This is a genomic window from Saccharophagus sp. K07, from assembly GCF_014336955.1.
Classification (GTDB): Bacteria; Pseudomonadota; Gammaproteobacteria; order Pseudomonadales; family Cellvibrionaceae; genus UBA5868.
Map to the genome: position 1 here is coordinate 1 of NZ_QRAI01000001.1, position 461,373 is coordinate 461,373.

Consider the following 461,373-nt stretch of genomic DNA (forward strand, 5'->3'; position numbering starts at 1 on the left):
TGCAGTTGGGGAAAAGAACACCTACATCCTTCACATCTTCTTCTCCTTGCATCCCTTCCTAACACACCAATCCGTGTTTGGTCTTGACCTCAGTTCCTGCTTCAATCCCAGCTTTACCAATCTTCTCCCATGCCTTCTCGTGAAAGTAGTAAGCAACCGTGTTCACCGCAGGCTCCACTAAAGCAATCAGGCCACCCACAACAAAATTACCGGTTAACAACCACGCAACCGTAAATGCCACTGTGAAGTGGGTGATAGCAAAAGTCATTGTCTTCAACATGGCTAATTCTCCCGAACGCCTTTTCTTTAATGATAATCGTTATCATTCATTAGAAAAGTATATTGTTCATATCGAGACAATAGCCTAGGCCTATTTTAGCCGTGATGCGGAGGGCTAGTGATTAAGTGCTTCCGCTATTGCGCCCTTGCCAATGCCCTCGAATGCTTTGACCCGGATGCGATCTCCCGGGTAGTGTCGGGCAGTTTCATTTGCGAGATGTTGGGCGATAAATTCGACGGTTGAGTCGGTTTTGATCATGTAGCAAGAGGTTTTGGGGAGCTTCAGACGGAAAAAGCCCTGTGAGGATGTGTATTCAAAGGTGTAGCTCTTGCCGTCATTGGCAATCAGATCTTCTTCGGTAGCTATATAGATGTCTTTCCAGGAAGAAGCCCAACGTTGGATCGCATCCATGCATAAAGCATCGTTGCGCCAAATCAGAAGTTTGGAACGATGGCCGTGAGCAATTCGCTGACAGTCGCCACCGTGTTTCTTTAAGCCGTGGCTGTAGTGATAGTAGGGAGACTCAATATGTTCCGTAGTAAAGGAGAGTTTTACCTGCGCTACGGTTGAGCCGAATTCCTTTTTCATTTGCGCCGCACACCAGTCAGCGACGCTCTCTGGGGTTACCTCCGCTACATCTATAAGAGTGATGGCTTCAGTCGGTGCAGAGACTTCTATGCTGGAATTATCAAACTGGAGGGACGCGAGTTGCTGGTTTCCTTGCGTATCTGTTTTGACCTCTGGGCTGTTTGCAGGAACCAGCAGGCAGTGATCGATACGGTGTTCAAGCCAATTTCTGAGGATCTTTTTTACGATCCCAAAATCGCAAATCATGCCTTGCTCGTCCAATTCTCCCGCGAGCTCCACATTCGCGAGCCAGGTTTCACCCACAAGTCCACGTTTTGGGCACAGATAACTGAAATCAATGTTGGTCAGATTGTCGACAAATAAACGCATAATTGTGGTGATTGCTCGATGGGATAAATGAGATGCCTATTTTACGGTTAAACCGGTCATGTGAGGTTTAAATGATAAAAATAGCTGTTTATGTTCCGGAGGATGCCCTTGAGACCGTTAAGTCAGCCATGTTTGAGGCGGGAGCGGGGCGAACGGAACGCTATGAGCAATGCGCTTGGCAGACGTTGGGGCAGGGGCAGTTTAAACCGCTGCCACACAGCAATCCTACTTTAGGTGAAATCAATCAGCTCACCTATGTCCGCGAATACAAGCTGGAAATGATTTGCGAAGAGGCGGTGCTGCGGGATGTCGTCGCGGCTATGAAGCGTGCACATCCGTACGAGGAACCGGCTTATGGCGCGTGGCCGCTCATAGACATTTGACTTCGAGATGCGCCCATTGGAATTACCTGCGCTCGCGCTGGTTTAAGCGGACTAATCCCTTCTCCAGTTATAGAAAGTCGGAGATTGAGCAGCGAATCCATCATCATTTGGCTGATGGCAATGCAGGCCCCCATGGGAGTGGGGTGAAGGCGTCGCTTGCAATCGATCTGAAACTGTAGGCCGCGAAGCCTGTGGCGTAAGGTCTCGGGGGCGCTGTTGATCAATTTCTCAATTTCGCGCAAGCGCCAGCTTTCCAACTCTTCAGGATCGCGTTTGGCAAGTTCAAATAAATATTCAATATCTAAACCGCTCATGGTATTGGCTCGTGTACTGGTTAAAACGTGAACGAGCCTAACATAGCGATTTAAGGGTGTAACCCAAAAAACCTATAGCGATTGGTTATATGAGAGCAATTTGTGAGCTGTTTTGAAAGCTTTTGAAAGGAATGTGAGAGAGTCGGCATTAACCAAGTGGTCAGCTAATACCGAGAATGACTTCTAAAACGAATTTGCTGCCCAGGTAAGCCAGTACTAAGCTTGCAAACCCCGAAAGACTCCAGCGTATCGCCGAGTTTCCTCTCCAGCCGAGATGGTGTCTTCCCCACAGCAAAATCGCGTAAATCAGCCAAGCGAGAACGGTGAAGACGATTTTGTGATGAAGATGTTGTGCGGCAATATTTTCGATTTGAAAAACACCGGTGATGATCACCAGAGTCAACAAAATCTCACCCACCCACAGCAGCTCGAATAACAGCTTTTCCATGGTTTGCAGAGGCGGGAATAGGCGGATCAAGCCAGTTGGATGTTTGTGTTTGAGTTTGTAGTTCTGAAATGCCAGCAATAACGTTTGTCCAGTGGCGACGATCATAGTGCTGTATGCGAGGATCGACAAAAGTATGTGTATTGCCGAGCTGGTGCTCAGCTTTAAATACACACTAGCGGCATCCGGTTCAGTATAGAGACTGCTGAGCAGCGCAAAAATCGAAATCGGGAGAGTGACAAGAAACAGATTGTGCAGCGGTTTGCGTAGGCTACTGAGCAACACCAAGAAGTTGGCCGTCCAGAAAAACAGGGAGGATATCTTGAAAAACGCAAAGTGATAGCCGTCTGGCATCACCATTTGCTTATAGATCCCAAATCCGTGCGCCAGTAAAGCGAGCGCCAATATGCCATTGAAAAGCGCCGGGAAATGCGTGCGGCGACGGCTAATGGCTCGGACTAGCAGTAACCAAGCAATGCTATAGAGAGTTATCGCGATTGTTATGGGCATGGCTCAGATTCTTGGTGGACAGGCTGCAAAAGAGCAAGGGTAGAGGGGCGCCAGATGCTTGGCAAGGGCTTGGTAGCAGGTCGTCTTTACCAATCTTTGGCGATATACTGCCCGCCAATTTATCCGGACCACTGAAGAGATACTCATACGCCTATGTTTGAAAGCCTTTCGGATCGCCTCAGTCGTAGCTTGCGGAGCATTACCGGCAAAGCTCGGCTCAACCACGACAATATTCAGGATACTTTGCGAGAAGTGCGCAAAGCGCTACTCGAGGCTGACGTAGCGCTTCCGGTTGTCAAAGCGTTTGTCAATCAAGTGCGCAAGCGTGCTTTGGGTCAAGAGGTATCGAGAGCGCTTAACCCGGGCCAGCAGTTCTTAAAGATCGTCGAAAGTGAGCTGACCCAGGTCATGGGTGAGGCGAATGAGCGCTTGAATCTGGCGGTGCAGCCGCCAGCAGTTATTCTGATGGCCGGCTTGCAGGGTGCCGGTAAGACGACCACTGTGGCCAAGTTGGCGCGCTTTCTCAAAGACAAAGAAAAGAAGAAGGTTCTGGTTGCGAGCGCTGACGTTTATCGTCCAGCTGCTATTAAGCAGCTCGAGACGCTGGCTACAGAAGTGTCGGCCGAGTTCTTTCCTTCCAGCCCTGATCAACAGCCAATCGACATAGGCAAGAACGCCGTTGCCCATGCAAGAAAGATTCACGCGGATGTGGTGATCATCGATACCGCTGGTCGTCTGCATATTGATGAAGAGTTGATGAAAGAGATCCAGGATCTGCATAAGGCTCTGAATCCTATCGAGACTTTGTTTGTCGTTGATGCCATGATCGGTCAGGACGCGGTCAATACCGCCAAGGCGTTTAACGATGCGCTGCCATTGACCGGTGTCATCCTGTCGAAGGCCGATGGCGATGCCCGTGGTGGTGCGGCTTTGTCGGTCCGATTCGTCACTGGCAAACCGATCAAGTTTCTGGGGATGGGTGAAAAGGTTGATGCGTTGGAGCCGTTTCACCCCGACCGTTTGGCGTCCCGAATCCTGGGGATGGGCGACATACTGTCGCTGATCGAACAGGCCGAGCAGAAGCTGGATAAGGAAAAAGCCGAGAAGCTGGTTCAGAAAGTCAAAAAGGGTAAAGGCTTCGATCTCGAAGATTTGCGCGACCAGTTGCAGCAAATGCAAAATCTCGGCGGCATCGGGTCAGTGTTGGATAAGCTGCCTGGCATGGGCAATATCGCGCAAATTGCCGAACAGGCTGATGTCACCAAACAATTTAAAAGAATGGAAGCTCTTATCAACTCCATGACGCCTGCTGAGCGCCGTGACCCGGAGATACTGAATGGTTCGCGCAAGCGCCGCATCGTTCAGGGTGCCGGTGCGGATATCCAGGACTTGAATCGTTTGCTCAAACAGCACAAGCAAATGGGCAAGATGATGAAAAAGCTCAAGGGCGGCGGCATGTCGAAAATGATGCGCGGCCTGTCCGGAATGATGGGTGGTGGCGGTGGATTGCCGCCAGGATTCGGTCGTTGAGTTCCAGTTTGTGACCTAAGGCAGGCAAATTTCGCCTGCCTCTGTGCTTAAACTCTATACACACATTTTTCTTTCGATTAGAATACGCGGCCTTCTGCGGACCCCCTATATCTGGCGGTCCGCACAGCGTGTTTATTATTCAACGTTGCGGTGAGTGCTGCGGCGTTAGGTCAATCTTTTAATAGGAATTGAACATTCATGGTAACCATTCGACTGGCTCGTGGAGGCTCCAAAAAGCGTCCTTTCTACCACTTGACCGTCACTGATAGCCGCAGTGCACGTAATGGCCGTTTTATTGAGCGTATTGGTTTCTTTAACCCTATTGCTCGCGGTCAAGAAGTCAAACTGCGTGTGGATTCTGAGCGTTTGAACTACTGGCTGGGCACTGGTGCTCAAGTGTCAGAACGAGTTGGCAAGCTGATCAAAGAATCCAAAACTGCTTAATTTATGGCAGATGTTCCGTCGACAAGCATTGTCGTTGGGCAGTTGGCGGGCGTATTCGGAGTAAAAGGCTGGGTTAAGGTGCGATCCTTCACTCAGCCGGAAAAAAATATCCTAGAGTACAATCCCTGGCGAATCAAAACGGCGACAGGAATTAAGACCCTAGAGGTGGATGCGTACAACCTTCGCCCACAAGGCTTGGTTGTGCACTTTAAAGGCATTGATGACCGCGATATCGCAGCCCAATTTGGGCGCGCCGAAATCGAGGTCGACGCTGCTGAGTTGCCTGAGCTACCCGCTGGTGATTATTACTGGCATCAATTGATCGGTTTAAAGGTGATCACGGAAGAAGGAGCCCCCCAGATATTGGGAGTGGTTTCCGAGATGCTGGAAACAGGGGCGAACGACGTATTAGTGGTTCGGCCAAGCCCTGACAGCATTGATGCCCGTGAACGCTTGGTGCCTTATGTGCCCGATCTTTATGTCCGGAAAGTGGACCTGGATGCCAGAGCAATATATGTAATGTGGGATCCGGAGTTTTAACCCGGCAAACAAACGGCGCGGGTTATGCGAATTGTGGTAGTGACATTATTTCCGGAGATGTTTGAGGCGGTCACGCATTACGGCATCACCGGGCGGGCGGTAGCGAAGGGGTTGTTGAGCCTTCATTGCATTAACCCGCGGCAGCTCACGACAGATCGCCATCAAACTGTGGATGACCGGCCTTATGGCGGCGGTCCGGGAATGGTGATGATGATTGAACCGTTGCGTCAGGCAACGGCAGCGGCTCGAAAGCACCTGATTGATCAAGGTGCTCGTGCTGGTGAGATCAAAGTGATTTATTTATCTCCGCAGGGCAAAAGGTTTTGTCATGCGGGTGTTGCCGAGCTGGCGACGCAGGAAAATATTGTATTTATAGCGGGACGCTACGAAGGGGTTGATGAGAGATTCATCCAATCCGAAGTCGATGAGGAATGGTCCATCGGCGATTATGTGTTGAGTGGTGGCGAGTTGCCGGCCATGGTCATGATCGACGCGCTGACCCGAATGATTCCCGGGGCTTTAGGAGATGCCGATTCTGCAGTGCAGGACTCTTTCGTAAAAGGTCTACTTGATTGTCCCCATTACACGCGCCCTGAGGATTACCAGGGGCAGAAGGTCCCCGCCATTTTGTTGAGCGGTGATCACAAGCGAATAGAGCGCTGGCGACTACAGCAATCCCTGGGGCGAACCTGGGAGCGTAGGCCGGATTTGCTGGAAAGAATTCAGTTAGGCCCTGCCGAGCACGAGCTGTTAGAGGCGTATAAGGCAGCGAAAGATACTGAAGTATAAATTGGCGGATTACCGTTTTTGCAAAGTTGATTGGTAGCTGAGAAGCTACATATTGTGTGGAGCATGCTATGAGTTCTAAGAACAAGATCATTCAAGAGCTGGAAAACGAGCAGCTCAAACAAAACGTGCCAGAGTTTTCTCCTGGTGACACTGTCGTTGTTCGGGTGCGCGTAATCGAAGGTGATCGCGAGCGTCTGCAGGCTTATGAAGGTGTTGTTATCGCGATTCGCAATCGCGGTTTGAACTCTTCTTTCACTGTGCGCAAGATCTCTCACGGTGTAGGCGTTGAGCGAACCTTCCAAACTCACAGCCCGCAAGTTGCTGATATCCAAGTGAAGCGTCGTGGTGACGTACGTCAAGCCAAGCTTTATTACCTGCGTGAATTGGCTGGTAAAGCGGCTCGTATCAAAGAGAAGCTCAACTAATTCCCTTTCAAATGAAGCGGCCCTCTGGGCCGCTTTTCATTTCTAGGGCGGTAATTCACAAAAATCTTATCGCCACTTGCCTCTTGCAATCACCCTTGCCATATTACGGAACCGGCCGCTGGATCTAGTGTCTTCGGTAGATCGTCGCGCTTGCGCACGGGTGTCCATAACGATTGAGAAGTAATCTCCTATGAAAAAAAATCCTTTCAGCATTGCTCTTCGCTCTATTTTTGGCCTGAGTATGGTTGTGGCCGCCAGTGCGTACGCCGCCGAAGCGAAAAAAGAACCCAATTTGGAGCAAGTGAAGCAGACTATCTCTGCTGGAATCCAGGCCGCTAAGCCAGGTCTGACCGTGACTTCCGTTGAAACCTCTGTGATTCCAGGTCTTTATAAGACTCAGGTAGGAGATGGTCCAGTCGTATATGCCACTGCAGATGGCAAGTATTTTATTGCGGGTGAAGTCTATGAACTGTCGCCCGGCAAGATCGTGAATCTCACCGATCAGGAGCGCAACGTAGAGCGCGCCAAGTTGATCGCAGGGGTTAACAAAAAAGATGCGATCGTTTTCTCCCCTAAAGGGAATGTTAAGAAGGTTATGTATGTGTTCACCGACGTGGATTGCGGCTACTGCCGTATGCTCCATTCCAAGGTGGCGGAATATAACGACCTCGGCATCGAGATCCGCTATCTGGCCTATCCCCGCGCCGGTATCCCTTCCAAGTCCTACAATAAAATCGCCTCTGCCTGGTGCTCCAAAAACCGCAACGAAGCGATTACCAAGCTGAAAAACCTGGAAGAGATTCCAGAAAACGTGTGTGCGGAAAACCCTGTTGCCGCGCAATTCGATCTGGGCCGAAAAATTGGCCTGAGCGGTACCCCGGCATTGGTATTTGAAGATGGTCAGTTGATCGGCGGCTATGTCGAGCCTGCCCGCTTGGCCGAAATGGTCGGTATCTAATCCCCCGTTGATCCTGCGCTCTTCACCAAGGCACCTCCTCCGGTGCCTTGGTATCCATCCTCCCTCTGCCTCCAATTGACAGCCCTAGATCGCGCCAGTATGGTTGCGTATCTTTTTGGGCCCCGATTTTCAGGGGCTGTGATCAATGAGGTGTCAGTTTGAAACTTGTCAACGTCGGTATATGCGGTCTGGGTACCGTCGGTAGCGGTACGGTGAATGTCATAGTGCGCAACCACGAAGAAATCACGGCGCGCACGGGATGTGATATTCGGATCGCTCAGATCGGTGCCCGACGGAATCGTCAAAATTGTGATCTCGACGGTATCCCTGTTACGAAAGATGTTTTTGAGGTTGCGGACAATCCAGATGTCCACATTTTGGTGGAGTTGATTGGCGGGACCTCGGTCGCCAAAGAGCTGGTAGAGCGCGCGATCGCCAACGGCAAACACGTTGTTACAGCCAATAAAGCCTTGATTGCCCAGCACGGCAATGAGTTGTTCCGCAAGGCGAATGAAAAGGGAGTGAGCATTGGTTTTGAGGCGGCGGTAGCAGGTGGTATCCCGATTATTCGCACCCTGCGCGAGGGTTTGTCGGCCAACCGGATTGAGTGGCTGGCGGGCATTATCAACGGTACCGGCAACTTCATCCTGACGGAAATGCGCGATAAAGGGCGCGCTTTCGAGGACGTATTGAAAGAAGCTCAAGCATTAGGCTATGCCGAAGCGGATCCGACCTTTGATGTGGAAGGCATAGACGCTGCGCATAAGCTGGTGATTCTGGCAGCTTTGGCGTTTGGTATGCCGCTGCAGTTCGACAAGGTCTTCACCGAAGGCATTCGCAATATATCGCCAGTGGATGTCTCTTATGCCGGTGAACTGGGCTATCGCATCAAGCATCTGGGCATTGCCCGCAAGCATGACAATGGGGTGGAACTGCGAGTTCATCCGACACTGATTCCTGAGCGCCGCCTGATCGCCAACGTCGACGGTGTTTCCAACGCGGTGGTCATTAAAGGGGATGCGGTTGGGCCGACTTTGTATTACGGTCCGGGCGCAGGCTCCGAGCCGACGGCATCGGCGGTGATTTCAGACATCATGGACATTAGCCGAACATTGAATGTGGACCAGGATGTGCGTGCTCCTTATCTCGGGACACGGTTTGAGCAGTTGAAAGAATTTCCCATTCTGCCGATCGACGACGTGAAAACCAGCTATTACCTGCGCATGTCCGTGGTTGATAAGCCGGGCGTTCTTTCCAAGATCACGCAAATCCTCAGCGATGCGGGCATCAGTATAGAAGCGCTTATCCAGAAGCAGCCTTGGCAGGGAGAAACCGAAGTGCCGGTTATTCTGCTGACCAATCGCGTGCGGGAGAGCCATATGAATGAAGCTATTCAGCAGATCGAGCAGTTGGACAGCATCCACCACAAAGTGGTGAAGATCCGGGTGGAATCTCTCTCTTAATTTTTCCAAGGTTATTCGTTGTGAAATATATCAGTACACGAGGTGCGGCCCTCGCACTTGGTTTTGAAGATGTGGTATTGACCGGCCTTGCTACCGACGGCGGGTTGTACGTTCCTGAAACTCTGCCCGAGTTTTCCCATGCGGAAATCGCTTCCTGGGCGGGCTTGGGCTATAGAGATCTCGCGTTCAAAGTGATTTCTCCGTTTGTCGCCGGCGCGATTCCGGATGCGGATCTGAAGCGCATTATCGATTCTTCCTACGACACCTTCCGCCACCAGGCCATTGCGCCGCTGGTGCAGACGGGCCACAACGAGTGGGTGCTCGAACTCTTCCAAGGCCCGACTTTGGCGTTCAAAGATTTCGCGTTGCAGTTCCTCGGTAATCTGTTGGATTACATCTTGGCCAAACGCCAACAGAAAGTGGTGGTGCTCGGTGCTACTTCAGGGGATACAGGTTCCGCAGCAATTGAAGGCTGCCGTCGCTGCGAAAACGTCGATATTTTTATTTTGCATCCGTATCAGCGAGTGTCAGAGGTGCAGCGCCGGCAGATGACGAGCGTGCTGGAGCCGAATGTCCACAATATCGCGCTGCAAGGCAATTTCGACGACTGCCAGAATTTGGTCAAAGCCAGCTTTTCCGATCAGTCGTTCTTGCCTGCTGGAAGACAGTTGGTTGCGGTCAACTCGATCAACTGGGCGCGCATCATGGCGCAAATCGTTTATTACTTTTATGCGGGCCTGGCTTTGGGTGCGCCGCATCGTCCAGTGGCTTTCTCCGTGCCCACGGGAAATTTCGGCGATATTTTTGCGGGTTATCTGGCCAAGCGCATGGGCTTGCCGATCGACCAGTTGGTGATCGCCACCAATAGCAACGACATTCTGCACCGTTGCATCAGCAGCAACGACCACACGAAAAAACCGCTGCAACATTCGCTCTCGCCCAGTATGGATATCATGGTATCCAGCAACTTCGAGCGCATGTTGTTTGATTTGTACGACCGCGATGGTGCGCAGATCAATTCCTTGATGAACGAGTTCAAAAACTCCGGAGCTCTGCATTTGGCTCCCGCCGCACTGGATAAAGCGCGCGCCTTGTTCAGCAGTTATCGCCTGAGCGATGAAGAAACGGTTGCGGTGATCAAAGACGTGTACGAAAACACCGAATACCTGTTGGATCCGCACACGGCGATCGGTGTTCAGGCTGCGCGTAAAACCCGTCGCGATACTTCCACTCCGATGATTTGCCTTGCGACTGCGCATCCGGCGAAATTCCCGGAAGCGGTTAAGCAAGCCGTCGCAGAGGGTGACCCTGCGCTGCCACACCATATGCGCGATCTGTTAGCGCGCGATGAGCGTTATCAGGTGCTGGCCAACGATCTCTCCAGCCTGAAAAGCTTTATCAGCTCCAATATTCGCGCGTGATTTTTAAGCGCGCGCTGCGTTAAATAAACGGTCAGATCGAATATTCGGTCTGATCATTTTCCTAACATTCCCTGCATTCTTAACACTTTTCTCTGATTGCTCTGAGCCCTTCAGGAGCATTACCTCGTACGTCTGCACCAAATTGTGTCGTTTAAATTTTCTGATGGCGCATTTTTATTCCTTTAATTGCGCCCAAATCATCATTTTGGGGCTGGAATATTAATTGCTCCGTTGGTTGCGTAGTGAGCAATTGTGTCCAGATAGAAACAAGAGGCGTTCGATGGGTGAATTAGCCCCGATAACCAAAATTATCCCGGTATTGGTGGTGACGGCATTTATGGTGATCGGCATGATGCTGCACCAGACTGCGCGTCAAAAACAGATACTGGGTGTTTTGTGGTTGCAAGCCATGCGTCGCCTGATTACGCACCTGCAACGGCATAGAGGTTTGTCCGCAGGGGTGTTGGGGGGCGAGCAGGCACTGGAAGAAAACCTGAGCGAAGTCCGCAAACAGGTTTTTAAGGACATAGACGCAATCAACGGCGTGGGCGAATGGATGAACCAGCACGCCGATTGGTTATCCATTGTTGAACATTGGACTCGCTTGATCGGAAGCATGCATCGGCTCTCGGTATCTGACGCAATCCATCAACACACGCTGCTGATTAAAAATGTATTGGCGCTGGTGGATGAAATTGCGGTGGAACATCACCTGCACGATGTGCCCGGTGGCAGCCAATGGCGCGACCTTTTGACTCTGGCGGAATATGTGGGACAGATGCGCGCGCTGGGTACCGCAATCGCGACAGTTGCAAATCACCAGGATGAAATCGCGGTAAATAAAACGCGCGAGGATTTACAGGAACTCAGCCAGGAAATCCTGACCAGTCTGGACTCGCCCAACTATAGGGCCGGTATCGACGGCGATAATTTGCAGCGCATTCTGGATTTTCTCAGTTATGTCGATGCGCAGTTGTTGAAGGACGCGCCGGGAGTTGAGGCGAGCGGTTTCTATGCCGAGGCCACCAAAACCTTGGATCAACTGTTTAAGCGGTTTGATCAGCAGTTGTCGCAAGTGCATCAGCGATTGGCGCACTGAATTTGAACACTTAAAAACTGAGGATTTGCAGACTTAAGACGCTCAGGTTTGAAGACATAAGAAAAGCACGGCAAATCGCGCTAAACTTCCGAGCAATTTTGTTGCTCGGCCAGACTATGCGCAAATTGATCAAACGCCGCCAGGCGACAGCAGACCTTCAAGCCTTCCCCAATACGCCGGCCATTTTAAGCCGGCTTTACGCCGCCCGCGGCGTCACTCACGAAGAACAGCTGCAATACGAACTCAAACGCCTGCTCAAACCTTCCCTTAAAGGCTTGGAAGCGGCCTTGTCGCTGCTGGTGACGGCGCTACAGGAAAACCAGCGCATTATGATCGTCGGCGACTTCGACGCGGATGGGGCGACCAGCACGGCGCTGGCGATGCGCTGTCTGCGCGCCTTCGGCCATCGCAATACCGAATTTCTGGTGCCGAACCGGTTTGAATACGGCTATGGCCTGACACCGGAAATTGTCGAGGTGGCGGCACAGCGCAAACCCGATCTGATTATTACGGTGGACAATGGCATCGCCAGTATTCAGGGGGTGGAGCGCGCTCATGCTCTCGGAATACGCGTCCTGGTGACCGATCACCATTTACCCGGTGCGCAATTGCCGGATGCCGATGCCATAGTCAATCCGAATCAGCCCGGCTGTGATTTTCTCAGTAAATCCGCCGCCGGCGTGGGTGTGGTGTTTTACGTGATGACGGCGTTGCGGACGCGCCTGCGGGAGATTGGCTGGTTCAACGCCGAGCGCCCTGAGCCGAATCTCGCGTCCTTTTTGGATTTGGTGGCTTTGGGAACCGTCGCCGATGTGGTGCCGCTCGACTTCAACAACCGCATCTTGGTCGCCCAAGGGTTGCAGCGTATGCGAGCCGGGCTGGCGTGTCCTGGTATACGGGCGATCTTGAGTGTGGGCGGGCGCGATTGGCGCAAAATTTCCGCCACGGACCTGGGCTTTGTGGTCGGACCTCGCCTTAACGCCGCCGGGCGACTGGACGATATGAGTCTCGGGATACGCTGCCTGTTGGCTGACAATGAGGGAGAAGCTCAAGCGTTGGCGCAGGAGCTGGATATGCTCAACCGTGACCGCCGCGCTATCGAAGCGGTGATGCAAAAAGAGGCAGCGGCGAATCTCGAAGCCATGCTGGTTTCCATGCAGGGAGAACTGCCCTCTGGCATCTGTTTATATCGCGAGGACTGGCACCAGGGCGTCATCGGCATATTGGCGTCGCGCATCAAGGATCGCTGGCATAGACCGGTGATTGTGTTTGCCGACGATGAACACGGCGCGCTCAAAGGCTCAGGGCGCAGTATTCCAGGTCTGCATCTGCGCGATATTCTCGACGAAGTCGCGACGCAACATCCCGGCCTCTTAACCAAATTCGGTGGTCATGCCATGGCGGCCGGGTTGAGTCTGGAAAAACACCATCTCGAACTCTTTTCCCAGGCCTTCGCATCTGTGGTCGCGCGCCATCTCGGTGATCGAGGGTTGGAGCCGGTTATTGAAAGCGATGGTGAGCTTCAGGCGGATGATTTCACTTTGGCGCTGGCGCAACAGTTGGAGGAGGGTGGTCCTTGGGGGCAGGCCTTTCCTGAGCCGGTGTTCGATGGCCAATTCCACGTGGTCAATCAGAAGGTAGTGGGTGAGAAGCACTTGAAGCTGGTGTTGGCGCCAGCTTCCAGGCCGGACATGGTGGTGGATGCCATTGTGTTCAATATCGACCGTGCCCAATGGCCGAACCCCAACTGCCAGAAGGTCATTGCGGCCTATAAACTCGCCGTCAACGAATTCCGCGGTACACGCTCGGTGCAGCTGATGGTGGATTATCTGGAATCGTGTTAAGCGCGTCAGTTAAACGCGACCTTCATTCCCAGCTGCGCCATTATGTGGCTGTATTGGGATTGGATTTCCAGACACTGGTCGTAAATCGCCAAGCGGGTTTTCATACAGTCATCCAGCAGCATTCGTAGCGCCTGTTGCTCTTGCGGACTTTTGTCGGGTTGAAGTGAAAGCTCTTGCAGGCGCTGGCAGACTTTCGCAAGACTCTGCTCGCTGCTGTTCTCCAAATCCTCCAATGCGCACTCCAGTTTATAGCCGTGCAATTGAATGCCGGCGTAGTCCACGGATGGCGGGTTTTGGCGTTGCGGGGTGAGCTTGGTAACGGTCGGTCGCGCCAGTTCCACAATCTTTTGATTGGTAGCGCTAAATAGTGTGGTCAGGATTTGCACCAACGGTTGGTATTGCTCGTGCCGCGCCAAGGGCATGTTCTGGATGATTGCGCCGAGATTGTCGGAGCCCCACAGGTAGCGGGCGGAATATTCGGACGGGTAGGGCCGTGTCGCTTGTTGCAGGAGCATGCTTTCCAGATCGGTCAGTGGACCGATGGAAGAAAAAATGTCGCCGCTGGCGTGGAGATAAACCGCGCCCTTCAGACCCAATTTATCCAATGCATCCAGCACTAATTGCCCTAACTCCTGTTGTGTTCCCCGAAAAGAAATCAGACTGAGCAAAAAGTCGTGCAGGCTTTGAGTGTTCTGGTCTAGCGCCAGGGAATCATTGGAGGCAGAGGACTGACGATCCAAAAGAAGTGCGCGCTGCAGATTGAAATTCAGCTTTTGGCGGAGGAGTTCCACATCAATGGGCTTGCTGATGTAGTCATCTCCGCCCGCCTGAAAGCCGCGCGCCTGGTCTTCCTGGCTGTCGAGGCCAGAGACAAACAGAATCGGGGTGGAGGCGAATAAAGGCTCGGAGCGGATCATGCGACACAGGCGTAATCCATCGATCGTTGGCATATCAACGTCGAGCAAAATGGCATCTGGCTTGAAGGTCACCGCCGCTTCAATGCCGGAAAGGCCCGACATGGCGGTTTTAACGTCGTAATCGCCGCCCAGCGCCCGCTCCACCAGCTTTTGGTTTGCGTCGTTGTCGTCAATGGACAAAATCTTCGGCCGATTTTCCATGGTGTACCTCTCTCTAAACAGAGTCCGGCAGATGTATGACGTCCACAAGCGGGTCGCATAACTCTGCCGCGTGTGCACAGTAGACAACAAAACAGAGCGCCGATTCGTTCGGTAAGTCTCAACTCAAAGCAGCGAACAACAATAAAGCTGTGGGAGAAGTGGCGGGGCATCTGCAGGTCGGCGCGGGCCAGATCGATGCCGCGTCCCTCGGCTGACTGCCGGATATTGATGCAAAAAACGATGCAGTCCGCGGGGGAAAAGAAGCTTAGTGTAACGGTTTTCAGTAAAACCGAACAATCGAACCGGTCGCGCTCTTGTTAAGGGCAAGACCAATTGATGTACAATTCGCCTCTTTTTTAGCGCCACCCTTCTTTATTCAGCTTGAGACACATCCATGGAAATCAACCCGCTTCTTAACGCCTTGGCCGATATGAAAAAACGCACCGACGTGCTTCGGGGGTATCTTTGACTACGAAGTCAAAAAAGAGCGTTTAGCGGAAGTTGAAGCCGAGCTGAGTGAGCCCAATGTTTGGAATGATCCAGAGCGCGCCCAAGCACTGGGCAAAGAGCGCGCATCTTTAGAGCAGGTGGTAAAAACCATCGATACCCTGGATCAAGGACTGTCGGACTGCGGCGAGCTGATTGATCTTGCCGTGGAAGAAAAGGATGAAGCCAGTCTTGCCGATGTAGAGAAAGAAATTCAAAGTCTGGAAGAACAATTGGCGCAACTGGAATTCCGGCGCATGTTTTCCGGCGAGACCGATCCCAATAATGCCTACCTCGATATTCAGGCGGGCTCCGGTGGTACGGAAGCCCAGGATTGGGCAGAAATCCTGCTGCGTATGTATTTGCGCTGGGGCGATCACAAAGGCTTTAAGGCGACATTGGAAGAAGTGTCCGCCGGTGAAGTGGCGGGAATCAAAAGTGCCACTGTGCATTTTGAAGGCGAATATGCTTTCGGTTGGTTGCGCACGGAAACTGGCGTACACCGCTTGGTGCGTAAATCGCCGTTTGACTCCGGTAACCGCCGCCATACATCCTTCGCCTCCGTGTTCGTGTCGCCGGAGATCGATGACAACATCGAAATCAATATCAACCCGGCGGATTTGCGCGTCGATACCTATCGCGCCAGTGGTGCCGGTGGTCAGCACGTTAACAAAACCGATTCGGCCATTCGTATTACCCACGAGCCGACCGGCATAGTGGTGCAGTGTCAGAGCGAACGATCGCAGCACGCCAACCGTGATAAAGCCATGAAAATGCTGCGCGCCAAGTTGTACGAGCAGGAAATGCTTAAGCGCAATGCGGAAAAACAAGCCATGGAAGACAGCAAGGCCGATATCGGCTGGGGTAGCCAGATTCGCTCCTATGTGTTGGATGATTCGCGGATTAAAGATTTGCGTACGAGTGTGCAAACGTCCAACTGCCAGGCAGTGTTGGATGGCGACCTTGATATGTTTATTGAAGCCAGTTTGAAAGCCGGTCTGTAAGATCGGCAAACCTTTCATTTATTTGACAGCAAGTATTCCCATGACCGAGCCAGTCCTTGACGAAAACAAACTCATCGCCGAACGCCGCGCCAAATTGGCGCAGTTGCGTACTCAGGGCAATCCGTTTCCCAACAATTTCCGCCCTCAGCATCAAGCCCAGGCGTTGCAGAACGAGTTTGGTGAAAAGACCAAGGAAGAACTCGAAGCTCTCAACACGCAAGTCAGTGTTGCCGGTCGCATCATTCGCAATCGCGGCGCGTTTATGGTGTTGCAGGACGGCAGCGGCAATATTCAGTTGTACGTCACCAAGGAAGCGCGCGAATTCGCCAAAACCATCGACCTCGGCGATATTGTCGGCGTCGCTGGTGTGCTGCATAAATCCGGTAAGGGCGATTTGTATGTGAATATGGAGCAGTTCCAGTTGCTCACCAAAGCGCTGCGTCCGCTACCGGATAAATTCCACGGTCTCGCCGATCAGGAAATTCGTTATCGTCAACGCTATGTGGATTTGATTGCCAATCCGGAAGTGCGTAACACGTTTGTTATTCGCTCTCGTGTTGTGCAATTTATTCGCAACTATCTCAACGGGCGCGATTTCCTCGAAGTGGAAACGCCTATGTTGCAAACTATTCCCGGTGGTGCAACGGCGCGTCCGTTTATCACCCATCACAACGCGCTCTCCATGGATATGTATTTGCGGATTGCGCCGGAGTTGTATCTCAAGCGTTTGGTGGTCGGCGGATTTGAGCGGGTTTATGAAATCAACCGCAACTTCCGCAATGAAGGTCTGAGTACGCGTCACAATCCTGAATTCACTATGCTCGAGTTTTATCAGGCATACGCGGATTATCACGATTTGATGGATCTGACCGAAGACATGCTGCGCCAGTTGACTGCGCAAGTATTGGGAACAAACCAAGTGGTTAATACGCGCACGCAAGGCGAAGACGAAATTACGGTTACTTACGATTTTTCTCAGCCATTTACGCGCTTGACCGTGTTTGATTCGATTTTGAAATTCAACCCGGAAATTTCCGCGGATGAACTCAATAATCTGGAAGGAGCGAAAGCCATTGCTGGCCGCCTCGGAATTCCGCTGAAAGATTCCTGGGGTCTCGGAAAAATCCAGATCGAAATATTCGAAAAAACCGTTGAGCATCGCCTCGAACAGCCAACTTTTATTACCGAATATCCGACTGAAGTATCACCGCTCGCGCGCCGTAACGATGACAACCCATTTGTGACCGACCGATTTGAATTTTTCGTCGGCGGGCGCGAAATCGCCAATGGCTTTTCGGAGTTGAACGATGCAGAAGATCAGGCAGCGCGTTTCCGTCAGCAAGTTGCGGAAAAAGATGCGGGTGATCTGGAAGCTATGCATTACGACGCAGATTACATTCGCGCCTTGGAATATGGCTTGCCGCCAACTGCAGGCGAGGGAATCGGCATCGACCGTTTGGTAATGTTGCTGACCAATTCTCCAAGTATTCGCGATGTGCTTTTGTTCCCGCATATGCGTCCGGAAACCTGATGTAATGCCTTAGGTAATAACATCTCAATAAAGGAGGCCAAAAGCCTCCTTTTTTACGAGTATTAGGGGATCAATGCTGTGGCAACTGAACGAAATATTCAGATAGAACCATCCTGGTTTGAGGTTCTGCACGATGAATTCGACAAGCCTTATATGCAGTCGCTGAGGCAATTTCTGCAGCAGGAAAAACAGCAGGGTAAAGTGATCTATCCGCCCGGAAAAAATATTTTCAACGCATTTAATTCCACGCCGTTTCACAAGGTGAAAGTCGTTATTTTGGGGCAGGATCCCTACCACGGCCCTGGTCAGGCCCACGGGCTTTGTTTTTCGGTTCTCCCCGGTGTGCCGTTTCCGCCATCACTGCTCAATATTTTTAAAGAGATTCAGCAGGATCTCGGCATTCCTGTGCCGCAGCAGGGTTGTCTGCAATCCTGGGCCGATCAAGGGGTTTTGCTGCTTAACGCGACTTTGACGGTTGAGCAGGGCAGAGCGGGTTCCCATCAAGGCAAAGGCTGGGAGACCTTTACCGATCAGGCTATTTCCGCATTGAACCTGGGACGCGAAGGGCTGGTGTTTTTATTGTGGGGTTCTTACGCCCAGCAAAAAGGTGCATTGATCGACGGCCGCCGTCATCTGATTTTGAAATCACCACACCCTTCGCCGCTGTCGGCGCATCGCGGATTTTTCGGCAATCGCCATTTTTCCAAGGCAAATGAATGGCTGCAGCAGCGCGGACAAACGCCGATCGACTGGCGGGTGTGACCCAAAGGGAAAAATCAGCAATTGTCAGTGAACGGTTGCCGCCGCAGCTACGGCCCTCTAAGCTGTATATGAATACAGCCCTCGGCGGGACCGCTGCTTTATGACTTGTTTGTTTTCTAGCCAATTTGCGCGATGCTTTGATATTGCCGAAGTCGTGGTGGATCGGTCGTGAGCATTATTTTGGGAATCGACCCGGGTTCGCGTAAAACCGGCTACGGAATTGTGGAGCGCAATGGAACCAAAATGCGCTATGTCGCCAGCGGTGTCATCCGCATTCAGGCGGAGTTGACGCTGCCCGAGCGTTTGAAAGTGATCTTTGCGTCAGTGAGCGAGATCATTGCGCAATACCGGCCGCAGGAAATGGCGGTCGAGCAGGTGTTTATGGCAAAGAGTGCCGGCTCGGCGCTGAAATTGGGGCAGGCGCGCGGCGCGGCGATTGTCGCGGGCGTCAGCCATAATCTCACGGTATTCGAATACGAAACCCGCAAAGTCAAACAAGCCGTGGTTGGCACTGGCGCGGCGGACAAGCTGCAGGTCCAGCATATGGTGAAAACGCTTCTGCATTTGCCGTGTGCTCCCCAGGAGGATGCGGCTGACGCTCTGGCGGTAGCGCTATGCCACGCCAACACGCAACACAATTTGATTCATCAGACGCAAGCGCGTCATTTTCGACGGGGTAGATTGGTGTGATCGGGCGATTAAAAGGTGTTCTGCTAGAAAAACAACCGCCGCATCTTTTGCTGGATGTGCAGGGTGTCGGCTACGAGTTGCTTGCACCTATGACCACCTTTTACGGCTTGCCGGAAGTTGGTGCCGAAGTCGTTTTGCATACGCATTTCTCCGTCAGTGAAAACGCCCAGCAGTTGTTTGCTTTTATCAACAAAGAGGATCGTGCGCTGTTTCGTCAGCTGATCAAGGTCAGTAACGTCGGCCCGAAAATGGCGCTCGGCATTTTATCTGGTATGGATAGCAGCGAATTTGTCCGCTGTGTGATGAGCAATAACTTGAATGCGCTGGTGCAGGTTCCTGGGGTCGGCAAAAAAACGGCGGAGCGTTTGGTAGTAGAAATGCGCGATCGCTTGCGCGACTGGTCCGGCGCCGCGGATGGTCCTGTGCCTGCACCGGTAAAAGCGGCTGTTTCCTCCAGCAATCAAATGTTTGCCGACGCCGAAAGCGCTTTGATTACGCTGGGCTATAAACCGGTCGAAGCCGCCAAAGCGCTGAATGCGGTATTGGCGGAGCAGGCAGTGGAGCGCAGTGAGGATTTGATTCGCCTTGCATTGCGCAGCATGATGCCGAAGTAATTCAGCGAGGGCAGTGAGATGATCGAACCGGACGAATTCACCAGTGGCCGCCTGATCGATGGTGTGGCCAAGCCGCGCGAGGATATGCAGGATCGCGCCATACGTCCAAAGACACTGCGCGATTATATCGGCCAGCCCGTGGTGCGCGAGCAGATGGAAATTTTTATCGGTGCGGCGAAAAAGCGCGGCGAACCGCTCGACCACACGCTGGTCTTCGGCCCGCCCGGTCTCGGCAAAACCACCCTCGCCAATATCATCGCCACGGAAATGAATGCGGATCTGAAAACCACCTCGGGTCCTGTTTTGGAAAAAGCCGGTGATCTCGCTGCATTAATGACCAATCTGGAGCCGGGCGATGTTTTGTTTATCGACGAAATTCATCGCTTGAGCCCGATGGTCGAAGAAATTCTCTATCCGGCGATGGAGGATTATCAGCTCGATATCATGATCGGCGAGGGGCCTGCAGCTCGCTCAATCAAGCTCGATCTGCCACCTTTCACCCTCGTCGGCGCCACCACGCGTGCCGGTCTGTTGACGTCACCGCTACGCGATCGTTTCGGGATTGTTCAGCGGCTCGAGTTCTACAATGTCGCCGACCTCACCCAGATCGTGATGCGTTCGGCCAATCTGCTGGGGGTGAAATTGGATCTGGGCGGCGCGGAAGAGGTGGCAAAACGTTCGCGTGGCACGCCGCGAATTGCCAACCGCCTACTACGCCGAGTGCGCGATTACGCTGAAATAAAAGGCGATGGTGTGATCAGTGCCGAGATTGCCGATGCCGCATTGAATATGCTGAATGTCGACGCCAAAGGGTTCGATCATATGGATCGCCGCTTGCTGCTCGCCCTGATGGAAAAGTTTGGCGGCGGACCCGTCGGGGTGGAAAGTCTCGCGGCTGCCATCAGCGAAGAGCGGGATACTATCGAAGACGTGCTCGAACCCTATTTGATCCAACAGGGTTATATGATGCGCACGGCGCGTGGACGCATTGCGACTCAATATGCCTATGAGCACTTTGGGCTCAATCCCCCCAAAACTTTGCAGCCCGATTTACCGGGGATGTAAAAATATTTCTGTGACAGATATGGCGGATGAATAACGGAATCTATAAAATTGCGCGCCTCAAATGACCCACCTCCTGCGGGTAATTCTGCCGCAATTTTACGGAACTCCCTTTCCCAATCACGCTCAAAACTGCGTTTTGTCATCGCTGTTATCCTGCATGCAGGTTAAGCGTTGCACCTTTGCGCAACTGAGTGTGTTCAGGAGTGTGGCGAACCCATGGCCAGGTGGATGAAACACTCAATGTGCGTTAGGTGCCCGGCTTGTTTCTCTCGGCCCCGCCACCTATGCTTCAGCGCATTCACGATGTTTCGCTAAAAAACGCATAAGGACCCGATCTTCATGAATCAACCTGAACCTCTATCTATTTGGCATTTAGTCTCCGAGGCCAGTTTGCTGGTGCAACTGGTTATGGCGCTGTTGCTGCTCGCATCGGTAGTTTCCTGGTTCATGATTGTGCAAAGGGGTATATATCAAGCGCGCGCGAAGCAGGCGTTGGTTAATTTTGAGAAGCAATTTTGGTCCGGTATAGATCTGTCGCAGCTTTATCGCCAAGGGAATAGCAATGCAGGGCGCGGCAAAGTAGAGGGCGTGGAAAATATTTTCCGCGCCGGTTTTAAAGAATTTTCCCGTTTGCGCCAGCAGCCCGGTACTGACAAAGATGCCATTATGGAGGGCACTCAGCGCGCGATGCGTGTGGCACTGGCGCGCGAAGAAGAAAAACTCGAAGAAAATTTGCCGTTTTTGGCGAGTGTCGCATCCGTCAGCCCCTATATCGGATTGTTTGGTACTGTGTGGGGTATCATGAATTCCTTCCGCGGCTTGGCCAATGTGCATCAAGCCACTCTAGCTACTGTAGCTCCCGGTATTTCTGAAGCATTGGTCGCAACCGCGATGGGATTATTTGCGGCTATACCAGCGGTGCTTGCTTATAACCGCTTTTCTGCCCGAGCTGAGCAGTTGAAGGCGAATTACCAGACGTTTTCTGAAGAATTTTCCGCCGTTCTGCACCGTCAGATTCACGCTGCTTAGGCCCGATTATGGCGACACCCAATAAACGTAAACCTATGGCTGAGATCAACGTCGTTCCATATATCGACGTGATGTTGGTGCTGCTCGTGGTTTTTATGGTGACCGCGCCGCTGTTGATGCAGGGAGTAAAAGTGGATTTGCCCCAGGCACCATCCGCACCTATCGACAACAAAGAAGATGAACCTTTGATCGTCTCGGTCAAAACAGACGGCACTTATTATTTGAATCTCGGTCAGGATCAGCAGGCGGCAAAGCCGCTCAAGGAAATTACCGATACCGTCAGCAAAGTATTGCGCCAAAAGCCTTCCACTCCGGTGTTAGTGTGGGGTGATACGGCAGTGCCCTATGGCACTGTGGTTGCGCTGATGACAGAGCTGCAGGCGGCGGGCGCAGCATCGGTCGGACTTGTGACAGATCCGCCGAAGATGCGATAGGCGGCTGATGAAAGCCACACTGGAAAAATACATCGCTCCCGCAATTGTCAGCGTTGGTCTTCACGGTGCTGTATTGGCGTTTTTGTTTTTTGGTTTCAGTCCCGAACCGGTGAAAACCGAAATCAAAACCCCCAATTTTGTGCGGGCGCAGTTAGTCACGCTAGAAGATAAGAGCAAAACGCAAAAGCCAGCGGACAAGCCGCAGGTGGTGGATTTGACGCAGAAGCGCAAGGAGCAGGAGCGCCAGAAACAGCTGGCGGAGCAGAAAAAACAGCAAGAGTTGAAACGCCAGGAAGAGGCGAAAAAGAAAGCTGAAGCTGAACAGAAAAAGAAAGCTGAAGCAGAGCAGAAAAAGAAGGAGCAGGAGAAAAAAGCGCGCGAGGCGGAAGCCCAGCGTAAAAAAGAAGAGGCTGATCGCAAGGCCAAAGCGGAAGCGGAAAAACAGCGGCAAGAGCAGCAGCGCAAGCGTGAGCAGCAGGCATTTGAAGAAGCCCTGGCTCGAGAAGAAGCGCTTCTGGCGGAACAGTCCTACGCTGTCACCGCGCAAAGTTATATGAGCGTTATAGCGCAACGCGTTATTCAAAATTGGAGCCGACCGCCGTCTGCGCGCAATGGCATGCAATGTATTTTATTGATTCGCCTGGTGCCAACCGGTCGGGTAGTGAGTGTTGACGTACTGAAAAGCAGTGGCAATGCAGCGTTTGATTTGTCGGCTGTGCAGGCGGTCAAGAAAGTAGAGCAATTTGACGAAGTCAAAGAAATGCCGTCACAGGTATTCGAGCGACACTATCGTGAATTTGAATTGAATTTTAATCCGCAGGATTTGAGACAGTGAGATTTGTTTGGATTGTTGGCTTGTTAATCAGCGTGTTGGCCAGTCCGGCGATGGCCCGATTGACCATCGAAATCACCTCCGGAATGGATAATCCCACTCCCATTGCCATAGTGCCCTTTGGCGGGGCGCAGGGCTTGTCGGAAGATATTCAGGACATCGTCTCTGCCGATCTGTTGCGCAGCGGCTTTTTCCGTCCGATCCCCAAAACCGATATGTTGGCCATGCCGAAAACCCAGGCGGAAGTGTTTTACCGCGATTGGCGTATGCTCGGCGCTTCCTACCTGGTGATAGGACAAATGACCAACACGGCGGGTCGATACCAACTGCAATTTGAACTCTATGATGTACTGTCGCAGCGCAAGGTATTTCAAAAACAAGTGGCAGGGAATGACAGCCAATTGCGCGATATTGCGCACGCGGTAAGCGATGCTGTTTATGAAGCTATTACCGGTATTCGCGGCGCATTCAGCACCAAGATTCTCTATGTGGAAGATTTGAAACGCCCGGGACCGGGTCGTTATAGATTGATTTACGCCGATGCTGACGGCGCTCGCGACCGAGTGCTTTTTTCTTCCAGCGAGCCGTTGCTGTCACCCGCTTGGTCTAACGATCTTTCCAAAGTTGCCTATGTTTCCTTTGAAACATCTCGACCGGCGATTTTTATTCAGGAGTTGGCCACCGGTAAGCGCACCCAAATGACCAATTTCACTGGCTTGAACGGCGCGCCGGCCTGGTCGCCGGATGATCGGTCATTGGCGCTGGTTTTGTCGAAAGATGGCAATCCGGAGCTCTATACTTTGGAAATCGCTACTCGCCAGTTGCGTCGTGTCACTGATCATTTTGCCATCGACACAGAACCGAATTGGACGCAGGACGGCCGCTCCCTGATCTTTACTTCCAATAGGGGAGGCAGCCCGCAGATTTATCAGGTGAGCCTGGCTACCGGTCGGGTTGAGAGACTGACGTTTGAAGGGGATTACAACGCGCGTCCGCGTTTGTCACCCGATGGCAAAACTTTGATCATGGTTCATCGTAGAGATGGCATTTTCCACATCGCTTCCCAGGATTTGAAAACTGGTAACATGCGCATTCTTACGGAAACATGGTTAGATGAATCACCGAGCATCGCGCCAAACGGGGCTATGTTACTATATGCTACGCAGCACCAGAATAAGGGTGTATTGGCCGCGGTCTCCATGGATGCAGGTGTGAAGTTTCGCCTACCGTCGAAACAGGGGGATGTACGGGAACCGGCTTGGTCTCCGTTTGCTAAATAATTTATCGAGTTGTTTCTTATTTATTTCATGCTCACTTGGGAGTTACAAAAAATGTTGAAGTCAATTAAGTCTTTCGCTGTGTTGGCCGTGGTAATGGGGTTGATGGTAGGCTGCTCAAGCAACAAACCAGTTGAACAAGATCCAAATGCTGGTTCTGTTAGCACTGATACTTCTGGTGTTGGCGTTCAGTCCAGCGGTGTGGACGTCGATGGCGGTGAAGATTCCATTGCTGATCTGGCGACTGTGTTCTACTTCGAATTCGATTCAGCAGTGTTGCTGCCTGAAGCTCGCGCAGCTTTGATCGCTCACGCTGAATATGCTCGCAACTCAAGCCGCTCTGTTCGTCTGGAAGGTCACGCTGACGAGCGCGGTTCACGCGAATACAACATGGCTCTGGGTGAGCGTCGTGCTAATGCCGTGCGCGACTTCCTGGTACTCCAAGGTGTCAGCAGCTCCAGCATTGAAACTGTCAGCTACGGTGAAGAGCGTCCTGCAGTTTCTGGCAGCGGCGAGTCTTCCTGGTCTAAAAACCGTCGTGTAGAACTGTTCTATCGATAAGCTTTAAATGCTGAAACATATGCTAACCGCCATCCTCGTGATGGCGGTTCCTTTCGCGAACGCACAAGTTCAAATCATCGACTCCCAACCTATTGGGGGACGAGTTTCATCCCCACAACCGCGTTCCGCACCAGCACCCGCCGATGCTGCCGCTCAGGCAGAGATCTTTTTCCAAATCCAAGCGTTGCAGCAGGAAGTACTCGAATTGCGCGGATTGGTTGAGCAGCAGTCGTTCGAACTGCGTCAATTGAAACAGCAGCGAATGGATGATTATCTGGATTTGGATCGCCGTTTGAGTCAGTTGTCGGGAAGTGCGCCGTCTCAGCCCGTCGTACCGTCAGCATCGACCTCCCGGTCGCTGGATGTTGCGCGAGAGACCGCTGCAGAGCTTCCGGTAGCGGATGGCGCCCAGGCCAATGAATTAGCCGCGTATCGCACTGCCATAGACCTGGTGTTGAAGCAGCGGGATTTCGACGGTGGTTCTGCCGCGCTTCAGCAATATCTCAAGGATTTTCCGGCTGGTCATTACGCGGGGAATTCGCTTTACTGGTTGGGTCAGATCAGTTTGCAAAAAAATGATTCGCAGCAGTCAAAACGCTGGTTTCAGCAGTTGATTGATCAACACCCCAATCATCAAAAGACGCCTGAGGCCAAATTCAAATTGGCAAAGCTCTATTTCGAAGAAGGGCAGCTGGAGCGAGCCAAAAAAATGCTGCAAGAGGTTGCTAGTACCAATTCAGCCGCAGCAGGTTTGGCAAAAGATTTTCTGCAGCAAAACTTTTAAGCACGCCGGTTGTTCGCAATTCGCGCATTTGATTTTATGGGCGCGAATTGCGCGTTCTCTTTTTTTCTTTTCACTCTGCAACTCAAAATTGGCTTAGCATTGCGCGCGAGTGAGAGCTCGCAAATTTCCAGCGTTAAACGTAATTTTTTCTCTGGCTGTGAAAAAAATACCTAGCCAAAAATCAGTATTGCCTTTGGCAAAAAATTGGCATTGTTTTGGATTCAGTTGCTCTCGCGAAACGAAGGGATAAATTGGCCGAGATCAAACCCTAGAAGTTGGCATGAGATAAGCTAGACTTGTTCCTTTAGGAATTCTCTCAATAATTAAAACCGACCATTGGTGGTGAATCTATGAACAACTTAGATAAGTTGTTTTATTGGCGTGGAATAGCTGACGAATATTACAACTATCGAGGGGAGAGAGTTTTTGTTTCGCTGGAAAATCGTCAACGTTTGCTGCAGGCAATGGGAGTTAACGTTGACTCCCCCGAAGCCATAGCAGAGCAGGCATATGCTCTTGATATAGAGCCGTGGCGCACGTGGTTTCCACCAATGTTAATGACTGAGGTCGGGGGCAACGCGCACTTCACGATCAATTTACCGCCATCTCATTTACCCCATAAATTTCACTACGAAATCTTTTTAGAGTCCGGTGGCACCCGAAGTGGTGAGTTTGTCGCAGCGGATTGCCCAGAGGTCGGTGATTACCTTTATGAGGGCACGCGATATTCTCGACGCGCCATTGGAGTGCACGAGGTGCCAATCGGCTATCACCGTCTGCGCGTCATCATGGTGTCGGATTCCGGTGCGTCCATGGAAACGCAGTTCGTAGTGGTGCCGTCTCAGGCTTATACCCCGGAATGGGTGACTGAGGAAAAGCATCCCTGGGGAATCATCGTCCAGTTGTACACATTGCGCTCTGCCCGCAACTGGGGAATCGGCGATTTTACCGATCTGAAATTATTGATTACTGAAGCCGCTGCGGCGGGCGCCGATATGATCGGGCTGAATCCTCTGCATGCGCTGCGGATTCCGGTGGAAAATCACTGCAGTCCTTACAGCCCGTCTGATCGACGCTTTCTCAATCCGCTCTATATAGATCCGGAAGTCGAACCCGAATACCAAAAGAAACCCGGTGATATGCTGCCAATCTTGGTTCGTCTGCGCGCCCAGGACAAGGTGCCTTACGCCGCCGTCTACAGCACCAAAATGTCGGTATTTCGGGAAATGTACGCGGTGTTTGTCGCCAATGAGCTGGACAAAAAATCGCCCAGAGCGCAGAAATTTCTCGAGTTTGTCGCGAAGGCAGGACCTACCCTGCAGGACTTTTGTCTCTACCAGGTTCTGGCCGAAGCAACCGGTCAGCAGATCGATCAACTGAGTGCTGAAGAAAAAGAAAGCGCCCGCAGCCGTTACGCGGAGCAGATTCAATTCCATGCTTATCTGCAGTGGCTGGCGGACGCGCAACTCGAAGCCTGCCAGCGCCTTGCCCACGACAAAGGTATGAAAGTCGGTTTGATGCGCGATCTGGCGGTGGGCGCGGATGGCGGCGGCGCTGAAGTAACGACTAATCTGCATTTATTTTGCCGCTCGGCGGCGGTGGGTGCTCCGCCGGATCCGCTGGCGGAAAAAGGGCAAAATTGGGGGCTGCCGCCAATGGACCCAGCGACCTTGCGGGCTACGGGGTTTGCGCATTTTATTAACTTGTTGCGGACCAATATGGCCCATTGCGGCGCCTTGCGAATTGACCACGCCATGGCGCTGATGCGGTTGTGGTGGTGTCCACCGGGGCAAACTGCGGACTACGGTGCGTATATTTATTACCCGTTCAAAGAAATGCTCGGCCTCCTTAAGTTAGAGAGCGTACGCAATCAATGCGTCGTAATCGGTGAGGATATGGGGGTGGTGCCGCAAGAGTTTCGCGAAGCTTTGATCAACGCGAATATTTTCACTAACAAGTTGTTTTATTTTGAAAAACTGCACGACGGTCAATTCCGTCCGCCAGAGCAATACGAACCGCATTCACTGGCGATGCTGACAAATCACGACGTGCCCACCATCGCGAGTTGGTGGATCGGTTCCGATCTGCAGTTGCGCGCGAAGCTGAATTTGTTAGAGGACGGTGTTGGTTACGAGGAAGTGTCGGTGCAGCGGGATATGGAAAAACTGCGCCTGTTGGAGTGGCTGGCCAACTTGGGATTGGTGAAACGCGAGGAATTCGCGGAATTGCTCGCCGGACCCATGACGCAGGCTTTTGCCGCGACGCTCTTGCACGGCGTCAGCAAATGCAGCTCGCAGCTGTTTGTCGTGCAACTGGAGGACCTGGAGTTGCTGGAAGATCCGGTCAATGTGCCAGGCACCAGTTATCAATACCCCAATTGGCAGCGCAAGCTGGCGGTGCCGTTGGAAATGTTATTTTCCGAAGAGCGTGTGCAATCTCTGTTGCGCGCGATTGCCATGGAGCGAAGTTAAACGCTCCTTTCAGATTAACCAACACCCGGATAGCTGAAATACTGAACGCGTTCCGGCGCGATGCTGGGAAGGTGTCCTGGATCCTTTCCGGGTGATAAGAACGATAAGGAAAACACATTGTGATAAACGACTTGGCTTTGCTTTCTCCTGCACAAGTTGATTCCCTGATTTATTCCGATTGCGAGGATATTTTTGGCCTGTTGGGCCTGCACGAGTGGGGACCAGGCCAATATGTGTTGCGGGTGTTTTTGCCCGGCGCCAATGCAGTGGATGTGATTGAAGCTTCTGGCGATGGCGTGCTCGGCACCTTACACGAAGTCCGCGACGGTATTTTTGTTGGTTTGATCGAGGCGGAATCGCGTTTCCCCTATCGCTTACGTGTGACCTATGGTGAACATGTGGTGGTGCGCGAAGATCCTTATCGATTCGGCAGCACTATTGGTGAATTGGATATCTATCTTTTCGGCGAAGGCCGTCATGAGCGTCTGTACGATTGGTTGGGTGCGCATGTAATGGAAGTGGATGGCGTGCCCGGCGTGCGCTTTTGCGTTTGGGCCCCCAACGCCCGCCGAGTGTCAGTGGTGGGCGATTTCAATTTCTGGGATGGCCGCCAGCACATGATGCGCAAGCATATCCCCAGTGGCGTGTGGGAGATTTTTATTCCCCATCTCACTGCCGGTACGCTCTACAAATACGAAATCAAAAATCGTGACGGCCATTTGTTACCGCACAAGTCCGACCCCGTGGGATTCGCCGCGGAGCGCCCGCCGCGCACCGCATCCAAAGTGGTGGATACCCGCGATTATCGCTGGGGCGACGAGCAGTGGATGACCAATCGCCGTCATCAATCGGCCTTGGATCGCCCGATTTCCATTTACGAAGTGCACTTGGGGTCGTGGCGCCGCAATCCGGAAAATCCGGAGGAATATCTCACCTACCGTGAATTGGTGGAGCAACTGATTCCTTACGTGCAGAGCATGGGATTTACCCATGTGCAGCTGATGCCGGTCAGTGAATATCCCTTTGACGGCTCCTGGGGTTATCAGCCCGTCGGCTTGTACGCGCCGACTTCCCGTTTTGGTGATCCGCAGGATTTCATGTATTTCGTCGACCGCTGCCACCAAGCGGGTCTCGGCGTGTTGATCGATTGGGTGCCCGGGCATTTCCCCTCTGATGGCCACGGGTTGGCGCGGTTTGACGGCACACCTTTGTATGAGCACGCCGACGACCGTCAGGGGTTCCATCCGGACTGGAACACTTACATCTACAACTACGGTCGCCACGAAGTCGCAAATTTCCTGTATTCCAACGCGCTCTACTGGCTGGATCGTTTCCATGTGGACGGCCTGCGCGTCGATGCGGTGGCCTCCATGTTGTATCTGGATTACAGCCGCAAACAGGGCGAGTGGATTCCCAATGCCTACGGCGGCCGGGAGAATCTGGAAGCCATTGATCTGCTCAGACGTGTGAACCAGAAAGTCTACGAGCGTTTTCCAGACATCATGATGATCGCCGAAGAATCCACTGCCTGGCCGGGGGTGTCGCATCCGGTGCACGTGGGCGGGCTTGGTTTTGGTTACAAGTGGAATATGGGCTGGATGAACGACAGCCTGCGCTATATGTCCTACGACCCCATTTACCGCCAGTATCACCACCACGATCTGACGTTCAGCCTGCTGTACGCTTTCAACGAAAACTTTATTCTCCCGCTCAGCCACGACGAAGTGGTGCACGGCAAGCGTTCGCTGCTCGATAAGATGCCAGGAACGGGAGAGCAAAAATTCGCCAATCTGCGCGCGTATTTCACCTATATGTGGACGCACCCTGGGAAAAAACTGCTCTTTATGGGCGGCGAGTTTGCGCAGGGCAAAGAGTGGAATCACAATGTCAGCCTGGATTGGCATTTGCTGGACATCCACCTGCATCAAGGTGTGCAGCGTTTAGTTCAGGATCTCAATCGGCTCTATCGTGAATACCCAGCATTGCATTATCACGACTGCGATCCGAAGGGCTTTGAGTGGATCGACGCGGACGATAGCCACAACTCCGTGTTTGCTTATATGCGCAAGGCCGAAGGCTCCGCTCCCGTCGTGATCGTTACCAATATGACGCCGGTTCTACGCAGCGGCTATCGCATGGGAGTACCGGCGCCCGGTTACTATCGCGAACTGCTCAATACCGACGCAAAAATTTACGGCGGCGAAGATCGTGGCAATGCCGGTGGCTGTTTAGCCGAAGCAGTGGAAAGCCACGGCCGGCAGTGGTCGATAAGCCTCACCTTACCGCCGCTGGCAACGCTGGTGTTCGTGCTCGAGTAGAATTTCCAGTCAACTTATTCCGTCTTGTGTATGCGAGACAACGCGCCCGCGTCGCGGGCGCGCTAAATGCGAGGTGATTTAGCGACACTATGTCGTCTACCGTAACTACTTATAACGTCAGAGAAGGGGTGGCATATCCGCTCGGCGCCACGCCTATGGAAGGTGGCGTCAACTTCGCGCTCTTTTCCCGACACGCGCAAAAAGTCGAGCTTTGTCTATTTGATGAAACTGGACAGCGGGAGATTGCCCGTTTGACGCTTCCCGGCTCGACCGACCACGTCTGGCATGGTTGGGTCGAGGGGTTGGAGCCAGGTGCTTTGTACGGCTACAGAGTCCACGGATTGTTCCAACCACAAAACGGCCACCGCTTTAATCCCCACAAACTTTTATTAGATCCCTACGCCAAAGCCATACACGGCAAATTTGTCTGGTGCGATGAGCACTACGGCTACAACCTCAAAGATCCCAGTTTAGATTTTTCCTTCGATCGCTCCGACAACGCCGCACAAATGCCCAAGGCAGTGGTGGTCGCCCCGGGGCAGCCGCCAGAGCCCTTGGCCAAGCCGGTGCCCTGGACAGATACACTGATTTACGAGTTGCACGTCAAAGGTTTTACCAAGCTCAACGAGCTCTTGCCAGAGAATCTGCGCGGGACTTACGCGGGTTTGGGCAGCGAACCTGTTGTGCGCTATTTGCAAGAGCTGGGAATTACCAGCGTTGAACTGTTACCCGTCCACTTTTTTGTCGACGAGCATTTTCTGATCAAACGTAACCTGGTGAATTACTGGGGTTATAACACGCTCAATTTTTTCACGCCCCATCCGGCTTATGCGGCTACAGACGATCCGGTTGCCGAGTTCAAGCAGATGGTGACGAACCTGCACGCCGCAGGAATCGAGGTATTGCTGGATGTGGTTTACAACCACACGGCGGAAGGCAATCACTTGGGGCCGACCTTAAGTTTTCGCGGCATTGATAATTGCAGCTATTACTGCCTGCTGAGCCAGGACCCGCGCTTTTATGTGAACGACACCGGTTGCGGCAATACCTTCAACGTCAAACATCCGCGCGTGCTGCAAATGGTGATGGACAGCTTGCGTTACTGGGCGACGGAAATGGGAGTGGACGGTTTTCGTTTCGACTTGGCGTCGGTACTTGGACGCGAGGCTCACGGCTTTGATTCACAAGGCGGTTTTTTTGATGTGATCCGCCAGGATCCGGTGCTGAATACGAAAAAACTGATCGCCGAACCTTGGGATATAGGGCCAGGCGGTTATCAGCTTGGCCACTTTCCTCCCGGCTGGGCCGAGTGGAATGACCGCTACCGCGACACGGTGCGGCGCTACTGGCGCGGCGATCAGGGCATGCTGCCGGAATTCGCGCGGCGAATTCACGGCTCCAGTGACCTGTTTGAATACTCTGGTCGCAAGCCTTACAGCACCATTAATTTTGTCACCAGTCACGACGGTTTTACGCTGCGGGATTTGGTGAGCTACAGTCAACGTCATAACCACGCGAATAAAGAACAGAATAACGACGGTCACCACGCGAATTTCAGTCACAATTTTGGTGTAGAAGGTCCGACGCAAAATGAGCGCATCGATGCTCTGCGCATGCGTCAGCAGCGCAATTTTTTAGCGACTCTGTTATTGAGCCAAGGCACTCCCATGTTACTGGCAGGAGACGAACTGAGCCGGACTCAGCAGGGCAATAACAACGCCTACTGCCAGGATAACGACATCAACTGGCTCAACTGGTCCGCGCTGCAACAGCAGCAGTGGAATTTGCGCGAATTCGTGCGCAACGTCATTCGTGTGCGCCGGGAATTTCATCTGTTGCGCAGCCCGTTTTTTATTCACAAACCGGAAGAGCAGGTGACCAAGGCGGGGTACAACATTCACTGGTTGAACCGCGATGGCGTTCCCATGAAAGACGAAGAATGGTCGCGCCCAGATGAGGTGTGCCTGGGCTGGATGCTGGAGTCGGTAGTCAATTCCCGCTGTGTGCACTGTTTATTGAGCTTGTTCAATGCTGGCGATAAAGCATCGAGCTTCCGTTTGCCACCCGGTTGGTATTGGGTTGCGTTGTTGGATACCGCGGCCACCGATGGTTTGCCAGTGGAGCGATACGTAGAACTGGAAAACGAACTGGTGGTGGAAGAAAAATCCATGATGGTGTTGTATGGCTTATCCAGCCAGTGCGATTGGCAGACAGACCCTCTGTTGGTCGGCAATCCCGATACGTCCAAACCTTAAAGGAATCGCCCTGACCTGAAGCCTCAAGTCGGGCAAAGACAAGAACCGTCTTGCAAAATAATTCGGCAAATAAAAAGAAAAACAGTAGATAAAAAGAAAAACAAAAGTCGCGCTGATGTTTGTGCGTGGCATATCCGCGAATCTTTGTGCATCTAGAGGAACTATGGCGATGATTTCGGTAAAAACCCCCGTCCCGGCAGGCACAGATTCTGCGCAGCTGGTGACGGAGCTGCAAAAGCACTACAACATTACGCTCGGCCGCTTTGAATGCGAGCAAATCCCCAGTTATTTGTTGCTGGCGCTGTCGCTGACGGTGCGCGATCGCTTGATCGAGCGCTGGCGCGAGACGCGGTTGCAGGAAATTCAGAATAATCCGAAGCGGGTGTTTTATTTATCGCTGGAATTTTTGTTGGGACGCACGCTCAGCAATGCAGTGATGAATCTGCAGACGGAAAATGAAGTCGCCGAAGCTCTGCGCTATTACGGCACCAGCCTGGAAGAATTGCGCCAGAACGAACTCGATGCCGGATTGGGCAACGGCGGTTTGGGGCGCTTGGCGGCCTGTTTCCTCGACAGTTGTGCAACGCTCGGTCTGCCGGTTACCGGCTACGGCATCCGCTACGAATACGGCATGTTTCATCAGCGGATTGAGCAGGGCCGCCAAGTGGAATATCCGGACCACTGGTTGCGCGAAGGCAATCCCTGGGAACTGGAACGACCTGAACTGACCAAGCGGGTGAAGTTTTACGGTCACACCGAGTTTTACATCAACGATCGCGGGCGCAAATGCGCGCGTTGGTCCGGTACCAACGATGTGCTCGCGGTGCCCTACGATGTGCCGATTCCCGGCTACGGCAATGGCGTAGTAAATACTCTGCGTTTGTGGCGGGCGGCGGCGACGGACGAGTTTGATCTGGAAGAATTTAACGCGGGTGATTACACCGAGGCAGTGGCGGCGAAAAACCGAGCCGAGCAGATCACCATGGTGCTCTATCCCAATGACGCCAGCGAAAACGGTAAAGAGCTGCGTCTGCGCCAACAATATTTTCTCGCTTCCGCGAGTTTGCAGGATGTATTGGCAGACTGGGTACATTTCCACGGGGAAAATTTTGGTGAGTTCGCCAATAAACATGTTTTTCAATTAAATGACACGCACCCGACGCTGGCAGTCGCGGAATTGATGCGCCTGTTGCTGGATGATTATTTGTTGGAGTGGGACGTCGCTTGGCGCATTACCACGTCCACAATGGCGTACACCAACCACACCTTATTGCCGGAAGCTTTGGAAAAATGGCCGGTGCGTCTGATGCGCGAATTATTGCCGCGCCTGCTCGATATCATCTACGAAATCAACGCGCGCTTCCTCGCTGAAGTTGCTTTGCGCTGGCCGGGCGATACCCAACGGCAACAGCGTATGTCGCTGATCGAAGAAGGCAATGATCCCCATGTGCGTATGGCGTATTTGGGTATTGTCGGCAGCTTCTCCGTTAATGGAGTGGCAGCGCTGCATTCCAATTTGTTGAAGCGCGGATTATTCAAAGATTTCTTTGAACTCTGGCCGGAAAAATTCAATAACAAAACCAATGGTGTAACACCGCGGCGTTGGTTGGCGCACAGCAATCGCAAACTGGCTGAACTTATAACAGAGGCCGTGGGCGATGGTTGGCAGACCGATCTGGAAAAAATCAGTCATTTAAAAGATTTTGTAAATGACAGCGCCTTCTGCGAGCGTTGGTTCCAGATCAAACAACACAATAAAGCGGCACTTGCTGAATTGGTCCACAGAGAATGTGGCGTGTGTTTTGATACTGGCCACATGTTCGATGTGCAGGTAAAACGTATCCACGAATATAAACGCCAGTTGCTGAATGTTCTGCATATTATTCATTTGTATGACCGTATTAAACGCGGTGATGCGGTGAAAATGAAACCTCGCTGCGTGCTGATCGGAGGCAAAGCGGCTCCGGGTTATGCAATGGCGAAACTCATCATTAAACTGATCAACAATGTGGCGGCGGTGATCAACGCAGACACTTCCGTAAAACATTTATTGCAGGTGGTATTTCTGCCGAATTATCGTGTGTCCAGCATGGAAATTATTTGCCCGGGGACGGATCTTTCCGAACAGATTTCCACCGCGGGGAAAGAGGCATCCGGCACTGGCAATATGAAATTCATGATGAACGGTGCTGTGACCATTGGCACATACGACGGCGCCAATATTGAAATATTGGAGGCTGCAGGCGGAGAGAATTTCTTTTTATTTGGTTTGCGGGTGGAAGATATTCCGGCCTATCGCGCGGCTCACAAGCCCAATCAAATCATCGAACACGATGAAGATTTAAAACGGGTGATGCAGTTGCTGGAGTGCGGTCACTTCAGTTTGTTTGAACCCGGTATTTTTGACCCTATAGTTGCAGCCATACGCCGGGATGACGACCCGTGGATGGTGGCAGCGGATTTTCGCAGTTATGTGGAAGCACAGAGAAAAGCCGCGGAAATGTATCAGGATCGTGCAGCTTGGACGCGCATGAGTATTTTAAACGCGGCGGCGAGTGGACGGTTTTCCAGTGACCGTACCATCCGGGAATATGCCCGTGATATTTGGCAGATAATTTGAATCACCCATAACGTTAATTTTTGAAATTGAGTAGGTCTGCAATGGATAAACCCCTGGAACACCCAAATCCGCGATTTGTCAGCCGCCTCACCAGAGACACGCTTGCGTTGATTCTGGCCGGCGGGCGCGGTAGCCGTCTTTACGAACTCACCGACTGGCGCGCCAAACCCGCGCTCTATTTCGGTGGAAAATTCCGCATTATCGATTTCCCGCTTTCCAACTGCATTAATTCGGGCATTCGCCGCGTCGGTGTTTTGACCCAATATAAAGCGCACTCCTTGATCCGCCATATCCAAGTGGGCTGGAGTCATTTCAAACGTGAACTGGGTGAATATGTTGAAGTATTGCCGGCGAGCCAGCGCAATTCTCCCAACTGGTATCAAGGCACTGCAGACGCGCTGTATCAGAACGTCGATATTATTCGAGCAGCCAATCCGAAATATGTGATGGTGCTTTCCGGAGACCACGTTTATCAAATGGATTACGGCAATATTCTCGCCTATCACGTCGAGAGCAAAGCCAAGCTGACCGTTTCCTGTATCGAAGTTCCGGTGGAAGAAGCGGCGGGTGCATTTGGTGTAATGACGGTGGACGACAACAACCGGGTTCTGCGTTTCGACGAAAAACCGGCCAACCCGACGCCTGTTCCGGGTAATCCGAACTTGTGTCTTGCCTCCATGGGCAACTATATTTTCGACACCGAATTTCTGTTGGATCTCTTGGAAAAAGATGCAACGAAAGAAGGTTCGGATCACGATTTTGGTAAAGACATTATTCCGTCAATTATCGACAGCGGCGACGTATACGCTTTCCGTTTTCGCGATCAGCGCGGCAATCAGGCCTACTGGCGCGATGTGGGAACGCTGGATGCGTTTTGGGAAGCCAATATGGAATTGGTATCGCCCACACCTTCATTGAACCTGTACGACCACCAGTGGCCGATCTGGACTTATCAAACTCAATTGCCACCGGCGAAATTCGTGTTCGATGACGATGGCCGACGCGGTTATGCGGTGGACTCCATGGTATCCGGCGGCTGCATTATTTCCGGCGGTACAGTGCGTAAATCGCTGCTGTTCTCCGACGTGCGCGTGCACTCCTACACCTTGATTGAAGAATCCGTGTTGTTGCCGGAAGTGCAGGTGCACCGTTACGCCAAGGTGAAACGAGCCATTATCGATCGCGCCTGTGAAATTCCGCGCGGCATGGAAATTGGTGTCGATCACGAGCAGGACAAAGCCCGCGGCTTCCGCGTCACCAAGAAGGGCATTACCCTGGTGACTCGCGAAATGCTCGGTCAACGCGGCGGCGCCCGTTATTGATCAAATCGGCTTAAACTGTATAGCGATGGGAACCTCTATAGGTTCCCTTTTTTGTGCTCCGCCACAGCCAAACGGCTCATAAAAAAGGCGGCACAGCGAAACAGAAGCAAATAGTAAGGTGCGATAGTGACAAAAAGAATTCTGATGGTGGCAGCGGAAAATGATGCGCTGCCCAACGCCAAAGTTGGCGGCATCGGCGATGTGGTGCGAGATTTACCCAAAGCTTTGGCTGAGCAGGGTTGTGTCGTTCATGTGGTCGTCCCTTCATATGGTTTTTTACATCGCGGCGCGGCGCAGCAAGTCGCATCCTTTCCGGTTTTGTTCGGCAATGCCATTGAACAGGTTACCTTGTTCCGTTGGAGCCAATTGCAAGAGGGGCAGGATGTTGATGCGCCGGGCGTGCATCAGTGGGTGCTCGACCATCCGGGTTTTTATCCCTGCGGTCCAGGACAGATTTATTGCAATGATCCCAATAACCGGCCATTTGCCTCGGACGCTGGTAAATTCGCGTTATTTTGTGCGGCTGTCGGCCAGGCGATTTTGAACGAGTCTTTTGGCCCTCTGGATATTCTCCATTTGCACGATTGGCACGCGGCTGTGCTGGCGGTGTTGCGGGAATACGATCCGCACTATGCGCGTCTGAAATCCTCCCGCGTGGTCTATTCCATCCACAATTTATCGCTGCAAGGCATTCGTCCCTTGGCGGGCGACCCGTCCTCACTGGAAAGCTGGTTTCCGCGGTTGGAGTACGATCAGGCAGTGATTTGCGATCCACGGGTGACTCACTGCTTTAACCCTATGCGCGCCGCCATCGCCTTGAGCGACAAGGTTCACGCGGTATCGCCCACCTATGCGGAAGAAATTCAGCGTCCGAGCCAAGTGGCGCAGCATATTTACGGTGGAGAAGGGCTGGAAACTGATTTGGTCGCAGCGGCCAAGCAGCAGCGTCTCCTGGGCATTCTCAACGGTTGTGAATATCCCAAGGATGCCGAGTACCCGCGGTTTAACAAAGCCCGTTTGTCCGCGCTTATCGACGAAACTCTGTTGCATTGGGTGATCAAAAGCCCGGCCGTATTAAGCGTGCATTGGGTGGCGCGGGAGCGTTTGCAGCAGTGGACCAACAGGCGTGAGCGCGGTTTGCTGTTGACGTCCGTGGGACGGGTGACCGAACAGAAGGTGCGTTTGTTGCGTCACAAGGTGCAATATCAGGGACGCGAACTGCCGGTTTTGCGCCATTTGCTGAATCAGCTCGGTGATAAAGGCGTGTTTATTCTGCTCGGCAGTGGCGATGCGGATTACGAAAAATTCCTGCTGGAAACCAGCGCCTATTGCCCGAATTTTATTTTCCTGCGCGGCTATTCCAACGAGCTTGCCCAGGCACTCTATGCCTCCGGCGATCTGTTCCTGATGCCCAGCTCGTTTGAGCCCTGCGGAATCAGCCAGATGCTGGCCATGCGCGCCGGTCAACCCTGTCTGGTGCACGGGGTCGGCGGTCTCAACGATACGGTGATCGACGGGGTGAGCGGCTTTGTTTTTCGCGGTAATGACGGCGATGAGCAAGGTCAACAGTTGCTCGACCGTTTTGCGGAAATACTCGCGCTCCACGACGAGAATCCCAAAAAGCTGCAATCCATCGCCAAGGGTGCTGCCAAAGCGCGTTTTACCTGGGAGGCAGTAGCCAAGGAGTACTTGGAAAAACTCTATTAAGGAAAAACGCCAGTGGGAGAAAAAGGGACGCTACTGCAACAACTGTCCGGCGGCGATCGGCGCTCCATAGGCGCGGCCAAAGAGGCGGCGCAGCAGGTGTTGCAGAAACCGGAGCTATTGGCGGAATTATTCGAAGGAATGACCTCCGCAGATCCGGTACTGCGTATGTGCTGTGCGGATGTGGCAGAAAAGGTGACGGCACACCATCCCGAGTGGTTGGCACCGTACAAAAAGATTCTGCTGGGGGAATTGAGTCACAGCGAGCAGCAAGAAGTACGCTGGCATGTGGCGCCAATGCTGATTCGCCTGCCGCTGAGCAAACGCGAAGAAGGTGAGGTGCTGCATATTTTGCTGGACTACACCCAGGATAAAAGCAGCATAGTGAAAACCATGGCCATGCAGGCCATGGCCGATCTCGGACTGGGTAGTGATCAGGCGGAATTACGGCAGAAAGTGGTTCACCACATAGAGGATCTGACCGCTGTAGGAACGCCCGCTATGCGGGCGCGCGGTAAAAAAACTGCTGGCGAAACTCGCTAAGTACTACCCTTAAAAGCGTTGCCTGCTGAATTAAGCAGGTTTAGAAGGCGATGCAGGTTTGGCGGCTGCGGCATTTTCCTTGCGGCGTGCAGCAGCGCAGAGCAGCCAGAGCGTGAACAGGGGAATCAACAACGGGAAAAGGTAGGGATGCAACACGCTGACGACGATCAAACTCATCAACGCCAGTGCGCCCAAAAGTATCAGTCCCCATCCCGATGTAATCATGTAAGTAATAACCAGTGCGGCGCCAAAAATAATTGTAGCCGCTGCCAGCGTGTTCATTCCGGTCGCCAGGGATTTTAAGGGTGCGCCGATTTGCGCAGTGTTGATGCTCATCGCCGGGGCCAGCATAAACCAAGCGAATATGAGAATAGCGACATAAATAATAAAGCGAATGGGCTTTTTCACCTTGATTCTCCTCGATGCATTGGCGCCTGAGGCGCTCGATTTCTGATTTAAAAAACGCAACCAGCAATCAATTAACTGCTTTACTGCGCGTTTGTTACAAACTGCTAAACCCTTGCTGAAAACCTTGCCGCAAAAAGACCAGATTTATGTCGCACATCAGGCGCCATACAGCAAATAAGTGGCCGCAAACAAACAATCAGTGATAAGTGAAAAACCAGACATCGGGCCAGTCGTACTGCGATATCACGCCGGCGATTTTTATTATTAGTTAACAAGTATAGCTATGTCTGGAAATTTGGCTGCACTAGAGAAACTGCATTTTGTCCCGGGGCAACCAGAGCCTCGGCATTTAACCACCGACACACAACGGAAGCAAGCCGGGCTGCGCCTTGATGATTTTTTGATCATCTTGCGTTGCTTATTCAAGCGACTTTTTCACGCGACCTGATCATATTTCAGGAAAGAGAAGGGGAATACTGTGGGGAAGGACACAGACCGGGTGAATAATTTTTACGCGGTCGATGGCGTCAACCGCAAATCTATGGCGTTTTATTGGGCTCGTCTAAAGGGATCGTGGAAAAAATTAAATGCGACCTTTTTGCAGAACGCTCACCGCCAAGGTCGCAGCCGATGTTCGATTTTCAACACCGATTTTTTTAAACAGTTGTTCCAAATGTTTATTGACGGTGCGGGGGCTGAGTTCGAGGATCTGGGCAATTTCCCGATTGGTCTTGCCCCGCGCTACCCATAAAAGCACTTCGGCTTCACGCTGAGTAACGCCGAAATGATTTTTCAGCAAACCACTTTCTTCGGGCTGCTCATCGCTGATCAAGCGCAAAAGAAATTCGTTGTTGCTGGCAGTACCGACTAGCACCCATTTCAATGTTGTGCCGGCGGCATCCACTTGTAATTGTCCGCCCTCGGGTGGATTGTGTTTTAGCCATTGTGCAAAATGACTCTCCAGGTGCAGTGTTTCCCAACCACCTGGAGATATTTTGTCGAGGTAGTGATTAACCTGTGGTGTTGCCCAGCATAATTCGCCGCGTTTATTGACGGCGCATAAATTCTGCCCGGTGCTGTCCAACGCCGCCTGTGCGCTGCGTGTGGCGCGCGCATTATTTAAATGCACACGAATACGTGCAATTAATTCCAGCGGATTAATGGGCTTGGTTACATAATCCACCCCGCCTGCAGAAAATCCTTTAACAATATTGTCGGTATCAGCAAGGCCGGTCATAAAAATCACGGGAATATTTTTTAATTCCAAATCGCGTTTGAGGTTTTCGCAGGTTTCAAAACCGTCCATATTCGGCATGACAGCGTCGAGCAAAATAACGTCGGGGGTCATTTTGCGGGCGATATTCAAAGCCTGGCGGCCTTCCAGCGCGACCAGAGTGGTCATGCCCGCCTGTTCCAAGGCGTCATTAAGCATGCCCAGGGTTTCCGGAGAATCATCCACGACCAGAACCAGATCATGGGAATTTGAAGTGTTCATAAGGTACATCTCAGTAAACCACGATCCAACATTACAGTGATTGAGAAAAAGTCGGTGTTCCTTGTACGGAACGAACCGTGTCGATCAAATCATCGAGATTGACTTGGTCCAAACAATTGCGAAAACGCTGAATCATCTGCGCGCTCGCGCCGTTTTCTTCTTCCAGTCGGTTGACCAGATCGCGTATTTTCCCTAAGGCGCCGACCTCGGCCCAGCCGATCATTTCTTCCAGAATTTCATCCGAGGGAAGTTTTTCGCCACCATAGGAGGAAAAAGAAAACATATCCGTCATGCGCTGCTGATGATCCCAGGTCAAATTCAAATGCTGGCCCAATTTTTCCAACAGACTGTCCAAGCGAATGGGTTTAATCAAATAATCGTCATACGCCGGTTTTGATTCTGCTGGCGGTGCGTCTTCGTTGGCGTTGGCCGAAACCATAATAATTGGCTGGCGATAATTCAGACTGCGCAGTTTTCGCGCCAATTCCGGCCCGTTTATGCCGGGCATACGCCGGTCGATCAAAAAGGCATCCGGCGAAAATATTTTCAAAACGCTTAAGCACGATTCTGCATCCGGTGCTTCCACCACGGTAAATCCGAGTGGGGCCAAGAGATCGTGCATCAAACCGCGATGGGCCGGGTCGTCATCCACAATCAACAGCGAACGCTTCTGTCCCATATAGCCGTAGATTTTTTCCTTCACCACTTCCGACGGCATCTGATAAACATGGGCGAGCATCAGCCACACAGAAAAGGTAACGCCGCCGTTGGGATTGGCGGTGACCACTAGATCGCCGCCCATAATATCGACCAGCAATTTGGTAATGGTGAGGCCGAGACCGGTGCCGCTGACCACCGGCGCGCCGGGCAGGCGAATGCGCTCGAAGGGTTTAAAAATCCGCTCCAGTTCATTTTCTGGAATGCCGACGCCGGTATCGCGCACACGAATTTCCGCTACCTGATTGCGATAACGAATGCTCAATTCCACTTCGCCCTTGGGGGTGAATTTCACCGCGTTGGACAAAAGATTGATCAGAATCTGGCGCACGCGTTTTTCATCGCCCTGAACCAAGTCCGGCAGCGGGGTGGTGCGCAGATAGCGGAAATTCAGACCTTTACCTTCCGCCTGCAGGCGAAACATGTCGACGATCTGGTTCATCATCGCATTGAGATTAAAAATGTCCTTTTGAATTTCCAGACGACCGGCTTCGATTTTGGAAATATCCAACAAGCCCTCGATCAAATCCGTCAGGTGTTCCGCGCTGCGCTGAATCACCTTGATTTGATGCTTTTTGTGTTTGGGAATCTGATCGTCGTGATCGAGCAATTGTGCATAACCGAGAATCGCATTGAGCGGCGTGCGTAGTTCGTGGCTAAGACCCGTGAGGTAACGGCTTTTGGCATTGTTGGCCGCTTCAGCGGTTTCTTTGGCTTGTTGCAAGGCGAGGTCGGTTTTTTTGTGCGCCTCGATTTCCTCTGCCAGCAGGCGATTCTGTCGCTGCGATTCTTCTTCCGCGACCAAGCGGCTTTCATGGGCGAGTACAAACAGCCAGGAAATAACCCCTGCGACAATCATCAGAATAAAAAACACTTTCCACAGAGTGCGCGACAGAAATTCATTCGCGCCCGGAATATCCGTAATCGAATTGGTGTAAATCAACGAGAGCAGAATGCCGGTGACGCCGGTGACCAGAATCAGCAGCGTTAAAAAATTCACCAGACGGATATTGATATAGTCGCCCAATTTCTCCGGGAACACTCGCTGCAAACTGCGGGTAAAAATTTCGCTGAAACTATCGTGCGTTTTGCAAGCGTCGCGACAGCGTGAATCCAGCGAACAACACAGCGAACAGATCGACCCGTTATACGCCGGGCAAAATGCCATATCCTGGCGTTCGTAGGTATTTTCACAAATGGAACAGCGAATGGTTGCATCGCTGCTGATAATGGATGCCGGGCGCGCTATATAAAAACGCCCGCGCGTAATCAATGCAATCGTCGGCGCAAGAATGCAGGCGCAAGCCAAAGCAATAAAGTGTGCAAGGGCTTGGGCGTAAGCGCCGAACATGCCGAGGTAAGCGAGAATTCCCACCAGCGACGCCGCCAACATGGCTCCCACGCCGACTGGATTAATATCGTAGAGATGCGCGCGTTTGAATTCGATGTAATTCGGGCTGAGTCCAAGAGGTTTGTTGATAACCAGATCCGCAACCAATGTTCCCACCCAAGCAACGGCCACTATGGCGTAAACGCTCAGAGTTTTCTCAAACGCGTGATAGACCCCTAACTCCATCAACAATAAGGCAATGCACACATTGAAGATCAACCAGACAACACGGCCGGGATGACTGTGGGTAAGGCGGGAGAAAAAATTCGACCAAGCAATAGAGCCCGCGTAAGCATTAGTCACATTAATTTTTAGTTGCGACAAAATGACAAACACCCCGGCCAATAAAAGTGCAGCGTTAGGAGATTGGGTGAGATAGGAAAACGCAATGGTGTACATGGCAGTGGGATCCGCCGCATCCATCATGGACATGCCATGGGACAAGGCGAGAAATGCCAGAAAGGAGCCCGCGAGCAATTTCAGCATGCCGATCACAATCCAGCCCGGTCCTCCGGCCAGCATGGCAAGCCACCAGCGATAGCGATTGTCTGAATTTTTTTCCGGCAGAAAACGCAGAAAGTCGACTTGCTCGCCAATCTGTGCCACCAGTGCAAACATCACCGACGCTGCTGCACCAAACAGCAAAAGGCTAAATCCTGTCTCACTGTTTTGGTGCGCGGGTGGAAGGGCAGCCCAATCTTCGAGCATGGAAAAATCGGAAATAAAAATCACCAGCAGCGGCAGGATTTGCAGCGTCAACCACAGCGGCTGGCTCCACAATTGAAAGCGGCTGATAAAGGTAATGCCGTGAAATACCATGGGAATCACAATCACCGAAGAGATGACATAGCCCCAAGCCAGTGGCAAACCGGTGAGCAATTCCAACGCTTTGGCCATAATGGCCGCTTCCAGCGCGAAAAAAATAAACGTAAAAGAGGCGTAAATCAGCGAGGTTGCAGTAGAGCCTATATAACCAAAGCCTGCCCCACGGGTGAGCAGATCAATATCCACGCCGTAACGACTGGCGTAATAACAGATGGGCACGCTGGCAAGAAAAATCAGCGCACTGACCACCACTATAGCGCTGACGGCATTCAGAGTGCCGTAGTTCAGCGTAATAGCCCCGCCAATGGCTTCCAACGCCAAAAAAGAAATCGCTCCCAACGCCGTATTGGCGACTTTGGTCAAGGACCATTTGCGCGAACCGTTGGCGGTAAAGCGCAAGGCGTAGTCTTCCAGGGTTTGGTTGTTCACCCACTGGTTATAACTTCTGCGGATACGAAAAATATGCTGAATGGCCGCCATAAAATTTCTCAAAAAATGACACATTGCTGACACGAAAGTGTGTCGCTAAGCGGCTAAGTCGAATCATGAGTAACATCCGATTGCACAGTCCGTGCCGCTCCGAAAACGCGAGCGTTTTTCTGTGATGAAATTCGCGTGAACAATCCTCCTGCATGCGTCCTATAACATCAGCAAAAGTCGGCCGCCTATACGTCATTTGACGTAGGTGGGGTGAGCATTCCTCGCATAGGCTCCGATTCGGTTATTGCCCAACAATGGCTCCGACGAATGTTGTCCATTGCGAGAGGGTAAACCTATGACGATGCAGTTGAAGTTGAAGAATCTCCATATGACCGGGATCCGCGGAATATCGCGGCGCTGGTTGGGTAAAGCAGCGTTGGCGATTTGCAGCGGATGGATTTTTTCCGCAGCTGCCGCGGACGTGAATACCACCGGTCTAGCGGTGACGGATAAAGAGGTCACTGTGGGGATCCTCCACTCGGTGACTGGCACCATGGCCATTAGTGAAACCGGTTCGGTGCAAGCAGAAAAATTGGCCATCAAACAAATCAATGCTATGGGCGGTGTGCTCGGACGGCAAATCAAATTTATTCAGGAAGACGGCGCGAGCGACTGGCCGACTTTCGCGGAAAAATCCAAAAAATTATTGGTGAACGATAAGGTCGCTGCAGTGTTTGGTTGCTGGACATCAGCATCGCGCAAAGCGGTATTGCCAATTTTTGAGCAGTACAACGGTATGCTGTATTACCCGACCTTCTACGAAGGTTTGGAGCAATCTCCCAACGTCATTTACACCGGTCAGGAAGCAACTCAGCAAATTCTTGCTGGTATTGACTGGGTAGTAAAAGAAAAAGGTGCAAAAACATTTTACCTGCTCGGTTCGGACTACATCTGGCCTCGCACCTCCAACAAAATCGCCCGCAAACATATTGAAAAACTCGGTTTGAAAGTGGTTGGTGAAGAGTATTACCCACTCGGTCACACCCAGTTCAACAGTGTGATCAACAAAATCAAACTCACCAAGCCTGATGTGATTTACGCGATTGTGGTCGGTGGTTCCAACGTTGCCTTCTACAAACAGTTGAAAGCGGCTGGTATCAGTTTGCCGAAAGAAAAACCGCTGTTGCTCACCATTTCCGTAACTGAAGACGAAATTCTCGGTATCGGTGGCGAAAATATCGAAGGCGCTTATGCCGCCATGAAATATTTCCAAAGCCTCGACAACCCCAACAACAAAGCTTTCGTTGAAGCCTTTAAAGCAGAGTACGGCGATAACATCGTAATCGGTGACGTAACTCAGGCGGCTTATCTCGGCCCCTGGTTGTGGAAAGCGGCGGTGGAAAAAGCTGGCTCCTTTGATATCGATAAAGTGCGCGCAGCATCGCCCGGCATTGAGTTGACCACGGCTCCTGAAGGCTACGTCAAAGTTCACGAAAACCATCACCTCTGGTCCAAAACCCGCATAGGTCTGGCTCTGAAAAACGGTCAGTACAAAGTGGTACACGAAACCGAAGAGTTGATGGAGCCAGATCCATTCCCGAAAGGTTATCAATAAAACCATCTGTCTTGACGCAAGTGATCGGAAGGGCGCACGCCGCCCTTCCTGTAAACCAGCAGTACCGGATAAAGACGTGGGGTTCCAATGTTTGCCGACTACACCAGTGCTGAGCTTCTATCCATATTTGCCATGCAAGGTTTTGCAGGGCTAATTCTGTTTTCCGTATTTGTTTTAATGGCGTTGGGCCTTGCCATTATTTTCGGCCAGATGGGTGTAATTAATATGGCCCACGGCGAATTTATGATTCTCGGCGCTTACGTCACCTATTTAATTTCCAATTTATTTTCGACCTATCTACCGTCTCTTTTCGGAATTTATTTCTTTGTTGCCATGATCATTTCCTTTTTTGCCGCTGGTGCTCTAGGGGCTTTGGTGGAGTGGTCGTTTATTCGCTTTTTGTATCAACGCCCGCTGGACACCCTTTTGGCAACCTGGGGGTTAAGCCTGATTTTGCAACAAATTTATCGCAGCGTATTCGGTGCGCGCGAAGTGGGTGTGACTCTGCCGGATTGGTTGATGGGTTCCGTACCTCTGACAGAAACCATCGAAGTCCCAATTAATGGTTTATTTGTCATGGGCTTGACCATTGCGATCGCCATTGCCGTTTATTTATTGATGTACAAATCCCGCTGGGGCTGCCAGGTGCGCGCCGTCGTGCAGAACCGACCTATGGCTGCAGCTGTGGGAATCAATACGGCAAAAATCGACCGCATTACCTTTGCGCTCGGATGTGGAATTGCAGGTGTCGCTGGCAGTGCATTTACCATGATTGGTTCAACAGGCCCAACTGCTGGACAACTTTATATTGTCGATACCTTCTTGGTTGTTGTATTCGGTGGTGCAGCCAGTTTGCTTGGCACTATCGCTTCAGCCTTCACCATTTCTCAAGCTCAATCCACCATGGAATTCTTTTTGAGCGGTTCTATGGCAAAAGTATTAACGCTCCTGACGGTCGTCATCATCTTGATGATTCGCCCGCAAGGACTCTTCGCCATGAAAGTGCGCAAATGAGGTGATGACCATGTCGATGCCTAATCAATCATCAATGGAAAATTCTGCGCTGGTTGAAAATCCACTGTCGCAGCACGGATTAAAAGCCTTATTTCCCAAGCATGACATTATTTATCTCGCCATACTGGCTGTATTTCTCGGGATTTTACTGCCTATGACGCTGGATATTTTCCGCCTGAATCTGGTGGGGAAATATCTCACTTACGCTTTCGTCGCTGTAGGTTTGGTGTTGTGCTGGGGATACGGTGGGATTTTGAGTTTGGGCCAGGGGGTGTTTTTTGGGCTGGGCGGATATTGCATGGCAATGTTTCTCAAACTGGAAGCTTCCGATCCGGAAAGCACCAAAATTCAATCCACACCGGGAATTCCGGATTTTATGGATTGGAACCAGATTACCGAATTGCCCTGGTTTTGGGAGCCCTTCTACAGCTTGCCTTTTGCCTTGATTGCCATTCTTGTGGTGCCGACCATTTTCGCTTACATCATCGCCGTTGCCATGTTTAAACGGCGTGTGGGCGGAGTGTATTTCGCCATTATCACTCAGGCGATTGCCTCCATTCTGACGATTTTGATTATTGGCCAACAGGGATATACCGGCGGCGTCAACGGCATTACCGATTTGCGCACCTTATTAGGCTGGGATATCCGCACCGATTCCGCCAAATACATTCTGTATTACGTGAATTTCATCCTGCTGATGCTGTGTTTGCTGGCCGCGCAATTCGTGCGTAAAAGCAAGCTGGGTCGTCTACTGGTGGCCATGCGCGGTAGAGAAGACCGGGTGCGATTTTCCGGTTACGACGTATCGAGCTTCAAAATCTTTGTGTTCTGCCTGGGTGCAGCATTTTCCGCGATCGGCGGCGCCATGTTTACCCTGCAAGTTGGTTTTATGTCGCCTTCCTTTGTCGGCATAGTGCCTTCAATCGAAATGGTAATTTTCTGCGCAGTCGGCGGCAGATTATCAATCTTCGGGGCGGTGTACGGCACTCTGCTGGTCAACTGGGCGAAAACCACTTTTTCCGAATCCTTCCCTGAACTCTGGTTGTTTGCCATGGGCGCGCTGTTTATCGGAGTTGTAATGGCATTCCCGAATGGTCTTGCCGGTATCTACAAATCCCATATCGAACCGCTGTTTTCGCGCAAACCGAAAATGTTTGAGAAAAAGCCCAGTACACCAAAACCTGCGTCTGCACCAGAACCTGTATCAGCAGAGCCGCCATCAATTCCGGGTTCTATCAGCGCCATGGGGAAATAGGAGACATTTATGAGCGAGAAAAAAGCAGCTAAAGATTTTGTCCTCGCAGTTGAAGGATTGACTGTCTCCTTCGATGGATTCAAAGCGGTAAACGATTTGTCGTTCTACGTGGACGAAGGGGAGATCCGCGTAATTATCGGCCCTAACGGCGCAGGTAAAACCACGGTGCTGGATTTGATCTGCGGAAAAACGAAATCCACCGCCGGGTCGATTAAATTCCGTGGTATGGAACTGACCAAAATGACTGAGCACGCCATAGTCCACAATGGCGTCGGCCGAAAATTTCAAAACCCGTCGATCTACGAAGATCTCACTGTTTTTGAAAATCTGGAGTTGTCATTTCCGCGCGGCAGAAGCGTTCTAGGCGCGCTGTTTTTCCGCCGCGATGCCGAAGTGGTCGAAGCGGTGGAAGAAGTCGCGGAAACCATTTTTCTCAAAGACCAATTGCACACCACCGCCGGTTTATTGAGTCACGGACAAAAACAATGGCTGGAAATTGGCATGTTGCTGATTCAAAAACCCGATCTGCTGATGCTCGACGAGCCGGTTGCGGGCATGTCCGTTGCCGAACGCAAACGCACGGCGGAATTGCTCAACCGTATTACCAAAGGTCGCTCGGTGATTGTGATTGAGCACGATATGCAATTTGTTGAAGACATTGCGCATCGCGTTACCGTGATGCACCAGGGAAAAACTCTGTCGGAAGGCTCCATGGAGCGTGTGAAAAACGATCCTAAAGTCGTTGAAGTTTATCTCGGGCATTAAGAGGAACACCGCTATGTTAGCCATTCAAGATTATTCGGTCGCCTACGGTCAGAGCGAAGTCATCCACAACATGAACGTGACGGTGGAGCCCAACCAAATTGTTGCCATTCTCGGTCGCAACGGCATGGGTAAAACCACTTTGATGAAATCCCTGATCGGCATGATTCCCACCGCCGGGGGTTCACTCAAACTGGACGGCAAAGAATTGTCGCAACAAAAAAGTTATGAGCGGGTAAAAAGTGGTATGGCATTTGTGCCGCAAGGGCGCATGATTTTTTCCACCATGACCGTGAAGGAAAATATCGAAACTGGTTTAACCACCACTTCGCAAAAAAACATACCGGAAAATATCTACGAGCTTTTCCCGGTTTTAAAAGAAATGAAAAGTCGCCGCGGCGGCAATTTATCCGGCGGTCAGCAGCAACAATTGGCCATTGCGCGAGCGCTTGCCAGCAATCCCAAAGTTTTGTTGCTCGACGAGCCCACCGAAGGTATTCAGCCCTCGATTATTCGTGAAATGGCGCGCACGCTGCGGCGCATTCGCGACGAACGCGGGCTTTCCATAGTGGTATCTGAGCAGGTTTTAAGTTTTGCGCTGGATGTGGCCGATCGCATTCTTGTAATTGAGAAAGGCCACATAGTTCAGGATCAGAAGCGCGAGGATGTGGACCACGACAAGGTCGCGTCCTATCTCTCTGTTTAATGCATTTTTCACGACGTTATTTTTAACAACCGCAAGAGGAAAATCCCAATGGCTGAAACGATTATCAAAATCGACCTCAAGCAATCTCCTTATGAAAATGAAAAAGTCCACAACCGCTGGCATCCGGATATCCCCATGGCGGTTATGGTAAAACCGGGAGATGATTTTATTATCGAGTGCTACGACTGGACCGGCGGGCAAATCAAAAACGACGACGACGCATCCGACGTACGCGATGTGGACCTCACCCAAGTACACTTTTTATCTGGCCCGGTCGGCATCGAAGGCGCAGAGCCCGGCGACCTGTTGGAAGTGGATATTCTGGATATAGGCACTTTCGCAGAAAGTCTCTGGGGTTTTAACGGCTTTTTCTCCAAGAAAAACGGCGGCGGCTTTTTGACCGAACATTTCCCGGAAGCGCAAAAATCCATCTGGGATTTCAACGGCATGTTCACCAAATCCCGCCACGTACCACAAGTGGAATTTGCCGGCTTGATTCACCCCGGATTGATCGGTTGCTTGCCGTCAAAAGAATTGCTGGAAGAGTGGAACAAGCGCGAAAAAGCCTTGTATGACACAGATCCCGACGCTGTACCTGCACTTGCCACTCTGCCTTATGCAGAAACTGCGCATATGGGGCAATTAAAAGGCGAAGATAAAGCCAAAGCTGCCGCAGAAGGTGCGCGTACCGTGCCGCCGCGCGAGCATGGCGGTAACTGCGACATTAAAGACTTATCCCGCGGTTCCAAAGTGTATTTCCCGGTTTATGTAAAAAATGCCGGTTTGTCCATGGGTGACTTGCACTTCAGCCAGGGCGATGGAGAAATTACTTTCTGCGGTGCCATCGAAATGGCCGGTTGGATTCACCTGCGCGTCAATTTGATCAAAGACGGGATGAAAAAATACGGTATTAAAAACCCGATTTTCAAACCGAGCCCAATCACACCGAAATACGACGACTATTTGATTTTCGAAGGTATTTCCGTAGACGAAAAAGGCAAACAGCATTATCTGGATGTGCATATTGCTTATCGTCAGGCCTGTTTGAACGCCATCGAATATATGACCAAGTTCGGTTATAGCAGGGCGCAAGCCTACGCCATTTTGGGCGTGGCGCCGGTACAAGGGCATATCAGTGGTGTGGTGGATATTCCGAACGCGTGTGCAACCTTGTGGCTGCCGACGGATATCTTTGAATTTGATATCAAGCCGAATGCATCGGGTCCGACCAAAGCGGTTGATGGCTCCGTCGACGTTCCATTAGCCCCCGATCTTTAATTTGTAGCGTTGTAATTTGATACCCACGGACGGGTAATTTGCTGGAGATTAATAATATGCCTGTGTACGACTACCGCTGCCGCGAACATGGTGTTTTTTATCAACTGCAAACCATGGAAAATCACGATAAACCGGTCGAATGTCCCACGTGTGCACAATTGTGCCCGCGCATCATTATGCTGCCGCCGGAATTATTGTTGATGGATCCAGACAAACGCCTCGCGCACGCCACCAACGAAAAATCCCGCCACGAACCCATCATCTCTTCCCAAGACCGTCGCCAACACGACCACAGGCACCGCCAGCAGTGCGGTTGCGACCACGGGCTGAAAAAATCCAAACTTTTCTACACCGCCCGCGGCGAAAAAATGTTTCCCTCCATGCGGCCTTGGATGATCAGCCACTAATCAAACCCCTCCTGTCTGGACCCCGCCAAGCGCGGGGTTTTTTATTTTGGTGAAATGGATAATCTATGCTTAACCAAAAAGCACCCAATAAAAGGGCATAACCATGATCTTCAACCCAGACGACTACCACCCCCAATTACCACTGCCCGCAACCGAAAAATGGAAAGAGGGCGTCTGGGATATAGAAGCCTTTAAACATGGCACCATGACCTTACTCTACTTCGCCCCCGAAGGGGCAGATTACCAAACGCCGCATGATCAGGATGAGCTGTATTTTGTATTGGAAGGCAGCGGCATTATCGAAATCGAAGGCAAAGAATTTCCCTTCACCCCCGGCTCCGCCATCTTCGTCAAAGCCGGCCAACAGCATCAATTTAAGGGCAATCTCAGTGGGATCAAAATGTGGGCGGTGTTTTATGGGGAGAAGGGTGGTGAGAGCTAAGTGATGGATGAAAAATGCCGATATTCGGGATATGCTGATCCGAAAATCAAAGGTTTTCGATGAAATGATCGGTGACCAGCTGCTGCAGTTGTTCCATAGTCGAGAGCTTTTGAGACTTGGCCTTTTTGAGCAAATTTTCCAACATCAAATAAAGTCCATCTCCACCTTCGCGATCGCAAAACGGTTTTAATTTCGTGCGGTTGGTTGGATATTTGAGAAGTATGGCGAGTGCTTGAACAAGAGATTGCCTATCTCGCCAGTGGATGTAAGCCGCTAGGCGATCCTTAATCACGTGGCTCACCTCCAAAATTGGAATTTTTCCCATTGCCACTTTCGCCATTGTTGTTTTGACAACGGACTCGTCCCCGACCGACAAAGGCTCAGAAGGGAACTCAATTGTTATATCGGTGGTTGGGTTCACAAATACCCGGCCTTTTTTTTGAAAGCCCAGCTTTGACATGGCATTCCGCAGCTCCTGCGGATTTTTATAGTTGGTGTTGACCATGTCGATGTCCTTGGTTAAGTACAAATTTTCCGTATAAATCTCCACCGCAAGTCCACCTACCAACACCACATCGATGCCGTGTTGTTGTAGATGGTCAGCGACTATTGTGGCTAGCTCGACAATCGAAGTTTTGCTGAAATCCATTTGCCCCTCACCAAAATTGAGTCAATTGTCATTATTGGTTGCCTGCTTGGATTTGCGCAGGCGGTTTGATGGTTTGCCCGGCTGACGTGGGCGGGTTCGTTGTACCGTCAGGTTTATTTGGACATCTGATGGGTAAGCCGCGACCGCCTTTTTTAGTAGCTCTTTTAGTGGCTCTATGAACGCATAACGCGGATTGAATTTGTATTGCCGGACGTTCCCAACGTAGCTGCCAACGACAACACCGTCTTCCTCAAGACGAGCCAGTTGTTTTTGCACGGGGTTAGTTGGCACACCATAAAATTCCGCGATACTTCTGGCATAGCCGGTTTCGCGGACCAGTAGATAGATCAAAACCTTTTCCTGGCTTTCAGCTCTCAAGATACCCTTTAAGACAAACATATCCGCCCTCACCGCTATACGTCTCAATATTATATACCAACTAGTGGTTCAAATTTACCAACTAGTGGTTCAAATATACCAACTATTGGTAAGTGAGGGTGCCGCAGTGTGGTCTTCGGAATTTTGAAGCGGCGGATGTCGAATGAGCGGAAAACGGGCGGAGCTTTAGTAAAGTTGGTGAAGGGTTTCTGATCCTAATTTTAAATTTGCCTAAAAAATAAAATAAGGATTTTGCTTATTTTAAGTTGGATTCCCGAAAAGCTGAAAATTACTGGGTCAAGCAACGCCAAATCAAGCGTCCGCTACGCGGCGTCAATCTTCGGCGGTTGCGTTGTTGGTTAACAATGCAATCAACCCTTCAATCGCCTGCTCAAAAGGCGCCGGCGAATTGGCCGCTCGTGCCAACACATATCCTCCCTGGATTACCGCAAGCACCGTTGCCGCAAGGGATTGCGCGTCCCACTCTTGGGGCAGACGGCCGCAGTCCTGAGCTTCACGTAGCAGTGCCGCCAATCGTTCGGTGATCCACCCAAAGGCGTGTTCCAGTGGTTTGCGCAAAGCCGGATCAGCCACGACTTCAGGGTCGGCAGCCAAGCGGCCGATGCGACAGCCTTTAAGGACGTCGCGTTCTCGCCGCAGGTAGGTCAGCACACGGTCCAGAGGATCTCCGGGGGCATCCAGGAGGGCGCGAACTTCTTCAATCAATTCAGCAGCAGACCGCTCCTCCGCGGCCTGAGCGAGTTCGGCTTTGGTGCGGAAGTGGTGATACATGCTGCCTTGGCCAACGCCTGCGCGATCTTGGATGGCGCGCGGACTAGTGCCGACGTAGCCGCGTTCCCAAAGCAGGGCTTGGGTTGTCGTGATTAATTTTTCGATGGATTTATTCATGGGGCATGATTGTACCAACTAGTATGTTTTCGTGCTACAGTAAAAACATACTAGTAGGTACAATCTGGAGAATTTCAATGTCACTTTCATTTCCTTCTCGCGATGTAAGAGAAGAGAGCTATTCCGGAAGCAATCCTTGGGGGCTGGCTGCCATTTGCTCCGGCGTGTTTATGGTCACGCTTGATGGCGCCGCGTTGAACTTGGCGCTGCCGACTATTCAGCAGGAGTTTCAAAGCACGGTTTCGCAATTGGAATGGATCGTCACGGCTTATACCTTGCCGTTGGCGGGGTTGCTGCTGACGGCGGGCGCTCTGGGTGATCGATGGGGTGCGCGGAGATTGTTTATCGCAGCAATGTTGGCATTTTCGTTTGCATCGCTGCTGTGTTCTGATCGCCTCGCGCCTATTGCAAGGTGTGGCTGCGGCAGGGTTGCTTCCCATGGTGTTATCACTCGTTGCCAAAAGCTGGCAGGACAAAGTCGAGCGCGCCCGCGCCGTTAATATGCTGGCGACTATCGGTGGTGTGGCTATGGTGGTTGGGCCGATCGGCGGGGGGTGGATGACGGAGTATTGGGGTTGGCGGTCGATCTTCCTGATTAATCTGCCCATGGGTTTGTTGGGCGCTTGGCTGACCTATCAATACTTGCGAGAGACCTCATTGCGCCGAGTCCCGCTGGATTTTGTCGGCGTCAGCCTGGGAACCTTGGCTCTGACATCTTTGGTTGCCGGCCTTATCGAAAGCAACACCCTGGGAGGCACACACCCATTGGTGATCGGTTTGATTGCCGGCGGTATGATGGGAATCATGGCGTTCATTTGGGCCGAATTGCATGTGCCTCATCCCATGCTGCCACTAAGAATTTTCCGCAATCGGCCTTTCAGTGCGGCGGTTGCAGGCGGCTTTGCCTTCCAATTCAGCTGCTATGGTCTGCTGTTTATGCTGGCTCTATTCGTCCAGCATGCCTGGCAAGTAACGCCGCTTAGAGCCGGAACATTGCTGCTGCCCTTTGCAATTGCAGTGATTCTGACCACGGCGGTGCTCAATCCAGGTCTGCGGAAAAACGGCGCGCGCTGGATGTTGTGGGTGGGCGGTTCTGGGCCTTGTTAGGCGGCGTAGTTGCCCTGTGGATTACAACTCCCGCGACTTGGCCCATCTTCGTGCTCGGAACTGTGCTGATCGGCATAGGTACAGGCATCTACTCCCCAGCATTAAACTTGGTCGCAACAACCACGGTCGATCCTGCTTGTTCTGGATTAGCTTCCGGCATTTACAACACTTCGCGGCAGGTTGGTATGGCGCTGGGCATCGCGATTCTGGGATCACTGGTCGGCGGTGCAATACCTGCGTTGATCGGCTTGCGAATTGGACTGCTGCTGATCATCGCCTGCTTGGCAGGAGTTGTGGTGTTGGCTTTGCGTTATATAAAAGTGTGATGAGCGCTAAGCATTATGGAGTGGCCCTCCGCGGAGGGCCTGAAAATGAGCAATAATTTTAATGTGGTAGATTGCTGCCGAAAAATTCTGTAATAGGCAGGAAACATTAGTCCCAATTTTTATAGCAGTCCCTCATAAAGCGAATCATTCCATCAGCGTTTCGAGTGTTATAAAAGTCGACCATTCCTGAGTTGAATTCTTCTTTCTTTTCCGCAGGGACTGTCAGGTAGTAGTAGCCATTGTTCATCAAGAGGTAATTCATGACCAGTCGACCAGTACGTTTATTTCCGTCATAAAAAAATTGGTTCAGGGATGCCCAGAGAAAATAAATAACGGCTTTCTCAACAGGATTCGTGATTTTTTTTATTTCATTAATACCACTTTCATAAATGGTATCGAGAAGTTCTGGGGGCGGTGGTTGATAAGAGGTGCCGCTGATGCCGACAGCGCCTTTGCGGAATTCGCCCCATGCTAAAGCTTCTTCACGCGCGACAAATGAATGCAGGTGGGTTGCCAGTTTTTTGGATAAGCTCCACTCCGGATTTCCGACCAAGTTAGATAATTCGCGAAGAGCTTTTGCTTGATTCAAGGCTTGATTGAAATCCTCAGTTTTATAACCACCAACCGTAATGCCGTCCAAAACAGTTTGGACGTCTAAAAAAGACATGGGGTTGTCTTCTAATTGCGTGATATCCCAAACATATTGCGCAAGCAATTTTTTCAAAATGAATTTTGGTTTGCGAGGGTCGGTAGCCGGGATCAGCTGAAAACCACCATCCGACCATTCAATACCTAAGCGCGTTTTATCTGGAGTTTGCATGGTTTACTCGCAGTGTCTGGAATCTTGAAAACGATAGCATTGAATCAAAAATTTGATTGCGCTGTCGGCATTTCTTGCATTGTAAAGCTCTAGCATCGTACGGTTATATTCGCCACGTTTATTGGCATCAATGACGAGCGCGTCCCACCCATTTGCAAAGCAAAACTCCGTTCATCATAAGGCGAGATGTGCGTTTGTTGCCGTCGTAGAAAAATTGATGGTAAGCCCCGAATAAAAAGAAAATTATCGCTTGTTCTAATGAATTGTCGATTTTCTTTATTGCCTGGATTCCTTTTTCGAAAATGGAATTCAGGAGATGAGCTGGAGGCGGGGAATAGTTTGTGCCTGCGACACCTACGCTGCCAGATCGAAATATGCCCCATTCAAGGGCTTCTTCCTTTGCTGCCACATCGTGCAGAGAGCAAAATGCATTTTTAGAGATGTCGAACTCCCCACGTTTGACCAAGTCAATCAATTTTTCGAGGCTCTTTTTCTGATTCAAGATGTCCTGTTGGTGGGTTAGTTTGCTGCCGCCGGTCGTGATCCCGTCAATCACAGTCTTAACCATCGGGTAAGTATAAGCCTTGCCTTCGGTTAAGGAGTCATTCCAGATGTATGCAGGGAAACGTTGCTGAAGCCTAAATATTGCTCTTTCCTTTCCGATTTTGGTTTTTACGTTTTTGAATAGTGAAGGTGTATAGGTAAACCCCAAAATATCCTTCATGCTGGACTCCTTCTCTTACAGGTGGCGGATGGGTGGGATCGGATAGTAACAGCTCAGTAAGCGGATTGAGCGTGAAAATGCGACATAACAATTTACAGATTTGCGCACCCACCAGGACTTAACGCCCAGCTCTGGGACCTGCCGCATAAAAAGCGGTCCCAGGTTCACAGATCAGCAACGAAGAAATAACAAAATTATATCTTGAGATGGTGGGCCCACCAGGACTTAACGGGGCGCCTTAGCTCTGGGGCCTGCCGAAGAAAAGCGGTCCCAGGTTCACTGAGCTGACTACGAAGGAAATAAAACGAATGCTTAAGATGGTGGGCCCACCAGGACTTGAACCTGGGACCTGCCGATTATGAGTCGGATGCTCTAACCAACTGAGCTATAGGCCCTGAAAGAAAGGTCCGGTGCTCGTGGCACCGGTGGCGGGTAGGAGTGAGTGGCTTCAATCGAACCCGCCTAACTTTAAAGAGTCCCGAACCTTGCGCTTTTGACGTCGTGGTCGGTTGTTTGACTGGCCCTATGTCCGGGGCTGTCAAGGCCGGGCATTATAGTGCCCGGCGGCGAGCTTGGCCAGCCTCTTGCGAGGCAATTGATTAATCGTCGAGGAAGCCGCGCAGATGGTCGGAGCGGCTTGGGTGGCGCAGTTTGCGCAGAGCTTTGGCTTCGATCTGACGGATACGCTCACGGGTAACGTCAAATTGTTTGCCCACTTCTTCCAATGTGTGGTCGGTATTCATATCGATACCGAAGCGCATGCGCAGAACCTTGGCTTCGCGCGCAGTGAGACCAGCCAGAACTTCGCGGGTCGCTTCCATCAAGCCTTGTGCGGTTGCTGCGTCCACTGGAGAGGTGATCGAGGTGTCCTCGATAAAGTCCCCCAGATGCGAATCTTCGTCGTCGCCAATCGGGGTTTCCATGGAGATTGGCTCTTTGGCGATTTTCAGCACCTTGCGAATCTTGTCTTCCGGCATATCCATGCGCTTGCCCAGTTCTTCCGGCGTCGGCTCGCGTCCCATCTCTTGCAGCATTTGGCGCGAGATGCGGTTGAGCTTGTTGATCGTTTCGATCATATGCACCGGAATACGGATGGTGCGTGCTTGGTCGGCGATGGAGCGTGTAATGGCCTGACGAATCCACCAGGTGGCGTAAGTAGAGAACTTGTAGCCGCGGCGGTATTCGAACTTGTCCACTGCTTTCATCAAACCGATGTTGCCTTCCTGGATCAGGTCGAGGAACTGCAAACCGCGGTTGGTGTACTTCTTCGCAATGGAGATTACGAGACGCAGGTTGGCTTCCACCATTTCTTTCTTGGCGCGGCGGGCCTGGGCTTCACCGATGGACATGCGGCGGTTGATTTCTTTCACCATCGCCAGGCTGATGCCCACTTCATTTTCGATGTCGGCCAGACGGCGTTGCACGGCGACTATGTCGTCTGCCACGGCGCGCAGCGCGTCGGAGTAGTCGCGCTTCTTCTTAACAATACTTGGGATCCAATCTTCGTTGGTCTCGTTGCCTGGAAACTCTTTGATAAAGGTTTTGCGCGGCATATTGGCTTTGCGTATGCATAGAGCCATGATTTCCTTTTCGCATTCGCGGATGCGCGCCAGTACGTCGCGAGCCTGTTTGTAGATAGGGTCGAACTGACGGGGTGGCAGTTTGAAGAAGCGGAAGATTTCGCCCAACGCTTCCAGCTCTTTGTTGCCCTGTTTGCTGTCGCGGCCGTGTTTCTCCAGGGCTGCCAGGGTTTTCTTCAGTTGGACGCGCAGCTCTTCGAAGCGCTGTTTAGCCACTTCGGGGTCGATACCAGTGGCGGCGTCGTCTTCTTCGGTGTCGCTGCTGGCTTCTTCGCTCTCGTCGTCGTTAATAACGGCGGCGGCAGGAGCTTTGTCATCGTCAACGGGCAGGTCGATGTCCGCTTCTTGAACTTCTGCTTCAAATGGGTCGAGCCAGCCAGCGATAACATCGGAAATGCGGCGCTCGCCTTTTTCGATCAGGTCGAATTCGTCGACAACCGTTTGCACTGCGCCGGGCCAGAAGGCGATGGCGTGCATCAGTTCGCGCAGGCCTTCTTCAATACGCTTGGCGATGGCGATTTCGCCCTCGCGGGTGAGCAGTTCGACGGTGCCCATTTCGCGCATGTACATGCGCACGGGGTCGGTGGTGCGGCCTGCTTCTGTTTCAACCGCAGCCAGGGCGGCAGCGGCTTCCGCAGCGGCGATTTCGTCGGTGTTGTCGCTGTCGTTCATCAACAGCTCATCGGCATCCGGGGCGACCTCGTATACACGGATGCCCATGTCGTTGATCATCTGAATGATGTCTTCGACCTGATCGGGATCGGAAATATCGTCCGGCAGGTGGTCATTGACTTCGTCGTAGGTCAGGTAGCCTTGTTCTCGGCCACGGTTGATCAAGTCTTTGATACGAGACTGTTGTTGATCGCTCATTCAGTATCCTGCGAAACGGTGAGGGCTAACGAAAAAGGCGGCGATTATAGCGTTTTATGGAGGGGGCATCCATAAAATCCAGCGCAGAAAAAGGCCGGCAGTCTGGTTCTCTCTGCATATTAGGCGTGGGGACTATGACAATTTGGTCGAACACCCAAGGAAAACCCGGCTCAAACATTCACTGCTTGGTGAGTCTAGTTTGCTGTTTGAGGATCAGCAATTCACGGTGACGTTGTTTTTGCTGCTCGTTCATTTGACCGACTTCGATGCTGGCGAGCTCAAACAGTTCCCTTTCATGTGCAAGTAGCAAATGTTCCTGGCGGATGCGGCCTAAGGCGTCCTTCAGCTCCTGGCAAGCGTCGTAGCGGGTGCCGCGTTTTGCTTCATCCACCAGGTCGTGCATCACCAGGCTCATCAGTTGACGTTGGGCATCCAGGCCATAAGCTCCGCCCCAATATCCCAGAATGCTGTGGAAGCTGGCGTTCGGACGATCGCGCAAAAAAGTCAGCAAGGTTTTGAGCTGCTGCAATTCGGGATCATCACTTTCCGGCAGTTCGCAGTTAATGCTGTGATGATGAATCAGCTCGGGGTTTTGCAAGGCGATGGTCAGAGCTAGGCGAGCGGGCGATAGTTTGACGCGGCCTTTGGCATCTTTGGTTTGCGGCTGGCTGCTGATCATCGGCCGCACGGGTTCCGGCGCACGCGGTGGCGCGACGGGTGGGCGAGGTGGTTTTGGAGTTTCGGCAGCCGGTTGAGTTTGTGGTGCAGGCTCTGCCAGGCTGACCGGTTCGTGAATCAACTCCAGCAATACATCCAGGCTCAAACCCGTGCGCTGCGCCAATTGTGCAAACATCAATTCGCGAAACACGCCGGGAGGCAGGCGGCCGAGCAGGGGAGAGGCCAGCTTGCTCATGCGGGCGCGGCCTTCCATAGTGCGGGTATCGATATTTTCGGAAACGGCAGAAAAGAAGAATTCTTCCAGTGGCTGAGCAGCGTTCAATTGCTGGTTGAAGCGCTCGGGTCCAATTTGGCGCACCAGCGAATCCGGATCTTGGCCTTCGGGCAAAAACAAAAACTGAATTTTGCGACCGTCGTCCATTACGGGCAGGGCATTTTCCAGTGCTCGTTTGGCGGCTTTGCGCCCGGCGTTGTCGCCGTCAAAGCAGAAAATAATCGAGCTGGTATGGCGGAAGGCGAGTTTAAGGTGCTCTTCGCCGCAGGCTGTGCCCAGGGTGGCTACGGCGTTGCGAATGCCAAACTGGGCCAGGGCAATCACATCCATATAGCCTTCAACGATGATCAGGCTGTCCGGTCGTCGCTGATGTTGCAGGGCTTGGTATAGGCCGTAAAGCTCGCAGCCTTTGTGAAAAATCGGGGTTTCGGGCGAGTTGAGATATTTCGGTCCGGCACCGCGCTTTTTGCCTGCCTGGGATTGCGGTTCTTTATCGGATGCGAGAATGCGACCGCCGAAGCCGATGGTTCTGCCGCGCAAGTCCAGAATGGGAAACATGATGCGATGGCGGAAGCGGTCGTAGAGGCGACCTGTCTCTTCATTAATAATGGCCATGCCGCTTTCGGACAGAAGCTGGCGGTCCTCTTCATTCAGGCCGAGTTTGACCAACAGATTGTCCCAGCCAGGAGGTGCATAGCCGAGGCCGAATTCCTTGGCGATAACCCCGGTCAAGCCGCGGTTTTTCAGATAGGTAATGGCTTCCCGGCGCTGTGGATGTTCCATCAGCTGCTGTTCGTAATACTTCTGCGCGCGCGCCAATATGCTGTAGAGATTCTGCTGGGATTTTTGCGGCGCTTCGCGGGTTTCTTCGCGCGGGACGGCAAGGCCGACGCTACCCGCCAAGTTCTCAACTGCATCCACAAAGCCGAGGTTTTCGTACTCCATCAAGAAGCCAACGGCTGTGCCGGAGGCGCCGCAGCCAAAGCAGTAGTAGAACTGCTTGTCCGGGCTGACGGTAAAGGATGGCGTTTTTTCTTTGTGGAAGGGGCAGCAGGCGCTGTAATTTTTGCCGGTTTTGCGCAATTTCACGCGGCTGTCGATCACTTCGACTATGTCGATGCGATTCAGCAGGTCGTCAATGAAATGCTGGGGAATCCGGCTCATAGGTGAAATCTGAGTGCAAGGCGCAACAAGCTTAAGCCAAACTGCGTCAAAGTGCTCTTGCAAGTCTCACTAAAATTTTAGATAGCAAATAAAACAAAGCGCCGACACTTGCGTGCGGCGCTTTGATTCGAATAGACGAGAGATTACTGCAGCTGAGCTTTAACGATCTGGCTGACCAGACCCATATCGGCGCGACCCTGCACTTTGGGCTTAACAGCGGCCATCAATTTGCCCATATCGGCCATGCCGCTGACGCCAAGACCGGTGGCGGCCTCTTGAACCAGTGCGCGAATTTCTTCTTCGCTCAACTGTTGCGGGAGGTATTCCTGAATAACGCTGATCTCGAAAAGCTCTTGCTCGGCCAGTTCGGGGCGTCCATTGTCGTTGTACTGCTTGGCGGACTCGCGGCGCTGCTTGACCATTTTGTCGAGCACGGCCAGTACGCGGGCATCGTCCAGCTCAATACGCTCATCCACTTCAATGCGCTTGAATTCCGCAGTGATCAGGCGCAAGGTGCTCAGGCGCTCTTTGGCCTTGGCGCGCATGGCGTCTTTAACGGCTTCATTGATGGCTTGTTGGATGGCGCTACTCATGGATCGATGCACTCGAGATGAGCTACGCCGTTAAACAACTATCGGCGTAGACAGGCAGTGGAATGAAGCGGATCTGGCGTGCCAAAAGCATCAGCTGAGGGGATAGCCCCTCAGAGATCAATACATGCGCTGGAATTTACGGTTTTCGCGCAGCAATTTCTTAGCGTGACGCTTAACGGCAGCAGCAGCTTTACGCTTGCGAACAGAAGTGGGCTTTTCGTAGAACTCGCGACGACGAACTTCAGCCAGAACGCCAGCTTTCTCGCAAGAACGCTTAAAGCGACGCAGGGCAACATCAAATGGTTCGTTTTCTTTCAGTTTTACTGAAGGCATAAGTCTACTCTGTTGAATTTCTTTCAGTTGGTTTCAGCTCAACCCTCAAAAACGGGGAGGGCGCTTTTAGGGGCGAGAATTCTATACCCATCGTTTACGACTGACAAGGGTCAAGTTAGTTTAGCGGAGCTTGGGCTTGGTAGCCGAAGCGCCGGAGGAATTGTAGAAGATTGTTGGAAGCCCGATGGCCAGTGGGTAAGATGGCTGGGTTTTGCGCCAGCTGACGCGCATTTTCATTTGTATCTGCAGAACCAACGAGAGTCATTATGCGCGTTTTGGGCATAGAAACTTCATGCGATGAGACTGGGGTGGCGATCTACGACACCGATCAGGGCTTGCTCGCGCACCGCTTGTACAGTCAGGTCGCCCTGCATTCGGAATACGGTGGCGTGGTACCGGAACTCGCCTCGCGCGACCATGTGCGCAAATTGCTGCCTTTGATAGAAGAAGTCTTATCAGCAGCCAATACGTCACCCAAACAAATTGATGCCGTGGCCTATACCGCCGGTCCCGGATTGATCGGGGCGCTGTTGGTCGGCGCCTGTTTTGGCCGCAGTCTGGCTTACGGTTGGGGAGTGCCTGCCGTCGGCGTGCATCATATGGAAGGCCACCTATTGGCACCGCTGCTGGAACCCAATCCACCTTCATTTCCTTTTGTTGCCTTATTGGTGTCTGGTGGCCATACCCAACTTGTCGATGTTGCCGGTATTGGCCAGTACAAATTGTTGGGTGAGTCGGTCGATGATGCCGCGGGTGAAGCCTTCGACAAAGCGGCTAAGATGCTGGACCTGGATTATCCGGGTGGGCCATTAGTGGCGCGACTGGCGGAGAAGGGTACGCCAGGCCGTTTTGAGTTTCCCCGACCTATGACGGATCGCCCTGGCCTTGATTTTAGTTTCAGTGGTTTAAAGACCTTCACTCTGACGACTATCGCCGCCCATGCGGGCGCCGATGGCTTGCCTGATGACCAGACCTGTGCCGATATCGCCTGGGCCTTTCAGGAGGCGGTCGTCGATACTCTGGTCATTAAATGTCGCCGTGCCCTGGAGCAGACGGGCAAGCGCACTCTGGTTATTGCCGGAGGCGTATCAGCCAATCGCCGCTTGCGTGAAAAACTGACCGAGTCCTTGGCCAAAATTGGTGGTGAAGTGTTTTATGCGCGTCACGAATTTTGTACTGACAACGGCGCCATGATCGCATTTGCCGGCGCGCAGCGATTACTCGCTGGTCAAACGGCAGAGTTGGGGGTGAATGTATTTCCGCGTTGGAATATGGAAACCCTGCCGCCGCTGGCATTCTGATTTCGTTTTTGGAATTTTGCATGGATAAAGTGTTTATCAATAATCTTCGCGTCGACACCATCATCGGTATTTACGATTGGGAACGGCAGGTGCGGCAAACCGTGAGTTTTGACATCGAAATGGCTCACGATATTCGCAAAGCCGCAGAGACCGACGATATTCAATACGCGCTGAATTACAAAGCGGTGAGCAAACGCCTGATTACCTTGGTGGAAAACAGCCAGTATTTGTTAATTGAAACCCTCGCAGAAGAAGCCGCGCGCGTCATAATGACGGAATTTTCTGTGCCGTGGCTCCGCTTGACCTTGTATAAACCCGGCGCCGTGCGCGGAGCGGAAAATGTCGGCGTCATTATTGAGCGGGGGCGTTTGGCATGAAGGTATTCCTGGGACTAGGCAGTAATCGGAATGCGCCGTATCACATTTCTCAAGCGCTGCTCGCGCTGAGAAAGTGTTTTGGCGCTGTGAATATCTCGCCTGTTTATGAAAGCAAATCGGTCGGCTTTGTCGGCAATAATTTTTTGAATTTGGTAGTGCAGATCGAAACCGATTTGTCGGTCGGGGATTTATTGCAGGAATTACGCTGCATCGAAAATGACAACGGACGAGATCGCACAGCGCCGCGCTTTAGTGCACGCACCTTGGATATCGATATTCTGTTGTACGGCGATGCAGTGGGAGATATCGACGGCGTGAAATTGCCGCGCGAGGAAATTCTCGAAAACGCGTTTGTATTGCAGCCATTATTCGATCTGGCTCCCGATCTTGTCCATCCGCAGGAAAACAAAACCATAGCGGAGCTTTGGGAAAACTACGATAAAACTCGCCAGAGTTTGTGGCGGGTGGAGTTGGATTTATCTGCTGCAGCAGACGCCTAAAAATTCCTTTTTCTATTGCATCAATGAGCGCCCGCCGTCCACGGTGATAATTTCTCCGGTGATATAGGGCGCATCTTCAATTAAAAATCTTACCGTATCGGCAATGGTTTGCGCTCCGCCGAGGGCGCCGAGCGGAATTTGCTGCAATTTAAATTCCGATGCCATTTCTTTTCCATGTGCATCCTCTGGCCAAAGAATAGCGCCGGGCGCAACACCGTTGACGCGCACATCCGGTGAAAGCTCCAAAGCCAAACTTTTGGTGAGCATGGCATTGCCGGCCTTGGCAATGGAATAAATTGAATGGCCCGGCATAGGACGAACAGAAAAAATATCCGTGATATTGATAATGCAACCACGGGTTTGGCGCAGCGCTTCAATAACGGCCTGACTGAGAAAAAAGGGCGCTTTGAGATTGCTGTTGATCAGATTGTTCCATTGATCTTCGGACGCGCTTTCGACCGGGGTGGGAAAAAACGATGAGGCGTTATTGATCAATGCATCCAGCCTTCCCCAAGTCGAAGCGGCGTTAACTGCCAGAGATCGAATATCCGCGAGCAGATTTAAATCCGCTTGAATGACTCGTGCGCTGTTCGCGCGCAGAGAATTTAGCTCATCTGCCAGTTCATTCGCCTGTGCATAGGATTTATGGCAATGAATAACGACATTCCATCCTGTTTTATGCAGTGTGCGGCAAATGCACGCACCTATGCGTCGGCCAGCGCCGGTCACCAAGGCCACTTTATTTTGCGATGAGGTCATGATGGATTTCTCTGTTGCCACTCGGCCTGAAATTGCGTCACCGCCTGGATGCGATTTTTATGCAATGCCTCACCTAATTGTGCACCCGTTAAGCCCTGATCGAGCAGGTCGCGCACTTTGACTTGCACGCAGGCGTTAAATGCGCCGGAAAAATAGACCGCTTGCGGGTAGGGACGATCTTCAAATCCGGTTCGGCCACGCGCGTCGGCTTCACAGCACAGTAAAAATTCGGCGAATCTTTCTGGTCGGCGAAAAGCGTCGAGTTTTTCCAGGGTTTTTACCAAGGTCGACGGATTCAGTTCCAAGGCGCGATGGCAATGGGTATGAAATTCCGCAACCGCCAGTGCCAGATCGCGCATATGTTTGGGTACCGCCAAACGCTGGCAAAATTCGCGTACCAAAGGCAGACTTCTTTCCTCATGGCCGTGGTGGCGTGGCCATTCTTCTTTTGGGGTTGTCGCTTTGCCGAGGTCGTGCAGCAGTGTGGCAAGTCGCACTTGCACCTCCGAACTTAATCGACAGGCTTGCTGCAGGGCGAGCATGGTATGCACGCCGGTGTCGACTTCTGGATGATATTCCGGTCGCTGTGGCACGCCAAAAAGCGCGTCTATTTCCGGCATGATGCGCGCGAGCGCACCACATTCTTTCAATGTAAGAAAAAAAACTTCCGGATTTTTTTCTTCCAGCGCGCGGCTCATTTCTTTCCAAACGCGTTCGGCGACCAGATGATCCACTTCGCCGCTGTCGACCATTGCGCGCATCAAGTCGAGCGTTTCCGCTGCGATGGAAAAATTCAGGTGATGATAGCGCGCGGCAAAACGCGCAACGCGCAATATGCGCACCGGGTCTTCCGCAAATGCGGGTGACACATGACGTAGGATGCGTTTTTCGAGATCGCCTCTGCCATTAAATGGATCAATTAATTCGCCGTTGGAATTTTCCGCTATGGCATTGATGGTGAGATCGCGACGGATCAGGTCCTGTTCGAGAGTGACATCTTCGGCGGCATAAAATTGAAATCCGCTATAACCAGGAGCGGTTTTGCGCTCGGTGCGCGCCAGCGCATATTCCTCTTTGCTCTGCGGGTGCAGAAAGACCGGGAAGTCGCGGCCGACCGGCTGGTAGCCTTGAGCGATCATGGCCTCGGGTGTTGCGCCGACCACGACCCAGTCTTTTTCGACAACCGGTCGACCGAGCAGCTTGTCGCGCACCGCGCCGCCTACCAAAAAAATTTCCATAATTTGTGTTGACGCTTTTGAGATGTTTCGACACACTCTAGCCAACTTTCGGCTGTAAGATCAAATGATCTCAGTCGCATTTTTTCATGAGAACTCGCTTTTTATGTCATGCCTGCATTCCAGCATTCAACTACATTCTGCCGCCGCTCTGGCGAAGCATGTCGTGCGTGCGTGGCTGCGTGCTGTGCGTGCGATTGTGGCGCGTAGGCGGCCGAGTGAAGGCGGGGGATGATGAAATAAGACGACTCTAAACCCAAATTTTAAAGGCCGCAGCATCAAAATCTGCGGCCTTTTTTATGCGCCGTAGAAAAGCTGCTTTGAGGTTATCTACAGGGGCATTATTCATGAGAATCGCCAGCGCTTACGCTTTGGTCGTATTGATTTGGTCGACCACTCCTTTGGGAATTCACTGGAGCATCAGTTCTTTATCCTTTTCGTTTTCGATAATGGCGCGCATGGTGCTAGCGGCAATTTTGTGTTTTGCATTGCTGAAATTGCTGCGCAAACCATTTATTTCCGAGTCGCGCGATTGGCTGATTTATGCCGCAAGTTCATTCGGGCTTTTTCCCAATATGCTACTGATGTATTGGGCGGCGCAGTCGGTTCCCTCTGGATTAATGTCCATTATTTTGGGGATTTATCCCTTTTGTGTTGGTGTATTTTCCATTGTGGTGTTGCGGGAAAATCCTTTTTCCCCAGTCAGAATCCTTGCGTTATTGCTCGCCATTTTTGGCTTGTGGCTGGTGTATCGAGAGCAGGCGGCTGCCGGTGTCGATGCCCTTTGGGGAATTGCGGCAATCGTGCTCGCCTGCTTGATTTGGGGCTTGAGTTCAGTTTTCGTGAAAAAGCTCGCGGTCAATATGGAGCCTCTGCGCTTGGGAACCGGCAGCCTTGTTATTTCGGCACCTTTTTTCATCTTTGCATGGTGGCTGGCAGATGGCACCTTGCCGACCGCAATTGACCAGCGTTCGCTGATAGGTGTCATCTATCTCATTATTGCGGGTTCTTTGCTGGGGCACATACTCTGGTTTTATGTTTTGCGAGCCTGTTCGGTCGCCAGTGTTTCATTAATTACGCTGATCACACCGGTGATGGCGCTGAGCTGGGGCATGTTGGCTGGGGAGCAATTTTCCGCTCCGACTTTGGTGGGAGCTGGATTGATTCTTGCGGCGTTGGGCTTGTACCAGGGGCTGGTCAGTCGCGTCATGGAATGGCTTAAGCTTAGGATCCGAAGGACTTCGGCGAGAGTGGATGGTCACATCATCCGCGCCGAAGCCATCGACGCACGGCAAATTGAGCGATAAAGTTAGCGCGCTAACTAATTGGTGCGGCTCAATTTGGTGCAGATGCCAGTGTCACATGCCGATTCGCGTTTGCCAGTCGATGAAGCGACATCAGCGGCTGATCGCACCGCTCCGGATTTTTCATTAATAAAAGGCATTTTTGCGTGAGTGATGTGGCGCGACAGCAGGCATTACGCCTGACGAATACTTTGCTGGCCGCAGCGGGCGGTGTTGTGCTGACCTTGGCCCTGATACATGGCTTTTTCAATTCCTATGTCTGGCTTTCCGGATTGTCGTTGGCGGTGTTGCTGGCGTTTTTTTGGTTGGTCAATGCCGGTTTTATTTTCGTTGTTGCCAGCGGCATTAATCAGCGGTTTGACGATCCAGGTTTGAGCCTGCCGCAAATGTACTGGGCCACCACCTGCGTTATGGGGGCGCTGGCGATATCGACCAATTTGGACTTGGTGCTCTATCTGCTGGTGTTGATCACTGTAGTGTTTGGCGTTTTTCGTGCCAGCGAGCGCCAATTTAATGTGCTGTGTGCATATGTAATTGGCGGCATATTGTTGGCTCATGGCGTGCGCGCGCAACTCGGTTTTGCCGGGCCGTTTTCCTGGGATATTGGTTTGCAGTGGTTCACCTTCAGTTTTTGCGCGGTGACCTTGACACTGTTGTGCCGTGCGTTGGTGAAGCTGCGCAATCGCCTGCGCGATCAAAATCGAGAATTAAAAGAAGCTCTGCAGGCAAAAAGTTATTTTCTCGCCAACATGAGTCACGAGATTCGCACGCCTATGAACGGTGTGCTCGGTATGTTGGATATAGCGTTAAATACCGATCTCGCCGATGACACCCGCCGCTATCTCACGGTCGCTCATTCGAGCGCAAATGCGCTGGTCACCATCATCAACGACATTCTCGATTTTTCCAAAATGGAAGCGGGGAAATTGCGAATTGAACCTGTGGTATTTGATCTGGAACAGATGGTCAATGAAGTTATTGCCGCATTTGCCGCTACCGCGAAGGAAAAACAGCTCGAACTGATTTTGGATATGGCGCCAGCCACGCCGTCGTTTATCAAAGCCGATCCGGTTCGTCTGCGCCAGATCCTCAATAATCTTGTGGCCAATGCGCTCAAATTTACTGATCGAGGCGAAATAGTTGTAGCGGTGCAGCCAAATGAGTCCCTGACGGAGCTGCACTGGTCGGTCAAGGATTCCGGTATAGGTATCGCCAAAGAAAGACAGGAAGATCTGTTTGCCAGTTTTACCCAGGCGGACGCTTCGACAACGCGCCTGTACGGTGGCACGGGGTTGGGACTCGCCATCTGCAAACAGTTGTGTCAGTTGATGGGTGGACACATCGGCGTTGAAAGTGAGCCTGGAGCGGGAAGTCGGTTTTTCTTTTCACTTCCACTGGAAGTGGCGGAATCGCCTACAGCTGAGGTGGCGCCACAAAGCGCCTATCGACTTGCGGGCAAGCAGGTGTTGGTGGTGGACGACAATGCCACTAATCGATTGGTACTGCGCAAACAGCTTGAACACCAAGGTGTTGTGGTAGCCGAGGCCGATAGCGCTGCGCGAGCGCTGGCGTGGCTCAAGCGCCATCCTTCTGTGGATATGGCTTTGGTGGACCTGCAGATGCCCAAAGTGGATGGTTTGATGCTGATTGAAAAAATCCGCGCGCAGGAAGAAAACCCAAATCTGGTGCTGGTGTTATTGAGTTCGGATCTGCATGAGTTGGATCCTGCATTAATGCAGTCGTTGGGAATCAGTGCTTGGTTGAACAAACCCGTGGCGCCGCAGCGTCTGTTTCGCACCTTGAGCGAAGTTCTGGAGGTGGGCCAATTGGGTAGCAAACCAGTACAACCTGAGTCCGTCAGTCGCCCTGATAATCAAAACGTCCGGGTGGAGCATGCGGATGTTCGTTTGTTGCTGGTGGAAGACAATCGCACCAATCAGGAGGTCGCGGAAATTGCCCTGGAAACGCTCGGCTACCGCGCCGACATAGCGAGTAACGGCTTGGAAGCTGTCGGATTGATTGCGCGCGCATGGGAGCAGAATCGGGCGTACCACTTGGTGCTGATGGATTGCCAGATGCCGGTCATGGATGGCTATGAAGCGACCCGACAAATTCGCCAGCGAGAATCCCAATACAATCTGCCGCCGGTCACGATTATCGCCATGACGGCCAACGCCATGGCGGGCGATCGTGAAAAGTGTCTGGCCGCAGGTATGAACGGTTACCTCAGCAAGCCCATTCAGCTGGAAGTTTTGCAGCGCAAACTCAACCAATGGTTGTTGCCGGGTTATGAGCCGAATTGGATTGAGGAAAAGCCGGAGCCCATTTCCGCCTCTGTGGTGTGGGACCCGTCGGCGTTATATCGATTAGTCCGACAGAAAGAGGAGCGGATGGTAGGACTGCTGCAATCTTTTCTATCTGGCTTGGATGCCGTGGAGCGGGAGATTGTCCAAGCCATAGCGCGAAAGGATTGGGGCTTTGCCGCGCGTCAGATTCACAGTCTGAAAGGATCCTCGGCGAATTTGGGGGCGCGGGCGCTGCCGGCGTTTCTGGCCGAGCTGGAGCAGAAACTGAGCACACCGGAAAGTGAGCAGATCCAGGAAGAAGTCGAAGAGCTGCAAGCACAGATCATTCGCCTGCGCGGCGCTATGCAATCTTACCTGGATGTCAGCTACCTCCCGTCCGTTTGAATGTGGCGTAAGCTTCCAGTGCCTCGCGTCGGGCAGTGTCATGGTCAACCAGTGGATGCGGGTAGGAATAACCCAAAGTGATGCCCGCCTCAATCAATACGGATTCCGGCGCTGCCCAAGGTTTATGAATAAAAGCCGCGGGCAGTTTGGCAAGTTCCGGTACCCAGGCGCGAACATAATCGCCTGCGGGGTCGAATTTCTGCCCCTGCAGAATGGGATTAAAAATCCGAAAATAGGGCGCCGCGTCCGCGCCACAACCTGCCACCCATTGCCAGCCAGCGGAATTATTCGCCAGATCCGCATCCACCAAAGTCTCCCAAAACCAGCGCGCACCTTCGCGCCAATGAATTCCCAAATGTTTGACCAGAAATGATGCGACGATCATGCGCACACGATTGTGCATCCAACCGGTCTTCCACAACTGGCGCATACCAGCGTCAATAATCGGATAACCCGTAAGTCCCTTCTGCCACGCCGCCAAAAAACGCGGCTGTTTTTTCCAAGGAAAATTTGCAAAAGCAGGTTTAAAGGGCTTATCTGTAATATGCGGCCAGTGGTGCAATAAATAAAAACTGAATTCCCGCCACATTAATTGCCGTAAAAAAGGCTCCGCAGTCGTGCGAAATCGACTGAGTTCATGCCAGACCTTGCGCGGACTGATTTCGCCGAAATGCAGATGCGGTGACAATCTCGAAGTGCCATCCTGCGCAGGGAAATCGCGTCCAGTTGAATAATGTGCGAGTTTGTCGTCGACTAAATCCTGTAAAGCCAGCTGCGCGCCGGTTTCACCGGGTAGCCAGGGAGAAAATCCTTTTGCCCAGTTGGGTTTGGTTGGCAGAAGGTGCCAGTCGCTCAGATTTTTGCTCTGTAAAGATCGTTTATACCAGCTAGGTTTAGTTGGTGGAGGATTGGCCGGGATATGCAGATGCTTCAAGCAGTGTTTATAAAAGGGCGTAAATACCTGAAAGGGTTTGCCCTGTTGATTCAGTATCGAATCCGGTTCCTGTAATAGTCTGCCACTGTAGCGTTTGCAGTGGATTCCTTCTGCGTCAAACGCGTGAAAAATTTCCTGTTGTTTTGTTGCTAGCCAAGGTTCGTAAGCGCGGCTGAAATAAATCGCGGTAGAACCGGTTTGTTTGGCGAGTTCATGCAATATGTCAGCTGTTTTTCCATGCCGCAAAAGCAATTTTCCACCTTGCGCGGCAATGGTTTGTTGTAATGCTTTTAAGCTGTGGTGCAACCACCATTGACTGGCACTGCCGAAAAACCAGGGGTCATCGTGGTCAAGAATAAAAAGGGGAATGACTTGTTTGTGTTGCTGCAGTGCTGCTGCGAGACCTGGATTGTCCTGCAAGCGAAGGTCGAGCGTGAACCAAAAAATTGCGGTGGTCATAAAACGAGGTGTGTCATCTCAAAAACTTGAGCATGACACACTGTTTTCACGCGTTCTGTGGGATAAGCCTTAATGGTCTTCTTTTTTAGGTAACGGGCAGTGGAAGCTTTCAACAACTTCGTTATCGCGCACGGAATGTAAATGCACATCAAAGCCCCACAAGCGGTGGATGTGCTTGAGAACTTCCTGTGCAGATTCTTCATCCAGCGGTTGGCGATTGAACTGCTGGTGATGCAGCGTAATGGAGCGATCACCGCGCACATCCACTTCATAAATTTGAATATTGGGTTCGCGGTTGCCCAAGTTGTATTGGGCGGACAAGGCCTCTCTAACGGCTCTATAACCCTCGTCATCGTGAATAGCCGTTACGTCGATGGTGGGGTTTTTATCATCGTCGAGGATGCAGAACAGTTTCAAATCGCGCATGACCTTAGGAGAAAGGAATTGCAAAATGAAACTTTCATCCTTGAAATTGCGCATGGCGAAATCCAACGTCTCCACCCAATTACTGCCGGCAAATTCAGGAAACCAACGCTTGTCTTCCTCGGTTGGATTTTCACAAATGCGTTTTAAATCCGTATAAATGCTGAAGCCGAGAGTGTAGGGGTTAATGCCGTTGTAATAAGGGCTGTCGTAAGAGGGCTGATAAATTACGCTGGTGTGCGATTGCATAAATTCCAGCATAAAACCATCGGTAACCAAACCGCGATCATACAGCGTGTTGATCAAATGGTAATGCCAGAACGTCGCCCAGCCTTCGTTCATTACCTGGGTTTGCCGTTGCGGATAAAAATACTGGGCAATTTTGCGCACTATGCGCACGATCTCGCGCTGCCAGGGTTCGAGCAGGGGCGCTTTTTTCTCGATAAAATACAGCAGGTTTTCCTGAGGTTCTTCAGGAAAGCGCACTTTTTTCTTTTGCTTTTTATCGTGATCGTCGTTAGGAATGGTGCGCCACAAATCGTTGATTTGCCGTTGCAAATATTCCTCGCGCTCTTTCTGGCGCAGCTGTTCTTCCTGGGTTGAAATAGGGTAGGGGCGTTTATAGCGGTCGACACCGTAATTCATGATGGCGTGACAGGAATCGAGAATCGCTTCCACCGCTTCCACACCATATTTTTCCTCGCACTCTGAAATGTACTGTTTAGCGAACACGAGATAATCAATGATGGACGATGCATCCGTCCAGGTGCGGAATAAATAATTGCCTTTAAAAAAGGAATTGTGCCCATAGCACGCGTGGGCAATTACCAAGGCCTGCATCATCATGGTGTTTTCTTCCATGAGATACGCAATACAGGGATTGGAGTTGATTACAATTTCGTAGGCCAATCCCATCTGGCCGCGATTGTAGGATTGCTGCACGTTGAGAAATTGTTTGCCGTACGACCAGTGGTTGTAGCCAATGGGCATGCCCACGGATGCGTAGGCATCCATCATCTGCTCGGAGCTGATGATTTCGATCTGGTTGGGATAGGTATCCAGGCCAAATTCTCGGGCGATTTCGCCGATCGCTTGATCGTAGGCCTGGACCAACTCGAAACTCCACTCTGAGGAGGTCGAAATCGGATTTTGTGCTCGTGCCATTTAAGCCACCTTTTTTTGGAACAGCTGGCGGAAAACCGGGAAAATATCGCTCGCGCTGACAAGTTGCCGCATGGCAAAGGTTTGAGGGAAATCTTCGAGCACTTTCTCATAAGCCGTCCAGAGCGCTTGATGTTCTCTGGCGGTAATCTCGATATAGGAAAAATACTGCAATTTGGGCATCAAGCGTTCTGACAAAACCTTGTAGCAAATCGTGGAGTCATCGTTCCAGTTATCGCCGTCCGACGCCTGGGCCGCGTAAATATTCCATTGTTCCGGAGGATAGCGCTCGCTGATGATTTCATCGGTCAATTTAAGCGCGCTGGAAACTATGGTGCCGCCGGTTTCACGACTGTAGAAAAATTCCTGCTCATCCACCTCTTTAGCGCTGGTGTGATGGCGAATAAAGACGACTTCCGTATACTCGTAATTGCGTTGCAAAAATAAATAGAGCAGCAGGAAAAAGCGTTTTGCGATGTCTTTGGTCGCCTGATCCATCGAACCGGACACGTCCATGATGCAGAACATCACTGCGCGTGAACGCGGTACAGGGTGTTTGACGTGCAGGTTGTATTTGAGATCGAAATCATCCAGCCAGGGCACACGCTGAATTTTTTTGCGCAGTTCGGCGATTTGCGTCTGAATTTCGCTCAAGCGCAGCAAATCATCCGGATGGGAAGCATTTAAGAGTTTCGCTTCTTCCTCTTCCAATTCTTTCAGCTTGCGACGTTTGCCGCCGGTCAATGCGATACGACGTGCATTGGCGGCGCGCAGTGAGCGGACAATATTGATTTTGCCTGGGGTGCCTTCGTTGGCAATGCCGGCGCGATGCAATTTGTATTCGGTATTGCCGGCGAGGTGGCGCTTTACCAAATTGGGCAGCGCCAGATCTTCAAACATGAAATTGAGAAATTCTTCCTGGGTGATATTAAAAACGAAGTCATCCATGCCTTCGCCCGAATTACCAGCGCCTTTGCCATTACCGCTGCCGCCGCCACCTTCGGGCCGTTTGATCTGATCGCCAGTGACAAACTCCTTGTTGCCAGGAAGAACACGTACTTTTTTCCCGCCTTGCCCATGATGAAAAATGGGTTCCCCAATATCTTTGGCGGGTATGCTGATTTTTTCTCCATTGTGGATATCGGTAATGGAGCGTTTATCGATTGCTTCAGACACCGCTTTTTTGATGTGCTGGCGATAGCGCTCCAAAAACCGTTGCCGATTTACAGTGCTTTTGTTTTTTGAATTCAATCTGCGATCGACAATATAGGTCACTCGTGACACCTCATTAGGTCATTGCGATTTACGGACTCTCAAATACCATTCAGACAGCAATCGCACCTGTTTCTCGGTGTAGCCGCGTTGTACCATGCGAGCCACGAAGTCTTCGTGTTTCTTCTGATCTTCTTTCGTCGATTTGGTGTTGAAGGAAATAACCGGCAGCAGCTCTTCCGTGTTGGAGAACATTTTCTTCTCGATGACGGTGCGCAACTTCTCGTAACTGCTCCACAAGGGGTTTTTGCCGTTGTTGTTGGCGCGTGCACGCAAGACAAAGTTGACGATTTCGTTGCGGAAATCTTTTGGATTGCTGATGCCCGCCGGCTTCTCGATTTTTTCCAACTCTTCGTTCAAGGCTCCGCGGTCGAGAATTTCGCCCGTTTCCGGGTCGCGGTATTCCTGATCCTGTATCCAGAAGTCCGCGTAGGTCACATAGCGATCGAAAATGTTCTGACCGTATTCGGCGTAGGATTCCAGATAGGCCGTTTGAATCTCTTTGCCGATGAAGGAGACATAACGCGGCGCGAGGAATTCTTTGATAAAGGCCAGATAACGTGTCGCAACTTCCTCCGGGAATTGCTCCTGTTCGATCTGCTGTTCGAGAACGTACAGCAGATGCACGGGGTTGGCGGCAATTTCCGTTGGATCGAAGTTGAATACCTTGGACAGAATTTTGAAGGCAAAGCGTGTCGACAAACCGGTCATGCCCTCGTCGACGCCCGCACTGTCTTTGTATTCCTGCAGCGATTTGGCTTTGGGATCTGTGTCTTTCAGATTTTCGCCGTCATAGACGCGCATTTTGGAAAACAAATTGGAGTTTTCCGGCACTTTCAAGCGTGACAACACGGAGAACTGCGCCAGCAATTTCAGCGTATCCGGAGCGCAAGGGGCTTCAGACAGCGAGCTGTGTTGCAACAGTTTCTCGTAGATTTTGATCTCTTCCGACACGCGCAAGCAGTAAGGGACTTTGACGATGTAAACGCGGTCGATAAAGGCTTCGTTGTTTTTGTTGTTTTTGAAGGCTTGCCACTCGGATTCGTTCGAGTGCGCGAGAATAATGCCTTCAAACGGAATCGCCCCGAGGCCTTCAGTGCCGTTGAAGTTGCCTTCCTGGGTTGCCGTCAAAAGCGGGTGGAGCACTTTGATTGGCGCTTTGAACATTTCCACGAATTCCATGATGCCTTGGTTGGCGCGGCACAAACCGCCGGAGAAGCTATAGGCATCGGGATCGTTTTGGGGGAAGTCTTCCAGTTTACGAATGTCGACTTTGCCGACGAGAGAGGAAATATCTTGGTTGTTTTCGTCGCCCGGTTCGGTTTTGGAAATGGCGATTTGATTCAGGATCGAAGGATAAACCTTGATGACTTTAAATTGACTGATATCGCCACCGTATTCATGCAGACGTTTTACCGCCCAAGGTGACATGATGGTTTTGACATATCGTCTTGGAATACCGTAATCCTCTTCCAAGATGGCGCCGTCTTCTTCGGGGTCAAAAAGTCCGAGGGGTGATTCAAAAACGGGCGATCCTTTGATGCAGTAGATTGGTTGTTTTTCCATCAGGCTTTTGAGTTTTTCTGCAAGCGAGGATTTACCGCCGCCGACAGGACCCAATAAGTAGAGAATTTGTTTTTTCTCCTCCAAGCCTTGTGCAGCGTGGCGGAAGAAGGAAACGATTTGTTCGATGGATTCTTCCATCCCGTAAAAATCTTCGAACGCTTTGTAACGTTTGATGATCTTGTTGGAAAAAATTCGGCTAAGGCGCGAATCGCGGGATGTATCGACGAGTTCGGGTTCCCCTATCGCGAGCAACATGCGTTCTGCTGCGGTGGCATATACGGAGGGGTCTGATTTACATAAATCCAGATATTCCTGGATGGTCAGCTCTTCCTGTTGGGTCGCAGCAAATCGGTTGCGATAGTGGTTGAAGATCGTCATAAATGGTCCTCCTCAAACGGCGTGATTCATAACCCGCGGGGGTGCCGAGGTTTTGAATGTAAGTATGTGGCGACGGACATGTTCCCGCGTTTCAATCCCCTTGGATAAGCATAGACCTTATGGATTCGCGGCGTTCGGCAATTTGGAAAAAAATTTGCCTCGTTTCGACAAAAAAATGAATTACTGGGTTCCAGATAAAGTGATGTTTCGTCGAAGTGCCATGAACTTGGCGACACATTACTGATGATCCTTCTTTAGGTATTTAACCCGATATTTCTGTCGTCCGCCAAGAAAAAAACGAACTCTTTTTCCTGACAACAAAAGAGCGTTTTGGCTGTCAAACGCACTTCTCTCCCAAAGTAATTCAAGATCCAAGCCAAACTTTAATTAATTTCATAGCAGACATTTTCGTTTGACGACAAAAGCCGCTTTTCCTGCATCTCCAAGTTTAAAATTACTTGTTATTAAAACCAGGTCGCGTTAGATGCAAATAATTTGTTATGCCTGAAATTCGACAGCGTCTGATGGGGAAAATCGCGCGGGATCGGCTTCTTTTGTTATGCAATGGGGGCGCAGAAAGCGCTAAAAGAGAGTGGGCCAAAGTTGAAGTTCATTGCCCCAATTTGGTGCGCTTTCGGGTTCGATGAATTGAACAAGATGCCCGATTTTGGACAGCTGGTGCCTGTTTCGCCACAGGCACCGCAAGACCTAACGTAAATTAGGCGCTGCGTTGGACTATATAGGCAGAGAGGTCGCGCAGAATGCCGGCTTTTGAACCGAAACCAGCCAGGGCGTCTATTGCCTCCTCGTGCAATTGTTGTGCTTTCCTTTTGGCTTCATCGAGACCGAGCAGGCTTACGTAGGTAGGTTTGTTGCGTTCCTGGTCCGCGCCAGTGCGTTTACCCAGGGAAGCGGTGTCGGAAGTAACATCCAAAATATCGTCTTGTACTTGGAACGACAGACCGACGGCTTTGGCGAATGTTCGCAAGGCGCGCAGGGTTTTTCTCTCTTCAATGCCTGAGGCCACCGCGCCCATGATGACCGCAGCTTCGATAAGCGCCCCGGTTTTATGTACATGCATCTGTTCGAGCAGGTCCATGCTGGGAGACGTATCAACTGCGCCTAGATCAATCGCCTGGCCAACCACCATGCCGGTGGCGCCGGAGGCACGGCCCAGTTCGCGAGCTACGGCAACCACTTGAGAGGCTGGTGCGTCAACGTTGAGCAAGGTTTCGAAGGCGAGGCACTGTAGGGCATCACCAGCCAAGATAGCGGTGGCTTCATCGAAAGCGATATGACAGGTCGGTTCCCCGCGACGCAGATCGTCATCGTCCATAGCGGGAAGGTCATCGTGGATAAGACTGTAAGCGTGCATACATTCCACGGCGCAGGCGCAGGCGTCCACCAACGCTGCCTGCATGTCGCCATTAACCGCCTCCGCGCTGGCGTAAACAAGGATTGGACGCACGCGTTTTCCGGCGCCCAATAAACTGTAGGACATAGCATCAAGCAGCCTCTCCCCACCGGGGATGCGCGCTGGCAAAGCTCGTTCTAATAATTGGTTGACCCGGCGACTGTAGGTGGTGATGAACTGTTTCAGCTCAGGCGTCATAGGTGTCATCTTCTGTATCAACGAACGGTTTGGTTTCGATTCCCTCGTCTGATTTCAAGAGAACTTCCACCTTCTGTTCTGCTTCTTGAAGGGCTTGTTGGCACTCGCGCGTCAGCCGGACGCCTTTTTCAAACGCCTTGAGTGATTCTTCCAGCGGCATATTGCCGGCTTCCATCGCAGTAACCACTTGCTCCAATTCGCCTAAGGCCCGCTCAAAGTCGAACGCTTTCTTTTTGGCTGCCATAGATTGCTCCGCCGGTGTCGAGTTGAGGCGCAACACTACCGGACGGCTTGGAGGTGGTCAATTGAAGCAATGCCCGTAGTTTCGACGCTGGCTGGAAAATCCCCGGCTAGACTTAGTTCGTCAAAAGATTTTCAGAGTTGGCCAATCCGGCCTAACGAAAGTGCGAGGTATATGGTGGATTTAGCAACCCTGGTGGGGGTGGTGGGCTCCCTTGCCCTGATCGTGGTCGCCATGTTGATGAGCGGCGAACTCGGTATGTTTGTCGACGGCCCGTCGGTGGTGATTGTCATCGGCGGATCAATGTTTGCGGTAATGGCCAAATTCGGGTTGGGGCAGTTTCTGAGCGCGGGCAAAGTGGCCGCCAAAAGTTTCGTGGTAAAAAACCCAGACCCCGAAGACCTGATCAGCGAACTGGTGGCTCTGGCAGATGAAGCCAGAAAAGGTGGTCTGCTTTCCCTCGAAGACAAAGAAGTGAGCAATGCCTTTATTAAAAGAGGCATTCAGCTACTCGTGGACGGTCATGACTCTGATGTAGTGAAGACCATGCTCACCAAGGACCGGAACCAGACCATCGAGCGCCACGCTCGCGGAGCTTCGCTGTTCTCCGCCATGGCGGAGGTGGCTCCGGCGATGGGGATGATCGGAACCCTGATTGGTCTTGTTGCCATGTTAGCCAATATGGATGACCCCAAAGCCATTGGGCCTGCTATGGCGGTGGCCTTACTGACGACCTTGTACGGAGCCTTGATCGCCAACTGCATCGCCGGGCCCATCGCCGACAAACTTAAGTTGCGGGCGGCGGAAGAAGCCCTGGTGAAAAGCCTTGTCATTGACGCGCTCCTGGCAATCCAGAGCGGTCAAAACCCACGCATTATTGATTCGACATTGCGCAACTATCTGCCCGAAGGAAAGCGTGATGTGATCGGGACATAGAGGTTGAGTCATGGTCGACGACGATGAAGATTCCGGCTGTAAATGTCCCCCCGGCGCACCGGCCTGGTTAGCGACCTTCGCTGACCTTATGTCCCTGTTGATGTGTTTTTTCGTTCTCTTGCTGTCATTTTCTGAGATGGACGCCATGAAATTCCGGCGCCTAGCAGGTTCCATGTCGCAGGCCTTTGGCGTCCAAGCGGAATTTAATGTGGAAGATATTCCCAAAGGAACGAGCATCATTGCGCAAGAATTCAGCCCCGGACGGCCGGAGCCGACCCCCATCAACGAAATCTGGCAGAGCACGAAGAATGTCCATGAAATGTCGCTGGACGTGCAGTGTGATAGAGAGTTTGATATCGAGCAGGGAGAAGAAGGCCTGGATGCTGGAGCGAAGTTACGCGTAAAACAGCGACTTGAAGAGCTTGTTAAGGAAACCGAAAAGGATGCCTACGACTTGGCGGCGGCTTTAAAAGAGCAAATCGAAGACGGCTCTGTCGAGGTCGAAACGCAGGGGCGCAAAATCATTATTCGAATCCGGGAGAAGGGTTCGTTTAATTCCGGTTCGGCAGATTTGGCACCTGCCTATCGCGATGTGATGGAAGAGATACGGTCTGTGATAGCGCTCAAGCCGGGGCGCGTCATAGTGCAAGGACATTCGGATAATGTACCGATTAACACGATACGCTTTCGCTCCAACTGGGACTTATCTGCCGCTCGAGCTGTGTCAGTAGCCCATGAATTGATGAAGGGTGGTGTAGTGTCTCCCAGCCGTTTTGAAGTGTCTGGCAAGGCGGATACGCAGCCATTGGTACCGAATACCTCAGCGGAAAACCGCGCGCGTAATCGCCGTGTGGAGATCGTGATCGAGCAGGGATTGGCAGAAGAATTGAGCGCTGAAGACAAGGCACTTCTACAGACGCAAGACGGGCAGGACATCCTGCGCGAACTCGATATAGCGCCGAAGTATCTGTTTGAGCTCAACCCCCACGAAATCTTCTAGAAGCCAAGCCTCTTGTCGGCCACTGCAGGCGGTGTTTTGTAGTCAATGTCTGACAAAACCTGATGCTGGTGTCGACTGGGCGTTGTTGCATAAATCACTAAAATGAGCACTCGTAAGGACGCATTGGGACTTTGCCACGGAAGAGGGATTAGGCATAGCCGCAGGGCTGGGGCGAATCCTGTGAGAGTTCGCCGTGATGGTAAAACTATCGTCACGGTGTTTTTCGGGACGCTCGAATGGGAAAGGAAAGCAAGGAATTGCGAACGGACTCAGAATGGAAGCGCGCCGCAGGATGTGTCTTTATAAGGATGTTCATGGACGGTTCGGAAAAGTCATGGATGTACTGCACCACAGGATGAGGTGAGTTGTAACAAATGGACTTTTACAGGGATGAACAAGTAAAGGAAATCGCTCGAGGACGAGCCAGGGAAAGGGACTGAAAGACTGTTATAGAAGGACATTGAACTTGGAATTTTAGTCAGGATGACTGAGTTACGGACTGGGAGCTGTCAGGGAGGGAGGACAGAGAAACCATATCCGAAAGGCGGACCAGGTAGTGGTCCGCCTTTTTTCGTTCCGTTATTCATTTCTATTTTGCTCTGCATCATTTCTGCTAAATCCTTTATTTCATTAAAATTTTTGCAGTAGTTATAAAGTGCATTAACAAACTTTTCTGTTGTGATGGCCTTTTCTTAATTCCAAAAATTATGGATTGCGCCTTGACTCTTCAAAGGTTCCGGGTACTATTAAAATTAAGTCCCTGCTAATCCGTAATAGAGGAGATTCGTCTTCAACATTGCAAGCAGACAGTTGGCGATGATGCGCCAAAATAAAACCGCGAGGTCGATGCATTCAATACCGACCCACTGGACTCGTCACCCCTATAAATTTATCGACCACCGACTTCTAAAACCCCGCTTGGCTTGCCAATGCGGGGTTTTTCGTTATGGGGGACGTGTTGAGCCTAGTGTTGTTCGGTATAACCGTAAATTTTCGAGCGTTTAATCAGCCCGGATTTATCCGGAAAGATTTAATGCGCTGTTAAACAGGAGAGATTTATGGAAGCTCGAATTTTGCGTCTGAATTTGGCGGGCCAGCCTATTGAGTGGTTGAGCTGGAGAGAGGGCGTGTGTTTATACGCTCGCGATCTGGTTTCGTGGACTCTCGGTGGTGTTGTGCGGCAAGTTCGCGGAGGAAAATCGAAAATTACAGGCACCAATACCGTCATACGTCTGCCTGCAATTATGGCGTGTGGTGGTGAACGCCTCACGCCAGTTCGAATAAATCCTCCGCTCAATAATCTTGCGCTCTTTCATCGGGATAATTTTCAATGTCTTTATTGTGGCGATTATTTCGATTCGGAAAATTTATCCCGCGATCATGTGCACCCAACAAGTCGCGGTGGCGAAGATAAATGGGAAAATGTGGTGGCCGCATGTCGCCGTTGCAATCAGCGCAAAGGGAATTATTTATTGTCGGAAATCAACATGAGTTTGATTGCCCTGCCATATCGGCCAAATCCGTACGAATATCTCGCCTTGATCAATAGTCATAGAATTCGCGGCGACCAGATGGAATATCTGCGGCCGCAGTTTCATCACTACAATGGCCCTGTGAGAAAACATCCCGCCGCCTGAGATCACCCCCACAGGTTTTCCTCTCCAATTTGACTGTTTTGGTAACTGTGCGATCATTAGCGCCCTGTTTTTACCATGAGTCGGTCAACCATTATGAGAAAAGTCGAAGTTGCGCTGAAAATCCGCGCAAATCTCGGCGAGTGTCCTCGCTGGGATGAAAAAGAGAAGTGTCTTTATTGGGTGGACATCAACGCATACCAGTTGCACCGCTTCGATCCAGCTTCAGGGCGTGATGAATTTCTGCAATTCGATGAGGAAATCGGCTGTTTCAGCTTGCGCGAGAAAGGTGGATTTTTACTGGCCATGCGCACCGGTTTTTACACAACGGATGGATGGAATACCGAACGGACATTTATTACAGACCCTGAAGTGGGTATGGATAAAAACCGTTTCAACGACGGTCGCGCCGATGTTAAAGGTCGCATGTTCGCTGGCAGCGTCTATCCTCCGAAAGACTATGGCGGCGCGAGCATTTATTCACTGACGCCGGAAGGTGATGTGAAAAAATGGATTGGCGACCTGCTGACCGCGAATGGGATTGCCTTCAGTCCCGACAACAAAACCTTCTATTACGCCGATACCCCCAGCCATGCCATTCAGCGTTGTGATTACGATCCGCAGACTGGGACAGTGACAAATTGCCGGGTATTTCACCAATTCCCCCTGGGTAATGGGAGACCGGACGGCGCTTCCGTGGATAGCGAAGGTTGTTATTGGACAGCCTTGTATGAAGGCGGAAGGGTAGTGCGCTTGAGTCCTGCGGGAGAAATCCTGGAAGAAATCCCGGTTCCTGCCAAATGTCCCACCATGGTGGCCTTTGGTGATGAGGATTTGCAAACCCTGTATATCACCAGCGTCGGCAGCCGATCTGAAGAAGAGTTAAAGCAGTATCCGGATTCCGGCTCGGTGTTTCGCGTGAGAGTTGATGTGCCGGGATTGGTGGAAAATCGCTTTGCCGGTTGATATTTGAGGCATAAAAAAAGCGCTGCCCAGGCAGCGCTTTTTTGTTTTGGGGCTCAATCAGTCGTCGCCGCCGAACGCGCCAAACAAATGCAGCAAGCTGGTGAAGAGATTGTAGATGGTAACGTACAGCGTGACGGTCGCCATAATGTAGTTGGTTTCCCCGCCGTGGATGATTTCGCTGGTTTGATACAGGATCAAGCCGCTCATCAGCAACACGAACATCGCAGACACAGCCAGGGAAAGTGCAGGCATCTCAAAGAAGATCGCACCGAGGCCAGCCAGAAACGCCACCAGAATTCCGATGAACAGGAAGTTGCCGAGGAAGCTGAAGTTCTTTTTGGTGGTCAGGGCATAGCCAGACAGACCCAAGAAGGTGATAGCGGTGCCGCCGAGGGCGTTCATCACGATCTGGCTGCCATTAGCCAGGGACAGATAAGCGTTGATGATGGGGCCCAAGGTCAAGCCCATAAAGCCGGTCAGGGCAAAGATGCTCAGAATGCCCCAAGCGCTGTTGCGTAGGTATTGGGTCAAGAACAGCAAGCCGAAATAGCCAACCAGCGTAATGAGAATGCCCGGATGGGGCAGGTTGAAGACCATGCTGATGCCGGCTGTGAAGGCACTGAACAGCAGCGTCATCGCCAGCAGGGCGTAGGTGTTGCGCAACACCTTATTAACCTCGAGGGCGTGCTCGTGGCCATAGGTAATGGCGGTTGGTTTGGTATCAAGCATATAACCTCCGTTTGGTCGTGCTGATGATCAAGTAAAAGTTTGGCGACTATTAGACATTAATCCTAGCGCAACTGCTCAGATAACTCGCTAAACGGCCAGAATAAACATTTTCCAGAGTCGCATTGGATCAGAACTCTACGCGAGTTGATCGATAAAAGAAATTCGAATGTTTTTGACGTTTCCTTCGGAAAATCCGAAAATCCCTGGCTATGACGCCTCTCAATTACAACCATCTCTACTATTTTTATCGCGTGGCCGTGGACGGCGGTGTCACGGCGGCCAGCCGTAACCTGCACATTACTCCGCAAACCATCAGCGGGCAAATCACCGCGCTGGAACAGCAGATCGGCTATCCATTGTTCGAACGACAGGGTAAAACCTTGGTTCTGACCCCGCGCGGTCGCATGGTTTTGAGTTACGCGGAGGATATTTTTCATCTCGGGGACGAACTAAAAACCCTGTTGAAACAACCGGAAGTGGTGGAGCGGCTCTCCATCACCGTGGGTATAGTGGATGTAATCCCCAAAGCCTTGGCTTACACCCTGATCAAACCCGTGACATCCCTGGATCAGCCAGTTCACTTGGTCTGCCGCGAAGGCAGTTTGGAGCATTTGCTGGGCGAGCTGGCGGTCAACAAGGTGGATTTGGTGCTGTCGGAGCGGCCTATGCCACCGGGAGCCCGATTGCGGGCCTACAACCATCTGGTGGCGGAGACGGATATAGCGTTATTTGGCAGAGAAGATCTCATCGAGCCCTATCGGCAGAATTTCCCCGGCAGTTTGATCAGCGCGCCCTTATTGATGCCGAGCTCGCAGACCATGCTGAGCCAATTGCTGGTGAGCTGGTTTGACCAGCACGACTTGAATCCGCTGGTGGTTGGTGAGTTTGACGACAGTGCTCTGGCGTATGCGTTTTGTCATGAGGGGTTGGGAATGGTGGCGGCTCCGGCGTTGATCGCCGAAGACCTGCGCGAGCAATTCCATATTCATCCGCTCGGTGTTATGGAAGGCGTGCGCGCGCAGTTTTATGTGATTTCCCAGCAGAAGAAAATCAAACACCCGGGCATTGTGGCCATGCTCAACCAACAAAAATCCCATTCTTAGTTATTTATATTCCACCAACCGGTGCTCGCCACCGCGGCGGCTGGTGAGGTAGGCGCGGATCACCCCCAAGGCCTGTGGTACTTTTCCCAACATCACAAACACGCTGTAACGGAAGGTGGCCAATTCGCCGTATTCCGCTTTGATACGCGGCAGGGCGAGGGTCATTTTTGCGGCTTGGGAGGTGATCAATAAAACCAGCAGGAGTAGTGGTATCAAAGATGCGGTCACCAACACCGCAAGCAAAAATGCGCAATAAATTCCCGCCCACAACAAAATGCTACGCACATCGCGATAGTTAAATCGTTCAGCATTCTTTTGGCCGTGCTTGAGGTAGTTGAGCAGAAAAGCGTGACCACTGCGCTCGGTGCGTTTCCACCATTGGCCTATTCGGCTTATGGCTGCGTCGTGACGGGTCATATTGGCGTCGATGCGCAGAATTCGGTAACCCTGCTCACGAATGCGGAAGCACAGCTCCGGTTCTTCGCCAGCGATAAAACTGTCGTCGAATCCGCCGACCTGTTGAAAAACTTTTACGCGATAAAGTGCATCACCGCCGCAGGCCTTCGCTTCGCCCACTGGGGTATTCCACTCTATATCGCACATCTGGTTGTATATGGAGCTCTCTGGAAAGCGCTCGCGCCGGCGACCACAGACCGCAGCAATTCGCTCGTCACTTTGGGCAATTTGCAGGGCCTTTTCCAGCCAGTCGGGCTCTACCTCGCAATCGCCGTCGACAAACATCACCCATTCCAGGTCGGGATGTTGTTCCAGCAGCGCACGAAATCCTGTATTGCGCGCACGCGCCGCAGTAAACGGCCGGCTCAAATCCAATTCCACGCAAATAGCGCCTATGGAACGGGCGAAATTGACGCTGTTATCCGAGGAGCCGGAGTCCACGTACACCAGGGGCAAGTTGGTTAAGGATTTCAGGCAAGTCACCAAACGGTCGCCTTCATTGCGCCCGATGGCGACGGCGCCAATCCGGGGCGAATTCGAAATGGTGGAAGATTCGAAAGAGGGCACAGCCTTGACCTCATGGTACGTCTGGAGTGGATGGAGCCGCATTGTAATGCCTGACGGCGCGATTCAGGTGTTATTTCTCCCACGCAAAGGGATAAATGAATAAAATAAATGTTTTCCTTTCAATCAATGAGAATTGCTCATGATAGAGCGCTCCCACCTGGATATTCTTCTTGCGCTTGATGCCACCGGAACCTTGGCCGAGGCGGCGGAGCGGCTGCATCTTTCCCAATCGGCCTTATCTCACGCAATTCGCAAGCTGGAAGACCACGCGGGTGTCGAAATCTGGCGCAAAGAGGGGCGGCGACTAAGGCTGACTCAGGCGGGACGTTATTTGTTGGGGGTGGCGCAGCGGGTGGTGCCGCAGCTGAAAGAGGCGGAGACCGTGTTGCGCGGTTATGCCGAGGGACGCCAGGGCAAGTTGCGCATCGGCATGGAATGCCATCCCTGTTATGAGTGGCTGTTGACGGTGGTGTCGCCGTTTTTGCAACGCTGGCCGTTGGTGGATTTGGATGTGGTGCAACAATTCCGTTTTAACGCTCTGGAAGCACTGCTGAATCACCAAGTTGATCTGGTCATTACCAGCGACCCGCTGGACAATCCTGCATTTCTCAACCATCCCGTGTTTGCATATGAATTGATGCTGGTGTCGGCGCCGGGTTGGCGACCGGACCGGACAGATTGGGTCTGTCCGGAAGATTTGTGTGAAGCCACCTTGATCACCTTTCCGGTGGCGCGGGAACGTCTGGATGTGTTTACGCGATTTTTATTGCCCGCGCACTGTGAACCGAAAAAACATCACCAAGTAGAAGCGACCGAAATCATGATTCAACTGGTCGCCGCGGGACGCGGCGTGTGCACACTTCCCGGTTGGCTGGCCGATAAATTTCGCTCTCAATATCCTCTCGCTGTGCGCTCACTAGGGGCGTCTGGTGTGCATAAACATCTCTATTTGGTGTTCCGTCAGGAAGATGCGCAGATCGCCTTTTTGCAGGATTTTCTGCTTCTCGCTCAGCAGTAAAACCTATTTGTATAACCAGCGTTTGCAGGCGTTTTGGCAAGCGGTTTTTCGATGCCGTAGGGTGCTGATAATACCGAGCAGGATCGGCATCAACCTGGGCATCACCAAATAGATAAAAATCAGCGCCGGTCGGCCAACTCCAACCGTGCGAAAGAAAATTCACCAGTACGGGTGGAAGCTCGCTGAAGCCGTGCACTAAGTTGGCAAATTGTGGCGGTCGTACAAAGTCCACAGGTGAAACAGAAAAATATGAAAAATCGCGAAAAAGCGAATGCCCGTTAGCGCTGGGAGCGTTTGGGATTTTTTGTCTGTTCGAACGATCGAGTTCGTTTCCATAGCCCTCCCTGGGCGATCGAAAGCGAGTCACGCTACGTAACTTATTAAATCCTCAGAATGTTTCTGGCCATTTTCGTTTGTTCTTTAGCGAACAGAGTTTATCCCGCAGCGAAAACCACCATGGCTGTCTGGGCAGATTGCATACACGCGGCCTAAAGGCAGATCTATTCACTAACAATCTCTCCCCAAATCGCTGCTCGTGGGGTAACAATCGGAGGTGGCAAATGAGTGATATCTCAATTCTGAGAGATTCCGATTTTCCCCATGTTCGCTCCCTGGATGTGAGTTGCTATCGCATTCCCACGGATGGCCCGGAGGGCGATGGCGCGTTGCGCTGGAGTGAAGTCGAGTTGGTGGTGGTACACGTCAATGCCGGAGGGCTGGTCGGTATGGGGTACAGCTACACCGCGGCCCAACCGGCAGCGCGGCTGATTTTCGACAAGCTCGCGCCGGTCATAGTTGGCCAATGTGTCTATGACATTCCCGCGCTCTGGCGCGCCATGAACGAACAGTTGCGTTACATAGGTCGGCCGGGATTGGGACTGATGGCTATTGCCGCTGTCGACCAAGCGTTGTGGGATCTTAAAGCGCGCCTTTTGGATATTCCCTTGTCCGCACTCTGGGGGCGGGCGCGGGCCAGTGTGCCTATTTACGGCAGCGGAGGCTTTGTGACCTATACCGCCGCGCGCCTGCAGCGCCAGCTTGAAGGATGGCTAGAGCAGGGGTTGAACGCGGTGAAAATCAAAATCGGCGACAACCTGGATGAGGCGGATTCCCGCGTGGTCTTGGCTCGTGAGGTTATCGGCCCTGGCGTCGACTTGATGGTGGACGCCAATGGCGCCTGTCGTGCGCGCGACGCTTTGGCGTTGGCGGAATGCGTGGCGGAGCAGCAGGTTTGTTGGTTTGAGGAGCCCGTTCCCGCGGAGGACTACGAAGGCTTGCGCTGGGTGCGCGACCGGGTGCCGGATGATATGGCCATAGCCGCAGGTGAATACGGTTGGGACGGTTATTACTTTCGCCGCTTATTGGAAGCCAAGGCGATCGACGTCTTGCAGGTGGACGCAACCCGCTGCGGTTATACGGGTTTTCTGCACGCTTCCGAATTGGCATCTGCTTTCAATATTCCCGTCTCCGCTCATTGTGCACCGGCGCTGCATATTCCTCTGTGTGTGGCGGTGGATGGCGTTCGCAACGTTGAATATTTTCATGATCATTCGCGGGTGGAAGCCATGTTGTTCGACAGTGGTGACAGCCTGCACGACGGCGCTTTATGGCCGGACCTGGACCGCATAGGTCACGGCATTGAATTGCGACGCAGTGACGCGGAGCCTTATCGAATTTAAACCGAATAGCGGAGGCGCAGCCGGTGACAGGCAGGCCGAATCGAAGTGGCCCAGAACAAAAAAGAGAAGTGGTGGTAATCACCGGTGGTTCCGGCGGCGTAGGACGTGCAACCGCTGTGCGTTTTGCCCAGCAAGGTGCGGCTGTAGCCGTGTTGGCGAGGGGGGCTGAAGGACTCGCAGGCGCGGTTAAGGAAATCGAAGACGCGGGTGGAATTGCTTTGGCGATCGAAGTGGATGTTGCCGATGCGGATCAAGTGGAATCAGCCGCGGAGCATGTGGAAGCCCTGCTCGGACCCATCGATATCTGGATCAATAATGCCATGGCCACGGTATTTTCCCCGTTTATGGATATCACCCCTGACGAATTCCGCCGTGCCACCGAGGTGACCTATCTGGGATCCGTGTACGGCACTTTGGCTGCTCTGCGTCGCATGCGACCGCGCGGGCGCGGCACTATTGTGCAAGTGGGCTCCGCGTTGGCTTATACCGCTATTCCGCTGCAATCGGCTTATTGTGGAGCCAAGTTTGCGATGCGCGGTTTTACCGATGCCGTGCGCGCTGAACTACTGCACGACAAAATTCCCATTCAGATCACCATGGTGCAACTTGCCGCATTCAATACACCCCAATTCGACTGGGGGCGTCACAAGCTGCCATATCGACCACAACCCGTGCCGCCGGTATTTCAACCAGAAGTTGCAGCTGAAGCGATTGAGTGGGCAGCTCATCATCGAAAGCGCGAACTTTGGGTTGGCTTTCCAGTGGTGAAAACCATAGTCGCTACCCTATTACTGCCAGGTTTGGTGGGGCGACTGGCAGCCAAAGTCGGCTGGGACGGTCAGTTCGATCGACAGGGCCCACCGCCGGATCCGAATCGGCCGGACAATCTATTTCAACCCATAAAAAAGGATATCGGCGCCCATGGTCGCTTCGACGCTATTGCCAAAGATGCCAGCATCGAACTGTGGCTGGCTCTGCACAGGGGCAAGCTGGCGTTGGGAGTGTTGATAGCGATTGTTTTGGGAGTGGCGGTATTCGCTCTCGTCGATTGAGGTCCATGTATGGTTGAGCAAGGAGAGGTTCCTGCCGGACGGCGCATCGAAGATTATGGGTTGATCGGCAATCTCCACACGGTTGCTTTGGTGTCTCGCGCAGGCTCAATCGATTGGTTCTGTCCTGGCCGTTTTGATTCTCCCGCCTGTTTTGCCCGCCTCTTGGGCGATGACCGCCACGGTTATTGGGCGATCGAGCCTATTGGTGAAGCACAGACAGAGCGCGCTTATTTAGCCGATAGCCTGTTATTAAAAACCACCGTCCGCTCCAAACATGGAGTAGCTGAGCTGCTGGACTATATGCCGGTGCAGTCGGATTGCCATTTGGTGCGTCGCATTCGCTGTTTGCAGGGGCGAATGTCTCTGCGCTTTATTTGCTCACCCAAATTTCAATACGGGCGGGATCAGGTGGAAGTGGTGCAGGAGGAGGGCGGATTTATTTTTCGCGCTGATGATATTTGGCTGAGGCTGTCGCCAAATCCAGCATTAAAACCAAGGGGTGATGGTTCTGTGGTAGGTGATATCGCCCTGACAGAAGGTGACGATTTCCAATTTGTGTTGAGTCACTGTTCTCCCCATCAATCATTTGAGCCTTTGGCTGACCCAGCGGCTGCGCAAGAACAATGTTTAAGCTGGTGGACCACTTGGGTGTCGCAATGCACCTATAAGGGGCCTTGGCGCGACGCAGTGGTTCGATCGCTTATCACGTTAAAAGCCCTGATCTATGCACCGACCGGCGCCTTGATTGCCGCTGCCACAACCTCACTGCCGGAAGTGCCGGGCGGTTCGGCTAACTGGGATTATCGCTATACCTGGCCACGCGATGCGGCATTGGTGTTCGATGTATTGTTGCGCTCGGGATATCCCCACGAAGAGGAAGAGTGGCGCGACTGGTTGGTGCGGGCGGTGCGCGATTCCAATTGTGAATTGAAAACCCTCTATACCGCCGACGCACAACTTAAGACAGATGAAACCACTCTAGACTGGTTGCCCGGTTATGGAGGCGCCCAGCCTGTGCGCATTGGCAATGCGGCGGGAGAGCAATTTCAACTCGATCTGCGCGGCGAAGTGATCGACATGTTGCATCTGGTGCGCAAAGAGGGACAAACGCTCAAGCCGGAAATGTGGCGACTGCAATGTCACTTGTTGGGACGTTTACACGAGGAATGGCGCAAGCCGGACACGGGCATTTGGGAGTCGCGGGATTCGCCCAAGCATTACGTTCATTCCAAGGTTTTTGCCTGGGCGGCGTTTGTCCGTTCTCTTCACGATGTCGAGGCATACACTTTGGAAGCGCCAGTGGATGAATGGCAAAAAGCCTGCGACGGCATTCGCGAGGAAATATTAAATAAAGGACTCGACCCATCCGGCCGCTATTTCGTCCGCTTTTACGGCGACGATCAGGTGGATGCCAGTTTGTTGATGATTCCATTGTTGGGGTTTTTACCGCCGGACGATCCGCGAATCGTTGCAACCGTCGCGGAAATAGAACGTCATTTTTGCACTGCTGAGGGCTTCGTTTATCGCAATCCCTTATCGGAATACACCGGTCGCGAAGGGGCTTTTATTCTCTGCACTTATTGGCTGGCGGATTACTACATGATCGCAGGCAATGAAGCAAAAGCGATTCGGTTGTTTGAAACCTTGTTATCGATCCGCAACGATCTGGGATTGTTGGCGGAGCAATACGACCCGGTTAATAAAACTTTTCTCGGCAATTTTCCCCAGAGTTTCAGCCATTTGAGTTTGGTGAAAAGTGCACTGTTAATCGGCGCGCATCAGAAAGTGGAATTTAGTGGCGACGGCGACGCATAAAAACTCGGGTTACAACCAGCCTGCCTTTTTAAAGCGGTAATACAAGTAACCGCACACAGACCCGACGATTCCCAGTGCGAGTGGATAACCGAACATCCAATCCAGTTCCGGCATATGGGTAAAGTTCATCCCCCAAATTCCGACAAAGACGGTAGCTGCACCGAAAATTGCGGCCCAGCCAGCAAGCCGTTTGCTCACATCGTTTTCTTCAATCGCTACCATGGAAAGGCTCACTTGAATGGCCGTGGAGATGGTATCGCGAATGGCATTGATGGAAGTATTGATGCGTTGCAAGTGGTCGTGCACGTCGCGGAAATATTCCTGGGTGCCGGCGCAGACAATCGGCACTCGGCCACCGTGCAAACGGCCGACGGCATCGATCAACGGGCCGACAGCGTGTTTGAGTTGTGTGGTTTTGCGCTTGAGATCGTAAAGCTGTTCGATATTGGCGCGCTGGGATTTTTGCGCGAATATTTTTTCTTCAATGGCATCCAGTTCAGATTCCAGCGCTTCGATAACGGGAAAATAGCGGTCCACTACTGCGTCCATTAAAGCGTACAAGACGAAGGCAGGCCCTTTGCGCAGCTGGTGGGGTTCGCGTTCACAGCGGGCGCGCACACCGAGAAATCCCTGCTGGCTGCGGCTGCGCACGGAAAGCACGTAATTTTTTTCCACGAAAATTGCCACTTCGCCGACGTTCAATTCGCCGTCGATAACTTCTATGGTGTGCAGCACCACGAAAATGGAATCTCCATATTCTTCGATTTTAGGACGCTGATGGCCGTTGCGGGCATCTTCCACGGCGAGTTCGTGCAGGCCGAACTCCGTTTGCATTTGCGTGAGTTCTTCGGGGTCTGCGTCTTTTAATGCAACCCAGACAAAACATTCCGGTTTCTTGATGTAATCGCTGATTTTATCCACGGGCACATCACGCAGTCTTTTTCCTTCCTGGTAGGCGACGCAATTAATCAGCATGGGATTCTCCGGGCGAGACGTTCGTTGAAAAATAAGGCAAATCCTAGGAACAGACGGTGCGCATCATAACATCCATGTGGAGTGAGATTGGCACAACCTTTGATGACCGCAAAGCGACTGCTTGAATTCTTTGAAAAAACAACCGCCTCGAAATGGCCAATTGATTATGGTTGAAAATATTACAACCCTCATTGAATTGATCGAAAAAATCACGGACGTGGTGGAAGATCAGGAGACAGTAACATTAAAAACAGTGCTGGATTCGATTGGAACCCGCTCTTTGGGGCCGCTGTTATTGTTGGCAGGATTAATCACGCTCGCGCCTATCATAGGCGACATTCCCGGTGTGCCGACCGTGATGGCCCTTGTAGTGTTATTGATTGCCGGGCAATTGGCTTTTCATCGCAAACACCTCTGGCTGCCGCAGTGGCTGCTTAAGCGCTCAGTTTCGAAAAGCAAAATGCAGAAGATGCTTGATTGGTCGCGCAAGCCTGCGAGGTTTGTCGACCGTTATACCTATCCGCGCCTGACATTTTTGGTGGAGGGATGGGGACAGCGAGCGGTGGCGTTGATGTGCATCGTCATTGCGCTGGCCATGCCGATCATGGAGATAGTGCCGTTCAGCGCCAACTTTGCAGGGTTGGCGCTGGCTTCTTTCGGCCTGGCACTGATTTCCCGCGACGGCGCGCTGGCATTAATCGCGCTCGCGGTAATTGCCGCTTTGGTCGCTTTTGTGATTTACCAGTTTGCTGGATAAATCAGTAAGCGGTTAATTACGCTGCCTGCTCGCTGGTGCGGCGCGGCGGCTCGTAACTGATGGGAGCTGTCGTTTTTATCGCCAATTGATCGGCGTATTCTTCGCAGGCTGCAATATAAGCGGCGCCTGCACGGCAGCGGATGGACTGGGCGAATTTCACGAATTCATCTTTCTCTATGACGACTTCGACCTCAGCCAGGGATTCCCAAAAGGCGATATCGCGGTTGCTTTCTATTTCGCACCAATAAAGCCGGCACTGTTCTGTGCGCTCAACGATTTTTTTGCCATTTTCGGTGCGCAGTACGCTGCCTTCTCGAGTCGCCGGTAAGCGACCGCTGGTGCGCAGATATTCGATGATATTTTTGAGGGCGGGGTGGAAGCGTTCGATGTGGACGTCGATCAGGCGGCCGCGCGGGCCAGAATTTTTGGAAGTGGCTTCAATGCCGAGTTTTGCGTGGCTTTCACTAAAAAGCCGCAATGCCAAGAATAATCTCACAAGCCGTCTCCGGTTTAATTCGAATTATTTTTTCTGCCGTCGTAATCTGTATTAACTTATGACAGCATTTAAAACTGCGTTCTCCGGCAAAGCTTGCGCTTGTTGCGCCTGTTTAGCGGAGGGTATGGAGCTCAGTTCTGAGTCAAAGATTAGACTCGTTTTTTGATTCCGTGTGCGGGCCACTTTTGATTCGTGCGTTGCCACGACACGCGAGCGGCTTTAAACGAAATTTTTAAATGCCGCGCTGCGGGCGCATCACGTCGGTAACTCGGCGCGCACTTAAGTGGGTCTGCATCAGAAATCGAGATAGGTGAGCTGCAGTTTCGTTTGCTGTCGAACAGTGGTTCGGGTCCATGCAAACAAAAAAAAAGCCGACTGTGTCGGCTTTTCCTTAATTGGTGCCCAGGAGAGGACTTGAACCTCCACGGCCGCAAAGCCACTAACACCTGAAGCTAGCGTGTCTACCAATTTCACCACCTGGGCGAGGGCGCGCAATATAAAACGGCCGAGTAGGCTTGTCAACACTGCTGTATACTGCCGCTCATCGTTTCGTTACCACGGCAGTCGTTTGCCGGGTGAGACGACTTCCGCGGGTTATACTTCAGTTATCGCCTGTGGTCACATTTAAAAGGACACAACTTTGACGAAAAAACCGACCATTCACGATCCCTACGCGGAGCGCGAAGCGCGCAAATATGCCAATCCCATTCCCAGCCGCGAGGTTATCCTCGACCTCTTGGACCACTCCGATGGACCCCTGCCGCGGGAGGTCATAGCCGAAAAGCTCGGTATTTATGACGAGGAGTCGCAGGAGGCGCTGCGGCGCCGTTTAATAGCCATGGTGCGCGATGGCCAAATAGTAGGCAATCGCAAAGAGCGCTTTGGCCGAGTCGATCGAATGAATCTGGTGCGTGGTCGGGTTCAAGGACATAGGGACGGATATGGCTGGGTGCTGACGGGCGATGGCAGTGAAGATATTTACCTACCCAATCGTCAGATGCGGCGCGTTTTTGATGGCGACGAAGTGTTAGTTCGCTTGGGCGAGCGCGGTTTTCGCGGGCGTAAAGAGGGCTCGATCGTCGAAATTCTCGCGCGCAACACACACCAGCTGGTGGGACGCTACCGCGTTGAGCGCGGAGTGCATTATGTGCGCCCTGACAATCCGCGCATCGTACAAGACATCATCATTCCTTCTGACCAGACCAAAAATGCCAGGCCCGGTCAATTGGTGGTGGCGGACATTATCGAATACCCAGAACGCGACAATCTCGCCATCGCCAGTATCGTCGAAGTGCTCGGTGATCATCTGGCACCGGGGATGGAAATCGATGTGGCGATTCGCAGCCACGGCATTCCGCATATCTGGCCGGCGGAAGTGGAACGCCTTGCGGCAGCTCTTCCTAGCGAAGTCACTGAAAGCGATAAACAAGGGCGATTCGATCTGCGCGATTTGCCGTTGGTGACCATTGACGGAGAGGATGCGCGCGATTTTGACGACGCAGTTTATTGTGAGCCGAAAAAAAGCGGCGGCTGGCGTTTGTTCGTGGCCATCGCCGACGTCTCGCATTATGTGCAAGTGGGTGACGCACTCGATAAAGAGGCAGCGCTGCGCGGCAATTCGGTGTACTTCCCGGATTATGTAGTGCCCATGTTGCCCGAGGCTTTATCCAACGGACTTTGTTCGTTGAATCCGCATGTCGATCGTCTCTGCATGGTGTGCGAAATGACCATCAGCGCCAAGGGGCGCATTACCGGCTATCAATTTTACGAAGCGGTTATGCACTCCCACGCGCGTCTCACTTATACCCAGGTGGGTCAGGTGTTGGCGGAAAGGGGCAAAGTGCGCAGCGGTGTCCGGCAGCAATTTCACCATGTGGTGAAACAGCTGGATGATCTGCACGATTTATATCAGGTGTTGCGCGAAGCGCGCGAACAGCGCGGCGCGATTGATTTTGAAACCGTCGAAACGCGCATTATTTTTGACGAAAACCGCAAGATCAAAAAAATTGTGCCGGTGCAGCGCAATGACGCGCATAAATTGATTGAAGAATGCATGCTGGCCGCCAACGTCTGTTCGGCCAAATTTCTCGAACAGCATAAAGTGCCTGCGTTGTATCGAGTGCACGAAGGACCAAAAGAGCAAAAACTGGAATTATTGCGCGAGTATCTCGCTGGTTTGGGGCTGGGGTTGCGCGATCGCGTTCAGGTGACGCCGCGGGATTATCAGGAAGTTTTGCAAGCCATCGAAGGTCGGCCGGATGCACATCTGATTCAGACCACTATGTTGCGCAGTATGAATCAGGCGGTGTATCAGCCGGAAAATCGCGGGCATTTCGGTTTGGCGTATGACGCCTATACCCATTTCACCTCGCCAATTCGCCGCTATCCCGATCTGCTTGTTCACAGGGCGATTCGTTCCATTATCCGTTCGGAAAAAGAGAGCAAAAAAGTTCGCCGCCATCCGGAGGCAAAATTGTTGCCGTTGGTGCAAATCTATCCCTACAGCGTCGACGATATGCAGGTATTGGGCGAGCAGAGCTCGATTACCGAACGGCGTGCAGACGAAGCTACGCGTGATGTGGTGAGCTGGCTTAAATGCGAATACTTGCAGGACCGCGTAGGGGAAGTGTTTGACGGTGTTGTGTCGTCGGTGGTGTCCTTCGGTTTATTTGTCGAATTAAAAGATCTGTACATCGAAGGTTTGGTTCATATCACCAATTTGCCGTCGGATTATTACGTGCATGAGCCTGCCCGCGGACGTTTGATCGGCGAGCGCACGCGCAAGGTTTTTGCTTTGGGCGATGAATTGCGTGTGCAGGTAGTAAACGTCAATCTGGACGAGCGCAAAATTGATTTCGAAATTGTCGAGATAAAACCCGGCAAGAAAAAGAAAATTTTCGTTTCTGAAACTGCCAAAGCACTGGCTCAGGAATATCAGGAAAAAACTGCGCGCAAGGTAAGGAAAAGACCTAAAGAAGAAAAAGTCCTAGGCAAAGCGCCTGCGCCATCCAAATCCGCAAAGGTAGAAAAGGCGTCGAAAGCTGATGCTGGGAAAGCCAAAGGGAAGCCCGGCGCGGCCAAAGGCTCCGCTGGCAAAGTGAAAGCGGATAAAGCAAAAACCGGTAAAGCGCAAGCCGGAAAAACCAAAGTGGCTGTTAAAGCCAAGGCTGGAGTTAAAAAACCAACTGCGCCAAAATCCCGCTCCGTTAAAAAGTCGCGCGCCTCACGTCGCTGATTAAAGGTTCCTTATAGTGAAACACGAATACGTTTTCGGCCTGCATGCCGTGCAGGCCCTTTTGAAAAGCGCGCCTCAACGCGCGGAAGAATTGCTGGTGTTGCGCGGGCGCGAAGACCAGAGAGTACAGAAAGTCATGCAGCAGGTGCGCGATTTGGGAATTCCCGTGCGTTTGCAAACACGAGCGGAATTGGACGCTCTGTGTGATGGTAATCACCAGGGCGTTATTTTGCTGGCCCGGCCGGGCAAGTTGCACGACGAAGGCTTTTTGTGGGAATTGCTCGCCGAATTGCGCGAACCGCCGTTCTTGTTGATTCTCGATGGTGTCACCGATCCGCATAACCTGGGCGCCTGTTTGCGCAGCGCGGACGCCGCTGGTGTGCAGGCTGTGATAGTGCCGAAAGATAATTCCGCTGGCATGAATGAAACCGTGCGCAAAGTGGCGTGTGGCGCAGCGGAAACCGTGCCATTGATTCCGGTCACCAATCTCGCACGTACTATGAAGCAACTGCAGGATCAAGGTGTTTGGATTATAGGTACCGCTGGTGATGCGCCAGTGCCGGTGTTCAAGGCACCTTTAACCGGTCCGTTGGCCATCGTAATGGGCGCGGAAGGCACAGGTATGCGGCGTTTGACGCGCGAACATTGCGACCACCTGGTTTATATCCCTATGGCGGGTAGCGTATCGAGCCTGAACGTTTCGGTAGCGACGGGTATCTGCTTGTTCGAAGCCGTTCGCCAACGCCAGCCGAAATCCTAAAACACCCGATCTTAAAACGTAGCTAATCATAAAAAGTAATAGCCCGATTTTTGTTGGAGATTTTTACATGCGCATCGCCATGTTCAGCAGCAAGCCCTATGACCGCTTATTTTTTGAAGTGGGATCAAATGAACATGTTATTCATTATCTGGAGCCGCACCTTAATGAGAAAACGGTAAGTCTTGCTGCGGGTTTTGACGTTGTCTGCTGCTTTGTCAACGACACTTTGAGCGAGCCAGTGCTGGAGCAGCTTAAGGAACAAGGCGTGAAATTGGTGGCGCTGCGCTGTGCCGGTTATAACAATGTCGACTTGGCTGCGGCAAAACGTTTGGAGCTGCCAGTTTGCCGCGTGCCGGAATATTCACCTCACGCGGTGGCGGAGCATGCGGTGGGTTTGATCCTGGCGCTCAACCGCAATATCCACCGAGCCTACAACCGAATCCGCGAAAACGATTATTCGCTCCACGGCCTGATGGGGTTTGATCTTTATGGCAAAACCGTCGGCGTCATAGGAGCGGGAAAAATTGGTCGCGCCTTTATCGACATCATGCTCGGTTTTGGCTGCCGGGTGCTGGTTCACGATATGGTGGAAGATCCGCAGCTCGCTTCGCGCGTGGAGTATGTTGGACTGGAACAGTTGTGGCCCGAGAGCGACATCATCTCACTTCATTGTCCTTTGACGCCGAGCACCCATCATCTGATCAATTCTGACGCCATCGCCAAGATGAAGCGAGGCGTGATGTTGATCAATACCAGTCGGGGCGGATTAGTGGATACTCTGGCCGTCATCAAAGGTCTGAAGAGCGGTGAGATAGGCTATCTGGGGCTGGATGTCTACGAAGAAGAGGCTGACTTATTCTTTGAAGACCTGTCCAACCAAGTGGTGCAGGACGATGTATTCGCGCGTCTGACGACCTTCCCCAATGTCATCATTACCGGCCACCAAGCTTTTTTCACCCGCGAAGCCTTGGAAAAAATTGCTGAGGTGACATTGAACAATATCAGTGCGTTTGCGGTCGGCGATACGGCCAGTATGACGCTGGTGGTCTGATGGTGCATTGTTCGGGTAAAACCCGTTAAGAGGTATTTTTATGAAATTACTGAGCGCATCTTTGAGTTTTATCTTGCTGGGGCTGACAAGCATTGCGTCGGCCGACGACAGCCAGATTTGTTACGAGATGTATCCGCCGGGTGCCTACAGTATCGATGAGCGCAATCTATTGATACGTGAATGTCTGAAGGCGTATGCGCCGGACCCGGTTGAGCAGGACAACTACAGCGAGCCCGCCGTTTCCAATGATGAGCCAAATTATTACGAAGGCACGGTTGAAGACTTCGTCAACGAGCAGCCCAGCGAATAAGGCTTATTGAAACTCAACGCCTTGGCAGTGCTTCTGGAGAAAGCCGCGAATGGCTTTGGTCACTAAAATCTCATCAGCGTCGGGATTGGCTCCCGTCATGGGCGGCAAACGGCGCTGCACATAATTTTCATAACGCATCTGTTTGGCTTTCTGACGTCTTATTTGCGCCTCCTGACGCGCTTCCAACGACAGGTCCGAAAACACATCAAACGTTGGCACCTGGGGGTGCTGCAGTAAATCGGTCAAGGGCGGCAGCGATGTGTCTGCCGGTAGACGCGGATTCAGCAGAACTACAGCCCGTATAGCCCGCTCGATGATCGCCTTGCGCTTGGAATCTGCCGAGGTGATCGGCGTTGGTGGGACGGCGGTTTCCAGATACTGCAGGGCCCAGAGCGTGCTTATGTCCTCCCCCAACAGCACCAGATTGAACTGCCCCTGCTGGTGGAGAAAATCTGTTCCTGCTTGAATCCGCTGTTGAATCTGCCCCATTACTTCTTTCCGCGTAGGTTTTGCCGGGGGCTCTTGGGCCGGTGCCGCTGTTTCATTTGTTGCAGTTTCATCCGGGGTACTGTCACCGACGTCCAGGTCGTTAACACTTGCAGTGTTATCACCCGGCACGTCTTGTTCTGGCGATGTTGCGCCCGCTGAGGCTGTTTCTGCCGTGGTTTCTTTGGGCGGGTTTGGTTTTTCCGGTCGCTTGGGAATCGCGGGCGGAGGTAGATCGGGCAGTTCTACGCTCAAGGTGGCCCAACCGTGCACTGGTAAATATTGATGCAGGCGCTGCATAGTGCTTTTCCAACGCGGATGTTGACCCTGCGCGTGCAGCAACAGCACTGCGCCGCGAGGATTGCCGCTCTGGTCTGGCTGCCAGAATGCAGGTACGGATTTGTCGCCAACCTGCAGCCACACAGTCGACGGTGGCCCTTTTAGCTCGGTGAGCAACTGACGCTGGGTGTTTTCTAAACGAATGGGGACCGGTAGATTAGCTGGCGCGCTTGGAGTAGAAATGTCGAGTTCTTCCGGCGTCGCTTGTGGCGCAAGCGGAGCGTCCGGCTCTTGAGCTGCTATGGTTGCAAAGGTAAGCGGCATAATTGAAAGGAGCAGCCCAAGGAGGAGCGGGAGCTGTCTGCGTGGTGCCGAGTGTTTAGCGCGGGACATAACCATTACAATGCCGATACTTTTTACAATCAGCTTGGTCGCAAGGTCATGAACATGCAAGCAACCCGCAGTTTTTATATTGCGCCTTCCATCCTATCTGCCGACTTCACACGATTGGGAGAAGAGGTTGATGCGGTGATTGCCGCCGGAGCAGACCTGATCCATTTTGACGTTATGGACAACCATTACGTCCCCAACCTCTCCTTCGGTCCCATGATCTGCGAGGCGCTCACCCGCAAAGGTGTGAGCGTGCCTCTGGACGTGCATTTAATGGTGGAACCGGTGGATGAGCTGATCAGCCAATTTATCAAGGCTGGTGCGACCTACATCAGCTTTCACCCAGAGGCGAGCCGCCATATTGACCGGTCTCTGGAGCTGATTCGGCAGGGCGGATGCAAGGCGGGATTGGTGCTCAATCCGGCGACTCCGCTGAGTCTGATTGAGCCGGTTTTGCACAAGCTCGACATGCTTTTATTAATGTCGGTAAACCCGGGATTCGGCGGCCAGCCATTCCTGCCCTATGTGCTGGATAAAGTGCGTCAGGCGCGCCTATTGATTGATGAAAAGCGGCTGCCCACGCGCCTCGAAGTCGATGGTGGCATAAAAGTTGATAACATTCGCGCTATCGCTGATGCGGGAGCTGACACCTTTGTGATGGGGTCTGCCATTTTCGGTACGCCGGATTATGGGAAGACATTTGCAGCCATTCGCAAAGCGCTGGGAGCGGGTGGCTAGCAACTTCAGCGGCAGACTCGGCCATTTTTTGGTCGTTTTTGCCCAGTTGGTCAAGGGTTTAGCAAAGAGCGCAAGGTTTAGAATCTTTTACAAGAAACTCTGGTTTGCCGAAAAGTGGCGGGAAAAGAGTTGCTGCGCCACTGTTTACAGCGCTCTATACTGGCTGCCCCATGCCACCAAGAAGGTGGGAAGAGATCCAAATTTGAGGAGCATATATGAAGAACTGGTTGTTTCTGAGTTTTCTTGTGTTGTTGTTTAGCGGTTGCGCATCAAACTCTGCAGTAAGCAAAATACCAACCCTTACAACGGCCACGGAATCTGAATACACCATAGGTGTGGGTGACCAACTGGCGGTCCAAGTGTGGAAATCTCCGGAACTCTCTCTCAATGTGCCGGTGCGACCTGATGGAAAAATCTCGGTTCCTCTTATCGGCGACGTTGTTGCTGCCGGCCATACCACTAAAGAACTTTCCGCCAACTTGGCTCAAGGATTCTCAGAATACGTTCGCAACGCCCAGGTTACCGTCATAGTGCTCAACCCTTCGAGTGGTGAATATCTGCGTCGAGTACGTGTAACTGGGGCGGTCGCCAAGCCTCTAAGTCTGCCCCACCAGCAAGGTATCACGGTGCTGGACCTTGTGTTGGAAGCCGGTGGGCTCACGGAGTTTGCCAGCGGTAACAAGTCCAAATTGTTTCGCAGGGTAGGGGACAAAATGGAAGTCTATCCGATCTACTTGGACGATATTTTGCAGAAAGGACAACTCGAAACCAATTACATACTGGCGCCTTCAGATGTGGTGACTGTGCCGGAGAGAAGTTTTTAATTGACCTCGGTCTTTTGCAGGAGCTGACTCTTGGAAAACAAACGCATTTCGCCAGTAGCCCCATTAAATAAGTCGACGACCTTAGCGCCGGCGCAAATTTCCAAAATGTCTGAAGTCCGGCATTTCACCTCTGCGGAATTTCAGGCATTGAAAATCGTGAGCGCTTCGGATGAAGGATCTGTTCATCTAAAAGTGTTTCGGGATTTGCGTACACAATTGATGAAGAAGACCGACTGGCGCAACTTCGTTTGTTTGGTGACCTCCGCCGCGCCGGGAGGAAGCTCCCACGTGGCGGTCAACCTCGCAGCTACCATTGCTCTGGATAAAAGCAAAACCTCATTGCTTGTCGACGCGAATCTGTATTCGCCCTATGCAGAAGTGCTATTGCCCGTCCCGTCGCAACTCGGTTTGACCGACTTTTTGGACGATCCCACCACCGGTGTTGAGGACATTGTCTACGCTAGCGGTGTGCCTCGTATGCGTGTTGTGCCTGTGGGTAATAATCGCGAGGGGGGTACGGAAAAGCTGAACTCTCCGCGCATGCGCGAGTTTTTCGCGGAAATCAAAAACCGCTATTCGGATCGTTTTGTCATAGTGGACGCGCCATCGGCGGCCGACTATGACGCAGAAATTCGGATTCTTGCAGAGCTATGCGACTTTGTTGTGCTGGTTGTGCCTTACGGAAAAGTTACGGAATCCCAGCTGAACGCCTCCATCGACAAAATCGGTGCAGATCATTTGGCTGGCATTGTTTATAACTGGTGTTGATTCACAACAAAAATAAAACACCGCTGTTATCAAGCCTTAAATTAGGTGCCTGAAATGGACGCATTCGAGTACGTAAAAGACGTCTATACGTCTCTCAAACGTGAGTTGATACGTTATCGCGCTGCGGCGGCAGCCTTATTCACCGTCCTTTTTCTCGCGGTTCTCTACGTTGCGCTTAACTGGCCAAAGTATTACGTGTCAGAAGCGATCATCGTCAAAGACATAACAAACGTCATTCAACCGCTGTTGCGCGGCACTGCGGAAGTCGCTGATGTCAGTAAGAATGAAACTGTGCAGGATCTGATTCTGTCGCGCCGTCTGCTCGATCGGGTAATTTCTCGCCTCCACTCTGAAAAGGCCAGTTTGTCGCCGGATCAATTGGAAATGGAAATTCTTCGATTGCGGCGCAATCTCCAGGTCACCACGGATTCACGCAATCGAAACCTCACCAATTTGAGCTTTATGTCAGCTGACCCTGACGACGCCTATGAAACCTTAAAAGCTGTGGTCGATGTTTTTATTGAAGACCGGATGGAAGAAAAACAAAAGGTTACCTACGAAGCTCACAACTTCATCAGCCAACAGGTGGAAATCTATAAAAGACGCTTGGAAAAAGCCGAAGAAAAACTGAAGAACTTCCAGGCGGCCAACGTCGATATCAGTGAGCAGACTGTAAAGGAACGTATTTCGGATTTGACTTCTCAACTTCAAAGTCTGCGTATCGCTATCCAGGAGTCGGAAGAAAAAATTCAGACTACAAAAGCCCAGTTGGAAGAAGAGAGCCGTAACGTTAATCAACGGGCTCGGTATAAGTCGCTCACCGATCGGCGCACAGCTTTGGTAGAGCAGCTGGATCAAATGCGATTGATTTATCAGGACACATATCCGGACATAATAACGCTAAAAAATCAGATATCTGAAATAGACGAGTTGATTGACCAGTTCCGAAATCTCTACTCTATTTCTGATCAGCACTCAGAATTGCCGTTGTTGGAAGAGTTGCGTAAACAGCTGTCTTCGGCAGATGTTGAGTTAAAGACGCAGAAACGTCGCATGATCTCGCTAGAAGATCTGCTGGAAAAAGAATACAAAACGGCTGAGCGTGTCGCGGCTAACCAAGCGGAGCTGATGGATCTGACTCGCGATTATGAAGTGACGAAAAAAGTTTATGAAGAAATGCTGGCCCGTAAGGAAAATGCCAATATTACATTGGCTTTGAATGATGAAGGGCAAGGGGAGTCCTATAAAGTTCTAGAGCCGCCCGCGTTTCCAATAAAACCCGCTGGTGTTCCTGCGATTCTGATTTTTATTGCTGCACCGGTGGTTGCCCTGGCGGCGCCCGTGGGGCTGGCGCTTGTGTTTGTCGTACTAGATCCACGTTTAAGATCAGTTGCTCTGTTGTCACAAAAGCTGCCAGAAGGCGTGCCTCTGTTGGCTGCGGTTCCTCATCGTGGGACGCCGCTCGCTGCTCGTCTGTTGCGCAAAGATATTATTTTGCTGACGTTGCTGGGCATTATATTGATTGTGATATACGGCTACACCTTCTATACATTTAAAAATTCTTTGCTGGCACAATTTATTTTGTAAGACTCAATAAAAAATCCCGGTTTGATTGGCAAACCGGGATTTTTTTATACGGGCTCGTTACCGCTCGGCGCTGATGCCCTTTTCTGTCCAGAGCGCATAGTAAAACCCGCCGATCCAGTAGAGGATGCCTAAAATCAAGGCTGGGGTTAGCCAAATGGTTCGCAACTTGTTTTGCCAGTTTTGGTAGCGAAGATGGCGGATAATGATTCGCACTACTTTCACAAACCCCAGCAGTGGTAGCGCGAGAAAAAATACAATTTTTTTTGCTGCGGTTATATTGGGCTGATAGCGAATGTAGTAAAGGTTCTGTCCGTTAATGTAGATTTTTTTCAAAACCTTATTAAACGGTGAATCTTGAATCTGCAAGCCTACAATGTCTGGGCAAAAATAAAGGCTATGCCCTTGATGTCTGAGTCGTTCGGTTAATTCAGTATCCTGCATTCGCGGGATACCTTTAAAGCCGCCGACATTTAAGAATGTCTCTCGGTGGAAACACATTAGGGCAGAACTCAGATTATTTCTTTTGCAAGGTGGATGTAGGGCTTGCGATTCGTGATTAAAGAAATAGTGCTCAAAATACGCCGCCATATCGGCGGAAACCTGGGTATTTAACTCCAAAGCACCGCCAAATACTTTTTTGCCACTTTGTAGCGCGCTCCAGGCAGCATCCAGTGCACCGGGAGCTAGGTAAACATCTGAATCGATAAAAATTAGCAACTCTCCCTTGGCTAATTGAGCGCCTATGTTGCGGCCCTCGCCAGGATTGAAGCGTTGCGATCGGTGTTCATAGCGAACATGGGGAAAGTGGGCTGCGATATCGCGAACTTCATTTCCGCTGGAACAATCAACGACGATAATTTCGTAGGAGCACCGCGTCTGCTGCTGGCAAATGTGCGCAAGCGTTGCCGAGATTGTGTCCTGTGAATTATAGGAAGGAATTATCACGGAGATGTTCATAGCTGATGGCCTCTACGTGGTAACGGCTGAAAATATCCAGGCGCTGATGCGCCACCACTTCAATATTGAAATGCTGTTCGATTAACTTGCGTGCGCGAATCAGTTGTTGTTTGGACGGGTGATCGATAAGAGCGCGAATTGCATTGGCAATGCTGTGAGGATTTCGCTCTTCCGTTAACAGGCCGGTTTCTCCCGGAATTACAATTTCCGGTATTCCAGCGTGCGCGGATGCTACAACCGCGGTGCCAGTGGCCATTGCTTCCATAATCACGACTGGAAGCCCTTCCATGTCGCCGGAATCTGTAGTCACGGATGGGACTATCACAATGTCCGCCTTTGCCATGGCAGTGCGCACTTCCGCAATATTTTTAGGACCGAGAAAAATGACTTCGGATTGCAATCCCAATCGCTCAGCTTGTGTGCGCAGCTCGGTATCGAGAGGACCGCTGCCGATAATATGCAATTCAAAGTTGAGGTCGTATTGCTTAAGTAAGTGGCAAGCTTCGATCAAATATCGAAACCCCTTTTTTTCAACGAAGCGACCAACCCCTAGGAGAATAATTTTGTCTGGATTTTTAGGGATGCTATCGTCAAAGTCGTGAAATGGAAATTCGGCGAGGTTCATTCCGCATCGAATAACGTGTGATTTATTTCGACAAGGAACGATGCGATCGTAATAATCTACGTTGTAGTGGGAGATCATGATCAAAAACTGGGCATTAAGCAGCTTTTGATGTAATCCGACTGTGTCCTTGGCTTTGTAGGTCCCAGCAGAATGAAGCGTCACACTATAAGGAATATGCGCATGTTCGGCGGCAAACATGGCAATCGAACAAGCAACATTCTGAAAGTGTGCGTGTACATGGGTAATTCCCTGTTCCTCCATATGACGAGCGAGAGGTGCAGAGAGAAAATAATGCAGCACCATTTTCCCACGTCGAGGCAGCGAAAATTCTGGGCTCTTGAAGGTGCGCCAGAGGCCGCTCAAATAAGCGACAGGATTGCGCAAGAAATATCGCAGATTTGCCCCTAAAGTCGCTGTTACATTGGTGGGATACAGGTAATAGGTTTCGCCGACAAGGTCTTTTGCGTCTACTGCTGGAGTGTCGTCTTTGCGCGTGCCATAAAGGGATAGCGCAACGCCTAAATGACGCAATGCACGAATTTCCCTGCGCATAAATGTATGCGATGGAGTTCCGAAACAAGTGGTGATATATGCTAATTTCATAAAAACTGCGCGTATAAGCCAAGCTTTCGCAGAGTAGCATTTGGCGCAGATCGAGAATGTTGGTTAAACCACTTAGGCTATTGTCGCGATAAATTTACGTCGTAAAATGTGCCAGTTTTTCGCACTTCTTAGGGTTAGAGAAAGTTATGGGTTATCTTGTTGGAATATCGATTGTTAATTATAAAACCCCCCATTTGGTGGTAGAGTGCTTGCGATCCCTGGCGGAAGAAACAGAGTTCACCGGCCGCCTGCAGGTTGTGGTAGTGGACAATGCGTCTGGCGACGGCTCTTTGGACAAAATATCCACTTTTGTTGCAGAACAAGGATGGCAGTCATGGATTGCCGTGGTGGACGGGCAAAAAAATGGAGGTTATTCATACGGTAATAACATTGCCTTTCGCCGCCTGCTTGATAGCGGGTGTGATTTCATCTGGTTATTGAATCCCGATACGCGTCTGCTGCCTGGTGCCACTCGGGCATTAATCGACTGTTTGGAAGGTGATCCCCAGATTGGTATTGCAGGCAGTCGTCTTGAAGACAGCGACGGCACTCCGCAAGTATCGGCTTTCAATTTTCCGACCCCTTGGGGTGAGTTGATAAATACCGCCAAAATTGGTGTTCTGGAAAGATTGTTTCCCCGCTCTACCATACCTCGCCCCATTAGTGCTACTCGAGAGTCAGTCGATTGGGTGGCTGGAGCCTCTATGATGATGAAGGCCGAGGTTATTCGCCATGTTGGCTTGATGGACGAGCGTTATTTCCTTTACTTCGAAGAAGTGGATTTTTGTCGTGCCGTGATCGCCTCGGGTTACAAAATTGTTTATGAGCCAACGAGCCGGGTAATCCATCATGTGGGAGCTTCGACAGGGATTTCAGATACGCGTAAGCAGGCGCCACGACGACCAACCTATTGGTTTGAGTCACGGCAGCGATATTTTCAGAAGAACTTTGGCTTTGCTGCCACATTAATAGCGGATATTTTTTGGTTGTTGGCATATTCATCTCTGCGCATAAGAGCCAAGATACAGAAAAAAATATTGCGCGACCCTCCACATTTCATCAAAGACTTTATTCGCAACTCGTCTTTTGTGCGTGGGAGATGCTTGTAATGAGCCAACCAGGTTTGTGGGAACTTATCAAAGAAGATTGGGTGGCGAACGGGCGCGACTGGACCCGGCCGGGATTTCGTGCGCTTGCTGTTTATCGTTTTGGGGTGTGGCGCATGACGATAAAGCCCAAATATCTGCGCGCACCTTTAAGTCTTATTTACCGATTTTTGTTTCGTCGCATTCGCAACCGCTATGGGATTGAATTTCCCTATTCCGTGCAGGCGGGGCGGCGCATAGTTATAGAGCATCAGAGTGCTATTGTGATTCACGGAGATGTGGTGATGGGTGACGACTGCATCATTCGTCAGGGTGTCACTTTGGGAAATCGTCATTTAAATAAACCATTTGATGCCCCCCGCCTTGGGAATCGGGTAAATGTTGGCGCCGGCGCCAAAATACTGGGTGGAGTTTCAATTGGTGATGACGCAGTGATAGGCGCAAATGCAGTTGTATTGCACGATGTGCCTGCTAATACGACTGTGGTGGGCATCCCTGCTAAACCCATAAAATATGAATCTGTTATTTAATGCTTCGCTTCCTCTCGATGTCGAATTATTTTTCATTTGGTTGGATTTGATACTGGACTATATTCTATCGCCAGATGTTAAATAGCTTGGTTTAGATGCTGTTCTGCTGGCGCTGGTTTGCAATTTTGGCTTTTGGAATGAGGCTTGCTTGCTATCGGCGCTCTTCAACTATTTAAGTATTGCTTAGCCTGTGACATCTCAGATCTTTCAGATTGTGGAAGATGAGATGGGGCAGTGGTTTAGAGCAAAAAATGAGAAAGGGTTGAAAAATCAGGTGGATCCGCTGGGGATTTTTAATCAATCGATGTGAATGAGGAGCACGTCATGAAAGCTGTGATTTTGGCAGGGGGTTTGGGAACGCGTCTTAGTGAAGAAACAACAATTAAACCAAAGCCTATGGTTGAAATAGGTGGGATGCCGATTTTATGGCATATCATGAAAATTTATTCAGCTCATGGCATTCACGATTTTATTATTTGTTGCGGCTATAAAAGCCACGTTATCAAAGAATTTTTCAGCAATTATGTCGTGCGAAAATCCAATGTGACGTTCGACATGACCTCCAATAGCGTCCAAGTTCACGACGCAGTCACTGAACCGTGGAAAGTCACCCTGATTGAAACTGGCGCGGATACCCTGACCGGCGGTCGCCTGCGTCGAGTTCGAGAATATATTGGTGATGAAACCTTTTGCTTCACCTATGGTGACGGCGTCAGCGACGTTGATATCACTGCTCTCATCAAATTCCACAAGAGCCAAGGCGTTAAAGCGACCCTTACCGCAGTTCAGCCTGCGGGCCGTTTTGGTGCGATTGTCTTAGGAGAGAACGAAACCAAAATTAATTCCTTCCACGAAAAGCCTTCCGGCGATGGCGCTTGGGTAAATGGCGGTTATTTTGTTTTAGAACCGAGTGCCATTAGCTACATTGAAGGAGATAGCACCACCTGGGAAAAAGAACCGCTGCAGAATCTCGCTCGCGAAGGTCAATTGGCTGCATATAAACACACAGGATTTTGGCAGCCGATGGATACTCTGAGAGACAAGCATTATCTTGAAGAATTAATCGAAAAACGTCGGGCGCCCTGGATCAAGTGGTGATACCGAGATTTTGACTCGGATTCAATTCTCGGGCATTTGAAAGGCGATCATATGGATTTCGATAGTGTAGTCATTGGGGCTGGCGTGGTGGGCTTGGCGGTTGCAAGAGCCCTTGCCTGTTCAGGGCGCAGTGTGCTGGTTTTGGAGCGTCACAAATTCATCGGTCAGGAAACCAGTTCTCGCAATAGTGAAGTTATTCATGCGGGGATTTATTATCCCAGCGGCAGTTTGAAAGCGCGTTTATGTGTGCGCGGGCGCGAACTCCTGTACAACTACTGCGATAGCCATAATGTCAGCTACAAGCGCGTAGGAAAATTAATTGTCGCGGCCGGCGATCATCAAAATACCGCGCTTGAACTAATTTACGAGAAGGGAAGGGCGAACGGTGTGGATGATCTTGAATTTATCGATCAGGATCGTTTAACCGAAATGGAGCCGGCATTGTGCGCGACAAAAGCTATCTTGTCGCCTTCCACAGGTATCATTAATAGCCATGAGCTTATGCTGGCTTATCAGGGCGATCTTGAGCGGCAGGGAGGCATCTTGGCGCTTTCCAGTCCGGTGATACAGGGAAAAGCGATCAGCGGCGGTTTTGAACTGGAAATTGGTGGCGAAGAGAATTCCTTTATAAGCTGTCGGGAGTTGATCAACAGCGCCGGTTTGGGAGCGCAAGAGGTCAGTTCTCATATTAAAGGGATTCCCGCAGATTCCATCCCAAAACTGTATTTGTCTCGCGGTTGCTATTTTTCGCTCGCCGGAAAATCCCCTTTTTCGCGCTTGATTTACCCTCTGCCCAATAACGAAGGGCTGGGTGTGCATCTCACATTGGATCAAGCGGGAGTAGCGCGTTTTGGGCCAGACACGGAATGGGTCGATACTGTGGATTACACAGTAGACCCGAGTCGGGGAGACGCGTTTTACCAAGCCATTCGGGAATATTATCCCGCTATTCGACGAGAGTCTCTGCATCCCAGCTATGCGGGCATCCGCCCCAAGATTGTGGGGCCAGGGACAGCAGCGGGTGATTTTATTATTCAAAGCGAAGAGCTGCATTCTGTTCCGGGTTTTGTGGGATTGTATGGAATCGAATCCCCAGGACTTACTGCATCCATGGCGATTGGCGAATATGTTTTGCAAAAGTTAGAAAAGCGAATCAATAGTTTTTCGGCAGAATTTCCAAATTGATATTTCCTTTTAAACGAGCATTTATAGGACGACTATGAACATTTTGATTACCGGAAATCTCGGATATGTAGGGCCTTCTGTCATCAAACAACTTCGTGCGACTTTTCCCAAGGGGCGATTGGTCGGTTTAGATACAGGTTTTTTTGCTCACTGTTTGACAGGGGTGGATGTGTACCCTGATACCTTATTGAATGAACAATGGTATGGCGATATTCGCAATATTAATATTGATATGCTAAGAGGATTTGATGCGGTAGTTCACTTGGCTGCTATCAGTAATGATCCCATGGGGAAAACCTTCGAAACTGTTACAGACGAAATTAATTGTCGCTCCAGTATTCGCTTGGCAGAACTAGCTAAAGAAGCAGGTGTGAGAAATTACGTATTCGCCTCCAGCTGTAGCGTTTATGGTTTTGCGGAAGGCGGTCCCCGCAAGGAAGAAGACAGTCTCAACCCGCTCACAGCATACGCCAAATCCAAAATTGGAACAGAAGAAGGTGTTAAAAGTCTCGCATCGGATTCTTTTGTGGTTACGTGTTTGCGATTTGCAACTGCGTGTGGGTTCAGTGCGCGCACTCGTCTCGATCTCGTATTGAACGATTTTGTCGCGGGAGCCGTTGCCACTGGCGAAATCAGCATTCTGAGCGATGGCACGCCATGGCGCCCTTTAATTCACATCGACGATATGGCATTGGCCATCGAATGGGCAGTTGCTCGTTTGGCAGAAAATGGCGGTGCATTCCTTTCCATTAATGCCGGAAGCGATGAGTGGAATTATCAAGTAAAAGATCTGGCAGAGGCAGTTGCGCAAGTTGTTCCCGGAACTACTGTCTCTATTAATCCCGATGCAGTGCCGGACAAACGCTCATATCAAGTGAGTTTCGAAAAATTCCGCCAGCTTGCCCCCAATCATCAACCGCGAGTGACACTGACTCAAGCCGTTGAAGGGCTCAAGGCTGGATTGGAAAAAATGCAATTTAAAGACGCCAATTTCCGCACATCTCAATATATTCGTTTGGTGGTACTAAAAGGGCATATGGCGACTCAGCGAGTCAACGACAGTCTTTATTGGCGTTAATCAGGGAAGGGTATATGAAATTTCAAGAGACGAAACTTGCCGGCGCCTATATTGTGGATCTCAATTTGCTTCAGGATGAACGAGGTTTTTTTTCACGTATTTTCTGTCGCAACGAATTTGAACAACACGGCTTGGTGTCAGATGTTGTGCAAGGAAATATGTCCTGGAATAGATCCAAGGGTACTTTGCGAGGGATGCACTTTCAATATAGCCCCTATCAAGAAACCAAATTTATTCGCTGCGTTCGCGGTGCAATTTATGACGTGATTATAGATCTGCGCAAAGATTCGCCCACCTATAAACAATGGATTGGTGTGGAGCTTACGGCAGATAACCGAACCGCATTATTTGTCCCGAAAGATTTTGCTCACGGATTTATTACCCTCCAGGATGATACAGAGGTGTTTTATCTTGTATCGCAGAGTTACCAACCCGGCTCTGAAGGTGGTATCCGTTGGAATGATCCACAATTCCAAATCGAATGGCCGCTTGAGCCAACCTGCATTTCTGCAAAAGACGCTGCTTGGCCTGATTATGAAGGATAACCCACATGATTATCGTTGATACCGCACTTGCCAAATTAGCGGCAGAAAACAAACCCATTCGTCTGGCCATGATCGGAGCTGGATTTATGGGGCGTGGTGTAGCTCTGAATATTATTCAAAGCACTCCTGGAATTGATTTGGTTTGTATATCCAATCGCAATATTGATGGGGCCCGTCGCGCCTATTCTGAAGCGGGCGTCGATGACGTTGCTTTGGTCGAGACAGCCGCCCAATTGGAAGACGCAATCATGAGCGGTCGCAAAGCCGTTACGCAGAATGCGCTGGCGCTTTGCGAGGCCGACGGTATTGACGTAGTGCTTGAGGTTACAGGTGCGATTGAGTTCGGCGCAGAAGTTGCGTTAAAAGCAATAGAAAATAAAAAACATATATTGCTGATGAATGCAGAGTTGGACAGCACGCTGGGCCCACTTTTGAAAACCAAGGCGGATAAAGCGGGTGTCGTGTTTACGAACGTCGACGGTGATCAGCCCGGTGTCATAGTCAACCTTTACCGTTTTGTTAAAGGGTTGGGTGTCAAACCCGTTTTGTGCGGCAATATCAAAGGATTGCAAGATCCTTATCGAAACCCCACCACGCAGCAGGAATTCGCGAAAAAATGGGGGCAAAAACCTCATATGGTGGCCTCCTTTGCCGACGGGTCAAAAATTTCTTTTGAACAGGCGATTGTTGCCAATGCCACAGGAATGACTGTTGCAAAACGCGGCATGTTGGGACCTACGGTACCGGCTGGTACTCCTATTGAAAAAACAGTTGAGCTTTACCCGCTCGAACATTTGGAAAATGGGCCGGGCATTGTGGATTATGTGGTGGGCGCAGTACCCAACGGCGGTGTTTTTGTTCTGGGTATGCATGATAATCCTCGACAGCAGCATTACCTGAATCTCTATAAAGTAGGCCCGGGCCCACTGTATTGTTTTTATAACCCTTACCACTTATGTCATTTTGAGGTTGGCAATACGGTTGCGCGTGCTGTGCTGTTCCACGATGCTGCGGTAGCTCCAATCGGTAAACCAATGGTGGATGTGGTGGCCACCGCTAAGACAGATTTGAAGGCTGGGGATACTATCGACGGAATCGGCTGGTACATGACCTACGGTCAGGCGGAAAACGCAGATGTGGTGTTTCGCGACCGGCTATTGCCAATGGGGTTGGCGGAAGGGTGTATATTAAAACGCGACGTTCCAAAAGATCAGGTTCTGACGTACGACGATGTGGAATTGCCTCCGGGCAGGTTGTGCGATCAACTGCGCGCGGAGCAAAACGCACTTTTTTTTGCGGATTAAATTGGAAGGAAACGCGATCTCTCTCGGGGATGGAATTTACCGGGTGAGATAGCGTTGTAACCGAACATTGGATTTAGTTTATATGCTGACCTTACCTGCATTACGTTATCCAGTTTATTTTGTTAGCAAGGAGCTACATAGGTTTAAAGATCTCATCGACAATGGTGGGCTTGTTGCGAATAGTGAAGAGGCATTTAAGCGATGCATGTCTGGCGCTGACGTATGGTCAGTGCAGAGTTATGTCCTGTTGAAGCAACGAGGTCTGGATATTTATTTGACGGATCATTATGTACCTGATGCGATTTGTGTTGTGCCGCATAATTTTTTGATGGTACGGGATCTGCCGTTTAATAGTTACGTTGTTGCCTGTCGTACCGACTCGGCACGCCCAGCAATATGTGAAATACGTTCAGTGATGAATCCATTGGCAATAGTCGATTCGGACGATCACTTTTTACCGCATTGGCCGCAACCCATTTTGATTCCGCGGGATAGAACGCGAGGTAGTCGAGTGGAGAATTTGGATTTCAAAGGGCATCCGCGTAACTTGGCAGGACCCTTCAAAACGCCGGAATTTTTAGCTAGTTTGCGCGAAATTGGAATGCAGTTTTTATTCGATAGTAATGCGGCTGTCGAACAGGTAGATCCTCGCAATCAATTTCTGTCCTGGGCCGATTATTCACAAAGTGATGTGGTCTTAGCTGTTCGCAATCTCACTGAATATGATTTTGGCTTAAAACCGGCCGTCAAGCTGGTTAACTCTTGGATGGCAGGGGTGCCTGCGATACTAGGACCTGAACCGGCATATCAAGCGCTGCGTAAATCGGAATTGGATTATATCGAGGTTATCACAGCCGAAGATGCGTTACGGGAGTTGAAGCGTTTGAAGGAGAATCCATCACTCTATCAACAGATGGTGGAAAATGGACTGCAGCGAGCCAAGGAGTGCTCTGCTGATGTTGTGGCTCAAGCGTGGTACCAATTTTTGAATGGCCCGGTAACGCAGGGGTACGAAAGATGGAGGCAGGCGGGATGGATGGATAGAAAGATCGGTCGTCCTGTTCGTTTTTTCTTGCGAGCTATAAAGCATAAACAAAACGAAAAGCATCATTGTTATCGCCGTGATAATGGGTATAGGCCTGTGCCCGGCTAATCTTAATCATTCTCCTGAATTGATTTGGCATCACTATTGCATTGCGCCCGCTATTGGCGCCTCGATAAATTGAAAACGACAATATGATTAAAAAACTCTTAATCGTGCAATACGGTGGCGACTTCAAGGAGGCTTACCAGAAGATTCGCTCTGGAGCGCCGGAGTTTTACGCTAATCAGCGATATTCAATCGAAGCGGTTGTCCGCCTGAAAGAATATGTAGGGGAGGTGACGACACTTTGTTGTCATTCTGAGGGCGCCTACTCAGAAATTCTTGAGCCCGGTGTTCGTGCCATTGGCGTAGGCGCGACGGAAGCTGATGGATATCCAGTTACCATCGAAAAAACAATTGCAACTCTCGAAAATTACCAGCCGGATTATGTGGTTCTCCGCACGCCGGCAACCGCTATCTTGCGCTGGTTGCGTAAGAAAAAAATCCCTGCATCACTCATTCTGGCAGATTCATTTAACGGTTCATCTCTGGGGGATCGAATCCGCTACTTGCAGCTTGCTTGGGAATGCAACCATTCCAACGTTCGATGGATAGGAAATCACGGCGTCGGCGCATGCCTGTCCTTGAAAAAAATAGGTATTAACGCCGCTAAAATTGTTCCGTGGGACTGGCCTGTTTCGGTTGATCCGTCTCGTTTTCCGCCGAAGAGGTTGCAAATCATTGGCAACCCTAGATTGCTGTATGTCGGCGCTATATCAGAAGACAAAGGCGTAACTGATTGTATCGAAGCCGTTGCCCATTTACGCAAATTGGGTCAAGAGGTGGCATTGGATATTTGTGGCAAAGGCAATGTAGAGGAGTGTAGGGAGTTTGCGCAGCGATACGGTGTGGCGGATGCAGTTAACTTTTGTGGATTGTTACCCAATACAGAAGTCATTTCCCGTATGGCCGGTGCCGATGTTGTAATTGTACCCAGTCGCAAATCTTATCCTGAAGGCTTCCCCAAAACCATTAATGAGGCTTTGTGCTCGCGTTCGCCACTGATTGTTTCCGATCATCCAATATTCGCTCGAGTGTTGAAAAATCGGGCTAACGCGATGGTGTTTCAGTCTGGTTCGGCGATTTCGTTGGCGCAGAGTGTAATGGAACTGCTGGGCGATCCTGCGCTTTATGCGCATCTCTCAGAAAATGCCATGGCAACCTGGCGGAGTTTGCAGATCTCCATGAAATGGGGAAAACTCCTGGAAAACATCGTGTTAGGCACGCAAGATGCACAAAGTCAGGTGTCCTCCAGTCGGTTGGATTCCGGTCAGTATAACCTGGCCGAGTGAAGTGACGCGGTGGCCGAAGAGGCTAGTGAGGATTGGTCTAAATTCAAGCTAAAGCTGGCAGCTGCGAATCCCGCGATCAATAGCAAAAACAGCAATTCCCATTTTATTGATATCCAACCGGAATTGGCGATAAACGCTAAGGTGATGGCATAGCCAGTCAAATAGCCAAGTCCAGAGCCGATCAGCATCCCAAATATGCCAGCAACGTGATAGCCAATAATTAATCCCAAAATGTTGCACGTTGCCAGCGTGCAGACTGTAAAAAAGTGGATGCGGGTTTTTCCCTGGGCAAGCAGCGCGTTTTGATAGATTTGCGGCAAGGTGCGGATTGCGCCGTTGATCGCCAGGATTGTGAGCACCTGTCCTGCGAAGGCGTAGCGGTCATCGTAGAGAATCTCAATAATGAAGACCGATAAAAGCGATACAATCCCGAACATAGGGATTGTGACAGCCATGAGAATGGTGCGCAGTCGAATCAGCATGAATTGGAGTTTATTAGGGTCCTCCCGATGAACGCGAGATAGAGTAGGAAACAAAACGCTACTCATAAAACGTTCTACCAATTCTCCAAAAATCCATGCAATAGTCCCGGCAATGGCGATCATTGCCAAGATCGTCGTAGACACAAAATGCCCCTCGATCAGCCTTACTCCCTGGCCGCTGAAGAAGGTAAATATAGTGCTCCAGAAGACCCATTTGCCGAAGTGAAATATCTGTTTGGCGAAAGCCGGGTCCCAACACAAACGATGCTTGTGATCCTTCAGCAATACATGTCCAAGTAGCAACTCCATCGCGCAGCCGACCCAGCTGCCAATTGCTAAAGCCCATACGGACTCCAGAATTAATGCGAGTACAATCATTGAGATGATGCAGACCACTTGCCCTATTAATTGCATGATCATGATCTGCTTCACTTTCAATTCCCGCTCTGCGAGAACGAAGTCAACTGCGCGGAATCCGCTTATAACCGCGCTGAAGCCACAAAAACAGAGTAAGGGGAAAAGTAGATCTTCGCCGTAGAACCGCGATGCGGGATACGCAAGCAAACACAGTGCAATCCATAGCACAAACCCGCGAATGATTTGCATTGTCCAGGCGGTATTAAGAAAGTCGGGATTGGTGGCGTTTTTGGCTTGAATGATCGCGGGTCTAATCCCGAGGTCGCTGAACATGGTGGAGGCGATAACAAAGACATTGACCAAAGCCATCAGGCCAAAGGCTTCCGGGAAAAGAAGCCGGGTCAAAATCAGGTTGCTGACCAGTTGAAGTGCCTTTTGACTGCCAAAGCCCGCGGCGATCCAAAAACTCCCTGAATAGATCCTGCGTTTCAACTCCGAACCCTGGCGCAGGCGCTTCAATATGGTTAGCATCTATAACACTAAATCTCTGTGACTAAGTTGTCGGTGAGCGCCGTTTACGTGCTTCTCTCGAAGAGAATTCATTGGAGCGTAGTGTATTGCGTTCTGATGAACGAGGCGAGAATTTTTTAGGGCTAGCCAATAGATTTTTGTGGTGGTTACTAACTTTGGTGGTCTAACGTGACTTTTTGCACAGGTTGATCATTGAATAACCTTAATATCTTATCGACAAGAATTGCGGAACCCCGTCGATTTAGATGGTCGTCATCATAATAAAGGGGGCTGCCATCGGTTTGAGCTCGACAGATATTAAGTAATGTATCGCACAGAAAATCCGCAGGATTAACTAAAGCAATATTATCTCCTTGGATGCGCTCCATGAGTTCGAGGATAAAGCGATTTCGCTTTAAATAGATGGGATAGTCTGTGTTGATTTCGTTCGGTATTGAACCGTGTTGTAAATAGTGCATGAAATTGTAGGTGGGCACATCCCATCCGACTTCTGGAACAGGTTTTACCAAAACAAGCCGCTTGGACGCTTGGGCAAGGGATTTGATGTGTTTTTCAATAATCGTTGCAGCCGCTTCAGGAGTATTAGAGCGTACGCCATTGACCAGAACGTAATTTTCGCGGGGCGCGTTTGCCTTTTCGATTCCACCGCGTTGGTTATCGAAGAAAACGCTATCAAGATAGCCATCGATAGGTGCAATACTGAAACTCCATCTTGCAATCAGAATTGTGGTTGCCTGATTGGCTTCCAAATAATTCAAGACGACTTTTTGAGAGCTGTCACAGTCGCTCAACTTGGATGCGTGGCCAGCATTTCCTATAAACCCCGGAATAACATGGCAATTCCAGTTGATAATATACACACCCTTTTTGTGACTTTGGATGAGCTGTTGGTTCAATGGATAAAGCAGCATTCCAGCATGAGAATCGCCGATCAGAGCGACTATTTCATTTGCATTCGGCGCACCGAATTCACAGAGTTCAACGCCAGGAGCGTTTGCCAAAGTGTTTTTGTGTGGGCAGATTGCCTTGTCCGAATCGCGTTCTATTTCAATAGCTGCTAAAACTTCTTCACTGAAACGGAATTTCATTCCGTGACTGAATTTCGCCGCTATGGCAAACACCAGTAGTAGTATGGCAGCAGAGCCACAATACAAGTAAACCTTGGTTGAAGGCAGTTTCTTTTTGTGGCGGAATGGTACTTCAATAAATTTCCAGCTGAGATAGGCGAGAGCGAAGCTCAACAGGATCAGAAGGATGTAAAAAGTAAAGTCCGGTTCGCACTGGCATCTCAGGCGTGCGAAGGCAAATATGGGCTGATGCCAGAGATACAGGCTATAACTAATTAAGCCTATGGCAACCAATGGTTTGGCAGACAGAAGCTTGCCTGTGATCGTGTGTTGCGAAAAGCAAATGATAAAGGCTGTTCCAAGAACAACAGGGACCGCAGCCAAACCAGGAAAGGGAACTTTGTGATCAAGGAAAAATATGGAGCTTAGCAAAAAAAGCAGGCCAATTACGGAAAGGCCTTCCCGAACAATAGGGTTCTTGGGGAGGGCTTGTGTGTAGTAAGTCAAATAAATTGCACACAAGGATCCAATTAAAAGCTCCCATGCGCGAGAGGTAATCAAATAGAAGGCGGCGCCTTGATTGCTCCTCACCAAATGCTGAGCCAGAGTAAGGCTGGCTGCGGCGAATAAAATAAGGAAGAGGACCAGTCTGTTTTTGCGAAAACGAAACAGAAACAACAGTAGGAGCGGAAAAAATATATAAAACTGCTCTTCAACAGAAAGGCTCCAGGTATGCAAAAGAGGATTGAGTTCTGCGGCCGAGTCAAAATATCCGGTGTTTCTCCAAAAATAGATGTTGGAAACGAATAGAAATGTCGCTGCAAGAGCTGCCCCAAAGTGATCCAATGTTTGAGGTGGGAGCCAATTAAAAGCCGCTACGGATGAGACGACAGATACCGCTATGAGTGCCGGAATGATTCTGCGGATGCGACGTTCGTAGAATTTGCTAATTGAGATGGTCTGCGATTGTTCCAGTTCGCGCAGGAGCAAAAAGGTGATGAGATATCCGCTTATGACGAAAAAAATATCAACCCCAACGAAGCCACCGCTTACCAGGGTAAAGCCCGCGTGATAAAAGACAACGGGCAGCACGGCTACGGATCTTAAACCATCGATCTCGGGGCGGTAGAACATAAAGATTTCCTTCTCGTGCGGTTCGTATCGCTAGGAGACAGAGCGCGCCCAGGTCCTCAGTGGAGAATGGATCCTGATGAGTGGACTCCCGGTTGCTGCTTATAATACGAGGTCGCGGGATTTTGTCCAGGCGTTCCAATGGGGTGCCCTCTCATCCATATTAACTTGGTGAAGGTTGGTGCAGAAGTGGATGTGGTGCCAGGACAGATTATATTTTGATCAACTTATTAGATTGGGTTATTGCTGATGCCGATAATGCCGCCTCCAAATGGCTTTTATTACATAGCGCTTTTTATCCTGTGGCCATTGGTGGCATACAAAATCTTTAAACGCTACAGTCTGGACAGGTCCATAATTCTGCTTTTCCTGGTGCCCTATCTATTCTTGCCTGTTCCTCATGGTGGGATGACCCCCATAAAGCTCCCCTTATTTCCTCCGTTGGACAAGGAGGCTGTGCCGGTTTTTGTCGCGCTTGCTCTAATTTATATGAACAAAATCAAGCTCGATTACCTGCCCAAGTTCCGCTGGAGTTTAGTGTTTTGTCTAGCATTTCTGTTGTCCCCATTCATGACGGTTTTCGCAAACAATGATCCATTGGTTTTCGGAACCAGAGTTCTTCCGGGGTTGAAATTTTCAGAAGCTTTGTCGATTTTTGCGGGCGTCTATATCAAGGTCTATGTGCCATTTATTATTGGTTTTTCCCTTTTAAATACAAATAGGGCCCATGAAGAATTTATTAAGATGATTTTTATTCTTGGGTTGGTGTATTCGTTGATTATGGTGTATGAAGTGCGGATGAGTCCGCAATTGCACCGAATTGTTTATGGCTATTTCCCCCATGACTGGATACAACAAATACGAGCGGGAGGATTTCGACCGGTTGCATTCCTTGGACATGGTCTCCTTGTCGCTTTATATGGCTGTCTGATGACGATATCAGCTTTTATTTTATGGCGTAATCGTCATGAGGTTATGAAGGGAAAAGGAGCGTTTGTTGTCTTGTACTTCATAGCCGTATTAATTCTATGTAAAACCTACAGTGCAGTGATTTATTTTTTAGCATTTTTAGCGTTGACACTTTTCCTCAGTATACGCATGCGATTGACAGTTGCGTCCGTAGTTGGGCTGATTTTCTTGTTCTATCCCGCAGTCCGCAGTCTTCTTCCGTTGTCCGAAATAACGGAATTTTTTATGGATCTCAATCCTGACAGAGCGGCATCGTTGCAATTTCGATTTAATCATGAAGACCACCTTTTGGAGAAAGGCAATGAGCGCCCGTGGTTTGGTTGGGGAACATGGGGGCGCAACCGTATATATGATCCATTGACAGGAAAAGACCTCAGTGTGACAGATGGCGCATGGATACTCGCATATGGAATTTTTGGTTGGTTGGGTTATATAGGTTCTATGGGACTGCTTGCGTATCCTGTGTTCGCGCTGAAGCGAACTTTGAATGACAAAACTGAAAAAGATTTTTCCACTTACACTTTAGGTTTGGTCTTCATCTTAATGATTTATATGATTGACCAGATCCCTAACGCTTCTTTATGTCACCTGAGTTATTTGATCGCGGGTGCCGTTCTTGGCAGAGCAAAACAGTTAGCTGAGAGCAGGTCCCGACCGATTACCGAAGGTTTGCGTCCCGCATGACCACGAAATTTGTATTTCCCACGACCCAGCATCAACACTTAGTTGACGAGGTGTTGAATATCGCTATCGAAGCGGGACGTGCTGTTTTGGAGGTGTATCACGGTGCAGAATGGGATGTGCAACTCAAAGAGGATAAGTCGCCAGTAACGCGCGCCGACTATATAAGCCATAAAGTTATAGAGTCGGGATTGAGGGCATTGGGCACGGTACCTGTGTTGTCTGAAGAGTCTGAGATGCCGGAATGGTCAATTCGTCGACAATGGTTTGAGTATTGGTTGATTGATCCTCTGGATGGAACCCGCGAATTCATCAGACGCAATGGAGAATTCACGGTAAACATTGCTCTCGTGCAGGATGGAAATCCTGTCCTTGGAGTGGTATATGCGCCAGTACAGGATTTAATTTTTTGGGGGACGCGCAATTTTGGGGCGTTTTGTCGGCGAGGTGCGCGCGGACAATCTCAGCAGATCAATTCCTTATCTCGTTCAAGCAATAAAATATTGCGAATCGCAGCGAGCCATTCGCACAAATTCTCGCCAGATTTTTCTGATTTTCTTGCGCGACTGCCAGAATATGAAATGGTTTTTATTGGCAGCTCACTAAAAATGTGTATGGTGGCGGACGGTAGTGTCGATTTATATCCGCGTATTGGGCCAACAAGTGAATGGGACACGGCTGCTGCACAGGCAGTGGTGGAGGCCGCCGGCGGCCATGTATTGGATTGGAGGACATTGAATCCTTTGTCCTACAACCAAAAAGAATCTCTTCTAAATACATCTTTTGTTGTGTGTTCAGAATCTTCTTATGCTTTGGTTCGTAGCGTTTTTTGCTCAGATTTCGGCCAGAAAAAATAGTTTTCAGTGCCTGAAAAGGTATAAAAATTATATTTTTATGCCTTGCCTGTTGTCTCGAATTAATTGCGTGTCCATCTTGATTGCCAATTGTTTATAAACTGTTTTTTTCTGCAGCAAACTCATTTGCACAATTTTGTAGCAGTTGATTAACGGGGAAAATATTGGTCAATAAAATTGCTTTGTGAAATAGATTGCACATCCGGCATTGACAAGACTTTGTTTGTGCGGTCACAATTCGACCACCTTTTCATACGCTGACAAGCCCTCAGGGCGAATGATCATCCAAAAAGATTCGCCGCGTATGTCCAGGCCCCTCTTAATTTGGGGCATCAAGGTACTCAAAATAGCTGACGATAAGAATACTTGCGATCTTGGGGCAACCTTGTGTTATTCCAAAGCTGTCCGCGAAAAACAAATCTGTAAAAAGCGCCATCAGGCATTTCTGATTTGTTTTGGATTTGCTATGTCGCGGGTATTCACGAGCCTTACTTTGAGCTAACTCCTGATTTTTAAAAAGATTTTTTTGCGATAAAACATTTTTTTCAAGATGTGGCATAGGAATCAACACGGGAAAACTCAGAGTATCCAAACTGAACTCGGCGCGAGGGCCAAGCCCCGCAATAAACACGCAGTTGGTATCTCACCGAAAACACTTCTGGAATTATTCGGTTTAGCCGGCACGGGGTAGCCGGCAGTATCAGCTATCGCTTTCTGAGTAATACACTCTAGATGTTCGGAGTTTTTCATGGCAAAACATTTGCAATTTTGCTCGGCGCTATTTTTGTCGGCGTCCGTTTTTCTCACGGGTTGTCAGGTAGACGTTCAAGATCCCAATAACCCGGGTAATGGAAATCCATCACCAACTAATACCCCTCCGGTTATCACTCTTGTCGGGGAGTCCACTATTACAATTCCGGTAAATACCGCCTATTCGGAGCCGGGAGTAGTTGCAACAGATGCTGAAGATGGTGATCTGACCAGTGCGGTTTCTGTTGATAGTTCAAAGCTCAACACCAGCGTTCCAGGCCAGTATGAAATTACCTATCAGGTGAAGGATTCTGGAAACTTGGCTGCCACTCCAGTCAAACGCATTGTAATCGTCGCTCCAGCGGCTGTTGATCCAGAAGAGCCTTCTGAAGATCCAACAGCGGTATTGCCGCCGCCGATCACCGATTTGAGATTGGTTGGTTTCACAAGTGCGCGCGAGATCGTTGATGTGACCACTATCCAAAATGGCTCTGTCATTGATCTGTCTCAGACATCTGTGGATTTGCTCAACGTGGTTGCTGATTCTGCTGACGTGAGCAAAACAGGAAGTGTCCACTTCAAACTTTCTGGTCCGATCAGCGTCGATCGCTGGGAAAACAATGCCATCTATACCATGGTGGTAGACACAGTGAATTTGAGTGTCTCCAAAGGTCAATTTCCAGAAGGTGATTACACCTTATCTGTGACACCTTATTCATTGCCTGATATGGCGGGTACAAAAGGCGCGGTGAAAACTGTTTCTTTTAAAGTTACCGATAAAAAGATCGTGACAAATGTTCCCAAAATTGCGGCCGTGGAGTTGGTTTCTGTCGCGGAAGGCGGGCAATACAGCCCTATTACGCGTTTGGCGGAAGGTACTGAGCTTGATTTCGGCAAGATGTCAGCATCACTCGTTAACTTTATTGCAATCAGTGAAGATGTAGCTAAAACAGGCAGTGTGCATTTTGACCTGACTGGTCCAATCGAAATTAACCGATATGAGAACACAGCGGCTTTTGCACTGCAAAACGAAACGAAGCATTTCAGCCTCAATAAAAATGAATTGCCTGAGGGTGAGTATACGCTGATTGTGACGCCATATGAAAAGCCGGATACCGGCGGTGAGGCGGGTATTCCGCTGATGTTAAACTTCAGTGTTGTCAACAAAGGTCAAGTTCCTCAAGTGCCGGCTTCTGCACCAGAAGCTAAAAACGATAGCTACACCTATTTTGCTGGCAATTCAGACCAGCCAGGTGAGGCAACTCCGGTAAGCGCTAATGACACCTTTGCAGCAGGAGCGAAGTTCGCTGTTACAAAAAATCCTTCTCATGGCAGCGTCTCCATGTTTGATGCAGGATATTTCACCTATACACCTGATTCCGGATATTCAGGAGCGGACTCGTTTACATATCAAATTACGCAGGATGGCAAAACTTCCAGCGCTACAGTTTCAATTAACGTTGTAGCTGCTTCGAGCGGGGGTTCTTCTGGTTCGAGCTCTTCAGGCTTTACCGTGATTAAGCCTTCTGCAGACTCGAAGTTGATATATGTCAGTAGCTCTACAGGAAAAGATACCAATAACTGTCTGAGCGAAGCGGCTCCCTGTAAGACAATTACTGCGGGATTGGAGAAAATGCGCAATGGATATCCAGATCATCTCTACTTGAAGAGAGGTGATGTGTGGAGAGGTGAGCGGTTCGTCAACCTGCATTCTGGTCGAAGTGCCAAAGAGCCAGCTGTTATCACCTATTACGGCACGTCTGGTGCTCGACCAAAACTGGAAAATTCAAGCGCAGCATTGCACGTGTTCAAAGGCAAGATGTCAAACTTCAGTTTCATCGGTTTGGATTTCTCTTCTTATACAAGAGATCCAGCACATAAAGAATTTACCGGCGGCGGCGGCGCAGATATTACCCTTTTGGGTGGCAACGAAAACCTTCTGTTCGAGGACAATAAATTTTCTTATACAGAAGTTATTATCCAGCAATGGGATAGTGGTAAGCCGACCAATATTACCTTCCGAAGAAATATTTGGACTGGAGCTTATGTAAATCAGTCATCCTACAATCGTGACAAGAGACCATCAAATATCTATGCGGACGGTGTTATTGGTTTGATTATTGAAGAGAATGTTATCGACCAAGGAGGATGGAATCCTAAGACTAAAGGCGCTGGTGCGAACATGTTTAACCACAACATTTATATTCAAGCCAGTACAGAAGGTAAAAGTCTCCGTCTGCGCAATAACATTATTACTCGCGGGTCCAGCCATGGAGCCCAGTTGCGATCAGGTGGAATTGCAGAGAATAACTTTTTTGCCAGGAATGCACTTGGTCTGTTGATTGGTTACGATAAAACGCCATTGGTTACAGGAGTTGTGGCGCACGCGATTAACAACGTGGTATCGGAAGGGCACTCCATGGTAAAAGGCATCGACGCTTGTAACGGAGCCAACCTGTGTACCGCCGCTCTTGTAGGGGTCGACTTTGGGATATATGGCAAAGCGGATTGGCAAGCTCATGGGAATATCGCTAGCCAGCTCAGCCCAGATGATACTCAGTGGAGATCCAAATATAGCGGCTTGGTTAAACGAGGCTTAAATAAACTGGATGATCCTGCAGTGAAATCGTCAAATAATATTTCATATGCATGGGGATCTGATAGTGAAGGCAAGGATAAAGGATATCCCGATCCTACTAGAACTTTGGCCAGCTACAATCAGACGTTGGGTGGTGAAAAGAGCTTTGACGCCTTCATGAATGTTGTATTGAATCGTCCAGTAGGAACCTGGGATACGAGATATACAGCAGAATCCATCAACAAATATATCCGAGCTGGCTTCGGTCGATAATCTGACGACTCAAGTTGGTTAATTGGGGGCTTCGGCCCCCTTTTCTTTATAACTTTCATATCAATGCTTCCTGTCCTAAGCCTCCATAGTGGCTTGCCTTATTAAGGCAAAAATATCCTTTCCTATCTGACCTCTCCCATCTATGAGCGCCCTAGAACTGGCTCAGTCGATGGAAAACTCATGCTTTTACAATTCAAAGTCTTACTCAGCCTACCCTGCACCCATTCCATCGTATGGTTTTGCCCTCGCCAAACACTCTTACAAGAAGGTAACGCATGAAATCATGTGAACAAATGCCAAGACCCGCGCATTTTGATTGGCTGAATCGGCATTGAATTCCACATATTGTGACGCTAGCATTCTTCAGCTTCTTGGCTGTGGATCAAGTTCATCCATTTGTAGAAGAAGGGAAGGGATTCGCGTTAGAGTTCAGGGCGAGCAATGGATAACAACGAGCAAGTGGAGATTCTTCCACGTGGAACAGCTCCCTTTGAGCAGCTGGAGTAACGGACCGCAAGATCGGTCTCATTGATAATGAGGGGTGTATGGAGAGGAAACTGGATATTCTGCAAGTAGGGCCGACTCGGTATAAGGGCGGAGTCGCTATAGCAATACAGCAGCTGGTGTGCGGCCTTGCACGAAAAGGGCATTCGGTCACCTTGATTGGGAATGGTGGCGTTGATCCCCGGGCACTTGCCGATTTGGGTGTGGATTACATTGAAGCCCCTTTATACAACCGTCCCACCGAATTGTTCAAAACTGCGCGAATCATGGCGTCGGTGATCAGAGCAAAGAAACCGGATATAGTGCACTCTCATTCCAGAAGTGCATCCTTGACTTCGATTTTGGCTGGTCGAATGCCAGATTGGTTTACCTTTCACAACTCATTTTTAACGGACAAGGTTGGCCCGTTAGATTTTGGTCCGATTCGAAAATATTTATCGCCGCTGGGGCGGGAAATATTTGTACTGAATGAGGAAGCTAAGAGCTATTTGAGCAGGGAGCTCAGTGTTGATCAAAATAAAATTACTTTGAATCCGAATGGTGTGGATTTGGAACGGTACCGTCCGCCGAGCGCCGCAGAGAGAGAGACTGCGAGAAAGCGATTCAATATTTTAGAGGGTGAAACGGTCGGTTTATTTGTTGGGCGCTTTCATGAGCAAAAGCGCCCCGAAATTATTGTGCAATTAGCAGAAAGAGCGCGTGACGCGGGATTGCATGATGTTAAGTTTTTAATGGTGGGCGAAGGGCCGTTGGAGTCAGATACTCGCCAGTTGGTTGCTGCGGCTGAACTTGATGATGTAGTGAAATTGGTGGGGTGGATGGACCCCATAGAGGCATACTGGGCGGCCGATCTTTTTCTTATGCCCAGTTTATATGAAGGGTTGGGACTGGTTGCTGCCGAGGCGGTCGCATGTGGATGCCCAGTCCTGCGGACGAACAGCGGCGGCGCAGAATATACGGTAGAGCATGGGGTGTCGGGATATATATGTGACATTGACGAGAGTTCCTTTATCTCCCTTGCTATAGAGCTCATGTCCAAGCCAGAAGCTTTGGCTGCAATGCGATCACAAACTCGCACTTGGGCGGAACGCAACCTCCATTCGGATGGTTATATTGACAGGGCAATAAACGCTTATACGGCAAGTGTCCGGAATAAGAAGAATAAGGTCGGGGAAAAATGAATCGAAGGCTAAAAGTTCTGCTAATTATTGAAAGCTGTAACCCTGAATGGGCTTCGGTTCCATTGGTTGGATACAATTTTTACCGAGAGATTTTATCGATTGCGGACGTTACCTTGGTTACGCATTCTCGCAATCGAGAGGCTCTTCTCAAGCTTCATCCGGATGCTCGTATCCACTTCATAGAGCCTGGCTTGTGGGAGGGGCGCTATTATCGATTGATATGCGCGCTGAGCACATATAAAGGAAGGATAGTTTGGCCAATAAGACATGCGTTGCAATATCCTCTTTACTTTTTTTTCGATAAAACCGTGGCAAAAGCCTATGCAAATGAGGTGTTAGAGGGAAAGTACGACCTAGTGCATTCTCTGACTCCAATGATGCCGCGTTATCCAGTTTCTATTAGCAAGGCATGCATTAAAACCCCTTTCGTTTTAGGGCCTGTCAATGGTGGGGTGCCTTTCCCTGAAGCATTTAAGGCCCTTGGCAGAAAAGAGTTCTCTCATTTTAATTTTTTAAGAAATCTGGGAGCTCTCTTGATTCCCGGGTATAGCCAGACCTATAAACACGCCCATGTCATCCTGGCTGGTTCTACATATACCCGGACATGGATCATAAACAAATTTGGCCGTAATGAAGAGTCTGTTCGCCTTGTATATGAAAATGCAGTCGCATCGCATTTTTATCGAATAGGCAGCTCATCGGAAAAAAATACAAGTGAACTCCGAGTTTTATTTGTAGGGCGCTTAGTCCCTTATAAAGGGGCGGATATGCTGTTAAGAGCAATGGCCGATCCTCGAATAAAAGATCGTCGGATTATTTTGGATATTGTTGGTGATGGGCCAGAACTTGGGTTTCTGAAATCCTTGGCGAAGCAGTTGAATATCGCGGATCGAGTGAACTTTATCGGCTGGATTCCGCAGGCGGAAACGGCAAATTATTATCGAGCTGCGGATGTGTTTGGTTTTCCATCTGTAAGAGAGTTTGGTGGGGCGGTGGTAATGGAGGCGATGGCTGCCGGCTTGCCATGTATTGTGGTAGACAATGGCGGAATTGGTGAATATGTCACTGAAGAGTCCGGTTATAAAATAGCCCCTCTTGGCCCTGATTATGTCATTAATGGACTGGTTGCGGCCCTGCAGGAATTGTGTGAGAAGCCGGAAATTTTAGCGCAGAAATCCCAGGCCGCTGCCAAGAGAGCGGAGAGCTTTTCCTGGGAGAGAAAGAGAGATGAGGTAGATGAAATATATAAATCGCTTTGCCAATAAGTATTTCTAGCGGCACTCGCTTTATATATTAAGTTCTGGATTGGATTACCAAGGATTGGTATACAGCCCTAAACGTTGCTTAAGCAATAAAAAGAATATAGGCATGTCTTCCAATAAGTAACGCTTTGCTAGGCGTTTGGGCTCCTGCGATAGGCGGAATAACCATTCCAAACCCAAGCGCGTCATCCATTTTGGGGCTCGTTTCAGATTTCCGCTTTCAAATTCAATAGTGGCACCTATAGCTAAATACCGCATCACTTGTGGCATTTTATCCCGATGGGCACAAACCCATTTTTCTTGCTTGGGAGCTCCCACACCGATTGCGAGGGTGTTAGCTCCTGATGCTTGAATTAAATCGATAATTTTTTGTGTTTCCTCAGCAGATTTTTCGAAGCCAAATGGGGGTGAATAAGCCCCCACAATGATATTGCTTTGTGTCCGCGAGTTAATTTTATTTTTCGCTTGTTCGACCGAGTCATCCGTTCCGCCCAGCAAAAATACCCGTGCACCGCTCTGCCGCTGGCTGTGATAATCGCAGAATGCAGGGAAAAAATCTGAACCGGTAATTTGAGCGCGAAGAGGGTTACCTGGGAATAGAATTTTGCTCAGCAAAAACAGGATGCGACTATCACAAACGGTGAAAGCGGCTTGTTGATAGCACAGATAGAATTCCCGGTCTTTTTGCAGCTTGATGAGATGGTCGATGTTGGGAGTAACCAACAAACCCTTGTCAAATTGTTGCAGCAGTTCGTCCATGGTTAAGTTATCCATTTCCACATTTAGCATTTTTACTTTACTTATTCGCATTGTGGTGTTTTTTCCTGCTGTTAAGTTTTGGGTTTGGTATGTAAGCAAACATCCTGCCATGCTTCCCGTTGTCATTTTTCCGCAAGATTTATCGGATCGTTGAGCTCTGAGCCGGCGGCCTCTTATGAAGCGATAAAGCTTGGACGCGTTGCTGCAATATGCTTTGTCCTTTTGCGAGGCAATGAGATTTTAATCACATTGAAATCCAGAGTATATGGGGCAAGGTGAACAGTTCTGGGAATTGACTATAAACAGACTGTGCTCGTCAAACACACAGCGTATAATCGAGCCATCGTCAGTGGACTGATATTTTGGGGGGGAGTGTGAGAAAAAAATACTACGCCTTGTTTGTTTTTGCACTTGGTGGAACAGGAACTGGGGGGCAGGCTCTGGCTCAAACTGGAGATTTGCTTGGGCTGAGGATTGATGCAGCCATAGATGTTCGCTCAGTGGACAACGCGGCACTGCGACCGGACTCTGAAGAGCAAATCAAAGAAACCCAAACCTTCGCAACTTTATCGGCAGATGGACATTTAAAAGGGGAGTGGTCGGAATTCAATACAGAATACCGCTTGGAAAACCGTCGCCATTCCGAGATTTCGGAAAATGACGAGACTGTAATTTTAGGCGATTTAAAGCTGATATTAGGGCCGCAGCACCGTCGTTATTATCTCGAGTTGTCTCATTCCTCCCGCGAGGTTTCCATTGATCCTTTAGCTGAGGACTTGCCGTCCAATCGTGATAATCGGGAAATTTACTCCGTCTCAGCGCATGGTGATTTGATTTCTGGCCGTGGCAACACCTTGTCACTGTGGGCTGGTGCTTCTGATATCAAATTTGATGAAAACAAGACCAACGAATCCCGGCGATTTAGTGTCGGAGCTTCCTTCGATCATGCAGTATCGCCTGTAAGTGTCTCGGGGGTGGTGCTGACCGGTTATGAATTAAAGTATCAGAATCTAGACAATAGCGATGTGCAATACGGACGAGCAGCTGTCTATTGGCGGACTGCGCTGCGCCGTATTAGTTATGGTGCTGAAATTGGAGGGAACAATATTAAGAGCGACACAGATTCGACAACCTCTCCCTCTATTTCTGCAGATTTGACCTACAGATCGGGTTTGCAAACTCTTTTGGTTGCGTATAACCAGTATCTATCCGATACCTCACAAGGAGGGCAAGAGACTGGCAGGTTTCAACCTCGAGTTGAGGTGGATGGCCGGTTGGGAGATGTGGTCGATCAATACAGGTTGCAGAGATTCGTCGTTTCATGGACGCACGACCAGATTTGCGCCGTGTGCACTATGAGTATTGATCTGGCGCTCGACCAGGAGACCTACGTCACTTTCCCTGAGCTTGATTCTCGTGAAATGCGCACTGGATTCGAGTTTGACTATAAGCCGTCACGCTATTGGGGATTGTCTTTGGGGGCCAACTTCCGCGACTTCCAGGAAGTTAAGGTAGAGCCGCGAACAGGATATGACGAGCGGCAATGGGAACTGTCAGTCAACTTTCCGCAAATTGTCCGGAATGGGATGTTGGAACTCTTCACGGGGAACGTTAAACGTGACCTCAAACCCGCGGGGGGGTATGACTATAACTATGTCGGTGCTCGCTTCATCTATCGGCTGTACGAGCGCTGAGTTGTTTGAAATGCCTGCTGAGCGCTTGTCTCAGTAGGCATTGCCTCGTTTTGATATCAAACGAATGGGCGTTAAAAACAGTATTTTTAAATCCAGCATTGGCGACCAATTGCTGATGTACTCAAGATCGTATTCAACCCGCTTCCGCATATCCTCAATATTTTCAGTTTCCCCCCTGTAACCCGAGATTTGCGCCAAACCTGTGATGCCGGGCTTGATGCGGTGGCGAGCCAAGTAAGCCTTCACTTTGTCGGAATAGTAGACGTTGTGAGATACCGCATGAGGTCTTGGACCGACGAGGGACATGGAGCCTTCCAGGGCATTAAACAATTGCGGGAGCTCATCGAGGCTGGTGCGACGTATAAAGCGGCCAACCGGGGTTATGCGGCGGTCATCTTTTTTCGCTTGTTCAACGATCTCTTTTTCTTCATGGATGTACATGCTGCGGAACTTGTACACATTAAATTTCTTTCCATCCCATCCATCCCTTTGCTGTTTGAAGATGATTGGTCCAGGAGAGGAGAGTTTGACTGCCAGGGCAATGACGAGCAGGAGCGGGCTGAGCAGGATGATAAGAGCCAATGAAATAACCTTGTCCATCAGCAGTTTGACGAACGCCGGGCCGCCGGCCATGAGGGGCGTCTCATTAAGGTTTAGCAGGGGGATTCCCGCAACTTCACGGACGCTATGGTTCAGTAATTGGAATTCAAAGATATCCGGCGCCCAGACAAGGTCGAGATTTTCGTCGAACATCTGGTCGTGGACATTCTTGACCTGGTAGGTCAGCGGCAGGGGAAGAGCTACGTAGATTCGGCGAATTCCATACTTTTTAATGATTGTCCGGAGATCTTGATTATCCCCGAGCAAAGGAATTTCGGGGGCGTTCCATTCACTAGTCTCATCTTTGTGCCGCACAACTCCAACAATCGTGTCATTCAGCCAAATATTCTTTTTAATGCTTTTCGCGAGATGTAAGGCGAGGTTGCCTGTGCCGAGAATCACGGCCGGAATTCGCTGTTGGTACTTTCGTCTGTACAGTTTGAACCAGTTATAAGTAATGGTCAGTAATAAAGCTTGGCCGATAAACGCAGTAAGTACCCAATAGACGATAACCTGGCGCGAGTATTCTTCAGATGTTCGTGTAAGAAAAGCGGTCCAAGCCAGAATGATGATGACGACGCCCCAGGCTCGCGCCAAATGCTGAATCGCGCCCTCCAATCGGTCGAAGCGGCGGAACACTCCCATAATGTGGTAAGTGATGGTCATTAGCAGGATCGCGAAGGCCAACATGGTTCGATATTGCTGGCCAATTTCTCCATCCCTCCAATAAGCGAAAGCACAAAGCGTTACGCCAACCACCAACAGATTGAGAATGTGCTGGATCCATTGGGCCAGGGTGTCGTGATTTTGCAATAAGCGCTTGTTTCGCGGCCTTTGGGTAGCAAATGGGTTCGATTCACTCATAGGGTGATCTTTCATCTCTGTTTCGCCCGAATGTACGCGGCATCATGTCGCGGGCCCGGAGTATATCAGCTTCATCACTGGCTGTACTTGGCGGTAGGCAACATAATAATTTGGCTTTGGGCAACTTGGTTTATCGCCGGTTGCTCATGGAATTTATGAGGAGAGCCTGAAGTTAATCAATTAAAGGCGGGGGGGTTAGTGACATAGAGGAGAGGTATAGTGACTTAGAGGAGAGGTATAGTGACAGGTATGCTGTATCGCCCTCAGGCGTTACCCTTCGAGCGATACAGACCGAGAAACAAAAGAGCAATTCCACAAATTGTCAGAAAAATTGGTTCATCTATCGGGTTACCAATGAATTGATAACCGGTATCGGACGTAACGGTTTGCGACAGCAATAAGCTGATTGCAATGGCTTTTGTGAAAAATACAGTACCTCGTTTCATCTGTCCTTTTCCTTCCTGTGGTCGAACCAAAAACAGCAGCTTCTCGGCTGCTGGTCTATTTATCTGCGTATACAGCGCCTGGGGTTATAAGCAGAAACTGTGCCATATTGTTTTTATGAGGCAGGTCACAAAAATAAAATCTTGCTTGGCCTGCAAACATGAGATTTGGTTAGGAAAAAAATTCATAAAAAACAAGGAATTGAGCATTTAGTATTGGGTTTGGGAATAACAAGCTACTCATTTTTGCTAAACATATGTTCGTTTTTGCAGCGAAGCATATGTGCATATCTTGCTTATATGTATAAAACCCCGACATGGTCGCGCTGAGTTGTGATCAAGCAGTGACCCAATTTGGTCAAACAATGAACACTTAAGAGGCGCGCAAAACTTTATATTCCATTTTCGAATGTTGCGTTGCGCGGGAGTTGGCCTATTTTGGCCATGTGAAAATATTCGACAACGTGTCTAAGGGAGGGGGAAGGTGCTCAGATGTAAGAGGGGGAGTTGCTGCCATCCCTGGCTTAACTTCAGTGTGCTGACTTTTACTCCTGGATGTCGTGCGCTCCGCCAGGGACTTGGATGTTGTACTTCTTCAAAAGGTCGTACAGAGTGGGCCTGGTAACGCCTAACAGTTTTGCAGTTGCGGAAATGTTGCTCTCTGTCATAGTCAGGGCGCGCAAAATCGCTGCTCGTTCAGCGTTTTGTCGGACATGGCGGAGGTTGATATTCAGGCTCTCACCGGTTGGCGCTATGCCCAAATCTTGTGATGAGACCAATTTATCATCGGCCATCACAACGGCACGTTTAACCCGGTTTTCCATTTCCCGGATATTACCCGGCCAGTCATAGGTCTCGATTGCTTCGACTGCTTCAGGGCTGAATCCCACGACATGAGAACTATTTTGTTCGGTATACATGCGCAGGAAATGGCGCGCGAGTAGGAGTTTATCCCCGTAGCGTTCACGCAATGGTGGGATATGAATTTCCATTTCGCAGATGCGATAAAACAAGTCTTCGCGGAAGGTGCCTTGCTTCACCATTTCCTGGAGATTTTTGTTGGTCGCGCAAATCACCCGCACGTCAACCGGAATTTCCTCCCGACCGCCGACGCGCTCGATTTTGCGCTCCTGTAAAAAGCGCAACAACTTTGCTTGCAGCGCCAATGGCATATCGCCAATTTCATCCAAAAACAAAGTGCCTTCATGGGCCATTTCCACTTTGCCCAATGTGCGTTTGTTCGCGCCGGTGAAAGCGCCTTTTTCGTAACCGAATAATTCGCTCTCCATCAAATTTTCCGGCACTGCGGCGCAGTTAATGGCCACCATGCGGTTATGGGCTCGCGGGCTCAAACGGTGCAGTGCTTTGGCGAGAACTTCTTTACCTGTTCCGCTTTCACCGGTGAGGGTGCAGGTGACGTTTGTGGGGGCGAGCTTTTCGATGGTGCGGCAGATTTTCAGCATGCCCGGATCGCAGGCGATAATGCCGCTCAGCGGGGCTTGTTGCTGTTCTTGCAGGCGGCGATGCTGTTCTTCCAGGTTATAGATGTGGAAGGCTCGCTGCAGAATCAGGTCGAGCGTATCGGCGTTTACCGGCTTTTGATAAAAGTCATAAGCGCCCATGGCCACCGCTCGTACGGCATTTTCATAATCGGAGTTCCCCGTCATGACGATGATCTTGGCTGCAGGGGAAAGTGAAGTGATTTCTCGAATACAGCGAAAGCCCTCTTCGACACCTTCATCATCAGGGGGCAGGCCGAGGTCCTGCAGAATGATTGGCGGTTCGTGCAAGCGAACTGCGGCGAGCGCTTCTTCCCGGTCGCTGGCGACAATCACTTCATACTGATCAAAATGCCAGCGGAGTTGGCTTTGCAATCCCAGGTCATCTTCGATGATCAGCAGCTTCTGTTTGTTGGCTTTGCTCATGATGGTAACGGCTTATGAAAAGTGAAAGCGACGGCCATGGTAAAACAACTGGCGTATCGTTGCATAAGTTTATGCGCTGGTAGTGGTTACTGCCTTAACTCTGCGTAATGGGAAGCGAAATGGTGAAGGTGGTCCCTTCTCCTTTAGTGCTCTCCACACTGAGATTGCCCCCGAGATTTTGTACGTAGTCGCGGGCTTGATACACACCAATACCCATCCCTTTGCCTGTTTTAGTGGTGTCAAAAGGTTTAAACAGGCGATTGCGGATAAAGTCTTCGTCCATACCCTCACCGTTATCTTCAATGGCGATTGACACTACATTGTTGTCGCGGCTGACATGAAGATCGATAAAGCCGGTCGTTTGGGTGGCGTCCTGAGCGTTTTGAATAAGATGGACAAACACCATGACCAAACTGTCCCAATCGCCTTTTACCCGAATTTCCAAATCCTCGTTGCGCAAGGTCGGCACAGGTTGGCCTTTTTGGCAGCGGCGAATGGCTTCTACGAGCACATCATTCAGATTGAGAACGCGCACGCCCTCTGGCTCATTGCGTTGTAATTTGCGCAATAAGTTGTTCATGCGCGTAACTGAATTGTGGATCGTCTGAATGGCATCCTCGACGAACGCTGGGTTGTCTTTGTGCTTTTCGGCGTTTTTTACAACGAGGGATTGTTGTGCAATCAGATTCTTCAGGTCATGCATCACATAAGCGGCTAGCTTGTTAAAGGCATCGAACTGACGCGCTTCCGCCAGTTGTTCCGCTTGTTCATGCCGCTCCAGATAGTTGGCAATTTGTCTGCCAACTGTTTTCAGAAGGTCCAGATCTTCCCAGTTCAGCGATGGATCACCGTTCGGGCTTGTCAGCACCATAAAGCCGATCAATTCGGATTCATTTAACAGCGGCAGAATCAGCCATATGTCGACAATTCTGTTGGCCCATTCGGGCAGGTATTCATTGTTCTGGGCGAGTGGATCTTGCGAACCGGTGAAGGAAGGCAGAAACACCCACTCGGATTGTTCCAGCGCCTGAATGAATGGGCTGTCGTCCGGCTCTATGGCTTCCAATACATTGATGGAAATATTTTCCTGATAAACCGGCACCAGAACTTTTCCTTTGCGCAACCATAAAGCGCCACCGGCACTTTTAAAAATAGTGGCGACGGCGCTGAGTGCACGTCTGTGTACGTCTTCCGGCGAGGTCGGTTGGGACAAGCGCTCGATCAGTTTTAACCATTCGGTGCGGTAATCGTACTTGTGGCTGAATAAATGTTTGTTGATGAGAACAGTGAGTTTTTCGCGGGTGGAGCGCGAGGCGAATACCAGAATAATGGTAATAAGCGTGCCGACAAATAAAACAGAGTAAGCAACGGTGCCCCAGTCGCCACCGTACATTCTGACGTAATAGCCGCCCAGCATGATCAGGGCGAGAAGCGCGCAGGCGAGGGTGAGTGAGGTGGTGTAAAAAACCACGGGACGCGACAAGGAGAGGCGCGCGGTTTGTTCCTGGGTTTGATGCAATGTAATCGCCGCTATGCCCATGAACGCACTGGTGACGAAAGCTATAACCGCGCGAATCTGATAAAGGCCGGAATTAAATTCGGGCTGAACCAGGTGTTGCGAGAAAAAGTACACGTCATAAATAAAAATGGCCGCCAAATTCAGGCTCAGGAGCTTGATCAGCCGTATGGCCTGCACGTTTCGATACAGCTGTTCGACGTTCAAAAGCGCGACTATGGAAAAGACAATTCCCTGCAGCACCAGCGCAATTTTGGCGTCCAACCACGGCGGTTCAAATAGGGCGTAGGCAGCGTTAGCCGAGAGAAGAACACCGCACAGACCGTAAATCCCTAGCGTATACAGTTTCGGCAGACAGTTTTGGCAGTAGTGGCGGATTGTTTGGGTGGTAGCCAAAATCCAGGCGGCGATATGCGCCGACTCGATCAGCATGATGTGCCCGAGGGAGAAATTCATTTTTTGGCTGAGGCCGATATTCAACAGCCAGAAAGTCTGCATGGCGCTGGCGGCGGCAAATGACCAGTGCAGGGCTTTGCGGTGAATTTGGGCAATGAAAATTCCGGTAAGGATCAGAGACAGGATGCTGGCGATAATAAAAGCGACTTGCGTAACGTTGTCTATTTCCATGATGTTTCCCATCGCATGCATCACCGCAGTTGCAACACTCTCCGATCTTTTGTGTTCAGTGCTACTACTAGGGGCTCGTTGGCACTCCTAATAGATAATAGACACGTCCGAAAGATGGAGGCGGCTTGATACATCTTGCATGATGCCGCAATTGTCTTGGAGCGTTTATTGTTGTTGGTTTTTGAAGTGGCTGGTTTATCGAGCTGAGATCGACAAGGCGCGGGATTGTAACAGGAAGTTCAGGAGGCGTGGTGGGAAGTGGGCGCCTAGACGGCGCCCTGGCTGGACAGGTCTTCAACGACTCTGCCCATGATCCGGTCGAAGAAGGGGCGGGTGTCAACGAGTTTCGCTCGGTTAAACTGCATGTCGTAAGCAAACTGTTTGCGGGTTTTTTCCAAAACCTTAAAGCCCAGCCGGTTGACGAAGATATAGGTGTCGGCGTCAATCTTGGAGGCAAGCTTGCAGCGAATGGTTTTGGCTGTCTCCTCGTTGAAATACTCCAGCCACGTGCCTTCGGCCATGTTTTTGGCCATTTCGTAGAACTTGGTGGAGAGTTCTTCATAGCGGGCCTGCTGACGTTCTACCGCCGTCATTTCATCCCAGGTCTTGGGAGCGTTTTCACCGCGGCCCAAGGCTTCTTTTTGTTCGCTGTTCAAAGGTGCGATGGTCGCCTGAATTTGCGGCGCTACCGGGGCTATCTTCAAGGCCTCTTCCAGAGCGGCAACTTTGGCTTTGCGGGCATCGCGGTTGTCGATCGCAACTTCCAAACCGCGTTCAATACGATCGAGCAGTTCGGGCAATAGGCGGTCGCGGCGTTGGAGTGAGCGAGCGTCTTCGTGATCCTGGCAAATCCAGATCAGATCGGACACGGTTTGCTCATTGGATACCCATTCAGGGCTGTCAGAGCCGTGTTTGAGGTGGGTGATAACCATTACCTGTAACCAATGTGTGGTCAGGAAGGTTCTTACAAAATCCGGCAGATCGACCGTTTTGAGTTTGTGGTACAGGGATGTTTGTGCGGCAACGCGCGCTTGTTTAATGCGCGACTTGCCCGCCTCTGTCTGTGTTGTTCTCTGTTCTACCACTACCGATTTGCGGCTTTCTTTTTCAACGACGGCGTCGAGCTCTGCTTGCAGTTCGGTGAAGATACGATCGTCGGTTTTGTACTGGCGGTTCAGCGTCTGAACGATTTCAACCATTTTGCGGTACACCGGATCGCGATCCAGTGGTTTGCTGCTGTCGAACGCCACGCCTATGCGGGTGATGCTATTGACCAGGTTGCGCGCCGGGTGTTCGGGATTGCTGAAGAAGGTGCGATCGCGAATGGCCACTTTGAGAATCGGGATCTGCATACGGCAGATCAACGACTGAATCTCAATAGGAAGGGCTTCATCGGCCAGGATCTGGTCGAAGAACATTGCCACCAGATTGATGACATTTTCTTCGGTCTGTTCGAGTGCTTGCGGCTGGTCCGGATTTTTGTGCTTGAGCGCCTGGTTTACTGCGTCTGCAACTATATTGCGCGGGGTGCCGGTAGCGAGAAGCTGGTCGTAATTGGGCTGCGCCTGAGTGAGCAGGGTTGTCAGTTCTGGTGCCGGCATGACCGGGCCAGGATTGGCTGTAAAAATGTAACAGCTGATTTGCGGCGATTGATTTTGGCCTGTTCCCGTTGCTGTATTGCCTGTCGCATTGAAGGCAAAATTACGCGCAGCCGCCATCAACATGCTCAGGGCGTCATAGCCCATGCGGAATTCAGGGACCGGGGCGAAAGGTGAAGCCACATCTGCAGCGGTTTGGCCGCCTGGCGTAGCTGTTGTGCCTCCAACAGGTGCAGCGCCACCGTGGACGACTTTGTTGTCCAGGTTCTTGGGCACTTTGGGCAGAATGCCCGCATCCATCAGAATTTGGTTGGCATCAGCGTAGACGTGGCCCAGCTGTTTCAGAACGTGTTTCTCGAACAGCTTGTACAGAATCAACTTGGCTTTGATGTTGATATCGAGCGTGTTCTGACACGCATTGATAAAGGCTTTAGTCAACTGATTCGGGTCGAGAGGGTTGTTGTCCTCATTGATTTCCACCTGCAGCAGCAGGTGATCAAGGCGCATGCCGAGTTCGTAAAGCTCTTCCCTATAAATATCGCGCGTGCGGCTCACCATATTGCTGCGAGCCAAGTCGACTTCCAGATCGTCGCCGTCGACGATCGCCAGTTTGGTTTCACGCTCCTGTTCCCAGGTATCAAATTCAGCCGGGGCATTGGCATCGATCAAATCGCTAAATTGCTGGCTGATCGTACGCAGAAATTTATTGGCGATACCCTCTCTGCGCACGCGGATTTCACGCATGGCTTCAAAGTACAGGTTTTGTTCCTGGTTGCTCGATGCGCGCTTGGAAAGATCGTAGAAGAGGTCGTCAGCGGCGGAAAACAAATGCGCGGCGAGTTGTTCGCAGTGGGCCAGGGTATTTTTCTGGATATGAGCGAGCAGGCGCGGCGGTTGTATAGGCTCTCGGCCACGCTGGTTGATCAGTTCGAGATGACCGGGTTTTAAGGGTTTGCGTGACATATCTTGCCTTTGCGCTCTACTCACTTAATGGGCGCTCAACCATGAGTTCGGGATCAAGAAAGGACAAATTCAAACCAAGTCCCCCGCGAAAATCGCAACCCATTGATCCTGCGAAAATTATCATTCCGCTTCGTGGAGCAAATTGTATTCCAATTCGCCAGAGTTGCATCGGCATCACTTCTCAACACTGCGTTGACATCAACGCCGTTAAGGCGAAATGGACAGAGTTTATCAACGAATGAGGCTTATTTTCATTTATTAGGGAGTTATTTCAAGCCATTCACTATACGGAAGTGAAAATTATTTTCATCTAGTGTAGGCAACATTGGCCTCGCTTGCACGTGGCGCTATTTTGGTCATTTGTAAAACCGCTCGACAGATTTGAGCATCTGCACCAACGGTCAGGTTTACGTATAATGCCGGTTTGATTGATCGGACCCAGCCATGCTTTTGATGGTGGATAACTACGATTCCTTTACCTACAACATTGTGCAGTACCTGAGAGAGTTGGGCGCCGATGTTGAGGTGGTGCTCAACGACCAACTGGATTTAGCGGCGATTGAGAAGCTGGCACCTCAGCGCATTGTCATATCGCCGGGGCCGTGCAGCCCGGATGAAGCCGGTATATCAGTGCCGCTTATTCGCGCGTTTGGCGGTCGCGTTCCAATTCTAGGAATTTGCCTGGGGCATCAATGTATAGGCGCGGCGTTTGGCGGCAAGGTCGTGCGGGCAAATCGTGTTATGCACGGCAAAACATCACTGATTGAGCATGCAGGCAAAGGTCTTTTTCAGGGATTGCCCAATCCACTGCGGGCGACGCGCTATCATTCGCTTGTTGTTGACCATGAGTCGTTGCCGCAGGAGTTGGAGATCACGGCCAAGTCTGCGGATCCCGGCGATGATCGCCGCTATATCATGGGTCTGCAGCATAAACATTTACCTATTCATGGGGTGCAATTTCATCCCGAATCCATTTTGAGCGAGTGCGGCCACGCACTTCTGCAGAACTTTTTGAATCTTCCGGAGGCGTCATGGAAATAAAAGAAGCGTTGGCCCAGGTGGTCGAGCGCCGCGACCTAAGTCATTCACAAATGGCGGAGGTCATGACTCAAATCATGACAGGCATGGCGACTCCAGCGCAGATCGGAGGATTCCTGGTCGCTCTGCGCATGAAGGGCGAAACCGTTGATGAAATCGCTGCTGCGGCGCAGGTGATGCGCGATTTGGCCGTCAAGGTCAAGGTCGATTTTGACCGTTTGGTCGACACCTGCGGCACTGGTGGTGATGGATCCCGCTTGTTCAATGTGTCCACCGCGTCCGCGCTGGTAGTGGCCGCAGCAGGCGGTCATGTCGCCAAGCACGGCAATCGCTCGGTCACTAGCACCGCAGGTAGTGCCGATGTGTTGGAAGCTGCAGGGGTTAATCTCAATCTGGCGCCGGATCAGGTTGCGCGTTGCATTGAGTCCCTGGGATTGGGTTTTATGTTCGCGCCTAGTCACCACGGGGCTATGAAGCATGCCGTTGGCCCGCGACGCGAGCTGGGATTGCGCACCATCTTTAATATGCTGGGCCCCCTGACCAATCCGGCGGGCGCCAAACGCCAGGTTGTTGGTGTTTATGAAATTCGCTTGTGTCGCGTATTTGCCGAAGTGCTTGCGCGCCTGGGCAGCGAGCATGTTCTGGCTTTGCGTTCGGAAGACGGTTTGGATGAAATCTCGCTGGCGGCGCCGACTCATGTGGCCGAGCTGCGCAATGGCGAAATTCGCGAATACACCATAGATCCAACCCAATTCGGTATTGATCGCAACACCCTCGACGGACTGACCGTTTCATCGGCGCAAGAGTCGCTGACCATTATTCGCGATGCTTTAAGCAAGCGGGCTCTGCCTAACGCACAAAAAGCAGTCGATATCATCGCCTTGAATGCGGGTGCCGCCCTCTATGTGGCCGGATTGGCCGATGACCTGAAAACGGCAGTTGCCCTCGCGGAAGACACGATTGCCACGGGACTTGCGGCGGAAAAATTGAGCGAGCTGGCCGAATTCAGTCAGTGTTTTGCGTAATCCATTGAGCGAGAAGATTTCTGTGAGCGATACCCCAACCATCCTGCGCAAAATCATCGCGCGTAAACACGAAGAAGTCGCCGAGCGCCAGCAGCGGGTTTCTTTTCAGGCGCTGGAAGCTCAGGCCGCAGCGCAATCAAAACCGCGCGGCTTTGCGGATGCGCTTATCCGGCGAGTGGATGCACGTAAGCCTGCCGTGATTGCGGAGATCAAAAAAGCTTCTCCGAGCAAAGGCGTTATTCGCGCGGATTTTGATCCTGTGAGCATTGCACGCAGCTATGAAAAAGCCGGCGCGGCCTGTTTGTCGGTGTTGACCGATGTGGATTTTTTTCAGGGTGCGGATGTATATCTGCAGCAGGCGAGGGCGGCCACGCAATTACCGGTGATCCGCAAGGATTTTCTGGTAGATCCCTATCAGGTGGTTGAAGCCCGGGCTTTGGGGGCCGACTGTATTCTGTTGATCGTCGCAGGTCTCGATCCTGTGCAATTGAAAGAGCTCAACCAGCAGGCGTTGGAACTCGGGTTGGACGTTTTGGTGGAAGTGCACGATAGAGCTGAATTGGAGCTTGCTCTGGAACTGCCCAATCGGCTTGTCGGTATCAACAACCGCAATCTGCACACTTTTGAAGTCAGTCTGGCGACGACTTTCGATCTTCTGCCCTTAATCCCGCAAGACCGGGTGGTTATCACGGAAAGCGGGATTTTGACCCGGGAGGATGTGGCCGCCATGCGAGAGAAAGATGTACACGGCTTTTTGGTGGGAGAGTCGTTTATGCTAGCGCCGGATCCCGGTGCAAAACTGGCGGAGTTGTTTGAACTGTAAGCCATAAAAAAGCCCCGAAATTTGGGGCTTTTTTATATTTGAGCTGTGGTTCTGATGGTTCTTAGCGTGTGCCGTAAACCACCATGGTTTTGCCTTTTACAGATACCAAGCCCTGATCTTCCAGAGTTTTCAATACCCGGCCCACCATCTCGCGTGAGCAGCCGACGATGCGACCGATTTCCTGGCGGGTGATTTTGATTTGCATGCCGTCCGGGTGAGTCATGGCATCGGGTTCTTTGCACAGGTCCAACAGCGTGCGTGCGACTCGACCAGTGACGTCCAGGAAGGCGAGATCGCCGACTTTGCGGGTAGTCGCCCGCAGGCGTCGCGCCATCTGGGATCCCAGAGCGTAAAGAAATTCCGGATGTTCTTCCGACAATTCCTGGAATTTGGCGTAGCTGATTTCCGCTATTTCACATTCAGATTTGGCTCTGACCCAGGCACTGCGATTGTCTTTTTCGTCAAACAGGCCCATCTCGCCGAAGAAGTCACCGTCGTTGAGATAAGCAACGATCATTTCGCGGCCTTCTTCGTCTTCAATAAGAACCGTTACGGAACCTTTGATGATGTAGTAGAGGGAGTCGCTTTTGTCGCCGGCGTAAATCAGGGTGCTTTTGGCTGGGTACCGTCTGCGATGACAGTGACTGAGGAAACTTTCTAAATTCTTGATATGAGGTGATAAAGTCACGGAAACCAAGATCGCAATCCTCGATTCTTATAAGAAAAATAATGTTTTGTAGTTATGCTGCCCTTGCGAGTACCACCTGAGCCCTTCCCGCTTAGCCTGACTGGCTGAGCCCGTTCGCAGCAGTATAACGGCCCGCAGTTTACTCCGAAACCGTAGCGCGCCCGTTCTCAGTATAGACTGAAACTTCCACATATAGAGGCGCGTGAATATAGGAGCATAATACAAAACCGCTCGCTATGGCATCGCACTACAAGTGTTATAGAGCACACACTTTTGTTGCTTCGTTGAAGGGTGGATGTGGTAGGCTTGCCGCCCTGTTTTCAGTGCTTTGGTGGAGGGTGACATGCGCGGAACGATCAAATGGGTAGGGGACGCCGCGTTCGTAGCGGAGTCCGGCAGCGGCCATGCAGTGGTAATCGATGGGCCACCGGATCACGGCGGTCGCAACATCGGCGTACGTCCGATGGAAATGATTTTATTGGGTTTAGGCGGTTGTGCGTCCTTTGATGTGGTCAGCATCCTTAAAAAGGCCCGTCAGGATGTCACCAGCTGCCGCGCCGATCTGGAAGCAGAGCGGGCAGAAGGTGTTCCTTCTCCATTTACCAAGATTCATTTGAAGTTTGTGGTGAGTGGTCGCAACCTGAAAGAGAGTCAGGTGGAAAAGGCCATTAACCTGTCTGCGGAAAAATACTGCTCAGCCTCAATTATGCTGCGCGCTGCGGGAGTTGAAATTACCCACTCCTATGAAGTGATCGAAGAGGCCTGAGGGCCTCTTCACGTATTAGGCTGGACTAGATTCGATAGCTGGTGGATGTCATCAGCTTGGAAGTCAGACGCATAAGACGTTTGACCGGTTGTGGAAATTTGTAACCGCCAGCCCGCAAAGCGTTATTGCCGTGCTCCTCTTCCTCCTTGAGCATGGTTTGCAGAATTGCTCGCGACTTTTCATCCTGCGGCGGCAAGCGCTTCAGATGATCCTTTAAATGTTCGCCAACCTGTTCCTCTGTTGCCGCGACAAAACCTAAACTGATCTTATCGCTGATCAATCCTGCGGTAGCGCCTATGCCGAATGACAGGCCGTACCACAATGGATTCAATTTGCTGGGATGGCTTTGCAGTTGCGCCAGTCGTTCTTCGCACCAGGCCAGATGATCGATCTCTTCATCGGCGGCTCTTTCCATTTTTTTGCGGATGTGGGACAGCTTGGCTGTCGCCGCCTGCCCTTGGTAAAGGCCCTGGGCGCAGACTTCACCCGTGTGATTGACACGCATCAGGCCAGCGGCGTGGCGTGCTTCCTGGGCGGAAAGTTCGGCGTCATCTATTTCGGCGGCCGGTGACGGTCGATATCCCGGAACTGCGCCGGGGCTGAGCGTTTGCAATGCCCGGTCGAATTGGCAGATCAGTCGATCCAAGGGTGACAGCTTGTCTTGAGAAGTTTGGGGCATAATGATTCGCCTGCTTTATGACTGTGTTGCGGCTTAGGCCGTAATATGCCGGTCAGGGTTCAGATAATGGATGAATTGGCAGATTCTAGCCAATTCAATTTCGCGCAGTGAACGGGAGACAACATGAATTACAACGATCTGAGCATCTTGCTCCACTCCAATATCGCTTTGATTGTGGTGGAGACCTTCGATGAGACCCGCGCGCTGACACTGCTGCAGAAATACTTCCGCGACGAAGGTATCGCCAGTTGGCGCTGGTCGGTTACCGACGGCTTGCAACCGCTGGGATTCGGTTTGCGCTCCGAGGATGAGAACAATCAGTCCAAGCCTGAAGACGTACTCAAACACATCAAAAAATGCCAGAAGGCGAGCGCTTTTGTTCTGTGTGATCTGCATCCTTATCTGGATGAGCCGAAAATGGTGCGCTTGTTAAAGGATATTGCGCTCAACCAGATGGCCGCACGTCATAAAGTGGTTCTAGTCAGCCACCGGCTGAAGCTGCCACCGGAAGTCGCGCGTTACAGCGCAGTCTTGCAGATGAGTTTGCCGACCGAGGAAGAAATTCTGGCGATTATTCGCGAAGAGGCCAAATTCTGGTCCGATCGCAATGGCGGCGAGCGCATCAAGACCGATGCCGCGACTCTGCAGAAACTGGTCAACAATCTCAAAGGCCTGCCGCATCAGGATGTTCGTCGGCTCGCGCGCGGTGCCATAGTCGATGACGGCGCGATCAGCGAGAGCGACCTGCCTGAGGTCACTCGCGCAAAATTTGCCTTGATGGATATGGAGGGCGTGCTGCATTTCGAATACAACACGGCGTACTTCAAAGATATGGCCGGTCTCAATCGTTTGAAGGAATGGTTGAGCAACCGCAAGAGCGCCATGTTGAATGACAACGGCGGCAAAAAAATCGATGCTCCCAAAGGTGTGATGTTGTTCGGTGTGCAAGGCGGTGGTAAAAGTCTCGCCGCCAAAGTGATTGCCGGCATGTGGGGCATTCCACTTCTGCGCCTGGATATGGCCGCGCTCTACAACAAGTATGTCGGTGAAACAGAGCGCAATCTGCGCGAAGCTCTGAAGCTTGCCGATATCATGGAGCCGTGCGTGTTATGGATGGACGAAATTGAAAAAGGCTTGTCACAAAATGACGGTGAAAATGCCACGTCCAAACGTTTATTAGGCACACTGTTGACCTGGATGGCGGAGCGAAAGTCGCGCGTATTTATCGTGGCGACCAGCAACGATATCAGCGTTATGCCGCCGGAATTGCTGCGCAAAGGCCGGTTCGATGAAATCTTTTTTGTCGATCTGCCCGATGTGGAAACCCGGCGCGTGGTATTTGAAATTCATATGGAAAAACGCGGTTTGATCAGCAGCGGTTTTGATCTGTATGAACTGGCGGTCATGAGTGACGGATTTACTGGCGCTGAAATTGAACAGGCAGTCGTGTCGGCGATGTACAGCGCGCAGGCGCGCGATGAAGAACTATCGGTGCAGCATTTGCGCGATGCGATTGCCAATACCAAACCACTGTCCGTCGTTATGGCGGAGAATATCGACATGTTGCGTCAGTGGGCTGCGGAACGTGCGGTTCCGGCGAATTAACCACGAATTTATAAGGTGATAGTCAATAATGCCAAAACTTTATCCGGAAGATCAGGCGCGAGTGGATCGTGTGTTGAATGAAGGAATTTATAAAGTCGAGCGCAAACCTTTTCGCTTTTGGTTGCTGTTGGTCATTCTGCTCGGGGTGCTTGGGTTGATTTCTCTGGCGGGTTATCTGGTTGCGCTCTATTTCGACAAATTCTGATGTCGGCCTAGCGGCCGACAATTTCTTCACAGTGAATTTCAGAAAACTCCTGTGCTGGAGTTGTTTGAAAAAACTGAATCGATAAAGGCGCAGTTGCCGGTATATTGATGGCGAGTGAGAGCAGATGTTCTGTGGTTGCCTGCCATGTTCTAAAAGTCCAGTGTTCGGCATTGTCATCATGGCTTTCATCAAAACGCACTTGTATAGGCGTGCTTTTGGGGGAAAAACTCAGCGCTTGCAATGACAGGCTCATGCCGCATCCGAGCGCTTTTAAGTAAGCTTCTTTTAATGTCCACAACTTAAAAAACCGCCATAAAACCGCATCCGCGTCTCCGCGAAAAATATAGGCGTTTTCCTCTTCCGTAAAACATCGTTCGGCCAGCCCGCGCACTTGGTCCACGGTTTTTATGCGCTCTACATCGACTCCTACAAGTGCGCTGTGTGTCACCGCAATGGTGGCGAGTTTTTGGGTGTGGGAAAGATTAAAAAACAGCGGTTTTTCCAGTGGATTCACAATAGACGGTTTGCCGTGCTGGTTTTTTTCGAAACGCCAATCCGCAGGAGCTACTGATGGTTGGTAAAGCGATAGGGTATGACGGATCAGCGCGCGGGTGACCAGATGCTGGTGTTTGTCTTTGTCAAAACGATAGCGCTCCCATTTTGTGTGCTCATCCGCCGTCATTAACTGGTGGTAGTGAGCGAGAAGGGAAGGATCGGTAATCGTTGTTGGATCCACCAGCCAGATATGCACGCTCTGGTCTGGTAGCGAAATAGTCTGGGTCATTTGGCAGCGTGATCGCGCAGCAGAATTTTGGCTTGTTCGGGGGTGACGGGTTGCACCGAAAGGCGACCTTGTCGCAGCAACACCATATCGTGCAGTGACGGATCTTGTTTGATGTCCTGCAATGCAATGACTTTCGCGAAAGTTTTTTCATGCTGGATATCGACGCAAAACCAGCGCGGATTATCGGCTGTCGCTTTGGGATCGTAATAAGTGTTTTCCGGATCGAACTGCGCGGGGTCGGGGTAGGAGGCTTTGACCACTTTTGCCAGACCGACTATGCCCGGGACTTTGCACTGGCTGTGATAGACGAACACTTGGTCGCCAACTTTTATCTCATCGCGCAGCAGATTGCGCGCTTGGTAATTGCGCACGCCGTCCCAGCGAGTGGTTTTGGACGGTGCTTTTTCCAGGTCGTCGATGCTGAAAACATGAGGTTCTGATTTGAACAGCCAGTGGCGTGCCATATCCGTTTCTCTGCTTATCGTGTATTTAATTAATAGCGCGTGTATTGAATTTATCAGTCTTCTATCCAAACCCACCGCAGAGGTTCGCCGAAGTCATCAGTGATAAGTTTTTTACGCGGACGCTTCGATTTTTTGACATTCGCGTGAGGATGTTTGCGCGCTTCCACGGCTTGCACGACATCATCAACCGGAGTGCGCTCTTGGCGCGGAGGGTTGTCACCTATATGGCCAAACAGGGGGCGGTTTTCCAACTGCCCGCTGACACCGCGAGGTACGTTCTTGACCACGCCGCCCGTTTGCAAATATTCCTGCATTTGCCGCTCGAGTTCAGCGCGCAGTTCGGCTTTGGTTGGTACAGGTTTCATAGTGGACCAGAAATTTGACGCGACCTGTAACCTTAGCTCGGATTACCCGATTGAGGGAAGTGTGATCGATCGGCGGACTTAATTTCCGGCTTGAATGTCGCGATCACGCAGCCCCATCAAATAAAGAATGGCATCGAGCCCCAGTGTTGAGATGGATTGCTTGGCAGACGCCTTGACCAGCGGTTTGGCGCGGAAGGCGATGCCGAGCCCGGCGATGCTCAACATGGGCAGGTCGTTGGCTCCGTCGCCCACGGCAATTACCTGCTCCAGGGAAATACCCTCTTTAGCGGCCAGCTCGCGCAACAGTTCGGCTTTGCGCTGGCCGTCGATCACTTGGCCGACGACCTGGCCGGTGATTTTGCCGTCGACGATTTCCAGTTCGTTGGCAAAGACGTAGTCGATGCCGAGTTTGCTCTGCACGTAGCGACCAAAATAGCTGAAACCGCCGGACAGAATCGCGGTTTTGTAGCCGAGTTTGCGCAGGGTGCGCATCAGGTTCTCGGCGCCTTCGGTCAGGGTCAGACGCTCCGCGATCTCATCGAGCACACTGGCATCCAAGCCCTGCAGCAGTGCCATACGGCGGGCGAAACTGGCTTTGAAATCGAGCTCGCCGCGCATGGCCGCTTCGGTAATGGCAGCGACTTTGTCGCCGACACCGGCCGCTTTGGCGAGCTCGTCTATGACTTCCGCTTCAATCAGAGTGGAATCCATATCGAAGCACACCAAGCGGCGGGTACGGCGATACATGTTGTCTTCCTGCACCGCTATGTCGATCTCCAGGCGAGTCGACAACTCCATAAAGGCGGCGCGCAGTTCGGTGATGTCTTTTGGTGTGCCGCGGGCGGAAAACTCCACGCAGGCTTTGCTTTTGCTATCCACGCTGTCGAGGGGGACGCGGCCGGAAAGGCGGCTGATGGCGTCGATGTTAAGGCCATGCTCGGCAACGATGGAGGTGAGCGCGGCAATTTGTTCCGCAGTCACTTGGCGGGTGAGCAAAGTGACGATATGGCGGCCTTTGCCCTGCTGGTTGACCCAGTCCTGATAGCTGGCTTCGGTGATCGGCTGATATTTCACCTGCATGCCGAATTCGTGCATGCGGAACAGCACTTCCTTAATGATCGGCGCTGGATCTTCGCCGCCGGGAAATTCCACCAACAGGCCTAAGGTGAGGTTCTCGTGAATAACGGCCTGACCTATGTCGAGGATGTTGGTTTTGTGTCGCGCCAGAATGGAAGTGACCGTCGAGGTCACCGCAGGGCGATCGATACCGGAAATCGTGATTAGAATCAGTTCGCGCACAGCACTAGGTCAGTTCAGGAAAAGGGAGGCGGCATTATACAGAACTCCGCCGGGATTGCTGCCGTGCTGCGTTAACGCTGAAAACACCCAGACGGAGCTTTACTAATGGGCAAACCCAGCTTTACTAAAACTATGTCAAAAAACCGTCGAGCGCAGGCATTTTGCGATGGCTGCTCGTTGAGATGCTGCCTTCTGTGCCGAGTCTTCAGGTACACTAGGTGATTTTCCGCGCACGGACTGCGTGTCGGCTTGGCGGTTATTCCCATAACACTTTAAGCGATCATCTTCATGCCCAACCAAATCTCCTTGCCGCTTGTCCATTGGCGACGCTTGCCGCCCATTTTCTGCTTGAGCATAGGTGCACTTCTCGGCCTGTTGTTGGCCGCCTTCGTTTTAGGTGAAAGATCCGCGCAGAAAAATCGCGAGCTGCTGGTGGAATTCGGCAATGCCCTGGCGCAGCTGTCGGCCAAAGATGTGGTCAACGCCTCCATCAGTCACGATTTGGTGGGTATGCACGTGGTGATGCAGGAAGTGCATTCGCAGCCTCGTGTGGTGATGGCCGCAGTTCATGATCTGGATCAGAACCTGTTGGTCCAGGCTGGTCAGCCGCGTGTAGGCGTGCGCACCCAATCGTTTTCCGCGCCCATTCCTTTACATGACAGCATTGCCGGTCACGTCACTATTACGCTGATAACGGAATTTCCGGGTGAAACGGCCTTGGTTTGGGCCTTGATAGGAACCGCAGTGTTGCTGCTGTTTATGGCGGCGCTCTCGCTCTATGAAACCCGTGGTTACGCCTGGGAAATGCGCAAATTCACTTTTCCCGAGAAAGAACGTACGGAGGAACCGGAAGATCTGCCCGAGCCTGAGCCCGTAGCTGATAGCGATGACTTCAGTGATGCACCCATTGCCACTTCCGAATGGGAAGACGAGCCGCAAGAAGCCGTGTTGCGCCACAGCGACCTGGTGCTCGCGGTAACCAATCGACAGAAGCTGGAGCAGCAATTAAACGGCGACCGTTTTGCCGAATTGGTCTCCCGCTTTGAAACCACGCTGGAAGAAGTGCTAGCGCTATACGGCGGCGTGCCGGTCGGTGCTCCGACCAAGGCGGGCATTTATTGCATTCGCTTTACCAGCAGTGAGAGTGCGTCGGAAGCGGCATTTCGTGCGGTGTGTTGTGCGCATTTGATTTACCAGCTCAACCTGCAACACAAAATTCGCTTTCAGGTAGTCGCAGAGATCTGTCATCCCGAATACGACGTCAAACTTGCCGTTTCCGATACCGGCATAGTGATTCAGGCGGCCTTGATGGACGAGTTGTTGGATTCGCGCCTGGAAACTCTGCCGCTCGATGAAGAACGCGTTGCTCTGACCGGATTCAAAGCACCTTATAAAGCCTTGCTGGACCGGCAGCAGGGGCAATTGTTGGTGGTCGAGAATAGTTAAATGGCCATGACCTTGTCGCCGAGGCGAATCAGCCCCGGGGACAAGACTTGCGCGGTAATACCGCCGTGACCGCGCATGGCGTTGTAGCCTCCGGGACCGAGCACCTTTTCCATTTTGGAGCACGGCTCACAGTAGCCGGTACCGCGCAGCTTTACGCCGCCGATGGTGAATTCCCGGTTGCGCAGCGCCAGTAAATTAATGCCGCTGACGGCGATATTTCTGCGCAATACTGCAGGATCCAATTCTGTTTTGCCGGTCAGGCTGGCAATTACCGCCAGATGTTCCCACTGCAGCAAAGTCACTTCCCGTTTGCCTCTGCTGCCGGCGTAGCGATCGCCGACAAGCCCTTGGCCCAAACGCGCTTCCACCACCTCCGGCGTCAATAGCGGTTCACCGCGCGCCGGGCGCACGCCTATCCATTTCACTTCGCCAATTTGCGGCAATGTGTTCAGCAGTTGGCCGAGTTCGCCTTGCATAGCTCTCCTGTCAATTCAGTGGTGTGAGATGAGGTTCCGCCAGATCGCTGGCAAATACCCGCACTTTGCCATCGGCAAAACGGATATGAATGCGTTGTGGATCGAGCGCGTGAATTTCACCGCTGCCGAGAATGGCGTGGTGTACCCGCTGGCCAGTCTGCCATTGGCGGTCGGTTTGCTCGATTTCTGGTTTGACGATTGCCACGGCCAAAGGATTGCCGAGAATTTCCAGATAGCGCTGGCTGATATTGCTCAGCGGGTAGGGCAGGCTGAGGGAATCCTGTTTTTGCTCCAGGGCTTTGCCCAGGGCGATGCTGAGATCCGCGCGCATTTCGCTAAAAAAGCGGCTGGTGGTCAGTGAGGAATCCGCCGCAGTGTCTGGCAGGGTGATAAATAACTGTTTTTGCACGCGGGTCAGAGCGACATAGAGCAGGCGTCGTTCGCTTTCCAATGCCCGTATCGGATCGGATTCCCGCCCGGTCAGGCAGGGCAGATGGCCTTCTGCCAAATTGGGCAAAAACACCACCGGCCACTCCAGTCCTTTGCTGCGATGAATCGTGGTCAGGGTGACGGCGTTTTCCGGCACTTGCTGATGACGATTCTGTAATTCGATCAGGTACGCCAGCAGATCCGCAGCGGCGTCGATGCGCAGGTGCAGGAGAAAACGCAGAAACGCCTCCACCGTGCCCGCGTGTTCCTGCCCTTGGGTTTCATTGATGGCGGTTTTACGCAGCCGTTCCTGGTAGTCGATGGCGTGGGCATAGGCGAGCAATTGGCGCGGACAGGCTTGCGGCCGCATGAGCGCGTCCAGGGCATTTGCCATTTGTTGCAGGCAGCGGCGTTGAAATGGACTGAGCTCGGCGGGCAGGCAACTTTCAAGACTGCGTGCTAATTGATGGTTATCCGACTGTGCCCAGGCTCTAGCAAGCGCACGCAGCAGCGGATGCGGGATTTTCCAGGATGGAATGGTCAGCAAGTCGAACAGGATTTGCTCTTTTTGTTGCGCGGGTCGGGCGAAAAAACTACCCGTCAGTATGTCCAGGCAGTGCCAGAAAGGGCGAATCTCCCGGCACTGCAAAATCGATTGTTCCCCGTCCATGCGATAGGGAATGCCGCGCGCCATAAGTTCCAATTCCACCGGTCTGGCGTAAGACCAGAGGCGGCACAGCACCGCCATACCCTTGTAGGCACCACCGTTCGCGCGCAGTTTGGCGATAGTGTCGGCAATTTTTCCGCCGTGGTCGTTGGTTGCGGCGTAATTCAGACGTGTCGCCGGTGTGCCGGGGGCGCTGATGGTCAAGACCGGATCGCGCCCGGCGTTGTGGCTAATCAGATGGTTGGCCGCCAGCGCGATTGTGTGGCCAAAACGAAATGTGCGTGACAGCTGATAGTTCGCTGATGCCGGAAAATCCCGCGCGAAGGTGTGGGTGATGAAATCGGGTGAGCTGCCGCGAAATTCATAAATCGTCTGGTCGGGATCGCCAATGACCATCACCCGAGCGCGCTCTCCAGCCAATACGCGCAGCAGAAAATGTTGTACCGCGTTTATGTCCTGATATTCGTCCACCAGTATCTCGTCCAGACGATCGCGAAAGGCGGTCTGACTTTCCGGTTGCAGGTGGAACAGGCGCGCGGGTTCGTAGAGCATGTCGTCGAAGGTAATCAGCTTTTGCGCCCGCCGCCAGGATTCAAAGCCAGCAATCACTTCTGCAAGAAATTCGCCGCCTAGGGGCACGTGTTCGGCGAAGACGTCCTTGGGCTCACGAAAATCGCTTTTGACTCTCTGTAACAACTCCAACGCGAGCTGCAACCAGTCGGCAAGACGGTCGTCGTCCTTTTCCGCTGCGGGCATATGGAGCTGCAATAGTTGTTTGAGTTGCAACTCAACCGCGGATTCATTCATGGGCTGGAGCTGAATGGGTGGAAGCCAGCCGGTCTGGATCAAATTCTGATAGAGGCGTAACCCGAGCGAGTGGAACGTCCGAACTCGCGGCAAAGGACCTTTAGCCTGCTGGCTCAGACGGGATTGAAAAGCTTGCTGCGCGGCGCGGTTGTACATCAGCACCAGAATGCGGTCGGGGGCTGCGCCTTCTACAAGTCGACGGGTAAGGTAGTGGGTAAGTGTGGCCGTTTTCCCCGCACCAGCGACCGCGACTATGCGCGCGTGGCCATGGCGGTGGCTCGCGGCGCGGATCTGTTCGTCAGTGAGTTTGGGGGTGACTGGCATCGGCGCATTCTACGGAATGCCGCCGTTAATGCCAGTTGAGAGCTGATGAAAATTACAGCAGATGCCATTCACCGGTTGCGGCAGCGTAGGAGAAAATCAGTGCATTGGTAATTCCATGGGCGTAAATCGCATTTGCCATGGACTGGCTGCGCCAGCGCACTAGTGCGTAGATCAAGCCCGCCACTGTGCCTGCCAGCCAAGCTCCGTGCAGTGCACCGAAGGCCAAGGACGAGAAAAAAATCGCCAGCACGGAAAATGGCAGAGGGCCGTCGAGGCGTACTTCGGTTTTGCTGAAGCGGCACAAAAGATAGCCCCGAAACGCCAGTTCTTCCGCGATAGGCACGGTTATGACTGCGCCTGCAATGCGGAACAGTAACCACAGGCCCGCCGCCCAGCTGGGGGCCGCCTGCAGATTGTCCTGGATAACCGCGCTGGTCTCGGTATCACTCCCCAACATTGCGATCCACAGCACCGCAGTCACAGCGCCGCCTGCAAGTGCAGACCAATGCAGGCGCAGCGACATTTGGCGCGACTGCGGCCAAATATATGCGACCGCGATGATCACGGCGAATACGCGCAGGGGATAAAGCCAGTCAAAATCGGCGGTAAACGCGGAACTCAATAGAGTGACTGCGAGCAGTACCACCATCGGCAACAGGGTGGCGATAGGCAGGCTGCTATACAAGGGCGGCGCCGCAGGCGTTTTGTTGCGAGCAGCTTTGCTGAAATAGGCGCTGTCGCCGGTCAACCAGAGTAAGGCGAGTGACGTGAGGATAAAAGTGATCCATCCCGCCTGGGAATGAAAACCACCGATGGCGACTTCCTCAGACCAGTGATGCCCGATACTGACCAGTACCGCGATACGCACCACATTAAGCAGCCAGATAGCGACGACGCCTATAGGGAAAAGCAGTAAAACACGCGGAAAGCGCAGTGCGTCGCGGTGGATCCAAATATAAATTGCGGTAAAGGCAGTAATCAGCCCAATACCTTCGTAGCCGGAACAGGCAGGGGCGATATTGATCCAGAAGTCGTCGATGCCGATGGTTTTGTCAACGGCATTGACGGCCATATGCTCGCCATACACTGCGTGAAGCAGTGCAGCAACCAGGAAGAACGTCGCTTCGCTAAGGGGGCCCCAGAAGCGCTGCGTCCACATGGCTACAGACCATACGATCAGTCCCGCGATGACACCGACGGCGATGGCCAACTGCTCGTGTTTGATGAAATCCACCAGCCAGCGCGGATCAACCAGCATGACCAGCCAGGACGCTAAGGTTACCGACAAACTGAGCAACCAGAGACCGTAAAGCCACGCTGGCAGGTTATGGGCATTTTCCGGAACCGCGTAAATAAGATGGGTGCAGTAGTAGAGACTGGCGTAACAAAGAAGCTGGATCGGCAATAGCGTCAGGAAACGCTGCACCGAAATCACGTCCAGTAGCTCGGGCCAATAGCGTTTGAATTTGTGCTGCAATAGCAAGCCTATGGCAAACAGGATGACCAAGCCCAGTTTGGCCAAACTGCCAAAATGGCTGAACAAAACTCGCCAGCCAGTAACTTCGCCATCCAATGTAAGGGTGGCAGCATCGAAACTTTGGCTCAGATATAGGCTTTCAAGAACGAGGAGTATGCCGCCTGCAAGCAGCAGAGTGGGTTTGAATTGTTGCGACCGGGTGATCTGTAACAAGAAACACTCCTTTAACAATGACGAACGGCCGTGGGCGAGCCACCTTAATCACAAACTTGCCACCACTCAACCAGTTTAGCGGGCTTATGACCTTTATTGCCTAACCTAGCTTAGCTGGGCTGCGATATATACCTCCTAGCAGCAAAAATTCATAAAAAAAGCCTCAGGCACTAGGCCGGAGGCTTTCTAACAAGAGAGGGTGTTGACACTTAGCGGCGGTTACGGCGCTCGCGACGGATCGCCACCAAACCTCCAACCAAAGCCAGAGCCAAACCTGCATTAGCGGCATCGATTTCTGGCACGGAGTGTGTGGGCGTACCTGGATGGTTTGGTTTTGGTGGTTCCGTTTTTTCTGATTTGCCAGGTTTATCTGGTTTTGCTGGCGCGCAAGCAAATGGCAGGAAAAAACAGATTGGATTTTTGATCACAGGCTGATTGTGGTGGTTTCCGGTAGCGAAACTAGGGGAGGCAGCCAATGCGAAGGTCACAGCCAACCCCATTCCTAAGATTTGCTTTTTCATTATTCGAGTTCTCCCAAAGGTTATTGCAACGACCGGGTGGTCAGCTTGCGCCCGGTGTTGAGATCCTTTAGCACAATAGGTGCCAGGTTAAGTCGGTCAGAAAAATATATTTATATTTCAAATGCTTAAATCGTTTTTGGGACTTCAAATGGCGCTTAATGTCAAATTTGCCGACTAGAATTTTTTGTTCTTTTTCAAGCGATTTTTATAGAACTTTGGCGTTTAAATAATCAAATGAGTTTGATGGTGACACAAACGCGTCCGCATCAATCGGCCCTTGGGGATTTAGGTAACAAGCGGAGACGAAAAACGGGTGAATAGCTGAAAGAGTTGACGGTTTTATGGAGTACGCATGTGTAAAGGTATTGTTATTGTTGATCAATCTGGGGCGGTTGGTGATTATCCGAGGGTGAAATGACCTGTCCGGGAGGGTGGGGTGAAAAATCTGGGTAGGGGTCCAGCTCTATGCGGCTCAGCCGGCGTCCGGTTAGGGTCAATCGACCGTTGTAACGTCGATCTCCCCGGACGGAAAACTCGAACTTGTAAGTACGCTCCAGACTTAAACTCCACCGCTTGCAGGCGATACTCACACGGCATAAAACAGCGCTCTGATCGAGAAATTGCAAGCCTTGCTGGCGGACGTGCTGGCGCGCCAGGACAACAGCCTGATGGCTAAGATTGTTGTGGTGAATCCAAACGGCGACCAGTGCGGCGGCACCGAGCAGCCAGAAAAGTACAGAGATCGACATGTCAGCCCTTAGTAACAGTTCCATCAGCTTCTAAATTCCCTATTGAATGGCGTCGAATGAGGATAAAAACAAGGGGCAGAGTAAATAGCGTGAGAGAAATTGCCGAAGGTAGATCTGCGGCAAATAAAATGGATTGTGCGCAAATAAAAAAAGCCGTTTAACCAGGTTAAACGGCTTGCTGTCAGACTCGCAGCAAAAAATAAAACTTAGGTTGAGGAAAGAATCAGAATTAAGCTTTTACCAACTCCTGCTTTTCATTCTGAATTCGCAGATAAACTTCTTCACGATGTACCGGCACATCTTTAGGCGCACTCACGCCAACCCTGACTTGATTGCCTTTAATGCCGAGTATGGTCAGCTCGACATCGTCACCAATCATCAATTTCTCTCCGGTTTTTCTTGACAGAATTAACATAATAACATCTCCATTATTGGGACTTTGTCTTGGTGAAAAGTCTTTAAGTTAAAAGTGGCGAATACCGGTGACAGTATTCATGTCCACCCATTGCCAGAGATTTTCAATCGTCTCTGTAACACGTTTTCTGTGACCTTCGTCCGAATCGTTTGTTACGAAGCACAGTTGCATTTGTTGCACAGCATCTTCAATCCGTGCGAGTCCTTGGTGATCGCGATAATGATTAGATCGAAACAACAACATAATCACTATCTCTGCAAGGGACGATAATTCTTGTAAATAACCACAATCGTGTTTATTTGCGCATTCCTTTACCTCCGCAATTTTGTCCATTAAGCGATTGCGACTTTCCAGCGTAAACACAAAACAATTTGCCAAGCTTTCGTTTGTGCTTTTCAGCGTCTCACTCAATTCTTGCAACGCTTTTTGAATTGCAGTTTTTTGATCGCTGGATGTATCAACCGCTCCCTTCTTTTTGCAGAGCACCAAATCAGCACACGTTTCTGTGCAATACATTGCGCACCTCTCCAGGTTGTTCTTCGTGTCAGGTCCCGGAGTCACCCTTGCCAGCCTTGGGTGCGATCTCGTGTGCGCACCGCGACGTTGCTCAGATGATTACCAAAATATCCGATCATCTCCGAGGTGGCGCCGCAGCCGCCTCGTCGTTTACAGAGGGGTAGTTGCAGCTATAGTGCCAACTATTAAAGTCAAGTAAATTCAATAGCTTATGTTGATTGCGAGGGTAAAAACAGAGACGTTTTTTGCTGAAAGGAATAAATTGTCTCCCGGTTTGCAACGCTTGTCGCAGGGGTTGAACAGAAGACATAAGGGGAGCCAAGAAATAACAGAAGGATATTTGTCGTTTTCAAAATGAAGGATTTGAATAAAAAAGGAGCTTCGAATGAAAAGACGGATTCGATGATTTGAATAACAAAAGAGATTGAAATAAACATAAGGATGTGGCAACGAGTCGCAACATCCTTGAAAGGGATATAAAAAAATTATTTTTCCTGATCGCGTGCGCGGATTAAGCGTTTATTTAAGGCTTGTCTCGTAATACCCAGCAAGCTTGCCGCAACGCCCTGGTTGCCGTCCGCCTTTTTCAATGCGGCTTGCACTAAAGCATCTTCTGCTTCTTTTAAAGTCGGCAAGCGCTCGTTATTAAAAAGATCTTCGGGTTTTGGCGCACTGGCTGTGTCACTGACATTTTCCAACCCCATTGCCGTGCGGAAGCTTTGCAAGCTGAGCGTTGCGCCTTTCTGACGCGCTACTGCGTCAAATACCATGCCTTCAAGCTCGCGCACATTGCCGGGAAATGTATAGGTGTTGAGAAGCTGATAAAGCGCAACAGGAATATTCGGTGGCGTTATGCCGATTTCGGCAGCGGCACGTTCGCAAAAACACTCCACCAATGCTGGAATGTCGTCGATACGTTCGCGCAGTGGCGGAACGTGAATGTGGTGTGGTTTTAAACGGAAATACAAATCCTGGCGAAATTCGCCTTTTTCAATCGCTTTTTTTAGATCAACGTTGGTTGCCACCACCACGCGGGCATTGGAAATGCGCGGTTGATCTTCACCTAGAGGATAATATTCCCGCTCTTGCAGTAAGCGTAAAAGTTTAACTTGCGAAGGGATGGATAGGTCGCCAATCTCGTCCAAAAACAAAGTGCCGTTTTGCGCTGAAGCAATTAACCCTTCACGTTTTTGCTCTGCACCAGTAAACGCGCCTTTTTTGTGGCCGAATAAAGTATCTGAAAATGTGGTGTCATCCAGCCCGGAGACCGTCACCGCGATAAATTCGCCGCTGCGACCCGATGCCAGATGCACAGCGCGGGCAAACAATTCCTTGCCTGTGCCGGTTTCCCCGGTAATCAGAACCGGTTGCGACGTGCGGCTGATCGCTTCGATATAGCGGAAGAGATCCTGCATGGCCTCGTTGTCGCTGATGATATGGCGAAAGGCATCGGGTTTTTGCAGGTCGCGCGACAACATGCCGTGGCGCAGGTGATCAATTTCATCGCGCAAACTGCGGGTTTCCATTGCGTGATTGACGGCGCTGACCAAACGGGTTTTTTCTACGGGTTTGACCAAATAATCCACTGCGCCAGTGCGCATGCAGCGCACCGCCAGCTCGATTTCATTGGCGGCGGTCATGATGATGACGGGTATTTCCGGGTGGCGTTCGGCGATTTGTTGCAGCAGGGTTTCACCGCCGATGTGAGGCATATTAAGGTCCAAAAGAGCGACCGCAACCGGATGTTCGGCAAGGTAGGGCAAAACCTCCCGGCTGTCGTTTAGCGTGACTACATTCGCTATTCCGGAGGTTCGCAGGGCCAGCGCGGTGCTGCGCAGAATTTGGCTTTCATCGTCCACTAAAAGGACGGGCAGTGTATCGTTCATCGCTGTCACGGTTTACGCTCTTAAAAATGCGGTACATCGACTTTTAGAGGGCCGGTCAAGTCGCGGGTCGCTTTCGATGTACTTTTATGCTTTTTCAATTGTTATCGTGTTTTGAATTACGTAAACGGCTATATCCGTAATTCCCTGTTTTATTCGATACATCAGGACATTATCAAAAAACGGAACAGCAATTATTGCGCCAGGGCACCATATTTAATTTTGTATTGCTGTTATTAGCACTTTTCTGGTCTCCAGGTGGTCCGGGGGTGAAACATTTTTTGCACCCGGGTATTGCCGGGTGTTTTCGCTGGGCAGCAACTGCTTTCATTTTTTCGCGCTATAAATCCTCTTTGCCTGCCTAAGTGTAAGCAACTTTTGTCGCAGGGGTTGTGGCGCTTTCGTTCAGGCTGTGTTTTTGCGCGTCGGCAATATGATTCTCATGGTCGTGCCCTGCTCGGGCTCAGAAATGACCTCCAATTGGCCACCGTGTTCGCGAATAAGGCGGAATGAAATGGATAATCCCAAACCGGTGCCGCCTCGCTCCTGCTTGGTGGTAAAGAATGGGTCGAAAATATGGCGGATGTTTTCGTCGGTTATGCCGCAGCCGTTGTCGATTACGTCGCAGATGACTTTGGCCTCATCCTTACCGTCCCCGGTATCAATGTTGCTGCTGTAAGTGCGCACCAGAACACGCCCGTTGGTTTCGTCCACTGCGTCCAGCGCATTACTGACCAGGTTAATCAGAATCTGTTCGAGCTGTTGCGAGTCTCCGGAAATTTGCGGCAATTCCGCTGCAAGATCATATTCCAGGCGAATTTTTCGCTTATCCAAAGTCGAGCTGAGCAGCGACTGGGTTTTTTCGATAACCTGATTGAGATCAAGCGGCAAAAATTCGGCGTTGTCGCGTGGACGGGAAAAGTCTTTTAAATCTTTGACGATACGGTCGATGCGACGGCAGGACGCTTTGATATCAGCCAACAATTCCGGCATGGCAGACATAATTTCGTCTATCGACATGCCGTTGAAATCCAATTGATCCCGTTCATCCTGGATGCGCTCTTCCAGAAGGCTCAGCAGGTGATGAGTAAAGCCGTCCAGCAGATCGGCATTCATTTGGATCAGGTGGTTTGGATTGTTGATCTCGTGGGCTACGCCGGCGACCATGATGCCGAGCGATGCCAATTTATCTGCGCGCAGCAATTGTTTTTGTTGCTGCTCTGCAATTTGTTCGGCAATTTTATGTTCAGTGACGTCCATGGAAATGCCGAATACCCGCCGCACATCTTTGCCGCCGGAATAAAACGGTGTGATGGTTCCGCGCATATAGCGAACGGCACCGTCGGTACGAATGATTCGATACTCGTAGGAGAGCGCCCGCTCAGCGAGATTGTCGAACATCTGGCGGATCCGTTCTTGATCCTCCGGATGAATCTGCCGGTAGAAGTCGTCCACGGTTGGCTGGAACGATTGGGGAGGGTGGCCAAACAGGCGGAAGAACTCATCACTACAGCTTAAGGTTTGCGTGTTTTGATCGAGGATCCAGTGGCCGAGGTGGGCGATCGCCTGGGCCTCCGCCATGCGCGCCTCGCTTTCGATAAGCGCCTGTTGGCTGCGACGGCGTTCTTCCTCTGCGCGGCGGCGGTCCGTGATATCCATGATGATGCCGAAGGTGCTTGTAACCCGTTGATCGACAACTTCCTTGCGCGCTATCGCCTGAACATGGCGCTCTTCGCCATTTGGCCAAACAATGCGGTGCTCCGCTCCTACCGCAGTTGCGGTCGGGTCGTTTAGGGTGCGAAAGATGCGGGCTCTGTCATCCGGGTGGATGCGAGCGACCAATTGCTCCCAGGTCGGTCTGTCGTTATAGGGGTCAAAGCCGTAAATGCGCGCGAATTCGTCGCTCACCTGCAAGACATCGTCATCGATTTTATAGGTCCAGTGCCCCATATGAGCCAGCGCCTGCGCTTCCGCCAGGCGGGTTTGGCTCAAGCTGAGTTGCTGTTCGCGGTTCTCCAATTCGCGTTGGGCGACAACCCTTTGGGTAATTTCGATTGCAATACCCCAGACTGTTTTGATCTGCCCATCCGTAATCAAACAGGTAAGGCTGTTGGAGAAGAAGTGCTCGGTACCGTTTTCATCAACGAAGCGGCTGATCCAGTCCTTCACCCGATAGTGGCGCTGTACCAACTCATGCCAGAGACTGTCGTCCAGAAATGGCAGTTTGTTCCAGCTGGCACCGATGATTTGGTGGCGACTTTTCCCCGGTGTCAGATTTGCGGAAGCCTCGTTGATCTCTGCCAGTACAGCGACTTCTTTCAGCTGTTCTACTTGCTGCGCTGATGGGCTATGAACGGAAATGGGCTCGCGCATCTCGCAGCGCCAAATGGCTTCCGGGTTGTTTTCCACCAGAGCGTAATAACGGCTTTTTTCGTCGCGGATTTCGCGGTCGTAGAGATTGAGTTTGGTGCGCAAGTGGTTCACCGCAGCGACCAGCTCATCCAATTCGTCACGCCTACTGCTGGTGCGGGTGAGGCTCAGCTTGGGAGCGTCGGCGGCATAGGGCGTCTGCTCCAAATACTTTGCGACGCGACGGACATGGCGAGTGACCAGATGATCAAACAGCCAGCCGGCCAAAAAGGCGACCACGAGGGTGCGCACAGCGTTGACCGCGAGGGTGAGGAATGTCTGGTGGGATAACTTCTGATAAAGCGGTTCCAAGGGGGCGTAAATACGCAATTCGCCGAGATTGTGGATACGTTCCCCGTCATCGAAGAACACCGGGAATTCACGGTGGATAGTGTCCGCTTTTTCTTTGTCCGAAAGGTTCCGGCCCGCGCTGAGAATTCGCCCATCGCTCTCCACCTCGACATAACCGAGCATCGGCACAGTCAACATCCCTTCCAATAGTCGCCGGACCTGGGCGTCGTCCAGCGCCCACAACGCGGAGCGCAAAATCGGCAAGCTGGCGGATTCAATGATCTTGATCTGCTCATCAATCTCTTTCCTTCCGCCACGATAGTCGATGTAGACCTCGATGATGGCGATGGCAATGGTAAGCAGTCCGCCAAGGACGAGAAGTCCAAGGATAAGTTTCTGGCGTAAGGAAAATCGTTGCATAAATTAATTATGGTTATTCCGATGCGCGCGTCGGCGCATCTTTGGTTGGGATTTCGGCTGGTGCCGTTTCGTTAATAACGGAACTTAGCATATGCCAGTATTCGGCTTCCTTCCCTTTTGCCGCGTGCCACTTCACCACCAAGCGTTGGTAATCCTCTCTTTGGGCAAGTCGGACTATAGCGCGATTAATGGTGGCTATGACCTGCTTACCCCAGGCGTTGTTGGTACAGCCAACCGATGCCCATATCAGGGCATCCCGGTTTTCCTCCACGGGAACCCAGTCAAACAGACCTTGGTAATCGGGTTGCTCATTGTAAAAATCGAAGACGAATGGGTAGTCGATCAGATAGTCCACACGTCCGCGTTTAAGCATATTGAACAAATCATCCAGGCTGTGGGTATCGCTGCGATCAATAATACGCATGTCAGCTCGGTGGCGTTCTAAAAGAGGATCGAGGTCTCTTCCCAGGGGGCGATCTACCATGGTGCCAAAGAGGAGATTTCGCGCAGCGAAAAAGCGTTCCACCGACATAGGAGCGTCCGATGCGCTTTGCATGATGGCGCTTACGCGGGAGTTGTCAGTTTTGACAATGACGCCATGTGGGCGATAGAGAGCATAGGGGATGGAGAGGATGTAGTCGTCGTCTCGGGGGGACGAGTGTTGGACCATAGTCATCAAGCATAGATTGGCGTCCTCTCGCCAAAACTTGAAGAGCCGCCGGATCGGCATCATTCGCATTGTATGGTCACACTGCGGCAGCTCTTCCTGCAGCATACGCAGGGCTTGATCGGTAAAACCGTGACCTTTCAATGGTCCGTCGGTGATGTAAAAAGGCGGAGCGCTGGTATAAATCCACACCAGCGGCGCGCGTTCCTCTGGGGTGGACGCGTTCGCACAAGAGATGCTCAACAGCCATGAGATACAACCTAAAAAGATTAGGCGAAGCATTGCAGAGTCCGGTTGCAATAAGATGGTGCATCTTAACATAGCCGCGTGGCCTTCCCGGCTTCGACTACACCCCCCTGGGGCATGCTGATATAATGCCGCCCGCAAAACGCGGGGTGCGCTTGCTGGACCGGCCCCAGCGGGGATGTTCCCTAGTGCCCGTCTATCTTCCTCGAACCTCTCAACCGTCTTTAGGTATCCCAATGTCGACAGAGAAACCCACCATCATCTATACCGAAACTGACGAAGCTCCTGCGCTGGCGACTTATTCGCTGTTACCTATCATTCAAGCTTTCGCGGCTGCCGGAGATATAGAGGTGGTCACCAAAGATATCTCTCTGTCCGGACGCATTCTGGCCGTTTTCCCCGACTTTCTGAAACCGGAACAACAACAGGAAGACGCTTTGGCGTTGTTGGGTGAGCTGGCGACCAAACCGGAAGCCAATATCATCAAATTGCCCAATATCAGTGCATCCATTCCTCAGCTGAAAGCGGCAATCAAAGAATTGCAAAACAAAGGCTACGCCCTGCCGGATTATCCAGAAGAGCCGAAAACCGAGCAGGAAAAAGACATCAAAGCGCGTTACGACAAAGTAAAAGGCAGCGCGGTAAACCCAGTATTGCGCGAAGGCAACTCGGACCGCCGCGCGCCTCTGTCCGTCAAACAATATGCGCGTAAAAATCCGCACTCTATGGGTGCGTGGTCCGCCGATTCCAAATCGCATGTGGCTTCCATGAGCGAAGGCGACTTTTACGCCAGCGAAAAATCCGTCACTGTGCCAGAAGCGACCAAAATCAAAATTGAATTGGTTGCCAAAGATGGCAAAACCGTCGAATTGAAAAAATTCTTTGCTCTGCAAAAAGGCGAAATTATCGATGCCGCCATTTTGAGCAAAAAAGCGCTGTGCGAATATCTCGACAAAGAAATTCAAGACGCTAAAGAACAGGGCGTTTTGCTGTCGCTGCACATGAAAGCGACCATGATGAAAGTATCCGACCCAATTATTTTCGGCCACGCAGTTAAAGTGTTTTACAAACCTGTATTCGAAAAACACGCTGCTTTGTTTGCCGAATTGGGTGTGGACGCCAACAATGGTATCGGCGATCTCTACACCAAAATCCAATCTCTGCCCCAAGCAAAACGCGACGAAATCGAAGCGGATATCAAAGCCTGCTACGCGCAGCGTCCAGAATTGGCCATGGTGAATTCCGACAAAGGCATCACCAACCTGCATGTGCCAAGCGACGTTATTATCGATGCATCCATGCCTGCTGCGATCCGCTCTTCTGGTCAAATGTGGGGCGCCGATGGCAAATTGCACGATACCAAGGCATTGATTCCGGATCGCTGCTACGCCGGTGTTTATCAGGAAACCATTGATTTCTGTAAGAAAAACGGTGCATTCGATCCGCGCACCATGGGTAGCGTGCCCAACGTTGGTTTGATGGCGCAAAAAGCAGAGGAATACGGTTCACACGATAAAACTTTTGAAATCCCCGCTGACGGCGTTGTGAATGTAGTGGACGAATCCGGCAAGATTCTGCTGCAGCACCAAGTCGAGCAGGGCGATATCTGGCGTGCATGCCAGACTAAAGATGCCCCTGTGCAGGATTGGGTAAAACTGGCTGTGACCCGCGCGCGTTTGAGCAATACGCCTGCGGTATTCTGGCTCGATAAAAACCGCGCCCACGACCGCGAATTGATCGCCAAGGTCGAAAAATATCTGAAAAATCACGACACCAGTGGTTTGGACATTCGCATTCTGTCGCCGGTGGAAGCAACTCGCTTTACGTTGGAGCGCGTTAAAGCAGGACAAGACACTATTTCCGTCACCGGCAACGTATTGCGCGATTATTTGACTGACCTGTTCCCGATTTTGGAGCTCGGCACCAGTGCAAAAATGTTGTCGATTGTTCCTCTTATGAACGGCGGTGGTTTGTTTGAAACTGGCGCTGGCGGTTCCGCGCCGAAACATGTTGAACAATTCCTGCAGGAGAATTATCTGCGTTGGGATTCTCTCGGCGAATTTCTCGCACTGGCTGCATCCCTCGAGCATTTGAGCCAGGTCACGGGCAATAAAAAAGCGCAGGTTTTGGCGACAGCTCTGGATAAAGCCACAGCGAAATTCCTCGACAACGATAAATCGCCTTCACGCAAAGTTGGCGGCATCGACAACCGCGGCAGCCATTTTTATCTCGCCATGTACTGGGCGCAGGCGTTGGCTGAGCAAAATGACGATGCGGAATTGAAAGCGCGTTTCAGCAAAACAGCGGAAGCTTTGACCAGTCAAGAGCAGACGATTGTTGCCGAATTAAATGGCGTACAAGGCAAGTCTGTTGATATTGGCGGTTACTACCGTCCTGTTTTTGAGCTCGCCAGCAAGGCTATGCGTCCGAGCGCGACTTTGAATCAAATTATCGCAGCGGTGTAATCTTAGGGCGGCCGTTTAACGGCCGCCATTTCCTTTTCTTTGCCGTTTTTCCTCCTTTAATTTGCCCCTAATCCTTGTTTATTTGCTGCCCGCCGGCTTTCCTGTATTTCCCTTCAAATCCGTATCTTGTGTTCACTGACACACAAAAAGGTTTATTTCTTGCTTAATGTTGCGCCTGGCTCCTGGCAAATGTTGCGCATGGTTCTTGGCGCGGGTACCTCGCTGAGTTTGACGCAGCGTGGCGTGGCTCAGGCCGCTATACTTGTTGGCCTCACCATGAGCGATAAGCATTCCTTTGGTCCGTTGCAAGTGAACCCTTTGCATGAAACAAAAAGAAGTTCTCGACCGAATTTTCCAAGAAGTTGAATCCGTTATCCTCTGTCGTCAGCATCCGGTAACCGGATTGCTTCCTGCGAGCACGAGTGTGAATACTCACGGCGATTATCGTGACGCCTGGGTGCGGGACAACGTCTATTCCATCTTGTGTGTCTGGGTTCTGAGTGTCGCCTATCGGCGGGCGGGGGATACTGAGCGCTGCGATCAGCTGGAGCAGGCGACCATCAAGCTGATGCGTGGCTTGCTGACGTCCATGATGCGGCAGTCCTCTAAGGTGGAAAGTTTCAAGCATACTTTGGACAAAAACCACAGTCTGCACGCCAAATACGATACAGCGACCGGCTTGGAAGTGGTCGCCGATGATGCCTGGGGCCATTTGCAGATCGATGCAACCTCCATTTATCTCTTGATGCTGGCGCAAATGACGGCGTCGGGCCTGCGCATTGTATGCACTTTCGACGAAGTCGATTTTGTGCAAAACCTCGTGTATTACATCGCCAGCGCTTATCGCACGCCCGACTTCGGTATCTGGGAGCGCGGCAACAAAATCAACAACGGTAAAACTGAAATCAACGCCAGCTCTGTAGGCATGGCGAAAGCGGCCTTGCAAGCGCTGGATGGTTTTAATCTATTTGGCAAGGACGCGTCGCCGCGCGCGGTAGTGCATTCCGTGGCCGATTCCATTTCTCTTGCGCGCAACACCCTGGCCTCACTGCTGCCGCGCGAATCCCTGTCCAAAGAAACCGATAGTGCGCTGCTCAGCATCATCGGGTTTCCGGCGTTTGCGATCGGCGATAAGGATTTGATCACCAAAACGCGCGATAAGATTCTCGGCAAACTCGGTGGCAATTACGGCTGTAAACGCTTTTTGTGGGATGGTCACCAGACTGTGCTGGAAGAGAGCTCGCGCCTGTATTACGAGCACTCGGAGCTCGCCAATTTTGAGCATATAGAATCCGAGTGGCCGCTGTTTTTCACCTATCTGTACATCCATGCGCTGTTTGACGGCAATGAAACCACGGCGCGCCATTACCGGGAAAAAATCGAATCCCTGATGGTGGAAGTCGATGGCAAACGCCTGATTCCCGAACTCTATTACGTGCCGCGCGAACATATAGAGCAGGAGAAACAAAAACCGCGCTCGCAGCCGCGTGTGCCCAACGAAAACATTCCGCTGGTGTGGGCACAAAGTCTTTTTTACGTCGGTCTGATGCTGGATGAAGGTCTGGTATCGCGCGACGATGTCGACCCGCTGAAAATGCGCCGCCGCTCGCGGCGCTTCAACAAAACGCAAGTCGCATTGGTGGTGCTGGCGGAAAACGACAAGGTCAAATCCCTGCTGGCGCAATCCGGCGTGATCGCGGAAACCTTGGCGGACATTAAGCCGATCAATGTGTTGTCCGCGCCGAGTCTGGTGGAAACCTATAAACACGTGGGCGCCAATCGCGCGCTCAAGCTGACCGGTCGACCCGGTCGGCGCTTGCAGAGTCTCGCCACCTCCCAAACCTATGAGATCAACGGCAAGCCCTGTTTGTGTTTGTCGTGGATTCAAAGCGAATACGCCGACTACCGGGTGTACGACGCGGAATTGTTGGCGAAGAACCTGGAGCACGAGTTGAGCCATATCGCCACTCACTGGATGAACCCGGAAATTGCCGTGTTCACCTGGATGGTCGACGAACACTTCTGCAGCGCCAATAACGCTGAGGTGTTGTTTCGCACCCTGCGGGATCTGCAACTGCGCGCCAAGTCCGACCGGGTGGGTTATGCCTCCGCCAAGCTGGCCATTCGCGCCTCGCGGGTCAACCGCCTGACGGTGCCGGAATTCAATCTAATGCCGTTGACCCAGCACGTTTCGGTGGACCCGGTCGGCCATCTTTTTGCAGATCGCGAAGCACTCGATCCGCGCGCGAGGACGTTGTTGGAATGCGTCGACATTGAATCCGAACTGACGTCGTACCGGACTCTGGAAGTGTTCCTCACTCAATACCCGACCAATGCGGTTCTGGATGGTGGCGCGCAACCGCTGGAAGTCCGCGATCTGGTCCGGCATATCTACTACCGGGCGCAAACTCGCTGTTACTGGCTGTTGTCGCGTTTCTGCTATGCGAGCCTCAACGAGTATCCGTTGGACCTGACCGATGCGCTGACCATGTTAGTGGCGCGCCATGTGTCGGTGGTCTTGGGCAAAGGCAAGGTGAACTCGCTGGTGGTCGACAGCCCTATGGCCTACAACGACCTGGTGGACGCTCTCAACAAGCTGTATTTCAGTCCGTTGGAGCGGGCGCTGGCGCAGGAGCTGCTGGCGGTGCTCGGCACCATTATGCGTATTGACCACCGGGTGTTTGAGGGTTTGCGTTCGGTCATGCTGCAGAACTTGATGATGCTGTGTGCAGAAGCATCTGATGAGACCACCGAGCTGGATATTCTGCTGACCGTAGGCGCCATGTCGCCGTCGCGGATTCTCGACAAAGTCTGGGCCGTCCTTGCGGAACAGCACAAAGAATTCACCCGCGGTTTACGCGCGAATGTGCTCGCGGACGAAATCGGCGAGGCAGGGCGCAGCATATTAGCCGCGGATACGGACTGGTTCGAATGGCGTGTGGCGCGCGGTTCCATCACACGTTTGGACGACGCCTTATTGAATGACCTCTGGCAGAGTTTGGAATCGGCGCGGACTTTGGTGTTTGGGGACCGGGGAAGCCAGGAATATATCCTCGACTGCGAGTTCGTGCGCAGCTCTATGACCCCGGGAGAGGTCAGCTTCGCCAACCTGATCGACAAGCTCACCCAGCAGCTGCACCCGACCTATTACAAAAGTGCGGTCATCGAAGCCTTGTACGCCTTCACCCGCTTTTGTCGCCACAATCCGGGCGCGCATTTTAGTACGCCGATTGTGTTCACCCAGTTATTGGAGCGTGCGGCGAAAAGCTTTATTTGGGATTCCGGTGCAGCGCAGCTGGGTAAGCGGGATCTGGACGTGATGCTGGAACAGCCGCCTCACGTCCTGCAGAAGTACGTTACCCAAGCATTGGAAGATATTGCGGATAACTTTTGACTTGCACTGAGCGGCGTGCACTGTCGAACCCGCGCGTCAGGCGGGGACGCTAATGCTCGCCAGCAGCCGCTTTACCGCTTGATTCCAGCCCTCCGGACCGATTTCCACGGTAACAGAGTATTCCTGGGACGGATTGTTAGGGCGGTATTTGAGCGGAATGGTGTGCGGTGGGCGTACCACTACCGCACAGTCGGCACTTTGCAACATGGGGAGATCGTTGCCGCTGTCGCCCAGTGCTATCACAAAGGGGCGTGCGCTCATCACTTTTTGATAGACACTGGTCAGCCAGCGCATGGCTTGGCCTTTGTCACACGGGCTGCCGATATGGATAAAGTGACTGCCACGGCTCAATTTCAATCCTTGTTTCTCCACATCTTTGGCGAAGGCGTCAAAGCTTTTGGCATCATCCAGCCAGAACAGAACCTCACTGTGGCGACGTTTTTTCGCCAGCTGCGCCATGCTGAAATCCCAGCCTGTGTAGTCTTTTACCTGCAGGTCGGACATATCGCCAAACCCGCGGAATTGATAATGCTTGGACTGTCGCAAGGCCTGCAGAACTGCCCGAACCTGGGGGTAGGGCTGGGCCACGCGGCAGACCCAAAACCCGTCCTGGCTATCTGAAGGGGGGAGGGTCGGTTGGCGAAATTGATTTTGTGGCAGAGCCACGCCTGCGCCGTTTTCGAAAATAATAGGTCCGCGCAATCCCATCTGTTTCTGCAACAGAGCGCATTCTTCAAAGGTTCTGCTGCTGCTGAGAATAATCGGAATACTGCGCGCTTTGGCGAGCTGGATCGCAGGTTCGGCTGCACTCCATTCCGCCGTATCATGATCCAAAAGTGTTCCGTCAAGGTCGGTGAAGATCAAAAGGGAGCGAGTTTTGTTTGTCATTCACTTGGTCCTATAGTCATTCACTTGGTCCTGTAATTTGAGCAGTCCTATATAGTTGAGCTGGCTTTTACTGATTATCACTGACAACGTCAGCGACATTTGTATCGAACATCAGCCAAAACTTATGTGAGGTTGCGTCCAGAGCGCGGCGCTCCGTTCCCGGAAGCTACAGCAAGTTTTACAGTTTCACCAGAAGCAGTTTTACCTGGCAACGAGAGCTCCAGACAGATGAGGTTCGGTACGTTTCGTGTTGTCAATTAAAGCAAAACTGCGGATGCCATTATTCCCGAATCAGCGACGAAATGTGGAATTTTTTAATTTTGGGATCCGTTTGGGATGGTTGCAAACGGTGATTTTTATCGGAGGAAGACCATGAAATTGGCTTTGAGTGTCTTGCTGGCTTTCGTTTGTGCTATGGTCGGTGGATGCGCTCACCTGAACGGGAATATAGAATCGCCCAAGGTTCGAGTGGATTCGCTTAGACTATTGGAACCTCAGGGTCTCAATCAGCGCTTTTTGGTGGGGCTGCGGGTGATCAATCCCAATGATCGCGCCCTCTCGGTTAAAGGGTTGAGCTACGCTTTGGCGCTCAACGGCTTTAACTTGTTGGAAGGCGTTTCTGGCAAAATACCCACCCTGGAACCTTTTAGCGAAACATTGGTGGAAATTGAAGCTTCCACAGATCTGGTAGGTGCGCTGCGCTTGTTGAATAATCTGACGCAGCCGAATGCGGCAGAGAACATTTCCTATGCTCTGACCGCCAAGCTAAGCCTGCAAGGTTGGCCAACCCGGTTGACGGTGCAGGAGACCGGTTTGGTCCCGTTGAAAGGGTATGTAAACCGCTAAAGCTCCCGCAGCTGCGGATGGCGGGAGCGAACAATAATAACGAAGTGGGTCGGACCTGCCGGCTCACCAGTCGCTCTAACTGTCGAGGCACTCATGCGTTTTCTCAAATGGCTGATCGGTATTGTCATTACCGTGGGCATTTTGCTCGCGGCTGTCCCTCTGGTTACCAAGTGGTACGTCATCCGCTGGCTGGAAAGCAAAGGTTATCAGGCCGAAATCAAACGTCTTGGTATGAATTTTCTGTGGGGCAAATTGAGCGCTCAGGGCGTTGCTCTCATAAGCCCAAGCGGAGAGCGCTTTGAAATTTTTGACGCCTCAGCGGATTTTGATTTATGGCCTATTAAAGATGGCAAGCTGGTTATCGATAGGCTGAAAGCGGACAGCGCACGTTTGGATATCCGCCACACCGCTAATGGTTTGAGCGTTGCCGGGTTTTCGTTCGACGATCTTATGAGCAGGGTCGGTAGCCTCTATCCACTCGAAGTTCGGCTGGCACAGCTGACTTACGTCGACTTTTGTTATGCAACTCAACAGTGTATTCGGGCGGAGAACGTCACTTTTTCGCGCGCCAGATGGGTGACTTCGGGGCAGAATTGGTCTTTTGTGCACAATGCACCGCTAACCATCGAGAAAGTTTTTTTACGCGATCAAAACAATAGCGGTACTTTGTTTTACGGGGCGGAACTCAGTATTGCCCGCGGCCTGTACAGTGCGGGTTCGGTCGAGCTGGAAAATTTGATGTTACGCAATTTCCAGTTTATTGAGGGTTCTTTTGGCGCCGCGGGAATGGAAGCGCCCTATCAAACGCAGATCGGTGAAACCTCCATTACAAGCCTCCAGTGGCAGAGGGGGGCTCCTCACACTCTGGCGGTTGGCGCAGTTGATGTCACCAGTTTGCGGCAGTCCCTGTATCGCAATGTCGATGGCCATCTGATGGTGCCAATCCGGCTGCGTATGCCCAAGGTCAATTTGACGGTAGAAAAAGTGGAAGTGCGCGACGGAGCCGTGTCCTGGCTGGATCATTCCGTTACTCCGCCCGCGAGCGCCAACGCCTCTTCGCTTCATTTGCAGCTTGGCGCTATCGATAATAGCAAGCCGGATAGTGTCGTCCCTCTCAAGTTAACCGGCGGCCTGTACCAACAAGGAAAAACGTTGCTGGAAGGGGATATATATCCATTCACCTCACCGATTCGTTTTGCCCTGACCGGCTTTGTCCAGGATGTGGATCTCTCCAAGCTGGAAGGCTATAGCCGTAAATACCTGCATCAGAGGGTCGACCAGGGCTTGGCGGATGTGTCCATCAGCGCTGTGGCGCGCAACAACCAATTGGAGGCAGATACCCGCTGGCAATTCACCGATTTGCGCATCGAACCAAGTCGTGGCAACAGTTCGGATATGCCCCTGGAATTATCGTATGACCTTCTCAAAGACCATAACCGCAGCGTCGCGTTTACCATGCCCTTGCGCGGTGAGTTTGGCAGTGCGCAGTTAGAGCCGGAATACATCTTCTCCCGTCAGATTCGCCGGGTGCTGAGTGATATGGCGCGTCAACGGGTTAATCCGGTCGGTGCTGCGCGCATTCCTGCCGGGTCTACATCCGCTGGCAAGGTGGCATTTCTGCCGATCGAGTACCGCGCGAACAGCCGTTACCCGGGGGATGCGGATTTGAACCGCTTGGTGGAAATTGCCGCTATGCTGCGGGACAAACCCCATCTGAAAATGACCTTTTGCCCGGTGAGCACAGCGGGTGAATGGGCAGAAATCTTCAACGATGGTGAACGCCCTGCTACATCCACCGAGTTGTTACCTGAGCACGAAGAAGAGCTGATCGGTCTTGCCAGCGCACGCGGAAAAATCATTCGCACGCGCCTGATTGAGTCAGGAGCCGCCGCTGATCAGATCGAAATTTGCAATCCGACGGTCGATATGTCGCAGTTTGGGCTGTCTTTTGTGTCGATTTCCTTATAATCGCCAGCTTCTCTGCCCCGGCCGTGGCCGGGGTTCCCGTCCCTTTGGAAACTTGCCGTCGCTATGACTGATTTGCTTGCACCTTCCGCAGACGAACGTATTCCCCTTAAACAATTCACCGAGAAGGCGTACCTGGACTACTCCATGTACGTGATTCTCGACCGCGCCCTGCCGCATGTGGGCGACGGTCTCAAGCCGGTACAGCGGCGCATCATCTACGCCATGAGCGAATTGGGTTTGAAGGCTTCGGCCAAGTACAAAAAATCCGCTCGTACCGTGGGGGATGTGATTGGTAAATTCCACCCGCACGGCGACTCAGCCGCTTATGAAGCCATGGTTTTGATGGCGCAGCCGTTCTCCTTTCGCTACCCGCTGATCGACGGGCAGGGCAACTGGGGTTCGCAGGACGATCCCAAATCCTTCGCCGCCATGCGTTACACGGAAGCCAAGCTCACCCCGTTTTCTGAAGTGCTGCTGAGCGAACTCGCCCAAGGTACGGTGGATTGGCAGCCAAACTTTGACGGAACCATTGAAGAGCCGCGGGTTTTGCCGGCGCGTGTGCCGACTGTACTGTTAAATGGCACTACCGGGATCGCGGTGGGTATGGCGACGGATATTCCGCCGCACAACCTGCGCGAGGTAGTGGCGGCGACTGTGCATCTGCTGGAAAACCCCAAAGCGACCCCGGCGGAGTTGTGCCAGTTTGTGCTCGGCCCTGATATGCCGACCGATGCGGAAATCATTACTCCGCGAGCTGAATTGGTGCGCATCTACGAAACCGGCCGCGGCAGCGTGAAAATGCGCGCCAAATGGATTAAAGAAGAGGGTGATATCGTTATCACGGCTCTGCCGCATCAAGTGAGCGGTGCCAAGATCCTGGAGCAGATTGCTGCGCAGATGCAGGCGAAGAAGCTGCCGATGGTGGCGGATCTGCGTGATGAGTCGGATCATGAGAACCCGACGCGCCTGGTGATAGTGCCGCGCTCCAACCGCATCGACGTAGACGCATTGATGAATCACCTGTTTGCCACCACTGAGCTGGAGCGCAGCTACAGGGTCAACATCAATCTGATTGGCAACGACGGCAAGCCCGGGGTAAAAAACCTGGCGGAGCTGCTGACTGAATGGCTGGTTTTCCGCATGGAGACCGTGCGCCGCCGTCTGCAGCACCGTTTGGATTGGGTGGATCGCCGTCTGCATTTGTTGGACGGTATGTTGATCGCTTATCTCAATCTGGATGAGGTGATCCACATCATCCGCACCGAGGATCATCCGAAAGAAAAATTGATGGCGCGGTTCGGTCTGTCGGAAGATCAGGCCAATTACATCCTCGATACCCGCTTGCGTCAGTTGGCGCGCCTGGAAGAAATGAAAATCCGCGGCGAGCAGGAAGAGCTGGCCAAGGAAAAAGCCGACCTGGAAGCGACTCTTGCGTCTGAGCGACGCATGAAAACCCTGGTGCGCAAAGAGCTGGAAGCGACGGCAAAAGAATTCGGCGACGACCGCCGCAGTCCCTTGGTGGAACGAGCCGAAGCTCAGGCGTTCAGCGAAACCGAACTTCTGCCCAGCGAGCCGGTGACGGTTGTTCTGTCAGAAAAAGGCTGGATTCGCTCGGCCAAAGGCCACGATATAGACCCGCACAGCTTGAGCTATAAGGCGGGCGACCAGTTTGCGTTTCTCGCTCGCGGTAAAAGCCAGCAGACGGTGCTGCTCTTGGATTCAACCGGCCGCAGTTACAGTATTCCCGCCCACTCCTTGCCATCGGCCCGGGGGCAGGGTGAGCCTGTCACCAGCCGCCTCAATCCTCCCAGTGGTGCCACCTTTATGGGAGTGTTGATGGGCGAGGATTCCCAGCCGATCTTGCTCGCCACAGACGCCGGTTACGGCTTTGTCGCGACACTGGGAGATATGCAGAGCAAGAACCGCTCGGGCAAGACGCTGCTGACGGTACCAGAAGGTGCACGGGTACTACCTCCGGCTATTATTCAAGACGTCAGCACAACGCAGTTGGTGGCGGTGACCAACGACGGCCGTATGTTGGTGTTCCCGGTCACTGAATTGCCCGTTCTGGCCAAAGGCAAGGGCAATAAGATCATAGGTATCCAGACCAGCCGTTTGGAAACCCGTGAAGAATATATGGTGGCAGTGGTTCCGCTGACCGAGGGGCAAACCGTCAAAATCTGGTGCGGTAAACGTTCGCTGCAATTGCGCCTGAAAGATATGGCGCATTACATGGGGGAGCGCGGTCGCAGAGGGCACAAATTGCCGCAAGGATTCCAGCGCGTTGACCGGATTGAGCTCATAGATTAACGCACGGACAGGATCTGTTTCGTTTCGTGCAAATCCTGTCCAAAATCACGCTGATTTAAACGTTGGTGTAAAAAAAGCTGACGTTTTTCCGCTTTTACTACTCGCTTTTTTCCCGCTCCCGGGCGTAAACTACGCCCGTTTTCTAAGTGCCTGCTTACAGTCCTGGCCAAGCGCGACGCTACATGGCGAGTCGCATATTCTTCTGTAGTTTTCTTTTTCCTGTATCGGAAATTTCTTTACACGTTCAGAGGTTGTGTCATGTTCCGAAAACACGGACGAACGTCTATCCGTTGCCCTATGCAGCTCAAGCATCAGCGGCTCGGTTCCTTAGATGTCGTAACAAAAGATATAAGCGCATCAGGTATTTTTATCGATTTGCAGTCGCAAACAGATTCCGCATTACTGAGTCAATTGCGCTTGGGCGACACCCTGGAAGCGCACATTGAAAGTCCCGACAGTGAAACGGAAAAAGTCCGCTTGCAAGTGGCCCGTCTGAGTAAAGACGGTTTTGCTTTGATGTTTATTTAACCTGTTCGGTTACAGGGTTCGGCTCTTTCTTCGCATTAAAAGTCGGGTCCTCCGAATTTAAAGACAGCAAGAGTTGCGCAGGGATATCCGGTTCTAAGTGATTGACGCGGATAATAGAGCGCAACTCTTCTATGTAGGTTTCCCCTCGTTCCGAATACTTCTGCAGCGCTCCCACCAGTTCATATCCAGTTAAAGGTTCTCCTTTGGCGGTCTTCTCCTGCCGCAGAACTCGCAGTTCATGATAGGCCGAGTGGCTATTGATATTGAGGAAGTAGGCGCGCACCGATTCCCTGGCCGAGGCAAAGGTTGCAACTTCATGAGATGCGCCTTCGCGGCGCCGATTGGGCACCATTCCGCAACCTGGTTTGAAACACCACTGGCCGAAGTAGTTATTACCCTCGCGCGCGAACCGCGAGGTGCCCCAGGCCGATTCCGAAGCCGCCTGAGCCAGTGCCATGGCCGCTGGAATCTGATTGATGCGCCGTTCCAAACGCTGCAGCACAACAGCAGGCGGGGCCTCTGCCACGCTGTAGCTCGTCCGCCATTCCTCCAATAGTGCGAGTTCTTTCGGTCGCAATTTGCCGTGAGCGGCGCGTTCTTTTAGCTGTAGCAGTATTTCCCTCTGTTCAAGCAGGCGTTGGTTTTCCTGGTCAATCAAGGGCTGAAAAAACTGAAAAAACGCTTCTTTGCGGGAGGCGATATCGCGGATGGCTTTGAAGTTTGGCGGGGCAGGGTCGACCCAAGCGTCAGGGGGGAGTGTTTCTTCGATGATCGCCAACGACGGGCTGTCGCTGGGCCACGGGTAATTCATAAGGAAGAAGCCTGTGCCGACTAAGGACATACAGTAGCCGGCGAGGCCATAAGCTAGAACCGATTTAAATCTCAAACCCATGCATCAATCTACGGCTTCGTCTTGTTACCCCAAAGCGTAGATGATTATGTGGTGAATATCACAGTTTCAGCGACGAACGCAGCGCTTGGAGCTTCTCCTGATTGCGGGCTCTATCCAATGGCTCGGGCGCTTTTTCCGGCAGAGCGGGCGGCACTGGCGGTTCCAATTGAGTTCCGTTGCGCACGGCTTGGCAGATTTCTTCATAGATATCCCGATAGATCGGGAAAGCGACCGATTCCGGCTGGGTTTGCAGAAAGTACCAGTCGCAGCGTTTGCCGGCGTGATAGACGGCAGGGTGGGACCAGTTATAGGCCGCTTTGGGCGATGGTGCGCGGCAGGCCTCGATATAAGCACTGTGAGCGTCCGGCAGATCGAGATCGCTGCTCGCTTTTTCGCAGTAGTGGATCATGGTGCGCAGCGTCGGCAGGTATTCGCTGGTTTCGATCACCATCTTGGCGGCGCTGAGTAGTGTCCGGGCGTCGAACCGCCCCAGCATTTCCAGCCAGAGGCGTTTGACCTCATTGAGTTCGGCAGCATTACCGAACGCCTTCAAGTATTGGTTGTGATAATTCAGCCGGAAAAGGGTGAACACCTGGTTGATGGCATCCACCATCGCCAAACGGCGGGCCTGGGCAGCGGCATCTTTGGACGATTGGGGGGGCTCAGAGGGCCCAACTGCGGTCGGTGAGTTGTTCGGCAAGGCTCAATTCTCGTGTGGACTTGGTTTGTGGATCTTCTTGCGCGTGGCGTTTCGCCCAGCGCTGTTTCACATACTGTAAAAATCGGGTGTTCCAGGAGGAATGCACCTGGTTGCTGTCGCGCCAGTAGATAACGAATTCGGGCAACAGACTTTGGGCGAAGGGGATATCGATATTCGCCAAGCGCAATACTTCGTAGACGTCCTGGGACGGCACCCAATTGGGTGGGATGCGGCGCGGCGTAGGATCGTGCTCCAGGGCAGCTTTGTAGCGCAACCACTGATGATGGACATGATCGCGAAACTTTTTGTTCCAGTTGTCCGAGCGCACGCCTTTTTCCCGCCAATAAAGCTCAAATTCCGGAATCGCATCTTCAATGAACTGACGGCTGATGCCGGCGTGGCGCGACAGCACATCAATTGCTTCTTCGCTGGGCCGCCAGTTGCGCGGCATTAGCGTCTCGCGGCTGCGCGCATTCTGCTCTGCTTCGTATTCGCGCCATTTGCGGATGGTGTGCTGAATAAACTTCGATCCCCAGGAGTGGGCTGACTCGCCGCGCTCGCGCCAGTAGTTGACGAACTCGGGTACCTGCTCCAGGGCAAAACTGCTGGGAATATTGTGCTGCGCCAGGCGGCCGAGGATTTCGCGGTCGGGTTGCCAGGACGGCGGCATCAGGTTTTTGCTGGCGGGCGTCGGCGCGGCGATTTGCTGCGGCACAGGTGCAGATGCGCTTTGTACCACTCTGTCATTGAACGCGAATTTTAGCTGGCGCGCGGTGGCGTAAGGAGCAGATGCGATCAGCAGCAAGCCTTGCTCGCGCAGGTTGGCGGCAACGCGCTGCACATCTTGGGGTTGCCAGAAGGGCATCAGGCGACTGACGGATGTTTCGTTCAAGGTGAACCAAACATACCCATTGCTGCTAAGCCCGGTCTGGCTGCGCGCTACGCCAGTGAGTATCGACAACATGGTTGCTTCCTCGAGGCCAATGGTGGCCGCCAGAGTGGGGTAAACCAGTATCGGTGTTTCGGGTATCAAGCTGTTTTGATCGTGGGATCGGGTCATGGGGAACTCAAGTCTTAGTTCCATACTCTAGCACTGCCCTTCGATTATTGGTAACCGTCTTATGGAGCAAGTGTGGACAGGCGCAGCTTATTGCGGACTCTGCTCTTCTTGGTGTGATTTAACCCCTGTGTTAGTGTTGGCGCGTTTTTCTGATCCCGAGTCCGTCATGTTATTTCCCGTTTCCAACGATCTTGAAGAAGCTCTGTGTTTCTCCCGCTTCGACGAAGGACATTTGCTGTCGACCGTTTCCGATCACCGTTTTGTGCTGGACGAAACTACTTGGCTGTCGGCGGAGCATTGTTATCAGGCGCAGAAGTTTTCGCACAATCCGGCCTATCAAGCGCGTATTGCCCAGGCCTCGTCGGCGCAGGAGGCGTATAAGCTCGGCAATCGCTGGTGGCCGCTCAAGCGGGGTGATTTTAAGCAGGTGCGCCGGGTGCTGATGACGCGGGCGCTCTATTGCAAAGCCCAGCAAAATCCGGAAGTCGGCGAGTTTTTGTTGGCGACGGGCGAGCAAAAGATCGTCGAGACATCGCTGTACGACCACTATTGGGGAATAGGGCGGGATCTGCGCGGACAGAACATGTTGGGGCAGGTCTGGATGGATGTGCGCCGGCGGATGCGTGAGCGTTTGCAGGAGATTGCGAATGGCCAAGGCTAAAACCGCCTTTGTTTGTGACGACTGCGGCGCCGACTTCACCAAATGGCAGGGGCAGTGCAGCGAGTGCGGCGCGTGGAATTCGCTGAAGGAAGTCCGCCTTAGCAGCAGTACCCGCTCAAGTGGCGAAGGAGTGTTGAAAGGATACGCCGGTGCTACCGAGGCGAAGATTCAAACCCTGCAGGATGTCTCCCTCACTGAAGTACCGCGCTTTACCTCGACTATGGGCGAATTCGACCGCGTGCTCGGCGGCGGTTTTGTACCGGGTTCGGTGGTGCTGGTCGGTGGGCATCCGGGCGCGGGTAAATCGACTCTGCTGTTGCAATCCCTCTGCAAACTCTCGCAATCACACCGTGCTTTGTACGTCACCGGCGAAGAATCCTTGCAGCAGGTTGCCATGCGGGCAAAACGTCTGGGGTTGCCCATGGACCGTTTGCAGGTGCTGGCGGAAACCAATGTGGAAAGCATCGTCAATCTGGCGCAACAGGTTGCGCCGGGCATTATGGTGGTGGACTCGATTCAGGTGGTACATCTGGCGGATATCAGTTCCGCGCCGGGCAGTGTGTCGCAAGTGCGCGAATGCGCCGCATTGTTGACTCGCTTTGCCAAGCAGACGGGGACGGTGCTGATTCTGGTGGGGCATGTCACCAAAGACGGGACCCTGGCGGGTCCAAAAGTGCTGGAGCACATTATCGACTGCTCGATCATGCTGGAAGGTGGCCACGACTCCCGATTCCGCACCCTGCGCGGCCACAAAAACCGTTTTGGCGCGGTGAATGAGTTGGGGGTGTTTGCCATGACTGAGCAGGGCATGAAGGAAGTGCCCAACCCTTCGGCCATCTTTCTTCAGCGCGCGGAAGAAATCGCCCCGGGGTCGGTAGTAATGGCCACCTGGGAAGCCACCCGGCCACTCCTAGTGGAGATCCAGGCGCTGGTGGACAGCAGCCACGGCAACCCGCGGCGCGTCGCCGTGGGTATGGAGCAAAACCGCCTGGCCATGCTGCTGGCGGTGTTGCACCGCCACGGTGGCTTGATGCTGGGCGATCAGGACGTTTTTGTGAATGCCGTCGGTGGGGTAAAGATCATGGAGCCCAGTGCCGATTTGGCGCTGCTGTTCGCGCTGGTATCCAGCTTCCGCGATATAACCTTGCCGCGTGACTTGGTGGTGTTTGGTGAAGTGGGGCTGTCCGGCGAGATTCGCCCGGTACCCAGCGGGCAGGAACGCCTGCGCGAAGCGGCCAAACACGGCTTCCGCCGCGCCATAGTGCCTGCAGCCAATACGACCAAAGAGAAAATTGCCGGATTGGAAGTGATCCCGGTTAAGAAGATCGACGAGGCTTTGTCCTACATCTAAAACGTTTTGTCCTACATCTAAAACTTATTGCTGGTGGCGTTTTAGCAGCTCCGCCAGTACCCGCTCGGCGGCCCCTGGCTCGCCCAGGTTGATTTCGATCAGTCGGCGCAAATGCACCATGCTGTCCATATCGATGCTGGTGCAGTGAAAACCGAGAAATGCCGAGCTGCTGTGTACCAACGTAACCTGCATGGTGATGATGACATCATCCGCCAAAGTCACCTGCAGGGTGCAGGGAATATCGGTGCGCAGGTGGTAGTCGGCTGGAGTGGAAATCAGCACGCCATTGACAGAAATATCCTGCAGCTGTGCTTGGTACTGTTTTCCTTCCTGCAACAGGCGCACATCCCCATCGAATGGAATTCGGCTGAAATTCCGTCGCTCCGGTGTAACTATGGTCTTTTCCATGAAAATGGCTGCTCATATTGGGATAACAGCCCAAGTTTAGACCCGCAGCGCGACGGCTACCAATTGAACAGTGGCACGAAAAGAAAAGGGCACCAAGTGGTGCCCTTTGGGTTGTGAGAGGAAGATTAAGCTTTCAGTGGCTTGTACTTCACGCGCTGCGGCTGGGCATTGGCACCTTTGCGAGCGATGAAGTCTTCGTGGTACTCAGTGTAGTTACCGGTGAAGAACACCACTTCACTGTCGCCTTCGTAGGCCAGAATGTGGGTGGCCACGCGGTCGAGGAACCAGCGGTCGTGCGAGATGATCAGCGCACAGCCGGGGAACGCCAGCAAGGCTTCTTCCAAGGCGCGCAGGGTTTCCACGTCCAGGTCGTTGGACGGTTCGTCGAGCAACAAGACGTTGGCGCCCTGTTTCAGGGTGTTGGCCAGATGCAGGCGGCCGCGCTCACCGCCGGACAATTCACCGACGCGCTTCTGTTGGTCGGTGCCTTTGAAGTTGAAGCGGCCTACGTAGGAGCGTGAGCTGACCTCGTAATTGCCGATCTTCAGAATGTCCTGACCGCCGGACACGGCTTCCCATACGGTTGCGTTGTTATCCAGATTGTCGCGGCTCTGCTCGACGTAGGCGACTTTGACGGTTTCGCCGATGATGATTTCGCCTTTGTCTGGGGTTTCCGTGCCGTTGATCATGCGGAACAGGGTGGTTTTACCTGCACCGTTACCACCGACGATACCGACGATCGCCCCCTTGGGCACACTGAAGCTCAGGTTGTCAATCAGCAGGCGATCGCCAAAGCTCTTGGAGACGTTTTTGAACTCGATGACCTTGTCACCCAGGCGCTCGCCCGGCGGAATGTAAATCTCGTTGGTTTCATTGCGCGCTTGGTATTCCTGGGATTGCATTTCCTCAAAGCGGGCCAAGCGAGCTTTGTTCTTGGCATGGCGGCCTTTCGGATTCTGCCGCACCCATTCCAATTCTGCTTTCATAGCCTTTTGGCGGGCGGCTTCGGTGCGGGCTTCCTGCTCCAGACGCTGTTCTTTCTGCTCCAGCCAGGAGGAATAGTTGCCTTCATAAGGAATGCCGCGACCGCGGTCCAATTCCAGAATCCAGCCGGCGGCGTTGTCGAGGAAGTAACGATCGTGGGTTACTGCCACTACAGTGCCGGGGAAGTTGACCAGGAATTGCTCCAGCCAATAGACAGATTCGGCGTCCAAGTGGTTGGTCGGCTCGTCGAGCAGCAGCATATCCGGGCGCGACAGCAACAGGCGGCACAGGGCGACACGGCGCTTTTCACCACCGGACAGATTTTTGATCTCGGCATCCCAGGGCGGCAGGCGCAAAGCGTCGGCGGCGACTTCAAGGGTGTGGTTCAGGTTGTGCGCATCCCAGGCTTGAATAATGTCCTCAAGCTGAGCCTGACGCTTGGCCAGGGCGTCAAAGTCGGCGTCCGGCTCGGCGTAGGCAGCGTAGACCTTGTCCAGCTCCGCCAGTGCATCCACCGCTTCTTGCACACCTTCTTCCACATTGCCGCGGACGTTTTTGTTCGGGTTGAGCTGCGGCTCCTGCGGCAGGTAGCCGATTTTGATCCCCGGCATGGGACGGGCTTCGCCTTGGATGTCCTGGTCGAGGCCCGCCATGATTTTCAACAGAGTCGACTTTCCCGAACCGTTTAAACCGAGCACACCGATCTTGGCGCCGGGGAAAAACGACAGGGAAATGTCTTTCAGAATTTCGCGTTTGGGCGGCACGATTTTGCCAACCCGGTTCATGGTATAGACGTATTGCGCCATTGGGCGACCTCAAAACTTGCGGGTGAGGGAAAAGAGCGCGCAGATTAGCCCCCCACCGGGGGGATTTCAACTGCAGCCCGTTCGAACAGGTGTATGAGTTTGAAAAGGCTTTTGCCATAAAAAAAGGCGACCTTGCGGTCGCCTATCAATGGTCCTCACAGGAATGAGGAATAGTTGAATCAACTGAACTTGTGGCGGCGTGTTCACCTGCGCGGTGCTGCTGTCCCAGGGAGGAGTGAAGTTCTGCGCAATTGGGATGGTAGTAATCTGACCTCGGGATTCTCATCCTGCAGGATTCCGATTAACGGATGTGTATTGTGAAAAACCATATGAATCACGCCCTGGTGTGCCTCATTCAGTGGTAAATCGACGCACCCGCCATGTGCGCTTTGTGCACAAAGACGTGTAGGTGACATTGATCCGGAAGCTGTATTGATCAGCAGAAAATATTTATCTGGCGAAGCTGGGGATAATTCCAGTCTGTAGCGCCAGTGCTGGTCGCTCTCAGTAGGCGAGTGGCCTTGAATTAACATGTTTGGACTTTCGGGTGTTTTGGTGGAAATCATGACGCAAGCACCTAAAGAATCGAGAATGGCGCAATAGCGTTTATAAATGTCCTCGTCCTGCCGCAATGCGGATTTAATTTTTTCACTGTCAGCAACTTCCGGATTTTGTACATAGCAATACAGCTGCCGCAGACTGATGGCAGGAAATTGCTCTATCCATTCTTTTGCTTGGTTGTGCACCATAAATTCCTGCATAACGGTCTGGCGCGCACTTACAGTCAAATCTTTCCATCGTTTGTTCATAGGATTGCTTATCACCAGTTTTGGTAAATCAATGCGAAAGTGACCAATATGGTGGAAATGTCACTTAACATTTTTTGCTCTGGAGTTTTAAGAAAGTTTTTTAAACGCCGATTTATCGAATGCAAATGCAATAAAGCATTTGGCAATCTTTCAGCGACTGCTGCTACGGTCGTCACCGAGCAGGGGTGGATCAAGTCATTTTTTAGATAATGATTTGAGTCGAGGAACTCCCAGGCTTCCCGGGATTTTTGCATAGCCTGTTGCAGCCTCTCTGGAAGTGGGGCATTGGCTGCCAGTTGTTGTTGAATGGTTTGTACTGAGCCATTGTGCGATTGCCTGCTTGTAGGTGCATCATGAGGGAAAGACTCGTGTCCGATAAGGTCGGGGCAGATTGCAAAAAGCAATTGCAATCCTTCGGGGTGTTGGTGGGTTATAAGGATGTGCGCGCAAGCAAGGCAAATTTTGCGGAATTCGCTTATGGCATCCTCGATTTTGGCAATAGCGTCGGTGTAATTCAGAATGTGTCGCTGAGTTTCCTGCAGATGCAACAAACGGGTCAGTTGTTTATCAGTACTTTTGCTGCTGAATTCAATCAATGCATTTTGCAAAGGTGCAAAACAATGGGAGCGCAGAGCGGATAGTGCAAGATGCATTGCTGGCGCTGGCAAATCCGTCAAATAGGAGATGTTGCTCAGATCGGCTTTATTTAGAAATGTGATTTGCGGAAATTCGGTAACAAGAGCCAGCCAATCGTCCTGCCAAGTGCAGCCATGAAGTGACGAGCAAATTTCTACCAACGAATCCAAATAATCACTAAGGTCGACGCTGTCATTTGGCAGGCCGGAATCAACTTTGTCTGCTGCAGCTGCAAAGTGTTCGATGAAAGACACGAAAAGCTGGTGAACTTTCGAATAACGTTGGACATTCAAATCCTTGTTGCGGCAGTGTTCAATCCAAAAATCGAGAACTTGATCGGATTGAATATCCATATAGGAAAAACAACCTTCGCCAAAACGGCGATCCAGAAACTCGATGATGGTTTTAAATCGGTGATTTTGTTGGCTAATGCCGCTGCGTTTTTGCCGATATTGTTCAAACGCGTCCGCCCAATCCAGTGCAATTGCCTCCACGAGTCCGCGAATACTAACGACTCTGGCGATATCTCGGGCGCGAAGCATAAATTCCTCGAACCCTAAGAGCTCCGCAACAAGATTGGCTGTCATGACCAGATAGGGGAGTGAGCACGCTTGAATGCGAAAGGAGATGCCGTCGGTGTAAGTGGCAACTATACCTCCACCATCATCATTGGCCGCTTCATCCACCTTGTTGCAAAAAAGCGCATGCAATTGTGACTGGTCGGCGGGGCATACAAAAAATAACGTCCCTATGTCGACGCCATATTGATGGGCGGCTGCGATCAGATGGGCGAGGCGTTTAAATAAGCTGGGGCGCTCTCTTTTCAGCAGATGTACCAGGCATCTGGTCAGCAATTTAGGATTCAAGGGCGCTCCAGGTTGGTGCTCTTCGGTTTCACCGGCGTTTCATATAACAAGTCTGTAAGCGGGTTGGCGATTGTCATCGACTGCTTCCAGGGATTGCGTAAATCCCTGGGAAATGTCTATTGAACGGATACAGACATAAGAAAAGTGCACAGCCCATCCACGAGCATTCCTCGATTGTCGAGCGCTTTGATTATTGGTTCTTCGAAAAGCAAAAAACGACTGCGTTATGACTTTGCCAAGCCGGGCCTGTTGGCCTTAATGGCGCTCTGTGGCTTCCTTGATGCCGGATTTGAGGGCCGTAGCGGAACGGTCATGGTAGGAAGGAATTGCGCGCCAAACAACGTGGAAAATTCAACCTTTTGCGGGCTTGAGTGAGTTTCGCTCGCCAGCTATCAGGTCGGCGAGATTGAGCAGGCCAGCTTCGTACATCAGAGTATCCCGAGTGACGTCACCGAACTTTTTGCGCAGGTTTTTGATGACGCTGTTGGCAACGTACTTGTAATCCAAGTCCAATTCCTGGCAGACGGCTTTTAAATTACTGCCTTTGGCCAGAGAGCTGAGAACGCGCTTTTCCGTGGAGGAGAGCGTTCGTAACAAAGGGGCGAGAAAAATCGCTCTCGCTTCGGTTGTGCAGAGCACTCTGTCGCTGAACATCAGCGACATTTTGCGCAGGTATTCGCCGCGCTCTTCATACAATTGATCAAATCCGCGGTCGACTTCTTCTCGGGTGACGCTGACGCCAGCGATGTTGTAACCGTCGCTGAAGGCCGGAACGGAAATTCCCTGATGGATACCGTAGTCCTCACGGGCGACGGTGATGACTTCCAGCTCGGATTTCGCCAACCGTCGTTCTTCCGCCTCGCGCCACCACACCATTGGCGTCAGGTCACCGCTGGTGATGCGTTTGATAGTGAAGTCATCCTTGCCAAACCGGGCCTCGCTGTAATGCTGGATAAATTTGGCGTTATAGGATTTGGAAATTCGGAATATGGGACTGAGCTGATTGAGGGAACGACCGAGTGCCCCGGGTATGAAGGTGTAGGAAAGATTGTCGAACCCCATGGCCAGGACGGCCTTTTCCAGCGCGTTGAACATGGTGTCTATGTCGGTCGCGGAATAGAGGGTTTCACAAAATTCCAAAAATACCTGCTGCAGCTGCGGCATATCAGCCTCGGGGTGGCGCTTTTTTCGCTTCGGTGATCATGCGCCATTTATGAAACATTGCGTTTAGCAGGTCAAGTGCTGGAAGGTGGCTAGTTAGCATCTGATTTATCGTTCTAGTAAGCCAAGGCGTTATCTGCGTAGGTGGTGATGTTCAGCGGGCAGGGCGGAATAATGGCATCATTGGATGCGCGTGGACAGTCCTATAAAGATTTCAGCGTTTTTGAGGCGGTTTCTCGGTTCAAACAAAGACAGCATGGTCGGGTGATCAAAAATGACTGTGTCGCTTTTACCCCAGTGTGCGTGATGCAGGCGATACCCGGTAGTCAGCCGCCAAGGAGACTGGAATTGTTTTGCCACACAGATTCCGGCTCCCCAAAAATTACCTTGATTGCTATCAGCAGATTTTTTGGCAAATCCCGAACTTGTATAGTCAAACATCACTTTTTCGCCGGCGCTGATTCCCCAGTAGGTCTCGAACTGAATGCTCCAGTGATTGATCAGGGGTTTGTGCAGAATAATTCCGGCATCCATTTCCCACCAACGTCTGGAAATCCTCACTGCAGCTGTGTGCTCCGTAGGCAATACTTTTCTACTCCAATAATGAGGCGAGATTTTCAGATAGGGGAAAACGGTAAAAAATTGTGTCGAATGGGCGTATTGAATTTGCAAGGCAATATTGCCCAGTCGGTAATCCGTTTCTGTTATCAAGGGCGTACCCAACAGAGTCTGACCCTCATAGTCCAGAGTTCCGTAGGTTATTTGGCTTTGCACATTTAAATGCCAGGACGGCGAAAGAAATTTTCTATATTGAATTGTGGCCTGATGTGCCTTGCCTTTTTCGTTGACGAAAATTTTATCGTCCAGTTGCTCATGGTATTGCAGTGAGCGAGTGGCAATTTCAATGCTGGCTTCAGGATTTGCATAAACCAAATAGCTTTTGGCAAATAATATGAGGAGCAGAAGCAGTTTTAATTTCATGGGCCGAAGTCAGAGCGGGCATATTTGCCCGCTCGTCAGAGTTAGGGAAGCTCTGATTAAGTTCAAATTTTTTCACTCATATTTTTTGAATAATTCTCAATTTCATTCATGGCGGAAAAGGCATGATTTTTCCCGTTTTTCCTACTTGTTTTGCCTTAAATCTGGCCAATTGCCAGATTTAAGGCGCACTGACCCTAGGTCAGCAAGAATTTCTTGCAGGTAAGCAGGTTTGCAAAACCCGCTAAAACATAAAGCCGGTTGGTATTTTTGGCGAGTCCCCGGTAACGCACTTTGGCATAGCCAAACTGCTGTTTGATCTTTAAAAATACGTGCTCTACTTTCGCTCGCACTTGGGCCTTGGCTTTTTCTGCCCGTGCGGCAATTCCTCTTAATGTTTTGCGAACACCGGGACGCTGACTAATTAGCCAATCCACTTCCACATCTTTTAGCTCGGGTCTTTTTTCTGCGCCGCGATATCCCGCGTCGCCCCAAACGGTACCCTCTTCGCCGTGCAGCAGTTCCGACAATTGCGTTATATCGTGCTCATTGGCAGACGTGGTAGTTAGCGTATGAACAACACCCAAAGTATCATCCACGCCAACATGCATTTTCATCCCAAAATGCCATTCGTTGCCTTTCTTGGTTTGATGCATTTCGGGATCACGCTCACCATTTTCATTTTTGGTCGAGGTGGGCGCTTCGATAATAGTGGCATCAACAATACTACCTTCTTTCAGTATTAATCCCTGTTTGTCGAGATGGTGGTTCACTTCTTTAAAAAGGGCTTCGCCTAAATTGTAGCGCTCTAACAAATGGCGGAATTTCAAAATAGTGGTTTCGTCCGGTATGGAACCGCTCAAGCTCAAGCCTGCGAATCTGCGCATGGATTCGATCTCGTACAGTGAATCCTCCATAGCTGGGTCGCTGAGATTGTAAAACAGCTGCATGCAGTGAACTCGCAGCATGACATTTAACGGGTAGGGATGGCGCCCTTGGCCATTTTTGGGGTAATGCCGCTGGATCTTGCGCTCCAATTGCTTCCAGGGAATCAGCGTATCCATTTGTTCGAGAAACTTTTCCCGCCGGGTTTTGCGCTTCTTTGCGTTATATTCGGCTTCGGCAAAAGTGAGCTGATTCATAATCGATTACCCTAAGAGTTGAGCTGTGCTAATTATGCCAAATTTTTGGACTTAACCAGAGGCTCCTTAGATCAACACAATGAGATCAATAGGAATAAACCCATGAATTTCCGTCTGCGTAATAAGTGAATTCACCGCAGCTGGTAAATTCAATTCGCATGTACAGTGAGCCATTAAGTGTTAACTCGATAGTCCCGGTTCCAAGGCGACCGTTGTCGCATAAGCTGAGATTCTTGGCGGTCAAGGTGTACGTATTGGTTCGAGAATCGCTAATGACAACGCTGCCGGAAATTTCATAGGTATTAGAGCTGGATTTTGTAACGGAGCTGTTATGCAACCTATAGCTGCTTCCATAAGTTGATCTATACCACGTGCCATCTTCGCAAGTTGTGTTGTTATTTTGAGTTACGCAGTATTGTGAATATTTGTATCGGTGCGCATCATTGGTTGTTTTTGATGTGAAGGTATAGTCATAAGACCAAGTCATTGTGTAGCTGGATTCGGAGGTATATTCTCCGTCCAGCCAGAATTTTCCATTTATGAGGTGGTTGCCACTACAGTAATTGCTGTAAGTGGATTCTGAATTTGTCGTGTAAGGGAAAATAACACCTAGCCGATCGGGCATAGTTACCGTCGTAACGGTTTTGATCTGACCACCGCAAGGTCCCGGTTTTACCGTTTCTGAGGTTCGAGAAGCGGAAGCCGGAATGGAGTTCAACAGGGCGACATTACTGGCAGCGATGCCTTCGGTTGGTGGGTCAATTTGCGGGCCGTCATATGACTCGATAGCATTGAGCGCTAATTCTGTAATGGCTATAGCCACCTCTTCTTCCGTTACAACGGAGCCGCTGCTTGAGCTGCTGGAACCAGCGCTACTGCTTCCACTACTCGAAGTCGATCCGGGGTTGTCGATGTTGGGGAATTTTGTGCTGGGCTGGCCAGGCTTTCCGCCGCTCCCTCCGCTTGAGCACGCGGAAATGAAAAGGGTAGAGAAAAACAAAAAGAAAATGAGTGATGCGATTTTCCGATTGATAGCAATAATTGCTTTCATAAGCCTACCTTGATTGTCCGTTAATTAAATCCGTCCTGCTTCTTCGATTCGTAACTTTTATTTGCAAACTTTTTTTATGAGATTTGAGGAAGGGAACGAGTGAATCCTTGGCGAAATGCGGTGGGTGAGGAAGAGATAGTGTCCAGCCAAAGGGTTTCATAAATTCCGTGCGATTTCCGCGCAAAAAAATCATCTATGGCGCAACAAATAATGCGCGCAATCTGGGATTGTTGTTTCTTCGAAGAAAAATGTTGGTTTGTCGAACCCCTCGATCCATCGGGGCTTGTCGAGTGTAGATAGGCAGGCGTGCTGCGCTGCAGTGTCTAGCCAACATATTGAAACTTGGCGCGACTATATTTGAAAAAGAACCTGACGCCAAGGTGAGAGCAAGAGCTGGGTGTATTCGAACGTATGTATGATTGAGCTGGCTTGGGACTGATTTTGGTTGGCAGAAAGAGTTAGGCCTCAGGCGAGCCGTGAGTACTTCTTATATAGATGGGATGATCCTGTAGGGAGCATTCGAGCAGCACTGCTTGCGGATTGGCTGCCTAGGGGGCGCCTGAGAATTGTCTGCCTCCCTGGCCTTTTGGTGTACAATTGCGCCCCTTCATTTGCCCCGACCCGTTTGAGGATGCCCATGTTTGATAAGTCCCTGACCCTCGCCCAGTTTGACCCTGAACTGTGGAACGCCATCGAGAGCGAAAGCCGTCGCCAGGAAGAGCACATCGAGCTGATTGCCTCGGAAAACTACGCTAGCCCGCTCGTCATGGTTGCCCAGGGCACTAAGCTGACCAACAAGTATGCTGAAGGTTACCCGAGCAAGCGCTATTACGGCGGTTGCGAATACGTCGACCAAGCCGAAGCTCTGGCCATTCAACGCGCCAAAGAACTGTTCGGCGCCGATTACGCCAACGTCCAGCCGCACTCAGGTTCACAAGCGAACTCTGCGGTTTATCAAGCACTGCTCAACCCGGGCGACACCGTATTGGGTATGAGCCTGGCTCACGGTGGCCACTTGACTCACGGCGCCAAAGTCAATTTCTCCGGCAAGATCTATAACGCGGTCCAGTACGGTTTGAACCCGGAAACTGGTCTGGTGGATTACGAAGAAGTGGCCCGCCTGGCGCGCGAGCACAAGCCGAAAATGATCGTTGCCGGTTTCTCTGCCTACAGCCAAGTCATGGACTGGCAGAAATTCCGCGAAATCGCTGACGAAGTCGGCGCCTATCTGTTGGTCGACATGGCGCACGTAGCCGGTCTGGTCGCCGCAGGTGTTTACCCATCGCCGGTGCAAATCGCCGATGTCACCACCTCCACCACTCACAAAACCCTGCGCGGTCCGCGCGGCGGCATCATCCTGGCGAAAGCCAACGAAGAGATCGAGAAAAAACTCAACTCCGCCGTATTCCCCGGCGGTCAGGGCGGTCCTTTGATGCACGTCATCGCCGCCAAAGCGGTGAGCTTCAAAGAAGCCATGAGCCCCGAGTTCAAGGCTTATCAGCAACAGGTCGTCAAAAACGCCAAAGCCATGGCGGCGACCTTTATCGAGCGCGGTATCAAGATCGTCTCTGGCGGTACTGAAAACCACCTGATGCTGCTCGACCTGATCGGCAAAGAGTACAGCGGTAAAGACGCTGACGAAGCTCTGGGCAACGCCAATATCACCGTGAACAAAAACGCGGTGCCGAACGACCCGCGTTCACCTTTCGTCACCAGCGGTCTGCGCGTTGGTACTCCGGCGATCACCACTCGCGGCTTTAAAGAAGCCGAGTGTCGCGATCTGGCGAACTGGATGTGCGATGTGTTGGAGAGTCTGGAAAATGGCACTTCAGCTAAAGTTATTCCGGAAGTCAAAGAGAAAGTTCTCGCCATTTGTGCCAAGTTCCCGGTTTACGGTAACTAATCCACTCCAGGCGGGGCGCAAGCTCCGCCTTTATCTGCGCCTCGCATGGGAAAGGGCGCCTTTAGGAGCCTGTTCGTGCATTGTCCATTCTGTAACCAAGCCGATACCAAAGTTATAGATTCCCGTCTGGTCGCCGACGGCGCCCAAGTGCGTCGCCGCCGTGAGTGCCTGAGTTGTCACGAACGCTTCACCACCTTTGAAGTGGCCGAATTGTTGATGCCGCGCATCATCAAAAACGACGGCACACGTGAACCGTTCGACGAGCAGAAGTTGCGCCACGGTTTGCTGAAAGCCCTGGAAAAACGCCCCGTGAGCGTGGAGCGCATCGAGGCCACGATCAACTCCATCAAGCAGGATCTGCAGGCCACTGGCGAGCGCGAAGTAAAATCGCGTTATGTCGGGGAAAAGGTGATGGAAGCTTTGCGCTCGCTCGACGGTGTTGCCTATGTGCGGTTTGCTTCCGTGTACCGCAGTTTTCAGGACATCAGTGAGTTTCGCCAAGCGCTGGATCATCTGGAGAGCGCGCCGGAATGACAGCCGGTTCCGACCAGTGGAGTTCCGCCGATCAGCACTGGATGCAGCGCGCCTGTGACCTCGCCCTTCGCGGGCTGAATTCCACTACGCCTAATCCGCGCGTCGGTTGTGTCCTGGTCAACAGCCGCGGCGAACTGGTCGCCGAGGGCTACCACCGCCGCGCTGGCGATGCGCATGCGGAAATTGATGCCTTGCGCAATGCCGGCGATGCCGCGCGCGGCTGTACTGCCTATGTCACGCTCGAACCCTGCAATCACCAGGGGCGCACCGGCCCCTGCAGTGAAGCCTTGATTACTGCGGGTGTAGCGGAAGTTGTTTACGGCATGGAAGACCCGAACCCCTTGGTCAGCGGCAAAGGTCTGCAGCGCTTGCGCGATGCTGGAATAAAGGTGAGAGGTCCCCTGCTGGAAGCGCAGGTGCGCGACCTCAACCCAGGATTTATCAAACGCATGACGACTGGCCGTCCGCTAGTGCGCTGCAAGCTGGCGATGAGTTTGGATGGCCGCACGGCGATGGCGTCGGGCGAAAGTTTTTGGATTACCGGCGAAGCGGCGCGGGCGGATGTGCAGCATTGGCGCGCGCGTTCCTGCGCAATCGTGACCGGTATTACCTCTGTAATGAAGGATGATCCGGCGCTGACGGTGCGTGATCCGGCGTTTGGAGAAAATCCGCGTCAGCCGTTGCGCGTGGTGGTCGACACCCGTTTGCGCACCCCTGAAGACGCGCGCTTGTTGCGTATGCCAGGCGCTACTGTTATTGCGACCTGTGCGTTGAATCGCCCAGCAATAGGGGCGGAAATCTGGGGCTTGCCCAGTGTGGTGGGTTCCGTCGACTTGAATGCCTTGCTGAAAAAGCTGGCAGAGCGCGGCTGTAACGAAATATTGGTGGAAGCGGGCCCGACCCTGGCCGGAAGTTTTTTGCGCGCCGGTTTGATCGATGAGCTGATCGTATATATGGCTCCCAAACTTCTCGGCAGTACGGCGCGGCCTTTGTTTGATTTACCACTGTCGTTTATGTCCGAAGCTGTGCAACTGGATATCAAGGACGTAAAACAAATCGGTGCGGATTGGCGTTTTCTCGCTCAGGTTCAATACCCAGAACCTCAGATCATTTGACGGGATCCACTATGTTTACCGGCATTATCGAAACCATAGGAACAGTCTCCGAAGTCAAAACCATTGGCGGTGACGTGCGTCTGACCGTGCGCGCGCCGAAGCTGGATTGGACGCGCGTGCGATTGGGCGACTCCATCGCCACCAATGGCATCTGTTTAACGGTGATCGAAAAACTCGCCGACGGTTTTCGTGCGGATGTATCGCGCGAGACCTTGAGTCTCACCACTCTGGGCAACTGGAAATCCGGAACCCAGGTGAACCTGGAGCAGGCGCTGACGCCCGAGTCCCGCCTGGGTGGTCATATTGTGAGCGGCCATGTGGACGGCATAGGTGAAGTGATCAGCCGTCACGGCGATGCGCGTTCCGAGCGCCTGCAAATCCGCGCCCCGGACAGCCTCGCCAAATACATCGCCCATAAGGGCTCGATTACAGTCGATGGCACCAGCCTGACAGTCAATGCGGTCAATGGAGCGGTTTTCGATCTCAATATAGTGCCCCATACCCTGAAAGAGACTGTGATCCAGCACTATCACGTCGGCACCCAGGTCAATCTGGAAGTCGACGTGATTGCTCGTTATCTGGAGCGCTTGTTAATGGGCGACAAGGCTGCCCAGCCGGAGAAACCAGGGATAACCCCAGAGTTTTTGGCGCAGAATGGGTTTTATAAGTGACCCGTCCAACCTCCCCTGGTGCTGTTCTCCCTCCCCTTGGGATGGGGTGGGGTCATTGTTATTCGTTGCCCAATAGGCTGAACCAGTTTTATCAGCATTCATAGGAGAGATCCGTGGCTCTTAATACCACTGCTGAAATCATCGAAGACATCCGCCAGGGCAAGATGGTGATCCTGATGGATGATGAAGATCGTGAAAATGAAGGCGATCTGATCATGGCGGCGGAGAAGGTGCGGCCGGAAGATATCAACTTTATGGCGCGCCACGCCCGCGGTCTGATTTGTTTGACGCTGACGGAAGCCCGCTGTCGCCAGTTGGGCTTGCCGCTGATGGTGTCGGACAATCGCGCCAGCCATCGCACCAATTTCACTGTGTCCATCGAAGCGGCCGAAGGCGTTTCCACCGGGATCAGCGCGGCAGATCGCGCGCGCACTGTGTTGGCGGCGGTTGCCAAAAATGCAGAGCCCAAGGATATAGTTCAGCCAGGACATATCTTTCCTGTAATGGCGCAGCCCGGCGGCGTTCTTACCCGCGCCGGCCACACCGAGGCGGGATGCGATCTGGCGCGCCTGGCCGGTCTGGAACCTGCGGCCGTTATAGTCGAGATCATGAACGACGACGGCACCATGGCGCGCCGGCCCGACCTGGAGAAATTCGCCAAGCATCACGGCATAAAGATCGGTACTATCGCCGACCTGATCCAGTACCGCACCGTGCACGAAAAAACCGTGGAGTGCATCAATGAGCGTAAGGTGCAAACGCTGCACGGCGATTTCCTGCTGAAGACCTACTTGGACGGCGCGCGTAACGAGCGCCATTTTGCGTTGGTGAAAGGCAAGATAGAGCCGGAAGAGCCGATTCTGGTGCGAGTGCATGTGGGCAGTACCGCGCGCGATTTGCTGGGGCTATGGCCAGCGGGTGGTGCGGAAGAGAAACCTTGGACCTGCCAGGCGGCCATGCAGAAAATTGCCGCCGAAGGCAAGGGAGTTGTGGTACTCATCTGCCACAACGAAACCACCGAAGAAATTGAAGAGAGTATCGATTGGATCATGACCGGCAAACCGCGCACGCCTTGCCGCCAATTGGCCTACAAACAAGTGGGTACAGGGTCGCAGATACTGCAGGATCTCGGCGTCCAAAAAATGCGCCTGATGAGTGCGCCTTATCGCTTCAACGCCATTTCCGGCTTCAATCTGGAAGTGGTGGAGTACATCTCCAATAGTGATTAAGCAAAGAAATATCTAAACAGCGAACACGGAAATTTTATGAACGTAATTGAAGGTAATTTCCACTCCGTCAGCGGCCGTTATGTACTACTGGTCAGCCGCTGGAACAGCTTTGTCGTGGAGCATTTAAAAGAAGGTGCAATCGATGCCCTGCGCCGCCACGGCGTCGACGACAAACAAATCGAGATCGTCTATGCCCCGGGCGCTTTCGAAATGCCGCTGGTCGCACAGAAGCTGGCGCGCAGCGGCAAGTACGATGCGGTCATTGCACTGGGCGCGGTCATTCGCGGTGGCACACCGCACTTTGAATATGTCGCGGGCGAATGCACCAAAGGTCTGGCGCAGGTTTCCCTCGACACGGGAGTTCCGGTCTCGTTTGGCGTGTTGACCGTCGATACCATCGAACAGGCGATCGAACGCTCTGGCACCAAGGCGGGCAACAAAGGCGCGGAAGCGGCGCTGGTGGCGCTTGAGATGGTTTCCCTGCTGGGCAAACTTTGATTTTCGACTCCAGGCGGGAGCCTTATGAGCAAAGAAGAATTCAGTACCCTTCCGGCCCAGCGAAGCAGAGCGCGGCATTACGCAATGCAGGCGCTCTATCAGTGGTCGGTCAGTAAAAATCCCCTCAGTATCATCGAGGCGGAATTCCATGCCGACAACGATATGAGCAAGATCGATGTCGCCTATTTTCATGAGTTGTTGCATCAGGTTCCGGCAAATCTGGCGGTGATCGAGACCGATTTCCTGCCGTTTGTCACCGATCTCACTCTCGACCAAATAGACCCCATCACCCTGGCGTTGCTGCGCATGGGCACCTACGAGCTGCGCTACCGTCTCGACGTTCCCTATCGTGTGGTGATCAACGAAGCGCTGCGTCTGGCGAAAAAATTCGGCGCTACTGACAGCTACAAATTCATCAACGGTGTGCTCGACCGGGTTGCCGCCCGCCTGCGCACAGCCGAAATTCAGCAGGCGCGCTGAGGCTACCCATGGACGAATTCGACCTCATCAACACCTACTTCGCTCGCGCTCCTCTCGGCACCGATGTGCTCTTGGGCATAGGGGACGACTGCGCAATCGTGCAGCCACCGGAGGGGCGGCAGTTGGTGATGTCGATCGACACCATGGTGGACGGTGTGCATTTTCCCCACGGGACAGCGCCGGAGCGCATAGGCGTACGCGCCATGTGCGCAGCGTTGAGCGACCTCGCGGCCATGGGCGCGCGAGCTCACTGGTTCACCATGGCGCTGACGCTGCCAGAGAGTGATCCGGAGTGGGTGTCAGCTTTTGCTGAAGGGGTGTTTTCCGTTGCCAACCGCTATGAGTGCAGCCTAATTGGTGGTGATACAACCAAAGGTCCCTTGTGCGTGACTGTGCAAGTGCACGGGTCCGTCGAACCCGGTAAAGCTTTGCGCCGATCCGGCGCCCGGCCGGATGACGTGATCTACGTTACTGGCAACCTGGGAGATGGCGCCGCTGCACTAGCGGTGATCCAAAAACAGCTCACGGTCAGCGCTGGCACTTACAGCTACTTGCTGAAACGGTTCTACGCCCCGACCCCGCGAATCCCGGAAGGAGAAATGCTGGTTGGTATGGCTTCCGCAGCTATTGATGTGTCGGACGGGCTCTATGCCGATCTGGGCAAAATCTGTGAGGCGAGCGGAGTTGGGGCTGTTGTCGAGGTTACGAGTCTGCCCATCTCCGAGCATTGGCGCAGTTACACCACAGAAGGGCAAAGCCAGCAATGGGCTCTGACCGGTGGGGACGATTACCAACTATGCTTTACCGTGCCGAGTGAGCACGCTCCGCGACTGGACTCCTGGATTGCGGAAGGCCGTATCAACGCCACGGCCATCGGCAGAATTACCCACAAACAAGAACTGTTATTGGTCAAAAACGGCAAGCCTTTCGAACTGGAGCGCCGGGGGTATGATCACTTTGGCTGATGCAAACCCCAGCGCTCGCGATCTGCTGCGCGACCCCGTCGCGTTTCTCGCCTTCGGTTTTGGTTCCGGTTTAGCGCCATGGGTGCCGGGTACTGTAGGTACTTTGGCGGCGGTGCCGATTTATTGGTTGGCAGCCACCTATTTGCCGCTGACCGGCTATTTGGTGATGGTCGCAGTGGCGCTGGTGCTCGGTGTCTACCTCTGCCATCACACCGCATACAAACTGGGTGTTCACGATCACGGTGGCATCGTCTGGGACGAATTTGTCGGCTTCTGGCTCACCATGATTGCGGTGCCTTTACATTGGTATTGGGTATTGGCGGGATTTGTTCTGTTCCGCGTATTCGACATGATCAAACCCTGGCCCATCAGCGTGATTGATCGCCGTGTGGGCGGAGGCGTCGGCATTATGTTGGATGACGTGCTCGCGGCCATACCTGCAGCGGCCTGTTTGCAGGCACTGATTTATTTTTCGGGCTGATGCCCATTTGGAGGTTGTATCCACGGTGGCCATTTCCTTCGTTGAATCGTCCAAATTGCCCACCCCTTGGGGCATGTTTGAAATGCATGGCTTTAGTGACAGCGGCGCTGACAAAGAGCATGTGGTGTTAACTATGGGGGATTTGCGCACGCCTGAACCCGTATTGATCCGCGTGCACTCGGAATGCCTGACTGGCGATGCGCTGTTCAGTTTGCGCTGCGATTGTGGCGCACAGCTGCAAGCGGCTATGCACAAAATTGCTTTGGAAGGGCGGGGAGCAATTTTTTATTTGCGCCAAGAGGGAAGGGGAATTGGCCTGCTCAATAAAATCCGCGCATATCATTTGCAGGACCGCGGAGCGGACACTGTAGAAGCGAACGAGCAATTGGGATTTGGCGCCGATATGCGCGACTACTCTCTGCTGCGCCCCATGTTTGAGCATTTTGGTATTCAAAAAGTCCGGGTGATGACCAACAATCCCCGAAAAATCAAAGCGCTAAAAGAACAAGGTGTTGAAGTTGTTGAACGTATTCAGCATGTTACCGGGCGCAATCCGCATAACCAGCACTATCTCGATACCAAGCGAGGAAAGCTTGGTCACCTGTTGAACGAGTAAATTAAATTGCTTTGAAGCTGCGGCAGAAAATGCTGCTCGTCTAGATGTCGCAAAAAGCCATGCGTTGCTTAATAAATGTTGAGTAGCGCGTGGCTTTGTTTTTTGGCTCTTAGGTTTGCACTCAAAAAATAATTTGAGCTGCGATTCGTCTTTTTGGCGTGCGGTTTTTATGCTTGGCTTCGAATATCTTTGGAAGTGTTCTGTAGGCGAAACGAAACATAAAAATTAACTTGTGCATTTTTATTTGTTCGCGATGCTTTCCTTTTCGGCTTGGTTTATCATGCGCCTCCTTCGCAGCGCATTTCGTAAAACGGCTCCAGAATTTCACAATCTTCGGTTTGACGCAGCCTGAATTTGTCGTCGCAGTTTTTGCCGAAACCGACCGCAGGGATCAACGATAGGGAAATATCGATAAGCGCTATCTTCATCGGAAACCAATAGTTGAGGACCAACGATTGTCACGCGGCAGTTTTTACAGAGGTGCAGGTTACTTATCGTGCGCTTTCGCGTTGGCGCTGCCGTTTGGGATCGGATTGCCGATCTGTGTGCAGGCGGAGGACGATCGCCGCGATCTCGTGTTACTGGATCTGACTCTGGAAGAACTCTCCCAATTATCCGTAACCTCCGTGTCGCGTCGTCCAACACCTTTGGCTGCAGCGGCGGCCTCCATTTATGTCATCACCGGTGAAGAGATCCGCCGCTCTGGTTCCACTACCCTGGCGGAAGCGCTTCGACTCGCTCCCAATCTTCATGTCGCGCGCGCCAATGGGCAGAGCTACGCAATTTCTGCGCGCGGCTTCAATAATCGAATTTCCAATAAATTGCTGGTGCTTGTAGATGGTCGCACCATCTATTCCAATTTATTTTCCGGAGTTTACTGGGATTCACAGGACCTTATTCTGGAGGATATCGAGCGCATCGAAGTGATCAGCGGGCCCGGCTCTACCTTGTGGGGAGTCAATGCAGTGAATGGCGTAATCAACGTTATCACGCGCTCCGCTGATGACACGCAAGGCACTTTGTTGAGCACCGGCAGCAGTACGGAAGAGCGGCAATTGGCAGCTCGTTATGGTGGTTCTGTAGGTGAAGCAGTGCATTACCGTGTGTATGCCAAACATCGTATTCAGGACGATGTGAAAACAGCGGCGGGTTTCGCCAGTCAGAGCGGCTTTCACCGCAGTTTGATCGGATTTCGCACGGATTGGGATCTACTTAAGCAGTTTGTGACCGTGCAAGGCGAGGCAATGAGTGGGCGTCTGCAACAACCGAGGTTCGAGGACTTGGATGCGCTCAATGTGAACTTGTTGGCGCGCGTCAAACATAGAGCAGGTCATAACTCTGAACTGATGGTGCAGACCTATTTAGAACACCATCGCCGAGATCAGCCAGGCTTCACAAGTGAGCAGACCGATACCATCGACCTGGATTTGGTGCACAGCTTTCGTATGGGGCGACGTCACCAACTGGTATGGGGCGGGGGTTATAGGCACGCTCAGGATGAGGTGGAGCAGCTCGATAACGGCCCCTATTTCTATGTCCCCTCCGCAAGGGCTCTCAACTGGGCAAATCTGTTTGCTCAAAATGACATAGACCTGTTTGATTCTGTGCATCTGACGCTGGGTGCGAAATTCGAGCGCAACCCCTACACCGGGTGGGAATCTTTACCCAATGTGCGTCTGTCTTGGGCACCGGAACCCAATCGCTCGCTGCTGTGGGGATCCCTGGCCCGCTCGGTGCGCTCGCCATCCCGGCTCGAGCGCGATATGCATGTCAGCGAATCGGCCGCAGTTCTTCCTCATCGCGGTGGTCCTGAGTTTTTGTCGGAAATCGCCGAGGTGGCGGAATTGGGATATCGCTCCCAGCCATCCACAGCCCTGTCTTATTCCATCACCTTGTTTACCGGTCATTACGAGCGCCTACGGACCCTGGAGCCGATCGGCGAAGCAACGGAATTTCGCAATTTAGCGACTGCAGATAGCTACGGCATCGAATTTTGGGGCAACTGGCAGGTAGCTGATCAATGGCGTTTAAGCGCTGGAGTGGTGGGGCAAAAAGTGGACGTGGAACTCGCTCAGTCCAGCCGTGATTCGCTGGAAGAATCCGGACTGACTTATGGCGACCCCGAAGTCTATTGGCAACTGCGCTCCAGTCATACCTTGACCGATACGCTGGAAGTCGATGCTTTCTTCCGTCGCGTTGGCAAGCTTGGTGCAGATAGGTTTGGTGCCGAGGTCGTATCGACACCCGCCTATTCGTCTTTGGACATACGCTGTGGCTGGCGGTTGACATCGGAGCTGGAAGTGTCGGTCGTCGGACAAAATCTATTGGATCACGCACATGCGGAATTTGGCTCTGCACCAAGCCACGCCGAATTCCGCCGCGCACTCTATGTGAAGTTGTTATGGGAGCTATAACGCTGACACGCCGTTTTTTTGCCGGGCAGAGTCTTTTAAAAAGGATTCTGCAATACCGCTTTCGCGTGTTGGTCACGGCGGTTTTGCTCGGCTTTAGCCTGTCGATTTTGCCGAATATGTCGGCGTCGGCCTCTCCTGTTGCCGCCAGCTTAGAGCGGCAGGTAAAGGCCGCCATGTTGTACAAATTTCTCGGCTATATCGAATGGCCCACTGAATTATTCAAAGATCCTCTCACCCCTTACGTCATAGCTGTGGCTGGAGCGGCGGATATAGCAACCGAATTGCAGCAGATTACGGTCAACCGCACAGTGAACCACCGGCCGATTCAGGTAAAAAAAGTCACCATGAAATCGGATCTTAGCGATGTGCACATGCTGTTTATCGGTCAGGAGGTCAGTGACACGCGCGAGCGGAGCCTGTTGCAAAAGGCGGCGGCGTACAGTGTGGTAACGGTGACGGAAAGCGATATAGGTCTCGGCGCTGGCAGTATCATCAATTTCCGTTTCGTCGATGATCGGGTTGGTTTTGATGTTTCCTTGGTGAACGCCACTGCGCGCGGGGTAAAACTGAGCTCCCGGCTTCTAGCAGTGGCCGGCTATGTGGAGACCGGTGGCTTGTGAAACCTATGCGATACATCAGCCGCTCTGTATCGCGCAAGCTTATGCTGGTTGTGCTCGCAACGACTTTCCTCGCCCTACTGGCCTATGGTCTGATCATGCTGATCTACGATCTGCGCACTTATCACGACAACTGGGTAAAGGATCTGACCACCCAGGCCAATATCATTGCTGAAGTCAGTGCCCCGGCATTGGAATTCAATGATCCAATGGTGGCCCGCGAGACGCTCAACCTTCTCAGCACCCGCCGCTCGATTTTGCAGGCCGCCGTTTATTCCTCCACGGGGGCGGTGTTTGCGGATTATTCCATCAATGGCGAGCGGGCCAAGCCATTGGTGGCGGGGCCATCAGTCGGTTATTTCATCGATGGTGATCGGATATCGGTGGTGCATCCGATCGTCAAAAACGGCGTCACCCTCGGTGCTGTTTATATTTTGGCCCGTTATGAAGCGCGCGCCCGCCTGGCCAATTACGCCTTGATCCTGGCGGGTGTGATGGTGGCGAGCATGAGCCTCGCTCTATTGATTTCTTTCTGGCTGCAAGGCGCGCTTACCCGCCCGCTGTTTGCAGTGACCAATGTGGCGCGCGAAGTAATGCAGAAGCGGGATTTTTCCCTGCGCGCGGAAAAATACTCCCACGATGAGATCGGCCTTCTGGTGGATGCTTTCAACGATATGTTGAGTGAAGTGGAAAAGCGCGCGCGCGCGCTGGAGGATTCCAATCGATCATTGGAACATGAAATGACTGAGCGGCAGGCGGCCGAAAGAGCGCTTTTATTAGCCGATCGCCGTAAAGATGAATTTCTTGCGACTCTGGCGCACGAACTGCGCAATCCACTGGCACCGCTGTTGAACGGTCTGCGCATTCTGCGGCTGGCCGAGCGCGACTCTCCCCAGGTTCGCGATGCGCAAGAGATCATGGAGCGCCAGCTGCGCCAGATGGTCCGGCTGGTGGACGATCTGCTGGATGTATCGCGCATCACTACTGGCAAACTCACCATCAGCCATCAGTGCATCAGTATTCGCGAGGTGATGCAGGCGGCGGTGGAGACCTGCGGGGCCTTTATCGAATCCTGCGGCCACCGCCTGGAGGTGGATTTCCCCTCAGAACCCATCTGTGTCAGTGGCGACAATGTCCGTCTGGCGCAGGTTTTTGCTAATCTGCTAAACAACAGCGCCAAGTACACCAACGCCGGTGGGCTTATCCGCTTTACCGCGCGTCAGTCCGGCGAGTGGGTGATAGTGGAAGTCAGCGATAACGGTATCGGCATAGCGCCCGAGATGCTGCCGGAGATCTTCCATATGTTCACCCAGGTGGATTATTCCCTGGAGCGGGCGCACGCCGGTCTCGGCGTGGGACTGGCGCTGTCCAAGCGGCTGGTGGAATTGCACGGTGGAACCCTGGTGGCGGAGAGCGACGGCATAGGGCGGGGCAGTCGTTTCCTGGTCACTCTGACTACTGTTCCCTGTCCGGAAGACGCCAAGGAAGATACCAAAGCCTCTGCGCCAGAATGCCCGTCACGGCGGATTCTGCTGGTGGACGACAATGTCGATTTCGTCAGCAGCATGGCCTCTTTGCTCAGTTTGCTTGGGCATGAGGTGCAGACGGTTCACGACGGTGTGAGTGCCCTGACGGTAGCTGCCGAGTTTGCTCCGGATTACGCCTTTCTCGATATCGGCATGCCCGGGCTCAACGGTTACGACCTGGCGCGGCGGCTGCGTGAATATCCGGCGACAGCGAATTGTGTATTGACCGCTGTGACCGGGTGGGGACAGGAAAAGGATCGGGAGCTCTCCCGCGCTGCCGGGTTTGACCATCATTTGGTCAAGCCCGTGGAGTTGGCTCAGATTATTGAAGTGCTAAATGGCGTCTGACAGGAATTCCTGAGCTGTCGGCGGTCGAACCTAAAGCCCCTATTGCTGGAGATGCGCTATGAAACCACGCCAATCGCAAACGCAGGCAGTGCCGGAGGTATCGGAATCCTCCCATGACGTTCAGCCAGAGGATTTTCATTGCGAGCGTGATCTCGTATTGACGCGCCGCGACGCCGCGGCAGGGGGACCGGCAGATGCCTCGGTCACTGGCGAGGAAGACCCGGGAGCAGGGCTTGAATTTCTGGTGAGAAAAGAACATTGAGGTCGGGCGGTTTTCCTTCACCGCCCCCAGTTATTTGCAGATTAGAGTGTTAGAGGTTGACTGCACCCACTCGCAGAATGGTTGGTTGTGGCAGTTTCGCCAGGCGCGCGGCTATGGCTTGCTCGATTCCGTTTCGATCCAGGCCAACTTCCCGCAGCTGCTGTGAGCGGCTGGCGTGTTCAATAAATTTGTCCGGGATACCCAATATCAAAATCGGTTTGACGGTCGCCTGGGCAGCCAGGAATTCCGCCACCGCTGCGCCAGCGCCACCGGCGATAGACCCCTCTTCGACAGTCACAATCATGTCGTGCTGACTGGCAGCCTGCAGGATCAATTGCGTATCCAAGGGTTTGATCCAGCGCATGTCGTAGACGCTGTAACCGTATTTTTCCGCCACCGCCTGAACTTCTGGCAGAAGTACACCAAAGTTCAACAGGGCTACGCGTTTGCCGCGCAGGATTTGGCGTCCTTGGCCGATGGGGAAGCGTTGCCATTCGGCGATTATGGGGACCCCCGTGCCGGTACCGCGGGGGTAGCGGACTGCCGCGGGGCCTTCGTAGTGGTAGGCGGTGCTGAGTAATTGATGACACTCGTTTTCGTCGCTGGGCGCCGCCAGGATCATATTGGGGATGCAGCGCAGGAAGCTGATATCAAAGCAACCGGAGTGGGTCGGACCGTCTTCGCCTACCAGGCCTGCCCGGTCGATAGCGAAGGTCACGTCCAGATTCTGCAGGGCGACGTCGTGAACCAGTTGGTCATAGGCGCGTTGCAGGAAGGTGGAGTAGATGGCCACCACCGGCTTTAAGCCTTCACAGGCGAATCCCGCAGCGAGCGTTACCGCGTGTTGCTCGGCAATGGCGACGTCATAGAAGCGATCGCAGAACTGGCGGCTGAATTCCACCATGCCGGAACCTTCGCACATGGCGGGGGTGATACCGATCAGTTTGGAGTCGCGGTTGGCGATATAGCACAGCCAGTTGCCGAATACATCCTGGTAACGAATCTTGTTGGCGCTGACGGAGGCGCGTTTTTTCGGCTCGATTTTGTTGAGCGCGTGATAACCCACAGGATCGCGCTCTGCCGGGATAAATCCTTTGCCTTTTTGCGTAATTACATGCAGCAGCTTGGCGCCGGGCACATTGCTGAGGTTGCGCAGGTCGTGCGTCAGACGCGGCAGATCGTGGCCATCGATGGGGCCGACGTAGTAGAAGCCGAGTTCTTCAAACAAGGTGCTCGGTGATACCAGGCCTTTCATGTGCTCTTCCGCCTTGCGCGCCAGCTCGCGGGCTTGCGGCAGACTTTCGAGAACCTTTTTGCCACTCTCACGCAGGCTTGTATAAAACTTGCTCGCCCAGATGCGGGAGAAATAGGTGGCCAAACCGCCGACATTGGGGGAGATCGACATGTTGTTGTCGTTGAGCACAACCAGCAGATCCGCTTTGGTGTGGGCGGCGTGGTTGATGGCTTCAAACGCCATTCCAGCGGTCATGGCACCGTCGCCAATAATGGCAACTGTCTTGCGATGGGCGTCCAGATCGCGGTTGGCGAGCGCCATGCCTAAAGCAGCGCTGATCGACGTGCTCGAATGGCCGACACCAAAGGTGTCATATGGGCTTTCGCTGCGTTTGGGGAAGCCGGAGAGGCCGTCAGCCTGGCGAATGGTCGCCATCTGCTCGCGCCGGCCGGTGAGAATTTTATGAGGGTAGGTTTGATGGCCGACATCCCACACCAGGCGGTCTTCGGGCGTATTCAAGACGTAGTGCAGAGCTATGGTCAGCTCCACCACGCCGAGTCCGGCGCCAAAGTGACCGCCGGTCTGACCCACGGTGTACAACAGAAACTGGCGCAACTCAGCTGCCAGCTGGGGCAGCTGTTTCTCACTCAATGCGCGCAGGTCCGCACTGCTGTTAATGGTGTCTAGCAGTGGCGTCTGGGGCCGTTGTAGTGGGATCTCATCAAACATGAATGCTCGAAACTCAGTGCCCGGTGGCGGTAACCGGGCATTCTATTGTTTAGAAAGGTGCATTAAAAGCGCGACAAGTAGGATTGTGAGCCAGTCGTTCTGCGCAGTCGCTCCGCTGGGGCTAGTTTTTCCCCTTGGCTGGGACCTGAAATTTCTGTCCGTCGTCCAGGCGCAGCGCGGTCAATTCGCCGCCCCAAACGCAACCGGTGTCCAGGGCGATAAATTTCGGCTTGCCGGTTTTGCCTTCTAGCGCAGCCCAGTGGCCAAACAGAAAAACACTGTAACGATCCGCATCATGACGCGGGTAATCGAACCAGGGCTTCATCCCTTCGGGCGCTTCATTGCTGCCCTTTTTTTCGTCGAAATTGAGGGTGCCGTCCGGGGCGATAAAGCGCATACGGGTGAAGTAATTGACTATGACACGCAACCTTTCGTTGCCGCTCAGGTCGCCGCTCCAACGCGCCGGCTCGTTGCCGTACATCTCGCGCAAAAACAGCCGATAGTCCGGCTCCTGCAAACGTTGGGACACTTCGCTGGCGTAGTTAGCGGCTTCCTCCGAGCTCCAGATATGCGGAATGCCCGCATGGCTGAGCACATAGGGGCCCTCCCGGTGGATCAAAGGTTGGTGCCGCAGCCACTCCAAAAGTTCGTCCCGGTCAGGAGCTGCGAAGATATCGTCGAGCGTGTCTTTTTTATTGGGTTTGCGCGCGCCGGCTTCGACGCCCAATAGATGCAGGTCGTGGTTGCCGAGCACGGTCAGAGCGCGATCGCCGAGGTTTTTGATAAAGCGCAGGGTGCTGAGGTTATCCGGACCCCGGTTGACCAAGTCACCAGCCAACCACAAACGGTCCTGCTCCGGAGCAAACGAGATTTTGTCCAGCAGTCTGCGAAAAGCATCGAAGCAGCCCTGGATATCGCCTATGACGTAGGTGGCCATACAGTTCAGTGCAAAAGATAAGGCGGGATAAGAGCAAACGCCGGTATGGGAGCCTCGAAGTCCGAGCCCGATTCCGTGCGCATCTGATAAGTACCGGTCATAGTGCCGGTTTCCGTGGAGAGAACCACTCCACTGGTATAGGTATAACTGGCGCCCGGCTCTAATACCGGCTGCTGGCCTATAACGCCCATGCCTTTCACCTCCTGCACCGAGTTGTTGCCGTCAGTGATGATCCAGTGGCGACTGATCAGTTGGGCCGTCTCCTCGCCGCGATTGGTCAGGGTGATGGTGTAGCTGAAGACAAAACGCTCCTCTTCCGGCACGGATTGATCGGCCAGATATTGGGTTTTTACCTGTACGTGGATGTCAGGAGTCGTCATATTTCGGTTCCGCTGGAGCGGAGGGATTGTAAATGGTTTGCCAGAGCCACGTAATCCTGCACCCGGAGTTCCTCCGGCCGGCACTGAGGATCTATGCCGAGCGTCGCCAATGACGCCTCCGCTGGCAACCACTGTTTGAGCGCATTGCGCAAAGTTTTGCGGCGCTGTTGGAAAGCAGTTTTGACCAGCGTATCGAGTAGCTTGGTGTCCTCAGCTTCGTAAGGCAGGGTGGCGTGCGGGGTCAACCGGACTATGGCGGAGTCGACCTTGGGCGCGGGGCGGAAACAGTGCGGGCCGACTTCAAACAAAAATTCCACCTGGCAGAAGTACTGACACATGATGCTGAGGCGTCCGTAGTCCTTGCTGCCGGGCTCTGCCGCCAAACGCTCCACCACCTCCTTTTGCAACATGAAGTGCATATCGGCAATCAAGCCGCGATAGCCGAGCAGGTGGAACAGCAGAGGTGTGGAAATGTTGTACGGCAGGTTGCCTACCACGCGCAGACGCTGACCTTCCGGCGGCAGTTTGGAGAAATCGAACTTGAGGGCGTCGGCGGCGTGAATGGTCAGGCCCGGGTAGCCAGAAAATTTTTGCTGCAGGATCGGAATCAGATCGCGGTCGAGTTCCACCACCTGCAGGTTGGGGCAGGCGTCGAGCAGAAGGGCGGTAATCGCGCCCTGGCCGGGGCCGATTTCCACCAAATGATCGTTCGCCCGCGGCGCTATGGCGCGCACTATGCGTTGGATGATGTTTTGATCGACCAGAAAATTCTGGCCAAAGCGTTTGCGGGCCTGATGTTCGAAAGCCATTGAGAGTGATTTCCTAGCGACGGTTGCGCGCCATCGCCAAAGCGGTGGAGAGAGCGGTTTCTAAACTGCCGAGATCGGCGCGGCCAGTGCCGGCCAGATCCAGGGCGGTGCCGTGGTCGACGGAAGTACGAATAAAGGGCAGTCCCAGAGTGATATTCACGGCCGCGCCGAAGCCTTTGTACTTCAACACCGGCAGACCCTGATCGTGATACATGGCGAGCACAGCGTCTGTGTGCTCGAGATGCCGCGGAGTAAACAGAGTGTCTGCTGGCAGGGCGTCGCTCAGGCGCCAGCCGTGTTGCTTGCGCAAGCGGGCGATCACCGGGTTGATCACTTCCAACTCTTCCCGCCCCAAATGGCCGCCTTCGCCGGCGTGGGGGTTGAGTCCGCAAATCAGAATATGCGGCTCGGCTATGCCGAATTGGGTCACCAGATCGTGATGCAGGATTTCAATGGTGCGGGTCAGCCCAGCCTCGGTGATGGCGTCGGCCACTTCGCGCAGGGGAAGATGCGTTGTCGCCAGCGCCACGCGCAGACCTTCGCAGGCGAGCATCATCACTACCTGGTCGACGCCGCTGCGTTCAGCGAGAAATTCGGTGTGACCGGAAAACGGGATGCCTGCGTCGTTGATAATGCCTTTGTGTACCGGGCCGGTGACCAAGGCTTTTAACGTGTGATCAAGGCAAAGGTCTGTGGCGCAACGCAGGGTATCCAGTACATAAGCCGCGTTTTCCACTTCCAGGCGACCCGTTGTGGTTGGCCGGCGCAGAGCGACCGGCACAATGCTCAACCGGCCACTGCCGGATGGCGCTGGCTTGGCCGGGTCGAACTCATTCAGTTGCAGGGATAAACCCAAGCGCTGGGCGCTCTGTTGCAATAGGTCCGGATCGGCCACGGCGACCAGTTCCGCTGGCGGCAGTTCCCTCTGCGCCAGACGTACCACCAGTTCAGGGCCGATCCCGGCGGGTTCTCCGGGAGTGACGGCAAGGCGGGGTATGGACGCGTCTGTCATAGAGTCAGAGTTTTGATTTGCACAAAGGCTTCGTCACGCATTTCGCGCAACCAGATTTGCAGTTCATCCTCGAAACGCCGTGAGGTCAGAATCCGCGCGGCTTTTTCACGCAACACCTCCTCCGTAATGTTTTCTTGGCGCCGCTCCTGCACTTGCAGAATGTGCCAGCCAAACTGGGTGCGGAAGGGCTGGCTGACTTCGCCAACTTCCATTTGCGCCATGGTGCGCTCGAATTCCGGCACGAACATGCCCGGTTTGCTCCAGCCCAGATCGCCGCCTGCCAGCATTGAGCCAATATCCTCGGAATGTTCTTTTGCCAGGGCGCCAAAGTCTTCACCGTCCAGCACTCGCTGCCGCAATTTCTCCAACTTGGCTTTGGCTTCTTCGTCGCTGAGGATGGCGGTGGTTTTGATCAAAATATGGCGGCTTTTGGTTTGCGTTTCCGTCTGCTGCTCGTCACCGCGTTTGTCGTACACCATCAAAATATGGAAGCCGGCTGGGCTGCGCGCCGGCTCAGATACCTGTCCAGGTTCCAGTGCGGGCAGAAGATCTGCAAACAAACTGGGCAAGTCGCTGGTTTTGCGCCAGCCCAGATCACCGCCGTTCAAGGCTGTAGGACCATCGGATTCAGCAATGGCAATTTCGGCAAAATTGGCGCCAGCGCGAATGCGTTTCACCATGTCTTCTGCGCGCCTGCGCGCCGCATCGACTTCTTCAGTGCTGGCAGATTGCGGCAGGCTGATCAGGATATGGCCGAGGTGATATTCGGGCGAAATCCAGAATTGGGCATCGGCGGATTTTAAGAAGTTGTCGATCTCCAACTGGGAAATCTGGATGCGCTGATTTACGACAATCTGCTGGATTTGCTGGAGTGTTATATCCCGGCGCAGTTTGTTGCGCAGATCGTCCAAGGTCATGCCATCCATGCGCAATTGAGCGACAAGCTGCTCTTGGGTCAATTTGTTGTTGCGTCGAATCTGATCGACCGCAAGATTCACTTGGTCATCGGTAATTTGCAGGCCTACACGGCGCGCCATCTGCAACTGGAGATGCTCGCTGATCAAATGATCGATGACTTGTTTGCGCAGAACTTCTTCGCTGGGAAGTGCGAGTTTATTGCCGCGGGCATTCTGGATAACGCCGAACATGCGCTCCTCCAGCTCGGAAAGCATGATGACGTCTTTGTCGACGATCGCCACCACCTTATCCAGGGGACGGGGTTCCGCAAACGCCGGACCGGTGAGGGCAATGCAGACTGCAAAAAACAATTGATGGAGCGATTTCTTCATAGGATCAGAATTCTGCTGGATGGGCGTTAATCACGGGATTGACGAAAGCCAGGTATGGTTTCGGCCAATAGTTTTTGTACTCGGTTGCCGGAACTGGCGAGGCCCTTGAGGTCGATCTCAAGAAAAATACCGTCGTCGTAGTAGCGTTTTTCGTCATTGACCAGAGAGGCGAGTTTACTGTCGAGCCAGCGGCGCGCCAACACGCGCAGGCGGTAACAACAATCGTCGTATTCGAAACCGATGAAAGCATCGAGTTCCCGCGACTCGTCGAGGTCGTAAAACAGTCTGCCGACAATTTGCCATTGTTCGCCAAAGGGCAGAGCAAAGGCGGTATCGATCTGGTCGACCGGCAAGGTCGCCAGTTCCACGCGATCTTCGCGCACATAGCGATAATCGATGCGCAACCGCCGTCTGGCGTCGTCGCTGTATTCGAGACCGGTGGTGGCGCGCATCAGCCGATTGCTTTCCGGGTTGTAGAGAAAGTCGCTGCGCAGGCGAATGCGGTCGGACACGCGCGCGGAGATTTTGGTCGCCAGATCTGACTCTTCGATGGTTTGCGCGCGGTCGTTATGGGTCAGAGAGACTTCGCGGTCGCGGAAATAAATGACTTGTCCGAGGCTGATGGACGCCAGCGTCGTGGTGAGATCGCTGCTCAGCCAACGGGAGGTAATGCCGATCGCCAAGTGGTCGGCATCACCGATACGGTCGCCGCCGGCAAAGCGGCGGTCGCGAAACAGCTGGTCGTAACTGAATGTCAGCAAGGTGGTGTCGAAGTTGACGTCCTGGGAGGTCAAGGCATCGCCCGGCGTGACAGAGTACAAATCGCTGTGATCAGCCTGATCGCGATAGAGGTAAAAGAGCCGCGGTTCAAGGGTTTGGCGACCGCCGTCCCGCTCAAAGAACAGGCCAGTGTCCAGGCTGAAATAGGGGGCGCTGAGCGAGGGGTTGGCGTTGGCGCTGGGCAGCAGCTTGTCTTCATCCAGCTGATAGTAGATGGCCTGGACGCCGACGCTCGGTCGCGCGAATCCCCACTGCCATTGCTGGTTCCATTCCAGGTCATAGTCCATGGAAGCGCGCTGGCCCGTGACGTAGCTGGAGTCTTCGTGGGTGAACTTTACCCATTCATTACGCAGGGAAAGCCCGACCGGTCCCCAGTGATAGCGACCATTGGCTTGGATGCGCGGCAGCTGGCGATAGCTGGGCGGGACATCGACCAACAGGTTTTGGAACGATTGCAGTCGGGCGCTGACATTCCAGTTGTCCAGGTGGTAGCCGATGATGGCACCTTGGTTAAGGAAGGTACTGTTGGCCGTGGTAAAGCTTTCGGGTTGCAGATCGCGGAAATAATCCACGTCGCTGACCTTGGCGTAGTCAATTTCGGTGTACCACCGCGTATTGCGGCCACCTTGATGGAACAGGCTGGCGAGCCAGCGATTTTCCCCCTTGTAGGGGCGCAGGGTGCGCTCGTCGGCACCTTCGGCGATTAAGCGATCTACATCCGGGTCGCCGCCGCCTTTATCGTTGTACAAACCCGCCAAATTAAGCGTGTTCATGGTATGGCGGCTGAGATAGCGCCACTCGGTTTCCAACATGGCGCCATGACCTTCCGCAAAACGCGGGGCGATAGTCGCGTCATAGTTGGGGGCGATGTTCCAGTACCAGGGCACGGTGATGTCTATGCCGCCTTCACTGGTGCTGATCGAGGGCACCAAAAGTCCCGACTGGCGCTGATCGCCCACTGGGAAAGTGATATAGGGGGTATAGAGAACCGGGAATCCTGCGAGTTCTACAGTCACGCCATGGCCGCTGCCCTGTTGTTTGACCGGGTCGACGCTCAAGCGCCGGCCTTTGATCAACCAGGATTCCCGTCCAGGTTCGCAACTGGTGATCCGGCCGTCATTCAACACCACAACGCCGTCGGAGAGGTGCTCGATGCTGCCAGCACTGCCGCGCATATGTTGCTCGTGCATCACAAACTCGCCGCCGACAAAACTCGCATCCCGACCGCCGAAATTGACTTCGGCTTTCTGGCCGCGCACCAGCATTCCCGGCTGGCGGATTTCCACTCCGCCGTCGAGCGCTGCTCGTTCGGTGATCTTGTCGTACACCATGCTGCCAGCCTGAATTTGCCGGCTGCCTTGGCTGATGGCGACATTGCCGTCCAGCGAAATCAGGTTTGCCCCCATTTCCGTGCGATCGGCTTCTATGTCGATGTCAGCATTGAGAGGATCAACAACTTCGCTGGCGGAGAGTGGATCGAGATAGACACCGCGACAGGCGTACGAACGGCGGGCTTGCTGTTCGTCCGTCAGGTCTTCCACGGGTACCCAGTCGTAGCGGCGCTGTTCTTCTGTTGCCTCTGCCCAGCCGCTGTGGCTGACAAACAGGCTGAGCGCGCCTATGGCAGCTGCCAGGCTCTTGGCTCTGAAGAACTTGTTGCGCAGCAGTGGACTAAGCAAGGCGGGACCCGAATCGCGGTTTTTAAGGAGGAGGCGATTGTAATGGCGACGCCGCGGGATTACTACCGGCGCGGGCATAAGCGGCGGTCGTTCTTGTGATCGCTTCCGCCCTGTATCATCCTAGGCGCCTTTAACCTCCAAACGACTTCCAAGGAGTTTCATGCAAACTGTCAGCGACGAATTGCGTCAGTGGGTAGACGCTCAATGGCCGCATCTTCAACTTAATGATTTTACGGTCCGTCCGGGACTTCGAGGTGTTGGCCACCAGGCACCTGAATGGCAGCCCCTGCCCGGGGATGCGGGCTTCCGCCGCTATTTTCGCCTAGCGAGCGAACCTCCTCTGCTCGCGGTCTTTTCGCCCCCGCAGACAGAACCCAACGAAGTTTTCCTCAAACTCAGCCGTCATTTGCGCCACCACGGGGTGTTGACTCCGGCAGTTGCCGCCGTGGATCTGGAGCGCGGCTTCTTTTTGCTGGAGGATTTAGGTCACACACTGCTGTTACAGGAGCTTAGAGCCGAAGGTGCTGATGGTATTGCGGGCATTGCCATCGCAGAAGGTTTGTACGCCGAAGTGCTGCATTGTTTATTGCGCCTGCAGCAGTGCCCGGTCGAGGGACTTGATTTGCCGCCCTATAACCGCGATCGGCTGCGCGTGGAAATGAATCTGTTCTGTGAGTGGTTCGTACCGCGCCTGCTCGGTTACCAGCCCAATGCAGGCGAACTGCGCATGCTGGACCGCTGGTTCAGCCAGTTGGAGGACTCCGCCCTGGAGCAGCCGCAGGTGCTGGTGCATCGCGATTTCCACTCGCGCAATTTGATCTACCGCGCCGATGGTCCTCCGGGGGTTATAGATTTTCAGGATGCGGTAGTCGGCCCGGTGACTTACGACTTGGTGTCGCTGCTGCGCGATTGTTATATCCGCTGGCCGCAGGAGCAGGTCAAACGCTGGGCGCTGAGCTATGCCGAAGTTGCGCAGCAGGCGGGGGTACTGCCGCAAGTGGAGGAAAGCCAATTCCTGCGCTGGTTTGACTGGATGGGACTGCAGCGCCATATCAAAGTACTCGGCATCTTTGCGCGTTTGTCGCTGCGCGATCAAAAGCATGGCTATCTCAACGATCTTCCTTTGGTGATCGATTACACCCTGGAAGTGGCGCGGCGTTATGAAGAGGGTGAGGAGTTTGTCGCCTGGTTCGAGGAAAAATTGCTGCCACTGGTGCGGGAACAGCCTTGGTGGAATGCGCGTAAATGAAAGCGATGATCCTGGCGGCGGGCGAGGGCCGTCGCATGCGGCCTTTGACCTTGGCGACGCCCAAACCTTTATTGCAGGTCAAAGGCATCAGTTTGATCGAGCACCATATCCGCCGCTTGAAAGCCGCAGGTATTAGCGAGTTCGTCATCAATATCGCCTATCTCGGCGAACAAATTCGCACAGCTCTGGGCGATGGTTCGCAATGGAATGTGCGCATCGACTACTCCGCCGAGCCCGAACCTCTGGAAACTGCGGGTGCCATATTGCATGCGTTGCCTCTGCTTGGCGACCAACCCTTTTTATTGGTCAATGGCGATGTCTGGACCGATTATCCCTTCGCGCGCTTGATACAGGCGCCAATCCGCAAAAGGGGCCATTTGGTTCTGGTGGAAAATCCAGCGCATAAATTGACGGGCGATTTTTCTCTGGATGCTAATAACGCCATTCAAGAACTCGACGGCGAAACCAGTTTTACCTTTAGCGGCATCAGCGTTTTAACGCCGAGTTTAATCGCTGAATATCCGCAAAAACGCGCGCAATTTCCGCTGCGTGAAATCTTCAGCTGGGCGATCCAAAATCGCCAATTGACGGGTGAATTTTATGAAGGCGTCTGGTGTGATGTCGGCACCCCGGAACGTCTGCAGGAACTGAATCGCTAGTTCAACAGAATAAGAGAAACACAAAATCCGACTTTTTTACTCACGCCAGCTTAAGCGGTGGAAAACGCTCTTTCCACCGCTGATGCCTCTCCCTCGTTTCCTTCCGGGTTCGTCTATATTTACAACAGCGCCTATGACGGCGCATTGCCTTATAACTTTTTGTCAGTTGGCTGAGCATTATGTTGGGAAATTGGCTATTGAAAGCGTGTTGCGCGGGATTGGTTATTATCGCGGGAATGAGTGCTACTTTTGCGCAAGCTGTAACGGTAAAGTCCATTAGTGTAGATGCACGGGTGATGAAATTTCCGCGCATTTCCCTCGATGGTATTGCCTATGATGCCCTCGCTTTTGAATACGCCACCCAAGGTAAAACAGAAATAATCGCCGTCAATGCAGCTATGGAAACGCTGCAATGCAATGGCAAGGCGAAGCAAAATCACTATTTCGCGGTAGATTACCGCGGCCCCGAAATCATTTTTCGTATTACCGATCAACGCAAAAATCGTGTGCTGCATTTGGAACAGTTGGCGACCGATGGAACGTCGTTTTACGGGCAGGGCGCTTGCGAGGGCAATGCGGAATTAAAAACGCGATTTGAGCGGGAAAAATCCGCTTGGTTGGCCAATCTGGAAAAGCAGTTGCTTGCGAAGGCGCGCAAGCAGATGGAAGAATTTATCCAAAACAACAGTGCGTTGGATTATCAGGATTTACAATTTCCCCTGTTTTATTTTGCTGCGGAAAACTCCCGTTTCGATAATGCCAATCGCGCCTTTGATCGCGCGCGTGAAGCTTTTGGTTTGTCCATGCAATTTGGCATCACCAAAGAAGCAGAAGATACACTCAAGTCGGTGACAGCCACCTGGGAGCAGGAATTAACCCATTTGCTCACCAGTAAAAAGACATCGGCCGATATGGAGCAAGTGCGTATGGCATTGCACCGCAATTTATCCAATGCCTATTTTTTTATCCGCAAATATGATTTGGCCCGCCGCCACGATGCCATGGCTATCTCCAAAGGCATGAAACAGGAAGAATCAATACAGGGCCTTATTCTTGAGCATGAGCAACGCACCATTCTCAGTCCACAAGTCGCCGCCAACGTAGTGCTCACTGCGAATCTCTACCGCTTCGGACGAAATGCCATTCGCTCGGCACAATTGGAGGAGATCAACAATTTTGCCGAATTGAAGCGAGCGCTTAGTCAGCTCTGAGATAAGCGCCCTCGAATAAACGCTAGGAGAAAATCACATTTCTCTGAGCGTCTGCCCGCCGCCGGATTTTTCTTTCCTTGCCTGCTTTAGGATGGTGCAACTAAACTTAGTCCTTTCGTAACGGACCAGCGCCTGAGCGTAGAACGGATGCCTGCTACCGTTGTCCGACTAAATCCGACGTGCCGATGGCGATTCCATGATTGAGCTTGACGATATTCATAAATACTACGGTCAGGGCGACCGGCGCTTGCATGTGCTGAAGGGCATTTTCCTGAAGATCCATGAAGGTGAAATGGTTTCCATCATGGGGTCGTCGGGGTCGGGCAAGTCCACTCTGCTCAATATCCTCGGTTTGCTCGACAGCCATGATAGTGGCCGTTATAAGCTCGCCGGTATTCCCATCAGCAACCTCAAAGAAAGCCAGGCGGCTGCGTTGCGCAATCGCCATATCGGATTTGTTTTCCAATCGTTTAATTTATTGCCCTTCAAAAACGCTACAGAAAATGTGGCACTGCCTTTGTACTATCAAAATGTCAGCCGGCGTGAGCGCAACAAAAAAGCGCGTGAATTATTGGAAATGGTCGGTTTGGGTGACCGTGCCGAACATATGCCGAATCAAATGTCCGGTGGGCAGAAGCAACGTGTTGCCATTGCGCGCGCATTAGTGACCAATCCTAAAGTGATTCTCGCGGATGAGCCTACCGGCGCACTCGACAGCGCAACTACGCAGGAAGTCATGGCGTTGTTTAAACAAGTCCATAGCCTTGGCAAAACCTTGGTGATCGTCACCCACGAGCAGGATATCGCCGAGCAAACCCAGCGCATCATCACCATTAAAGATGGACTGATTACGCGCGATCGTTATGTCAACGCGGAGCCGACAACTTGATTCCGGATGGTTTGCAGGAAATTCTCTATTCGCTTCAGCGCAATAAACTCCGCACGACCTTGACTGCGTTCGGTGTTTTTTGGGGGATTTTTATGCTGGTGCTTTTGCTGGGTTCCGGCAAAGGCTTGCAGCGCGGACTGGAAAAAGGTTTTAGCAGTGATGTGCGCGACAGTCTATGGATTCGCACCACCAAAACATCGGTGCCTTATAAGGGACTCGCGCTCGGCCGCAAGGTTCAGCTTACAGAATCCGATATTACCGCCATTCGCCAGATGGTGCCGTCCGTTGGTTTAATTTCCGCAGAAAATTCATCGGGTTCAACCCGGCTAGTGACCTACGAGCAAAATTCCGGGACTTTCACCCTGCTGGGCGCAGGCAAGAATTATTTTGAGATCAAACGCTACCAGGAATATCGTATGGGGCGGAAGCTCAACAATCTCGATGACGATGAGCAGCGCAAAGTCGCGGTTATTGGAACCGTGGTAAAAGACCGATTATTTGGCGATAAAAATCCGCTGGGTGAGCAAATTGTTGTCAATGGTGTGAACTTTAAAGTGGTCGGTGTGTTTTACGACAGCGGTTGGGAAGGGCGCATGTCGGAACGCTTGTATATACCGCTCAGCACTTTCCAGAAAACCTTTGGCGTCGGCGAAAATATTAGCGTGATTACAGTCACTCCCGCGCCGGGTTATACGGGTGATGATGTTGCGAAAGATATAGAGGCTGTGCTCAAGCAGCGGCATAACATAGCGCCGGAAGACCGCAAAGCCATTTTTGTGTTTGACCTTGCCAAACAGTCTGCGCAGATCAGTGGGACCTTAAATGCAATCACTTGGTTTATCTGGTTTGTTGGACTGGGTACTTTAACCGCGGGAATTGTTGGCATCAGCAATATCATGATCATCACCGTGCAGGAACGCACGGTGGAAATCGGCATTCGCAAAGCACTGGGTGCGCCTCCGTGGAATATTATTCGCACCATTCTGCTGGAAGCAGTGTTGGTGACTGCGGTTGCGGGTTATATGGGATTGGTGCTCGCGGTCGGATTATTGGAACTGGTGAATTACGCCATGACATCGATGAATATCGATTTGCGCTTTTTCTCCCGGCCGGAAGTGGATTTTTCTGTGGCTGTAGCCTCACTCATTATTCTTGTCGGTTGCGGCGTGTTGGCTGGGTTTTTCCCTGCTTGGCATGCAGCGCGTATTTCTCCCATTGAAGCCATGCGAGCGCAATAAACGTGTTTGATCTCGATAATTGGCAAGAAATATACGCAACCCTGAAAAAGCATAAATTGCGCTCGGGTCTAACCGCTTTTGGCGTGATTTGGGGCGTATTCATGCTGGTGGTATTGCTGGGGGCTGGCAATGGTTTGCGCAATGATGCACTGGGAAACTTCGGCGGCAATACCAATACCGTTTATGTGTGGAGTTCGTCGCGCACCCAATTGCCTTATCAAGGGTTTGATCGCAATCGCTGGATTCCTCTGCGACCAGCGGATGCGGAAGCAATTAAAGCGCGTATTCCGGAAGTGGACGTGGTTATCGGTATTAACGAAGTGGGCGGTTGGCAATCTCCGCAGTATGTGGTGCGCGGCGATAACAGCGGTTCATTTACCTCGCGTGGCGCGCATCCGGAAGTTTTGCGAATGCAGTCACTCAAGATTTTACAGGGGCGCTTTTTCAACGCTCTGGATAACGCCGAGTTGCGCAAAGTTGCCGTTATCGGCAGCAAAGTTTATGAAACCTTATTTGAGCCGGATGAAAATCCGATTGGTGAGAGCATCAGCATCGGTGGAGTGGATTTTCAGGTGGTGGGGGTTTTTCATCCCGGGGCTATTGGGGAACAAGCCATGCAGGATGCGGAATTGGTGATGATCCCCAATGAAACGCTGCGCCACACCTTTAATCAACTCTGGTATTACGGTCATATACGCCTGATTCCCAAACTCGGATACTCTTCTGCTGTTGTGGAAGAAAAAGTGCTGAATTTATTGCGCGAACGCCACAAGGTTCACCCGCAGGATACCGGCGTTTTTGGCAGTTTTAATACAGAAAAGGTTTACCAGCAGGTACAAGGATTGTTTACGGGGATTGCCGCATTTAGTTGGTTTGTTGCCATGGGAACCATACTCGCGGGGGTGATTGGGGTCGGCAATATCATGCTGATTACGGTAAAAGAACGCACGCGTGAAATTGGCCTGCGCAAAGCGCTCGGAGCAACCGCAGGTTCGATCGTTGCAATGATTGTGCAGGAAGCGGTAATCATTACCGCGGTCGCTGGTTATATGGGGTTGGTGCTGGGGGTGCTGGTGCTGGAATTGGTTCGCTCCATCGCCCAGGATGCGCCGGGAGCGCGTTTTCTGGCATTGGTGGAAATCGATTTTAAAACCGCGATTACGGCCATTGTGGTGTTGGTTATTGCCGGCTTTTTTGCGTCATTGCTGCCCGCCAGCAAAGCAGCCAAAGTAAATCCCATCATTGCGCTGCAGGATGAATAAACACAAAAACAATTATTGCGATCCAAAGAGGACACATGAAAAAGTTTTTTCTGGCATTGGTAGGAATTCTGATTCTAGCAATGTTTGTCGGCACTACCGTATTTCTCTACCGTAAATCTCAGGAAGCGCCGGTGATTTACCAAACGGTAAAGCCTTTTCATACCGACATAGTGCGCAAAACCGTCGCCACGGGCAAAATCGTCCCGCGCAAGGAAATCGCCATAAAATCGCGCGTCCCTGGTGTTATTGCGGAGATCTACGTTGAAGCGGGTCAGCAAATCGAAAAAGGCGAGAAAATTGCCAGAATCGAATTGCTGCCAGATTTGCAATTTTTAAATAGCGCAGAATCCGACTTGGAAAAAGCCAAGATCAATCTGGAAAATGCCAAACGGGATTATGAACGGCAGAAAGCCCTGTTCCGCGATAAATTGATTTCCGAAACAGATTTTAACCGTTACGAAGTGCAATACCGTTTAGCCGAAGAAGCTGTGCGCGGCGCTGAGGATAATGTCGCACTGATTCGCGATGGCGCCACCAAAAAATCCGGCATGGTATCCAATATCGTTATGGCAACCGCATCTGGAATATTGCTCGATGTGCCAGTAAAAGAAGGTGGTTTTGTTATCCAGAGCAATACCTTCAACGAGGGAACCACCATCGCCACAGTCGCCAATATGGAAGATATGATTTTCGAAGGTCGGGTGGATGAATCCGAAGTCGGCAAATTAAAAGAGGGGATGCCGCTGGAATTGCGCGTCGGTGCCATCGGTGATCCACGTTTTTTTGCAAATCTGGAATACATCGCTCCCAAAGGGGTGGATGATCAAGGCACCATTAAATTCGAAATCCGCGCAGCTGTGGTGTTGGATAAAAATACCTTTCTGCGCGCCGGCTACAGTGCCAACGCCGATATAGTGCTGGAAAAGCGCGAAAACGTGTTGGCGATCAATGAAGGCAATTTGATTGTCGACGGCAATAAAACCTACGTGGAAATCGAAAAAGGCCCGCAACAGTTCGAACGCCGCGAAGTGGTTGTGGGGCTTTCTGATGGAATCAATATTGAGATTGTCAAAGGTCTGAGCGAAGGCGAGGCGATTAAAAAATTGTAAGGAGTTTAATCAAACATATTGAGAATATTGCTAATCGTCTCACGCCCTTTTTGCTCCACCTGTTCTTTGGTGGCTTTGCCGAAACCTTCCATAACCACGTCTTCAGCCGGAATTTCTTCCAAAAACCGGCTGGGCGTGGTTTCCATTTTTTCGCCGAACTGTTTGCGGCTTCCGGCCAATGTCAGAGTAAGCGTGCGTTGCGCGCGGGTGATGCCGACGTACATCAAACGCCGCTCTTCTTCGATATTGTCTTCTTCGATGCTGGTGCGGTGAGGCAATAAATCCTCTTCCATACCGACGATAAAAACGTGGGGAAATTCCAGACCTTTGGAGGCGTGCAGCGTCATCATCTGCACGCGGTCGCTCTCGTCTTCTTCCTGCTGGCGATCCAATAAATCCATCAGCATCATTTTGGCGATGGCGCTGGTGAGATTTTCTTCGTTGTCTTTGCTTTCGTCTTCGTTGCGCGCCAGGGTTTTGCCGATGGAGTCCACCAGATACCAAACATTTTCCATACGTCGCTCTGCCACTTTGGGCGAGCTGGCATTTTGGTGCAGCCAACCTTCGTAATCGATATCTTCGATCATCTCGCGTATGGCATCGACCGGATTATGGTTGTGACAGTTGTAGCGCACGCGCTCCAGCCAGGCACAAAATTCGCGCACGCGATCCAGGCCTTTTTCCGGCAAGACTGCTTGCAAACCCACTTCCTGACAGGCCGCCAGCAAACTGATTTCGCGCTCATTAGCGTAACGTCCCAGCGCTTCCAAAGTGCCAGTGCCTATGGCCCGACGCGGCGTATTGATAATGCGCAAGAATGCATTGTCGTCGTCCGGATTCACCAGCAGCCGCAAGTACGCCATTATGTCTTTGATTTCCGTGCGAGCAAAAAAGCTGGTGCCGCCGCTGATGTTGTAGGGAATTTGATATTGCTGCAATTTGACTTCCAGCAGGCGCGACTGGTGATTGCCGCGATACAAAATTGCAAAGTCGCGGAATTCACATTGTCTGCGCAAACGCTGATTCAGAATTTCCGTGGCGACTCTGTCCGCCTCGGCATCTTCGGTGGGGCAGCGAATAATGCGCAAAGGTTCGCCGACACCTAATTCACTCCACAGATTTTTGGTGAATTCGTGTGGGTTATTGGCAATCACCGTGTTGGCAACTTTCAAAATGCGCGCGGTGGAGCGGTAATTTTGTTCCAGTTTTACCACGTGCAGATTGGGAAAGTCCTGTTTGAGCAAACTGAGATTTTCCGGCCGCGCGCCACGCCACGCATAAATACTCTGGTCGTCATCGCCCACGACGGTCAGAGCGCCGCGATGGCCGATCAATTGTTTGACCAGTAAATATTGACTGGTATTGGTGTCCTGATATTCATCCACCAATAAATAACGAATACGATTTTGCCAGCGCTCCAGCACATCTGGATTTTGGCTGAATAATTCCGTGGGCAAACGGATCAAATCGTCAAAATCCACGGCGTTATAGGCGTGCAGTGCCTGATTGTAGCGCTCATATAACAAAGCCCATTTTTGTTCGCCGTCGCTACTGGCTTTGCTCAGCGCATGTTGCGGCGAAATTTGGGCGCTTTTCCAATTGGAAATTTGATGTTGCAGCTGATCCAATAAATCCGTGTTCACATCCTCGTCGCGCAGCATCAATTCTTTCAGCAGGGCGCGTGCGTCTTCGGAGTCGAAAATCGAAAATCCGGATTTCAGTCCAAGGGATTTATGTTCGCGGCGAATAATATTCAGGCCCAGGTTGTGAAAGGTGCTGACGGTGAGGCCGTGCGCCTCTTTGCCGCGCACCAGCTTGCCGACGCGCTCCTTCATTTCCCGCGCGGCCTTATTGGTAAAGGTTACCGCGGCTATATGGCGCGCCGGGTAGCCGCATTCCTGGATCAAATAGGCGATTTTGCGGGTGATAACGCTGGTTTTACCGCTGCCCGCACCGGCCAGTACCAGGCAGGGGCCATCGATATAACGGGCAGCTTCGGCTTGGCGGGAATTGAGTTTGGTCACGGGAACAACACAGTAGTGAACAACGGTGGATGCAAGGCCGGGGATTGTACGTGCTCCCCGGCGGCGGGTGCAAAATCAGATGCTGTCCTTTGTGATCTGCAACCGCAAGGATTTGGGGAATCCCTCCATGGTGGCCTCCAGAAGATCGCCCGCCACAACCGGGCCAACGCCTGCGGGAGTGCCAGTAAAGATCAGGTCTCCCGGCTGCAAGGCAACGTAGCGTGAGATGCGCTGGAGCAGCTCGGGCACGGACCAGATCATGTCGCGCCAGTGTCCCTGTTGCACGATTGCGCCATTCTTGCGCAGCGTCATGGTTCCCAGGCGTGCCAGGTCGTTGATGGTGCCCTGGGCTATGGGAGAGCAAGGGGCGGAGCCGTCAAAGCCTTTGGCCAGCTCCCAGGGGCGCCCGGCTTCCTTAGCTTGCCGTTGAATATCGCGGCAGGTCATATCCAGGCCGATACCAAAACCCGCCACACATTGACGCGCCTGCTGTTCGGTCAAATTGCGCCCGCCCTGGTCCACGGCTACCAATAACTCCAGCTCGTGGTGCACTTCCTGGGAATAGCTGGGCAACACAAAAGCCCCGTCGCGCGCCAGAGCGGTGATGGGCTTAAAGAAAAAGAACGGCGCTTCGCGCGCCGGATCATGCCCCATTTCCTTCGCGTGGTCCGCGTAGTTGCGGCCGATACAGATGATGCGAACGGGGCGGAAGTAATCGTTCAGCAGCTCGCCGTCGCTCAGGCGACAGCAGGGCAGTTGAGTGGGCATGGGGGTCTCCCTTAAGAGGTGAGTTGTGAAGTGCTCTGCAAAGCTTATATCACTCCGGCCAATTCAGTCGGATTGTTTGCGCCAATCGGGTCAATTCGGTGGGCGGTCCAGCATGCGGTAAGCCAGTGCTTCGCTGATATGTGGCGTCTCTACGCTGTTGCTGCCCACCAGATCTGCCAAGGTGCGTGCCACACGCAGAATCCGGTCGTAGGCGCGGGCGGACAGGCGCAGGCGGTCCATCGCCACGGCCAATAACTTCTGTGAGTTTTCATTCAAGCGGCAGTGGCGGTGCAGCTCGCGGCCGCGCAAGTGTGAGTTCGTCCGCCCCTGACGATCCAGCTGGCGTTGGTAAGCCGCCAGCACACGCTCGCGCACGGCAGCGCTGCTCTCCCCTTGGGGCGTGTCCTGCAAATCGGTGATGGGTAGGGCATTGACCTGAATATGCATATCAATCCGGTCCAGCAGCGGCCCGGACACTTTGCTTCTATAGCGTTTGATTTGCGTTGGTGTGCAACTGCAGCGACCGTCTTTATCACCGAGAAAACCGCAAGGGCAGGGATTCATGGCGGCAATTAATTGAAATTGCGCGGGATAACTAACCTGTGCATTAGCGCGGGAAATATGAATGCAGCCACTTTCCAACGGCTCGCGCATAACCTCCAAAACACTGCGCGGAAATTCCGGCAATTCATCCAAAAATAAAACGCCTTTGTGAGCGAGAGTAATTTCTCCTGGTCTCGGATGTGCTCCGCCGCCTACCAGGGCAATAGCAGATGAGGTGTGATGCGGGCTGCGAAAAGGGCGAGTGCGCCAATTTTGAATGACGTTGCCGCCAGCAATGGAGCCTATGGAAGCGACTTCCAATGCTTCATGTTCCGCCAGTGGTGGCAAAATACCGGGCAGACGACTCGCCAACATGGATTTTCCCGCGCCCGGTGGACCGAACAGCAGTAAATTGTGCCCACCTGCTGCGGCCACTTCCAATGCGCGCCGCGCTTGCGCCTGACCTTTTACATCCGCCAGATCGAGGCCGATGGTGTGTTCACTCAGTGCTAGCGGTTGTGAACTCGGTAAATTTTCCCGCCGATGCAAATGCGCACAAACACTTAACAAATGATTGGCCAATAAATGAGGTGCATCACGACATAAACTCGCTTCCTCGGCATTATCGACCGGAACAATACAGGTGCGCCCAGCTTTTCCACTGGCTAACACCGCCGGCAAACAACCGCGCGCCGGACGAATATCGCCGGACAGGGCAAGCTCGCCGATAAATTCATAATCATTTAATTGATCAGCCGGAACCTGCTCCGACGCCGCCAAAATGCCAATGGCAATCGCCAAATCATAACGACCACCTTCCTTGGGCAAATCCGCAGGCGCGAGATTGACGGTAATGCGCTTGATGGGAAATTCAAAATGGCTATTCAAAATAGCACTGCGCACCCGGTCCTTACTCTCCTTAACCGCCGTCTCCGGCAACCCGACAATGGCAAAACCGGGCAAACCATTGGAGAGGTGAACTTCGACGGTAACCTGAGGGGCGTCAATGCCTAATTGGGCACGGGTGTGGACTATGGCGAGTGACATAGATACGGGTCCTTGTGGTGGTGATTCCTAAGGAGGGAATTCTAAGGCCAGAGGGCGGAGTTGTCAGCTGCGAGGCCAAAGCGCGGAGGATGCTCGGCGGCTGCTGTCTGCCGAGCCCTCTTTGTGTCGTTTCGGCGCATTTGCCAGACTATTTGGATTTTATTCCCTTTATTATCAAGAGTTTATTTGATGGTTTCACTATTCGATGCTGTCGGGCAATTTATAAAAAGCATTTGATAGTTTTTAGCAATTGGTAAAGCTTCATCAGACTGCCTAATATAGGTCCAGGCCTATATAGGTTTTGGTCTATATGAAGGTGCTGGGATGATGTGGCAGGTCGAAACTACGGATGTATTTGATGATTGGTACGATTCGCTCAATGATACCGATAGGGAGAGCGTACTCGCAGCACTTATATTGCTTCGAGAAAAAGGGCCGCTTCTTCCTAGGCCACATGCTGATACGGTCAAGGATTCATGTCATACCAACATGAAAGAGCTGAGAGTTCAAAGTAAAGGAGATCCGATTAGGGCATTCTTTGCTTTTGATCCATTGCGTCGAGGAATACTGTTGTGTGCAGGTAATAAGACGGGAAACGCGAAGCGCTTTTATAAACAGATGATTCCAATTGCCGATAAATTATTTACGGAGCACTTGGAGAAATTGAAAGAGAGGTAAGCACCATGGCTCGTACATTAGATCAGTTGTTAGCGGCAGAAAAACCCGCAGTCGTAGCAAGGGCTCAAAAAAAAGCCGACGAAATTCTTTTAAATATTCATCTCGCGGAATTGCGACAGCTTGTTCAAAAAACACAAAGTGAGGTCGCTGATGCTATGGGAGTAAAACAACCTACGATTGCCGAAATGGAAAAAGTAGGCCGAGATCTTAAACTTTCTTCAATAAAGAAATATGTTGAATCGACCGGAAGCAAAATGCGGATAGATATCGAACTTCCTAATGGAACCCATTACGGTTTTCAACTTTGAATAAAAAGCTACTCTTTGTAGCTTTTTATTCGTCTGCCTTTAGTCATTTCTCTGTCTTCGGTCGAGATATATGGGAATCACTTGAAGTCGGCAGATCTATTGATCTGTCGCTTAGGAAATTTATCTGTATTTATGGCAGCTTCTTCCCAGAAGCAATCCAGCCGTCCCGGCCACTTGGGTATATTCCCCTCGCAAAGCGCCCATCACGTTGAGCGCGTATACGGCAAATTTTTTATGCCGAGAGTCAGCTTAGATCATTGGATCTCCAAAGAAAAAACCGCGGCAGCCGGTTAAAACTGTCGCGGCTTTTAATACGGAACGGTTCTAACCTAAAACTGCGAGAAAAACTTCCAGGATTCTTTAGGTACCCAGGAATTTAAACCGTCGCTGCCGCTGCCGCCATCGTAGGGTGCCGGGTCGTGGCCGCCGTTGTAGGTGCAGACTTTGACGGGATAATTTTCCTTGCATCCCTGGTAGTCGTAGCAAATATGGCGTGATGGGCTGGATTGGTTCCAAGTGGGAATATTCACTGCAGTACAGCCGTTATCCTGCGCGCGTCGCTCGGCGGCGTATTTTGCGCCGCGGCCGTTACCGCCATCCCATGGGGTTGTGCCATCGCTCATGCCGGTGGTGCTCATCCAGGCGATAGGATCGCGAGGAATTGGGTTGGGCAGCCAGATATTGTAATTGGCAGGGCTGATACCCACGGCAGCGCGAATTTGTTTTTGATGGGTTGTCGACAGTGAGTAGGTGATCATGCCGCCAAAGCTAAAGCCAGTGGCAAACACGCGCGACTCATCAATACAGAGACTGCTCTTCACTTTTTGCAAAATGTCATTGAACAAATATTTGTTGTCTTTTTCTTGCCAAGTTGCGCCGTCCGCCTGCGGTGCAACAAAAATCGCTGGCTGGCCCGCCGCCAGTGATTCACGACGCAAACCATAATAGCTCCAGTTAGCGGCGCTTTTATTTCTCATGTCGTGATCGCCGGTGGCGACGGCATTGTCGGTACTGCCAATCCAATGCGAGGTGTAAAACAAGCGATAGGGTTTGTTTTTGTCGTAATCCGCAGGGATATCGATAATGTATTCGCGGCTCTGATTATTGCTTTGGATTCTGAGCTGAGTTGAGGTCGGCAAGCCGCCACTCACTGATGTTCCGCCGGCGAGTAAGGTCGATTTTCCATCGGTACCGCAGCCAGAGCTTTTTACCGGCGGATTGCCCAACGGATAGTCACCCGGAACACCCGCGCCCACTGTATCGATCGGACCTGTATAAGGGCCTATGTGCAGCCAATCGAAATCCACGTCGGCAGCCGCACCCACTTTCACGCGAATGACTTGGACTCCTTTGGTTAAACGAATTTTGCCGGCGGACAGGGTTTTAAATTCGCCCCAAGCGCTCACTCGCGGCACATTGAATGCGTCGATCAGCACCTTGTCGCACTGCAACACTTGCAGGGTGCGACCGGATTCAACTGCACCTGCGCGGATGGTCACATCGTACTCACCGTCCTCAGCCACATAGACTGTGTATTCCACCCATTCGCCTACGGTCATCCAACCTATGGCGTAACCGCCATCAATTTGTTTGATGTCGACATCGGTATCGGTGCGATAAGCGCCGCCTTCGTTATTGCTGGTGCTGTCAAAATAGCCATTGGGATCAAAATCTTCAGCTTCGATTCTGCCCGGCAAATTGATGGCGCGATTTTGATAAGCATTGCGCGCATCACCGGGGCAGGATGCATGGACAACACCCGAGCTGCTGCTCGAAGATGAAGAGCTGGACGAAGAGCTTGAACTTGAAGAGGAACTGGAAGACGTTGAGCTGGATGATGAACTCGAGGAAGACGAAGAACCCGTCTGATTTCCTCCGCCGCAACCAGCCGCCGTGAGCAATGACAGTAAGCAAGCACTGGCGATAGCCCGCTGTGCCGTGAATACGCTTTTCATACAGGTTCTCTCTTTATTGTTAGATGACGTGGGATGAGTATTTGTGACCGGCCTTAGCCAAGACGCTCCCGGTCGTTTTGTATTCCCGCGAGCAGCATACTGGGAAAGAGAAAAAATATATGCGTTATTAGTCTTACATTCTTTGAGATTTCGGTTTGTATAAGGATTTGGTGCTTTTCGTTAAATCGAACGCGCCAAATTTTGGGCTGTTCAGCTGGGAAAGGGAAAAACAGCGGCTAGTAACGTCGAAGAGATCTCAATTTGATTGGGCTGTAGATCACAGTGGCTTCGCCGCCGCGATTTATTTCCGCTGTAACTGTAGCGTCTCAATACATTGCGCGATGCGCTTTTTCCGAATATGAGACCCGCGAAAACCCCCACTAATCCCACTCCCGCCACTCTCGCCACTATCCAAGTATGCTCAGCTGTCTTTTGCGTTACGCTAATAGCGCTATCTTTTGCTTTAGCGCCAAAGCGCCCATGATCTTCGTGCAATCCGGGGGCGGGATGTTCCAAGTTCCCATCTTCTTGTGAATAAGTGATTTTTGCCCCGTCAGTTTTGTTTAAAAATTGAGGTTTAAAAACGCGGTTTTATAGCCGCGTTTTTACTCCCTCCAATACTCACCCACCCAATCCGTAGGCCGAATGTAATGCCGTAAGTGGCTGAGCGGGCCAACTTCGGATTTCCAGATTTCTTTTAAATGATCTCGCACATTGTTTGGCTTGTTCGGGCCGTAGCGACCTTCTATGGCGTGTTGGGGATGGAGGCCACCGGGGAAGATGACGACGCGGGTGCCTTTGGGTAATTTGGGGGCAAGAAAATAATTGAGCGGAAACGGTCTGCGGCAGTGATGGCGGAAATGGCGCACCCAGTTGCGCGGAAATAATTTGATGCCGCCGGGAGCGTTGCGGGTGACAAAGCGTTGTTCGAAGCGATATTCGTCGGCTATGGCTTGCGGATTTTCGCGGAATTTTTCCTGCAGGGGAAAAAGTTTGCCGACGGGAAAACGAAATAAAGAGGTTTGGCCTAGGCGTTCAAGGGGTTTGGCCGGATTGCGTGACAAAATAATATCGCCCGGCTCGCCAAATTCAAAAAAGGGATCAAGACTGTCGACGATTACCATATCGAGATCGAGAAATAATACATCGCCTTGCAAATTGCCGAGTTCTTTTCCCCACAGCCGCGCTTTCGGCCAAATACCCAAAGTGCGCACCGGCATAACCACATCGAGCTGCGGCAGCGGTTCGCAAAGCACTTCGGGCCGTATTCCTGCAGTGTTGTCAGTAAAGCAGGTAAAAGTAAAAGGCGGCGTAATATTTCTTGCCACCATGCCGTAAAGCCGGTTGATAAAAGGCGGACCGTATTTGGTGCCCCAATTAATACAAATAACTTGTTTTACGGAAGTATTCATTTTGATATCAATACCAGTACCGGGAGATCCACGAGGTCGGTTTTAAAAAGCGATACCATTTGCCGGAGCGGCCTTCAATGGCCGCATGAGGGTTTGGGTGGCCGTGAAAAACGATAATTTTGGCTCCGGCTGGTAAAGTCGGCTCTTTAAAAATCGATAGCGGAAAAGGGTGCATACAATGACGTTTAAAACTCTTGCACCAAGCATCTGGCCAGTATTTGAGTGCATTTTTTTGCAGAAGAATTGCTGAGATAAACTCCTGCTCATTGCGATATTCCTGTTTGAGTGCCGGCCACTGCTTGATAAATTCTTCTAATACATAAGTGTGTTTGCCGACCTCAAAACGATAAATCGAAGAATTCCCGGTGCCATCGTGTTTCAACCAGTCGCGAATGATCAATACATCGCCATCGAGGGTAAAAAATTCGTCGATGGAATCGAGAATAATCAGATCCAAATCAAGAAACAGACACTTGCCTTGTAAGTCGTAGAGGGTTTCGCTAAAGGTCAGGATTTTGGTCCAGCCACGTTCCGGGCCGCTGATATCCACTGGCATTGACGGGAGTGGAAAAATTTCCACACCGGCATCGATTCCGGCTGGGTCATCCGTCAAACAGATAAACCGATGCGGCAGCGAAAGGTGGCGCGCCACGGCGCGGTAAAGCTTGTTGACATAGTCGGCGGAGTATTTGACTCCCCATTTCATGCACAGAACATTGACGGGCGGCAAGTGGACACCTCACCTGATGGGTGAATTGGGTCCGGCATTATAACGAAAGATCCAAGGTCTGCTAGGGTAGGGGACCGCGTTGCCGTTTATCCATTTGCTGGAATTCATTATTGAGCCGAGATACTGCATAAGCGAAGATATTTGTCATCAGCAAGCGTGTGTTTCGCCTGCTGATACTGGATTTTAATATTGATAAATTGGAAGGGTATTCGAATGAAAAAGCGCTTTTTTATTGCTATGGGAATTTTGTGCGCAGGTGCGGCTCAAGCGCAGGTAAAACTCGACATGAAACCGGGCCTTTGGGAGCATAAAGTAAAACTCTCCGAGCAAAGCGATGCCGCCTACAACGCAGAAATAAAAGCGGCGGTTGAACAAATGAAAAAGCAATTGGAAAACTTGCCGCCGGAGCAGCGAGAAGCTCTGGAAAAGGCCATGGGGGGGGTGAATGTTACGGAACAGGGCGTGGAATTTGAAGGTGGGAGTGTGGTTGCCGGTAAGGATGGAATGGTGATCACCCATTGTGTGACGAAAGAGCAAATCGAGGCAGGTGATATAGCGGATGTTGAAGATGACTGCCAGTCCACTTTCACCAAATTGGATAAAAAGCGTTATAAGTCTGTACAGGTGTGTGATGGGATGACGACAGAGTCCATCATGGAGTTTCATTCACCCACACATTTCACCGGGCAATCGAAAACCATTGATAAAAGAGACGGGAAAACGCAAGAAATCATTGCCAATATGGAAGGCAAGTGGCTGGCAAGTGATTGCGGGGATAAAAAATAAAGCGTGATAAAAAATAAAGCGAGATTAAATAAAGATAAGCCCCCATCAGGGGGCTTTTTCGTTTTGAGGTGAATTATTCGTCGGTGTACATGTTCAGTGGCTCATGGACGACCAAAATGACCGTATCAACAGGCGTCATTTTATCGTGGCTGTCTTTTATGCTGCCTTTTATGGCGAGTGTTGCTGAATTGCCAATGTCGGCATCGAGAGCAATTTCGACCATAGCTACACCGTACCAGAAAGGTGTATCGTCATCATCGCCAACAATGCGCTGAATTTCTCCCGCAACAGTGTCGAGTGTTTGCCCTTGTGGTGTCTGGATGGTCAGTTGGTAAGTCATTGGAAAATTGTCGCTGTGGCCGAAGACAAACAGCAGCATTTTTTTATCGACCGTTGAATAGACGGCGGGTTGGAGCGTGGTTGGTATAGGATCGACCGTCGCGGTTGGCAGCGTGACCATCTCCCCGCTGTCCGCTTGCTCGTCGCCTGCCACTGTACCGTCGACATTTACTGCATATTCAAAGGTTTTATTGAGTGAATAGGCAGACACTGTGTAATTTTTTTCACAGGTTGCATTTACCCAATATTCTCCGTTGGCGTCGGTGCCGGTAAAGTCGAAATAATCTCCCAATCTCCATTCCGTTGGCAGTGACATAACGGGATGGCGAGTTGCTGGAGTGCCGTCTGGATAGACCAATTTGCCGTGTACCTGGCAGAGGCGGGGTAAATCCACTGTCACCACTTGAACTTGTGGACTAGCACAATTGCGCGATAAAACGACTTCGCCAGTGAAAATTCTTTCGTCAATGATGGAAACACTGGCAGAGATAGTGTCTCCGATATCCGCAGCTTCTACTTCGATGCGGGCTGCGCCATTTTTATCAGACACAAAATAGTGGCTGACGAAGTCGCCCGCGGTGCCGTAAATAAATCCGTAGCGGCCGTTAAGCGGTTGTTGATCTTCGTTCTGTAAATGAATTTGCGCGCAATATTTTACTGGCTCAGAAAAAATCAACGGATAGTCCAGATTCCACCAGTCGCTTGCCAGAATCTGGCTGGTGACGGCAATTTCCAATACATATTCGCCGTCTTCACAATCGTCACCGACGGAATTAATGGGCGTGCCATTGGGTGCATAAACAGTGCCGTGGCCCAATAATTCCCACAGGCCTCGACCGCTGTCATAGGAATATACAGGGATTTGAAAGCCTGCTTGTGCGGCGTTGGAATCGCCCAGGCGTCTTAAGGTTGCGCAACTGGCGGCGGGAATATTGCGGTTGATGATAACGGCTTCTTCGGCTTCGGCGGCGCTGCTGAGCGCCGATAATTTTTGCTGTGCGCGTGCTGCAACCAAAGCACCTAAATCCTGGCCGTCAGTTGTACGAATGTCGGCAAAATTGAAAGCAACAGAAACCAGATTATTGCCGTCGGTATCGGCGTAAGCGCCGGGGAAATTTTGTGCGTCGACTGGATCATTCGGATCAAACGAGCGGATTTCGGCGATCAAATTTGTGGTGCCTTCCGGCACGAGCGAACGGGGAATGGCGACAAAAATATCACCTTCGTTACCCATGGCCGGGACAGATAACGCGAAGCCGTCAATGGCCGTACCGGAAATACTGGTGCTTTGCGTTGGCGCAACCGTAATAGCTTCGACACCCAGCAATTCGGCATTTAAATAAATGGCTTCTTCTGCAACCAAGCGGCGTGAATAACTGGTGTAGCCGGGGTGATTGACGTTGACGACAAGAATTTCAGCTCCATTCAACGCAATTGGACTGGTGACTTTCAACAAATCCCGTCCACCGCCGTTCTGCGGGGCTGCCTGGAGAATTTTTTGTTCGACGGATTCACCGTTTTCATCCAATAAATCGACGGTGATAAGCAGTTCTGCTGGCGATAGAGGAATGCCGTCGATTCCTCGTACTGCGAGACTTAAAAAGCTTTCAGAAAAGGATACGCCGCTAGAGCTTGAAGAACTGGACGAACTAGACGAGCTGGATGAGCTGGAAGAACTGCTTGAAGAGCTGCTTGAAGAACTCGAAGAGGAACTCGAGGATGAGCTTGAGGAGCTGGAGCTGTTGCTTGAACTCGACGAGCTGCTAGTAGAAGAGCTTGCGGTACTGGACGATGAGCTGGAAGAACTGCTGCCGACGGGTGAGGGGTTTTCCGCTTTCGACTTCGAGTCGCTGCACGCGGTAATCAATGCCAGACAAATCGACAGTCCCATGCAGCGTAAAATTTTGCTGAGAGAGGCTCTATCACCCGGGAAATTCCTAGAAATACATTTCATTGCTTATAACTCCTTTTCAGTTAAAACAGGCAGCTTTTGCCTAAAAAAGGCGCCTATGAAGCAACAAAAAAGCGAAGCAGTCTGTAAAAGAGTGTAGGCGGTAAGAAATTGCCATTAAGTCGTCCTATTTGGATTGTTCGGACGCTGGAAGAGCAATGAACAGCGCGGGCGTTAGCGCTCACTTGTGTGTTTTTGTAGAACCAAGTCGCGCCTGGGCGCTTGCGAATCGTTTATTTTTGTGCGCGCCATTGAATCCGGCCTTAGGCGAGGCTAACCTGCCGTCTGGCTCTGATTGTCGCCTTCCGTCGGCGAAGGTCGCCATAGGCTGAGGGTGGACGTAACCTAAGGCAACAGAGACGCGGGCTTTTATTGATGCAGGCTCTGTTCAATCTAATAACGAGACAACGATCACAATTATGAAGCATAAATCTGAGCAAACCGCTGTCGGCAGTGAACAGACGTCTGCCGTTTCTCGCTACGACCAACCTTGGATAACCGATGGTGCCTGGATAACCGGCGTGATCGGTACAGTGGTACTCCTGCTTATGGGCATTTATTTTGGGCTTCAGCGCGCCCACCTTAACGGCGTGCCCTGGCTGGATTTGGAGCTAAAGCAGGAAAAATACGCCGTAATGTTGGTCACGTTGGGCGTGGTTGGGGCGTGTATGGTGATAGTGGAATTGATTCGGCTTGCTCGATTTCCCGGTTATCAATTTATCCGCCGTGATCCATTATTGGTTGAAGGCAAAGTCGTGCAGTTTTTGGCGGAGTGCCTGAAAAGCTATTTGCTGTTAATCGTTTTGTTTGCCGTATGCCGTTGGGCCTATCATTCATTTAACGAATACGGTTTTCGTCCAAATCACTCTTATTATCAGCCATGGTTCTACACCCTGGATTTTTTGTGGCAGTTGTTTCTGATTGGCGGCTTTCCCTATATTGCCTTGACGCGCGCGTTTAAATACAACCCTGCGGAAGATAAAAAAGATTATGCGTTATTGACGCAGCGGGTGTTGTGCTACCTCCTTTCGGCAATTCCTGCATTTGCTTCTCTGCGGCCGCAGTTCACCATCGACGATAAACGCGCTGCGCGCGGTCTTGCGGTGAAATTTTTCTTTGCGCCTGTGATGACGGTGTTCTTTTTCGACAATTTCCATCACATGCAGAACAACGCGGATTACCTGATTTCCAATGCCATTCCCAAATGGATAGACGGCACCTACAACATGGCCAATTTTGGCAAGGATATGGGGAATGTTCTCACCAATCTGATTTTCACCATTGACGTAGGCTTGGCATGGTGCGGATATGTCATTTCATCCCGCTGGGTGGATAACAACACGGTTTCCGCCGAGCCCACCACTCTGGGCTGGCTGGTGTGTTTGATCAGCTACCCGCCGTTCCGGGTTATCGGTGGCTGGTTCCTTACTGGTCCGGGTGAGTCCCTGTATACCCAAATCCCTTATCAAGGGCTGGTAATGTTCTTTGGCACTTTGATGGTGTTGAGTTACTTCTTCTACATGCTGCCTACCATCTGGTTCGGTCTGAGATTCTCCAACCTGACTCACCGCGGCATCATCCGCAAAGGTCCGTTTGCGGTTGTGCGCCACCCGGCATACGCGGCCAAAAACCTGGCCTGGTGGTTGGTCGGTCTGCCCTCGGCAATCTATGCCGGGTATATCGATGGTTTCGGTCAGGCCGTCTTTTATGTCGGTGGATTGATCCTGCTGACTGCCATTTACTACGCCCGGGCGATTACCGAGGAGCGTCATCTGAGCTTCGATCCGGATTACGTCGAATATTGTAAGCATGTGAAGTACCGTTTTATTCCGGGCGTAATCTAACGAACGGGCCATAACCGGGAGGCTATACTCGAATAAGAGGGTGATGTTCTTGAACATCACCCGATAACTAGCGAGGGATGTGTTTGAATCTTCCGGATATCGTTCAAGGTGGCTTTTACGCCTACCGATTATTTGAAGTGGCGGAAGAAATCAATTTACGCCACTTGGAGCGGTTAAGTTTTCCTGTTCCTGTCAGTGTACGGCCAGGGAAGCTGACCTTCTTTGGCCGCTTGCGCTCTCTGCTCAACGTGGTTGTGTTGGGCAGTCGGGAGCTGCAGCTGGAGAATGGCCTCACCATTCAGGTCGACTGCACCGTCCTGGTGTTCAATTTCGGTGTATTGGCGCCGTGTTTTTATATCCCCATCGGCCACTCCAATTCTGTCGCTCCGGTTGCACCAGCATTGAGTGCGGCGCAGGCGGCTTCTCTGATTGCCCAATTGAATGACAGCCGGGCGCTGACTGAGCTAGGGCGCTCCCTGTCCGCCACAGTGGCGGAAATGATCGCCCCGGCGATTGTGCGGCCGATCCAATACGATGAGTACGAAAGCTATACCTTGCTGAATATCCAGCGCTTCGCGGAGCCAGTCTCAATCGACAAGGTTTTGCGCTCTGAGGATCTTGCGCGTCTGCTGCTGGGTGAAACCCCGGACTGGGTGCCGGCACCGAGTTTTCTCGAGCAGTTGGTCAAACACCACTACCGCTACAGCGTCGACGATTTATGTGTGATCGACTGGAATGCAGCCGTTAATATCGAGCCCAATCCCACCGAAGATATTCCAGATCTCATCGCTCTTGCCTTGACCCAACTGCTGGAGTATCAGCGTTACGACAGTATTTTGGAAACCGAGCTGGATCTGCTCTACGAATGGACCTCTCAGGGCAAAGGCGTAGTGCGCTGGTGGCGACCGGGGCTGGCGCAGAAGGGCGTGGATAGGGTCAATCAGGTCCTGCTCGACATAGGCGATTTTATCGACCGCTCACAAAATGCCTTCAAGATTACCGAAGATGCTCACTATGCGCGGATTTATCGCGGTGCAATCGAGCGTTTTCAGATTCCGGCCTGGCGCAGCACTGTGGTGGCGCGCCAACAAGCGGTCGCGGAAGTGGCGCGCGCCATGTACGACCGTGCTCATCTCAGCCTCGCGCACTCTTTGGAAATCATCATTATTCTGCTGATCGCGTTCGAAATCGTGTACGCGTTTTTTGAGCATTAATCCGAAACTGTGCTCCAAAAACAAAAAAAGCCGCGATCGCTCGCGGCTGGAGTACAAGAGAAAACGCTTATTTGACGAAACGGCGTCGCGCCAGCATAGGCAGTCCGACCAGCATCAAGAACCACAAGTTGACGCTGCCACCACCGGATGACCCAGGTGAATCCGTACCCGCACCGCCACCAGAGGAGCCAGAGCCGGAAGAGCTGCCAGGTTGTCCTGGTCCATTGTTTCCAGAGGAAGAGTTTGCACCAGAAGAAGATGAGCTTGAGCTGCTGGAGGAGCTGGAACTGCTCGAACTGGAGCTGGAGCTAGAACTGCTTGAGCTGGATGACGACACAGTGCGCACAACGATGCCGGCCAGTGTTCCGTTATCAACGCTGGAGGTTACGGCGATGCTCAAGCTGGTGTCGGTGACGTTGGTGATGAACGGCGGCGGTGTATAAGCCACGTCATGTCCTGCCAATTGGAACAGGTCAATATTGTTCAGCACCGGCGTGCCTTCAATGGACACGCTGAAGGCGCGACGACCAGTAGCGGTTTGATAAATTTCCGCCATTTGCAATTCCACACTGTAAGTGCCGTTGGGTACGCGGATTTCGTAGCTGAAATCGCCGTAGCGTTCGGTCTGGAATACGGAGCTGCCGTTGGTAATAGTGTCCGAGGTGGAATTCGGCATGCCGCCGACGAAATCCCGGTCAGCCTGGTAGTAAATGCCGTTGTAAGATGCACCGCCTTGAGAAGCACCTACGTCTATGGCAACGACAACGTCCGCAGGATTGGGTGGGACGTAGCCGCGGGTGCCGTCAGTGACCAGACACATTTTTCCGTCTTGGGTGCCCCAGCCATCGCCATCCGGGTCAGCGCTGATATCACAGCAGATAGCGTTGCCATCTTTGGTGCCGCAGTCAGCCGGGCCGGTTTTCACCAGGGTCAGCATTTTTTGTGCGTAGCGCTTACCCATGACGCGGACGGCAGCGGAGTTCCAGTGCAGGCGGTCGCCAATATCCCCGAGGGTCTGGCCATTTTCGGGGCCAGCGGAAACCACATGGGCGTTTTCAATAACGCTGGGCAAGCGGTTGACTTGGGTGTTGTGGCTCATGCAGCAGCCGGTGTAGGGCAGCTCGCCGGCGATAAAGGGGCTGTCCGCCGCTGAGAGACCCAAATCGCGGCGCAGATCGGTGACCAGGGTGTTTACCTTTTGCGGCCAGTCCTGTTGACCGGAGTTGCTTTCACCTTGGTGGAATATAAAGCCTTTAATCACACCCACTTGCTGCGCTTTCTTGGCGAGGTCGACGATCCAGTCGTAGCCGCGGGTGCCATTGTTGGGCGCGCCGGTAATACCGCCGTAGGGCGGAGTACAGTCGCTGCCGCAGTTCTTCAAAAAGTATTCAATCTTGGCACCGCCGTAGGCCGCCCCCACCAAACCAATTTTGATATGGTCTGGGGTGTTTTCCGCTATGTAATCACCAAAAGTATCACCGGGGCCAAGTCCACCGCCGTTGCGCGGGCAGCGAATCAAGGTCGGTAATGCCGGGCGCCAAGTGCCATAGGCATTGTTGCCGCAGGTCTGGCTCTGCAACACCTGTACGCGCGGATGGGTGGAGTTGTCTTGGGCCTCAATAGGAGCGGCCCCTTCCATATTGGACTGGCCGATCATCAAATAAATATGGAAGTTTGGATCTGGCGCTGCGTTGGCGGCGAACGGTAACGCCATCAGCGCACCGACAAGCGCAAACTTGCTCAGGATTTTTTTGTTCATTGGTGTCACCCAGTTGTTATTGTTAATTAGGCTTTCGCCGTGGGCATTCAATTTCTGCGGAAACGGCAAGCAGGAACAAATTCAGGAGTGCTACGACTTTGCTGACACTGATTTTTACCCGCAGCAGTTAGTATTTTTGTTGCTGCAACATATCTATTTTGTACTGCTGCCGCATCGCCGCCAAAATTATCACACCCATCAAGCCCTTATCGGCATTCTAATAGCGTGCTCTTAGTACTCAAATGATGTTGGTTGTACTCGATAGTGAATCAATTCACACTTTTGTTTCAGGGATGTGATTTTTCTTCACAATTTGTGTCGCAGTGAGAATTTTGATTTTTCGCCCTTGTTAAGGTGATTTGGAAAATATCCAAGGCGAAAAAATTCGGGATTTTGCGTGTTTGTAGGGCTTATTGTGTGTTGGGGTGACGGGGAAAGCCAAAATTATTGTGTGCTGCTGTTAGCAGCCGATGTCGAAAAACAAAGGCTGCTAACGGATACCTACAGAATATTGTGCTGTCCTAGCTTATAGCGCGATCCACAATTTCCTGAGCTTCGCTAATCAATTCCTGTAAATGTTCTTTTCCTTTAAAACTTTCTGCGTAGATTTTGTAAATATCCTCAGTGCCAGATGGGCGCGCGGCAAACCAGCCTGAAGCGGTACACACTTTAATTCCTCCGATAGCAGCGTTATTTCCGGGTGCTTCGGTAAGTATTTGTGTGATTTTATCTCCCGCAAGGAAAGTGGACGTAATTTGCAGCGGGGAGAGTTTGGATAACGCAGCTTTCTGCGCACTATTTGCCGGTGCTTCCACGCGCGCTTCTGCAGCGTGGCCAAATTCATTGGCAAGTTGCGCATAACGTTCGCCGGGATCGCGGCCGGTATTGGCTCTGATTTCCGCGGCCAACAGGCAGGGAATAATTCCATCTTTATCTGTCGCCCATACAGTGCCGTCTTTGCGTAAAAAAGATGCCCCCGCGCTTTCTTCGCCGCCAAAACCGAGTGAGCCATCGAATAATCCCGGTGCAAACCATTTAAAGCCCACCGGTGTTTCGTGCACGCGGCGACCCAATTTTTCCGCTACGCGATCGATCATGGCGCTGCTGACAACGGTTTTTCCCACCGCAGTTGTAGCGCTCCATTGCGGGCGATTCTGGAATAGATAATCCACCATCACCGCCAGATAATGATTCGGTGGAAGCAATCCGCAACTCGGTGCGACTATGCCGTGGCGATCGTGGTCGGTATCGCAGGCGAACGCGACTTGGTATTCGTGGCGGCGGCCGATCATGGATTGCATGGCGTAGGCCGATGAAGGATCCATGCGAATTTTTCCGTCCCAATCCGCCGTCATAAACGAAAAGGTTTTATCGATGCCGGAATGCAAAACCTGCAAATTCAAGTTGTATTGAGCGGCAATGGCCGGCCAAAAATTAACACCTGCACCACCGAGAGGATCGACACCCATCAATACATCAGCACCGCGAATGGCATCCATATCGATCACATTGCCCAGGTCGGCAACATAATGGCGAATATAATCGTGATGGTGCGTGGTATCCGCTTTGAGCGCTTGCTGATAGGCCAAACGCTGCACGCCGTTCAAGCCGTCTTTTAATAATTCATTAGCGCGATTTTGAATCCAGCTGGTGATGTCGCTGTCCGCAGGACCGCCGTGCGTTGGGTTGTATTTAAAGCCGCCGTTGTCCGGTGGGTTGTGCGAAGGTGTGATCACAATGCCATCGGCCAGGCCACTGGTTCTGCCGCGGTTGTAGGTCAGAATTGCATGAGAAATGGCGGGGGTTGGCGTGTACTCACCGGCATTGGCCAGCATTAGGGTCACGCCGTTGGCGGCGAGCACTTCTACTGCGCTGATTTGCGCAGGTTCGGATAAGGCGTGGGTGTCTATGCCGAGATAAAGTGGACCGTCGATGCCTGTCTGCTTGCGGTAATCGCAGATGGCCTGGCTGATGGCCAGAACATGATTTTCGTTGAAGCTGCCATTCAACGCAGAGCCGCGATGGCCGGAAGTACCGAAGCTTACTCTTTGTTCCGGTATCGCCGGGTCCGGTTGGACCGCATAGTAAGCGTCAATTAATTTGGGCAGGTCCACCAACATGTCATGCGGCAGAATTTTTCCAGCGTGCGGACTTAAAGACATAAGTAACTCCTGGTGGCAGAGGTTGTCAGCCGCCATAGTTTACCGGAAGCCAGCGCTTCGGGAGATGTCTTCAATAAGATTTATTGCGGGAATAACGAGGCGAAGTGGACTGTTTGCTTATCGTCAATAAATCCATTTCATTTCCAAGAAATAAAAAGCCTCCATGCACCTTTGGTGTGCATGGAGGGCTTTTAATTGGTGAAATGTTTAGTCTCTATAAGAACGGTTGATGCCGTTCAGCAAGGCTTTGAGTGCGGCAACAATAATATTGTTGTCCTGGCCCACGCCAAAAATTGGTTTGCCCTGGTCCACTTTCATTTCGATATAGCTGACCGCCGACACATTGGAGCCTTCACCTACTGCGTGTTCCTGATAATCCACCACACTTACTTCGCAGCCTATATGCCGACTGATTGCGTTTGCTGCGGCATCGATTGGGCCATTGCCTTTTCCGGTCAAGATTACAGGTTTATCGCGATAGTCGCTTTCGATGGTAATTTCCACCTCTTCGGCATTTTCGCTGATGGTCGAATGACGAAAACGGAAGGGTTTATCAACGGCTAAATATTCGCGATTAAATACTTCGACGATTTCCTTGCTTTTGACTTCTTTGCCGGTGCTGTCACTGATTTTTTGCACTATGCCGCTGAATTCAATTTGCAAGCGTCGCGGCAATTGCAAGCCGGCTTCCTTCTGCAACAAAAAGCTCACGCCGCCTTTGCCAGATTGGCTATTCACACGCACTACAGCATCGTAGCTGCGATTCACATCTGCAGGATCGATTGGCAAATAAGGTACTTGCCAAATTTCCCCTGGTTTTTGCGCGGCAAACCCTTTTTTAATGGCGTCCTGGTGCGAGCCGGAAAACGCGGTGAAAACCAATTCGCCCGCATACGGATGGCGTGGATGAACCGGTAATTGATTGCATTCTTCCACCAATTTTCGCACTCGGTCGATATCGGAAAAATCCAATCCCGGATGAATGCCTTGAGAATACAAATTCAACGCCAGAGTCACCAGGTCGACATTGCCGGTGCGTTCGCCGTTGCCGAACAGACAGCCTTCGACGCGATCCGCGCCTGCCATAACCGCTAATTCTGCTGCGGCCACCGCAGTGCCACGGTCATTGTGTGGATGCACGCTGAGAATAATGCTGTCGCGGTGATTGAGATTGCGATGCATCCACTCGATTTGATCCGCATAAGTATTCGGCGTGCTCATCTCGACGGTTGCCGGCAAATTCAAAATCATTTTTTTCCCCGGCGTTGGTTGCCATATTTCGGCAACAGCGTCGGAAACTTCTTTGGCGAATTCGATTTCCGTGCTGGAAAAAACCTCGGGAGAATATTGGAAAATCCAGTCAACTTCCGGAGCTTCGGCGGTCAATTCCTTAACCCAGCGAGCGCCCTGTATCGCAATGTTTTTTACCCCTTCTTTATCGGTGTTGTAGACGATTTTGCGAAACGTCGGAGCGAGTGGGTTGTAGATATGCAAAATGGCCCGTTTGGCACCGCGCAAACTTTCCACGGTGCGTTTGATCAAGTCGTAACGCGCTTGCACCAATACCTCTATGGTGACGTCGTCCGGAATATGATCGCCTTCGATCAATAAACGGGTGAAATCAAAATCGATTTCCGATGCGGACGGAAAGCCAATTTCAATTTCTTTAAAACCAATGGCGACCAACTCTTTGAAGAAGCGCAATTTCGTTTGCACGGACATAGGGTCGATTAGCGCCTGATTGCCGTCGCGCAGATCGGTGCTCATCCAGATGGGCGGTTTTTCGATGACCTTGTTGGGCCATTGGCGATCGGGCAAGGATATGCCTGCAAAACGAGCGTATTTGCTGGCGGGATTGGCAATCATGGGTGGTCTCCAGTGGTGTGAAAGAAAAATCGGGTCCCTGATCACGCCAATGCCTGGTGGGCTTTGGTTGGTTCGGCGCAGCTTGTGGCTTTGCCTGGCACCGTTTCACGGCTGGTGATTCGGTGAAGGACTTAATCAGTATAGTGGTGGTGCTCGGGCAGAAAATTGCCAAAATGATCTAATATAAAGAAATTGCGCAATTTAATTGCGCAGAAAGTGTATAAATTGAAATAAATTGCTATATGCGGGGCGAGGCAGAGCAAAAGCCTCGTCGACTAGCCAATTTTTCCATCAACTTCCGGAGATTTTATGGAGCTCGATCGCTACGACCGCATGATCCTGGAGCGCCTGCAACAGGATGGTCGCATGTCCAACCAGGAACTGGCTGATGCCATCAACTTGTCACCATCGCCATGTCTGCGCCGTGTCCGCCAATTGGAGGAGGACGGGTTGATTCGAGGTTATGTGGCACTGCTCAACGCGCGCAAACTCGGCCTGACCTTGATGTCGTTTATCCATATCAGCATGGACAAGCACACGCCGGAGCGTTTTGAAGCCTTTGAAAAAACCGTGGAAAGCTTTCCGGAAGTGATGGAGTGCCACCTGATCACGGGGCAGAGCGCCGACTATCTGTTGAAAGTCATAGTGACGGATATGGATGCTTACCAGCAGTTCCTGCTGCAAAAGCTCACCCGCATCAAAGGGGTCAGCGGCGTTCACTCTTCCTTTGTATTGAAATCCCCGGTGGTTAAAACCGCGTTACCTGTATGACGCAGCAATATCCGGGTCGCTTTGCCCCAGGCTGAGCGGGATAATCAAGGGACGATTTAAGCAAGGTGAGATCATGAACGACTACGACCGTATCAGCAGCGCCATAGCCTTTATGGTGACGCATATGGTGGAACAACCATCGCTCGAGGCAATCGCTGCCCATGTGGGGCTGAGTCCTTACCATTTTCAGCGTCTGTTTTGTCGCTGGGCTGGTGTGACGCCTAAACGATTTCTGCAGGTGTTGACGGTCGAGCGGGCGAAGACCTTGTTGCGCGAATCCATTCCGTTGCTGGAGGTAGCGGATACGGTTGGGCTGAGCAGCGGCTCGCGCCTTTACGACCATTTTGTGCAGTTGGAGGCAATGACTCCGGGGCAATTCAAAGCCGCAGGAGAGGGGCTTGCGATCGACTACGGCGTGCATAGCACGCCTTTTGGCGAGGCATTTATAGCGATTACGCCGCGAGGTATTTGCCGGTTGGCGTTTTTGGGCGAGGGCGGTATCGATGAGCAATTTGCGGAACTGCGTCGCCATTGGGGGCAGGCTGCTCTACAGGAAAATCCGGGTAGCACTGAAACGTTGATTCAGCAGGTGTTCGCGGACACCAAACCGGACCGCCCCCTATCGCTCTGTGTGGCAGGAACCAATTTCCAAGTTAGCGTCTGGCGCGCACTCCTGCGTATCCCGCCGGGCGCTTTGGTCAGCTACAACCAGATCGCCCAGGCCATAGGTCATCCCAAAGCGGCGCGGGCAGTGGGTACAGCTGTCGGCGCCAATCCCATAGCGGTTGCAATTCCCTGTCACAGGGTGATTCAGCAAAGTGGAGCGTTAGGAGGGTATCGTTGGGGCGAGATCCGCAAGCATGCGCTACACGCATGGGAGGCGGCGAGGTATTAAGGAGCATTTGGCTGGATCTTTTGCCTCCAACTGTGACGCCTTTGGCAGCTGGTAAGCGAAAACAAAAAAGGGGCATTAAGCCCCTTTTGTTTTTTTGCAGATGTCGCGAATCAAGCTTTGGTGCGGCGAGCGCGGCCCAGGGCCAACAAGCTCAACATGGACAGGAGTGCAGCGAAATCAAATGCGCCGCCTTTGGCACCGCCGCTGGAGCCGTTGCCTGGGGGGTTGCTGCCGCTTGAAGAGCTGGAGCTGCTGCTGGATGAGCTAGAGCTGCTAGAGCTTGAAGAGCTGCTGGAAGACGATGAAGAGCTGCTGCTCGACGAGCTTGAAGATGAAGAGCTCGAAGAGGATGAGCTGCTGCTGGATGCAACGTCAGCCGGCGGAGTGCCGTTGTAACCCTCTTGGCCTTCGCGGGTCATCGCCAGAACCAGATAGCCATTGCGTACTACAGCGTTGTTCGGGTGGAAGTCCGCCCGGTTTTCATCAAAGGTCCAGTCGGCCTTGCCCCAGCGGTTGGTATCAAAGCTGTTGAAGTCATCGCGCCACGCGAATTGGAAGCCGTCGCCGGTCCAGCGGTGGAACTCGATCCAGTTAACGAACATATAAACAGGCAGGATGCTGTCGTTCCAGTCGCCTACCCAGGCTGGGTTGTTTGGTGGCCAGAAGTTAAAACGGAATTGGGCGTGGTTCGTAAGGTCACGGGCCTGATCGCCAGTGGTAGTGCGAACGACTTGGTCATCCACCAGCCAGCGTACGCTGTCAGGTCGCCATTCCAGAGTGAAGGTGTGGTACGCGTCACCAAATGAGAAGGGGTGTTGGTGTACTTGCTCGGAATGACGAGTGGTGCCATGGCCGGTGATGATGTTGCTCTGCCAGGATTGGGCGTTGTTTTTGCCGAATACCTCGACGTCCACTTCTTCCCAGAACACTTCTGGCAATTCTGAGCCGTCTTTCCATAAGAAGAAGTTGGAGATAATCCCGCTACCTTTGGCGGCACGCATGCGCACGACGTATTTGCCGTAGAGTTCCGCGTTCAGCGTATAGATTTCCGCAGATTTATAAGGTTTGGCCAGAGCGGGAACGGATACGCCCACCAAGGCGCATAACAGGGAGGCGCCGAGAAGCAGTCGTTTATTAAAAGAGTTCATAGTTATCCTCGTGCATCAGCTGTGCATCAAATGGGTTTGCCGCCTGCGGTCTGTCCAAGAGGGTTGACCGCTAACGGTCAAGGCTGCGCCCGGTCACATGGAGTGTAAAGTCTCAATACCCTCTGGGAGCAAATTGAGACGATTGACGGCGGGTTTCGCGGCCTGAGCGCCCGAAAACATCATTTTGCGATGCACTTACGGAGGTTAATCTGAGACCCAAAATCCTTGGTTCGAAATGGAAGAAAAAGAAGGAAGATTAAAAAGACGAAATGGTCCACAAGCGCCTATTCGGCGCTCGTCGGTTCAGAGGAAGATTGGGATTGTCTTAATGAGAGTTTTGCGGCACCAGCTCAGCGTCTATGTCATGCCTCTGCTGGTAGTCGTTTGCTTGCTCGCGGTATGCGGTGGGTGTTACGCCAACAAAAGATTTAAAAAAACGATTAAAGGTTGCTTTGCTGTTAAAACCGGAACGCTGACCAACTTCCAAAATCGTCAGTGCCTGGGATGTGGGATCGCGCAGTAGGCGCTTGGCTTCTTCAATCCGGAATCGGTTGATGTATTCCTGATAATTCTGTTCAAAACAACGGTTGATCGCGAGCGATACTTGGCGCGGCGGAGCCTGTAAAAGATGCGCGAAACGCTCCAGGGTCAGGCGTGAATTTAAATAAGGTTTTTCCGCCAGCATAAAACGGTCGATGCGTTGTGCAAGGGTGAGAATGTCTGCGTCGAGTTCTGCGTCGGTTGAGGGAATTGGTTCGGCGGTTTCGAGAGGATTTTCTGCAATTTCCTCTCGTGTAACCGGTATTGGTATCAACGAGCTTGATGCTTCGGTATTGCTAAACCACAGTGCAATCACCAGCGTGAGGGTCATGTAATTGCCGAAAATACCCATCACATCGGCAGTGCCGACCGGCAACTGCTGGCCGAGAATGTGGGTCATTAAAATCCAGCCCCAGATAATGCAAAAGCCGGCGTAAAGAGAGAGTGCGCGCTTGGCTTTTGCGGGTAAATCCGAGTGGGTTTTTAAATATTCAAAAATAAGTGTGACACAGGTAACGCCGTAAATCAGTGGCATTAATTTTTTGAGGGTCAGGAATAGCAAAAAATAAGCCTCGGTTTTACCAAAAATGGCCATTTCCAGAACCAAGTCAATTTGCTGATCGAGAGGATACCTGTAGCAGGCCCAATATAAATACACAGGCGTGGCCAATGCGGGTAGCAAATGGAATAAATCCGCCCGCCGAATGGGATTTTCCGGCTCGGTTTGTGAACGGATCAACCAATATAAAACCGGACCTATGGCAAAGGAGGCGAAACTGAAAATGGTGGGCAGCCAAGGGGAGAGATTAAATGCTGCGTATTTGATCGAATCGCCCCAAAACAGCAATGTGTCTATGCAAATAAAGGCATTCAGCAGGAAAAAAATCGCCATAGAGGTGCGCACAGCTCGAGCCAGGCCCGTAGAAAGCGCCGAGCGCAGAGACAGCATAAAGCTGATGCCGATCACCAGCATCAACACAACATCATGGCCGTTAAATAAAAGATCTTTCATGCCTTTATTTATTGTCTTCCAGTACTAGTCAGATTTGCGAAAACTGCAGCGTCGCGCCGCAGCGCCCATTAACTAAAAACCAGAAAGAATCCGCGTCTTTTGTCTGATATTTGAGATTGGCAAATAAGAAGGGGGTTGTCGTTGATGCTGATCACAAGCTGATCGCTGGTAATCGGCAATAGATTTTGTGCGCTATGTCTTGGAAAACCTGAGTTAAGCTTCCCATAAACATTATCATAATATGATATTGTTTCCCCCATATATAGCTAGAAGTCTCGCAAAATTCCGGTAAGCGCCGGCATTTTGTGATGGCTTCTAATAACTCTGGGACCAGTGCGGCAGAGAGTCGCGCTTGGCTCGTCTGATTATGGGGAAGCAAATAATGAAGAGCTGCGAAATACTAACGCGATTGGCGGGAATCGCTGTCGCCACAAGTTTGACTTTGACCGGATGTGGAAGCCCAGGTGGCTCCTCGTCTGGAGAACCTTCATCGAGCAGTAGTTCATCATCCAGCTCGTCGTCTTCCAGTTCCAGCAGCTCCTCATCGAGCAGTTCATCCAGCAGCAGTTCTTCAAGCAGCTCATCCAGTTCTTCATCGGGCGGCGGTATTCCGGCTGGTTCGACTTTGGTTTATGCGTTAAATGCTGGCGGCGCTGCAGTGACCGCTGGTGGAATCCAGTACAACGCGGACCGATTTGCAACTGGCGGTTCACCCAACTCCACGACCGATACCATCAGCGGCACGGATGTAGGCGTGTTGTATCAGACTGAGCGCTACGGCAAATACAAATATGAAATTCCGGTAACCAATTCTTCTTACAGCCTGAAATTGCGTTTTGTGGAGTTGTTTCAAACCGCAGCTAACGCCCGACTGTTCAGTGTAACGGTGGAAGGTCAGCCCGTATTTACCGACCTGGATTTGTATACAACAGTGGGCCACGACAAGGCTTACGACGTAGTAGTGCCGCCAGTGCAGGTGGCGGATGAAAGTCTGACTATTGAGCTGACTGCCAGCATCGACAACGCCACTATCAGCGCCGTGGAAGTTTATTCCAACACCGGCGGTAAATTTGTTGAGCCACCTGAGCCTGAGCCGGGCGCCGTTGTGCCCAGCGCCGGTTGCGGTAAGGCGCGCACCGTGCAAGATGGTCGCATCAACATCAATGTCGGTGGCACCAACCGTTCTTATATCCTGCGTACGCCCAGCAACTACAACAACCAGACACCTTATCGCTTGATCTTCGCTTATCACTGGCTGGGAGGTAACGCGAACCAGGTTGCTCAGGGCGGTCAGGGCGGTTCTACCGAAGATCCTTTCTACGGTTTGTGGGACTTGGCTAACAACTCCACTATTTTCGTTGCGCCGGAAGGTCTGGACTCTGGCTGGGCTAACACTGGCGGTCGCGACTTGGCGTTGACCGATGAAATCCTCAATCAAGTGCAAAACGGTCTGTGTATCGATAAGTCACGCATTTTTGCCACCGGATTCAGTTACGGTGCCGGTATGTCGAACGCAATCGCTTGTGCTCGCGCGGATGTTTTCCGCGGTGTTGCTCTTTACGCTGGTGCACAGTTGAGTGGTTGTGACGGCGGTACTGCACCAATCGCATATTTCGGTGCGCACGGCATCTTTGACTCAGTGTTGAATATTTCTCAAGGCCGCTCAATCCGCGACCGCATCGCGCGCAACAACGGCTGCGCCGCAACCAATGCGCCTGAACCAGCACGCGGAAGTGGTACACACATTTGTACATCCTTCCAAGGCTGCCGCGAGGGATATCCAGTGCGCTGGTGTGCATTTGACGGTGACCACAACCCGACAGAAAAAGATCGCGGACAAGCCAAATCCTGGATTCCTGGAGAAGCTTGGCAATTTATCAGTCAGTTCTAATCATGTGCGGCCAGATTTTCTGGCCGCTGAAAAAACCAAAACGCCGCTGATTTTAGCGGCGTTTTTTTATGCGTTTTTAAATTGAGAAAGATGGGTCATTAAATCAATTTATAGCCAAAGCCATAAACCGTTTTAATCAATTTATCTTCTGTTAATGGATGAAGTTTGCGGCGCAGGTTTTTGATATGGAAATCGATGGAGCGAACGGAGGATTCGGAATATTCAATATGGCAGCCCTCCAATAATTCTTCGCGGGAATATACTCGCGAGGGGTTGGACAGCAACACTTCCAGCAGACGAAATTCCACCTGCGTCAAGGTTATCGGCTGGCCGCTGACTTTGACGGTCCGTTCATCCAAATCCATATGGATGGTTCCGTAGGACAGCAAGCGCGGTTCGCTGGGCGATGCCCGGCGCAACACAGCTTTGATGCGCGCCATTAATTCGCGCGGATTGAAAGGCTTGCAAATATAATCATCCGCGCCTATGGAAAAACCTTCGAGGCGATGGGATTCTTCACTCAGCGCGGAAACCATAATCACCGGCACATCGGATATGGCCCGAATTTTCTGGCAAACTGCGGCGCCATCAATGGATGGCAACATCAAATCGAGAATAACCAAATTCGGTTTGGTCTTTTCAAATAATGTAATAGCGTCGAGGCCCGTGCGCGCCACGTGATAGGCGTAGGATTCCATCTGCAAATATTTGCAGATGAGGCTTGCAATACGTTCATCATCTTCCACCACGAGGATGGTTTTACTCATGGGTTTCCCTCAGGGTTATTTCAATTCTGAGTCCGCCGTGTGCACCCTGTTTGGCGATAATGGCTCCGCCGTGCGCCAGAATAATTTCTTTACTAATGGTCAGTCCCAGGCCGGAACCTCCGTTGTGCGAGCGGGAGGGCGATTCGATCCGGTGAAAACGTTCGAAAATTTTATCCAAGGACTCCTCAGGAACGCCGGGGCCTGAGTCTTCTATTGCAATCTGCACTCCAGCGCTGGAAATTTCTTCGCGGATAAATAAATGTCCAGGCGCCTGTGAATAGCGCAGACAGTTTTCCAATAAATTGCAAAAAACCTGTGCAATTCTATCGCCATCGGCCATCACCATGTGAGGGTTTTCGAGATAAGTTTCGTGTATTTCGATTCCTTTTTGCTGGAAGCGTCCGTAGTAGTACAGCACTTTTTCTTGCAAGATCGACTGCAGGGAAATGGGTTGCGGCTTTAAGGGAATGCCGTGCTCATCAATCAGGCACAATTGATGGAGGTCGTCGGCGATGCGTTTGATTCGCAGTGCTTCACTTTGCAGCAGCTCGGCCGTGGTTTCATCGCATTTGGAAAGATCGTCGCAAATCGCGAAAACTTCACCCACCAAAACCGTCAGCGGTGTTTTGAGCTCATGGGAAACGTCTGCCAGCCATTGTTTCTGCCGGCGTTGGTAGAGATCCAGCTCGCGCGACGCGTAGTTAAAACCCTCAGCCAATTCCTGCAATTCATCGCGTGTTTGAATATCGACCTGGCTGCGAAAATCGCGTTTGGCGATGCGTCGTGCCATAGCCGTGAGGTGAGTGATCGGTGCGGTGATATGGCGAGACAGCGTGAAACTCAACAAAATGGCGAGCAGTCCGCCGAGCAGACATGACCAGTAGACAATTCGGAGTTGCTGATCAAAAAAATACTGCGCCAGCGGCAGCATATCCACATTAATGCTACCCACTCTGAGCCAGCCGACCGTTTTGCCTTTGACTTTTATCGCTTTATAAGTCGCCGCCTGATTGAAAATTTCCGGCTCTATCAACGCATTTTTTTGCGAGTCGAGCAAAGAAAGTCTTTGTAAAAAAGTGCCGAAGGGAAATTCCCATTTGGGCATATCCTGGTATTCCGGCGGAGCCATACCCATTGCCATAGGTGCGCCTATATCCTTGGCGGCTTTGGCCATCAAGGAAAAAAACACGGAAAAAAAGGTTTTATCGACGGTTTGTTGCCATTGAGAAGGGTTGCTGGTGAAGGCATCCCAGGACTGATGCTGGCTGTAGTGTTCGCTCAAGGTTTTGGAGAGAACATCCATTACTTCGCGGTCGATCCCGTTGAGCGCATTGCTGTACATGCTCTTACTGGAGAAATAACTGAGGGATATAAAGGCCGCAGTCAAGATGAGCATGATGCTCGCGTTAATCAGGAACAGTTTGTGGGCCAATTTGACTCGCATAACGGGGCATCCAGCGCAATAAATAAGCGAAATATTACCGCACCGATACCTTCCATATCCAAAACTCAATCACGCAGCCCGTTTGCGCTGGCCCGGGAACGGGAATGTAGGCTTAGGTTGTTCTAAGGGATTTTTCTTGGAATCCATTCTTTTCCGTTATAAAGAAGGGTGGAACTTTCAATGCTTATAAGCGAAATGGCGTCTAAACTGGCTTAAGCAGAACTCTATTTATGCTTAGTTAAGACTAGAGGTCATCTCAAATCACGGCTGAGATGCAAGACGACTTCTAGCTCGTTGAACTCGTGAGTAACCCGGCACAGTTAAGGCATCAACTTATACATGAATTTAATTGACCAAATAGGCAGCAAAGCGGAAGAGGGGAGATCTCACGGAGGATGCCGCGCAAAGGTTTTTGAATTGGGAATGCTTTGGGAAGAAAACAGTAGGTTGGAAGGAACAGGCCAATGCTAAGCAAACGGTCCTCCCGCCTATTTAATATTCTCTATCTGTTCGTTGCGGCATTCCTGGCGGCTGGCATTCTGGCGGCATTTGTCAGTCCGAAGGAAACCCTCGTGCTCTATCCGCAGAAAGGCGTTGCCGCGCATCTGTTTTCGGACTCTGCCGAGCCACAAGGCGCCAGCGCGGTTTCCTGGGTGGATAGAACCAGTACATTCTATGAATGCCGCATTGCTTACGGCCTTCCCAGCCCTTATTGCGGTATTGTCATCAAATACAAAAATCCCCGCTCAAAAAACTATGATTTTCCGGATTATTTTGAATTCGGCGATGGCCGGGCGATCGATTTGTCCGGCTATGATGGATTGCAGATTTCCTACGAATATTCAGGTAAGAATAAAGTTTTAAGATTTTATATGCGCAACTCCAAGGTATTGCCGCGCAGCGATGCTGAATATGATCGGGTTCCCTATCTCATCACGGATTTTGAAATCAAAGGCAATACCGCCTATATCGACTTCGGACAAATTGAGGTTGCGCAGTGGTGGATTAACCGCTTCAACCCGCCGGAGGATTTGCGCCGTCCCAAATTCGACTCAGTTTTTGAGCTGGGGGTGAATTTTCCCAGTGAGCCGGTTGAAGGTGTGCACCGAATCAAGCTGAGGGAGATTCTCGCGGTAAAATCGGTGATATCTCGTACTGCACTGGTGGCTTGGATCGCCTTGTCCGTAGCTGCAGGACTGCTGTTGTTTGCTGCGCAAACCTACTTGCGACGCAAAGGACAGATGCATGGTGATGAGGGGGTTGATCGCGAGCTGAATTGCCCCAATCGCACGGGTGTAAAAGCGGCGGCAGAGCGCACTTTTCCGGTGGAAACCCCTAATATGTACGTTATGGCGGTGGGCTTGGGCTGTGCCGCCAGAACAGATAAGGTGCTCGAGACTGAAGCGCTGAAAAAATGTGCGGCGGCCATAGCGAAAGAACTTCGCAGCAGTGACTTGTTCGGCCGTTGGGAAAGGGCCGAGTTTGTGATCATTTCCCGTATCAATCGGGACAATCTGGACAGCCTCATAGTGCGCTTAGTCAGTTCAGTGCAGAGCAGTGCAGGAGATGGGGCCACCCAGGTTTCCATGAAAATCGGCGTGACGGAAGCAAAAACCGGTGAATCCTTCGACGATGCGCGGGAGCGCGCGGAACAGGCTTTGGTGCAAGCACAACAGTCCGAGCGCGCAACTTGGGAATTGCTCTAATTTTGCCTGTTAAGTTTGTCTTTTAATTGCGTCACACTCCGACGAGCCAATCGTCGGGTGAGACGCAATCATCTTCGCTGAGACCTCTGATTTCCATGTAAGCCCCCTCTTTTGGCAGTCCCTCCCGTTTTTTTGTCGACTTATGATCTCAGTGACAAAAAGTGAATTTTTTCACAGTTCTGTGATAAAAAATGAAAATTTGGAAAAAATAAGATAAAAAAAATTCAACTTTTAGTTATTTTTTAAAAAAAGAACCCCGAATCAAATCCTTTTGTTTTCGATTTCGCTAGCGTAACTCCTCAGCAGTGAAGACCAGCTTCATCCTGATGATTGCATGGTGAGTTACGCGAGCGGGATGTTGGCGCTCGCGTCTTTTTCACGCAAAGGCATCTGACATAACAACAGCTACATACGCGAGTGAAAAAATATGAATCAAAACGTCAAGCGCGGAAGATTTGGCACAAGATTGATTGCGCATACGGCGTCCGCTTTGCTGATGACGCTTTTAGTAACCGGTTGTGGGAGCGAGCAGCCGGCACCGGGCAATGCCAACTCGTCGAGTTCCTCGTCCAGTAGCTCATCTTCATCAAGCTCAAGCTCGTCCTCCAGCAGTTCATCATCGTCCTCCAGCAGTAGCTCCAGCGGAATTGTGCATCCGACCTGTGCGAGTGAAGCGCGTAACGCTTTTCAAATGATGGTTCCGCAGATTCCGGGTCGAATCGAGGCTGAGGATTTTGACCCTAATGGTTATATGGATTCGTCGGAAGAAAATGAGGGCGGTGCTTACCGCACGGATACCGGCGTCGATATCAAAACCATCAGCGGTGGACACGCCGTCGGTTGGATGACCAGTGAAGAATATCTGGAATACACCGTGTATGTTCCAACGGCAGGTGAATATGACGTGACCATTCGTTCCGGCTCCACCAACGCCGGGCGCACCCTGAAAATTTCCCAATGTAATACCGCTCTGGTTGAGTCGTTTACCGTGCCGACGGTGAGCGCGTGGGGCGAATTCAAAACCTGGTCGGCGGGAAAAATTCGTTTGCAGGCGGGTTATCAAAAAATTCGCGTTACTGTCAGCGGCGAAAGTTATCTCGATCTCGATTGGATCCACATAGGGCCTTATGACGGCACTTTGGACCCGGTGACGCAGACCTGCGATTTGCCAACGCGTTTCCAATGGGAATCCAGTGGACCTTTGATTTCACCTAAAAATGGCGCGTTTGGAATTAAAGATCCTTCCATAGTGCATTACAACGGACGTTTCCATATTTGGGCGACCATTAATGACGGCAATTGGAAATCCGTTTATTTGAATTTTACCGATTGGAATCAGGCGGCTAATGCACAGCATATCCCCATGAATGGCACGCAGGTGGGCAATACGGTTGCGCCACAGGTATTTTTCTATCGCCCGCACAACAAGTGGTACATCTTCACCCAATGGGGACGCGGTTATGCGACTACCACGGATATTACCAACGTCAACAGCTGGACGCGCAGAACGGATTTTCTCCGCAACGGCCCGCCGATCGAATCCAATAAACCGGAATTGGATTATTGGGTGATTTGCGACGACACCCACTGCCATTTGTTTTTCTCGCGCGATGACGGTGTGCTCTATAAATCCAAAACCACACGCGAGAATTTCCCGAATTTCAATGGCTACTCCATCGTCATGGAAGACCACCGCGGCAATGGCGCAAGCTTTTTATTCGAAGCGGCCAACGTCTACAAGGTCGACGGCACCAATAAATATTTGTTGCTGGTTGAAGCCTATCGAACACCGGGATACGGTCCGCGTTATTTCCGCTCCTGGACATCAACGAGCCTGGACGGTCCCTGGACTGCGCTTGCCGACACTGAAGAAAATCCTTTCGCTGGCGAAGCCAATGTCACATGGCCGCAAGGAAAATGGGCCACCGGTATCAGTCACGGTGAATTGGTGAGATCCGGCTACGACGAATATCTCACCATTGATCCCTGTAATTTGCAGTTTTTGTATCAGGGCGATTCCGGAAATTCAGTAAACGGGGATTACGGTGGCGAGCCTTATAAATTGGGCTTGCTCAAATTGAAAAAGTAAAGCTAACAAAAATTGGGGCTAGGAAGCGCTGCCGCGAAGGCAGCGCTTAATTCTAATAAGCAAAAACGAGGAGCTTTTATGAATAAGCAATATTTCACCAATCGGTTATTGAGCATGCGCATGTTGGCAATTGCCGGATGCGCATTTTTATTTGTGGGCTGCGGTAGCGACGGCGGCACGTCTTCGGGCGGCACAACAAATTCATCCAGCAGTTCGACAAGCAGCTCTTCCTCAAGCAGTTCATCTTCAAGTAGTTCGTCTTCGTCATCATCCAGCAGTTCTTCCAGCAGTTCCGCATCGAGTTCGGGCACGATTCCCGCGGGATCGTCACTGGTTTATGCGATTAATGCGGGTGGTTCTGCCGTAACCGTTGGCGGCGTGGAATATAAAGCGGATCGTTTTGCCTCCAGCGGTTCCCCCAATTCCACCGCCGATGCTATCGACGGCACTACGGATGATGTGCTTTATCAAAGCGAGCGCTACGGCAATTTTAAATACGAAATTCCCGTTACCAACTCTACTTACAGTGTGCATCTGCGCTTTGTCGAACTGTTTCACCAAGCTGAAAGCGGCCGTCTTTTCAGTGTAACGGTGGAAGGGCAGCCGGTATTTACAGATTTCGATTTATATAAGGTCGCCGGCCATGACCATGCCTACGACATCATAGTGCCGAATATTATGGTGGCAGATGAAAAACTGACGATTGAGTTGAGCGCCAGTATCGACAACGGCACCATCAGTGCATTTGCGATCTATTCCAACGCAGGTGGAAAATTTGTCGAGCCGCCGGTAGTTCCAGGCAAAGATCATAAGTTCTTTGTCGGTAATATCACCACATCCGGCAATGTGCGTTCCGATTTTATTCAGTATTGGAACCAGATTACGCCAGAAAACGAAGGCAAATGGGGCTCAGTTGAAGGTACTCGCGATCGATATAATTGGGCGCCAGTGGATCATATTTATGAATACGCTCGGCAACACAATATCCCAGTTAAAGCCCACACCTTTGTTTGGGGTGCACAATCACCGTCTTGGTTGAACAATTTGAGCGGACCAGAAATCGCTGAGGAAATTGAAGAGTGGATCCGCGATTATTGTGCTCGCTACCCTGACACTGCCATGATCGACGTGGTCAATGAAGCCGTGCCTGGACATCAACCTGCGGGATATGCGCAAAAAGCCTTTGGTAATGATTGGATTGTCCGAGTCTTCCAATTGGCTCGCAAATATTGCCCCAATTCCATTCTTATTCTGAACGACTACAACAATATCCGCTGGCAGCATAATGAATTTATTACACTGGCCAAATCCGCCATCCCAAGCGGTTATGTGGATGCGATTGGTTTGCAGGCGCACGAATTAAAAGATGTTCCTGCATCAACCGTGCAAACGGCTCTGGATAACTTGTGGAATCAGCTGCGCGTTCCTATCTATATCTCTGAATACGATATAGGTGAAACCAATGATCAGCGTCAGTTGCAGAATTTCCAAGCGCATTTCCCGGTGTTTTATAACCATCCGCATGTCAAAGGCATTACCATCTGGGGTTATGTGGTCGGCAGAACCTGGATTGAAGGCTCGGGTTTGATTCAAGACAATGGAACACCTCGCCCGGCCATGACCTGGTTGATGAATTACATAAAACAGAATCCAAAACAATAAGACCATAAAACCCATTGCCTCTGAAAGCACCGTTGTGACTGTTATTGGGAAAGGGACTTCCCACTTTTATCAGAAGTCGTCTTGAAAATGCCGGCGCTCGCATGTGAGCCGGATCTTGACCCGCTCCGTTCTTGCGCTCGGCTGATTTTTCCGATTTCTAGCTCAACAGTCGTGTCTTTGGCTATTCTTATTTTTTATCCGGGTGCTCTATATGTCGATAAGATCCAGAAGCATTTTTGCTATTTTATTTGTACTGCTCATGGTCATAGGTTGTGGTGAGCAATCTTCCTCTGGCGGTGAACAAACAAGCTCTTCCTCCTCATCATCTTCTTCATCGTCTAGCAGTTCATCATCAAACAGTTCTTCCTCGAGCTCTTCCTCTTCTTCCAGTGGTGCTCCCATTTCGAACCGATTGGTGATTGCGATCAATGCAGGTGGTGCGGCGGCGGAATATGCTGGAATCGAATTTCAGGCAGATCAGTATTTTCGCGGCGGTAGCGTGAACAGTACGAGTGATCCTATTTCTGGTGTGGACCAGGATGTGCTGTTCCAGACCGAGCGTTACGGCAACTATTCCTACGAAATTCCAGTCTCTGATGGTAAATACGATTTAAGATTATTTTTTAACGAGCTTTACCATTCAGCCGAAAATGGTCGGGCTTTCAGCTTGGCCGTTGAGGATCAAGTGATATTTACCAATCTGGATTTATTTAAGGAAGTCGGGCATGACACGGCTTACGAACGTGTTGTTCGAGGCGTAAATGTCAGCGATGGCAGCTTAACAATCAAACTGACCGCCAGTGTCGACAATGGAACCTTGTCGGGTATCGCGGTATTTTCTGATACCGGGGAATTACAAAAGCCGGTCTATCCAATAGTGCGCGCAACCAATCCCAATATTTGGGCCGATGTGCCGGACATGAGCGTTATCCGGGTTGGTGATACTTATTACATGAGCAGCACCACCATGCATCTCAACCCTGGTGTGCCTATCATGAAATCCAAGGATTTGAAAAACTGGGAAGTCGTCAATTATGCCCATACAGCGCTGGATGCGAATAATAATGCGCTGAATTTGAATGGCAGCAATGCCTACGGCAAAGGTACCTGGGCGAGCAGTATTAATTACAAAAATGGCACTTACTATGTGACTTCATTTTCCTACACCACTAATCGAACCTATATTTGGAAAACTACCAATATTGAGGGCGGCACCTGGAGTCAGTCAGTGCTGCCGAATTTGTATCATGACAGTTCACTGCTGCTCGATGACGACGGGCGTAATTATCTGGCCTATGGATCCGACCAGGTTCGTTTGATCGAATTAAATGCCGATGCTACAGCAATTAAATCGGGTGGAATTAATCAGACGATTATTCAAAGTGCTTCTGCGATTGCAGGTACAAATTTTATTTTGAAAGCTGAAGGCACTCAGATTCAAAAAATCAACGGCTGGTATTACATCTCCAATATTGTCTGGCCGAGTGGTGGACCTCGCACGCAAATTGTTCATCGCTCGCGCAGTATTACTGGGCCTTATGAAGGGCGCGTGGTACTGCGGGAAAATGTCAATGGCGCAGGTGTCGCGCAGGGTTCTTATATCAGCACGCCGAACGGCCAATGGTTTTTGTACGCATTTCGCGACAGCGGCGCGGTGGGCAGAATTCCGTATTTAGTTCCTGTGACATGGCAAAACGATTGGCCAGTTGCTGGCAGTGTTCCTGCCACGCTGAATTTTGATGTCGAAGATCGCCAAGTCAGCGGCCTTATCCGTTCGGATGACTTTAATAGTGGATCCTTGGATATTGTCTGGCAATGGAATCACAATCCAGAAACCAATGGCTGGTCTTTAACGGATCGCCCCGGTTTTTTGCGTCTGAAAAATACCCGCGTCGATGCCAATATTCACGCGACGCGCAATACGCTGACACAACGTATGTTCGGGCCGACCAGCACTGGCGTGGTGAAATTGGATGTAACAGGACTTAAAGATGGCGATACCGCAGGAATTGCCGCATTTCAGGATCAATATGGTTATGTCGCTGTTAATCGCAGCAATGGAAGAAATTATGTGGTTATGGTGAACAACAATGGCAAAAATCACACGGAAGTTGCGCGGGTTCCACTGGATCAGGAAATTGTCTATTTGCGTGTGCGCGGTGATTTCCGCAATCAAACGGATAAAGCCACTTTTGCCTACAGCTTGGATGGCAACAATTGGACGTCGCTCGGCAATACCTTGCAGATGTCATACGAGCTTACCCATTTTATGGGTTATCGCTTCGCTCTATTTAATTTCGCACGACAGTCTGCCGGCGGTTATGCGGACTTTGATTATTTTCAAGTAAGTGCGGAGTAAACGGAAAAGTAGGGAGCTTAAAACAACAAAAAGGGAGAAGAGCAAGAAAATGGCATATCCCTATGCCAGCTTGCCCCGGCAATCCATTGCTGGGGCAAGCGTTTCCTAAATTAATTAAATCCTTTGTGCATGGATGTCCATGGTTGACGGCACAGACGGCAGTTGTTGCCAATGAACATGCCTTTACCATTTGCGCTTTCATCACCTTTCAACATCCAGTTCAGCCAGCCGACGGCGACAATACCGAATTCGCCACCGTTATCCTGGAAGTAGGCATCGCCGTGTCCGATCGGGTAGTTGGCGTGGTAAATCGGCACATTGTTGACTTCGCTGTACTGCTGACGACCGGGGTTGTAGGCCACGTCGCTCTGGTCGCCGTTGAAAATTGCCAGCGGAGAGTGGAAGCGTGGGTAGTAATCGAATCGGTCGCCGTAAATGCCGAGGCCGCTGTTTAATGCCACCGCTGTTTTTACGCGTGGGTCAACAGCTGCGTAGTGAGCCATACCGCCACCGCATGACCAACCCATAGTGCCGACATTTTCCACGTCGAGTTTGCCGTAGAACTGGCTGCACTCACGGCTGTTTTCGGCGATTGCCCAGTTGATGGCTTTGATCAACTCAGTACCTTTGCCGTCGTTGTTGCCGGAACCGAAAGGTCCACCGTTGGCGATGACCAAGTAGCCGTGTGAAGCAATTTGCAACAGGAAGTCGGCTTGTTCAGTACCTATGTTGGAACAGGCGCCGTTACCCCAGGCCACGATTGGGATCTTGGTCACTTTGCTCAGATCCGGACGATAAATCGTGTGGTTCGGCAAGGTCTGAGTAGCGTGCTCAATCGCGTAGCCGTAAGGACCAGATGGCGGATTGCGTTGTTCAGGACGAGTAACCGCTCTGTTGTAATCAATAGCCGTCGGCAATTGACGATCAGCGGTTGAACATACTGGCTCTGGTGGCTCTTCAAATACACCGCCGTCGCGGGAATAAATGGCAAAACCGCTGATGGTGGCGTTATCGATCACTGTGGTGAGATTGATGGTCAGTTTGTTATCGGCTACTGCGATGTTTTGTACGGTTACGGAATATGCAGTGTCGTGGCCCACTTCACCGAACAAATCAAAATTGCTGAGAACGCTTTGGCCTTCTACGGTTACGTTAAAAGAACGTGATCCGGTAGAAGTGTGATAAAGCTCGGCAAAATGCAGCACTACACTGTAGGTCGCATTGGATACGGGAATTTCATAGCTATAACTTCCGTAACGCTCAGATTGGAACAGCGTATCTTCATCAACTCCCGCAATTGGATCCGTGACGATTTGCGGTGTACCGCTGGAGGCGAAACGATCCGCACGATAGGTAACGCCGCGGAAAGTGGCTGGAGATGAACCGCCCGCATTAATTGCATAAACCAATACGTCTTGATCGGAAATTCCACCGGAAGACGAACTGCTAGAGCTGGACGAGCTGCTGGAACTCGAAGAGCTGCTGGATGAGCTGGATGAAGAACTCGATGAGTTGGAGCCGCTGGACCCATTGTTACCGCCACAGCCTATCGTTGCGCTGAGAATCAGCGCAACGATCACTGCGGAGCAACCTCGCCCCGGCCAAGTGCCTTTTGGTGTTAGGGATGACATAAGTTGCTTGCCTCTGATTTTATTTATGGTAAGTGCAGAAAAAAGAATCGAGTTAGTTATAAAAAACGTCGGAACTTATAAGACATATCATATGATAAAATGAATGGGTGCAGATGTGAGACAATTCATGTTGCACTCATTGACAACTACGCAGGTTTGTAACGCGACAAGCACGGATAAAAATTGGAGGTGTTTCGATAGGAAAATCCGCCTGCTGCACTCTTACTAATAACTATTTGATGAGATAAGCAGAATGAAAAATTCATCCTCAAAAATATCCCGACGTTCTTTATTGATGGGCTCTGCCGTATTGGCGGGCGGCTGGAATATTCTGGCTTTATCTGCGGATAATGGCTTATCTGCAGGAAAAACGCTTGCAGCGCAAATCGATACGCAAAATACCCGTCCCAAATTGTCAAATATGCTTTATGGCGGATTTATTGAGCATATTGGCAATTTGATCAACCACAGTCTGTGGAGTGAGGTATTGGATGACCGCAAATTTTATTATGGAGTGCTGGAAAAACCGGAACCAAAACCTACAGATCCGCGCGCCGCTATGCGTTTTTTGCAAAAGTGGGTTGCTATAGGTCCAATATCTTCCATTCATTTGGACACGCAAAATCCATATGTGGGGAAACATAGCCCAATTATTTCTGTGACTGGAAATAATGAAGTTGTTGGCATTGCACAAAATGGTTTAGCAATTAAATCGACTGTTCCTTATAAGGGGCGAATCGTTATATGGGCGGACCCGGGCGTTAAAGTCACAGTGACCTTGCGTTGGGGGGATCAATCCGTCTCGCAAAAAATTCGCACGACGCAAAAGTGGAAAACACAAAGCTTTTCGTTGAATCCTGGTGTGGATACTCACTCTGCCAGATTTGAAATTGTGGCGACGGGTAAAGGTCGCGCAGGTATAGGCGCAGTTTCCTTGATGCCGGCGGATAATGTGAAAGGGTTCCGCGCCGATACGCTTGCTTTGATGAAGGAAATGAAATGCCCCATTTTGCGTATGCCCGGCGGCAATTTTGTTTCCGCTTATGATTGGAAACACACCATTGGTGATCCCGACCGCCGACCGCCGATTTTTGATCCTGTGTGGAGCGCGCTGCAACCAAATGACGTAGGTGTTGATGAATTGTTGCAGTTCTGTGAATTGATCGGCAGCGAGCCTTTCTGGTGTGTCAATACAGGTTTTGGTGAACCGCGCTCCGGCGCTGAATTATTGGAATACGTCAACGGCGCATCTGATACAACCTGGGGGAAAGTGCGCGTTGCCAATGGTCGCAAAACTCCCTATCGCGTTAAATATTGGGCGGTAGGTAATGAAATGTACGGACACTGGCAGATGGGCCATATGGCACGCGAGCAGTACACCGTCAAACACAATTTGTTTGTCGAAGCCATGCGCGCGGTTGATCCTTCTATTTATATAGTCGCGCCCGGCGGTTTTGTGGATGAGATGACCACCGGCCAAGGTATTTTTATTGAAGGCCAGCCTGAAGTGAAAGTCGGATCGGAGCGCGACTGGGCGTACGGCATGTTTAAAAATAGCTGGGGATATTTCGATGCTTTAGGCACACACGCCTATCCGCCGCAAAATAAACGTTTCGATTTAAAAACCGGCAAGCTGTTTGATGTGCAACAGTCTCTTAATGAGTGGGCGCGTCAGCCAGCCAACCGAGTCCGAACCATGGTGGATGCCTGGGAGGAATATAAAAAGCATTTTCCAAAATTAAATGAAGGTCACGTCAAAGTATTTTTTGATGAATGGGCCTATGCGTTTGACGACAGTCTGAAAAACGCCTTGGCAATCGCCTTGACCTTTCATGAGTTTTTCCGCCATACGGATTTTATTGCCATGGCCGGATTTACCATGGCGACCGGTTGGCTCGACTATGACCGTACTGCATCCACCATCAGCGCCAAGGGGCGAATTTTCCAGTTGTATCAACAGCACTTTGGCGCGATTCCGGTAGCGGTCAATGGCAATTCACCGACGCCGGAGCCGCAATATCCCATCGGCGGCGACCAACCCAAAGTCAACGCTGGCAGTCCGACCTATCCGCTGGATGTTTCCGCTGCTCTCACTGAGGATGGCAATGCATTGGTGATCGCTGTGGTTAACGCCACGGAACAAGCGTTGCCATTAAATCTGGAGATCACAGGATTTCCATATGCGGCACAAGGTAAGTGCTGGAAATTCACCGGCACAGGCCCGGACGCTAAAAATGCGGTGGGCAAAGCGCCGGAAATTCTCACTCTGGAATCTGAATTTGATGCGACAGCAAAAACGCTGCGCATTGAAGCGATCAGCGTAGAATTGTATCGGTTTGAGAAATTGGTTTAATTATTCCAGGGGGTTAACCCCACCCCAACCCTCCTCTTGGAAAGGGGAGGGCTTCCTCAATAATAAATCTGAAGAGGGTAAAAACCTTGCTCCGCAATCTAACTATTAGTGTCTGCCTGTCTTTCCTATCTATAACGGCTTATTGTGACGAGCTGAAATTGTGGTACAACAAGCCCGCGCAGATTTGGGAGGAAGCCTTGCCCCTCGGCAATGGCCGCATAGGCGCTATGGTATACGGCGGGGTAGAGCGGGAAACTATTCAGTTGAATGAGGATACCTTCTGGGCAGGTGGTCCGCACAATAATTTGAATACGGCAGCGCAGAAAGCCTTGCCAGAAATTCGTCGTTTAATTGCTGAAGGTAAACACGCAGAAGCCTCTGCGCTGGCAGAAAAAACCATTAGCAGTCAAGGCGCGCAGGGAATGCCCTATCAAACTGCGGGAAGTTTGCAGATTGATTTTCCGGGGCACGCTTCTTATAGCGATTATTATCGCGAGCTGGATTTAACCAATGCGGTTGCGCGCACTCAGTACCGCGTAAGAGGCAATAATTTTTATCGCGAGGTGTTTACCTCCTTTGTCGATCAAGTGGTTGTGATTCGCCTGCATGCGGATAAACAAGGCACGCTGAATTTTTCCCTGGCATTATCCCATCCGGAAAATATGTCAGTTCAGGTGAAAAGTAATGGTTTGTTATTGCAAGGGACTTCCTCCGATCACGAAGGCGTAAAGGGCCAGGTTCAACTAGCCAATCTGGTGCGGCTGCTACATCAAGATGGCGAAATGGAAATGCGCAACAACCAGCTTTCCGTCCGCAATGCAACTCAGGCGGTTATTCTGGTTTCTCTCGCCACCAATTTTGTGAATTATCGGGATCTGTCAGCTAATGCATTGGTGCGTGCAGAGCAAACCATGCAGACTGCAATCAACAGCTTTGGCGAATCCGCCGCGGACTATGCTGCACGGCGCTCGGCTCATGAAGAATTTTATCGCCAGTATTTCGATCGAGTGGCATTGGATTTGGGGACAAATGCATTTGCACAAGAGCCAACCGATCAGCGAATCGAAAAATTTTCCCAGCGTCACGATCCCGCATTGGTCGCTTTGTATTTTCAGTTCGGTCGCTACTTGCTGATTTCATCTTCACAACCGGGAACCCAAGCTGCAAATCTGCAGGGCATTTGGAACGCTGACAGCAAACCGGCCTGGGACAGTAAATATACGCTGAATATCAACGCGCAAATGAATTATTGGCCGAGCGAGGTGACCAATCTCGCGGAATTGCACGAGCCATTTATTTCCTTGATTCGCGATTTGTCTGAAACCGGTCAGGAGGCTGCGCGGACCATGTACGGCGCAGCAGGCTGGGTCGCTCACCACAATACGGATATTTGGCGCACCACGGGAGCAGTCGATGGCCCATGGGGGCCTTGGCCGACCAGCAATGCGTGGCTGGTGCAGCACTTATGGCAAAAATATTTGCATTCAGGTGATAAAGAATATTTGCGCAGTGTCTATCCGATTATGAAATCGGCCTGCCGATTCTTTGAGGATTTTTTGTGGCGTGATGAAAAAACTGGCTGGTTGATGGTGTCGCCTTCCATGTCGCCGGAAAATGAGCCCTTGGCCACTGGAGTCAAAATCGCCGCCGGTGCCACTATGGACAATCAGCTGTTATTTGATCTTTTTACCAATACCATGGCAGCGGCAAAAATTCTGCAGCAGGACAAGGCGGAAATTCGTCATTGGCAAAACATCATCGAGCAATTGCCGCCTATGCAAATCGGCCGCTACCACCAATTGCAGGAGTGGCTGGATGATTGGGATAATCCTTTTGATCAGCATCGCCACGTTTCCCATTTATACGGGCTTTATCCCAGCAACCAAATTTCGCCTGTTCGTACTCCGGATCTTTTTAATGCTGCCAAGGTGAGCATGGAGCAGCGCGGCGATCCTTCCACTGGTTGGTCGATGAATTGGAAAATCAATTTGTGGGCGCGCCTGCTCGATGGTGATCGCGCGCTCAAACTGATTCGCGATCAAATCAAATTAGTGAAAGTGAGCGGCTTTTCCGAATCCGGGGGCACTTACCCCAATATGTTCGATGCGCATCCGCCTTTTCAAATCGATGGTAATTTCGGTTTTACCGCGGGCATAGCCGAAATGCTGGCGCAGAGCCACGATGGTGCGATACACCTGTTGCCGGCACTGCCGAATGCCTGGCCGGCGGGCGAAGTAAAAGGTTTGGTGATGCGCGGCGGATTTGTAGTCGATATGCGCTGGGAGCGTGGTGACGTGGTTTATTTAAAAGTCCACTCCCGCTTGGGAGGTAATCTACGTCTTAGAAGTTATGCTCCCTTGCCAAAGGCGCAGAATGTTCGCGTAACGAAAGCGAAAGGGGAAAATCCCAATCCGTTTTACGCGGTCCCTAAAATCAAAATACCACGTAAAAACACCAACAAGAACCTGCCGCAGGTTTCACTTGAACGGTCGTTTATAGTGGAGGTGATGACCAAAGCGGGTGAGGACTATATTTGGAGGTAATATTACCTATATAAGAGTGGGTTTTCTTTTTATAAAATCTTATTTGCATATCGCATAAGGAAGCTCATCTGACGCCTTGATCTCCAAAAGTTTTATGCCGAGTACAGCTCCGACAGAGGGCTGTACCAAGATTTTCTTGCTGCGGTGTACCCACAATTAAATAAAGGTCTACACTGGATATAGACCACCGAAGAATCGTCTCGCTAAGTGGTCTAATACTTGAAGTCATTGAATGGCTCGACGCAGCCACAATCCACCTATGTAAATGATCTAGATAAGGGCGACATGAGGTAAGCCACATTATATGGGGAGGGAGAAAGTTTATAAGCTTGTTTTCCAGGGAATATACTTCCTGATTTTTTCTATCGTGCTCTTTTGTGTCACGATGATCGTTATAAATCCGAAAAAATATATCCAGCTATATCCTTACCCGGGTACCGCGGTGCATTTGTTTGCGGACTCCGAGCTGCCGGAAGGTACCAGCAAAGCTGCGTGGATAGACAGAGAGCAGGGGCTGTTTACCTGCGAGATTGGCTATGGGGTGCAATATCCTTACTGCGGCGTCATCATAAAATATAAGGACAGCGCATCTCCCAATTACGATATCCCCGATGAGTTTGCAATGCCTGACGCAACCTCCCTGGATTTATCCACATACGAAAGAGTGCATCTTTCGGTGGATTATGTTGGCGAAAGCAATGCCATGAATTTTTTTCTGCGCAATATTATCGATGAGAAGCCTCTGACACTTGATGCTTATGGCGCATTGCCGTATATCCATTATGAATATGACCCCATGCGGAAGCCAAATGAAGTTGAGTTTTCCCGGATGGCGGTTGCGAGATGGTGGATCGATCGAGTCAAGCCTCCGCAGGAATTGCGGACGCCGAGATTCGATAAGGTATTTGAACTCGGTATCGACTTGCCAGCGCTGTCACCGGCCGGAATACACCGATTTAAATTGAATAGTATTACGGCCAGCAAATCCTATTTTTCTCAGATGCATCTGCTAATAACGATCTACGCTTTGGCAGGTGTTGCGATTCTGGTGTTTTTGGTCCAGCTTCTGACAAGTTTTTGGGCGCGCCGTCTGACAGAAGAAAACCGCGCTCTGCGCAGCACCATGATCATAGATCCGTTGACGAAGTGTCTTAACCGACTTGGCTTGGAAACCGTGATTGGTGAAATGTTTCCGGTTGCTGACGGAGCTAGTGTATATGTGATGATTCTCGATTTGGATCACTTCAAAAAAATCAACGATACTCTGGGGCATGCTACAGGTGATGAGGTGCTGCGCAAGGTTTCTTTTGCGATATCGCAAGAATTGCGCGCTGATGACTTTTTCGGCCGCTGGGGCGGTGAGGAATTTATTATTATTTCCAAAATCTCCGGCGATAAATTGGAAGTGATGATCGGCCGCCTAATGCGCGCTTTGCAATCTATAACACTGCAAGGCCCTGCAGAACCCTGGAAAGTGACTATGAGCGTCGGCGTTACAGATGCGCGCAAAGGTGAATCATTCGACACTACCTTCAAGCGCGCGGACGAAGCTTTGTATCAGGTCAAACAATCGGGACGAAATAATTGGAAGCTCGGATAGGTTGATTTGAAGAAATAAAAAGGGTGCCTTTGGGCATCCTTTTTTTATGCTCGTGACTCGCCCTAAATAAATTGACGCTTCCAGGCACGAGAGCAGAGTGGTCGTTCAGCATACCCGCGTAATTATTGCTGCCATTTAAATGGATCAAGCCACCTATCGCCCTCACCTAAATCTTCTCCCCTTGGAATGAGCCATTCTCAGCTTGCGGATCTCATAACTTGGAGAAAGCAGGGGTGAGGGGCACAAACCGGCCACATAGGTAACCCTTTGGACTGAGGGCACTCGTACTTCACTTCAGAAAACAAAAACGCCCGACGAACTTCATCGAGCGTTTTTTACTATCGAAAAAATTTTATTTATCGATATTTTCGTCGTTGCGCCCAACCCAACAATCCCAACAACGTCAGGAAGCCAATGGTGCTGCTTTGCAGGCTGCCACCGGAGGAACCGCCGGATGACGAACCGGATGATGAGTTGCCGGACGATGATGAGCTTGAGCTGCTGGAAGACGAGCTGCTCGAAGAGGAACTACTCGAAGATGAACTGCCAGCGGTTTTGACGAGAATGCCACTGAGTGTGCCGTTATCCACGGAGGTGCTGACATCAATGGTCAGGCTGCCATCGGTAACTGTGGTGGAAATGCCAAACAGTGTGTACGCAACGTCATGGCCGACTTCCGAGAATAAATCCACGTTGGACAGAACCTCCCGATTTTCAACTTTGACACTGAAAATCCGGTTGTCGGCGGCTTGTTGGTACATCTCCACAAAATGCAGATCCACTTGATAATTGCCCGATGTCACGGGAATTTCGTAAGTGTAATCACCATAGCGCTCGGTGGAAAAAATCGCACTGCCTTCAGCGCCCTGGATCGTGTCTTCCGTGCCGTTGATTTGCCCACCGGAGAAGAAAATATCCGGTTGGTAATAAACGCCTTTGTAATAATCTCCGCTGGAGCCACCCACATTAATCGCCGCTATAACGGACGGAGGGTTGAGTGGCGCATAGCCTTTGGTTTCTTCCGTGACTTTACATTCCTGACCGGCTTGCACGCCCCAGCCATTGCGGTCCACGTCGGCGGATATATCGCAACAAATAGCAACGCCGTTTTCATTGCCGCAATCCGGTGGTACGGAAATAAATTGATACCAGTTGACGTTCACGCGTCCGCGCGCTTTTAAATAAATATCTTTTACACCGTGCGCGCCGCTCACACTCGCATTGATGGTGCGGAAACTGGTAAGACCGCCAGTGGCTGGTACTTGAATAGTTGCGGCAAGTGGTCCGTTTTCTGAATCCAGGCGAATTTCCAATGTGGCCGCAGAAGAGGCTGCCACATTGATATCAATACTGGTCGCGCCGGATTGAAAATCCACGTTGGAAACGCGCAACCAACTGTTGTTGAAAAATTGCACGTGCATGGTGCCGTCTTGGTTGCGTTCGGTTTCAATGCCGGATTGACGATCGATCGTCTCAGCTTCCACCTTGCGGTAAGGGTCGAAATTTTTCAGCTTGGGCACACCCTGAGTGGTGGTCTGCACTCTTTGCATAGTGCCATCGGTATTGAAATAGGCAAGATCGGCGCAGATGGAGCGCTCATATACACTGCCGCCGGACGCCGCGCGATTGTGATAAAACGCGTACCACTGGCCGTTCACTTCAACAAAAGATGCGTGATTATTGTTGCCGACGTTATTAATGGGATTGGGAATAACCGTTCCACGATGTTGAAAACCCGTAGTCGGATTATTACTGGTCATGTAATCAATGGTGAAGCCGCCGCTATTGTCTGTGGAATAACTGAAATAATAGGTATTGTTGCGCTTAAACATATAAGGCGCTTCAAAAAACTTCGGCGCATCAATGGTGATGGCGGAGCCTACGGTGCTGCGCAAATCATCAGAGAGTTTAATGACGCGCGCGTTGCCTGGACCACCACCACCGAAATAAACGTACATGGTGTTGTCGTCATCGACAAATACGCCGGGGTCAAATAACCACTCTACGTTGGCATTGGGGGTCTGCCGGGTAATCAGCGCTCGGCCAATTAAATCGCGATAGGGGCCTTCGGGTTTTTCCGCTTCCAGAATACCAATATTGGATGCACCGTTGGGAAATACCAGATAGTACTTGCCGTTGCGTTTGATCCAGTCCGGTGCATAGGCTTGGGTTGCCCAGGTGGTGTTGGCACGGGCGTCAAATATGATGCCGTGATCCTGCCAGTTGATTAAATCATCACTGGAAAATAAATAATAATCGCTGAGGTCGTAGCTGGTAGCGCCGTCTTTGTCGTGGGATGCCATGACGTAAAATCGGCCATCGTAATATCGAACAGCAGGATCCGCGGTAAAAACGTGCGATACCAAAGGGTTGTCAGCGTGCGCTGAAATTCCTTGCCATAAGAGCGCACATATTGCGGCGCTGAGAGCAGCTTTTTTAGGATTGTGTAACATTTTCATTATCGGCCCCTGCGGTTTCACCTTTTTGGGAATATATGGATTTGAACATTTTGGGTGAGCATCCATACTCGTTTTTAAACAACTTATTGAAATAGGAAACATTGTTGTAGCCAACGGAAAAGGCAATCTCCGCAACATTGGCTTCCGGTTTTTCGGAAAGTAGGCGGGCGGCTTCCGTCAGGCGTAATTTGTTGAGATAAGCGCTGAACGTGAGGCCGATTTCGTCCTTCAAAATACTGTTCATCTTGGTGCGGTTAATTCCGAGTGCGGAAATGGCCGTTTCCAAGCTGATATCGGGATTGGCATATTCCGTGGCCATATAGCGCAACACCGCGCTTTTTTCTTTATCTCTATGTGGCTCGACGGACAACTGCTGATAGGCAATCAAGGGCCGGTCTTTTTGGATTTGTTCTTCCAAGGTGGCGATCAAGATTTTCATATGCACCTTGAAGAACCAGAAGCCGAATGTCAGCCAGATAATTCCGGAAAATGCTGCAAAAAAGTACAAAGAACGCCAGTCGCGTCCAATCAATTCGACATCGGCAATTTTCACGGATGAGGGTGTATGTCGCGGACTTTGGATCGAAACACCAAAACTTAAATTGGCGACTTGACTGAGTTGATAGCCGCGGTCGGACAAGCTCACGCCGTGATAATTAAGCCACCATTCGGGAATTTCCAGATGACGCAGATCAATTTCGACGGTTTCCCACTGTTCGTTGCAGGAGAAAAACGCGGTTGGAATGCGGAAGGCTTTGGGATGATTCTCGTCTGCAAATGCACTGTCGCGAGTAACGGCGGTAAAACTCAATGTATTGGCCGGATTACATTTGACGCTGAATCGCAGCAGGGGATATTTGGCCAGATTGGCGAATTCGGTAGCGGTATCCTGCGGATTGAAATACAGAGCCAGGGTGGCATAGCTGTAGGCAGCCTTATCGGACAAGGTAAAGCTATAGTCGAGAGTTTGCACTGCATCATGGACCTGAATAGTCGATTCACCATCCTGCTCAGAATCGGAACTGGCCTGGATTTCCCAAGGAAGTACGCTTTTTGAAGCGGGTAATAGACGGTCGACCAAAAAGGTTTGTTCGAAACTGATATAGCCAGCCAGAATCGTCGTAATAACAAGAGACGCAAAGAGAATTGCGGCACTTCTATAAAATCTGGGCGTCTCGTACATGGGCCTTGTAATCTAATAATTGATGGCGCGACGAGTCGAGAGCGCTGATGCCGGAAGGCCGCGCAAATCCGATCCGTCAGTCGTTTTCCGTCGGTTTATTCATTTAGGGAAAATCCCCCCATGGAAGGTGATTTATCCCGTTTTCTGCAAATAAATTTGCATTAACAAAAAAGAGAATTTTTTAAGCCAATTTATTCTGCCTTCTCTGTTTTACTCGGCTTATGCAAATGCAGTTTTCGTCAGCGAGTGCGACCTTGTGAAACCTGTGTTCTCAAAAGTTAGCCAAGCGCGCTAGTTTTTCGAGGTGGCCTCAATCTCACCATAGCGCCTATTGGGAATCAATTGAGCGTAAGGCGAAATGTGATCAAATAATCAATTCATATGATTAATATAATTTATCTCGATATTGGCACATATTTGACAGAGTAGTACTACGATGGTGGGTTTTTCGTGATTTGTGTCACAATTGCGCGCCGTTCTCTTATGTTGGCTGGAACCCCTAAGAGATGGCTCCTGGGGTTCTATACTTGATGGCATTCGGTGGCAGAAATCGACCGATGTTCAATAAAAAAATGGACGTGTAGTTATTGAAAAACCGTCTTAAAAATCAGCCGGGCATGGCGTTTTGAGATGATCCAGAAAAATAAATCATAACCGGGGGCTTTATGCTTCGACGATCAACCTTTTTATTTATTGCTGTTTTGACAGCTTTCTTATTGTCTGGGTGTGTTGGCAATATTATTGACAAGGGCACGGCCAGTAAGGAGCAGGTGGTAAAGGATCGCTATGGCGTGACAGTAACGCTCGCAGGAAGTGAAGTGCGCAAGTTGCGCATTCAATTCTATGCGGACGATATAGTGCGCGTCACCGCGACGCCGCAAAGCGATTTTGCCGATTTGCCGGATTATTTGATGGTCAATGCCAAGCCGGCTGCGGTTTCCTTCGATATGGTGAATACCGAGACGCAAGTGCAATTGCGCACCCGCGCTTTGGAAGTGCGGGTGGATTTGGCGAGCGGCAAAATCAGCTATTTTGACCGCGCGGACAACCCCATTTTAGCGGAAGCCAATCGCGGCCGCTTTGGCCCTGTGATTGACGAACCGGGCCCGGTGGCTGCGGATTCCTATTCCATTCAACAACAATTTATTCCCGAGCAGGGCGAGGCTTTTTACGGCTTGGGACAACATCAGAATGGCCTGGTCAATTACGCCGGCCACGATGTCGAGCTGACCACTTATAACCTGGAAATAGCCATTCCCTATTTAGTATCCAGTAAAAATTATGGTTTGCTGTGGAATAACGCCTCCGTCACCCGTTTCGGCGATCCGCGACCTGCCGCACCTTTGGCAGATGCCTTTGAACTCTACGATGCCAATGGCAAAAAAGGCGGGCTCACCGTGCGTTATTACGACGGCAATAAGCTGTTGCTCACCCGCACAGAAGCGGATGTCGATTATCAATTTTTAAGTCATGCCTCCGTGCGTGAAAATCCCTTGCCGCCGGAAGCCGAAAAAGCCAAAGATCTTCGCATAGTCATCAGCGGAACACTGGAAGCGAAAAATTTTGGCAAACATACCCTGAAAATGTACTCCAGCGGTTATGCAACCTTGTCGCTGGATAATCAGCAATTGCTGCACCGCTGGCGCATGAACTGGAATCCCTGGTATCACAATACTGATGTGGAATTTAAAGCCGGCGAGAAAAAATCCCTGGTGGTCGAGTGGAAACCAGGCGGTGGTTATTTCCGTCTGTTACAAAATGCTCCGCAGACTCCTGCAGAAGAACAATTATTGTCGCTGGCGAGCGACACAGGCAAAGCCATTGATTATTTTCTGGTGGTCGGCAAAAACAAAGACGACGTAATTTCCGGTTATCGCCGATTGACTGGCAAAGCTGTTTTATTGCCTAAATGGGCCTACGGCTTCTGGCAGAGTCGCGAGCGCTATAAAACCCAGCAGGAAATCATCGACACAGTGACGGAATATCGCAAGCAACGCATTCCAATCGACAACATCGTGTTGGACTGGTCCTACTGGCCGGAAGATGCCTGGGGCAGCCACGATTTTGATCCGCAATTTTTCCCCGACCCGCAAGGCTTAGTGGATAAAGTGCATGAACTGAATGCACAGATCATGATTTCCGTATGGCCGAAGTTTTATCCCACCACTGAGCATTACAAAGAACTCAACGTCAAAGGTTATATGTTCAACAAAAATATTGATGCGAAAAATTACGACTGGATCGGCCCCGGTTATTTGAACGCGTTTTACGATGCGTTTTCAGCGGAGGCGCGGGAAATTTTCTGGCGCCAGATGGACAACAAAATCAATCGTTTTGGGTTTGATGCCTGGTGGTTGGATGCGGTTGAGCCGGATATGCATTCCAATATCAGTTTTACTGCGCGCAAGGATTTTATGACGCCGAATGCGTTGGGAACAGGAGCGGAATATTTTAATGCCTATGCGCTGCCCCATGCGGAAACCGTATATCTGGGCGATCGAAAATCCGCGCCGGAAAAACGCGTATTTATTCTGACCCGTTCCGGTTTCGGCGGCATTCAGCGCACTGCATCCGCTATTTGGAGTGGTGATATAGTGTCGCGCTGGGACGATATGAAAGATCAAATTGCTGCAGGTATTAATGTCGGGCTTTCCGGTATGCCGAACTGGACGTTTGATATCGGCGGATTTACGCCGGAAGATCGTTTCCGTTCCAGCAAAAAAGGTTTTGTCGGACCTTATACGGATCTCGATTCAGACCAAGTAGCTGAGTGGCAGGAGCTGAATACCCGCTGGTTCCAGTTCGGTGCCTTTGCGCCATTGTTCCGCGCGCATGGACAAAACCCCTATCGCGAAATTTATAACATCGCCGCTCCCGGTTCTGAGACTTATGAAAGCATCGCCTGGCATATTCGTTTGCGCTATCGCTTGATGCCATACATTTATTCCGCGGCGGGCGATTTTTATCATAAAGACGGCACCTTGATGCGCGGCTTGGTAATGGATTATGCGCAGGATCCGGCCGTATGGAATATCAGCGATCAATATATGTTTGGCCCGGCATTTTTGATCAACCCGGTATACGAATTCAAAGCGCGCAGTCGCTCTGTATATTTACCGCGAGGTAATGACTGGTACGACTTCTATAGCGGAAAACGTTTCTCGGGTGGTCAGACAATAAAAGCAGATGCTCCCTATGCACGTATGCCGATTTTTGTAAAAGTTGGTGCAATAGTACCAACGGGTCCGGATATTCAATATGTGGATGAAAAACCTGCTGATCCGTTGACCGTGACCGTATATACAGGCGCGAATGGCTATTACGAATTGTATGAGGATGACGGCAAATCCTACGCCTACGAAAAAGGCGCTTATTCGCGCATTCCGTTCAGCTATGACGAGGCGGCAGGCACTTTGACGATTGGCGAGCGCAAAGGCGAATTTGCCGGTATGGTCAAGAATCGCGAAATTCGCGTGCGCTGGATCAGTGGTCCGCGCCAAGATGCTGCGGACTTTTCGACCCAGGATACGTCAGTGCAATACAACGGCAAATCTGTGAAAGTCTCGCGCTTCAAATCTTGAAGCGCGTTTCCGCCAGGCCGGTGAAAGGAGTTCGGTAAATAAAAAGATGACCGGCCTGCGGCTCTCGTTTTAATTGCTCCGCATCCAATCCCACTCGCGCGGTGGTGACGAACAGCAGATTCATGTCTGCCCCGCCAAAAGTAACGCAGGTCGGTTGAGTGACGGGTAAATTCAATTCCGCACTCGGCTGGCCTTTTTGATCGTAACGAATCACTTTGCCACCAGCCCACAAGGCGTTCCACAAATAGCCTTCCGCATCCACGACTGAACCATCTGGCTCAAAAGGTGGTGTAGTGGTTACGTAAACGCGCGGCGCGCCGGGAATACCGCTGACAGGATCGAACTCGCACACATTAATGGTGTAGCGGGTGGAGTCGGCAAAATAAAATTTATCGGACTCAGGGCTCCAACAAATGCTGTTGGAAATGCCGATGCCGCCAAAGGTTTTGCGATATTGGTTGCCGCTCAAGCAATAAATACTGCCTTTTTCACCGTTGGCGATATCCGCTTTTTCCACCATGCTGCCAGCCCAGAAACGGCCTTGGCGGTCGACGCGTCCATCGTTAAAACGGTGGCCGGGAAAATCGGCTTCCGGTCGTGCGAGCCACTCGCGTTCGCCATTTTCCGGATTGAATAGCGCAAAACCGGAGGCAAATGCACAAATCAGCGTATTGGGATCGTCGGTAAAACCGAAGGAACACAAACGCTCCGGCAAATTAAATTGCGTCAGTGCGCGGTTGGCCAAAACAAGTCGATACAGTCTGGACTCGTGAATATCCGTCCACCAGACGGCCTGCTGGCGCTCGTCCCACAGAACGCATTCACCCAAGGTGTTGGCGGTTTCGATGATATCGACTAATTCGAAGGTCATATTTTCGCTTTTTTCGTTCCGAATCCTGCGGAAATGCCACGCTGGAAAATAATGAAAGCCAGCACGAGGCTGCCGATAAAAATTTTCGTCCACCAACTGTTGAGCGAGCCGTGGAAGGAAATCCAGGTTTGAATCAGTCCCATGATCATGACGCCGAGCAGAGTGCCCAGCACATAACCATAACCGCCGGTGAGCAATGTGCCGCCGATCACCACTGCGGCAATGGCATCCAGCTCCATGCCAACGCCGGAGAGGGCGTAACCGGATGCGGTGTAGAAGGTGTAAACAATTCCGGACAGGGCGGCGAGCGTTGAACTCAAGGTGTAAATGCTGATGGTGGTGAGGCCCATAGGCACACCGAGCAGCGCGGCGGACGTGGAATTACCGCCGAGCGCGTAGATATAGCCACCCAGACGCGTGAAATGCGCGAGCCACAGGCCGAAGGCAAATACGACAATCAATAAAAGCGTTGCGCTGCCAATCCAGCCGCCCAACACACTAAAGCCGAAATTATTGACGGAATCGAAAAACGAATGAGTGATGGGAATGGATTGCTCGCTGAGCACTGTCGCAAGACCGCGCGCGAAAAACATGCCCGCCAAGGTCACAATAAACGGCTGCAGTTTATAGACGTGAATCAGCGCTCCCATAATTGCGCCAAAAGCCGCTCCAGCAATTAGCACAACCGGAATTGCCTGCAATGGGTGCCAGCCGTGTTTTTCCACCAGAATCGCGCACAGCACGCTGCTCAAAGCGAGCACGGAGCCGACACTCAAATCTATGCCGCCGGACAAAATCACGAAGGTCATGCCGAGCGCCATAATGGCGAGAAAGGAGTTATCAGTTAATAAATTCAACAGCACGCGCGGGCTGGCAAAGCCGGAAAATTGCAGCGAGCCGGCAATGAGCAGCGCGAGGAATAAAACAGCGGTGACGACAACAGGAATAAAGCGAGCGCTCATGACTGACTTTCCACCACTGCTGAATTTTCGGCTTTATGTTTGCGGGCGAAAAAACCGCGGATTTGTCCGCGCAGAATCGGCGATTGCAACAGCAACACCGTAACAATGATCAGCGACTTGATCAGCAGGTTAAATTTCGGATCTATGCCGCTCATGATGATGGTGGTGGTCATGGCCTGAATAATCAAAACACCAATCAAGGTTAGTGGCAGAGAAAAACGCCCGCCCGCTAGAGATGCGCCGCCAAGTACCACGGCGAGAATCGCGTCCAATTCCAGCCAGAGTCCCGCGTTATTGGCATCGGCGCCGTGAATATCCGCTGTAATAATCATGCCCGCAACCGCTGCGCACAGGCCGGACATCACATACACCGACCATTTGATGGTGCGCACTGGAATACCGATATAGGAACTGGCTTTGGGATTGCAGCCGCTCGCCTCGATAAACAATCCCATTGCGGTGAGACGCACAAACGCCTGCGCCAATAAAAAAATGCCCAGGGTAATCACCACAGGGGAGGGCAGGCCAAAAATAGAGCCGACGCCTATAGAGGCAAACGCGGGATTTTGGAAAGTGACGATTTGGCCGTCGTTGATCAGCTGCGCGATACCACGCCCGGCCACCATCAAAACCAATGTGGCAACTATAGGTTGGATACCGAAAAAACTCACCAAACCGCCATTGACTGCGCCAGCAACCACGCCGACAAACAAACCTGCGAGCACGATTAGCGAAATGGAATCGATCGAACTGTTGAGCAGATTGGCGCACACGGCTCCTGTGATAGCGATAACCGCACCCACACTCAAATCAATGCCCCCGGTGGCAATCACCAACGACATGCCAATCGCCAAAAGCGCACAGGGCGCGCTGCGGTTGAGCACGTCCACCAAACTGCCGTAAAGCCGCCCGTCCTTGAATTCCAGATGGAAAAATTCCGGACTCAAAATCAGGTTGGTGAGCAGAATCAGCGCCAGTGCCACAACCGGCAGCAGGAATCGTGAATCGAATAATTGAATCGTTCGCATAGAATCAAACCGGTGTGGCGATGGCCGACAGTACGGAATTTTCCGTAATGGCATCGCCTTCGATCATGCCGACCATTTTTTTATCGCGCATGATAATAACTTTGTTACTGAAGGCGACCAGCTCCTCGATTTCGGAGGACGCGACTATCAGCGTCATGCCCTCAGCGCACAATTTGCGGATCAATTCGAGAATTTCCGCGTGCGCACCTATATCGATACCGCGAGTCGGTTCATCGAGAATAAAAATTTGCGGCTTGGTCATCAGCCAGCGCGCCAGAATCACTTTTTGCTGGTTGCCGCCGCTGAGTTGCCCGATGGGTTTTTCCGCATCGCTACAAACGATTTTTAATGCGCGTATGGCTTCGTCCACCAGTGCTTTTTGCTGTTGCGCACGTATCGGACGCCACCAGCCTTTTTGCGCCTGCAGGGCGAGCAGCAGGTTTTCCCGCACACTCAAAGGATCGACTATGCCTTCAGTTTTGCGATCTTCCGGACACAGGGCAAAGCCTTTTTTGATGGCAGCGGCGGGCGAGTTGGGACGGAATTCTTTGCCAGCCAAGGACACTTTGCCGGAAGTGACGTGACTCAAGCCGAACAACATGGAGCAGATTTCGCTGCGGCCGGAACCGAGCAATCCGGCAAGTCCAATGGCGTCACCCTGGCGTGCTTTGAAATTCAATTGTTCAACGCCGTTGGCGATGGTGACAGAATCCGCCTCCAACAACACATCTTCTTCGCGACCGGCGGGCGGGCAGTGATGCGACAGGTGTTCGAGCGCGTGTAATTCTTTGCCGAGCATATGCGCAACCAGCTCATTGCGCGGCAGTGCGTTGGTCGCAAAAGTGCCGACGCGTTCGCCGTTGCGCAAAATCGTAATGCGATCGGTAACTTCGTAAACCTGATCGAGAAAATGGGTGACGAATAAAATGGCCACACCGCTGTCACGCAGATCGCGCATTACACGAAATAACAGCGCTACTTCGCGCGCGTCGAGGCTCGCGGTAGGTTCGTCGAGAATCAAAACTTTTGCAGAACAATCCACCGCGCGCGCAATGGCAACCAGTTGTTGCACGGCAATGGAATAAGAGGAGAGTGGTTCGTTGACGTTAATGTCGAGGTCGAAACGTTTTAGCAGTTCAGTGGCGCGGGCGCGAATTTTTTTCCACTGAATACAACCGAAGCGGCGCGGCTCGCGTCCGAGATAAAGATTGTGCGCAACGCTGAGATTCGGCAGTAGATTGACTTCCTGATACACAGTGCTGATGCCCAGCTTCTGGGCATCGCTCGGTGTCTGCGGCGATATGGTTTTATCGCCGAGAATAATTTCGCCACCATCCGCCGAATAAGCGCCCGTCATCACTTTAATTAAAGTGGATTTGCCAGCGCCGTTTTCGCCGAGAAGCGCGTGGATTTCGCCTGCTCTCAGTTCCAGGTCAACGCTGCGCAATACGCTGACCCGATTAAAACTCTTACAAATTTTATTGAGCTGTAACGCCGCTGGTCGCGCAGTCATGGGAATTACTTCTTGCGCTTGGCGTATTCTTCGGCGGCGGTTTCCTGGGTGTAGACGCCACCGTCAACGGTAATCAGTTTTGGAATATCCCGTTTTCCGCTCAAATAAGCTTCGATCGCATCAAATGCCGGGCCGCCCATATGCGGACTCAATTCCACTGTGGCATTGGTGTCGCCATCAGCCATGGCTTTGAAAATATCCGGCACTGCATCGACGGAGACGATCAAAATATCTTTGCCAGGATTCAGCCCTGCTTCTTTAATGGCGAGCACAGCACCCAATGCCATTTCGTCATTGTGGGCCCACACAGCGCAGATATTTTTGCCGCCTTGTTCCGCCTTCAAGAACGCTTCCATCACCTCTTTGCCTTTGCTGCGGGTGAATTCACCGGTCTGAGAGCGAATGATTTTGGCATCTGGGTAAGCGGAGATCACTTCTTTGAAGCCGGCCATACGGTCGATAGCGGCGGTTGCACCTACGGTGCCTTGCAACTCGACGATATTGCAGGTGCCGCCCGTGGCTTCCATCAACCAGCGCGCGGCTTTGCGGCCTTCTTCGACGAAGTCGGAGGCGATACGGGTGAGAAAGAGGGAGTCGTCATCCAGGGCCATATTGCGGTCGACAATCACCACTGGGATGCCCGCGCGTTTGGCTTCCACCAAGACAGGCTTCCAACCGGTTTCCACCACTGGGGCAACCACTATGGCGTCTACGCCCTGGGCGATAAAACTGCGGATCGCTTTGATTTGGTTTTCCTGCTTTTGCTGGGCATCGGAAAACTTCAGGTCGATGCCACGACGGGCGGCTTCAGCTTTTACCGATTCCGAAAAGGAAGTGCGCCAGCTGCTTTCGGAGCCGACTTGGGAGAAGCCGATCACCAGGGCTTTTTTCCCCTGATTGCCATGATCATGATCAGCTTGTTTTCCGGATTCACCGCAGCCTACGAAGGCGAGCAGGCATGCCAGCAGATAGATGATTCGCATAAGTAACCCTGTTTCATTATTTTTATCGTTGACTGTTAAGGCTCGCCGGACCGAACGAGCCGCTGCAAGGTCAGCCTATCAAGCGATAGGCTCAGCCGTTCTGACTCCATTGACCAGTCTGGTGATACCCAGCGGGTTGTGGTTGCGCAGAGCGGGTGGCAAAAGCGCTTCTGGGTAGTTCTGATAACAAACGGGACGGACAAAACGCATAATCGCATTAGTCCCCACTGAGGTAAAACGGGCATCCGAGGTTGCCGGGAAGGGGCCGCCGTGTACCATTGAATGACACACTTCCACCCCTGTCGGGAAGCCGTTGACGACCAAGCGGCCCGCCATTTCGACCAACTGGTCGGCCAGAGCAGCAAAGTCGGCCAATTCCTGTTCTGTGCCGTGCAGGGTAGCGGTAAGTTGCCCCGGCAGCTTGCGCGCCGCATTCAGCATTTCGCTCTCGTCGCGGCAGCGAATGATGATGGACGCGGGACCGAAGGTTTCTTCCAAAAGTTCGGGTTTTTCCAGAATGGTCGCTGCGGTGCTGCCAAACAAAGTCACCTGTGAATAGAACCCTTTCTGCCCGTCCGGCGCTTTACCCTGAGCGAGAATTTGCAGATCACCCGCGCTAATGCGCTCGTCCAACGCCTTCCCAAACGAATCACAGATACGATCGTTCAGCATCACAGCGGGAGCGGCGTCTGCGACAAGTTTGCTCGCTGCGGCGATGAATTCCTCCAGGTGCGGGCCTTCAACCGCAAACACCAAGCCTGGCTTCACACAGAACTGGCCGGAACCCATGGTGAATGAACTGACGAACCCGGCCGCCAGACTTGCGGCGTTGTTCTTCAGAGCCTGGGGCAGCAGGAACATAGGGTTGACGCTGCCCATCTCTGCAAACACAGGGATAGGGTCGGGACGCTGATTGGCAAGTGCAACCAGAGCGCTACCGCCGGCAAAGGAACCGGTAAAGCCCACGGCTTTCACCGCCGGCGCCTTGACCAGTTGGGCTCCGACTGCGTGGCCTTGGTCGATCAGAAACGAGAAAACACCGCGCGGCAGGTCTGCTTGATTGACCGCCTTGGCAATGGCCTGGGCGACCAGTTCGCTGGTGCCCGGATGAGCCGGGTGACCTTTGACTATAACAGGGCAACCGGCGGCGAGAGCTGCCGCTGTATCGCCACCAGCAACGGAAAAGGCGAGGGGGAAGTTGCTTGCGCCAAATACGACTACCGGGCCGATCGGCTGATTGATATGGCGGATATCCGGCCGCGGCAGAGGTTGACGGTCGGGAAGTGCGGTATCGATGCGCGCGTCGAGATAGTCGCCGGATTCGATATAGCTGGCAAACATGCGCAATTGGTTGCAGGTGCGGGCGCGCTCGCCTTCAGCGCGGGCACGTGGATAACCAGTTTCTTCTGAGACGCGCTCCAATAATTCGTCGCCGAGCTCCATTATTTGATCGGCGCAGCTGCGCAGAAAATCCGCGCGCACATTCAACGGTGTGTGCTTGAATTTTTTGCTGGCCGCCTCGGCCATGCGCACCGCTGCTTCGACTTGCCGATTGGAGGCAATGGAAATTGCCGGCATCAAACGCTTTCCGTTGGTCGGATTGACTGCGTGGAATGCTCCGCCGTCGCCAGCGGTCCACTCACCGCCAATTAATTGTTTCCCCGAAATCGTCATGTTCACTCCAATTAATCAGATCCAGCCGCCGTCGACGATAAAATTTTGTGCTGTGCACATTTTGCTGTCGTCAGAGGCGAGAAAAAGTGCCATCGCGCAAATGTCATCTGGCATAAGGCGATCTTTCAAGCACTGGCTGCGCTGAATATCTTTTAAGGTTTCTTCGTTCACCCAATCCCGCAATTGCCGTTCGGTCATAACCCAGCCGGGAATAAGGGTGTTGATACGAATATTGTCTTTGCCGAGATCGCGCGCAAGTCCGCGCGTTAATCCTTCCATGGCGGCTTTTGACGTGGTGTAACCCGTCATATTTCCCTGGCATTCGTACCAGCTCATGGAGCCGAAATTAATAATCGATCCACTGCCGAGGGATTTCATTTGCGGATAGACCGCCTGAATGGCAAAAAATGCGTGACGCAAATTGACGTTGATGCGACTGTTCCAATAATTTTCATCAATCGTACGAAAATCGTGGCGAGTATCGCTGGCAGCGTTATTCAACAATACGCTGATAGGACCAATTTCGTCGCAGACGATATTTATCGTGTTTTGTAATTCTGCCGTTTGGGTGATATCGCAGAAAAAAAATCGCGGAGCGGTTACACCTTGAATTTCGCTGAGGCGTTTGCACAGCTGCTCGGCATCGCTCTCCAAAATATCGACAAATGCCACGCGCGCGCCCTGACGGCAAAACGCCTCCACTAAAGCAGCGCCTATACCGGAAGCTCCACCGGTAATAAAAACCACTTTGTCTTTAAGACTCGGGTATGAATTGCTGAGCGCCATAAATGGAGTTCTCGTAAATCAAGACGTACAGGTTTCTAACTAAGGGTGTTGTCTCAGTGAGAATGCGCAGGAACATCCGCGCCGCGACAACCCACCAGAAAATCAAAATCGCAGCCTTCATCCGCTTGCAATACATGCTTGCGGTAGAGCTCGAGATAGCCGCCGGTTTTGATGAACGGTTGATTTTTTTTCAGCACCTCAATGCGCGCTGCAATTTCTTCATCGCTCACTTCCAGATGCAGCACACCATTTTCCGCATCCAGCATAATCATGTCGCCGTCTTGTACTGCGGCGAGAGGGCCGAATTCCATCGCTTCCGGTGCGACGTGAAGAACGACTGTGCCGAACGCGGTTCCGCTCATGCGTGCGTCGGAAATACGCACCATGTCGGTCACGCCTTTTTTCAAGATTTTTGCGGGCAGCGTCATATTGCCAACTTCCGCCATGCCGGGATAACCCTTCGGCCCGCAATTTTTCATCACCATGATGCAGGTTTCGTCGATATCCAGCGCCTCATCATCAATTCGGGCTTTGTAGTCGTCGAAATTGTTGAACACTACGGCGCGGCCGCGGTGTTTCATCAAGTGAGGGCTGGCGGCGGAGGCTTTCAATACGGCGCCACGCGGAGCCAAATTGCCGCGCACAATGCAGATGCCGCCGTTTTTAACCAATGGGTTTTCGAAGGTTCGAATAACGTCATCGTTGTAGCAAGCAGCGGATTGAACGTTTTCCCAGATGCTGCGGCCGTTGGCGGTCAAGGCATCTTTTTCCAGCAAATTGTTCTCGCCCAGGCGGCGCAGTACCACAGGCAGGCCGCCCGAGTAGTAGAAGTCTTCCATCAAGTGTTTGCCGGAGGGCAACAGGTTGACCAGTGTTGGGACGTTTTTACCGTAGGTCTGCCAGTCGTCGAGTGACAGCTCAACGCCGATGCGCTGGGCAATGGCTTTCAGATGGATAACGGCGTTGGTGGAACCGCCGATGGCTGCGTTGGTGCGTATGGCGTTGATAAAGGCTTCGCGTGTGAGGATCTTACTCAGCCTTAAATCCTCTTCGACCATTTCCACAATGCGCATGCCGGAAAGGTGGGCCAAGGCATAACGGCGGGAGTCGACAGCGGGAATAGCAGCGTTGTGGGGCAGGGAGGTGCCGAGTGACTCGGCCATACAGGCCATAGTGGACGCTGTTCCCATGGTGTTACAGCTTCCCGCAGAGCGGGACATGCCCACCTCCGCAGTGAGAAATTCTTCCAGAGAAATCTCGCCCGTTTTCAATTTTTCGTGCATTTGCCAGACAAGCGTGCCAGACCCCACATCTTTTCCTTGATGTTTACCATTGAGCATAGGCCCGCCGGAGACTACTATGGCCGGAACGTCACAACTGGCTGCACCCATCAGCAGTGCCGGGGTGGTTTTGTCACATCCGACTAGAAGTACCACGCCGTCGATGGGATTCCCGCGAATGGCTTCTTCCACATCCATGGAAGCCAAATTGCGCGTCAGCATGGCAGTAGGGCGAAGATTGGATTCGCCATTGGAAAAAACCGGGAACTCAACGGGAAATCCGCCAGCCTCGTAAATACCTTGTTTTACGCGATCGGCGATTTGGCGCAAATGAGCATTACAGGGGGTCAGTTCTGACCAGGTATTGCAGATGCCGATGACAGGTTTTCCTTTGAATTGATGCTCTGGAATTCCTTGATTTTTCATCCAGCTGCGATACATAAAACCGTTTTTGTCATTGGTCCCAAACCATTGGGATGACCGTAAACTTCTCTTCGGTTTGCTCATGGAGAATCAATCTTTGTTAGGGGCGATTTAAAGCATACATAATAGCCCATTGGGCTCGTTGCTTTTCAATCATCATATGATATAGTCTGTCAGATTACGAGATCAAGCTGTCACAAATATGCAAACCAAACAATTTCAACCAAAAAATTTAAACGCCCAGACGGTTGATCTTTTGGGACAGAGAATTGTTCGAGGTCATTATAAGGAAGGACAACAATTACCGATTGAACCGGAATTGTGTGCCGAATTCGGAGTAAGTCGTCCGATTGTTCGGGAAGCCACCAAAATATTGATTGCAAAAGGACTTTTAAACTCAAAACCAAAAGTTGGCACGATCGTGCAAAGCAAGGATCGCTGGAATTTGTTAGATCCAGATGTTTTGCATTGGGTCACACAATCATTACCCGCTAATGAATTTCTCGACATGTTGTTTGAAGCGCGCATGGCCATTGAGCCGAGTGCAGCTGCTCTGGCAGCGGAAAAAGCGACAGATGAAGATGTCGAAAAAATTGCCAGCGCATATCGCGGAATGGTAAATGCGAAAACCATCGCCGAATCCATAGAGCCGGATGTTCGGTTTCACCAGGCTATTTTGGATGCAACCCATAACGACGTGATTCGTTACATCGGGCATACGCTCCATAATGCCATCGCAATTTCCATCAGTCTGACTTCCTGGCACGAACAAATTCATGAATTGTCGCTGCAACGACATGAAGCCGTCTATAAGGCAATAGCGGCAAAAAACCCTGCAAAAGCCGATAAAGCTGTGCGCACTTTATTGCAGGATTCACGTCAGGATTTCGATAAAAAATATTCTCGTTGATTAATTAAATAATGAAAAAAAATCTCATCCAGTATCGCACTGACGACGGAGACATTGGCGTAGGCTTGGTTCACAGTAGTGAAAAAGTCGAAATTCTCAATTGGCGCGGCGGTATTTATGAGTTGGCAAAAGCCGCCATCAACAGCCGGCGCACATTGTCTGATCTTGTCGAGGAAAATCGCTCGGGACAATATTTGGATTACGATCAGTTGGATCGTGATCAACGCTTATTGTCGCCGATCTCACATGTCGACCCCGCCCATATTTTGGTGGCTGGCACTGGGTTGACGCATTTGGGTAGCGCGGATACGCGCGCGGCTATGCACGCAAAATTAAATGCGGATGAAGCCCAAATGACCGATTCCATGCGCATGTTTCGTATGGGCTTGGAAGGTGGAAAGCCCGCTGCTGGTCAAGTTGGTGTTCAGCCCGAATGGTTTTATAAAGGCGATGGCAGCATAATCGCAGCGCCGGGAGCTGATATTGAATCGCCGGAATTTGCTCTGGATTTCGGTGACGAAGTGGAAGTAGTGGGAATTTATCTCATTGGCGATGATGGCAAGCCCTATCGTTTGGGATTTGCTATGGGTAATGAATTTTCCGATCACAAAACGGAAAAAATTAATTACTTGTATTTGGCCCACAGTAAATTGCGCCCATGTTCCATCGGGCCGGAATTGGCTTTGGGTGAATTACCCAGTTCCATTGAAGGTATCTCCAAAATTATTCGCGATGGTGAGGTCGCCTGGCAAAAAGCATTTGTCAGTGGCGAAGACAATATGTCGCACACCATTGCCAATTTGGAGTATCACCACTTCAAATATCGGGCCTTTCTACGTCCAGGCGATATTCATATTCATTTCTTCGGTACCAGTACACTCAGTTTCGCTGATAACTTCGAGACACGCGCAGGCGATATTTTCGAAGTGCAAAGCGACTGGTTTGGTCGCCCCTTACGCAATACCTATCGAATTGCCAAGTCCCGTAGTTTGGCGGAGTGCGAGGTGGTTGCGCTCTAATTAGGGCGCGCCTCCCTTCGAAGTCAGCAAAAATCCCAGAATCAGCTATTTTTATAAGCGATCTCAACAATCAGTCGCCAAAAACATCGGAACTTTGAGATGGATTATGGTGATTCACATTGCGCAAACCTGAAGTCCCTGGCAAGGCTATGCGAGCGCCAGGGGTCCCTACAATAAATCAAGAGGTGCTTATGCTCGCCCCCGTTCTTAAATCCGTTGGATGTATCAGCTTGGCCTGTTCATTCATTTTTTCCGCCGTGGCGCAAGCTGATGTATCAGTGAAAATCCACGACGATCGTCCAGGTGCGACGATCAATAAAAACATCTACGGACAGTTCGCCGAGCATTTGGGGCGTGGAATTTACGAAGGGATTTGGGTAGGTCCGGATTCCAAAATTCCCAACACCCGCGGTTTTCGCAACGATGTGATCGCAGCCTTGAAAGAATTGCGCGTTCCCTTGATTCGCTGGCCGGGCGGATGTTTTGCGGATGAATATCACTGGCGCAACGGCATAGGCCCGCGAGAAAAACGTGCCGTTACTGTGAACACCTCATGGGGTGGTGTCACCGACAACAATGCGTTCGGCACCCATGAATTTTTCGAATTGGCAGAAATGCTCGGCGCCGAAGTTTACATCAATGGCAACCTGGGCACCGGCACACCGCAGGAAATGGCCGAGTGGCTGGAATATATGACCTCGCCCAGCGATTCCACTCTGGCCAACTTGCGCCGGCAAAATGGTCGGCAAGAGCCGTGGAAAGTGCATTATTTTGCGATTGGCAACGAGACCTGGGGTTGCGGCGGCAATATGACCCCGGAATATTACGCCAATCTTTATAAGCACTACGCCACCTTCCTGAAAACACCGGAAGATAATCGACCAGAATTGATTGCCAGCGGCGGTTATGAGCATTTGACCGAGTGGACCGAGACTTTGATGAAAAATGTTCAGCCAAACTGGAGTTTGCGCATGAATGGTATCGGCCACCATTATTACACCTTGCCGCTCAGCGATTGGGAGAAAAAAGGCCGCGCCATTCAATTCCCGGAAAAAGAATGGTTGATGACCTTCACGCGCACCTTAAAAATCGAGGATTACATCAAGGCCAATACCGAGATCATGGACAAATATGATCCGGAGAAAAAAGTCGGCTTTTATGTTGACGAATGGGGCACTTGGTACGACACAGAAGAAGGTGATAATCCCGGATTCCTGCACCAGCAAAACACCATTCGCGATGCGTTGGTTGCGGCGCTGAACCTCAATATTTTCCATAAATACGCCGACCGGGTTCGCATGACCAATATTGCGCAAATGGTCAACGTGCTGCAGGCGATGATTTTGACTGACGGCGAAAAAATGCTGTTAACGCCGACTTATCACGTATTCAAAATGTATATTCCGTTTCAGCAGGCGACATATTTGCCGTTGGATATCAAAGGCAATCGCGAATATAAATTGGGCGACCATTCTGCACCTCAGGTCAGTGCATCTGCGGCTAAAACAACGGATGGAAAAGTGGTGTTGGCTTTAACCAATATTCACCCGACCTCCAAGATTGATATCACCCTCGATGGCAACTGGAAGCGCGCTGATGGTCAGATTCTCACTGCGAAAAATATGGATTCACACAACACATTCGATAAAAAGAATGAAGTTGCACCTAAAGCATTTTCCGCACAGAAAAAAGGCAAGCAGTTCACTGTAACTGTTCCCGCCAAATCTGTAGTGGTCGTCGAATTGAAGTAAAGCGAGGCCCTGCTTTTATTTGAGCGACCAAAGGGAGTTGGTCGTTTTTGCCCAGTTTTTATTGCCCCCCATTCTTGGGAGTGAGGCTGTTCACATTGTGCGTGTGAGTCTCCTCCGTTCCCTAAAAACTAGCCTTCCCGTATAAGTAGAATCACTATATCATCATATGAAATGATGGTCTTTGAGTGCTTCATGCCGATCTCAAAATCCCATTTTTAATCGGAACCCATCTCAAAATCAGCCGAGCTACCAAGCGCAGCATTTTTGAGATGGCTTTTGGTTTGTGCTAGCTGCACCTGCGCAAATTTTGAAGTGAAAGGGTTTTTAGCGGAACTGGATTGTCCGTGTCACCGAGTCCTATTGGTGCGTTGCACCTTTTGAGGGTTATTGCCGTTCGGGATTGTCACCAGCGTACGGTTGTTGTTAACCCTCGATTTTTTTCAGGCACCGGTAGAACCGCGTTTCATTCTGCTTTTGGCGCGTTCCCGTTGCCGGTCATCAAAACGATTACTGCAATCAGGGGATAACGATAATGAACGACAAAATTCAAAAAGTCAGGTGGTGTGGTGGTTTAATACTATTGGCATCCTTGGTCATTACCGGATGTGGTGGGTCAGGAGGCGACTCCTCATCGTCGTCATCAAGTTCTTCCTCCAGTTCGTCAAGCTCAAATGCTTCTTCATCGGGTGTTGCATCTAGCTCGAGTTCGAGCTCTTCGAGTTCAAGTTCTTCAAGCTCCAGTTCTTCGTCGAGTGGTGTGGCGCAGTGTCAGAATCCACTCCCGGCACCCAATCGTGTCTCCTGGTCAAATCGCGGCTCGCCACTGAGTGGGTCTTATCGCGATGTGGTGGTGGAGCAGCATCAAACCTTGTCTCGCCATACCGTATATCGCCCCGCTTCATTTACCGCTGAAAAACTGCCGATCGTTTCATGGGGTAATGGTGGCTGTGGTGCAAATGGTTTGAGTTCTGCGGAGTTTTTGGCGGAAATCGCTTCGCACGGTTATTTGGTGATCGCGAACGGTGCTCCTAATGGCGGCGGCAACGATCCGGATAATGGATCGACGCACATAGCTGCAATCGATTGGGCAACTGAGCAAAACGACAATCCTTGTAGTTCGCTCTATAACCGTATAAATGAAGAAAAAGTAGCAGTGATGGGATATTCCTGCGGTGGTTTGATGGCCTTGAACGCCGCTGGTGACGCTCGTTTGTCTACCGTAGTGGCGATGAATAGCGGTTTATTGAATCCCAGCCAGAATGTGTATGCCCGCATGCACACTCCGGTTGCCTATTTTAATGGTGGCCCGTCCGATATCGCTTATTCAAACGGTCAGCGGGATTATCAATCGATTAATCATGTGCCGGTTTACCATGCGAATTTGCCGGTTGGTCACGGTGGTACTTACGACCAGGATAACGGCGGTGAATTTGCGCGGGTCGGTGTTGCGTGGCTCAACTGGCACTTAAAGGATAATCAAGGCGCTAATGGTCGCGGTATGTTCCTTGGTAATTCCTGCGGAATCTGCAATTCAAATTGGACTATTGAGCATAAAAACTTTTAATAAAAATAAGTCAAAATAGTCTACATTTAATCAATATTGCTTGTGCGCGCTGCCCGCGGATCCCCAAGATCCGTGGGCAATTTAATTTCATAACGATAATTTTCATCAGGGTGAAATTCTTCATGATCTCCGGCATTCCCGCGTTTCGCAGTATTCGTCGAAATGTTCTAAAGAGTGTGTTGTTTTCTCTATGTCTTGTGCCTTTGCTGCCCCAGGCGGATGCTCCGCTGAAGCGGCGGTATCAGGATACATCGCTGAGTTTTGAAGAGCGCGCCAGAAATCTGGTTGCGCATATGACATTGGATGAAAAAATTCCGCAATTAATCAATGACGCACCAGCGATTCCGCGCTTGGGTGTGCGGGAATTTAACTGGTGGAATGAAGGATTACACGGCGTCGCCGCGTTGGGCGATGCGACTGTATTTCCGCAAGCCATAGGTATGGCAGCAACCTGGGATGACGCATTGATGTTCCGCATTGCCGATGTCATCAGCACAGAATTTCGCGCTCTGCACTACGCCAAACAACACCGTTTTGGCGGTTCGGATTGGTTCGCCGGGCTGACCGTATGGTCGCCCAACGTCAATATTTTTCGCGACCCTCGCTGGGGCAGAGGTCAGGAAACCTACGGTGAAGATCCCTATTTAACGGCGCGTTTAGGTGTGGCGTTTGTAAAAGGTCTGCAGGGCGACGATCCGCGTTACTTAAAAACTGTGGCCACGCCGAAACATTACGCGGTGCATAGTGGCCCGGAAGCCAGCCGCCATCGCGACGATATTCATCCGCACCCGAAAGATGTGGAAGAAACCTATTTGCCCGCATTCCGCGCAACGGTTATTGAAGGCGGTGCGCGCTCTGTGATGTGCGCCTATAACGCGGTCAACGGTGTGCCTGCCTGTGCCAGCAAGGATTTGCTGCAAAAAACACTGCGGGAAAAATGGGGCTTTGATGGTTATGTGGTATCGGACTGTGGTGCGGTTTACGATATTTACGAAGAAAAAAACCACGCTTACACCAAAACACCGGAAGAGGGCATTAAAGTCGCCTTTGAAGCCGGTATGGATTTGATTTGCGGTGATGCATCGGAGGCCGACAATATTCGCAAAGCGGTACAAAAAAATTTGATCACGGAAAAACAAATCGACGAAGCTTTGGTGCGCTTGTTTACCGAGAGAATGCGTCTCGGGCAGTTTGATCCTCGTCCACAGGTATTTCCTCATATTACGCCCGCCGCAAATGACACCGACGAGCATCGCGCTTTTGCACGCACGGTGGCAGAAAAAGCTTTGGTGTTACTGAAAAACAAAGACGGATTTTTGCCATTTAAATCCAATATCCGCACGCTCGCCGTTGTGGGTCCCAATGCGGATACGCTGGATTCATTGGTCGGTAATTACAACGGCAATCCATCGCAACCAGTCACGGTTTTAAAAGGCATTCAAGCGCGTTTTGGTGAAGCGAATGTGCGTTATGTGCAGGGTTCTGGCTTGTTGGATCCGGTGCAAACCCCAATCCCCGATGATGCCTTGTGTGTAGATGCAAAATGCCGCACCCGCGGATTGCAGGCCGAGTTTTATGCGGATAACAAGCTCAAGGGTAAACCTCTGAGCAAACGCGTAGAACCTAATGCGACCGTCTCTTGGATCAATGAAGTGCGCAGTGGCGCAGCGCGCTGGACGGGTTATTTGACCGCTCCTGAAACCGGCACTTATACCCTGCGTTATGTGGCGGATGGCGGTTATCGCATTTGGGTGGACGGCAAATTGATTCTCGATGCCTGGAACGTCGACTGGCGTCCGACCATTGCCAGCGGTGCTGTGGAACTGACGGCAGGTAAACGTTATGCCCTGAAAGTCGAAGCCTTCCAGCGCGGCGAAAAAGGGGATGAAAAATTGGTGTGGAGCCTGCCTTCCAATCCGGGCGCGCAGGCAGCAGTCGAGGCAGCCAAACAAGTGGATGCTGTGGTGTTTGTCGGCGGCTTGACCGCCCAGGTCGAAGGTGAAGAAATTCCGGTGCCGGTGCCGGGTTTCAGCGGAGGTGACAGGACCGATCTGGCATTGCCGAAAGTACAGCGCGATCTTTTGACACAGCTCTATGCCACGGGCAAACCGGTAGTATTGGTGTTGATCAACGGCAGCGCTCTGGCCGTCAACGAAGATGATGCAGCCGCAGCAGCGATTGTGGAGGCCTGGTATCCAGGCGGGCAGGGTGGGGAAGCGGTTGCTGGCCTGCTGGCTGGTGATTTCAGCCCCGCCGGACGCTTGCCTGTGACCTTCTACCGCTCGGTGGAGCAGCTGCCGCCATTTAGCGATTACTCCATGGCGAATCGCACCTACCGTTACCACGCGGGCGAAGTGTTGTATCCGTTTGGACATGGTCTGTCCTACACCCAGTTCAGCTATGACAAGGTCAAAGTGTCGCCCGAACAATGGGGCGCGAAGGGCACGGTTACTGTATCTGTGGACGTTAGCAATACCGGTGGTATGGATTCAGACGAGGTGGTCCAGCTGTATGCGACCCATAACGACGTTGCAGGATCGCCGATCCGAACCCTGGTGGGCTTCAAACGCGTCCATATTCCCAAAGGCAAAACCGAGCGCGTGACTTTCCAACTGGATCAACAACTTTTGAGCACAGTCGATCAAGCCGGCGCTCGCGCTGTGGTACCCGGCAAGGTGACTTTATGGGTGGGCGGCGGTCAACCGGGGCAGAGAGCAGGCTTGCCTCCAGTGGCTGGCAAGGAAGCGCATTTGCAGATCAAAACAGGAAAACGCCTATAAAAAACAGTCTCAAAAGATGTGATGGCGGATTTTGAGATGGCCAAGGGACCTGATTTGATACGCCATTCTCATAGAACTCAATTCATCATATGAAATAATGGAAGCGGTGAAGGTCCATCCTCGCCGCTGATCCATTTCCAAGCGGTTTCGGCGATTGTGATGGGCCAACGATAAAGCAATAACAATCAATTGTCCGATACTCGGCTTGGAAGGGATATGAAAACTCCATCTGATCGTCAAAGACTTATACGCCTTGGGCTTCTCCTCGCGGTTGGCATTTTTTCTGGCTGTGGCGGCGGAACTGAATCGTCCAGCAGCTCCTCTTCATCGAGCAGTTCGTCGTCCTCAGCAAGTTCATCGTCATCCAGCTCATCGAGTTCCAGCAGCTCTTCGTCAAGCTCATCAAGCTCTTCTTCCTCTTCATCATCGAGCAGCTCATCCGGCAGCATTCCTGCGGGCTCGACCCTGGTGTATGCGGTGAACGCGGGCGGGGCCGCGACGACTCTGAACAATGTGGAATATCAGGCAGACCGTTTTTACAGCGGCGGCACGGTCAATACCACCACCGACCCCATTGACGGCGTAAGCCAGGACACGCTGTATCAGTCCGAGCGTTTTGGCACCTATAAATATGAAATTCCTGTCACCAATAGCACCTACAGCTTAAAACTGCATTTTGTTGAGCTGTACCAAACCAAAACGGGTGCGCGCCAATTCAGCGTCACAGTGGAAGGTCAACCTGTTCTGCAGAATTTCGATTTATTTGCCGCTGTTGGGCATGACACGGCATATGAAGTGATAGTGCCAAATATTATGGTGGCGGATAAATCGCTGACGATTGAATTGGAATCGCAAATCGACAATGCCACACTCAGCGGTTTTGCCATTTATTCCAATGCCGGTGGAGGATTTGTTCCGCCGCAAGAGCCTGTAGCGTGTGATTTGCCGGCGACTTTGCGCTGGACTTCAACCCAGCCGATCATCAGCCCGAAAAATGGCTATGAAAACGTAAAAGATCCGACGATCGTTTATTACGACAATAAATACCATGTATTTGCCACAGCCTATGGCTCTGGTTCCTATAAATCCATTTATTTGAATTTCACGGATTTCGACCAGGCGCCAGCGGCCAACCATGTCACTTTTGCGCCCGGCGGACGCTCGACTGTTGCACCGCAGGTATTTTATTTCTCACCGCAAAACCGCTGGTACATAGTGACGCAGTGGAATGCTAAATACACCACGTCAACCAATATCAGTGACCCCAACAGTTGGTCCGCTCCGAAGGATTTCTGGCCGGGCGTAACCGGCGGCCATGCAGGTGCGCTTGATTATTGGGTGATTTGTAACGATACAACCTGCTACCTGTTCTTCTTTAAAGATGACGGAAAAATGTATCAGGTAAAAACACCAATCGGTAATTTCCCCAATTTCGACATCAATCAGGTGACCACATCCAACGTACAAGGCGCTGGTGGTCAAAATATTCTGTTTGAGGCAGGTAATGTTTATAAATTGAAAGGCCTCAACAAATATCTATTGATGGTGGAAGGTTGGGGTGCATCGGAAGGCCGTCGTTTATACCGCGCTTGGACTTCAACCTCATTGGACGGTCCGTGGGTTGCTTATAAAACCAGCGAAAATGATCCATTTGCCGGTCTCAGCAATGTAACCTTCCCCGGTGGCCAGTGGACACAGCAAATTAGCCACGGAGAAATGGTGCGTTCCGGTTGGGATGAAAAAATGGAATTGGATGCGTGTAATTTGCAGTTCCTGTATCAGGGCGTCAATCTCAGCGGTTACAGTGGTTCATACGATGGACGGCCTTACAAGTTGGGATTGTTGCGCGCCAACTAAAATGTAGTTGTTTTTACTTACGCAACAAATAAAAAATACTTATATACAAAACGGGACCGTCTGGTCCCGTTTTTATTTTGGGCCAATGATTATTTTTTTAAGTAATGGCGGGTGATGAAATATATTGTCGTGGGGAAATTCTAAAAAATAGATTTTTAGAATTAATATTTTTATACCTAAGTGGGGAGTTGGCGACGGAGGCAAAAATGTTATCCAATACGCCCGGTTCGCAAGTAGGCTGGTGACAAAAGGAAAACTATCAATTGTTTTTTCCTTTTTTAACCTTGCGGATTGAGTTTTTATAATAATTACAGGAAAAATCCCCTATGAAATCAAAATATACACACCCAACTTTTCGTTTGAGTTTGCTCAGTCTTGCGGTTGCTACCGCGTCTGGAGCCTATGCTCAGTCCCCTGATAATGCGCCCATAAGCGAAGAAGTCATAGTGACTGGCTATAGAGCGAGTTTGCAAAATGCAGTGGACACCAAACGCGATTCTACTGGCGTTGTAGACGCAATCAGTTCGGAGGATATAGGTAAGTTTCCGGATACAAACCTGGCGGAATCGCTGCAACGTATTACTGGTGTTTCGATCGATCGCAGCGGTGGCGAAGGCCGACAAATTACCGTGCGCGGATTGGGACCGCAATTTAATACGGTTCTGTTCAATGGCCGGCAAATGCCGAACGCGAATGCCAGTCGAGGATTCAACTTCGATACAGTTGCTGCAGAAATGGTAAGCGGCGTAGAGGTATATAAAACGTCTACCGCGGCGACACAATCCGGCGGCATAGGTGCAACGGTCAATGTCAAAACCGCGCGACCGCTCGATGTCGGCGATAAAATTACCGGTTCAATCAAAGGCTTGAAAGAATCCAATATTGATGACGTAACGCCTTCGATTTCAGGTCTTTTCAGCACAACGATCAACGACAATATCGGTATTCTCGCCGCACTTAGTTATCAAGAGCGTGAGTATCAGAGTGATGCAGCGGAAGTGCGTCGTTGGGATTGGAACTCACGTCGCCCCGGATCGATTGGGCAATATATTGAATTGCCTGATGCCCAAGGAAATGAGCTGGAAGTTGATTTTTTGCCAACCCAGTCAGTGATTAGACGTCAAGATTTTAAACGGGAACGATTGAATGGCAGTTTGGTGTTTCAGTTTGCGCCATCGGACAATTTGACTCTGACCCTGGATGCACAATATTCAGATCTCCAACAAGAGGGATTGGAATATGAGAGCGCTGCGTGGTACAGCAACAGTACCAGCGAAAAGCACCTGGTCGACAGCAATAAAACTTTGATTTATCGCACGATTACCAATGCGGGGTTGGACTTCTTTGTCAATAATCCTGTCACGCAGGAAGTCGGCTTGAGCACAGGCATTGAAGCGGATTGGGATATTAATGAATCTTCCAATCTTGTTTTCGCATACAGCCGCTCGACTGCGGAAGCTCAACCGGATAAACAGGCAAATATTAGTCGATCAGATGTGCAGGCGGCACCCTTGTCTTTTACCTTTGAAGTTCGGGCAGACGTTGCTAGCCATTACTACGACAATTCAAAGATTTCGCTCGAAAATGCGCGACTTTGGCAATACGACGGTTATTCTGATCCCCGCAAAGACGAAATCAATCAGGCGCGGGTGGATTACACCTTCACGCAGGATACTCTTACCGTCAAAGCTGGTTTGATGTTGACCGATCAAACCAAAACAATACAGCAATATATGGCGGAAGGTGGCGGCCGTCTGCAAGGCAGATACACATTGGTTGGCGACGATCCTGTAACGAGTCTTTTCCGTACTGTAGAAGAGGCGAATGCGGCGGGTTATCACGTACACACTATGAATCATGGTGTGCTGGGCTCTTTGGCTTATTTCTCGTTTGATCCGCTTGCATTCAACGATTGGTTGCGACATGCACAACAGGATCCGGATGCCACGGCTGAACAGAGAGATCTGAATAATTCTACGTTGGTATTGCAACCCAATTGGTCACAGGTCAACGAAAAAACCACGGCTCTTTATGTCGAGGGTACCAAGACATTTGAATTGGGTGGCCAAGAGTTAACTCTGGTTGCGGGATTGCGCTACGAAGATACTTCTATCGATTCCACATCACTGGAACAGACGCTGCTTTCTCTGACCCCTCCTGCGCAACCGGGAGAGAACTACCAGCGCGAATTTACGGACAGTGTGCCATTTACCGATGGTGATGGCTACGACGTATTTCTGCCGAATATCTCGGTTAAATACGCTATATCGGATGACGTTATCCTGCGTTTTGCCGCTTCGCGAACCATTACTCGTCCTGAGTTGACGGATATGAGATCGGCGCGCAGTTTTGGTGATATTCGTCAAGGGGAGAGAGGGAATGGCAGTGCGGGCAACCCGAATTTGAAACCCTTTATGTCAGACAACTTTGATTTGTCTGCTGAATGGTATATCAATGATTTTGACTATGTTTCTATCGGCGGCTTCCATAAATCCATTGATAATTTTGTGGTGACCGAAGCAGCACCGGAAATCATTACTGGAGTACTTGATCCCGCGACTGGCCAAGACGCCGTTTATGAAATGCGCCGTCCACGCAACCTCGATACCAAAAAGGTTTACGGTTTTGAACTCGGTGGACAGCATATTTTTGGTGAGTCCGGTTTTGGTGTGATTGCAAACGCAACATTTGTGTTTTCTGATCCCAAATACAACTACGATACGCCAATGGGTGAAGTGCCAAAAGCGGATGCGGTCGTTGGTGTAAGTGATTCCGCGAACTTGATCGCCTTCTATGAAAATGGACCGTTCCAAGTCAGGGTTGCATACAACTGGCGTGAATCCTTTATTCGAGGCTTCCAATACTACTATTCCAGCACCAGTAACGAGCCGGTTGTAGTGGAGGATTATTCTCAGGTCGATATATCCATGAGCTACGATCTGACTGACAATGTCAGCCTGTTCCTGGAAGGTATCAACGTGACGGAAGAGGGAACCCGCCAACACGGCAGAAAGGACAATCATATGTTCTTCGTGGGTGACGGCGTTGCGCGTTACGCTTTGGGAGTTAGAGCGACTTTCTAATTTCTTGAGTGTTTGACGCAACAAATATGAAAAGGCCATTCTTTGCAATGGCCTTTTTCTTTTCGACCTCTATTTTTCAGACGGATATTTATGAGTACTCACCTCATAGACTCAATATTGGTTGTCGGCGGCGGTGCGGCGGGTTGGCTGACGGCGGGAATTCTGGCGGCTCGTTATGGACAGGATGTGCAAATAACTTTAATTGAATCTGCAGATGTCCCCATTATAGGAGTTGGTGAGGGCAGTTGGCCGTCGCTGCGCAACACATTGCGAGATATGGGAATTTCAGAAACGGATTTTTTTACAGAGTGTGATGCGTCATTTAAGCAGGGCGTCAAATTTATTGGTTGGCAAAAGGATAATGCCGATTTTTTCTACCATCCGTTTTCCCTGCCGATCGGTTTTCTCGAACGCAATGTTGCCGAATGGTGGATTGCAAATCCGTCTTCCCTTTCTTTTGCTGATGCGGTTTGCGCACAGGAATTTTTATGCGAACGCAATTTGGCACCGCGTACGCCGGATGCACCTGGATATAAATCGCAGGTCAATTACGGTTACCACTTGGATGCGGGAAAATTTGTGACTTTTTTAAGTCGACACTGTAAAACCATACTCGGCGTAAAACACGTCATAGGTACTGTCTGTAAAATCAACCAAAATGAACAGGGCATCGAAAGTATTGAAACTCTGGAGCAGCAGACTTTAACCGCCGACTTGTTTATCGATTGTTCCGGGTTGAAATCATTGCTATTGGGCGAAGCGCTGGGTGCAAAGTTTATTGATAAGAGTGCGGAAATCTTTATCGACAGCGCCGTGGCTGCGCAAGTGCCTTACGAGAGCGATGAAGCTCCCATACTTCCCTACACACTTGCCGAGGCGAAAAAAGCTGGTTGGATATGGGAAATCGGCCTTTACAGCCGCAAAGGTATTGGGCACGTATATTCCAGTCGGCATATGTCGGAGGATGAGGCGACAGCGGTTTTGGCCGACTATATAGGCCCCGGCTTCGCCAATTTATCTCCGCGCAAAATCAAAATCCCCTGCGGCTACCGCGATGTTTTTTGGCAAAAAAACTGTGTCGCTATAGGCATGGCCGCGGGATTTATTGAGCCGCTGGAGGCGTCCGCTTTGGTTATGGTGGAACTCGCCGCCAATTACATTCGCGATCAGTTGCCGCGCCATAAAGCGGCTATGCCGACAGTGGCAAAACGCTTTAATGCATTGCAAACCTATCGCTGGCGCAGCATTGTGGATTTTCTCAAATTGCATTATGTGCTGAGCGAGCGCAGCGGTGATTTTTGGCGAGACAATAAAGATTCTGCAACCATTTCCGATTCGTTGCAGGAATCCTTGCAGCTGTGGCAGTACCACGTTCCCTACAAAAAAGACTTTTTATATAAAGAAGAAGTGTTTCCCGCCGCGAGTTATCAATATATTTTGTGCGGTATGGGATACCGCCCACAGCTACCATGGAGCTTTAAAGAACAGGAAAAGGCTGTCTTCGCCCATTTACTTAATGAAAACCAAAAAATTAAACGGGCGCTCGCGGGTGTAATTCCTGACACCCGTGCAATGCTGACGGCAATTCGGTCTGGCGCGGCCTTAGGCCGTCAGAAATTCCTCTAATTTTTCGATCATCTCCGCCGAGCCCAGATAGAGCGCGGTGCGTTGGTGCAAGGATTGCGGTTGGCAATCCAGGACGGATTTGCCCGCGCTGACAATGGCTTTGCCGCCGGCCTGTTCGGCGATAAATGCCATGGGATTGCCCTCGTAAAGCAGGCGCAATTTCCCTTCGGGATAGCGACTGGAAGTGGGGTATAAATAAATTCCGCCATGAATCAAATTGCGATGAAAATCCGCTACCAGTGAACCTATATAACGCGAACTGTAGGGCCGCTGGGTTGCGGGATCTTCCTCCTGACAATATTTGATGTATTTTTTTACACCGTCGGGAAAACGGCTGTAAAAACCTTCATTGATGGAATATACGGCGCCGCTGCGCGGGTATTGCATATTCGGGTGCGACAGGCAGAAAAGCCCGAGGGACGGTTCATAGGTAAAACCGTTTACGCCATTGCCGGTGGAGTAAACCAGCATAGTGGAAGAGCCGTAAATAATGTACCCTGCGGCAACCTGGGCGCGTCCCGGTTGGAGAAAATCTTCCATCTGCACGGGAGTGCCGACGGGTGTCAAGCGGCGATAAATCGAAAAAATGGTTCCCACCGATACATTGACGTCTATGTTGGATGAGCCGTCGAGCGGATCCATCAATACCACATATTTGGCATGCTGATTTTGGCTGCCTTCAAAGCGAATAAAATTGTCTTCCTCTTCCGAAACAATTCCGCACACCACGCCGCGAGCGCCGAGCGCGGATTTAAAGACTTCATTGGCCAATACATCCAGTTTTTGTTGCGCCTCGCCTTGAGGGTTGGTTTCACCTGCCGGACCGGTGATATTCGCCAAGCCGGCTTTATTGACCTCGCGGTTGACGATCTTGGCGGCGAGGCAAAGCGCGGAGAACAGGGCGGAAAATTCCCCGGTTGCCTGGGGGTAATCCATCTGATGCTCAACAATAAACTCGCTCAAAGTATTAAATGTCGACATGGAATCACCGGATTAAGAAGGCTTGTATGGATGATGTTTGCTTGATGTATCGCAAAGGTTCCAAAAGTATACGCCCGTTGTTGCCGATTGGTGGCAGCAATTGACTGGCGGGAGTTGTCCGCGATGCTTACACTTGCCGGCCTGCAAAGTCATAGGCCATTTCAATAATTGCAGATCATCTCACTAACCAAGGGGAGCGATTGTGATCCCAAATAACATGTATCAACTGGGCTATCGACTGCTCGGCGCGGCGGTTCTTCTGTTATGTGCTGGCTGTCAGTCATTGATCTCGAACAACGGAGCGGAATCTGTGGGCGAAGGTACTGGCATTTCTTTGATCGTGGGCACCTACAACCAGAAGGGGAGCGAAGGCATCTACAGTCTTTCCTTCGACCCATCGACTGGCACCTTTGGGGAGCCGAAGCTGGAGGCGCGGGCAGATAATCCTTCCTTTATTTCCCAGCACGGCAATCGTCTGTATGCCGTAGTGGAAACCGACCATGGTGCTTTGACGACCTATTCCCGAGCTGAAAACGGCACTCTGCAATCTCTGGCAACCGCGCTGACAAAGGGGGCATCGCCTTGTTATATCAGTCTGAGCCCGGACGGCCGGTTTATCGCCACAGCCAACTATATGGGCGGGAACACTTCCATATTCCGCCTCGATGACACTGGTGTGCCGCAAGGTGTCCCGCAGGTGCTGCAACATCAAGGCAAAGGACCAAACGCGGACCGCCAGGAGGCGGCCCACGCTCATTGGGCGCAATGGGATCCGCAGCAGGCTTATTTGTACGTGGTGGATCTCGGGATCGATGAGGTGAAAGCCTATCCATTTGATGATGGTGCGGGCGAAGGTTTTACCGCGTTGCGCCTGGCGCCGGGCGATGGTCCGCGCCACTTGTTTTTCCATCCGCACCTGCCAGTTGTCTATGTGGTGAACGAGTTGAGCAATACCCTGGTCGCGGCGCGGCGCAATGGCGACGGTACTTTTACCGAATTCCAGAAAATCGGAATGTTGCCTGCGTCATTTACCGAGCATAGCCAAGCAGCTCATCTCTATGTCACCAGCGATGGCAAAACTCTGTATGCCTCCAACCGTGGCCACAACAGTATTGCGGTGTTCAATATAGGGCAGGATGGTTCACTGAACCTGGTGGAGATCGAGCCTGTGTTGGGCGATTGGCCGCGTCATTTCCTGGTATTGGAAGACGAACGCATTCTAATAGTCGCGAATCAGGAAAGTCACAATCTGGTGGCATTTCGCATCGAATCTTCCGGTGCGCTAACCCCTATGGGTAAACAAATTGAAATACCTCAGCCAACTTTCCTAGACCGTTTGGCTTTCTGATCTAAACTCTTTCTTCTCCAGCGCGCATCCCGTCGGATGCGCGACGTCAATTTTGGCCGCGGCCAAGCGTAGAGGCTATGGTTAATCGGAGATCTACCCAAAACATAAGAATACTATGACAGGTATGAGCGAAACCCTGCCTTGGGTGATGTTTCTTTTTTACATCACGACCGGTTATTTGTCGGTGGTCGGTTTGACCTCCGGCGCTATAGCCGTAACCGCTTATTCCCTGCATAACCGTTTTATCTACACGCCCGTCGCCCTAATGGGGCTCAGTGGTGCCGGGTATCAACTGGCAACCGCCTATTACTACCAAACCAATGCTGAGGCCGCTGCCATCACCGCGCTGATATGGCAGACCGATTTCGCCTCCATTATGTTGCTGTCCACCGGCTTTTATTTTGCCGCACTGCGCTACCGCGGCCATGTGCCGGGTTATCTGACGTTTCTGTTTGTGTTGGCGCTGCTGATGTTGCTGGTGGCTAATCGTGCGTCGGATTTTTCTCTCCATTTCGCCGACGTCGCCACCTTAACAAAATATCCCAATCCCTGGCTTGGTTCATATGGCGCTTTACAGGGGGAGCCGGGCGGTGGTTCCTGGTTATGGCACATTGCCATGGGGATAACCTTGCTGGCTTCCTTCTGGTGGAATTTCCATTCCCGCGCAGTAATAGGTCCCGCCAAAGTTTTTACCCAATTTCTCTTTCTCTTCCTCTTGATCGCGACTGTCTATTCCAGTTTGAGCCTGGATCTCGGCATCTGGAACGGTATTTATCTGCCGGGATTTGCCTTAACTGCTTTTATGTTGTGGTTCTGCATAGGCTTTACCCTGGAGGCTGCGCGCAACAGCCGCCAGTTGCGCCGGCGGGAGCGCGAGATGGAAGCGGAAATCCAGGAGCGGCGCAAAGCGGAAGATAAATTGGAGCGCCTGTCCCAGGTATTTATGCAAGCGCCTGCGGCCACCCACATCATTGATTTGAATGGCCGAACCCTCCAGGTCAACGACGAGAGCTTGCGCTTGTTGCGCCGCGACGTAAGCGCGCCTCCGCGCGTCAATTTCATCACCGTATTGGAGATGCTCGGGGTGAGCAAGGAGCAAATTCTGCAAGACATTGCGGAAAAGAGCCGGGGTGAATACGGGCCGTTTTTCCTGGTGGCGGGTATGCCGGTCGACGCTCTGTATCTGGCGCGCGATGCCTGGCTGAAGTTCAAGCTTTATCCCATCTACAACCACGAGCGCGAATTGCAGGAAATTGTGGTGCGCATGGAAGATGTCACCGACCAGCAATTCGTCGAAAACGCCATCAAAACCATTTCCATGGCGGTTTCCACGGAGATCGGTCACGCCTTCTTTAATCAGTTCACCATCCACCTCGCCAAGCTGCTCAATAAGAAATTCGTATTTATCGGTCTGAAGAAATTCGTCGAAGGGCGCATGACCATCCAGACTTTGGCGGTCTCGGCGAACGGTGAGTTGATGGACAACGTCAATATCGAACTGATCAATTCGCCGTCGGAAAAAGTATTGAAGGAAGGCAGTTACGCCATACCGCGCCAAGCGCAGCGCGAATTTCCGGACAACCCGTTCCTGCGTAATTTGGGCCTGGAGAGTTTTGTCGGCTCGGCCATGGTGGACGTCAATAACGAACCCATCGGCTTGATCGCGGTGCTGGACGACAAGCCCATGGACAACGTCAAACAAATGCTGGAGGTGGTGAATATTTTCGTCTCCCGTGCCAGCACCGAGCTGCATCGCCTGGAAGCTGAGCAGCGCATTCGCAAAATGGCATACGAAGATCATTTGACCGGGCTGCCGAATCGCTCTGCGTTGAATGAACACGTCATCCATTTGCTCCAGGGAGAGGATGCGCCCGAAACCTGCGCCTTTATCCAGATTGACCTGGATCATTTCAAAACCATCAACGATGCACTCGGCCACGATGTGGGTGATGAAGTGCTGCGCCGTATCAGCGCCCGGTTGCGCCAAGTATTGGGTGACGATGCTTTTCTTGCCCGCCTTGGCGGTGATGAGTTTGCCGTGGTGCTCCGCCATCTGGGGCCGGGCGCCGAGTTGTTCCTGACGCGTACTATCCAGCAACTAATTGCCTCCATGGAACAGCCAGTACAGGTGGGAGATCACGTGTTGGATCTAGGCTGCACCATAGGTGCGGTGCTGTTTCCGGAATTTGCCACAAGCGTGCTGGACGTATTCCGCAATGCGGATATAGCCCTGAACAAAGCCAAAGGCTCCGGCCGCGGCGGCTACCAGCTGTTTACGCCGGAGATGCACGACTCTGTCAGCCATAGGCTCGCCCTGGAGCACGGCTTGCGCGCGGCTCTGGCCAACGATGAATTCCACGTGTTTTACCAGGCACAAGTGGATGGCGAGGGCAATCTGATGGGGGCTGAAGCGCTGATCCGCTGGCGCCATCCGGACCAGGGTTGGATATCGCCGGCGGAATTTATTCCCGTGGCGGAAGAGACCGGTTTGATCAATGGTATCGGCCAGTGGGTGTTGCGGGCGGCTCTGACCCATCGCAAACAGTGGGCAGAGCGGCGTATTCCGTTTTACGGTCATCTTTCCGTCAACGTATCGCCATGGGAATTTGCGCGCCCGGACTTTGTGTCCGCCACTGTGGAGGCGGTGGAAAAGCTGCAGGTGCCGCCCAGTCATATTACTCTCGAAGTCACCGAAAGCGCGCTGCTGACCGATATTCAGGACACCATCACCAAACTCAGTCAGTTGCGACGCTTCGGTATGACCATAGCGCTGGACGACTTCGGCACAGGCTATTCATCCCTGGCCTACTTGCGCGATCTACCGCTGGACATCCTCAAAGTGGATAAAACCTTTGTCGACACTCTGGCCACCAATGCCCATGAGCCATTGGTGGAATCGATGATCGCCATCGGTCGCAATATGGGCTTGCAGGTGGTTGCAGAAGGGGTGGAGACGCAAGTGCAGTTGGAACGACTCAAGGCCATGGGGTGCAATGTGTTCCAGGGTTATCTGTTCTCGCGACCCATGGCAGAGGCGGATTTTGTGCAGTGGTTGATTCAACGTGAGGCGGACGCTCGAGAGCTCAAACAGCTGCCTTAATCGCCCGCCCGATTTCACTATTTGTGTTTGATTTTACTATTTGTGTTTGGCTTTAAAGTCGAGAAACCCCATCGCAAAGGCGGAACCGACGAAGGTCAAATGCAAAACCACATACCAATAAATTTTGTCTTCGTCTGTGTTTTGCACATTCATAAAGACCTTCAGCAAGTGGATTGACGAAATCGCCACAATAGAGGCGGCGATTTTGCCCTTCAGCGATGACGAATCCATCTTGCCGAGCCAGCTCAATTTTTCTTTTTCGCCGTCGAGATCGAGCTGCGATACAAAATTCTCATAGCCGCTCATCAGCACCATCACGATCAATCCTCCCACCATCGCCAAATCGATCAGCGTGAGCAGACTGAGGATCATCTTGGCTTCCGACATATGCACGACATCGATCAGCAAGTGAAACGATTCCTGAAAAAACTTGATGATCAGGGCCAACAGAGCGAATGCCAGACCTAAATAAATAGGTGCCAGCAACCAGCGGGTACGGTAGAGCAGTTGTTCGAGGGGTTTTTCCATAGAAATGACTTTGCAGAAGTGAAAAACAGCAGGCGGGCGATTTTAAGTGGAAGCCTGCTGAGTGCAAAGAAATTTTTAGGGCAATCAGTTCTGTTCGCTAAATAACTCCACCGTCAGACTCGGGCGTTTGGCCGGATCGGCCTCGCGTGAGAAAAACGTCACTTGCCCCCGTCCCGATGTCCGCTGCAGGCGCATTTCCAAAGTGAACTGGCGCAGGTTGGCGGCCATAAGCTGTTGTATCAGCGGCAATACGTCGATTTCGTAATCCTTGAGGTTGTCTTCGTTACTGCTGGGCGCGGTCACACTCGGCAGATTGCGCACCGCCGCCGGTGTGTAATGGGATTGGTCGAAAAAATCTGCCCAGGTGACCGTCTTCTCTTCGAAATTGTTATGGACAGGTTTCAGATAGAAGGCGTTGTCGCCGTTTTTGCCGAAGTGGCCGGCTTCGGCCGTAGTGTTCTGGCCGTAGAGCCGGTCATCGGCGTTGGCGTAAAGCCGCAGGGTGGCGCGCAGCAGTTTTTTGTTCGGATTGCGGTGCAATTCTTCCAACAGTGACGCTACATCAAAACGAATCAGGCTGATGTTCTGGCCCTGCTGTGAATGCCCGGCGGACAGCGCGGTGGATGTGCCGAGGGGCTTTTTCTGATTTTGTTGCAGTAAGGCATCAGCGTCGGGATAAAACACAAATTGATTGGGATTCTGCTGCTCCTGAACCACTTCGGCATCAATGCGCTTGGCCTTTTCATTGGCATAGCGTTTATCGCTGAAGTGCACCTGCCCCTGTGCATCCACCCATTTGTAGATCTCTCCATGCGCACCGGCGCCGCCGAGTACAAATGCCAAGGCGGCTGCAATGCGTATGAATTTTGCTGATGCCATTTCGAAACTCCGGCCGGTCTGGTTGGCTGTCATTGTATGACTTTCTACAGCCAGCCTTTCTCCCGCGCGATCTTCGCTGCTTGATTTCGCGATCCGGCGCAAAGTTTCGCCATAGATTCCGACAAATAGTTGCGCACAGTGCCCTCAGACAGATAGAGCTTGCGGGCGATATCCGCAGTGCTCAACCCCTGTTCTGCCAGGCGCAGGGCCTGGCGTTCACGCTCGGTTAGCGGGTCATGGTCGTGCAAACCGGCGATCAGTAATTCGGTATCGTAAACACGTTGACCGCTGTGGATGTTGCGCAGCTGGTTTGCGAGTGTATCCACTGGTACCTCTTTGAGAATAAACCCGCGCGCCTCTGCTTGCAGGGCACGTTGCACGTAACCGCTGCGATTGAAGGTGGTGAGAATCACCGTTTTGATAGAGGGGTGATGTTCATGCAGCCAGCGGCAGAGTGTCAGACCGTCACAGCCGGGCATTTCAATATCGCTCAACACCAAGTCCGGTCGGCACTCTGGAATGGCCTTTTGTGCTTCCAGACCGTTGGCGGCAGTGCCGACGACGACAAAATCCGGTTGCAACGCCAGCAACTGCGCCAGGGCGTCGCGCACCAGGGTTTGGTCTTCCACCAGAAATAAACGGATTTGTGTCGGGTTGGCCATGGCCATAGCGCCTTAAGTAACGAGCGGTTGATTCCAGGGAAGGTGGATCAACAAAGTTAATCCGGGCCAAGCGGAATCTCGCTCACCAGGAGGATTCAGGGACAAGGTGCCGCGCCGCAGAGTAACACGCTGATAAATGCTCTGTAAGCCGTTGCCAAAGGCACTTTCATGCGCCTGGGCAAAGCCGCGGCCATTATCCCGAATCAACAATGCCAAAGTTTTTTCTGTCGTATTGCAGCGCAATTCGCAGCGCTCAGCACCTGAATGCCGCAATACATTGGTCAGAGCCTCGCGCACGATCAGCAATAAGTCGCTTTCCATGGTAGGTGGCAGCAATACCGGTGGCAGGGAGTATTGGAGGTCAATGCCGAGTGATCCCAGCAGCTCTTTCTGCGCTTCCAGTTCTGCTGTCAGGCCGTGGGTTTTCATTCCGGCAATGGTCTCGCGGATTTCCCGCAGCGCGTCTTGGGCCAATTGCTGAACTTGTGCAATATGCTCCCGCGCCTGAGATTCCTGCTTGTTTTCCAGTTGTTTCAAAGCGAGTTGTGCCTTCAGATGAATCGCGGTGAGGCGGTGGCCTATGGTGTCGTGCAAATCCTGGCCGATGCGTTCGCGCTCGGCAATTTTCGCTAAGCGCTGAATTTCTTCCTGCGACAGCAACTCGCGTCTTTGATGCAATATGCGTTGGCGATCGGTAATGCCAAACAGGGTAATCCCGGTGCTGGAAACAGCACCGACGACGAAATAAAAAATGACGTCGAGCTGAAAAAAATAGGTCGCAGAAGCGAGCGCAGCGAGCGTCATCGCAAAAAAGACAAGCGCTGTGCGCGCAGGCAAAAAGTAGGCAAAGAAGCTGCAGGCATAAATCGCAAAGGTAGTTGATCCATGGTTGTAGGGCGCAAGTCCCACCGCCAGAGCCACCATAAGGAGTGCGCCTGGAAGGGTCCATTTCGGCAGATTAAAAGCGGCAAAATAACAAACCAGGAATATCAGCAAGCCGGCGATATTGATCGCCCATTCGAAGGCCGTCATTGGGAAAAACCAGCGCATCAGGTAAAAACAGGTAAATACCAAGCTCGCAAATTGTTGGCGCAAGGTCGGCCGGTGAGAGTTGATCCAAGGGGACGGAAGATGATCCGTGGGCATATATCGCTCAAATAGACAGGGTTGATAAAACCATTATCGTCAAATTGGCGGATGATGCCATTGTAGAGAGTCATAGGTTCATCATGACAAATGTCATGCGGTCGACTGTTCGCCTCCTCCAATAGTGTTTATTTCTATCGTACCTCGCCTAAACAACAGTAAAAAACTAATGAAACCGACACGGCAAAATACCTTGCAAAATCCTCTGTAAATTTTGCTTGTTGTGCATATTGATAGTATTTCTTTGCAATCTTTTCTCCTTTAACAATTCGCCATGCTTGCAGCTGTCGTCTGTTGCTTCGTATGCCTGGGTCACAAAATCAAGGAAATTCGTAAACCTGCAGCACGCTGGCAGCTATTACAATTTTGCGTCGTCGAATTTGACTTTGCGAAAGTCACTTAGACCAAAATGAAGTTAACCAAAACTGGTTATTGCGAGCGATGCTGATAAAAATTTCGGCAAAACTGACATTAATTTTCCATCTGGGCCAATTCTTGGCGAGGGGTTTACGCAATAGATTAGTGCGACGCCAGAATGTCCGGCATTCCCGCCTTTGGCAATCTATTTGCAGTGCAACATGCAGAAGAAGGGTTGCAATGTCATGCAGTGGTTTGAAATGTGATGATGCATGCACGATGCAAAAGCGGGTTTCGACCCCAACCGTAGGCATAAGGTGACAATAATGGAAGATTGCGTAGCGCAGGCGAAACCGCTTTTTTTCTCTCGTTGGTTATCGTTTAAAAAAGCAATATTAAAAACAGCAAAACCCGTGCGGCTGCGATGCGTGAATAATAAGCTCGCGGAATACGACGAAAATATTGTTGAACCAGAGGAATTTGCGGCGGATTTAGACTGGCTGACAAATGGAAAGCGTGTGCAATTTAGCCGTTCTTATCTACGTTTTTTTGAAAATGCGCGCCGTCGCCATATAAATTCCCGCAGCCAATGGCGACAAATATTGGATCGCCATCTTTTCCCGCGCAACAAATAATCCCCGCTTACAAAACTCCGGAACGCTTGATTTCCCAATAGCTGTTGGCCAGCGCAGGCGCCAGATCTTTCGCCAAACAATCCACGGAATAAACTCCGCTCTGCTGCAGTTTTTTATGTGCGGCTTTGCGCAAGTGCAGGTAATTCACTGTGCCAGCGTAGGCTGCGGCCTGATCGAGATCGGTTACAGGCTCAATCAATGTATTGTCCAGTACGGCTTCGCGAATATTAGCCACCAAAACCAGATGGCGTTTTTGCAGCAGGCGCACCGCCATGATCAACTCTTCAATTTCTTCATCGCGGGAGTTGGTGACGAGCACGATCAAAGAGCGCTTGCGTTGCAATTGGAAAACTTTTTCTGCGGCGGCGAGATAATCCGGCGCGCAGTTTTCCACCTGCAGATCATATAAACCATTCAAGATGACATTGACTCTGTCGGCACCTTTCTGCGGGCTTATCCAACGTTCGGTATGGCCGAAGCTCAACACGCCGACGCTATCACCTTGGCGCAGCGCAATATAGCTGACCAGAATGCTCGCATTGAGTGCGTGGTCAAAATGGTCGAGTTCGTCGTCTTTGGCGCGCATTCTCCGACCGCTGTCGATCAGCAAAATCACATTCTGATCGCGCTCATCCTGATATTCCTTGGAGATCAATTGCTGCCGATGGGACGTGGCTTTCCAGCTGATTTGCCGCAGGCTGTCGCCTTGGCGATACTCGCGCAATTGGTGAAAGTCCAGCCCCTGGCCGCGCCGGTTCTTGCGCCGGATGCCCAATTCATTGGTGTGATTTTCCGCCGCCAGAATGGTATAGGCCGCAATCGCAGAAAAATTGGGGTACACCTTGGCGGTACTTTCCACTGCGACCGAATAGGACACGCTGCCAAAACCCAGTGGCGTAGGCACCCGAATATGGCACTTTTGCAGAGTGAGCGGCCCGCGCTGCAAGGCGCGCAAACGGTAGGTAATCTGCGTTGATTGATCGGGTTGTAACGGTACAAATTGCTGAACGTGTTCGCAAACCACCTGCGGGTTGATGTCATCAAATACTTCGATGGTGACGGGATAGCGGAAGTGATGGGTGAAGATCAAACGCACTTCCGTCCACTGATTCAGCGCCAAACCACTTGCCAGCAGGCGTTCAACTCCTACGTCGGGTTGGCTGCGACTGCCGGCGTAATCGAGCAGCACCAGAAAAAACAACATCAGTCCGGCGGCAAGCAAACTCCACTGCACCCAATCTGCACTAAATGCTGTCCACCAGTGACCAAGCAAGCCCGCGAGCAGGGCAGCAGATCCCAAACCACCCGCCAGAAAAATGGTCTTGGGTGTCGGGCGCCAGCGTTTTTTGGAAATCGTCATCGAGCGTTTTTTTCCACTTATTTCCGCGGAGCGGGCACACTTTTGCTGATGTCTTGCAAAACCTGATCGACCGATACGCCTTCGATTTCCAATTCCGCCGCCAGCAACAAACGGTGGCGCAGGGCGGGCAGTACCACAGCTTTTACATCATCCGGTGTTACATAACGATCATTGTTCATCAATGCATAAGCGCGTGCGCCGTTGAGCAGTGCGATACTTGCACGCGGTCCGGCGCCGCGGGAAACCCCGGGCCAATTGCGCGTGGCGCGCACGATTTTGACGATGTATTCCACAATGGCGGGATCAACCGTAATTTGCTGGGCGATTTTCTGCAGGCTCAAAACATGGGTTGGTTTGATCAACTGCCGTACCGGTTTTTCATCGCTGTTTTTGCCGAGCTGCAACAGCATGGTTTCTTCATCTTTGGCTTCGGGATATTGGATCAATACCTTCAACATAAAGCGATCCAACTCGGCTTCCGGGAGCGGATAAGTGCCTTCTTGTTCTATAGGGTTCTGCGTGGCCAGCACCATAAAAGGCGCATCGACCGGATGCGAAGTGCCCTCGATGGTGATCTGCCCCTCCTGCATCACTTCCAATAACGCCGCCTGGGTTTTGGCGGGCGCCCGGTTGATTTCATCGGCCAGCAATAAATTGGTAAAGGCGGGGCCTTTGCGAATCTCGAACTCCTGTGTCTTCATATTGAACATCGCATGTCCAGTGACGTCGCTGGGCATAAGGTCGGGGGTAAATTGAATGCGCGCAAAACGGCCGCCAAAACACTGGGCGAGGGTGCGCACCAACAGGGTTTTACCCAGCCCCGGAACACCTTCAATTAACACATGACCGCGTGCAATCAGCGCAAGCAGAACCTGTTCAACAACAGTTTGCTGGCCGATTACGACACGCTGGATTTCATTGCGCAGCGCCTGCACCAATTGGTAAGCCTGTTCAAAGGTGTCGCTTTTTTCACGGGGCTCATCTGCGGCTTGTATTTCGGAGTCCGAGGGAGGCACTTGTGTCATAGAGAATTCCTGAGATGTTGAAGGCGTTGCACTATGTCGATAAACACGGCGTCTTGCACTGGCAACGGGTGGTAAAGGGCCAGGTGAACGTCAGCTGCTTGTATACCGCTGAGCTGCGCAATTTTTTCCACCTGCTGATCCGGTGCCAGTTGCGCAAAACCCGGTTGGCGCAGGCGTAATTTCTGCAGAATTTCCTCCCGCAGCGGTTCCACCAGGGCGGCATTATTCTGGTGGCGCAGGAGAAAATGGGCCGATGCGCGAATATGGTCGAGAAATTGCCGTCGCCCCGTCACCGGCACAGTTAATACAGGGCCAAAGCGCGGCACCTTGTACCACAGCCAGAGAGCCAGAGCGGCCAGCAGGGCGAGGCAGCCAAACATGGAAGTCTCCCACAGTAAGCGCCAGAAGCTGGGAGTATCGCTGTTCAATACCAGCCACACCTTGTCGCTATCGCGCAGCAATTGCCACATCACAAATGCGTTGTCGCCGCAGGCTATGTAGTTATTGCCCAATGGACTCGCATTGACGAGCGCGAAAATCTCGCCCGCGCCGACTCTCATCTGCGCCAGATAAATCTGTTCGTCGCGCATCACCAGCGGTCGGCTGCTTGCGGTCACGTCCACAAACGATGTATCCAGGCCATAGCCAAACGCCAGTTGCAGCTGCTCCTGGCCTCTGAGGTGGATTGGCAGGTAGGTGGGGCGCCAGCCGCAGCTCTTGGCGGCCGGGTCTTCATCTTTGTTATCGGAGATTAGAGGAAAGCTTTCGATATCGGCGGGTTTATCATCTTCCTCCTCAGACGCCTCTGCTTTGTTTTCCTCAACTGCTTCATGTTCAAGCCAAGGCGTATGGTTAAGGGCGAGTCCAAGCAAATTCAGCAGTGGATCCTTATGACTGTCATCGATGCTGAAGTAGGGATTTTCCACCGTAACGATCAATTGACCGCCCTGTTCCACCCAACCCCGCAGGGATGCCACTTGTGACTCGCGCAAAGCGCCGCCGGTATTGAGTAGTACAAGAGCGTCTCGGTCGCCAACAGCTTGCTCGCCAAATTGCAGCCGTTCCAAGCCGGCGAAGCCGCGAATGGTTTCCACCGGTTTCTGCTGCTGTTCCAGCAAGCGCTGCAAGGCGAGCAGGGGGTTGCGGCGAGCTTCTTTGGTAGGACCCATATCAATGGCTTGTTCTTCCCACTCCTGGTTGAAGTACCACAAAGCCAGCAAGGCCCCGAGCAGGACGAGGAGCATGTGGGGAATGTAAGGGCGCAGCTTGCTCATACGCGCGCCCCGTCAGGCCAGTGATGGTTCCAGTTGCGGCACAGGCTTTCGGCCAGAGTGTTATCCGGCAGTTCATGACCGTAGGCCAATTGCCGCCAAACCTGCGTCAGATGGGAAAAATACGCCAGGGCATCAGCGGGTAGCGATTGCTGCTTGGCGATTTTCAAACATTCCAATTCAGTGTGGTCTTCGCGCAAGGGGGCGCCGCTTTGTAACAAGCGGGCGAGACTGGCGCGGTACAGCAGGGCGAGCGCCTGGCGCGGCTGCTGCCGTTGCCACAGGTCCAATGCGGCGGCGCTGACGTCGGTCGGTAGGGACTCCTCCGTCACCGCCATGCCAAACAGCTTTTTGGGCTGGTAATACTGACGGCGTTTGCGCGGCAGTAGTTGGGGAAAGCGACTGAGCCAGGAGCCGTATCTCAGGGCGACCCAGGCAACCAACGCGAGTACCAGTCCCCAGAGGATGATTTCGGCAAAACCGGAGATAGAACTGATGAACCTGCCAAACGCCTCGAGCAGTTTGAATAAGGCCTCAATGAAGCCGCTGTCCAGCTCTGGCTCCTTGTCGGTTTGCCATTTGGGAATCTTGTGGGTTTTCATCTGGTGAAAATCCGGGCCATTGCGTATGGCAATGATCTGCTCACGGATTTCCGCGCGTTCGTCCGCTGCCCAAACCGGTGGTGCCGACTGGGGCAGCAAGTTAAAGAAGGCAATTGCGGCCAGCAAAACAAAGGTTTGCAGTCCCCGTTTTTGCACCATACGTTTAAAAGCGATTTCGATATCCCAGCCTTCCAGCTTGACCCGGCGGTTGAGGTACAAGGAAAAGCCACAGGCCACAAACAGCGGGCCGATCAGAGCCATGGCGCTATAGCTGAAAAACAGTAGCAACAGTCCACCGGTTTTGCTCTCGCCCCAGAATTCGAGGCTATCTATACCCAGATCTACTTCCGCCGGAATAAACAGACCCAAGAGGGCGAGCCCGGAGATCATCAGAAAGGATTCGACGTGGACGCCGATAATAGTCAACCAAGTTGCCGGCCCGCTGTCGTCCCGGTGCAGTACCTGGAGGCGGTTGCTGCGCTCCTTGCCGCGCAAGCCTTCCAATTGGATCACAGGGAGATCCATGGAGCGGGTAAGACTAAAACGCCGCCAAGTCAGACTGGCAAAAATCTGGTTAAAAATGAGTTTCGGCAGCGCGCGCAGGATTTCCTTGGTGGAGGGAGTAAAGCCGAAGACTGCCTGGCTGAGGATCATCAGCAGCGGTCGTTCAAATAAGGGTTTGCACCACCAAAGGCTGAGCGATACCAGCCACAGGGAATCCGCGGGCAGCAGCAATCCCATCAATATCCAAGGCAAAGTCACCAGCAGCCAGATGCGCTGCATCGGCCACCACCACTGACGCGCCATCTGCAGACCGAGATCCACGGCCTCCCAGTCGCGGCGTGGGCGTATGGCGATGCGCAGTTGCTCCAGATTCATGAATGACTCCGTTCGCGCCCGCTGAAAATCAGATAGCCGAGCACCACCAGCCACAATGCGGCACCCACCAGATACTTCTGCCAGGGGGCAAAAATATTGTTGGAGGACCAGAAGGCTTCGATAAACGCCGCAATCACCAGCATCAAAATCACCCCGTAGACCAGCCGTATGGCGACATGACTGGCGCGCTTCAGAGATTCCACCCGAGTCAATTGCCCAGGCACAAGCAGGCTGTAACCCAGTTTTAACCCCGCCGCGCCGGCGAGCACTATGGCGGTCAATTCAAAACTGCCGTGGCCGACGATAAAGGTGTAGAAGGTGGTGGTAAAACCGACGTTGGTGAGATGGCCGGCGACTGCGCCGATCAGCGCGCCGTTGAAGGTGAGGAAAAAGCCGCTGCCGACGCCCAGCAAGAGTCCGGAAGCAAAGGTGCGAAAAGCCACCGAAATATTGTTGTAGATATAAAAACCAAACATCCCCCAGTTGGTGTCCGAATCGCGCGCGGCGCCCAGAACCCGGTTGGCCGGGTCGTACATGGCTTCCATTTGCGCCGCCTGATCCGGTGCAATCACCGTGTAGGCCATATCCGGATTCACCAGAGTGGCGACAAAAAATCCCAGCAACGGGCCGACAAACAGCAAAGCTGCCCACAACACAGCTTGGCGCTCCTGGCGCACCAGAGCGGGAAAATCGCGCACGATAAACTGCAGCAGAGGTTGCCAAATCGGATGTTTACGGCGGTAGAGCTGCTGATGTGCCCGCACCACCAGATTGTCCAGGTGATCCACCAGAAAGCTGCTGTAGTGGCGCTCCTGTGCCAGGGCGTGGAAATGACAGACCTTGCGGAACAGCGAGGCAAATTCGCGCAGTTCCCCCGATTGGGGTTTTTGGCCTTTTTCCAACAGGATCAGCTTGGCCTCCAACGCCTGCCAGACTGGCGCGTGGAGTTGCTCGAAAGTGGATTGCTTCATGGAGAATCCGCTCGCCGTCCAACAATGTGATTGGCCATCTGTTTGATGGCGACTACGGGGTCTCCCGGCGCAACTAGAGGGGCAATGATATTGGCCAGCTCGGCCTGGCGCGCACCACTCATAGTGGCGCTGCGCTGCGCAAAAGCCACCAGCACGCGTTGTTCGTCGGTGCTGAAGCCCTCAGGAACGGGGCGCACGCCGACATTGTCGATTGCCGGGCTGGGTTTAATGGGATTGGTGTAAACCACGAGCGTACCAGCGGCCAAGTCACCGAGGCGCTTGAAATCGCGGTTGCACAAAGACGCGATAATGGCGGAGATGTAAAACACCGGGAGGAAATCGACAGTGCGCAACAAGTTGCGAATCAGTGAGGCAGCGAAGGTGACCGGAGTGCCATCGTCATTAATAACCTTGAGATGTAACGCCTTTTTGCCGATGGTCTGACCGTTGTGGCAGAGCTCGAAGTAGACCGGATAAAACCACTCCATCAGAAAGTACACCACCAGTGTCATGCCCTGACCTATGCCGCTGGCACTGAACAGGAATCCGGTCGCCACCACAACCGCAACGCGAATCAACCAATCGATGGTGTAGGCCAGTGAACGAACCCAAAAACCGGCGGGATAGAGCGATAAATCAGTGCCCTCGGGCGTTTCGAGGGGATGACGGGTGTCGATCATTACGGCTTGATCCATGAACGGCCTTGGGCTTCCTTGGGACGAATGAATTATTAGGGGCATCAGCGACCGGATGGTCGCGCAAGGCCTTTTCGGATAATAGTGGCTCCCGAAACCGAGTCAAGTCCGTCAAGGCCACCGCCAGCGGAACTTTCTTCGCCCAGGGTTGTTAGGGATGCGCGAGTGTTTCTATTTTCCACCCAATAAACAGCCAGTAAACTCGGCCGTTTTTTCCAACCATCCTAAGGAAGTCAGATGCTTCGATCTCTGTTGAGCTTATTCGCCGTATTGTTGCTTGCGGCTGCCAGTACGACAGCCAAACTTTCCTACGCTGATAATTCCGTCCCGCTGCCGCGCGGGGTGGAGAAAGTTGTTGAGGTCGAAGGCATTACCGAATACCGCTTAAAAAATGGATTGACGGTGTTGTTGTTTCCGGACTCAAGTCAAGAAACAGTCACGGTCAATGTGACCTATAAGGTCGGTTCGAAGCATGAGAGCTACGGCGAAACCGGCATGGCGCATCTGTTGGAGCACTTGTTGTTCAAGGGCAGCAAGAAGCATCCGGATATTCCGGGAGAGATGTCGGCGCGCGGTGCCGAAGCCAATGGCACCACTTGGTTGGATCGCACTAATTACTACGAAACCTTTACCGCCACCGAAGACAACATCGACTGGGCGCTGCGCATGGAAGCGGACCGGATGGTGAATTCGTTTATTGCAAAAAAGGATCTGGACAGTGAAATGACGGTGGTGCGCAACGAATTCGAACGCGCGGAAAACAATCCGTTGCGCGTGTTGATGCAGCGTATGAGTTCCAGCGCTTATCTCTGGCACAACAACGGCAAACCCAGTATTGGCGCTCGCTCGGATATCGAAAATGTCTCTATTGAGCGACTGCAGGATTTTTATAGGCGCTATTACCAGCCGGACAATGCGGTGCTCACAGTTGCCGGAAAATTCAATGAAGCGTCCTTGTTGAAACTGATTCAAAAACATTTCGGCAAAATTCCCCGGCCAAAGCGTCAGCTCACCAAACTCTACACCGCAGAACCTGCCCAAGACGGCGAACGAAGCGTTACGGTGCGGCGCGTGGGGGATATTCAGTGGTTCGCCGCCGCCTATCACATACCCGCCGGCAGCCATCCGGACTACCCAGCGCTGGAAGTGCTGACGGAAATTCTCGCAGATACGCCGCGCGGTCGCCTGCATAAAGGGTTGGTGGAAACAAAACTGGCGGTATCGGCCTTTGGCTATCCCTATCAGCTTCAGGATCCCGGCCTGCTGTTCTTCGGCGCGCGGGTGGAGAAGGGCGCGGATTTGGAGAAAACCCGCACAGCATTTCTGCAGTTGGTGGAAGGCGTTGCCCAAACGCCCATCACGGACGATGAAGTAGCGCGAGCCAAGCGCAATCTGCTGAAACACATTACGCTCGCCTTCAACTCCTCCGAACAAATTGCCATAGCTCTCAGTGAATACATCGGCATGGGCGATTGGCGCCTGCTGTTCCTGACCCGCGATCGTATCGAAGAAGTCACCGCCGCAGATGTGCAGCGGGTAGCGACGCAGTATCTGGTGCGCAACAACCGCACGGAAGGACGTTTTTATCCCACCACTGCGCCGGAGCGAGTCGACATCCCGGTAGTGGCGGATGTTGCAGCCATGCTTGAAGGATACAAGGGCCGTGAGATCGCAGCCGCGGGTGAAGAGTTTGATCCGTCCTTGGAGAATATCTCCACCCTGGTGCGGGAACACTCGCTTCCCGCAGGAGCCAAGATCGCATTCTTGCCGCGCAAAACCCGTGGTGAGTCGGTGATCCTGAACTTGAACATGCAGTACGGCAGCGAAAAAAGTTTGTGGAATCAAAGCGCGGTGGCTTCTCTTACCGGTGCCATGTTGATGCGCGGTACGCGCCAATACGACCGCCAAGCGTTGCAGGATCGTCTCGATGAGCTGCAGGCGAACGCCAGCATCGGCGGCAGAATTATGGGCGCTTATGCGTCTGTATTGACCACCAAAGCCAATCTTGCCGATGTAGTGGCAGTAGTGGCCGAAGTGCTGCGCAACCCGGTGTTTGATACCAAGGAGTTCGAGCTTCTCAAAAGCAGCGCTATCGCCAATCTGGAAGCCTCGCGCCAGGATCCGCAGTCCATAGCCGGTCGCGAAGCGCGTCGCTTCTACAGCCCATGGCCTCCCGGCCATCCTTATTACGCGCCGACTCTGGACGAAGAAATCGCCGAGCTTCGCGCCGTGACCATAGATGATCTGAAGCGCTTCCACAAAGAGTTCTACGGCGCGAATCAGATGCAGATCGCCATAGTCGGCGATTTTGATGAGCAGGAAATTTTGGTTGCGCTGAAAGAGCAATTCGGCGAGTGGCGCAGTTCGGCGGAGTATGTGCGAATACTGCAGCCCTATCGCCCGATTGATCCTGTCACTCGCACTTTTGCCACACCGGATAAAGAAAATGCGGTGGTCATGGCGCTGATGCCGGTGCCGGTCGGTGAAAATCACCCGGATGCCGCAGCATTGCAACTCAGCACTTATATTTTCGGCGGCGGTTTTCTCAACAGCCGCCTGACCACCCGTCTGCGCCAGCAGGATGGACTCTCCTACAGTTCATCGGCTTGGGTGGTGATGTCCAACTGGACGGATAACGGCCAGTTCACTTCCTACGCCATCTTTGCCCCGCAGAATCGTGCGGCGGTAGAAAAGGGGCTGCGCGAGGAGCTTGGCAAGATACTGAGCACGGGCTTCACCGCTGCCGAGGTCAAGGCGGCCAAATCCGGTATGTTGCAGGAAGCGCGGGTCGCGCGGACGCAAAACGAAAATCTTGCGGAAATGCTAGCGCGCAATCTCGAAGTCGGCCGGGATATCCAGTGGCTGATGCAACGGGAAGCTCAGCTGCAGGCGCTGACCCCTCAGCAGTTGCTGGAAGCCTTGCGCCGTCACGTAAAAGCGGAAGATGTGTCGTTTATCTGGGCGGGGGATTTCCGTGCGGAGCAGCAGCCCACTCCGTAAGAGGTTAAGCGCCAAACAAACTGGTTAAAACCTCGTGTTTGGCCGGATCCTGATCGACAAACCGCACGATCATCCGCACCCTCTGAGCGTTGGGGGTGGGTTCACAGGCGCTGATGCTGTGGATATAGGCATTGATGCGGGCGAGCGCCTTGCCGTCCGGTGCCATTATGTCCACCACGGCCTGATCAAATACGCTCGGCAGGATCTGCGGTCGCGTCACAGTGCCGCACAGCGCCTGGCTCGAGGTTTCCAACAAATCGTATTCGCAGGAAATATGCGGGAAGCGCAGCAGCACTTTGCCGGCGAATTTGCTGGGTTTATGGCTGGACGCAGACGAAGGAGGAACCTCGGTCGTCGCCGGATGGGTTACGGCACTGGCTCGACCGCCGGTCAAGACATCCACGGACGAAAAGGCAAAGCCGCGCTGCGCCGGAGAAACGGCACCCGATGGTTTGTAACCGAGGCGCTTGAGCTGTTTGCTGATCTTGCGGCCGAGCTCATCCCGAGTGAACGGCTTGGAGAGATAGTCGCTGACCCCTGCCTCCACTGCTGCCATCACGTGATTGCGGCCGCCCTGGCTGGTAATCATGATAAAAGGCGTCTGGCCAATTTCTGGCTGCTTGCGTAACCAGCGAAGCAATTCTTCGCCGGACATTTCCGGCATCTCCCAATCCGACAAAATCAGATCGGGCGTTTTACTCTTGATTAAACTTGCGGCTCTGGCTCCATCGGGCGCTTCCAGCAGTTCTGCATCTGGAGCCAATTGGCGGACGGTGCGCTTGACCATATCGCGAACGAAGGTCGCATCATCCACCACCAAAACCTTTAAAGACATGCTGCTAATCTCCTCTGCGACAACCGCGTAGGGTTATCGAGTAACTCAAATCTAAACGGCGGAGACTGGGCGCCGATGGATAAACTATAGGCGCAGATATGCCCCTGTGCGTGTAAAGGGCCAGTTTTATTGGATGAAATTAGGGCGAGCTTGTGGGGGAAAAGCGGTAAACAATGCGCGCCTGTGCAGGCGCACCGGTTACTGGGGTTTCAGTATATCGACCCACCAATTGAGCGGAGTCACACCGTCGGTGGGGTCGTAGACATTGCCGTAAAACCACGCGCTGTCGGGCGTCATGTGCGCATTGAGCAGCTTTTCAATCGGTTCGAAGCCGCAGCTGACATGAATGCTGTAGACAAGGGCACGCGGCGTCTCCAAATCCAACTGCCCACCGAGTTTTTCCATTTCCGGGGTAATGGCTTCGTCGAGAATGCGAATGTCGCCGCGGCTGAATACCCGAATACACAAATTGCCGCTGCGCTGACGCAGGGTAAATTCACCGGCACCACGATCCAGTTTGATTAAATCGCCACGAGCCAAACCTTTGACCAACAGCGGCGACTGGAGAAGGCGGCATTCGTCTTGCTCAGTGACGTCCACTGGCAGGCGTTCCACAACAGGCTGCCCGTGCGGATTTTGGCCAGCGAACAATTCGATGACTTGAGCTGTCTGCATAGTGTCAGCTTTCCTGGTTAAAATGGCCGCGCATTATAACGACAATATCCGATCATCATGGCTGATTCGCACGCTTCCATGATGAGCCATAGATAAAGGCCGGGTATTCTCCAAGCCAATTACGACACTAAAAAGGAGCCTCAATGCATACTCTGTCCCGCTTTCTACTGGTTTATCTGCTGGCGGCGCTTACCGCCTGCGCCGTCAATCCTGTCACCGGCAAAAACGAACTCTCTTTGATGAGTGCGGAGCAGGAAGTAAGTCAGGGCGCACAACTGTACCAGCCCTACCAGCAACAACAGGGCGGACGCTATGTCGTGGACCCGGAATTGACGGTGTATGTAAACAGCGTCGGCCAAAAATTGGCGCGCGTCAGCGATCGCGCCAATCTGCCTTATGAATTTGTCGTACTCAATAATAGTGTGCCGAATGCCTGGGCCTTGCCTGGCGGAAAAATTGCGGTGAATCGCGGCTTGCTCGTTATGTTGGAAGACGAATCGCAACTGGCTGCCGTGTTAGGGCACGAAATCGTACACGCCGCAGCGCGCCATTCCGCGCGGCAAATGACGCGCGCGACCTTGCTGAATGTCGGCTTGATGGCAGCTGGGGTAGCAGCGCAGAAATCCGATTATGGCCAATGGATGCTGGCCGGCGCAGGTGTGGGAGCGAGCGCCTATCAGGCTCACTACGGCCGCGATCAGGAACTCGAAGCCGATAAATACGGTGTTCAATACATGGTAAGAGCCGGTTATGACCCGCAAGGCGCCGTCGAGCTGCAGGAAAAATTTGTCGCCTTATCGAAAGGGCAGCAGAGCAGTTTTATGGAAAGCCTGTTTGCCAGCCACCCACCCTCAGAAGAGCGCGTAAAACGCAACCGTGAACTTGCGGCCGAAAATGCCAACAAAGGCGCGCGCAACAAAACCGCATATCAGAATGCGATTAAACAGTTATTGCGTGACAAGGAAGCCTATCAATTGCACGAGCAAGCTTTGCAAGCAGCGCAGAACAACGATTTTAATCAGGCGTCCAGCTTGATCGATAAAGCGATTCAAAAACAGCCGAATGAAGCGCTGTTTCATATCACCAAAGGCCAATTAAAAATGGCAGCCAAAGAAGACAGCGCCGCATTGCAGGCTTTTCAACAGGCGGCGAAGCTGAATCCTGAATATTATTTGGGATATTTAGGCGTAGGTTTGCTGGAGAAAAAGGCGGGTAAAAATTCCGCTGCTACAGATGCGCTGAAAAAGAGCATGCAATATCTGGAAACGCCACTGGCGGCCTATCATCTCGGAGAATTGTCACTGGCGGCAGGCGACAAGAATACCGCGCGTAGCTATTTTGAATTTGCGGCGCAAGGTACGGGTGATGTAGCGGAAGCTGCCAAGGCTCAACTCGCTAAACTGACCCCAGCCAATTAACGCTTCTTTTAAATTGATCTAATTATGCCCGCTCCATAGGAACGGGCATATCTCATCAAGCTCCGCAGCATTTCTTAAATTTTTTGCCGCTGCCACAGCAGCACGGATCATTGCGCTGCAGCTTTTTTGCGGGCAAATGAACACCGTCGGCGTAATACCAATGTCCATCCCGTCGCAAAAAATCCGAGCGTTCATGTATTTGGCCAATGCCAGTTGCATCCTTGTAAAAAGCAATAAATTCCACGGTGCCGCGGTCATCAACCGCGCTTGAATTAAGCACATCCAGCTTTAACCATTGGGCCTGGTCAAAGGTTTTTTCGAGATCGGTCGGATTATCCAGATAGCGTTTTTCCGGCAGGCGAGTTTGCAGTAAATAGGGCAAATTTTTACTGCAGAATGCGCTGTAACGGCTGCGCATCAGAGCTTCTGGCGTGGCTGGAATATCTGTGTTCGTGAGAAAAGGCTGGCAGCAGTCGGAAAACAAACGACCGCTGGAACAATAACAGGCTTGAGTCATAGTTAATGGCGAAATGGACGAGCGTGGCCGTCAAGTTTATCGTGAATCACTTGGCCGTCGGGAGCCTGATTGTGGCGAAACACCAATTGCCCGGCATTATGGATCATTTCTTCAATGGTGGTACTTTTTTCTGGTGTCACGGAATAAATGCCGATGCTCACCGACACGTCGTGTTCTCTTCCCATCACATCTTTCATTTTAAGTTCATTGACTTCCTTGCGCAGAGACTCCACACGATCGTACACGCGTTGATCGTCATCTTCGATGCAAACGATTACAAACTCATCGTCGCACATGCGGATCGCTATATCGGCGGAGCGGGAAAAATATCGTCGGATGATATCGGCAACTTTAATTAAGCATTCATCGCCTAGGGTTGCGCCGCCGATGGTGTTGAGCATTTTGAAACAATTAATATCGACGAGAATTGCGTGAAGACGCAATTTTTCTCTTTTTGCCGCGCCTAATAAAAATTCACCCCGGGTGGATAAATGACCGCGATTTTTGAGTTTGGTGAGGTTGTCTGTTTCGTTGGTGTATTCGAGTCGTTTGCTCATCTCCCGATACAGAATATTCACCTTGTCCAAAACGCTCTTCAGGTATTCCTCTTGGGTGACGTCTTTGTAGAAACAAATGATGTGGGAATAGCGGCCGTCTTTTTCGGTATAGCGAAAAGAGAAGTCCACGTAAAAAGACCTGCCTTTTCCTTCTAAGCGCAGCCGTTCGGAACATTCGAGGCGTTTTTGCAGCGTGTCATGTATGCGCTTGCGTTCTTCATCGTCAGTAAGCGGCATCAGAAATAAGCATTCCTGATGCAAAATTTCTTCGCATGTATAGCCGGTTAATTGTAAAAATGCCGGGTTCGCAAAAATAATCGGCGTGTTGAAGTCATTCAGTTCGGCAATCACAATGCCTTCGTTGCTGGCCATTAAAGCAGCGCTCATCAAATCTGCTGACAGATGCATATTCCTCACCTTTTGCGCGCAATTTCACAACCCGGTGGGTGGTGGAGGTCGCCATTTACAACAGTAGACGAGTATTTTTCCGAGATAAAGAAGGAGTGCGCATTAACTTATAAACGGTCGGTTAATATAACTTTCCGACCGTTATTTGCCAAAGTAGAAATTAAGCAGATCTAATAATTGTTGTACGGTGCCAAAAAATTAGCGACCAGTCGGGCATGTGCCAAGCGTTTGTTCGTCAATCTGCAATACAAAGTCCTGCTTGCCTTCTGCGCCGCTGGCGAGATGTTTGGTGTGCAACGTGAATCTGTGCTCGCCGCGGCGCAAGGGGGTTTCTATACCTATGGTCTGCATGGTGATGAACTCCCTTTTTACGCTGTTAAACAACTGGCCGAGTGTTTTACTGTCGCTGCCAAAGAAATATTGGCCACGGCTTTGTTCGGCGAGACTGCGCAGATCCCGTTTGCCTTGTTCTTTTAACTCGTTACCAAAAGCAATGACGTAAACGCGCAGATTGCGTATTTTGGCCAAACGCGCTTTGACAGAAGCCAGGTCGGTAATCGGGTAACCTTGGTAAGTCCAAAATAATTTGCCTTGCAAATCGCCTTCACCGCTATAACGGTCGGCGCTGTTGTCGAAGATGGTACTGTGGTTGTCTTCGCCGTCGGAGAAAATAACCATTACATGTTGATCCCGGTTGCCCGCGGCTTTGCCGTCGCGCAGCAATTCCTCATGTACGCCGATGGTGTAATCGACTGCTTTCCACAGTCCTGTGTAGCTGCCTTGGACGGGTTCGGGAAGATTCAAAATGTCGGAGAACTGCCATCCCTCACCGCGGTTGTTCGTTGCCGGGCGGTAGATGAGATCGTTAAACCAAGTCAGTTCCCAGAAGAAATTCGAGTTGTTGGCATTCCAAGCGCTGGCCAATTCCTGCAAAACATCGACTGCGGCAGATTTCATTGGCTCAAACGCGGGCGGATTATGGCGCAACATGGAGTAAGTGCTGTCGAGCACCAAAGATAACGCCATATCGGATTTCAAAAGTTCAGAATCCCGGCTCAGTAACGCTTCCACATCAGGCGGTTCGTCATTGACCAGCAGCTGTGACAAGAGTGCTGTGGGTTCTTTATTAGCATCAATCTCCGGATCGAGCGGCCAGCCGCTTTCATCGCGGGTGACAAATTGCAGGATAATTCGGCTTGCGCCGTTGTTGGGGTTCCAGCACGCAGATCGACTGATGATTTCCACCGACAACTGGTCGGTAACGCAACGACCGTTTTCCAAATGTCTGCCAGGGCCGCATTCGTTGCCATTATCCGGCACACAAATTCCATTGACCGGGGTTTGGCCAATCGGGCAATTCCCATTAGGCACTTGGCATTTGCCGCCAATCCACTGCTGACCAGAGGGGCAGGGCTTGGGCGGGGAATCGCATTTTTCGTAGGGGGACTGATTGTTTCTGCAATCCAGTCCTTGGCTTTTGCCCCCTTCACAACCGCTTAGGTAAATGCCGCACAGTAAGGTGATCAGTAGGACATAGAGAGATCTTGCGGAATACATCGCGTGCCCCTTTGTTGGTCAATTTGCAAAGCGGGCTAGTTTACAGGAAGGATTCGGCCAGTGATGAAGTGAGAAGAAGTCTTTCTTCTTTTATACGTACTTATATGAGAGGCGGTTTTATATAACCAAGGCGCGTTTTTCAACGTCTGTTCAAAATTCGACCAATTCACATTTGGTTTGGACTTATTGCTAAAAAAGCTCAACTTCTTCGCTTTATTTCGTTTAGTACTCTTTTAATGCCAACTGCGTCACATGAGCGGCGGGTGTCCGTCATTGAATGATTTCTGACCCACCGTTTAAGATGCCGCCTAGGAAAAAAGCGGTGAATTTCCCGTGCGTGGGTGTCCTGCTATTGGCGTCAAAGACGATTTGGAAAAACAAGACCTCGTAAAGAGGCGATTAAAAGAACATGACCGGTTCGCTGGATGTTCCTCTTAACCGCTGGTGAAGTGAACAAGAAAACAGGCAAATTACGTCATAAGTATTAAAACGTACAGGAGACTTACCTTGAAAAATCTCGCACTAATACTGTTTACGGTTGGTGCTCTTGCTCTGCAAGGGTGTAGTAACGGAGGGTCCAGTCCAACGCCTCCGAAGAATCCACCAACAGGTTCTAGTTCTAGCTCGAGTTCCAGCTCCAGTTCTAGTTCTAGCTCTTCAAGCAGCTCATCTTCAGGAATTGTAGGCAATAAAACTGAAGGTGCAAAAAAATTCATTGAAGAATGTTCAAGTTGCCACACCGATAATTTAGACGGAACCTTCAGCGGCTCCAATCCATTTGATCTGAACAACCTGCGTCACACCACGGTTGACGAGCTTGCCGATTTCATTGAAAAGGCAATGCCGCCAATCTATCCGGAGAAGTGTGACGCTCAATGTGCTGCTGATATCGCCGAGCACCTGCTTGGATACTTGGATGGCAGCAATCCGGGCTCAAGCTCCAGCAGCTCATCAAGCAGCTCTTCAAGCTCAAGTTCGTCCAGCTCTTCCTCTAGTTCTTCCAGTTCCTCTGGTAGCAGCGGAGTGCCAGGCGACTCTTCGTCGAGCTCAAGCAGCAGCTCTTCATCGTCTTCAAGCTCTAGCAGCTCATCAAGCAGCAGTTCGTCTTCTAGCAGCTCATCTTCAAGCTCTAGCAGCTCTTCCAGTAGCTCCTCTTCAAGCTCTAGCAGCAGCTCGTCTTCTTCATCCAGCAGCTCAAGCTCATCTGGTGGCCCAGTATCCTGTGATGCTGCTGTAGAAGCTGGCCGCATTGCTTATGAGAGCTCTGCAGCAGGTTTGAGTTGTGCAGGCTGTCATGGTGCGCCTCAGGAAGGCGTGGTTACCTGGACAGGTCCTTTGGCGACTATAGATTTGTATGACGCTGAATTGAATGGATATAAAGAGCAAGGAAAAAATCAAGTTGATCTGTCCTTGCACGAGTTTATTGCGACCTATATGCCGTTCCCAACTGCTCCTGTGTCATTGGAAACAGCTGAAAATATCGCTGCTTATCTGACTCATACAGTGAATGTAGGCAAAAACTGGTGTCCTGGTGAGGATTGGCCGCCTGTTGAAGGTGGATCTGGCTCATCTTCAAGCTCCAGCTCGTCTTCTAGCTCAAGCTCTAGCAGCTCGTCTTCCAGCAGCAGCTCATCTTCAAGCTCATCTACCTCTTCTGGTAGCAGCGGTGAACCGGGCAGCTCTTCTTCATCGAGCAGCAGTTCGTCTTCAAGCTCAAGCAGCAGCTCATCGTCCAGCTCTAGCAGTTCGTCTTCTAGCAGCTCATCAAGCAGCAGCTCTTCTTCGAGCAGCAGTTCATCTTCCAGCAGTTCATCAAGCAGCTCGTCTTCAAGCTCAAGCAGCAGCTCGTCTTCTTCATCCAGCAGCTCAAGCTCATCTGGTGACCCAGTATCTTGTGATGCTGCAGTAGAAGCTGGTCGCATTGCTTTTGCGAGCACCGCAGCAGGTCTGAGTTGTGCAAACTGTCATGGTTCGCCTCAAGAAGGTGTGGTCATTTGGACAGGTCCTTTGGCGACTATCGATTTGTATGACGCTGGATTGAATGGCTATAAAGAGCAATCTGGAAATCAGGTCTCTCTGTCCTTGTCCGAGTTCATTGCGACCTATATGCCGTTCCCAGCTGCTCCTGTGTCATTGGAAACAGCTGAAAATATCGCTGCTTACCTGACTCACACAGTGAATGTAGGCAAAAACTGGTGTCCTGGTGAGGATTGGCCGCCGGTTGGAGGTGGATCTGGCTCATCTTCAAGCTCAAGCAGCAGTTCGTCTTCATCTAGCTCAAGCAGCAGTTCTAGCTCCAGCGGCTTGTCTTCTAGCAGCTCATCATCATCGAGTTCTAGCAGCAGCTCCTCAAGCTCAAGCAGCTCGTCATCATCGAGCTCTAGCAGCTCAAGCTCATCAACATCCGGTGGTGTAGTGGATGCCGAGACTATTGCTAAAGCGAAAGAGTTTGTTGGCGATGTCCGAAATGTCTCAAAAATTGGTAATGGGGATATCTTGGCTTCCATTTCCAAACTGTTGGATGGTGAGACCAAAACGACATTTGATGCCTTCAGAAATAAGATCAATTCAGCTGAATTGATCAATGGCGACAACCCGCAATTCTTGTTGAGTGCGCTTGGCGAGGCTGCCTCTCCGATCGCTGATGTGTTGGCGAAAACACTGAACGGCGAGCGTCCGACAGAAACCAGGTCAGGTCAGATTATTGTGGCCTCAAGTATCCAAGGCAACTCGCCGCAGCGTCACATCTATACGGTCAAACAGGATGTAGATGTTTGTGATGAAGGCCAAGATACTAAGGCTTGCGTTGTAAACGTTGATCTGGTGTTGCAACTCGACTTCCCGAACGGCCCGACAGGTGCTCAGGGTAATGGTGTTACCAGCTTGACTGCTGCAGGTGGTTTGCGTGTGACCATTACGAAAGCGGTTCTGAAAAATGCGTATGTATCAGCAACGGTTCAGCCTGTTTCAACTGGTCACCTGCAAGTGAGCGGCTTGTCCTTTACCTCTGATACCAATGCGATTGCAGGCTGGAAAGACTCGACTGCGCTGAGCCTGAATTTCAGCAATCTGTCTATTAATCTGCCGCTGACCTTGGAACAGTTGGGTACAACAGATCCAGTTAAGGCGGATGTGACTGTCACAGGCAAAGGCACCTCAATCAAAGTTGATGTAGGTATCTTGAGTCGCGATAACGAAAGCCGTACTGCAATTGATGTGTTTGCGTTGCAAGGCGTCGAGTTGGATGCAACGGCTGGTATCAGCGATGCAGCTCAAAGCCTGCAAGTTACCAAGGCTGCGGTAAGAGCAAATGGATCAAAAGTATCAGTTGACCCAGATCCGTTCGATGATATCCCTGCACCTCCGGTCTACAGCTTCTTGCTGGAAACTGTTGGTAAGGAAACCACCTTCACCACTAGTGGTGAGACTGCAGCGGAATTCCTGAACGCATCTGTTGAGTTGGAGGCATCAGCCAAGCTGGCAGGAGTGGATTCAGTTGAAATCTCCGCCGCAGCGCAGCGTTCCTCAGATGAGCTGCTCAGTTTGGATCCGTTCAAACTGGTTGCTGACGGTGGAGAGCTGACTGTGTCCGGTGACATCGATTTTGATGGTGAATTGGTCAACTTAGATGCATTGAATGAGGCTGGCTTTATGCTGGAAATCACATCAGCATCTAATGGATCACGCAGTGGTACGTTGGTAGATGTGAACGGACGCAAAGTGGCTGATGTCGTGGAAGAGAACGGCAAGCTGTATATCAATTATGTGGACGGAACTTCCGGCGTGTTTTAAGGATTAGCTTGATTATCAAGGTAATTTAGGGGCCCTTCGGGGCCCCTTTTTTATTGGCAATTAAAGTGAAAGAACGAGATCTGGTTGACGTTCAGCTGATTCGAGTTCGCGTATTATGGTGCAGGTTGTAACCATAATAAGCCTCTTTAAGCGGTAACTAGGGGGCAGCGGATTCCAATTGTTCAGTATGCGGCATATGTAGTTTTACTGGACGCCTTTTATAGGATCGTTATATGAAAAATATCGCTCTAATCTTATTGGCTGCTGGAGCATTTGCTCTGCAAGGTTGTACAAATGGCGGCATTACGGGCTCATCATCTTCCAGTGCTAGCTCAAGCTCCGGTGGGGACACTACTTCTAGCTCATCGAGCAGTAGCTCCTCTTCGTCTAGCAGTTCATCTTCTTCATCAAGCAGCTCTTCTTCGAGCAGCTCCTCATCCTCTTCAAGCAGCTCATCAAGTTCATCCTCTGGTGTAGCTAATACTTGTGATGCTGATGTAGCAGCAGGACAAGCTCTCTACGCGTCAACTTGCTCCTTTTGCCATGGCAATGTACCCACAGATGGTATTACTACCTCATGGAAAGGTGGGCTTGCAGCTATGGATGTGTATGACTCTCTTGGAGATGGCTACAAAACTAATGCAGCTGGCAACCAGGTAAGCCTGGATCTCAGCGAGTTCATCTCTCTGTATATGCCTATCACTGCATTGGGGTCTGTATCTGCCGCACAGGCCGATACACTTGTGGCTTATATCACCCATACCTTGAATGCCGGCAGAACCTGGTGTCCTGGTGACGATTGGCCACCGGCTGGCGGTGGAGCTGGTTCATCTTCAAGCTCCAGCAGCTCTAGCAGCTCATCATCAAGCTCCAGCAGCTCTAGCAGCTCATCATCAAGCTCTAGCAGCTCCTCAAGCTCAAGCAGCTCTTCATCGTCCAGCTCTAGCAGCTCAAGCTCCTCAACATCAGGTGGTGAAGTGGATGCCGAAACGCTTGCTCAAGCAAAAGAATTTGTAAGCGACATTCGAACTGTCTCCAGAGTTGGTAGCGAGGATATCTTGCTGTCCATTTCCAAGCTGTTGGACGGCCGAACTAAAGCGACATTTGATGGCTTCAGGGATAAGATCAATTCAGCTGGATTGATCAATGGCAGCAACCCGCAATTCTTGTTGAGTGCGCTTGGCGAGGCTGCCTCTCCGATCGCTGATGTGTTGGCGAAAACGCTGAACGGTGAGCGTCCAACAGAAACCAGATCAGGTCAGATTGTTGTGGCCTCAAGCATCCAAGGCAACTCACCGCAGCGTCACATCTATACGGTCAAACAGGATGTAGATGTTTGTGATGAAGGCCAAGATACTAAGGCTTGCGTTGTAAACGTTGACCTGGTGTTGCAACTCGACTTCCCGAACGGTCCGACAGGTGCTCAGGGTAATGGTGTCACCAGCTTGAATGCTGCGGGTGGTTTGCGTGTGACCATTACGAAAGCGGTTCTGAAAAATGCGTATGTATCAGCAACGGTTCAGCCGGTTTCAGCTGGTCATCTGCAAGTGAGCGGCTTGTCCTTTACCTCTGATACCAATGCGATTGCAGGCTGGAAAGACTCGACTGCACTGAGCTTGAACTTCAGCAACTTGGCTCTTAATTTGCCGCTGACCTTGGAGCAGCTGGGTACAACAGATCCGGTTAAGGCGGATGTGACTGTCACGGGCAAAGGCACCTCAATCAAAGTTGATGTAGGTATCTTGAGTCGCGATGGCGAAAGCCGCACTGCAGTTGATGTGTTTGCGTTGCAAGGCGTCGAGTTGGATGCAACGGCTGGTATCAGCGATTCAGCTCAAAGCCTGCAAGTTACCAAGGCTGCGGTAAGAGCAAATGGATCAAAAGTATCAGTTGACCCAGATCCGTTTGACGATATCCCAGCTCCACGAGTCTATGGTTTCTTGGTGGAAACCGTTGGTAAGAAAACCACCTTCACCACCAGTGAAGAGACTGCAACTGAATTCTTGAATGCATCAGTTGACGTGGAAGCTTCTGCCACATTGACAGGCCTTGGTCCGGTTACTGTTAAAGCAGCAGGACAGCGCTCATCAAACGAACTGCTCAGCCTGAATCCATTCAGAGTGAGTTCGGATAGTGGAGAGCTGACTCTGTCTGGTGATATCGACTTTGAAGGCCAGTTGGCTAGCTTGGATGCATTGAATGATGCAGGCTTCACGCTGGACATCACCTCCGCATCCAACGGATCTCGCAGTGGTACATTGCTGGATAAGAGCGGACGCAAAGTGGCTGATGTCGTAGAAGAGAACGGCAAGCTGCAAATCCGCTACGTAGACGGAACCTCTCAGACTCTCTAATTCTGAGAAGTTTGTATCAAAGTTTAAAAGGCCCCTTTTCGGGGCCTTTTTTCTTTGTAGTATCTCCCTCTAATTGAGAAAAAGTTTGCATTCTGGTTACGGCGTTTGAGTTATTGTGAGCGCTCAAATAATAATCAGGGCTCAAGGTTGGGCTCGTTCGCCGTGGAATGCTTCACACTTTTCCACTTCCCAGTTCTTAAAGGTTGGCGCTCATGCGTTGTTTGTATGCCTTACTTTTAATAGCGGTCATGTCGACTTTAGGCTGTAAAACCGAGCGGCTAAAGACGCCCGACAGTTCATCAAGTCCGCAAAAGCCGCACTCAGAAGAGACTCGGTTGCACGGCAGGGTGGGTTTGGGAGTTGGCTCTCAAGCTCAGGTTTTCGTGCATCGTTTTCAAGATGGCAGGGTGGACTGGAATACTCCTATCGGCTATGGCGAAACAGATGCGGCCGGCGCTTTTCTGTTGGAAGTGGATGCCGATCATCTTGCGCAGCCAGTGGTTGTTCGGGCTGTGGTTTTGGCACACCAAACAAATCTTAAATGTACCTTGAATGCAGGTTGTGGATCAGGGGTGCAATTGGGAGAGGAGTTCCGCCTTAACAATGATCTGGAATTGTTTCTCGCTGTGCCGAATTTGCAGAATCAATCGGTTTTAAACGTGTCTGTTCTGTCGCATCTGGCATTCAAATTATTGACTGCTCAAGCGGGCGACAAGCTAGAACAACTGCAAATTGAGCGTGCGAATAGTACAGTCTCCAGCCGATTCGGAGCTTTTCAAGAGCTGGCGTCGTTAAGTTCTGTTAATTTGAATTATCTTGAGGACTCTTATCGTCAGCACGTTGATGCTATTTATTTGGAGTCTTTAAATCTCGCCATTATTCAAACCGCGCAAAAGTATCTCGGTGCGACAGGCATTCCGGACGCTCTGTCTGCCTTTGTTGACCAATATATCGATTTTGGAATTCCAGATATTCGCAATTCAGATACTGGCGTCTCTTACGCGGACATTCTTCAGGAGGCCTCCGCAATATTGACGGCAATACAACAACAGCAAAATAGGGATCTCAGAGGCGTTGTCACGGAACTCGAATCGAAACTCGCGTTGTTATCTATAGCTGGTTCAGATGAATACCAAATTGGCCAACCCAGTGTAACAGCAGGCTCTGCCGATATAGATAAGGCTAAAGGGTTTGTGTATGACGTCAGAGGATTTGCCGCGTCGATCGATTTGTATAAGCTGGCCGGCATGTCGAACCTGTCGCAAATGATGGAAGGAGGAATATCCAATATTCTTAATCTATTTGGCGACAATGCAGATACCAGCGAAATATTCCAGGACAAAAATTTCGATACTGCGTTATCCGCTTTAGGTTTCGCTGCAGAAGCTGCATTTTCTTCTCTGGTGGACTACTACGCCGACTCGGTTATTCGCACTTCATATGAAGGAGTGACTTTTGTCCACAATGTTGGCCAAGGAGGCAACCACCTATTTATTTTTCAAACTGTATACGATTCTTGCTTGGTGAAAGGCTCGACCTGTCCGGCAAATCTGAATCTCAACTTTATTATGCGCGTAACGCGATTCACCGGAAATGCGGGTACACGGACTTTTGCTCCCGATGCATTTGATGTGCGGATTGGCGGAGCAGTGAGCGCTGCTGCAGTGGAGTTGTCATTTCCACAAAGTGATTTCCAGATTAGAACCATCATGCCATCCATTTCTGTCTCAGACTATGGAGAGGATCTTTGGGTCGGGGATGAGTACGTAGTTTCAATCGATGCAATGAGAGTCAGATTGCCGTTTGAGGTTAAAAAAGCAGGAGAGATTTCGGAGAGCAAAACTTTCAAAGCATTCGTATCGGTTGATTCTGGCAAACTCCGCCTGAAGTACACTGATAGAAGTATTCTTTCTGAAGAATCTGGGCGTTCTCCTGTCTCCAGTGAAGCTGTTATGCGTATCAATACGATGGAAAATTTCAAAATAGGATTTTCTAACGTGGTAAATGATGCTTCAGCGTCGGCATTTAATGTTGCCCAAGGAGTCTCGGCATTGCCTGAAGAGCTTACTATCATACGCAGCGTCATTCATTGTTCGCCTGCTGACTCGGGTTGTAAGGAAAAAGCGGATTTTCATATTGAAGGAGAAAGTGAAGAGCGATTTCTTGCGTTGAATGCTTCTGCCAGTTTCAAGACAAAATTAAAGAGTGTTAATGATCCGGCATTTGTTCAGCTTTCTGTAGAGCGGGGATCTCCGTACACCAATACCGTTAAAAATATACGTGTTGGTTATTCCGGGCACGGCATGCTGTTAAATGGTCGCTTTAATAATAATGGTGGGATGTCGGCACTGGAAACGACGAATTTGGATGGGACACGCCTATATTTCGACACCATCAATAAAAAGCGCACGGGCGCGGTAGAAATATCAAGCGGAGAAAAGGCGGCCGATATAATCGATATGGGTCAGTGGGTGAAGGTACGTTATATGAATGGTGATTTTGAGTCCTTCTAGTGTAACGAGACTTTCACAAAAGGGGGCGCTAAGCCCCCTTTTTTGTTCAGTCGGACTATCATTTATGCTTATACTTGCCTTTCCCCAATCAGCCGAGTGTTTTTTGAATATGTTGAAGCGAGTCGTGAACATAGCCTGCCTGAGCCTGATCAGCTCGATTTCCGTGGCGGATGATGGCGATTGGAGCTTTTTTGCCCGGGCTGAGAGTTTTAGTTACAGTGCAGCAAATCCCGTTACTGCCTATATCGACTTTCTGATCGGGCCTGCGCCGGATAATGGAGAATTGGCGTTTTCCCGCAACATCATTGAAACGGGAATTGCATTCAAGGCTTTTGAGTTTTCTTTGTTGCACCGCAACGACTACAACCTGTATTTCAGTCGCGATGCTGCGGAGTTTGCGTATCTCAATAAAAACCGCAAAACTATTCCCTATGGCCAGCGCTACGATGTGGATGTTTGGGCAAATCAATATCAAGCTTCAGGCGCAAAATTGGGCTTCACCATTCCCTTTAGAAAAAATTTTGATGTGCATGTCGCCTATTCACATTTGTATGGAACGGAAGCTGTCTCTGGCTATTTAGGAAAAGATGAAAATGGCGAGGGCGGCCATATTGCGATGGTGGAACGAGAAGAGGGCGGTCGCAAGGTAAAAGCATTGGATGGTGAATTGCACACCGATTATTATTTTGTGGACGATCCTTTATTTCGCAATAAGGTCGATGCTCCAACCGGTCAGGGATATGCCATTGACCTCGGTTTTACATGGCAAGTGAATGAGCACCTGACGGTGCATGCCATGAGTCTGGATTTGATGGGTGAAATTCGTTGGAAAAATATGCCGCATATCACGGCTGACGCGACTTCCAATAATTTTATAACCAACGAAGATGGCTCTGTTGGTGTGGTGCCAAGTTTTCAGGGAAGGGAAACCCGGGATAATTTCACGCAGGATTTAACTCGACGGGATTATGTGAAGATGGATTATCGCCATGGCAATTTTATTTTTGGCTATTGGCATGATCGAATGTCCAAAATGGAATTCAATCGTTTATCGGCGGGTTATCTGTGGGGAGAGCGCTGGGGGGTGCGTTTAACCGGTGAAGTGGAAACTGCCGCTGTGGAATTGCGCTTGAATATGCCGGTTGGTGATTTGTATTTTACGATTGATGATCCGAATTTGGATTACGCTCATACTTTGGGATTTGGCTGGAATTTGAATTTCCGTTTTTAAACCTTTTCAATAAAACATCCGCTAGCTGCAACCAGAAAAGCATAACAACGAGCGTTGACGCCATATCCGCGATGGTGTGATAACGCAAATGGCGCATCAGCCAGAAATACACCAATAAGCTCAAAATCCATAGCGCTGCCTGCTGGCGATAACGCCACAAAAACCAGACACAAGCGGCGGCAAACGCAGTATGGGTGCTGTAATCCCAGCCAATTCTCGACCAAAGCGGAAATAGATAATCCAGCAAACTGATTCCAAAAGCCCCGAGCCAATATAAACCGAGCAGCGCTGTGGCGCGGCCTATAGAGCGCCAGCGGCGCAGACGGAACATCACCAAAAGAATCCCTATGCACAATGCCGGGTTATAGAGATCGGCAAGAATACTGAGTGCTTTATCAGAGACCATTTTCGTTTAGTCGAATGAGAAAATCTCTGGGCGTCAGTGGCTGACCATCTTTAAAGGGCAAAACCTGGCGAGCGTCTTCGCAATAATGCAACACCTGCTGAGTTTCCTGGTGCAGAAAACGTGCAATGGCGGCGGCAAAACGTTCATCCTGGAGGAAGTGAAAGGATTGGGTGAGCACCGGAGTAAAACCGCGCAAAATTTTATGCTCGCCCTGAGCACCTGGGTCGAAACGTTGCAAACCTTTCTGAATGGCGTATTCGATTCCCTGATAAAAACAACACTCAAAATGCAGTCCGTCAAATTCTTCCTGCGCTCCCCAGTAACGGCCGTATAAAGTCCTGGCATCTTTGAAATAAAGCGCAGCCGCGACTTGCTCCCCGCCCTGTGTGGCAACAGCCATAACAATGGAATCGCGCATTGTTGCACCGATACTCTGAAAAAAATCGCCATTCAAATAACCGTCGTGGCCGCTGCGTTTGCGATAGGTGCGCCTATACAGGCGATAAAAATTCTGCCAGTTGCTCTCGGTTAAATCCCTGCCTTCTACCATGGCAACGGAAAATCCCTGCTCGCGTATTTTGGCCCGCTCTTTATTGATGTTTTTGCGTTTGCGCGAGGCAAAAGTATCGAGAAAGTGATTGAACTCAGCGTATCCCTGGTTGAACCAGTGATACTGGCAATCCAGCCGTTGAAGGAATTGGAGATGGTTCGGCGGAGACGCGGGGAAAAGGCAGTGGAGGCTGGATATCTCCAGCCGCGATACGTCTGCTAATGCAGCGTCCCACATCTTGGCAAGAACGCCGGAGTCCGAGGCCGCCCAGCGCGGACCGGTTGCTGGAGTAAAGGGAATGGCATTTACGAGCTTGGGGTAATAGGGGGTGCCGGTCTGGTGATAGGCATTGGCCCAGCTCCAGTCGAACACATATTCGCCGTAGGAGTGCTCCTTGATGTACAAGGGCAGGGCGCCCACCAGAGTCGCGCCATCCCACGCCAGGCAGTGATGGGGCTGCCAGCCTGTAGTGGCGGTGGTGCAACCGCTCTGCTCCAGGGCGAGCAGAAACGCGTGCTTTACGAACGGATAGTCGGTATCCCAAACAGCGTCCCATTGCGCGGCCGGAATATCCGCCAGGGATTGAATAAATTCGGTTCGCATAGTCGTCGATCTTTAAAGGCAGAAGCGGATGATAACGGACTAAGCGTCAGAGAAGGGTGTGTAGGTCACCGTGCTGGCGGGGAAACGGCAGGAAAACTCGCTGCCTTTGCCGAGCTTGCTGGTGATGACCAGCTCGGCGTTATGGCGCAAGAGCACATGTTTGACTATGGCTAGACCAAGTCCGGTTCCGCCCGAAGCCACCGAGCGACTGGGGTCTACGCGGTAGAAACGTTCGGTCAGGCGCGGAATATGTTTGGGGTCAATGCCGATTCCCTGGTCGCGAACGGTAATGGCTGCGCCATCCTTGTCGCGCCCGTAGATCACTTCGATAAGGCCGCCATTAGGAGAATAGTTGATGGCGTTGACCACCAGATTGGAGATGGCGCTGCGCAATTCGCGCTCGCTTCCCAAAAGAGCGAGATCCTCATCTCCTTGGCTGCGCAATTCGTGGTGACCGCCGCTGACTGCCTTGGCATCTGCCATGATGCTGTCGATCAAGGGAGCAACGGCGATGGCTTTGGGGGCTTCCTTCTGATCGGTTTCCAGCTTGGCCAGGGTGATCAGATCGTTGCTCAGAAGGGTTATACGCTGCGTCTGCTGCTCCATCTGCTGCACGATTTTCTGCCATGCCACCGGCAACTGGGGGCTTTCGGCCAGGGTTTCCAGGTAGCCGCGGATAACCGTAAGCGGTGTGCGCAGCTCGTGCGAGACATTGGCGACAAAGTCTTTGCGTATCTGCTCTAGTTTGATCAGGCGGGTGATGTCGCGCGCAATAATCACCCGTGCGCCTTCGCCATAGGTGTGAATCTGAAATTCCAGATGCTGGTCGGTCTGCCATAGGGAGATCTGCAGCGGCGATGCATAGATTTTCTGCTCGAAGTACTGAACGAAGTTGGGATGGCGGATCACATTGGTCAGCTTGTGGCCCGCGTCGACTTTGCGGAAACCGAACAGGCGCTCGGCCGCCTGGTTCCACCATTCCATATTGCCTTTGCGGTCGACCAGGATCACTGCGTCGGTCAGGGCTGCAGTCATCTCTTGCACGCGCTGTACTATGCCCTGGAGTCGCGCTTTCTCCTTGTCGTGGCGGTTGATCAAGCGCTGGATGTCGTAGCTGACATCCGCCCACAGCCCTGGCAAATCCTGTTGTGGGGTACCGTTGCGGCGGGTGAGGTTGATCCACTTTTCCAGTTGGTAGATGCGGGTAAACAGCCACAGCAGATAGCCAGCACAACCCAGAGCTATACCGACAGCTGTTCTGCCGCAGAACAATCCGATCAAAGCACAGGCCGCTACCACCGCAAGGCAGCGCCAGACTTCCGCTTTAAATCCGCTGCGCATCATAAACAGTGTTCGTCGGAGAAGAGCGACGGAGTCGCCAGAGTGGACGGCTAGAGGTTTTCAACGGTTTTATTGGAAAACCGGTAACCGGCGCCGCGCACAGTCTGAACAAGTCGGTCGTGCCCATCAAGCGCCAAGGCTTTGCGCAGTCGCCGGATGTGCACGTCCACTGTGCGCTCCTCTACGTAGACATTGCCGCCCCACACGTGGTCGAGCAGCTGGCTGCGGGAGTACACGCGCTCTTGGTGGGTGAGGAAAAATTCCAGCAGGCGATATTCGGTCGGCCCGATCTGCACGGGTGTTTCGTTGATGGTCACGCGGTGACTGATGGGATTCAGGCGTAAACCGTCGACCTGGATAGGCTCGTTGAGATTGGTAGGCTCGCTCCGGCGCAATACCGCTTTCAGGCGGGCGACCAATTCGCGCGGGGAAAAGGGTTTGGTGATGTAATCGTCCGCGCCGACTTCCAGTCCCTGAACCTTGTTATCTTCTTCGCCCTTGGCGGTCAGCATGATGATCGGGATGGCGGCAGTGAAATCATCGCGCTTGAGGCGTCGGGCGAGTTCAATACCGCTGGTGCTGGGCAGCATCCAGTCCAATAGGATCAGGTCGGGCTTTTGATCGACGATAAGACTGTGTGCCTGTTGTGCGTCCGCTGCTTCCAGGCAGGCGTAGTCCGCCATTTCCAATGCAATGCGCAGCATGTCGCGAATGGGGGCTTCGTCATCGACGATTAAAATTGTTTTATCAGCCATGCAACCTGTCACCTGATGTAGGGGATAGCGATGCTTATCCCGATTACCGGCCATTAAATAAAGGAATTGTTGCGGTTTTATGACAATTCCATGGCGGTTTTATTACGGCATTGGTGCTGTTGTTACGGATTAGCTGTTGTTACGGATTAACTGCAGCTGGTGTCAGCGCGTAGTGACCAACTATGCCTATAAAAACCACCATCCCCACCCAGTTGTTGTTCAGGAATGCAGCAAAACAGGCATCCCGGTTGCGGTTGCGAATGAGATATTGCTGATAGGCAAACAGGCCAGCGGCACCCACCAGGCTGAGATAGTAGAACCAGCCCAAGCCAAATCGTTTTCCCACCAGTATCAGCGCTAGCAATGCTAGAACCTGCAAGGTTCCGGTGATGATGCGATCGTTTTCACCGAACAACACCGCTGTGGATTTGATGCCGATCTTGATATCGTCATCGCGGTCCACCATGGCGTAGAAGGTGTCGTAGACCACGGTCCAGATCAGCGCGGCGGTAAACACCAGCCAGGTTTCCAGAGGAACGCTGCCGGATTGTGCGGCAAATGCCATAGGAATGGCCCAGCCGAAAGCGGCACCCAGGACAACCTGCGGCAGGTGGGTATAGCGTTTCATAAAGGGATAGGAGAGCGCCAAAGCCAAGCCGGCGAAGGCTAGCTTGATCGTCAAGCCGTTGGTGAATAGCACCAACAGAAACGACAGAAAACACAGAAAGCCAAACAGGCTCAGAGCTTCCAGGTTGCTGATAGCGCCTGTGGCCAGTGGCCGATTGCGGGTTCTTTCCACATGGCCGTCAAAATTGCGGTCGGCAAAGTCGTTGATGATGCAGCCAGCGGAGCGCATAAAAATGCAGCCCAGAATAAAGATCACCAGATTTTTGATGTCCGGTGCTCCTTTGGCGGCCAGCCACAGGCTCCACAGGGTCGGCCAGAGCACCAGATAGATCCCGATCGGACGATTGATGCGGGTGAGTTGGACATAGTGACCGAGAATGGACCAAGTCGTATTCATATCAGGGTAGTTCGGTTGATTTGCCGGCAGCATACACGTAGAAAACCGGAAGATGAAGATTGTTCGAGACGCCTGACACCTGCGTTTTTCAGTCCCGGTGATGGACCGTTGAGGAAATATCCAAGCAGAGAGAGGAAAATTCCGGTAAGGTGCCCGCCTGGACTGTCTCCGGCTTCACTATCCAGCCTTTAAATACTTCATTCGCCGAATCCCGCGAAGTCAGAACGATGGCCATTGCCAACGTTGGGGGATCTGGCATCAGGAAAACACTCTATGTCGTTTGAACATCTCGGTCTGCGGGCAGAACTGCTGCGCGCGGTCGCCGATCAAGGTTATACCTCGCCAACCCCTATTCAAGCTCAAGCCATACCAGCGGTCCTTCAAGGCGTCGACCTTATGGCTGGCGCCCAGACCGGTACTGGCAAAACCGCAGGCTTTACTCTGCCACTTTTGGAAAAACTGAGTCGCGATCCGCGACCGCGCGTCAACGGTAAAAAACCTATTCGGGCTTTGATCCTCACCCCCACCCGAGAATTGGCTGCTCAGGTATTCGATAACGTCAAAGCCTATGGAAAATACCTGCCGCTGCGCGCTCAAGTAGTGTTCGGTGGTGTTGGCATCAACCCGCAAATCGCCCATTTACGGGGCGGCGTGGATATTCTGGTCGCCACTCCGGGGCGACTTTTGGACCTGCAGAGCCAGGGGGCACTCTCATTAAAGGATGTGGAGGTCTTGGTTCTCGACGAGGCCGACCGCATGCTGGATATGGGCTTTATTCACGATATTCGCAAAATCCTTGCGCTCTTGCCCGCACGCCGCCAGAACCTTTTGTTTTCCGCCACCTTCTCTGATGACATCAAAGCGCTGGCGGACAAGCTGCTGCAACAGCCTGTATTGATTGAGGTTGCGCGCCGTAATGCCACAGCGGAAACCATTACCCAAATCGTCCACCCGGTCGACCGCAATCGCAAGCGCGAACTGCTTTCCTACCTCATTGGCGACGGCAACTGGAAGCAGGTGTTGGTCTTTACCCGAACGAAGCACGGCGCAAACCGATTGGTGGAGCAATTGTTGCAGGATGGCATCACAGCCGCAGCGATACACGGCAATAAAAGCCAGGGAGCGCGTATGAAAGCGCTCGACGACTTTAAGCGCGGCGCTGTGCGGGCGCTGGTTGCGACCGATATAGCCGCGCGCGGCATTGATATCGACCAGCTTCCCCGCGTGGTCAACTACGAGTTGCCCAATGTGCCGGAAGATTACGTACACCGCATCGGCCGCACCGGACGGGCGCAGAGCGAAGGTGTTGCCATATCGCTGGTGTGCGTGGATGAAAACAAATTTCTGCGCGATATCGAGCGCTTGATCAAACGACCTATTCAGAAAGTGGTGGTGGAAGGTTTTGAGCCTGATCCGTCCATTCGCCCGGAGCCGATCCAGTTGCGCGGCCAGCGCCCGGCGAGAGGCCAGGGGGCATCCCAGTCCCAGCGCGGCGATCATCGAAGCCATAACGGTGATAACCGCAATGGCAATCAGAGAAACGGTAATCACAGCAATGGCGGTCAGAAAGGCCGGCGCGCTGCATATGCGGGATCTCAAGGTCAACAAGATGGCGGTCATACACCGCCGCGAGCCAACCGCGGTGGCAACGGCCAGCGCGCAGAAGGGCGTCGTTCGGAGCAGGACGGTCGCCACAGCGCAGGCCAGCGAAACTCAGGTTATCGCGCAGCAGGTGCGGGCGGTCAGCGCAGTGGCAACTATCGCGGTTCGCGTCAGGATGCACACCGTTAAACGGCGCAGGGGTTTACCTTCCCCCTCGGGATTGGTCTAATGGGCGCTCCTTTTTCGGCGCCCTTCGTTCACAGATATCGATAAGGAGAGTGTTCTATGCGTAAACCTGAACTTGTTAAAGCCGTGGCCGAGATTGCGGATCTGTCGGAACGTCAGGCAGATGCCGTGGTGTCAGCTGTGGTCGAACAGATCACCAACGCACTCAGTCGCGGTGAGTCGGTCAACCTCGTCGGCTTTGGTTCTTTTTCCGTGAAATCCCGTCCGGCTCGCCAAGGCCGCAACCCGAAAAACGGTGAAGCCATTCAGATTCCTGCCAGCAACGTTCCTGTCTTCAAGGCTGGTAAAGGTTTGAAGGACGCGATCAGCGGCTAGTTGATAGCCGCCGTCCCGTAACGCCATAGTCCAATCACAATAATGAAATTGCATTGGCAAATCCTGCTGGCCATAGGGCTGGCAGTGGTGGTGGGCTCCCTCCTGGAACCGGAACACGGCATCGGGAGTTTTACTTTTCTTTCGCTGTTCAATTTTCTCGGCACCTTATTTCTCAATGCCCTCCACATGATCGTGGTGCCGCTGATCGTGTCTTCGATCATCTGCGGGGTTGCCAGCGCCGGTGCTGGACAAAACCTCGGTCGCATCGGCCTGAAAACGATCGGTCTCTATACGCTATCCACACTGCTGGCCGTGCTGATGGGACTGTTTTTGGTCAATCTCACATCCCCCGGGATTATTGACGGACAAGCTGCCGGTGAGCAGCTGAACTTGTCCTCAAAGGAGGAGCTGGAGAGCAGTCTTAGCAAGGTCGAAGGACGCAGTGGCGGGGATATAGCAGGCATATTTTTGCGCATGATCCCTACCAACGTGGTCGCCTCAGCAGCCAAGGGCGATATGCTTGGGTTGATCGTGTTTTCCCTGTTGTTCGGCGTATTTATGCTGCGTGTCAGCGCGCAGTATTCCGCAACCTTGAAAAACTTCTGGCAGGGCGTTTTTGAAGTGATGATGGCTATGACCATGTTCGTCATGCGCCTTGCGCCCCTTGGCGTTTTCGGCCTGGTGGCTAAAACCATCATGAGCACAGGTTTTGCCGCCTTCGGACCGCTGCTGGTGTTTTTCTTTACCGTGGTCGCCGCGCTTCTGCTGCACACCTTTGTTTCTCTGGCATTGATGCTGCGGATGATTGGCGGTATCAATCCGTTGAAACATTACCGCGCCATGATTCCCGCCATGCTCACGGCGTTTTCCACCGCCAGCTCATCGGCCACCTTGCCCGTGACCATCGAGTGCTTGGAAAAAAATGCCGGAGTTTCCAATCGCACCTCGTCCTTCGTTCTGCCTCTAGGCGCGACCATCAATATGGATGGTACCGCACTCTATGAATGCGCTGCCGCGCTCTTTATAGCTCAGGCATATGGGTTGGATTTGAGCTTTACCCAGCAATTCCTTGTGGTTGTGCTGGCGCTGCTGACCTCCATCGGCGTCGCCGGTATTCCGGCCGCAAGTCTTGTCGCCATCAGCGTAATCCTCACCGCCGTCGGCCTGCCGCTGGAAGGTATAGGTCTGCTGCTCGTCACCGACCGCATCCTCGACATGATGCGCACCGCCGTCAACGTCTTCAGTGACAGTTGCTGCGCGGTGATAGTGGCGAGTACGGAAGGGGAGACGGGGTTGTATGGACGAGCAAAAAATACTGAGTAAGGTCTGTTTTCCTGCCTAAGTCCCCATAAATCCTGAAGGGCTCATAATCCTTGATGGAATAGCAAGCGCTCCTCGGCTGAGCCACCTCAGCGGGAGCTAAATCGGCTGGTTTTGCCGGCTTTAGCTCCGCTGTCCTTCCTTGGCGTACTCAGCCTTGAATCTTTTCCGCGATGGCTTGCAGGTCGTGGGAGGATTCCAGAATGTTGTCTACAGTGATTGACGCCGTGACCGGATCCAGGTGGAGGTCTTCGTAGACCTTAGCCGGGATTTCCTGATAGGCGCCGTGGCCTAGACCTTTGTTAGCGAGCAGTTGGCGCGCCACATAGATAAGTTTCGGATAGGAGCTGTGTTCGCCCTGATAATTCGGGTTGTTCTGGTGGCGCATGGCGATAACCACTTCCTCCGGCATATGCCAGGATTCGAGCAGCCACGCGGCGATCTGACAGCTGGAAACGCCGAGCAGGTGTTGCTCAACCGAAGAGGCCGGGATATGGCGGTTCACTTCCAGATGTCGGCTGATATTGGCGAAGTAGGGAGGGAAAACTTCCGCCAGTACCAAGTAACCAAAGTTGTTTAACAAGCCTGACAGATAAGCCATGCCGAATCCGGGGCGATGTTCCCGGGCGATGCTGGTAACCAGGCCTTCCACAACCGCAGCCGTACACACAGCGCCCTGCCAGTAGGCGCGCGTCTGGCGCGGTGTCATGGCAGTGGTGTTCATGGTTCTGCCGAGTGCAAGTCCCAAGGCCAGATTGAGCACCATATCGAAGCCCAGCACCCGCACAATGGCGTCGTGTACCGATTTGATTTTGCCCGGCGCGGAGTAATAGGGGGAGGATGCCCAACTGACCACCTGTGCGGCGAGCGCAGGGTCCAGCTCGACTATGTTGGCCAAGTCGCTGATATCCGCATCCGGATCGGCGCGCAGCTTGATGATGCGCTGAGCGGTTTCCGGTAGCGGCGGCAGCTCCAGGGTTTCATCCAGGCGCTGCTTGATACGCAAGGTAGTGAAATTTTTCAGGGAGAAGAGAATCTGCTCTTCGTCCATTTCGGGCGAGTCCGGCAAATGGGGTGCCGGTACCGCAAGTTCGCCTACACAGGCGGACTTGATAATGCTTTTGAAGTCGGGCTGGTGCAGCTCCAGCATCTGTTCACCGTCACCGGTGTCCAGCCAAAGTGTCTGATGACGCAGCAGAGCGGCATCCACCATAGTCGTCATACCCTGCCATTCGGGAATGGCGGGCACGGTTTTTAAATTCTGTTGTTGCAGAAGCGGGGTGAGTTCCGCCATTGGAACGGCTTCCAGATTGCGCCCGAATTGCGCCTTCACGGACGCCAGGTCCAGCATATGATCCATCGGCAAGAGCACTTGCAGACGACCCTGATTGTCCTGGAGTACAAGGGATTTGACAGCGCAGGTATCGACCGCAGGTGACAGGCTGGTGCGCACTGCATTGAGGCGAGTGTGACTGGCCTTCAGCTGATAAGCGATGTTGGCGGACTCAAGAATCTGAATAACACTGGCGGGTACGGACATCCCACAAATCTCCTGGCAAATACGGCGCGGCGACAAAAATCACCAGAAGCTGATACCGCTGCCGCAGTTCAGCTCACTCTTGAATATAGTCTGCTTCGGACGATTCGCTATGTAAGTAAGCCCAAATGAGGCCGGGAGAGCGCAGCAAAGGGCGTTTGATCCGACGATCGGTAGATCGGTCAGCCCTTTACATAATGTTGCTGGTGGGCGAACCATCGCTGGATCAATGGTCGGATCAAGGCCTGGTTATAAGTGTGGAGAAGTTCGGCGGTTTCATGCACCAGGGGGATCATATGGGCATCCCGCTCCAGGTCGGCCAGGCGGAACTGTAGCGCACCGGTCTGGCGGGTGCCGAGCAATTCGCCGGGGCCGCGAATGCGCAGGTCTTCCTCGGCAATGACAAACCCGTCATGGGTGCGGCGCATTACCTGCAAACGCTCCTTGGCCACTTTGGACAGTGGATGGCCGTAGAGCAAAACGCAGTGGCTTTCGATATTGCCCCGGCCGACCCTGCCGCGAAGCTGGTGCAGCTGCGCTAGGCCGAGGCGCTCGGGGTTTTCGATGATCATCAGGCTCGCATTGGGCACATCGACCCCGACTTCGATCACGGTGGTGGCTACCAGCAGCTGAATATGCCCGTCCTTGAACTGCGCCATGGTCTGCTCCTTGTCGCGGCTATTCAGGCGCCCGTGGATCAAGCCGATTTGCAGCTCCGGCAGGCTTTGGCGCAATCGGCTGGCCATTTCCTCGGCTGCTGCTGCGGCCAAAGTCTCTGAATCCTCCACCAGGGTGCAGACCCAATACACTTGGCGCCCCGCCAGACAGGCGTCGCGCACCCGCTCGATCACATCCGCGCGCCTTTGCTGGCTGATCAGCACCGTATTGACCGGCGTTCGGCCAGGCGGCAGCTCATCAATAACCGACAGGTCCAGGTCGGCATAAGCCGTCATGGCCAAGGTGCGGGGAATTGGGGTTGCGGTCATCACCAGTTGATGGGGAAAGATGGGCGCAGCGCCAGATGCCGCGTTCTTGTCGCGCAAGGACAGGCGTTGGTGCACGCCGAAGCGGTGTTGTTCGTCGATGATCACCAGTCCCAACTTGGCAAAACGCACTTGCTCCTGAAACAGCGCGTGGGTGCCGACCACCAGATGTGCCTCCCCGTGCGCAATCTGCTCCAGGGTCTTTTCTTTCTGTTTGGCGGTGAGTTTGCCCACCAGCCAAGCGACCTGAAAGCCGAGGGGCGCGAGCCAGCGCTCAAAGTTGCGCTTGTGTTGCTCTGCGAGAATTTCCGTCGGCGCTGCCAGCGCCACTTGCCAGCCATTGCCCACCGCCGCCAGAGCGGCCGCCGCCGCAACCAGCGTCTTGCCACTGCCAACATCGCCCTGCACCAGTCGCAACATGGGCTGTGGTTGGGACAGGTCGGCGTGGATATCGCGAATCACCCGCTGTTGGGCATTGGTAGGTGAAAACGGCAGGGAGTCGTAGAAGTCTTGTAACAGCTTGCTATCAACGGGCAAACGCGGGGCCGTTTCTTGGCGCGCCTGTTCCCGGCTCTCCTGCAACGCCAGATGATGGGCGAGCATCTCTTCAAACGCGAGTCGTTGTTGGCAGGGGTGCGTGCCTGCAACCAGGGCAGGGATCGGCGCTTCTTTAGGCGGGAAATGTACGTACGCCAAGGCGTGTGCCAGGGTTTCCACACCGAAGCGCCGGTTGATTTCCGCTGGCAACAATTCTGCCGGCGGCGACGTGCGCATCAGCGCCACCGCTTGGGAAGTCAATTTGCGCAGGCGCGCTTGTGAGAGTCCTTCGGTGGTGGGATAGACCGGCGTCAGGGATTGATCCACCGGCTTATAAGCGGCGCCTGGTTGGATCAATTCGTATTCCGGGTGATACAGCTCTATTCCCGAGGCGCCCAAACGCGGATCACCAAAACAGCGCACTTCTGCACCTACGGCAAACTGGGCTTTTTGTGCACCAGTGAAGTGGTAAAAGCGCAGATTGACCTGGCCGGTTTCATCTCTCAGCGTCACCACTAGGCTGCGTCGCCGCCCCATTACCACATCGCAACGGACCACAGTGCCTTCCAGCACCACGCTGGTGTTGGGCGCCAGATCGCCTATGGGTACCACGGTGGTTCGATCCAGGTAGCGCAGCGGCAGGTGAAACAACACGTCCTGTACAGTAAAAAGATTCAGCTTCGCCAGGGTTTGCGCGAAGCTGTCACCCACGCCTTTCAGCGCGGTTACTGGCAGGTTGGCGAGAGACGGCGCCGCCGACACGGGAGTTGACTAGTTGGTCAGTTCGGCGCGCGCGGCAAAAATGGCCTCGCGCAGCACATCAATAGCTTTGTGACGCGGGAAGCTGGCGCGCCAGGCCAGGGCGACAGTGCGTTTAGGCGGAGTGCCGGCAAAGGGTTTGACGATCAGCGAGTCCGCCAAGTGATGGCCAGCGAAGGCCGCAGAGCGCGGCAGAATCGTAATCCCCAGACCTGACGCCACCATATGTTTCAAGGTCTCCAATGAACTTCCCTCCCGCGCCGTGCGCACCCGGCCACTGGGGTCGTCGATCGACGGCTTGAGTGCAGGGCAGGCTTCCAGAACCTGATCGCGGAAGCAATGGCCTTCACCCAGCAGCAACAGGTTGTGTCCGGTGAGCTGGTTGGCTTCTATGGCTGCGTATTCGGTAAGCGGGTGGCTGCGGTCCATTACCACGACAAACTCCTCGTCATAGAGTGGCTGGGTGACCACATCCGCCTCGGTAAAGGGCAGGGCGACTATGATGGCGTCCAGCTCACCTTGGCGGATGCGGCGGCGCAAGGTTCCGGTGAAGCTCTCTTCCACGTACAGCGGCATTTTGGGGGCGAGTTTTTGCAGTTGCGGGATAACATAGGGCAGAAGATAGGGGCCTATCGTAAATATGGCACCGACATGGAGCGGGCTGGAGAGTTGATCTTTTCCGGCGCTGGCGATGTCCTTGATGGCCGCCGCCTGTTCCAGGACTCGCTGGGCCTGCCGCACGATTTGCTCACCAAGAGGGGTCGGGTAAACACGGGTTTTGGAGCGCTCAAAGATGGCGGTTTCCAGCTCGTCTTCCAGCTTTTTTACCGCAATGCTCAGAGTTGGTTGCGACACATGGCAGCGATCTGCCGCACGGCCAAAGTGTTGTTCCTGCGCCAGTGTAACTATGTAGCGAAGTTCAGTGAGCGTCATGGCAAAATCTATCAAGTGGGTGGATACAATAAATAAACCTTAGAGGACGCAGTTTTGCAATCAAAAAAGATTCTTTTCCTCGGATACGGCGACCTTGCGGCTCGAACCGCCGCAATTTTGCCGGAGTATCAAAAGGTGGGGGTGGCTCGTTCCCTTAAGCCTCGGGCAGCAGACGTCGAATTCCGCCAAGGCGGGGCGGATAGCCCCGAGGTACTCGAATGGTTGGCTAAGACGGCCTTTGATGCAGTGGTAGTGACGCTCACCCCGGCAGAACATTCTGCGGAAGCCTATGCCCGGACCTATGTCGAGACAATGAAGCATTTGCTGCCGGTGTGGCAGGAATGCACGCCAGGGTTGGTTGTGTTTGTTTCCAGCACAAGCGTTTACCACCAGAACTCAGGGGAGTGGGTTGACGAAGCCAGTCCGACGCAACCGGATCATTTTTCTGGCCAGATCTTGTTGCAAGCTGAGTCCTTGCTGATATCCAGCGGGCTGCCGGTGTGTATTGTGCGGTTTGCAGGAATCTACGGGCCGGGGCGCGACTTTTTGCTGCGCCAAGTGCGCGCGGGACGAGGCGGTTCTCCCGCCTATACCAATCGCATTCACGCTGAGGATTGCGCCGGAGTGCTGGCGCATTTACTGCGCCAGCATTTTGCTGGGAAGACGTCGGAGACTATCTATCTCGGCTGTGACAGTGCACCAGCTCCGGGAACTGAGGTACGCCGCTGGTTGGCCGAGCAGATTGGTGTCGACCCCAACTCCTTGGCGATCGACACGGACATTAGTGCCAATGCACGGGGTGGCAATAAAAGATGCAGCAACCGCCGTTTGTTAAATTCGGGCTATAACTTCCTCTATCCGTCCTATCGCGAAGGCTACGGGGTGTTGTTGGATTCGGGCGAACTGGACTCCTCTTCCGGAAGTGTTTCCTGATCTGCTGGCAACAGCCATTGAAGGAGTACGTTTTCCAACTCTTCCAGTCCTTCGCCAGTTTGCGCGGAGAAGGTCTGCGCGGTCACTAGATCGTGCACCTTGGCTTTCTTTAAATGTTGCCGCACCTGCGCCAAGGTTTTTTGCGCGGCACCCCGGCTCAACTTGTCTGACTTGGTCAGCAGCAAATGCACTGGCATTTCGCCCGCCACGGCCCAGTTCAACATGGTGGTGTCGTAGTTTTGCAACGGGTGGCGTATGTCCATCAGCAACACCAGACCGCGCAATGTCTGGCGTGCTTGCAGATATTCCGCCAAGTGCTCCTGCCATTGTTGTTTGGTGGCCAGGGGGACTTTGGCGTAGCCGTAACCCGGCAGGTCGACCAGGCGCACTTGCTCGTCGCCCAGGGCAAAAAAGTTGATCAACTGAGTGCGCCCGGGTGTTTTACTGGTGCGAGCCAGCTTGCCGTTATGCGTCAGGCGATTGATCGCGCTGGATTTACCCGCGTTCGACCGCCCGGCAAACGCCACTTCGGCACCGGTTTCCGGCGGACACTGGTGAATGCTCGGCGCGCTGGTAAGAAATCTGGCTTTGCGGAATAAATTGGGGTCTACCATTGGTTACACTCGGTGAGTAAGCAAAAGTCAGCTCAAAAAGTATTGCGTGGCGGCATTTTAAGATGACTTCTAGATGAGTTATCGGAATCGAGTGTATATAATGCCAGCCCAAATCGACCCTGGCGAACTTGCGCGTCGGGCGCCAGACACACGCAGCAATAAAAAGCCAAAAAAGCAGTTACTAAAAAAGCCTGTGCTCGGGCCGCAGATATCTGTGGCTATAACGAATCACTTTTAGCTAAACGGGAATCTTCATGAGCAACTCATTTCGCACAATCCTGCTAGTCCTCGGTTTAAGCGCGCTGGCACCTACCGCTTTGGCGGCGGGCGATGCTGCGCGGGGCGAAACCTTAGTGGCTGTGTGTGCCGCCTGTCACGGCGCCGATGGCAACAGTCCTGCCCCTAACTTCCCTAAAATCGCTGGCCTGGGCGAAAAATACATCACCAAACAATTGGTGGATATCAAAACCGGCGTGCGGGTAGTGCCGGAAATGACTGGCTTGCTCAACGACTTCAGCCAACAAGATCTTGCCGATATGGCTGCTTTTTTTGCGGGTAAAGGCATGCAGCTCTCCGGTGCACAAGCTCTGCAAGTAAGAGTGAACTCCGGAGTTGAAGTGGACGCTCTGGAATTGGGTGAAAAGATTTACCGCGCGGGCAATCTCGAAACCAATACGCCTGCCTGTACAGGCTGCCACTCTCCCCGAGGTCTTGGCAATGATCCGGCCGGCTTCCCCCGTCTCAGTGGCCAGTACGCACAATATATTGAAAAACAATTGCGCGATTTCCGTGCCGGCAACCGTGTGAATGACAGTGATGCTCAGATCATGCGCAAAGTTGCCGAGCATCTGTCAGATGCGGAAATTGTTGCTCTGGCGAACTACATCGCTGGTCTCAATTAATCGTCGCATTGCCATTTAGCGTACGAGTTCACGCTTCGTCTATCGCGCGGGAACTCGGCGCTGTTGTACCTTTCTAACCGCAACAAGTGGCGCGCCGTCGCGATCACTGTCCATTCGACCTGCGATTATCACACTAAGGGGAAATACATGCGTTTTCTGATTGCGTTCCTGGGACTGGCTCTGCCATTGCTGGCAAGTGCTGCTGATGCGCCCGCTAAGCCCAAGTATGAAGAGGGCAAGCATTACACGGTGCTGAGCGGTCAGCCCAAGCCGTCCAAATCGGGCAAAATCGAAGTGACTGAGTTGTTCTGGTACGGCTGCGGCCACTGCTATGTGTTTGAACCTGTACTGCACGAATGGGAAAAAACACTGGCGGAAGATGTGGCTCTGGTCCGTTCACCCGCCATGTGGCAACAACGCCGCAACCCGACTGACGCTATGTGGACCCACGCGCGCCTCTTCTACACAGCCAGTGCTCTCGGTCAGTTGGACAAGCTTCACACCGTGTTCTTCGATGCCATGCACAAACACAACAAGCGCCTGGTTACTCCGGAAGAAATTTCTGCCGTAGTGTCTGCTCAGGGATTGGATGGTGCGGCGTTTGTTAAGACTATGGATTCTTTCGCCGTTAACGCCCAGGTTACTCAGGCCGACGCCCGCCAGCGCGCCTATCGCGTAACCGGTACTCCGGAAATCGTTGTTGGTGGTTATTACCACATCTCCGCTGGCAACGCGGGTGGGCAGAAAGAAATGTTGGAAATCGCCGATTACTTGATCGAAAAGATCCGCGCAGAGCGATAAGACTGCAAAACAACGCAAAAGGCCGGGTAATCCCCCGGCCTTTTTGCTATCACCCCCGGCCTTTTTGCTCAGGAGAGGTATTTTTTAACGGTGTTGACCAGTTGATCTTCGTTGATGGGCTTGGTCAGCAAATCATCGACACCGCTGGTCAGGATGCTCTGCTGTTCGGTTTCTATGGCATGCGCGGTCAGTGCGAGCACGGGTAGATTCTGCAACGTGGGGATCTGGCGAATACGGCGGGTGACTTCTTTGCCGCTGATGCCCGGTAGAGAGATGTCCATCAGAATTAAATCGTATTGACCTTTTTCCAACAGCGCCAGGCAGCGCTCGCCACTTTCTACGCAGGTCACATCAAACCCTTCGTCCTCGAGAATCCACGACACTAGCTTGCTGTTATCAGGGTTATCCTCAACCACCAGAATGTGAGCGTTCATAAACCTCTCCGTAGGCTCTTTTATGTAACCGGTCACACGAAAATGTGACTGGTGTTCAAAAGCAATAAAACGTTCGGCTGTACATTATGAATGGGGCGGTTTTTTTAAAAAGTATAGCCGCTCATCCGAGCGTGATGACTATTTCGCCGTTTTGCGAAAGGAGGAGGCTGCTGGGGAGGGAGGTAGTAGAAGGTGGACGTTGTGTACAAAAATTAAACGTCGGTGTAAGGTTCGATACCATCAACAAGAATAAGCAGAGACCAGGCGGAATATGAACTCGATTGAACAATCCCGTAATTTGACTCAGCAGCTGACCTACGAATTGGGGTGCGCCATAGTGCAAGGCAGATATGGGGAGGGTACGGGTTTTCCCACAGAGGCCGAGTTGTCCGCTCAGTTCAATATCAGCCGTAGCGTCACGCGCGAAGCGGTGAAAATGCTGACTGCAAAAGGTTTGATCTCCTCTCGACCGCGCAAAGGCATCTGCGTCCAGCCCGCGCATCAGTGGAATATGTTTGATTCGGATGTATTGCGCTGGACCTTATCCACGGAACCCTCTCTGCAATTGCTCAAGGAATTCACCCAATTACGTTTTGCCATAGAGCCAGAGGCGGTTGCTTTGGCGTGCCAATTTGCCACAGACCAACAAATTGCAGCGATTGGCCGGGCGCTGGAGCGTATGGCAAAGGCGGAAAGGGGCGAAGACGACCCGCTCGACTCTGACATTGCGTTCCACACCAGCATTCTGGAAGCGAGCAACAACCGGTTTTTTCTGCAGTTCTGCGATTTTATTCAGGCGGCGTTGCGCATCAGTATCGCCTGCACCAACCAATTGAAATCCATCCGCACCGCCAGTGAGAGCGACCACCGCGCGATTTATGAGCACATAGCCCGCCGGGATGTAGAGGGCGGTCGTGAGGCTACGCGGGTGCTGCTCTGCGAAGTCATGGATTTGATTATGGACTCGCTGGAAAGCGCCAAGTCCGCAGAAACGTTGAGAGCCGCCCTGGTTTGATAAAAGTGCATTTGGCTGCACTCAGTAGCCGATCGGCGGCTGGTGATTCCAAACTCAAGTAAGCATAATAACGTCGCTTTGCCGCACGCCGGGCTATGGGCGGCATCGCCATAATAATTTTAAAACTCACTTTCCGAGGCTGTTCGGTCATCGGAATCCGTATCCGCTGAAGAGCGGCAACACGACTATATAAGAATCGAGGTCTTTATGTCTGGATCATCAGGGGCTGGCGTGCAGGCCAGGGCTGTTGGGAATTTTTCTGAGCAAAATCATACGATGTCGCTGGTTTGGTTGACGTCGTTATTTTTTATGTGGGGCTTTCTTACCTGCCTCAATGACATTCTGATTCCGCACCTAAAAAATGTTTTTGATTTGAATTACACCCAGGCGATGTTGGTGCAGTTCTGCTTTTTCGGGGCTTATTTTATTGTCTCGATTCCAGCGGGCGCGCTGGTAAAAAAAGTCGGCTACAAAAAAGGGATCGTCATAGGGCTTGCGATCGCGGCAGTTGGCTGTTTGATGTTTTATCCCGCGGCGCAAATTCAAATGTACTGGATTTTCCTTGCTGCACTGTTTGTTTTGGCCGGTGGTATTACGATTTTGCAGGTTTCGGCAAATCCCTACGTCACTATTCTCGGTAGTCCGCGCACAGCGTCCAGCCGTTTGACTCTGACTCAGGCATTTAACTCTTTGGGTACTACGATTGCACCTTGGTTTGGTTCAGTGTTGATTTTGGCGGGTGCCACTGCAGGATTGACGGGTGCGGAATTGAAAGCTCAAGAAGCACAAGCAGTGCAAGGCCCTTATTTAATGCTCGCGGGCGCCTTGCTGGTGTTGGCGGTTATTTTTGCGTTGCTCAAATTGCCTCGCGTTGTTGATGATGAAATTCCTGTTCATGCCGGCGAGCAAGGCAAATCTGCCTGGGCATATCCCCATCTGGTGCTCGGTGCGGTGGGTATTTTTGTTTACGTGGGTGCAGAAGTTGCCATTGGCAGCTTTTTGGTGAATTTCATCAGTGAGTCTCATATAGGCAATATGTCGGAAGCTGATGCGGCGAAAATGGTGACCTATTATTGGGGTGCGGCCATGGTGGGGCGATTTATTGGTGCGGCTGCTATGCAGAGAATTTCCGCGGGTGTTGCCCTTGCATTTAACGCTATCTTCGCATGCGTACTGATTTCCATCGCTATGTTGGGCTCAGGAAAAATCGCCATGTGGGCGATTCTCGCAGTAGGCCTGTGCAACTCCATTATGTTCCCTACTATTTTTAGTCTTGCTTTAAAAGGTCTCGGACCTCATACCAGTCAGGGCTCCGGTATTTTGTGTATGGCAATTGTCGGTGGCGCTTTGATTCCTCTGGTTCAAGGTGTATTGGCCGACACTATAGGCCTGCAAATGGCGTTTGCATTGCCTGTATTGTGTTATGCCTTTATCGCATTTTATGGACTGAAAGGTTCAGACGTGAAACACGCTTGATTGGTGTTAAGCGAAACTCAATAAAAAAGGGAGCTTAGCTCCCTTTTTTATTTTTAAACGCGGCAATTTATTTTTTGATAATGACACCACCTTCCAGATGCAAACCGCCGCGGCTGTGCAGCACAACGGCAACGGCATAGATCATGCGAATATCACAGATATCGTCTTCAATAATCACGGTGTTGAGAACGTCTGCTGGCGCTTTGGACAGGTTGGTGATCATGCGGCGAAAAAAACCGCGGGATTCTAAGCGGGAAAATAATACCGCGACTTTTTTGCTTTCTTCGAGCACGCCAACCCAATCATCTGGACGGCATTCCCGCACGGGGCGCTCGTAATCAGGCGTTAGATCCGCAGCCATTTTTATTTGCATGATAGGCGATTCATTAGCATCCAATAATGTGTTGCCTTTTAACACGCCCAGCATAGTGCCTGAATCTTTATCGAATGCCGCAATTTTGGGAGCGCCGACACGGTTGGTTTGTTCAATAATGAAATTTTCCTGGCCGTCGGGCGCGCTGAATTCGGAGATCTGATAAAAGCCGAATTGGCGATTCAAATGAATGGTAAACAACTCAGAGTTATTGCTGCGCAGAGTGTAGGACGTAACGTAACTGCGCATCCCTCGCATGTCTTGACTGGTCCAATTACTTAGGGTGATGGCTTTCAAGTTTTATCGCCTAATGGATGTTTTTCGCTCGCCTAGTTACCGCAATTTGGCTTGCTCCACAAAACTCTGAGATACAAGTCACGGAATTCTATGGGGGGCCGGTCAGTTTCGCAAGCTCGGTCCGTTGTAGCCAAAACGAAGTGAAGAGAAAAACTCGCTTAACAGTGGAATATTCCATTATCGGAATTTTTCATTTGTGATGGCGACGCTAGAGATTCCGCGTGTGAGCGTTAAACTGCGTGCAATTGAATCCAGGCGGTCGGGGTGTCGCCTGACATAACGATTTGCGCCCACAAATGGTGGCGCGTTTGAGGGCGCAGTTCATGGCCAAACAATTTTTCAAATCTATTTTTGTATCGGTGTTTTTGGCCGCTCTGCTCAGCGCGTGCGGTTCAGACAAGACGCCGGGTGATTCCAGTTCGTCGAGTTCCTCGTCCAGCTCATCCAATTCAAGCGCATCATCCAGTTCCAGCAGTGCGTCCAGCTCAAGCGGTACAGCTGATTGCGTCCCTGCGGCAGCAGGAGACGGCTATTGCCTGGTGTGGAGTGATGAATTCCACGGAACTCAGATCGACCTCAGCCGCTGGAGCTTTGAGCGCAACTGTTATGGCGGCGGCAATAACGAGGCGCAGTGTTATGTCGACTCGCCGAATAATGCCTGGGTGGACGGCGAATATCTGCATATCAAGGCAATCCGGCAAAACCTGCGCGGTCCGGCGCTTGCGGACGACGACCCGGGTTATAACCCCAACGACCAGTCCGGCAGTGGTACCTACAGCTCGGCACGCCTGCGCAGCAAGGACAAAGGTGACTGGCGCTACGGCCGTTTCGAGATTCGCGCGAAGTTGCCCTGGGGACAGGGAACCTGGCCGGCTATCTGGATGCTGCCGACCGACCAGATTTATGGCGGTTGGGCCAGCTCTGGCGAGATCGACATTATGGAGGCGGTCAATCTGAAGGTCGGCGGTGAGCGCCGCATCCACGGCACTCTGCACTTCGGCGATAACTGGCCGAACAATGTGTACTCCGGTGAGGAGTATGTGCTGCCAGGTGGCACCAATCCTGCCGATGATTTCCATGTTTATGCGGTGGAATGGGAAGAGGGCGAAATCCGCTGGTATGTGGACGGCGATCATTTCGCAACCCAAACTCAGACGGGTTGGTACTCCGCCAAGGCACTCAATAAGTTGAGCGCGCCTTTTGACCAGCGTTTCCATTTGATTTTGAACTTGGCAGTCGGCGGTGACTGGGCGGGCAACGTGAATGACACGGGTATCGATGAAAGTGCCTTTCCCCAGGAAATGCTGGTGGATTACGTGCGCGTGTTCGAATGCCGCAAAGACCGCGAGACAGGACGCGGCTGTGGCTCGAGTGATGGCAACTTCAAGCTCAACCCAGGTGTTCCCAGGCCGGCGCCGGTTGATCCCGGCAATGGCAGTGAGTTTGTCATCTTTAACGGCGCCGTGACCGCTCCTTATGAATGGCGCACCTGGACGGAAAATGGCTCTGTGGACTACGAGCTGATCAATGTCGGCGGCGACTATGGCCTGGTGGCGCAGGTGACCTTCAACACTGATCAAGGCATAGGCTTTTTCCAGGCCGATGCGCAGGCGGACTTTTCCAGCTTCAGTAGAATTTCCATGGATATACGCGTGGTCAGCGATCCGCGCGCCGTCAAGGACCCGCTGGTCGTGCGCGCGGATTGTGTCTATCCCTGCAGCTCGGGCGACTACCCGCTCGGCTATCCAATGCTGAACCAATGGACCCGCTACACCATTCCCCTGGCGGAACTGGCCAATGGCGGGCTGGATTTGACCCGGGTGAATACGCCCCTGGTGATCTCGCCTCTGTTTGGTAATCAGCGTGGTGTGGTGCTCCAGATCGACAACCTGCGCCTGCTGCGATAAGCCGCCTAGCATCCGTCCGAATCATTTGGTTGTAAGGACTAGAAGATAGGGCTGTCACTTCATGCCTTTGGCTTAAGCTCCGTTGCGTCGACTTTGCGCTAAAGTGTGATTTCAAACGAGTTTTTTGCGCTTGAAACTTTGTGGCGCCAGCCCAATCTATAAGCGCCGTTACGCGCGCCGGCACTTCTGATCCGGTGTAATCCAATAATAATCGCACCGTCTAAGCGCCTGGCTGAGACGGTGTTCATCTGATCGAACAGGGGACTTAACCGTGGACCGCCGCGTTGAATGTCAATTCAGCTCAGCCTCATCGGGGGATGCCGTCCTGTTCTCACTTCTCTGCAATTCCTTCTTGTTTTATCTGATTCGTGCACAGCGCGGATTGTTTTTCATTCAAAGGAGGCTTTCCTCGTGATCACAGTTGAGCGTTTGAACCGCACCTACGGCAGTCTTCGCGCTGTCCAGGATGTGAGCTTCACTATTTCTCAGGGCGAAGTGATCGGCCTGCTAGGTCCCAACGGAGCGGGTAAGACCACCATCATGAAGATGATGTGCGGTTATCTCGAGCCGAGTTCCGGGCGCGTCACTATCAATGGTATCGATGTAGCCGAAGATACCAAGCTTGCCCAGTCCTATATCGGTTACTTGCCGGAGAACCTGCCTGTGTATCCGGAAATGACCATCGTTAGTTACCTGGAGTACGCCGCCAGCTTGCGCGGTATTCCGCAGGAGCAGCAGGCGGCGGAAATTCGCCGGGTACTGAACGCGACCGATTTGCGCGGGCGCGCGCTGGATAAGATCGGCTCTCTGTCGCGCGGTTTGAAACAGCGGGTCGGTGTCGCCCAGGCCCTGTTGGGCAACCCCAAAGTGCTGGTGCTCGACGAGCCCACCAACGGCCTCGATCCCACCCAGACTCTGCAAATGCGCGAGCTGATCCGCAAGCTGGCAGAAACCAGTACCGTCATAGTTTCCACCCACATACTGTCCGAGGTGGAAGCGGTGTGCGATCGCGTGCTGATGGTGCGCAGCGGCAAGCTGGTGCTGGATTCCCGCCTGGACGCTTTGACCGACGCCAGCGAATTGAAAGTCAAAACCTCTCTGACGCCCGATGCCTTGCAACCTTTGCTGCAGGTCATCGAGGGCATCAAGGGTTATCAGTTCCAGCAGCATGCAGGGATTACGGAGTGCCGCATCAAATTGGCTGAACCGAGTGCCGGCAATGACATCAGCGCCAGCTTGGCGAAAAAAATCATTGAAAACGGCGGCGCGCTTTATCAATTGCACCGTGAACAGAGAGATCTGGAAACACTGTTTCGTGAATTGAATTCTGGGGAGGGTATCGCCAATGCAGCGTGATGTGCAGAACCGCGCGCTCGGCAAAATTGTTTCCAAAGAATTGGGCCAATTTTTCCGCGCGCCCATTGCCTGGCTTTTTCTGGGCGCATTTTTGTTGGTTTCTTTATTTATTTTCTTTTGGGTGGAATCCTTTTTCGCCCGCAATATCGCCGACGTGCGACCGCTTTTTGTTTGGATGCCGTTGTTGCTGATTTTTTTATCCGCCGCACTCACCATGAAAATGTGGAGCGAAGAGCGCCGCAGTGGCACTTTGGAACATGTGCTGACGCAACCTGTACCACTCTGGCAATTTGTCGTTGGTAAATTCCTGGCGTGCTGGATTTTGTTGGCAATTGCGCTCTTATTGACTCTGCCGCTGCCGATTACCGTGTCGTTCCTCGGCGATGTGGATTGGGGTCCCGTATGGTCCGGATATATAGCCGCGCTGTTGTTGGGCGGTGCTTATATCAGCATGGGCCTGTTTATTTCCGCGCGCTGCGACAATCAGATTGTCAGCCTGTTGCTCACGGTTGCACTCGCCGGTGCGTTTTATGTGATTGGCTCCAGCGTATTGACCAACCTGGTGGGCAACCAGACGGCAGAAGTGCTGCGCAGCATAGGCACAGGTTCGCGTTTTGAATCCATTACCCGCGGCGTGTTGGATCTGCGCGATTTGTACTACTACATCAGTTTGATCGCAGTATTTTTGGCGCTGAATATTTTTGCTCTCGAGCGCGGCCGCTGGGCCAGCGATGGCAATGCCAAATTCCACAGCATCTGGCGCTGGGGAACCGTATTGGTGGTGGCGAATATGTTGGTGGCCAATATTTGGCTGAGCCAGTTGCCATCTCTGCGCTGGGATACCACACGCGGAAAAATGTATTCCATCTCTGCTGCAACTGAAGGCTATCTGGCGCAATTGCAGGAGCCGATTTTAATTCGCGGTTATTTCACGCAAAAAACTCACCCACTGTTGGCGCCTTTGGTTCCGCAACTGCAAGATTTGTTGCGTGAATATGAAGTGGTAGGCGATGGCCGTGTGCGTGTGGAAATTGTCGACCCGACGCAAAATCCGGAATTGGAAGACGAAGCGCAAACCCGCTTTGGCATTCGTCCGACGCCTTTCCGCGTGAATGATCGCCATCAAACGGCGCTGGTGAACGCTTATTTTGACGTTCTGGTGCAATATGGCGATGTGCACGAAGTGCTGGGTTTCAACGACCTGATCGAAGTGAAAATGAGCGGCGACACCGATATACAAGTGCGTCTGCGCAACCCGGAATACGACGTCACTCGCATAATCAAAAAAGTGCTGTATTCCTATCAATCCGGTGGCGACATTTACGCCAGCATCAAAACACCGATTGAGCTGACTGCCTATATTTCTGCCAACAGCAAATTGCCACCAGAGCTCGTGGATTTGCGCACGGCTATCGAAAATAAAATTGAAGAAGTTAAAAAGCTCGCCGGCGATAAATTCACTGCGCGGTTTGTTGACCCGGATGCAAACGGCGGTGCAGAAGGAAAACGTATTACTGAACAATACGGCTTCGCGCCTATGGCGGCTGGCTTGCTCGATCCCAATCGTTTTTATTTCTACGTGATGTTGGCGCAGGGTGATCGACTGATGCAAATCCCGCTCGGCGATTTCACTCCCGGGAGTTTTGACTCAGCATTGCAAGGCGGCATTAAACGTTTGGCGCAAGGCTTTACCCGCACCATTGGTTTGGTGACACCAACGCCGGAGTCGTCCAATCATTTTGGCGTATCCATTTCTACCAAACCGAAATTCACTGCCTTGAGAGATATCCTCAACCAGAATTTCAATGTGGTGGATGAAGATCTGACCGACGGCCGCGTCGCCGGCAATGTGGATTTGTTGCTGCTCGCAGCTCCAGATCTCACCGATGACAAACAATTGTTCGCCATCGACCAGTTCCTGATGCGTGGGGGCACGGTGGTAGCTGCACTGTCTCCATATTCAGCGCAGGTTTCGCGCACGAATTTGTCGCTCAACAATTATTCCAGTGAGCTCGGTCGCTGGTTGAAAGAAATGGGTGTGAACATAGGTAATAACCTGGTCATGGATTCGCAGAATTCTGCGTTCCCTGTACCGACCGTGCGTGAAGTTGGCGGTATGCGCTTCCAGGAAATGCGTTTGCTGGATTATCCGTATTTCATCGATGTGCGTGGCAAAGGCATGAATGATGAGTCGCCGGTAACCGCCGATCTGCCGCAAGTGACTGTGGCCTGGGCATCGCCGATTACGCTGGATTCAGACAAAACCCAAAATCTGCGAGTGACCCGCCTGTTGGAAAGCTCGGAGCGCTCATGGCTCGGCGACACTTCCGGCGTAATGCCAAATGCGGAGCAGTTGCAATTTGGTTATCGTCCTGCGGGTGATCGCCAAGCGCATCTGCTGGCTGTCGCGCTGCAAGGTAAGTTCACTTCCATGTTCTCCGGCAAAGACTCTCCGCTGGCTGAACAAGCCAAAAAAGAGGGCGAGAGTGAAGAAGAAAATGCAGCGAAACCAGTCAACGTGGTGTTGAACCACTCGGCAGAGTCTGCACGTCTGGTGGTGTTTGCCTCCAACGATATGTTCCGCGACGAGATTGTGAACATGTTGAGTAGCGTGATGGGCGGCAATTACTTCAACAGCTTGCAGTTGGTTGCCAACACGGCAGATTGGGCGCTGGAAGATCAAGGCCTGCTCAGCATTCGCGCCCGCGGTCATTTCAACCGCACTCTGACGCCGATGGAAACAAGCACTCAGGAATTCTGGGAGTATCTCAACTACGGCCTGGCCTTGTTGGGATTGTTGGTCCTCTGGCTGGTGTTGCATTACGTGAACCGTTCACGCGACGCCCGTTATCAGCAGTGGCTGGCAGCATAATTGGGAGGTGATATGACAACTTCAAAAATCACAAAAATATCCAAAAAAATCCCCTGGCTCGCCGGCGTGTTCGGTGCCCAGCTGGTGTTGGCGGTGGTTTTGTTCAATGTGCAGCACCGCCAGCCAACGGCGAATAACGAACCGCTGTTGACGTTCAACAAGGCGACCGTCGATACCGTTGAAATCACCTCAGGTGAGGAAAAAATCGAGCTGCGCAAAAAAGACGGGCAGTGGCGTATCGGTGATAGCCTGCCAATCGCGGAAACTCGCTTAAACGATCTCTTAAAAGAGGTTGAGGGGCTGCGCGGTGGTTGGGCTGTGGCGAAAACTGGTGACGCGGCCAAGCGCTTTGAGGTTGCCGATGACAAATTCAAGCGCAAGCTGCGCCTGTTGTCCGGCGACAAAGAAGTCGGCGTGTTGTTGGTGGGCACTTCACCATCTTTCCGTCAGACCCACGTGCGCAAGCAAGGTGATGCCAATATTTACTCAGTCAAATTTGACGAGTTTTCTCTGACCACGGAACAGGACAGCTGGTTGGATACCGAGCTGATGCGCCCGGCTGGCGAGATTACCGCTGTGCAGTTTGACGGCCACAAGGTGGAGAAAGTCGCCGGTCACTGGCCCGCAAAAACTCCTGATTCTGTAGCCGGTGACGCGACCAAGGAAGAGGGCGCCGCTTCTGCTGAAGCAGTAGTGGCAACTGAGGGTAATGCGGATAACGCAGCTGAAGGTGATAAAACCCTGAAGTTTGATAGCGCCGCATTCGCCAAAGCCTTGGGCGATATCACTGTGCTGGGCATCGCCAAAAATCAGGCCGATTTGGATGCTCCGGTCACTCAGGACGTCAATGCCCAGGACGAAAACAAAGTCCTGAAAATCGAGTGGACCGTCACCACCGACAAAGGGGAGTTTAGCTATCAGCTGCTGAGCAAGAATGAGCAGTACTACATTCGCCGCAGCGATATCAACGAAACATTCCGCCTGTCCAAATCCCAGTACGACGCGCTCGCCAAAGTGCAGGATTTGCGACAGTCCTGAACCTTTCTCTTTATTCTGCTTATTCTGCCCCTCCACCCGGAGGGGCAATTCCCGCCTGCTTTTTTTCTTCGAACCGGAACTTCAGGTAGAAAATTTCATCTGTAGAACCACGGATTTTGCGAGGGTTGAAAGTGTTTCAGCCAACCCCATTTTTGAGCTTTCTGTATCTTGTTGAGGAATCCCTGATGAAGTTCCGCGCCTTAGCTGCATCGACTCTCACCTTGACTGCGAGCCTCCTGCTCGGTACACCGTCTTATGCGGCACTGCCCAGTGTCGATGCCAGCGGCAATGCTCTACCGTCGCTCGCGCCTATGCTGAAAAACGTCAACCCGGCGGTAGTGAACATCGCCACCTACACCAAGCGCGAAGTCAACAACCCGCTGCTCAGCGACCCCTTTTTCCGCCATTTTTTTAATATTCCGGAGCAGCGCCAAACTCAGCGCCAACGCAGCGCCGGTTCCGGCGTAATCGTCGACGCAGCCAAGGGCACGGTTATCACTAACCATCACGTTATCAACGGCGCGGACGAAATCCAGGTAGTGCTGCATGACGGTCGCACTTTCGCCGCCAAGCTTGTTGGGTCTGACCCGGAAGTGGATATCGCTGTATTAAAAATCGAAGGGGATAACCTCACGCAACTTCCCATGAGCAATTCCGACGAATTGCAGGTAGGAGATTTTGTGGTGGCCATAGGTAACCCCTTTGGTCTTGGCCAAACCGTCACCACAGGTGTGGTCAGTGCCTTGGGACGAACCGGGCTTGGCATTGAGGGTTACGAAGACTTCATCCAGACAGACGCCTCCATCAACCCAGGCAATTCCGGCGGTGCGCTGGTGAATTTGCGCGGTGAATTGGTCGGTATCAATACTGCGATCATCGCCCCAGCAGGCGGCAACGTGGGAATTGGTTTTGCCATTCCCATCAATATGGCGCGCGCCAGTGTTGAGCAGATCATGGATCACGGGGAAGTGAAACGCGGGCAGATCGGCGTCAGCATTCAAGACGTTACACCCGAATTGCAGGAAGCTTTTGGCCTGAAGAACGGTCAACTCGGTGTGCTGGTTACGGGGGTTGCGGACAAGTCGGAAGCAGATAAGGCCGGATTAAAACCGGGTGATGTGATTATTGCAGTCGATGGCCGCCCAACATTATCCACCGGCGCACTGCGCAATGCGATTGGTGTGCGCAAAATCGGTGATACGGTAAAAATCACCTATATTCGCGATGGCCGGGAAAAAACCGTGCGCTGCAAAGTGGGCAATCCCAATGAATCTTTTGCAAGCGTATCCGGCAAATCCCACCCACTGTTGGAAGGTGCCCAATTTGAAAATCATCCCGATGGACAGGGTGTTGTGGTCAGCCGCATTGCGCCGCGATCTCCGGCAGCGGCGAGTGGCTTGCAACAGGGGGATTTGATTATTGGTGCCAACCGCCGCAAGGTAAGCAACCTGGAAGATTTCAATTCTGCCGTTGGTAGAGGTAAAGATTCCATTCTTCTCCATATTCAACGCGGCCGCGGTACGTTTTATCTGGTGATTCGTTGATTTATGAATTGATCAGGCAATTTGCTTTTTTTAGTAAATGGCCCAGCCAAATGGCCTTGCCTTAGGGCAAGGCCATTTGTTTTTAACGCAAATCTTTTTTCATCAGCACTGCATTATTCGGTCGCAAAAGAGCAAATTCCGTTGTCTGGCGAATGGCATCAGGAGCTGTGTGACGCAACACAGTGTTGTAATCGAATTTTTCAAAAAATTCCTGCGCGGTGGATGTAAATAAATACAGCTCGCGAATATCCATTTGGCGCGCCATATTTTCCACATGTCGAACCAGTCGAGTTCCTATGTTCTGATTGCGTTTATTAGGGCGCACCACTAAAGAGCGCAATAATCCGTAAGGTGAAAATGGTTCGAGACCTATGACGGCAATGATTTCCTGTTGCTCCTTGACGGCCCAAAAATAATCCATATGTGCTTCGGTTAAATCGGAAGTCGGCAGATTAGCGGCATTTAAAAGCGACAGAGCGTCTGTTTTTGTGGGTCGATGGATGTCATGCATATACATCACCTCTGACAGAAGCCTTATTAATGGGCATTTAGCCCCCTATTTATACCGCTTTTTGTGTTTATAGGGTGCTGTTTTTCTGGAACTCGCGCCGCTGCCAGTGTATAACTGCCGGACTTGCTCTGCGAAGTGAAACGAAATGTTGGTGCAGTCGGAATAATCGGCGACTTTCGGCCCCGCATAAAATTAAAAATCGTTTCGATGACTAGTCTTCGAAAATGCCGTAATCCGGCACAGACAGGATCCGGTTATGAGTTTACTGCTGATTGTTCTTCTGCCGCTTTTGGGGGCGGTCCTGCCGTTGCTGACGGAACGGTTCGGACGCAATATTTGTGCTGCTGTTGCCGTTGCAGCACCGCTGATTTCAGCGGGTTTGATCATATCCCAATTGCCAGCCATATTCGCTGGCGATATCCCGATATTTCATGTCCCCTGGTTGTCCAACATCGGATTGGATTTGAGTTTGCGGCTGGATGGTTTGAGCCTGATGTTTGGGCTTCTTATCACTGGTATTGGTCTGCTCGTTATTTTCTACGCCCTTTATTACCTGTCGAATAAAGATTCCATCGGTAAGTTCTACGCGATTTTGCAATTGTTCATGATGGCGATGCTGGGCATTGTCATGGCGGACAATCTGTTATTGCTGATTGTTTTTTGGGAACTGACGAGCCTGAGTTCGTTTCTCCTGATCGGCTATTGGTCTTATCGCAGTGATGCGCGCAAAGGTGCGCGTATGGCGTTGGCAATTACCGGTGGCGGTGGTTTGGCGCTATTGGCGGGGGCGCTGTTACTCGGGCATATGGTTGGCAGCTTTAATTTGAGCGTTATTTTGTCCAATGGCGAATTAATTCGCGACCACAAACTCTATCCGATTGCGCTCGTGCTGATTTTGCTGGGAGCCTTTACCAAATCTGCGCAATTTCCTTTTCATTTTTGGTTGCCGCACGCTATGGCTGCGCCGACACCTGTGTCTGCCTATTTACATTCCGCCACTATGGTTAAGGCGGGTGTTTTTTTGCTGGCGCGTTTATATCCGGCTTTGGCTGGCAGTGAAATGTGGTTTTTTATTGTGACGTTTGTCGGCCTGATCACGCTGGTGTATGCAGCCTATACGGCCATGATGAAACACGATCTCAAAGGGCTGTTGGCTTATTCCACCATCAGTCATCTCGGGTTGATAACCATGTTGTTGGGTCTAAGTACCAAATTGGCTGCTACAGCTGCGGTATTTCACATTATCAATCACGCGATATTTAAAGCATCTTTGTTTATGGCCGCCGGCATTATCGATCACGAAACTGGCACGCGCGATATGCGCAAAATCAATGGTCTTTGGCAATACATGCCGCAAACGGCACTGCTGGCGATGGTTGCCGCCGCCGCTATGGCCGGCGTGCCACTGCTGAACGGATTTTTAAGCAAAGAAATGTTTTTCAACGAAACCCTGCATTTGAAATCTCTCGGATTATTCAGTTGGACGGTGCCGGTGCTCGCCACCATCGCGGGAATTTTTGCCGTGGCGTATTCATGGCGATTTATTCACGATGTGTTTTTTAATGGTAAGCCCGTCGATTTACCCAAATTTCCGCCGCATGAACCACCACCTTTTATGAAAGCGCCTGTGGCAATTTTGGTGGTGCTGTGTCTGTTGGTGGGAATCATGCCCAATTTAACGGTCGCACCTTTTATTGATGCCGCATCTGCGGCGGTAGCAGGTGCGGAGCTTGAGCCCTACGAGATTTCCCTATGGCACGGTTTTAATTTGCCTCTGCTGATGAGTTTCACTGCTCTAGCAGGAGGTTTGCTGCTGTATAGCCAGCGGCGCGGTCTTTTTGCTTTTTATGAACGCGGTTTTCACCTCGATGAAAAACTGGTTTTTGAAGCACGCGTCCAGCGCGGAGTGCGAGCGTCTCAATGGATAACGAACACCTTAGAAAATGGTTCATTACAACGTTATGTGGCGTGGTTTGTCGGTTTTACTCTGGTGATGGGTGTTGTGGGAATTTGGCCATTGGCAAATATGACCGGCACACGTCCGTTAATGCCGCTTGATGGCGTCAGCGTTATTGCGGCGATTTTGCTGATTGCCGGTTCTGTCGGTACGGTTTTGATTCATCACAATCGGTTGGCATCACTGTTGTTATTAAGTGTGGTGGGGCTGATCGTCTCTCTGATTTTTGTGCGTTTTTCCGCACCGGATCTTGCGCTTACGCAAATATCGGTGGAAGTGGTCACTATAGTGTTGATGATGCTGGCACTGTATTTCCTGCCGCAGTTGTCGCCCCGACAATCGGGCACGCTGAGAATTATCCGGGATATTGCCTTGTCGGGTGCGGCGGGAATTGGTGTCACGGTGTTGACGTGGGCAGTTCTTACGCGGCCCTATGAGACCATCGCAGGTTATTTTCTCGAAAATAGCGTAAGTGGCGGTGGCGGCACTAACGTGGTGAACGTCATTCTGGTGGATTTCCGCGGCTTCGATACCCTGGGAGAAATAACGGTGCTGGCTTTGGCGGCAGTTGGTATTTTGGCTATGTTGCGCACTCTGCAATTGCCCAATACCTCTGATCCGCGATCGTGGGCGCGGGAGATTTATCCGCCGATTCTTGCCGTATTGGCGCGTGTACTTCTGCCGCTGGCGCTGCTGGTGTCTGCTTATATTTTTATGCGCGGACACAATCAGCCGGGAGGCGGTTTTATCGCCGGGCTGGTCACCAGTGTAGCTTTGATTCTTCAATATGTGTCCAGCGGTTTGTCGTGGATTCAGGAGCGTCTACGTTGGAACTACCGTAGCGTGGCCGCCTTGGGGGTGCTGATTGCGGCTCTGACCGGCTGCGGCGCATTTATTTTCGGTTATCCCTTTCTGACTACCAGCTTCACTCATATTCATTGGCCGTTGGTTGGTGAATTCGAAATCGCCACCGCCATGGTGTTTGATCTCGGGGTGTATATCACCGTGGTGGGCGCGACTTTGCTGGCGCTTGCGCAGCTGGGGATGCTGACTCATCCCAGTCGAATAAAACGCAAACTGACGGAGGAGATCGCCTGATGGAAGCGTTGGTAGCCATTGCAATTGGCGTTATGACGAGTTGCGCTATTTACCTCATGTTGCGGGCGCGGACTTTTCCAGTGATTTTGGGACTTACGCTTCTGTCATATGCAGTTAACCTGTTTATTTTCGTGATGGGGCGTCTGTCGACCGGCAATCCGGCGGTGATCGGCAGTGGTGAAACCTATCCAGATCCCGTGCCGCAGGCGCTGGTTTTGACGGCCATTGTGATCGGTTTTGCCATGACCGCATTTATTCTGGTGCTCGCGTTGCGCGCGCGCGTTGAACTCGGTAATGACCATGTGGATGGCAATCAAGAGGGGCGCACGTGAGTCATTGGATACTTATCCCAATATTGCTGCCCTTATTTACCGGTCTGGCGTTACTGATTTGGTCCGATCGCATTTGCGTCACCCGCGCGATCAGTGCAACCAGTGCATTGGCCCTGCTCGCGGTGGATCTGCTGCTGTTGCAGCGCGCTGCAGAAGGAACCATTTCCCTGTACGCACTTGGCAATTGGCCGCCGCCTTTCGGCATAGTTCTGGTGCTCGATCGGCTGGCAGCCTTGATGCTGGTGATGACCAGTGTGTTGGCGTTGTTTGTGATCTGGTATGCGGCCTGTGACCGCGATCAACCCGGCGACAGTTTGCATCCACTTATTCATTTCCTGCTGATGGGATTGAACGGCGCGTTTCTCACCGGCGATATTTTTAATCTGTTTGTATTTTTCGAAGTGCTGCTGCTGTCCTCCTACGCTTTGCTGCTGCACGGCGGAGGAAAAGAGCGGGCCAGAGCGGGATTTCATTATGTGGTGCTGAATCTCGCCGGCTCTGCATTGTTTTTGATTGCGGTATCGCTGCTTTATGGTGTGACGGGCACTTTGAATATGGCAGATATGGGGCAGCGCATCGCGCAGCTGGATCCGGCTGATCGCCCACTGGCTATTACTGGCGGACTTTTATTATTTGCGGTATTTGGTCTGAAAGCGGCAGTCGCGCCTTTGTATTTTTGGTTGCCGAGCGCTTACGCGGCGGCGGCCGGTCCCGTTGCAGCGCTGTTTGCAGTAATGACCAAGCTCGGCATTTACAGCATGGTTCGGGTGTACAGCTTAGTGTTCGCATCTGAACCCGGACTGCTTTTACCCTGGTTATGGCCGCTCGCATTGGTAACTTTGGCAGCGGGTATTGTCGGTGTGCTCGCCGCTCGTGAACTGCGTCGTCAGGTTGCCTACCTGGTCCTTGTTTCGGTGGGGACTTTATTGTTGGGAGTTGCCATGAATAGTCAGCAGGCGCTGGCGGCATCGCTTTACTATCTGGTTCATTCCACCTGGATTTGTGCAGCGCTGTTTATTCTGGTGGATCTTATGCGCCAGCAGCGCGGTCTGCTGGAAGATACCATCGAAAGCGGTCCTCCACTGGTGCAAGGCACAATTCTGGGTATTTTCTTTTTTGTCGCCTGCGCCAGCGTCGTTGGATTGCCGCCCACCAGCGGATTTGTCGGCAAAGTGAATTTAATGCAGGCGGTAAGTTCGACCGTGGAAGCTGTATGGGTTTGGCCCGCGCTGTTAATTTCCGGCTTGTTGACCATCACTGCATTGAGCCGCAGCGGGACCACCATTTTCTGGCGCACGACGGGCGATGTCATAGCCCAGAGCAGAGCGGGGGTAATGCCAATGGTAGCAGTTGGCGGATTGCTGCTGATCTCCATTGTCTTCAGTTTTGCGGGTGATCCTGTCTTGAGTTTTATGTCGGATACGGCGCAACAGCTCGCCGATTCCACTGCTTATCTTGAAGCGTCTTCGCTATTCCAACCGGTCGAGCGGGGAGATATTCGATGATGCGGCGTTTATTTCCCAGGCCGGAATTAAGTGGGATCTTATGGGGTTTGTGGCTGCTCCTGGTTAACAGTGTGAGTTTTGGCCAGATATTGCTCGGCGCTTTTTGGGCTTGGTTGATTCCCTTCTATACCCATAGTTTTTGGCCGGGCGTGATGAGTTTGCGCAAGCCCTGGCTGGGACTGAAATTTCTCGGCGTGGTAATGGTGGACATACTGATCGCCAACGCCATTGTGGCTCGTCTTGTCCTGAGCAATAGCGAGCGTTTGCAGCCGGCTTTTATGCTGATGCCGCTCGACGTTAAAGAGGATTTCACTATCACGCTGCTGGCTAGCACCATTTCACTGACCCCGGGAACGGTTTCTGCCGATCTCACCGCAGACAGGCGTCACCTGCTGATTCACAGTTTGCACGTCGATGATATCGAACAAACGATTGCGCAGATGAAGCAGCGTTACGAAGCGCCGCTCAAGGAAATGTTCGAATGTTGAATGTCGTTATCCCCATCGCATTTTTTATGATCAGCGCAGCTTTGTTGCTCAATTTGTGGCGTCTGCTGATCGGACCTTCATTGCCGGACCGCATCCTGGCTCTGGATACCATGTATATCAACGCGATTGCTTTGTTGGTGCTCTACGGTATTTATCAACAAGGCGAATTTTATTTTGAAGCGGCACTGTTGATTGCGGTGATGGGGTTTGTCGGCACAGTGGTGCTATCCAAATATCTGCTGCGTGGCGACATTATCGAGTAGTCGGGAATTTTTATGGAATTGTTTGTAGAAATTGTGGTTTCCATTTGTTTATTAGGCGGAGCTGCTTTTGCGCTTGTCGGCTCCATAGGGCTCGCCCGCCTGCCGGACTTTTATATGCGTCTGCATGGGCCGGCAAAGGCGAGCACACTGGGTGTGGGCGGTATGGTTATTGGTTCCACGATTTTTTTCAGCACTCGCGGTAATGGGCTCAGTCTGCATGAAATTCTGGTTGTTGTTTTTTTATTTATAACTGCACCCATCAGCGCCCATATAGTTGCCAAAGCGGCGCTTCACTTACAATTGCCTACGGTAGCGCGCACGCGCAGACCAGAAAACAAATCATGAGCTTACCTACGATGAAACAATTGATTAAATCTGTATTGATCCCAGTATGCAGCGTCGCATTGATGATTGATGCCGCGGCAGCGCCACGCACGCCAACCATTACCGATCAATTATTGGCAGTGCTATTGGAAAGACATCTGCCGGAGCCTATGTACGAACAAGCGAGCAATCCTTGGCCCGGTGGTGATTATTCTTTGCAGGTTCAAAAAGCGGGTCGCCCAGAGGTGACCAGTTCCGAAACCAATATTCACGTTAAAATTCCGCTGAAGGTATTGATTTCCGGCAAGGTTGCCAACGATATGTTGCAAATCAAACTTGCCTGTAGCAGCAGTTTTACCTCTATTGGGGAAATTGTTTTCACTCCGGCAAAACCCGGGGTGATTACTACCCTGACTTCAGCCATTACGCTGCCCGTGCCGCCGACGACAGCGAACTGTGAAGGGTTGCAATTTCCCATCGACGACTATCTGAAAACTGTGATAGCGCAGAATAAAAGGCAGTGGGAATTAAAGCTGGATGCGGAGCTGAAAGATATGTTGCAAGAAAAACCTGCGCAGGAATCGCTGCCGAAATCAAAGTCTGCTGCGACACCGCAACAGTAACTAATTTGCAAGCTTAAAAACGTGCAAATTGGAAAACGTGCGTTCCAGCTGATATCTGGGTAATGCACTTTTTATCACGTCTGAAAGTCTTGGTTGCGAATCTTCATGAAAATGTTCGTACTCATTTTTGACAGGGTTTTTCACCAATAAAAGAAATTCCGGTGGCGAGATGCCGAAGACATCCTCTATGTGTTGATGCCATTTATCAAACAGCTCGAAGCTTGGAGTTGGTTCATCCAATAATGCAAAAGATGCTGCGAATAAGGGTGATGTCAGCCCAGTCAGGTTGTAAACATGACATGGGCGTCCCCAAACCAGAATTTCTGTATCCTCTGTTTTTAGCGAATTGATGTAATCGGCAGCGCGTACAACATCGCCAACAGTGACATGTTCACCAGCGGGGTATTGGTCGTACATTTCCATTGCGGAAATTTTTCTAAGCATCACTGCACGTTGCAGTGAAAGTCCGGACCAGGCTTTCTTGGCGAAATCTACTACGGGGATACAGAGAATTATCGCCGCCGCCAGTCGGATATAAGTTGCGCGGTTTTTTTCAATCGCGAAGCGAAGTCCTGTTGCCATTGCGATTGAGATTAACAGCGCAAACAAGGGATATATCACCACCGCATGATAGATAAAGCCTTTGCCTTGCGCGAGAACAGAAATAAGCGTTGCTGGCGCTATAGCACCAACGAAAATTAAGGCAACTGGGGATTTTCTCCGAAGGGCAAGAGCACCGATAATGCTCCACAGAATAAACCAGTGCCACGAGCTTATAGCATTGGTTATAAGCGCCCGTAAGATTTCTACGGTGGTTTTGCCCCCACCGTAAACTTGCAGGTTGAAGAGAATCGAAATATCAAACCAATGATTAAGGATCCCCAAATAATGCGCCAGTACTGCGGTGCACAGTGTTAAGAAAATGAGGATAAACGTCGATAACGCCTGATCCCAGAAAATGGTGCTTAGTGTTCGATTGGTGTAACGCTTTGCCGAAACATCTGCAATTGCAAGCATTGGCGCCATGATAAGCAAGGTTGGTCGAATCAGCATGGCGACAAATAAAAAAGCCCCCATGCAAATCAACACTCGTCTGCTACCCCCAATAACCCGTAAATAAAGCATTAGTGCTGCGCCTACCAACAAAGGGGCAGCCACAATCTCTCGTTGACCATCCGCCCAATAGCCTATGGTGGTGTAAATGGCTATATAAACTGGAATCGATATAAGTGCTGCCGTTCGGTTGTAAATCTTGTCAAGGCTGATGGCTATGATCAGGCAGGAAAGCGGCAAAATAAACAGAAGCTCGAAAGTCCTGTAGGACTGAATGTCGGAGCCGAAAAGTGCCACGGAAGCAACATGAATTAACATTTGCCCAGGCCAATTTTGGTCTGCTGCATCTTGGTAGAGCTTTCCGCCCTGATTCACTACAAGGCCCACGTAATCGTAAACCGCGCTATCTGGATTGACGGGTAAGAGATAGTAGAGAGGGGGCAATGCGAGTAAGACTGCGGCCGCTCCAATTATCGGAAAAAAAATGCAGGCACGACTGATCACCATATTTAAGCTTCCGTTCTAAATCTATGTAGAGCCAGCAGGACCGGCACTTCCAATCCGTGAATTGATCTTTGATAGGAAGAGTCCGGTTCTCCTGTAGCCGTTGGATATTTGAGGGATAGAAATTTTCTTTGAAGGTCAGCCCGTTATGTCAGGCTTCGCTCCATTATCAAAGCTTTTGGTCAGGATTTAAAGCTATTGAGGGGAATCTCGGATATTCGGTAGTGGTGGATAGTTAGAGGTGGAAGATTCAAGAGTTTCGCAGGTTAAACTCTTTCTCTATGAATGCTCTTATATGGTGCAGGTTGTTTGAGCAGTACCATGCGCAGAATGACATGTTCGGACTATTCCAAATAACTTTTATTCAAGGTGAACGGGATGCCCATTTTAAAATCATCGCCGATAAAAATGGCTTCACTGGCGTCGACCAGCAATTGTTCTAAACAATTAATCAATCTTGAAGGATCGGGCTTTTGCAGCCAAATTCCCCGGATGTTACCAATGCGTCGAGGAGGGGATTTAAGCCCTGCCCGGCAATTTGCTCAGCAGGAGAAATCCCGGCCGTTGGTGAGGATTCCGGGTTTTTAATCCGAATTTTGTAACTGTGCACCAGCTCCATTGCACCAAAAAGGGGCTCCGCGAATGCCCCAAAATGATTATCGAAATTCTGCAACAGAAGGTTGCGCAGTTGATCGTTTTGTCATAGATGTTGGTTGGCTGACGAAACACTTCGATTTTTCGATCCGCTGATTGTTGAGATCAATAAAAGATTTCGTCCAGTCAAATGGCATTACTCCCCTGAAGATGAGGCAATGTGGCAGTTTTGTCGTGCAGGGTATTATCTAAATCAAACAAAACTGCTCAGAATATTCATTCTGCCTTCCTTAAATATTTATCCGGATCAATAAAGAAGGCTTTTTTAACTCCTTGGGTGGATCTGTCCATGGCCCATGGCGCAGGAAAAATTCGCACAATGGAGTAGTGCACGTGAGCCGGTTTGCCTTTGGCATTGCCGCTGTCGCCGACTTTGCCAATAGGTTCTCCGGATGTGACTATATTGAACCAGGCGGTATCAATGGTGTGTAAATGCGCAAAATAATGCAGCCGCCATTTGGGACCCAAGACCAGCACCACATTTCCGCCTTTTGCCAAATGGCCTTTATATAAAACAATGCCATCGGTTGTGCTCACTACTGGTTGGCCTAGTTTGGCAAAAATATCAATGCCTTTATGAACGCCCGATGTGCCCCAAGGTTCGAACCAAAAAGATTTGGGATGCCAGTCTTTGGCTGTTGCGCCTTTGACGGGTATAGAGATGCGTTCCGGCAGCAAAAATCCGCCGATCAGGATCACCGCAATGACAAGCAAAACTTTTTTGAATCGGGTTTTCATAAACGATACCAGACGGTTTTGCGCATCCTAAAGACGAACTGGTAATCGAGCAATGAATTGGGGGGAATTTGATGCGGGATAAGATTTTGCAGGAGGGAGAAAAAAGGCGCCCTAGAGACCAGGGCGCAAGATTACTGCATCAGGGCAAGGTAAATCGTTTCAAGAAATTCCAACCAGTGTTGGGGTCATGTGGAGAGTGGCCATTACTAACAGTACACAATCCGACTTCCACACCGTCGTTACATTGAGTACTGATAGAACAGGTTCCTTGTGTCGAGGTTTGATTGGTACAGCCGTTTTTCTGCTTCCAGGTGTTGTTGGTATTTACTGCACCGAGAAAATTGATACAGGTGCCGGTCAAACAATCACGACCGCCTTCGTAACGAACAATTGTATCGTTGGAAGCTCGCTGGGCTAGGATTGGAACGGCGCGCGGCGGATTACACTGGCCGACGTTCTCTTGCAGCAAGTCGAAAGCTTCTGGCGCGAAAGCGGCAAACACATCAGCTGCATGGCAAGCCAGATAATGCGTCATGCCACCGCCCATGGAGAAACCAGTGGCGTAAACGCGGTCGGAGTCAATGTTGGCGATTTTTTTCACGTCTTCCACAATCGCTTTGGCAAAGGCGACGTCATCCACAGAACGATCGCTGGTACAGCAGGGGCCGACGTTCCAGGCGTTCCCGACACCTGTCGGAGCAACCAGAATAAAGCCTTCCCGATCGGCTATGCCGCGGTAACCGGTGGAGCTGATTTCGCTGCCGCCATTGCCGCCCAGGCCGTGGAAGCGCAGTACCAAAGGCACGCGTCGATCCGTTGGATAGCTACTTGGTACATACAGGTTATAAGAGCGGCTTCTGCCACCTACGGTAATTCTTCTTTCCCCGCTTGATGGGCGGGTCGTAATCAAGTCACCAGAAGATGAGCTGGAGCTTGAAGAAGAGCTGGAGCTCGATGATGAACTGGAGCTGGAAGAACTGGATGAAGAGCTTGACGACGAACTTGAAGATGAGCTGCTTGAGGAGCTGCTGGATGATGAGCTGCTTGAAGAGCTGTTTACAGGTTGGCCGCCACCACAACCGACCAACAGCGATGTCGTCAACAACGCCAAACAAAAACTGGATTTCAAATTCATGGATCTCGTCATGGTCATTACCTGATCAGAGTTATTAGTATCGGATGTCATTTGCCGAGCGCCCTCTCCGCTACAACAAGTGTGCGGGGGTATTTTTTGACGAGACTATAAAATCTAAATGTGAGGAACCTGTGAGGTGGGGGCTATATGGTCTAGCAGGAGCTTTTAACTGTGAGGTTCTGCACACTTTGTGCTTGAACGGTTTTGCGCTTGAGCTGTTGCGTGGAGTTGGAAGAAACGCAGCGATGCTGGAATTTGATTTACGTGTGATCTAATTGTGAGAGCCGTTCACTAAACTAACGGTAGGCACAACCCAGTTTTACGTCATTGCGATCAATAATTCCTCGGAATTATTGGGTGGCCTTAAACCATCTACGCTATTGGCGAAGTAATGTTCGGTCATGGCTGCAGACGAGAAATGTTCTGCTTTTTTAAAACCGACATTGTAGGCAAGAGACATTATTTCTTCGGCTAAGCCACGGAGTGCCATTGGCGCGGGCACCTTCTGCTGCGCGTTCACCTGCTGGGTCTAGCATTTCGAGCGGACATAAAAATGACATGACAAATTTAGAGCGCAAATGAGATTGGCGCAAGGTGGACATGATGGCGCCTTTGGTCAAATACATACTGACCCGTCGAAGCAATAACGGCTGGACGCTTTGCATCGAAGCCAGCGTCGACCAAGCGTTCAGCAATTAATGTTCGTGCAGGTAAACGCCAGAGTCAGGTCTGGCGCGTGCGGGTCTCAGCGATCAAATTCCTTCAAGGACGCAAGAATTTCATCCAATACATCTTCCACTCCGAGCGCTTTTTTACGCGCTGCGTCGTACATTTCGCGCAGAATAAATGCGGAGGCGGGGAGGGCGGCTTTTAGTTGGTCGCTGGTTACGGTTTCGATCACGCGACCGTCCCGCACAATTTCCAGTTTGTATTGGCTTGGTGCTGCATTGGATTCTTCGCCAACGTCAGCGGAAATGCGCACGCTGTATTTGGCGAAATCCGCTTCGTACGCGGTTTGGGAATCCAGCTCGCGCCAGGAGGTTGCGCCTGCGGCGGCGCTGCGGCTAAGGGCTCGTATAACTCGGGAAATTTTGTCGTAATTCATAGCGTCCTTGAAATGCAATAAATTAATAAAACTCGCCAATTAAATGGCGATAAAAAAACAGGGTGTGTGAAATTCCAGATGGTTAACACCTCCTTGTGAACAAGCATTTAAAGACAGAATTTGCGAATCAGCTCTTCAATGATTTTAATCGCAGGCGCAATTTGGCTTTGCTCGATAAATTCATTGGGTTGATGTGCCTGATCAATTGCGCCGGGACCCATGATAATGGTTTCCATACCGATTTTTTGCAGGAAGGGCGCTTCTGTAGCAAAAGCAACGGCGGATGCAGTGTGGCCGGAGAGTTTTTCCGCCGCTTTGACGATGGCGGAATCGGCTTTTTCTTCGTAGGGATCGATACCGGGGAAAAGTGAGGAAAACACTATATCGCAGCCGGCTTTTTCCGCGAGGGGACGCAGGCGGGTCTGCATATCGTGACGCAGTTGCTCCAGCGGCATGCCGGGCAGCGGGCGCAAATCAAAATGCAATTCGCAGCTGGCACAAATGCGGTTGGGATTGTCGCCGCCGTGAATACAGCCGAGGTTGAGTGTCGGCACCGCGACATTAAACCCGTCGTGACGATATTTGCTTTGTAGTTCGCCGCGATATTGCAGTAATTGCGTAATGATGGAGTTCATGACTTCCAGCGCATTTTTTCCCAGGCTCGGGTCGGAAGAGTGGCCGGCTTGACCTATCACGCGCACGCTTTCCATCACTATGCCTTTATGCATACGAATCGGCCGCATGCCGGTAGGTTCGCCGATTACCGCATAGCGCGCTTTGGGCGAACCCTGCGCCGCCAATGCGCGTGCGCCGCACATAGAGGACTCTTCGTCCGCCGTGGCCAATACGATTACCGGCTCGCGCAATTCCACCTCGCGAAAGGTCTCCAGCGCGGCGAGTACCACCGGGAAAAAACCTTTCATATCAGTGGCACCCAGGCCGTAGAACCGCCCATCTCTCTCGGTCAGGGTAAAGGGGTCCTGCTGCCACAATTCCGGGTTGCACGGCACTGTATCTGTGTGGCCGGCAAACACCAGTCCGCCGGGGCCTGTGCCTTTTACCGCGACAAGGTTGTATTTGCCCGGCCAGCCAGCGATTTCCTGTACTTCGCAACGAAACCCGAGAGGTTCCAACCATTGGGCGAGCAGGGTGACGACCTGGTGGTTGCTTTGATCAAATTCGGGGCTGGTACAGCTGACAGAGGGGGCGCCTACAAGGGCGGCGAGCTGGGACTGGAATTGGCGGAAATTCATAGGATCACAATCGGTATTTGTTTAACCGCAGAAGCGGTAGATGGGGTCGGATTATAGCCATATTCGCGGGTCGACCGGCTTTTGGCCTTCAGCCAGTTTTTAACGCGCTAATAACGGAGCGCTCCATCTATGGCTTGCCGCGAGTTGAACCAATTGAGCCTTCGCGAAGATGATTGGTTCCGCAGCTACCATATCACCGCCATCTCAATTGGGACAGCGCAGGTGGTTCTGACGCGCTTGGGCGGTTCCGGCTACAATTCAAAAACATCTTTCTACACATAAATTCCAGTGGCGTGAGCATTTTATGACCGATCGTTTGTTGGACCTGCGCGGTATCCTGACGGATTTACAGAAAAGTGGACGCATTGCCCAAGAGGACGTCAATCGCGTTCTGGGCAGCTCTCGCAGCCGCGAAGAATCGGCACTCCATCCCATCACTTACCTCGGCACGCAACAATTGGCCGACCGCCAACGCCCTGGCAAAAACTTGGATGAATTGGCCTTAACCGCCTGGCTGGCGGAGCAATGCAGCTTGCCGCTGTTTCATATAGATCCTATGAAGCTGCAGGTAGCGGCGCTGGCGGATGTGATGTCCTATGCCTTCGCCAAACGTCACGATCTGCTGTGCGTGAAGATCACCGCCGATGAGCTGACCGTGGCGGTGGGCCAGCCCTACAAGCGCGATTGGGAAGAACAGTTGCATCAGGTATCGCGCCGCAAGATTGTGCGGGTATTGGCGGTGCCCTCCGAAATTGAGCGCTACAGAGTCGAGTTCTACTCGCTGGCGCGCTCTATTTCTGGGGCTGCCGGCGGTGCGGCGCGGCCGAGTGGGGTGGCAAATTTTGAGCAGTTGTTGGAGCTGGGCAATCTCAAGGACCCGGAAGCCAACGACCAACACATCGTCAATATCGTCGACTGGTTGCTGCAGTATGCCTTTGATCAGCGCGCCAGTGATATCCATATAGAACCACGGCGGGAAACAGCGCGCATGCGCTTTCGCATCGACGGTATTTTGCATTCCATTTATGAATTTCCCGCCAATATCGCCACCGCCATTATCAGCCGGATCAAAATCCTCGGCCGTATGAACGTGGCGGAAAAGCGCAAACCGCAGGACGGCCGCTTAAAAACCAAAAACTCCGACGGTGCCGAAGCCGAACTGCGTCTGTCCACTATGCCGACGGCGTTTGGCGAAAAGCTGGTGATGCGGGTGTTCGACCCGGAAGTGTTGCTGCGCTCCTTCGATGATCTTGGGTTGATAGGCGAGGACTACAACCGCTGGCACAGCATGATGAAGTCGCCCCACGGCATTTTGCTGGTGACCGGTCCCACCGGTTCCGGTAAAACCACCACGCTTTATTCGTCGTTGAAAACTCTGTCCACGGACGAAGTAAATGTCAGCACCATCGAAGATCCTATCGAAATGGTGGAAGAGGCCTTCAATCAGACCCAGGTGCAGCACAATATAGGGCTGGATTTCGCCGCTGGTATTCGCACCCTGATGCGACAAGACCCGGACATCATTATGGTCGGTGAGATTCGCGACCTGGAAACCGCGCAAATGGCGGTACAAGCGGCTCTCACTGGCCACTTGGTGCTTTCCACTCTGCACACCAACGACGCGCCTACGTCGATTTCCCGTTTATTGGACCTGGGAATCCCAGCATATTTGTTGAAAGCGACTGTTGTGGGAGTGATGGCGCAGCGTCTGGTGCGAACCTTGTGCAAACACTGCCGGGTGAAAACCGAGGTGGATAAAGAAGACTGGGAATCGCTGGTGCGCCCCTGGAAGGTGACCAAGCCGGAATTTATCTATACCGCTGGCGGTTGTCTGGAATGCCGCAACACCGGCTATATGGGTCGGCAGGGCATCTACGAAATTATGCCTCTGACTGAAAGTCTGCAGCGTCTTATCCATGACGATACCGACCTCAACATGCTGCGCCAGCAGGCTATGAGGGAGGGAATGCGCACCCTGCGTCTGTCGGGCGCGCAAAAAGTGGCCGCTGGGCTCACCACCGTGGAAGAGGTGCTGCGTGTCGCTCCTCCAGTGGAAAAGTATCAATAACCCGCCGCAGTCTCCTAAGCGGTGTGGCCCCTTGACCGCCGCAGGGTACTTTCCTACCCTGCGCGCCCAGTAGTCCCTCGTAGATAGCTGCTCTCCTGACAGCGTCTAACGGATCGCAAGGGATGCAACTCTCGATGGTTTCCTAGGCCGAGGTCATTTATGGCGTTATTCCCAAGGGTATGTCTGTTTGCGCTGCTGACTTTGGCCTTCCCTGCAGGCTGGGCGTCTGATGAAGAAAGCCACTCTTTAGGAGAGGAAATTGCGGAAAGCGCATCTGAAGCTTCTACAGATTCGGGAGCTGTGTCGGCGACGGAAACAATCGCGTCCGAATCCGAAAATCCTGCCTCCGAGACTTCCTCTGCACCCGAACCAGCTGGCCCACCGCCGGAGCCGGTTCCCGCCTTGCCGCAAGCGGAAAACGTCAATTTAAAAGAAGTGATTTCCAAACCTCTGCAAGAGGTATTGCCGCAGGTGCAGCCTCCGCCAGTGGTGGAGGAGACTGCGCCGGACCAAGTGACAACCACTGAGCCAGTCGCACCCCCGGCAGAACCTGCACCACCACCGGTAGTAGAGCCTTTGCGTATGCTCGGCGCGGAAGTATTGCCGGGCACCTCGACCCGTCTTGCCTGGTCTGCCAAAGATTTTCTGGCGGGGATTTCCGTGCCTACGCCAGTTTTGGTGGTCCACGGCGCCAAACCTGGTCCTAGGGTGTGTCTGACTGCGGCACTGCACGGCGACGAGCTCAACGGTATAGAAGTGGTGCGGCGAGTGCTCTACGACCTCCAGCCGGACAAACTGAATGGCACAGTGATCGGTGTGCCCATCGTCAACCTGCAGGGTTTCCGCCGCGCGTCCCGCTATCTGCCCGACCGACGCGATCTCAACCGCTATTTTCCTGGGCACCCCACCGGCAGTTCAGCGGCGCGCATCGCCCATTCTTTTTTTAATGAGGTGATCAGCCATTGCCAGTATCTGGTGGACTTGCATACAGGCTCCTTCCGCCGTACCAACCTGCCGCAATTGCGCGCCGATCTGACCAACCCGGGGGTAGCCGAATTGACCCGTCATATGGGCGCGATCGTGGTATTGCACAGTAAGGGAACGCGCGGTTCCCTGCGGCGCGCGGCGGTCAACGCAGGTATTCCGGCAGTGACTTTGGAGGCAGGGGAACCTTTGAATGTTGAACCGGATGCGGTTCAGCAGGGCGTACACTCCATAGAAGCCCTGCTCAGCAAATTGAACATGTACCCCTACAAAGGCATGTGGGCGCGCAAAACGGAACCTGTGTACTACAAATCCCGCTGGGTTCGTGTGCCGGCAGGGGGTATTCTGCTGAACAAGGTGCGCCTGGGTGAGCGGGTCAAGGCGAATCAATTTCTCGGAACCGTAACCGACCCGATTACCAATATCTCCCACGAAATCCACGCGCCTATTCCGGGCCGGGTGATCGGTATGGCGCTCAATCAGGTCATGCTGCCGGGGTTTGCCGCTTACCATCTCGGCTATCAGGCGACCGCGGAAGAGGCGGCGGAATTTGACGCAGGGCCGGAGGACGCCGCCGATGACGACGCCGACGTGGAAGAAGAGGAGGATGGATTTGAGCCCTCTCTGCCTCAAACCGGAGCGGTGCAATAGCCTCGCTTCTGACACTTGGGGCGAGCCTTTGTTATGATCCCGCACCCTGCTTGGCGAAGCAGGGCCAATGTTTCACTCTGAGAAGGCCATTTCTATGACCCATCCACAAAAACTGCGTATTGCCACGCGCAAGAGTTTACTGGCGCTCTGGCAGGCCAATTACGTGAAGAGCCGCCTGGAAGCGCACCACCCCGGTTTGGTGGTGGAACTGGTGCCCATGAGCAGTCGTGGCGATGTATTGCTGGATGTGCCGCTGGCCAAAGTGGGCGGCAAAGGTCTGTTCGTCAAAGAGCTGGAACAGGCCCTGTTAAGAGGCGAAGCGGACATAGCCGTGCACTCCATGAAAGACGTGCCCATGGAATTCCCGGAAGGGCTCGGCCTAGTCACCATCTGCGAGCGCGAAGATCCCCGCGATGCCTGGGTTTCCAATACCTATGATTCCATCGACGACCTGCCCGCCGGTGCGGTGGTAGGCACATCGAGCCTGCGACGCCAGAGTCAAATCCTCACTGCCCGCCCAGATCTCACGGTCAAATTCCTGCGCGGCAACGTGCAGACCCGTCTCGATAAACTGGACGACGCCGAATACGACGGCATTATCCTGGCCGCCGCCGGCCTGATCCGCCTCGGTCTGGAAGAGCGCATCCGCGGCTATATTTCTACCGAATTCAGCCTGCCTGCCGGTGGCCAGGGAGCAGTAGGGATTGAATGCCGCGTGGCGGATGCCGCCATTATTGATTTGCTGAAGCCCCTGCATCATTTGCCTACGGCGCAAGCCGTATTGGCCGAGCGCGCCATGAACCGGCGTTTGGAAGGCGGTTGCCAGGTGCCCATCGCCAGCTATGCGGTGCACCAGAATAACGAACTCTGGTTGCGCGGTTTGGTGGCGGAGCCCGATGGCTCGAAAATCCTGCGCGGCGACGTTCGCGGCCCGGCGGAAGAGGGCGAGGCCATGGGCATCAAGCTCGCAGAACAACTGTTGAGCCAAGGGGCCGACGAGATTCTGCGCAAGGTTTATGGTCGTGGCTGAAACGCGCATCTGGGCGACACGCCCAGAGGAGCAAAACGCCGAATGGCGGAAGTCGCTGGAAGCGCTTGGGCGCAAAGTCATCGACTTGCCATTGCTGGCCATAGAACCGGTGCAAGAGCCGGAGGAAATCCAGGCGATCAAAAACCATATCCTGGATTTTGATCAGTTCGACAAAGTGTTTTTTGTCAGCCAGAACGCGGTGCGCGAAGCATTTAACTGGTTGCACAACTACTGGCCGCAACTGCCCCTGGGGGTGGAGTATCTAGCGGTCGGCAGCAAAACCGCCGAAGCCGTGCGGGCCGAGGGAGTGCCGGTGGTCGCTGGCGAAACATCCATGGATACGGAGGAAATTCTGGACCTGCCGCAAATGCAGAATGTTGCGGGTCAAAAGATTCTGATCTGCCGCGGAAAAGGTGGTTATCCCCGCATGGGGGAAATCCTACAGAGCCGCGGCGCCACAGTGCGCTATTGTGAGTTGTACCACCGGCGTTTGCCGGCGGAAGCGGCCGCCAAAGCGGCGCCGCTGCTGGCGGCGGGTTGTGCCGCGGATGTGGTGCCGCTGTTCAGCGGCGAAACTGTGCAGAACTACATACAAGTCCTGGAGGCCAATCGCGTTAGCGAGCGCGGCATGGTCCTGGTTGTACCGGGCAAGCGAGTGTTACAGGCAGCGGAAAGTGCCGGCTTTAGCCGGGTAGTGGCGGTGGAAAATGCCACGCTCCCCGTCATGTTCGCCGGTGTACAAGAGGCTCTAAGATCCATAGGCGCGCCATGAGGCGGCCATTCCTTCAACTCTGAGTGAGTCTTATGGCGGACAACAACGACAAATCACCCATCGACCCCGCTCTTCCATCTGAATCTTCTGCTGAATCCTTGAAACTGCGGCCGCCTGCGGCAGCGGAACCTGCGAAGCCGACCACAACAACTCCTCCGAATTCCAGCGGAATAGGGTGGCTGCTTGTGCTGATCGTGCTTATGGCTGCTTTGGGCGGCGCGGGTTACTGGTTCTGGCAGCAATGGCAAAGCCGCGAAGCCGCGATTGACCGCCAACTGCAAAATAATCAAAGCGAGCTTGGCGAGCTGCGCAGTCAGCTGCAAGAGGAGTTCGACGCGCAAGTTGATGCGCTGGTGCGCTCTGCCAATGAGCGCGAACAAGCGCTGCAACAGCAATTGCGCCAGCTCCAGCAAACGCAAAATGAGCTGCAACAGCAGCTGCAGGGCCAGCAGCAACGTCTTAACAGCCTGTCGACTACCAGTCGTGAAGACTGGCTGCTCGCCGAAGCAGAATATCTGCTCAATGTGGCCAATCAGCGTGTGCTGATGGAGCGCTCGCCAGAAAATGCCCTGGCATTGTTGCGCGCGGCGGACGATCGCCTGCTGCAGGTGAGCCAGGGCAGTGGCGATGCCACTGTATTTGCGATTCGCAAAACTCTGAATGAAGAAATAGCCGCATTGGAAAGCGTGGAGCCAGTAGATAAAGAGGGTATTTATTTACGCCTTTACGCCCTGGCGGAAACCGTCGAGACCTTGCCGCGACTTGCGCCTACCGGATTTGAAACAGAAGTTGAACAAATCAATGAAGAGCCTGCCGCCGACTCCGAGCCGGAAAATTGGGCAGGAAAATTGTGGCGTGAGATTAAAAATATCGCTGGCAGTCTTGACCGTTATGTACGCATCGATGACGTCACTACGCCAACAAAACCTTTGGTGGACACTTATTCCGCTCAATTGGCCGCATTAAATGTCCGCCTGCTGCTGGAACAAGCGCAATTGGCGGTGTTGCAGGAAGAACCGCGTGTTTATCTCCACAGTTTGGAACAGGCGCAAAAACTTCTGCAGCAATATTATGTGGATAGCGAAGCCAATCGCCGTTTGCAAAACGCCCTGCAAGAATTAACGCACATCAATGTGGCGCCGTCCCTGCCGGAAATTACCGAGTCCAAAACCCAATTGCGGAATTATTTACGGCAACTGCACCGGGTTCGCCCAGCCGCTGAGGGACAACTATGAGAAAAGTGATTCTCGTCAGCGTGCTCGCCATAGTGGCGGGCGCCGGATTGTGGCATTTGCTGCAATATGACACAGGTTATGTATTGGTTGTCGTCGCCGGCAAAACCATTGAAATGCGTTTGGTTTTTGCGCTGCTTTGCGTATTGCTGTTCCTCTGGTTGTTGGGTGTGCTCTGGCGTTTTGTGCGCGGTACCGGAAGTTTTATGCGGCTTGGCTGGGGCGCAGCTGCGCGTCGCCGCGCACTCAAGGCGGAATTGCGTACGCAGCGCGGTCTGCTGAGTTTTATTGAAGGCGACTGGCAGAGCGCGGAAGAAAACCTGCTCAAGGCCGCGCGCAAGCAAGACAAACCTCTCGTGCAATATTTGGCGGCTGCGCACAGTGCTCATCAGTTAGGGCAATTTGATAAAGCGCAGGAATTATTAAATAAAGCACAAGCCGTTTCACCTTCGCACTCGCACCTTATTTCTCTCAGCCGTGCGCAGATGTTATTGGATAAAGGCCAGTACGAATCCAGCCTTGCCACGCTTCACCGCGTCAAAACCGCGCTGCCTTCTCATCCGCTGGTGCTGAATTTATTGAAAAAAGTCTATGTCGCCATGGGCGATTGGCCAGCAGCTGAACTTTTATTGCCGCAACTGCGCGCGCATAAAGTTTTGCCAGAAAATGAAATACAGAAACTTGAACAACAAACCTACGCAGGCTTGTTAAATCAGACAGGCAAAAAATTGCGCGAAGAAAATAAAAGCGCAGTATTGGAAGAATTGGAAGAAATCTGGAAGCGCATACCAAAAATCAATCGCAAACAACCTGAACTCGTCTTAATTTACGCGCGCTATTTGGTGCTCGCCGGCGCGCACGATGCTGCTGAGGCATTAATTCGCCAAGCTCTTAAAGAGCAATGGTTTCCCGCGCTCGTCGAACTTTACGGGCTTGCCTCTCCCACCGATCGTCAAAGCCAGCTTCACTACGCGCAACGGTGGGAACAGGAGCACGCTGACGATCACGAATTACATCTCGCCTTAGGCCGCATCAGTCTGCGTAACGAACTCTGGGGGCAAGCGCGCGACCACTTCCTCACCAGCCTCCGCCTCCACCCAACCCCCGCCGCCTACGCCGAACTCGGCCGCCTGCTCGCCCACCTGGGAGAGCCGCAACAAAGTTCGGATTATTATCAGCGCGGATTGCTGCTGGTAACCCACGGGCTGCCTGGGTTGCCGATGCCGGGTGGGTGAGATAGGGATTAAATGGAAATATTTCGCGAAATAGAAAATCTTGAAAGGGAGTTGGTCGATCCAAAAATCCGCAAAGATATTGGTCGTATTCAAGAACGGCTGTTTGATGAATTTGTCGAGTTCGGCAGCTCTGGCAGAGTGATTCTGAAAAGCGATGTTATAGCGGATGCAAATCAGTCGCGGATGTCTACTTATCAGCTGTCGGATTTTCGGTTCAAACTGCTCGGCGACTCCCACATCTTAGTTACCTATAGCTCCGTTGTTTCCCCCTCGCAACAAGTCGCCCTCCGCAGCTCCATTTGGATCAGTGAAAATGGCCGTTGGCAAATGCTGCATCATCAAGCTACTGTAGTTCCTGATAGCATTTAACAATGCACGGTGCGTGACGTTTTGTTCGCTGCGCGTGTTGCAATCAGGAAACTTTAACAGGAGGATGTTTTATGCAATCTGTCTATCTCCCTTTGCAGTTGGCACCTAATAATCTGTATCAGCCGATTTTGCCTAATTGGTCGTTTAATTTTTTAAATGTAAACGCCGGCGTTTCCTCAAATGCATCTATGGAGCAGGAAATTCTTCAGAATGTAGGCAGCTATGGCAAACAAATCGGTCACTTGGCAGAAGCGCTGGAAATTGTCATCGAGAGGCTGAAATTGCTTGATGATTCAGCGTTATCCGATTCAGATAAGGATGCGCTTAAGGTTTTTCTTGGGGATGTATCTGCGGTCCGCCAATTAAAAAAGAAAAATCCGCAATGAAGCGATTTATCTTATAAATTTTTCTTCTTCTTTAATAAGTTGTCCGCTGCTGTATAACCAGATATTTCAGTAGCGCTAAATCCTTTATGAAAAATTTTTCGACACCCTAGCCGCTTGGCCCCGGCAGATACCGTTCGTCACCTTATTTCCAATCGCTATTGTTGGCTTTTGTGGCAAGTGTCAAATTTGCTTACAGCGCAGTACAAGGGCTTCTTAAGGTTTTTTGCTTAAGTGCTTGATGGAAAAGCCAAATTTGGATTTGGTTCAAATTGTGCTTTGCTTCGTTTGACTGTGATTTACTAGGAGATGTAACTGTGAATTATCGCAAAGGGGAGAAAGAAAAAACCTGGTTCCGTACGGATCGCTTTTTTACCATCGGTGCTGAATGGTATGCCACCACACGGGAAGGCCGAAATCTGGGGCCGTTTAAAACCCGTTATCTGGCCGAGCAGGGGTTGATTCAATACATTATTGATGTGAAGAACAACCGCAAGCCGAGGTTACAGGTTGCCAAACCGACTAACGACGTTTGGAAAAGCAGTAACTATATTTAATCCTCTAAAGGTTCAGCGCCTCTCTCATAAAGAGGCGCGGCTCTCCCCACGCCTCTTTAAATTCCTCATACATACGTATAGTTCAGGCAATTGGATGTCTGTGAAAACACAGATTTCAGAGATGGCTTCTATAAGTAAATCTCTTCGCCAGTTTCCGCCGCCTTATAAATTGCCTCGATAATTTTCATATCGCTAAGCCCTTCTTGCCCAGAAGCGTAATCCGGCGGTGGATGGCCAGAAGAGATGAGTTGTCCCAGTTCTTCCATTTGCATCAGTTGATGATGTTCGTTGGGCAAATCGATCGGCTGAATGTGATCTTCGTCGGTGCGCAAAATACCGCTGAGCGGACCGTAGGAAAAAGCGGATTCCAATTTATAAAAAGCTTTTTCCGCTCGGATACAGAGTTCATCGATATAGTGCTCAAACCCCGCGTAGGCCGTGACATAAGTGCCGCGCGGAAATTTCATCTGCCAGGAAATACTGCCTTCAACTTCGGCATATTTTTCGGTGTCTACAACCGGACCAAATTGCGCTTTTACCGAAACGGGTTCCTCACCAGTAACGTAACGTGCAGCCTGAATGCAATAAATGCCCACATCCATCAGGGCGCCGCCGCCGGATAATGTTTGGTTCAAACGCCACTGACCGGGTTCGCCGACATTAATGCTGAAAATTGCATTGATGTAATCTACTTTGCCGTAAGTTTTATTGCGTCCCCATTCAGCAATTTGTCGGTGAAAGCGATTGAAGCGCAGGCGATATCCAACTGCCAAGTGCACACCCGCTGCGCGACAGGCTTCGATCATGCGCTCTGCGTCTGCAATATTGGTGGCCATGGGCTTTTCCACAATCACGTGTTTTCCTGCTTTGGCTGCGCGGATCGTAAAGTCTGCGTGCATGCTGTTGGGCAAGCATATGTAGACGGCATCTATATCTGGGCAATCGACAATACGATCAAAATTTTCATAATTCAGAATATTGTCTTGTGCCAAATTCCATTCTTTTTGCCATTGGGCAGCCTTATCCGGGCTGCCCGAAACGATTCCTGTCAGTTTCCAGAATTGGGAATTTTGCAGGGCGGGGGCGATGCGGTCTGTGGCGTAATGCCCAAGACCGACTAAAGCTAACCCAAGTTTTTTCTTGCTCACGGCTATATCTCTTTCCTTACTTACCTTGGCCTGGCGCATGGGGAAATTTCAATTTCATATATTCTTCCAAAGTGCCTTGCGGTTTTTCCAAACCTGTAGGAATTGGTTTCTTGGAAAAGCTCTGGAAATAAAGCACACAGGCGTTGCGCCACCAATAGGCTTCTTTCTCCTGAATACCCAGCGCCATTTGCACTTGTCTGAACTGATAAGGATCGATTTTTCCCTGCAAGCTGTTCCACGTATTTTTCATGGCGGTGACATCGGCTGCGCCTTGGTAATAGCGATGTACAAGTTCATCCCACAAGGTGCGGCCGGAGCGGGTTTTATAATCCCAACTCACGTGGTGGAACCACAAAAGAAATTCTTCCGGAATGGTTTCTGGTGAGGCATAGAGATCGCGCACAGGTGGAAAATATTGTTCGACCGCGTTGACGCCCGAGGGTGAGCGATCAAAACCAATGCCGGATGGACTTGCGCGATGATAATAGACCGAGGTCCAGTCATCGCGGCCCAAATCTTTGATCCAAGGACCAGGGCCGTAGTGGTGGCCTTCATCCATAATGTGATGCAAACCGAGTGGCGTCATATAGTTCACGGTAATTTCCCGTGAGTCCATCATCATATCGGTTACGGTCGCGACAACTTCGGCATCATTGCTCAGTGTCATGCGGACCCATTCGTCGGCGATTTCGCGCGCAGATAATTGATGATCCCACGCGAGTCGGCCAAAGACATACCAGTTGGATTGCAAAATAATATGGCCGGTCCAGTTGCGGTCGGTGCCTATATTGGCAACGCCGGCAATACCGGAAATATTGTTATTAAACAGTGAGCCATCGATGACTTTGGCTACGCTTGAACCTGCGCCTTTCGCATAGGTGTCGCTATCCAAAACTTCTTTAAATAAAGTACCCAAATAAACTGCGTGAGTACTAAAGCCGAGATATTCCAAGGTGATTTGGAATTCCATCATCAGAGGAGTTTTTGGCATGGCGCCAAACAATGGGCTAAAAGGTTCGCGCGGTTGAAAATCGATTGGTCCGTTTTTCACTTGAACCAGAACATTGTTGCGAAATTGGCCGTCGAGCGGTTTGAATTCTGAATAAGCTTGTTTAGACCGCTCTTCATTTTTCTCATTGGCATAGACAAATGCCCGCCACATAACCACACCACCGTGGGATGCCAATGCATCCGCAAGCATATTGGCACCTTCTGCGTGGCTGCGGCCAAAATCGCCCGGGCCGGGTTGTCCTTCGGAATTGGCTTTCACCAGAAAGCCACCGAAATCCGGAATGATGCTGTAGATTTCTTTGGCTTTTTCCTGCCACCAGCGCTGTACTTCTGGATTGAGCGGATCGGAGGTTTTTAATCCGCCGATCAATTGCGGCGAGCTGAATTTGACCGACAAATAAACCTTGATGCCATAGGGGCGGAAAATATCGGCAAGAGCCGCCGCTTTTTCCAGATATTGCGGAGTCAGAATCAATGGATCTGCGTTGACGTTATTCAGCACAGTACCGTTAATGCCGATGGAAGCGTTTGCGCGTGCGTAATCGTAATAACGCTGCTCCTGATAATCCGGCAGTTTGTGCCAGTCCCAAATGGATTGCCCCGCGTAGCCGCGCTCCACATGTCGGTCCAGATTATCCCAGTGATTTAATACGCGCAGATCCATTTTGGGTGCCGAAACAATGCTGACCTGATCAATGGATTGCTGGGTCTGCAGCAGGCGCAAAAAGTGAAAGGTTCCGTAAAGGGCGCCTATATCGGTGTTTGCCGCAATCACAGTGACGGTTTTGCCGCGCACTTTTTGTTTGCGGATCAGATAGCCTTCCTTGCCTAGATCAGCCAACTCCGCTAGCTGCAGCTCCGCAATCAACGAGGAGTTCTGTGGTGTGCCAACAATAAGTTGATGGTTGGCAATGGAGGTTTTATTTGGCAGCGCTTTACCTAATAGTCCGCGCAGGGCATAACTTAACTCCTGCCGAATCACTTCGCTGGTTGGGGATTGCCCTTCCACAAGAACAGATTGCAGTTGTTTCTGATAGTGCTTTTTGCGCGTTTGGTCTTGCAATTCATCGTATTTAAGCCAGAGCCGGTAGCCATCCTCGCCAGCAAAATAAAACTGTGCCCAACTCAGTGATGCCGTGAGCGTCAGAGCGAAAAAATAAACAATAAAGGTAATAGGACGGAAAAAATGTTTTATCTGCATTGTGTGACCTTATGGGTTGTTGTCACATCCGTGCGATTATTCTGGTAATTCAGCGGATTCTGAGGGCTCCATAGGTGCCACTGGATCATTCTCCGTTGTATCCACTGGTCCTTTTTCCTCTGACGAATCCATTATCTCAATTTCTGGTTCATTTGCCTCTGCGGGTTCAACGGATTCGATTATTTCTGCCGGTTCATTGATTTCCGCTTCTGCAGGCTCGTTATTCTCGATAGTTTGAGGTTCTTCTATTATTTCCTGAATCTCTTCTCTCTGTGGTTCATTTATTTCTACTGAAATATTCTCATTTATTGCGTCTGCGTCCGTTCCTGCTTCTGGTTGTATCGGTATAGGTGCATCCTTGACCGCTGGTTGCGCGCGATGCGCTTTGACTACGGTAAAGCGGAAAATTCCGATGACCTGATTGGCCTCGGTCAAAACATGAATTTCCCATTTCCCTGTGGGGTAGGGAGGAAAGTTTAGCTTATGTGTCCAAGCTCGGTAGCCTTCTTCACGCCCACCATTGATATCCAACGCAATTCTATCGATGGTTCTACCGTTGAGCCGCCATTCGTGATAAATGCGCTCCCGCAAGCCTCTAGGTGCGCGAATAGCGGTATAGGCATAAAGCCCGGATTTTAGCTGTTCGTCCGTTATAACCTTTAATGCGCGCGTAGGCTCGCGTTTTGATACATCGATTTGATCGGTCACGGCCACTTTGGTAAGGCGCAGAGTAGCTGGAGGAATCCAGGTGCGCGTATAAAGACCTATACTCGCGGTAAGAGCGACTATCGCAACCACAAAAAGTGCACGCCACCACCAGCGCCAGCGCAAGGCTCTTATGATTCCCGGCAAAGACAAAATAATAGCTGCGCCCAAGGCCAGCAGATAAGTTTTTGGTGTTGGCAGATAAAAAATAATGGGAAGCGCGGTAAGCAGAACCGCGAATAAGGTGAAGCCGTGAAAAATAAAATAGCGCCAGCGTTGCGCGGCTATCCAGCGGTAATAAATAGGATCTATGATGGATAAAACGGCAAATAAAATCAGAATCGAGGTAAAAACGGCTTGGCCGGTATTCCATGCGGTGGTAATAAAGAAAAAGGGGATAACAAAAAACAGGCTTTCCTGATGCACCATCTGGGTGACAAAGCTGAGCAGTGGGGGAGGCAGCTCAAAGCCGAACCAGTGGGAAATGCCGCGGCGTAATAATTTCTCCAGTGCCAACCACGCCCAGCTGGCCAACATCAACACGGAAAGAATCTGCGCAAATTTTTCCTGTTCGCGCTCTACCAGAAAAAAGCTCGCGGCGCCGGATACAAACCCAATAATGGCAATCGCCCAGGGATATTTCTGTAGCAGACGTGCACCCAGCGCCAACAGCGCTTTTAATCGCGCCGTAGCTATAGGGTATCTGGCGGGATTTAAAAATGACATTAGTGTGAGGCGTTAACGCGCCGACTCTTTTCAACACGCGCAATCAATTCGGTGCGTTCTGCCAAGGTTAAAACCCGCGGTGTAACGATTGGAGTTTTGTAGTCCGGCTGAAGAAAGGGGCTGAATCTATGCTGTCTGCGCAAACTTTCGCTGGCGATCACACCTATGATCCGAGGCACACTGGTTGCCATCGCCAAAAGCCTTTTTTTCATCGGGCCGTGTGCATTGTGGGTGAATGCCCATACTCGAAGAGGTCCAAAGGTCTCATCCAAACTTGCTCCGCTACGCAAGCAACTATGTAGAAGTCCTATATAAGCGATACGTGGATTGGCAGGTGTGCTGCCGATCGGTGTGCGACAGCAGCTGGCATACCAGCGATAGAGCCCAGTGGGGGACAAACGCATGCACGCGAGATACTTCAGTCCCTTGGTGAAATGCACGTCCGCCACAGAAGCTGGAATCACATCGCTGCCGGCGTTTTTGTCCAGAATTGTCTGCGGATCACCTAAAAAATGCGCAAACGCCTGGCAGTCTCGGCAGTAACACAGAATGCGGCCGCGCGGCCGAGCATGAGCAACGTAACCGGCCAGCTGACCGCAGCGACACTGAAGTGGGTGATGCATAGTTGCGTGGCTCCATACTCGTGGAAGACGCGAATATATTACGCCTGGGATTTTCCGTCAGCACGAATTACGAAATATCATCAAGGCTGTTTTGTAGTGCTTCGTTTGCTTGGGTTTCCCGCAGACTGAATAAATACGGATAAGAAAAAAGGCCCCAGAGGGGCCTTTTGTCGATTGCGATAAAAAATGGATTTTTAACCTTCGGTGTCAAAATCGTAATCCATCGATTCTGTCGGTCCTTGCAGATAATAACCTTGAATATAATGCACGCCCGATTGCCAGAGTTTTGAAAGAACGCTGGCATTTTCCACGAAGGGCACAATGGTGATTTTTTCGTGTTCGTGAATTTGTGCCACCAGATTGCTCAGCGCTTCCGGCTCACCTGTGCCGTTTTGCAATTCTTTGGTAAATGAACCATCCACTTTTATGTATTGCGCAGAGACATGCTCCAGTGCGTTGAATGGATTCAGTGCACAACCAAAATGGCTGATACTGCACGAACAACCTAAGGCGGTAATTTGTGCGGTAAAGGTTTTGGCAATATTCAGGTGATCATTAACGTCATTTTCCTGCAATTGGAAAATAATTGCTTCCGGTGGCAATTTTGCCGCTTTAAAGGCGACCCCGAGCCAAGGTGGCAGGGTAGTGTCTTTGAGCGATTCTTTGCTGAGGTTGATGATCAAATGGGTGTTATTGCCGGAAGCGCGGTGTTGGGCAAGCACTTTGATGGCTTCGAGAATAACCCAGCGGTCAATTTTGGTGGTTGCGCCGATTTCCGCGGCAACATCCAAAAATTCCGTTGGTGACATGCCCATATTATTATCGTCCACCATTCGCAGCAGCACTTCGTAATGCTCTTTGTCGGAGCCGCGCAAGCTGAGGATCGGTTGGAACAACAAACGGAAACGCCCGCGATTGAGGGCGTTTTGCACCATTTTCGCAATTTCTTTGGGAGAGCGGCCGCTCTTGGTTTGTTGCTCTTCTTCCTCGAAAGTGGTTGCCAAAATGGCTTTGTCTTTCTGTGCTTTGTTCAGTGTGACTTCGTAGGCTTTCAGCGCTTGCGACACTGGTGTGTCGGAATTGCTGGTGGTTTCGTTGATAATGCTGACGCCCGCGTAATACATAAATTGCAGAGTTGCGCCGTCGATATCGACGATCTGACTGCGCATGGCTTTGGCAATTTCCTCGCCGCGGCTTTGTGCTATATCCACATTGATTTTGGGAATCAGCAACATAAAGCCAGCTTCATTGAAACGGCACAGGATATCGCCACTTTTCACCAGCGTTTTCAGATAGGCAGCTATATTGCCCAATACCAAATCGGCGGACGCCAGTCCCAATTTTTGTTGTACGGTTTCGAGAAAATCGGAGATGGCGATGTAGAGCAGCGCTCCGGTCGTGTGATTTTGTACGGCGGAATCGACCGTTTCTTCCAGTTTTTCGATCAAATAATTTTTGTTGTACAAGCCAGTTACCAGATCCTGATTGCGGATCTGATTTAGCTGCGCCTCTAATTCGGTGTTGTTGATCGAATTCGAGCGAATGACAAATTGAATACAGAGTTCTTCTTCGTATTGCGATTTGCGAACTTCGACGCTGAGATTTCTGGGTTCCTGATCTTTGCCCAGTGCCTGAAATGTCAGCTTGGCCGTTTCGACATCACTGCCGCGCAACATGAATTCTTTGAGAAATTCTTTAACCCGCTCCTGGTCCTGTTCCTCCACCATATCGATAACCGGCATACATTCCAGGTCGTCGCGCTCCTGGTAGCCGAGCAGCTCAGCAAACGATTGGTTGGTGTACAGAAACATACCGTCCTGGACAAAGGCAATGGCATCGCGCGAGCTGTCCAGCAGCTGTTGGTTGCGGCGTTCGATTTCTTTGTAGCGGCGTTCCGCCAAGCGTTGCTGCGCGCGGTTTTCCCGGTTGATCAACTCGCGGTTGATCACTTGCAGCAGGTGCTGGTCTTCATCCAAACGCACAACGTCCGCCGCGCCCAACTTCAATCCCTCTACTATGGCGTGAGTGCCTTCTTCATCAGTGAGAAGGATCATCGGGATATCTTTGGCAAGGCGGCGGATTTGTTTGATGGCGGTGGCAGGCGGGACGTTTTGGGTGGAATCCAGTCCTATCACCAGATCCCATGACTGCTCTTGGAGAAGCTTTGCCAGGGCCTCTTCACTTTCAACGTGCTGTGCCCGGGTAGGTCGCCCTCCGTTATGCAGCATGCTGATCAGTCGTTCAGCTTCTGAGCGGGAGTCATTGAGTATTAATAATCGTACGGTCGGAATCGAGGTCATACCACTTCAGCTTATATGGTCGGAGGGGGCCGCCCCTCGGCCTCCCAAGCGCGGCTTATATAATTGTCCGTCGTCAGTGGGATATCGAATAAGCGCAACAGTTTACTGAAATACCAAGTATAGTCCTAGCCTGCAAAGTCCCCACGAAAAATAACAATTCAAGTATTGGACAATCCGAATGATCGCCCAGGATTCTTATCTGAATTCGTGAACTTGTCAGTGGATTGCTTAAAAGTCGTTGCTGTCACTTGACAGGGTTTCGAAGCCAAACAGTTTGAGTTTAGCGGTGGAAAAGACGCATTTATTCAGTCGCACACTGATAACGTCGCCATCCTGTTTGAGTTTCAGGCGCATATTTTCTTGGAATGGCACCGACGCGGTTAACAGGCTGGGTGGTTGATCTTCCATAACCGGCGTAGGGATATGAATGGCGCGCATAAAATCGGTTTGCCCGCCCATATCCATCACACAGGCCGCGCCGTAGGGTACTGGCTGGTGAGTGAGCACTTGGATGCCGAGTTGTGAGCCGCCTTTGAGCTGGCGAATCCAGCGCACTACGCCAATGCTCCAGACCCGGCGATCCGGCTCGCGCAAACCGATCAATTCGCCCGCTTCCACACGACTGGTCGGCAGATCTCCCTGCCAAAAAATACAGTATCCGCCGCTGCTTTGATTTTGTAACACCACCCGGTAAGTGGTTTGGCGCGCGGGTTTGGGGGAGTCAATGCTCTTTTTACCGCTCATGCTGGCGATCAGAGCGTCGAAGCCGCCGGAGAGAAATGAGTCGCCGAGGATCTCGTCTTTCGGATTGATAAAACGGTCGAATTCGACGCTGCCGCACAGTTGATAGTGGCAATCGATCAAGCCGACGCACGCGTCTATCTCGACATCTATGCGGCGGCGGTCCTGGCGGCGCTGGGCCGGGTTGCCCCAGCAGTGCAACATATGGTCGATCAGGCTGGAGGGCATATCCGGTGGCGCAGTCACGCTGGGCATTTGCCCGAGCCAATCGGCGCCAGGATTGGGGCGGTTGCCCGTGAGTTTGCAGAGCTGGCCGACCAGGGAGTGAAAATCCAGCTCCAGCACCCGGTGATTCGGGTCGCCGTCAAAGCGGCTTTTGCTGACCGGGCCCGCGTCCTGATGCAGATCCACCAGAAACAGATTGCTTTCGTCCTCGGTGGCGGACGGGTGCAGTTGCACATGGCGCGCCCAGGATTCCAGGGCGCGATAGGCGATGGCTATATCGTTTTGCGCCAACTGGTTGGGGCGGATACTGCCCATCACCACTAGGCGCACATATTGTTCAGTAATGGTCTGGGCGCCAGTGCCGACCGCGACCGGTGCGGGGCGGTCGTGCAGATCGTAATACTCCGCCACCTGATACAGAGTGTGGGCGCGCAGCCACATGGATGGTGGAATAGGGGTGTAGAGCTGATACGCGCGCAACATCAACAAGCTGAGCGCCGAGAGCGCGCGATGCAAGGAATTCAGCAATATTGCCTGTTTTTGCGCTTTCAGTTTTTTTTGCTGCACCAGTTCTTTGGCGCACAGGGTATAACCGTCCAGCAGATGCTTCTGCAGGGCTTGCGCCAGCAGCGCTGTTTTCTGCGCCGGTTCCGGCAAAATCAAAGGCTGTTGCAGAAAATCTTTTAATAAACCGAGTAGGGATTGCTGGGTTACCGGCCAGAATGCTTCGAGCATTTCATAGCGAGTTTCGGGATCGGTCTTGAGGTGAGTGATTTCCGGGATGGCTTCGTAAAGCTCTATACAGGTGTTTTTGACTTGGGTCAGCTTGAGGTTGTCGAGCCAGATTTTGACCTTCGCCAGCTTGTTGCTAGCACAGAAGCTGAGCAGATTGATGTCCTGCGGCGGCAGCTTGAATTGGGAAAGACTCAGAATCGGTTCAAATATTTGGCTCATCAAAAGACCTTTATGCCGTCCTAGCATTTACTGGTTATATTGCTCGCGCTCAACGCTCGCGTCAAAGGTGCTTGCGACTGATGCGCTGGTCCGAATCAGCTTTCTCCCTAGTATAGCGTCCAGACGATATAAGACGCGCCGAACCGCATAATCAGCTTCCCTGCTCACGAATGCTAGAGCGGAGGGATGGGTGTCTTAGAGCCTTCATCTGGGGTCTCCCTGACCAGTTTGGGAACCAGAAAGCCCGGCAGGAGTGTCAGCAATTCTCCGTAAAGCTCTCTAGCCCTGTCTTCAGCGACTGCGAAATGAGCGGCGCCCTGCACTTTATCGAGTAGGTGGAGGTAGTACGGCAAAACGCCCGCATCGAACAAACTTTCGCTCAGTGTCGCAAGAATTCTGCTGTTGTCGTTAATCTTTTTCAATAGCACCGCTTGGTTAAGTACGAGAATATCGGCACCGCGCATCGCTTTAACAGCGTCGTGTACGTTGCCATCGATTTCCTGTGCATGATTACAGTGCATAACCATTACAGTTTTCAGTCGCGGATGGTGAATCGCCTTAAGCAGCTCCGGCGTTATGCGACTGGGCAAAATGATCGGATAGCGCGAATGAATGCGCAGCCGCTTTATGTGAGGGATATTGCCAATATTTTCTACCAGCCAGCCCAATTGTTTATCCGAGAGGGACAGGGGATCGCCGCCGCTCAAAATCACCTCGTTGATCTCGGGAGCGCGGCGGATATAGTCCAGCGCCGCCAACCATTCAGGGCGGCTGAGTTGGTGTTCCTCATAAGGGAAGTGGCGGCGGAAGCAATAACGGCAATTGATCGCGCACTGAGTGGCGGCGACCAGCAGCACGCGCGACTGGTATTTGTGTACCAACCCCGGCACCGGCGTGAAACGCGCCTCTTCCAGAGGGTCTTTTTGATAATCCGGAGCGGGTTTGAGTTCTTCCGCCAGCGGCAGAATCTGAAGTAGCAACGGGTCCTGCGGATCGCCCGGTCGGATGCGGGAAACGTAGGATTCCGTGGCTCTCAATGGAAAGTGAATGCTTGCATCAAGGGCCGGCTTCAGCCATTCCGGGCCAAGTTGAAGACGCTCCAAGAGAATCGCCGGGTCCTGAATAAGATCTGACAGTTCTTCCTGCCAGCTTTTGGTCTGCCATGTCGGCACGGTTCGCGGTATCATGTGCGCCTTTTTTATCAGTACCCGATAACTTGAGATGAATTGAGGGCAAAATGGCTAGCTATTCTACCAGTGAATTCCGCAGTGGAATGAAGGTGATGTTGGACGGGGACCCGTGCTCCATTGTGGAAAACGAATTCGTCAAACCCGGGAAAGGCCAAGCCTTCAACCGAGTGCGTTTGAAAAATCTGAAATCCGGCCGAGTCTGGGAACGTACCTTTAAGTCTGGTGAGACCTTGGAAGCGGCTGATGTTGTCGATCGTGAAATGCAATACCTCTACAGCGACGGCGAGTTCTGGCACTTCATGCATCCGGAAACCTTCGAGCAGCTGCAAGCTGATCAAGCTACCGTTGGCGAAGCGGCTAAATGGCTGCGTGAGCAAGATATAGTAACCCTCACCCTGTACAACGGTGAGCCTCTGGCAGTAACTCCGCCCAACCATGTTGAGTTGGAAGTGGTTGAGACAGATCCAGGCTTGAAAGGTGACACCGCGCAAGGCGGTACCAAGCCAGCCACTTTGTCTACTGGCGCCGTGGTGAAAGTACCTCTGTTCGTTTCCATTGGCGACGTTCTGCGTGTCGATACTCGTACTGGTGAGTATCTGGGTCGCGCCAACAAATAATTGATCGTCTAGGTTGCCCGGCAGGCGTCTTTATGTTTCAGCCCAGTGCCAGCCTGGCCAATCTGCAAAAACGCGCGCAGCTGCTGCAACAGTTGCGCGCGTTTTTTTACGCCCGCGATGTGATGGAAGTGGATGTCCCGGCCATAGGCGCGGCCACGGTCACCGATATTCACTTGGAGCCATTGGTGGTGCCGGGCACCGGCTATCTGCAGACTTCGCCAGAATACTTTATGAAGCGCCTGTTGGCCGCAGGCAGTCCGTCGATTTTTTATCTGGGAAAAGCCTATAGAAGCGATGAATCCGGGCGGCGGCACCGGCCGGAATTCACCATGCTGGAGTGGTACCGGTTGGGCTTTGACGACCATGCGTTGATGCAGGAAATGGCGGAACTATTCCGCGAGCTTGCGCCGCATGTCGCCATCCGCTTTTCCAGTTACACCGATGCATTCCAGGCGGTGTTGGGGTTGTGTCCCCATCGAGCGAGCTTGGCAGATTTGCAGGCTTGTATCGCCAGCAAAATCGAACTCAATAGTCCGCTTACCGATAAAAGCTCCTGCCTCGATCTGCTGTTCAGCCATTGTGTCGAACCCGAACTCGGCAACGGCATCACCTTTGTGTATGACTTCCCGCGAGAACAATGTGCTTTGGCGCGCATGGCGTTGAATGATGCAGGCCAGCAGGTGGCACGCCGGTTTGAGGTGTACTGGGATGGAATGGAGCTCGCCAACGGTTATTGGGAACTGTGTGGCGCGGAAGAGCAGCGCAAGCGGTTTGAGTCCGACCGCAGAACCCGAACCGCATTAGGTTTGACTGTTCCGGAGGTAGATGAGCGTTTTCTCGCCGCGTTAGAGACGGGTTTGCCGGAATGCGCCGGTGTGGCGCTCGGAGTGGATCGCTTGCTGATGTGTCTGCTTAAAGTGAAGGACATTCGCGAGGTTATGCCCTTCGCTGACTTGTAACCTCAGCCACCACAGTCGTCACTGTCGCAACTGATTTCGTGGTTCATATCCAGAGCGGGTTTGGCGGAACGCGGTTTGCCCACCGGCACGGCCGGTACGCCTGCCACGGTGGTATGTGGTGGCACGGCTTTCAGCACTACGCTTCCCGCACCTATCTTGGCGCCTTCGCCGATTTCTATATTGCCGAGAATTTTGGCACCTGCACTGATCAGCACGCCGCGGCGCACTTTCGGATGGCGGTCGCCGGTTTCTTTACCCGTCCCCCCCAGCGTCACCGACTGCATGATGGACACATCGTCTTCCACAACGGATGTTTCCCCAATCACTATGCCAGTGGCGTGATCCAGCATTATGCCTTTGCCGATGCGCGCGGCGGGGTGGATGTCCACGCCAAATGTCAGGGCAATATGGCTTTGGAAGAAGTAGGCCAAGGCAAACCGGCCTTGACGCCACAGCCAGTGAGCCACGCGGTAGCACTGCAGGGCGTGAAAGCCTTTGAAGTAGAGGAAGGGCAGGCAGTATTCGTTACAGGCGGAGTCGCGCTCGAAAACCGCTTTGATGTCCTCGCGCATCGCCTGGCCAATTCTGGGGTCGCTGGAAAGGGCTTCGTCGATGATTTCACGGACTTGCAGCGCGCTGATCGCGGGGCTGGCGAGCTTCTGGGCCAGGTGATAACTCAGAGCATCTTCAAAGGTATCGTGATTCAGTATGGTCGAGTGCAGAAAGCTCGCTAAGGCAGGTTCGTTTTGCGCCTGGTCGCGAGTCTCTTGTTTGATTGTCTCCCACACCGGGTCTTGGTGTGCATGCATATGGGTTTACCTCTAAATGAAGATGCTTGGAAATTATTGGGTTTGTTTGAGCGAATTGCTAGGGGCCGGGGGCGATATTAAAGATCTTTTTTGGTGCAGATTTTTTGCGTTGCATCAAGACAGTGCCTACGCGCAGCCGGATTTCCGCGGGTGAGTTTGTTGATTAATGAATTGTGCCGCCATTTTTGTGACGCGCTTGTATTTTGGAGATGGGCACAACCTTGTTATTAGAATCTGGCATCACTATTGCTGAATACCCTTCGCTTGGTGCTTCTGATAATTCAATTTTCATTAGCGAAATAAATTACTGAATCATCGCGCTGCAAGCAGAGGACTTGTTTCGTAAGTATGAGTATTTACTCATTTTATGAAAGCTCGTTGCATCAACCGTCCTGATTTATTCAGGGTGGTATAAATAGGACAGCTAGGGTTCCGATTATCGTCGCGATAATGTCTGGTCCGAGAGCTGTCGACCTTCTCCCTTCATTATTGTTGTCGGATATGAACTGCAGAAGGTTACACGGCGGGATAAAAGCCCGGGAGGTTCGAAAACAGCCAACTCATATTTATTGTGCTGTCGAGTCCTCTGTCCAAAATTCGTGTAACCATTTGGAGGTTCTGATGACCGGCAGTTTGCGCACTTTCGTTTTGCTCCTCTCTTGTTTTGCTTTTTTCGCTTCCACATCTGCCTATGCAGAGCCGCGAAAAAAATTCAGCATTTGCTGGTCGATTTACGCAGGCTGGATGCCGTGGGGATTGGCTGCGGACAACAGCATTGTTAAAAAATGGGCCGATAAATACGGAATCGAAATTTCCGTAGTGCAAATCAATGATTACGTAGAATCCATCAATCAATATACCGCAGGAAAATACGACGGCTGCTCCATGACCAATATGGATGCACTGACAATTCCGGCGGCGGGAAATGTGGATTCCACTGCGCTGATCGTTGGCGATTTTTCCAACGGTAATGACGGTATAGTATTAAAAAATAAAAATAGTCTGGCTGCTATAAAAGGCCAGAAAGTCAATCTGGTGGAATTGAGCGTGTCCCATTATTTATTGGCGCGCGCGCTCGATAGCGTCGGTTTGGCGGAAAAAGATATCAAGGTTGTCAATACATCGGATGCGGATCTGGTTTCCGCATTTAATACGGCGGATGTTACAGCAGTAGTAACCTGGAATCCGCTGTTATCCGAAATTCTCGCCATGCCCAACACCCACGCCGTTTTTGATTCGACCAAAATTCCTGGCGAAATCATCGACCTCCTGGTGGTCAACACCGAAACCCTGAAAGACAACCCGAATTTTGGCAAAGCACTGGTCGGCGCCTGGTACGAAACCATGGCGTTGATGAGCGCCGATAGTGAAGCAGGAAAAGCCGCGCGCAACGCTATGGGTAAAGCATCCGGAACCGATCTTGCCGGTTACGAAAAACAACTGGCGACTACCAAAATGTTTTATCAAGCCGCAGATGCGGTGGCCTTTACCAAAAGCGCCAGCCTGAAAACCACCATGCAGTATGTGGCGGAATTTTCGTTTGACCATGGATTGTTGGGCGAGGGTGCATCAGACGCGGGATTTATCGGCATAGAAACACCTGTAGGCATTTACGGCAATCCGAAAAATGTTCGTTTCCGCTTTGATCCGACCTATATGCAAATGGCAGCGGACGGCAAGTTGTAGAAGCTCACCAACGCCTGCATTTGGCGAATTTTAAGACAGCTTCATAATTACAATCGGGATGCCCCATGAAAAAATTGATCAATTGTGTTCCTGGGTGGGCTGCGCGATGGACGCTGGGACTGCTGCCGTTCGTGCTCTGTCTGGTGCTTTATCTTGTGGCGTCCAATGCCCGGTTAGCGGAAAACCAACACGATAAATTGCTGCCGTCTTTTTCCAGCATTGCGGGAGCCATCGATCGAGCTGCGCTAACGCCCGATAAACGCAGTGGTGAATATATTTTTTGGCAGGATACCGCTGCCAGCTTGTGGCGCTTGACCTTGGGGGTGGGGATAAGCGCGCTGAGCGCACTGATTATCGGTGTACTCAATGGCGCGATTCCCTATTTGCGCGCGCCTTTATCTCCCTTCGTTACTGCGTTGTCGTTAGTGCCGCCCATGGCCATTCTGCCGATTCTGTTTATCGTGTTTGGTCTTGGTGAGTTATCCAAAGTCATGTTGATCGTGATCGGTATTACGCCATTTTTGATTCGCGATATTCAGCAGCGGGTTTTGGAAATTCCATCAGAACAATTGATCAAGGCGCAAACCTTGGGTGCCAGCACTTGGCAAATTATCGTGCGCGTCATTTTGCCGCAGACTATGCCGAGATTACTTGCCAGTGTGCGTTTATCTCTCGGCGCTGCATGGTTGTTTTTAATTGCCGCCGAAGCCATAGCAGCGACTGAAGGCTTGGGATACCGCATATTCCTGGTGCGCCGTTATCTCTCCATGGATGTGATTCTTCCCTACGTGGTGTGGATTACCTTGCTGGCGTTTTTACTGGATTGGCTGCTGCGGAAAATATCCCGCTTGTGCTATCCGTGGTTTCACGCGCAAACGGAAAACGCATAAGGGGAATTGATTATGGCATTAATCGAAATTCGCAATCTGTGGAAAGAATACGGCTCTCAGGTTGTGCTGGAACAGCTCAACAAAACGGTTCATGAAGGTGAATTTGTCACTATCGTCGGCGCTTCCGGCTGCGGCAAAACAACGTTCTTGAAATTGCTGTTGGGCACAGAGTCGCCGAGTCGTGGACAGTTATTGCTGGACGGCGAACCTATGGTTGCCGAGCCGGGTGAGGAAAGAGGAATTGTTTTTCAGCGCTATTCCGTATTTCCTCATATGACCGTGTTGGACAATGTGGTGCTTTCCAGCGAATTAAAAAGCAGCCCATTTTTAGGCCGTTTATTCGGTAAAGCGCGCAAGGAAGCGGAAAAGTCCTCAATTGAAATGATCGAAGCGGTTGGTTTGGGGCACGCTTTGCGTAAGTACCCCCACGAGCTATCCGGCGGCATGCAGCAGCGCTTGGCGTTGGCGCAATCGCTGATCAAACGCCCGCGCATTTTATTGCTGGATGAACCTTTTGGCGCGTTGGATCCCGGTATTCGTGCGGATATGCATCAACTGGTGTTGTCGCTGTGGCGCGAGCACAAGCTGACCATCTTTATGATTACTCACGACATCAAAGAAGGTTTTTATCTGGGAACCCGTTTGTGGGTTTTCGATAAACATCGCGTCGATCCGCAGGCGCCCAACGCCTACGGTGCGCAAATTACCTACGATTTACCCGTTGATCGATCCGCGCAAAAAACGGCGGAAAAAATTGTTTCTCCGACGCAGATCAAACTGGCTGTCGGAGCGGCGTGATCAAACCTGTAATTTAATCGACAGACATAGGAGATATAGGGTGAAACCTAGTCTTTACAGCTATGCCGTGCCCGGCGCAAGCCATTGGTCTTTCCGTGTAAGACGCGGTCTTTCCATAAAAATGACGGATGTGGAAGGTGACGCAAATGTGGGAATGTTGATGTACAACCCGGAAGATTTGCTCGAGCGCTACAACGCGCCGGACACCCTGAAATGCCAGCACACTTTTAAATTAACCAAAGGCCACTGTTTATATTCGGATATGGGGCGGATTTTTTGCTCGATTGTCGATGACACCGTCGGCTGGCACGAAACCATCAGCGGCAACAGCAACGCGGAAACAGTCGCGACGCGCTGGGGCGCACGCGACTATCAGAGCGATCGCAATTTATGGAAACAAAACGGTTACGACAGCTTTTTGGTTGAACTGGCCAAATACGGATTGAATGGCCGAGATATGGCCGCCAATATCAATTGGTTTAGCAAAGTGGGAGCCGATGACAACGGCGTATTGCGATTAGTGCAAAACCACTCCAAACCAGGTTCCAGTGTGACTTTGCGTTTTGAAATGGACACGCTGGTGGTGCTGCACACCTGCCCACACCCAATGAATATTGAGGCGGAATATCCGCGCAAACCCGTTCTGTTTGAATTTTTCGAATCCAACGCTTTGGAGGCAGACGATATTTGCCGCGATAGTTGCGCCGAAAACCAGCGCGGATTTGCCAATAACATGCTGTATTACATGGGAGCTGCCCGATGACTGCGATGGTGCGTGAAAGTCTATTAAACGCGGAAAATGCCGTGCTGCGCGAAGTGGTGCGCGCCGGTGATTATTGGTTGAAAGAAATCAAAAAAGGGCAGACCTTCCGTATTTTGGATTTAGAAGGAAATCAGGCGGCCGATACCTTGTTTTACAACGCTGACGATCCCAGCGAGCGCTACAGCGCCACGGATACAGTGCGCGAACAAAGAAATTTGTATTTAACCGTCGGCAGTCAATTGCGTTCCAATTTAAATAACGTCATGTTGGAAATTGTCGCGGATACTTGCGGTCGGCACGATACCATAGGTGGTGCATGTGCAACGGAAAGCAACACAGTGCGTTATTCCTTGGAAAAACGCTGCATGCATGCCTGCCGCGACAGTTGGATGCTGGCACTTGCGGAACACGAACATCTCGGCATCAGCAAACGCGATATCACCCATAACATCAATTTTTTTATGAATGTTCCGGTAACGCGGGACGGTGGATTAACCTTCGCAGATGGCATTTCAGCACCGGGAAAATATGTGGAATTGCGTGCATGTATGAATGTGATTGTGCTGATTTCCAACTGCCCGCAGCTGAATAATCCCTGTAATGCCTACAATCCGACGCCGATTGAAGTTTTGGTCTGGAATTAATTTTTGCAACTCTGCTAACACGCTGACCAGGACGACCTGAGTCGGTTTACTGTGTATGTCGGGACGACCCGCCGGGAATCTCTTATGTTTAATAAAGTCATGATTGCCAACCGCGGGGCTATAGCCGTGCGGATTATCAAAACCTTAAAAAAAATGGGCATCTCCAGTGTGGCGGTTTATGCAGAGGCGGATGTCGATTCCCTTCATGTATCCCTTGCGGATGAAGCCTGGTCCTTAGGTGAGGGCATAGCCGCGCAGACCTATTTGGATCAACAAAAATTATTCGATATTTTGCAAAAATCCGGTGCGCAAGCCGTGCACCCTGGCTACGGTTTCTTAAGTGAAAATGCTGATTTTTGCCGCGCTTTGACGGAAAACAATATCGCCTTTATCGGGCCTACCCCGGAACAAATGATTGCCTTCGGTTTAAAACACGAAGCGCGTCGTTTGGCACAGGAGTGCGGTGTGCCGCTGTTGCCTGGAACATCGCTGCTGTCTTCCGTCGATGAAGCCGCAGAACAAGCGGAAAAAATTGGCTATCCGGTGATGTTGAAAAGCACGGCGGGTGGCGGCGGTATTGGTATGCAGATCTGCCGCAATCCCGAGCAGTTGCGCGCTTCCTGGCAGGGTATCAAACGGCTAAGCGCAAATAACTTCGCCAACGAAGGTGTATTTTTAGAAAAATACGTCGAACGCGCGCGCCATATCGAAGTGCAGGTATTTGGCGATGGCAAAGGCGAAGTGGTGGTGCTCGGTGATCGAGACTGCTCCACCCAGCGCCGCCACCAAAAAGTCATCGAAGAAGCACCTGCGCCCAATATCCCACCGCATGTGCGCCAGCAATTGCACGACAGCGCCAGTCGCCTTGCATCCTATGTGCATTACCGCAGCGCCGGGACGGTCGAATTTATCTATGACAGTGTGACCCATCAATTTTATTTTTTGGAAGTCAACACCCGCCTGCAGGTTGAACACGGCGTAACCGAAATGATTTACGGCGTGGATCTGGTCGAATGGATGATCCGCACGGCGGCGGGAGAAATGGAACCTCTGAATCATGTGCGCAAAAACTTGCAGCCAAAGGGACATGCTATTCAGGCGCGCATTTATGCGGAAAATCCCGCGCGCGATTTTCAGCCCTCGGCAGGCACGCTCAATGTGGTGCGCTGGCCGGAAGCAGAGACTGGAAAACTTCGTGTGGATCATTGGGTTGGTTCAGGATCGGTTATTTCGCCGCTTTACGATCCAATGCTGGGAAAAATCATCGCTTGGGCGGATACGCGCAAAAATGCCATAGAGCGTTTGAACGCAGCACTGGAAAAAACAGTGCTGGAGGGAATTGTCACTAACAGCGCTTATATAGGGGCCATTTTAAAAACAGATGCGCTGCTGCGCGGTGAAATTCATACCCGTTATTTGAATGATTTTTCTTATGTGCCGCAAAGTTGCGATGTGTTATCTCCGGGCACTTTGACCACCATTCAGGATTATCCCGGTCGACGCGGTTATTGGGATGTTGGTGTGCCGCCGTCTGGACCTTTTGACGATCTGGCATTTCGTTTGGGTAATCGCTTGCTCGGCAACCCAGAAGACGCTGCTGGTTTGGAAATCACCTTTAACGGTCCGACATTAAAATTCAATAGCCACCAGCGCTTGGTTCTGACCGGAGCGGAAATGGAAGCTTCCCTGGATGGCGAACCGGTCGCCTTTTACGAAGTTTTTAGCGTAAAACCGGGGCAAGTGTTAAAAATTGGCAAAATCAAAGGCGTCGGTTCGCGCGCTTATTGTTTATTTTCCGGCGGTATTCTCTGTGAAAATTACCTCGGCTCAAAATCAACTTTTACGCTTGGCCAATTCGGCGGTATTACCGGAAATGCCTTGCGCACGGGCGATGTACTCAGTTTCGATTTTGCGCAGGATGCGGCCATAACAAAATTGCCGGAGCAATTGCACCCGCAATTGAGCAATCACTGGCAATTGCGCGTGATTTACGGCCCTCACGGCGCGCCCGACTTTTTTACGCCAAAGGATATAGACACATTTTTTGCCAGCCACTGGCGCGTTCATTACAACTCCAGTCGCACCGGCGTACGTTTGATCGGACCAAAACCGGAATGGGCGCGTTCAGATGGCGGCGAAGCGGGAATGCATCCATCGAATATTCACGACAACGCTTATGCAGTCGGCAGTATCGATTTTACCGGCGATATGCCGGTTATTCTCGGGCCGGACGGTCCTTCACTCGGCGGATTTGTCTGTCCCGCCACAGTTATTGCAGCGGATTTGTGGAAGCTCGGCCAATTGCGTGCGGGCGATACCATACAGTTTATTCCGGTGAGCATTGACGATGCCGCGCAGCTTTTGGCTGAGAGACAACAGGCTCTGCAGTTGTTGGAAAATAAAATCGCCTGGGATCGCGAGATTGCGCGTGCAGAACTGCAATCGCCGATTTTGCGAACACTGCAAAAAAATCCCGAAGACGAGCCGGTGGTTTATCGTCCATCAGGTGAGTGTCATCTGCTGGTGGAATACGGTTCTCTGCGCTTGGATCTGGTGCTGCGTTTCCGCGCGCACACTTTGATGTTGTGGTTGCAAGAGCAGCGCAAGAAAAACGGGCTGTTGCAGGATGCGATTATCGATCTCACCCCGGGAGTTCGTTCTCTGCAAATTCATTACGACCCGCTGTTATTGCCGCTTAATGAACTGCTCGATTTACTCGAACGCGCGGAAGACGAATTGCAGAATATCAAAACCACTCGCGTGCCTTCGCGCATTGTGCATTTGCCCTTGAGTTGGGACGATCAAGCCTGTCGTTTGGCCATCGAAAAATATAGGCAGTCGGTGCGCAAAGACGCGCCCTGGTGTCCGAGCAATATCGAATTTATTCGTCGCATTAATGGCTTGGACTCCATAGAAGAGGTTAAAAAAATCGTTTTTGATGCGAGCTATGTGGTGATGGGGTTGGGCGATGTTTATCTGGGCGCGCCCGTTGCAACACCGCTTGATCCACGCCATCGTTTGGTGACAACCAAATACAACCCGGCGCGCACCTGGACGGCGGAAAACTCCGTAGGCATCGGTGGTTCTTATATGTGTATTTACGGCATGGAAGGGCCGGGGGGTTATCAATTTGTCGGCCGCACTCTGCAAATGTGGAATCGCTATCGCCAAACCGAAGAATTCACCAAGCCTTGGCTGCTGCGCTTTTTCGATCAGATCCGTTTTTATGAAGTGTCCGCAGAAGAATTAGCGCAGATCCGCCGCGATTTTCCTCTCGGTCGCCATCACGTAAAAATCGAGCAGACCTATTTTGATCTAGAGGAATACCAGGCATTTCTTGCGCGTGAGCAGAAATCCATCGACGCATTCGTCAAAACACGCAACGTGGCTTTTGAAGAGGAATTGCAGCGCTGGGTGGAATCTGGACAAATGCACTACGAAAGCCAGAGCGCCGACGAGGATGCTGCAGAACATGGGGAACTCGAACAGGGCGCTATAGCCGTGGAAAGCCCCGTGGCCGGGAATATCTGGCAAGTGCTGGTCAAACCCGGCGATAAGATTTCGGCTGGCGATATAGTGTGTGTTCTAGAATCCATGAAAATGGAAATTGAAATTCCGTCACCCGAGTCGGGTATCGTCAAAGCGGTTAAACGACAACAAGGACAGTCAGTAGCTGCAGGGCAGGCGATAGCTGTATTGGAAATGGCGTAAGACAAGTGGGCTTAAATTACAAAACCTATTGGGGTTTTCCTTCATTTGATGGAAACCTCGATCATACATTCAGTTTTGATTATGGCGAATTTGAGGATATTGCAGAGGAGAAGAGTAATATAACGGGGGATAATTACTCGAGTAGAACTCAATAACCCGGGTGATGCGCAAAAGATTGTGAAGAGTTGTGCTGATCAACAAGCGGGTGCACGATTCCGCGATTAGGTGTAACAGAACTCAAAATCAACGTAATTGCCGCCTGAACCAGAACGATAAATAACAATTCTTTTCGACGAAACATGGCCAACTCCTAAATGGTCCCGAAAAAATCCAGCAATAGCGGAGCAGGCTGTTGGACTTGAGGAGTTTCACATGACGCCAGAGCAAAATGATTGCGCTGTAGCTGACGGTTGTGCGTCAGGTGACCCTGCCTCAAACAGATTCTGCCCCGCATATTGCTGGCAAACCGATTGATTATGAGAGCGTCCGCACTAGACGACCTTGTATTGGTGCGAACAGAAAGCGACAACTCACTGCTTTCTGGGCTCCGCCGACATACTGTCCGGCAGATGACCGCATCTCCTTTTGCGGTCGACGTAAGCTTTTATTCTCTGTGATCGAGTTGCTCGGTCAGCTGAACCACAGCGTGTTGCGAGGACTCTGGGACAATTTCCAGTTTGTCCACAACCTGTTTCACGCCTTGGGTATTCTTGACCAGCCAATACATCAGTATTTTTTCTGCCTCGGAATTGACGGAACCGCTCAGTGTGACAACTTGATTGCGGGTTTCCACGTCGATTTCAATTCCGCTCGTGATTCTGTTAGCCAACAATTGCGAACGCACTTTGTTGGTGATAGTCACATTCGAAAGACGATTTTGATTATCTTTTTGTAACTCCACCGATTGCACCGAAGATTCCCACTGTTCCGGCGCCACTATTAATCGGTTAACAACCTTATTAATGCCTTTAACACTTAGAGCAAACTGTTCGGCTAAAGCTTTGCTCGTTTCAGAATCCACATATCCCTTTAGGATCGCGAAATTGTTTTGAATCTCAACTCGAATATCTTTGGAGCGAAGATAAGGGCTAAAAATAAATGCGCCTTCAATCACTCCTTTCTGCCAGCTTTGCAAATCATTTGCCCAGGCTGCGCTCGCAAGACTCTGCAATGCGATAGCACATAAGCAGGCAATGGAAAAAATACTGAGTTTTTTATTTTTCATTGCACGCCGGGGTTGAGTTCCAAAACATTTAGGTTAAAACTGCCCGTTCTTAGCCGGACCGACCGTAATCAAGGTTTGAGCTTTTAAGACTCGCCTCGATCATACATGGCGACTTGGCCTTTAGCGGCTTTCATGCCAAAAATTAAAAAATCTTTTTACATCAACATGTTATAAACTTTTCAACAAGTCCCAGGGGTGATTGGACCTGTTTGAACCCCTCGTTTTGTTGGTAAAAAGCAACGCGGTTTTATTGTTTTCATAAAAAATCCTTTAAAATCAAAGGTCTGTTTTGTTGCAATTTTGCAACATTCGAAGTGGAATTCCTAAGATGTTTCGACTCTTAAACCGTCTGACGCTGACCCGTCAGTGGATATTGGCGACATTATTGGCGATTTTGCCGCTCGTGATTGCGGTGCTCTACGCCGCGCAATATCTGATGTTGCAGGCGCAAAGCCAGAGGGAGATGGTGGCTTCTGTTGGCCGCCTAAATGAGATGGATTCGCAAATCAGCAAACAGATCAGCAGTATCGAACGCTCGGCCCGCCAGTATTTGCTGTTGCGTACGCCTCGTTTTTTGGAAATTTTCCAGCAGCATATAGAGGTGGTGTTGCCAGTACTTAATCAGCTTGGCGCAGATCTGCCGCAAAGTCAGTCTGCGGCCTTGTTGCAGGAAGTGATCAAAGTAATTGCGCAGGAGCTGAGTCAGACTGCACCGGAGCTTATTGCGCAGGAATCGATCTCGGCCAATTTTCAGCAGGCCAACGCTTTGGCTCGCCAGCTGAGCGATGAGGTTGATCAAAGGGTGCAGGAGATGCTGGATGAGAGCGACCTGCAGTTTGAGCAAATCATGCGGCACCTTTTGTTGATCGGAGTTTTCGCCCTGCCGGGCACTTTGTTGTTGGTCGTGTTGTCATCTGTCGCTGTGACTCGTCCGGTGAGAAGGTTGGCATACGCGATACGGCGTTTGGGGTTGGGTCATTGGGATGAGCCGATCCAGATCAGTGGGCCGGCGGATTTGCGGTCTCTTGGCGCAAACCTGGAGTGGATGCGTCATCGTTTGGATGCCACAGAGAAGCAGAAGCAGGCGTTTTTGCGTCATATGACCCATGAGCTCAAGACGCCGTTGGCCGCAATCGTGGAAGCGGGCGCGTTGTTACGCGACGAGGTGCCTGGGCCGGCGAACACTGCGCAACAGCAGGTTGTGTCCATTTTGATGAGCAATGCGGATAACCTGCATGTGTTGATTCAGCAATTGTTGAACTACAACGCAGTGGCACATGGCATGCTTAACGCCGACGCAAACGTTGATCTGGCAGCCTTGTGCAATAGAATTCGCACCAAATTGATGGACTCCCGCCCATCGAGTCGCTGCGAATGGTCCATATCCGGGAAACCCAACATCATCCGGAGTGATCCACAGGCATTGGAAATGATTCTCAGTAATTTAATGTCCAACGCACACGACTTTACTCCGGAATCCGGTAGAGTGGCGGTCACCTGGGGGCAGGAGTCAGATAGCTGGTGGCTGAAGGTGACGGACAACGGTCCCGGCATGACCCCGGAGGAGCGCGAAAAGATTTTTAAGCCGTTTTTTCAGGGCAGAGCCCGCCGGCGCGGTCCGTTAAAAGGAACCGGATTGGGGTTGGCCATTGTGCAGGAGTGCGTTGCCCACCTGCAGGGCACTATAGAAGTGACTTCCAGCGCAGAAGGAAGTGAATTTACTGCGCGTTTCCCGCTTCGCAGAGAGAAATAAGAAATGAAATATTGGTTATTGCTGGCTTTGAGTATTACCAGCGGTTGCTCGACTGCTCTTTTTCCTATTGATTCAGCGTTTACCCCCAAACCGGTGGAGGTGCGCGAGGGCGTGTTGCAGCCTAGCCGCTCAGTCAATCAGTTGTTGGTGGAACGGCTGACGCTATGCAACAAACCACCTGCCGAGCAGGACGAATATCTGAATCGCATCATGATTTCCAAAGAGCGCGGGGCAACCAATGGGGTGGATGAGGATAAACTCAATGCGCTCTTGTTTGCTTCGTGCAAGCCCGCACGCACCCCGGGAATTCTCAATCAGTTGCTGGCGGAACTGACGGCTGCCGGCACTTGGCCGGAGGAGTACGCGGCGTTTTTTGATTTGATCATCGCTGGTCAAAGGGCGTACGCATCGGTGGAAAAAGTCTATGTCGATCTGGAAAAAGCGCACACGGACTTAAAACAGGAATTCGCCAATTTACAGCAGGAGCACGAAAAAACCATTCAGGGACTCAGTGAGATAGAGGCACAAATTGAGCAGCAAACCGTCAACAATACCCCGTGATTTTATGAGCCGAGCCAATGTTTTATTAGTCGACGACGACGCTGGCATGTTGCAGTTGCTGGCGATGCGCTTGGGGGCTCTCAATTACACCACCCGCAGTGCCAACAGTGGTGTCGAGGCCTTGGAGTTGATTCGCCAGGAATTGCCGGATGTGGTCATCACCGACTTGCGCATGGAGGAGATGGGCGGGCTGGCGCTGTTCGAAAAAATCCATACCGATTGGCCGACTCTGCCAGTCATCATCATTACCGCCCACGGTTCCATTCGGGAAGCCGTGGAAGCCACGCAAAAAGGCGTGTTTTCGTTTTTGACCAAGCCGGTCGACAAAGACGAGCTGGTGACCACGCTGAATCAGGCGGTGAGTCATCAGCCGGAAACGCCGCGGGATAAACAATCCTGGGCGCAGAATTTCAATACCTGCAGTTCGAAGATGTACCAGCTGTTGGAGCAGGCGCATCTGCTGGCTGCCAGTGATGTCAACGTGTTGATCAGCGGTGAAAGTGGTACCGGTAAAGAAGTGCTGGCGCGCACACTGCATCAACAGAGCCGTCGTTCAGATAAGCCATTTGTGGCGATCAACTGCAGCGCGATTCCCAGCGAAATGCTGGAGTCCGAATTGTTTGGTCATTTAAAAGGTGCATTTACCGGTGCCAGCCGCGATCACGAAGGTCTTTTTGTGGCGGCAGAAGGCGGTGTGGTATTTCTCGACGAAGTCGGTGATATGCCGCTGCCGCTGCAAGCCAAACTGTTGCGCGTGTTGCAGGAAAAAGTCGTGCGCCCGGTGGGCGGCACTAAGGATCGACCCATCAATGTGCGCATTCTCTCCGCGACTCACCGCAACCTGCTGGAAGCCATTCAGAACCAGCAATTCCGCGAAGACCTTTACTATCGCCTCAACGTGGTCAATCTGGCCCTGCCCAGTTTGCGCGAACGCAAAGAAGATATTCCGCTGCTGGCAAAACATTTCTTGCGCGCCATTGCCGAGCGCACAGGTACGGCCCCCAAAAGCCTAGCTCCCAGAGCGCTGAGTGCGCTGCTGGCCTACCATTGGCCGGGCAATATCCGCCAGTTGGAAAACGTCATAGAGCAAGTGGTGGCGCTCGCGCCCGGCATGGTGATTCCGGAAACCCTGGTGGAAAATGCGCTGCCTTATTCCCACCAGGTCAAAACCAAAAATCTCACCGATGCGAAAAAAGATTTCGAGCGGAAATACGTTGAAGATCTGCTGCGCGCAACGCAGGGCAGTATCACCGAAGCGGCCCGTCTTGCCGGGCGCAATCGTTCGGACTTTTACAAAATTGTGCAGCGGCACGGTGTTGATGTGGAACGCTTTAAAGTCGGTCTCGTCAACGACTGAACGCAACCCAGGGAATTTATATGGCCTCGCGGGATAAGTTGTGCCGACTTTTCGATGCCGCCGTAAAAAACAGCGGTTTTGGCGCATTTTTGGTGTTGTCGGGCGTTATTTTGGGGGCCATATCCTCGCTTTACGCCACGGAAATCAAAGACGGCAGTGAATACACCCTCTATTTTTGCATCGCCTGCGCCGCATTTTTGGTGATGTGGACGCTGCGCGATTGGCGCTTGAATGTGGAGCGCATTCAGCACAATCAAAAATTGAATCTGGCGCAGCAGCAATTAATGGAAACCGTGCGCACTATGCCGCCGCAAAATATGTTGGGTGCGTACGGCAAGGCCTATCGATTTCTGTCCGAGCATTTTCACAATTTGCAGGAGTCGACGGAAAATGATCCGCAAATTGCCTTGGAAAAAGTGGAGGAGGCCATTCGGCTTTCTCTCAGCGCCCTGTGTTCCATTATCAGCGCTTTCGAAAATTACCCGACCCATACGGTTTATTCCGCCAACATCATGCTTTACCGCAAAAGCCGGGATTTGCTGGCCGAGCCGGAATTAAAAGACGCGGTTCTCCGGCGGCTGAAATTTGTGGATGTCCGGTCTCTCGATGGTTTGGCGGGGGTTTTGGATTTGGAGCTGAAATTGTCTTTCTCCTCGCTTAATGAGGACGAAGAGACCACCTATCCGGATGCCCGTTTGGAACCTATCGCTTTACCCATCCCGGAGTTGGATGCGTCCTTACCGGGGCGCACGCGTTATATTCCGGGGGCGCCGACGGCCTTTCGCGACGAGCCATGCCTGATTCCGGACAGCCGTGATATGGCCCGCATAGTGGAAGAAAACTGCGATGTGTCACCGAGTGTGGTACGGGCGGTGGAAACCTACTTCCACGAGCAGGCCAACAAAGGTCTGAACAGCTGGCTATCCGTGCGCATCAACGATCGCATCCCGGAGAGGGGCATCCTGAATATCCATTGCAATCGCCCCGATATCCTGGTGGACGAGAAACAGGTGTATACTTACGTCAATCTCATCATTCCATTTAAGGAAATGATTGATCAGCTGTTGACGCGCAGGCAGGCGTTGATGGTGCAGATAGCCGGGGGTTAAACATGAGCAAGTCCAGCAGTGCCGCGAATAAATCCGCCGAATATGTCGAGAGCGTCAGAAATCTGAACCGCATGTTGCGACAAATGCGCAATGGCCAGTGGATGGAAGCTTCCAACGAGCCGGTGCCAGTCAAAATTCTAGGAAAACCCTCTCCCGAGCCCAACCGCTCCGCTAAGACAAAATAAGAAGGATTTAGCTCTTTTTAGAGCTAAATCTGCGCAATTCTTCCTAATCAATCTTTTTTCATAAATGTTCTGCCCTGTATCCGTGCAAAAGAAGTGAGTTGGCCCCTTGGCAGGGCAACGGAAACGGCCTCAACAATCCATTCTGACGGATCTATCTTTTTGAAACGAAAGGATTTTTCCAGCATTTTTTGGTATTGGCGCAAGCGTTGCTGAAGAGCCTTTGCACCAATATTCAGAAGGGGAAAGCTTATGAATATACCGTTGCGAGAAGCAGAACAATGGTTTGCCTGCATACGCTCCAGTAGCTGTACACCCGATCAGCGAGCGGAATTTCTCGAATGGCTGTACGAGGATTCCCGCCACGGCGAAGCATTTGCCGTAGTAGAAAAAGAAAACGGCCGCGTCCGCCCGGATTTTTCCTGGGTGCGAGCGACCAAATATGAATATGGTTGATGTTGTTTAGATAAAAGAAAAAGTTATTGCCTATCCTGTTTGACGCAAAAAGGGTTATCAGAGTTGGCCAGTGTTTGATCGAAATCTGATTGTCGACAATACTCCACACATCAGAATTCGAGGGAACGGTCATGGCCGCTTTGATACCTGCCATCAATTCTTGCCTATCTCGTATGACTCCTGGCGAACGGCGCTTTGCCCAGCGCCTGGAGCAATTCCTGGAAGACGACTACCTATGCTGGTATGACGTGCCAGTAGGCCCAAAAGGGCTGCATCCGGATTTCATTATTCTCCACCCTCGGCGTGGGATTTTGATTTTGGAGGTTAAGGACTGGCGGCTGGATACCATTCAGACGATTGATAAAGCCTCGGCTACCTTGCTGACTGCCCAAGGCGTCAAGCATGATTCCAATCCTCTCGAACAAGCTCGTCAGTATTGCCACGCGGTAGTGAAATGCCTGGAACGCGACCCGCAATTGGTGTACCCACCTGATCATGCATTTAAAGGCAAGCTCATCATGCCTTTTGGTCATGGAGTGGTGTTGAGCAATATTACTCGCCAACAATTCGATAGCACTGATCTGCGAGAGGTGATTCCTTCCAATCGGGTGATTTGTCGTGACGAAATGACGGAGTCGGTAGACCCCGAAGTTTTTCAGTCTCGTTTATGGAATATGTTTACGGTCAAATGTCACTGTCCTTCCCAACAATCCTCATGTCACCAAACTGCTGAAGCAATTGGTTGACGAAGTTGGGCAGGAGTTTGGATTGGAGCATGGACCGAGAGATAAATGGTTTAACGACAGTGTTAGCTTTATTGGTCTTCAATCTACTTCAAATACCATCGTTTTTAACCATTCTCATCTCGTCCTGAAAGCTGCTGATTGGCATGAGATGCTGGCACACAAAATAACGGCTTTTCGTGGTGAGCGCGATATTAATGACGCTATTCATTTCCTGAAGGAAATTCCGAGCCTGTCAAAACAAGACGTGTTTGCCAAAGTATCGAAATTCCGCCCATTTGTTCCGAGTATTGAGGATGCGAAATTTCAATCCCGGTTTGATCTGATTTGGGAGCGGGTGCATGGAAAATCTTGATACCACTCTGGATCGCATGGTGGATGCGCTGGTTGCCCATGAGGAAATTCAGTTTTTAGATCTCGTTCAATACGTTTGGAGACGGGGTTGGCCTTTGTCTTCTGCTAAAAAGCCAAATGATAATGACGCTCTGCGCCTTGCGTTGAAAGCCTGCTTGATTGAGCGGATGGTAGAGATTTGGAATGCGCCTCCAAAAAACTCCAACGAGCAGGTACCTGATTGGTGCGAAAAGGTACCTTCGTCTCCTGCCCATTTTTCAGTAATAAGCCCTGAGAGCCGAGTCTTTTGGGAAAATGAAGACGGCTCTCCTATCTTCCAGCGTCGTAATATCTTCGCTCCTCGCGATTTTATGTTTTTCTTATGAACCCGATCCCCATTCTCGACATAGAAGCCAGCGGCCTTCACTTCGATTCATACCCGATAGAAATTGCTGTACTTGTTGGCAATGAGGTTCGATCTTGGTTGATTAAACCGGAGAAGGGTTGGGATTATTGGAGTGAAACAGCAGAGGAAATGCATGGAATATCTCGCGAGGTGCTTGAGCAAAAAGGAACGGCTGCGGAGCTGGTTGCGCTGGAGTTGAATGATTTAGCGGAAGCGGTCGGTGGGGTTTTTTATAGTGATGCTGTTTTTTGGGATGAGGATTGGTTAAAAACCATGTTTTTCTCAGTGAAATTGCCCATGCATTTTCGAGTTGCTTCTATATTTGATCTTCTTTCCTCCGAGGAAACGGATATTTATCGGAGCGCGGCGACTGAATTGGCTGCTTCTGGCCGTTATAAAATTCATCGAGCCGAAGGGGATGTGCTGCGGATATGGCACGCTCTTGAGGCGGCAAAGGCTGCTTTTTAGTCATATCTTATATCTCATTCCCTATTGGAAAGCTCCTACAGAACAAAAAAACGCTTGACGAACCCTCTCCACAAGCCTAATTTAACCAAATGGTTAAATACGATATGCAACTCGATTCCGTCTTCACCGCTCTGGCTCATCCGGCGCGGCGGGCTATGTTGGCTCGGTTGGGAAGGGGGGAGGCGACTGTGGGGGAGTTGGCGGAGCCTTTGGAGATGTCCCTGCCAGCGGTGACCAAGCATTTGAAAATGCTGGAGCGGGCGGGGCTGATCAGTCGAGGCAAAGATGCGCAGTGGCGGCCTTGCAAATTGGAAACGGCGCCATTGGAGATGGCGGCGGACTGGATCGAGAACCAGCGAAAAATCTGGGAAGACCGTTTGGATCGGCTGGAAAATTATCTACATACATTGGCAGAGCAGGAGAAAAAGCCATGAGTCAGAGCGAGCAAGAACGCGAAGTGATTGTGCAGAGGGAAATTCCCTTTTCTCGGGAATTGGTTTGGAAAGCTATGTCGGATCCAAACCATGTGAACAACTGGTGGGGACCAGACGGTTTTAAAAATGAAAATGTGGTGATGAGTTTTTCCGTCGGCGGCACCTGGACATTTGATATGGTTGCGCCGGACGGCACTCGTTTTCCCAATCACTCCGTATTTAAAGAAATTATTCCTCTGGAAAAAATTGTCTACGACCACGGCGACGGCACGCGCATCTGGTTTGAGTGCACTGTGACTCTAATGCAAACTGCAAAAGGCACGCTGGTTACTATTCGTTCTTTATTCCCAACCAAGGAAGAGCGCGACGAAGTAGTGGAAAAATATGGCGCAATCGAAGGTGGCAAACAGCATTTGGCAAGCTTGGAAGCCTATATTGCGCAGCATTTTATTTAAATTCACCCTGCGGCAGACCAGATCTGGCTGCCGCTTTCTTCTGCTATTCCAATTCTTTGTATTCAAACCATTTAAAATCCGCCGGTTTTCTCGTTCCTGATAAATCCTGGCAGGCCATACCGACAAAATTCCCCGTAAATCCGCAGGGCATGGCGTGTTCATCGCTGAGAATAGAGGCATCTTGTTCCCAACTGACGGCGGTCCAATTTTTTTCATCAGCTGAATAATAAAAGCGAATGCGATCGTCCAGGATGGTGAGTTTCAGACAGACAGCATCCCATTTATCGAGCGGATATTCTTTTTCGATGGGATAGCTGATTACACCTTTTTCGCATTTCATCAGACCGAGACAGCGTTTGGAGTGGGGCGCACAAGTTAAATACAGATAATAAAAACTGTCGGTGTTGTAAAAGGCGACGAGCCCCGCCATTTGCTGGAAATTCTCCGGATGAAATTCCACGCAGGTGGAGGCTTCGATATGGAAATCTTGTTGCCGTCGCGCAATCAGGCTTTGTTCGAATAATGAGGTAATGCTCTCGCGGCCAAATAATCGCAAATAGCCTTTGCGGGCGCTCAGGCTGCTGATGTCATCGATGCGTACGCGCGGGGCCATCCAGTGAATGGGCAATTTGTCTGTGTCGAAGGTTTCGCGTTCGGGTGCTTTGGGCCAGGGGCGGGGCGGTAAATCCGGTACTTGTACTTCATCCGCAGGCTCCTGGCTGCTGCTCGCCAGGCGCGGCCAGCCGTCTTGCCAAACAATCGGCTGCAGCGATGTTTCCCGCCCGAGAATCGAGCGACCATTGGCTAAACGACGACGGCATAAATGGGCGAGTAACCAACTGCCATCGGCGTTTTGCACAAAACTGCCATGGCCGGCGGATTGCAAGCGCAGTTGAGGGTTTTGGTTGCTGCTGATCAGCGGATTATTCGGCATAACTTCGTAAGGGCCGGTAATGTTTTGGGCGCGCGCAACGGTTGCCGCGTGCGTAGTGAAAGTGCCGCCCTCAGCGGTAAGCAGGTAATACCAGCCGTCTTTTTTATAAATATGCGGGCCTTCCACCAAACCTAATTCGGTACCGCGAAAAATATTGGTCACCGGGCCGACCAGAGATTTTTTCTGCTCGTCATATTCCTGCAACAAAATACCGCCAAAAGCATTATTTCCAGGGCGGTGGTCCCACACCATATTCAGCAGCCATTTGCGGCCATCGTCGTCGTGAAATAACGAAGGATCGAAACCGGAGCTGTTGAGGTAAATCGGTTCCGACCAGGGGCCTTCAATGTGTGATGCGGTGACCAAGTAATTGTGTACGTCTTTAAAACTGCCAGCCCAGCGGCGGGAGATGGTGTAGATGAGATAAAACAGACCATTGTTATAGCTCAGGCAGGGCGCCCAAACGCCGCCGGAATTTGGGCAGCCGCGCAGATCGAGTTGTGAGTAGCGGGTGAGTGGATAGGCTGCGGTGCGCCAATGGACGAGATCGCGAGAGTGGGCTATCTGCACACCGGGAAACCATTCGAAGGTGGAGGTGGCAATGTAATAATCATCTCCAACTCTGAGAATGCTTGGGTCAGGGTAAAAGCCGCGTAAAACCGGGTTTTGCACGATGGGCATGGCGGGGCCTCCTTGGGGCGATGATTTGTTATAGGTGTTGGTTAGAGATCACTTCTTACCGCAAGCCGCAGAATCCTACACCTTAAGTGCTTCGGACATAAATCCACCACAACGGCAGATCCCATAATTGCCAGCTGTATCACGGGCGGTGATGCGGTTAACAGGTACGCTTTAGCGTTTAGGGGCAAGTACGAATAAGAAGAGGGGCAAAATGTCTGGCGTACAGTTTAGTCTTGGCAAAATGATGGGAATCGCAATAGTGCTGATGGGCTTGGTAGCCTGCGGCGGCAATGGTGGGGCGTCCTCTTCCTCTTCGTCCGGTTCTGCATCATCGTCCTCTTCTTCTAGCTCTGCATCGTCGAGTAGCTCCTCTTCTTCCAGCAGTTCGTCATCTTCATCCAGCAGTTCTTCGAGCAGCTCATCCAGTTCGTCAGGGGTTGCCTATAAAAATGGCGATTACATTATCGGGATGGATATTTCCTACTGGTCGGAACAATTGGCGCGCGGCGCGCGCTATATAGACACCGATGGCAACACCAAGGATTTATTGGCGTTGTTGAAAAATCACGGCGTTAATTTTATTCGCCTGCGCACTTTTGTTGATCCATGGGCGCCCTATGGATATGCCGCCAATACCAATGGTTGCTCGGGCAAAAGCCAGCCATTTTTAGGCAAGGAAGACATTGTCAGCACGGCGCAAAAAATCAAAGCAGCGGGCATGGGGCTGTTATTGGATTTTCATTACAGCGATACCTGGGCTGATCCCGGCAAACAAATTATTCCCGAATCCTGGCGTGGCGCGCGCAATATCGATGAATTGGCAAATTATGTAAGCCTGTATACACGTGATGTATTGGAGTCCTTAAAGGCGGTTAATGCGCTGCCGGATATGGTGCAAGTGGGCAACGAAATTACGCCGGGAATGTTGATTCATGTTCCGAGCAACAATACGGATTGTTGGGGCAATAATTCTTCGGTTAATACTGGCTTCAATGGTCAGGCGAATGACAACAACTGGCCGAATTTAGCGCGTTTATTGCGCGCGGGATTAACGGCAGTAAAACAGATTGATCCGTCCATTGAAACGGTTCTGCATATTGAAAGCACTGGCAAGCCTTCTACCGTGGAATGGTGGGTGGACAGCGCACTGCGGCAGAATCTGCAATTCGATATTTTAGGCTTTTCCGCCTATGCGGCGTTTCAGGGACCTGTTTCCAACTGGTCGAACTATTTTCAACGTTATGCGGCGCGTTATCCGCAGTTGGATTTTTTGGTTGTGGAATACAATCCGGAAGCGCGTTTGTTGAACGATATTATGCGTGCTCTACCCAATGGGCGCGGGCGTGGAACCATAGTTTGGGAGCCGACGGAATCCGGTTCTTGGGGAGGGGCGTTGTTTAATTGGTCCGCAGGTAATGTGTATACGGCAATTCCAGCGCGTTTTCAGGTGTATGATCAAATAAGATCGCAGTTTTAATTTTCGCCCTCACCCAGAAGAGGGGGAGTTTACAGGTGCTTGTTTTGATAGGACACGATCTTCTCCTCCTGCTTCAACTCCTCTCCCTCTTGGAGAGGATTTAGGTGAGGGCGATATTGGGGCGTTCAATCGAGGGAAGTTAGAGATATTTGGATGTGTCGAAAAGGAAAAAGGCGCTTGAAAATCTCAAGCGCCGGATAAGCTCCTATTGATCATCTGCCGAGTCAGACAGCGATCGCTCTCGCGCTCGCTCTTCGGTATCCGTGCCAATATTGGATTCAGGGACTTCATCGTTTAAGTCCCGATTTTGCGAAACAGCCTCCTTGTCTTTTGCTCCAACTGCCGCTTGCAGATTTACGGCTTTTTGCAAGTGATGTTGCAGCTTTGGCAGTGTTTTTTGAGTAAAGGCTTTTATTTCTGCGTCGTCGCTGTTGGCAGCTTTTTGAAACAAGCTCAGGGTTTGTTTATGAGCGGCAACCTGGTTGTTGGCATAAGCCTCGTCGAAGGATTGACCATCACGCTGTTTGAGAACAAGCGCCTTGGCTTGGTTCATCAATTCAGCATCTTTCGCGATTTTTAAATTCTTTTTTTGCGCTAAGGCAGCCAATTCTTGATTCGCTTTTTTATGGTCTTCGATCATCGATTGGGCAAATTCGCGCACCTCCGGCGACTGGCTTTTCTGTAGCGCTAGTTGCCCCGTCTCAATTTCCGCCAATCCTTTAGCGGAAGCTTCTTCCACAAAGTCTTTTGGATCTATTTTATCTTTATCGGCCGCCATAAGTGCGGTGCCAGGAATAGTGCCTGCTAAAAACACAGCAAGAAAAAATTTTTTCATGGAAGTCATTTTGTTCGCCTCAGTAAATGAAAAATAAAGGTCAAAAGCAGCACGCTTGCTTGATGAGATGGCAAGGGGTTTTAGCAATTCGTTTGCCAGAAGGCGAATCTGATTGAATAGCAATGACTTAGAGGAATTTTAAAAACAGGGTAATTACAAATGATTGTAGAGAACTGAGTGGCTTCGTTGTAACTTCTGCTAAAGACGCACGGGGCGGGCCTTAACATAAAGTTGAGCCGATAAAAAAACTCGTCCCTGAGTAAGCGGGCTCAATTCAGTTGTGGAGCAGCCCATTCCACAATGTCTTTACTCAAATCTTTCAGGCATTTGCGGGTTGCGGAGCAAACCGTTGAGACAGTGCCGAGATCGAGCACATTGCTGGACGGGGTTAGCTGATTAAGGGTTGCTATAGCGCAGGTGTGCTTGGCGGTGGTGAGGTCGTTTCCCTTGATCACTGCAGCGGTGACTTGGACTTTGGGCAGCGGAGAGTTGGTGTTGTCACCAAAGGAGCGCTTGTTGTCCAGTACCAACTGTTCTACGTCAATTGCAATAACCGGAATAACGCCATTGCGGATTTTGTCTGCCGTCTTGGCGGGTTCTAGTACCAGGCCTTCTTTTTTGCCTTGCTCGACCATCAACTTCACTAGATGTTTGTCGATATCACAAGGAAACTCCGATTGAGAGTAGTTATAACCTTTAACATTGAAGCCAAAATTTTCATTGATATAAGCCCTGGGTGCTTCTGCCGCAGAGACCCCGATCGAGCAAGCTAAGAAGGTGGCCAGGGTCGCAAAGTGAATCTTTTTCATATCGCCTCCTTATAAGACGTTACAGTAAGTCGCCGTACGCTCAGCTCTTGTCGCTACGGCATGTACCCAATATACGGCAACCCGATCCGCTTTCCCTGACGGTCCGTTAACCTGTGACTTACCTTTCTCTTACCAAATAAAACCCATTAAAAATCAACGGGTTAAAAATAGGGTTTGCACAGCTGTTGCTTGTATCTTCAGCTCCCGGTCCGGCAGAATGGACACTACTCGGTAAACGGTAATCCGAGGGAAAAATAATCATAAAGAGAATAGGTGTTCCGGCAGTGACAGACGCAGAAAGAAACCGGTTCATGCTGGGCGACCTTTTAGTGTCGCCTCAACACAACAAGCTCTCTTCTCAGGGCCGCTCGCTGACGCTGCAGCCCAAGGTCATGGCTGTGCTGTGTTATTTGGCCCAGCACCGGGATCGGGTGGTCAGCAATGAAGAGTTGTTGGACCATGTGTGGAAGGGCCGGGTGGTCACGCATGCTTCAGTGCAAAAGAGCATCAACGCATTGCGCAATGCCTTTGCTGAGCTGGCAGGGGACAAAGAATGTATCGCGCATTTCTCCAAGCGGGGTTACCAACTGCTCCTGCCCGTTACGCCATTGGAGCCGGAGGAGCCGGTAAGTCAGCAAGACAGCTCAAGCTCATCCTCATCCTCCAATAAAACGAACCCCCGAGTGCGCACAGGGCTGGTGGGAGCAGGGGCCGTTTTATTGCTGGGGCTTGTGGCGGCAGTACTCTTTTTCACCTTTAGGCAACAGAACGGCCCTGAGCAATCCATCAGCGATATTGAGCGTCATCACGTCACTGCGTTTAAGGGCATCATGGGTGTGACCAATGAGACGGGACATGAGCGAGGGGCAGAACCGCATCCGGACGGAAGGCGAATTGCTTATGTGAAGGATATCGGCAATGTCACTGGGCGCTCGCAAAGCCAAATCATGATTCGCGATGAGCGCGGCCGCGACTGGCTTCTAGCGAGTGTTGACGGCTCCTGGGCCGATTTGGCGTGGTCACCCAGCGGACGCAATCTGGTGGCAACGGAGATTCGCCGCGCGGAAGGACTACCCTGGGCGCCGGCCTATTTCGAAAAGCCCAACTATCTCTACACATTCCATATCTTCACCCTGGATTTTCGCGGTGAACGCTTGATCGAGAAGAATCTGCTCAGTCAGTGGCAAGGTGTCGTTGAGAGTGTGACCTGGTGGGATGAAAACACTATCGAATTTATCGCATCTCAGGGGCCCAATTCCGTCAACGAACGGTACAGGTATGTGGTTGCTGATCAAACTCTTTCTTTGCATCCATCGCCGAGCGATGGTTTTGTTCCACTAAAAAGTGCCGTGCGCAACAAAATTTCCGCCTTGGTGAGCCAGCGTCGCGGATCTGCGCAACTGGAATTTATCGATGCGCGCGATCAGGTGTTGGCCCGCTGGCCACTGCCTACCAGTGGAGTGGATATCAGTTGGATTCCCGATGGCAGTGGCATTTTGTTAAGCGAAACAGATAACCAAAAACTTTATAACGTGTATTTAACGGGCGAGGTTGAGCCAGTTGTGTTGCCGCCTAACGCCGGTTTATCTATTTCCAGACCGCGCTACAGCAACGATGGTGAAACCATTTTGCTCTCCGCGGCGCAGGAGCGGGCGGAATTTTACCTGGATAAAACTGGTGCTTTGGCAAGCGAAAGCAAAGTGGCATCCGGCAATTACGCTAATGATTCGCCATTATTTTCCAGCGATGGCAACGACATTGTTTTTCTTTCTCGTCGCAACGGAAATTATCAGCTGTGGCGTTGGCATGGTCAGTCCGAAGAGCAATTGTTTAGCTTTACCAAACGCCCGAGCAAAATTCTGTGGCCAGCAGATCAGGATTTTCTGATTTATCGGCAAGGAAAAGCCATTTGGCAATATCACCTTGGCAGCCGTACGCCCGTTCAATTGTTGGAAAAAGCTGAGAGGGCAGAGCCGCTTGGATACGATTCGGTGAATCGCTCCATCTGGCTGGTTAAACAGCTGAATGATGTGCGGAATATCTGGCGCCATGATTTGGAAAAAGGAGCAGAAAGACAACTGACGTTTGGCTCAGTCGGCAGCGCATTTGAATATCGCGGCAATATTTATTTCCAATACACAGGTCAACCCGGTTTATGGTTGTTGAGCGAAACCGAACAAAATCCCCGAAGAATCAGTGTTAATTTGCCGGAAAACAGCAAGTTATTGCGTATCAGCCAAGATGCAGTCTTCTTCGTGTCTGGCGGGCCGTGCCGTGAATCTCCGCCACAAAAATTGGATTTAAAAACTGATACGGTTGTAGATGCCATGCAGCGAACTCGGACACAGGTGATCAGCCACGATTTCCACCCACAGAAAGGTGTTCTCCACAGTCATTGCACTCTGCCCGAGTCCAATATTCTTAAGCTGACTGCGCAAGCGAACGAAAAGTAAAGCTCGTTCGCTTTATGCTCCACATGCATTGGTTGCAGATCCTCACGCGTCGGTTGGACTTGTTGCAGACCAAGCAAAAATTCATGTCGATTTAGTTCTGGCTCGAACGACAATCATCCGTATCCATGGATTCTAGTAGCGCCATGGAGCTAAACCCGCTTGATCCTATCAATGCGAGATGCCTATGCCTTTCATTGTTTGTACCTCTCATTTGCGTGATGTAGGACCTTTGCAGCTGGAGCCGGTGGCTGGGCGCACGGTGCGCGAGGCTTTGCAGGATGCGGCGCAACGCTACCCGAGGCTGCTGAATTACATATTGGATGATCAGGGCGATGTGCGAAAACACATAGCCATATTTGTTGATGGAACACTGCAGGCGCGCGATTCGGTATTGGAGCGGGAGGTCGGGGAGAAAGACGAGATTTACGTTCTGCAAGCCTTGTCCGGCGGTTAATGCCGCCTGCGCGACGAAACGAGCACCAATTCACTATCTTTCGAGAAGGGAAATATCATGAGAGATCGAATTTTGCTGGCCACCCGCAAGGGGTTATTGGATTTTGCAAAACGAGGCAACACCTGGGTTATTGCCGGGCAAAGTTTTCTCGGTCAACCCGTCAGCGCGGTATTGCGTGATCCTGATAATGCATTTCTGTACGCCGCATTAAATCTCGGGCACTTTGGTGTGAAATTGCACAGGTCGAAAGACGACGGCAATTCGTGGGAAGAAATTGCCTGTCCCAGTTACACGGGAATCGCTACGGATTCGGAAGAAAAAGCCAATCTGCAATTGATCTGGATTTTAGAGCGAGATCATCAAGGTCATTTATGGGCAGGCACCATTCCCGGTGGCTTATTCAAAAGCACCGATAACGGTGACACTTGGCAATTAAATGAATTCCTCTGGCATAACCCGGCGCGCAAGGAGTGGTTTGGCGGCGGCTATGATTCGCCCGGCATTCATTCGATTTGTATCGACCCTAAGCGCGCTGGCTATATGGCGTTAGCAATTAGTTGTGGTGGCGTCTGGTTGAGCGAGGATTATGGTGAAACCTGGCGTCCATCTACCAAAGGCATGGTGGCGGATTATCTACCGCCGGAACAAGCAGATAATCCGAACCAGCAAGACCCCCATCGATTGGTGCAATGCCCAGGTGAGCCCGATCATTTTTGGGTGCAGCATCACAACGGGATTTTTTATTCAAAAGATCGCTGCGCTACCTGGACAAGGGTATACGCACCGCCGTCATCCTTTGGTTTTGCTGTTGTGGTGCATCCAAAAAATCCTGAACAAGCGTGGTTTGTGCCGGGTGTTAAGGATGAATACCGTTATCCGGTCGATTGTCGTTTCTGCGTGACTCACACGGCAGATGGTGGGCGGTCGTTTATTGCACAAACCAGCGGCTTGCCGCAGCAGGAGAGCTTTGACTTGGTTTATCGCCACGCCTTGGACATAGACTCCAGCGGCGATCGTCTGGTGATGGCGTCCACGACGGGAAATATGTGGCTAAGCGAAAATGGCGGGACGGATTGGAGCTGTGTATCTAACTATCTGCCACCGGTATATGCGGTGCGCTTTGTATAAAACATTTAAAAACGACAATAAAAAAAGGGCCAACATATGTTGGCCCTTTCGGTTTCAGGAATTCACTTCCTGCATTAGTTGGTGCCCCACAGACGCTTCAGCAGGTTAGTTTTGCGGGTATCGAAATCACCCCACTGACCCCATGCATCTTCTGCAGAGACTGGATCGTATTTGTGCTGGTAGAGACCGTAGGTATCTGCAGACTCTGGGTTGATTGACCAGTAGCACGCTTCGATCTGTTGCTCTTTCATGTAGTCAACGAACAGGTTCTGCCATTGTTCGTCAACTGCAGTGGTGATGTGACCCCACATTTCTTTTTCTGCTGCGCGAGTTTTGTTCGGCCAATCCATGTTGCCACCGAATTCACCGATTACAACTGCGTAGTTCATGTCGCGCAGGAAGCCGAAGTGCTCTTCCCAGCCTTCTTTGATGATCGCAGAGTTGCCAGGAATGTTGATCTGACACTTAGCTTCACCAGCGGCGTCACCTTCCAGTTCACGGCAGCTGCCGTCCATGAAGTGGCTTTGAACGAACACTGCAGGACCGTAGGTGTGCGGAGAAATAACTACGCGATCACGTGGGATCTGCAGTGGACGGCTACGGAAACCGTAGAAGTTCTCACCCCAGTTCGGGTTGGTTTCCAGGCTGCCGTGGTCAACTTTGGTTCCGTCCTGCAGACCTGAACCAACACCTTCAACAAACACCAGTACGTCTTTGTTTACGCTGTCGATTGCGGCATAAGCTTTTTCAGCCAGAGTAGCCCACTGATCCCAGGTGTAATCCCATGGCTCGTTGAAGATGTCGATACCGATAATGTTCGGATAGGTCTTCGCCAAACCGGCCAAGTCTTTCAGGTTTTCCAGCCACTTGGATTCGTCGTAGGCCTGAACAGTGGTAACGCTTGCTGGGTTGCCAGTTGCAGAGCAAGAGTACTCTTCACGGGTGAATTCATAACCAACGCGGGTTGCGTCAACGAACGGTGGTTTGGAATCCAGTTTACCTGCGCGCCAGCCGAGGTAGTTGGAGCAGGAGTGGATGTCGACCAGAACTTTCAAGCCGTTTTTGTTGGCCAGATCCAGGAAGCCCTCGAGTGCCTTACGAGCAGTTTCGTATGGATAAGCGCTGGCGGTGTTTTTCAGACGGCCGTTGGGGTTCTTAGAGCTGCCGTTCCAAACGCGGGTCATACCCTGTTCGTTGTTTGGCTCCAGAGTTTGCGGACTAACAGGCAGACGGATCATGTTAATGCCGAGCTGCTTGATTTCGCGCATGGTTTGCTCGATGGTTCGACCGCTGTCTACCCACCACATGTTACCGATATAGAGTTCCAGAGGCGCGCCATTCGGGTTGGATTCAGCGTCTTTCGGCTCATGCTGACCTTCCAGACCGAACCAGTTACCGCAACGTACTGGGAATACAGTGCCGTTGTCAGTGATTTTGCCTTGCGCGTTAACGCGATAACGACCAGGTACGCCGCTGTCTGGAGGCAGTTGACCGTTTCCAGAAGAGCCGCTAGAGCTGGAGCTTGAAGAAGAGCTGCTGGAGCTGCTTGAACTGCTTGAACTCGAAGATGAGGAAGAGGTAACTCCAGAAGACCCGGAAGAAGACGACGACGAAGAAGAAGACGAAGATGAGGTGTTACCTGAGGTGCCGCCGCTGCTGCTATCGCCGTCGCTGCCACACGCTGTTAAAGCAAGAGCCAGAAGGCAGGTACTTGCCATTGTGATTGGTCTGCGCCAATCCACGAACGTTTTGATTGAGGACATTTTCACTTACCTTTATCTAGAGTCACGCACGTTGTGAGTTAAGAGTCGTTTCTTTATTAAATTGTTGTAATCGTTGGCCTCTGAGCTGACGCAACGACCTGACCAAACTTGGGCCAGAACAAGCAGGCTACAGTCATCATTCTCACTGTCGCCGCTACCTATCAACCGCATAGGCTTAAAGTCCATTAAGGTAAATCTCCCTTTCGCACACTCATTTACCCATTTCATATGAAAAAAATCATCCTTGATTTCTGCCAAATATTAACTACGTCTCAAGTTCAATTTGTATATAAGACCCGTTTAACATTTTTTCTGCTCACAAAATGAGCTGCTATCTGGTCGACGGAACAATAAGTTTTGATAGGGCGGGGTGGTCTGCTGATAAAACGGTTCGTACATCGATTAATTAGCAATGTAAGCGGGCACTTGCACAGCGAATTTATTCGCTGTGCTTACCTTGTCTTTTACCGCAGAACAGATTCTTGCCGGGTTACACATCCTGTGTGAGCAGCAGCACATGGGGTGCGAGACTTGGAGAGAATTGCAAGTATTAAAGTGTGGAAGCAAATTCATTTGCGCGGGGCTGCCTTGGATATCAGGCAGAGGATGTAATCGCACGTGTTGCGATTACATCCTCTGCGCGAAGAATTCCCCGGACATCTTAAAAATGAGTTGCGAACACTTGTGTCCAATAAGTTCTATTGCCACTGCGAGCGAAACCAAAGCCAAATTCGGTGAAGTTTTTCGACATGATGTTTTCGCAATGGCCAGGACTATTTAATAATCCGCTCATGGCTTGTGTGACTGTGCTCACATTCCCGGCCAAATTCTCACCTACGTAGTGCCAGTTATATCCGGTGCGAGTCACGCGATCGCTAACTCTGGAGCCGTCACTGCCTATGTGCTCAAAAAAGTTATGTGCGGCCATATCGTCGGAATGAATAATGGCCGCTTCTTGCAGCAGGCAATTCCACGTCAATTTAGCAACCGCGGGTTGGGCCTTGCTGCCGCAGGAACGCGCCGTACTGCGCGCTTGGTTAACTGCGGCGAGCATTTCCTCATCGAGTTCGGACATGCATTCGTCGATAACGCGTTGCGGTGTGGTGTAGACATCCGCAGCGGTGATGAATTGCCAGCGGAGTTGCGCGTTGACCTTTAATCCGCGGGCCGACATCAGCGCGGGGTTTACCTGGATGGTATAGGTGGTCTTGGGGTTCCAGAGGTCCTTGGGATGGAATACAAGCCGGTCTAAATCCGGTTGACTGATGGTGCCGTCCACACTTTTGTTGTCCGAAGAGCGGATGGTGAGGGCGGTGGCGAGATCAATTCCGCTGATCAAGGCATCGTCAAATTCGATCGTGATCGGGCTGATCAGGGCTACTCGAGGTTCCCCTGGTCCAGGGAAGGCGGCAATGACATTCAGTTCCTGATCGTTGCGCGGCAATGTTTCATCGGGTATGGGCTGAGGCGTGGGAGCGGGGATATTGGGGTTCCAGGGTGGAGGTGTGCCGGGGTTTGTGACGCGCGATGAGGTTTTGTCCGAGCTGCCACTATCACAACCGGAACCCAGAATCAGCGCTAGTATCACCGCCATCAAGCGGAAAAGCCGCAGCGGCAGATGGTAGCCCGCAGGCTTCACAAATGCTGGGCATTTATTGGACAGCTGTATTGCCGGATGAATTTTCGAATTATTCATATGTTTCATTTCCATTTGCAAATGTGCGAATGGCGCGGCTTCTCTTTGAGAATACGCGTTCTTTATTGAGATGGGCAAATTCAGGGTAGCGCTTTTGTGATTTTCCATTCGTAAAGAATTGTCTGTGTGCTGCCACATATTCAGCGCTTGACTGTATATCTTTGGTGATTGGAACGCTTATCGGCTAATTAGCTGCGTTCATCGCGCAATAAAAATTTGATCTATATTGAAAGCAACAAAAGATCAGCAATCAGAGAAAAAAGGCCAATCAAAACGGCGCGGTACTTTCCATACTGTCCGACGGCCTTCCAGGCCAATTGCATTGGCCCTTCTGCGATGCAATTTCCGGTATTCCACTCTGCATAAAAGGCTGACTAATAAAAATTGAGTGGGTGCAATCCAATAAATAAAGAGGTCTTCCATGTCTGTTTTCTCCCCAGGTAAAAAACTGGCCCTGGCTGCGGCTATCAGCGGGGTTTTATTCATCGCCGGATGCGCCTCCCAACAACAAAAGCAAACTAATACTTTTACGCTTAGCGAAGCGGAGTATTTCTCGACACCGGGCGTCGATCTATTGGTTTTCAGCAATGCTCCAGGCGGTATGTTTTTCGATGCAAAAACCAGCGGCATTGAAATTATTCACCACGGTGAGCGTACGGTAACTAACGGAGATGTGAGACTGCTGCATGTGCCAGAACAATGGGATGGCATGGGGCAATTGGTCGAGCGCATAGTTGATCGCGATACGCAAACGATCACTGCTACATTGGCGTACCCGGAGCACGACTTTTCTTACAAAGTCAGCGCTACACCAAAAGGTGATGGCAGTGTATTGGTACGCGTACTTTTGGATAAACCGCTGCCGCAAAAATTGGTTGGCAAAGCGGGATTTAATTTGGAATTTTTGCCAGCGGTTTATTGGGATAAAACATTTATTGCCGATGGCAAATCCGGTCGTTTCCCGCGCTCACCTTCCAGTGCTGGCGGTATGGTGACCAGTGATGCTGGCCTCACCGAGCCAGCACCGCTCGCACGCGGTCGCAATTTGGTTTTGTCGCCGGAAGATCCGCAGCATCAAGTTTCTATCCGCAGTCTCGATGGCAGCGGCGAATTAATGTTGTTTGACGGTCGCACCAAAGCGCAAAACGGTTGGTATGTGGTGCGCAGTTTGATTCCGGCTGGAAAAACGGGCGAAGTCGTGCAATGGGAATTGAATGCCAATGCCATTGCAGGCTGGGTGCGCGAGCCGGTTATTGGTCATTCGCAAGTGGGATATCACCCGAAGCAGAAAAAACAAGCCGTTCTCGAGTTGGATCGCCGCGATTCCATTAAAGGTAAAGTCACCTTGTGGCGCATCGAACCCAATGGCAAAAAACAAGTTGTCGCTTCAGGTTCGCCGGAAAAATGGGGCACCTATTTGCGCTACAACTATTTTGTGTTTGATTTTTCTTCGGTAACTGAACCCGGTGTTTATCAACTGGGATACGGTTCGCAAACCACCAGCGCATTCCGCATAGATTCGAATGTTTTTGCGGATGTATGGCAGCCGACGCTGGATTTCTTTTTCCCTGTCCAGATGGACCACATGCGTGTAAGAGAGGCTTATCGCATTTGGCATGGTCTGTCTCATATGGACGACGCGCTGCAAGCTCCGCCGAATTATGAGCATTTCGATTTATTCGCGCACGATGCCAATCTGGATACCAAATTCAAACCCTTCGAACATATTCCCGGGTTGAATTACGGCGGTTGGTATGACGCGGGCGATTTTGATATTCGCACCCAGTCGCAATATCACGCAGTGCAGGGTCTGGTTCACGCCTACGAAGAATTTGGCATCAACCGGGATAACACCACCATCAGCCAGGAAAGAAAATATACGGAAATTAATCGTCCGGACGGTATCAATGACATATTGCAACAAATTGAACATGGCACTTTGGCACTGATTGCGCAGCATCGCGCTATAGGGCATGCGATTCCGGGAATCGTCGAAGCGCATTTGTATCAATATCCGCACCTAGGCGATGGTTCCACCAAAACCGACAATAAAATCTACAGTGCAAAATTGGATCCGCATGCGGCCAAGCGTAAAGTTGGACCTATGTATAACCCCTCCACCGTCGATCCAACGCCCTTGGAAGACCCAATGCCGGAGCAGGGAAATTACAGCGGCCGCTTTGACGATCGCTGGGCGTTTACTTCCAATACCACCGCGCTGAATTATGGTTCTGCTGCGGCGCTGACAGCGGCGAGCCGGGCGTTGCGTGGATATAACGATGCCCTGGCGGAAGAGTGCCTGGAAACTGCGAAAAAAGTGTGGCGTTATGAGGCCGGTCGCAAGCCCAACACCTACTTTTACGGCAATACCACCGGTGGTCGATTGGAGGAAGAAAAACTCAAAGCCGCTGCAGAATTGCTGATTACCACACGCGATCCGCAGTACGCTCAGGCGGTGCGAGAGCTTCTGCCCAAAGCTGCAGAAATGTTCTTTGGCGATACGGTAGCCATGCTGGTGCTGGCAGCGCCTTTGATGGACGCTGAATTTAATGCAGAGCTGAAGCGCTTGGCGCAACTGCATTTGGATCGCGTGAAAAAAGTCGAAGAGGAAAACCCCTTCGGTGTGCCCATTACTCGCCAAGGTTGGGCAGGCAACAGTGCGGTTATGGATTTCGGTATTACCAGCTACTGGCTGAATAAGCTTTTCCCTGACCTTGTCAGTGATGAGTGGGTCTATCGTAGTCTCAATTACCTCTATGGTACCCATCCGGATTCAAATTATTCCTTCGTATCCGGTGTCGGCGCTAAGTCGCAGACCAAAGCCTATGGTAATAACCGCGCGGACTTTTCTTTTATTCCCGGTGGAGTTGTGCCCGGTGTATTGGTGTTACCACCAGACTATCCGGAAAACAAATCGGATTGGCCTTTCTTCTGGGGGCAGAATGAGTACGTGATTCCAATGGGAAGCCGTTATATCTTCCTGACTCACGCCGCTCACGCGCTGCTGAATAAGTAATAGGAAATGCACGCAAAAGATGGCTGTATCTCTTGATACAGCCATTAATGGCAGCTAGTAATAGCTCACAAAATACCCAGTAAACTTTAAGTGGAACCAGCAGATGTAAACGGAGGCCATGTCCTCCGTTTTTTATGCCGCTCTGTATTTGCGTGAAACCGGTGGTTGATAACGCAGAATTTGCGGTGTGTGAACCCAAACACTCTTAGCGTATTCTTCGCAAGCGGAGATATAAGCTGCCCCAGATTTGTAGCGGATAGACAAGACAAATTTATTAAATTCTTCGCGCGGGATGATTGCTTCCACTTCCTGCACTGACTGCCAGTAATCTATCGACAGGTCAGTTTCAATTTCGCACCAGTAAAGTCGGCAATTTTCCTGTGTTTCCTCGGTCTTTTTACCGCCGTCTTTGTACAACACAAAACCCTGGCGCGTTTCCGGCAAAAATCCGTGGTCTCTTAAATATTCGTTGATATTGCGCAGGGCGGGATGGAAACGCGTGATATTTAAATCGATCAGTTTTCCACGTGGTTTTCCTTTCAGTGGTGATTCAATTCCGGCCTTGGCGTGGCTTTCGTTAAATAATCTCAGAGCGATAAACAGTCTCATGATTTCAACTCTTGCTTTTATTGGTTTACAGGGTTGTTAGTTCTTTTTGGTTTTACGCAGTGTTTTGTGCTACCGCCCGCTGATTGTTTTAGTGATGGCGCAGGCTAAATGGTGTTTGTTACCGTGTTTGTTACAGGGCTATGCAAAACAGGGGCCAGCGATTTGGCAGGTACATTACAAATTGGTAATCGCTTGTTAAAACAATGACATATAACGTCGACATACAATGGAAAAATATGCCGTTGTAAGCGACTGCTCAGGGTTAAATTGTAGATCTGCGCAGCGCCTAGAAGTCTTACAACACGCAATGTTGATCTTTTTATCTCCGGGCGGATGTTGTTGAGATATTGACGTTTTTTGTCTCTGGTGTCCGAATTCCGACGAAGCGAGCCTCGATGGGATCTATCACTTCGAGCAGCTTGGTGTGAAATATGCCCTGCGGAACCTAGTTACTGAGAATTAAAGATCAAATTGGTAGGGCAGGGTGTAAAGTTCTGTAATGTTGAGTCAATGCTATTGGCTGCGGCCTCAGCTGAATCTTTCTGTATTAGATAGGCGGTTATGCAATGGAAAATCGACAGCGAATATCTATGCGTTCTGCAATTTTAATTATGTCTATGGCTGCCTGTGTTGCCGGATGCAAAGCCCCGACGATCAAACGCAGTGAAATTCAATCCGTGACATTTAACGGCATGTGTGACGCATCTGGCGCTGTACCACTGTCAGAGAGCTTATTTGCCATAGCGGATGACGAAGACAACGCTCTGCGCATCTACGACGCCAATGTCGGTGGCGATCCGCTGGCAATTTACGATCTCTCGGCGAGTTTGGGACTCTATCCCAGGCCGAGCAAAAATCCGGAAAAGCCGCCCAAGAATCCGCCTGAACTGGATATTGAGGGTGCCACCATTTATCGCGGCCTCGCCTATTGGATTACCTCCCACGGTCGCAGTGCCTCCGGCAAGTTAAAACCAGAGCGCCTGCACTTTTTTGCGACTAATTTGGGAAGTGAAACTCAACCCATCAATGTGGTGGGACAGGTATACGAAAATCTGATTGCCGACTTGGCTGCCGACCCGCGCATGAAGAAATTCAATCTGCTGGAAGCTGCGGAAAAAGCGCCGAAAGAACACGGCGGATTGAATATCGAAGGCCTTACAGAGCGCAAAGAAGGCGGCGGGGTCTGGATTGGGTTTCGCAATCCTCTGTTCAACAACAAAGCTCTTATGGTGACGTTGTTGAATCCGGATGAGGTCATCAACGGCAAAGCGGCGCGGTTTGGCGACCCTTTGTTATTGGACCTCGGTGGCCGTGGAGTGCGCGCCTTAAGCTGGTGGCGCGGCCACTATGTGATAGCCGCTGGCTCTACGGCAGGAGATGGTCCATCCCAACTGTATTTGTGGAATGGCGGAAAAAAAGTGCGGGCTTTAACCATGCCTGTGGGCGAAACATTCAATCCCGAAGCGTTTTTTACACCGGAAACTCAGGATCGGTTTATGGTCTTTAACGATCAGGGTTCGCAACTGATCGACGGCGTTGAATGTAAAAAACTCAAAGACCCCGCGCAAAAGCACTTTACTGGGATTTGGTTGAAGCTGTAGATCATCTCCTAAAGCGGCTTGGTGAAATTAATTCATTAACGCCGCTATTTTATTAAAGGATTCGGCTATAACTTCCTGGTCGGCGGGTTCTACAATGCTCCGTTTGGCCTGATGTAATACCAGATTGGCGTGGTGGAATAGACGCTTTCGCTCCCCATCTTGTTTATTTGCCAGCTGCTCATCCAATAAATTTTTATCCTCCAATAGCTGGCGAATCAGTCGTAATAACCGCAAAAGAACCGCGACATTTTCCTTGCCGTTCTGACGAATTTCATTCAGTGCAATATCAATTAAATGTTCAGGTGTCCATTGCCGAATTTGCAGGCGAGGCTGGCCATTTTCCCAATACACATTTGGCATTTCCGGCATTTGTAACGCGTGATGCAGAATTACGTGTAAATAATCCAAGCAATTGATCGCCGTGGTTGTATCGTTGATGCCAGGTGAAAGAGCGCGTAGAGCAATATCGACGATTTGTCGTATCCCAAATGCAGGATCCTGTTCAATGGTTCTGTAGGAATTAATAGCAAAGCATTTTTGCAGGTTTTGATCGAATGATTCCAAAGACTCATTGTTATTGTCATGGCGATAAATCCACAACAGCGGATGCTGCTCAACTATAAAGTCTCCTACCGCGCATTCCAGTTGAATCTGCACTTTATATTGGCAGGCAAGCACGCAGAGGTTGGCTATGTCGATATCCTGCACGTAACCGGATTTGAGCGCGGGAACGGCGTGCTGATCTGAACCCTGGTGCGTGCCGTGAACCTTTAATTTGTCGAAGTTTTTTAGCTTGTCGACGTCTGTTAAGTTGCCGAAGCCTTTTAAGCTGCATTGTATCGAGTCCATTGCAGCGATGGTTTCGCTAGTGATAATGGCAGTGATATCAGCAACTTGAATGGACGCCGCGGTTCGGTGAATAAAAGCGATAAGAAAAAATATGCCCACTAAAGCAACTAGAATTGCCAGCCACACAGAAATAAGGGGGATGAAGACGTGCTGTTGAGAATCAATTGCTTGCAAGACCAATAGGCTATAAACAAAACCTCCGGTAAAGATTCCCAATGTAAGCTGGTTCAGTCGATCCCGCATAAAAGTCCGCAGTATTCTCGGGCTGTATTGATTGGCCGTTAATGACAAGGCCACCATGGTGATGGAAAAAACCACCCCGGCAACCGTGATCATGGAGCTGGCAATGGTGGCGAGTATTTGCTGGGCGATTTCAGCTTCAATAGGCAAAAAATCAGGCCCGTATTGGCGGATAGCGGAATCGAAGCGTTGGTCCACTTTTATGAATACCAAAGCCCCAGTAGCGGCTGTCACTACAACGAGCGTAGGAATAAACCACAAGCTCGCCCGCAAAGAAAACCAAGCTCCTCGCCTAGTCATATCATCCCTCCCAAGGGTTATTGGCTATCAGGAGAGGCAAGAGCTGGTCCACCCAAACCGCTTCAGGCTTGCTTATGTTGCGCGTAATTCATCCTAAATTTCTTGTGCCAACGGATTTTTGGTTCATACTCAGTAGAGCGCTACGTTTAAATAGTTAAATCGCGAAACTTTCAGTTATAAAAATCGCGAACTCAATAAATGTTTCGCTATTCACTTGGCTAAATAGACATAAGAATTGGCCTGGAGGCGGGTTTTGAATATGAATATCCGGTTGTCCTTTGGCGCGTTTGTATTTACGGGTTTGATCAGTTTGTTGCCGTGCTTCTCGGTGGCCCAGACATTGCGGGTGCAACAGGGAACTCATCCCCTGGATGAGTATGCTGTTGGCGCTTTGCGCGTGGCATTGGCGGAGATGTCCAGGCCGTATAAGTTGGACGTCAACTACGAGCAAATGACCCAAACGCGGGTTATAGAAGAGATTCGCGCGAATAAGCTGGATGTCATGTGGCTCGCTGCCAATCAAGAAGCGGAAGATACTTTATTACCGATACGCTTCCCGATTTTAAAAGGGTTGCTCGGATATAGGGTTTCTATTATCCATCCGCAAAATCGGGGCAAATTTGCCGCAGTGCGAACAAAAGAGGATCTTAAAGCGCTGTCGTTTGGCCAAGGATATGGATGGCCAGACGTGGGTATTCTGCGCAGCAATGGCTTGAACGTTGTGGTGACAAGTAAATACGAAAATCTCTTTTATATGACAGAGGGAGGCCGTTTTGATGGTTTTCCTCGTGGCGTTCTTGAACCGTGGGTAGAGCTGCGTCCGCACAGTGATTTGGGACTGACGGTGGATCCTCACGTGCTCATGATTTATCCATTGCCATTTTACTTTTTTGTCGCACCGGAAAATGCCAAGCTCGCACAGGAAATTCACGAAGCACTGGAGCGCGCATTAAAAAAGGGATCCTTTGATCAATATTTCTATAACCACGATATGGTCAAAAGTGCGCTTGAACAGGCAAAACTCCACGAACGCACCGCCGTATTTGAATTGACAAACCCTACCTTGCCCAGAGAAACCCCTTTGGATCGTGAGGATTATTGGTTCGATATCCGAGCGCGGCTATAAGCTGCGCTCTTGTTCAGCCTCGCTGCCTACATCATCTACTTGCTGCCTACCTCATCTAAAAGTTTGCAAGTTTTCTCCCTCCCGCCATAATGCGGCACCTTTATTGCGTCGTTTTCCTGCTGAATTGCCAAAGGAGCTGCGTGTGTCCGCTGAAGAGATACAAGTGTTGGGTTGGGTATTGGCCTTAAGTGTGTGCGGGCTTTCGGTGTCCTGGTTGATTTTGTTGATGGAAGCCTTTTTTCACGATAAACGCATCGGCTTTGCGTGTGTGTTTGGCGGATTTGGTGCGGCCCTCGCCATGGGAATTTCCGAGAAAATTTCCCACGGTATGCTGATGGTCCTCGCCGTATTCAATTTGGCCTTGATCGGTTTGTTCGCTTTCAAAAATTTTCGCAAACCGCTTGTGTATATACCGCTGTTTGTATTGGTTATTAGTGTTGTAGCCTTGATTTGGGTGTGGCGCAAAATCGATTTGGCGGGGTTGTTGCCATAATTGCAGGGGCTGCAGCCATAATCGTAGGTTGAAGTTTCCGTTGCAAAAATAAAAAAGCCTCCAATTAGAGGCTTTTAAAATTTCACTGGCACATCCTTATTTTTGTCTTAAATCGACGGCGCCTATATTGCCTTCACCTAAATACTCTCCGAGGATTTGAATCAAAGCCGGGAGAGGGGGGGGTTAGGGATTACCTTCTCAGATCTTCAACAATCGCCTGAACAATCAAGCAGTGATTGATTAAATCCTGTTGTGTGCGACCTTCGCTAATGTAATTCAAACCGTAAGGCCAGAAATGCGTGCCGTCGGTTTTAATCACTTCATTTGGATTGCCGGATATTTCCCGCGCTTTTGCAGTAGTAATTGGACCGGTAAATATGCCATCGCGAATCAATGCGCGGAATTCATTAAAGCCGACGCCGAAAACGTGGGCAATTTCGTGCATAGCGGTAACGTGGTGCATGGACGCGCGTGAGCCGAATCGGATAGAGCCATTGGTGCTGCCATCCGCGGTTGCCACACTCGGGTTGTAGCTGACATTGATATGGCGGCTCAAATTGGTGTAGCAGTTGTAGTTTTTTACTGCTGTGTCCATAGCCGCTGTGATCAGGTTATAGGCCTCCAATTGATCCGCGGTGGGGTTGGTGGCGCGCGCCAGGGTATAAGTCACATTGCCGCGTGCGATGCAGCCGTCTGTCGGTGGTGGAGGTGTATAGCTCTTGGTCAGGCGGATGTTGTCGATTTGCACCGTGACATTCTGCTCCTGATTAAACCAATCCGGCTGAATCACAAACACGTGATTGACCTTATTGATGTTGAGACCGGACGAAACCAGTTCGCGAACCGGAAAGGTATGCGTCTGCCAATCGAATGATGTGTGGCCATTGCGAATCGGCATTTCAGCGCTGACGCATGGGTGAATACATTCCATTTTGAAAATAAAGGGGGCGGCAGTGCTCGGCTGCTCGTGGTAAACCACACGCATATCAAAACTCAATGCGCCGTCGATATAAGCACTTAAATCCGCTCCCTCGGTACCTGCAGCGCCCGGCAATGCCATACCAAACCAACCGCGGGCGTTCTCCTGATGGTTGGGATCATTGGCGTTCCAGCGAATTTCCATCACTTTGCCGCGCTGTGAGTCACCGCTGTCGACCAATTGCCACTGCACGTGGTAATCGCCCTGGCCTGCATACTGGAAAAATTGTCCGTTGCGGGGACTGGACTCGTAGGACAGCCAGGGCCCGAAGCCGGGCGCTATACAGTCATCAAAAATGCGGTCGTCGCGGGTAGAGCAGGGGGTGACGGTGATATTGACTGTATCCCGTTCAGCGCCGTTGGCAGACAGTTCGAACTGCAGATGGGTGGGTTCACGCACGTCCGGAGTAACCAGCGCCGTATTCAACGGATTACCGGTATGTTGCAGGGATACCGTCGGCCCACTGAGTTGCCGCCATGTGGGAGATATGCCGTTGGCGGGACCGTTGATTGCGCCGTTTAAGTTCACCCAGGTGCTGTTGAAAACTGTTTGATCCGGCCCTGCATCCAGACGGGTTTGCGCAACGCCGGAGGACGAGTTGGATGAGCTTGAGCTGGACGAAGAGGCGCTGGATGATGAACTCGATGATGAGGACCCGTTGCCTCCGCCGCACGCGGTCAACAGAACGAGGGCGCTGCACACCAATGCACGACGGACGATTGTCAGGCTTCGCACGCGAGACTCCTTATCGATTGTTATCAGAATTATGTTGAATACCGGGGAATACAGCGGTTTTATCCTCGGCAGAATAACATCCCCCCGCGCGCGCTTCGGTGACTCGTTTCTGAATTTGGAGCGGAATTGCTCCCCTTATGTGACAGGCTCGTCAACCTTAAACCAAGTAGAGCATTATTCAGTTAGGGTTAATTTTGCGGCTCTTACATTGTCAGCACCGTTTCTGTGGCAGGACTGACTTATGGCTTTAACTTGTTGGCAAAAAGTGCGCTGGTTGTTGGCTGCAATCTTGACCGTGGTTTCCAGCGCGTCATGGGCGCAGACCTATGTAGGAGCCAATTTAGGGGCCACTTTTTATAACGATGCGGAAAAATATTGGCTGGAAGATGAAAGCACTGCCTATGAGCTTAAAGGCGGTGTGCGCTTAATTGATGTTCTGGCGGTTGAAATGTCCTACCTGAACCTGGGCGAATTTCTCGATGAGTATGAAGATCGCGACATCAGTTACTCCGGGTCGACGATTTCTGCAAAAGCGATTTTGCCTCTCGGACCGGAAATGGACATATACGCAAAAATAGGCCTGTTCTTTTGGGAGCGAGATCGCCAGGGTTGGAGACGCTCCTATTTCGTTGATGAGGGTGAAAGCCTAGTGATAGGCGGTGGGGCATCCTTCAACGTCTCCGATGAAATCAGTGTGGATTTGGAATACAGACGCTTTGATCTCGATTTCGGCCGGGAAACCCTGGAAGTTGATTTATTTTCAGCTGGGATCAGCCTTTATTTCTGGTAATGGTCAAGTTCGGTAAGCCCAACATTAGGCAACCGGAGTGCAACTTCGGTTGTCATTTTTTCATTTTGAATTGCAGCTTTTCTTTTTCTTTTCGTTTTCTTCCAAATTTACGCCAATGGTTCGCTTGAATCTAAGGCGAAATTTCTCTTATTTCCGCTTTTTATCTCCTGAAGCCATAAGTATTGCTCTAAATCGCATTTAATCTGCTTATTTTGTAATAAAAACGCTGCGAGCAAAGCGTGGGCAAAGCTTTTGCAAAAGGCTTTTAACATTGATTTTCGAAAATCGCTTCGGTTCGATAAGCGAGTCGTTAAAAAGCCCAGTGAAAGAGAGAATGGTTTATGCCCAACATTTATCAGGACATCCAATCTCTGAAAAGAAATATGGACCGCTTGCAAAAGCACCAGGAAAAAAATCAGGGACCTGCAAAAGAAAGTTATTCAAGTAAAGCCAGTCAATTTTCGCCCCTCTCGGCTCAGGAGGCGGTACAAAAACCGCGGCTGGTCATCGATAAAGTATCGCCTTGTGTCGATGGCGGAAAATACCCAGCCAAAGGAACCATAGGGCAGGCAATACAAGTATTTGCCAATATTTTTACCGATGGTCACAACCATTTGGCGGCGCGCCTGTTATGGAAAGATGAAGCGAGTTCCGAGTGGCAAAGCGAGCCAATGCATTCACTGGGCAACGATTTATGGAGCGCGTATTTTGTGCCGGTCAGTGCTTCCAAGCACCAATTTAGAATCGAAGCCTGGTTGGATCGCTGGCAAAATTTTCACTACGAATTGCAGCAAAAATTCTTCGCGGGCGTTCCGGTAAAGCTGGAAGCAGAGGAGGGGCGGATTTTGCTGCAGGATATTTCCGATTACGCCAAGGAATCGCGTCATAAAATCGATCGATCGGTTATTTCCCATCATGAGATCAATCGCTACGAAGCTATAGCTTTGATTGAAGAAGCATTATCCGATATCGATAAAGCGCGCGGCATCGATGACATTGATGCGGAAGTGCATATTCTACTGCGTGAGGATTTGGCGCAAGCGGTGGAAGTGGTAGAGCCGCACGCTTTTCTGACACAGACAAAACAGATATTTGTCGTCGATGTAGAACGCACCGCAGCGGGTTACGCAAGTTGGTATGAATTATTTCCCAGGTCGATTACCAACAATCCCAAACGGCATGGAACCTTTGACGATGTGATTTCCCGTTTGCCTGCTATTCAAAGCATGGGCTTTGACGTGCTGTATTTTCCGCCGATTCATCCCATCGGCCGCAAATTCCGCAAGGGTCGCAATAATAATGTCAACGCCAAACCGGGTGAACCGGGAAGTCCTTATGCGATTGGCAGTGATGAGGGCGGTCACGATGCGGTGCATCCGGAATTGGGCGGTATTGCCGCTTTCCGCCGTCTGCGCGACGCAGCGAAAAATTACGGTTTGGAAATTGCGCTGGATTTTGCCATTCAATGTTCTCCGGACCACCCCTGGTTAAAAGAACATCCGGATTGGTTTTCCTGGCGGCCGGACGGCAGTATTCGTTATGCAGAAAATCCTCCGAAAAAATATCAGGACATAGTCAACGTCGATTTTTATTCCAAAGGCGCCATGCCGGTCATGTGGTTGGCGTGGCGGGATATAGTTCTTTATTGGATATCGGAAGGTGTCAATATTTTCCGCGTCGACAACCCGCACACCAAACCTCTACCATTCTGGGAGTGGTTGATCGCTGATATACGGGCAACCTATCCGGAGGTGATTTTTCTCTCTGAAGCTTTTACGCGCCCGGCCATGATGTATCAATTGGCAAAAATAGGCTTCACTCAGAGTTACACCTATTTTATTTGGCGCAACAATAAGCACGAATTGACCAGCTATTTAACTGAACTGTCGACGCCGCCCGTGCGCGACTTCTACCGGCCCAATTTTTTCGTCAACACACCGGATATCAATCCCTATTTCACCCAAACATCGGGGCGTCCCGGTTTTTTGATTCGCGCAGCACTCGCAGCAACCACCTCGGGGCTGTGGGGTGTTTACAGTGGGTTTGAATATTGTGAAGCAGCGGCATTGCCGGGCAAAGAAGAGTATCTGGACTCGGAGAAATACGAGATCAGACCGCGAAATTTTGCGGCATCAGGCAATATCATTGCGGAAATCACCCGGTTGAATCATATCCGCAAAGAAAATCCTGCGCTGCAAACCCATCTGAATATCCGCTTTCACGAATCCAATAACGATCAGGTGATTTTTTACAGCAAGGTGGCTCACGACCTCAGCAATATAGTCCTGGTTGCGGTCAGTCTCGATCCGCACAACGGGCAGCATGCGATGTTGCAAATTTCACCTAATGAATGGGGATTTCATAGCGGATTTACCGCAACAGAATTGATGCGCGGTATTGAGGTGCCGTGGGAGGGCGGAAATCAGCACTGGTATTTTGATCCACAGGAACTTCCGTTTGCAGTATGGCGCATACAACCGAAGAGGATATAACAATGCTAAATGTCAAACGCTTGGCGGAAACCAATTCGGTTGTAGTCGCACCGTCGATTGCAGGCAGCGAACAAGCTCCCTGGTATAAACAGGCGATTATTTATCAATTGCACGTAAAATCTTTTTACGATTCCAATAATGATGGCATCGGTGATTTTCCAGGCTTGATCGAAAAACTGGATTATGTTGCTGCCCTGGGAGTTACCGCGGTTTGGCTGCTGCCGTTTTATCCCAGCCCGCTGCGCGACGACGGCTACGATATTGCCGATTATTACGGTGTACATCCGGATTACGGCACAATCGACGATGCCAAACGTTTTATCGACGAGGCGCACAAACGTGGATTAAAGGTGATTACCGAATTGGTCATCAACCACACGTCGGATCAACACCCATGGTTTCAACGCGCGCGCCGGGCACCGCCGGGATCGCCGGAACGGGATTTTTATGTCTGGTCGGATGACGATAAAAAATACACCGGCACCCGCATTATTTTCCTCGATACGGAAAAATCCAATTGGTCGTGGGATCAGGAAGCCAACGCCTATTTTTGGCACCGATTTTATTCCCACCAACCGGATTTGAATTTTGATAATCCAGCGGTGTTGGAAGCGGTTTTAAAAGTCATGAAATACTGGCTGGATATGGGGGTGGATGGCTTGCGCCTGGATGCTGTGCCTTATCTGGTGGAGCGGGAAGGCACCAACAATGAAAACCTGCCAGAAACCCATGCAATTCTCAAACGTATACGCGCCGAAGTGGATGAGCATTATTCAGACCGTCTGCTGCTCGCCGAGGCCAATCAATGGCCGGAGGACACCCAGGAATATTTCGGCCAGGGCGACGAATGCCATATGGCATTTCATTTTCCCTTGATGCCGCGCATGTATATGGCGCTTGCACAGGAAGACCGTTTTCCCATTACTGATATTTTGCGCCAGACTCCCGCGATTCCCGATAGTTGCCAATGGGCCATTTTTTTGCGCAATCACGACGAACTCACTTTGGAAATGGTAACGGATAAAGAGCGGGATTATCTGTGGAATCAATACGCCGCAGAAACGCGAGCTCGGTTGAATCTCGGTATCCGCCGACGTCTTGCACCTTTGATGCAGCGCGACCGCCGCCGCATTGAATTATTGAATTCACTGCTGTTTTCCATGCCGGGCACACCGATTATTTATTACGGTGACGAAATTGCCATGGGCGACAATATTTATCTCGGTGATCGCGACGGTGTGCGCACGCCCATGCAGTGGACGCCGGACCGCAACGGCGGATTTTCCAAGGCGGATCCTTCACGGCTTATGTTGCCGCCGATTATGGATCCGTTGTACGGCTACAACGTAATTAATGTCGAAGCGCAGGCACGCGATCCCCATTCGGTTTTAAACTGGACGCGTCAATTATTGGAAGTGCGCAAGCGCTATAAAGCGTTTGGCAGCGGCACTTTCAAAATGCTTTACCCCAATAATCGTCGCGTATTGGCTTATATGCGCGAATGTGAAGGCAAGTGTGCCGATCCCGGCAAACGCGAAACTATTTTGTGTCTGGCCAATATGTCGCGCACCGCGCAGGCGGTGGAATTGGATTTATCAGCATATGCAGGCTTGGTGCCTTTGGAAATGATTGGCGGCAGTGCATTTCCGCCGATTGGGGAATTAAGTTATTTATTAACTTTGCCGCCCTACGGTTTTTATTGGTTTTTATTGGCGGAAAAAACTCAACAGCCGGATTGGTATAGAGCGCCGCCCGAGCCTATGCCCGAGCATCTTACTTTTGTATTGCGCCATGGCTTGCGCGATATATTGGAGCCTGCCGCGCGCGCAACCTTGGAACGAGATGTATTTCCCGCTTATCTCGCCAAACGCCGCTGGTTTGGTGGTAAAGGTGCGCGCGTATCTTCAGTACGCATAGTCGCACAAGCGGAACTGGCGCTGTCTGCCAGTAATCCAACTGCGGAATATGCGCATATCTTTTTTACCGAACTGGAAGTGGATGTCGGCGGTGAGCTGCAACATTATCAAGTACCTTTGACCATCTTTTTTGAAGATCACACAGTTCCGGCCGTTGCCCATCAATTGGCGCTGGCGCGGGTAAGACGCAAACAGCGCGTCGGTATACTGACTGATGGTATGGCTTCGGAATTTTTTCCTCGTCTGGCCCTGGAGTTAATGCATTCTCATCACAAGGAAAATTTATTGGTTTTGGATCGCTCCGGCGCGGGCGCGGAATTGCCGAGCGGCATGGTGTTTGAGGCAACGCCTGCATTTAATGCGGTGGAATGGAATTTCGAGGATTTGGATGTGCGCGCGCTGGCCGTCGAACAATCCAATAGTTCTGTGATTATGGGCGAACGCGCAGTTTTGAAATTATTACGCCGCCTTTTCAGCGGTCGTCATCCTGAAGTGGAGATGAGCGGTGCACTGACGCAAGGCGGATTTACCAATTCACCACCGCTGCTGGGTTACGTGTATCGCTTGGATGAACGCGGGGAGTCCACTGTGTTGGCATTATTGCAGGGATATATCCCCAACCAGGGCAACGGCTGGGAGTGGGTGCAGGAACATTTGGAACGCTACAGTCAGGAAATGGCCGCGCGCCAATCCCTCGAGCCGCAAACCGAGGAAGAAATTCTCGATCAAGAGCAGACATTGGAAGATCTCGGCCATTTTGCCCAGGTTATTGGTACACGCTTGGGCGAAATGCATCAGATTCTCGCCAATGTTACCAACGATCCGGAATTCGAACCCGTTATAGCATCGGAAGACGATTGCCAACACTGGGCGGAATCGGTCGTCAACGAAATTTACCGCGCGTTTGAATATCTGGAAGAATCGCTGGTCACGCTTTCGGATTCGGATCGCTGGGATGCGGAAGCTTTGCTGCGCAGTCGAATTGAACTGGCCAATGTAGTGGTTTCATTGGCGGCAAAAGGCGTGGGATCACTGATTTTCCGCATTCACGGTGATTTGCATCTCGGGCAAATTCTGGTATCGCAAAACGATGCCTATTTTGTCGATTTTGAAGGTGAGCCCATGCGCGATGTCGCTCAGCGACGCAATAAGGCAAGCCCTTACCGCGACGTCGCCGGTATTTTGCGCTCTTTCCACTACGTCACCGCTACAGCGGCGGAGCGCAATGCCTTATTCGAAAGTGAAACCGTTCGTGCAATGCACTTGGAATTTCTCGAACGTTTCCACCAACGCGTATGCGATACCTTTTTATCGGCCTATAAAAATTCTGCGGCCAAAATTCCCCACCGCTGGCAGCATGCAGCAGGGCAGCAGGCTTTGATCAAATTATTTACCTTGGAAAAAGCCGCTTACGAAATTACCTATGAAGCCAATAACCGCCCAGCGCTATTGCGCATTCCGTTGCAGGGCATGATGGATATAGTGCGCGATTTGGATGTTATTAATCGGCGCAATGTCCATTAATAAATAAAAAAGCCCCGTTTAACGGGGCTTTTAATTCCACAGTGGCGATTTATTTCAACCCCAATACATCCTGCATATCAAACAAGCCATTTTTCTGCTGCTGCAACCAAATAGCTGCGCGCACTGCGCCGCGGGCGAAGGACATGCGGCTGGAGGCTTTGTGGGTGATTTCTACGCGTTCGCCGTCGGCTAAAAACATGACGGTATGGTCGCCAACCACATCGCCGCCGCGCACTGTGGCAAAGCCGATGGTGTCGCGCGCGCGCGGGCCTATTTGGCCTTCGCGGCCGTAGACAGCAACTTGATTCAAATCGCGTCCGAGGGTATCGGCAATGACTTCACCCATGCGCAGGGCGGTGCCGGAGGGGGAATCCACTTTGTGGCGGTGGTGGGCTTCGACGATTTCGATATCCACATCATTACCCAGCACTTGCGCGGCGGTTTGCAGCAGTTTGAAACACAAATTTACGCCGGTGCTGAAGTTGGCTGCGATACACAAGGGAATGGTTTTTTGATATGCGACCAACGTTTGTTTTTCCTCAGCGGAAAAACCCGTGGTGCCGATCACCATGCCTTTGCCATGGGCTGCGCACAATTCTGCATTGGCCAAGGTGACTTTAGGGCTGGTGAAATCAATCAGCACATCAAATTGATCAATAACATCGGCGAGTTGGCCAACCAGAGGGACACCTTGTTTGCCTATGCCAGCGATTTCACCTGCGTCGGCGCCGACAAGTGAACTGTCGGGGCGACCGATAGTAGCGCCGAGAGTGGTTTGAGAATTCTGGACAGTTGCCTCGATCAAGGCTTTGCCCATGCGCCCAGTGGCTCCGATGATGGCAATGCGGGTAGTCATAATCAGTTATCCGGTAATCGGGTTTGAAAAATTATGTGTTCTGCGGTCGTCTGACGTTAGCGGTCAGTACTTGTTGCATGGCTTTTTGTACGGGGATATCGAGAAATTCGCAGCGCGATTTCGGCAGGTAAACCATATAGCCGCCGACTTGATAACTCATAGGGAAATACACGGTCATCAAATCATCGTCGCCGTTGAGACTGACTTCGTCGCAAGTGACAAAACCAATCAGGCGAATGCCATTGTCAAACGACACACTGACGACGCGGCTCATTTGATTCTGCTGTCCGCCAGCAAAAAAATACATCAAGTCCTTGGCGCTGCTGTACAGGGTTTTGACCAGGGGAATGCGCTCGACGATTTTTTCCAACCAGGTGAACAGGTGGCGAATCAAAAAGGCTTCCACCAATAAGCCGACGCAAAAAATCAAAACAGTGGCGGATACCACGCCCATGCCTGTGACGTACCAGCCTTCCGGCAGCAGCAGTTGCAGGGGGATTTTCAGCAGACTTTCCGCGGTGGCAAACAGCCAGTAGATCAGACCAAAGGTGATCACAAGCGGCAGAGTGAAAAGCAGTCCTTTGATGAAAATATTGGCGATGGTTTTCATGAGCTTACCTGGCGGGCAAAACGCTGTTCAGCATAGCGTAATGCAAACCGGCAGTCAGGTGACTGCCGGCAGAAGCGTGAGTAGAGTTACGAATTCGACGAAGCGTCTAGAGCTTCATATCACCGAAAAAGTTTTTCATTCCTTCAAACCAGCTCGATTGTTTGGGCGAGTGTTTGTCGCCGGCCATGGTGGCTTGCAACTCACGCAGCAGGTCTTTTTGTTTGTTGGTCAGGTTGACTGGCGTTTCCACTGTGACTCGGCAGAGCAAATCGCCGGGTGAGCCGCCGCGTACGGGGGTTACGCCTTTGCCGCGCAAGCGGAAGAGTTTGCCGGTTTGTGTGCCTTCCGGGACTTTCAGTTTGACACGCCCGTCGAGGGTGGGCACTTCCAGCTCGCCGCCGAGGCAGGCGTCAATCATGCTGATCGGCACCTCGCAGTAGAGATCTCGACCTTCGCGTTGGAAAAACTCGTGCTGTTTGACCGACACCTGAACATAGAGGTCACCGCTCGGGCCGCCGTCGGCACCCGCTTCACCTTCGCCAGACAGACGGATACGGTCACCGGTGTCCACTCCGGGTGGCACTTTGACGTTGAGGGTTTTGGTTTCTTCGACCCGACCGCGGCCGCGGCAATCACCGCAGGGGTCGGTAATGACCTTGCCTTTACCACGACAGGTAGGACAGGTTTGCTGAACCGAGAAGAAGCCCTGCTGCATGCGCACTTGGCCGTGGCCGCCGCAGGTGGTGCAGGTATTAGGTTTGGTGCCGGGTTTGGCGCCGGAGCCGTCACAGGTTTTACAGGAAACCAGGGTAGGTACACGAATTTTGACATTGGTACCGCGCACCGCTTCTTCCAGCGTCAGCTCCAGGGTATAGCGCAAATCGGAACCCCGGCTCGGGCCGCCGCGCGGGCCGCCGCCAAAAATATCGCCGAACACATCGCCGAAGATATCGCTGAAACTGCCGAAACCTGCACCGCCACCCATGCCGCCAGCGCCTTCCACGCCTGCATGTCCGAAGCGGTCATAAGCGGCGCGTTTGTTCTCGTCTGACAGAACCTCGTAGGCCTCGCTGGCTTCCTTGAACTTTTCTTCGGCCTCTTTATCGCCGGGGTTGCGATCCGGGTGGTATTTCATAGCGACCCGGCGGTAGGCCTTTTTCAGCTCCTGCTCGGACGCGGATTTCGATACCCCTAGAACCTCGTAATAATCTCGTTTCGACATGTGACGCAACTGTTTAGGTGACGGTTGATGTTGGAAGAGGGATTCCAAATTTTTCCCTCTCGCCCTGCGCTACAGCGGCTTAACGGCTTCCGGTTTCGCGCGGGATGTAATTCCACTTGATGCAAATTCTGTTTAACACAAAGCAGGGCGGTGCCCTGCTTTGTGTCGTACTTGCTTTTTAAAACGAAGTCGCGATGGAAGTTATTTGTGGTCTTCCTTCACTTCTTCGAATTCCGCGTCTACGACGCCGTCTTCCGCTTTGGCTCCGGCTTTAGCGCTGTCGCCACCGGCGGCTTGCGCACCTGCGGTCTGTTCAGCATAGAGCTTCTGCGCCAGGCTTTGTGAAGCGTCGGTCAATTTCTGGATAGCGGCATCGATCTTGTCTTTATCGTTGCCTTTCACTACTTCGTCGGCTTCGGTCAAAGCAGCCTGAATTTTGGATTTTTCATCCTCGGTCGCTTTGTCGCCAGCTTCTTGCAGTGTTTTGCGAGTTGCGTGGATCAAGCCTTCCAAAGTATTGCGAGACTTAACCAGTTCTTCAAACTTGCGGTCAGCTTCGGCGTTGGCTTCAGCGTCTTTCACCATTTTTTCGATTTCCGCGTCGCTCAAACCAGAAGACGCTTTGATCACGATGGATTGCTGTTTGCCAGTCGCTTTGTCCTTCGCCGATACGTTCAAGATACCGTTGGCGTCGATGTCAAAGGTAACTTCGATCTGCGGCACACCGCGTGGCGCGGGTGGGATATCGCTCAGGTCGAAGCGGCCCAAAGATTTGTTCTGAGAAGCCTGCTTGCGCTCGCCCTGGACCACGTGGATGGTAACGGCAGTCTGGTTGTCTTCCGCAGTAGAGAACACCTGCGACTTTTTGGTCGGGATAGTGGTGTTCTTCTCGATCAACGGAGTAGCCACCCCACCCATGGTTTCGATACCCAGAGTCAGCGGAGTGACGTCGAGCAACAACACGTCTTTGACGTCGCCGGACAATACCGCGCCCTGAATCGCCGCACCTGCGGCAACAGCTTCATCGGGGTTCACGTCTTTGCGCGGCTCTTTGCCGAAGAATTCGGCTACGTATTTTTGCACCAGTGGCATACGGGTCTGACCACCGACCAGAATCACGTCGTTGATCTTGTCGACGGTGAGGCCAGCGTCTTTCAGAGCGGTTTTTACCGGCTCCATGGAGCGCTTAACCAGATCTTCTACCAGAGACTCCAATTTGGCGCGGGTCAGTTTTACCACCAAGTGTTTTGGACCTGTTGCATCAGCAGTGATGTAAGGCAGGTTCACTTCGGTCTGCTGGCTGGAAGACAGCTCGATCTTGGCTTTTTCTGCCGCCTCTTTCAGACGCTGCAGTGCCAGCGGATCATTGTGCAGATCTATGCCGTTGGATTTTTTGAACTCAGATGCCAGATACTCGATCAGGCGCATGTCGAAGTCTTCACCACCCAGGAAGGTGTCACCGTTGGTGGAAAGAACCTCGAACTGGTGTTCGCCGTCCACGTCGGCAATTTCGATAATGGAAATATCGAAGGTACCACCACCCAGGTCGTACACCGCGATAGTGCGATCGCCTTTGGCTTTGTCCATGCCATAGGCCAGAGCGGCAGCGGTAGGCTCGTTGATGATACGTTTCACTTCCAGACCGGCAATGCGGCCGGCGTCTTTAGTGGCCTGACGCTGAGAATCGTTGAAGTAAGCCGGTACAGTAATAACCGCTTCTGTCACAGGCTCGCCGAGGTAGTCCTCAGCAGTCTTTTTCATTTTTTTCAGCACTTCGGCAGAAATTTGCGGCGGCGCTTTTTTATCGCCACGGGCTTCTACCCATGCGTCGCCGTTATCGGCTTGCACGATTTTGTAGGGCACCATGGAAATATCTTTTTGCACAACGTCGTCGCTGTACTTGCGGCCGATCAGACGTTTTACCGCGAACAGAGTATTTTTCGGGTTGGTTACCGCCTGACGTTTTGCACTCTGACCGACGAGAATTTCGCCATCGTCTGTAAACGCCACAATGGAAGGCGTAGTGCGGTCGCCCTCAGCGTTTTCGATAACTCTTGGTTTATCGCCTTCAAGTATGGCCACGCATGAGTTAGTGGTACCCAAGTCGATGCCGATAATTTTGCCCATGTGTAATCTCCTAGCGGCTTTCGCCTGTCACAACTGGTGTGGGGAACCAGGTTTAATCAAATTCGTAAAGGATCAGTTAACAGCTGCTTTGCTCAGCGTTTGCTTGTGAATATTGGCGCTGCTATTGCAAATTCAAGCGGTCGACCTGTGTTTTTTCTCAATTGGATTGAGGAGCCTTGGAAACCACCACCATTGCGGGGCGTACCAGACGGCCGTGCAGGGTGTAGCCTCGTTGAAACACGTTGAGCACCGTATTGGGCTCTACATCGCGGTTTTCCACCGCTGTCATGGCCTGGTGGAATTGCGGATCGAAGGGCTCACCTTCGGGATTGATTTGCTCCACCTGATGGCGCTTCAGTGTGTCCAGCAGACTCTTCAGCGTTAATTCCACACCTTCGACGACAGCAGCGAGGTCGACATTTTCACTCACATTGGTGGAAGCGAGCGCGCGCTCCAGGTTGTCGGCCACAGGCAACAAGTCGCTGACGAATTTTTCCAAACCGAATTTGTGGGCCTTTTCCACGTCTTGCTGGGCGCGGCGACGCACGTTTTGCATTTCCGCCTGCACGCGCAAACTCTGTTCTTTGGCCTGCGCCAGTTCGTTTTTCAGATTTTCGATTTGCTCTTGCAGCGACTCCACGGTGACCGGTGCGGAATCATCCGCAGCTGAGCTGATGTCTACCTGATCGTCTTGCAATTCATCCAAGGGATTCTGGTCTTGGCTCACGTCGTAATTCTCCTAAGGGGCGTTGAATGGCGTCTTAATGGGGGCGGGGCGGCGACATTCAAGAGCGGGCTTCTAAGTCGTAATTGAATCCCATACCTCCTGGTGTGGAGAAATGAACTACTGTATAAATAACCACCTTTTCCGATTGGGGACCTACGTGTGCTTACGCATCTGCAAGTCAGCGATTTCACTCTCGTCAGTCAATTGAGCTTGGATTTTGGCGCCGGCCTGACCGTGCTGACGGGCGAAACCGGAGCGGGTAAATCGATTCTTCTGGATGCGCTGGGGCTCGCCCTGGGCGATCGCGCCGAGGCGGATAAAGTGCGCGCCGGGGCGGAGCGGGCGGAGGTTACCGCCTGTTTCGATATCAGCCGTCTCACCCAGGTGCAGCAATGGCTGCGCGATGCCGACCTCGACGCCGATGACTGCATAGTGCGGCGCGTAGTGACCGGGGAAGGGCGCTCGCGCGCCTATATCAACGGCCAGTTGGTAACCCTGACACAGCTGCGCGAGCTGGGCGACCAGCTGCTGGATATTCACAGCCAGCACGAGCACCAATCCCTCCTGCAAACCGCTACCCATCGACGCCTGCTGGACGACTACGGTCGCCACCAGGATCTGGTCGAGCAAGTAAAAGCCGCCTTTGTTCGCTGGCAGGAACTGGAAACCGCCGCTGAACGTGTGCGCACCAACAGCTCCGAATTAAATGCCCGTCATCAATTGTTGAGTTACCAAGTAGAAGAGCTGGATCAGCTCGGTCTGGCGCCGGGCGAAGTGGAAAACCTGGAAGGCCGCCAGCGCCAGCTCGCACATGCCGCGCAGATTCAGCAGAGCTGTCAGGCCGTAGCGGATATGTGCAACGAAAGCGATGACTCCATGGCCGACCGGTTGCATCGCGCCTTGCACCTGCTCAACAACTTGCCCTTCAAATCACCGCGTCTCGCCGAAGTCGAATCCATGCTGCAGGGCGCTTTGATTCAGGTGCAGGAGGCGCATAGCGAATTGCACCGGGAGCTGGCGGGCTTCGAGGAGCAGGAGGACAACCTGTTCGAAATCGAGCAGCGCCTGTCCACCGTCTATGAAATCGCCCGCAAACACCGAGTGGCCCCGGAAGCCCTGGCGGAACTGCATGAACAGCTGGCATTGGAACTCAAGGGCTTACAAAGTGGCGATGAGCAGTTGGCGCAATTGGAAGAGGCCAGCGCAAAAGCCCTGGCGGACTATCGGGAGTTGGCGCAGCGTCTGAGCGGTGCGCGCACCAAAGCCGCCAAAGCCTTGAGCAAAGCGGTCGGCCAACAATTGGCCGCTTTGGCGATGGGCCATGCGGTCTTTGAGATTGCTCTGCGCGAGCAGAAAGAACCGGGGCGCTGGGGTGCCGAAACCGTGGAGTTTCTGATCAGCACCATTCCGGGCCAGCCAGCCAAACCGCTCGCCAAAATCGCCTCCGGCGGTGAGCTGTCGCGCATCAGTTTGGCCATCCAGGTGGTTGTGGCCAAAACCTCCATCATTCCCACCTTGGTTTTCGACGAAGTGGATGCAGGAATTGGCGGCACCACGGGCGACGTCGTCGGCCAGATGTTGCGCCAGCTCGGCGAATCGGCGCAGATCCTGTGTGTGACCCATCTGGCGCAAGTGGCCAGCAAGGCGCATCAGCATCTGAAAGTGGAAAAAACCGTATCGAAGAAAGGCGCGAGCACCGCGATATCCCGTTTGGAGGGTGAAGCGAAGGTAGTGGAAATTGCCCGGATGATGGGCGGCGGAGTCGAATCCCCGCAATCCCTGGCGCACGCCAGGGAAATGCTGGGGGTATAAAAATTATTTTTTGATGGTGTGGTGATTATTTTTTGATGGGCTTGCCGTACAGCACTAGGCTGTGGCCGGTCAATTCATAGCCGAGTTCAGCGGCTATCTCCAGTTGCAGCTGCTCGATCTTTTCGCTGTGGAATTCAATCACTTTCCCAGTTTCAGCACAGACCAGGTGGTCGTGGTGCTGGCCACTATCTAATTCAAACACCGAGTGGCCGCCGTCGAAGTTGTGGCGCTCCACCAGCCCGGCTTGTTCGAATTGGGTCAGCACCCGATAAACCGTTGCCAGTCCCACATCCTCGCCGGAGTCTAAAAGGGCTTTGTAGACATCTTCCGCGCTGAGGTGGCGTTCTTTGGAATTTTCCAGAAACTGGAGGATCTTTACGCGTGGCAGAGTGACTTTGAGTCCTGCTTTGCGCAGCTCCTGGTTTTCTGTCATGTTGGGTCTCCTCGTCAATCAAGGCAGTGTAAGAGGACAAATAGCCAGCGGGAGTAAATCCCAACCTTTTGTCGCGCTTGAACGATCGGGTATTATCCCCCCCCGCATTCCTTTCTGGAACCCTGATATGCAAAAAAAAACCTTTATTGTTCGTATTCTGTCGATTGTTGTTCTGGTGTTGAGCGCGGGATTAAGTGCTTGTTCTTACTTGAAATTTCCTGGCGTCTACCGTATCGCAGTGCAGCAGGGGAACATTATTGACCAGAAGAAAGTGGACCAGCTGAAAGTCGGCATGACGAAACGTCAGGTCCAGTTTGTTATGGGATCGCCATTATTGGTGGATACCTTCCACGAAGATCGCTGGGATTACATCTACGAAGTACGCAAAGCAGACGACATTCTGCGCAAACGCCGTTTTACGGTTTACTTCGAAGAAGACAAGTTGGTGCGTTATGAAGGTGACTACGAGCCTAACGTGGACGCTCCCACTGACGAGAGCTATATCGAAGATGCGAAGCAAACCGAAGGCTAAGTTAACCCTCGGTGTTCTTTAAGGGCGGTTGGCACCGCCCTTAGTTCATTCTTCTGCGGAAGCACTTTTAGCTGCGCGTTTACGGCGCGCTTCTTTCGGATCGGATGTCAACGGTCGGTAGATCTCCACCCTGTCCCCAGCCTGCAGCACATACTGTTTTGCCGGTGCCAAACCCTTGGTTCCCAAGGTCTGCCCGAAAATGCCCATAGGCGCATTCTCTAGATCAAGGTCGGGAAAGTGCTGGGTAATGTCCGACTTCACCGCTGCCTGATAGGCAGTCGTGCCGGGTTCCACCAGCAGGGAAATGATCTTTTGCTTGTGGGGTAGGGCGTATACCACTTCCACCGAAATGCTTTCTATATCGCTCATTTTTCGTATCGTTTCAGATCAATCAATTCTTTTTGCCGTACAGCGCCTGCGCGCGCCGGCATACAGCGCCCACCTGATCGTTCACCAGCTGAGACATCAGTTTGCCCGCCGCCAGACCTAACAGAAAGTTGGCAAACTCAAACTCCAGGCGGAATTCTATCTGACAGCTGCCGCTCGCCATTTCTTTAAATTGCCAAAGTCCCTTGAGCTTCTTAAACGGTCCTTCGACCAAGTCCATAGTGATGCTGGAAGGTGTGCGCAATGTATTGCGGGTGGTGAAACTCTGGCGTAGCCCGGCTTTTTCCAGATCCAGTCGCGCAGTGATGGAGTTGTCCCCCCGCTGCAGCACTTTGGCTCCAGCGCAGCCGTTCATATAGGAAGGATAAGCTTCGATATCGTTTACTAGGTCGAACATTTGCTGCGCTGTGTAAGGTACCAAGGCACTGCACTGAATAACTTTGCTCACACAAAATCCTTAAAAACTATCGATAAGGGTCAGCACCATCACCAGTCCGACCAGCACCGGAGAGATAAACTTCACTACAAAGTGCCAAGCGTCAAACAACGCATGCCCTTCTGCATTGAGTTCTCGTTCGACGATTTGTTTATTCATAAACCAGCCGACAAACACGGCGATAAACAACCCGCCTAACGGCAACATAAGTTGCGAAGTCATAAAGTCTAGAAAATCGAAGGGGGTTTTGAACAATAAAAACCAGGGTTTGAACTCCGCCAGTGCGTTGAATGACAACACGCAGGTAATGCCCAGCAGCCAGGAAATCCCGGTAAGCAGGAAGGTTGCAGGAGCGCGGCGGAATTTTTTGCTTTCCACCATCCAGGCGACTCCTGGCTCTATCAGAGATACCGAAGACGTCCAGGCTGCCAAAGTGATCAAGACAAAGAATATGGTGCCGAAAATATCGCCGAAAGGCATGGAGGAAAAGGCGATAGGAAGTGAGACAAACAATAAACCGGGGCCAGCGCTCGGCTGTAATGGCGGATTGGCAAACACCAGAGGGAAAATCGCCAGGCCTGCAGTAAGGGCTACGACTGTATCCAAAATCCCCACTGTAATGATCGTTTTGCCGATGGAGGCATTGGCCGGCATATAGGCGCCATAGGCCATAATGGCTCCCATGCCGAGGCTCAGGGTAAAAAAGGCATGCCCCAGGGCTTTGAGCACCGAATCCCAAGTAAGGCGCTTCACTTCAAAATCAAACAAAAAGTGAAATCCACTGGCAAAATCCCCATGGAACATGCCGTAAATCACCAGAATGATCAGTGAAGCAAACAACAGCGGCATCATAAGTTTGGCCGCCGAGCCCAGGCCGCGTTCGACGCCGAGAGCCACCACAGTAGCGGTCATCAAGGCAAACACGCTATGCCAGAGAAATAATTGTTTGGGATCGGCCAGAAGTGCGGAAAATTGCTCGCCGATAGCAGCTGCTTCCATCCCCGTGAGACTGCCGGTTCCAGTGGTCCAGACATACCTCAGTGCCCAGCCTGCCACCACGCTGTAAAAGGCCATGATCATCAAGCCAGCGACCACGCCCATCCAGCCAATGCCAATCCATCCGCGGGGCAGACCAGCTTCTTTGGTGACATACCTCATGGAGTTGATCGGGCTCATACGGCCGCGCCTGCCGATCAACACCTCCGCCATCATGACAGGAATACCGATAAGAGCTATGCAAATGAGATAGACGAGTACGAAAGCACCGCCGCCGTTTTCACCTGTCATATAAGGGAATTTCCAGATATTCCCTAAACCTACTGCGGAGCCGGTGGCTGCCAGGATAAATATCCAGCGGCTGGCCCATTCACCGTGAATCCCTCGTTGATCCATTGGTAGCCTCTTATGAGTTTTATGTATCGCATGGCTTAAGCGAAATGCAGCGCATTGTACCCCCTTAAGTTGTATAGACCAAAACCAGCTCCTTTTTAGATCCCGGCCTTTAGGTGCTTCTGGCGGAAATCCCTGCACTCGTTATAATGCGCGGCCTATGTCGAACAAAAACCAGAATCAATCCAAGGGCGGCACCATCGCTCTTAACAAACGCGCCAAATTCGATTTCTTCATTGAAGAGCGGATTGAGGCCGGCATTGCCTTGACCGGATGGGAAGTCAAGAGCTTGCGCGCGGGCAAAGGACAGCTCACCGACAGCTATGTGATCTTTAAGGATGGAGAAGCCTGGTTGTTAGGCTCGCAGATTCAACCGCTCGCCACTGCGTCCACCCATTTCGTTACAGATCCCACACGCACGCGCAAATTGCTGCTGAAACAGCGGGAGTTATACCGCCTGCGTGAAGCCGTCGAGCAAAAAGGCTACACAGTTGTGGCAACAGCGCTCTACTGGAAAAACCATTTGGTGAAATGCGAAATCGCACTCGCCAAAGGTAAAAAGCTGCACGACAAGCGCGATACCGAAAAAGAACGCGATTGGAATCGCGAAAAACAACGCGTGATGAGCCATCCGGCGCCCTAAGCGCTCAATTCTCCTTAAATATCTGCAGAAAGCCTTCCAAGTTAATCCAACTTTTTGGATATGGCTTAAAAGGCTTTTGCTCCTCACTTCACCAGCTGGATATTGTCGAAATACAAGGTAATGTCGCGTTCCGGGGTAATCGAATACCACAGCACCCGGTTGATGTAATGGGCTTTCAATTTCTCACTGTCGCCGAGGTTCAACGCAAACCTATTCAAGCCCGGTTTAACATCAAAGGTCTGGTAGCGCAGAAAATTGTTGCGGGTCTCGACGCTGTAAAGGTTCACGGCTATGCGAATGGTTTTTTCCAGTGGTGAATAAACCTCGAATGCCATCTGACTGAAACCAGTCCAGCGAGGACTGGGGTTGTACAACACAAAACCCGACCAGCGCGTATCCTTCGGCATCAAAACTTCCGCCGTGAGGGTATTGTTGCCCTCCCAGTCAGCGGGGGCGGGTACAAATTTAATGCGTCCATATTCGGCGCGGCCAATGGATTTGCGCATCTCTGCATTATCAAAGTCCATCAGCAGCGGAAATGCCTTATCGCGCACCCAATGACGATGTGCGGCGGTCACAATTGGGGTAAATGCAATGGCAAAAGCCAGGAAGGAAACGCCGATTGCCAGGCTTCTCAGCAAAGGCGCCCTGCGCGGCAGCTGCCAGCCGAAATACAACCCGCTCGCAGCCAAAATGCCCCAGATATCCCTGCCCAAGTCCTTCAAGCTGCGACTGCGGTGAAAGTAGGGCTGAATCAGCTCAATCACCCCTCCCAGGAAGACGCACACCAGTGCCGTGCCTAGCATGATGTAGCCGAGCGGCCACTCCGGCCTGCGCTTGTGGACGATCAGCATCAATGCCAATTGCGCGAAAAAAAATAGAACCGTATGGCTTGTCTCGTGAACTTCCTGCATCACCTGGTTGCCATAGGGGTTGGGAATGCGGAAAAGGATCGGAAGTAGGAGAATGCCACCCAGGACTAGCACAATCGCGAGTCGAGAGCGGGTGAACTTCATAACTGCAACCTCAAGACTTGAAGAATTAGGCGAAACCCCAATATTACCCAAGTCACGACAAAAAGATGGAATACCTTTATACTGTTCGACCGATTTAACCCTTTTGGGGGCGATTAGGATTCGACGCCGGTGACAAGGTCCAAGGTGCATGTGGTGATGACAGCGAATCACCTTAATCCAAAGCTGTAACTGAATAGTCGCAAACGACGATTCATACGCTCTAGCCGCTTAATCCCGGCTAGCGGTCGATGCCAAGGTGCCAGTACCGCGGTATTGACTGTCATATAGAACTGGATCGCCTGCCCGCTCGGTTTGTGGTTGTCAGGCTAAACCTAAGCAAACTCGCTCTGAGCGTCCTGCCCGCCGGGCTGCCCAGAGTCAAATCAATAGACGGAACCTAAACATGTAGAGCCGCGGATTGCGTGCTGGCGGACGCGGGTTCAAATCCCGCCGCCTCCACCAACACCACAAAGCCTCGCAATCCGCGAGGCTTTTTTTTGCGCGGGATTTGGTGGACGACTGCAGGGGTGCAGGAGGTAGACAAAGCAGGAGCAATTTGTCGAGGCGGCGGGATTTCGAATCAACAGCGCAGGGTTCACAAAACGTCAGGAACGTTTTGGACCGCCGAGAGGCGCCCGCAGGGGCGAGACCAGGGATGGTCTCGCGTCCAATCCCGCCGCCTCCACCAAACCCCACAAAGCCCCGCTAATCGCGGTGTCATTTTCACTAAAAGATGTCCGCAATAGGACATCTTTTGGTGAAAATGATTCCTTGATCCCTTTAAAATCAAAGGGTTAAGGGGATGGGGGCAAATACCAATGCTTTGACTTAAGTAAAGAGACGCCGAATCAAATGGTGTTTCAATTGCCTCGTTTCACTAATTCACGTCATGGCAGCTAGCATCTATATAAGCCATTTGTGAAATGAATGACTCCGCTTCCTGTTTATTAACCCGTTAAGGTTAACGCCCATGACTACCTCTTCAACTTCCAAGCAAAAATTCTTAATTGCCGCCGTCGCCGGGGTTGCTGTGGTGCTGGCCTGGTGGGGGTGGACGCGGTTGATGGATGGAGGGCCGGGGGAGGGGTTTGTTGGTGGGAATGGGCGGATTGAGGCGACGGAGATTGATATTGCCACAAAGTTTGCCGGGCGCATTGAAGAGATTTTGGTCAGTGAAGGCGAGTTTGTTGCAGCCGGTCAGTTGCTGGCCAAGATGCAGCTGGAAACGCTTATAGCTCAGCGGGATGAGGCTATTGCCATGCAGCAGCAGGCGGAGCATTCGGTGGCAGCGGCGCAAGCGCAGGTGACGTTGCGGGAGGCGGATATGACGGCGGTGCTGGCGTTGGTGCGTCAGCGCGAGTCGGGGCTGGATGCTGCGCAGCGGCGGCTGAAACGTTCTCAGGCTTTGGCGAAGGAGGGCAATACCTCGATTCAGCAATTGGATGATGACCAGGCGCGGGTGCGCGGTGCAGAGGCGGCGCTGGCGGCGGCCAAAGCCCAGGTGGCTTCTGCCCAGGCAGCAGTGGAAGTCGCCAAGGCGCAGGTCATCGGTGCGCAGTCCAGTGTGGAGGCGGCTGCGGCGACTATCAAACGTATCGAGGTGGACATCCGCGACAGCGAATTGCGCGCCCCGCGCGACGGCCGGGTTCAGGTGCGCGTGGCTCAGCCGGGTGAGGTGATAGGCGCGGGTGGTCGGGTGTTGAATATGATTGACCTGTCCGACGTATATATGACTTTCTTCCTGCCCGAAACGGTCGCTGGCCGTGTCGCCATTGGTGCTGAGGCGCGCATAGTGCTGGATGCCGCTCCCGAATTTGTGATTCCCGCCACCATTTCCTTTGTCGCCAGCACTGCGCAATTCACCCCTAAAACAGTGGAAACCGCCAGCGAGCGGCAAAAACTGATGTTCCGCGTGCGCGCGCAGATTCCGCAGGAGTTACTGCGCAAGCACTTGGCCCAGGTTAAAACCGGCCTGCCCGGCGTGGCCTGGATCAAGCTCAACCCGCAAGCCGAGTGGCCGCAGAACTTGTCCGTGCGAGTGCCGGAGTAAGGCAGATGAGCCAGCTTGAGACGGTTGCCCGGATCCGTCAGGTCAGTCTGCGCTATGGCGAGGTCAAGGCGTTGGATGGTATAGATCTGGAGATACCTTCCGAGCGTATGGTCGGTCTGATCGGTCCGGACGGCGTCGGTAAATCCAGCCTGCTCGCGTTGCTTGCCGGGGTGCGCATCATTCAAGAGGGCACGGTCGAAGTGTTGGGCGGCGATATGGCCAGCAAGGCGCATCGCCAGCAGGTGTGCCCGCGTATTGCCTATATGCCGCAAGGGTTGGGCAGAAATCTCTACCCGACGCTTTCTGTTGAAGAAAATCTGCAGTTTTTCGGGCGCCTGTTTGGCCATGATGCCGCAGCGCGCCGCCAGCGCATTGACGAACTCACTCAAGCCACTGGGCTGTTCAAATTCCTGTCACGCCCGGCGGGCAAGCTCTCCGGCGGTATGAAGCAGAAGCTGGGGCTGTGCTGCGCGCTGATTCACGACCCGGATTTTTTGATTCTCGATGAACCCACCACTGGCGTGGACCCGCTGGCGCGCGCGCAATTCTGGGATTTGATCGACCGTATCCGCACTGCGCGTCCCGGCATGAGCGTGATTGTCGCCACCGCCTATATGGATGAGGCTCAACGCTTCGACTGGCTGGCGGCCATAGATGCCGGCAAGGTGCTCGCCACCGGTACGCCGCAGGAAATACTGGAGCGCACCGGCAGTGCCAATCTGGAGGAGGCATTTATCCGCCTGCTGCCGGAGGAGAAAAAACGCGGACATAAGGCGGTGGTGATCCCGCCCTTGGCGGAGGGCGGCGAGGACGATATCGCCATTCAGGCCGAAGGATTGACCATGCGTTTTGGCGACTTTGTCGCCGTCGACAATGTGTCTTTCCGCATCCGCCGCGGGGAAATTTTTGGCTTCCTCGGCTCCAACGGCTGCGGCAAATCCACCACCATGAAAATGCTCACTGGCCTGTTGCCGGCGAGCGAAGGGCGGGCGTGGTTGTTCGGCAAGGAAGTGAACCCGCACGACCTGGATACCCGCCGCCGCGTCGGCTATATGTCGCAAAGCTTCTCCCTCTACAGCGAAATCACGGTTCGCCAGAACCTGGTGCTGCACGCCAAGCTGTTCAACGTTCCTGCCGAAGAGATTCCCAGTCGCGTGGAGGAAATGGTGCAGCGCTTCGGCCTGGCGGAGGTGCTGGACAGTTTGCCGACCAGTTTGCCGCTGGGAATGCGCCAGCGCCTGTCCCTGGCGGTTGCCATGGTGCACAAGCCGGAGCTGCTGATTCTGGACGAGCCCACTTCCGGCGTTGATCCGGTGGCGCGCGATGCCTTCTGGCAACTGCTGATTGAGTTGTCGCGGCGCGATCGGGTGACGGTGTTTATATCCACCCATTTTATGAATGAGGCCGAACGCTGCGACCGTATGTCGATGATGCACGCGGGCAGGGTGCTGGACAGCGACGCGCCCGCACGGTTGGTGGAGAAGCGCGGCGCCAAAACCCTGGAAGAGGCTTTTATCGGCTACCTGATAGAGGCGGAGGGCGGCGCGGCTGCCACTTCTCCCAAGGTTGCTGCTCCGGAGGCACCGCCAGTTGCGGCTGCTGGGCACGGCAGAGTAACGGGTTCCGGCGGTTTCAGCCTGCAGCGTATGCTGAGTTACCTGTGGCGCGAGTCATTGGAACTGGTGCGCGACCCGGTGCGCGCGACACTGGCGCTGTTGGGTTCCCTGGTGCTGATGTTCGTGATTGGCTTCGGCATCACCATGGATGTGGAGGATTTGCGTTATGCGGTGCTCGATCGCGATCAGACTACCCTCAGCCAGAGCTATACGTTGAATCTCGCCGGCTCGCGTTACTTCGATGAGCATGCGCCCATAGTTGACTATGCCGACCTCGACCGACGCATGCGCAGCGGCGAGCTGTCTCTTGCCATCGAAATTCCCGAGGGCTTTAACCGCGATGTGTTGCACGGTGAGACTGTGCAGATCGCCGCCTGGATAGACGGCGCCATGCCGCAGCGCGCGGAAACGGTGCAGGGCTACGTCCAGGGCATGCATGTGCAGTGGTTGCTTGCCCAGGCGGCTGAACGCAACGGCGTCAGCGCCAGCGGTTATGCCACCGTCGAGACGCGCTTTCGCTACAACCCCGATGTGAAAAGCCTGCCTGCCATGGTGCCGGCGGTAATTCCTCTGTTGCTGCTGGTGCTGCCGGCCATGCTGACCGCACTGGCGGTGGTGCGCGAGAAAGAAACCGGGTCCATCACCAATCTGTATGTAACACCAGTGACGCGCCTGGAATTCCTACTGGGCAAGCAGTTGCCCTATGTGACTTTGGCGATGGTGAATTTTCTGCTGATGAGCCTGCTTGCGGTCACCGCTTTTGGTGTGCCGATTAAGGGCAGTTTCTTCGCTTTAACGCTCGCCGCGTTTATTTATGGCTTCTCTTCGACCGGCATGGGGCTGCTCGCGTCGGCGGTGACGCGCAGTCAGGTTGCCGCCATGTTATTTGCCGTGATTGGCACGGTCATTCCGGTCACCCAGTTTGCCGGGCTGATCGATCCTGTGTCCTCGCTCGAGGGCGCCAGCCGGTTCGTCGGGGAGATCTATCCCGCCACCCATATGATCTCCATCTGTCGCGGGGTCTTCAGCAAAGCGCTCGGCCTTGCCGATCTGACGCAGCCACTGTGGGCCATGCTGCTGTCGGTGCCGGTCATCATTGGCGCGGCAGTTTTACTACTCAAGAAACAGGAGCGCTAAAGATGCGCAGTCGCAACCTCGCCAATATCTACGAGTTGGGGGTGAAGGAGCTGTGGAGCCTATGGCGCGATCCTATGATGCTGGCGTTGATCCTCTACGTGTTCACCGCGTCGGTCTATATGGCGGCCACCTCCATACCGGCGGCGCTGCACAACGCGCCCATCGCCATAGTCGATGAGGACAATTCGGCCTTGTCTCAGCGGATAGCCGCCGCCTTCTACCCGCCGCAGTTCACGGCGCCAGCCTTGATCGACTATGCCGATATGGATCGCGGTATGGATGCGGGGCGTTACACCTTCGTGCTGGTGATTCCTCCCAACTTCCAGCGCGATGTATTGGCGGGGCGAGCGCCTGCCGTGCAGCTTAATGTCGACGCCACGCGTATGAGTCAGGCGTTTACCGGCAGCAGTTACGTGCAACAGATTTTCACTGGCGAAGTGAACGAGTTCGTCCAGCGTTATCGCGGCACTGATTCACTCCCGGTGGAGCTGGTGTTGCGCGCGCGCTTCAATCCGTCGCTGGACGACGCTTGGTTCGGTTCGGTGATTCAGATCATCAACTACATCACGCTCCTGTCCATCATCCTGACCGGCGCAGCACTGATCCGCGAGCGCGAGCACGGCACCATCGAGCATTTGCTGGTGATGCCGGTGACACCGGTGCAAATCATGCTCTCCAAAGTCTGGTCCATGGCTCTGGTGGTGCTGATCGCCTCTTTTCTGTCTCTCAGCATTATGGTGCGCGGCATCCTCGGCGTACCTATTGAGGGGTCCGTTGCCCTGTTCTTTACCGGCGCGGCGCTCAGCCTGTTCGCCACTACGTCCATGGGCATTTTCATCGCCACTCTTGCGCGTAACATGCCGCAGTTCGGCATGTTGATGATGCTCACCATACTGCCATTGCAGCTGCTGTCCGGCGGCACCACGCCGCGCGAGAGCATGCCGGAAATTGTGCAGGACATAATGCTGTTCGCACCCACCACCCACTTTGTTGAACTGGGTCAGGCCATCCTCTATCGCGGCGCTGGCCTGGAGACGGTGTGGAAGCAATTTCTGGCGCTCGCGCTGATCGGCGCGGTGCTGTTTTCCCTGTCGCTGGCGCGTTTTCGCAAAACCATTGGGCAGATGGCTTGAGTTAGGTAAGCGGCAGATATTTATGGCAAGTATTTGGCTCCGGGTGGCACAGAAGCCAACCTTGATCTACAACTAATCCAACTTTCCCTCAGCAAACACGCTGGCCTTCAACCGCTCGGATGCTCGATTTCATCTGCATTAATCACTAGTCCCTATGTCTGAAGAAAATCTTTCTCAAGAACAAGCCGCCATCAAAAATCATCTGAATTTTCTCAGCATAGGCGCGGGTGCTATTGCGGCGCTGATAATTGGCGGCTTGGTGTGGCTTTCTTATAGCGATGAATATCCGTTTTGGGTTTATATCTTTACGGCATTGGCTGGCGTCGGGTCTTTTATGGGGGCAAAATTTGTGGTGATGGCCTGGTTATCAGCAGATGCCCAGTGCAAACAGTGTGGTGAGACATTCGCCGTGAGTTTGGCAGACACCGAAGAAACTTTTCTTTCCGCCACCCCGCGCAAACGCGAACAAGAAACCGGCCGCTCCATCTCCGGCCCTAATGAAGGCAAACGTTTAATTACAGTGACGACCTGGACCGAAGAGCGTTATGAAGTGGTAAAAACGTTTAGCTGCTGTTGTTGTGGGCACAGCTATCAGGAAAGGTCTTTTAAAACTGTGGAAGCAAATAAAAATTCGGATCAGATTTATCGCCATTAGGTAAATTCAGCGCGACCATATTTTGATAATTAGTGAGGGCAATCAATGGCTGTAGGAAGATGGGCCATCTTATATATTGTGATTAGTATTGGGGTTATGTCCGGCAATTTGGCAAGCAATTACATAACTGCTTGGGTTGCTGCATATCAACTCGAAAAAGCCGTGAAGGCGATGGAAGAAAGGTTGAAGGCCGACAAAAT

General features: G+C 51.7%; 378 protein-coding genes, 2 tRNA genes, 1 other RNA gene, 1 pseudogene and 1 riboswitch (1 of these 383 only partly in view). Of the genes and pseudogenes, 217 read left to right on the plus strand and 165 right to left on the minus strand.

Features of this window, described 5'->3' with window-relative positions; translation table 11 throughout:
- Positions 1–58 precede the first annotated feature (58 nt).
- Together DWB84_RS00005 and DWB84_RS00010 are read right to left on the minus strand one after the other, a co-directional pair.
- Positions 59–280 carry a DUF2061 domain-containing protein gene (locus tag DWB84_RS00005; RefSeq protein ID WP_187407719.1) on the minus strand — a complete coding sequence of 74 codons (222 nt, stop codon included), beginning with the start codon at positions 278–280 and terminating at the stop codon, positions 59–61.
- Between the two features lie 114 nt (positions 281–394).
- A complete protein-coding gene (locus DWB84_RS00010; RefSeq protein ID WP_187407720.1) occupies positions 395–1,237 on the minus strand; it encodes a 6-carboxytetrahydropterin synthase in 843 nt (280 codons plus the stop codon).
- Between the two features lie 71 nt (positions 1,238–1,308).
- On the opposite strand from DWB84_RS00010, the gene DWB84_RS00015 reads away from it, so the two are divergent.
- Positions 1,309–1,620: an NGG1p interacting factor NIF3 gene (locus DWB84_RS00015; protein WP_187407721.1), complete on the plus strand. Its 312-nt coding sequence runs from the start codon at positions 1,309–1,311 to the stop codon at positions 1,618–1,620.
- On the opposite strand, the gene DWB84_RS00020 is transcribed toward DWB84_RS00015, so the two are convergent.
- Both DWB84_RS00020 and DWB84_RS00025 read right to left on the minus strand, forming a co-directional pair.
- Positions 1,590–1,934, minus strand: a complete 345-nt coding sequence (locus DWB84_RS00020) for a DUF3135 domain-containing protein (RefSeq protein WP_187407722.1) — start codon at positions 1,932–1,934, stop codon at positions 1,590–1,592. The genes DWB84_RS00015 and DWB84_RS00020 overlap by 31 nt on opposite strands.
- Before the next feature lie 160 nt (positions 1,935–2,094).
- The gene (locus DWB84_RS00025) at positions 2,095–2,889 is read right to left on the minus strand and encodes an inner membrane protein YpjD (RefSeq protein WP_187407723.1); all 795 of its coding nucleotides are present in this window, start codon (positions 2,887–2,889) and stop codon (positions 2,095–2,097) included.
- 153 nt (positions 2,890–3,042) lie between these two features.
- On the opposite strand from DWB84_RS00025, the gene ffh reads away from it, so the two are divergent.
- From ffh to recJ, 10 genes are all read left to right on the plus strand, one after another.
- Positions 3,043–4,419, plus strand: coding sequence for a signal recognition particle protein (gene ffh, locus DWB84_RS00030; RefSeq protein WP_187407724.1), 1,377 nt, complete (start codon positions 3,043–3,045; stop codon positions 4,417–4,419).
- A 198-nt stretch (positions 4,420–4,617) separates the two neighbouring features.
- Positions 4,618–4,863 carry a 30S ribosomal protein S16 gene (gene rpsP / locus DWB84_RS00035; protein WP_187407725.1) on the plus strand — a complete coding sequence of 82 codons (246 nt, stop codon included), beginning with the start codon at positions 4,618–4,620 and terminating at the stop codon, positions 4,861–4,863.
- A 3-nt stretch (positions 4,864–4,866) separates the two neighbouring features.
- Complete coding sequence (rimM, locus tag DWB84_RS00040; protein ID WP_187407726.1) at positions 4,867–5,403, plus strand: ribosome maturation factor RimM; 537 nt, start codon at positions 4,867–4,869, stop codon at positions 5,401–5,403.
- Positions 5,404–5,427: 24 nt separating this feature from the next.
- Positions 5,428–6,192, plus strand: coding sequence for a tRNA (guanosine(37)-N1)-methyltransferase TrmD (gene trmD / locus DWB84_RS00045; RefSeq protein ID WP_187407727.1), 765 nt, complete (start codon positions 5,428–5,430; stop codon positions 6,190–6,192).
- Positions 6,193–6,260: 68 nt separating this feature from the next.
- Positions 6,261–6,617 (plus strand): 50S ribosomal protein L19, encoded by a 357-nt coding sequence (gene rplS / locus DWB84_RS00050; RefSeq protein ID WP_187407728.1) that lies wholly within the window; start codon positions 6,261–6,263, stop codon positions 6,615–6,617.
- A 190-nt stretch (positions 6,618–6,807) separates the two neighbouring features.
- Entirely contained in the window at positions 6,808–7,575 is a 768-nt protein-coding gene (locus DWB84_RS00055) for a DsbC family protein (protein ID WP_187407729.1), read from the plus strand.
- A gap of 158 nt (positions 7,576–7,733) precedes the next feature.
- Positions 7,734–9,038, plus strand: a complete 1,305-nt coding sequence (locus tag DWB84_RS00060) for a homoserine dehydrogenase (protein ID WP_187407730.1) — start codon at positions 7,734–7,736, stop codon at positions 9,036–9,038.
- 20 nt (positions 9,039–9,058) lie between these two features.
- Positions 9,059–10,459 carry a threonine synthase gene (gene thrC, locus DWB84_RS00065; RefSeq protein ID WP_187407731.1) on the plus strand — a complete coding sequence of 467 codons (1,401 nt, stop codon included), beginning with the start codon at positions 9,059–9,061 and terminating at the stop codon, positions 10,457–10,459.
- Positions 10,460–10,739: 280 nt separating this feature from the next.
- Positions 10,740–11,558 carry a nitrate- and nitrite sensing domain-containing protein gene (locus DWB84_RS00070; RefSeq protein ID WP_187407732.1) on the plus strand — a complete coding sequence of 273 codons (819 nt, stop codon included), beginning with the start codon at positions 10,740–10,742 and terminating at the stop codon, positions 11,556–11,558.
- A 116-nt stretch (positions 11,559–11,674) separates the two neighbouring features.
- Complete coding sequence (gene recJ, locus DWB84_RS00075; RefSeq protein WP_187407733.1) at positions 11,675–13,402, plus strand: single-stranded-DNA-specific exonuclease RecJ; 1,728 nt, start codon at positions 11,675–11,677, stop codon at positions 13,400–13,402.
- Between the two features lie 5 nt (positions 13,403–13,407).
- Here the strand turns inward: recJ and DWB84_RS00080 are convergent, their stop codons facing one another.
- Entirely contained in the window at positions 13,408–14,520 is a 1,113-nt protein-coding gene (locus DWB84_RS00080; RefSeq protein ID WP_187407734.1) for a PleD family two-component system response regulator, read from the minus strand.
- Positions 14,521–14,914: 394 nt separating this feature from the next.
- On the opposite strand from DWB84_RS00080, the gene prfB reads away from it, so the two are divergent.
- The 19 genes from prfB to DWB84_RS00175 all read left to right on the plus strand — a co-directional run bounded on the left by prfB (position 14,915) and on the right by DWB84_RS00175 (position 38,822).
- A protein-coding gene (gene prfB / locus DWB84_RS00085; RefSeq protein WP_187407735.1) for a peptide chain release factor 2 occupies positions 14,915–16,010 on the plus strand; the annotation gives its coding sequence in 2 pieces (ribosomal slippage) (positions 14,915–14,986 and positions 14,988–16,010; 1,095 coding nt in all).
- A gap of 40 nt (positions 16,011–16,050) precedes the next feature.
- Positions 16,051–17,541 (plus strand): lysine--tRNA ligase, encoded by a 1,491-nt coding sequence (gene lysS / locus DWB84_RS00090; RefSeq protein WP_187407736.1) that lies wholly within the window; start codon positions 16,051–16,053, stop codon positions 17,539–17,541.
- A 78-nt stretch (positions 17,542–17,619) separates the two neighbouring features.
- Positions 17,620–18,303 (plus strand): uracil-DNA glycosylase, encoded by a 684-nt coding sequence (gene ung / locus DWB84_RS00095; protein ID WP_187407737.1) that lies wholly within the window; start codon positions 17,620–17,622, stop codon positions 18,301–18,303.
- A gap of 168 nt (positions 18,304–18,471) precedes the next feature.
- Positions 18,472–18,993 carry a crossover junction endodeoxyribonuclease RuvC gene (gene ruvC, locus DWB84_RS00100; protein WP_187407738.1) on the plus strand — a complete coding sequence of 174 codons (522 nt, stop codon included), beginning with the start codon at positions 18,472–18,474 and terminating at the stop codon, positions 18,991–18,993.
- Positions 18,990–19,607, plus strand: a complete 618-nt coding sequence (ruvA, locus tag DWB84_RS00105) for a Holliday junction branch migration protein RuvA (protein WP_187407739.1) — start codon at positions 18,990–18,992, stop codon at positions 19,605–19,607. The genes ruvC and ruvA overlap by 4 nt, the downstream gene beginning before the upstream one ends.
- Positions 19,608–19,625: 18 nt before the next feature.
- Positions 19,626–20,672 carry a Holliday junction branch migration DNA helicase RuvB gene (gene ruvB, locus DWB84_RS00110; RefSeq protein WP_187407740.1) on the plus strand — a complete coding sequence of 349 codons (1,047 nt, stop codon included), beginning with the start codon at positions 19,626–19,628 and terminating at the stop codon, positions 20,670–20,672.
- A 339-nt stretch (positions 20,673–21,011) separates the two neighbouring features.
- The gene (tolQ, locus tag DWB84_RS00115; RefSeq protein WP_187407741.1) at positions 21,012–21,701 is read left to right on the plus strand and encodes a protein TolQ; all 690 of its coding nucleotides are present in this window, start codon (positions 21,012–21,014) and stop codon (positions 21,699–21,701) included.
- A gap of 8 nt (positions 21,702–21,709) precedes the next feature.
- Complete coding sequence (tolR, locus tag DWB84_RS00120; protein WP_222867966.1) at positions 21,710–22,135, plus strand: protein TolR; 426 nt, start codon at positions 21,710–21,712, stop codon at positions 22,133–22,135.
- Between the two features lie 7 nt (positions 22,136–22,142).
- Positions 22,143–22,970: a cell envelope integrity protein TolA gene (gene tolA, locus DWB84_RS00125; protein ID WP_187407742.1), complete on the plus strand. Its 828-nt coding sequence runs from the start codon at positions 22,143–22,145 to the stop codon at positions 22,968–22,970.
- Positions 22,967–24,247, plus strand: a complete 1,281-nt coding sequence (gene tolB / locus DWB84_RS00130; protein ID WP_187407743.1) for a Tol-Pal system beta propeller repeat protein TolB — start codon at positions 22,967–22,969, stop codon at positions 24,245–24,247. The genes tolA and tolB overlap by 4 nt, the downstream gene beginning before the upstream one ends.
- 51 nt (positions 24,248–24,298) lie before the next feature.
- Positions 24,299–24,805, plus strand: coding sequence for a peptidoglycan-associated lipoprotein Pal (gene pal, locus DWB84_RS00135; RefSeq protein WP_187407744.1), 507 nt, complete (start codon positions 24,299–24,301; stop codon positions 24,803–24,805).
- A 19-nt stretch (positions 24,806–24,824) separates the two neighbouring features.
- Positions 24,825–25,589, plus strand: coding sequence for a YbgF trimerization domain-containing protein (locus DWB84_RS00140; protein WP_187407745.1), 765 nt, complete (start codon positions 24,825–24,827; stop codon positions 25,587–25,589).
- 350 nt (positions 25,590–25,939) lie between these two features.
- Positions 25,940–28,060 carry a 4-alpha-glucanotransferase gene (gene malQ / locus DWB84_RS00145; RefSeq protein ID WP_187407746.1) on the plus strand — a complete coding sequence of 707 codons (2,121 nt, stop codon included), beginning with the start codon at positions 25,940–25,942 and terminating at the stop codon, positions 28,058–28,060.
- A 131-nt stretch (positions 28,061–28,191) separates the two neighbouring features.
- Positions 28,192–30,378, plus strand: coding sequence for a 1,4-alpha-glucan branching protein GlgB (gene glgB, locus DWB84_RS00150; protein ID WP_187408883.1), 2,187 nt, complete (start codon positions 28,192–28,194; stop codon positions 30,376–30,378).
- A gap of 89 nt (positions 30,379–30,467) precedes the next feature.
- A complete protein-coding gene (gene glgX, locus DWB84_RS00155) occupies positions 30,468–32,633 on the plus strand; it encodes a glycogen debranching protein GlgX (RefSeq protein ID WP_187407747.1) in 2,166 nt (721 codons plus the stop codon).
- Positions 32,634–32,802: 169 nt separating this feature from the next.
- Positions 32,803–35,253, plus strand: coding sequence for a glycogen/starch/alpha-glucan phosphorylase (locus DWB84_RS00160; protein WP_255428761.1), 2,451 nt, complete (start codon positions 32,803–32,805; stop codon positions 35,251–35,253).
- 53 nt (positions 35,254–35,306) lie between these two features.
- A complete protein-coding gene (gene glgC, locus DWB84_RS00165; RefSeq protein ID WP_222868024.1) occupies positions 35,307–36,575 on the plus strand; it encodes a glucose-1-phosphate adenylyltransferase in 1,269 nt (422 codons plus the stop codon).
- A gap of 126 nt (positions 36,576–36,701) precedes the next feature.
- Entirely contained in the window at positions 36,702–38,282 is a 1,581-nt protein-coding gene (locus DWB84_RS00170) for a glycogen synthase (protein ID WP_370589626.1), read from the plus strand.
- Between the two features lie 12 nt (positions 38,283–38,294).
- Complete coding sequence (locus tag DWB84_RS00175) at positions 38,295–38,822, plus strand: hypothetical protein (RefSeq protein WP_187407750.1); 528 nt, start codon at positions 38,295–38,297, stop codon at positions 38,820–38,822.
- Positions 38,823–38,852: 30 nt separating this feature from the next.
- Here DWB84_RS00175 and DWB84_RS00180 read toward each other — a convergent pair whose 3' ends face one another.
- The 3 genes from DWB84_RS00180 to DWB84_RS00190 all read right to left on the minus strand — a co-directional run bounded on the left by DWB84_RS00180 (position 38,853) and on the right by DWB84_RS00190 (position 44,137).
- Entirely contained in the window at positions 38,853–39,230 is a 378-nt protein-coding gene (locus DWB84_RS00180; RefSeq protein ID WP_187407751.1) for a hypothetical protein, read from the minus strand.
- Positions 39,231–39,813: 583 nt separating this feature from the next.
- Positions 39,814–40,725, minus strand: coding sequence for a response regulator transcription factor (locus DWB84_RS00185; RefSeq protein WP_187407752.1), 912 nt, complete (start codon positions 40,723–40,725; stop codon positions 39,814–39,816).
- A gap of 31 nt (positions 40,726–40,756) precedes the next feature.
- Entirely contained in the window at positions 40,757–44,137 is a 3,381-nt protein-coding gene (locus tag DWB84_RS00190) for an ATP-binding protein (RefSeq protein WP_187407753.1), read from the minus strand.
- A 301-nt stretch (positions 44,138–44,438) separates the two neighbouring features.
- On the opposite strand from DWB84_RS00190, the gene urtA reads away from it, so the two are divergent.
- The 8 genes from urtA to DWB84_RS00230 all read left to right on the plus strand — a co-directional run bounded on the left by urtA (position 44,439) and on the right by DWB84_RS00230 (position 51,556).
- Positions 44,439–45,692 carry an urea ABC transporter substrate-binding protein gene (urtA, locus tag DWB84_RS00195; protein WP_187408885.1) on the plus strand — a complete coding sequence of 418 codons (1,254 nt, stop codon included), beginning with the start codon at positions 44,439–44,441 and terminating at the stop codon, positions 45,690–45,692.
- 87 nt (positions 45,693–45,779) lie between these two features.
- Positions 45,780–46,706 (plus strand): urea ABC transporter permease subunit UrtB, encoded by a 927-nt coding sequence (gene urtB, locus DWB84_RS00200; RefSeq protein WP_187407754.1) that lies wholly within the window; start codon positions 45,780–45,782, stop codon positions 46,704–46,706.
- Between the two features lie 64 nt (positions 46,707–46,770).
- The gene (gene urtC / locus DWB84_RS00205) at positions 46,771–47,961 is read left to right on the plus strand and encodes an urea ABC transporter permease subunit UrtC (RefSeq protein WP_222868026.1); all 1,191 of its coding nucleotides are present in this window, start codon (positions 46,771–46,773) and stop codon (positions 47,959–47,961) included.
- A gap of 9 nt (positions 47,962–47,970) precedes the next feature.
- Entirely contained in the window at positions 47,971–48,726 is a 756-nt protein-coding gene (gene urtD / locus DWB84_RS00210; protein ID WP_187407756.1) for an urea ABC transporter ATP-binding protein UrtD, read from the plus strand.
- A 13-nt stretch (positions 48,727–48,739) separates the two neighbouring features.
- Positions 48,740–49,429: an urea ABC transporter ATP-binding subunit UrtE gene (gene urtE, locus DWB84_RS00215; RefSeq protein WP_187407757.1), complete on the plus strand. Its 690-nt coding sequence runs from the start codon at positions 48,740–48,742 to the stop codon at positions 49,427–49,429.
- Between the two features lie 48 nt (positions 49,430–49,477).
- Positions 49,478–50,707, plus strand: coding sequence for a formamidase (gene fmdA / locus DWB84_RS00220; protein WP_187407758.1), 1,230 nt, complete (start codon positions 49,478–49,480; stop codon positions 50,705–50,707).
- A gap of 56 nt (positions 50,708–50,763) precedes the next feature.
- Complete coding sequence (locus tag DWB84_RS00225) at positions 50,764–51,114, plus strand: zinc ribbon domain-containing protein (RefSeq protein WP_187407759.1); 351 nt, start codon at positions 50,764–50,766, stop codon at positions 51,112–51,114.
- A gap of 103 nt (positions 51,115–51,217) precedes the next feature.
- Entirely contained in the window at positions 51,218–51,556 is a 339-nt protein-coding gene (locus tag DWB84_RS00230; protein ID WP_187407760.1) for a cupin domain-containing protein, read from the plus strand.
- A gap of 46 nt (positions 51,557–51,602) precedes the next feature.
- On the opposite strand, the gene DWB84_RS00235 is transcribed toward DWB84_RS00230, so the two are convergent.
- The 3 genes from DWB84_RS00235 to DWB84_RS00245 form a co-directional block, all read right to left on the minus strand.
- Positions 51,603–52,205 (minus strand): nucleotidyltransferase, encoded by a 603-nt coding sequence (locus tag DWB84_RS00235; protein WP_187407761.1) that lies wholly within the window; start codon positions 52,203–52,205, stop codon positions 51,603–51,605.
- A gap of 21 nt (positions 52,206–52,226) precedes the next feature.
- Positions 52,227–52,604: a winged helix-turn-helix domain-containing protein gene (locus tag DWB84_RS00240; RefSeq protein ID WP_187407762.1), complete on the minus strand. Its 378-nt coding sequence runs from the start codon at positions 52,602–52,604 to the stop codon at positions 52,227–52,229.
- Positions 52,605–52,916: 312 nt separating this feature from the next.
- Positions 52,917–53,492: a TetR/AcrR family transcriptional regulator gene (locus tag DWB84_RS00245; RefSeq protein WP_187407763.1), complete on the minus strand. Its 576-nt coding sequence runs from the start codon at positions 53,490–53,492 to the stop codon at positions 52,917–52,919.
- 170 nt (positions 53,493–53,662) lie between these two features.
- Between DWB84_RS00245 and DWB84_RS00255 the strand changes: the two are divergent.
- Both DWB84_RS00255 and DWB84_RS00260 read left to right on the plus strand, forming a co-directional pair.
- Positions 53,663–54,599, plus strand: a pseudogene (locus tag DWB84_RS00255) (MFS transporter).
- Positions 54,593–54,925, plus strand: coding sequence for a hypothetical protein (locus DWB84_RS00260; RefSeq protein ID WP_187407766.1), 333 nt, complete (start codon positions 54,593–54,595; stop codon positions 54,923–54,925). The pseudogene DWB84_RS00255 and the gene DWB84_RS00260 overlap by 7 nt, the downstream one beginning before the upstream one ends.
- Before the next feature lie 106 nt (positions 54,926–55,031).
- On the opposite strand, the gene DWB84_RS00265 is transcribed toward DWB84_RS00260, so the two are convergent.
- From DWB84_RS00265 to rpsU, 7 genes are all read right to left on the minus strand, one after another.
- The gene (locus DWB84_RS00265; protein ID WP_187407767.1) at positions 55,032–55,745 is read right to left on the minus strand and encodes a Fic family protein; all 714 of its coding nucleotides are present in this window, start codon (positions 55,743–55,745) and stop codon (positions 55,032–55,034) included.
- Between the two features lie 127 nt (positions 55,746–55,872).
- A complete protein-coding gene (locus DWB84_RS00270; protein ID WP_187407768.1) occupies positions 55,873–56,469 on the minus strand; it encodes a Fic family protein in 597 nt (198 codons plus the stop codon).
- Positions 56,470–56,787: 318 nt separating this feature from the next.
- A tRNA-Ile gene (locus tag DWB84_RS00275) sits at positions 56,788–56,864 on the minus strand.
- A 204-nt stretch (positions 56,865–57,068) separates the two neighbouring features.
- Positions 57,069–58,919, minus strand: a complete 1,851-nt coding sequence (gene rpoD / locus DWB84_RS00280; protein WP_187407769.1) for an RNA polymerase sigma factor RpoD — start codon at positions 58,917–58,919, stop codon at positions 57,069–57,071.
- Between the two features lie 178 nt (positions 58,920–59,097).
- Positions 59,098–61,035 carry a DNA primase gene (gene dnaG / locus DWB84_RS00285; RefSeq protein WP_187407770.1) on the minus strand — a complete coding sequence of 646 codons (1,938 nt, stop codon included), beginning with the start codon at positions 61,033–61,035 and terminating at the stop codon, positions 59,098–59,100.
- A gap of 143 nt (positions 61,036–61,178) precedes the next feature.
- Positions 61,179–61,628, minus strand: coding sequence for a GatB/YqeY domain-containing protein (locus DWB84_RS00290; protein ID WP_187407771.1), 450 nt, complete (start codon positions 61,626–61,628; stop codon positions 61,179–61,181).
- A gap of 117 nt (positions 61,629–61,745) precedes the next feature.
- Complete coding sequence (gene rpsU, locus DWB84_RS00295) at positions 61,746–61,961, minus strand: 30S ribosomal protein S21 (protein ID WP_187407772.1); 216 nt, start codon at positions 61,959–61,961, stop codon at positions 61,746–61,748.
- A 266-nt stretch (positions 61,962–62,227) separates the two neighbouring features.
- Between rpsU and tsaD the strand changes: the two genes are divergently transcribed.
- The 3 genes from tsaD to folK are packed head-to-tail and all read left to right on the plus strand — an operon-like array spanning position 62,228 to position 64,139.
- A complete protein-coding gene (gene tsaD / locus DWB84_RS00300) occupies positions 62,228–63,262 on the plus strand; it encodes a tRNA (adenosine(37)-N6)-threonylcarbamoyltransferase complex transferase subunit TsaD (RefSeq protein WP_187407773.1) in 1,035 nt (344 codons plus the stop codon).
- A 20-nt stretch (positions 63,263–63,282) separates the two neighbouring features.
- Positions 63,283–63,639: a dihydroneopterin aldolase gene (folB, locus tag DWB84_RS00305; protein ID WP_187407774.1), complete on the plus strand. Its 357-nt coding sequence runs from the start codon at positions 63,283–63,285 to the stop codon at positions 63,637–63,639.
- On the plus strand, positions 63,636–64,139 hold the full coding sequence (folK, locus tag DWB84_RS00310) for a 2-amino-4-hydroxy-6-hydroxymethyldihydropteridine diphosphokinase (protein ID WP_187407775.1): 504 nt from the start codon (positions 63,636–63,638) through the stop codon (positions 64,137–64,139). Before folB ends, folK begins: the two co-directional genes overlap by 4 nt.
- A 12-nt stretch (positions 64,140–64,151) precedes the next feature.
- Here the strand turns inward: folK and DWB84_RS00315 are convergent, their stop codons facing one another.
- Both DWB84_RS00315 and DWB84_RS00320 read right to left on the minus strand, forming a co-directional pair.
- Positions 64,152–64,898 (minus strand): pteridine reductase, encoded by a 747-nt coding sequence (locus DWB84_RS00315; protein ID WP_187407776.1) that lies wholly within the window; start codon positions 64,896–64,898, stop codon positions 64,152–64,154.
- Entirely contained in the window at positions 64,895–66,136 is a 1,242-nt protein-coding gene (locus DWB84_RS00320) for a multifunctional CCA addition/repair protein (protein WP_187407777.1), read from the minus strand. Before DWB84_RS00320 ends, DWB84_RS00315 begins: the two co-directional genes overlap by 4 nt.
- A gap of 344 nt (positions 66,137–66,480) precedes the next feature.
- Here DWB84_RS00320 and DWB84_RS00325 point away from each other — a divergent pair, with 344 nt between their 5' ends.
- Positions 66,481–67,440, plus strand: a complete 960-nt coding sequence (locus DWB84_RS00325; RefSeq protein WP_187407778.1) for a DMT family transporter — start codon at positions 66,481–66,483, stop codon at positions 67,438–67,440.
- 143 nt (positions 67,441–67,583) lie between these two features.
- Positions 67,584–70,127 carry a response regulator gene (locus DWB84_RS00330; protein ID WP_187407779.1) on the plus strand — a complete coding sequence of 848 codons (2,544 nt, stop codon included), beginning with the start codon at positions 67,584–67,586 and terminating at the stop codon, positions 70,125–70,127.
- On the opposite strand, the gene DWB84_RS00335 is transcribed toward DWB84_RS00330, so the two are convergent.
- The 6 genes from DWB84_RS00335 to DWB84_RS00360 all read right to left on the minus strand — a co-directional run bounded on the left by DWB84_RS00335 (position 70,105) and on the right by DWB84_RS00360 (position 78,176).
- The gene (locus tag DWB84_RS00335) at positions 70,105–71,520 is read right to left on the minus strand and encodes a deoxyribodipyrimidine photo-lyase (protein WP_187407780.1); all 1,416 of its coding nucleotides are present in this window, start codon (positions 71,518–71,520) and stop codon (positions 70,105–70,107) included. The genes DWB84_RS00330 and DWB84_RS00335 overlap by 23 nt on opposite strands.
- Before the next feature lie 69 nt (positions 71,521–71,589).
- Positions 71,590–73,107: a SpoVR family protein gene (locus tag DWB84_RS00340; RefSeq protein WP_187407781.1), complete on the minus strand. Its 1,518-nt coding sequence runs from the start codon at positions 73,105–73,107 to the stop codon at positions 71,590–71,592.
- Positions 73,108–74,379: a YeaH/YhbH family protein gene (locus DWB84_RS00345; RefSeq protein WP_187407782.1), complete on the minus strand. Its 1,272-nt coding sequence runs from the start codon at positions 74,377–74,379 to the stop codon at positions 73,108–73,110.
- An 18-nt stretch (positions 74,380–74,397) separates the two neighbouring features.
- Positions 74,398–76,320: a PrkA family serine protein kinase gene (locus DWB84_RS00350; RefSeq protein ID WP_187407783.1), complete on the minus strand. Its 1,923-nt coding sequence runs from the start codon at positions 76,318–76,320 to the stop codon at positions 74,398–74,400.
- Between the two features lie 718 nt (positions 76,321–77,038).
- A complete protein-coding gene (locus DWB84_RS00355; RefSeq protein ID WP_187407784.1) occupies positions 77,039–77,932 on the minus strand; it encodes a polyprenyl synthetase family protein in 894 nt (297 codons plus the stop codon).
- Positions 77,922–78,176, minus strand: coding sequence for an exodeoxyribonuclease VII small subunit (locus DWB84_RS00360; protein ID WP_187407785.1), 255 nt, complete (start codon positions 78,174–78,176; stop codon positions 77,922–77,924). Before DWB84_RS00360 ends, DWB84_RS00355 begins: the two co-directional genes overlap by 11 nt.
- Positions 78,177–78,350: 174 nt before the next feature.
- On the opposite strand from DWB84_RS00360, the gene pomA reads away from it, so the two are divergent.
- The 4 genes from pomA (at position 78,351) to DWB84_RS00380 (ending at position 82,709) form a co-directional block, all read left to right on the plus strand.
- A complete protein-coding gene (gene pomA / locus DWB84_RS00365) occupies positions 78,351–79,109 on the plus strand; it encodes a flagellar motor protein PomA (RefSeq protein ID WP_187408886.1) in 759 nt (252 codons plus the stop codon).
- A 10-nt stretch (positions 79,110–79,119) separates the two neighbouring features.
- Positions 79,120–80,109, plus strand: a complete 990-nt coding sequence (locus DWB84_RS00370; protein WP_187407786.1) for a flagellar motor protein MotB — start codon at positions 79,120–79,122, stop codon at positions 80,107–80,109.
- A gap of 1,058 nt (positions 80,110–81,167) precedes the next feature.
- Entirely contained in the window at positions 81,168–81,746 is a 579-nt protein-coding gene (locus DWB84_RS00375; RefSeq protein ID WP_187407787.1) for an HNH endonuclease, read from the plus strand.
- 93 nt (positions 81,747–81,839) lie between these two features.
- On the plus strand, positions 81,840–82,709 hold the full coding sequence (locus DWB84_RS00380; protein WP_187407788.1) for an SMP-30/gluconolactonase/LRE family protein: 870 nt from the start codon (positions 81,840–81,842) through the stop codon (positions 82,707–82,709).
- 57 nt (positions 82,710–82,766) lie between these two features.
- On the opposite strand, the gene DWB84_RS00385 is transcribed toward DWB84_RS00380, so the two are convergent.
- Positions 82,767–83,438 (minus strand): Bax inhibitor-1/YccA family protein, encoded by a 672-nt coding sequence (locus DWB84_RS00385; RefSeq protein WP_187407789.1) that lies wholly within the window; start codon positions 83,436–83,438, stop codon positions 82,767–82,769.
- A gap of 209 nt (positions 83,439–83,647) precedes the next feature.
- Here DWB84_RS00385 and DWB84_RS00390 point away from each other — a divergent pair, with 209 nt between their 5' ends.
- Positions 83,648–84,541 (plus strand): LysR family transcriptional regulator, encoded by an 894-nt coding sequence (locus DWB84_RS00390; RefSeq protein ID WP_187407790.1) that lies wholly within the window; start codon positions 83,648–83,650, stop codon positions 84,539–84,541.
- Here the strand turns inward: DWB84_RS00390 and DWB84_RS00395 are convergent, their stop codons facing one another.
- Positions 84,542–85,564, minus strand: a complete 1,023-nt coding sequence (locus tag DWB84_RS00395) for a glycosyltransferase family 2 protein (protein WP_370589628.1) — start codon at positions 85,562–85,564, stop codon at positions 84,542–84,544.
- A 139-nt stretch (positions 85,565–85,703) separates the two neighbouring features.
- On the opposite strand from DWB84_RS00395, the gene DWB84_RS00400 reads away from it, so the two are divergent.
- From DWB84_RS00400 to DWB84_RS00415, 4 genes are all read left to right on the plus strand, one after another.
- The gene (locus DWB84_RS00400) at positions 85,704–86,582 is read left to right on the plus strand and encodes a LysR family transcriptional regulator (RefSeq protein ID WP_187407791.1); all 879 of its coding nucleotides are present in this window, start codon (positions 85,704–85,706) and stop codon (positions 86,580–86,582) included.
- A gap of 560 nt (positions 86,583–87,142) precedes the next feature.
- The gene (locus DWB84_RS00405; protein ID WP_187407792.1) at positions 87,143–88,261 is read left to right on the plus strand and encodes an enolase C-terminal domain-like protein; all 1,119 of its coding nucleotides are present in this window, start codon (positions 87,143–87,145) and stop codon (positions 88,259–88,261) included.
- A gap of 23 nt (positions 88,262–88,284) precedes the next feature.
- The gene (locus tag DWB84_RS00410) at positions 88,285–89,313 is read left to right on the plus strand and encodes an SDR family oxidoreductase (RefSeq protein ID WP_187407793.1); all 1,029 of its coding nucleotides are present in this window, start codon (positions 88,285–88,287) and stop codon (positions 89,311–89,313) included.
- Positions 89,314–89,322: 9 nt separating this feature from the next.
- Positions 89,323–91,128: a glycoside hydrolase family 15 protein gene (locus DWB84_RS00415; RefSeq protein WP_187407794.1), complete on the plus strand. Its 1,806-nt coding sequence runs from the start codon at positions 89,323–89,325 to the stop codon at positions 91,126–91,128.
- Positions 91,129–91,137: 9 nt separating this feature from the next.
- On the opposite strand, the gene corA is transcribed toward DWB84_RS00415, so the two are convergent.
- Positions 91,138–92,103 (minus strand): magnesium/cobalt transporter CorA, encoded by a 966-nt coding sequence (gene corA / locus DWB84_RS00420; RefSeq protein ID WP_187407795.1) that lies wholly within the window; start codon positions 92,101–92,103, stop codon positions 91,138–91,140.
- A gap of 166 nt (positions 92,104–92,269) precedes the next feature.
- Between corA and DWB84_RS00425 the strand changes: the two genes are divergently transcribed.
- Complete coding sequence (locus tag DWB84_RS00425) at positions 92,270–92,860, plus strand: exopolysaccharide biosynthesis protein (RefSeq protein ID WP_187407796.1); 591 nt, start codon at positions 92,270–92,272, stop codon at positions 92,858–92,860.
- Between the two features lie 16 nt (positions 92,861–92,876).
- On the opposite strand, the gene DWB84_RS00430 is transcribed toward DWB84_RS00425, so the two are convergent.
- Together DWB84_RS00430 and DWB84_RS00435 are read right to left on the minus strand one after the other, a co-directional pair.
- Positions 92,877–93,356, minus strand: a complete 480-nt coding sequence (locus DWB84_RS00430) for a hypothetical protein (protein WP_187407797.1) — start codon at positions 93,354–93,356, stop codon at positions 92,877–92,879.
- Positions 93,357–93,752: 396 nt separating this feature from the next.
- Positions 93,753–93,839, minus strand: a tRNA-Leu gene (locus DWB84_RS00435).
- Positions 93,840–93,996: 157 nt separating this feature from the next.
- Here DWB84_RS00435 and rnr point away from each other — a divergent pair.
- The 4 genes from rnr to DWB84_RS00455 all read left to right on the plus strand — a co-directional run bounded on the left by rnr (position 93,997) and on the right by DWB84_RS00455 (position 98,712).
- On the plus strand, positions 93,997–96,591 hold the full coding sequence (rnr, locus tag DWB84_RS00440; RefSeq protein ID WP_187407798.1) for a ribonuclease R: 2,595 nt from the start codon (positions 93,997–93,999) through the stop codon (positions 96,589–96,591).
- 16 nt (positions 96,592–96,607) lie between these two features.
- Complete coding sequence (rlmB, locus tag DWB84_RS00445) at positions 96,608–97,351, plus strand: 23S rRNA (guanosine(2251)-2'-O)-methyltransferase RlmB (RefSeq protein WP_187407799.1); 744 nt, start codon at positions 96,608–96,610, stop codon at positions 97,349–97,351.
- Between the two features lie 67 nt (positions 97,352–97,418).
- Entirely contained in the window at positions 97,419–98,402 is a 984-nt protein-coding gene (locus tag DWB84_RS00450) for a 2-hydroxyacid dehydrogenase (RefSeq protein WP_187407800.1), read from the plus strand.
- Between the two features lie 40 nt (positions 98,403–98,442).
- On the plus strand, positions 98,443–98,712 hold the full coding sequence (locus tag DWB84_RS00455) for a hypothetical protein (RefSeq protein ID WP_187407801.1): 270 nt from the start codon (positions 98,443–98,445) through the stop codon (positions 98,710–98,712).
- 3 nt (positions 98,713–98,715) lie between these two features.
- Here the strand turns inward: DWB84_RS00455 and DWB84_RS00460 are convergent, their stop codons facing one another.
- Positions 98,716–99,876 (minus strand): DUF3530 family protein, encoded by a 1,161-nt coding sequence (locus DWB84_RS00460; protein WP_370589630.1) that lies wholly within the window; start codon positions 99,874–99,876, stop codon positions 98,716–98,718.
- A 42-nt stretch (positions 99,877–99,918) separates the two neighbouring features.
- Between DWB84_RS00460 and rpe the strand changes: the two genes are divergently transcribed.
- From rpe to DWB84_RS00480, 4 genes are all read left to right on the plus strand, one after another.
- Positions 99,919–100,605 (plus strand): ribulose-phosphate 3-epimerase, encoded by a 687-nt coding sequence (gene rpe / locus DWB84_RS00465; RefSeq protein ID WP_222867969.1) that lies wholly within the window; start codon positions 99,919–99,921, stop codon positions 100,603–100,605.
- Between the two features lie 215 nt (positions 100,606–100,820).
- Positions 100,821–101,429: an XrtA/PEP-CTERM system exopolysaccharide export protein gene (locus tag DWB84_RS00470; protein ID WP_187407803.1), complete on the plus strand. Its 609-nt coding sequence runs from the start codon at positions 100,821–100,823 to the stop codon at positions 101,427–101,429.
- Between the two features lie 30 nt (positions 101,430–101,459).
- Positions 101,460–102,197: a CpsD/CapB family tyrosine-protein kinase gene (locus DWB84_RS00475; RefSeq protein ID WP_222867970.1), complete on the plus strand. Its 738-nt coding sequence runs from the start codon at positions 101,460–101,462 to the stop codon at positions 102,195–102,197.
- Between the two features lie 54 nt (positions 102,198–102,251).
- Positions 102,252–103,784, plus strand: a complete 1,533-nt coding sequence (locus DWB84_RS00480) for an XrtA system polysaccharide chain length determinant (protein WP_187407804.1) — start codon at positions 102,252–102,254, stop codon at positions 103,782–103,784.
- 57 nt (positions 103,785–103,841) lie between these two features.
- Here DWB84_RS00480 and DWB84_RS00485 read toward each other — a convergent pair whose 3' ends face one another.
- A complete protein-coding gene (locus DWB84_RS00485; protein WP_187407805.1) occupies positions 103,842–104,741 on the minus strand; it encodes a glycosyltransferase family 2 protein in 900 nt (299 codons plus the stop codon).
- Positions 104,710–105,969 carry a glycosyltransferase family 4 protein gene (locus DWB84_RS00490; RefSeq protein ID WP_187407806.1) on the minus strand — a complete coding sequence of 420 codons (1,260 nt, stop codon included), beginning with the start codon at positions 105,967–105,969 and terminating at the stop codon, positions 104,710–104,712. The genes DWB84_RS00485 and DWB84_RS00490 overlap by 32 nt, the downstream gene beginning before the upstream one ends.
- Before the next feature lie 146 nt (positions 105,970–106,115).
- Here DWB84_RS00490 and DWB84_RS00495 point away from each other — a divergent pair, with 146 nt between their 5' ends.
- From DWB84_RS00495 to DWB84_RS00535, 9 genes are all read left to right on the plus strand, one after another.
- On the plus strand, positions 106,116–107,078 hold the full coding sequence (locus DWB84_RS00495; protein WP_187407807.1) for a glycosyltransferase family 2 protein: 963 nt from the start codon (positions 106,116–106,118) through the stop codon (positions 107,076–107,078).
- The gene (locus tag DWB84_RS19250; protein WP_304610841.1) at positions 107,078–107,605 is read left to right on the plus strand and encodes a serine O-acetyltransferase; all 528 of its coding nucleotides are present in this window, start codon (positions 107,078–107,080) and stop codon (positions 107,603–107,605) included. Before DWB84_RS00495 ends, DWB84_RS19250 begins: the two co-directional genes overlap by 1 nt.
- A gap of 324 nt (positions 107,606–107,929) precedes the next feature.
- Positions 107,930–108,703: a glucose-1-phosphate cytidylyltransferase gene (gene rfbF / locus DWB84_RS00505; RefSeq protein ID WP_187407809.1), complete on the plus strand. Its 774-nt coding sequence runs from the start codon at positions 107,930–107,932 to the stop codon at positions 108,701–108,703.
- A gap of 51 nt (positions 108,704–108,754) precedes the next feature.
- Entirely contained in the window at positions 108,755–109,888 is a 1,134-nt protein-coding gene (locus DWB84_RS00510; protein ID WP_187407810.1) for an NAD(P)/FAD-dependent oxidoreductase, read from the plus strand.
- A 34-nt stretch (positions 109,889–109,922) separates the two neighbouring features.
- The gene (locus DWB84_RS00515; RefSeq protein ID WP_187407811.1) at positions 109,923–110,966 is read left to right on the plus strand and encodes an NAD(P)-dependent oxidoreductase; all 1,044 of its coding nucleotides are present in this window, start codon (positions 109,923–109,925) and stop codon (positions 110,964–110,966) included.
- 14 nt (positions 110,967–110,980) lie between these two features.
- On the plus strand, positions 110,981–111,511 hold the full coding sequence (gene rfbC, locus DWB84_RS00520) for a dTDP-4-dehydrorhamnose 3,5-epimerase (protein WP_187407812.1): 531 nt from the start codon (positions 110,981–110,983) through the stop codon (positions 111,509–111,511).
- Between the two features lie 5 nt (positions 111,512–111,516).
- Positions 111,517–112,815 (plus strand): NAD(P)H-dependent oxidoreductase, encoded by a 1,299-nt coding sequence (locus DWB84_RS00525; RefSeq protein WP_187407813.1) that lies wholly within the window; start codon positions 111,517–111,519, stop codon positions 112,813–112,815.
- A gap of 82 nt (positions 112,816–112,897) precedes the next feature.
- Entirely contained in the window at positions 112,898–113,968 is a 1,071-nt protein-coding gene (locus DWB84_RS00530; protein WP_187407814.1) for a glycosyltransferase, read from the plus strand.
- An 83-nt stretch (positions 113,969–114,051) separates the two neighbouring features.
- Complete coding sequence (locus DWB84_RS00535) at positions 114,052–115,251, plus strand: glycosyltransferase family 4 protein (protein ID WP_187407815.1); 1,200 nt, start codon at positions 114,052–114,054, stop codon at positions 115,249–115,251.
- Here DWB84_RS00535 and DWB84_RS00540 read toward each other — a convergent pair.
- Positions 115,230–116,621 carry an oligosaccharide flippase family protein gene (locus DWB84_RS00540; protein ID WP_187407816.1) on the minus strand — a complete coding sequence of 464 codons (1,392 nt, stop codon included), beginning with the start codon at positions 116,619–116,621 and terminating at the stop codon, positions 115,230–115,232. The two genes, DWB84_RS00535 and DWB84_RS00540, sit on opposite strands and share 22 nt — an antisense overlap.
- 149 nt (positions 116,622–116,770) lie before the next feature.
- Positions 116,771–118,822 carry an acyltransferase family protein gene (locus DWB84_RS00545; protein WP_187407817.1) on the minus strand — a complete coding sequence of 684 codons (2,052 nt, stop codon included), beginning with the start codon at positions 118,820–118,822 and terminating at the stop codon, positions 116,771–116,773.
- Between the two features lie 246 nt (positions 118,823–119,068).
- Between DWB84_RS00545 and DWB84_RS00550 the strand changes: the two genes are divergently transcribed.
- Both DWB84_RS00550 and cysQ read left to right on the plus strand, forming a co-directional pair.
- A complete protein-coding gene (locus tag DWB84_RS00550; RefSeq protein ID WP_187407818.1) occupies positions 119,069–120,472 on the plus strand; it encodes a hypothetical protein in 1,404 nt (467 codons plus the stop codon).
- Positions 120,473–120,522: 50 nt separating this feature from the next.
- Entirely contained in the window at positions 120,523–121,326 is an 804-nt protein-coding gene (cysQ, locus tag DWB84_RS00555; RefSeq protein ID WP_370589632.1) for a 3'(2'),5'-bisphosphate nucleotidase CysQ, read from the plus strand.
- A gap of 316 nt (positions 121,327–121,642) precedes the next feature.
- On the opposite strand, the gene DWB84_RS00560 is transcribed toward cysQ, so the two are convergent.
- On the minus strand, positions 121,643–121,894 hold the full coding sequence (locus DWB84_RS00560) for a hypothetical protein (protein ID WP_187407820.1): 252 nt from the start codon (positions 121,892–121,894) through the stop codon (positions 121,643–121,645).
- A gap of 177 nt (positions 121,895–122,071) precedes the next feature.
- Between DWB84_RS00560 and DWB84_RS00565 the strand changes: the two genes are divergently transcribed.
- From DWB84_RS00565 to DWB84_RS00575, 3 genes are all read left to right on the plus strand, one after another.
- Positions 122,072–124,924 carry an immunoglobulin-like domain-containing protein gene (locus DWB84_RS00565; RefSeq protein ID WP_187407821.1) on the plus strand — a complete coding sequence of 951 codons (2,853 nt, stop codon included), beginning with the start codon at positions 122,072–122,074 and terminating at the stop codon, positions 124,922–124,924.
- A gap of 545 nt (positions 124,925–125,469) precedes the next feature.
- Positions 125,470–126,609: a glycosyltransferase gene (locus DWB84_RS00570; RefSeq protein WP_187407822.1), complete on the plus strand. Its 1,140-nt coding sequence runs from the start codon at positions 125,470–125,472 to the stop codon at positions 126,607–126,609.
- Entirely contained in the window at positions 126,606–127,874 is a 1,269-nt protein-coding gene (locus DWB84_RS00575) for a glycosyltransferase family 4 protein (protein WP_187407823.1), read from the plus strand. Before DWB84_RS00570 ends, DWB84_RS00575 begins: the two co-directional genes overlap by 4 nt.
- Positions 127,875–127,919: 45 nt before the next feature.
- On the opposite strand, the gene DWB84_RS00580 is transcribed toward DWB84_RS00575, so the two are convergent.
- Positions 127,920–128,681 (minus strand): WecB/TagA/CpsF family glycosyltransferase, encoded by a 762-nt coding sequence (locus DWB84_RS00580; RefSeq protein WP_222867971.1) that lies wholly within the window; start codon positions 128,679–128,681, stop codon positions 127,920–127,922.
- 323 nt (positions 128,682–129,004) lie between these two features.
- Between DWB84_RS00580 and DWB84_RS00585 the strand changes: the two genes are divergently transcribed.
- Positions 129,005–130,324 carry a hypothetical protein gene (locus tag DWB84_RS00585; protein ID WP_187407824.1) on the plus strand — a complete coding sequence of 440 codons (1,320 nt, stop codon included), beginning with the start codon at positions 129,005–129,007 and terminating at the stop codon, positions 130,322–130,324.
- 30 nt (positions 130,325–130,354) lie between these two features.
- Here the strand turns inward: DWB84_RS00585 and DWB84_RS00590 are convergent, their stop codons facing one another.
- The 5 genes from DWB84_RS00590 to DWB84_RS00610 form a co-directional block, all read right to left on the minus strand.
- A complete protein-coding gene (locus DWB84_RS00590) occupies positions 130,355–131,788 on the minus strand; it encodes an undecaprenyl-phosphate glucose phosphotransferase (RefSeq protein ID WP_187407825.1) in 1,434 nt (477 codons plus the stop codon).
- Positions 131,789–132,051: 263 nt separating this feature from the next.
- Positions 132,052–132,234, minus strand: a complete 183-nt coding sequence (locus tag DWB84_RS00595) for a hypothetical protein (RefSeq protein WP_187407826.1) — start codon at positions 132,232–132,234, stop codon at positions 132,052–132,054.
- A 542-nt stretch (positions 132,235–132,776) separates the two neighbouring features.
- The gene (gene prsR, locus DWB84_RS00600; protein WP_187407827.1) at positions 132,777–134,156 is read right to left on the minus strand and encodes a PEP-CTERM-box response regulator transcription factor; all 1,380 of its coding nucleotides are present in this window, start codon (positions 134,154–134,156) and stop codon (positions 132,777–132,779) included.
- 94 nt (positions 134,157–134,250) lie between these two features.
- Positions 134,251–136,299 (minus strand): XrtA/PEP-CTERM system histidine kinase PrsK, encoded by a 2,049-nt coding sequence (gene prsK, locus DWB84_RS00605; RefSeq protein ID WP_187407828.1) that lies wholly within the window; start codon positions 136,297–136,299, stop codon positions 134,251–134,253.
- Positions 136,300–136,565: 266 nt separating this feature from the next.
- Complete coding sequence (locus DWB84_RS00610; protein WP_187407829.1) at positions 136,566–138,860, minus strand: DUF1631 domain-containing protein; 2,295 nt, start codon at positions 138,858–138,860, stop codon at positions 136,566–136,568.
- A gap of 444 nt (positions 138,861–139,304) precedes the next feature.
- Here DWB84_RS00610 and DWB84_RS00615 point away from each other — a divergent pair, with 444 nt between their 5' ends.
- From DWB84_RS00615 to trpC, 3 genes are read left to right on the plus strand one after another with little or no spacing between them, the layout of a single operon-like run.
- Positions 139,305–139,901 carry an aminodeoxychorismate/anthranilate synthase component II gene (locus DWB84_RS00615; RefSeq protein WP_187407830.1) on the plus strand — a complete coding sequence of 199 codons (597 nt, stop codon included), beginning with the start codon at positions 139,305–139,307 and terminating at the stop codon, positions 139,899–139,901.
- Positions 139,892–140,923 (plus strand): anthranilate phosphoribosyltransferase, encoded by a 1,032-nt coding sequence (trpD, locus tag DWB84_RS00620; RefSeq protein WP_187407831.1) that lies wholly within the window; start codon positions 139,892–139,894, stop codon positions 140,921–140,923. Before DWB84_RS00615 ends, trpD begins: the two co-directional genes overlap by 10 nt.
- A 22-nt stretch (positions 140,924–140,945) precedes the next feature.
- Positions 140,946–141,746, plus strand: coding sequence for an indole-3-glycerol phosphate synthase TrpC (gene trpC / locus DWB84_RS00625; RefSeq protein WP_187407832.1), 801 nt, complete (start codon positions 140,946–140,948; stop codon positions 141,744–141,746).
- 61 nt (positions 141,747–141,807) lie between these two features.
- Here trpC and crp read toward each other — a convergent pair whose 3' ends face one another.
- A complete protein-coding gene (crp, locus tag DWB84_RS00630; protein ID WP_187407833.1) occupies positions 141,808–142,443 on the minus strand; it encodes a cAMP-activated global transcriptional regulator CRP in 636 nt (211 codons plus the stop codon).
- 334 nt (positions 142,444–142,777) lie between these two features.
- On the opposite strand from crp, the gene DWB84_RS00635 reads away from it, so the two are divergent.
- The gene (locus tag DWB84_RS00635) at positions 142,778–143,200 is read left to right on the plus strand and encodes an OsmC family protein (protein WP_187407834.1); all 423 of its coding nucleotides are present in this window, start codon (positions 142,778–142,780) and stop codon (positions 143,198–143,200) included.
- Positions 143,201–143,225: 25 nt separating this feature from the next.
- Here DWB84_RS00635 and coq7 read toward each other — a convergent pair whose 3' ends face one another.
- A complete protein-coding gene (gene coq7, locus DWB84_RS00640; protein ID WP_187407835.1) occupies positions 143,226–143,879 on the minus strand; it encodes a 2-polyprenyl-3-methyl-6-methoxy-1,4-benzoquinone monooxygenase in 654 nt (217 codons plus the stop codon).
- Positions 143,880–144,002: 123 nt separating this feature from the next.
- Here coq7 and DWB84_RS00645 point away from each other — a divergent pair, with 123 nt between their 5' ends.
- Both DWB84_RS00645 and DWB84_RS00650 read left to right on the plus strand, forming a co-directional pair.
- Entirely contained in the window at positions 144,003–145,484 is a 1,482-nt protein-coding gene (locus DWB84_RS00645; RefSeq protein ID WP_187407836.1) for an AAA family ATPase, read from the plus strand.
- 28 nt (positions 145,485–145,512) lie between these two features.
- On the plus strand, positions 145,513–145,689 hold the full coding sequence (locus DWB84_RS00650) for a DUF3094 family protein (RefSeq protein ID WP_222867973.1): 177 nt from the start codon (positions 145,513–145,515) through the stop codon (positions 145,687–145,689).
- 7 nt (positions 145,690–145,696) lie between these two features.
- Here DWB84_RS00650 and DWB84_RS00655 read toward each other — a convergent pair whose 3' ends face one another.
- From DWB84_RS00655 to serB, 4 genes are all read right to left on the minus strand, one after another.
- Positions 145,697–146,473 (minus strand): 4'-phosphopantetheinyl transferase superfamily protein, encoded by a 777-nt coding sequence (locus DWB84_RS00655; protein ID WP_187407837.1) that lies wholly within the window; start codon positions 146,471–146,473, stop codon positions 145,697–145,699.
- On the minus strand, positions 146,470–146,937 hold the full coding sequence (locus DWB84_RS00660) for an EVE domain-containing protein (RefSeq protein ID WP_187407838.1): 468 nt from the start codon (positions 146,935–146,937) through the stop codon (positions 146,470–146,472). Before DWB84_RS00660 ends, DWB84_RS00655 begins: the two co-directional genes overlap by 4 nt.
- Before the next feature lie 53 nt (positions 146,938–146,990).
- Positions 146,991–147,302: a hypothetical protein gene (locus tag DWB84_RS00665; RefSeq protein ID WP_187407839.1), complete on the minus strand. Its 312-nt coding sequence runs from the start codon at positions 147,300–147,302 to the stop codon at positions 146,991–146,993.
- Between the two features lie 78 nt (positions 147,303–147,380).
- Entirely contained in the window at positions 147,381–148,601 is a 1,221-nt protein-coding gene (gene serB / locus DWB84_RS00670; protein WP_187407840.1) for a phosphoserine phosphatase SerB, read from the minus strand.
- Positions 148,602–148,889: 288 nt separating this feature from the next.
- Between serB and DWB84_RS00675 the strand changes: the two genes are divergently transcribed.
- Complete coding sequence (locus DWB84_RS00675) at positions 148,890–150,047, plus strand: hypothetical protein (RefSeq protein ID WP_187407841.1); 1,158 nt, start codon at positions 148,890–148,892, stop codon at positions 150,045–150,047.
- On the opposite strand, the gene DWB84_RS00680 is transcribed toward DWB84_RS00675, so the two are convergent.
- The 10 genes from DWB84_RS00680 to DWB84_RS00725 form a co-directional block, all read right to left on the minus strand.
- Positions 150,044–150,523: an MOSC domain-containing protein gene (locus tag DWB84_RS00680; RefSeq protein ID WP_187407842.1), complete on the minus strand. Its 480-nt coding sequence runs from the start codon at positions 150,521–150,523 to the stop codon at positions 150,044–150,046. The two genes, DWB84_RS00675 and DWB84_RS00680, sit on opposite strands and share 4 nt — an antisense overlap.
- 10 nt (positions 150,524–150,533) lie before the next feature.
- The gene (locus tag DWB84_RS00685) at positions 150,534–152,750 is read right to left on the minus strand and encodes an ATP-dependent helicase (RefSeq protein ID WP_187407843.1); all 2,217 of its coding nucleotides are present in this window, start codon (positions 152,748–152,750) and stop codon (positions 150,534–150,536) included.
- 52 nt (positions 152,751–152,802) lie between these two features.
- The gene (gene xrtE, locus DWB84_RS00690) at positions 152,803–154,440 is read right to left on the minus strand and encodes an exosortase E/protease, VPEID-CTERM system (RefSeq protein ID WP_187407844.1); all 1,638 of its coding nucleotides are present in this window, start codon (positions 154,438–154,440) and stop codon (positions 152,803–152,805) included.
- A gap of 209 nt (positions 154,441–154,649) precedes the next feature.
- Entirely contained in the window at positions 154,650–154,961 is a 312-nt protein-coding gene (locus tag DWB84_RS00695) for a hypothetical protein (RefSeq protein ID WP_187407845.1), read from the minus strand.
- Between the two features lie 368 nt (positions 154,962–155,329).
- Positions 155,330–155,710, minus strand: coding sequence for a DUF3301 domain-containing protein (locus DWB84_RS00700; RefSeq protein ID WP_187407846.1), 381 nt, complete (start codon positions 155,708–155,710; stop codon positions 155,330–155,332).
- 229 nt (positions 155,711–155,939) lie between these two features.
- A complete protein-coding gene (gene csrA, locus DWB84_RS00705; RefSeq protein ID WP_187407847.1) occupies positions 155,940–156,125 on the minus strand; it encodes a carbon storage regulator CsrA in 186 nt (61 codons plus the stop codon).
- Positions 156,126–156,173: 48 nt separating this feature from the next.
- Complete coding sequence (locus tag DWB84_RS00710) at positions 156,174–156,641, minus strand: hypothetical protein (RefSeq protein WP_187407848.1); 468 nt, start codon at positions 156,639–156,641, stop codon at positions 156,174–156,176.
- A 485-nt stretch (positions 156,642–157,126) separates the two neighbouring features.
- Positions 157,127–158,527 (minus strand): sigma-54 dependent transcriptional regulator, encoded by a 1,401-nt coding sequence (locus DWB84_RS00715; RefSeq protein WP_187407849.1) that lies wholly within the window; start codon positions 158,525–158,527, stop codon positions 157,127–157,129.
- Between the two features lie 402 nt (positions 158,528–158,929).
- Positions 158,930–161,644 (minus strand): PAS domain-containing protein, encoded by a 2,715-nt coding sequence (locus tag DWB84_RS00720; protein WP_187407850.1) that lies wholly within the window; start codon positions 161,642–161,644, stop codon positions 158,930–158,932.
- A 13-nt stretch (positions 161,645–161,657) separates the two neighbouring features.
- Positions 161,658–162,593 (minus strand): transporter substrate-binding domain-containing protein, encoded by a 936-nt coding sequence (locus DWB84_RS00725; protein WP_187407851.1) that lies wholly within the window; start codon positions 162,591–162,593, stop codon positions 161,658–161,660.
- 200 nt (positions 162,594–162,793) lie between these two features.
- On the opposite strand from DWB84_RS00725, the gene DWB84_RS00730 reads away from it, so the two are divergent.
- On the plus strand, positions 162,794–165,022 hold the full coding sequence (locus DWB84_RS00730; RefSeq protein WP_187407852.1) for an NADP-dependent isocitrate dehydrogenase: 2,229 nt from the start codon (positions 162,794–162,796) through the stop codon (positions 165,020–165,022).
- Between the two features lie 322 nt (positions 165,023–165,344).
- On the plus strand, positions 165,345–168,416 hold the full coding sequence (locus tag DWB84_RS00735; protein ID WP_187407853.1) for a glycoside hydrolase family 15 protein: 3,072 nt from the start codon (positions 165,345–165,347) through the stop codon (positions 168,414–168,416).
- A 36-nt stretch (positions 168,417–168,452) separates the two neighbouring features.
- Here DWB84_RS00735 and DWB84_RS00740 read toward each other — a convergent pair whose 3' ends face one another.
- Positions 168,453–169,304, minus strand: a complete 852-nt coding sequence (locus DWB84_RS00740) for a mannosyl-3-phosphoglycerate phosphatase (RefSeq protein WP_187407854.1) — start codon at positions 169,302–169,304, stop codon at positions 168,453–168,455.
- Between the two features lie 372 nt (positions 169,305–169,676).
- Here DWB84_RS00740 and DWB84_RS00745 point away from each other — a divergent pair, with 372 nt between their 5' ends.
- From DWB84_RS00745 to DWB84_RS00760, 4 genes are all read left to right on the plus strand, one after another.
- The gene (locus DWB84_RS00745) at positions 169,677–170,150 is read left to right on the plus strand and encodes an LEA type 2 family protein (protein ID WP_187407855.1); all 474 of its coding nucleotides are present in this window, start codon (positions 169,677–169,679) and stop codon (positions 170,148–170,150) included.
- Positions 170,151–170,243: 93 nt separating this feature from the next.
- Positions 170,244–172,118: a DUF748 domain-containing protein gene (locus DWB84_RS00750; protein WP_187407856.1), complete on the plus strand. Its 1,875-nt coding sequence runs from the start codon at positions 170,244–170,246 to the stop codon at positions 172,116–172,118.
- A 63-nt stretch (positions 172,119–172,181) separates the two neighbouring features.
- Entirely contained in the window at positions 172,182–174,428 is a 2,247-nt protein-coding gene (parC, locus tag DWB84_RS00755; RefSeq protein ID WP_187407857.1) for a DNA topoisomerase IV subunit A, read from the plus strand.
- 258 nt (positions 174,429–174,686) lie between these two features.
- Positions 174,687–174,956: a PilZ domain-containing protein gene (locus DWB84_RS00760; protein ID WP_187407858.1), complete on the plus strand. Its 270-nt coding sequence runs from the start codon at positions 174,687–174,689 to the stop codon at positions 174,954–174,956.
- Here DWB84_RS00760 and DWB84_RS00765 read toward each other — a convergent pair.
- The 3 genes from DWB84_RS00765 to DWB84_RS00775 form a co-directional block, all read right to left on the minus strand.
- Complete coding sequence (locus tag DWB84_RS00765; RefSeq protein ID WP_187407859.1) at positions 174,949–175,767, minus strand: glucosaminidase domain-containing protein; 819 nt, start codon at positions 175,765–175,767, stop codon at positions 174,949–174,951. The genes DWB84_RS00760 and DWB84_RS00765 overlap by 8 nt on opposite strands.
- A 139-nt stretch (positions 175,768–175,906) precedes the next feature.
- Positions 175,907–176,548, minus strand: a complete 642-nt coding sequence (locus tag DWB84_RS00770) for a replication protein P (RefSeq protein WP_255428765.1) — start codon at positions 176,546–176,548, stop codon at positions 175,907–175,909.
- A complete protein-coding gene (locus tag DWB84_RS00775) occupies positions 176,511–177,608 on the minus strand; it encodes a DnaT-like ssDNA-binding domain-containing protein (protein ID WP_255428766.1) in 1,098 nt (365 codons plus the stop codon). The genes DWB84_RS00770 and DWB84_RS00775 overlap by 38 nt, the downstream gene beginning before the upstream one ends.
- Before the next feature lie 61 nt (positions 177,609–177,669).
- Between DWB84_RS00775 and DWB84_RS00780 the strand changes: the two genes are divergently transcribed.
- Together DWB84_RS00780 and radA are read left to right on the plus strand one after the other, a co-directional pair.
- Positions 177,670–178,269 (plus strand): NADAR family protein, encoded by a 600-nt coding sequence (locus tag DWB84_RS00780; protein ID WP_255428767.1) that lies wholly within the window; start codon positions 177,670–177,672, stop codon positions 178,267–178,269.
- Positions 178,256–179,620, plus strand: a complete 1,365-nt coding sequence (gene radA, locus DWB84_RS00785; protein ID WP_187407860.1) for a DNA repair protein RadA — start codon at positions 178,256–178,258, stop codon at positions 179,618–179,620. Before DWB84_RS00780 ends, radA begins: the two co-directional genes overlap by 14 nt.
- A gap of 24 nt (positions 179,621–179,644) precedes the next feature.
- On the opposite strand, the gene DWB84_RS00790 is transcribed toward radA, so the two are convergent.
- From DWB84_RS00790 to DWB84_RS00825, 8 genes are all read right to left on the minus strand, one after another.
- A complete protein-coding gene (locus tag DWB84_RS00790; RefSeq protein ID WP_187407861.1) occupies positions 179,645–180,028 on the minus strand; it encodes a PilZ domain-containing protein in 384 nt (127 codons plus the stop codon).
- 125 nt (positions 180,029–180,153) lie between these two features.
- Positions 180,154–181,818 carry an energy-dependent translational throttle protein EttA gene (gene ettA / locus DWB84_RS00795; protein WP_187407862.1) on the minus strand — a complete coding sequence of 555 codons (1,665 nt, stop codon included), beginning with the start codon at positions 181,816–181,818 and terminating at the stop codon, positions 180,154–180,156.
- A 203-nt stretch (positions 181,819–182,021) separates the two neighbouring features.
- Positions 182,022–182,627, minus strand: a complete 606-nt coding sequence (locus DWB84_RS00800) for a hypothetical protein (RefSeq protein WP_187407863.1) — start codon at positions 182,625–182,627, stop codon at positions 182,022–182,024.
- A gap of 11 nt (positions 182,628–182,638) precedes the next feature.
- Positions 182,639–184,129 (minus strand): hypothetical protein, encoded by a 1,491-nt coding sequence (locus DWB84_RS00805; RefSeq protein ID WP_187407864.1) that lies wholly within the window; start codon positions 184,127–184,129, stop codon positions 182,639–182,641.
- Positions 184,130–184,480: 351 nt separating this feature from the next.
- Positions 184,481–185,293: an autoinducer binding domain-containing protein gene (locus DWB84_RS00810; RefSeq protein WP_187407865.1), complete on the minus strand. Its 813-nt coding sequence runs from the start codon at positions 185,291–185,293 to the stop codon at positions 184,481–184,483.
- Positions 185,294–185,470: 177 nt separating this feature from the next.
- Positions 185,471–186,271, minus strand: coding sequence for a hypothetical protein (locus DWB84_RS00815; RefSeq protein ID WP_187407866.1), 801 nt, complete (start codon positions 186,269–186,271; stop codon positions 185,471–185,473).
- A 194-nt stretch (positions 186,272–186,465) separates the two neighbouring features.
- Positions 186,466–187,410, minus strand: coding sequence for an IS5 family transposase (locus DWB84_RS00820; RefSeq protein ID WP_187407867.1), 945 nt, complete (start codon positions 187,408–187,410; stop codon positions 186,466–186,468).
- Between the two features lie 85 nt (positions 187,411–187,495).
- Positions 187,496–188,461, minus strand: coding sequence for a hypothetical protein (locus DWB84_RS00825; RefSeq protein ID WP_187407868.1), 966 nt, complete (start codon positions 188,459–188,461; stop codon positions 187,496–187,498).
- A 637-nt stretch (positions 188,462–189,098) separates the two neighbouring features.
- Here DWB84_RS00825 and glyA point away from each other — a divergent pair.
- From glyA to DWB84_RS00895, 14 genes are all read left to right on the plus strand, one after another.
- The gene (gene glyA, locus DWB84_RS00830) at positions 189,099–190,364 is read left to right on the plus strand and encodes a serine hydroxymethyltransferase (RefSeq protein WP_187407869.1); all 1,266 of its coding nucleotides are present in this window, start codon (positions 189,099–189,101) and stop codon (positions 190,362–190,364) included.
- A gap of 75 nt (positions 190,365–190,439) precedes the next feature.
- Positions 190,440–190,898: a transcriptional regulator NrdR gene (gene nrdR, locus DWB84_RS00835; protein WP_187407870.1), complete on the plus strand. Its 459-nt coding sequence runs from the start codon at positions 190,440–190,442 to the stop codon at positions 190,896–190,898.
- Entirely contained in the window at positions 190,895–192,013 is a 1,119-nt protein-coding gene (gene ribD, locus DWB84_RS00840) for a bifunctional diaminohydroxyphosphoribosylaminopyrimidine deaminase/5-amino-6-(5-phosphoribosylamino)uracil reductase RibD (protein ID WP_187407871.1), read from the plus strand. The genes nrdR and ribD overlap by 4 nt, the downstream gene beginning before the upstream one ends.
- 11 nt (positions 192,014–192,024) lie before the next feature.
- Positions 192,025–192,684 carry a riboflavin synthase gene (locus DWB84_RS00845; protein WP_187407872.1) on the plus strand — a complete coding sequence of 220 codons (660 nt, stop codon included), beginning with the start codon at positions 192,025–192,027 and terminating at the stop codon, positions 192,682–192,684.
- 113 nt (positions 192,685–192,797) lie between these two features.
- Positions 192,798–193,913 carry a bifunctional 3,4-dihydroxy-2-butanone-4-phosphate synthase/GTP cyclohydrolase II gene (gene ribBA, locus DWB84_RS00850; protein WP_187407873.1) on the plus strand — a complete coding sequence of 372 codons (1,116 nt, stop codon included), beginning with the start codon at positions 192,798–192,800 and terminating at the stop codon, positions 193,911–193,913.
- A 36-nt stretch (positions 193,914–193,949) separates the two neighbouring features.
- Positions 193,950–194,411, plus strand: a complete 462-nt coding sequence (gene ribE / locus DWB84_RS00855; RefSeq protein WP_187407874.1) for a 6,7-dimethyl-8-ribityllumazine synthase — start codon at positions 193,950–193,952, stop codon at positions 194,409–194,411.
- A gap of 24 nt (positions 194,412–194,435) precedes the next feature.
- Positions 194,436–194,891, plus strand: a complete 456-nt coding sequence (nusB, locus tag DWB84_RS00860) for a transcription antitermination factor NusB (RefSeq protein ID WP_187407875.1) — start codon at positions 194,436–194,438, stop codon at positions 194,889–194,891.
- An 8-nt stretch (positions 194,892–194,899) separates the two neighbouring features.
- On the plus strand, positions 194,900–195,856 hold the full coding sequence (gene thiL, locus DWB84_RS00865) for a thiamine-phosphate kinase (protein WP_187407876.1): 957 nt from the start codon (positions 194,900–194,902) through the stop codon (positions 195,854–195,856).
- Positions 195,840–196,337, plus strand: coding sequence for a phosphatidylglycerophosphatase A (locus DWB84_RS00870; RefSeq protein ID WP_187407877.1), 498 nt, complete (start codon positions 195,840–195,842; stop codon positions 196,335–196,337). The genes thiL and DWB84_RS00870 overlap by 17 nt, the downstream gene beginning before the upstream one ends.
- 25 nt (positions 196,338–196,362) lie before the next feature.
- Complete coding sequence (ribA, locus tag DWB84_RS00875) at positions 196,363–196,953, plus strand: GTP cyclohydrolase II (RefSeq protein ID WP_187407878.1); 591 nt, start codon at positions 196,363–196,365, stop codon at positions 196,951–196,953.
- A 455-nt stretch (positions 196,954–197,408) separates the two neighbouring features.
- Positions 197,409–199,367 carry a TonB-dependent siderophore receptor gene (locus DWB84_RS00880; protein ID WP_187407879.1) on the plus strand — a complete coding sequence of 653 codons (1,959 nt, stop codon included), beginning with the start codon at positions 197,409–197,411 and terminating at the stop codon, positions 199,365–199,367.
- Complete coding sequence (locus DWB84_RS00885) at positions 199,355–199,987, plus strand: YfiR family protein (RefSeq protein WP_187407880.1); 633 nt, start codon at positions 199,355–199,357, stop codon at positions 199,985–199,987. Before DWB84_RS00880 ends, DWB84_RS00885 begins: the two co-directional genes overlap by 13 nt.
- Positions 199,988–199,992: 5 nt before the next feature.
- Positions 199,993–201,858, plus strand: a complete 1,866-nt coding sequence (locus tag DWB84_RS00890; protein WP_255428849.1) for an ATP-binding protein — start codon at positions 199,993–199,995, stop codon at positions 201,856–201,858.
- Positions 201,859–201,916: 58 nt separating this feature from the next.
- The gene (locus tag DWB84_RS00895) at positions 201,917–202,120 is read left to right on the plus strand and encodes a hypothetical protein (protein ID WP_187407882.1); all 204 of its coding nucleotides are present in this window, start codon (positions 201,917–201,919) and stop codon (positions 202,118–202,120) included.
- Positions 202,121–202,169: 49 nt separating this feature from the next.
- On the opposite strand, the gene dxs is transcribed toward DWB84_RS00895, so the two are convergent.
- From dxs to DWB84_RS00930, 7 genes are all read right to left on the minus strand, one after another.
- The gene (gene dxs, locus DWB84_RS00900; RefSeq protein WP_187407883.1) at positions 202,170–204,083 is read right to left on the minus strand and encodes a 1-deoxy-D-xylulose-5-phosphate synthase; all 1,914 of its coding nucleotides are present in this window, start codon (positions 204,081–204,083) and stop codon (positions 202,170–202,172) included.
- Positions 204,084–204,204: 121 nt separating this feature from the next.
- Positions 204,205–205,020 carry a symmetrical bis(5'-nucleosyl)-tetraphosphatase gene (locus DWB84_RS00905; protein WP_187407884.1) on the minus strand — a complete coding sequence of 272 codons (816 nt, stop codon included), beginning with the start codon at positions 205,018–205,020 and terminating at the stop codon, positions 204,205–204,207.
- Between the two features lie 5 nt (positions 205,021–205,025).
- On the minus strand, positions 205,026–205,400 hold the full coding sequence (gene apaG, locus DWB84_RS00910) for a Co2+/Mg2+ efflux protein ApaG (RefSeq protein WP_187407885.1): 375 nt from the start codon (positions 205,398–205,400) through the stop codon (positions 205,026–205,028).
- Complete coding sequence (rsmA, locus tag DWB84_RS00915; protein ID WP_187407886.1) at positions 205,397–206,209, minus strand: 16S rRNA (adenine(1518)-N(6)/adenine(1519)-N(6))-dimethyltransferase RsmA; 813 nt, start codon at positions 206,207–206,209, stop codon at positions 205,397–205,399. The genes apaG and rsmA overlap by 4 nt, the downstream gene beginning before the upstream one ends.
- 13 nt (positions 206,210–206,222) lie before the next feature.
- A complete protein-coding gene (pdxA, locus tag DWB84_RS00920; RefSeq protein ID WP_187407887.1) occupies positions 206,223–207,221 on the minus strand; it encodes a 4-hydroxythreonine-4-phosphate dehydrogenase PdxA in 999 nt (332 codons plus the stop codon).
- Positions 207,218–208,510, minus strand: a complete 1,293-nt coding sequence (locus tag DWB84_RS00925; RefSeq protein WP_187407888.1) for a peptidylprolyl isomerase — start codon at positions 208,508–208,510, stop codon at positions 207,218–207,220. Before DWB84_RS00925 ends, pdxA begins: the two co-directional genes overlap by 4 nt.
- Before the next feature lie 26 nt (positions 208,511–208,536).
- A complete protein-coding gene (locus DWB84_RS00930; RefSeq protein WP_187407889.1) occupies positions 208,537–210,969 on the minus strand; it encodes an LPS-assembly protein LptD in 2,433 nt (810 codons plus the stop codon).
- 160 nt (positions 210,970–211,129) lie between these two features.
- Here DWB84_RS00930 and DWB84_RS00935 point away from each other — a divergent pair, with 160 nt between their 5' ends.
- The 7 genes from DWB84_RS00935 to DWB84_RS00965 all read left to right on the plus strand — a co-directional run bounded on the left by DWB84_RS00935 (position 211,130) and on the right by DWB84_RS00965 (position 218,586).
- Positions 211,130–212,218 (plus strand): aminoglycoside phosphotransferase family protein, encoded by a 1,089-nt coding sequence (locus tag DWB84_RS00935; protein WP_187407890.1) that lies wholly within the window; start codon positions 211,130–211,132, stop codon positions 212,216–212,218.
- Positions 212,215–212,877, plus strand: coding sequence for an N-acetylmuramate alpha-1-phosphate uridylyltransferase MurU (gene murU, locus DWB84_RS00940; RefSeq protein ID WP_187407891.1), 663 nt, complete (start codon positions 212,215–212,217; stop codon positions 212,875–212,877). Before DWB84_RS00935 ends, murU begins: the two co-directional genes overlap by 4 nt.
- Before the next feature lie 236 nt (positions 212,878–213,113).
- Positions 213,114–214,088, plus strand: coding sequence for a hypothetical protein (locus DWB84_RS00945; RefSeq protein ID WP_187407892.1), 975 nt, complete (start codon positions 213,114–213,116; stop codon positions 214,086–214,088).
- A gap of 196 nt (positions 214,089–214,284) precedes the next feature.
- Entirely contained in the window at positions 214,285–214,977 is a 693-nt protein-coding gene (locus DWB84_RS00950; RefSeq protein WP_187407893.1) for an ABC transporter ATP-binding protein, read from the plus strand.
- Positions 214,974–216,215: an ABC transporter permease gene (locus DWB84_RS00955; RefSeq protein WP_187407894.1), complete on the plus strand. Its 1,242-nt coding sequence runs from the start codon at positions 214,974–214,976 to the stop codon at positions 216,213–216,215. The genes DWB84_RS00950 and DWB84_RS00955 overlap by 4 nt, the downstream gene beginning before the upstream one ends.
- Positions 216,216–216,217: 2 nt before the next feature.
- Positions 216,218–217,477, plus strand: coding sequence for an ABC transporter permease (locus DWB84_RS00960; RefSeq protein WP_370589639.1), 1,260 nt, complete (start codon positions 216,218–216,220; stop codon positions 217,475–217,477).
- A 35-nt stretch (positions 217,478–217,512) separates the two neighbouring features.
- Positions 217,513–218,586: an efflux RND transporter periplasmic adaptor subunit gene (locus DWB84_RS00965; RefSeq protein WP_187407895.1), complete on the plus strand. Its 1,074-nt coding sequence runs from the start codon at positions 217,513–217,515 to the stop codon at positions 218,584–218,586.
- Between the two features lie 5 nt (positions 218,587–218,591).
- Here the strand turns inward: DWB84_RS00965 and rep are convergent, their stop codons facing one another.
- From rep to DWB84_RS00980, 3 genes are all read right to left on the minus strand, one after another.
- Complete coding sequence (gene rep / locus DWB84_RS00970; protein WP_187407896.1) at positions 218,592–220,610, minus strand: DNA helicase Rep; 2,019 nt, start codon at positions 220,608–220,610, stop codon at positions 218,592–218,594.
- A 75-nt stretch (positions 220,611–220,685) separates the two neighbouring features.
- A complete protein-coding gene (locus DWB84_RS00975) occupies positions 220,686–221,378 on the minus strand; it encodes a fumarylacetoacetate hydrolase family protein (protein ID WP_255428768.1) in 693 nt (230 codons plus the stop codon).
- Between the two features lie 90 nt (positions 221,379–221,468).
- Positions 221,469–222,968 (minus strand): YifB family Mg chelatase-like AAA ATPase, encoded by a 1,500-nt coding sequence (locus DWB84_RS00980; RefSeq protein ID WP_187407897.1) that lies wholly within the window; start codon positions 222,966–222,968, stop codon positions 221,469–221,471.
- A 324-nt stretch (positions 222,969–223,292) separates the two neighbouring features.
- Here DWB84_RS00980 and DWB84_RS00985 point away from each other — a divergent pair, with 324 nt between their 5' ends.
- The 3 genes from DWB84_RS00985 (at position 223,293) to DWB84_RS00995 (ending at position 224,248) form a co-directional block, all read left to right on the plus strand.
- Positions 223,293–223,646 (plus strand): type II toxin-antitoxin system RelE/ParE family toxin, encoded by a 354-nt coding sequence (locus tag DWB84_RS00985; protein WP_370589640.1) that lies wholly within the window; start codon positions 223,293–223,295, stop codon positions 223,644–223,646.
- Between the two features lie 5 nt (positions 223,647–223,651).
- A complete protein-coding gene (locus DWB84_RS00990) occupies positions 223,652–223,954 on the plus strand; it encodes a helix-turn-helix domain-containing protein (RefSeq protein ID WP_187407898.1) in 303 nt (100 codons plus the stop codon).
- Positions 223,955–224,086: 132 nt separating this feature from the next.
- The gene (locus DWB84_RS00995) at positions 224,087–224,248 is read left to right on the plus strand and encodes a hypothetical protein (RefSeq protein ID WP_187407899.1); all 162 of its coding nucleotides are present in this window, start codon (positions 224,087–224,089) and stop codon (positions 224,246–224,248) included.
- A 35-nt stretch (positions 224,249–224,283) separates the two neighbouring features.
- Here DWB84_RS00995 and DWB84_RS01000 read toward each other — a convergent pair whose 3' ends face one another.
- From DWB84_RS01000 to DWB84_RS01015, 3 genes are all read right to left on the minus strand, one after another.
- Complete coding sequence (locus tag DWB84_RS01000; RefSeq protein ID WP_255428769.1) at positions 224,284–225,909, minus strand: carbohydrate-binding protein; 1,626 nt, start codon at positions 225,907–225,909, stop codon at positions 224,284–224,286.
- Positions 225,910–226,514: 605 nt separating this feature from the next.
- Positions 226,515–227,321, minus strand: coding sequence for a glycosyl transferase (locus DWB84_RS01010; protein ID WP_187407900.1), 807 nt, complete (start codon positions 227,319–227,321; stop codon positions 226,515–226,517).
- A 7-nt stretch (positions 227,322–227,328) separates the two neighbouring features.
- The gene (locus DWB84_RS01015) at positions 227,329–228,051 is read right to left on the minus strand and encodes a glycosyltransferase (RefSeq protein WP_255428770.1); all 723 of its coding nucleotides are present in this window, start codon (positions 228,049–228,051) and stop codon (positions 227,329–227,331) included.
- A 213-nt stretch (positions 228,052–228,264) separates the two neighbouring features.
- On the opposite strand from DWB84_RS01015, the gene DWB84_RS01020 reads away from it, so the two are divergent.
- The gene (locus DWB84_RS01020) at positions 228,265–228,837 is read left to right on the plus strand and encodes a DUF3617 domain-containing protein (protein ID WP_187407901.1); all 573 of its coding nucleotides are present in this window, start codon (positions 228,265–228,267) and stop codon (positions 228,835–228,837) included.
- Between the two features lie 73 nt (positions 228,838–228,910).
- Here DWB84_RS01020 and DWB84_RS01025 read toward each other — a convergent pair whose 3' ends face one another.
- Complete coding sequence (locus DWB84_RS01025) at positions 228,911–231,130, minus strand: hypothetical protein (protein WP_187407902.1); 2,220 nt, start codon at positions 231,128–231,130, stop codon at positions 228,911–228,913.
- A gap of 416 nt (positions 231,131–231,546) precedes the next feature.
- Here DWB84_RS01025 and DWB84_RS01030 point away from each other — a divergent pair, with 416 nt between their 5' ends.
- Together DWB84_RS01030 and DWB84_RS01035 are read left to right on the plus strand one after the other, a co-directional pair.
- The gene (locus DWB84_RS01030; RefSeq protein ID WP_187407903.1) at positions 231,547–232,971 is read left to right on the plus strand and encodes an isoprenylcysteine carboxylmethyltransferase family protein; all 1,425 of its coding nucleotides are present in this window, start codon (positions 231,547–231,549) and stop codon (positions 232,969–232,971) included.
- An 83-nt stretch (positions 232,972–233,054) separates the two neighbouring features.
- Positions 233,055–234,185, plus strand: a complete 1,131-nt coding sequence (locus tag DWB84_RS01035; protein WP_187407904.1) for a hypothetical protein — start codon at positions 233,055–233,057, stop codon at positions 234,183–234,185.
- Between the two features lie 67 nt (positions 234,186–234,252).
- Here the strand turns inward: DWB84_RS01035 and DWB84_RS01040 are convergent, their stop codons facing one another.
- The 3 genes from DWB84_RS01040 to leuA form a co-directional block, all read right to left on the minus strand.
- A complete protein-coding gene (locus DWB84_RS01040; RefSeq protein ID WP_187407905.1) occupies positions 234,253–235,944 on the minus strand; it encodes a sialate O-acetylesterase in 1,692 nt (563 codons plus the stop codon).
- Positions 235,945–236,465: 521 nt separating this feature from the next.
- Complete coding sequence (gene pgm, locus DWB84_RS01045) at positions 236,466–238,106, minus strand: phosphoglucomutase (alpha-D-glucose-1,6-bisphosphate-dependent) (RefSeq protein WP_187407906.1); 1,641 nt, start codon at positions 238,104–238,106, stop codon at positions 236,466–236,468.
- Positions 238,107–238,313: 207 nt separating this feature from the next.
- Positions 238,314–239,972: a 2-isopropylmalate synthase gene (gene leuA / locus DWB84_RS01050; RefSeq protein WP_187407907.1), complete on the minus strand. Its 1,659-nt coding sequence runs from the start codon at positions 239,970–239,972 to the stop codon at positions 238,314–238,316.
- Between the two features lie 309 nt (positions 239,973–240,281).
- Here leuA and DWB84_RS01055 point away from each other — a divergent pair, with 309 nt between their 5' ends.
- Both DWB84_RS01055 and DWB84_RS01060 read left to right on the plus strand, forming a co-directional pair.
- Positions 240,282–240,743: an Lrp/AsnC family transcriptional regulator gene (locus DWB84_RS01055; RefSeq protein WP_187407908.1), complete on the plus strand. Its 462-nt coding sequence runs from the start codon at positions 240,282–240,284 to the stop codon at positions 240,741–240,743.
- 73 nt (positions 240,744–240,816) lie between these two features.
- Positions 240,817–241,638: a bifunctional transcriptional activator/DNA repair enzyme AdaA gene (locus DWB84_RS01060; protein WP_187407909.1), complete on the plus strand. Its 822-nt coding sequence runs from the start codon at positions 240,817–240,819 to the stop codon at positions 241,636–241,638.
- Positions 241,639–241,748: 110 nt separating this feature from the next.
- Here the strand turns inward: DWB84_RS01060 and DWB84_RS01065 are convergent, their stop codons facing one another.
- Entirely contained in the window at positions 241,749–242,786 is a 1,038-nt protein-coding gene (locus DWB84_RS01065) for a family 16 glycosylhydrolase (RefSeq protein WP_187407910.1), read from the minus strand.
- 325 nt (positions 242,787–243,111) lie between these two features.
- Entirely contained in the window at positions 243,112–244,338 is a 1,227-nt protein-coding gene (locus DWB84_RS01070; protein WP_187407911.1) for an AraC family transcriptional regulator, read from the minus strand.
- Positions 244,339–244,720: 382 nt separating this feature from the next.
- Between DWB84_RS01070 and DWB84_RS01075 the strand changes: the two genes are divergently transcribed.
- Positions 244,721–246,229, plus strand: coding sequence for a malectin domain-containing carbohydrate-binding protein (locus tag DWB84_RS01075; RefSeq protein ID WP_187407912.1), 1,509 nt, complete (start codon positions 244,721–244,723; stop codon positions 246,227–246,229).
- 98 nt (positions 246,230–246,327) lie between these two features.
- Here the strand turns inward: DWB84_RS01075 and DWB84_RS01080 are convergent, their stop codons facing one another.
- Positions 246,328–246,996: a response regulator transcription factor gene (locus DWB84_RS01080; RefSeq protein ID WP_187407913.1), complete on the minus strand. Its 669-nt coding sequence runs from the start codon at positions 246,994–246,996 to the stop codon at positions 246,328–246,330.
- Positions 246,989–248,440 (minus strand): ATP-binding protein, encoded by a 1,452-nt coding sequence (locus DWB84_RS01085; RefSeq protein ID WP_187407914.1) that lies wholly within the window; start codon positions 248,438–248,440, stop codon positions 246,989–246,991. The genes DWB84_RS01080 and DWB84_RS01085 overlap by 8 nt, the downstream gene beginning before the upstream one ends.
- Before the next feature lie 464 nt (positions 248,441–248,904).
- On the opposite strand from DWB84_RS01085, the gene DWB84_RS01090 reads away from it, so the two are divergent.
- The 4 genes from DWB84_RS01090 to DWB84_RS01105 all read left to right on the plus strand — a co-directional run bounded on the left by DWB84_RS01090 (position 248,905) and on the right by DWB84_RS01105 (position 256,256).
- Positions 248,905–250,146: a diguanylate cyclase domain-containing protein gene (locus DWB84_RS01090; RefSeq protein WP_187407915.1), complete on the plus strand. Its 1,242-nt coding sequence runs from the start codon at positions 248,905–248,907 to the stop codon at positions 250,144–250,146.
- Positions 250,147–250,573: 427 nt separating this feature from the next.
- Entirely contained in the window at positions 250,574–252,235 is a 1,662-nt protein-coding gene (locus DWB84_RS01095) for a non-reducing end alpha-L-arabinofuranosidase family hydrolase (RefSeq protein ID WP_255428772.1), read from the plus strand.
- 78 nt (positions 252,236–252,313) lie between these two features.
- A complete protein-coding gene (locus DWB84_RS01100; RefSeq protein WP_187407916.1) occupies positions 252,314–253,897 on the plus strand; it encodes an endo-1,4-beta-xylanase in 1,584 nt (527 codons plus the stop codon).
- 211 nt (positions 253,898–254,108) lie between these two features.
- Positions 254,109–256,256 carry a family 43 glycosylhydrolase gene (locus DWB84_RS01105; protein WP_222867975.1) on the plus strand — a complete coding sequence of 716 codons (2,148 nt, stop codon included), beginning with the start codon at positions 254,109–254,111 and terminating at the stop codon, positions 256,254–256,256.
- A gap of 110 nt (positions 256,257–256,366) precedes the next feature.
- Here DWB84_RS01105 and DWB84_RS01110 read toward each other — a convergent pair whose 3' ends face one another.
- On the minus strand, positions 256,367–257,887 hold the full coding sequence (locus tag DWB84_RS01110) for a malectin domain-containing carbohydrate-binding protein (RefSeq protein WP_187407917.1): 1,521 nt from the start codon (positions 257,885–257,887) through the stop codon (positions 256,367–256,369).
- 253 nt (positions 257,888–258,140) lie between these two features.
- Between DWB84_RS01110 and DWB84_RS01115 the strand changes: the two genes are divergently transcribed.
- From DWB84_RS01115 to DWB84_RS01125, 3 genes are all read left to right on the plus strand, one after another.
- Entirely contained in the window at positions 258,141–260,240 is a 2,100-nt protein-coding gene (locus DWB84_RS01115; protein ID WP_187407918.1) for an alpha-L-arabinofuranosidase, read from the plus strand.
- Positions 260,241–260,326: 86 nt separating this feature from the next.
- Positions 260,327–262,783 carry a glycoside hydrolase N-terminal domain-containing protein gene (locus DWB84_RS01120; RefSeq protein WP_255428773.1) on the plus strand — a complete coding sequence of 819 codons (2,457 nt, stop codon included), beginning with the start codon at positions 260,327–260,329 and terminating at the stop codon, positions 262,781–262,783.
- A gap of 385 nt (positions 262,784–263,168) precedes the next feature.
- Positions 263,169–264,383, plus strand: a complete 1,215-nt coding sequence (locus tag DWB84_RS01125) for a GGDEF domain-containing protein (RefSeq protein ID WP_187407919.1) — start codon at positions 263,169–263,171, stop codon at positions 264,381–264,383.
- Between the two features lie 356 nt (positions 264,384–264,739).
- On the opposite strand, the gene DWB84_RS01130 is transcribed toward DWB84_RS01125, so the two are convergent.
- On the minus strand, positions 264,740–266,842 hold the full coding sequence (locus tag DWB84_RS01130) for a family 43 glycosylhydrolase (protein WP_187407920.1): 2,103 nt from the start codon (positions 266,840–266,842) through the stop codon (positions 264,740–264,742).
- Positions 266,820–268,025 (minus strand): AraC family transcriptional regulator, encoded by a 1,206-nt coding sequence (locus DWB84_RS01135; RefSeq protein WP_187407921.1) that lies wholly within the window; start codon positions 268,023–268,025, stop codon positions 266,820–266,822. The genes DWB84_RS01130 and DWB84_RS01135 overlap by 23 nt, the downstream gene beginning before the upstream one ends.
- Before the next feature lie 665 nt (positions 268,026–268,690).
- On the opposite strand from DWB84_RS01135, the gene DWB84_RS01140 reads away from it, so the two are divergent.
- Entirely contained in the window at positions 268,691–271,606 is a 2,916-nt protein-coding gene (locus DWB84_RS01140; RefSeq protein WP_187407922.1) for a TIM-barrel domain-containing protein, read from the plus strand.
- Here DWB84_RS01140 and DWB84_RS01145 read toward each other — a convergent pair.
- From DWB84_RS01145 to DWB84_RS01180, 8 genes are all read right to left on the minus strand, one after another.
- Positions 271,596–272,477, minus strand: a complete 882-nt coding sequence (locus DWB84_RS01145; protein ID WP_187407923.1) for an SMP-30/gluconolactonase/LRE family protein — start codon at positions 272,475–272,477, stop codon at positions 271,596–271,598. The genes DWB84_RS01140 and DWB84_RS01145 overlap by 11 nt on opposite strands.
- Positions 272,474–273,439: a galactofuranose ABC transporter, permease protein YjfF gene (gene yjfF, locus DWB84_RS01150; protein ID WP_187407924.1), complete on the minus strand. Its 966-nt coding sequence runs from the start codon at positions 273,437–273,439 to the stop codon at positions 272,474–272,476. Before yjfF ends, DWB84_RS01145 begins: the two co-directional genes overlap by 4 nt.
- Positions 273,436–274,467 (minus strand): ABC transporter permease, encoded by a 1,032-nt coding sequence (locus DWB84_RS01155; protein WP_222867976.1) that lies wholly within the window; start codon positions 274,465–274,467, stop codon positions 273,436–273,438. Before DWB84_RS01155 ends, yjfF begins: the two co-directional genes overlap by 4 nt.
- Positions 274,468–274,471: 4 nt before the next feature.
- Positions 274,472–275,980: a sugar ABC transporter ATP-binding protein gene (locus DWB84_RS01160; RefSeq protein WP_187407926.1), complete on the minus strand. Its 1,509-nt coding sequence runs from the start codon at positions 275,978–275,980 to the stop codon at positions 274,472–274,474.
- A 5-nt stretch (positions 275,981–275,985) separates the two neighbouring features.
- The gene (locus DWB84_RS01165) at positions 275,986–276,963 is read right to left on the minus strand and encodes an ABC transporter substrate-binding protein (protein WP_187407927.1); all 978 of its coding nucleotides are present in this window, start codon (positions 276,961–276,963) and stop codon (positions 275,986–275,988) included.
- Positions 276,964–277,041: 78 nt separating this feature from the next.
- Entirely contained in the window at positions 277,042–278,637 is a 1,596-nt protein-coding gene (locus DWB84_RS01170) for an aldehyde dehydrogenase (NADP(+)) (RefSeq protein ID WP_187407928.1), read from the minus strand.
- A 15-nt stretch (positions 278,638–278,652) separates the two neighbouring features.
- Positions 278,653–279,423: an SDR family NAD(P)-dependent oxidoreductase gene (locus DWB84_RS01175; protein WP_187407929.1), complete on the minus strand. Its 771-nt coding sequence runs from the start codon at positions 279,421–279,423 to the stop codon at positions 278,653–278,655.
- Positions 279,424–279,476: 53 nt separating this feature from the next.
- Positions 279,477–281,210, minus strand: coding sequence for an IlvD/Edd family dehydratase (locus DWB84_RS01180; RefSeq protein ID WP_187407930.1), 1,734 nt, complete (start codon positions 281,208–281,210; stop codon positions 279,477–279,479).
- Between the two features lie 118 nt (positions 281,211–281,328).
- Between DWB84_RS01180 and DWB84_RS01185 the strand changes: the two genes are divergently transcribed.
- The 8 genes from DWB84_RS01185 (at position 281,329) to DWB84_RS01220 (ending at position 295,716) form a co-directional block, all read left to right on the plus strand.
- Positions 281,329–282,036, plus strand: coding sequence for a FadR/GntR family transcriptional regulator (locus tag DWB84_RS01185; RefSeq protein WP_187407931.1), 708 nt, complete (start codon positions 281,329–281,331; stop codon positions 282,034–282,036).
- An 11-nt stretch (positions 282,037–282,047) separates the two neighbouring features.
- On the plus strand, positions 282,048–283,055 hold the full coding sequence (gene araD1 / locus DWB84_RS01190; RefSeq protein WP_187407932.1) for an AraD1 family protein: 1,008 nt from the start codon (positions 282,048–282,050) through the stop codon (positions 283,053–283,055).
- Positions 283,056–283,246: 191 nt separating this feature from the next.
- Positions 283,247–284,806, plus strand: coding sequence for an alpha-N-arabinofuranosidase (locus DWB84_RS01195; protein WP_187407933.1), 1,560 nt, complete (start codon positions 283,247–283,249; stop codon positions 284,804–284,806).
- Positions 284,807–285,338: 532 nt separating this feature from the next.
- Entirely contained in the window at positions 285,339–286,370 is a 1,032-nt protein-coding gene (locus tag DWB84_RS01200; RefSeq protein WP_187407934.1) for a dienelactone hydrolase family protein, read from the plus strand.
- A 122-nt stretch (positions 286,371–286,492) separates the two neighbouring features.
- Positions 286,493–289,150 carry a glycoside hydrolase family 3 protein gene (locus DWB84_RS01205; protein ID WP_255428774.1) on the plus strand — a complete coding sequence of 886 codons (2,658 nt, stop codon included), beginning with the start codon at positions 286,493–286,495 and terminating at the stop codon, positions 289,148–289,150.
- Between the two features lie 216 nt (positions 289,151–289,366).
- Positions 289,367–291,007: a non-reducing end alpha-L-arabinofuranosidase family hydrolase gene (locus DWB84_RS18945; protein WP_255428775.1), complete on the plus strand. Its 1,641-nt coding sequence runs from the start codon at positions 289,367–289,369 to the stop codon at positions 291,005–291,007.
- Positions 291,008–291,333: 326 nt separating this feature from the next.
- Entirely contained in the window at positions 291,334–294,090 is a 2,757-nt protein-coding gene (locus DWB84_RS01215) for a TonB-dependent receptor (RefSeq protein WP_187407935.1), read from the plus strand.
- A gap of 90 nt (positions 294,091–294,180) precedes the next feature.
- Positions 294,181–295,716, plus strand: coding sequence for a tryptophan halogenase family protein (locus DWB84_RS01220; protein ID WP_187407936.1), 1,536 nt, complete (start codon positions 294,181–294,183; stop codon positions 295,714–295,716).
- Here the strand turns inward: DWB84_RS01220 and fbp are convergent.
- Positions 295,693–296,697 carry a class 1 fructose-bisphosphatase gene (gene fbp / locus DWB84_RS01225; protein WP_187407937.1) on the minus strand — a complete coding sequence of 335 codons (1,005 nt, stop codon included), beginning with the start codon at positions 296,695–296,697 and terminating at the stop codon, positions 295,693–295,695. The genes DWB84_RS01220 and fbp overlap by 24 nt on opposite strands.
- A 202-nt stretch (positions 296,698–296,899) precedes the next feature.
- Between fbp and DWB84_RS01230 the strand changes: the two genes are divergently transcribed.
- Both DWB84_RS01230 and DWB84_RS01235 read left to right on the plus strand, forming a co-directional pair.
- Complete coding sequence (locus DWB84_RS01230) at positions 296,900–298,045, plus strand: lactonase family protein (RefSeq protein ID WP_187407938.1); 1,146 nt, start codon at positions 296,900–296,902, stop codon at positions 298,043–298,045.
- Between the two features lie 124 nt (positions 298,046–298,169).
- Complete coding sequence (locus DWB84_RS01235; RefSeq protein WP_187407939.1) at positions 298,170–301,145, plus strand: EAL domain-containing protein; 2,976 nt, start codon at positions 298,170–298,172, stop codon at positions 301,143–301,145.
- A gap of 36 nt (positions 301,146–301,181) precedes the next feature.
- Here DWB84_RS01235 and DWB84_RS01240 read toward each other — a convergent pair whose 3' ends face one another.
- From DWB84_RS01240 to DWB84_RS01255, 4 genes are all read right to left on the minus strand, one after another.
- Positions 301,182–301,673 carry a TIGR00645 family protein gene (locus DWB84_RS01240; RefSeq protein ID WP_187407940.1) on the minus strand — a complete coding sequence of 164 codons (492 nt, stop codon included), beginning with the start codon at positions 301,671–301,673 and terminating at the stop codon, positions 301,182–301,184.
- Positions 301,674–301,757: 84 nt separating this feature from the next.
- Positions 301,758–302,552, minus strand: coding sequence for a DNRLRE domain-containing protein (locus DWB84_RS01245; protein ID WP_187407941.1), 795 nt, complete (start codon positions 302,550–302,552; stop codon positions 301,758–301,760).
- Positions 302,553–302,596: 44 nt separating this feature from the next.
- Complete coding sequence (locus DWB84_RS01250) at positions 302,597–303,214, minus strand: DNA-binding response regulator (protein ID WP_187407942.1); 618 nt, start codon at positions 303,212–303,214, stop codon at positions 302,597–302,599.
- Positions 303,215–303,226: 12 nt separating this feature from the next.
- Positions 303,227–304,360, minus strand: a complete 1,134-nt coding sequence (locus DWB84_RS01255; RefSeq protein ID WP_187407943.1) for a sensor histidine kinase — start codon at positions 304,358–304,360, stop codon at positions 303,227–303,229.
- 683 nt (positions 304,361–305,043) lie between these two features.
- On the opposite strand from DWB84_RS01255, the gene DWB84_RS01260 reads away from it, so the two are divergent.
- The gene (locus DWB84_RS01260) at positions 305,044–305,352 is read left to right on the plus strand and encodes a hypothetical protein (RefSeq protein WP_187407944.1); all 309 of its coding nucleotides are present in this window, start codon (positions 305,044–305,046) and stop codon (positions 305,350–305,352) included.
- A gap of 7 nt (positions 305,353–305,359) precedes the next feature.
- Here the strand turns inward: DWB84_RS01260 and DWB84_RS01265 are convergent, their stop codons facing one another.
- Genes DWB84_RS01265 through DWB84_RS01290 form a run of 6 tightly spaced genes read right to left on the minus strand, consistent with a single transcriptional unit; the run spans position 305,360 to position 312,155 of the window.
- Positions 305,360–306,712, minus strand: coding sequence for a DUF58 domain-containing protein (locus DWB84_RS01265; RefSeq protein ID WP_187407945.1), 1,353 nt, complete (start codon positions 306,710–306,712; stop codon positions 305,360–305,362).
- Positions 306,713–306,729: 17 nt separating this feature from the next.
- Positions 306,730–307,737, minus strand: coding sequence for a MoxR family ATPase (locus DWB84_RS01270; protein WP_187407946.1), 1,008 nt, complete (start codon positions 307,735–307,737; stop codon positions 306,730–306,732).
- Positions 307,734–309,011 (minus strand): DUF4350 domain-containing protein, encoded by a 1,278-nt coding sequence (locus DWB84_RS01275; RefSeq protein WP_187407947.1) that lies wholly within the window; start codon positions 309,009–309,011, stop codon positions 307,734–307,736. The genes DWB84_RS01270 and DWB84_RS01275 overlap by 4 nt, the downstream gene beginning before the upstream one ends.
- Positions 309,008–310,489 carry a DUF4129 domain-containing protein gene (locus tag DWB84_RS01280; protein ID WP_187407948.1) on the minus strand — a complete coding sequence of 494 codons (1,482 nt, stop codon included), beginning with the start codon at positions 310,487–310,489 and terminating at the stop codon, positions 309,008–309,010. The genes DWB84_RS01275 and DWB84_RS01280 overlap by 4 nt, the downstream gene beginning before the upstream one ends.
- The gene (locus DWB84_RS01285) at positions 310,486–311,460 is read right to left on the minus strand and encodes a stage II sporulation protein M (RefSeq protein ID WP_187407949.1); all 975 of its coding nucleotides are present in this window, start codon (positions 311,458–311,460) and stop codon (positions 310,486–310,488) included. The genes DWB84_RS01280 and DWB84_RS01285 overlap by 4 nt, the downstream gene beginning before the upstream one ends.
- On the minus strand, positions 311,457–312,155 hold the full coding sequence (locus tag DWB84_RS01290) for an RDD family protein (RefSeq protein WP_187407950.1): 699 nt from the start codon (positions 312,153–312,155) through the stop codon (positions 311,457–311,459). The genes DWB84_RS01285 and DWB84_RS01290 overlap by 4 nt, the downstream gene beginning before the upstream one ends.
- A gap of 237 nt (positions 312,156–312,392) precedes the next feature.
- Between DWB84_RS01290 and DWB84_RS01295 the strand changes: the two genes are divergently transcribed.
- Complete coding sequence (locus tag DWB84_RS01295; protein ID WP_187407951.1) at positions 312,393–315,155, plus strand: pitrilysin family protein; 2,763 nt, start codon at positions 312,393–312,395, stop codon at positions 315,153–315,155.
- A 4-nt stretch (positions 315,156–315,159) separates the two neighbouring features.
- On the opposite strand, the gene DWB84_RS01300 is transcribed toward DWB84_RS01295, so the two are convergent.
- On the minus strand, positions 315,160–315,990 hold the full coding sequence (locus DWB84_RS01300; RefSeq protein WP_187407952.1) for a response regulator: 831 nt from the start codon (positions 315,988–315,990) through the stop codon (positions 315,160–315,162).
- 198 nt (positions 315,991–316,188) lie between these two features.
- On the minus strand, positions 316,189–316,665 hold the full coding sequence (locus DWB84_RS01305) for a DUF4265 domain-containing protein (RefSeq protein ID WP_187407953.1): 477 nt from the start codon (positions 316,663–316,665) through the stop codon (positions 316,189–316,191).
- A 143-nt stretch (positions 316,666–316,808) separates the two neighbouring features.
- On the opposite strand from DWB84_RS01305, the gene DWB84_RS01310 reads away from it, so the two are divergent.
- Complete coding sequence (locus tag DWB84_RS01310; protein WP_187407954.1) at positions 316,809–318,083, plus strand: M48 family metalloprotease; 1,275 nt, start codon at positions 316,809–316,811, stop codon at positions 318,081–318,083.
- Positions 318,084–318,138: 55 nt separating this feature from the next.
- On the opposite strand, the gene DWB84_RS01315 is transcribed toward DWB84_RS01310, so the two are convergent.
- The 3 genes from DWB84_RS01315 to DWB84_RS01325 all read right to left on the minus strand — a co-directional run bounded on the left by DWB84_RS01315 (position 318,139) and on the right by DWB84_RS01325 (position 321,122).
- Positions 318,139–318,600 carry a YchJ family protein gene (locus DWB84_RS01315; RefSeq protein ID WP_187407955.1) on the minus strand — a complete coding sequence of 154 codons (462 nt, stop codon included), beginning with the start codon at positions 318,598–318,600 and terminating at the stop codon, positions 318,139–318,141.
- A gap of 2 nt (positions 318,601–318,602) precedes the next feature.
- A complete protein-coding gene (locus DWB84_RS01320) occupies positions 318,603–319,565 on the minus strand; it encodes a sensor domain-containing diguanylate cyclase (protein ID WP_187407956.1) in 963 nt (320 codons plus the stop codon).
- A gap of 198 nt (positions 319,566–319,763) precedes the next feature.
- Positions 319,764–321,122, minus strand: coding sequence for a VWA domain-containing protein (locus tag DWB84_RS01325; RefSeq protein WP_187407957.1), 1,359 nt, complete (start codon positions 321,120–321,122; stop codon positions 319,764–319,766).
- Between the two features lie 507 nt (positions 321,123–321,629).
- Here DWB84_RS01325 and DWB84_RS01330 point away from each other — a divergent pair.
- From DWB84_RS01330 to DWB84_RS01345, 4 genes are all read left to right on the plus strand, one after another.
- Positions 321,630–324,914 carry a cytochrome c gene (locus DWB84_RS01330; RefSeq protein WP_187407958.1) on the plus strand — a complete coding sequence of 1,095 codons (3,285 nt, stop codon included), beginning with the start codon at positions 321,630–321,632 and terminating at the stop codon, positions 324,912–324,914.
- Between the two features lie 233 nt (positions 324,915–325,147).
- Entirely contained in the window at positions 325,148–327,268 is a 2,121-nt protein-coding gene (locus DWB84_RS01335) for a c-type cytochrome (RefSeq protein WP_187407959.1), read from the plus strand.
- A gap of 212 nt (positions 327,269–327,480) precedes the next feature.
- Positions 327,481–329,781, plus strand: coding sequence for a hypothetical protein (locus DWB84_RS01340; protein ID WP_187407960.1), 2,301 nt, complete (start codon positions 327,481–327,483; stop codon positions 329,779–329,781).
- 109 nt (positions 329,782–329,890) lie between these two features.
- Positions 329,891–331,012 (plus strand): DUF5723 family protein, encoded by a 1,122-nt coding sequence (locus DWB84_RS01345; protein WP_187407961.1) that lies wholly within the window; start codon positions 329,891–329,893, stop codon positions 331,010–331,012.
- Here the strand turns inward: DWB84_RS01345 and DWB84_RS01350 are convergent.
- The 5 genes from DWB84_RS01350 to ubiA all read right to left on the minus strand — a co-directional run bounded on the left by DWB84_RS01350 (position 330,939) and on the right by ubiA (position 335,691).
- A complete protein-coding gene (locus DWB84_RS01350; protein WP_187407962.1) occupies positions 330,939–331,418 on the minus strand; it encodes a hypothetical protein in 480 nt (159 codons plus the stop codon). The two genes, DWB84_RS01345 and DWB84_RS01350, sit on opposite strands and share 74 nt — an antisense overlap.
- Positions 331,408–332,571, minus strand: coding sequence for a GNAT family N-acetyltransferase (locus tag DWB84_RS01355; protein WP_187407963.1), 1,164 nt, complete (start codon positions 332,569–332,571; stop codon positions 331,408–331,410). The genes DWB84_RS01350 and DWB84_RS01355 overlap by 11 nt, the downstream gene beginning before the upstream one ends.
- Positions 332,572–332,610: 39 nt before the next feature.
- A complete protein-coding gene (phoR, locus tag DWB84_RS01360) occupies positions 332,611–333,915 on the minus strand; it encodes a phosphate regulon sensor histidine kinase PhoR (RefSeq protein WP_187407964.1) in 1,305 nt (434 codons plus the stop codon).
- A 47-nt stretch (positions 333,916–333,962) separates the two neighbouring features.
- Positions 333,963–334,667 (minus strand): phosphate regulon transcriptional regulator PhoB, encoded by a 705-nt coding sequence (phoB, locus tag DWB84_RS01365; RefSeq protein ID WP_187407965.1) that lies wholly within the window; start codon positions 334,665–334,667, stop codon positions 333,963–333,965.
- Positions 334,668–334,806: 139 nt separating this feature from the next.
- The gene (gene ubiA, locus DWB84_RS01370; protein WP_187407966.1) at positions 334,807–335,691 is read right to left on the minus strand and encodes a 4-hydroxybenzoate octaprenyltransferase; all 885 of its coding nucleotides are present in this window, start codon (positions 335,689–335,691) and stop codon (positions 334,807–334,809) included.
- Positions 335,692–335,964: 273 nt separating this feature from the next.
- On the opposite strand from ubiA, the gene DWB84_RS01375 reads away from it, so the two are divergent.
- The 3 genes from DWB84_RS01375 (at position 335,965) to DWB84_RS01385 (ending at position 339,177) form a co-directional block, all read left to right on the plus strand.
- Complete coding sequence (locus DWB84_RS01375; RefSeq protein ID WP_187407967.1) at positions 335,965–337,482, plus strand: DEAD/DEAH box helicase; 1,518 nt, start codon at positions 335,965–335,967, stop codon at positions 337,480–337,482.
- Positions 337,483–337,578: 96 nt separating this feature from the next.
- The gene (locus DWB84_RS01380) at positions 337,579–337,854 is read left to right on the plus strand and encodes an HU family DNA-binding protein (RefSeq protein ID WP_187407968.1); all 276 of its coding nucleotides are present in this window, start codon (positions 337,579–337,581) and stop codon (positions 337,852–337,854) included.
- Between the two features lie 42 nt (positions 337,855–337,896).
- The gene (locus DWB84_RS01385; RefSeq protein ID WP_222867977.1) at positions 337,897–339,177 is read left to right on the plus strand and encodes a dicarboxylate/amino acid:cation symporter; all 1,281 of its coding nucleotides are present in this window, start codon (positions 337,897–337,899) and stop codon (positions 339,175–339,177) included.
- A gap of 148 nt (positions 339,178–339,325) precedes the next feature.
- Here DWB84_RS01385 and DWB84_RS01390 read toward each other — a convergent pair whose 3' ends face one another.
- From DWB84_RS01390 to DWB84_RS01400, 3 genes are all read right to left on the minus strand, one after another.
- Positions 339,326–340,714 carry an aminoacyl-tRNA deacylase and HDOD domain-containing protein gene (locus tag DWB84_RS01390; RefSeq protein ID WP_187407969.1) on the minus strand — a complete coding sequence of 463 codons (1,389 nt, stop codon included), beginning with the start codon at positions 340,712–340,714 and terminating at the stop codon, positions 339,326–339,328.
- Between the two features lie 179 nt (positions 340,715–340,893).
- On the minus strand, positions 340,894–342,993 hold the full coding sequence (recG, locus tag DWB84_RS01395; protein WP_187407970.1) for an ATP-dependent DNA helicase RecG: 2,100 nt from the start codon (positions 342,991–342,993) through the stop codon (positions 340,894–340,896).
- A 9-nt stretch (positions 342,994–343,002) separates the two neighbouring features.
- Positions 343,003–343,923 (minus strand): hydrogen peroxide-inducible genes activator, encoded by a 921-nt coding sequence (locus DWB84_RS01400; RefSeq protein WP_187407971.1) that lies wholly within the window; start codon positions 343,921–343,923, stop codon positions 343,003–343,005.
- 54 nt (positions 343,924–343,977) lie between these two features.
- On the opposite strand from DWB84_RS01400, the gene DWB84_RS01405 reads away from it, so the two are divergent.
- Entirely contained in the window at positions 343,978–344,856 is an 879-nt protein-coding gene (locus DWB84_RS01405) for an NAD-dependent epimerase/dehydratase family protein (RefSeq protein WP_187407972.1), read from the plus strand.
- Here the strand turns inward: DWB84_RS01405 and yihA are convergent.
- A complete protein-coding gene (yihA, locus tag DWB84_RS01410; protein ID WP_187407973.1) occupies positions 344,799–345,470 on the minus strand; it encodes a ribosome biogenesis GTP-binding protein YihA/YsxC in 672 nt (223 codons plus the stop codon). The two genes, DWB84_RS01405 and yihA, sit on opposite strands and share 58 nt — an antisense overlap.
- A 254-nt stretch (positions 345,471–345,724) precedes the next feature.
- Here yihA and DWB84_RS01415 point away from each other — a divergent pair, with 254 nt between their 5' ends.
- Both DWB84_RS01415 and DWB84_RS01420 read left to right on the plus strand, forming a co-directional pair.
- The gene (locus tag DWB84_RS01415) at positions 345,725–346,372 is read left to right on the plus strand and encodes a cytochrome c (protein ID WP_187407974.1); all 648 of its coding nucleotides are present in this window, start codon (positions 345,725–345,727) and stop codon (positions 346,370–346,372) included.
- A 147-nt stretch (positions 346,373–346,519) separates the two neighbouring features.
- Positions 346,520–347,173: a thiol:disulfide interchange protein DsbA/DsbL gene (locus tag DWB84_RS01420; protein WP_187407975.1), complete on the plus strand. Its 654-nt coding sequence runs from the start codon at positions 346,520–346,522 to the stop codon at positions 347,171–347,173.
- A gap of 68 nt (positions 347,174–347,241) precedes the next feature.
- On the opposite strand, the gene DWB84_RS01425 is transcribed toward DWB84_RS01420, so the two are convergent.
- The gene (locus DWB84_RS01425; RefSeq protein WP_187407976.1) at positions 347,242–347,607 is read right to left on the minus strand and encodes a response regulator; all 366 of its coding nucleotides are present in this window, start codon (positions 347,605–347,607) and stop codon (positions 347,242–347,244) included.
- A 271-nt stretch (positions 347,608–347,878) separates the two neighbouring features.
- On the opposite strand from DWB84_RS01425, the gene DWB84_RS01430 reads away from it, so the two are divergent.
- Complete coding sequence (locus DWB84_RS01430) at positions 347,879–348,622, plus strand: FadR/GntR family transcriptional regulator (protein ID WP_187407977.1); 744 nt, start codon at positions 347,879–347,881, stop codon at positions 348,620–348,622.
- Between the two features lie 207 nt (positions 348,623–348,829).
- Positions 348,830–350,098: a sugar MFS transporter gene (locus DWB84_RS01435; protein ID WP_187407978.1), complete on the plus strand. Its 1,269-nt coding sequence runs from the start codon at positions 348,830–348,832 to the stop codon at positions 350,096–350,098.
- Positions 350,099–350,165: 67 nt separating this feature from the next.
- Here DWB84_RS01435 and DWB84_RS01440 read toward each other — a convergent pair whose 3' ends face one another.
- Positions 350,166–350,720, minus strand: a complete 555-nt coding sequence (locus DWB84_RS01440; protein ID WP_187407979.1) for a hypothetical protein — start codon at positions 350,718–350,720, stop codon at positions 350,166–350,168.
- Between the two features lie 371 nt (positions 350,721–351,091).
- On the opposite strand from DWB84_RS01440, the gene DWB84_RS01445 reads away from it, so the two are divergent.
- The 5 genes from DWB84_RS01445 (at position 351,092) to DWB84_RS01465 (ending at position 359,485) form a co-directional block, all read left to right on the plus strand.
- Positions 351,092–352,675 (plus strand): glycoside hydrolase family 16 protein, encoded by a 1,584-nt coding sequence (locus DWB84_RS01445; protein ID WP_187407980.1) that lies wholly within the window; start codon positions 351,092–351,094, stop codon positions 352,673–352,675.
- Positions 352,676–353,086: 411 nt separating this feature from the next.
- Positions 353,087–354,031 carry an ABC transporter ATP-binding protein gene (locus DWB84_RS01450; protein WP_187407981.1) on the plus strand — a complete coding sequence of 315 codons (945 nt, stop codon included), beginning with the start codon at positions 353,087–353,089 and terminating at the stop codon, positions 354,029–354,031.
- Complete coding sequence (locus DWB84_RS01455; protein ID WP_187407982.1) at positions 354,021–356,903, plus strand: Gldg family protein; 2,883 nt, start codon at positions 354,021–354,023, stop codon at positions 356,901–356,903. Before DWB84_RS01450 ends, DWB84_RS01455 begins: the two co-directional genes overlap by 11 nt.
- A 12-nt stretch (positions 356,904–356,915) precedes the next feature.
- Positions 356,916–357,941: a DUF4340 domain-containing protein gene (locus DWB84_RS01460; RefSeq protein WP_187407983.1), complete on the plus strand. Its 1,026-nt coding sequence runs from the start codon at positions 356,916–356,918 to the stop codon at positions 357,939–357,941.
- Positions 357,942–358,126: 185 nt separating this feature from the next.
- The gene (locus DWB84_RS01465) at positions 358,127–359,485 is read left to right on the plus strand and encodes a DegQ family serine endoprotease (protein ID WP_187407984.1); all 1,359 of its coding nucleotides are present in this window, start codon (positions 358,127–358,129) and stop codon (positions 359,483–359,485) included.
- An 82-nt stretch (positions 359,486–359,567) separates the two neighbouring features.
- Here the strand turns inward: DWB84_RS01465 and arsN2 are convergent, their stop codons facing one another.
- The gene (gene arsN2, locus DWB84_RS01470) at positions 359,568–359,996 is read right to left on the minus strand and encodes an arsenic resistance N-acetyltransferase ArsN2 (RefSeq protein WP_187407985.1); all 429 of its coding nucleotides are present in this window, start codon (positions 359,994–359,996) and stop codon (positions 359,568–359,570) included.
- A 256-nt stretch (positions 359,997–360,252) separates the two neighbouring features.
- On the opposite strand from arsN2, the gene DWB84_RS01475 reads away from it, so the two are divergent.
- Genes DWB84_RS01475 through DWB84_RS01505 form a run of 7 tightly spaced genes read left to right on the plus strand, consistent with a single transcriptional unit; the run spans position 360,253 to position 366,586 of the window.
- On the plus strand, positions 360,253–363,051 hold the full coding sequence (locus DWB84_RS01475) for a monovalent cation/H+ antiporter subunit A (RefSeq protein ID WP_187407986.1): 2,799 nt from the start codon (positions 360,253–360,255) through the stop codon (positions 363,049–363,051).
- Entirely contained in the window at positions 363,051–363,383 is a 333-nt protein-coding gene (locus tag DWB84_RS01480; protein ID WP_187407987.1) for a Na+/H+ antiporter subunit C, read from the plus strand. Before DWB84_RS01475 ends, DWB84_RS01480 begins: the two co-directional genes overlap by 1 nt.
- Entirely contained in the window at positions 363,380–364,888 is a 1,509-nt protein-coding gene (locus DWB84_RS01485) for a monovalent cation/H+ antiporter subunit D (RefSeq protein ID WP_187407988.1), read from the plus strand. The genes DWB84_RS01480 and DWB84_RS01485 overlap by 4 nt, the downstream gene beginning before the upstream one ends.
- A complete protein-coding gene (locus tag DWB84_RS01490) occupies positions 364,885–365,376 on the plus strand; it encodes a Na+/H+ antiporter subunit E (RefSeq protein ID WP_187407989.1) in 492 nt (163 codons plus the stop codon). Before DWB84_RS01485 ends, DWB84_RS01490 begins: the two co-directional genes overlap by 4 nt.
- The gene (locus DWB84_RS01495) at positions 365,370–365,639 is read left to right on the plus strand and encodes a K+/H+ antiporter subunit F (RefSeq protein ID WP_187407990.1); all 270 of its coding nucleotides are present in this window, start codon (positions 365,370–365,372) and stop codon (positions 365,637–365,639) included. The genes DWB84_RS01490 and DWB84_RS01495 overlap by 7 nt, the downstream gene beginning before the upstream one ends.
- A 12-nt stretch (positions 365,640–365,651) precedes the next feature.
- Positions 365,652–365,984 carry a Na+/H+ antiporter subunit G gene (locus tag DWB84_RS01500; protein WP_187407991.1) on the plus strand — a complete coding sequence of 111 codons (333 nt, stop codon included), beginning with the start codon at positions 365,652–365,654 and terminating at the stop codon, positions 365,982–365,984.
- Complete coding sequence (locus DWB84_RS01505) at positions 365,981–366,586, plus strand: hypothetical protein (RefSeq protein WP_187407992.1); 606 nt, start codon at positions 365,981–365,983, stop codon at positions 366,584–366,586. The genes DWB84_RS01500 and DWB84_RS01505 overlap by 4 nt, the downstream gene beginning before the upstream one ends.
- Here the strand turns inward: DWB84_RS01505 and DWB84_RS01510 are convergent, their stop codons facing one another.
- The 6 genes from DWB84_RS01510 to argE all read right to left on the minus strand — a co-directional run bounded on the left by DWB84_RS01510 (position 366,587) and on the right by argE (position 373,028).
- Positions 366,587–368,146, minus strand: a complete 1,560-nt coding sequence (locus tag DWB84_RS01510; RefSeq protein WP_187407993.1) for a hypothetical protein — start codon at positions 368,144–368,146, stop codon at positions 366,587–366,589. It abuts the gene before it with no gap.
- 867 nt (positions 368,147–369,013) lie between these two features.
- On the minus strand, positions 369,014–369,535 hold the full coding sequence (locus tag DWB84_RS01515; protein WP_187407994.1) for a M23 family metallopeptidase: 522 nt from the start codon (positions 369,533–369,535) through the stop codon (positions 369,014–369,016).
- 139 nt (positions 369,536–369,674) lie between these two features.
- Positions 369,675–370,682 carry a PHB depolymerase family esterase gene (locus DWB84_RS01520; RefSeq protein ID WP_187407995.1) on the minus strand — a complete coding sequence of 336 codons (1,008 nt, stop codon included), beginning with the start codon at positions 370,680–370,682 and terminating at the stop codon, positions 369,675–369,677.
- A gap of 307 nt (positions 370,683–370,989) precedes the next feature.
- Positions 370,990–371,160 (minus strand): hypothetical protein, encoded by a 171-nt coding sequence (locus tag DWB84_RS01525; RefSeq protein WP_187407996.1) that lies wholly within the window; start codon positions 371,158–371,160, stop codon positions 370,990–370,992.
- Positions 371,161–371,415: 255 nt separating this feature from the next.
- Positions 371,416–371,775 carry a hypothetical protein gene (locus tag DWB84_RS01530; protein ID WP_187407997.1) on the minus strand — a complete coding sequence of 120 codons (360 nt, stop codon included), beginning with the start codon at positions 371,773–371,775 and terminating at the stop codon, positions 371,416–371,418.
- 107 nt (positions 371,776–371,882) lie between these two features.
- Complete coding sequence (argE, locus tag DWB84_RS01535) at positions 371,883–373,028, minus strand: acetylornithine deacetylase (protein WP_187407998.1); 1,146 nt, start codon at positions 373,026–373,028, stop codon at positions 371,883–371,885.
- Positions 373,029–373,332: 304 nt separating this feature from the next.
- Here argE and DWB84_RS01540 point away from each other — a divergent pair, with 304 nt between their 5' ends.
- The 9 genes from DWB84_RS01540 to DWB84_RS01580 all read left to right on the plus strand — a co-directional run bounded on the left by DWB84_RS01540 (position 373,333) and on the right by DWB84_RS01580 (position 382,309).
- Entirely contained in the window at positions 373,333–375,096 is a 1,764-nt protein-coding gene (locus tag DWB84_RS01540) for a GspE/PulE family protein (protein WP_187407999.1), read from the plus strand.
- A 159-nt stretch (positions 375,097–375,255) separates the two neighbouring features.
- Entirely contained in the window at positions 375,256–376,731 is a 1,476-nt protein-coding gene (locus DWB84_RS01545; protein ID WP_187408000.1) for a succinylglutamate desuccinylase/aspartoacylase family protein, read from the plus strand.
- Between the two features lie 94 nt (positions 376,732–376,825).
- Positions 376,826–377,761, plus strand: a complete 936-nt coding sequence (gene hemC / locus DWB84_RS01550) for a hydroxymethylbilane synthase (RefSeq protein ID WP_187408001.1) — start codon at positions 376,826–376,828, stop codon at positions 377,759–377,761.
- Positions 377,754–378,533: a uroporphyrinogen-III synthase gene (locus DWB84_RS01555; protein ID WP_187408002.1), complete on the plus strand. Its 780-nt coding sequence runs from the start codon at positions 377,754–377,756 to the stop codon at positions 378,531–378,533. The genes hemC and DWB84_RS01555 overlap by 8 nt, the downstream gene beginning before the upstream one ends.
- 32 nt (positions 378,534–378,565) lie before the next feature.
- Positions 378,566–379,768 carry a uroporphyrinogen-III C-methyltransferase gene (locus tag DWB84_RS01560; protein ID WP_187408003.1) on the plus strand — a complete coding sequence of 401 codons (1,203 nt, stop codon included), beginning with the start codon at positions 378,566–378,568 and terminating at the stop codon, positions 379,766–379,768.
- Entirely contained in the window at positions 379,765–381,000 is a 1,236-nt protein-coding gene (locus DWB84_RS01565) for a heme biosynthesis HemY N-terminal domain-containing protein (protein ID WP_187408004.1), read from the plus strand. The genes DWB84_RS01560 and DWB84_RS01565 overlap by 4 nt, the downstream gene beginning before the upstream one ends.
- Before the next feature lie 12 nt (positions 381,001–381,012).
- Positions 381,013–381,369 (plus strand): DUF4440 domain-containing protein, encoded by a 357-nt coding sequence (locus DWB84_RS01570; protein WP_187408005.1) that lies wholly within the window; start codon positions 381,013–381,015, stop codon positions 381,367–381,369.
- Between the two features lie 71 nt (positions 381,370–381,440).
- The gene (locus tag DWB84_RS01575; protein ID WP_187408006.1) at positions 381,441–381,755 is read left to right on the plus strand and encodes a hypothetical protein; all 315 of its coding nucleotides are present in this window, start codon (positions 381,441–381,443) and stop codon (positions 381,753–381,755) included.
- Between the two features lie 314 nt (positions 381,756–382,069).
- Positions 382,070–382,309, plus strand: coding sequence for a DUF6316 family protein (locus DWB84_RS01580; protein WP_187408007.1), 240 nt, complete (start codon positions 382,070–382,072; stop codon positions 382,307–382,309).
- 128 nt (positions 382,310–382,437) lie between these two features.
- Here DWB84_RS01580 and DWB84_RS01585 read toward each other — a convergent pair whose 3' ends face one another.
- The 7 genes from DWB84_RS01585 to epmB form a co-directional block, all read right to left on the minus strand.
- A complete protein-coding gene (locus DWB84_RS01585; RefSeq protein WP_187408008.1) occupies positions 382,438–383,457 on the minus strand; it encodes a Gfo/Idh/MocA family protein in 1,020 nt (339 codons plus the stop codon).
- Between the two features lie 16 nt (positions 383,458–383,473).
- Positions 383,474–385,669, minus strand: coding sequence for an alpha-glucuronidase family glycosyl hydrolase (locus tag DWB84_RS01590; protein ID WP_187408009.1), 2,196 nt, complete (start codon positions 385,667–385,669; stop codon positions 383,474–383,476).
- A gap of 36 nt (positions 385,670–385,705) precedes the next feature.
- On the minus strand, positions 385,706–387,100 hold the full coding sequence (locus DWB84_RS01595; protein WP_187408010.1) for a DUF5924 family protein: 1,395 nt from the start codon (positions 387,098–387,100) through the stop codon (positions 385,706–385,708).
- A complete protein-coding gene (locus DWB84_RS01600; protein ID WP_187408011.1) occupies positions 387,100–387,723 on the minus strand; it encodes a DUF6151 family protein in 624 nt (207 codons plus the stop codon). Before DWB84_RS01600 ends, DWB84_RS01595 begins: the two co-directional genes overlap by 1 nt.
- Positions 387,724–387,917: 194 nt before the next feature.
- Positions 387,918–390,023, minus strand: a complete 2,106-nt coding sequence (locus tag DWB84_RS01605; protein ID WP_187408012.1) for an EAL domain-containing protein — start codon at positions 390,021–390,023, stop codon at positions 387,918–387,920.
- Positions 390,024–390,251: 228 nt separating this feature from the next.
- Positions 390,252–391,943, minus strand: a complete 1,692-nt coding sequence (locus DWB84_RS01610) for a PilZ domain-containing protein (protein ID WP_187408013.1) — start codon at positions 391,941–391,943, stop codon at positions 390,252–390,254.
- A gap of 173 nt (positions 391,944–392,116) precedes the next feature.
- Entirely contained in the window at positions 392,117–393,130 is a 1,014-nt protein-coding gene (epmB, locus tag DWB84_RS01615) for an EF-P beta-lysylation protein EpmB (protein ID WP_187408014.1), read from the minus strand.
- A 50-nt stretch (positions 393,131–393,180) separates the two neighbouring features.
- Between epmB and efp the strand changes: the two genes are divergently transcribed.
- Both efp and epmA read left to right on the plus strand, forming a co-directional pair.
- Positions 393,181–393,750 (plus strand): elongation factor P, encoded by a 570-nt coding sequence (gene efp / locus DWB84_RS01620; RefSeq protein WP_187408015.1) that lies wholly within the window; start codon positions 393,181–393,183, stop codon positions 393,748–393,750.
- Between the two features lie 32 nt (positions 393,751–393,782).
- Positions 393,783–394,709 (plus strand): EF-P lysine aminoacylase EpmA, encoded by a 927-nt coding sequence (gene epmA, locus DWB84_RS01625; RefSeq protein ID WP_187408016.1) that lies wholly within the window; start codon positions 393,783–393,785, stop codon positions 394,707–394,709.
- Positions 394,710–394,711: 2 nt separating this feature from the next.
- Here epmA and cysE read toward each other — a convergent pair whose 3' ends face one another.
- Positions 394,712–395,518 carry a serine O-acetyltransferase gene (cysE, locus tag DWB84_RS01630; RefSeq protein ID WP_187408017.1) on the minus strand — a complete coding sequence of 269 codons (807 nt, stop codon included), beginning with the start codon at positions 395,516–395,518 and terminating at the stop codon, positions 394,712–394,714.
- Positions 395,519–395,931: 413 nt separating this feature from the next.
- Positions 395,932–396,063, plus strand: a riboswitch (guanidine-I (ykkC/yxkD leader).
- A gap of 76 nt (positions 396,064–396,139) precedes the next feature.
- On the opposite strand from cysE, the gene DWB84_RS01635 reads away from it, so the two are divergent.
- From DWB84_RS01635 to uca, 6 genes are all read left to right on the plus strand, one after another.
- Positions 396,140–397,204 carry a putative urea ABC transporter substrate-binding protein gene (locus DWB84_RS01635; protein ID WP_187408018.1) on the plus strand — a complete coding sequence of 355 codons (1,065 nt, stop codon included), beginning with the start codon at positions 396,140–396,142 and terminating at the stop codon, positions 397,202–397,204.
- Positions 397,205–397,269: 65 nt separating this feature from the next.
- Positions 397,270–398,094, plus strand: a complete 825-nt coding sequence (locus DWB84_RS01640) for an ABC transporter permease (RefSeq protein ID WP_187408019.1) — start codon at positions 397,270–397,272, stop codon at positions 398,092–398,094.
- A 12-nt stretch (positions 398,095–398,106) separates the two neighbouring features.
- Complete coding sequence (locus DWB84_RS01645) at positions 398,107–398,892, plus strand: ABC transporter ATP-binding protein (RefSeq protein WP_187408020.1); 786 nt, start codon at positions 398,107–398,109, stop codon at positions 398,890–398,892.
- 40 nt (positions 398,893–398,932) lie between these two features.
- Positions 398,933–399,655, plus strand: coding sequence for an urea amidolyase associated protein UAAP1 (locus DWB84_RS01650; protein WP_187408021.1), 723 nt, complete (start codon positions 398,933–398,935; stop codon positions 399,653–399,655).
- Between the two features lie 5 nt (positions 399,656–399,660).
- Positions 399,661–400,299, plus strand: coding sequence for an urea amidolyase associated protein UAAP2 (locus tag DWB84_RS01655; RefSeq protein ID WP_187408906.1), 639 nt, complete (start codon positions 399,661–399,663; stop codon positions 400,297–400,299).
- An 84-nt stretch (positions 400,300–400,383) separates the two neighbouring features.
- Positions 400,384–404,010 (plus strand): urea carboxylase, encoded by a 3,627-nt coding sequence (uca, locus tag DWB84_RS01660; protein WP_187408022.1) that lies wholly within the window; start codon positions 400,384–400,386, stop codon positions 404,008–404,010.
- Positions 404,011–404,158: 148 nt separating this feature from the next.
- On the opposite strand, the gene DWB84_RS01665 is transcribed toward uca, so the two are convergent.
- Positions 404,159–404,311 carry a hypothetical protein gene (locus tag DWB84_RS01665; protein WP_187408023.1) on the minus strand — a complete coding sequence of 51 codons (153 nt, stop codon included), beginning with the start codon at positions 404,309–404,311 and terminating at the stop codon, positions 404,159–404,161.
- A gap of 303 nt (positions 404,312–404,614) precedes the next feature.
- On the minus strand, positions 404,615–405,235 hold the full coding sequence (locus DWB84_RS01670) for a BON domain-containing protein (RefSeq protein ID WP_187408024.1): 621 nt from the start codon (positions 405,233–405,235) through the stop codon (positions 404,615–404,617).
- A gap of 328 nt (positions 405,236–405,563) precedes the next feature.
- Here DWB84_RS01670 and DWB84_RS01675 point away from each other — a divergent pair, with 328 nt between their 5' ends.
- The 12 genes from DWB84_RS01675 (at position 405,564) to DWB84_RS01730 (ending at position 413,492) form a co-directional block, all read left to right on the plus strand.
- A complete protein-coding gene (locus DWB84_RS01675) occupies positions 405,564–406,988 on the plus strand; it encodes an ATP-binding protein (RefSeq protein WP_187408025.1) in 1,425 nt (474 codons plus the stop codon).
- 3 nt (positions 406,989–406,991) lie between these two features.
- Complete coding sequence (locus tag DWB84_RS01680; RefSeq protein ID WP_187408026.1) at positions 406,992–407,549, plus strand: hypothetical protein; 558 nt, start codon at positions 406,992–406,994, stop codon at positions 407,547–407,549.
- 4 nt (positions 407,550–407,553) lie between these two features.
- Positions 407,554–408,906, plus strand: coding sequence for a sigma 54-interacting transcriptional regulator (locus tag DWB84_RS01685; RefSeq protein ID WP_187408027.1), 1,353 nt, complete (start codon positions 407,554–407,556; stop codon positions 408,904–408,906).
- Between the two features lie 20 nt (positions 408,907–408,926).
- Complete coding sequence (locus DWB84_RS01690; RefSeq protein WP_187408028.1) at positions 408,927–410,015, plus strand: hypothetical protein; 1,089 nt, start codon at positions 408,927–408,929, stop codon at positions 410,013–410,015.
- A 2-nt stretch (positions 410,016–410,017) separates the two neighbouring features.
- The gene (locus tag DWB84_RS01695; RefSeq protein ID WP_187408029.1) at positions 410,018–410,200 is read left to right on the plus strand and encodes a hypothetical protein; all 183 of its coding nucleotides are present in this window, start codon (positions 410,018–410,020) and stop codon (positions 410,198–410,200) included.
- A 249-nt stretch (positions 410,201–410,449) separates the two neighbouring features.
- The gene (locus DWB84_RS01700) at positions 410,450–410,653 is read left to right on the plus strand and encodes a FecR/PupR family sigma factor regulator (RefSeq protein ID WP_187408030.1); all 204 of its coding nucleotides are present in this window, start codon (positions 410,450–410,452) and stop codon (positions 410,651–410,653) included.
- A gap of 131 nt (positions 410,654–410,784) precedes the next feature.
- Positions 410,785–411,399, plus strand: a complete 615-nt coding sequence (locus tag DWB84_RS01705) for a nuclease-related domain-containing protein (protein WP_222867979.1) — start codon at positions 410,785–410,787, stop codon at positions 411,397–411,399.
- On the plus strand, positions 411,392–411,751 hold the full coding sequence (locus DWB84_RS01710) for a hypothetical protein (RefSeq protein ID WP_187408031.1): 360 nt from the start codon (positions 411,392–411,394) through the stop codon (positions 411,749–411,751). Before DWB84_RS01705 ends, DWB84_RS01710 begins: the two co-directional genes overlap by 8 nt.
- A complete protein-coding gene (locus tag DWB84_RS01715) occupies positions 411,738–412,115 on the plus strand; it encodes a hypothetical protein (protein ID WP_187408032.1) in 378 nt (125 codons plus the stop codon). The genes DWB84_RS01710 and DWB84_RS01715 overlap by 14 nt, the downstream gene beginning before the upstream one ends.
- Positions 412,112–412,603 (plus strand): hypothetical protein, encoded by a 492-nt coding sequence (locus DWB84_RS01720; protein WP_187408033.1) that lies wholly within the window; start codon positions 412,112–412,114, stop codon positions 412,601–412,603. Before DWB84_RS01715 ends, DWB84_RS01720 begins: the two co-directional genes overlap by 4 nt.
- 104 nt (positions 412,604–412,707) lie before the next feature.
- A complete protein-coding gene (locus DWB84_RS01725) occupies positions 412,708–413,037 on the plus strand; it encodes a helix-turn-helix transcriptional regulator (protein ID WP_187408034.1) in 330 nt (109 codons plus the stop codon).
- Entirely contained in the window at positions 413,034–413,492 is a 459-nt protein-coding gene (locus tag DWB84_RS01730) for an SRPBCC domain-containing protein (RefSeq protein ID WP_187408035.1), read from the plus strand. Before DWB84_RS01725 ends, DWB84_RS01730 begins: the two co-directional genes overlap by 4 nt.
- Positions 413,493–413,535: 43 nt before the next feature.
- Here DWB84_RS01730 and DWB84_RS01735 read toward each other — a convergent pair whose 3' ends face one another.
- Positions 413,536–415,107 (minus strand): glycoside hydrolase family 43 protein, encoded by a 1,572-nt coding sequence (locus DWB84_RS01735; RefSeq protein ID WP_187408036.1) that lies wholly within the window; start codon positions 415,105–415,107, stop codon positions 413,536–413,538.
- 211 nt (positions 415,108–415,318) lie between these two features.
- Between DWB84_RS01735 and DWB84_RS01740 the strand changes: the two genes are divergently transcribed.
- Complete coding sequence (locus tag DWB84_RS01740) at positions 415,319–416,584, plus strand: glycosyl hydrolase 53 family protein (protein ID WP_187408037.1); 1,266 nt, start codon at positions 415,319–415,321, stop codon at positions 416,582–416,584.
- A 205-nt stretch (positions 416,585–416,789) separates the two neighbouring features.
- Here the strand turns inward: DWB84_RS01740 and DWB84_RS01745 are convergent, their stop codons facing one another.
- The gene (locus DWB84_RS01745; RefSeq protein WP_187408038.1) at positions 416,790–417,428 is read right to left on the minus strand and encodes a DUF4142 domain-containing protein; all 639 of its coding nucleotides are present in this window, start codon (positions 417,426–417,428) and stop codon (positions 416,790–416,792) included.
- A 260-nt stretch (positions 417,429–417,688) separates the two neighbouring features.
- Positions 417,689–418,228, minus strand: coding sequence for a hypothetical protein (locus DWB84_RS01750; protein ID WP_187408039.1), 540 nt, complete (start codon positions 418,226–418,228; stop codon positions 417,689–417,691).
- Between the two features lie 311 nt (positions 418,229–418,539).
- Here DWB84_RS01750 and DWB84_RS01755 point away from each other — a divergent pair, with 311 nt between their 5' ends.
- The 3 genes from DWB84_RS01755 (at position 418,540) to DWB84_RS01765 (ending at position 422,263) form a co-directional block, all read left to right on the plus strand.
- On the plus strand, positions 418,540–420,681 hold the full coding sequence (locus tag DWB84_RS01755; RefSeq protein WP_187408040.1) for a winged helix-turn-helix domain-containing protein: 2,142 nt from the start codon (positions 418,540–418,542) through the stop codon (positions 420,679–420,681).
- A 184-nt stretch (positions 420,682–420,865) separates the two neighbouring features.
- A complete protein-coding gene (locus DWB84_RS01760; protein ID WP_187408041.1) occupies positions 420,866–421,135 on the plus strand; it encodes a MoaD/ThiS family protein in 270 nt (89 codons plus the stop codon).
- 57 nt (positions 421,136–421,192) lie between these two features.
- Positions 421,193–422,263 carry an exo-alpha-sialidase gene (locus DWB84_RS01765; protein WP_187408042.1) on the plus strand — a complete coding sequence of 357 codons (1,071 nt, stop codon included), beginning with the start codon at positions 421,193–421,195 and terminating at the stop codon, positions 422,261–422,263.
- A 74-nt stretch (positions 422,264–422,337) separates the two neighbouring features.
- Here the strand turns inward: DWB84_RS01765 and DWB84_RS01770 are convergent, their stop codons facing one another.
- Positions 422,338–424,026, minus strand: a complete 1,689-nt coding sequence (locus tag DWB84_RS01770) for a glycoside hydrolase family 5 protein (RefSeq protein WP_255428781.1) — start codon at positions 424,024–424,026, stop codon at positions 422,338–422,340.
- 661 nt (positions 424,027–424,687) lie between these two features.
- Positions 424,688–425,722 carry a CAP domain-containing protein gene (locus DWB84_RS01775; protein ID WP_187408043.1) on the minus strand — a complete coding sequence of 345 codons (1,035 nt, stop codon included), beginning with the start codon at positions 425,720–425,722 and terminating at the stop codon, positions 424,688–424,690.
- A 421-nt stretch (positions 425,723–426,143) separates the two neighbouring features.
- Between DWB84_RS01775 and DWB84_RS01780 the strand changes: the two genes are divergently transcribed.
- The gene (locus tag DWB84_RS01780; RefSeq protein ID WP_187408044.1) at positions 426,144–428,738 is read left to right on the plus strand and encodes a glycoside hydrolase family 9 protein; all 2,595 of its coding nucleotides are present in this window, start codon (positions 426,144–426,146) and stop codon (positions 428,736–428,738) included.
- Positions 428,739–428,870: 132 nt separating this feature from the next.
- Here DWB84_RS01780 and DWB84_RS01785 read toward each other — a convergent pair whose 3' ends face one another.
- Positions 428,871–429,347, minus strand: coding sequence for a hypothetical protein (locus tag DWB84_RS01785; protein ID WP_187408045.1), 477 nt, complete (start codon positions 429,345–429,347; stop codon positions 428,871–428,873).
- Positions 429,348–429,937: 590 nt separating this feature from the next.
- On the opposite strand from DWB84_RS01785, the gene DWB84_RS01790 reads away from it, so the two are divergent.
- Positions 429,938–430,948, plus strand: coding sequence for a DUF3616 domain-containing protein (locus tag DWB84_RS01790; RefSeq protein ID WP_187408046.1), 1,011 nt, complete (start codon positions 429,938–429,940; stop codon positions 430,946–430,948).
- Positions 430,949–430,975: 27 nt separating this feature from the next.
- On the opposite strand, the gene DWB84_RS01795 is transcribed toward DWB84_RS01790, so the two are convergent.
- On the minus strand, positions 430,976–432,337 hold the full coding sequence (locus DWB84_RS01795; protein WP_187408047.1) for a DUF2254 domain-containing protein: 1,362 nt from the start codon (positions 432,335–432,337) through the stop codon (positions 430,976–430,978).
- A gap of 502 nt (positions 432,338–432,839) precedes the next feature.
- Here DWB84_RS01795 and DWB84_RS01800 point away from each other — a divergent pair.
- Both DWB84_RS01800 and DWB84_RS01805 read left to right on the plus strand, forming a co-directional pair.
- Positions 432,840–433,463 carry a diguanylate cyclase gene (locus DWB84_RS01800; RefSeq protein ID WP_187408048.1) on the plus strand — a complete coding sequence of 208 codons (624 nt, stop codon included), beginning with the start codon at positions 432,840–432,842 and terminating at the stop codon, positions 433,461–433,463.
- A 142-nt stretch (positions 433,464–433,605) separates the two neighbouring features.
- Positions 433,606–433,956, plus strand: coding sequence for a hypothetical protein (locus tag DWB84_RS01805; RefSeq protein WP_187408049.1), 351 nt, complete (start codon positions 433,606–433,608; stop codon positions 433,954–433,956).
- A 190-nt stretch (positions 433,957–434,146) separates the two neighbouring features.
- Here the strand turns inward: DWB84_RS01805 and DWB84_RS01810 are convergent, their stop codons facing one another.
- Entirely contained in the window at positions 434,147–435,670 is a 1,524-nt protein-coding gene (locus DWB84_RS01810; protein WP_187408050.1) for a putative glycoside hydrolase, read from the minus strand.
- A 241-nt stretch (positions 435,671–435,911) separates the two neighbouring features.
- On the opposite strand from DWB84_RS01810, the gene DWB84_RS01815 reads away from it, so the two are divergent.
- The 3 genes from DWB84_RS01815 to treS all read left to right on the plus strand — a co-directional run bounded on the left by DWB84_RS01815 (position 435,912) and on the right by treS (position 442,392).
- Complete coding sequence (locus DWB84_RS01815; protein ID WP_187408051.1) at positions 435,912–436,460, plus strand: outer membrane beta-barrel protein; 549 nt, start codon at positions 435,912–435,914, stop codon at positions 436,458–436,460.
- A gap of 341 nt (positions 436,461–436,801) precedes the next feature.
- Positions 436,802–438,952, plus strand: coding sequence for an alpha-1,4-glucan--maltose-1-phosphate maltosyltransferase (locus DWB84_RS01820; protein ID WP_222867980.1), 2,151 nt, complete (start codon positions 436,802–436,804; stop codon positions 438,950–438,952).
- Positions 438,953–438,954: 2 nt separating this feature from the next.
- A complete protein-coding gene (gene treS, locus DWB84_RS01825) occupies positions 438,955–442,392 on the plus strand; it encodes a maltose alpha-D-glucosyltransferase (protein ID WP_187408052.1) in 3,438 nt (1,145 codons plus the stop codon).
- 49 nt (positions 442,393–442,441) lie between these two features.
- Here the strand turns inward: treS and dapB are convergent, their stop codons facing one another.
- The 5 genes from dapB to grpE form a co-directional block, all read right to left on the minus strand.
- Complete coding sequence (gene dapB, locus DWB84_RS01830; protein ID WP_187408053.1) at positions 442,442–443,248, minus strand: 4-hydroxy-tetrahydrodipicolinate reductase; 807 nt, start codon at positions 443,246–443,248, stop codon at positions 442,442–442,444.
- Between the two features lie 31 nt (positions 443,249–443,279).
- Complete coding sequence (locus tag DWB84_RS01835; RefSeq protein ID WP_187408054.1) at positions 443,280–443,858, minus strand: DUF502 domain-containing protein; 579 nt, start codon at positions 443,856–443,858, stop codon at positions 443,280–443,282.
- Between the two features lie 106 nt (positions 443,859–443,964).
- On the minus strand, positions 443,965–445,080 hold the full coding sequence (dnaJ, locus tag DWB84_RS01840) for a molecular chaperone DnaJ (RefSeq protein WP_187408055.1): 1,116 nt from the start codon (positions 445,078–445,080) through the stop codon (positions 443,965–443,967).
- A 201-nt stretch (positions 445,081–445,281) separates the two neighbouring features.
- The gene (gene dnaK / locus DWB84_RS01845; RefSeq protein WP_187408056.1) at positions 445,282–447,207 is read right to left on the minus strand and encodes a molecular chaperone DnaK; all 1,926 of its coding nucleotides are present in this window, start codon (positions 447,205–447,207) and stop codon (positions 445,282–445,284) included.
- Positions 447,208–447,364: 157 nt separating this feature from the next.
- Positions 447,365–447,934, minus strand: coding sequence for a nucleotide exchange factor GrpE (gene grpE, locus DWB84_RS01850; protein WP_187408057.1), 570 nt, complete (start codon positions 447,932–447,934; stop codon positions 447,365–447,367).
- A gap of 159 nt (positions 447,935–448,093) precedes the next feature.
- Here grpE and recN point away from each other — a divergent pair, with 159 nt between their 5' ends.
- Positions 448,094–449,746, plus strand: a complete 1,653-nt coding sequence (recN, locus tag DWB84_RS01855) for a DNA repair protein RecN (RefSeq protein ID WP_187408058.1) — start codon at positions 448,094–448,096, stop codon at positions 449,744–449,746.
- 25 nt (positions 449,747–449,771) lie between these two features.
- Here the strand turns inward: recN and fur are convergent, their stop codons facing one another.
- Entirely contained in the window at positions 449,772–450,179 is a 408-nt protein-coding gene (fur, locus tag DWB84_RS01860; protein ID WP_187408059.1) for a ferric iron uptake transcriptional regulator, read from the minus strand.
- 127 nt (positions 450,180–450,306) lie between these two features.
- Here fur and DWB84_RS01865 point away from each other — a divergent pair, with 127 nt between their 5' ends.
- On the plus strand, positions 450,307–450,711 hold the full coding sequence (locus tag DWB84_RS01865) for an outer membrane protein assembly factor BamE (RefSeq protein WP_187408060.1): 405 nt from the start codon (positions 450,307–450,309) through the stop codon (positions 450,709–450,711).
- A 45-nt stretch (positions 450,712–450,756) separates the two neighbouring features.
- Here DWB84_RS01865 and DWB84_RS01870 read toward each other — a convergent pair whose 3' ends face one another.
- The 3 genes from DWB84_RS01870 to DWB84_RS01880 are packed head-to-tail and all read right to left on the minus strand — an operon-like array spanning position 450,757 to position 452,926.
- Complete coding sequence (locus DWB84_RS01870; RefSeq protein ID WP_187408061.1) at positions 450,757–451,080, minus strand: RnfH family protein; 324 nt, start codon at positions 451,078–451,080, stop codon at positions 450,757–450,759.
- Positions 451,081–451,102: 22 nt separating this feature from the next.
- The gene (locus DWB84_RS01875; RefSeq protein WP_187408062.1) at positions 451,103–451,546 is read right to left on the minus strand and encodes a type II toxin-antitoxin system RatA family toxin; all 444 of its coding nucleotides are present in this window, start codon (positions 451,544–451,546) and stop codon (positions 451,103–451,105) included.
- A 9-nt stretch (positions 451,547–451,555) separates the two neighbouring features.
- On the minus strand, positions 451,556–452,926 hold the full coding sequence (locus DWB84_RS01880; RefSeq protein WP_187408063.1) for a sodium-dependent transporter: 1,371 nt from the start codon (positions 452,924–452,926) through the stop codon (positions 451,556–451,558).
- Positions 452,927–453,083: 157 nt separating this feature from the next.
- Between DWB84_RS01880 and smpB the strand changes: the two genes are divergently transcribed.
- Entirely contained in the window at positions 453,084–453,566 is a 483-nt protein-coding gene (gene smpB, locus DWB84_RS01885) for an SsrA-binding protein SmpB (RefSeq protein WP_187408064.1), read from the plus strand.
- An 83-nt stretch (positions 453,567–453,649) separates the two neighbouring features.
- On the opposite strand, the gene DWB84_RS01890 is transcribed toward smpB, so the two are convergent.
- On the minus strand, positions 453,650–454,582 hold the full coding sequence (locus tag DWB84_RS01890; RefSeq protein WP_187408065.1) for a hypothetical protein: 933 nt from the start codon (positions 454,580–454,582) through the stop codon (positions 453,650–453,652).
- A gap of 105 nt (positions 454,583–454,687) precedes the next feature.
- Between DWB84_RS01890 and ssrA the strand changes: the two genes are divergently transcribed.
- From ssrA to DWB84_RS01920, 6 genes are all read left to right on the plus strand, one after another.
- Positions 454,688–455,044: a transfer-messenger RNA gene (gene ssrA, locus DWB84_RS01895) on the plus strand.
- Between the two features lie 508 nt (positions 455,045–455,552).
- A complete protein-coding gene (locus DWB84_RS01900) occupies positions 455,553–456,632 on the plus strand; it encodes an HlyD family secretion protein (protein ID WP_187408066.1) in 1,080 nt (359 codons plus the stop codon).
- Positions 456,633–456,637: 5 nt separating this feature from the next.
- Entirely contained in the window at positions 456,638–459,385 is a 2,748-nt protein-coding gene (gene rbbA, locus DWB84_RS01905) for a ribosome-associated ATPase/putative transporter RbbA (RefSeq protein WP_187408067.1), read from the plus strand.
- 2 nt (positions 459,386–459,387) lie between these two features.
- Positions 459,388–460,518 (plus strand): ABC transporter permease, encoded by a 1,131-nt coding sequence (locus tag DWB84_RS01910; protein ID WP_187408068.1) that lies wholly within the window; start codon positions 459,388–459,390, stop codon positions 460,516–460,518.
- A 154-nt stretch (positions 460,519–460,672) separates the two neighbouring features.
- Positions 460,673–461,173: a hypothetical protein gene (locus DWB84_RS01915; RefSeq protein ID WP_187408069.1), complete on the plus strand. Its 501-nt coding sequence runs from the start codon at positions 460,673–460,675 to the stop codon at positions 461,171–461,173.
- Between the two features lie 45 nt (positions 461,174–461,218).
- Positions 461,219–461,373 carry the beginning of a hypothetical protein gene (locus tag DWB84_RS01920; protein WP_187408070.1) on the plus strand. Its footprint extends 202 nt past the window's final position, so the window shows 155 of its 357 coding nt (coding positions 1–155); it begins with the start codon at positions 461,219–461,221; its stop codon lies off the right edge, out of view.

Excerpts from the sequence above, each read along its gene's own strand:
- DWB84_RS00655 (WP_187407837.1), bottom strand. The coding sequence starts at position 146,473 with ATGACCCAGACTATTTCGCTACCAGACCAGAGCGTGCATATCTGGCTG.
- DWB84_RS00335 (WP_187407780.1), bottom strand. The coding sequence starts at position 71,520 with ATGACCACCGCAATTTTTTGGTTCACGCTCGACCTTCGCTTGCAGGAC.
- DWB84_RS00765 (WP_187407859.1), bottom strand. The coding sequence starts at position 175,767 with ATGAATTACCCGTGGCCCAGCGACAGCCCGTCGTTGGCGATCATCGAA.
- yihA (WP_187407973.1), bottom strand. The coding sequence starts at position 345,470 with ATGGTAGACCCCAATTTATTCCGCAAAGCCAGATTTCTTACCAGCGCG.
- DWB84_RS01505 (WP_187407992.1), top strand. The coding sequence starts at position 365,981 with ATGAGCTTACCTACGATGAAACAATTGATTAAATCTGTATTGATCCCA.
- rfbC (WP_187407812.1), top strand. The coding sequence starts at position 110,981 with ATGAAATTTCAAGAGACGAAACTTGCCGGCGCCTATATTGTGGATCTC.
- DWB84_RS00650 (WP_222867973.1), top strand. The coding sequence starts at position 145,513 with ATGCCAAAACTTTATCCGGAAGATCAGGCGCGAGTGGATCGTGTGTTG.
- DWB84_RS01575 (WP_187408006.1), top strand. The coding sequence starts at position 381,441 with ATGCAATCTGTCTATCTCCCTTTGCAGTTGGCACCTAATAATCTGTAT.
- DWB84_RS00510 (WP_187407810.1), top strand. The coding sequence starts at position 108,755 with ATGGATTTCGATAGTGTAGTCATTGGGGCTGGCGTGGTGGGCTTGGCG.
- trmD (WP_187407727.1), top strand. The coding sequence starts at position 5,428 with ATGCGAATTGTGGTAGTGACATTATTTCCGGAGATGTTTGAGGCGGTC.
- DWB84_RS01285 (WP_187407949.1), bottom strand. The coding sequence starts at position 311,460 with ATGAAGCAATCCACTTTCGAGCAACTCCACGCGCCAGTCTGGCAGGCG.
- DWB84_RS00675 (WP_187407841.1), top strand. The coding sequence starts at position 148,890 with ATGCCCAACCAAATCTCCTTGCCGCTTGTCCATTGGCGACGCTTGCCG.
- DWB84_RS01735 (WP_187408036.1), bottom strand. The coding sequence starts at position 415,107 with ATGCCCATCGTGCAAAACCCGGTTTTACGCGGCTTTTACCCTGACCCA.
- ribE (WP_187407874.1), top strand. The coding sequence starts at position 193,950 with ATGAACGTAATTGAAGGTAATTTCCACTCCGTCAGCGGCCGTTATGTA.
- lysS (WP_187407736.1), top strand. The coding sequence starts at position 16,051 with ATGACCGAGCCAGTCCTTGACGAAAACAAACTCATCGCCGAACGCCGC.
- DWB84_RS01800 (WP_187408048.1), top strand. The coding sequence starts at position 432,840 with ATGTGGCTCGCTGCCAATCAAGAAGCGGAAGATACTTTATTACCGATA.
- corA (WP_187407795.1), bottom strand. The coding sequence starts at position 92,103 with ATGCTGATTAATTGCGTCGCCTACCAGGAAGGAAAAAGACTGCGTGAT.
- DWB84_RS01340 (WP_187407960.1), top strand. The coding sequence starts at position 327,481 with ATGCGTTGTTTGTATGCCTTACTTTTAATAGCGGTCATGTCGACTTTA.
- DWB84_RS01380 (WP_187407968.1), top strand. The coding sequence starts at position 337,579 with ATGCGTAAACCTGAACTTGTTAAAGCCGTGGCCGAGATTGCGGATCTG.
- DWB84_RS00980 (WP_187407897.1), bottom strand. The coding sequence starts at position 222,968 with ATGTCACTCGCCATAGTCCACACCCGTGCCCAATTAGGCATTGACGCC.
- DWB84_RS01775 (WP_187408043.1), bottom strand. The coding sequence starts at position 425,722 with ATGAATAATTCGAAAATTCATCCGGCAATACAGCTGTCCAATAAATGC.
- DWB84_RS01730 (WP_187408035.1), top strand. The coding sequence starts at position 413,034 with ATGAGTCAGAGCGAGCAAGAACGCGAAGTGATTGTGCAGAGGGAAATT.
- DWB84_RS00230 (WP_187407760.1), top strand. The coding sequence starts at position 51,218 with ATGATCTTCAACCCAGACGACTACCACCCCCAATTACCACTGCCCGCA.
- DWB84_RS00565 (WP_187407821.1), top strand. The coding sequence starts at position 122,072 with ATGGCAAAACATTTGCAATTTTGCTCGGCGCTATTTTTGTCGGCGTCC.
- DWB84_RS01130 (WP_187407920.1), bottom strand. The coding sequence starts at position 266,842 with ATGAAAATGTTACACAATCCTAAAAAAGCTGCTCTCAGCGCCGCAATA.
- DWB84_RS01445 (WP_187407980.1), top strand. The coding sequence starts at position 351,092 with ATGGCCAAACAATTTTTCAAATCTATTTTTGTATCGGTGTTTTTGGCC.
- DWB84_RS00635 (WP_187407834.1), top strand. The coding sequence starts at position 142,778 with ATGCGCGGAACGATCAAATGGGTAGGGGACGCCGCGTTCGTAGCGGAG.
- DWB84_RS00695 (WP_187407845.1), bottom strand. The coding sequence starts at position 154,961 with ATGAAAAAGCAAATCTTAGGAATGGGGTTGGCTGTGACCTTCGCATTG.
- DWB84_RS00580 (WP_222867971.1), bottom strand. The coding sequence starts at position 128,681 with ATGCGAATAAGTAAAGTAAAAATGCTAAATGTGGAAATGGATAACTTA.
- DWB84_RS00905 (WP_187407884.1), bottom strand. The coding sequence starts at position 205,020 with ATGGCCACCTACGTCATAGGCGATATCCAGGGCTGCTTCGATGCTTTT.
- DWB84_RS00020 (WP_187407722.1), bottom strand. The coding sequence starts at position 1,934 with ATGAGCGGTTTAGATATTGAATATTTATTTGAACTTGCCAAACGCGAT.
- malQ (WP_187407746.1), top strand. The coding sequence starts at position 25,940 with ATGAACAACTTAGATAAGTTGTTTTATTGGCGTGGAATAGCTGACGAA.
- DWB84_RS01515 (WP_187407994.1), bottom strand. The coding sequence starts at position 369,535 with ATGAAAACCCGATTCAAAAAAGTTTTGCTTGTCATTGCGGTGATCCTG.
- DWB84_RS00380 (WP_187407788.1), top strand. The coding sequence starts at position 81,840 with ATGAGAAAAGTCGAAGTTGCGCTGAAAATCCGCGCAAATCTCGGCGAG.
- coq7 (WP_187407835.1), bottom strand. The coding sequence starts at position 143,879 with ATGCCCCAAACTTCTCAAGACAAGCTGTCACCCTTGGATCGACTGATC.
- DWB84_RS01715 (WP_187408032.1), top strand. The coding sequence starts at position 411,738 with ATGGAAAATCTTGATACCACTCTGGATCGCATGGTGGATGCGCTGGTT.
- DWB84_RS01215 (WP_187407935.1), top strand. The coding sequence starts at position 291,334 with ATGAAATCAAAATATACACACCCAACTTTTCGTTTGAGTTTGCTCAGT.
- DWB84_RS01700 (WP_187408030.1), top strand. The coding sequence starts at position 410,450 with ATGAATATACCGTTGCGAGAAGCAGAACAATGGTTTGCCTGCATACGC.
- dxs (WP_187407883.1), bottom strand. The coding sequence starts at position 204,083 with ATGTTTGATGAGATCCCACTACAACGGCCCCAGACGCCACTGCTAGAC.
- DWB84_RS00400 (WP_187407791.1), top strand. The coding sequence starts at position 85,704 with ATGATAGAGCGCTCCCACCTGGATATTCTTCTTGCGCTTGATGCCACC.
- DWB84_RS00360 (WP_187407785.1), bottom strand. The coding sequence starts at position 78,176 with ATGGCAGCCAAAAAGAAAGCGTTCGACTTTGAGCGGGCCTTAGGCGAA.
- pgm (WP_187407906.1), bottom strand. The coding sequence starts at position 238,106 with ATGTCTTTAAGTCCGCACGCTGGAAAAATTCTGCCGCATGACATGTTG.
- DWB84_RS01605 (WP_187408012.1), bottom strand. The coding sequence starts at position 390,023 with ATGACCTCGATTCCGACCGTACGATTATTAATACTCAATGACTCCCGC.
- tolQ (WP_187407741.1), top strand. The coding sequence starts at position 21,012 with ATGAATCAACCTGAACCTCTATCTATTTGGCATTTAGTCTCCGAGGCC.
- DWB84_RS00995 (WP_187407899.1), top strand. The coding sequence starts at position 224,087 with ATGGCAGCTTCTTCCCAGAAGCAATCCAGCCGTCCCGGCCACTTGGGT.
- DWB84_RS01795 (WP_187408047.1), bottom strand. The coding sequence starts at position 432,337 with ATGACTAGGCGAGGAGCTTGGTTTTCTTTGCGGGCGAGCTTGTGGTTT.
- DWB84_RS00715 (WP_187407849.1), bottom strand. The coding sequence starts at position 158,527 with ATGAACGATACACTGCCCGTCCTTTTAGTGGACGATGAAAGCCAAATT.
- DWB84_RS00845 (WP_187407872.1), top strand. The coding sequence starts at position 192,025 with ATGTTTACCGGCATTATCGAAACCATAGGAACAGTCTCCGAAGTCAAA.
- DWB84_RS01560 (WP_187408003.1), top strand. The coding sequence starts at position 378,566 with ATGGCGGACAACAACGACAAATCACCCATCGACCCCGCTCTTCCATCT.
- DWB84_RS01090 (WP_187407915.1), top strand. The coding sequence starts at position 248,905 with ATGCTAAGCAAACGGTCCTCCCGCCTATTTAATATTCTCTATCTGTTC.
- DWB84_RS01140 (WP_187407922.1), top strand. The coding sequence starts at position 268,691 with ATGCTTCGACGATCAACCTTTTTATTTATTGCTGTTTTGACAGCTTTC.
- DWB84_RS01910 (WP_187408068.1), top strand. The coding sequence starts at position 459,388 with ATGCGCAGTCGCAACCTCGCCAATATCTACGAGTTGGGGGTGAAGGAG.
- epmB (WP_187408014.1), bottom strand. The coding sequence starts at position 393,130 with ATGATACCGCGAACCGTGCCGACATGGCAGACCAAAAGCTGGCAGGAA.
- DWB84_RS01740 (WP_187408037.1), top strand. The coding sequence starts at position 415,319 with ATGTCTGGCGTACAGTTTAGTCTTGGCAAAATGATGGGAATCGCAATA.
- DWB84_RS01600 (WP_187408011.1), bottom strand. The coding sequence starts at position 387,723 with ATGCATCACCCACTTCAGTGTCGCTGCGGTCAGCTGGCCGGTTACGTT.
- DWB84_RS01500 (WP_187407991.1), top strand. The coding sequence starts at position 365,652 with ATGGAATTGTTTGTAGAAATTGTGGTTTCCATTTGTTTATTAGGCGGA.
- DWB84_RS01570 (WP_187408005.1), top strand. The coding sequence starts at position 381,013 with ATGGAAATATTTCGCGAAATAGAAAATCTTGAAAGGGAGTTGGTCGAT.
- DWB84_RS00590 (WP_187407825.1), bottom strand. The coding sequence starts at position 131,788 with ATGAGTGAATCGAACCCATTTGCTACCCAAAGGCCGCGAAACAAGCGC.
- DWB84_RS00315 (WP_187407776.1), bottom strand. The coding sequence starts at position 64,898 with ATGACCTCATCGCAAAATAAAGTGGCCTTGGTGACCGGCGCTGGCCGA.
- DWB84_RS00390 (WP_187407790.1), top strand. The coding sequence starts at position 83,648 with ATGACGCCTCTCAATTACAACCATCTCTACTATTTTTATCGCGTGGCC.
- DWB84_RS01440 (WP_187407979.1), bottom strand. The coding sequence starts at position 350,720 with ATGCGCAGTTACGTTACGTCCTACACTCTGCGCAGCAATAACTCTGAG.
- prsR (WP_187407827.1), bottom strand. The coding sequence starts at position 134,156 with ATGAGCAAAGCCAACAAACAGAAGCTGCTGATCATCGAAGATGACCTG.
- DWB84_RS00610 (WP_187407829.1), bottom strand. The coding sequence starts at position 138,860 with ATGTCACGCAAACCCTTAAAACCCGGTCATCTCGAACTGATCAACCAG.
- DWB84_RS01040 (WP_187407905.1), bottom strand. The coding sequence starts at position 235,944 with ATGAACAAAAAAATCCTGAGCAAGTTTGCGCTTGTCGGTGCGCTGATG.
- DWB84_RS01390 (WP_187407969.1), bottom strand. The coding sequence starts at position 340,714 with ATGTCCGTACCCGCCAGTGTTATTCAGATTCTTGAGTCCGCCAACATC.
- DWB84_RS00025 (WP_187407723.1), bottom strand. The coding sequence starts at position 2,889 with ATGCCCATAACAATCGCGATAACTCTCTATAGCATTGCTTGGTTACTG.
- pal (WP_187407744.1), top strand. The coding sequence starts at position 24,299 with ATGTTGAAGTCAATTAAGTCTTTCGCTGTGTTGGCCGTGGTAATGGGG.
- DWB84_RS00945 (WP_187407892.1), top strand. The coding sequence starts at position 213,114 with ATGAGTGCTACTTTTGCGCAAGCTGTAACGGTAAAGTCCATTAGTGTA.
- DWB84_RS18945 (WP_255428775.1), top strand. The coding sequence starts at position 289,367 with ATGAAAACTCCATCTGATCGTCAAAGACTTATACGCCTTGGGCTTCTC.
- DWB84_RS01915 (WP_187408069.1), top strand. The coding sequence starts at position 460,673 with ATGTCTGAAGAAAATCTTTCTCAAGAACAAGCCGCCATCAAAAATCAT.
- DWB84_RS00235 (WP_187407761.1), bottom strand. The coding sequence starts at position 52,205 with ATGGATTTCAGCAAAACTTCGATTGTCGAGCTAGCCACAATAGTCGCT.
- DWB84_RS00680 (WP_187407842.1), bottom strand. The coding sequence starts at position 150,523 with ATGCAAGGCGAACTCGGCCAACTGCTGAACACATTGCCGCAAATTGGC.
- thiL (WP_187407876.1), top strand. The coding sequence starts at position 194,900 with ATGGACGAATTCGACCTCATCAACACCTACTTCGCTCGCGCTCCTCTC.
- DWB84_RS00750 (WP_187407856.1), top strand. The coding sequence starts at position 170,244 with ATGCGTTTTCTCAAATGGCTGATCGGTATTGTCATTACCGTGGGCATT.
- DWB84_RS01645 (WP_187408020.1), top strand. The coding sequence starts at position 398,107 with ATGGCATTAATCGAAATTCGCAATCTGTGGAAAGAATACGGCTCTCAG.
- folK (WP_187407775.1), top strand. The coding sequence starts at position 63,636 with ATGAAGGTATTCCTGGGACTAGGCAGTAATCGGAATGCGCCGTATCAC.
- DWB84_RS00665 (WP_187407839.1), bottom strand. The coding sequence starts at position 147,302 with ATGAAACCTGTACCAACCAAAGCCGAACTGCGCGCTGAACTCGAGCGG.
- tolA (WP_187407742.1), top strand. The coding sequence starts at position 22,143 with ATGAAAGCCACACTGGAAAAATACATCGCTCCCGCAATTGTCAGCGTT.
- DWB84_RS01055 (WP_187407908.1), top strand. The coding sequence starts at position 240,282 with ATGGAGCTCGATCGCTACGACCGCATGATCCTGGAGCGCCTGCAACAG.
- arsN2 (WP_187407985.1), bottom strand. The coding sequence starts at position 359,996 with ATGCATGACATCCATCGACCCACAAAAACAGACGCTCTGTCGCTTTTA.
- rpoD (WP_187407769.1), bottom strand. The coding sequence starts at position 58,919 with ATGAGCGATCAACAACAGTCTCGTATCAAAGACTTGATCAACCGTGGC.
- DWB84_RS01245 (WP_187407941.1), bottom strand. The coding sequence starts at position 302,552 with ATGGCATCAGCAAAATTCATACGCATTGCAGCCGCCTTGGCATTTGTA.
- DWB84_RS00355 (WP_187407784.1), bottom strand. The coding sequence starts at position 77,932 with ATGACGCCTGAGCTGAAACAGTTCATCACCACCTACAGTCGCCGGGTC.
- araD1 (WP_187407932.1), top strand. The coding sequence starts at position 282,048 with ATGAAAAAAAATCTCATCCAGTATCGCACTGACGACGGAGACATTGGC.
- DWB84_RS01110 (WP_187407917.1), bottom strand. The coding sequence starts at position 257,887 with ATGTCATCCCTAACACCAAAAGGCACTTGGCCGGGGCGAGGTTGCTCC.
- hemC (WP_187408001.1), top strand. The coding sequence starts at position 376,826 with ATGACCCATCCACAAAAACTGCGTATTGCCACGCGCAAGAGTTTACTG.
- fbp (WP_187407937.1), bottom strand. The coding sequence starts at position 296,697 with ATGTCGACATTTAATACTTTGAGCGAGTTTATTGTTGAGCATCAGATG.
- rpsU (WP_187407772.1), bottom strand. The coding sequence starts at position 61,961 with ATGCCTTCAGTAAAACTGAAAGAAAACGAACCATTTGATGTTGCCCTG.
- dnaK (WP_187408056.1), bottom strand. The coding sequence starts at position 447,207 with ATGGGCAAAATTATCGGCATCGACTTGGGTACCACTAACTCATGCGTG.
- DWB84_RS01115 (WP_187407918.1), top strand. The coding sequence starts at position 258,141 with ATGAAAAATTCATCCTCAAAAATATCCCGACGTTCTTTATTGATGGGC.
- DWB84_RS00870 (WP_187407877.1), top strand. The coding sequence starts at position 195,840 with ATGATCACTTTGGCTGATGCAAACCCCAGCGCTCGCGATCTGCTGCGC.
- urtD (WP_187407756.1), top strand. The coding sequence starts at position 47,971 with ATGAGCGAGAAAAAAGCAGCTAAAGATTTTGTCCTCGCAGTTGAAGGA.
- DWB84_RS01465 (WP_187407984.1), top strand. The coding sequence starts at position 358,127 with ATGAAGTTCCGCGCCTTAGCTGCATCGACTCTCACCTTGACTGCGAGC.
- DWB84_RS01315 (WP_187407955.1), bottom strand. The coding sequence starts at position 318,600 with ATGACTCAAGCCTGTTATTGTTCCAGCGGTCGTTTGTTTTCCGACTGC.
- urtA (WP_187408885.1), top strand. The coding sequence starts at position 44,439 with ATGCAGTTGAAGTTGAAGAATCTCCATATGACCGGGATCCGCGGAATA.
- ribD (WP_187407871.1), top strand. The coding sequence starts at position 190,895 with ATGACAGCCGGTTCCGACCAGTGGAGTTCCGCCGATCAGCACTGGATG.
- DWB84_RS00490 (WP_187407806.1), bottom strand. The coding sequence starts at position 105,969 with ATGAAATTAGCATATATCACCACTTGTTTCGGAACTCCATCGCATACA.
- DWB84_RS01750 (WP_187408039.1), bottom strand. The coding sequence starts at position 418,228 with ATGAAAAAGATTCACTTTGCGACCCTGGCCACCTTCTTAGCTTGCTCG.
- DWB84_RS01275 (WP_187407947.1), bottom strand. The coding sequence starts at position 309,011 with ATGAGCAAGCTGCGCCCTTACATTCCCCACATGCTCCTCGTCCTGCTC.
- DWB84_RS01675 (WP_187408025.1), top strand. The coding sequence starts at position 405,564 with ATGTTTCGACTCTTAAACCGTCTGACGCTGACCCGTCAGTGGATATTG.
- DWB84_RS01025 (WP_187407902.1), bottom strand. The coding sequence starts at position 231,130 with ATGAAATGTATTTCTAGGAATTTCCCGGGTGATAGAGCCTCTCTCAGC.
- DWB84_RS00015 (WP_187407721.1), top strand. The coding sequence starts at position 1,309 with ATGATAAAAATAGCTGTTTATGTTCCGGAGGATGCCCTTGAGACCGTT.
- DWB84_RS01240 (WP_187407940.1), bottom strand. The coding sequence starts at position 301,673 with ATGGAAAAACCCCTCGAACAACTGCTCTACCGTACCCGCTGGTTGCTG.
- DWB84_RS01455 (WP_187407982.1), top strand. The coding sequence starts at position 354,021 with ATGCAGCGTGATGTGCAGAACCGCGCGCTCGGCAAAATTGTTTCCAAA.
- DWB84_RS01260 (WP_187407944.1), top strand. The coding sequence starts at position 305,044 with ATGGAAGATTGCGTAGCGCAGGCGAAACCGCTTTTTTTCTCTCGTTGG.
- DWB84_RS01065 (WP_187407910.1), bottom strand. The coding sequence starts at position 242,786 with ATGAACTCTTTTAATAAACGACTGCTTCTCGGCGCCTCCCTGTTATGC.
- DWB84_RS00325 (WP_187407778.1), top strand. The coding sequence starts at position 66,481 with ATGAGAATCGCCAGCGCTTACGCTTTGGTCGTATTGATTTGGTCGACC.
- uca (WP_187408022.1), top strand. The coding sequence starts at position 400,384 with ATGTTTAATAAAGTCATGATTGCCAACCGCGGGGCTATAGCCGTGCGG.
- DWB84_RS01480 (WP_187407987.1), top strand. The coding sequence starts at position 363,051 with ATGGAAGCGTTGGTAGCCATTGCAATTGGCGTTATGACGAGTTGCGCT.
- DWB84_RS00535 (WP_187407815.1), top strand. The coding sequence starts at position 114,052 with ATGATTAAAAAACTCTTAATCGTGCAATACGGTGGCGACTTCAAGGAG.
- DWB84_RS00455 (WP_187407801.1), top strand. The coding sequence starts at position 98,443 with ATGAAATTACTGAGCGCATCTTTGAGTTTTATCTTGCTGGGGCTGACA.
- ubiA (WP_187407966.1), bottom strand. The coding sequence starts at position 335,691 with ATGAATACGACTTGGTCCATTCTCGGTCACTATGTCCAACTCACCCGC.
- DWB84_RS01430 (WP_187407977.1), top strand. The coding sequence starts at position 347,879 with ATGAACTCGATTGAACAATCCCGTAATTTGACTCAGCAGCTGACCTAC.
- parC (WP_187407857.1), top strand. The coding sequence starts at position 172,182 with ATGACTGATTTGCTTGCACCTTCCGCAGACGAACGTATTCCCCTTAAA.
- DWB84_RS00320 (WP_187407777.1), bottom strand. The coding sequence starts at position 66,136 with ATGGAAATTTTTTTGGTAGGCGGCGCGGTGCGCGACAAGCTGCTCGGT.
- DWB84_RS00415 (WP_187407794.1), top strand. The coding sequence starts at position 89,323 with ATGGTTGAGCAAGGAGAGGTTCCTGCCGGACGGCGCATCGAAGATTAT.
- DWB84_RS01375 (WP_187407967.1), top strand. The coding sequence starts at position 335,965 with ATGTCGTTTGAACATCTCGGTCTGCGGGCAGAACTGCTGCGCGCGGTC.
- tsaD (WP_187407773.1), top strand. The coding sequence starts at position 62,228 with ATGCGCGTTTTGGGCATAGAAACTTCATGCGATGAGACTGGGGTGGCG.
- DWB84_RS00010 (WP_187407720.1), bottom strand. The coding sequence starts at position 1,237 with ATGCGTTTATTTGTCGACAATCTGACCAACATTGATTTCAGTTATCTG.
- DWB84_RS01595 (WP_187408010.1), bottom strand. The coding sequence starts at position 387,100 with ATGTCATTTTTAAATCCCGCCAGATACCCTATAGCTACGGCGCGATTA.
- DWB84_RS01755 (WP_187408040.1), top strand. The coding sequence starts at position 418,540 with ATGCTGGGCGACCTTTTAGTGTCGCCTCAACACAACAAGCTCTCTTCT.
- DWB84_RS00240 (WP_187407762.1), bottom strand. The coding sequence starts at position 52,604 with ATGTTTGTCTTAAAGGGTATCTTGAGAGCTGAAAGCCAGGAAAAGGTT.
- DWB84_RS00815 (WP_187407866.1), bottom strand. The coding sequence starts at position 186,271 with ATGAAATTAAAACTGCTTCTGCTCCTCATATTATTTGCCAAAAGCTAT.
- phoR (WP_187407964.1), bottom strand. The coding sequence starts at position 333,915 with ATGATGCGCAGCGGATTTAAAGCGGAAGTCTGGCGCTGCCTTGCGGTG.
- DWB84_RS01425 (WP_187407976.1), bottom strand. The coding sequence starts at position 347,607 with ATGAACGCTCACATTCTGGTGGTTGAGGATAACCCTGATAACAGCAAG.
- DWB84_RS00340 (WP_187407781.1), bottom strand. The coding sequence starts at position 73,107 with ATGGCACGAGCACAAAATCCGATTTCGACCTCCTCAGAGTGGAGTTTC.
- DWB84_RS00990 (WP_187407898.1), top strand. The coding sequence starts at position 223,652 with ATGGCTCGTACATTAGATCAGTTGTTAGCGGCAGAAAAACCCGCAGTC.
- DWB84_RS01720 (WP_187408033.1), top strand. The coding sequence starts at position 412,112 with ATGAACCCGATCCCCATTCTCGACATAGAAGCCAGCGGCCTTCACTTC.
- DWB84_RS01290 (WP_187407950.1), bottom strand. The coding sequence starts at position 312,155 with ATGGATCAAGCCGTAATGATCGACACCCGTCATCCCCTCGAAACGCCC.
- DWB84_RS00925 (WP_187407888.1), bottom strand. The coding sequence starts at position 208,510 with ATGAAGAAATCGCTCCATCAATTGTTTTTTGCAGTCTGCATTGCCCTC.
- prsK (WP_187407828.1), bottom strand. The coding sequence starts at position 136,299 with ATGGAAATAGACAACGTTACGCAAGTCGCTTTTATTATCGCCAGCATC.
- DWB84_RS00190 (WP_187407753.1), bottom strand. The coding sequence starts at position 44,137 with ATGGCGGCCATTCAGCATATTTTTCGTATCCGCAGAAGTTATAACCAG.
- DWB84_RS00950 (WP_187407893.1), top strand. The coding sequence starts at position 214,285 with ATGATTGAGCTTGACGATATTCATAAATACTACGGTCAGGGCGACCGG.
- DWB84_RS01540 (WP_187407999.1), top strand. The coding sequence starts at position 373,333 with ATGACCGATCGTTTGTTGGACCTGCGCGGTATCCTGACGGATTTACAG.
- DWB84_RS00540 (WP_187407816.1), bottom strand. The coding sequence starts at position 116,621 with ATGCTAACCATATTGAAGCGCCTGCGCCAGGGTTCGGAGTTGAAACGC.
- DWB84_RS00405 (WP_187407792.1), top strand. The coding sequence starts at position 87,143 with ATGAGTGATATCTCAATTCTGAGAGATTCCGATTTTCCCCATGTTCGC.
- DWB84_RS00425 (WP_187407796.1), top strand. The coding sequence starts at position 92,270 with ATGGTTGAAAATATTACAACCCTCATTGAATTGATCGAAAAAATCACG.
- DWB84_RS00825 (WP_187407868.1), bottom strand. The coding sequence starts at position 188,461 with ATGAAAGCAATTATTGCTATCAATCGGAAAATCGCATCACTCATTTTC.
- DWB84_RS00290 (WP_187407771.1), bottom strand. The coding sequence starts at position 61,628 with ATGAGTAGCGCCATCCAACAAGCCATCAATGAAGCCGTTAAAGACGCC.
- DWB84_RS01400 (WP_187407971.1), bottom strand. The coding sequence starts at position 343,923 with ATGACGCTCACTGAACTTCGCTACATAGTTACACTGGCGCAGGAACAA.
- DWB84_RS00550 (WP_187407818.1), top strand. The coding sequence starts at position 119,069 with ATGCCGATAATGCCGCCTCCAAATGGCTTTTATTACATAGCGCTTTTT.
- efp (WP_187408015.1), top strand. The coding sequence starts at position 393,181 with ATGGCTAGCTATTCTACCAGTGAATTCCGCAGTGGAATGAAGGTGATG.
- ffh (WP_187407724.1), top strand. The coding sequence starts at position 3,043 with ATGTTTGAAAGCCTTTCGGATCGCCTCAGTCGTAGCTTGCGGAGCATT.
- rbbA (WP_187408067.1), top strand. The coding sequence starts at position 456,638 with ATGAGCCAGCTTGAGACGGTTGCCCGGATCCGTCAGGTCAGTCTGCGC.
- DWB84_RS00895 (WP_187407882.1), top strand. The coding sequence starts at position 201,917 with ATGAAACCACGCCAATCGCAAACGCAGGCAGTGCCGGAGGTATCGGAA.
- DWB84_RS01180 (WP_187407930.1), bottom strand. The coding sequence starts at position 281,210 with ATGAGCAAACCGAAGAGAAGTTTACGGTCATCCCAATGGTTTGGGACC.
- DWB84_RS01235 (WP_187407939.1), top strand. The coding sequence starts at position 298,170 with ATGAGCGAAACCCTGCCTTGGGTGATGTTTCTTTTTTACATCACGACC.
- DWB84_RS01145 (WP_187407923.1), bottom strand. The coding sequence starts at position 272,477 with ATGACCTTCGAATTAGTCGATATCATCGAAACCGCCAACACCTTGGGT.
- trpD (WP_187407831.1), top strand. The coding sequence starts at position 139,892 with ATGGAAATAAAAGAAGCGTTGGCCCAGGTGGTCGAGCGCCGCGACCTA.
- DWB84_RS00055 (WP_187407729.1), top strand. The coding sequence starts at position 6,808 with ATGAAAAAAAATCCTTTCAGCATTGCTCTTCGCTCTATTTTTGGCCTG.
- DWB84_RS01590 (WP_187408009.1), bottom strand. The coding sequence starts at position 385,669 with ATGCAGATAAAACATTTTTTCCGTCCTATTACCTTTATTGTTTATTTT.
- DWB84_RS00720 (WP_187407850.1), bottom strand. The coding sequence starts at position 161,644 with ATGCAACGATTTTCCTTACGCCAGAAACTTATCCTTGGACTTCTCGTC.
- DWB84_RS01325 (WP_187407957.1), bottom strand. The coding sequence starts at position 321,122 with ATGTATTCCGCAAGATCTCTCTATGTCCTACTGATCACCTTACTGTGC.
- DWB84_RS01765 (WP_187408042.1), top strand. The coding sequence starts at position 421,193 with ATGAGAGATCGAATTTTGCTGGCCACCCGCAAGGGGTTATTGGATTTT.
- ruvB (WP_187407740.1), top strand. The coding sequence starts at position 19,626 with ATGATCGAACCGGACGAATTCACCAGTGGCCGCCTGATCGATGGTGTG.
- DWB84_RS01880 (WP_187408063.1), bottom strand. The coding sequence starts at position 452,926 with ATGGATCAACGAGGGATTCACGGTGAATGGGCCAGCCGCTGGATATTT.
- DWB84_RS00700 (WP_187407846.1), bottom strand. The coding sequence starts at position 155,710 with ATGTCGATCTCTGTACTTTTCTGGCTGCTCGGTGCCGCCGCACTGGTC.
- DWB84_RS00660 (WP_187407838.1), bottom strand. The coding sequence starts at position 146,937 with ATGGCACGCCACTGGCTGTTCAAATCAGAACCTCATGTTTTCAGCATC.
- DWB84_RS01865 (WP_187408060.1), top strand. The coding sequence starts at position 450,307 with ATGCAAAAAAAAACCTTTATTGTTCGTATTCTGTCGATTGTTGTTCTG.
- DWB84_RS01435 (WP_187407978.1), top strand. The coding sequence starts at position 348,830 with ATGTCTGGATCATCAGGGGCTGGCGTGCAGGCCAGGGCTGTTGGGAAT.
- DWB84_RS01685 (WP_187408027.1), top strand. The coding sequence starts at position 407,554 with ATGAGCCGAGCCAATGTTTTATTAGTCGACGACGACGCTGGCATGTTG.
- DWB84_RS01655 (WP_187408906.1), top strand. The coding sequence starts at position 399,661 with ATGGTGCGTGAAAGTCTATTAAACGCGGAAAATGCCGTGCTGCGCGAA.
- DWB84_RS00385 (WP_187407789.1), bottom strand. The coding sequence starts at position 83,438 with ATGCTTGATACCAAACCAACCGCCATTACCTATGGCCACGAGCACGCC.
- DWB84_RS00935 (WP_187407890.1), top strand. The coding sequence starts at position 211,130 with ATGCAAACTGTCAGCGACGAATTGCGTCAGTGGGTAGACGCTCAATGG.
- DWB84_RS00530 (WP_187407814.1), top strand. The coding sequence starts at position 112,898 with ATGCTGACCTTACCTGCATTACGTTATCCAGTTTATTTTGTTAGCAAG.
- DWB84_RS01785 (WP_187408045.1), bottom strand. The coding sequence starts at position 429,347 with ATGAGACTGTTTATCGCTCTGAGATTATTTAACGAAAGCCACGCCAAG.
- DWB84_RS00245 (WP_187407763.1), bottom strand. The coding sequence starts at position 53,492 with ATGAATAAATCCATCGAAAAATTAATCACGACAACCCAAGCCCTGCTT.
- DWB84_RS01510 (WP_187407993.1), bottom strand. The coding sequence starts at position 368,146 with ATGGTGATCAGTCGTGCCTGCATTTTTTTTCCGATAATTGGAGCGGCC.
- DWB84_RS01080 (WP_187407913.1), bottom strand. The coding sequence starts at position 246,996 with ATGAGTAAAACCATCCTCGTGGTGGAAGATGATGAACGTATTGCAAGC.
- DWB84_RS00645 (WP_187407836.1), top strand. The coding sequence starts at position 144,003 with ATGAATTACAACGATCTGAGCATCTTGCTCCACTCCAATATCGCTTTG.
- DWB84_RS01640 (WP_187408019.1), top strand. The coding sequence starts at position 397,270 with ATGAAAAAATTGATCAATTGTGTTCCTGGGTGGGCTGCGCGATGGACG.
- DWB84_RS00140 (WP_187407745.1), top strand. The coding sequence starts at position 24,825 with ATGCTAACCGCCATCCTCGTGATGGCGGTTCCTTTCGCGAACGCACAA.
- DWB84_RS01890 (WP_187408065.1), bottom strand. The coding sequence starts at position 454,582 with ATGAAGTTCACCCGCTCTCGACTCGCGATTGTGCTAGTCCTGGGTGGC.
- DWB84_RS00775 (WP_255428766.1), bottom strand. The coding sequence starts at position 177,608 with ATGACCCGATCCCACGATCAAAACAGCTTGATACCCGAAACACCGATA.
- DWB84_RS00740 (WP_187407854.1), bottom strand. The coding sequence starts at position 169,304 with ATGACAAACAAAACTCGCTCCCTTTTGATCTTCACCGACCTTGACGGA.
- DWB84_RS00985 (WP_370589640.1), top strand. The coding sequence starts at position 223,293 with ATGATGTGGCAGGTCGAAACTACGGATGTATTTGATGATTGGTACGAT.
- radA (WP_187407860.1), top strand. The coding sequence starts at position 178,256 with ATGGCCAAGGCTAAAACCGCCTTTGTTTGTGACGACTGCGGCGCCGAC.
- DWB84_RS01530 (WP_187407997.1), bottom strand. The coding sequence starts at position 371,775 with ATGAATTACGACAAAATTTCCCGAGTTATACGAGCCCTTAGCCGCAGC.
- DWB84_RS00225 (WP_187407759.1), top strand. The coding sequence starts at position 50,764 with ATGCCTGTGTACGACTACCGCTGCCGCGAACATGGTGTTTTTTATCAA.
- DWB84_RS01300 (WP_187407952.1), bottom strand. The coding sequence starts at position 315,990 with ATGTCTTTAAAGGTTTTGGTGGTGGATGATGCGACCTTCGTTCGCGAT.
- apaG (WP_187407885.1), bottom strand. The coding sequence starts at position 205,400 with ATGACGACTCCTGACATCCACGTACAGGTAAAAACCCAATATCTGGCC.
- DWB84_RS01030 (WP_187407903.1), top strand. The coding sequence starts at position 231,547 with ATGAAGCATAAATCTGAGCAAACCGCTGTCGGCAGTGAACAGACGTCT.
- DWB84_RS00265 (WP_187407767.1), bottom strand. The coding sequence starts at position 55,745 with ATGCAAACTCCAGATAAAACGCGCTTAGGTATTGAATGGTCGGATGGT.
- DWB84_RS01565 (WP_187408004.1), top strand. The coding sequence starts at position 379,765 with ATGAGAAAAGTGATTCTCGTCAGCGTGCTCGCCATAGTGGCGGGCGCC.
- DWB84_RS00525 (WP_187407813.1), top strand. The coding sequence starts at position 111,517 with ATGATTATCGTTGATACCGCACTTGCCAAATTAGCGGCAGAAAACAAA.
- DWB84_RS01695 (WP_187408029.1), top strand. The coding sequence starts at position 410,018 with ATGAGCAAGTCCAGCAGTGCCGCGAATAAATCCGCCGAATATGTCGAG.
- DWB84_RS01250 (WP_187407942.1), bottom strand. The coding sequence starts at position 303,214 with ATGGCCAACCCGACACAAATCCGTTTATTTCTGGTGGAAGACCAAACC.
- rpsP (WP_187407725.1), top strand. The coding sequence starts at position 4,618 with ATGGTAACCATTCGACTGGCTCGTGGAGGCTCCAAAAAGCGTCCTTTC.
- dnaJ (WP_187408055.1), bottom strand. The coding sequence starts at position 445,080 with ATGTCGAAACGAGATTATTACGAGGTTCTAGGGGTATCGAAATCCGCG.
- murU (WP_187407891.1), top strand. The coding sequence starts at position 212,215 with ATGAAAGCGATGATCCTGGCGGCGGGCGAGGGCCGTCGCATGCGGCCT.
- DWB84_RS00615 (WP_187407830.1), top strand. The coding sequence starts at position 139,305 with ATGCTTTTGATGGTGGATAACTACGATTCCTTTACCTACAACATTGTG.
- DWB84_RS00350 (WP_187407783.1), bottom strand. The coding sequence starts at position 76,320 with ATGACGATCTTCAACCACTATCGCAACCGATTTGCTGCGACCCAACAG.
- DWB84_RS01870 (WP_187408061.1), bottom strand. The coding sequence starts at position 451,080 with ATGAGCGATATAGAAAGCATTTCGGTGGAAGTGGTATACGCCCTACCC.
- DWB84_RS01170 (WP_187407928.1), bottom strand. The coding sequence starts at position 278,637 with ATGACGATTTCGGGGAAACAATTAATTGGCGGTGAGTGGACCGCTGGC.
- DWB84_RS00575 (WP_187407823.1), top strand. The coding sequence starts at position 126,606 with ATGAATCGAAGGCTAAAAGTTCTGCTAATTATTGAAAGCTGTAACCCT.
- DWB84_RS01545 (WP_187408000.1), top strand. The coding sequence starts at position 375,256 with ATGGCGTTATTCCCAAGGGTATGTCTGTTTGCGCTGCTGACTTTGGCC.
- DWB84_RS00185 (WP_187407752.1), bottom strand. The coding sequence starts at position 40,725 with ATGAACACTTCAAATTCCCATGATCTGGTTCTGGTCGTGGATGATTCT.
- DWB84_RS01345 (WP_187407961.1), top strand. The coding sequence starts at position 329,891 with ATGTTGAAGCGAGTCGTGAACATAGCCTGCCTGAGCCTGATCAGCTCG.
- DWB84_RS01460 (WP_187407983.1), top strand. The coding sequence starts at position 356,916 with ATGACAACTTCAAAAATCACAAAAATATCCAAAAAAATCCCCTGGCTC.
- DWB84_RS01335 (WP_187407959.1), top strand. The coding sequence starts at position 325,148 with ATGAAAAATATCGCTCTAATCTTATTGGCTGCTGGAGCATTTGCTCTG.
- DWB84_RS19250 (WP_304610841.1), top strand. The coding sequence starts at position 107,078 with ATGAGCCAACCAGGTTTGTGGGAACTTATCAAAGAAGATTGGGTGGCG.
- DWB84_RS00780 (WP_255428767.1), top strand. The coding sequence starts at position 177,670 with ATGGAGCAAGTGTGGACAGGCGCAGCTTATTGCGGACTCTGCTCTTCT.
- DWB84_RS00495 (WP_187407807.1), top strand. The coding sequence starts at position 106,116 with ATGGGTTATCTTGTTGGAATATCGATTGTTAATTATAAAACCCCCCAT.
- DWB84_RS01780 (WP_187408044.1), top strand. The coding sequence starts at position 426,144 with ATGTCTGTTTTCTCCCCAGGTAAAAAACTGGCCCTGGCTGCGGCTATC.
- DWB84_RS01725 (WP_187408034.1), top strand. The coding sequence starts at position 412,708 with ATGCAACTCGATTCCGTCTTCACCGCTCTGGCTCATCCGGCGCGGCGG.
- glyA (WP_187407869.1), top strand. The coding sequence starts at position 189,099 with ATGTTTGATAAGTCCCTGACCCTCGCCCAGTTTGACCCTGAACTGTGG.
- DWB84_RS01475 (WP_187407986.1), top strand. The coding sequence starts at position 360,253 with ATGAGTTTACTGCTGATTGTTCTTCTGCCGCTTTTGGGGGCGGTCCTG.
- DWB84_RS00570 (WP_187407822.1), top strand. The coding sequence starts at position 125,470 with ATGGAGAGGAAACTGGATATTCTGCAAGTAGGGCCGACTCGGTATAAG.
- DWB84_RS01690 (WP_187408028.1), top strand. The coding sequence starts at position 408,927 with ATGGCCTCGCGGGATAAGTTGTGCCGACTTTTCGATGCCGCCGTAAAA.
- DWB84_RS00470 (WP_187407803.1), top strand. The coding sequence starts at position 100,821 with ATGAAGAACTGGTTGTTTCTGAGTTTTCTTGTGTTGTTGTTTAGCGGT.
- DWB84_RS00005 (WP_187407719.1), bottom strand. The coding sequence starts at position 280 with ATGTTGAAGACAATGACTTTTGCTATCACCCACTTCACAGTGGCATTT.
- DWB84_RS01270 (WP_187407946.1), bottom strand. The coding sequence starts at position 307,737 with ATGACACAAGTGCCTCCCTCGGACTCCGAAATACAAGCCGCAGATGAG.
- rfbF (WP_187407809.1), top strand. The coding sequence starts at position 107,930 with ATGAAAGCTGTGATTTTGGCAGGGGGTTTGGGAACGCGTCTTAGTGAA.
- DWB84_RS00725 (WP_187407851.1), bottom strand. The coding sequence starts at position 162,593 with ATGCTTCGCCTAATCTTTTTAGGTTGTATCTCATGGCTGTTGAGCATC.
- DWB84_RS00965 (WP_187407895.1), top strand. The coding sequence starts at position 217,513 with ATGAAAAAGTTTTTTCTGGCATTGGTAGGAATTCTGATTCTAGCAATG.
- DWB84_RS00080 (WP_187407734.1), bottom strand. The coding sequence starts at position 14,520 with ATGGAAAATCGGCCGAAGATTTTGTCCATTGACGACAACGACGCAAAC.
- DWB84_RS00450 (WP_187407800.1), top strand. The coding sequence starts at position 97,419 with ATGCGCATCGCCATGTTCAGCAGCAAGCCCTATGACCGCTTATTTTTT.
- DWB84_RS00800 (WP_187407863.1), bottom strand. The coding sequence starts at position 182,627 with ATGAACAAACGATGGAAAGATTTGACTGTAAGTGCGCGCCAGACCGTT.
- DWB84_RS01790 (WP_187408046.1), top strand. The coding sequence starts at position 429,938 with ATGCGTTCTGCAATTTTAATTATGTCTATGGCTGCCTGTGTTGCCGGA.
- DWB84_RS00975 (WP_255428768.1), bottom strand. The coding sequence starts at position 221,378 with ATGCCCACTCAACTGCCCTGCTGTCGCCTGAGCGACGGCGAGCTGCTG.
- pdxA (WP_187407887.1), bottom strand. The coding sequence starts at position 207,221 with ATGACAGACGCGTCCATACCCCGCCTTGCCGTCACTCCCGGAGAACCC.
- rimM (WP_187407726.1), top strand. The coding sequence starts at position 4,867 with ATGGCAGATGTTCCGTCGACAAGCATTGTCGTTGGGCAGTTGGCGGGC.
- fmdA (WP_187407758.1), top strand. The coding sequence starts at position 49,478 with ATGGCTGAAACGATTATCAAAATCGACCTCAAGCAATCTCCTTATGAA.
- DWB84_RS00375 (WP_187407787.1), top strand. The coding sequence starts at position 81,168 with ATGGAAGCTCGAATTTTGCGTCTGAATTTGGCGGGCCAGCCTATTGAG.
- rpe (WP_222867969.1), top strand. The coding sequence starts at position 99,919 with ATGAACATGCAAGCAACCCGCAGTTTTTATATTGCGCCTTCCATCCTA.
- DWB84_RS00595 (WP_187407826.1), bottom strand. The coding sequence starts at position 132,234 with ATGAAACGAGGTACTGTATTTTTCACAAAAGCCATTGCAATCAGCTTA.
- DWB84_RS00710 (WP_187407848.1), bottom strand. The coding sequence starts at position 156,641 with ATGTATTGCACAGAAACGTGTGCTGATTTGGTGCTCTGCAAAAAGAAG.
- DWB84_RS01020 (WP_187407901.1), top strand. The coding sequence starts at position 228,265 with ATGAAAAAGCGCTTTTTTATTGCTATGGGAATTTTGTGCGCAGGTGCG.
- rsmA (WP_187407886.1), bottom strand. The coding sequence starts at position 206,209 with ATGGCTTTCGAACATCAGGCCCGCAAACGCTTTGGCCAGAATTTTCTG.
- DWB84_RS01900 (WP_187408066.1), top strand. The coding sequence starts at position 455,553 with ATGACTACCTCTTCAACTTCCAAGCAAAAATTCTTAATTGCCGCCGTC.
- DWB84_RS01495 (WP_187407990.1), top strand. The coding sequence starts at position 365,370 with ATGTTGAATGTCGTTATCCCCATCGCATTTTTTATGATCAGCGCAGCT.
- rplS (WP_187407728.1), top strand. The coding sequence starts at position 6,261 with ATGAGTTCTAAGAACAAGATCATTCAAGAGCTGGAAAACGAGCAGCTC.
- DWB84_RS01070 (WP_187407911.1), bottom strand. The coding sequence starts at position 244,338 with ATGAAAGATCTTTTATTTAACGGCCATGATGTTGTGTTGATGCTGGTG.
- DWB84_RS00070 (WP_187407732.1), top strand. The coding sequence starts at position 10,740 with ATGGGTGAATTAGCCCCGATAACCAAAATTATCCCGGTATTGGTGGTG.
- DWB84_RS00890 (WP_255428849.1), top strand. The coding sequence starts at position 199,993 with ATGCGATACATCAGCCGCTCTGTATCGCGCAAGCTTATGCTGGTTGTG.
- recJ (WP_187407733.1), top strand. The coding sequence starts at position 11,675 with ATGCGCAAATTGATCAAACGCCGCCAGGCGACAGCAGACCTTCAAGCC.
- DWB84_RS01665 (WP_187408023.1), bottom strand. The coding sequence starts at position 404,311 with ATGTTTCGTCGAAAAGAATTGTTATTTATCGTTCTGGTTCAGGCGGCA.
- DWB84_RS01105 (WP_222867975.1), top strand. The coding sequence starts at position 254,109 with ATGTCGATAAGATCCAGAAGCATTTTTGCTATTTTATTTGTACTGCTC.
- DWB84_RS00545 (WP_187407817.1), bottom strand. The coding sequence starts at position 118,822 with ATGTTCTACCGCCCCGAGATCGATGGTTTAAGATCCGTAGCCGTGCTG.
- DWB84_RS01155 (WP_222867976.1), bottom strand. The coding sequence starts at position 274,467 with ATGCGAACGATTCAATTATTCGATTCACGATTCCTGCTGCCGGTTGTG.
- glgX (WP_187407747.1), top strand. The coding sequence starts at position 30,468 with ATGTCGTCTACCGTAACTACTTATAACGTCAGAGAAGGGGTGGCATAT.
- DWB84_RS01060 (WP_187407909.1), top strand. The coding sequence starts at position 240,817 with ATGAACGACTACGACCGTATCAGCAGCGCCATAGCCTTTATGGTGACG.
- DWB84_RS01295 (WP_187407951.1), top strand. The coding sequence starts at position 312,393 with ATGCTTCGATCTCTGTTGAGCTTATTCGCCGTATTGTTGCTTGCGGCT.
- yjfF (WP_187407924.1), bottom strand. The coding sequence starts at position 273,439 with ATGAGCGCTCGCTTTATTCCTGTTGTCGTCACCGCTGTTTTATTCCTC.
- ettA (WP_187407862.1), bottom strand. The coding sequence starts at position 181,818 with ATGGCGCAATACGTCTATACCATGAACCGGGTTGGCAAAATCGTGCCG.
- DWB84_RS01320 (WP_187407956.1), bottom strand. The coding sequence starts at position 319,565 with ATGCATCTGTCAGCAGATTTGATGAGCGCTGCTTTAATGGCCAGCAAC.
- DWB84_RS01200 (WP_187407934.1), top strand. The coding sequence starts at position 285,339 with ATGAACGACAAAATTCAAAAAGTCAGGTGGTGTGGTGGTTTAATACTA.
- dnaG (WP_187407770.1), bottom strand. The coding sequence starts at position 61,035 with ATGAGCCGGATTCCCCAGCATTTCATTGACGACCTGCTGAATCGCATC.
- DWB84_RS00460 (WP_370589630.1), bottom strand. The coding sequence starts at position 99,876 with ATGGTTATGTCCCGCGCTAAACACTCGGCACCACGCAGACAGCTCCCG.
- argE (WP_187407998.1), bottom strand. The coding sequence starts at position 373,028 with ATGAATTTCCGCCAATTCCAGTCCCAGCTCGCCGCCCTTGTAGGCGCC.
- DWB84_RS01350 (WP_187407962.1), bottom strand. The coding sequence starts at position 331,418 with ATGGTCTCTGATAAAGCACTCAGTATTCTTGCCGATCTCTATAACCCG.
- tolR (WP_222867966.1), top strand. The coding sequence starts at position 21,710 with ATGGCGACACCCAATAAACGTAAACCTATGGCTGAGATCAACGTCGTT.
- DWB84_RS00810 (WP_187407865.1), bottom strand. The coding sequence starts at position 185,293 with ATGCCGCAGCTGCAGCAGGTATTTTTGGAATTTTGTGAAACCCTCTAT.
- DWB84_RS00820 (WP_187407867.1), bottom strand. The coding sequence starts at position 187,410 with ATGAATCAGCTCACTTTTGCCGAAGCCGAATATAACGCAAAGAAGCGC.
- smpB (WP_187408064.1), top strand. The coding sequence starts at position 453,084 with ATGTCGAACAAAAACCAGAATCAATCCAAGGGCGGCACCATCGCTCTT.
- DWB84_RS00515 (WP_187407811.1), top strand. The coding sequence starts at position 109,923 with ATGAACATTTTGATTACCGGAAATCTCGGATATGTAGGGCCTTCTGTC.
- csrA (WP_187407847.1), bottom strand. The coding sequence starts at position 156,125 with ATGTTAATTCTGTCAAGAAAAACCGGAGAGAAATTGATGATTGGTGAC.
- DWB84_RS01010 (WP_187407900.1), bottom strand. The coding sequence starts at position 227,321 with ATGAATACTTCCGTAAAACAAGTTATTTGTATTAATTGGGGCACCAAA.
- phoB (WP_187407965.1), bottom strand. The coding sequence starts at position 334,667 with ATGGCTGATAAAACAATTTTAATCGTCGATGACGAAGCCCCCATTCGC.
- DWB84_RS01525 (WP_187407996.1), bottom strand. The coding sequence starts at position 371,160 with ATGGCACTCCGTGGCTTAGCCGAAGAAATAATGTCTCTTGCCTACAAT.
- DWB84_RS01610 (WP_187408013.1), bottom strand. The coding sequence starts at position 391,943 with ATGAGCCAAATATTTGAACCGATTCTGAGTCTTTCCCAATTCAAGCTG.
- nusB (WP_187407875.1), top strand. The coding sequence starts at position 194,436 with ATGAGCAAAGAAGAATTCAGTACCCTTCCGGCCCAGCGAAGCAGAGCG.
- DWB84_RS00160 (WP_255428761.1), top strand. The coding sequence starts at position 32,803 with ATGATTTCGGTAAAAACCCCCGTCCCGGCAGGCACAGATTCTGCGCAG.
- DWB84_RS01635 (WP_187408018.1), top strand. The coding sequence starts at position 396,140 with ATGACCGGCAGTTTGCGCACTTTCGTTTTGCTCCTCTCTTGTTTTGCT.
- DWB84_RS01355 (WP_187407963.1), bottom strand. The coding sequence starts at position 332,571 with ATGCGAACCGAATTTATTCAATCCCTGGCGGATATTCCGGCCGCGCAA.
- DWB84_RS01745 (WP_187408038.1), bottom strand. The coding sequence starts at position 417,428 with ATGACTTCCATGAAAAAATTTTTTCTTGCTGTGTTTTTAGCAGGCACT.
- dapB (WP_187408053.1), bottom strand. The coding sequence starts at position 443,248 with ATGACTACCCGCATTGCCATCATCGGAGCCACTGGGCGCATGGGCAAA.
- DWB84_RS01835 (WP_187408054.1), bottom strand. The coding sequence starts at position 443,858 with ATGAAAACCATCGCCAATATTTTCATCAAAGGACTGCTTTTCACTCTG.
- DWB84_RS00485 (WP_187407805.1), bottom strand. The coding sequence starts at position 104,741 with ATGAACATCTCCGTGATAATTCCTTCCTATAATTCACAGGACACAATC.
- treS (WP_187408052.1), top strand. The coding sequence starts at position 438,955 with ATGCTAAATGTCAAACGCTTGGCGGAAACCAATTCGGTTGTAGTCGCA.
- epmA (WP_187408016.1), top strand. The coding sequence starts at position 393,783 with ATGTTTCAGCCCAGTGCCAGCCTGGCCAATCTGCAAAAACGCGCGCAG.
- leuA (WP_187407907.1), bottom strand. The coding sequence starts at position 239,972 with ATGATTGCCAATCCCGCCAGCAAATACGCTCGTTTTGCAGGCATATCC.
- DWB84_RS01770 (WP_255428781.1), bottom strand. The coding sequence starts at position 424,026 with ATGTCCTCAATCAAAACGTTCGTGGATTGGCGCAGACCAATCACAATG.
- DWB84_RS01165 (WP_187407927.1), bottom strand. The coding sequence starts at position 276,963 with ATGCGAATCATCTATCTGCTGGCATGCCTGCTCGCCTTCGTAGGCTGC.
- DWB84_RS01175 (WP_187407929.1), bottom strand. The coding sequence starts at position 279,423 with ATGGCGCTCAGCAATTCATACCCGAGTCTTAAAGACAAAGTGGTTTTT.
- DWB84_RS01490 (WP_187407989.1), top strand. The coding sequence starts at position 364,885 with ATGATGCGGCGTTTATTTCCCAGGCCGGAATTAAGTGGGATCTTATGG.
- DWB84_RS00270 (WP_187407768.1), bottom strand. The coding sequence starts at position 56,469 with ATGAAGGATATTTTGGGGTTTACCTATACACCTTCACTATTCAAAAAC.
- DWB84_RS01705 (WP_222867979.1), top strand. The coding sequence starts at position 410,785 with ATGGCCGCTTTGATACCTGCCATCAATTCTTGCCTATCTCGTATGACT.
- DWB84_RS01760 (WP_187408041.1), top strand. The coding sequence starts at position 420,866 with ATGCCTTTCATTGTTTGTACCTCTCATTTGCGTGATGTAGGACCTTTG.
- DWB84_RS01205 (WP_255428774.1), top strand. The coding sequence starts at position 286,493 with ATGATCTCCGGCATTCCCGCGTTTCGCAGTATTCGTCGAAATGTTCTA.
- DWB84_RS01000 (WP_255428769.1), bottom strand. The coding sequence starts at position 225,909 with ATGAAAAGCGTATTCACGGCACAGCGGGCTATCGCCAGTGCTTGCTTA.
- DWB84_RS01280 (WP_187407948.1), bottom strand. The coding sequence starts at position 310,489 with ATGAATCTGGAGCAACTGCGCATCGCCATACGCCCACGCCGCGACTGG.
- DWB84_RS00685 (WP_187407843.1), bottom strand. The coding sequence starts at position 152,750 with ATGCCAGTCACCCCCAAACTCACTGACGAACAGATCCGCGCCGCGAGC.
- DWB84_RS01815 (WP_187408051.1), top strand. The coding sequence starts at position 435,912 with ATGGCTTTAACTTGTTGGCAAAAAGTGCGCTGGTTGTTGGCTGCAATC.
- DWB84_RS00370 (WP_187407786.1), top strand. The coding sequence starts at position 79,120 with ATGGTCGACGACGATGAAGATTCCGGCTGTAAATGTCCCCCCGGCGCA.
- DWB84_RS01310 (WP_187407954.1), top strand. The coding sequence starts at position 316,809 with ATGCATACTCTGTCCCGCTTTCTACTGGTTTATCTGCTGGCGGCGCTT.
- DWB84_RS01820 (WP_222867980.1), top strand. The coding sequence starts at position 436,802 with ATGCCCAACATTTATCAGGACATCCAATCTCTGAAAAGAAATATGGAC.
- DWB84_RS01220 (WP_187407936.1), top strand. The coding sequence starts at position 294,181 with ATGAGTACTCACCTCATAGACTCAATATTGGTTGTCGGCGGCGGTGCG.
- DWB84_RS01265 (WP_187407945.1), bottom strand. The coding sequence starts at position 306,712 with ATGACGATTTCCAAAAAACGCTGGCGCCCGACACCCAAGACCATTTTT.
- DWB84_RS01095 (WP_255428772.1), top strand. The coding sequence starts at position 250,574 with ATGAATCAAAACGTCAAGCGCGGAAGATTTGGCACAAGATTGATTGCG.
- DWB84_RS00790 (WP_187407861.1), bottom strand. The coding sequence starts at position 180,028 with ATGGAAAAGACCATAGTTACACCGGAGCGACGGAATTTCAGCCGAATT.
- DWB84_RS01680 (WP_187408026.1), top strand. The coding sequence starts at position 406,992 with ATGAAATATTGGTTATTGCTGGCTTTGAGTATTACCAGCGGTTGCTCG.
- DWB84_RS01125 (WP_187407919.1), top strand. The coding sequence starts at position 263,169 with ATGATCGTTATAAATCCGAAAAAATATATCCAGCTATATCCTTACCCG.
- DWB84_RS01100 (WP_187407916.1), top strand. The coding sequence starts at position 252,314 with ATGAATAAGCAATATTTCACCAATCGGTTATTGAGCATGCGCATGTTG.
- DWB84_RS01085 (WP_187407914.1), bottom strand. The coding sequence starts at position 248,440 with ATGCGAGTCAAATTGGCCCACAAACTGTTCCTGATTAACGCGAGCATC.
- urtB (WP_187407754.1), top strand. The coding sequence starts at position 45,780 with ATGTTTGCCGACTACACCAGTGCTGAGCTTCTATCCATATTTGCCATG.
- DWB84_RS01415 (WP_187407974.1), top strand. The coding sequence starts at position 345,725 with ATGAGCAACTCATTTCGCACAATCCTGCTAGTCCTCGGTTTAAGCGCG.
- DWB84_RS00745 (WP_187407855.1), top strand. The coding sequence starts at position 169,677 with ATGAAATTGGCTTTGAGTGTCTTGCTGGCTTTCGTTTGTGCTATGGTC.
- DWB84_RS00735 (WP_187407853.1), top strand. The coding sequence starts at position 165,345 with ATGAAACAAAAAGAAGTTCTCGACCGAATTTTCCAAGAAGTTGAATCC.
- DWB84_RS01135 (WP_187407921.1), bottom strand. The coding sequence starts at position 268,025 with ATGTACGAGACGCCCAGATTTTATAGAAGTGCCGCAATTCTCTTTGCG.
- DWB84_RS01420 (WP_187407975.1), top strand. The coding sequence starts at position 346,520 with ATGCGTTTTCTGATTGCGTTCCTGGGACTGGCTCTGCCATTGCTGGCA.
- DWB84_RS01670 (WP_187408024.1), bottom strand. The coding sequence starts at position 405,235 with ATGAAAAATAAAAAACTCAGTATTTTTTCCATTGCCTGCTTATGTGCT.
- cysE (WP_187408017.1), bottom strand. The coding sequence starts at position 395,518 with ATGCATGCACACCAAGACCCGGTGTGGGAGACAATCAAACAAGAGACT.
- DWB84_RS01385 (WP_222867977.1), top strand. The coding sequence starts at position 337,897 with ATGAAATTGCATTGGCAAATCCTGCTGGCCATAGGGCTGGCAGTGGTG.
- DWB84_RS01075 (WP_187407912.1), top strand. The coding sequence starts at position 244,721 with ATGAAGAGCTGCGAAATACTAACGCGATTGGCGGGAATCGCTGTCGCC.
- DWB84_RS01195 (WP_187407933.1), top strand. The coding sequence starts at position 283,247 with ATGCTCGCCCCCGTTCTTAAATCCGTTGGATGTATCAGCTTGGCCTGT.
- urtE (WP_187407757.1), top strand. The coding sequence starts at position 48,740 with ATGTTAGCCATTCAAGATTATTCGGTCGCCTACGGTCAGAGCGAAGTC.
- DWB84_RS00480 (WP_187407804.1), top strand. The coding sequence starts at position 102,252 with ATGGACGCATTCGAGTACGTAAAAGACGTCTATACGTCTCTCAAACGT.
- DWB84_RS00730 (WP_187407852.1), top strand. The coding sequence starts at position 162,794 with ATGTCGACAGAGAAACCCACCATCATCTATACCGAAACTGACGAAGCT.
- DWB84_RS00885 (WP_187407880.1), top strand. The coding sequence starts at position 199,355 with ATGGGAGCTATAACGCTGACACGCCGTTTTTTTGCCGGGCAGAGTCTT.
- folB (WP_187407774.1), top strand. The coding sequence starts at position 63,283 with ATGGATAAAGTGTTTATCAATAATCTTCGCGTCGACACCATCATCGGT.
- DWB84_RS01305 (WP_187407953.1), bottom strand. The coding sequence starts at position 316,665 with ATGCAGACAGCTCAAGTCATCGAATTGTTCGCTGGCCAAAATCCGCAC.
- DWB84_RS01185 (WP_187407931.1), top strand. The coding sequence starts at position 281,329 with ATGCAAACCAAACAATTTCAACCAAAAAATTTAAACGCCCAGACGGTT.
- DWB84_RS00760 (WP_187407858.1), top strand. The coding sequence starts at position 174,687 with ATGTTCCGAAAACACGGACGAACGTCTATCCGTTGCCCTATGCAGCTC.
- DWB84_RS01160 (WP_187407926.1), bottom strand. The coding sequence starts at position 275,980 with ATGACTGCGCGACCAGCGGCGTTACAGCTCAATAAAATTTGTAAGAGT.
- fur (WP_187408059.1), bottom strand. The coding sequence starts at position 450,179 with ATGACAGAAAACCAGGAGCTGCGCAAAGCAGGACTCAAAGTCACTCTG.
- DWB84_RS01255 (WP_187407943.1), bottom strand. The coding sequence starts at position 304,360 with ATGCCCACGGATCATCTTCCGTCCCCTTGGATCAACTCTCACCGGCCG.
- DWB84_RS01520 (WP_187407995.1), bottom strand. The coding sequence starts at position 370,682 with ATGACGAGATCCATGAATTTGAAATCCAGTTTTTGTTTGGCGTTGTTG.